Origin of the sequence: Curtobacterium sp. MCLR17_007 (assembly GCF_003234655.2) — a bacterium.
GTDB lineage: Bacteria > Actinomycetota > Actinomycetes > Actinomycetales > Microbacteriaceae > Curtobacterium.
On record NZ_CP126271.1, the window covers coordinates 279859 to 730393 of the forward strand.

At 71.5% G+C, this 450535-nt stretch carries 437 protein-coding genes, 2 tRNA genes and 2 pseudogenes (1 of these 441 cut by a window edge); 259 read left to right on the top strand and 182 right to left on the bottom strand.

What is annotated here, in order from left to right; genetic code table 11:
- Nucleotides 1-99 precede the first annotated feature (99 nt).
- The 5 genes from DEJ13_RS01390 to DEJ13_RS01410 all read left to right on the top strand — a co-directional run bounded on the left by DEJ13_RS01390 (nt 100) and on the right by DEJ13_RS01410 (nt 5118).
- Nucleotides 100-1215 (top strand): PQQ-dependent sugar dehydrogenase, encoded by a 1116-nt coding sequence (locus DEJ13_RS01390; RefSeq protein WP_349815048.1) that lies wholly within the window; start codon nt 100-102, stop codon nt 1213-1215.
- A 21-nt stretch (nt 1216-1236) separates the two neighbouring features.
- Nucleotides 1237-2058 carry an aldo/keto reductase gene (locus DEJ13_RS01395; protein WP_111107086.1) on the top strand — a complete coding sequence of 274 codons (822 nt, stop codon included), beginning with the start codon at nt 1237-1239 and terminating at the stop codon, nt 2056-2058.
- 23 nt (nt 2059-2081) lie between these two features.
- Entirely contained in the window at nt 2082-2981 is a 900-nt protein-coding gene (locus DEJ13_RS01400; RefSeq protein ID WP_349815049.1) for an SMP-30/gluconolactonase/LRE family protein, read from the top strand.
- 7 nt (nt 2982-2988) lie between these two features.
- Nucleotides 2989-4146, top strand: a complete 1158-nt coding sequence (gene rlmC / locus DEJ13_RS01405; RefSeq protein WP_111107085.1) for a 23S rRNA (uracil(747)-C(5))-methyltransferase RlmC — start codon at nt 2989-2991, stop codon at nt 4144-4146.
- Nucleotides 4147-4443: 297 nt separating this feature from the next.
- A complete protein-coding gene (locus DEJ13_RS01410) occupies nt 4444-5118 on the top strand; it encodes a LysM peptidoglycan-binding domain-containing protein (protein ID WP_111107084.1) in 675 nt (224 codons plus the stop codon).
- A gap of 76 nt (nt 5119-5194) precedes the next feature.
- Here DEJ13_RS01410 and DEJ13_RS01415 read toward each other — a convergent pair whose 3' ends face one another.
- Both DEJ13_RS01415 and DEJ13_RS01420 read right to left on the bottom strand, forming a co-directional pair.
- Nucleotides 5195-6196: an LCP family protein gene (locus tag DEJ13_RS01415; protein ID WP_111107083.1), complete on the bottom strand. Its 1002-nt coding sequence runs from the start codon at nt 6194-6196 to the stop codon at nt 5195-5197.
- Nucleotides 6197-6264: 68 nt separating this feature from the next.
- Nucleotides 6265-6672, bottom strand: a complete 408-nt coding sequence (locus tag DEJ13_RS01420; RefSeq protein WP_111107082.1) for a MarR family winged helix-turn-helix transcriptional regulator — start codon at nt 6670-6672, stop codon at nt 6265-6267.
- Between the two features lie 76 nt (nt 6673-6748).
- Here DEJ13_RS01420 and DEJ13_RS01425 point away from each other — a divergent pair, with 76 nt between their 5' ends.
- The 5 genes from DEJ13_RS01425 (at nt 6749) to DEJ13_RS01445 (ending at nt 12644) form a co-directional block, all read left to right on the top strand.
- Nucleotides 6749-8899, top strand: a complete 2151-nt coding sequence (locus DEJ13_RS01425; protein WP_258374111.1) for an MMPL family transporter — start codon at nt 6749-6751, stop codon at nt 8897-8899.
- Nucleotides 8900-8911: 12 nt separating this feature from the next.
- Nucleotides 8912-9562 (top strand): GntR family transcriptional regulator, encoded by a 651-nt coding sequence (locus DEJ13_RS01430; RefSeq protein ID WP_056126415.1) that lies wholly within the window; start codon nt 8912-8914, stop codon nt 9560-9562.
- A gap of 153 nt (nt 9563-9715) precedes the next feature.
- Nucleotides 9716-11233: an LCP family protein gene (locus tag DEJ13_RS01435; RefSeq protein WP_111107080.1), complete on the top strand. Its 1518-nt coding sequence runs from the start codon at nt 9716-9718 to the stop codon at nt 11231-11233.
- Nucleotides 11234-11273: 40 nt separating this feature from the next.
- Nucleotides 11274-11852 carry a sigma-70 family RNA polymerase sigma factor gene (locus tag DEJ13_RS01440; RefSeq protein ID WP_146245248.1) on the top strand — a complete coding sequence of 193 codons (579 nt, stop codon included), beginning with the start codon at nt 11274-11276 and terminating at the stop codon, nt 11850-11852.
- Nucleotides 11853-11861: 9 nt separating this feature from the next.
- Nucleotides 11862-12644, top strand: a complete 783-nt coding sequence (locus DEJ13_RS01445; RefSeq protein WP_111107078.1) for an endonuclease/exonuclease/phosphatase family protein — start codon at nt 11862-11864, stop codon at nt 12642-12644.
- Nucleotides 12645-12658: 14 nt separating this feature from the next.
- Here DEJ13_RS01445 and DEJ13_RS01450 read toward each other — a convergent pair whose 3' ends face one another.
- Nucleotides 12659-13372, bottom strand: a complete 714-nt coding sequence (locus tag DEJ13_RS01450) for a hypothetical protein (protein WP_111107077.1) — start codon at nt 13370-13372, stop codon at nt 12659-12661.
- A 122-nt stretch (nt 13373-13494) separates the two neighbouring features.
- On the opposite strand from DEJ13_RS01450, the gene DEJ13_RS01455 reads away from it, so the two are divergent.
- The 5 genes from DEJ13_RS01455 (at nt 13495) to DEJ13_RS01475 (ending at nt 18749) form a co-directional block, all read left to right on the top strand.
- On the top strand, nt 13495-14241 hold the full coding sequence (locus DEJ13_RS01455; RefSeq protein WP_056126406.1) for a GntR family transcriptional regulator: 747 nt from the start codon (nt 13495-13497) through the stop codon (nt 14239-14241).
- Nucleotides 14238-15236: an ADP-ribosylglycohydrolase family protein gene (locus DEJ13_RS01460; protein WP_111107076.1), complete on the top strand. Its 999-nt coding sequence runs from the start codon at nt 14238-14240 to the stop codon at nt 15234-15236. Before DEJ13_RS01455 ends, DEJ13_RS01460 begins: the two co-directional genes overlap by 4 nt.
- A gap of 77 nt (nt 15237-15313) precedes the next feature.
- Complete coding sequence (locus DEJ13_RS01465) at nt 15314-16801, top strand: purine-cytosine permease family protein (RefSeq protein ID WP_056126403.1); 1488 nt, start codon at nt 15314-15316, stop codon at nt 16799-16801.
- Nucleotides 16801-17733, top strand: coding sequence for a PfkB family carbohydrate kinase (locus DEJ13_RS01470; RefSeq protein ID WP_111107075.1), 933 nt, complete (start codon nt 16801-16803; stop codon nt 17731-17733). Before DEJ13_RS01465 ends, DEJ13_RS01470 begins: the two co-directional genes overlap by 1 nt.
- 104 nt (nt 17734-17837) lie before the next feature.
- On the top strand, nt 17838-18749 hold the full coding sequence (locus tag DEJ13_RS01475) for an SDR family oxidoreductase (RefSeq protein WP_111107074.1): 912 nt from the start codon (nt 17838-17840) through the stop codon (nt 18747-18749).
- Between the two features lie 115 nt (nt 18750-18864).
- Here the strand turns inward: DEJ13_RS01475 and DEJ13_RS01480 are convergent, their stop codons facing one another.
- Nucleotides 18865-19185 carry a hypothetical protein gene (locus DEJ13_RS01480; protein ID WP_056126398.1) on the bottom strand — a complete coding sequence of 107 codons (321 nt, stop codon included), beginning with the start codon at nt 19183-19185 and terminating at the stop codon, nt 18865-18867.
- 196 nt (nt 19186-19381) lie between these two features.
- On the opposite strand from DEJ13_RS01480, the gene DEJ13_RS01485 reads away from it, so the two are divergent.
- Entirely contained in the window at nt 19382-20056 is a 675-nt protein-coding gene (locus DEJ13_RS01485) for a TetR/AcrR family transcriptional regulator (protein WP_220037591.1), read from the top strand.
- A gap of 89 nt (nt 20057-20145) precedes the next feature.
- A complete protein-coding gene (locus DEJ13_RS01490; RefSeq protein WP_056126391.1) occupies nt 20146-20340 on the top strand; it encodes a DUF2795 domain-containing protein in 195 nt (64 codons plus the stop codon).
- A gap of 24 nt (nt 20341-20364) precedes the next feature.
- Here the strand turns inward: DEJ13_RS01490 and DEJ13_RS01495 are convergent, their stop codons facing one another.
- Complete coding sequence (locus DEJ13_RS01495; RefSeq protein ID WP_111107073.1) at nt 20365-21882, bottom strand: threonine/serine exporter family protein; 1518 nt, start codon at nt 21880-21882, stop codon at nt 20365-20367.
- A gap of 70 nt (nt 21883-21952) precedes the next feature.
- Between DEJ13_RS01495 and DEJ13_RS01500 the strand changes: the two genes are divergently transcribed.
- A complete protein-coding gene (locus DEJ13_RS01500; protein WP_146245247.1) occupies nt 21953-22657 on the top strand; it encodes a hypothetical protein in 705 nt (234 codons plus the stop codon).
- Here DEJ13_RS01500 and DEJ13_RS01505 read toward each other — a convergent pair.
- Entirely contained in the window at nt 22635-22889 is a 255-nt protein-coding gene (locus DEJ13_RS01505) for a hypothetical protein (RefSeq protein ID WP_056126385.1), read from the bottom strand. The two genes, DEJ13_RS01500 and DEJ13_RS01505, sit on opposite strands and share 23 nt — an antisense overlap.
- A 79-nt stretch (nt 22890-22968) precedes the next feature.
- A complete protein-coding gene (locus tag DEJ13_RS01510) occupies nt 22969-23409 on the bottom strand; it encodes an OsmC family peroxiredoxin (protein ID WP_056126383.1) in 441 nt (146 codons plus the stop codon).
- A 185-nt stretch (nt 23410-23594) separates the two neighbouring features.
- On the opposite strand from DEJ13_RS01510, the gene DEJ13_RS01515 reads away from it, so the two are divergent.
- A complete protein-coding gene (locus tag DEJ13_RS01515; RefSeq protein WP_111107071.1) occupies nt 23595-24638 on the top strand; it encodes an NAD(P)-dependent alcohol dehydrogenase in 1044 nt (347 codons plus the stop codon).
- 161 nt (nt 24639-24799) lie between these two features.
- The gene (locus tag DEJ13_RS01520) at nt 24800-25960 is read left to right on the top strand and encodes a peptidoglycan DD-metalloendopeptidase family protein (RefSeq protein ID WP_111107070.1); all 1161 of its coding nucleotides are present in this window, start codon (nt 24800-24802) and stop codon (nt 25958-25960) included.
- Between the two features lie 48 nt (nt 25961-26008).
- On the opposite strand, the gene DEJ13_RS01525 is transcribed toward DEJ13_RS01520, so the two are convergent.
- From DEJ13_RS01525 to DEJ13_RS01550, 6 genes are all read right to left on the bottom strand, one after another.
- Nucleotides 26009-26710 (bottom strand): GntR family transcriptional regulator, encoded by a 702-nt coding sequence (locus DEJ13_RS01525; RefSeq protein WP_235515575.1) that lies wholly within the window; start codon nt 26708-26710, stop codon nt 26009-26011.
- Between the two features lie 145 nt (nt 26711-26855).
- Nucleotides 26856-28520, bottom strand: coding sequence for a dipeptide ABC transporter ATP-binding protein (locus tag DEJ13_RS01530; RefSeq protein ID WP_111107069.1), 1665 nt, complete (start codon nt 28518-28520; stop codon nt 26856-26858).
- Nucleotides 28504-30402 carry a gamma-glutamyltransferase family protein gene (locus DEJ13_RS01535; RefSeq protein WP_111107068.1) on the bottom strand — a complete coding sequence of 633 codons (1899 nt, stop codon included), beginning with the start codon at nt 30400-30402 and terminating at the stop codon, nt 28504-28506. Before DEJ13_RS01535 ends, DEJ13_RS01530 begins: the two co-directional genes overlap by 17 nt.
- Before the next feature lie 4 nt (nt 30403-30406).
- Nucleotides 30407-31279: an ABC transporter permease gene (locus tag DEJ13_RS01540; RefSeq protein WP_111107067.1), complete on the bottom strand. Its 873-nt coding sequence runs from the start codon at nt 31277-31279 to the stop codon at nt 30407-30409.
- Nucleotides 31276-32229, bottom strand: coding sequence for an ABC transporter permease (locus DEJ13_RS01545; RefSeq protein WP_111107066.1), 954 nt, complete (start codon nt 32227-32229; stop codon nt 31276-31278). Before DEJ13_RS01545 ends, DEJ13_RS01540 begins: the two co-directional genes overlap by 4 nt.
- On the bottom strand, nt 32226-33884 hold the full coding sequence (locus tag DEJ13_RS01550) for an ABC transporter substrate-binding protein (RefSeq protein ID WP_111107065.1): 1659 nt from the start codon (nt 33882-33884) through the stop codon (nt 32226-32228). Before DEJ13_RS01550 ends, DEJ13_RS01545 begins: the two co-directional genes overlap by 4 nt.
- A 223-nt stretch (nt 33885-34107) precedes the next feature.
- Here DEJ13_RS01550 and DEJ13_RS01555 point away from each other — a divergent pair, with 223 nt between their 5' ends.
- The 3 genes from DEJ13_RS01555 (at nt 34108) to DEJ13_RS01565 (ending at nt 36494) form a co-directional block, all read left to right on the top strand.
- Complete coding sequence (locus tag DEJ13_RS01555; RefSeq protein ID WP_181437044.1) at nt 34108-34782, top strand: NYN domain-containing protein; 675 nt, start codon at nt 34108-34110, stop codon at nt 34780-34782.
- A 172-nt stretch (nt 34783-34954) separates the two neighbouring features.
- Nucleotides 34955-35797 carry a sulfite exporter TauE/SafE family protein gene (locus DEJ13_RS01560; RefSeq protein WP_111107063.1) on the top strand — a complete coding sequence of 281 codons (843 nt, stop codon included), beginning with the start codon at nt 34955-34957 and terminating at the stop codon, nt 35795-35797.
- Nucleotides 35798-35861: 64 nt separating this feature from the next.
- On the top strand, nt 35862-36494 hold the full coding sequence (locus DEJ13_RS01565) for a DNA alkylation repair protein (protein WP_181437043.1): 633 nt from the start codon (nt 35862-35864) through the stop codon (nt 36492-36494).
- A gap of 249 nt (nt 36495-36743) precedes the next feature.
- Here the strand turns inward: DEJ13_RS01565 and DEJ13_RS01570 are convergent, their stop codons facing one another.
- Nucleotides 36744-37589: a polysaccharide deacetylase family protein gene (locus DEJ13_RS01570; RefSeq protein WP_284158129.1), complete on the bottom strand. Its 846-nt coding sequence runs from the start codon at nt 37587-37589 to the stop codon at nt 36744-36746.
- 239 nt (nt 37590-37828) lie between these two features.
- Here DEJ13_RS01570 and DEJ13_RS01575 point away from each other — a divergent pair, with 239 nt between their 5' ends.
- The 4 genes from DEJ13_RS01575 to DEJ13_RS01590 are packed head-to-tail and all read left to right on the top strand — an operon-like array spanning nt 37829 to nt 41164.
- Entirely contained in the window at nt 37829-39028 is a 1200-nt protein-coding gene (locus DEJ13_RS01575; protein ID WP_111107577.1) for a zinc-dependent alcohol dehydrogenase, read from the top strand.
- On the top strand, nt 39025-40053 hold the full coding sequence (locus tag DEJ13_RS01580; RefSeq protein ID WP_111107578.1) for an NAD-dependent epimerase/dehydratase family protein: 1029 nt from the start codon (nt 39025-39027) through the stop codon (nt 40051-40053). Before DEJ13_RS01575 ends, DEJ13_RS01580 begins: the two co-directional genes overlap by 4 nt.
- 9 nt (nt 40054-40062) lie before the next feature.
- A complete protein-coding gene (locus DEJ13_RS01585) occupies nt 40063-40482 on the top strand; it encodes a DUF6314 family protein (RefSeq protein WP_111107579.1) in 420 nt (139 codons plus the stop codon).
- Between the two features lie 4 nt (nt 40483-40486).
- Nucleotides 40487-41164 (top strand): pentapeptide repeat-containing protein, encoded by a 678-nt coding sequence (locus DEJ13_RS01590; protein WP_111107580.1) that lies wholly within the window; start codon nt 40487-40489, stop codon nt 41162-41164.
- A gap of 106 nt (nt 41165-41270) precedes the next feature.
- Here DEJ13_RS01590 and DEJ13_RS01595 read toward each other — a convergent pair whose 3' ends face one another.
- Nucleotides 41271-42239: an NAD(P)/FAD-dependent oxidoreductase gene (locus DEJ13_RS01595; RefSeq protein WP_111107581.1), complete on the bottom strand. Its 969-nt coding sequence runs from the start codon at nt 42237-42239 to the stop codon at nt 41271-41273.
- 65 nt (nt 42240-42304) lie between these two features.
- Between DEJ13_RS01595 and DEJ13_RS01600 the strand changes: the two genes are divergently transcribed.
- Complete coding sequence (locus DEJ13_RS01600; protein ID WP_111107582.1) at nt 42305-42913, top strand: helix-turn-helix domain-containing protein; 609 nt, start codon at nt 42305-42307, stop codon at nt 42911-42913.
- Nucleotides 42914-42919: 6 nt separating this feature from the next.
- On the opposite strand, the gene DEJ13_RS01605 is transcribed toward DEJ13_RS01600, so the two are convergent.
- Together DEJ13_RS01605 and DEJ13_RS01610 are read right to left on the bottom strand one after the other, a co-directional pair.
- Nucleotides 42920-43612: a hypothetical protein gene (locus DEJ13_RS01605; RefSeq protein WP_056126352.1), complete on the bottom strand. Its 693-nt coding sequence runs from the start codon at nt 43610-43612 to the stop codon at nt 42920-42922.
- 93 nt (nt 43613-43705) lie between these two features.
- On the bottom strand, nt 43706-44701 hold the full coding sequence (locus DEJ13_RS01610) for a substrate-binding domain-containing protein (RefSeq protein ID WP_111107583.1): 996 nt from the start codon (nt 44699-44701) through the stop codon (nt 43706-43708).
- A 94-nt stretch (nt 44702-44795) separates the two neighbouring features.
- Between DEJ13_RS01610 and DEJ13_RS01615 the strand changes: the two genes are divergently transcribed.
- The 5 genes and pseudogenes from DEJ13_RS01615 (at nt 44796) to DEJ13_RS01635 (ending at nt 50829) form a co-directional block, all read left to right on the top strand.
- On the top strand, nt 44796-46049 hold the full coding sequence (locus DEJ13_RS01615; protein WP_111107584.1) for a sugar ABC transporter substrate-binding protein: 1254 nt from the start codon (nt 44796-44798) through the stop codon (nt 46047-46049).
- A gap of 4 nt (nt 46050-46053) precedes the next feature.
- Nucleotides 46054-47141: pseudogene (locus DEJ13_RS01620) on the top strand (carbohydrate ABC transporter permease).
- Complete coding sequence (locus DEJ13_RS01625) at nt 47138-48055, top strand: carbohydrate ABC transporter permease (RefSeq protein ID WP_502868716.1); 918 nt, start codon at nt 47138-47140, stop codon at nt 48053-48055. The pseudogene DEJ13_RS01620 and the gene DEJ13_RS01625 overlap by 4 nt, the downstream one beginning before the upstream one ends.
- A gap of 68 nt (nt 48056-48123) precedes the next feature.
- Nucleotides 48124-49989: an amylo-alpha-1,6-glucosidase gene (locus tag DEJ13_RS01630; RefSeq protein WP_111107650.1), complete on the top strand. Its 1866-nt coding sequence runs from the start codon at nt 48124-48126 to the stop codon at nt 49987-49989.
- 159 nt (nt 49990-50148) lie between these two features.
- Nucleotides 50149-50829, top strand: a complete 681-nt coding sequence (locus DEJ13_RS01635) for an HAD family hydrolase (RefSeq protein WP_111107585.1) — start codon at nt 50149-50151, stop codon at nt 50827-50829.
- A gap of 11 nt (nt 50830-50840) precedes the next feature.
- Here DEJ13_RS01635 and DEJ13_RS01640 read toward each other — a convergent pair whose 3' ends face one another.
- A complete protein-coding gene (locus tag DEJ13_RS01640; RefSeq protein WP_146245283.1) occupies nt 50841-52160 on the bottom strand; it encodes a hypothetical protein in 1320 nt (439 codons plus the stop codon).
- 48 nt (nt 52161-52208) lie between these two features.
- Between DEJ13_RS01640 and DEJ13_RS01645 the strand changes: the two genes are divergently transcribed.
- Genes DEJ13_RS01645 through DEJ13_RS01655 form a run of 3 tightly spaced genes read left to right on the top strand, consistent with a single transcriptional unit; the run spans nt 52209 to nt 55034 of the window.
- Nucleotides 52209-52691: a GNAT family N-acetyltransferase gene (locus DEJ13_RS01645; protein WP_258374153.1), complete on the top strand. Its 483-nt coding sequence runs from the start codon at nt 52209-52211 to the stop codon at nt 52689-52691.
- Between the two features lie 49 nt (nt 52692-52740).
- Nucleotides 52741-53361 carry a TetR/AcrR family transcriptional regulator gene (locus DEJ13_RS01650; protein ID WP_181437095.1) on the top strand — a complete coding sequence of 207 codons (621 nt, stop codon included), beginning with the start codon at nt 52741-52743 and terminating at the stop codon, nt 53359-53361.
- Nucleotides 53358-55034, top strand: coding sequence for an MDR family MFS transporter (locus DEJ13_RS01655; RefSeq protein WP_111107588.1), 1677 nt, complete (start codon nt 53358-53360; stop codon nt 55032-55034). Before DEJ13_RS01650 ends, DEJ13_RS01655 begins: the two co-directional genes overlap by 4 nt.
- A gap of 268 nt (nt 55035-55302) precedes the next feature.
- Here DEJ13_RS01655 and DEJ13_RS01660 read toward each other — a convergent pair whose 3' ends face one another.
- A complete protein-coding gene (locus DEJ13_RS01660; RefSeq protein WP_258374154.1) occupies nt 55303-56301 on the bottom strand; it encodes a LacI family DNA-binding transcriptional regulator in 999 nt (332 codons plus the stop codon).
- 147 nt (nt 56302-56448) lie between these two features.
- Between DEJ13_RS01660 and uriH the strand changes: the two genes are divergently transcribed.
- Genes uriH through DEJ13_RS01680 form a run of 4 tightly spaced genes read left to right on the top strand, consistent with a single transcriptional unit; the run spans nt 56449 to nt 60744 of the window.
- Entirely contained in the window at nt 56449-57462 is a 1014-nt protein-coding gene (gene uriH, locus DEJ13_RS01665; protein ID WP_111107589.1) for a uridine-preferring nucleoside hydrolase UriH, read from the top strand.
- Nucleotides 57463-57467: 5 nt separating this feature from the next.
- On the top strand, nt 57468-58898 hold the full coding sequence (gene uriT, locus DEJ13_RS01670; protein ID WP_111107590.1) for a uridine transporter UriT: 1431 nt from the start codon (nt 57468-57470) through the stop codon (nt 58896-58898).
- Nucleotides 58895-59752: a ribokinase gene (locus tag DEJ13_RS01675; RefSeq protein ID WP_111107591.1), complete on the top strand. Its 858-nt coding sequence runs from the start codon at nt 58895-58897 to the stop codon at nt 59750-59752. Before uriT ends, DEJ13_RS01675 begins: the two co-directional genes overlap by 4 nt.
- 50 nt (nt 59753-59802) lie before the next feature.
- Entirely contained in the window at nt 59803-60744 is a 942-nt protein-coding gene (locus tag DEJ13_RS01680) for a Ppx/GppA family phosphatase (protein WP_111107592.1), read from the top strand.
- Here DEJ13_RS01680 and DEJ13_RS01685 read toward each other — a convergent pair.
- Nucleotides 60741-61352 (bottom strand): antibiotic biosynthesis monooxygenase, encoded by a 612-nt coding sequence (locus DEJ13_RS01685; protein WP_111107593.1) that lies wholly within the window; start codon nt 61350-61352, stop codon nt 60741-60743. The two genes, DEJ13_RS01680 and DEJ13_RS01685, sit on opposite strands and share 4 nt — an antisense overlap.
- A gap of 20 nt (nt 61353-61372) precedes the next feature.
- Here DEJ13_RS01685 and DEJ13_RS18170 point away from each other — a divergent pair, with 20 nt between their 5' ends.
- Nucleotides 61373-61489: a DUF8462 domain-containing protein gene (locus DEJ13_RS18170; RefSeq protein ID WP_502868718.1), complete on the top strand. Its 117-nt coding sequence runs from the start codon at nt 61373-61375 to the stop codon at nt 61487-61489.
- A 25-nt stretch (nt 61490-61514) separates the two neighbouring features.
- On the opposite strand, the gene ku is transcribed toward DEJ13_RS18170, so the two are convergent.
- Complete coding sequence (gene ku, locus DEJ13_RS01690; RefSeq protein ID WP_111107594.1) at nt 61515-62501, bottom strand: non-homologous end joining protein Ku; 987 nt, start codon at nt 62499-62501, stop codon at nt 61515-61517.
- 90 nt (nt 62502-62591) lie between these two features.
- On the opposite strand from ku, the gene DEJ13_RS01695 reads away from it, so the two are divergent.
- From DEJ13_RS01695 to DEJ13_RS01720, 6 genes are all read left to right on the top strand, one after another.
- A complete protein-coding gene (locus DEJ13_RS01695) occupies nt 62592-63482 on the top strand; it encodes an SDR family oxidoreductase (protein WP_111107595.1) in 891 nt (296 codons plus the stop codon).
- A 23-nt stretch (nt 63483-63505) separates the two neighbouring features.
- Entirely contained in the window at nt 63506-66025 is a 2520-nt protein-coding gene (locus tag DEJ13_RS01700) for an ATP-dependent DNA ligase (protein ID WP_111107653.1), read from the top strand.
- Between the two features lie 147 nt (nt 66026-66172).
- On the top strand, nt 66173-66358 hold the full coding sequence (locus DEJ13_RS01705; protein WP_111107596.1) for a hypothetical protein: 186 nt from the start codon (nt 66173-66175) through the stop codon (nt 66356-66358).
- 259 nt (nt 66359-66617) lie between these two features.
- On the top strand, nt 66618-67148 hold the full coding sequence (locus DEJ13_RS01710) for an RNA polymerase sigma factor (protein WP_056126318.1): 531 nt from the start codon (nt 66618-66620) through the stop codon (nt 67146-67148).
- Nucleotides 67145-67726 (top strand): hypothetical protein, encoded by a 582-nt coding sequence (locus tag DEJ13_RS01715; RefSeq protein ID WP_146245284.1) that lies wholly within the window; start codon nt 67145-67147, stop codon nt 67724-67726. Before DEJ13_RS01710 ends, DEJ13_RS01715 begins: the two co-directional genes overlap by 4 nt.
- The gene (locus DEJ13_RS01720) at nt 67723-68052 is read left to right on the top strand and encodes a hypothetical protein (RefSeq protein WP_056126314.1); all 330 of its coding nucleotides are present in this window, start codon (nt 67723-67725) and stop codon (nt 68050-68052) included. The genes DEJ13_RS01715 and DEJ13_RS01720 overlap by 4 nt, the downstream gene beginning before the upstream one ends.
- Nucleotides 68053-68110: 58 nt before the next feature.
- Here the strand turns inward: DEJ13_RS01720 and DEJ13_RS01725 are convergent, their stop codons facing one another.
- The 6 genes from DEJ13_RS01725 to DEJ13_RS01750 form a co-directional block, all read right to left on the bottom strand.
- Nucleotides 68111-68290, bottom strand: coding sequence for a hypothetical protein (locus DEJ13_RS01725; protein ID WP_056126312.1), 180 nt, complete (start codon nt 68288-68290; stop codon nt 68111-68113).
- A 10-nt stretch (nt 68291-68300) separates the two neighbouring features.
- Complete coding sequence (locus DEJ13_RS01730) at nt 68301-69242, bottom strand: sugar phosphate isomerase/epimerase family protein (protein WP_181437096.1); 942 nt, start codon at nt 69240-69242, stop codon at nt 68301-68303.
- A gap of 151 nt (nt 69243-69393) precedes the next feature.
- A complete protein-coding gene (locus DEJ13_RS01735; protein WP_111107654.1) occupies nt 69394-70077 on the bottom strand; it encodes a fumarylacetoacetate hydrolase family protein in 684 nt (227 codons plus the stop codon).
- Between the two features lie 37 nt (nt 70078-70114).
- Nucleotides 70115-70327: a hypothetical protein gene (locus tag DEJ13_RS01740; protein WP_056126309.1), complete on the bottom strand. Its 213-nt coding sequence runs from the start codon at nt 70325-70327 to the stop codon at nt 70115-70117.
- Nucleotides 70308-70649, bottom strand: coding sequence for a hypothetical protein (locus tag DEJ13_RS01745; RefSeq protein ID WP_146245285.1), 342 nt, complete (start codon nt 70647-70649; stop codon nt 70308-70310). Before DEJ13_RS01745 ends, DEJ13_RS01740 begins: the two co-directional genes overlap by 20 nt.
- Before the next feature lie 87 nt (nt 70650-70736).
- Nucleotides 70737-73193 carry a phosphoketolase family protein gene (locus tag DEJ13_RS01750; protein WP_111107599.1) on the bottom strand — a complete coding sequence of 819 codons (2457 nt, stop codon included), beginning with the start codon at nt 73191-73193 and terminating at the stop codon, nt 70737-70739.
- A gap of 160 nt (nt 73194-73353) precedes the next feature.
- On the opposite strand from DEJ13_RS01750, the gene DEJ13_RS01755 reads away from it, so the two are divergent.
- Complete coding sequence (locus DEJ13_RS01755) at nt 73354-74034, top strand: ABC transporter substrate-binding protein (RefSeq protein ID WP_111107600.1); 681 nt, start codon at nt 73354-73356, stop codon at nt 74032-74034.
- A 117-nt stretch (nt 74035-74151) separates the two neighbouring features.
- Here DEJ13_RS01755 and DEJ13_RS01760 read toward each other — a convergent pair whose 3' ends face one another.
- Nucleotides 74152-74748 (bottom strand): DnaJ family domain-containing protein, encoded by a 597-nt coding sequence (locus DEJ13_RS01760; RefSeq protein ID WP_056123680.1) that lies wholly within the window; start codon nt 74746-74748, stop codon nt 74152-74154.
- A 58-nt stretch (nt 74749-74806) separates the two neighbouring features.
- Nucleotides 74807-76627 (bottom strand): glycoside hydrolase family 15 protein, encoded by a 1821-nt coding sequence (locus DEJ13_RS01765; protein WP_111107601.1) that lies wholly within the window; start codon nt 76625-76627, stop codon nt 74807-74809.
- Between the two features lie 483 nt (nt 76628-77110).
- On the opposite strand from DEJ13_RS01765, the gene DEJ13_RS01770 reads away from it, so the two are divergent.
- The 4 genes from DEJ13_RS01770 (at nt 77111) to DEJ13_RS01785 (ending at nt 81340) form a co-directional block, all read left to right on the top strand.
- On the top strand, nt 77111-78277 hold the full coding sequence (locus DEJ13_RS01770; RefSeq protein ID WP_111107602.1) for an RtcB family protein: 1167 nt from the start codon (nt 77111-77113) through the stop codon (nt 78275-78277).
- Nucleotides 78278-78380: 103 nt separating this feature from the next.
- Nucleotides 78381-79238 carry a DUF1206 domain-containing protein gene (locus DEJ13_RS01775; protein WP_146245286.1) on the top strand — a complete coding sequence of 286 codons (858 nt, stop codon included), beginning with the start codon at nt 78381-78383 and terminating at the stop codon, nt 79236-79238.
- A gap of 57 nt (nt 79239-79295) precedes the next feature.
- A complete protein-coding gene (locus tag DEJ13_RS01780; RefSeq protein ID WP_111107604.1) occupies nt 79296-80171 on the top strand; it encodes an SMP-30/gluconolactonase/LRE family protein in 876 nt (291 codons plus the stop codon).
- A gap of 71 nt (nt 80172-80242) precedes the next feature.
- Nucleotides 80243-81340, top strand: coding sequence for an alpha/beta fold hydrolase (locus DEJ13_RS01785; protein WP_056123670.1), 1098 nt, complete (start codon nt 80243-80245; stop codon nt 81338-81340).
- A gap of 81 nt (nt 81341-81421) precedes the next feature.
- On the opposite strand, the gene DEJ13_RS01790 is transcribed toward DEJ13_RS01785, so the two are convergent.
- From DEJ13_RS01790 to DEJ13_RS01805, 4 genes are all read right to left on the bottom strand, one after another.
- Complete coding sequence (locus tag DEJ13_RS01790; RefSeq protein WP_111107605.1) at nt 81422-82615, bottom strand: NAD(P)/FAD-dependent oxidoreductase; 1194 nt, start codon at nt 82613-82615, stop codon at nt 81422-81424.
- Nucleotides 82616-82631: 16 nt separating this feature from the next.
- Nucleotides 82632-83138 carry a Dps family protein gene (locus DEJ13_RS01795; RefSeq protein ID WP_056123664.1) on the bottom strand — a complete coding sequence of 169 codons (507 nt, stop codon included), beginning with the start codon at nt 83136-83138 and terminating at the stop codon, nt 82632-82634.
- Nucleotides 83139-83242: 104 nt separating this feature from the next.
- On the bottom strand, nt 83243-83758 hold the full coding sequence (locus DEJ13_RS01800; RefSeq protein WP_056123661.1) for a MarR family winged helix-turn-helix transcriptional regulator: 516 nt from the start codon (nt 83756-83758) through the stop codon (nt 83243-83245).
- A 161-nt stretch (nt 83759-83919) separates the two neighbouring features.
- Entirely contained in the window at nt 83920-84477 is a 558-nt protein-coding gene (locus DEJ13_RS01805; RefSeq protein WP_056123657.1) for an NADPH-dependent FMN reductase, read from the bottom strand.
- Nucleotides 84478-84515: 38 nt separating this feature from the next.
- On the opposite strand from DEJ13_RS01805, the gene DEJ13_RS01810 reads away from it, so the two are divergent.
- From DEJ13_RS01810 to DEJ13_RS01830, 5 genes are all read left to right on the top strand, one after another.
- Nucleotides 84516-86240: a glycoside hydrolase family 13 protein gene (locus DEJ13_RS01810; RefSeq protein WP_111107606.1), complete on the top strand. Its 1725-nt coding sequence runs from the start codon at nt 84516-84518 to the stop codon at nt 86238-86240.
- Nucleotides 86241-86335: 95 nt separating this feature from the next.
- Entirely contained in the window at nt 86336-88243 is a 1908-nt protein-coding gene (locus DEJ13_RS01815) for a DUF11 domain-containing protein (RefSeq protein ID WP_146245288.1), read from the top strand.
- 214 nt (nt 88244-88457) lie between these two features.
- Nucleotides 88458-89099 carry a DUF308 domain-containing protein gene (locus tag DEJ13_RS01820; RefSeq protein WP_111107608.1) on the top strand — a complete coding sequence of 214 codons (642 nt, stop codon included), beginning with the start codon at nt 88458-88460 and terminating at the stop codon, nt 89097-89099.
- Nucleotides 89096-89359 carry a hypothetical protein gene (locus tag DEJ13_RS01825; protein ID WP_056123648.1) on the top strand — a complete coding sequence of 88 codons (264 nt, stop codon included), beginning with the start codon at nt 89096-89098 and terminating at the stop codon, nt 89357-89359. The genes DEJ13_RS01820 and DEJ13_RS01825 overlap by 4 nt, the downstream gene beginning before the upstream one ends.
- A 61-nt stretch (nt 89360-89420) precedes the next feature.
- On the top strand, nt 89421-90803 hold the full coding sequence (locus tag DEJ13_RS01830; protein ID WP_111107656.1) for an MFS transporter: 1383 nt from the start codon (nt 89421-89423) through the stop codon (nt 90801-90803).
- Nucleotides 90804-90954: 151 nt separating this feature from the next.
- On the opposite strand, the gene DEJ13_RS01835 is transcribed toward DEJ13_RS01830, so the two are convergent.
- Entirely contained in the window at nt 90955-91863 is a 909-nt protein-coding gene (locus tag DEJ13_RS01835; protein ID WP_181437097.1) for a LysR family transcriptional regulator, read from the bottom strand.
- 48 nt (nt 91864-91911) lie between these two features.
- Here DEJ13_RS01835 and DEJ13_RS01840 point away from each other — a divergent pair, with 48 nt between their 5' ends.
- Both DEJ13_RS01840 and DEJ13_RS01845 read left to right on the top strand, forming a co-directional pair.
- On the top strand, nt 91912-93174 hold the full coding sequence (locus DEJ13_RS01840; protein ID WP_258374156.1) for an MFS transporter: 1263 nt from the start codon (nt 91912-91914) through the stop codon (nt 93172-93174).
- A gap of 58 nt (nt 93175-93232) precedes the next feature.
- A complete protein-coding gene (locus DEJ13_RS01845) occupies nt 93233-93832 on the top strand; it encodes a hypothetical protein (RefSeq protein WP_111107609.1) in 600 nt (199 codons plus the stop codon).
- A 395-nt stretch (nt 93833-94227) separates the two neighbouring features.
- On the opposite strand, the gene DEJ13_RS01850 is transcribed toward DEJ13_RS01845, so the two are convergent.
- A complete protein-coding gene (locus DEJ13_RS01850) occupies nt 94228-95142 on the bottom strand; it encodes a cation diffusion facilitator family transporter (RefSeq protein ID WP_111107610.1) in 915 nt (304 codons plus the stop codon).
- Nucleotides 95143-95190: 48 nt separating this feature from the next.
- Between DEJ13_RS01850 and DEJ13_RS01855 the strand changes: the two genes are divergently transcribed.
- Both DEJ13_RS01855 and DEJ13_RS01860 read left to right on the top strand, forming a co-directional pair.
- On the top strand, nt 95191-95883 hold the full coding sequence (locus DEJ13_RS01855) for a DUF4166 domain-containing protein (RefSeq protein ID WP_258374157.1): 693 nt from the start codon (nt 95191-95193) through the stop codon (nt 95881-95883).
- 1 nt (nt 95884) lies between these two features.
- A complete protein-coding gene (locus DEJ13_RS01860; protein WP_111107611.1) occupies nt 95885-96877 on the top strand; it encodes an epimerase in 993 nt (330 codons plus the stop codon).
- Here DEJ13_RS01860 and DEJ13_RS01865 read toward each other — a convergent pair.
- Nucleotides 96846-97787, bottom strand: a complete 942-nt coding sequence (locus DEJ13_RS01865; RefSeq protein WP_111107612.1) for an EamA family transporter — start codon at nt 97785-97787, stop codon at nt 96846-96848. The genes DEJ13_RS01860 and DEJ13_RS01865 overlap by 32 nt on opposite strands.
- A 71-nt stretch (nt 97788-97858) precedes the next feature.
- On the opposite strand from DEJ13_RS01865, the gene DEJ13_RS01870 reads away from it, so the two are divergent.
- On the top strand, nt 97859-98773 hold the full coding sequence (locus DEJ13_RS01870) for a LysR family transcriptional regulator (RefSeq protein WP_111107613.1): 915 nt from the start codon (nt 97859-97861) through the stop codon (nt 98771-98773).
- Nucleotides 98774-98962: 189 nt separating this feature from the next.
- Here DEJ13_RS01870 and purB read toward each other — a convergent pair whose 3' ends face one another.
- From purB to DEJ13_RS01885, 3 genes are read right to left on the bottom strand one after another with little or no spacing between them, the layout of a single operon-like run.
- Nucleotides 98963-100348 (bottom strand): adenylosuccinate lyase, encoded by a 1386-nt coding sequence (gene purB, locus DEJ13_RS01875; RefSeq protein ID WP_111107614.1) that lies wholly within the window; start codon nt 100346-100348, stop codon nt 98963-98965.
- On the bottom strand, nt 100345-100863 hold the full coding sequence (locus DEJ13_RS01880; RefSeq protein ID WP_111107615.1) for a low molecular weight protein-tyrosine-phosphatase: 519 nt from the start codon (nt 100861-100863) through the stop codon (nt 100345-100347). The genes purB and DEJ13_RS01880 overlap by 4 nt, the downstream gene beginning before the upstream one ends.
- A 27-nt stretch (nt 100864-100890) precedes the next feature.
- Nucleotides 100891-101289 carry a phage holin family protein gene (locus DEJ13_RS01885; protein WP_056123614.1) on the bottom strand — a complete coding sequence of 133 codons (399 nt, stop codon included), beginning with the start codon at nt 101287-101289 and terminating at the stop codon, nt 100891-100893.
- Nucleotides 101290-101330: 41 nt separating this feature from the next.
- Here DEJ13_RS01885 and DEJ13_RS01890 point away from each other — a divergent pair, with 41 nt between their 5' ends.
- From DEJ13_RS01890 to DEJ13_RS01910, 5 genes are all read left to right on the top strand, one after another.
- On the top strand, nt 101331-102428 hold the full coding sequence (locus tag DEJ13_RS01890; RefSeq protein WP_111107616.1) for a histidinol-phosphate transaminase: 1098 nt from the start codon (nt 101331-101333) through the stop codon (nt 102426-102428).
- A gap of 5 nt (nt 102429-102433) precedes the next feature.
- Nucleotides 102434-103570 (top strand): thiamine pyrophosphate-dependent dehydrogenase E1 component subunit alpha, encoded by a 1137-nt coding sequence (locus tag DEJ13_RS01895; RefSeq protein ID WP_111107617.1) that lies wholly within the window; start codon nt 102434-102436, stop codon nt 103568-103570.
- A gap of 86 nt (nt 103571-103656) precedes the next feature.
- Nucleotides 103657-104616 carry an alpha-ketoacid dehydrogenase subunit beta gene (locus tag DEJ13_RS01900; RefSeq protein WP_056124035.1) on the top strand — a complete coding sequence of 320 codons (960 nt, stop codon included), beginning with the start codon at nt 103657-103659 and terminating at the stop codon, nt 104614-104616.
- A 55-nt stretch (nt 104617-104671) separates the two neighbouring features.
- Nucleotides 104672-106294, top strand: a complete 1623-nt coding sequence (locus DEJ13_RS01905; RefSeq protein WP_111107618.1) for a 2-oxo acid dehydrogenase subunit E2 — start codon at nt 104672-104674, stop codon at nt 106292-106294.
- Between the two features lie 68 nt (nt 106295-106362).
- On the top strand, nt 106363-106938 hold the full coding sequence (locus tag DEJ13_RS01910; RefSeq protein ID WP_111107619.1) for a GNAT family N-acetyltransferase: 576 nt from the start codon (nt 106363-106365) through the stop codon (nt 106936-106938).
- A 4-nt stretch (nt 106939-106942) separates the two neighbouring features.
- Here the strand turns inward: DEJ13_RS01910 and DEJ13_RS01915 are convergent, their stop codons facing one another.
- From DEJ13_RS01915 to DEJ13_RS01935, 5 genes are all read right to left on the bottom strand, one after another.
- Nucleotides 106943-107122: a hypothetical protein gene (locus DEJ13_RS01915; protein WP_111107620.1), complete on the bottom strand. Its 180-nt coding sequence runs from the start codon at nt 107120-107122 to the stop codon at nt 106943-106945.
- The gene (locus tag DEJ13_RS01920) at nt 107119-108468 is read right to left on the bottom strand and encodes an alpha/beta hydrolase (protein WP_258374158.1); all 1350 of its coding nucleotides are present in this window, start codon (nt 108466-108468) and stop codon (nt 107119-107121) included. The genes DEJ13_RS01915 and DEJ13_RS01920 overlap by 4 nt, the downstream gene beginning before the upstream one ends.
- Nucleotides 108468-110468, bottom strand: a complete 2001-nt coding sequence (locus DEJ13_RS01925) for a bifunctional lysylphosphatidylglycerol flippase/synthetase MprF (protein ID WP_181437098.1) — start codon at nt 110466-110468, stop codon at nt 108468-108470. Before DEJ13_RS01925 ends, DEJ13_RS01920 begins: the two co-directional genes overlap by 1 nt.
- A 106-nt stretch (nt 110469-110574) precedes the next feature.
- Nucleotides 110575-111759 (bottom strand): sensor histidine kinase, encoded by a 1185-nt coding sequence (locus tag DEJ13_RS01930; RefSeq protein WP_146245291.1) that lies wholly within the window; start codon nt 111757-111759, stop codon nt 110575-110577.
- Complete coding sequence (locus DEJ13_RS01935; protein ID WP_200938456.1) at nt 111752-112378, bottom strand: response regulator; 627 nt, start codon at nt 112376-112378, stop codon at nt 111752-111754. The genes DEJ13_RS01930 and DEJ13_RS01935 overlap by 8 nt, the downstream gene beginning before the upstream one ends.
- A gap of 134 nt (nt 112379-112512) precedes the next feature.
- On the opposite strand from DEJ13_RS01935, the gene DEJ13_RS01940 reads away from it, so the two are divergent.
- Nucleotides 112513-113247 carry a GntR family transcriptional regulator gene (locus DEJ13_RS01940; protein WP_056123579.1) on the top strand — a complete coding sequence of 245 codons (735 nt, stop codon included), beginning with the start codon at nt 112513-112515 and terminating at the stop codon, nt 113245-113247.
- Nucleotides 113248-113298: 51 nt separating this feature from the next.
- Here the strand turns inward: DEJ13_RS01940 and DEJ13_RS01945 are convergent, their stop codons facing one another.
- Together DEJ13_RS01945 and DEJ13_RS01950 are read right to left on the bottom strand one after the other, a co-directional pair.
- Nucleotides 113299-113751, bottom strand: a complete 453-nt coding sequence (locus DEJ13_RS01945; protein ID WP_056123576.1) for a PTS sugar transporter subunit IIA — start codon at nt 113749-113751, stop codon at nt 113299-113301.
- Entirely contained in the window at nt 113748-113984 is a 237-nt protein-coding gene (locus DEJ13_RS01950; protein WP_111107623.1) for a PTS sugar transporter subunit IIB, read from the bottom strand. The genes DEJ13_RS01945 and DEJ13_RS01950 overlap by 4 nt, the downstream gene beginning before the upstream one ends.
- 178 nt (nt 113985-114162) lie before the next feature.
- Between DEJ13_RS01950 and DEJ13_RS01955 the strand changes: the two genes are divergently transcribed.
- From DEJ13_RS01955 to DEJ13_RS02005, 11 genes are all read left to right on the top strand, one after another.
- Nucleotides 114163-115431 carry a PTS transporter subunit EIIC gene (locus DEJ13_RS01955; RefSeq protein WP_111107624.1) on the top strand — a complete coding sequence of 423 codons (1269 nt, stop codon included), beginning with the start codon at nt 114163-114165 and terminating at the stop codon, nt 115429-115431.
- A 113-nt stretch (nt 115432-115544) separates the two neighbouring features.
- Nucleotides 115545-116459, top strand: coding sequence for a metal ABC transporter solute-binding protein, Zn/Mn family (locus DEJ13_RS01960; protein ID WP_111107625.1), 915 nt, complete (start codon nt 115545-115547; stop codon nt 116457-116459).
- Nucleotides 116456-117334, top strand: coding sequence for a metal ABC transporter ATP-binding protein (locus DEJ13_RS01965; RefSeq protein ID WP_056123564.1), 879 nt, complete (start codon nt 116456-116458; stop codon nt 117332-117334). Before DEJ13_RS01960 ends, DEJ13_RS01965 begins: the two co-directional genes overlap by 4 nt.
- Nucleotides 117334-118227, top strand: coding sequence for a metal ABC transporter permease (locus DEJ13_RS01970; protein ID WP_111107626.1), 894 nt, complete (start codon nt 117334-117336; stop codon nt 118225-118227). Before DEJ13_RS01965 ends, DEJ13_RS01970 begins: the two co-directional genes overlap by 1 nt.
- A gap of 23 nt (nt 118228-118250) precedes the next feature.
- Entirely contained in the window at nt 118251-118688 is a 438-nt protein-coding gene (locus DEJ13_RS01975) for a Fur family transcriptional regulator (RefSeq protein WP_111107661.1), read from the top strand.
- 314 nt (nt 118689-119002) lie between these two features.
- A complete protein-coding gene (gene rpmB / locus DEJ13_RS01980; RefSeq protein ID WP_056123559.1) occupies nt 119003-119239 on the top strand; it encodes a 50S ribosomal protein L28 in 237 nt (78 codons plus the stop codon).
- Nucleotides 119239-119409: a 50S ribosomal protein L33 gene (gene rpmG / locus DEJ13_RS01985; RefSeq protein ID WP_056123557.1), complete on the top strand. Its 171-nt coding sequence runs from the start codon at nt 119239-119241 to the stop codon at nt 119407-119409. Before rpmB ends, rpmG begins: the two co-directional genes overlap by 1 nt.
- A gap of 2 nt (nt 119410-119411) precedes the next feature.
- Entirely contained in the window at nt 119412-119717 is a 306-nt protein-coding gene (gene rpsN / locus DEJ13_RS01990; protein WP_056123554.1) for a 30S ribosomal protein S14, read from the top strand.
- 312 nt (nt 119718-120029) lie between these two features.
- Nucleotides 120030-120317, top strand: coding sequence for an HU family DNA-binding protein (locus tag DEJ13_RS01995; protein WP_056123550.1), 288 nt, complete (start codon nt 120030-120032; stop codon nt 120315-120317).
- 140 nt (nt 120318-120457) lie between these two features.
- Nucleotides 120458-122377: a bifunctional copper resistance protein CopD/cytochrome c oxidase assembly protein gene (locus DEJ13_RS02000; protein ID WP_111107627.1), complete on the top strand. Its 1920-nt coding sequence runs from the start codon at nt 120458-120460 to the stop codon at nt 122375-122377.
- Nucleotides 122374-123690, top strand: a complete 1317-nt coding sequence (locus DEJ13_RS02005) for an ATP-dependent DNA helicase (RefSeq protein ID WP_111107662.1) — start codon at nt 122374-122376, stop codon at nt 123688-123690. The genes DEJ13_RS02000 and DEJ13_RS02005 overlap by 4 nt, the downstream gene beginning before the upstream one ends.
- A 73-nt stretch (nt 123691-123763) precedes the next feature.
- On the opposite strand, the gene DEJ13_RS02010 is transcribed toward DEJ13_RS02005, so the two are convergent.
- A complete protein-coding gene (locus DEJ13_RS02010) occupies nt 123764-124210 on the bottom strand; it encodes a DUF4383 domain-containing protein (protein ID WP_056123541.1) in 447 nt (148 codons plus the stop codon).
- A gap of 382 nt (nt 124211-124592) precedes the next feature.
- Here DEJ13_RS02010 and DEJ13_RS02015 point away from each other — a divergent pair, with 382 nt between their 5' ends.
- Entirely contained in the window at nt 124593-125396 is an 804-nt protein-coding gene (locus DEJ13_RS02015) for a phosphatase PAP2 family protein (RefSeq protein ID WP_146245292.1), read from the top strand.
- A gap of 62 nt (nt 125397-125458) precedes the next feature.
- Here the strand turns inward: DEJ13_RS02015 and DEJ13_RS02020 are convergent, their stop codons facing one another.
- On the bottom strand, nt 125459-125896 hold the full coding sequence (locus DEJ13_RS02020) for a hypothetical protein (protein ID WP_111107630.1): 438 nt from the start codon (nt 125894-125896) through the stop codon (nt 125459-125461).
- Nucleotides 125897-126138: 242 nt separating this feature from the next.
- On the opposite strand from DEJ13_RS02020, the gene DEJ13_RS02025 reads away from it, so the two are divergent.
- Nucleotides 126139-127278, top strand: a complete 1140-nt coding sequence (locus DEJ13_RS02025) for a CE1758 family FMN-dependent luciferase-like monooxygenase (RefSeq protein ID WP_111107663.1) — start codon at nt 126139-126141, stop codon at nt 127276-127278.
- Nucleotides 127279-127471: 193 nt separating this feature from the next.
- On the opposite strand, the gene DEJ13_RS02030 is transcribed toward DEJ13_RS02025, so the two are convergent.
- Together DEJ13_RS02030 and DEJ13_RS02035 are read right to left on the bottom strand one after the other, a co-directional pair.
- Complete coding sequence (locus tag DEJ13_RS02030; protein ID WP_111107631.1) at nt 127472-127810, bottom strand: DMT family transporter; 339 nt, start codon at nt 127808-127810, stop codon at nt 127472-127474.
- A gap of 1 nt (nt 127811) precedes the next feature.
- Nucleotides 127812-128126, bottom strand: a complete 315-nt coding sequence (locus tag DEJ13_RS02035; RefSeq protein ID WP_056123527.1) for a DMT family transporter — start codon at nt 128124-128126, stop codon at nt 127812-127814.
- A 98-nt stretch (nt 128127-128224) separates the two neighbouring features.
- Between DEJ13_RS02035 and DEJ13_RS02040 the strand changes: the two genes are divergently transcribed.
- The 5 genes from DEJ13_RS02040 to DEJ13_RS02060 all read left to right on the top strand — a co-directional run bounded on the left by DEJ13_RS02040 (nt 128225) and on the right by DEJ13_RS02060 (nt 132734).
- Nucleotides 128225-128803, top strand: coding sequence for a TetR/AcrR family transcriptional regulator (locus DEJ13_RS02040; protein ID WP_258374159.1), 579 nt, complete (start codon nt 128225-128227; stop codon nt 128801-128803).
- 19 nt (nt 128804-128822) lie between these two features.
- A complete protein-coding gene (locus DEJ13_RS02045; RefSeq protein WP_111107633.1) occupies nt 128823-129848 on the top strand; it encodes a permease in 1026 nt (341 codons plus the stop codon).
- Between the two features lie 118 nt (nt 129849-129966).
- The gene (locus tag DEJ13_RS02050; RefSeq protein ID WP_181437099.1) at nt 129967-130713 is read left to right on the top strand and encodes a TIGR03943 family putative permease subunit; all 747 of its coding nucleotides are present in this window, start codon (nt 129967-129969) and stop codon (nt 130711-130713) included.
- Nucleotides 130703-132103 carry a hypothetical protein gene (locus tag DEJ13_RS02055; protein ID WP_111107635.1) on the top strand — a complete coding sequence of 467 codons (1401 nt, stop codon included), beginning with the start codon at nt 130703-130705 and terminating at the stop codon, nt 132101-132103. The genes DEJ13_RS02050 and DEJ13_RS02055 overlap by 11 nt, the downstream gene beginning before the upstream one ends.
- A gap of 10 nt (nt 132104-132113) precedes the next feature.
- On the top strand, nt 132114-132734 hold the full coding sequence (locus DEJ13_RS02060) for a GNAT family N-acetyltransferase (RefSeq protein ID WP_111107636.1): 621 nt from the start codon (nt 132114-132116) through the stop codon (nt 132732-132734).
- Nucleotides 132735-132815: 81 nt separating this feature from the next.
- Here the strand turns inward: DEJ13_RS02060 and DEJ13_RS02065 are convergent, their stop codons facing one another.
- Nucleotides 132816-133859, bottom strand: coding sequence for an NAD(P)-dependent alcohol dehydrogenase (locus tag DEJ13_RS02065; RefSeq protein ID WP_111107637.1), 1044 nt, complete (start codon nt 133857-133859; stop codon nt 132816-132818).
- A gap of 287 nt (nt 133860-134146) precedes the next feature.
- Between DEJ13_RS02065 and DEJ13_RS02070 the strand changes: the two genes are divergently transcribed.
- Nucleotides 134147-134302, top strand: coding sequence for a hypothetical protein (locus DEJ13_RS02070; RefSeq protein WP_156463619.1), 156 nt, complete (start codon nt 134147-134149; stop codon nt 134300-134302).
- 46 nt (nt 134303-134348) lie between these two features.
- On the opposite strand, the gene DEJ13_RS02075 is transcribed toward DEJ13_RS02070, so the two are convergent.
- The 3 genes from DEJ13_RS02075 to DEJ13_RS02085 form a co-directional block, all read right to left on the bottom strand.
- Nucleotides 134349-134540 carry a hypothetical protein gene (locus DEJ13_RS02075; RefSeq protein WP_146245293.1) on the bottom strand — a complete coding sequence of 64 codons (192 nt, stop codon included), beginning with the start codon at nt 134538-134540 and terminating at the stop codon, nt 134349-134351.
- A 16-nt stretch (nt 134541-134556) separates the two neighbouring features.
- Complete coding sequence (locus tag DEJ13_RS02080; RefSeq protein WP_111107638.1) at nt 134557-135648, bottom strand: glycerate kinase; 1092 nt, start codon at nt 135646-135648, stop codon at nt 134557-134559.
- Between the two features lie 165 nt (nt 135649-135813).
- On the bottom strand, nt 135814-136923 hold the full coding sequence (locus DEJ13_RS02085; RefSeq protein WP_111107639.1) for an FAD-dependent oxidoreductase: 1110 nt from the start codon (nt 136921-136923) through the stop codon (nt 135814-135816).
- A gap of 79 nt (nt 136924-137002) precedes the next feature.
- Here DEJ13_RS02085 and DEJ13_RS02090 point away from each other — a divergent pair, with 79 nt between their 5' ends.
- The gene (locus tag DEJ13_RS02090; RefSeq protein WP_111107640.1) at nt 137003-137866 is read left to right on the top strand and encodes a helix-turn-helix transcriptional regulator; all 864 of its coding nucleotides are present in this window, start codon (nt 137003-137005) and stop codon (nt 137864-137866) included.
- A 76-nt stretch (nt 137867-137942) separates the two neighbouring features.
- Entirely contained in the window at nt 137943-138866 is a 924-nt protein-coding gene (locus tag DEJ13_RS02095; protein ID WP_111107641.1) for an SDR family oxidoreductase, read from the top strand.
- A 107-nt stretch (nt 138867-138973) separates the two neighbouring features.
- On the opposite strand, the gene DEJ13_RS02100 is transcribed toward DEJ13_RS02095, so the two are convergent.
- The 3 genes from DEJ13_RS02100 to DEJ13_RS02110 form a co-directional block, all read right to left on the bottom strand.
- Nucleotides 138974-139276, bottom strand: coding sequence for a cold-shock protein (locus DEJ13_RS02100; RefSeq protein ID WP_111107642.1), 303 nt, complete (start codon nt 139274-139276; stop codon nt 138974-138976).
- Between the two features lie 9 nt (nt 139277-139285).
- A complete protein-coding gene (locus tag DEJ13_RS02105; protein WP_146245294.1) occupies nt 139286-139972 on the bottom strand; it encodes a hypothetical protein in 687 nt (228 codons plus the stop codon).
- Nucleotides 139973-140548: 576 nt separating this feature from the next.
- A tRNA-Gly gene (locus DEJ13_RS02110) sits at nt 140549-140619 on the bottom strand.
- A 197-nt stretch (nt 140620-140816) separates the two neighbouring features.
- On the opposite strand from DEJ13_RS02110, the gene DEJ13_RS02115 reads away from it, so the two are divergent.
- Together DEJ13_RS02115 and DEJ13_RS02120 are read left to right on the top strand one after the other, a co-directional pair.
- A complete protein-coding gene (locus tag DEJ13_RS02115; RefSeq protein ID WP_056123484.1) occupies nt 140817-141893 on the top strand; it encodes a DUF6177 family protein in 1077 nt (358 codons plus the stop codon).
- A gap of 1 nt (nt 141894) precedes the next feature.
- Nucleotides 141895-142230, top strand: coding sequence for a hypothetical protein (locus DEJ13_RS02120; protein ID WP_146245295.1), 336 nt, complete (start codon nt 141895-141897; stop codon nt 142228-142230).
- A gap of 188 nt (nt 142231-142418) precedes the next feature.
- Here the strand turns inward: DEJ13_RS02120 and DEJ13_RS02125 are convergent, their stop codons facing one another.
- Nucleotides 142419-144464: a cytochrome c oxidase assembly protein gene (locus DEJ13_RS02125; protein WP_111107645.1), complete on the bottom strand. Its 2046-nt coding sequence runs from the start codon at nt 144462-144464 to the stop codon at nt 142419-142421.
- Between the two features lie 84 nt (nt 144465-144548).
- Nucleotides 144549-145634 carry a GNAT family N-acetyltransferase gene (locus DEJ13_RS02130; protein ID WP_111107646.1) on the bottom strand — a complete coding sequence of 362 codons (1086 nt, stop codon included), beginning with the start codon at nt 145632-145634 and terminating at the stop codon, nt 144549-144551.
- 86 nt (nt 145635-145720) lie between these two features.
- Between DEJ13_RS02130 and dcd the strand changes: the two genes are divergently transcribed.
- From dcd to DEJ13_RS02145, 3 genes are all read left to right on the top strand, one after another.
- Nucleotides 145721-146308, top strand: a complete 588-nt coding sequence (gene dcd, locus DEJ13_RS02135; protein ID WP_056123471.1) for a dCTP deaminase — start codon at nt 145721-145723, stop codon at nt 146306-146308.
- A gap of 75 nt (nt 146309-146383) precedes the next feature.
- Nucleotides 146384-146899, top strand: a complete 516-nt coding sequence (locus tag DEJ13_RS02140) for a helix-turn-helix domain-containing protein (protein WP_056123468.1) — start codon at nt 146384-146386, stop codon at nt 146897-146899.
- Nucleotides 146896-147225: a HepT-like ribonuclease domain-containing protein gene (locus tag DEJ13_RS02145; RefSeq protein ID WP_111107647.1), complete on the top strand. Its 330-nt coding sequence runs from the start codon at nt 146896-146898 to the stop codon at nt 147223-147225. The genes DEJ13_RS02140 and DEJ13_RS02145 overlap by 4 nt, the downstream gene beginning before the upstream one ends.
- 146 nt (nt 147226-147371) lie before the next feature.
- Here the strand turns inward: DEJ13_RS02145 and DEJ13_RS02150 are convergent, their stop codons facing one another.
- From DEJ13_RS02150 to DEJ13_RS02165, 4 genes are all read right to left on the bottom strand, one after another.
- A complete protein-coding gene (locus DEJ13_RS02150; RefSeq protein ID WP_111107648.1) occupies nt 147372-148475 on the bottom strand; it encodes a substrate-binding domain-containing protein in 1104 nt (367 codons plus the stop codon).
- Between the two features lie 61 nt (nt 148476-148536).
- Nucleotides 148537-149829 carry a multiple monosaccharide ABC transporter permease gene (gene mmsB, locus DEJ13_RS02155; protein ID WP_111108075.1) on the bottom strand — a complete coding sequence of 431 codons (1293 nt, stop codon included), beginning with the start codon at nt 149827-149829 and terminating at the stop codon, nt 148537-148539.
- The gene (mmsA, locus tag DEJ13_RS02160) at nt 149826-151349 is read right to left on the bottom strand and encodes a multiple monosaccharide ABC transporter ATP-binding protein (RefSeq protein ID WP_111108103.1); all 1524 of its coding nucleotides are present in this window, start codon (nt 151347-151349) and stop codon (nt 149826-149828) included. Before mmsA ends, mmsB begins: the two co-directional genes overlap by 4 nt.
- A gap of 433 nt (nt 151350-151782) precedes the next feature.
- Complete coding sequence (locus DEJ13_RS02165; RefSeq protein ID WP_056123457.1) at nt 151783-152805, bottom strand: LacI family DNA-binding transcriptional regulator; 1023 nt, start codon at nt 152803-152805, stop codon at nt 151783-151785.
- Between the two features lie 205 nt (nt 152806-153010).
- Here DEJ13_RS02165 and DEJ13_RS02170 point away from each other — a divergent pair, with 205 nt between their 5' ends.
- Nucleotides 153011-153220 (top strand): hypothetical protein, encoded by a 210-nt coding sequence (locus tag DEJ13_RS02170; RefSeq protein ID WP_111108076.1) that lies wholly within the window; start codon nt 153011-153013, stop codon nt 153218-153220.
- A 52-nt stretch (nt 153221-153272) separates the two neighbouring features.
- On the opposite strand, the gene idi is transcribed toward DEJ13_RS02170, so the two are convergent.
- Entirely contained in the window at nt 153273-153806 is a 534-nt protein-coding gene (gene idi, locus DEJ13_RS02175; RefSeq protein ID WP_111108077.1) for an isopentenyl-diphosphate Delta-isomerase, read from the bottom strand.
- Between the two features lie 21 nt (nt 153807-153827).
- Here idi and DEJ13_RS02180 point away from each other — a divergent pair, with 21 nt between their 5' ends.
- From DEJ13_RS02180 to DEJ13_RS02225, 10 genes are all read left to right on the top strand, one after another.
- Nucleotides 153828-154886: a polyprenyl synthetase family protein gene (locus tag DEJ13_RS02180; RefSeq protein ID WP_111108078.1), complete on the top strand. Its 1059-nt coding sequence runs from the start codon at nt 153828-153830 to the stop codon at nt 154884-154886.
- A complete protein-coding gene (locus tag DEJ13_RS02185) occupies nt 154883-155818 on the top strand; it encodes a phytoene/squalene synthase family protein (protein ID WP_111108079.1) in 936 nt (311 codons plus the stop codon). The genes DEJ13_RS02180 and DEJ13_RS02185 overlap by 4 nt, the downstream gene beginning before the upstream one ends.
- Nucleotides 155815-157485, top strand: a complete 1671-nt coding sequence (crtI, locus tag DEJ13_RS02190; RefSeq protein WP_111108080.1) for a phytoene desaturase family protein — start codon at nt 155815-155817, stop codon at nt 157483-157485. Before DEJ13_RS02185 ends, crtI begins: the two co-directional genes overlap by 4 nt.
- Nucleotides 157485-157820, top strand: a complete 336-nt coding sequence (locus DEJ13_RS02195; protein WP_111108081.1) for a lycopene cyclase domain-containing protein — start codon at nt 157485-157487, stop codon at nt 157818-157820. The genes crtI and DEJ13_RS02195 overlap by 1 nt, the downstream gene beginning before the upstream one ends.
- Nucleotides 157817-158236: a lycopene cyclase domain-containing protein gene (locus DEJ13_RS02200; protein WP_111108082.1), complete on the top strand. Its 420-nt coding sequence runs from the start codon at nt 157817-157819 to the stop codon at nt 158234-158236. The genes DEJ13_RS02195 and DEJ13_RS02200 overlap by 4 nt, the downstream gene beginning before the upstream one ends.
- Nucleotides 158233-159144, top strand: a complete 912-nt coding sequence (locus tag DEJ13_RS02205) for a prenyltransferase (protein WP_111108083.1) — start codon at nt 158233-158235, stop codon at nt 159142-159144. The genes DEJ13_RS02200 and DEJ13_RS02205 overlap by 4 nt, the downstream gene beginning before the upstream one ends.
- Before the next feature lie 89 nt (nt 159145-159233).
- The gene (locus DEJ13_RS02210; protein ID WP_056123435.1) at nt 159234-160277 is read left to right on the top strand and encodes a Gfo/Idh/MocA family protein; all 1044 of its coding nucleotides are present in this window, start codon (nt 159234-159236) and stop codon (nt 160275-160277) included.
- A gap of 115 nt (nt 160278-160392) precedes the next feature.
- Nucleotides 160393-160887: a hypothetical protein gene (locus DEJ13_RS02215; protein WP_111108084.1), complete on the top strand. Its 495-nt coding sequence runs from the start codon at nt 160393-160395 to the stop codon at nt 160885-160887.
- A gap of 2 nt (nt 160888-160889) precedes the next feature.
- Nucleotides 160890-161927 (top strand): YihY/virulence factor BrkB family protein, encoded by a 1038-nt coding sequence (locus tag DEJ13_RS02220; protein ID WP_111108085.1) that lies wholly within the window; start codon nt 160890-160892, stop codon nt 161925-161927.
- 50 nt (nt 161928-161977) lie between these two features.
- The gene (locus DEJ13_RS02225; RefSeq protein ID WP_111108086.1) at nt 161978-162673 is read left to right on the top strand and encodes an SDR family oxidoreductase; all 696 of its coding nucleotides are present in this window, start codon (nt 161978-161980) and stop codon (nt 162671-162673) included.
- Nucleotides 162674-162719: 46 nt separating this feature from the next.
- Here the strand turns inward: DEJ13_RS02225 and DEJ13_RS02230 are convergent, their stop codons facing one another.
- Nucleotides 162720-164300 (bottom strand): ABC-F family ATP-binding cassette domain-containing protein, encoded by a 1581-nt coding sequence (locus DEJ13_RS02230; RefSeq protein WP_111108087.1) that lies wholly within the window; start codon nt 164298-164300, stop codon nt 162720-162722.
- 279 nt (nt 164301-164579) lie between these two features.
- On the opposite strand from DEJ13_RS02230, the gene DEJ13_RS02235 reads away from it, so the two are divergent.
- On the top strand, nt 164580-165002 hold the full coding sequence (locus DEJ13_RS02235) for a DUF3151 domain-containing protein (RefSeq protein WP_111108104.1): 423 nt from the start codon (nt 164580-164582) through the stop codon (nt 165000-165002).
- Between the two features lie 1369 nt (nt 165003-166371).
- Here the strand turns inward: DEJ13_RS02235 and DEJ13_RS02240 are convergent.
- The 9 genes from DEJ13_RS02240 to DEJ13_RS02280 form a co-directional block, all read right to left on the bottom strand.
- Nucleotides 166372-167580: a hypothetical protein gene (locus tag DEJ13_RS02240; protein WP_146245326.1), complete on the bottom strand. Its 1209-nt coding sequence runs from the start codon at nt 167578-167580 to the stop codon at nt 166372-166374.
- Nucleotides 167577-168098 (bottom strand): hypothetical protein, encoded by a 522-nt coding sequence (locus tag DEJ13_RS02245; protein WP_146245327.1) that lies wholly within the window; start codon nt 168096-168098, stop codon nt 167577-167579. The genes DEJ13_RS02240 and DEJ13_RS02245 overlap by 4 nt, the downstream gene beginning before the upstream one ends.
- Nucleotides 168095-168550 (bottom strand): glycosyltransferase family 28 protein, encoded by a 456-nt coding sequence (locus DEJ13_RS02250; RefSeq protein WP_111108090.1) that lies wholly within the window; start codon nt 168548-168550, stop codon nt 168095-168097. The genes DEJ13_RS02245 and DEJ13_RS02250 overlap by 4 nt, the downstream gene beginning before the upstream one ends.
- Nucleotides 168547-169644 carry a glycosyltransferase gene (locus DEJ13_RS02255; RefSeq protein WP_111108091.1) on the bottom strand — a complete coding sequence of 366 codons (1098 nt, stop codon included), beginning with the start codon at nt 169642-169644 and terminating at the stop codon, nt 168547-168549. The genes DEJ13_RS02250 and DEJ13_RS02255 overlap by 4 nt, the downstream gene beginning before the upstream one ends.
- Nucleotides 169645-169781: 137 nt before the next feature.
- Nucleotides 169782-170930: a class I SAM-dependent methyltransferase gene (locus DEJ13_RS02260; protein WP_111108092.1), complete on the bottom strand. Its 1149-nt coding sequence runs from the start codon at nt 170928-170930 to the stop codon at nt 169782-169784.
- Nucleotides 170931-170947: 17 nt separating this feature from the next.
- Entirely contained in the window at nt 170948-173971 is a 3024-nt protein-coding gene (locus DEJ13_RS02265) for a glycoside hydrolase family 2 TIM barrel-domain containing protein (protein WP_111108093.1), read from the bottom strand.
- Nucleotides 173968-174903: a carbohydrate ABC transporter permease gene (locus DEJ13_RS02270; protein WP_056123409.1), complete on the bottom strand. Its 936-nt coding sequence runs from the start codon at nt 174901-174903 to the stop codon at nt 173968-173970. The genes DEJ13_RS02265 and DEJ13_RS02270 overlap by 4 nt, the downstream gene beginning before the upstream one ends.
- The gene (locus DEJ13_RS02275) at nt 174900-175991 is read right to left on the bottom strand and encodes a carbohydrate ABC transporter permease (RefSeq protein WP_056123406.1); all 1092 of its coding nucleotides are present in this window, start codon (nt 175989-175991) and stop codon (nt 174900-174902) included. Before DEJ13_RS02275 ends, DEJ13_RS02270 begins: the two co-directional genes overlap by 4 nt.
- Complete coding sequence (locus DEJ13_RS02280) at nt 175988-177352, bottom strand: extracellular solute-binding protein (protein ID WP_111108094.1); 1365 nt, start codon at nt 177350-177352, stop codon at nt 175988-175990. Before DEJ13_RS02280 ends, DEJ13_RS02275 begins: the two co-directional genes overlap by 4 nt.
- 192 nt (nt 177353-177544) lie before the next feature.
- On the opposite strand from DEJ13_RS02280, the gene DEJ13_RS02285 reads away from it, so the two are divergent.
- Complete coding sequence (locus DEJ13_RS02285; protein WP_111108095.1) at nt 177545-178693, top strand: baeRF2 domain-containing protein; 1149 nt, start codon at nt 177545-177547, stop codon at nt 178691-178693.
- A gap of 132 nt (nt 178694-178825) precedes the next feature.
- Here the strand turns inward: DEJ13_RS02285 and DEJ13_RS02290 are convergent, their stop codons facing one another.
- The gene (locus tag DEJ13_RS02290) at nt 178826-179971 is read right to left on the bottom strand and encodes an MFS transporter (RefSeq protein WP_111108105.1); all 1146 of its coding nucleotides are present in this window, start codon (nt 179969-179971) and stop codon (nt 178826-178828) included.
- Between the two features lie 139 nt (nt 179972-180110).
- On the opposite strand from DEJ13_RS02290, the gene DEJ13_RS02295 reads away from it, so the two are divergent.
- The gene (locus DEJ13_RS02295; protein ID WP_111108096.1) at nt 180111-180812 is read left to right on the top strand and encodes a GntR family transcriptional regulator; all 702 of its coding nucleotides are present in this window, start codon (nt 180111-180113) and stop codon (nt 180810-180812) included.
- Between the two features lie 120 nt (nt 180813-180932).
- Here DEJ13_RS02295 and DEJ13_RS02300 read toward each other — a convergent pair whose 3' ends face one another.
- On the bottom strand, nt 180933-181070 hold the full coding sequence (locus tag DEJ13_RS02300) for a hypothetical protein (RefSeq protein WP_156463617.1): 138 nt from the start codon (nt 181068-181070) through the stop codon (nt 180933-180935).
- Between the two features lie 234 nt (nt 181071-181304).
- Here DEJ13_RS02300 and DEJ13_RS02305 point away from each other — a divergent pair, with 234 nt between their 5' ends.
- The 7 genes from DEJ13_RS02305 (at nt 181305) to DEJ13_RS02335 (ending at nt 190123) form a co-directional block, all read left to right on the top strand.
- Nucleotides 181305-182405, top strand: coding sequence for a LacI family DNA-binding transcriptional regulator (locus DEJ13_RS02305; RefSeq protein WP_235515509.1), 1101 nt, complete (start codon nt 181305-181307; stop codon nt 182403-182405).
- 277 nt (nt 182406-182682) lie between these two features.
- Nucleotides 182683-184383 carry an ABC transporter substrate-binding protein gene (locus DEJ13_RS02310; RefSeq protein WP_258374199.1) on the top strand — a complete coding sequence of 567 codons (1701 nt, stop codon included), beginning with the start codon at nt 182683-182685 and terminating at the stop codon, nt 184381-184383.
- On the top strand, nt 184380-185360 hold the full coding sequence (locus DEJ13_RS02315) for an ABC transporter permease (protein WP_056123389.1): 981 nt from the start codon (nt 184380-184382) through the stop codon (nt 185358-185360). The genes DEJ13_RS02310 and DEJ13_RS02315 overlap by 4 nt, the downstream gene beginning before the upstream one ends.
- Entirely contained in the window at nt 185357-186289 is a 933-nt protein-coding gene (locus tag DEJ13_RS02320) for an ABC transporter permease (RefSeq protein ID WP_111108097.1), read from the top strand. Before DEJ13_RS02315 ends, DEJ13_RS02320 begins: the two co-directional genes overlap by 4 nt.
- Complete coding sequence (locus DEJ13_RS02325) at nt 186286-188061, top strand: ABC transporter ATP-binding protein (protein WP_258374200.1); 1776 nt, start codon at nt 186286-186288, stop codon at nt 188059-188061. The genes DEJ13_RS02320 and DEJ13_RS02325 overlap by 4 nt, the downstream gene beginning before the upstream one ends.
- Nucleotides 188058-188927 (top strand): alpha/beta fold hydrolase, encoded by an 870-nt coding sequence (locus DEJ13_RS02330; RefSeq protein ID WP_111108098.1) that lies wholly within the window; start codon nt 188058-188060, stop codon nt 188925-188927. The genes DEJ13_RS02325 and DEJ13_RS02330 overlap by 4 nt, the downstream gene beginning before the upstream one ends.
- 8 nt (nt 188928-188935) lie before the next feature.
- Nucleotides 188936-190123, top strand: a complete 1188-nt coding sequence (locus DEJ13_RS02335; RefSeq protein ID WP_111108108.1) for a family 1 glycosylhydrolase — start codon at nt 188936-188938, stop codon at nt 190121-190123.
- Nucleotides 190124-190195: 72 nt separating this feature from the next.
- Here DEJ13_RS02335 and DEJ13_RS02340 read toward each other — a convergent pair whose 3' ends face one another.
- From DEJ13_RS02340 to DEJ13_RS02360, 5 genes are all read right to left on the bottom strand, one after another.
- Nucleotides 190196-191368 (bottom strand): ankyrin repeat domain-containing protein, encoded by a 1173-nt coding sequence (locus DEJ13_RS02340; RefSeq protein ID WP_146245328.1) that lies wholly within the window; start codon nt 191366-191368, stop codon nt 190196-190198.
- A gap of 22 nt (nt 191369-191390) precedes the next feature.
- The gene (locus DEJ13_RS02345; RefSeq protein WP_181437144.1) at nt 191391-192452 is read right to left on the bottom strand and encodes an acyltransferase family protein; all 1062 of its coding nucleotides are present in this window, start codon (nt 192450-192452) and stop codon (nt 191391-191393) included.
- Nucleotides 192453-192590: 138 nt separating this feature from the next.
- A complete protein-coding gene (locus tag DEJ13_RS02350; protein ID WP_111108101.1) occupies nt 192591-193022 on the bottom strand; it encodes a DUF3060 domain-containing protein in 432 nt (143 codons plus the stop codon).
- A gap of 67 nt (nt 193023-193089) precedes the next feature.
- Nucleotides 193090-194508 (bottom strand): tyrosine-protein kinase domain-containing protein, encoded by a 1419-nt coding sequence (locus DEJ13_RS02355; protein WP_181437145.1) that lies wholly within the window; start codon nt 194506-194508, stop codon nt 193090-193092.
- A 151-nt stretch (nt 194509-194659) separates the two neighbouring features.
- Nucleotides 194660-197323, bottom strand: a complete 2664-nt coding sequence (locus DEJ13_RS02360) for a hypothetical protein (protein ID WP_284158131.1) — start codon at nt 197321-197323, stop codon at nt 194660-194662.
- A gap of 293 nt (nt 197324-197616) precedes the next feature.
- Here DEJ13_RS02360 and dnaK point away from each other — a divergent pair, with 293 nt between their 5' ends.
- The 5 genes from dnaK to DEJ13_RS02385 all read left to right on the top strand — a co-directional run bounded on the left by dnaK (nt 197617) and on the right by DEJ13_RS02385 (nt 203310).
- Complete coding sequence (gene dnaK, locus DEJ13_RS02365; RefSeq protein WP_111107975.1) at nt 197617-199485, top strand: molecular chaperone DnaK; 1869 nt, start codon at nt 197617-197619, stop codon at nt 199483-199485.
- 2 nt (nt 199486-199487) lie between these two features.
- The gene (locus tag DEJ13_RS02370; RefSeq protein WP_111107974.1) at nt 199488-200141 is read left to right on the top strand and encodes a nucleotide exchange factor GrpE; all 654 of its coding nucleotides are present in this window, start codon (nt 199488-199490) and stop codon (nt 200139-200141) included.
- 41 nt (nt 200142-200182) lie between these two features.
- Nucleotides 200183-201187, top strand: a complete 1005-nt coding sequence (locus DEJ13_RS02375) for a DnaJ C-terminal domain-containing protein (protein ID WP_056123364.1) — start codon at nt 200183-200185, stop codon at nt 201185-201187.
- A 111-nt stretch (nt 201188-201298) separates the two neighbouring features.
- A complete protein-coding gene (locus DEJ13_RS02380; protein WP_056124003.1) occupies nt 201299-201709 on the top strand; it encodes a heat shock protein transcriptional repressor HspR in 411 nt (136 codons plus the stop codon).
- Between the two features lie 110 nt (nt 201710-201819).
- On the top strand, nt 201820-203310 hold the full coding sequence (locus DEJ13_RS02385; RefSeq protein WP_181437132.1) for a sugar transferase: 1491 nt from the start codon (nt 201820-201822) through the stop codon (nt 203308-203310).
- A gap of 69 nt (nt 203311-203379) precedes the next feature.
- Here the strand turns inward: DEJ13_RS02385 and DEJ13_RS02390 are convergent, their stop codons facing one another.
- Nucleotides 203380-204210, bottom strand: coding sequence for an aldo/keto reductase (locus tag DEJ13_RS02390; RefSeq protein WP_111107972.1), 831 nt, complete (start codon nt 204208-204210; stop codon nt 203380-203382).
- Between the two features lie 59 nt (nt 204211-204269).
- Entirely contained in the window at nt 204270-204689 is a 420-nt protein-coding gene (locus DEJ13_RS02395) for a hypothetical protein (RefSeq protein ID WP_056123355.1), read from the bottom strand.
- A gap of 273 nt (nt 204690-204962) precedes the next feature.
- Between DEJ13_RS02395 and DEJ13_RS02400 the strand changes: the two genes are divergently transcribed.
- The 19 genes from DEJ13_RS02400 (at nt 204963) to DEJ13_RS02490 (ending at nt 226588) form a co-directional block, all read left to right on the top strand.
- Nucleotides 204963-207740: a glycoside hydrolase family 2 protein gene (locus DEJ13_RS02400; protein ID WP_111107971.1), complete on the top strand. Its 2778-nt coding sequence runs from the start codon at nt 204963-204965 to the stop codon at nt 207738-207740.
- Between the two features lie 144 nt (nt 207741-207884).
- Nucleotides 207885-208181: a twin-arginine translocase TatA/TatE family subunit gene (tatA, locus tag DEJ13_RS02405; RefSeq protein WP_111107979.1), complete on the top strand. Its 297-nt coding sequence runs from the start codon at nt 207885-207887 to the stop codon at nt 208179-208181.
- A gap of 313 nt (nt 208182-208494) precedes the next feature.
- Nucleotides 208495-209961 carry an MFS transporter gene (locus DEJ13_RS02410; RefSeq protein ID WP_111107978.1) on the top strand — a complete coding sequence of 489 codons (1467 nt, stop codon included), beginning with the start codon at nt 208495-208497 and terminating at the stop codon, nt 209959-209961.
- Nucleotides 209936-212104 carry an ATP-dependent Clp protease ATP-binding subunit gene (locus tag DEJ13_RS02415; protein WP_111107970.1) on the top strand — a complete coding sequence of 723 codons (2169 nt, stop codon included), beginning with the start codon at nt 209936-209938 and terminating at the stop codon, nt 212102-212104. The genes DEJ13_RS02410 and DEJ13_RS02415 overlap by 26 nt, the downstream gene beginning before the upstream one ends.
- A gap of 80 nt (nt 212105-212184) precedes the next feature.
- The gene (locus tag DEJ13_RS02420) at nt 212185-212739 is read left to right on the top strand and encodes a DUF2231 domain-containing protein (protein WP_111107969.1); all 555 of its coding nucleotides are present in this window, start codon (nt 212185-212187) and stop codon (nt 212737-212739) included.
- Between the two features lie 41 nt (nt 212740-212780).
- A complete protein-coding gene (locus DEJ13_RS02425) occupies nt 212781-212918 on the top strand; it encodes a hypothetical protein (RefSeq protein ID WP_181437131.1) in 138 nt (45 codons plus the stop codon).
- A 7-nt stretch (nt 212919-212925) separates the two neighbouring features.
- Nucleotides 212926-213579, top strand: coding sequence for a response regulator transcription factor (locus DEJ13_RS02430; protein WP_111107968.1), 654 nt, complete (start codon nt 212926-212928; stop codon nt 213577-213579).
- On the top strand, nt 213576-214727 hold the full coding sequence (locus tag DEJ13_RS02435) for a sensor histidine kinase (protein WP_146245317.1): 1152 nt from the start codon (nt 213576-213578) through the stop codon (nt 214725-214727). The genes DEJ13_RS02430 and DEJ13_RS02435 overlap by 4 nt, the downstream gene beginning before the upstream one ends.
- A gap of 47 nt (nt 214728-214774) precedes the next feature.
- On the top strand, nt 214775-215296 hold the full coding sequence (locus DEJ13_RS02440; RefSeq protein WP_111107966.1) for a hypothetical protein: 522 nt from the start codon (nt 214775-214777) through the stop codon (nt 215294-215296).
- Nucleotides 215296-215766: a hypothetical protein gene (locus DEJ13_RS02445; protein ID WP_146245316.1), complete on the top strand. Its 471-nt coding sequence runs from the start codon at nt 215296-215298 to the stop codon at nt 215764-215766. Before DEJ13_RS02440 ends, DEJ13_RS02445 begins: the two co-directional genes overlap by 1 nt.
- Nucleotides 215763-216815 carry an efflux RND transporter periplasmic adaptor subunit gene (locus DEJ13_RS02450; RefSeq protein ID WP_111107964.1) on the top strand — a complete coding sequence of 351 codons (1053 nt, stop codon included), beginning with the start codon at nt 215763-215765 and terminating at the stop codon, nt 216813-216815. The genes DEJ13_RS02445 and DEJ13_RS02450 overlap by 4 nt, the downstream gene beginning before the upstream one ends.
- Nucleotides 216812-217588 (top strand): ABC transporter ATP-binding protein, encoded by a 777-nt coding sequence (locus DEJ13_RS02455; RefSeq protein ID WP_111107963.1) that lies wholly within the window; start codon nt 216812-216814, stop codon nt 217586-217588. Before DEJ13_RS02450 ends, DEJ13_RS02455 begins: the two co-directional genes overlap by 4 nt.
- On the top strand, nt 217585-218772 hold the full coding sequence (locus DEJ13_RS02460; RefSeq protein ID WP_111107962.1) for an ABC transporter permease: 1188 nt from the start codon (nt 217585-217587) through the stop codon (nt 218770-218772). The genes DEJ13_RS02455 and DEJ13_RS02460 overlap by 4 nt, the downstream gene beginning before the upstream one ends.
- A gap of 326 nt (nt 218773-219098) precedes the next feature.
- Nucleotides 219099-220424 carry a sugar ABC transporter substrate-binding protein gene (locus DEJ13_RS02465; RefSeq protein ID WP_220037616.1) on the top strand — a complete coding sequence of 442 codons (1326 nt, stop codon included), beginning with the start codon at nt 219099-219101 and terminating at the stop codon, nt 220422-220424.
- Nucleotides 220425-220427: 3 nt separating this feature from the next.
- Complete coding sequence (locus DEJ13_RS02470; protein ID WP_111107960.1) at nt 220428-221453, top strand: carbohydrate ABC transporter permease; 1026 nt, start codon at nt 220428-220430, stop codon at nt 221451-221453.
- Nucleotides 221450-222322, top strand: coding sequence for a carbohydrate ABC transporter permease (locus DEJ13_RS02475; RefSeq protein ID WP_258374191.1), 873 nt, complete (start codon nt 221450-221452; stop codon nt 222320-222322). Before DEJ13_RS02470 ends, DEJ13_RS02475 begins: the two co-directional genes overlap by 4 nt.
- 311 nt (nt 222323-222633) lie before the next feature.
- Nucleotides 222634-223422 (top strand): DeoR/GlpR family DNA-binding transcription regulator, encoded by a 789-nt coding sequence (locus DEJ13_RS02480; RefSeq protein ID WP_111107959.1) that lies wholly within the window; start codon nt 222634-222636, stop codon nt 223420-223422.
- Nucleotides 223419-224489 carry a 1-phosphofructokinase family hexose kinase gene (locus DEJ13_RS02485; RefSeq protein ID WP_111107958.1) on the top strand — a complete coding sequence of 357 codons (1071 nt, stop codon included), beginning with the start codon at nt 223419-223421 and terminating at the stop codon, nt 224487-224489. The genes DEJ13_RS02480 and DEJ13_RS02485 overlap by 4 nt, the downstream gene beginning before the upstream one ends.
- Nucleotides 224486-226588, top strand: coding sequence for a PTS fructose transporter subunit IIABC (locus DEJ13_RS02490; RefSeq protein ID WP_111107957.1), 2103 nt, complete (start codon nt 224486-224488; stop codon nt 226586-226588). Before DEJ13_RS02485 ends, DEJ13_RS02490 begins: the two co-directional genes overlap by 4 nt.
- Before the next feature lie 218 nt (nt 226589-226806).
- Here the strand turns inward: DEJ13_RS02490 and DEJ13_RS02495 are convergent, their stop codons facing one another.
- Nucleotides 226807-228498 carry a beta-N-acetylhexosaminidase gene (locus tag DEJ13_RS02495; protein WP_111107956.1) on the bottom strand — a complete coding sequence of 564 codons (1692 nt, stop codon included), beginning with the start codon at nt 228496-228498 and terminating at the stop codon, nt 226807-226809.
- A 36-nt stretch (nt 228499-228534) separates the two neighbouring features.
- Between DEJ13_RS02495 and DEJ13_RS02500 the strand changes: the two genes are divergently transcribed.
- Both DEJ13_RS02500 and DEJ13_RS02505 read left to right on the top strand, forming a co-directional pair.
- The gene (locus tag DEJ13_RS02500; RefSeq protein WP_181437130.1) at nt 228535-229698 is read left to right on the top strand and encodes an ROK family transcriptional regulator; all 1164 of its coding nucleotides are present in this window, start codon (nt 228535-228537) and stop codon (nt 229696-229698) included.
- Between the two features lie 69 nt (nt 229699-229767).
- Nucleotides 229768-230502, top strand: a complete 735-nt coding sequence (locus DEJ13_RS02505; protein ID WP_181437129.1) for a DedA family protein — start codon at nt 229768-229770, stop codon at nt 230500-230502.
- A 3-nt stretch (nt 230503-230505) separates the two neighbouring features.
- Here DEJ13_RS02505 and DEJ13_RS02510 read toward each other — a convergent pair whose 3' ends face one another.
- On the bottom strand, nt 230506-230709 hold the full coding sequence (locus tag DEJ13_RS02510; protein ID WP_111107953.1) for a hypervirulence associated TUDOR domain-containing protein: 204 nt from the start codon (nt 230707-230709) through the stop codon (nt 230506-230508).
- A 191-nt stretch (nt 230710-230900) separates the two neighbouring features.
- On the opposite strand from DEJ13_RS02510, the gene DEJ13_RS02515 reads away from it, so the two are divergent.
- Both DEJ13_RS02515 and DEJ13_RS02520 read left to right on the top strand, forming a co-directional pair.
- Nucleotides 230901-231953 (top strand): serine/threonine-protein kinase, encoded by a 1053-nt coding sequence (locus DEJ13_RS02515; protein ID WP_181437128.1) that lies wholly within the window; start codon nt 230901-230903, stop codon nt 231951-231953.
- A 49-nt stretch (nt 231954-232002) separates the two neighbouring features.
- A complete protein-coding gene (locus tag DEJ13_RS02520) occupies nt 232003-232626 on the top strand; it encodes a phosphoribosylanthranilate isomerase (RefSeq protein ID WP_111107951.1) in 624 nt (207 codons plus the stop codon).
- A gap of 94 nt (nt 232627-232720) precedes the next feature.
- On the opposite strand, the gene DEJ13_RS02525 is transcribed toward DEJ13_RS02520, so the two are convergent.
- Nucleotides 232721-233491, bottom strand: coding sequence for an HAD-IIB family hydrolase (locus DEJ13_RS02525; protein ID WP_111107950.1), 771 nt, complete (start codon nt 233489-233491; stop codon nt 232721-232723).
- 76 nt (nt 233492-233567) lie between these two features.
- Nucleotides 233568-234158, bottom strand: coding sequence for a nitroreductase family protein (locus DEJ13_RS02530; protein ID WP_111107949.1), 591 nt, complete (start codon nt 234156-234158; stop codon nt 233568-233570).
- Between the two features lie 93 nt (nt 234159-234251).
- On the opposite strand from DEJ13_RS02530, the gene DEJ13_RS02535 reads away from it, so the two are divergent.
- A complete protein-coding gene (locus DEJ13_RS02535) occupies nt 234252-235175 on the top strand; it encodes an AEC family transporter (protein ID WP_111107948.1) in 924 nt (307 codons plus the stop codon).
- Between the two features lie 499 nt (nt 235176-235674).
- Here the strand turns inward: DEJ13_RS02535 and DEJ13_RS02540 are convergent, their stop codons facing one another.
- On the bottom strand, nt 235675-236511 hold the full coding sequence (locus DEJ13_RS02540) for an exodeoxyribonuclease III (RefSeq protein ID WP_111107946.1): 837 nt from the start codon (nt 236509-236511) through the stop codon (nt 235675-235677).
- A gap of 81 nt (nt 236512-236592) precedes the next feature.
- Between DEJ13_RS02540 and DEJ13_RS02545 the strand changes: the two genes are divergently transcribed.
- Nucleotides 236593-237378 (top strand): aminoglycoside 3'-phosphotransferase, encoded by a 786-nt coding sequence (locus DEJ13_RS02545; protein WP_111107945.1) that lies wholly within the window; start codon nt 236593-236595, stop codon nt 237376-237378.
- Here DEJ13_RS02545 and DEJ13_RS02550 read toward each other — a convergent pair.
- Nucleotides 237375-238709, bottom strand: a complete 1335-nt coding sequence (locus DEJ13_RS02550) for a M23 family metallopeptidase (protein ID WP_146245314.1) — start codon at nt 238707-238709, stop codon at nt 237375-237377. The two genes, DEJ13_RS02545 and DEJ13_RS02550, sit on opposite strands and share 4 nt — an antisense overlap.
- A gap of 66 nt (nt 238710-238775) precedes the next feature.
- Complete coding sequence (locus DEJ13_RS02555) at nt 238776-240389, bottom strand: hypothetical protein (RefSeq protein WP_111107943.1); 1614 nt, start codon at nt 240387-240389, stop codon at nt 238776-238778.
- Between the two features lie 76 nt (nt 240390-240465).
- On the opposite strand from DEJ13_RS02555, the gene pyrE reads away from it, so the two are divergent.
- The gene (gene pyrE / locus DEJ13_RS02560; protein ID WP_056123278.1) at nt 240466-241017 is read left to right on the top strand and encodes an orotate phosphoribosyltransferase; all 552 of its coding nucleotides are present in this window, start codon (nt 240466-240468) and stop codon (nt 241015-241017) included.
- The gene (locus DEJ13_RS02565; RefSeq protein WP_111107942.1) at nt 241014-243167 is read left to right on the top strand and encodes a septum formation family protein; all 2154 of its coding nucleotides are present in this window, start codon (nt 241014-241016) and stop codon (nt 243165-243167) included. Before pyrE ends, DEJ13_RS02565 begins: the two co-directional genes overlap by 4 nt.
- 71 nt (nt 243168-243238) lie before the next feature.
- Here the strand turns inward: DEJ13_RS02565 and DEJ13_RS02570 are convergent, their stop codons facing one another.
- The gene (locus DEJ13_RS02570; protein WP_111107941.1) at nt 243239-244192 is read right to left on the bottom strand and encodes an aldo/keto reductase; all 954 of its coding nucleotides are present in this window, start codon (nt 244190-244192) and stop codon (nt 243239-243241) included.
- Nucleotides 244193-244282: 90 nt separating this feature from the next.
- Here DEJ13_RS02570 and DEJ13_RS02575 point away from each other — a divergent pair, with 90 nt between their 5' ends.
- A complete protein-coding gene (locus DEJ13_RS02575; protein WP_111107940.1) occupies nt 244283-244927 on the top strand; it encodes a HEAT repeat domain-containing protein in 645 nt (214 codons plus the stop codon).
- 527 nt (nt 244928-245454) lie between these two features.
- A complete protein-coding gene (locus tag DEJ13_RS02580; protein ID WP_111107939.1) occupies nt 245455-246747 on the top strand; it encodes a calcium:cation antiporter family protein in 1293 nt (430 codons plus the stop codon).
- A 182-nt stretch (nt 246748-246929) separates the two neighbouring features.
- On the opposite strand, the gene DEJ13_RS02585 is transcribed toward DEJ13_RS02580, so the two are convergent.
- Nucleotides 246930-247619, bottom strand: a complete 690-nt coding sequence (locus DEJ13_RS02585; protein ID WP_111107938.1) for a metal-dependent transcriptional regulator — start codon at nt 247617-247619, stop codon at nt 246930-246932.
- 22 nt (nt 247620-247641) lie between these two features.
- Between DEJ13_RS02585 and DEJ13_RS02590 the strand changes: the two genes are divergently transcribed.
- Both DEJ13_RS02590 and DEJ13_RS02595 read left to right on the top strand, forming a co-directional pair.
- Nucleotides 247642-248550: a CPBP family intramembrane glutamic endopeptidase gene (locus DEJ13_RS02590; protein WP_181437127.1), complete on the top strand. Its 909-nt coding sequence runs from the start codon at nt 247642-247644 to the stop codon at nt 248548-248550.
- A gap of 136 nt (nt 248551-248686) precedes the next feature.
- Complete coding sequence (locus DEJ13_RS02595) at nt 248687-250507, top strand: phosphatase PAP2 family protein (protein WP_181437126.1); 1821 nt, start codon at nt 248687-248689, stop codon at nt 250505-250507.
- 225 nt (nt 250508-250732) lie between these two features.
- Here DEJ13_RS02595 and DEJ13_RS02600 read toward each other — a convergent pair whose 3' ends face one another.
- From DEJ13_RS02600 to DEJ13_RS02610, 3 genes are read right to left on the bottom strand one after another with little or no spacing between them, the layout of a single operon-like run.
- Nucleotides 250733-251371: a nucleotidyltransferase domain-containing protein gene (locus tag DEJ13_RS02600; RefSeq protein WP_111108253.1), complete on the bottom strand. Its 639-nt coding sequence runs from the start codon at nt 251369-251371 to the stop codon at nt 250733-250735.
- A gap of 6 nt (nt 251372-251377) precedes the next feature.
- Nucleotides 251378-252184: a trans-aconitate 2-methyltransferase gene (locus DEJ13_RS02605; RefSeq protein ID WP_111108254.1), complete on the bottom strand. Its 807-nt coding sequence runs from the start codon at nt 252182-252184 to the stop codon at nt 251378-251380.
- Nucleotides 252185-252186: 2 nt separating this feature from the next.
- A complete protein-coding gene (locus tag DEJ13_RS02610; RefSeq protein WP_111108255.1) occupies nt 252187-252984 on the bottom strand; it encodes an HAD-IIA family hydrolase in 798 nt (265 codons plus the stop codon).
- Nucleotides 252985-253076: 92 nt separating this feature from the next.
- On the opposite strand from DEJ13_RS02610, the gene DEJ13_RS02615 reads away from it, so the two are divergent.
- Together DEJ13_RS02615 and DEJ13_RS02620 are read left to right on the top strand one after the other, a co-directional pair.
- Nucleotides 253077-253787 carry a TetR/AcrR family transcriptional regulator C-terminal domain-containing protein gene (locus DEJ13_RS02615; protein WP_111108256.1) on the top strand — a complete coding sequence of 237 codons (711 nt, stop codon included), beginning with the start codon at nt 253077-253079 and terminating at the stop codon, nt 253785-253787.
- Nucleotides 253788-253832: 45 nt separating this feature from the next.
- A complete protein-coding gene (locus tag DEJ13_RS02620; protein ID WP_111108257.1) occupies nt 253833-254507 on the top strand; it encodes a TrmH family RNA methyltransferase in 675 nt (224 codons plus the stop codon).
- Between the two features lie 443 nt (nt 254508-254950).
- On the opposite strand, the gene DEJ13_RS02625 is transcribed toward DEJ13_RS02620, so the two are convergent.
- Nucleotides 254951-255949 carry a LacI family DNA-binding transcriptional regulator gene (locus DEJ13_RS02625; protein ID WP_111108259.1) on the bottom strand — a complete coding sequence of 333 codons (999 nt, stop codon included), beginning with the start codon at nt 255947-255949 and terminating at the stop codon, nt 254951-254953.
- Between the two features lie 620 nt (nt 255950-256569).
- On the opposite strand from DEJ13_RS02625, the gene DEJ13_RS02630 reads away from it, so the two are divergent.
- Both DEJ13_RS02630 and DEJ13_RS02635 read left to right on the top strand, forming a co-directional pair.
- On the top strand, nt 256570-257097 hold the full coding sequence (locus DEJ13_RS02630) for an endonuclease domain-containing protein (RefSeq protein WP_146245340.1): 528 nt from the start codon (nt 256570-256572) through the stop codon (nt 257095-257097).
- A gap of 10 nt (nt 257098-257107) precedes the next feature.
- Nucleotides 257108-257905, top strand: coding sequence for an NAD-dependent epimerase/dehydratase family protein (locus DEJ13_RS02635; protein ID WP_056123242.1), 798 nt, complete (start codon nt 257108-257110; stop codon nt 257903-257905).
- Nucleotides 257906-258050: 145 nt separating this feature from the next.
- On the opposite strand, the gene DEJ13_RS02640 is transcribed toward DEJ13_RS02635, so the two are convergent.
- The 3 genes from DEJ13_RS02640 to DEJ13_RS02650 are packed head-to-tail and all read right to left on the bottom strand — an operon-like array spanning nt 258051 to nt 261486.
- Entirely contained in the window at nt 258051-260120 is a 2070-nt protein-coding gene (locus DEJ13_RS02640; protein WP_111107664.1) for a YhgE/Pip domain-containing protein, read from the bottom strand.
- On the bottom strand, nt 260117-260845 hold the full coding sequence (locus DEJ13_RS02645) for a hypothetical protein (protein WP_111107665.1): 729 nt from the start codon (nt 260843-260845) through the stop codon (nt 260117-260119). Before DEJ13_RS02645 ends, DEJ13_RS02640 begins: the two co-directional genes overlap by 4 nt.
- Nucleotides 260842-261486 (bottom strand): TetR/AcrR family transcriptional regulator, encoded by a 645-nt coding sequence (locus DEJ13_RS02650; RefSeq protein ID WP_111107666.1) that lies wholly within the window; start codon nt 261484-261486, stop codon nt 260842-260844. Before DEJ13_RS02650 ends, DEJ13_RS02645 begins: the two co-directional genes overlap by 4 nt.
- A 161-nt stretch (nt 261487-261647) precedes the next feature.
- On the opposite strand from DEJ13_RS02650, the gene DEJ13_RS02655 reads away from it, so the two are divergent.
- Together DEJ13_RS02655 and DEJ13_RS02660 are read left to right on the top strand one after the other, a co-directional pair.
- The gene (locus DEJ13_RS02655) at nt 261648-265256 is read left to right on the top strand and encodes a S8 family peptidase (RefSeq protein ID WP_111107667.1); all 3609 of its coding nucleotides are present in this window, start codon (nt 261648-261650) and stop codon (nt 265254-265256) included.
- Between the two features lie 172 nt (nt 265257-265428).
- Nucleotides 265429-265599, top strand: a complete 171-nt coding sequence (locus DEJ13_RS02660; RefSeq protein ID WP_181437100.1) for a hypothetical protein — start codon at nt 265429-265431, stop codon at nt 265597-265599.
- A gap of 96 nt (nt 265600-265695) precedes the next feature.
- Here the strand turns inward: DEJ13_RS02660 and DEJ13_RS02665 are convergent, their stop codons facing one another.
- A complete protein-coding gene (locus DEJ13_RS02665) occupies nt 265696-266574 on the bottom strand; it encodes a L,D-transpeptidase (RefSeq protein ID WP_111107668.1) in 879 nt (292 codons plus the stop codon).
- Between the two features lie 77 nt (nt 266575-266651).
- Nucleotides 266652-268247, bottom strand: coding sequence for a hypothetical protein (locus tag DEJ13_RS02670; protein WP_111107669.1), 1596 nt, complete (start codon nt 268245-268247; stop codon nt 266652-266654).
- Nucleotides 268248-268596: 349 nt separating this feature from the next.
- On the opposite strand from DEJ13_RS02670, the gene DEJ13_RS02675 reads away from it, so the two are divergent.
- Together DEJ13_RS02675 and DEJ13_RS02680 are read left to right on the top strand one after the other, a co-directional pair.
- Entirely contained in the window at nt 268597-269886 is a 1290-nt protein-coding gene (locus tag DEJ13_RS02675) for an adenylosuccinate synthase (RefSeq protein ID WP_056123219.1), read from the top strand.
- Nucleotides 269883-270446 carry an arsenate reductase/protein-tyrosine-phosphatase family protein gene (locus DEJ13_RS02680; protein WP_111107670.1) on the top strand — a complete coding sequence of 188 codons (564 nt, stop codon included), beginning with the start codon at nt 269883-269885 and terminating at the stop codon, nt 270444-270446. Before DEJ13_RS02675 ends, DEJ13_RS02680 begins: the two co-directional genes overlap by 4 nt.
- A 93-nt stretch (nt 270447-270539) precedes the next feature.
- Here the strand turns inward: DEJ13_RS02680 and DEJ13_RS02685 are convergent, their stop codons facing one another.
- Entirely contained in the window at nt 270540-271877 is a 1338-nt protein-coding gene (locus DEJ13_RS02685; RefSeq protein ID WP_181437101.1) for a PP2C family protein-serine/threonine phosphatase, read from the bottom strand.
- 252 nt (nt 271878-272129) lie between these two features.
- Between DEJ13_RS02685 and DEJ13_RS02690 the strand changes: the two genes are divergently transcribed.
- Nucleotides 272130-272462, top strand: a complete 333-nt coding sequence (locus DEJ13_RS02690) for a hypothetical protein (RefSeq protein WP_056123193.1) — start codon at nt 272130-272132, stop codon at nt 272460-272462.
- On the opposite strand, the gene DEJ13_RS02695 is transcribed toward DEJ13_RS02690, so the two are convergent.
- Nucleotides 272443-273309: a CPBP family intramembrane glutamic endopeptidase gene (locus tag DEJ13_RS02695; RefSeq protein WP_111107672.1), complete on the bottom strand. Its 867-nt coding sequence runs from the start codon at nt 273307-273309 to the stop codon at nt 272443-272445. The genes DEJ13_RS02690 and DEJ13_RS02695 overlap by 20 nt on opposite strands.
- Nucleotides 273310-273372: 63 nt before the next feature.
- Nucleotides 273373-274095, bottom strand: a complete 723-nt coding sequence (locus DEJ13_RS02700) for a CPBP family intramembrane glutamic endopeptidase (protein ID WP_111107673.1) — start codon at nt 274093-274095, stop codon at nt 273373-273375.
- A 155-nt stretch (nt 274096-274250) separates the two neighbouring features.
- Between DEJ13_RS02700 and DEJ13_RS02705 the strand changes: the two genes are divergently transcribed.
- The 8 genes from DEJ13_RS02705 to DEJ13_RS02740 all read left to right on the top strand — a co-directional run bounded on the left by DEJ13_RS02705 (nt 274251) and on the right by DEJ13_RS02740 (nt 283978).
- Complete coding sequence (locus DEJ13_RS02705; RefSeq protein ID WP_111107674.1) at nt 274251-275702, top strand: tyrosine-protein kinase domain-containing protein; 1452 nt, start codon at nt 274251-274253, stop codon at nt 275700-275702.
- Nucleotides 275703-275790: 88 nt separating this feature from the next.
- Complete coding sequence (locus tag DEJ13_RS02710; protein ID WP_284158133.1) at nt 275791-276687, top strand: beta propeller repeat protein; 897 nt, start codon at nt 275791-275793, stop codon at nt 276685-276687.
- Entirely contained in the window at nt 276630-278150 is a 1521-nt protein-coding gene (locus tag DEJ13_RS02715) for a sugar transferase (protein WP_284158134.1), read from the top strand. The genes DEJ13_RS02710 and DEJ13_RS02715 overlap by 58 nt, the downstream gene beginning before the upstream one ends.
- Nucleotides 278150-279250 (top strand): glycosyltransferase, encoded by a 1101-nt coding sequence (locus DEJ13_RS02720; protein WP_111107676.1) that lies wholly within the window; start codon nt 278150-278152, stop codon nt 279248-279250. The genes DEJ13_RS02715 and DEJ13_RS02720 overlap by 1 nt, the downstream gene beginning before the upstream one ends.
- Nucleotides 279247-280203 (top strand): glycosyltransferase family 4 protein, encoded by a 957-nt coding sequence (locus DEJ13_RS02725; RefSeq protein WP_111107677.1) that lies wholly within the window; start codon nt 279247-279249, stop codon nt 280201-280203. Before DEJ13_RS02720 ends, DEJ13_RS02725 begins: the two co-directional genes overlap by 4 nt.
- Nucleotides 280200-281468: a hypothetical protein gene (locus DEJ13_RS02730; protein WP_111107678.1), complete on the top strand. Its 1269-nt coding sequence runs from the start codon at nt 280200-280202 to the stop codon at nt 281466-281468. Before DEJ13_RS02725 ends, DEJ13_RS02730 begins: the two co-directional genes overlap by 4 nt.
- Before the next feature lie 26 nt (nt 281469-281494).
- On the top strand, nt 281495-282676 hold the full coding sequence (locus DEJ13_RS02735; protein ID WP_111107679.1) for a hypothetical protein: 1182 nt from the start codon (nt 281495-281497) through the stop codon (nt 282674-282676).
- Between the two features lie 114 nt (nt 282677-282790).
- Nucleotides 282791-283978 (top strand): MATE family efflux transporter, encoded by a 1188-nt coding sequence (locus tag DEJ13_RS02740; RefSeq protein ID WP_146245296.1) that lies wholly within the window; start codon nt 282791-282793, stop codon nt 283976-283978.
- Between the two features lie 27 nt (nt 283979-284005).
- Here the strand turns inward: DEJ13_RS02740 and DEJ13_RS18175 are convergent.
- Nucleotides 284006-284137: pseudogene (locus DEJ13_RS18175) on the bottom strand (DapH/DapD/GlmU-related protein); the annotation flags it as partial.
- A gap of 574 nt (nt 284138-284711) precedes the next feature.
- On the opposite strand from DEJ13_RS18175, the gene DEJ13_RS02750 reads away from it, so the two are divergent.
- Both DEJ13_RS02750 and DEJ13_RS02755 read left to right on the top strand, forming a co-directional pair.
- The gene (locus DEJ13_RS02750; RefSeq protein WP_111107682.1) at nt 284712-286526 is read left to right on the top strand and encodes a DUF4012 domain-containing protein; all 1815 of its coding nucleotides are present in this window, start codon (nt 284712-284714) and stop codon (nt 286524-286526) included.
- A gap of 455 nt (nt 286527-286981) precedes the next feature.
- Nucleotides 286982-287524 carry a sortase gene (locus tag DEJ13_RS02755; RefSeq protein WP_111107683.1) on the top strand — a complete coding sequence of 181 codons (543 nt, stop codon included), beginning with the start codon at nt 286982-286984 and terminating at the stop codon, nt 287522-287524.
- A 102-nt stretch (nt 287525-287626) separates the two neighbouring features.
- Here the strand turns inward: DEJ13_RS02755 and DEJ13_RS02760 are convergent, their stop codons facing one another.
- Entirely contained in the window at nt 287627-287758 is a 132-nt protein-coding gene (locus DEJ13_RS02760) for a hypothetical protein (protein WP_258374161.1), read from the bottom strand.
- Nucleotides 287759-288029: 271 nt separating this feature from the next.
- Between DEJ13_RS02760 and DEJ13_RS02765 the strand changes: the two genes are divergently transcribed.
- Nucleotides 288030-288359: a hypothetical protein gene (locus DEJ13_RS02765; protein WP_111107684.1), complete on the top strand. Its 330-nt coding sequence runs from the start codon at nt 288030-288032 to the stop codon at nt 288357-288359.
- Nucleotides 288360-288386: 27 nt separating this feature from the next.
- Here DEJ13_RS02765 and DEJ13_RS02770 read toward each other — a convergent pair whose 3' ends face one another.
- Nucleotides 288387-289295: a VanZ family protein gene (locus DEJ13_RS02770; RefSeq protein WP_111107685.1), complete on the bottom strand. Its 909-nt coding sequence runs from the start codon at nt 289293-289295 to the stop codon at nt 288387-288389.
- Nucleotides 289296-289488: 193 nt separating this feature from the next.
- On the opposite strand from DEJ13_RS02770, the gene DEJ13_RS02775 reads away from it, so the two are divergent.
- Entirely contained in the window at nt 289489-294948 is a 5460-nt protein-coding gene (locus DEJ13_RS02775) for a beta strand repeat-containing protein (RefSeq protein WP_111107686.1), read from the top strand.
- A 122-nt stretch (nt 294949-295070) separates the two neighbouring features.
- On the opposite strand, the gene DEJ13_RS02780 is transcribed toward DEJ13_RS02775, so the two are convergent.
- Complete coding sequence (locus DEJ13_RS02780) at nt 295071-295844, bottom strand: SOS response-associated peptidase (RefSeq protein WP_111107687.1); 774 nt, start codon at nt 295842-295844, stop codon at nt 295071-295073.
- Between the two features lie 62 nt (nt 295845-295906).
- Between DEJ13_RS02780 and DEJ13_RS02785 the strand changes: the two genes are divergently transcribed.
- Nucleotides 295907-296068 carry a hypothetical protein gene (locus DEJ13_RS02785; RefSeq protein WP_181437103.1) on the top strand — a complete coding sequence of 54 codons (162 nt, stop codon included), beginning with the start codon at nt 295907-295909 and terminating at the stop codon, nt 296066-296068.
- Nucleotides 296069-296170: 102 nt separating this feature from the next.
- Here DEJ13_RS02785 and DEJ13_RS02790 read toward each other — a convergent pair whose 3' ends face one another.
- Together DEJ13_RS02790 and DEJ13_RS02795 are read right to left on the bottom strand one after the other, a co-directional pair.
- Nucleotides 296171-296773, bottom strand: coding sequence for a hypothetical protein (locus DEJ13_RS02790; protein ID WP_111107688.1), 603 nt, complete (start codon nt 296771-296773; stop codon nt 296171-296173).
- Between the two features lie 6 nt (nt 296774-296779).
- Entirely contained in the window at nt 296780-297457 is a 678-nt protein-coding gene (locus DEJ13_RS02795) for a hypothetical protein (RefSeq protein ID WP_111107689.1), read from the bottom strand.
- A 121-nt stretch (nt 297458-297578) separates the two neighbouring features.
- Here DEJ13_RS02795 and DEJ13_RS02800 point away from each other — a divergent pair, with 121 nt between their 5' ends.
- From DEJ13_RS02800 to DEJ13_RS02810, 3 genes are read left to right on the top strand one after another with little or no spacing between them, the layout of a single operon-like run.
- Entirely contained in the window at nt 297579-298004 is a 426-nt protein-coding gene (locus tag DEJ13_RS02800) for an organic hydroperoxide resistance protein (RefSeq protein ID WP_111107690.1), read from the top strand.
- Between the two features lie 13 nt (nt 298005-298017).
- Nucleotides 298018-298401 (top strand): YchJ family protein, encoded by a 384-nt coding sequence (locus tag DEJ13_RS02805; protein WP_111107691.1) that lies wholly within the window; start codon nt 298018-298020, stop codon nt 298399-298401.
- Nucleotides 298402-298409: 8 nt separating this feature from the next.
- Nucleotides 298410-299360 carry an SDR family NAD(P)-dependent oxidoreductase gene (locus tag DEJ13_RS02810; RefSeq protein ID WP_111107692.1) on the top strand — a complete coding sequence of 317 codons (951 nt, stop codon included), beginning with the start codon at nt 298410-298412 and terminating at the stop codon, nt 299358-299360.
- Between the two features lie 16 nt (nt 299361-299376).
- Here DEJ13_RS02810 and DEJ13_RS02815 read toward each other — a convergent pair whose 3' ends face one another.
- On the bottom strand, nt 299377-300252 hold the full coding sequence (locus DEJ13_RS02815; RefSeq protein ID WP_111107693.1) for a shikimate dehydrogenase family protein: 876 nt from the start codon (nt 300250-300252) through the stop codon (nt 299377-299379).
- A gap of 58 nt (nt 300253-300310) precedes the next feature.
- On the opposite strand from DEJ13_RS02815, the gene DEJ13_RS02820 reads away from it, so the two are divergent.
- Complete coding sequence (locus DEJ13_RS02820) at nt 300311-301324, top strand: iron-siderophore ABC transporter substrate-binding protein (protein ID WP_258374162.1); 1014 nt, start codon at nt 300311-300313, stop codon at nt 301322-301324.
- Between the two features lie 129 nt (nt 301325-301453).
- On the opposite strand, the gene DEJ13_RS02825 is transcribed toward DEJ13_RS02820, so the two are convergent.
- Nucleotides 301454-301858 (bottom strand): DUF1304 domain-containing protein, encoded by a 405-nt coding sequence (locus DEJ13_RS02825; RefSeq protein ID WP_111107724.1) that lies wholly within the window; start codon nt 301856-301858, stop codon nt 301454-301456.
- A 78-nt stretch (nt 301859-301936) separates the two neighbouring features.
- Here DEJ13_RS02825 and DEJ13_RS02830 point away from each other — a divergent pair, with 78 nt between their 5' ends.
- Nucleotides 301937-302242 carry a chorismate mutase gene (locus DEJ13_RS02830; protein ID WP_111107694.1) on the top strand — a complete coding sequence of 102 codons (306 nt, stop codon included), beginning with the start codon at nt 301937-301939 and terminating at the stop codon, nt 302240-302242.
- Complete coding sequence (locus DEJ13_RS02835; protein ID WP_111107695.1) at nt 302239-303372, top strand: lactonase family protein; 1134 nt, start codon at nt 302239-302241, stop codon at nt 303370-303372. The genes DEJ13_RS02830 and DEJ13_RS02835 overlap by 4 nt, the downstream gene beginning before the upstream one ends.
- Nucleotides 303373-303461: 89 nt before the next feature.
- Here DEJ13_RS02835 and DEJ13_RS02840 read toward each other — a convergent pair whose 3' ends face one another.
- Genes DEJ13_RS02840 through purS form a run of 4 tightly spaced genes read right to left on the bottom strand, consistent with a single transcriptional unit; the run spans nt 303462 to nt 307805 of the window.
- Nucleotides 303462-304397, bottom strand: a complete 936-nt coding sequence (locus DEJ13_RS02840; protein ID WP_258374163.1) for an NAD(P)-dependent oxidoreductase — start codon at nt 304395-304397, stop codon at nt 303462-303464.
- An 11-nt stretch (nt 304398-304408) separates the two neighbouring features.
- Nucleotides 304409-306790 carry a phosphoribosylformylglycinamidine synthase subunit PurL gene (gene purL, locus DEJ13_RS02845; protein WP_111107726.1) on the bottom strand — a complete coding sequence of 794 codons (2382 nt, stop codon included), beginning with the start codon at nt 306788-306790 and terminating at the stop codon, nt 304409-304411.
- Between the two features lie 50 nt (nt 306791-306840).
- Nucleotides 306841-307536: a phosphoribosylformylglycinamidine synthase subunit PurQ gene (gene purQ, locus DEJ13_RS02850; protein WP_056123970.1), complete on the bottom strand. Its 696-nt coding sequence runs from the start codon at nt 307534-307536 to the stop codon at nt 306841-306843.
- 5 nt (nt 307537-307541) lie between these two features.
- Nucleotides 307542-307805 carry a phosphoribosylformylglycinamidine synthase subunit PurS gene (purS, locus tag DEJ13_RS02855; RefSeq protein ID WP_056123105.1) on the bottom strand — a complete coding sequence of 88 codons (264 nt, stop codon included), beginning with the start codon at nt 307803-307805 and terminating at the stop codon, nt 307542-307544.
- A 145-nt stretch (nt 307806-307950) separates the two neighbouring features.
- On the opposite strand from purS, the gene DEJ13_RS02860 reads away from it, so the two are divergent.
- Together DEJ13_RS02860 and DEJ13_RS02865 are read left to right on the top strand one after the other, a co-directional pair.
- Nucleotides 307951-308559: a PadR family transcriptional regulator gene (locus tag DEJ13_RS02860; protein ID WP_181437104.1), complete on the top strand. Its 609-nt coding sequence runs from the start codon at nt 307951-307953 to the stop codon at nt 308557-308559.
- Nucleotides 308556-310199, top strand: coding sequence for a DHA2 family efflux MFS transporter permease subunit (locus DEJ13_RS02865; RefSeq protein WP_258374164.1), 1644 nt, complete (start codon nt 308556-308558; stop codon nt 310197-310199). Before DEJ13_RS02860 ends, DEJ13_RS02865 begins: the two co-directional genes overlap by 4 nt.
- A gap of 315 nt (nt 310200-310514) precedes the next feature.
- On the opposite strand, the gene DEJ13_RS02870 is transcribed toward DEJ13_RS02865, so the two are convergent.
- On the bottom strand, nt 310515-311333 hold the full coding sequence (locus tag DEJ13_RS02870) for a cytochrome c oxidase assembly protein (protein WP_111107697.1): 819 nt from the start codon (nt 311331-311333) through the stop codon (nt 310515-310517).
- Between the two features lie 160 nt (nt 311334-311493).
- Complete coding sequence (locus DEJ13_RS02875; protein WP_111107698.1) at nt 311494-312786, bottom strand: acyltransferase family protein; 1293 nt, start codon at nt 312784-312786, stop codon at nt 311494-311496.
- 155 nt (nt 312787-312941) lie between these two features.
- On the opposite strand from DEJ13_RS02875, the gene DEJ13_RS02880 reads away from it, so the two are divergent.
- Complete coding sequence (locus DEJ13_RS02880) at nt 312942-313382, top strand: Fur family transcriptional regulator (protein WP_111107699.1); 441 nt, start codon at nt 312942-312944, stop codon at nt 313380-313382.
- A gap of 179 nt (nt 313383-313561) precedes the next feature.
- Nucleotides 313562-315088 (top strand): catalase, encoded by a 1527-nt coding sequence (locus DEJ13_RS02885; protein ID WP_111107700.1) that lies wholly within the window; start codon nt 313562-313564, stop codon nt 315086-315088.
- 76 nt (nt 315089-315164) lie between these two features.
- On the opposite strand, the gene DEJ13_RS02890 is transcribed toward DEJ13_RS02885, so the two are convergent.
- The 3 genes from DEJ13_RS02890 to DEJ13_RS02900 are packed head-to-tail and all read right to left on the bottom strand — an operon-like array spanning nt 315165 to nt 317479.
- The gene (locus tag DEJ13_RS02890; RefSeq protein WP_111107701.1) at nt 315165-315731 is read right to left on the bottom strand and encodes a GNAT family N-acetyltransferase; all 567 of its coding nucleotides are present in this window, start codon (nt 315729-315731) and stop codon (nt 315165-315167) included.
- A 49-nt stretch (nt 315732-315780) separates the two neighbouring features.
- On the bottom strand, nt 315781-316650 hold the full coding sequence (locus DEJ13_RS02895) for a VOC family protein (protein ID WP_111107702.1): 870 nt from the start codon (nt 316648-316650) through the stop codon (nt 315781-315783).
- A 52-nt stretch (nt 316651-316702) separates the two neighbouring features.
- A complete protein-coding gene (locus DEJ13_RS02900; protein WP_111107703.1) occupies nt 316703-317479 on the bottom strand; it encodes an SDR family oxidoreductase in 777 nt (258 codons plus the stop codon).
- 69 nt (nt 317480-317548) lie between these two features.
- On the opposite strand from DEJ13_RS02900, the gene DEJ13_RS02905 reads away from it, so the two are divergent.
- Nucleotides 317549-318073, top strand: a complete 525-nt coding sequence (locus DEJ13_RS02905) for a hypothetical protein (protein WP_111107704.1) — start codon at nt 317549-317551, stop codon at nt 318071-318073.
- Nucleotides 318074-318485: 412 nt separating this feature from the next.
- On the opposite strand, the gene DEJ13_RS02910 is transcribed toward DEJ13_RS02905, so the two are convergent.
- Genes DEJ13_RS02910 through DEJ13_RS02930 form a run of 5 tightly spaced genes read right to left on the bottom strand, consistent with a single transcriptional unit; the run spans nt 318486 to nt 322421 of the window.
- On the bottom strand, nt 318486-318806 hold the full coding sequence (locus DEJ13_RS02910; protein WP_056123076.1) for a hypothetical protein: 321 nt from the start codon (nt 318804-318806) through the stop codon (nt 318486-318488).
- 9 nt (nt 318807-318815) lie between these two features.
- Nucleotides 318816-319442: a response regulator transcription factor gene (locus DEJ13_RS02915; protein WP_111107705.1), complete on the bottom strand. Its 627-nt coding sequence runs from the start codon at nt 319440-319442 to the stop codon at nt 318816-318818.
- Nucleotides 319439-320644 (bottom strand): sensor histidine kinase, encoded by a 1206-nt coding sequence (locus DEJ13_RS02920; protein ID WP_111107706.1) that lies wholly within the window; start codon nt 320642-320644, stop codon nt 319439-319441. Before DEJ13_RS02920 ends, DEJ13_RS02915 begins: the two co-directional genes overlap by 4 nt.
- Before the next feature lie 23 nt (nt 320645-320667).
- Nucleotides 320668-321483 (bottom strand): ABC transporter permease, encoded by an 816-nt coding sequence (locus DEJ13_RS02925; RefSeq protein ID WP_258374165.1) that lies wholly within the window; start codon nt 321481-321483, stop codon nt 320668-320670.
- Nucleotides 321480-322421 (bottom strand): ABC transporter ATP-binding protein, encoded by a 942-nt coding sequence (locus DEJ13_RS02930; protein WP_111107707.1) that lies wholly within the window; start codon nt 322419-322421, stop codon nt 321480-321482. The genes DEJ13_RS02925 and DEJ13_RS02930 overlap by 4 nt, the downstream gene beginning before the upstream one ends.
- Before the next feature lie 185 nt (nt 322422-322606).
- Between DEJ13_RS02930 and DEJ13_RS02935 the strand changes: the two genes are divergently transcribed.
- The gene (locus DEJ13_RS02935; protein ID WP_111107708.1) at nt 322607-323812 is read left to right on the top strand and encodes a PP2C family protein-serine/threonine phosphatase; all 1206 of its coding nucleotides are present in this window, start codon (nt 322607-322609) and stop codon (nt 323810-323812) included.
- A 4-nt stretch (nt 323813-323816) separates the two neighbouring features.
- On the opposite strand, the gene DEJ13_RS02940 is transcribed toward DEJ13_RS02935, so the two are convergent.
- Together DEJ13_RS02940 and purD are read right to left on the bottom strand one after the other, a co-directional pair.
- Complete coding sequence (locus tag DEJ13_RS02940; protein WP_056123062.1) at nt 323817-324692, bottom strand: phosphoribosylaminoimidazolesuccinocarboxamide synthase; 876 nt, start codon at nt 324690-324692, stop codon at nt 323817-323819.
- Entirely contained in the window at nt 324689-325957 is a 1269-nt protein-coding gene (purD, locus tag DEJ13_RS02945) for a phosphoribosylamine--glycine ligase (protein ID WP_111107709.1), read from the bottom strand. The genes DEJ13_RS02940 and purD overlap by 4 nt, the downstream gene beginning before the upstream one ends.
- A gap of 57 nt (nt 325958-326014) precedes the next feature.
- On the opposite strand from purD, the gene DEJ13_RS02950 reads away from it, so the two are divergent.
- Nucleotides 326015-326377, top strand: a complete 363-nt coding sequence (locus DEJ13_RS02950) for a sterol carrier family protein (RefSeq protein ID WP_111107727.1) — start codon at nt 326015-326017, stop codon at nt 326375-326377.
- A gap of 316 nt (nt 326378-326693) precedes the next feature.
- On the opposite strand, the gene DEJ13_RS02955 is transcribed toward DEJ13_RS02950, so the two are convergent.
- Entirely contained in the window at nt 326694-329282 is a 2589-nt protein-coding gene (locus DEJ13_RS02955) for a helix-turn-helix transcriptional regulator (protein WP_181437105.1), read from the bottom strand.
- 106 nt (nt 329283-329388) lie between these two features.
- Between DEJ13_RS02955 and DEJ13_RS02960 the strand changes: the two genes are divergently transcribed.
- Nucleotides 329389-329784 (top strand): hypothetical protein, encoded by a 396-nt coding sequence (locus DEJ13_RS02960; RefSeq protein WP_181437106.1) that lies wholly within the window; start codon nt 329389-329391, stop codon nt 329782-329784.
- 84 nt (nt 329785-329868) lie between these two features.
- On the opposite strand, the gene purF is transcribed toward DEJ13_RS02960, so the two are convergent.
- A complete protein-coding gene (gene purF, locus DEJ13_RS02965) occupies nt 329869-331326 on the bottom strand; it encodes an amidophosphoribosyltransferase (protein ID WP_056123050.1) in 1458 nt (485 codons plus the stop codon).
- Between the two features lie 71 nt (nt 331327-331397).
- Here purF and purM point away from each other — a divergent pair, with 71 nt between their 5' ends.
- Nucleotides 331398-332495, top strand: coding sequence for a phosphoribosylformylglycinamidine cyclo-ligase (gene purM / locus DEJ13_RS02970; protein ID WP_111107712.1), 1098 nt, complete (start codon nt 331398-331400; stop codon nt 332493-332495).
- 365 nt (nt 332496-332860) lie between these two features.
- Here the strand turns inward: purM and DEJ13_RS02975 are convergent, their stop codons facing one another.
- On the bottom strand, nt 332861-333079 hold the full coding sequence (locus DEJ13_RS02975; RefSeq protein WP_111107713.1) for a DUF3073 domain-containing protein: 219 nt from the start codon (nt 333077-333079) through the stop codon (nt 332861-332863).
- A 174-nt stretch (nt 333080-333253) separates the two neighbouring features.
- Between DEJ13_RS02975 and DEJ13_RS02980 the strand changes: the two genes are divergently transcribed.
- A complete protein-coding gene (locus DEJ13_RS02980; protein ID WP_111107728.1) occupies nt 333254-334372 on the top strand; it encodes an NAD(P)-binding domain-containing protein in 1119 nt (372 codons plus the stop codon).
- 223 nt (nt 334373-334595) lie between these two features.
- Here the strand turns inward: DEJ13_RS02980 and DEJ13_RS02985 are convergent, their stop codons facing one another.
- From DEJ13_RS02985 to DEJ13_RS02995, 3 genes are read right to left on the bottom strand one after another with little or no spacing between them, the layout of a single operon-like run.
- Nucleotides 334596-334913 carry a DUF3072 domain-containing protein gene (locus DEJ13_RS02985; protein WP_111107714.1) on the bottom strand — a complete coding sequence of 106 codons (318 nt, stop codon included), beginning with the start codon at nt 334911-334913 and terminating at the stop codon, nt 334596-334598.
- Nucleotides 334914-334959: 46 nt separating this feature from the next.
- Nucleotides 334960-335718 carry a hypothetical protein gene (locus tag DEJ13_RS02990; protein WP_111107715.1) on the bottom strand — a complete coding sequence of 253 codons (759 nt, stop codon included), beginning with the start codon at nt 335716-335718 and terminating at the stop codon, nt 334960-334962.
- Nucleotides 335719-335748: 30 nt separating this feature from the next.
- Nucleotides 335749-338007 carry an APC family permease gene (locus tag DEJ13_RS02995; RefSeq protein ID WP_111107716.1) on the bottom strand — a complete coding sequence of 753 codons (2259 nt, stop codon included), beginning with the start codon at nt 338005-338007 and terminating at the stop codon, nt 335749-335751.
- Between the two features lie 119 nt (nt 338008-338126).
- On the opposite strand from DEJ13_RS02995, the gene DEJ13_RS03000 reads away from it, so the two are divergent.
- Complete coding sequence (locus DEJ13_RS03000) at nt 338127-338915, top strand: MerR family transcriptional regulator (RefSeq protein WP_111107717.1); 789 nt, start codon at nt 338127-338129, stop codon at nt 338913-338915.
- A 130-nt stretch (nt 338916-339045) separates the two neighbouring features.
- Here DEJ13_RS03000 and DEJ13_RS03005 read toward each other — a convergent pair whose 3' ends face one another.
- The 3 genes from DEJ13_RS03005 to yczE all read right to left on the bottom strand — a co-directional run bounded on the left by DEJ13_RS03005 (nt 339046) and on the right by yczE (nt 341262).
- Entirely contained in the window at nt 339046-339618 is a 573-nt protein-coding gene (locus tag DEJ13_RS03005) for a PadR family transcriptional regulator (RefSeq protein ID WP_056123029.1), read from the bottom strand.
- A complete protein-coding gene (locus DEJ13_RS03010) occupies nt 339615-340496 on the bottom strand; it encodes a DUF4097 family beta strand repeat-containing protein (protein ID WP_111107718.1) in 882 nt (293 codons plus the stop codon). Before DEJ13_RS03010 ends, DEJ13_RS03005 begins: the two co-directional genes overlap by 4 nt.
- A gap of 103 nt (nt 340497-340599) precedes the next feature.
- Complete coding sequence (gene yczE / locus DEJ13_RS03015; protein WP_111107719.1) at nt 340600-341262, bottom strand: membrane protein YczE; 663 nt, start codon at nt 341260-341262, stop codon at nt 340600-340602.
- Nucleotides 341263-341323: 61 nt separating this feature from the next.
- Between yczE and yczR the strand changes: the two genes are divergently transcribed.
- The 3 genes from yczR (at nt 341324) to DEJ13_RS03030 (ending at nt 346814) form a co-directional block, all read left to right on the top strand.
- Nucleotides 341324-342766 carry a MocR-like transcription factor YczR gene (gene yczR / locus DEJ13_RS03020; protein WP_181437107.1) on the top strand — a complete coding sequence of 481 codons (1443 nt, stop codon included), beginning with the start codon at nt 341324-341326 and terminating at the stop codon, nt 342764-342766.
- 77 nt (nt 342767-342843) lie between these two features.
- Nucleotides 342844-343494, top strand: coding sequence for a DUF6518 family protein (locus DEJ13_RS03025; RefSeq protein ID WP_146245300.1), 651 nt, complete (start codon nt 342844-342846; stop codon nt 343492-343494).
- 134 nt (nt 343495-343628) lie between these two features.
- Nucleotides 343629-346814 carry an efflux RND transporter permease subunit gene (locus tag DEJ13_RS03030; protein ID WP_111107729.1) on the top strand — a complete coding sequence of 1062 codons (3186 nt, stop codon included), beginning with the start codon at nt 343629-343631 and terminating at the stop codon, nt 346812-346814.
- Here the strand turns inward: DEJ13_RS03030 and DEJ13_RS03035 are convergent.
- Nucleotides 346811-347071 carry a hypothetical protein gene (locus DEJ13_RS03035; protein WP_111107722.1) on the bottom strand — a complete coding sequence of 87 codons (261 nt, stop codon included), beginning with the start codon at nt 347069-347071 and terminating at the stop codon, nt 346811-346813. The genes DEJ13_RS03030 and DEJ13_RS03035 overlap by 4 nt on opposite strands.
- Nucleotides 347072-347665: 594 nt before the next feature.
- Entirely contained in the window at nt 347666-348712 is a 1047-nt protein-coding gene (locus DEJ13_RS03040) for an alpha/beta hydrolase (protein ID WP_111108022.1), read from the bottom strand.
- An 81-nt stretch (nt 348713-348793) separates the two neighbouring features.
- Between DEJ13_RS03040 and DEJ13_RS03045 the strand changes: the two genes are divergently transcribed.
- Both DEJ13_RS03045 and DEJ13_RS03050 read left to right on the top strand, forming a co-directional pair.
- Nucleotides 348794-349648, top strand: coding sequence for a polyphosphate kinase 2 family protein (locus DEJ13_RS03045; RefSeq protein WP_111108021.1), 855 nt, complete (start codon nt 348794-348796; stop codon nt 349646-349648).
- 265 nt (nt 349649-349913) lie between these two features.
- A complete protein-coding gene (locus DEJ13_RS03050) occupies nt 349914-352097 on the top strand; it encodes a DEAD/DEAH box helicase (RefSeq protein ID WP_111108020.1) in 2184 nt (727 codons plus the stop codon).
- A 170-nt stretch (nt 352098-352267) separates the two neighbouring features.
- Here DEJ13_RS03050 and DEJ13_RS03055 read toward each other — a convergent pair whose 3' ends face one another.
- Together DEJ13_RS03055 and DEJ13_RS03060 are read right to left on the bottom strand one after the other, a co-directional pair.
- The gene (locus DEJ13_RS03055) at nt 352268-352777 is read right to left on the bottom strand and encodes a mycothiol transferase (protein WP_056123007.1); all 510 of its coding nucleotides are present in this window, start codon (nt 352775-352777) and stop codon (nt 352268-352270) included.
- Between the two features lie 33 nt (nt 352778-352810).
- Nucleotides 352811-353341, bottom strand: coding sequence for a MarR family winged helix-turn-helix transcriptional regulator (locus DEJ13_RS03060; RefSeq protein WP_111108019.1), 531 nt, complete (start codon nt 353339-353341; stop codon nt 352811-352813).
- Nucleotides 353342-353599: 258 nt separating this feature from the next.
- Here DEJ13_RS03060 and DEJ13_RS03065 point away from each other — a divergent pair, with 258 nt between their 5' ends.
- The 4 genes from DEJ13_RS03065 to DEJ13_RS03080 all read left to right on the top strand — a co-directional run bounded on the left by DEJ13_RS03065 (nt 353600) and on the right by DEJ13_RS03080 (nt 359737).
- Complete coding sequence (locus DEJ13_RS03065; RefSeq protein ID WP_111108018.1) at nt 353600-354205, top strand: hypothetical protein; 606 nt, start codon at nt 353600-353602, stop codon at nt 354203-354205.
- A gap of 80 nt (nt 354206-354285) precedes the next feature.
- Nucleotides 354286-355500 (top strand): S26 family signal peptidase, encoded by a 1215-nt coding sequence (locus DEJ13_RS03070; RefSeq protein WP_111108017.1) that lies wholly within the window; start codon nt 354286-354288, stop codon nt 355498-355500.
- A gap of 83 nt (nt 355501-355583) precedes the next feature.
- Nucleotides 355584-356753 carry a metallophosphoesterase family protein gene (locus tag DEJ13_RS03075; protein ID WP_111108016.1) on the top strand — a complete coding sequence of 390 codons (1170 nt, stop codon included), beginning with the start codon at nt 355584-355586 and terminating at the stop codon, nt 356751-356753.
- Complete coding sequence (locus DEJ13_RS03080; RefSeq protein ID WP_111108015.1) at nt 356753-359737, top strand: AAA family ATPase; 2985 nt, start codon at nt 356753-356755, stop codon at nt 359735-359737. The genes DEJ13_RS03075 and DEJ13_RS03080 overlap by 1 nt, the downstream gene beginning before the upstream one ends.
- Nucleotides 359738-359794: 57 nt before the next feature.
- Here the strand turns inward: DEJ13_RS03080 and DEJ13_RS03085 are convergent, their stop codons facing one another.
- Together DEJ13_RS03085 and DEJ13_RS03090 are read right to left on the bottom strand one after the other, a co-directional pair.
- Nucleotides 359795-359977, bottom strand: a complete 183-nt coding sequence (locus tag DEJ13_RS03085; protein ID WP_235515500.1) for a hypothetical protein — start codon at nt 359975-359977, stop codon at nt 359795-359797.
- Nucleotides 359974-360783 carry a class E sortase gene (locus tag DEJ13_RS03090; protein WP_111108014.1) on the bottom strand — a complete coding sequence of 270 codons (810 nt, stop codon included), beginning with the start codon at nt 360781-360783 and terminating at the stop codon, nt 359974-359976. The genes DEJ13_RS03085 and DEJ13_RS03090 overlap by 4 nt, the downstream gene beginning before the upstream one ends.
- A 110-nt stretch (nt 360784-360893) precedes the next feature.
- Between DEJ13_RS03090 and DEJ13_RS03095 the strand changes: the two genes are divergently transcribed.
- The gene (locus tag DEJ13_RS03095; protein ID WP_111108013.1) at nt 360894-361325 is read left to right on the top strand and encodes a GNAT family acetyltransferase; all 432 of its coding nucleotides are present in this window, start codon (nt 360894-360896) and stop codon (nt 361323-361325) included.
- A 9-nt stretch (nt 361326-361334) separates the two neighbouring features.
- Here DEJ13_RS03095 and DEJ13_RS03100 read toward each other — a convergent pair whose 3' ends face one another.
- On the bottom strand, nt 361335-362264 hold the full coding sequence (locus tag DEJ13_RS03100; RefSeq protein WP_111108012.1) for an EamA family transporter: 930 nt from the start codon (nt 362262-362264) through the stop codon (nt 361335-361337).
- Nucleotides 362265-362300: 36 nt separating this feature from the next.
- Between DEJ13_RS03100 and DEJ13_RS03105 the strand changes: the two genes are divergently transcribed.
- From DEJ13_RS03105 to DEJ13_RS03130, 6 genes are all read left to right on the top strand, one after another.
- Nucleotides 362301-363428, top strand: a complete 1128-nt coding sequence (locus tag DEJ13_RS03105) for a CPBP family intramembrane glutamic endopeptidase (RefSeq protein WP_056122983.1) — start codon at nt 362301-362303, stop codon at nt 363426-363428.
- Between the two features lie 10 nt (nt 363429-363438).
- Nucleotides 363439-365280, top strand: coding sequence for a DNA helicase RecQ (recQ, locus tag DEJ13_RS03110; protein WP_111108011.1), 1842 nt, complete (start codon nt 363439-363441; stop codon nt 365278-365280).
- 110 nt (nt 365281-365390) lie between these two features.
- Nucleotides 365391-366119 (top strand): lysophospholipid acyltransferase family protein, encoded by a 729-nt coding sequence (locus DEJ13_RS03115; protein WP_111108025.1) that lies wholly within the window; start codon nt 365391-365393, stop codon nt 366117-366119.
- A gap of 90 nt (nt 366120-366209) precedes the next feature.
- Nucleotides 366210-366527 (top strand): hypothetical protein, encoded by a 318-nt coding sequence (locus DEJ13_RS03120; protein WP_111108010.1) that lies wholly within the window; start codon nt 366210-366212, stop codon nt 366525-366527.
- 104 nt (nt 366528-366631) lie between these two features.
- On the top strand, nt 366632-367519 hold the full coding sequence (locus DEJ13_RS03125; protein ID WP_220037618.1) for a M23 family metallopeptidase: 888 nt from the start codon (nt 366632-366634) through the stop codon (nt 367517-367519).
- Nucleotides 367520-367609: 90 nt separating this feature from the next.
- On the top strand, nt 367610-368467 hold the full coding sequence (locus DEJ13_RS03130; protein ID WP_258374194.1) for an NAD(P)-dependent oxidoreductase: 858 nt from the start codon (nt 367610-367612) through the stop codon (nt 368465-368467).
- 106 nt (nt 368468-368573) lie between these two features.
- Here the strand turns inward: DEJ13_RS03130 and DEJ13_RS03135 are convergent, their stop codons facing one another.
- Both DEJ13_RS03135 and DEJ13_RS03140 read right to left on the bottom strand, forming a co-directional pair.
- Nucleotides 368574-368774, bottom strand: a complete 201-nt coding sequence (locus tag DEJ13_RS03135) for a hypothetical protein (RefSeq protein ID WP_056122968.1) — start codon at nt 368772-368774, stop codon at nt 368574-368576.
- A 9-nt stretch (nt 368775-368783) separates the two neighbouring features.
- Nucleotides 368784-369338, bottom strand: coding sequence for a MarR family winged helix-turn-helix transcriptional regulator (locus DEJ13_RS03140; protein ID WP_056122964.1), 555 nt, complete (start codon nt 369336-369338; stop codon nt 368784-368786).
- Nucleotides 369339-369470: 132 nt separating this feature from the next.
- On the opposite strand from DEJ13_RS03140, the gene DEJ13_RS03145 reads away from it, so the two are divergent.
- The gene (locus DEJ13_RS03145; protein WP_181437139.1) at nt 369471-370364 is read left to right on the top strand and encodes an alpha-E domain-containing protein; all 894 of its coding nucleotides are present in this window, start codon (nt 369471-369473) and stop codon (nt 370362-370364) included.
- 94 nt (nt 370365-370458) lie between these two features.
- On the opposite strand, the gene DEJ13_RS03150 is transcribed toward DEJ13_RS03145, so the two are convergent.
- Nucleotides 370459-371805 (bottom strand): MFS transporter, encoded by a 1347-nt coding sequence (locus DEJ13_RS03150; RefSeq protein WP_181437138.1) that lies wholly within the window; start codon nt 371803-371805, stop codon nt 370459-370461.
- The gene (locus tag DEJ13_RS03155; protein ID WP_111108006.1) at nt 371802-372245 is read right to left on the bottom strand and encodes a MarR family winged helix-turn-helix transcriptional regulator; all 444 of its coding nucleotides are present in this window, start codon (nt 372243-372245) and stop codon (nt 371802-371804) included. The genes DEJ13_RS03150 and DEJ13_RS03155 overlap by 4 nt, the downstream gene beginning before the upstream one ends.
- Nucleotides 372246-372377: 132 nt before the next feature.
- Here DEJ13_RS03155 and DEJ13_RS03160 point away from each other — a divergent pair, with 132 nt between their 5' ends.
- On the top strand, nt 372378-373130 hold the full coding sequence (locus DEJ13_RS03160; protein ID WP_111108005.1) for an SDR family NAD(P)-dependent oxidoreductase: 753 nt from the start codon (nt 372378-372380) through the stop codon (nt 373128-373130).
- 107 nt (nt 373131-373237) lie between these two features.
- On the opposite strand, the gene DEJ13_RS03165 is transcribed toward DEJ13_RS03160, so the two are convergent.
- Genes DEJ13_RS03165 through DEJ13_RS03175 form a run of 3 tightly spaced genes read right to left on the bottom strand, consistent with a single transcriptional unit; the run spans nt 373238 to nt 375623 of the window.
- Entirely contained in the window at nt 373238-374167 is a 930-nt protein-coding gene (locus DEJ13_RS03165) for an acetamidase/formamidase family protein (RefSeq protein ID WP_111108004.1), read from the bottom strand.
- 26 nt (nt 374168-374193) lie between these two features.
- Entirely contained in the window at nt 374194-374466 is a 273-nt protein-coding gene (locus tag DEJ13_RS03170; protein WP_056122947.1) for a hypothetical protein, read from the bottom strand.
- A gap of 11 nt (nt 374467-374477) precedes the next feature.
- Nucleotides 374478-375623 (bottom strand): inorganic phosphate transporter, encoded by a 1146-nt coding sequence (locus DEJ13_RS03175; RefSeq protein WP_111108003.1) that lies wholly within the window; start codon nt 375621-375623, stop codon nt 374478-374480.
- Nucleotides 375624-375702: 79 nt separating this feature from the next.
- Here DEJ13_RS03175 and DEJ13_RS03180 point away from each other — a divergent pair, with 79 nt between their 5' ends.
- The 3 genes from DEJ13_RS03180 to DEJ13_RS03190 all read left to right on the top strand — a co-directional run bounded on the left by DEJ13_RS03180 (nt 375703) and on the right by DEJ13_RS03190 (nt 378120).
- Nucleotides 375703-376572, top strand: coding sequence for an alpha/beta fold hydrolase (locus DEJ13_RS03180; RefSeq protein WP_111108002.1), 870 nt, complete (start codon nt 375703-375705; stop codon nt 376570-376572).
- A gap of 9 nt (nt 376573-376581) precedes the next feature.
- Nucleotides 376582-377631 carry a lipoate-protein ligase LplAB gene (gene lplAB, locus DEJ13_RS03185; RefSeq protein WP_111108001.1) on the top strand — a complete coding sequence of 350 codons (1050 nt, stop codon included), beginning with the start codon at nt 376582-376584 and terminating at the stop codon, nt 377629-377631.
- Nucleotides 377632-377784: 153 nt separating this feature from the next.
- The gene (locus tag DEJ13_RS03190; protein ID WP_111108000.1) at nt 377785-378120 is read left to right on the top strand and encodes a hypothetical protein; all 336 of its coding nucleotides are present in this window, start codon (nt 377785-377787) and stop codon (nt 378118-378120) included.
- A 25-nt stretch (nt 378121-378145) separates the two neighbouring features.
- Here DEJ13_RS03190 and DEJ13_RS03195 read toward each other — a convergent pair whose 3' ends face one another.
- On the bottom strand, nt 378146-378430 hold the full coding sequence (locus DEJ13_RS03195) for a GNAT family N-acetyltransferase (RefSeq protein ID WP_056122933.1): 285 nt from the start codon (nt 378428-378430) through the stop codon (nt 378146-378148).
- A 72-nt stretch (nt 378431-378502) separates the two neighbouring features.
- Here DEJ13_RS03195 and DEJ13_RS03200 point away from each other — a divergent pair, with 72 nt between their 5' ends.
- Entirely contained in the window at nt 378503-379843 is a 1341-nt protein-coding gene (locus DEJ13_RS03200; RefSeq protein WP_111107999.1) for a serine/threonine-protein kinase, read from the top strand.
- Between the two features lie 88 nt (nt 379844-379931).
- Here DEJ13_RS03200 and DEJ13_RS03205 read toward each other — a convergent pair whose 3' ends face one another.
- A complete protein-coding gene (locus DEJ13_RS03205; RefSeq protein ID WP_111107998.1) occupies nt 379932-382334 on the bottom strand; it encodes a DHA2 family efflux MFS transporter permease subunit in 2403 nt (800 codons plus the stop codon).
- 205 nt (nt 382335-382539) lie between these two features.
- Nucleotides 382540-384159, bottom strand: a complete 1620-nt coding sequence (gene pgm, locus DEJ13_RS03210; protein ID WP_111107997.1) for a phosphoglucomutase (alpha-D-glucose-1,6-bisphosphate-dependent) — start codon at nt 384157-384159, stop codon at nt 382540-382542.
- 102 nt (nt 384160-384261) lie between these two features.
- Here pgm and DEJ13_RS03215 point away from each other — a divergent pair, with 102 nt between their 5' ends.
- The 7 genes from DEJ13_RS03215 to DEJ13_RS03250 all read left to right on the top strand — a co-directional run bounded on the left by DEJ13_RS03215 (nt 384262) and on the right by DEJ13_RS03250 (nt 389620).
- Complete coding sequence (locus DEJ13_RS03215) at nt 384262-385113, top strand: DUF6177 family protein (protein ID WP_111107996.1); 852 nt, start codon at nt 384262-384264, stop codon at nt 385111-385113.
- A complete protein-coding gene (locus DEJ13_RS03220; protein ID WP_111107995.1) occupies nt 385110-385499 on the top strand; it encodes a DUF6507 family protein in 390 nt (129 codons plus the stop codon). The genes DEJ13_RS03215 and DEJ13_RS03220 overlap by 4 nt, the downstream gene beginning before the upstream one ends.
- Nucleotides 385496-387289, top strand: a complete 1794-nt coding sequence (locus tag DEJ13_RS03225; protein ID WP_111107994.1) for an RNase A-like domain-containing protein — start codon at nt 385496-385498, stop codon at nt 387287-387289. Before DEJ13_RS03220 ends, DEJ13_RS03225 begins: the two co-directional genes overlap by 4 nt.
- Complete coding sequence (locus tag DEJ13_RS03230; protein WP_146245319.1) at nt 387286-387609, top strand: contact-dependent growth inhibition system immunity protein; 324 nt, start codon at nt 387286-387288, stop codon at nt 387607-387609. The genes DEJ13_RS03225 and DEJ13_RS03230 overlap by 4 nt, the downstream gene beginning before the upstream one ends.
- 348 nt (nt 387610-387957) lie before the next feature.
- Nucleotides 387958-388287 (top strand): hypothetical protein, encoded by a 330-nt coding sequence (locus tag DEJ13_RS03240; RefSeq protein WP_111107991.1) that lies wholly within the window; start codon nt 387958-387960, stop codon nt 388285-388287.
- 22 nt (nt 388288-388309) lie between these two features.
- On the top strand, nt 388310-388939 hold the full coding sequence (locus DEJ13_RS03245; RefSeq protein ID WP_111107990.1) for a contact-dependent growth inhibition system immunity protein: 630 nt from the start codon (nt 388310-388312) through the stop codon (nt 388937-388939).
- An 87-nt stretch (nt 388940-389026) separates the two neighbouring features.
- A complete protein-coding gene (locus DEJ13_RS03250) occupies nt 389027-389620 on the top strand; it encodes a contact-dependent growth inhibition system immunity protein (RefSeq protein ID WP_111107989.1) in 594 nt (197 codons plus the stop codon).
- Nucleotides 389621-389630: 10 nt separating this feature from the next.
- Here the strand turns inward: DEJ13_RS03250 and DEJ13_RS03255 are convergent, their stop codons facing one another.
- The 6 genes from DEJ13_RS03255 to DEJ13_RS03280 all read right to left on the bottom strand — a co-directional run bounded on the left by DEJ13_RS03255 (nt 389631) and on the right by DEJ13_RS03280 (nt 394320).
- Entirely contained in the window at nt 389631-389876 is a 246-nt protein-coding gene (locus DEJ13_RS03255) for a hypothetical protein (RefSeq protein WP_111107988.1), read from the bottom strand.
- A gap of 128 nt (nt 389877-390004) precedes the next feature.
- Nucleotides 390005-390673 (bottom strand): methyltransferase domain-containing protein, encoded by a 669-nt coding sequence (locus DEJ13_RS03260; protein ID WP_111107987.1) that lies wholly within the window; start codon nt 390671-390673, stop codon nt 390005-390007.
- Nucleotides 390670-391320: a TIGR04282 family arsenosugar biosynthesis glycosyltransferase gene (locus tag DEJ13_RS03265; RefSeq protein ID WP_111107986.1), complete on the bottom strand. Its 651-nt coding sequence runs from the start codon at nt 391318-391320 to the stop codon at nt 390670-390672. Before DEJ13_RS03265 ends, DEJ13_RS03260 begins: the two co-directional genes overlap by 4 nt.
- Nucleotides 391317-392096: a glycosyltransferase family 2 protein gene (locus DEJ13_RS03270; protein WP_349815050.1), complete on the bottom strand. Its 780-nt coding sequence runs from the start codon at nt 392094-392096 to the stop codon at nt 391317-391319. The genes DEJ13_RS03265 and DEJ13_RS03270 overlap by 4 nt, the downstream gene beginning before the upstream one ends.
- 215 nt (nt 392097-392311) lie before the next feature.
- Nucleotides 392312-393382, bottom strand: a complete 1071-nt coding sequence (locus tag DEJ13_RS03275) for an NAD-dependent epimerase/dehydratase family protein (protein ID WP_111107984.1) — start codon at nt 393380-393382, stop codon at nt 392312-392314.
- Nucleotides 393379-394320 (bottom strand): MTAP family purine nucleoside phosphorylase, encoded by a 942-nt coding sequence (locus DEJ13_RS03280; protein WP_111107983.1) that lies wholly within the window; start codon nt 394318-394320, stop codon nt 393379-393381. The genes DEJ13_RS03275 and DEJ13_RS03280 overlap by 4 nt, the downstream gene beginning before the upstream one ends.
- A gap of 97 nt (nt 394321-394417) precedes the next feature.
- Between DEJ13_RS03280 and DEJ13_RS03285 the strand changes: the two genes are divergently transcribed.
- The 6 genes from DEJ13_RS03285 to DEJ13_RS03310 all read left to right on the top strand — a co-directional run bounded on the left by DEJ13_RS03285 (nt 394418) and on the right by DEJ13_RS03310 (nt 399737).
- Nucleotides 394418-395725, top strand: a complete 1308-nt coding sequence (locus DEJ13_RS03285; RefSeq protein WP_258374192.1) for a molybdopterin molybdotransferase MoeA — start codon at nt 394418-394420, stop codon at nt 395723-395725.
- Entirely contained in the window at nt 395722-396234 is a 513-nt protein-coding gene (gene moaC / locus DEJ13_RS03290) for a cyclic pyranopterin monophosphate synthase MoaC (RefSeq protein ID WP_111107981.1), read from the top strand. The genes DEJ13_RS03285 and moaC overlap by 4 nt, the downstream gene beginning before the upstream one ends.
- Nucleotides 396231-396743 carry a molybdopterin-binding protein gene (locus DEJ13_RS03295; protein ID WP_181437136.1) on the top strand — a complete coding sequence of 171 codons (513 nt, stop codon included), beginning with the start codon at nt 396231-396233 and terminating at the stop codon, nt 396741-396743. Before moaC ends, DEJ13_RS03295 begins: the two co-directional genes overlap by 4 nt.
- A complete protein-coding gene (locus tag DEJ13_RS03300) occupies nt 396740-397180 on the top strand; it encodes a molybdenum cofactor biosynthesis protein MoaE (RefSeq protein ID WP_181437135.1) in 441 nt (146 codons plus the stop codon). Before DEJ13_RS03295 ends, DEJ13_RS03300 begins: the two co-directional genes overlap by 4 nt.
- A gap of 45 nt (nt 397181-397225) precedes the next feature.
- Nucleotides 397226-397621: a PLDc N-terminal domain-containing protein gene (locus DEJ13_RS03305; protein ID WP_111107980.1), complete on the top strand. Its 396-nt coding sequence runs from the start codon at nt 397226-397228 to the stop codon at nt 397619-397621.
- 235 nt (nt 397622-397856) lie between these two features.
- Complete coding sequence (locus DEJ13_RS03310) at nt 397857-399737, top strand: ABC-F family ATP-binding cassette domain-containing protein (RefSeq protein WP_111106797.1); 1881 nt, start codon at nt 397857-397859, stop codon at nt 399735-399737.
- Here the strand turns inward: DEJ13_RS03310 and DEJ13_RS03315 are convergent.
- From DEJ13_RS03315 to DEJ13_RS03325, 3 genes are all read right to left on the bottom strand, one after another.
- The gene (locus DEJ13_RS03315) at nt 399734-400183 is read right to left on the bottom strand and encodes a VOC family protein (protein WP_111106798.1); all 450 of its coding nucleotides are present in this window, start codon (nt 400181-400183) and stop codon (nt 399734-399736) included. The genes DEJ13_RS03310 and DEJ13_RS03315 overlap by 4 nt on opposite strands.
- A gap of 23 nt (nt 400184-400206) precedes the next feature.
- Nucleotides 400207-401631, bottom strand: a complete 1425-nt coding sequence (locus tag DEJ13_RS03320) for a D-alanyl-D-alanine carboxypeptidase/D-alanyl-D-alanine-endopeptidase (RefSeq protein ID WP_258374082.1) — start codon at nt 401629-401631, stop codon at nt 400207-400209.
- 151 nt (nt 401632-401782) lie between these two features.
- Nucleotides 401783-402277: a MarR family winged helix-turn-helix transcriptional regulator gene (locus tag DEJ13_RS03325; RefSeq protein ID WP_111106799.1), complete on the bottom strand. Its 495-nt coding sequence runs from the start codon at nt 402275-402277 to the stop codon at nt 401783-401785.
- A 78-nt stretch (nt 402278-402355) separates the two neighbouring features.
- Between DEJ13_RS03325 and DEJ13_RS03330 the strand changes: the two genes are divergently transcribed.
- Nucleotides 402356-402427 (top strand) — tRNA-Gln (locus tag DEJ13_RS03330).
- Between the two features lie 41 nt (nt 402428-402468).
- A complete protein-coding gene (locus DEJ13_RS03335; RefSeq protein WP_111106800.1) occupies nt 402469-402954 on the top strand; it encodes a hypothetical protein in 486 nt (161 codons plus the stop codon).
- A gap of 13 nt (nt 402955-402967) precedes the next feature.
- On the opposite strand, the gene DEJ13_RS03340 is transcribed toward DEJ13_RS03335, so the two are convergent.
- Together DEJ13_RS03340 and DEJ13_RS03345 are read right to left on the bottom strand one after the other, a co-directional pair.
- Nucleotides 402968-404440 carry a glycoside hydrolase family 32 protein gene (locus DEJ13_RS03340; protein WP_111106801.1) on the bottom strand — a complete coding sequence of 491 codons (1473 nt, stop codon included), beginning with the start codon at nt 404438-404440 and terminating at the stop codon, nt 402968-402970.
- Nucleotides 404437-405492 (bottom strand): LacI family DNA-binding transcriptional regulator, encoded by a 1056-nt coding sequence (locus DEJ13_RS03345; protein WP_111106802.1) that lies wholly within the window; start codon nt 405490-405492, stop codon nt 404437-404439. The genes DEJ13_RS03340 and DEJ13_RS03345 overlap by 4 nt, the downstream gene beginning before the upstream one ends.
- 135 nt (nt 405493-405627) lie before the next feature.
- On the opposite strand from DEJ13_RS03345, the gene DEJ13_RS03350 reads away from it, so the two are divergent.
- From DEJ13_RS03350 to DEJ13_RS03390, 9 genes are all read left to right on the top strand, one after another.
- Nucleotides 405628-407034: an ABC transporter substrate-binding protein gene (locus DEJ13_RS03350; RefSeq protein WP_111106803.1), complete on the top strand. Its 1407-nt coding sequence runs from the start codon at nt 405628-405630 to the stop codon at nt 407032-407034.
- On the top strand, nt 407034-407981 hold the full coding sequence (locus tag DEJ13_RS03355) for a carbohydrate ABC transporter permease (RefSeq protein ID WP_056122812.1): 948 nt from the start codon (nt 407034-407036) through the stop codon (nt 407979-407981). Before DEJ13_RS03350 ends, DEJ13_RS03355 begins: the two co-directional genes overlap by 1 nt.
- Complete coding sequence (locus DEJ13_RS03360; protein ID WP_220037575.1) at nt 407978-408886, top strand: carbohydrate ABC transporter permease; 909 nt, start codon at nt 407978-407980, stop codon at nt 408884-408886. Before DEJ13_RS03355 ends, DEJ13_RS03360 begins: the two co-directional genes overlap by 4 nt.
- Nucleotides 408883-410310: a glycoside hydrolase family 32 protein gene (locus DEJ13_RS03365; RefSeq protein ID WP_111106804.1), complete on the top strand. Its 1428-nt coding sequence runs from the start codon at nt 408883-408885 to the stop codon at nt 410308-410310. The genes DEJ13_RS03360 and DEJ13_RS03365 overlap by 4 nt, the downstream gene beginning before the upstream one ends.
- A 207-nt stretch (nt 410311-410517) precedes the next feature.
- Entirely contained in the window at nt 410518-411144 is a 627-nt protein-coding gene (locus tag DEJ13_RS03370; RefSeq protein ID WP_349815051.1) for an ABC transporter permease, read from the top strand.
- 2 nt (nt 411145-411146) lie between these two features.
- Nucleotides 411147-411926, top strand: coding sequence for an ABC transporter permease (locus tag DEJ13_RS03375; protein WP_258374083.1), 780 nt, complete (start codon nt 411147-411149; stop codon nt 411924-411926).
- Nucleotides 411926-412864, top strand: coding sequence for an ABC transporter substrate-binding protein (locus DEJ13_RS03380; protein ID WP_056122804.1), 939 nt, complete (start codon nt 411926-411928; stop codon nt 412862-412864). The genes DEJ13_RS03375 and DEJ13_RS03380 overlap by 1 nt, the downstream gene beginning before the upstream one ends.
- 67 nt (nt 412865-412931) lie before the next feature.
- The gene (locus tag DEJ13_RS03385) at nt 412932-413801 is read left to right on the top strand and encodes an SMP-30/gluconolactonase/LRE family protein (RefSeq protein WP_111106806.1); all 870 of its coding nucleotides are present in this window, start codon (nt 412932-412934) and stop codon (nt 413799-413801) included.
- 81 nt (nt 413802-413882) lie between these two features.
- On the top strand, nt 413883-414581 hold the full coding sequence (locus tag DEJ13_RS03390) for an HAD family hydrolase (protein ID WP_111106807.1): 699 nt from the start codon (nt 413883-413885) through the stop codon (nt 414579-414581).
- Nucleotides 414582-414658: 77 nt separating this feature from the next.
- Here DEJ13_RS03390 and DEJ13_RS03395 read toward each other — a convergent pair whose 3' ends face one another.
- Genes DEJ13_RS03395 through DEJ13_RS03410 form a run of 4 tightly spaced genes read right to left on the bottom strand, consistent with a single transcriptional unit; the run spans nt 414659 to nt 417871 of the window.
- Nucleotides 414659-415540, bottom strand: a complete 882-nt coding sequence (locus DEJ13_RS03395) for an oxidoreductase (protein WP_111106808.1) — start codon at nt 415538-415540, stop codon at nt 414659-414661.
- A complete protein-coding gene (phnN, locus tag DEJ13_RS03400) occupies nt 415537-416118 on the bottom strand; it encodes a phosphonate metabolism protein/1,5-bisphosphokinase (PRPP-forming) PhnN (RefSeq protein WP_111106809.1) in 582 nt (193 codons plus the stop codon). Before phnN ends, DEJ13_RS03395 begins: the two co-directional genes overlap by 4 nt.
- A complete protein-coding gene (locus tag DEJ13_RS03405; RefSeq protein WP_111106810.1) occupies nt 416115-417290 on the bottom strand; it encodes an alpha-D-ribose 1-methylphosphonate 5-triphosphate diphosphatase in 1176 nt (391 codons plus the stop codon). The genes phnN and DEJ13_RS03405 overlap by 4 nt, the downstream gene beginning before the upstream one ends.
- On the bottom strand, nt 417287-417871 hold the full coding sequence (locus DEJ13_RS03410; RefSeq protein WP_220037576.1) for a DUF1045 domain-containing protein: 585 nt from the start codon (nt 417869-417871) through the stop codon (nt 417287-417289). The genes DEJ13_RS03405 and DEJ13_RS03410 overlap by 4 nt, the downstream gene beginning before the upstream one ends.
- A gap of 128 nt (nt 417872-417999) precedes the next feature.
- On the opposite strand from DEJ13_RS03410, the gene DEJ13_RS03415 reads away from it, so the two are divergent.
- Nucleotides 418000-419061 (top strand): AraC family transcriptional regulator, encoded by a 1062-nt coding sequence (locus DEJ13_RS03415; protein ID WP_111106812.1) that lies wholly within the window; start codon nt 418000-418002, stop codon nt 419059-419061.
- On the opposite strand, the gene DEJ13_RS03420 is transcribed toward DEJ13_RS03415, so the two are convergent.
- The gene (locus tag DEJ13_RS03420; protein ID WP_111106813.1) at nt 419030-419593 is read right to left on the bottom strand and encodes a hypothetical protein; all 564 of its coding nucleotides are present in this window, start codon (nt 419591-419593) and stop codon (nt 419030-419032) included. The genes DEJ13_RS03415 and DEJ13_RS03420 overlap by 32 nt on opposite strands.
- 285 nt (nt 419594-419878) lie before the next feature.
- On the opposite strand from DEJ13_RS03420, the gene DEJ13_RS03425 reads away from it, so the two are divergent.
- On the top strand, nt 419879-420454 hold the full coding sequence (locus DEJ13_RS03425) for a DUF2510 domain-containing protein (protein WP_111106814.1): 576 nt from the start codon (nt 419879-419881) through the stop codon (nt 420452-420454).
- Nucleotides 420455-420506: 52 nt separating this feature from the next.
- Here the strand turns inward: DEJ13_RS03425 and DEJ13_RS03430 are convergent, their stop codons facing one another.
- Nucleotides 420507-420890: a hypothetical protein gene (locus DEJ13_RS03430; protein WP_111106815.1), complete on the bottom strand. Its 384-nt coding sequence runs from the start codon at nt 420888-420890 to the stop codon at nt 420507-420509.
- Nucleotides 420891-420910: 20 nt separating this feature from the next.
- On the bottom strand, nt 420911-421501 hold the full coding sequence (locus DEJ13_RS03435; RefSeq protein ID WP_181437020.1) for a nucleotidyltransferase domain-containing protein: 591 nt from the start codon (nt 421499-421501) through the stop codon (nt 420911-420913).
- A 132-nt stretch (nt 421502-421633) separates the two neighbouring features.
- Here DEJ13_RS03435 and mobA point away from each other — a divergent pair, with 132 nt between their 5' ends.
- From mobA to DEJ13_RS03460, 5 genes are read left to right on the top strand one after another with little or no spacing between them, the layout of a single operon-like run.
- Nucleotides 421634-422260: a molybdenum cofactor guanylyltransferase gene (gene mobA, locus DEJ13_RS03440; RefSeq protein ID WP_258374084.1), complete on the top strand. Its 627-nt coding sequence runs from the start codon at nt 421634-421636 to the stop codon at nt 422258-422260.
- Between the two features lie 4 nt (nt 422261-422264).
- Nucleotides 422265-422537, top strand: a complete 273-nt coding sequence (locus tag DEJ13_RS03445; protein ID WP_056122756.1) for a DUF6457 domain-containing protein — start codon at nt 422265-422267, stop codon at nt 422535-422537.
- The gene (locus DEJ13_RS03450; protein ID WP_111106817.1) at nt 422534-423718 is read left to right on the top strand and encodes a molybdopterin molybdotransferase MoeA; all 1185 of its coding nucleotides are present in this window, start codon (nt 422534-422536) and stop codon (nt 423716-423718) included. The genes DEJ13_RS03445 and DEJ13_RS03450 overlap by 4 nt, the downstream gene beginning before the upstream one ends.
- A 58-nt stretch (nt 423719-423776) precedes the next feature.
- The gene (fdhD, locus tag DEJ13_RS03455) at nt 423777-424679 is read left to right on the top strand and encodes a formate dehydrogenase accessory sulfurtransferase FdhD (protein ID WP_111106818.1); all 903 of its coding nucleotides are present in this window, start codon (nt 423777-423779) and stop codon (nt 424677-424679) included.
- Nucleotides 424676-426985, top strand: coding sequence for an FdhF/YdeP family oxidoreductase (locus tag DEJ13_RS03460; RefSeq protein ID WP_258374085.1), 2310 nt, complete (start codon nt 424676-424678; stop codon nt 426983-426985). Before fdhD ends, DEJ13_RS03460 begins: the two co-directional genes overlap by 4 nt.
- A gap of 77 nt (nt 426986-427062) precedes the next feature.
- Here DEJ13_RS03460 and DEJ13_RS03465 read toward each other — a convergent pair whose 3' ends face one another.
- On the bottom strand, nt 427063-428667 hold the full coding sequence (locus DEJ13_RS03465; protein WP_111106819.1) for an alpha-L-fucosidase: 1605 nt from the start codon (nt 428665-428667) through the stop codon (nt 427063-427065).
- 336 nt (nt 428668-429003) lie between these two features.
- Nucleotides 429004-429543, bottom strand: coding sequence for a MarR family winged helix-turn-helix transcriptional regulator (locus DEJ13_RS03470; protein WP_111106820.1), 540 nt, complete (start codon nt 429541-429543; stop codon nt 429004-429006).
- 63 nt (nt 429544-429606) lie between these two features.
- Here DEJ13_RS03470 and DEJ13_RS03475 point away from each other — a divergent pair, with 63 nt between their 5' ends.
- Genes DEJ13_RS03475 through DEJ13_RS03495 form a run of 5 tightly spaced genes read left to right on the top strand, consistent with a single transcriptional unit; the run spans nt 429607 to nt 432885 of the window.
- On the top strand, nt 429607-430134 hold the full coding sequence (locus DEJ13_RS03475; RefSeq protein ID WP_111106821.1) for a phenolic acid decarboxylase: 528 nt from the start codon (nt 429607-429609) through the stop codon (nt 430132-430134).
- A gap of 2 nt (nt 430135-430136) precedes the next feature.
- Nucleotides 430137-430901, top strand: coding sequence for an alpha/beta hydrolase (locus tag DEJ13_RS03480; protein ID WP_258374086.1), 765 nt, complete (start codon nt 430137-430139; stop codon nt 430899-430901).
- A gap of 51 nt (nt 430902-430952) precedes the next feature.
- Nucleotides 430953-431642 (top strand): YceI family protein, encoded by a 690-nt coding sequence (locus DEJ13_RS03485; RefSeq protein ID WP_111106822.1) that lies wholly within the window; start codon nt 430953-430955, stop codon nt 431640-431642.
- Entirely contained in the window at nt 431639-432163 is a 525-nt protein-coding gene (locus tag DEJ13_RS03490) for a sigma-70 family RNA polymerase sigma factor (RefSeq protein ID WP_111106823.1), read from the top strand. The genes DEJ13_RS03485 and DEJ13_RS03490 overlap by 4 nt, the downstream gene beginning before the upstream one ends.
- Nucleotides 432160-432885: an anti-sigma factor family protein gene (locus tag DEJ13_RS03495; protein WP_111106824.1), complete on the top strand. Its 726-nt coding sequence runs from the start codon at nt 432160-432162 to the stop codon at nt 432883-432885. Before DEJ13_RS03490 ends, DEJ13_RS03495 begins: the two co-directional genes overlap by 4 nt.
- A gap of 29 nt (nt 432886-432914) precedes the next feature.
- Here the strand turns inward: DEJ13_RS03495 and DEJ13_RS03500 are convergent, their stop codons facing one another.
- Both DEJ13_RS03500 and DEJ13_RS03505 read right to left on the bottom strand, forming a co-directional pair.
- Nucleotides 432915-433907: an endonuclease/exonuclease/phosphatase family protein gene (locus DEJ13_RS03500; RefSeq protein ID WP_146245228.1), complete on the bottom strand. Its 993-nt coding sequence runs from the start codon at nt 433905-433907 to the stop codon at nt 432915-432917.
- Nucleotides 433900-434478, bottom strand: a complete 579-nt coding sequence (locus DEJ13_RS03505) for a TetR/AcrR family transcriptional regulator (protein WP_111106826.1) — start codon at nt 434476-434478, stop codon at nt 433900-433902. The genes DEJ13_RS03500 and DEJ13_RS03505 overlap by 8 nt, the downstream gene beginning before the upstream one ends.
- 83 nt (nt 434479-434561) lie before the next feature.
- Here DEJ13_RS03505 and DEJ13_RS03510 point away from each other — a divergent pair, with 83 nt between their 5' ends.
- Nucleotides 434562-435443: an NAD-dependent epimerase/dehydratase family protein gene (locus DEJ13_RS03510; protein WP_111106827.1), complete on the top strand. Its 882-nt coding sequence runs from the start codon at nt 434562-434564 to the stop codon at nt 435441-435443.
- A gap of 58 nt (nt 435444-435501) precedes the next feature.
- Here the strand turns inward: DEJ13_RS03510 and DEJ13_RS03515 are convergent, their stop codons facing one another.
- From DEJ13_RS03515 to DEJ13_RS03535, 5 genes are all read right to left on the bottom strand, one after another.
- Entirely contained in the window at nt 435502-436014 is a 513-nt protein-coding gene (locus DEJ13_RS03515; RefSeq protein WP_111106828.1) for a DUF427 domain-containing protein, read from the bottom strand.
- A 9-nt stretch (nt 436015-436023) separates the two neighbouring features.
- The gene (locus DEJ13_RS03520) at nt 436024-436842 is read right to left on the bottom strand and encodes an alpha/beta fold hydrolase (RefSeq protein WP_111106829.1); all 819 of its coding nucleotides are present in this window, start codon (nt 436840-436842) and stop codon (nt 436024-436026) included.
- Nucleotides 436842-438227: an FAD-binding oxidoreductase gene (locus DEJ13_RS03525; protein ID WP_111106830.1), complete on the bottom strand. Its 1386-nt coding sequence runs from the start codon at nt 438225-438227 to the stop codon at nt 436842-436844. The genes DEJ13_RS03520 and DEJ13_RS03525 overlap by 1 nt, the downstream gene beginning before the upstream one ends.
- A gap of 167 nt (nt 438228-438394) precedes the next feature.
- A complete protein-coding gene (locus tag DEJ13_RS03530; protein ID WP_111106831.1) occupies nt 438395-438766 on the bottom strand; it encodes a VOC family protein in 372 nt (123 codons plus the stop codon).
- A gap of 49 nt (nt 438767-438815) precedes the next feature.
- Nucleotides 438816-439595: an Ltp family lipoprotein gene (locus DEJ13_RS03535; protein WP_258374087.1), complete on the bottom strand. Its 780-nt coding sequence runs from the start codon at nt 439593-439595 to the stop codon at nt 438816-438818.
- A gap of 116 nt (nt 439596-439711) precedes the next feature.
- Here DEJ13_RS03535 and DEJ13_RS03540 point away from each other — a divergent pair, with 116 nt between their 5' ends.
- The 6 genes from DEJ13_RS03540 to DEJ13_RS03565 all read left to right on the top strand — a co-directional run bounded on the left by DEJ13_RS03540 (nt 439712) and on the right by DEJ13_RS03565 (nt 445130).
- The gene (locus DEJ13_RS03540) at nt 439712-440389 is read left to right on the top strand and encodes a TetR/AcrR family transcriptional regulator (protein WP_111106832.1); all 678 of its coding nucleotides are present in this window, start codon (nt 439712-439714) and stop codon (nt 440387-440389) included.
- Nucleotides 440386-440913 (top strand): hypothetical protein, encoded by a 528-nt coding sequence (locus DEJ13_RS03545; RefSeq protein ID WP_111106833.1) that lies wholly within the window; start codon nt 440386-440388, stop codon nt 440911-440913. The genes DEJ13_RS03540 and DEJ13_RS03545 overlap by 4 nt, the downstream gene beginning before the upstream one ends.
- A 389-nt stretch (nt 440914-441302) precedes the next feature.
- Nucleotides 441303-441524, top strand: coding sequence for a hypothetical protein (locus DEJ13_RS03550; protein WP_146245229.1), 222 nt, complete (start codon nt 441303-441305; stop codon nt 441522-441524).
- On the top strand, nt 441518-442540 hold the full coding sequence (locus tag DEJ13_RS03555; RefSeq protein WP_111106835.1) for an AraC family transcriptional regulator: 1023 nt from the start codon (nt 441518-441520) through the stop codon (nt 442538-442540). Before DEJ13_RS03550 ends, DEJ13_RS03555 begins: the two co-directional genes overlap by 7 nt.
- 139 nt (nt 442541-442679) lie before the next feature.
- Nucleotides 442680-443321, top strand: a complete 642-nt coding sequence (locus DEJ13_RS03560) for a Pr6Pr family membrane protein (RefSeq protein ID WP_111106836.1) — start codon at nt 442680-442682, stop codon at nt 443319-443321.
- Nucleotides 443322-443363: 42 nt separating this feature from the next.
- Nucleotides 443364-445130: a DEAD/DEAH box helicase gene (locus tag DEJ13_RS03565; protein ID WP_111106837.1), complete on the top strand. Its 1767-nt coding sequence runs from the start codon at nt 443364-443366 to the stop codon at nt 445128-445130.
- Between the two features lie 180 nt (nt 445131-445310).
- On the opposite strand, the gene DEJ13_RS03570 is transcribed toward DEJ13_RS03565, so the two are convergent.
- Nucleotides 445311-446252 (bottom strand): NAD-dependent epimerase/dehydratase family protein, encoded by a 942-nt coding sequence (locus DEJ13_RS03570; protein ID WP_111106838.1) that lies wholly within the window; start codon nt 446250-446252, stop codon nt 445311-445313.
- A 125-nt stretch (nt 446253-446377) separates the two neighbouring features.
- Here DEJ13_RS03570 and DEJ13_RS03575 point away from each other — a divergent pair, with 125 nt between their 5' ends.
- The 4 genes from DEJ13_RS03575 to opgC all read left to right on the top strand — a co-directional run.
- Nucleotides 446378-447121, top strand: coding sequence for a TetR/AcrR family transcriptional regulator (locus DEJ13_RS03575; RefSeq protein ID WP_111106839.1), 744 nt, complete (start codon nt 446378-446380; stop codon nt 447119-447121).
- Between the two features lie 134 nt (nt 447122-447255).
- Nucleotides 447256-449277 carry a glycosyltransferase family 2 protein gene (locus tag DEJ13_RS03580; RefSeq protein WP_258374088.1) on the top strand — a complete coding sequence of 674 codons (2022 nt, stop codon included), beginning with the start codon at nt 447256-447258 and terminating at the stop codon, nt 449275-449277.
- A complete protein-coding gene (locus DEJ13_RS03585; protein ID WP_181437021.1) occupies nt 449274-449675 on the top strand; it encodes an ATP-binding protein in 402 nt (133 codons plus the stop codon). Before DEJ13_RS03580 ends, DEJ13_RS03585 begins: the two co-directional genes overlap by 4 nt.
- Nucleotides 449672-450535, top strand: the 5' portion of a protein-coding gene (gene opgC, locus DEJ13_RS03590; protein WP_146245230.1) for an OpgC domain-containing protein. Its footprint extends 1623 nt past the window's final position; only the first 864 of its 2487 coding nucleotides appear in the window; the start codon lies at nt 449672-449674; its stop codon lies off the right edge, out of view. The genes DEJ13_RS03585 and opgC overlap by 4 nt, the downstream gene beginning before the upstream one ends.

Sequence of the window (450535 nt, forward strand, 5' to 3'; positions counted from 1 at the left end):
GCCCCCACCTGCTGGCCGCCTGATCGACCGCCGGGTGTCCGCCGGACAGGTGCCGAGCCTCCCGTCCGCGGTCCGTGGCACGCGCCTAGCGTGATGGCCATGCGCACCCGCACCGCTGCCCCGCTCGCGTCGCTCGCCCTCGTCGTCCTGGCGCTCGCCGGGTGCACGGCTGGACCCGACGCCGAGGACGACCCGACCCGGGGCCGCACCACGGCCTCCCCACCGAGCGACCTGGCCCGCGACGAAGTGGCGCCGACCGGCGCCGTCCGCGACGTCGCGACGGACCTCGACGCCCCCTGGTCGGTCGTGCTGACCGACGACGACGTCCCGCTCGTGAGCCTGCGCGACTCCGGTGACGTGCTCGAGCTGACGGACGACGGCAGCCCGCGCGCCGTGGGGACCGTCGACGGGATCCGCCACGGTGGCGAAGGCGGGCTGCTGGGCATGGCGGTCGAGGACGACGACCTGTTCGTCTACTCCACCGGGCAGGACGGCAACCGGGTCGAGCGCTACCCGCTGACCGGCCGGGCCGGGTCGTACGGGCTCGGCGACCCCACCACCGTCATCGACGACCTGCCGTCGAACAGCTTCCACAACGGCGGCCGCATCGCGTTCGGGCCCGACGACATGCTCTACGTGACCGTCGGTGACGCCGGCGACCGGTCCGAGGCGCAGGACCGCGACTCGCTCGCGGGGAAGATCCTGCGGCTGACGCCGTCCGGGGCGGTGCCGGACGACAACCCGTTCGCCGGCTCGCCGGTGTACTCGCTCGGACACCGCAACGTGCAGGGGCTCGGGTGGGCCGACGACGGCACCATGTTCGCCTCGGAGTTCGGGGAGAACACGTGGGACGAGCTCAACGTGATCACGGCCGGTGCGGACTACGGCTGGCCCGAGGTCGAGGGGAAGGGCGGCACCGACCGGGGCTTCGTCGACCCCGTGCAGCAGTGGCGGACGGACGACGCGAGTCCGTCCGGGCTCGCCGTCGTCGACGACACGGTGTTCGTCGCGAACCTGCAGGGCGAGGTCCTGCGGTCGGTGCCCGCCGCGGACCCGACCACCTCGCGCGAGTGGTTCGGCGGCACCTACGGCCGGCTGCGCACGGTGCTCGAGGGCCCGGACGACACGCTCTGGTTCCTCACGAACAACACCGACGGCCGGGGTTCGTCCGGGGACGGCGACGACCGGTTGCTCTCCGTGGACCTCACCGACTGACGCGGGCGTACTGTCCGGGGCATGCCTGCACTCACCGACACGTTCGTCATGTCCAACGGCCTGCACATCCCGAAGATCGGCTTCGGCACGTGGCAGATCCCGTCCGGCTCCCAGGCGTACGACGCCACCCGCGCCGCACTCGACGCGGGGTACCGCCACATCGACACCGCGCTCGCGTACGGCAACGAGGCCAGCGTCGGCGAAGCGGTCCGCGACAGCGGCGTCCCGCGTGACGAGGTCTTCATCACCACGAAGCTGCCCGCCGAGGTCAAGACGGCGTCGGGTGCGCGCGACGCCTTCGCCGAGTCCTCGGGGAACCTCGACCTGGGCGTCGTCGACCTGTACCTGATCCACGCGCCGTGGCCCTGGAGCGACATGGGCAGCGACCACCGCGACGGCAACGTCGAGGTCTGGAAGGTCTTCGAGGAGCTGTACGAGGCGGGCCGGACCCGCTCGATCGGCGTCTCGAACTTCGCGGTGCCGGACCTCGAGCACCTGCTGGGGCACACCGACGTCGTGCCGCACGCGAACCAGATCCGCTGGTTCATCGGCAACACCCAGGACGAGACGACCGCGTTCTGCGGCGGACGGGACATCCTGGTCGAGGGCTACTCCCCGCTCGCCACCGGCGGGCTGCTGGAGAACACGGCCATCCAGGAGATCGCGGCGCGGTACGACAAGAGCGTCGCCCAGGTCGCCATCCGGTACCTGCTCGAGAAGGACGTCCTGCCCCTGCCGAAGTCGACCACCCCGTCGCGCATCGCCGAGAACGCGGACGTCGACTTCGTGCTCACACCCGAGGACGTCGTGGCGCTCGACGCACTGCAGGACACCACCGACTGAGCCGGCCCCGGTAGCCTGACGCCATGTCGACGATGACGGACCTGGTCCCCGACCCCGGCGCCCTCGAGCGCATCGCCACGGGCAGCACCTGGGCGGAGGGGCCCCTGTGGGTGCCTGCCACCGGGACGCTGCGGTGGTCCGACATCCCCGGCGACCGCATCCTGCAGTGGCACGCGTCGTCCGGGCAGACCGACGAGTACGCGACGGGCGTGGAGTTCACGAACGGGCGCACGATCGACCACGACGGCAGCGTCGTGCAGTGCTCGCACGGGCACCGTCGGGTCGAACGTGACCGCGACGGCGTCGTCACGGTGATCGCGGACGCGTGGAACGGCGTCCGGCTGAACTCCCCGAACGACGTCGTCGTGGCCCGTGACGGCAGCGTCTGGTTCACCGACCCGGCGTACGGCATCACCCAGCCGCGCGAAGGGCACGCCGGGGTGCGGGAGTACGGCGACCACTGGGTGTTCCGCTGCGGACCCGACGGCGCGGACCTGCGACCGGTGGTGCTCGACGTCGACGAGCCGAACGGGCTCGCGTTCAGCCCCTCGGAGCAGGTGCTCTACGTCGCGAGCTCCTCCGGCGACGACCCCGTCATCCGTGCGTACGACGTGGCCGACTCGCCCCGGGGTGACGGCGACGCGGTCGCCCCGCGCGTGAAGAACGGTCGCGAGTTCGCCCGCTTCGGCGCCGGCGAGGGCGTCCCGGACGGCATCCGCGTCGACACCGACGGCAACGTGTGGTCGTCCTCGCACCGCGGCGTCGTCGTGTTCGGCCCGGACGGCACCCGGCTCGGCGAGGTCGCCGTGCCCGAGGTCGTCTCGAACCTGTGCTTCGGCGGCCCGGACGGCACGACGCTGTTCCTCACCGCGACCACGTCCGTGTACCGGCTGCCGACCACCGCCCGGGACGCCGTATCCTGACTCGGCCATGCAGTGCGACTACTTCGACCGCGGGGTGTGCCGGTCGTGCACGCTCATGGGGCAGCCGTACGCCGACCAGGTCCTCGACAAGGAACTCCGCACACGGGAGCTCCTGCACGACGCGGTCGAGGCAGCGGGTGGGCACGGTTCCGTCTCCTGGTCGCCGGCCGTCACGAGCCCCGAGTCCGGGTACCGCAACCGCGCCAAGATGGTGGTCGGTGGATCGGTCGAGCACCCCACGATCGGCCTGCTCGACCACCGGCAGCGGGGCGTCGACATCCGGCACTGCGGGATCTGCACACCGGGGATCCGACAGGCGCTGCCCGTCCTGGCCGAGTTCGTCACCTCGGCGGGACTGATCCCGTACGACGTCGCCACCCGGCGCGGTGAACTGAAGTTCGTCCTGGTGACCGAGTCGCCGGACGGCGAGCTGATGGTGCGGTTCGTGCTGCGGTCGGAGGGACAGCTGGCGCGGCTGCGGTCCCGGCTCGGGGACCTGCTGCTCGCCCTCCCGCGGGCGATGGTGGTGACCGCGAACCTGCTCCCCGAACACAAGGCCGTCACCGAGGGCGAGCGCGAGGTCGTGCTCACCGAGCAGGAGACCCTGCCGATGCGGATGGGCGGCGTGACGATGCACCTGCGCCCGCAGAGCTTCTTCCAGACGAACACCACCGTCGCCGCGCAGCTCTACGCCCAGGCCACCGAGTGGATCGCCGAGGTCGCCCCCGCGTCGATGTGGGACCTGTACTGCGGCGTCGGCGGGTTCGCCCTGCACGCCGCACGCCCGGGTCGACTCGTGACCGGCATCGAGACGTCGCGGGAAGCCGTCCGTTCCGCGACGCAGTCGGCCCGGGAGGCCGGGCTCGTCGACGTCCGGTTCGCCGCCGACGACGCCACCGCACACGCGCTGCGCTCCCGAACCGAGCAGACCCCGGAACTCGTGGTGGTGAACCCGCCCCGTCGCGGCATCGGCCCCGACCTGGCGGACTGGCTCGAGGCCTCCGACGTGCAGCACGTCGTCTACTCGAGCTGCAACCCGGTCACGCTCGCGAAGGACCTGGCGCGCATGCCCTCGTTGCGGCTGCGTCGCGCCCGCGTGCTCGACATGTTCCCGCAGACCGGCCACCTGGAAGCGGTCACGCTCATCTCGCGATCCGGACTCTGACCGGGGTCGCGGTCAGGAAACCGAGCATTGCCAGGGAATTCGGATGTTCGTGTCCCCGGGTACACGCGATCGCTGCCTGTGCAGGGATCGACCTATACAGGGTCGGTCTCGGGGTACACATCCCCCCTGGGTAGAACTGTTTGTCTCAGTTTGATAACGGGACGGAGTTTCCTATGGTGGCCCACCGTGACGCCGGCGCGGACCACTGCCCCCGGCGACACCTCAACAGACCGCGATCGGTCGGGGTGGGCAGTGGGACGCCGGACCCCGGCGCGCGGCCCCGCTGGAGCAACGCACATGAAGAAGACCACCCGAACCCGCGCCGTCCTCGGCGGACTCGCCTTCGCCGGCATCGCCGCGGCCGGCGTGGGGCTCTCCGCCCCCGCGAACGCCGCCTCCGGCTCGACCTGGGACGCCCTCGCGCAGTGCGAGTCCGGCGGCAACTGGGCCATCAACACCGGCAACGGCTACTACGGCGGCCTGCAGTTCACGCAGGGGACCTGGGCAGCGAACGGCGGCACCGGCAGCCCGGCGAACGCCAGCCGCGAGACCCAGATCGCCGTCGCCGAGCACGTCCTCGCATCGCAGGGCTGGGGCGCATGGCCCGCGTGCTCCGCGAAGCTCGGTCTGAGCGGCACCACCGGTGCGGCCCCGGCGGCCATCCCGCAGCAGCAGGCGGCTCCGGCACCCGCAGCGCCGGCCCCGGCACAGCAGGCGGCGCCGAAGACGACCACGCCCACGACGACCGCCGCGCCGAAGGCCGTCGCCCCGGCGGCTCCGGCCGCTCCGGCCAAGCCCGCCGCCGTCCCGACCAGCGGCAAGACCTACCAGGTGGTGTCGGGCGACACGCTCGACAGCATCGCCACGAAGCTGGGCATCGACGGCGGTTGGACGAAGCTCTGGGCCGCGAACACGTCGATCGACGACGCGAACCTGATCTACGCGGGACAGACCCTGCAGCTCCCGGCCTGATCCGGCCGACCGGTCACGACGACGCCCCCACGACCGACGGTCGTGGGGGCGTTCGCCGTTGCGGGTGACGCGCGCGTCAGTGCGGGTTCGTCGCCAGCCAGTGCGTCAGGTCGTCGGACCGGAGGGCAGCACTCAGGGTCTGGACGGCACCGTCGTTCACGGTGACGAACGACTGCCCGTCCGGCGCGGTCCCGCCGCCCGCCGTCGGCATCGTGAATGTCTGCAGGTCGGTCGGTGCGACATGCCGCAGCGACCAGCCCAGACGCAGGAGGGTGCCGGAGTCGAGACCGGCGTCGACGGACAGGTACCTGCTCGTCGCGCTGGCGAAGTCCCGGATGCGACCCGGGTCGGTGATCGTGCCCGTCGACAGCAGTCCGTCGACGATGCCGCGCATGAACGCCTGCTGGTTCCGGACGCGGGTGTGGTCGGCATCGGCGAACGAGTACCGTTCGCGGACGAAGGCCAGCGCCGCATCGCCGTCGAGCCGGTTCGCGCCGGCGTCGAAGTGGTGGCCGCGAGCGGTGAACGCGGTCGGGGCCTGCACCGTCACCCCGCCGAGCGCGTCGGTCATGCCGGCGAACCCGGCGAAGTCGATCTCGGCGACGTGGTCGATCCGGACGTCGAGCAGCTGTTCGACGGTCTGCACGGTGAGCGGGACACCACCCCACGCGTACGCCGCGTTGACCTTCGCCGTCCCGTGTCCCGGCACGTCGACCCACGAGTCGCGCATGATCGACATCAGCTGGACGGACCGCCGGTCCGCCGGCACGTGCGCGAGCATCAGGGTGTCGGACCGGCCGCCGGCGGCGTGGTCACCGTCGGGGTCGAGGCCGCTGCGTGAGTCCGACCCGATGAGCAGGACGTCGAGTGCGTCGTCGGACCGGGTCGGGCGGTCGCCGCTCGGGAACGCGTCGGCGATGGTGTCGGTGTCGCGGTCGTAGCTGCTCGCGAGGCTGCCGACGAACACGCTGGCGACGACGGCGACCACCGCGGCGATGCCGAGCAGTGACCCGACGGTGGCGAGCAGTGCGACGAGGAACGGGCGTCGACGACGCGTGGCGGAACGGCGGCCGGACATGCAGACTCCTGGGGTCGAGCCGGCATGAGCGCCGACGCTCCAGTCTACGACATCCAGTATGTCAGATGCTAGGACTTCCTGCCGCGATCGATGATCCGGCCCAGTGCTGCCCGCAGCTCCGGGTCGTCCGGCAGCACCTCGCGCTCCACGTGCTTCGCTTCGTCCCACGCAGCACGACCGCGCTCGGTGACGGTCACCACGCGGCGCCGGCGGTCGTCAGGGTGCGGTCCCCGTTCGACCAGACCGTCCCGCTCGAGTCGCTCGAGGGTGCGCGACATGGTCTGGGGCTGCACGCGGGCCGTCCGCGCGATGGTGTCGGCGCCCGTCGGCCCCGTGCGCAGGAGGATGTCGATCGCGATCAGCGCCGCGTGCGGGAGCCCGATGGCACGCAGCCGCTCGTCCCAGTCGCGCTCGACGGACCGGGACGCCGCCGCCAGGAGCCGGCCGAGTGGCCAGGCCGCGGGATCGTCGTGCATGGTGGTGAGTCTACGGAGCGCCGATCGGGTGGGACCGAGTCGTCAGCATGCTGACGATCGGAGTACGCTCAGCCGCGTGCCCCGCTTCCTCCGCATCGTGCTCCCTGCGCTCGTCATCGTCGTCTGGCTCGGCGTCGCCTCGGTCGGCGGCCCGTTCTTCGGCAAGATCTCCGAGGTCTCGACCAACGACCAGACCTCGTTCCTTCCCGCGTCCGCCGACGCGACCGAGGTGCAGCAGCAGTCCGCAGCGTTCCGCGACGAGACCGGCGCCCCGGCCGTCGTCGTGCTCGAGCGCGACGGCGGTCTGCGGTCGTCCGACACCGCAGCCGCGTCCGACCTGGCCCGGACGCTGGGCGAGCGGTCCGACGTCGAGTCCGTCAGCCCGCCGATCCCGAGCAAGGACGGTGCCGCGGTGGAGATCGTCGCGACGCTGACGACGGCCGCGGACACCGGTGACGCGGTCGCTGCCATCCGGACCGACGTGGACCGAGCGCTGCCGTCCGGAGTGCAGGGCTTCGTGACGGGGCCCGCCGGGTTCACCGCCGACCTGACCGAGGCGTTCGCGGGCATCGACGGGATCCTGCTCGGGGTGGCACTGCTCGCGGTGCTGGTGATCCTGGTGGTCGTCTACCGGTCGCCACTCCTGCCGTTCCTGGTCCTCGGGACCGCCACGTTCGCCCTGACGGCGTCCATCCTGGTCGTCTACGCCCTGGCGAAGGCCGGCATCGTCACCGTGAACGGGCAGGTGCAGGGCATCTTGTCGATCCTGGTGATCGGGGCCGCGACGGACTACGCCCTGCTCTACGTCTCGCGCTACCGCGAGGCGCTGCGGGACGAGCGCACCGGGTGGGACGCGACGAAGGCGGCGTTGCGCGGCAGCCTCGAACCGGTCCTGGCCTCGGGCGGCACCGTCATCGTGGGGGTGCTCTGCCTGCTGCTGTCCGACCTCAACTCGAACAAGGCGCTCGGCCCTGTGGCGGCGATCGGCATCGCGTTCAGCGTGCTCGCCGCCCTGACGCTCCTGCCCGCACTGCTGCTGGCCTTCCGCCGCGCGGCGTTCTGGCCGCTCCGGCCGACGTACGGCAGCGCCCACAAGGCCGTGACCGGGCCGGACGCCCGCGGGCTCTGGGCGCGGGTCGGCCGTCTGGTGGCCCGTCGCTCGCGCGTGGTCTGGATCGTCTGCACGGTCGGTCTGCTCGCGATGGGGACCGGCTTGCTCGGGCTCCGGGCGGACGGCGTCCCGCAGAGCGACCTGGTGATCGGTCAGTCCCAGGCGCGGGACGGCCAGGCCGTGCTCGCCGACCACTTCCCGGGCGGATCCGGCAGTCCGGCCCAAGTGATCGGCGACGCCGACCGGCTCGACCGGCTCGTCGACGCCATCGAGCGCACCGACGGCGTCGACGGGGTGGCCGCGGTGTCGAAGCAGTCGCAGACCGGCACCGTGCCCGTCGGCACCGACGCGGACACCGCCCGGTCCGGGAGTGCCCAGCCCGGCACCGGGCAGCGGGCAGCGCCCACCGTCGTCGACGGACGGGTCCTGCTGCAGGCCACCCTGACGGACACCGCCGACTCCGATGCCGCCGAGCAGACCGTCCGAGACCTCCGGGTCGCCGTCGAGCGCGCCGACCCCGGGGCGATCGTCGGCGGGGTCACCGCGACGGCGGTCGACACGAACGACACCGGCATCCGAGACCGCACGCTCATCATCCCGGTCGTGCTGGTCGTGATCCTGCTCATCCTGATGCTGCTGCTCCGGAGCATCGTCGCGCCGCTGGTGTTGATCGGCAGCGTGATCGTCTCCTTCGCGGCAGCGCTCGGCGTGGGCGCCCTGGTGTTCGACCACGTCTTCCACTTCCCCGGTGCCGACCCGTCCGTCCCGCTGTTCTCGTTCGTGTTCCTGGTGGCGCTCGGCGTGGACTACAACATCTTCCTCATGACCCGGGTGCGCGAGGAGACGATCCGCTCGGGGCCGCACGAGGGCGTTCTGCGGGGCCTCGGCGTCACCGGCGGGGTGATCACCTCGGCCGGGGTCGTCCTCGCCGCCACCTTCGCCGCGCTCGGCGTCATCCCGATCCTGTTCCTGGTGCAGATCGCCTTCGTCGTGGCGTTCGGGGTGCTGCTCGACACGATCGTCGTACGGTCCCTGCTCGTGCCGGCGATCGTGTACGACCTGGGTCACCGTGCGTGGTGGCCGTCGCGCCTCGCACGCAGGCGCGCTGACATGTGACACGCTGGGCCCATGCCAGTCCCCTCGACGCAGCCCGCCGCAGAGCGGAAGCTCCTCCGTGACACCGTGCAGGACAAGATCCGCGACGCGATCATGGACGGCACCCTCGAAGCCGGCGAACGCCTGAACGACGACGACCTGATCGCCTGGCTCGGTGTCTCCAGGACCCCGATCCGCGAAGCACTCGCGGAGCTCGCCCGCGCCGGTCTGATCGAGATGGCGCCGAACCGCTACACGCGGGTCGCAGCGCCGACGAAGGACGAACTGCTCGACGCGTACCGCACCCTCGGCGTGATCTACGGCGGCGTGGTCCGGCTGGCGGTCCCGCGGTTCACCGACGCCCAGCGCCGCAAGGTCGTCGCCATGCTCGACGACGTGACGAAGCGGACCGAGCACGCCGAACAGGCACAGGTCGCGCACGACGGGGCTGACCTGTACGCGATGTGGGCCGGTGCCTGCGGCAACGCCTCGCTCGAGCAGCTCTGCCGGTCGACCACCGACGGCCTGGCCTTCAAGCTCCGCGTGCCCGAGCTCGCCGAGCTCGTCCCCGCTGCGGTGGTCCTGCCCGAGCTGCAGAAGCTCCGTGACGCGGTCCTCGCGAAGGACCCGATCGCCGCCGAGCTGGCGATGGAGGCCGTCCACCTGCTGCCGACGCGCGGCTGAGCCGGGGCGGGCAGCGGACGGGCGCGAGTCGCTGCCAGCAGACGGACAGGAGGCCCGCACCGGGCCCGCCACGCGCCTCCAGTCCGGGGGCCAGGGCACCGGGCCGGTGTCGGGACTCATGCTCGGCTCACGGTCTGCGGTTATCGTGCTGCAGTGAGCACGCAGCCTGAAGAGACGACCGAGCGCCCCCGTCGCGGCGTCCTGCCGCCCCGGCACGGCCGGCAGAAGCGGGGGATCGGCGTGGTCTTCCCGGCCATCGCCGGCGTCCTGACGATGGGGCTGCTGCTCAGCGGCGGGTACGCGGCGTACGCGTACAACCGCCTCGCGTCGAGCGTCACCAAGGTCGACGCGATCACGGGGTCGACCTCGACGCACGACGACGTCGACGGCAAGGCGATGAACATCCTGCTGGTCGGCGACGACCACCGGCCCGACAACGCGACGCCCGAGCAGCTCGCCGAGCTGAGCACCGAGACCGACGGCGGCGCGACCAACACCGACACGATGATCGTGTTGCACATCTCCGCGGACGGCAAGGACGCGACGATGATCTCGTTCCCCCGCGACTCGTACGTGTCGATCCCCGGTGTCGGCAAGGGCAAGCTCAACAGTGCCTTCTCCTACGGCACCATGAACGGTGGCGGTGCCGCCGGCGGTGCGCAGCTGCTCATCAAGACCATCGAGGGCCTGAGCGGCCTGTCGATCGACCACTACGTGCGGGTGTCGCTGCTCGGGTTCTACGAGATCGTCAAGCAACTGGGCCCGGTCTCCGTCTGCCTCAAGGAACCCGCCCAGGACACGTACTCCGGCGTGGACCTGCCCGCCGGCAACTCGCAGCTCGACGCCAAACAGGCGCTGTCCTTCGTGCGCCAGCGACACGGGCTGCCGAACGGCGACCTGGACCGCCAGGTCCGCCAGCAGTACTTCCTGTCGCAAGAGGCACGGAAGATCCTCTCGGCGGGCACCCTGCTCAACCCCGTCAAGACCACGAACATCATCGACGCGATCGGTGGGTCGATCGAGACCGACCAAGGTCTCGACATGCTGTCGCTCGCGACGCAGCTGCGGAACCTCCGGCCAGCCGCCATCAAGTCGGCGACGATCCCGATCCTCGGCACCCCGACCATCTACGTCGGCGGTTCAGCGCTGTCCATCGTCGAGGTCGACACGGCCGGCATGCCGGCGTTCGTGCAGGGCCTGGTCGGGCAGCCCGAGGCCTACACGTCGGCCACCGCGGCGGACCCGGCGTCGGTCGCCGTCACCGTGCTCAACGGCAGCGGAGTGACCGGCGCGGCAGGCGCAGCGGGCACGACGCTCGCGGGGCGCGGCTTCCAGGTCGGGGCGCCGGGTTCGTCGGACACCACGGCGACGACGATGGTGCAGTACCCGGCGGGGTCGGAAGCCCAGGCCAAGGCCGTCATGGCAGCGGTGCCGGGCGCGGTCGCCGTACAGACCCCGACCGCGACCGGCGTCACGCTCGTGCTCGGGACCGACGGCAAGACCGCGGTCGCGGCGACGCCCACCGAACCGAGTGCCGGGTCGTCCGACGGCGGTTCCGGGGACGCCTCGGACGCGGCATCGCCCTCGGACGCGGCGTCGCCCTCCGACGAGCCGAGCCCGTCGTCGACGGCCGTGCACGCCTACGGCGAAGCGGACGCCTGCATCTACTGACCGAGTTGCGGTCTGCCGCCAGAAATGTCACATTCTGGTGATGCACGCTGATCTGTCTGTCACCCGGTCCGAGGAACGCGCGCTCATGGTCGCCGTCGGCAGGGGTGACCGGGCCGCCTTCACGCGGATCCACACCCGGTTCCGCCCGCTGGTGCACCGGTGGGTGCGCCAGTACTTCGCCGATGCGGGTCTCGCCGAAGAGATCGTGCAGGACGTGTTCCTCGAGCTCTGGATGATCGCCGACCGGTTCGACCCGTCGCACTCCGCGATCGCGTGGATCCGGACGATCACCCAGCGGCGCGCGATCGACCGTCTGCGGAAGTCGCGCGCGGACCGCGACCGCGACCTCCGGATCGGCGCCAGGGACCTCGAGCTGGTCGACCACGCGAGCGTGGAGCGCGCCGAGTCGGTCCTCGACCGCGTCGAACTCGGCCGTGCGCTGCGGACCCTCCCGCCGCGACAGCGCGACGCGGTCGTCCTGCGTCACCTCGTGGGGATGAGCGGGCCGGAGACCGGCGCCTGCCTGGGCGTGCCGACGGCGACAGCGAAGACGCGTGCGCGCGACGGCGTGCTGGCGTTGCGACGGGTCATGACGAGCCCGTCAGGCACGTCCCCGTAGGTTCGACGGGTGACCACCCCCGCGCTGCCGATCACCCTCATGACATACAACATCAAGAACCCGGACCCGGCGCACGACTGGCCCGCACGGCTGCCCGTCGTGCTCGACGTGGTCCGCCGCAACGACCCCGACGTGCTCTGCGTGCAGGAGGCGTTCGCGCACCAGATGGACGACCTGCGGCGGGGGCTGCCCGGGTACGCCGACGTCGGGCAGGGCCGCGAGGGCGGCACGGCAGGGGAGCACGCCGCGGTGTTCTTCCGGACCGACCGGTTGCGTCCGGTCGACGAGGGCTCCTTCTGGCTGTCGGACACGCCGGACGAACCGGTGTCGAACACCTGGGGCAGCGTCTACCCGCGCATCGCCAACCACGCCCGGTTCCTCGACGTCCACGGTCCGGAGTTCACGCTGCTGACGACGCACTTCGACCACGAGGAGAACGCGCACGGCGACGAGGTCCGCGCCCGCAGTGCCGCCCTCGTCGTGGAGCGCCTGGCCGGGGTCGACGGTCCGCTGCTCTTCGCGGGGGACTGCAACGAGCCAGCCGGCTCCGGAGCGGCGTCGCGGGTGTTCGCCGACGCCGGCTGGTCGGACGCGTGGACGGTGGCAGGCGACCCGGACGACCGGACTGCGACGTACAACGACTGGCGTGCGCCGGTGGACACCGGGGCACGAATCGACTGGGTGTTCACGAAGGGCGTCGCCGGCGTCGACCGGGTCCGCATCGACCACGACGGACCGGAGACCTGGTTCGCGAGCGATCACTTCCCGGTCGTCGCGACGATCCGGGTGTGACCACGGCGTCGGGGTCAGCAGCTCCGCGCGGCGTTCACCGGCATGGGTGAGCCGATGACCGTGACGGTGGTGTCGTCGGTCAGGGCGGACACGCCGTTCGTCCCCGCGCCCTTGCGGTCCGACGGCCAGCCCTCGGCGAGCAGGACCTGCCACGCCGGGGCGTCGTCCGACCCCAGGGACTCGCGGTCGCCGGTCGGGGTGTCCGTGATGACGTCCTCGATGTCGTCGCCCACCTGGACGCCGTCCGGACCGCTCAGCTCGACGACGCCACCGGTGCGGGCCCGGACGTCCGCGCGCAGGATGCGGACCTCGAGTGCGTTGCCGAGCTCGGAGGGCGAGGCGAGGGCGGCGACCCGCAGCGCGCCGCCCCAGGTGTAGGTGACACCGGCGGGGAAGCAGCGCCCCCCGTCGCCCTCGGCCGTCTGCGTGCGCGACGGCGTGCCGAACAGCCGGTCGAAGAGCGCCACCGTCTCGTCCCCGTTGCGCATCGACGCCACGGCGACGGTCCGGTCCCCCCGGCGGAGCGTGATCGACTCGGAGTCGAGCTCGAGGCCGTCGACGCGCTTGAGCTTGGCGTTCGAGACGTGCGCGGCGCTCGGGTCCGGTGCGAGCTCGGCGGCGACGGCACGCCCGTCCGTGGGGCCACCGCTCGACAGGTCGGCGGCCGTGGCACCCACCAGGACGGCGAGTGTGGCGGCGCCGAGCGCGAGCGAGATCCGTGCAGTCACCGTTCGACGGTACGACCAGCTGCGCCGTTGCGCGACGGCTGTTACCGGATCGGGGCCTCGCCGTCACCGGACCGTGACCTTCTGCTGGACTGGACAGGTCTTGTACATGTACCGTTGCCGTCATGCCCGTCTCATCGAAGCGACGCCTCGTCGCCGACGCCCTCCGCGACGCCATCGCGACGGGCCGCTACGTCCCCGGGGAGCGCCTGCCCGGCGAACACGACCTGGCCCAGCGCTACTCCGTCAGCCGGGGGACCGTCCGCGCCGCGTTGGCCGAACTCGCCGACGACGAGTACATCGCGACCCGCGGCGGCCTGGGGTCGGTCGTGACCTTCGACGGTGCCGCGCTCGACCCCCGAGCCGGTTGGGCGCGGTCCATCGCCGGCAGCGGCACCCCCGTGCACGCCACCACGCTCCGGATCGAACGGATCCAGGACGCGGAGCTCGCGAGCCTCGTCGGCGCCGACCCCGCGTTCGTCGCGGTCGATCGCGTGCGGTCGATCGACGGCGGCCCGCACGTCTCGTTCGAACGGAGCATCGTCCCGCGCATCGGCCGACTCGACCAGGCGGTCGAGGACGGACTGGTCGACGGGTCCCTCAGCGCGACCATCGAGGCAGCAGGGCTCGTGCCCGCCCGCGCCGAACAGTGGATCGACGTCCGGCCGCTCGACGAGGACGAGGCCGTCGTGCTCGGTCGTGCCGCCGGCACCCCGTTCCTGCACAGTCGTCGGGTGGCGCGGACGGCAGACGGGGCCTTCGTCGAGGCCGTCGACAGCCTGCTCGACCCGGAGCGGTTCCGGATCCACATGCGCTTCGGCCAGGGCGACCCGCGACCCAGCACGCGTCCGGACCAGGGGGACCCGCGATGAGCCGCACCACCGACCATGCCCTGGCCGCGTTCCAGGGGCTCGCGATCGGCGACGCCCTCGGCATGCCGACCCAGTCGATGTCCCGCGACGAGATCCGGCTCGACCACGGCGGCATCACGGGGTTCGTCGACGCCGGCCCACACCAGCGCATCGCGCACGGCATGCCCGCCGCGAGCATCACCGACGACACCGAGCAGGCCGTGCTGGTCGCACGCCTGCTGGTCGAGGGCGACGGACGGATCGACCCCACCCGCTTCGCCCAGGCGCTCATCGACTGGGAGCGCGGCATGGCGGCGAAGGGGTCGCTCGACCTGCTGGGTCCGAGCACCAAGACCGCCGTGCAGCGCATCCTCGACGGCGTCCCCGCCTCCGAGGCCGGGTCGACCGGCACGACGAACGGCGCGGCGATGCGCATCACCCCCGTCGGCATCGCGACGCCCGCCGACGACCTCGAGGCGCTGGTCGACGCGGTGCAGGACGCCTCGCGCGTCACGCACGACACCGGGATCGGCATCGGTGGGGCCGCCGCGATCGCCGCAGCCGTCAGTGCCGGGATCGACGGGGCCTCCCGGCACGAGGCGCTCGACGTCGCGGTGGCCGCAGCGGCCGTCGGCGAGCGACGCGGGCACTGGATCGCCGGCGCGTCGGTCGCCGCGAAGACCGCCTGGGCGCGCACCTGGCTGCCGACCGTGCCCGCGGCCGAGCGGGTCCGGGCGATCGACGGCGTGATCGGCACGAGCGTCGCGAGCCAGGAATCAGTGGTCACCGCCCTGGCCCTCGTCGCGCTCGACCTCGACCCGTGGGACACGCTGTGCACCGCGGCGAGCGCCGGCGGCGACACCGACACGATCGCGGCGATGGCCGGGGCGGTGCTCGGTGCCGTCCACGGGACCGACGCCTGGCCGGCCGGATCGGCTGCCCGCGTCGAGTCCGTCAACGACCTCCGGTTCACCGAGGTCGTGACACCCCTGGTCATCCTGCGACTCCGCAGGTAGGCCCGAGCGGTGGCATCCCCCACGAGTCACCGCTCGGGCCCAGCACGACGAACCCTTCCGACGACGTAAGAGGAACCATGTCCCACCAACCGACCGCCGGCACCCTGACCAGCGTCGAACAGCGCGGCATCGAACCCGTGCCCACCGCCGAACGGACCGGCAGTTCCGGAGCGCTGTTCTGGGTCTGGTTCGCGGCGAACATCTCGATCCTCGGGCTGCCGCTCGGCGCCACCCTCGTGGCCTTCCAGCACCTCAACGTCTGGCAGGCGCTGCTGGTCGCCGTGATCGGTGCTGCCGGCTCGTTCGCGCTCGTCGGGGTGATCTCGATCGCGGGTCGTCGCGGCGGTGCACCCGGACTCACCCTGAGCCGCGCGGTGTTCGGCGTCCGGGGCAACATCGGCCCGACGTTCGTCTCGCTGCTGTCGCGGCTCGGCTGGGAGACGGTGAACACCACGACCGCCGCGTTCGTCCTGCTCTCGCTCTTCACGATCCTGTTCGGCACGGACGGCGACGCGAAGCACACCCCACTGCTGACGGTCGTCGCCATCCTGGTGTTCGTCGTCGCGACGGTGCTGATCTCCGGCCTCGGTCACGCCTTCATCGTCGCCGTGCAGAAGTGGGCGACCTGGGTGTTCGGCGCGCTCAACGTGTTCGTGGCCGTGTTCCTGGTCCTGCGCGTCGACTGGGACGTGGTCGGGAGCGCGCCGGCCGGCCCGTTCGCCGCGATGGCAATCGGGATCGGCACCATCGCCGCCGGCACCGGGATCGGCTGGGCGACCGCGGGCGCGGACATCGCGCGCTACACGAAGACGAGCGTCCGGGCCTCGAAGCTGGTCGCTGCGAGCGCCGCCGGCGCGGGCATCCCGCTCGTGCTGCTGGTCGGCCTCGGCGCCCTGGTGTCGGCCGGTGACCCGACGCTGGCCCGGGCCGGGGACCCGGTCGCCGCGATCCGCGACCTGCTGCCGGGGTGGATGGCGATCCCGTACCTGATCGCCGCGTTCGGCGGCCTGCTGCTCTCGAACCACCTGTCGGTCTACTCGGCGAGCCTGACGACGCTGACCCTCGGCATCAAGGTCCCCCGCGTGTGGGCGGTGACGGTGGACGTCGTCGTGACCTTCCTCGGCGCCATGTACTTCATGCTCGTGGCCGACGGCTTCTACGCGCCGTTCATCACCTTCATCTCGGTGCTGGCCGTCCCGATCACCGCATGGCTCGGGGTGTTCATCGCCGACATCACCCGGCGCACCTGGTACGACCCGACCGCGCTGCTCGACCTGCGGGCCGGCGGCCGCTACTGGTACTCCGGCGGCATCGCGTGGCGCGCCGTCATCGCCTGGGCCGTCGCGATCGTCGTCGGGTTCCTGTTCACGAGCGTGCAGGTCGGTGACGCCGACCCGGTGTTCGTCGGCGCGTTCTCGAGCACGTGGATCGGCGCGAACGGACTCGGGTGGGTCGTCACCTTCGTCGTCGCTGCCGCCGTCTACCTGCTGAGCGGGGGTCCGAAGGGCCTGCTGCACGAGCAGGCCGACGAGTCCGCGCCGCTGACGTTCGCCGGTCGCCGCTGATGCCCCGGCTGGTCTCCGTCGGCAACGTCATCGTCGACCTGGTGATGCGGGTGGGTGCGCTCCCCGAGCCCGGCGGCGACGTGATCGCCTCGTCGTCGGACATCACGGCGGGCGGTGGCCTGAACACGATGGTCGCCGCCCGGCGCGACGGGATGGAGGTCGTCTTCGGCGGCCAGTTCGGCACCGGACCCTTCGGCGACGTCGTCCGTCGCGCACTCGTCGACGCCGACGTGCAGGTCGTGCAGCCCGGCATCGACGACGTGGACAGCGGGTACTGCGTCGCGCTCGTCGACGCATCGACCGAGCGCACCTTCGTCACGTCCGTCGGCGCGGAGGGGCGGCTCGGACCGGCTGACCTGGCCCGCATCGCGCTGCGGGACGACGACACGCTGTTCGTCTCCGGCTACGGCCTCGCGCACGCCGAGAACGGCGCCGCCATCGCCGACTGGTTGCCGACGGTGCCGGCGTCGGTGCGCGTGGTGCTGGACCCGTCACCGCTCGTCGACACGCTCGACCCGGCGGTACTCGGCCCCGTCAGGGCACGTGCGGACGTGCTGTCCACGAACGCCCGGGAGGCCCGGCTCCTGTCCCCGACGTCGGCCGACCTGCGGCAGGCGGTCACCGCCATGGCCGCCGGGGCGCGCGGCGCCGTGCTGGTCCGTGACGGCGGGGCCGGGTGCTGGGTGGCCGACCGGTCGCTGCCGGACGGTCCGGTCCTGGTGCCGGGCTTCCCGGTCGCGGCGGTCGACACGAACGGCGCCGGCGACGCACACGGCGGCGTCCTGGTCGCCGCGTTGACCCGCGGTGAGCCGGTCCTCGACGCGGTCCGGCGTGCGAACGCGGCCGCGGCGATCGCGGTGTCCCGCCTCGGCCCGGCGACGGCACCCACGCGGGCCGAGACCGATGCCTTCCTCGCCGCACACCCGGCCTGACCCGCGCGCCGGACCGGTGCCGGGCCTCCCGTCCCGCCTTCCTGGCCCGCCGGGGGACAGCCGGCTGACGGGGCCGGGAGGCGCCGCTGCGTACCGTCGAGGACATGACGGACCAGCAGATCGACCAGTACACGATGCAGGACCCGACCAAGCTCTACGCGGACAAGAAGCCCGACGAGCAGTACCTGTCGGGTGCCGGCACCGACGAGGAGATGGCGCAGAACGTGCCGGCCGACCACGGCGAGGACACCTACCGCGGCTCCGGTCGGCTCGAGGGCCGCAAGGCACTCGTCACCGGAGGCGACTCGGGCATCGGCGCGGCCGTCGCCATCGCCTACGCCCGCGAGGGCGCCGACGTCGCCATCGGCTACCTCCCCGAGGAGCAGGAGGACGCCGACCGCATCATCGGGCTCATCGAGGCCGCCGGTCGCAAGGCCGTCGCGATCCCCGGCGACATCACCTCGCTCGAGTTCTGCGAGCACCTCGTCGCGACCGCCGTGCAGGAGCTCGGTGGCCTGGACATCCTGGTCAACAACGCGGGCAAGCAGCAGAACGTCGACGACATCACGAAGATCTCCGACGAGGAGTTCGACGAGACCTTCAAGACGAACGCCTACGCGACGTTCCGCATCACGAAGGCCGCCGCCCCGCACCTGAAGCCGGGTTCGACGATCATCAACACGACCTCGATCCAGGCGTACGCGCCGTCGCCGCACCTGGTGCACTACGCGGCCACGAAGGCGACCGTGAACAACCTGGCGAAGGGCCTGGCCGCGCAGCTCGCGCCGAAGGGCATCCGCGTCAACGCGGTCGCACCGGGCCCGATCTGGACCCCGCTGCAGCCGGCCGGCGGCCAGCCGCCGGAGGCCCTGCCCTCGGCCGGTGAGCAGACCTACCTCGGTCGCTGGGGCCAGCCCGCCGAGCTCGCGCCGGCGTTCGTGTTCCTGGCGAGCGGCGAGTCGTCGTACGTCGTGGGCGAGACGCTGCACGTCGACGGCGGCATGCCGACGCCGTAGGGCGCTGGCGCCGACGGCGCGCACAGCACCACGCAACGGACACAGCACCGCGGATCGCCGCGGTGCTGTGTCCGTTCTGCAGTTCCGTCGAGCCGCCGGCCCGATGTCGAACGCCTCAGCCGACCCCGCAGCTCCGGGCCATGCGCTCGAGGAGCTCGCGCGCGGACAGCGCCGCAGCCAGTTCGACCTCGACCGGGTTGATGCCGAACGCCCGCTCGAGCCGTCGGCGCTCGGCCTGCGCGGCGACCGGGACCTCGGGACGCTGCGGCAGCACGGCGATGGCGTGTGCCGCGGCGTCGAACGCACCCTGCGGACGCCCGAGTTGCTGCCACATCGTGCGGACGTCGTGCGCGACCTGGTCGGGGTCGCCGCCGAACTCGAAGCCGGCGGAGGCCATCGTCGCCAGGCCCTGGGCGGTGGGGTGGTCCGGGGTCATGCCCGCATCGTCACACAGGACGCCGGGAACGCGCCAGGGGGTCGACCAGCGCCGGTCCTCCTTCCTGCCGACCCCCGTACCGGGGATTCTGTTCCACCCCGCGAACCGCTTGGATGGGTCGAGCGGACAGGACGTCCGCGATCGGACACGGGTCCCGCTGACGTCGACCCGCCGTCCCGGATCGACGGAGGGCATGATGCTCGAGGACACCAGCGCGGACACCGCGGCAGCCGCCGCCGCTGCCGCGACCCTGCACCTGCGGATCACGATCGTCGGGACCACCGTCGACCTGCTCCGCGACGTGCCGTTCCACGAGGCGAGGCCCGAAGCCGTCGCCGAGCGGCTCGACATCACGGTGGAGGAGCTCCGGCAGCACTTCCCGTCGTGGGACGGCCTGGTCCTCGCCGCCCTGGACCGCTGGAACGGCACCCGCATGGACGAGGTCGCACGTGAGGTCGGGGACGGCACCACAGTGCAGCTCCTCCGGGCGATCGTCGCCTCGAACGCCGACGACCCGGCACTGATGCGGTTGCTCGTCGCGCTGCTGTCGGTCGCCGGCAACGCGGCGCACCCGATGTCGTCCTACCTGCGCTCGCGGTACCAGCTCTTCTTCGCGCAGATCAAGCGCGGGCTCGAGCACGACGTCGCCGTCGGCCGTGCTCCGCACACGATGGACCCCCGGCGCGGCGCGGAGCAGCTCATCGCGCTGTACGAGGGGCTGCAGCTGCAGGCGCTCCTGCGGGCCGACCTCGACCTCGTGCCGGCGTTCGACCGGGCCGTGGCGCGGCTCGAGCGCGGCTGGATGGAGCGGTACCAGCCCCAGGCCGCGCGTCGACTGTCCACGTGGTCCGACGACGGCTGGGACCTGTAGCGCGGTCCCGCTGGCCGCGGAACGCGACGCTGGACCGTCGCCGAGACCCGCTCGCGTAGTCCTGGTGGTCAACCGAACGAGGAGCCCCCATGGCAACGCCGAACCCGATCCAGATCCAGAAGTACCTGAGCGGCATCGACTACCCCGCCTCGAAGGACGACATCGTGTCGACCGCCGAACAGCAGGGTGCTGAGGGCGACGTCCTGGACGCGCTCAAGGGCATCCCGGACGGCGAGTACGACGCCCCGACCGCCGTCTCGAGCGCCGTCTCCGACGCGAGCTGACCGGCACCGCGACCCCTCGGGCGCTCAGTGCGTCCGGGGGAGTCGCGGGACGGTCCCGTTGCCCGGGTCGTACCCGCTGTCCCGGATGACCCGCAGCGCGGTGGTGTCGCTGTGGACCGAGTGCACCACGACCCGACGGGTCCGCCGGAGTGCACGCCGGGCCCCCGGGGTCGCGAAGAGGCCGCCGAGCACGAGACCGGCCCCGATGCCGAGCGCGACGGACACCGCGGCGACGAAGTCGAGTGCCGCGCTCGAGGTCCCCGACATGAAGTTCAGCAGCGCGTTGGACACCGCGACACCGGGCAGCAGAGCGCCGCAGAACGCCGGGACCGAGATCGCCGACACCGCCGTCCGCATCCGGACCGCGGCGTAGGTCGACAGGACACCGAGCAACACCGCGGCGAGGAACGTCGCGCCGAGCAGTGGGAGTCCGAGCTGCCGGAGTCCCCAGAGTGACGCCCCGGCGGCGACCGAGAACACGACGGCGACGGGGATGACGCGGGCGCTGGCCTGCTGCACGAAGCAGTTCGCCGCCGCGGACACCACCGTCAACGACAGGGACGCCCAGAGCGGCAGGGTCTGCGTGACGATGCCCGACGGGTCCACCTCGAGGTGCAGCCACTTCGTCAGCGCGATCCCCGCGGGCACCCCGACCACGATGGCGGCGATCACCAGCCCGATGTAGAACGCCCGGGCCACGGCCATCGCCCGGAACCCGGAGATCGCGTCCTGTGCCCAGGTGACCAGCGCCACGTGCGGCAGGAGCAGGACCACCAGTGCGGCGACCATCGTGGCGGCGCCCGCGGGCTGCAGCACCCCGGCGCCGATCGCGAGCGTGCCGATCACCGACGCGACGGCTCCCTGCGCTCCCGAGACGAAGAACTGGGGGTAGCCGCGGCCGGTCAACCAGCGGCCGGACACGATGATCCCCAGCATGAGCACGAAGGCGCCGACGCCGGCGCGCCACCCGCCACCGGCCTGCATCGCCACCGAGGTGCCGAGGACCGAGAGCCCGACGTCGGCGACCCACGTCGGCCACCGCGAGGGCATCCGCAGCACCGCGACCAGGGCGCTGACCGCCGAGGTCATGTCGCGCTCGTCGTGGATGACGTCGTCGACGATCTGGTTCGCCCACGCCAGCCGGTTGAGGTCCGACCCGTCCGACCGCACCGTGCGCATCTTGACAAGCGCCGGGCCCTCGGCCGGGGCGTACTGGATCGTCACGGAGCTGCCTGAGAAGTCGAGTTCGAGCGGCGCCAGGTTCCACTTCGTCGCCACGGCGACCAGCGCGATCTCGACGCTGCGCGTGTCGGCACCCGAGGCGAGCATCACCTCGGCGACGTCGAGGCAGAAGTCGACGATCTGCACCGCCGTGTACTGGGCGGCGGCCTGGCGGTCCGGCTCGACGTGCTCGTAGATCGAGCCCCGGAGCCGCGCGCGGATGTCCCGCAGGTCGTGCTGCGCGACGCTGCGGGCGCGCGGGCGGTGCGGTGGACGAGGGGGGCGGCCCGTCCGGGGTGCTGGCTGGAGCGGATCGGGCATCACGCCATTGTGCCTGGCGCCCGCCACCGCGTCCTCCACGCGCGCTGGACGCTCGGCTAGCGTGGCCGGCATGACGTCGACGTCGGAGGACACCGCCCGCGCGCTGCTGGCCGATCTCGATCCCGGGGCCACCCACCTCGACGTGGACGCGCTCCTGCGCGCGGCCGGGTGGACGCCGTCCGGGGTGGGCGACTGGGCCTGGGCGCTCCGGTCACCGGACGGCGGTGTCGTCGCGCGGATCAGTCCGTTCGACCCCGCGGGGCCGTACGCGGCGATGCTCTACCGGATCGCGTCCGACACCGGGCAGGTGCCGGCGCTGTTCGCCCACCGGGTCCTCGACGGCGGTGGTGACCTGATCCTGATGGAGCCGTTGTCGTCGGTGCCGGAAGCCGAGGCGGCGACGTTCCTGGCGTCGGTCGTGGTCGGTTCGCCTGCGGTCGGAGCGCTCGCACACCACCTCCACCAGGTCCACGCCCGCGGTGCTGCCGAGCAGCCGTGGTGGGGTCCACTCGACGACAACCCGGCGAACGTGATGCGGGGTGCCGACGGCCGCCTCGTGCTGACCGACCCCTACTACGCGGACGGACCGGACCTGTACCGCACGGTGCTCGAGGACCCGGACCGCGTCGTCCGGGCCTTCCCCGCGGACCGTCGACGGTTCATGACGGAGCTGCCGCTGGCCGGCTCCGGCGGGTGGGCCGCTGGCGAGGCGGAGCGGATGCGCGCGGCGCTCGCCGCGGCGGATGCCCGGCTCAGCGCGGGCGACGGACGCTGAGGCGTCCGGCAGCGAAGGCGGCGGCGACTGCTCCGGCAACGGCGAGGCCGACACCGGTCCACAGCTGCCAGTCGATGGTGCCCGCGACGAACGCGTAGTCGGACAGCGGGGCGTACGCGTACCAGCCGGACGAGGGGCGTGGCGTGGTGGCCGCCACGACGACGCCGGCGACGACGGCCGCCAGGCCGAGCCACAGCGTCACGTGGGTCCAGGTGCGGGGGCGGGCCGTCATGCTCTCGAGGGTACTGAGAGACGGACAGGAGGCGCGGTGCCAGCCGGCACCGCGCCTCCTGTCCGTCAGGTGGTGACGACTACTGCTCGAACGTCGCGTTCAGCGAGATGTCGACACCGGTGAGCGCCTTGCTGACGGGGCAGGTCGCCTTGGCGTCCTCGGCGGCCTTCTGGAAGGCGGCCTCGTCGATCCCGGAGACCTCGCCGTGGACGGTCAGCACGATGCCGGTGAGCTTGAACCCGCCGGCGCTGTCCGGGCCGAGCGAGACGTCGGCCTTGACGTCGAGGGCTTCGACGGTGCCGCCGGCTTCGCCGAGGACCGCGGAGAATTGCATCGCGTAGCAGGCGGAGTGCGCTGCGGCGATGAGTTCCTCGGGGCTGGTGGTGCCGTTCGCGTCCTCGGCAGCGCGCTTCGGGAACGACACGTCGTAGGTGCCGACCTTCGAGCTGGAGAGTTCGACCTGGCCGGAGCCGTCGTTCAGGCCACCGTTCCAGGCGGTACGTGCGGTGCGCGTGGGCATGCCGTTCCTTTCGTCGTGGGGGTGCGGCCGATCGGCCTCGCCAGAGCCGAGTCAATCGGAGAACGACCGTTCTCGCAACCCGCTCTCGGTGAAGACGCAGGCTCGGTACGACCCCGGCCCGGCCGACGCGTCCCTGTCCGGTCTCCGCACGCCTCGGAGTGAACGACAGGTGTAGTTTTGCGGGCATGCGTGCAGTCGTCTTCGAGCGGTACCAGACCTTCCCCTCCCTGACCGAGGTCCCGAAGCCGACACCCGGTCCGGGTGAGGTCCTGCTGCGGGTCGCCGGAGCCGGCGCCTGCCACTCCGACGTCGCCGTGTACCGCGAGTTCCAGCAGGGACAGCCCGGTGCGCAGGCACCCGCGTTCACCCTGGGGCACGAGAACTCCGGGTGGGTCGAATCCGTCGGGGACGGTGTGACGGGCTTCACCGAGGGCGACGCCTACTTGGTCTACGGCCCGACCGGGTGCGGCCACTGCACCTTCTGCTCGAAGGGGCAGGACACCTACTGCGTGAACGCCGCCACCAACCCGGCGGCGGGCATCGGCCTGGGGCGCGACGGCGGGATGGCCGAGTACGTGACCGTCCCGGCGCGCAACCTCGTGCCGCTCGGCGACGCGGACCCGATCGCCGCCGCACCCCTCAGCGACGCCGGCCTGACGCCGTACCACGCGATCAAGAACGCCCTGCCGAACCTGGCCGGGGGCGGACGCTTCGCCCTGGTCGTCGGCCTCGGCGGCCTCGGCCAGATCGCCGTGCAGATCCTGACGGCACTGACCGGCGCGACGGTCATCGCGACCGACATGAAGCAGGACGCGATGGACCGCGCTGCCGAGCGCGGCGCGGTCACGGTCCCCGGCGGTCCCGACCAGGCGGACCGCATCCGCGAGGTCACCGGTGGCCGAGGCGTCGACGCGGCGTTCGACTTCGTCGGGGCGGCACCCACGATCCGGGTCGCGCAGGCGTCGATGGCCGTGGGCGGGCGGTTCACGGTGGTCGGGATCGCGGGCGGCACCACGGAGTGGAACTTCTTCTCGACGCCGTACGAGTCGACGATCACGAACACGTACTGGGGAACGATCGAGGACCTGCACGAGGTCGTCGCGATGTACCGCGCGGGGCAGATCGTGCCGGACGTCGAGCGGTACTCGATGGACGACGCACTCGAGGCGTACCGGAAGCTCGAGGCCGGCGAACTGTCCGGCCGGGCGGTCGTGGTCCCCTCGGCCTGACCCCTCCTGCACGTCAGGAGCCTCCGGACCACCCCCGCAACTGGGGCTGTGTCGCGCCGTCGGCACTTGTGACGATCGTTCGGCAGCGCGAACAGGGCGCGCTGCCAACGACCCGCACCGGGTCGGCGGCCCGCGCCGTTCTCCGCGGGAGCAGGGGAACCATGCGCAGGACCCACATCTGGACCAGGACCGTCACCGCCGTCACCGCGGTGGCGATCGCGCTCGCCGGCGCGCTCGTCGTCGCGGCACCGGCGCAGGCAGCCACCTACACGGCACTTCTGCCCGCCGGCTCGAAGCTCTACCCCGGTGACTCGGTGACGAGTCCGAACGGGCAGTACCGCGTGGTCATGCAGGGCGACGGCAACCTGGTCGAGTACGGGATCGGGAACGTCGTCATGTGGGCGTCGAACACCGCGAACAAGCCCGGGGCCGTCGCGGTGGCGCGCAAGGACGGCTACCTGGTGCTCACGATGAACGGCGTCATCTTCGCCAAGTGGGGTCCGAACGGGTACACCTCGAAGGGCTTCTCGGTCGAAGCGGACGGGTCGATGCGCACGACGGACACCGCGGGTGCCGTGCGCTGGCAGATCGCGTCGTTCCAGGGCCGGGTCCCCGCCGGCACCGTCCTGACCGCGGGCACGACGCTCCGCACGGACGCCAGCACCTCATGCGTGCTGACGATGCAGGCCGACGGCAACCTGGTGCAGTACACGAACGGCCGGGCGACGTGGTCGACGAGGACCTACCGGAACCCGGGGGCCTGGACCGCGGTGCAGGCCGACGGCAACCTGGTCGTCTACCGCGCCGACCGCAAGGCGATCTGGTCGACCAAGACCTACCGGGCCGGTGGCGGGCAGCTGCTCCTGCAGGTCGACGGCAACGTCGTGCTCTACGGCAAGGCCGGCACCAGGGTCTGGTCCGCCAAGCCGATCAGCACGATGCAGTGGCCGGTCGTCAGCCGCGTCATCAGCGGCCGCTACGGCGACGACCGCGGCGCCGGGCACGTCCCGCGCTACCACCAGGGCACCGACGCCGCCGTGCCGATCGGGACGCCGGTGTACTCGTCCGGTCCCGGCACCGTCACGAAGACCGTCGCGAACGACCCGTCCTACGGCAACTACGTCGTGGTGACCTACGGCGTGACGACCGTGCTGACGGCGCACCTCAGCAAGATCGAGGTGACGACGGGCCAGACGGTCGGTGCCGAGCAGGAGATCGCGAAGTCGGGCAACACCGGCCAGTCGACCGGGCCGCACGTGCACGTCGAGACGCGGGTGAACGGGAACCTGGTGGACCCGCTGACGGTCCTGCAGTTCCGCTGACGGTCCTGCAGTTCCGCTGACGTTCCTGCCTTCCCGCCGCCCTCCGGTTCAGGCCGTCGGGGCGACTGACCGCAGCTCGGCGGCCCGGTTCGACGACGACCGGGCGGCGTACCCGATACGGCTCTCGCGGACGTGCCACCCCATGCGCTCCGCGGCCTGCTCGACGTCGCCGGCGTCGATCGCAGCCAGGATCCGGCGGTGGTCCGGCCACAGCCGCTTGCCGCGCGACGCGGTGTCGAGCGCGTACAGCCACTCGATCTTCCGGGACAGTTGCACGAGCAGGGTCGCGAGCGTGGTGCTCCCCGACAGCTCGGCGACCAGGAAGTGGAAGCGCTCGTTGAGCTCGACGAGCAGGTCGAGTTCGTCGCGCTCGACGGCGGCGTCACCCGCGTCGAGCACCGTCCCGAGCTCGCGTCGGACACGCCACCAGTCCTCGGGCGGGGCGTCGGCGTCGAACAGGGTGCGCGCACGGACGGCGGCGCGGCGGGCGGTGGCGATCTCCAGCGACTCGCGGACGGCGAACAGGTCGTCGGCCTCGTCGAAGGGGATCTCGGCGATCCGGGACCCGGCGTTCGGTCGGGACACCACGAAGCCCTCGCCCTCGAGCCCGCGCAGGGCTTCGCGGACGGGCACCCGCGAAACGCCGTAGCGCTCCGCGAGGAAGGCCTCGGTCACACGGGTGCCCGGCTGCAGGGCACCCGCCACGATGTCGCGACGGATCGCGTCGAGGACCCCGCCACCGTTCAGCACGTGGGACAGCGTCTCACGCCGCGGTCGGTGCCAGGCCCCGGCCCGCCCCCGGGACGACGCAGTGCGTCGAGCAGGTCCGTCACGCGGCGGCCTCGGTCAGACCCTGGCCCGCCACCGGGACGACGCAGTGCGTCGAGCAGGTCCGTCACGCGGCGGCCTCGGCCAGCCCCCGGCCCGGGATCGCCTCGAGCAGGTCGCGCGTGTACTGCTCCCGCGGTGCGTCGAACACCGCCCGCACCGAGCCCCGTTCGACGACCCTGCCGCGCCGCATCACCACGACGTCGTCGGCGATCCGCCGGACCACGCCGAGGTCGTGCGTGATGAACAGGTAGCTCAGCCCGAGCCGGTCCTGCAGCTCGTCGAGCAGGGACAACACCTGCTCCTGCACCAGGACGTCGAGGGCCGACACCGCCTCGTCGAGGATGAGCACCTCGGGCTCGAGGGCGAGCGCACGGGCGATGGCCACGCGCTGCCGCTGCCCGCCGGAGAGCTCGTTCGGCCGCAGCTGCGCGACCGATCGCGGGAGTGCGACCTGGTCGAGCAGCGTCGCGACCCGCTCGGTCCGGGTGTCGCGGTCACCCACGCCGAACACCCGCAGCGGTTCGTCGATGATCCGCTCGATGGTCGACGTCGGGTCGAGGGACCCGTAGGGGTCCTGGAACACCGGCTGCACGCGCCGTCGGATCGCCCGTCGTTCGGCTCCGCGCGCCGTCCCGATGGCGTGGCCGTCGATGAGCGCCGTGCCGGAGGTCGGTAGCTCGAGTCCGAGCAGGATCCGAGCGACCGTGGTCTTGCCGGATCCGGACTCGCCCACCACGGCGGTGGTCGTGCCCCGCCGCACCGAGAACGAGACCCCGTCCGATGCCCGGAGCGTCCCCGCGCCGCGCCCGCGCAGCTTGTACTCCTTGACCAGGTCCGACACGACGAGGACCGGCTCCCCGCGACCGGTCGGCTCGGCGGGGGCGGCCGACAGCGCCGGGGCCGCCGCGATGAGCCGCTTGGTGTACTCGTGCTGCGGGTCGCGGAGGATCGCCTCGGGAGCGCCCTGCTCGACGACCTCGCCGTCGAGCATCACCACGATCCGGTCGGTCCGGTCGGCCGCGACACCCAGGTCGTGCGTGACGAACAGCAGCGTGGTGCCGTGCTGGTCGACGAGGGTCTGCAGGTGGTCGAGGATCTGCCGCTGCACCGTGACGTCGAGCGCGCTGGTCGGCTCGTCCGCGATGAGCAGCTCCGGTTGCCGTGCCAGGGCGATCGCGATGAGGATCCGCTGCCGCATCCCACCGGAGAACTCGTGCGGGTACTGGTCCGCGCGCCGACCGGCCTCGGGGATCCCGGCCTCGGTCATGAGCGCCACCACGCGGTCGCGGACGGTTCGACGGCCGCGCAGCCCACCGGCCCGGAGCGTGTCGGCGATCTGCGCGCCGACCCGCATCGCCGGGTTGAGGTTCGTCGACGGGTCCTGCGGCACCAGCCCGATCCGGCCGCCGCGCACCGGGCGCATCACGGACTCGTCCGCGGTGCCGATGTCGACGGGTCCCAGGTGGATCGACCCGCCCGTGATGTGTCCGGCTCCGGGCAGCAGCCGCAGCACGGCCGCGATGAGCGTCGACTTGCCGGATCCGGACTGGCCGACGATCGCGACGCGCTCGCCGCGGCGGACGTCCAGGTCGACGCCGTGCAGCACCTCGCGCTCGCCGAACGCGACCCGCAGGTCGCGGACCGACAGCAGGGGCTCGCGGTGGTCGACGGACGGGAGGCCCGGCTCGGCCCCGGTGGGTGTGCTGCGGTCGTCAGCGTCCTGTGGCATGGCCCTGTGCTCCTCTGGGGTTGGCGGCGGCGCCCAGGACGCCGGTGGCGGGATCGCGCGTCACGCACGACAGGCGGCCGAGCGACCAGTCGCCGGCGCGGGTGACGACGTGGCCGAGGTCCTCGAGCCCGGCGATCACGTCGTCGCCGAGGCGGTCCTCGACGACCAGGCCGCCGGGGGTCCACGTGCGGGGCCAGAACGACCCCGGGAACGACGTGGTGTGCAGGGCCGGTGCGTCGATGGCTTGCTGCGGGGAGTACCCGCCGACGATGGTCCGCAGCAGGAACAGCAGCTGCCACTGGTCCTGCTGGTCGCCGCCGGGGGAGCCGAGCGCCGTGACGGGTTCACCGTCGCGCAGCACGAGCGTCGGGGTGAGCGTGGTGCGGGGGCGCTCGCCGGGACGGAGCGTCGAGGCCGTGCCCTCCTCGAGCCAGGTCATCTGCAGGCGGGTGCCCAGGCAGAACCCGAGCTCGGGGATCGTCGGCGAGGACTGCAGCCAGCCGCCGGACGGGGTCGCGCTGATCATGTTGCCCCAGCGGTCCACGACGTCGATGTGGACCGTGTCGCCGCGCGTCTCGCCGGTCTCCATCACGATCGGCTCGCCGCGGTCCTCGTGCAGGGCATCGTCCTCGGCCGGGGCCGCGACGGCGCTGCCGCGTGCTCCGGGGACCGTGGGCTCACCCACGCCGGCGATCGGCTCGCCGCCGGGCGTGTAGGTCTCACGGAGCGGCGGCAGCGCACCCGCGGCGACCCCGACGATGCCAGGCCGGAGCTCGTGCGAGGCGCGTTCGCCGATCAGTGCGCGTCGGGTGTCCGAGTAGTCGTCGGCGAGCAGCTGGTCCATCGGGACGTCGCCGTCGCCGTAGTACGCCTCGCGGTCGGCGAGGGCGAGCTTCTGCGCCTCGACGATCGTGTGCGCTCCCCGCACGGTGGACGGGTCGAGCAGGGCGTCGTCGAGCGGGTCGAGCAGCCGCAGCGTCTGCAGCAGCGCCGGTCCCTGGCCCCACGGACCGGTCTTCGCGATCGTGTGACCACGGAACTCGGCGGTCGTCGCCGGCTCGTACGACGCCCGGAACGCGGCCATGTCGCCCGCGCGGATCACGCCCGCGTGGTCGGTGCCCGAGGCGTGGCGGTGCGGAGCGCGCACGAAGCGGTCGACGGCCTCGGCGACGAAGCCCGTCGCCCACGCGTCACGCGCCGCGTCGATCCGCGCCGCGCGGTCCGCCGGACCGTTGCCCGTGTGACCGGAGCCGGCGTCGACCAAGCGGTCGAGCACTGCGGCCCAGGTCTCGTTGCGGATGACGGTCCCGGGGGCCGGCACCGCGCCTCCCGGCATCCACCGGTCGGCCGACGTCGGCCAGTGGTCCTGGAACAGGCCCTGCACCGTCGCGATCGTCGCGGCCACGCGCGGCGCGACGGGGTGGCCGTCGCGTGCGTACCGGACGGCGTAGGCGAGCACGTCGGCGAGCTCCCACGTGCCGTGGTCGCGGAGCAGCAGGAACCAGGCGTCGACGGCGCCGGGGACGGCGGCGGCGAGTGCTCCCGCTCCGGGGACCAGGTCGAGCCCCTCGGCGCGGAAGTGCTCGGGCGTCGCTGCGGCGGGGGCGGGGCCCTGGCCCGACAGGACCGTCGGGACCCGGTCGGCGGCGGTCGCGAACACGGCCGTCATGTCGCCGCCGGGCCCGTTCAGGTGTGGCTCGACGACGTGCAGGACGAACGCGCCGGCGACGGCGGCGTCGAACGCGTTCCCACCGCGTTCCAGCACGGACTGCGCGGTGGCCGCGGCGGTCCAGTGCGTCGCGGCGGCCATGCCGAACGTGCCCTGCAGGTCCGGTCTCGTCGTCTCGACACGGGGTTCGACGAAGGCGGGGTTGGTGCTCATTGTGCTACTTCCGGTCGGAGGCGGTGGGATCGAGGGCGTCGCGCAGGGCGTCCCCGAACAGGTTGAAGCCGAGGCAGATGACGGCGATCGCGACTCCCGGCACCACGGCGGCCCACGGTGCCTGGCCGAGGTACTGCTGTGCGTCGGAGAGCATGATGCCGAGGCTCGGCGTCGGCGGCTGGATGCCGAGCCCCAGGAACGACAGCAGGGCCTCGCCGATGACCGCGACCGGCATGATCACCGTGGCCTGCACGATGATCGCCGACAGGCAGTTCGGCAGGACGTGCTGCGCGATGATCCGCGCGCCACCGGCGTCGAGCGTCTTCGCGCTCGTGACGAAGTCGGCGCTCGTGATCCGCAGCGTCTCACCGCGGACGATCCGGATCATGGCGGGGACGTGCGAGACGCCGATCGCGATGACGGCGTTCGACAGGCTCGGTCCGCTGATCGCGGCGAGGCCCACCGCGATGATCAGGAACGGGAACGCCAGGGCCACGTCGGTCAGCCGCGAGATCACGGCGTCGAGCCACTTCCAGTACCCGGCGAGCAGGCCGAGCGGCGTGCCGATGACGACCGACACCAGCACGGACAGCGCCCCGACGACGAGTGACACCTGGACGCCGTACAGGGTGCGCGACAGGATGTCCCGGCCGAGGTCGTCGGTGCCCAGGCCGAAGCCGACCGTGAAGGGCACCTGGAACGGCAGGTCGAAGTGGGTCCGCGTCGGGTCGTGGGGTGCGACGAGCGGTGCGGTGAGGGCCGCGAGCACCACGACCGCGAGCATGACGCCCCCGGTCAGCCCGAGGCGGTTCGACCGCACCTGCTGCCACACGCGTCCCCGGCTGCTGCCGAGGTCGGTCAGTGCGATTGCGGTCACTGGGTGCCTCCCACGCGGATCTTCGGGTTGATGACCGAGTACAGGACGTCGACGGCCAGGTTGATGAGCACGTAGCCGACCGTGATGACGAGCACCACGGCCTGGATCACGGGGTAGTCACGGGTGAACACCGCGTCGAGCGTGAGCTTGCCGAAGCCGGGCAGCGCGAAGATGCGCTCGGTCACGACCGCACCCGAGATGAGCCCGCCGAGCTGCAGCCCGACGATCGTGACGACCACGATCATCGAGTTCCGCAGGCCGTACCGGAACAGCACCCGCCCACGGCTCAGCCCCTTCGCGCGCGCCGTGCGGACGAAGTCGGTCTTCATCGTCTCGATCATCGACGCGCGGGTCTGGCGCATGATCACCGCGGCCAGCGACGTGCCGAGGATGAGCGCCGGCAGGGTCAGGTGGTAGATCGCGCTCGCCGGGTTCGTCGTCATCGGCACGTGGCCCGACGCGGGGAACCAGCCCAGGCCGGCGGCCAGCCAGACGATGGCCAGGATCCCGAGCCAGAAGTTCGGCACGGACAGGCCGACCAGCGCTGCGGCGTTCGCCATCCACTCGGGCCAGCGGCCGCGGTACCGCTCGGCGATGGTGCCGAGGGCCACGCCCACGACGACCGCGACGACGATGGCGTAGAGCGCGAGCCACAGCGTGACAGGGAGCGTCCCGCCCAGCAGTTCGGTGACCGGGGTGCCCGTGCGGGTGGAGCGGCCGAAGTCCCCCTGCAGCGCGTTCACCACGAAGCGCCAGTACTGCACGACGATCGAGTCGTCCAGGCCGAGCTGCTGGCGGACCACGGCCAGACGCTCGGGGCTCGCCTCCTCGCCGGCGAGGGCGAGCGCCGGGTCGCCCGGCAGCTGCCGCACGCCGACGAACACCACGATCGAGGCGAGCACGAGGGTGATCGCGGACTGCCAGAGCCGCGTGGTCACGTACCGGATCACTTCGAACCACCTTCCACGAACGCGGCCTGGCTGAGCCGGACCACGCCGTCTGCGTACGTCGAGACGCCCGCGATGTCGTTGCGGACGCCGGTGATGCTCCGGGTCCGGTAGAGGTAGATGACCGGGTCGTCCCGCTGCACGATCGTCGTCATCTCGCCGTACAGGGCGGCACGCTCCTGTTCGTCGGTGGCCTGTGCGGCGCGGTCGATCAGGTCGTCCACCTCGGGGTTGCTGTACCCGGCGTAGTTGTTGCCGCCGCCCGTCGCCAGGAACCCGCCGATGTTGCCGTGCGGGTCGACGCGGCCCGACCAGCCGAGCTGCAGGGCCTGGAAGTCGCCGCGCGTCTGGTCGTCGAGCAGCGTCGTGTACTCGACGGGGGTGATCGTGATCGCGAACCCGCCGGCGCGAGCCTGCGACTGCAGGGCCTGGGCGAACCGGACCGTGTCGGGGGTGTTCGTCACCTCCATCTCGATCGGGAACGGCTGCTGCACGCCGGCCTTCGCCAGGATCTGCTTCGCCCGGTCCGGGTCGTACGCCGGGCATGCCTTGCTGGCGGTCGTCGCGAACACGCTCGTGTTCGAGATCGGCGAGCAGGCGACGTCCGCCCACCCGTGGAAGACGCTCTGGACGAGTTCGGCGCGGTTGATCGACATCGACAGGGCGCGTCGCACGTCGGCGCGCTTCGCCAACGGGGTGTCGATCTGCTCCGGGTCGGTCCCGACGCCGTCCTGGTTGCCGATGTTCACGGTGATGCCCTGGTAGCCCAGCGACCCGACGCGCAGCACGGACAGGTCCTTGCGGGTGCGCAGGTCGTCGACGTCCTGGGTGGAGACCGTGTCCGCGACCTGCACGTCGCCGGACTTCAGGTTGGCGGCACGGATGCTGGCGTCGGTGATGATCCGGTACGTGATCGTGTCGAAGTGCGCTGAGCCGGGGTCGTGGTACTCCGGGTCCCGCTCGACCTGGATCGAGGTCTGCGGGACGCGCTTGACGAACTTGTACGGGCCGACGCACACCGGGGCGTCCCCGAACGCATCGCCCTCCTGCTGCAGCGCCGTCGGGGACATGACCATGCCTGCCCGGTCCGCCAGCGCCGCCGTGATCGGGGCGAAGGGCGTGTCGTAGTGCAGCCGCACCGTCTGGTCGTCGACCGCCTCGACGCTCGACACCGGGCCCATCTCGCTCTTCCGGCTCGAGTCGGCCTTCGTCAGGTTGCGCTCGAGTGTCGTGACGACCGCAGCCGCGTCGAACGGGGTGCCGTCGGCGAAGCGCACGCCCGTGCGGACCGGGAACGTGACGGTCTTGCCGCCGTCGGTCACGGTCGGCAGCGCCGTCGCGAGCATCGGGACGATCGTGCCCTCGGCGTCGATGTCGTAGAGCTTCTGGCACATCGTCTCCATGACGTACCGGGTGTACAGCGACGACGAGGTCGTGGGGTCGAGGCGGTCGGGCTCGGCCGAGAGCGCCATGACGAGGTCGCCGCCCTCCCGCACCTGCTGGTCGCCGATGGGGGTCGTGGTGACGGTGCCGGCGGTGGTGCCCCCGGCCTTCGAGCGTTGGACGGGGACGCACGCCGTCAGGGCGAGCGTCGCGGCGATGACGACGGCGGGCAGCGCGATGAGGGTGCGGCGGCGCCGGGAGCTGATCGGGGACATGGAGTTCCTGATGCTGGGAGGTGCGTGGCGTTCCTTGTGGGATCGCGCTCAGGAGTTGCTGTGATTGCATACAATCACAGGTGATCGGTCCCGCTTGTACACAATCGGTTTCGATCGTGTAAAACCCGCTCTTCTCCACAGATGTGTGGGACGGCCGTTCCGCGGGCCGTGCCGGCGTGAGTCTGACGGGATGCGCCGCCCTCCCCATCGCCCGACTGCGGTCGTGTACATCGACGGGTTCAACCTGTTCCGGCGCGCGCTGCAGGGGCACGATGAACGCAAGTGGCTCGATCTCGAGGCCCTCTGCATGCGGTTGCTGCCGGGCTACGACGTCGGGCAGATCCGGTACTTCACAGCCCGGGTCCGACACGTCGAGGGGAACGACCCGCGGGCGCCGCAGAACCAGGAGCGGTACCTGCGGGCCCTCGGGACGCTGCCGTCGGTGTCGCTGCACTTCGGGACGTTCCGAGCGGACAAGCGGTGGATGGCGATGTCCCCGATCGAACTCGAGGACAGCGGTCGACCACGGCGGGTCCGTGTGCGCAAGATCGAGGAGAAGGGGACGGACGTGAGCCTCGCCGCACACATGGTGTCCGACGCGATGCGCGGGGTTGCCGACGCGTACTTCCTGCTGTCGAACGACTCGGACTTCGTCGAGGCGCTGCGGATCGTGCGCGAGCGGGCGGGTGCGGAGATCGGGCTCATCGTCCCGGGCGGGAAGGCCGCGCGGGGACTGCTCGACGTGGGCATCGACGAGATGCGCGTGGTCCGGCCCCATGTGCTGCTGGAGAGCCAGTTCCCAGACCGGATCGTGGACGAGTCTGGTGCGTTCCGCCGGCCGCCGTCGTGGAGAAGTGCAGAGGCCCCTCTCCGGAGAGAGGGGCCTCGCGCCGGTTAGCCACGTTCTCGGCACCCCGGGTTGCAGCCTCAGCCTGACACGTCTGGGAGTGATCCGCAACTGAAATTCCACATGCAACAAGTTCGGTCACGGCCCGCTCTGAAGCACAGGGGTCGTCTCGTCGGAGGGCACCTCGCGTCGGCGGAGCCACCCGCGTCGTACCCTGGACGCGATGACCTCCCGCACCGCCCGCCTCCTCGTGCTCGTCGCGATCGGCATCGTCGCCGGTGTCCTCTCCGGCCTGTTCGGCGTCGGCGGCGGTGTCATCGTCGTCCCGGCGCTCATGGCCTTCCTGCACCTGGACCAGCGCAGCGCCTCGGCCAGCTCGCTCGTCGCGATCGCCCCCGCGGCCGTCGTCGGGGCGATCACGTACGCCGCCCAGGGCGAGGTGCACTGGCTCGCAGCGCTGACCCTGGCGGTCGGCAGCGTCGTCGGTGCCCCGATCGGCGCACGGCTGCTCCGTGCGATCTCGCTCCGGGTCCTGCCGTGGGTGTTCGTCGCCTTCATCGTGGTCGTGCTCGTCTCACTGTTCACGAACACCCCGACCCGCACCGGCGACGTGCACTTCGGCGTCGTCGAAGCGTTCGTCCTGCTCGGCATCGGCCTGCTGTCCGGCGTGCTGTCGGGTCTGGTGGGCGTCGGGGGCGGCGTCGTCATCGTCCCCGGTCTGGAGCTCGCTCTCGGCGCCGGTGACCTGCTGGCGAAGGGGACCTCCCTGCTGACGATGATCCCGACCGCGGTCTCCGGCACCGTCGCGAACCTGCGGCGGGGCGCGGTGGACCTGCGCGTCGGGCTGACGGTGGGCATCACGGCCGCGGTCTGCTCACCAGCGGGTGCCGCGCTCGCGCGGGTGGTCGACCCGCAGGTCGGCACCTGGCTGTTCGCGGCCTTCCTGGTGGTCGTCGCGGTGATCGTGGTGCGACGCGGCCTGCGCACGGCGCGCGCCGACGCGCAGCCTGGGCCCGGCGGTCTGGAGGGTGCGGCCGAGTCCGCGACGGGCGTGGCGGACCGGTGAGGGGCCTCCCGGGAGGCCCGGTGCAGGTCGTCGACGCGACTCGCGACGGCACGGCGGTCACCGCGTGAGCCGCGCGAGCGCCGAGGACGTGTTGGTCGCGTTCGCGCGGACGCCCGGGGACGTCGCCGCTGCGCGGCGCGTGGCGCGGCAGTTCGCCGACCTGGACGAGGGTGAGCGGTCGGCGCTGCTGTGGAGCGAGGACCCGGGCGCCCGGCTGGTCGCGGTCGTGCTGCTGGTACAGGCGATGCGTTCGCGCGCGGACCCCGAGCTGACCGACGAGTACCTGTCGGCAGCGCGGGCCGAGCGCATCGACCGGGCCGAGCTCGTCGACATCGCGGCCGAGGAACTCGTCGGCACGCCGATGCTCGGCGGGTCGACCGGGCCGTTGTTCGCGCTCGCCAAGTCCGACGTCCCGTGGGTCCGGCGGATCGCCGTCGTCGCGACCCTGGCGTTCGTGAAGCAGGGCGACGCCGAGGTGCCGCTGGCGGTGATCGGCCGACTCGTCCGCGAGAAGGGCGACGTCGTGCAGTCGGCCCTCGGCTGGGTGCTGCGCGAGGTCGGCAAGCGAGCGTCGGAACCCGCGCTCGTGGCGTTCCTCGAGCAGCAGGGTCGATTCCTGACGCCCGCGGCGCTGGCGACGGCGACCGAGCACCTGCCGGCGGCCGAGCGCGACCGGATCCTGACGAGCGCGCGTTAGGGCTGCTGCCCCTCGGCGAAGAAGGTGGTGAGGCTCGTGACGACGCCTTCGCTTCGAGCGCGTCCCATCCGGTGACGGAGCCGTCCGGATCACGGAACACGACGTCGGGGGCGTAGCTGCGCTCGATCGCCTGACGTCGGGTCGTGGCGTCACGGTTGCCGAAGACGTCGTGCAGGCTGGCGGTGAGGAGCTCTGAGGTGGTCGACATGGCCAGAGCGTCGACGGCACCGCCGCCGATCACGACCCCGGTCAGGTGAACACGTCGTCGAGCGTGTACGTCGCCAGCTGTCGTTGCTGCAGCAGCTCGTGCAGCCGGGGCAGTGCACCGATCGTGCCGGGGAAGTTGGCGTGGCCGATCACGATGTGGGCGGGCTGGAACCACTGGTCGGCGAACCCGACGATCTGGTCCGACGTGATGTCGCCCGAGTCCGCCAGCGACCCGTACCAGAGCAGTGGTGTGGTGTACCCGGCGCGGGCGGCCGCGGCGTCGACCCGGGCGTCGTGGTAGCCGAAGGGCGGGCGGAAGTACGGCTTCGCGCTCACGCCGAAGGTGTCCTGGATGAAGTCGTGGTTGCGCGTGAGCTGGTCGACGATGCCCTGGTCGGACAGCTTGGTGAGCGCCGGGTGGTCCCACGTGTGGTTGCCGAGCTGCACCTGCCCGGAGGCCACCAGCGGCCGCAGCAGGTCGGCGTGGTCGGTCCACGACGGGCGGACACCGTTCACGAAGAACGTCAGCCGGGTCCCGGTCTCGGTGGCGAATCGGGCGTACGCCTCGACGACCTCGCTCGAGGCGCCGTCGTCCACCGTCCACGCGATGCCCGGCGTTCCCTGCGGCAGCCCCGTGATCGTCCCGCTCGGGAGGGGCTGGCGCTGCAGAGCGGGCGAGGTCGGGGTGGGGGTCGGGGTCGGCGTGGGTGTTGCGGTCGGCGTGGGGGTCGGCGTCGTGCTCGGGGTCGCGTCGGCCGCCGTCGCGGTGGTGCTCGCGCGCGGTGACGGGTCGCCCGCGCACGCGGACAGTGCGCCGACGAGCACCGCTCCACCGAAACCGGACAGCAGGACGCGGCGCGACGGCTGCCGGGTGGATCGGAGGTTCATCGCCGCCATCGTCCCGAGCGTCGGGTGACGGGCGCATCAGCACGGAGGACGAACTGCGGTGGCCGACCGGCCATCGGTGCGCGTCGATGGCCGTTGCGTGCCGCGTGCCGCGTGCCGCGTGCCGCGAGCCGCGAGCCGCGGACTGCGGCTGTGAAGCCGCCACGGGGCGGGCGCGTACCCAGGACGTGGACCTGAGCCGCGCCTCCCGGTCGGCTCGACCCGCGACGAGAGGAGCGCTCATGCGCGCACTGACCTGGCAGGGCACCGAGAAGGTGTCCGTCGAGACCGTCCCCGACCCGACGATCCAGGAGCCGACCGACGCGGTCGTGCGGATCACCTCCACGGCGATCTGCGGCTCCGACCTGCACCTGTACCGCGTGCTCGGCCCGTACATCGACAAGGGCGACGTCCTCGGCCACGAGCCGATGGGCATCGTCGAGGCCGTCGGCAGCGCGGTCACGAACCTGAAGGTGGGCGACCGCGTGGTCGTCCCCTTCAACATCTCCTGCGGGCACTGCTACATGTGCCAGCGCGGCCTGCAGTCCCAGTGCGAGACCACCCAGGTGACGGAGTACGGCAGCGGCGCCGCGCTCTTCGGCTACACGAAGATGTACGGCCAGGTCCCCGGTGGCCAGGCCGAGTACCTGCGCGTGCCGCACGCCGACTACGGCCCCATCGTGATCCCCGACGACGGCACGCCCGACGACCGCTGGCTGTTCCTCAGCGACATCCTGCCGACCGCGTGGCAGGCCGTGCAGTACGCCGACGTCCCCGAGGGCGGCACGCTCGCGGTGCTCGGCCTCGGCCCGGTCGGGCAGTTCGCCGCGCGCATCGGCAAGCACCTCGGCTACCGCGTGCTCGCCGTCGACCCGGAGGCCGTCCGCCGCGACCTCGGGGCGAAGTACGACGTCGAGACGTTCAACCTGTCCGACGACGTCGTGGCACAGCTCGTCGACCGGACCGACGGGCGTGGCCCCGACGCGGTCGTCGACGCGGTCGGCATGGAGGCCCACGGCAACCCGCTCGCCGGGTTCGCCCAGAGCGCGGCCGGCCTGCTGCCCGACAAGCTCGCACAGAAGGCGATCGAGACCGCCGGCGTCGACCGGCTTGCCGCCGTGCACGCGGCGATCGACATGGTCCGTCGCGGCGGCACCGTCTCGCTGAGCGGTGTCTACGGCGGCATGGCCGACCCGATGCCGATGATGACGCTGTTCGACAAGCAGATCACGGTGCGCGAGGGACAGTGCAACGTCCGTCGCTGGATCGACGACATCATGCCGCTCGTCTCCGACCCGTCCGACCCGCTCGGCACGCTCGACCTGACCTCGCACCGCGTGTCCCTCGAGGACGCGCCGCACATGTACGAGGTCTTCCAGAAGAAGCAGGACGACTGCGTGAAGGTCGTCCTCGACCCCGCGATGGCCGCGGCCGCCGCGTGACCCGGATCGTCGTCACCGGGGCGACCGGCAACGTCGGCACGGCCGTGCTCCGGCGGCTCGCCGCCGAGCCGGACGTGCAGGTCGTCGGGATCGCCCGGCGTCTGCCTGACGTCCACACCCCGCCGTACGGCGACGCCGTCTGGCACGCGGTGGACGTCGGTGCCGCCGACGCGGTCGACCAGCTGGCCGCGGTCTTCCGAGGCGCGGACGCGGTGATCCACCTGGCGTGGGCGCTCCAGCCGACGCACGACATCCCGGCGCAGTACCGGACGAACGTGGTCGGGACGGCGAACGTCCTGGCCGCGGTCGCCCGGGTCGAGGTGCCGCAGGTCGTCGTCGCGTCCTCGGTCGGGGCCTACCGCGGCGTCGACGTCGAGGGGAAGCGCCGGCGGGTCGACGAGTCGTTCCCCGCCGAGGGCATCCCGACGGCGACGTACGCGATCCACAAGGCCGAGAACGAGCGCGTGATGGACGAGTTCGCAGCGGCGTACCCGTCGGTGGTCGTGACGCGCATGCGGCCCGGGCTGGTCTTCCAGCGGCACGCGGCGGCCGAGCTCCGGGGGCTGTTCCTCGGCCCGGTCGTCCCGATGCGCATCGTCCGGTGGATCCGCTGGTCAGTGCTGCCCCTGCCGTACGCCTTCGTGTTCCAGGCCGTGCACGCCGACGACCTCGCCGACGCGTTCTGGCGGACGGTCGACCGACGGGCCGGCGGCGCGTTCAACATCGCCGCCTCGCCGGTCCTCACACCGCCCCACATCGCGCGGGTGCTCGGCATGCGCGGTGCCGTCCGGATCCCCCTGCGCCTGCTGCGCGGGATCGTGACCCTGACGTGGCGGCTGCGCCTGCAGCCGACCGACGCCGGGTGGATCGACATCGCAGCGTCGGTCCCGGTCATGTCGACCGAGCGCGCGCGCACGGAACTCGGTTGGGAGGCTCGGCACAGCGCCACGGACGCGCTCGGTGAGCTGGTGGCCGGGTTCGCCGACGGCACGAACGTCCCGGGGTCCGGCCCGCTGCGCGGGTAGCCTGCTCGGGTGCTGTTGCCGACCGACCTGCTGGGGACCTGGACCCTGCGACGGACGGTGCTGGATCGTCGCGCCGGGCTGTCCGGGCACGTGGTCGGCTCGACCTCGTTGTCGGTGGTCGGGCAGGACGAGGTCGCGTGGACCGAGGTGGGCACGATGCGCTTCGGCGAACGGGCGACCCCCGTGTCCCGGGCACTGTCGGTCCGTCGGGGGTCCGACGGGCGGTGGCGCGTGCACTTCGCCGACGGCCGGGTCTTCCACGACTGGGTGTGGGGCGCGACCGTCGCGCACGCGTGCGCGCCGGACGACTACACCGGGGAGCTCGCGGGCGACGCGTCGCGGTGGACGGTCCGCTGGGACGCGGTCGGGCCGGCGAAGGACTACCGCCTGGACAGCGTGCTCGACGGTCGGGTCGACCCGGCAGACTGAGTGCATGGCCCGCACCTCCGGCAAGTCCTCCGGCACCGACGCCCCGCGCATCTCGCTGACCGAGCCCGCCGACCTGACCGACTGGCGGCCCGGACCCGGCGACGTGCTGTCGGGTGACCGCATCGACGGGCGACGGATCGCGGCGCTCGACGTGGCCGGTGAGCGCCTGCCCGACCTCGAGCTCGAGGCGTGCGTGATCGAGGAGTGGCACGCCGACGGAGCCGACCTGCGCGGCCTCCGGATCCACGACTGCGTGGTCGAGTCGCTCGATGCACCGGTCCTGCGTGCGTCGAGCAGCACCTGGCGCGACGTCCGGATCGGCGGGGGCCGTGTCGGATCGGCCGAGCTGTACGACGCCGGGCTGAGCGGTGTCGAGTTCGTCGGGATGAAGCTCGGGTTCGTGAACCTGCGCGGAGCGACGGTGACGGACATGGTGTTCCGCGACTGCGTCATCGACGAGCTCGACATCGCCGACGCCCGGCTGCTGCGCGTGTCCTTCGAGGGGACCCGCATCCGCGCGGCGGAGGGCTCGAACACGAGCATCGCGCACGTGGACCTGCGCGCGGCCGACCTGGACCGGGTGGAGCGGCTCGAGGGCTTCCGCGGTGCGACGATCGGCAGCGACCAGCTGTACACGCTGGCGCCGTTGCTCGCGGCCCAGGCCGGCTACCGCGTCGACTGAGGGGCACCAGCGCGCGGCCCGGGTGCGAGGCTGATCGCGCGGTGCGAGGTTGGTTCCTCGCACGGGGCGATCAACCTCGCACCACGGATCAACCTCGCACCAGTGGTCAACCTCGCACGGTGCTCAGCGCGGCCGCCAGGTCGGCCTGGATCAGGTCGCCGTGCACCGCCGCTCCTGCCGTGGTCCCGGCTGCGGCGGACACGATCACCGTGGCCATCGGCGACGCCACGTTCCCCACGGCCCAGACCCCCGGGACGTCGGTCGCGCCCGTCGGCCCGGCGGACACCGCGCTGCCGAAGCGGAAGTCGCCAATGAACTGATCCACGGCGACCAGGGCGAGCCCCTCGAGGCCGTCGACCCGCGCCTCGGCCGTGCTCGCGGCCGCAAGTGCGTCGAGCTCGACCGTGGACCCGCTGGCGAGGGCGACCCCGGTCAGCGCGCCGTCCGTGGCGAGTACCTGCACCACTGAGTCGTCCACCACGGTGATGCCCCGGGCAGCGAGACCGGCACGAGCAGCGTCGTCCGCGAGCGCGGGGTCCGTCACGAACACCGTCACGTGCTCGCTCAGCGCCCGCCACATGAGTGCCTGGTGTGCCCCGAACGGCGTCGTCACGAGCACACCGATGTGGCTGTCACGGACCTCCCACCCGTGGCAGAACGGACAGTGCACCACGCCGCGACCCCACTGCTCCGCCAGGCCCGGCACGTCCGGCAGGACGTCCACGGCGCCGGAGGCGACGACCACCCGTCGGGCGGTCACGGTCTCGCCGGTGTCGAGGGTCGCGGTGAACCCGACCGGGTCGCTGGCGGTGAGGGGTGTCGCGGAGGCGGCCACGATCCTCCCGGCCGTGGACCGGACGCCGTACTGCGCGACCTCCTCGCGGCCGATGCGGGTGAGTTCGCGCGGACCGGCGCCCTCGCGACCCAGGTAGTTGTGCACGCCATCGGCCGGGGCGTTGCGGGGTTCGCCCGCGTCCACCACCAGCACGGAGCGGCGTGAGCGACCGAGGATGAGTGCGGCGGCGAGGCCGGCGGCGCCACCACCGATGACGAGGACGTCGAAGGAGTCAGACATGCGCTCATCGTGCGAGGTCGAGCCGGAAACGGCAACGATCCTTGCTGCTCTGGCAAAATGGCGGGATGGCTCATGGACACCAGGACCGACTCCCCGCGCGCACGACGGCCGAGGTCGTCGGCGGGGTCGGGCCTCGGTTGCGTGCGCTCCGGCAGCGTCGGGACGTCACGCTCGCCGCACTGGCGACGGAGACGGGGATCTCGGTCAGCACGCTCTCGCGGCTCGAGGCGGGGCAGCGGAAGCCGACGCTCGAGCTGCTGCTGCCCTTGGCCCGCGCCTACCAGGTGCCGCTCGACGACCTGGTGGGGGCGCCGCAGACCGGCGACCCGCGGGTGCACCTGCAGCCCGAGATGCACGGTGGTCGGGTGGTGGTGCCGCTGACCCGGCGGACCGGAGGCGTGCGCTCGTTCAAGCAGCTGTTCCCGGCGCACTCGCCCGGGGGTGAGCCCGACCTGCGGACGCACGAGGGCTACGAGTGGCTCTACGTCCTGTCGGGGCGGCTGCGCCTGCTGCTCGGGGAGCGCGACCTCGACCTCGGCCCGGGCGAGGTCGTCGAGTTCGACACGCACACGCCGCACTGGATCGGGAACGTCACCGACCAGGTGACCGAGGTGCTCTGCCTGTACGGGCCGCAGGGGGAGCGGGCGCACGTGCGATCACGGCCGGCGGGGTGACCGGCGTCAGAACACGTGCGCCATCACGTCGTCGAGCAGCCCCGTCGTCGGGACGTTCGCCTGCTTGATCTCGATCCCGATGTCACCGAGGGTGAAGTAGGTGGTGCCGAGCTGCACGCCGTACTGCTCGTCCGTCGAGACCTCCTGGCACCAGTAGCCCTGACCATCCCGTGCACAGTCGATGCCCGGCAGGTCCCGCAGCGCGCCCACTGCCGCCGACGAATCGACCACCCCGACGTCGATGGCCATGGTCGTGATGTCCGCACGAGGGTCGCGCCAGACGCAGTACAGACGCTTGCCGTCGGACTGCCGCACCGGGTCGAAGACCGACTTCGGGATCGCGACGGGCGACCCGACGACCGCCGGGTCGTTGAGCGGCGCGTTCGCGAACTTCCAGCGCCCTGCCGTCAGCAGCCCCTCGCACGTCGCCGGGACGGTGCCGCTGGCGTCGGCCCCCGCAGCGGGCGTCGTGGTCGAGGTCGGACGCGGTGTCGTGGAACCCGCGCCGTCGTCCGGCGTGGACCCGGCCGCGGCGGTGCTCGTCGGGGCGGGTGTCGTCGCGGTGCCTCCGGTCGGGCTCGCCGATCCATCCGGCTGCGCGGCACCACCCGTGCAACCAGCGAGCAGGAAGGCTGCGGCCAGCCCTCCGGCGAGAGCGAGCAGTCGTGTGCGGTGTGTCCGTGTCGTCCCCCGGGTCATGGCTCCGACACTAGGAGCCCGATGACGGCGGAGCCCGCCCCGTGACCGGATCGTTGTCCGGCGTGGCAGGCCGCGCGGGTGGTCGCGCGGGGCTCAGCCGCGCCAGACCACCCGTGGCGCGAGCAGGCGGTGTCCGGTCCCCGCCGGCAGCACGGAGCGGCCGGCGCCCATGAGCAGCTCGACCGCCGCCGAGGCCACGTCGACCAGCGGCTGCTCGACACTCGACAGCCCGACCGCCGCGGCGACGGGGGTGTCGTCGTACCCGACGACGGGGACCTCGGCGCCGAACGCGAACCGCGCACCGAGCGCCAGGGTGTCGGAGGCGCACACCAGGGCGTCGGGACGGGCCCCGGTCTCGAACGCTGCCTGCACCGCGTGGGTCGCGGCGGCGACGTCGTCCTCGCACGACAAGTCCAGACCGGCTGCGGGCTCGTCCCCGGTCGCCTCGACGACGGCGTCGTGCCAGCCACGCCGCCGCTCGTCGCCCTGACCGGACGGGCTCGGCCAGCCGAGGAACCCGATCCGCCGGTGTCCGGCCGCCAGCAGGTGGGCCGTGGCCTCGTGCGCACCGGCGCGTCCGTCGACGTCCACCCACGGGTGCGGTGCCGCGTCCATGTCCGGGATGCCCCATGGTCGGCCGAACGTGACGAAGGGGACGTCGTTCGCGGCGAGCCAGGTGGTGCGCGGGTCGTCGTGGAACGTCGACGTCAGCACGAAGCCGTCGACGTCCGAGCCCTCGACCAGGCGTTCGAACTGTCGGACCTCGTCCTCGGGGTCGGTCGCCGTGAACAGCAGGATGCGCATGCCGCGTTCGTCGGCGGCGTCGACCAGGGCGTGCAGGAAGCGGTCGAGCACGGCGCCGGAGATCCCGTGCACCCGCTCGAGGCGGACACCGAGCGTCGAGCTCTGCCGCGTGCGGAGCCGACGAGCGGACGCGTGCGGTCGGTAGCCGAGGTCTCGGATCGCGTCCTGCACGCGCGTCAAGGTCGTCGGCCGCACCACGTCGGGTCGGTTCAGCGCGTTCGACACCGTCTGGCGTGAGACCCCGGCCGCAGCGGCGACGTCGGCGACGGTGGCGGGATGCGACATGGGGTTCACGGTAGCGCCCCAGAGGTGTACCTTCGAGCTGTTTGATCGATCAAATTGAACGATCCAACGACGACTCGACGAGGAGTACCCCCTGATGCAACGACGCACAGCACGCATGCTGACCGCGGGCGCGATGGCGCTCACCGCGGCACTCACCCTCTCCGCCTGCGGTTCGGGCTTCCAGAGCTCCGGCGGCTCCGACTCCGGAAAGCTGACCTCGAGCGGGTCCGACCTGTCGGTCCTGATCGGGTCGTCCGGCGACGCCGAGACCGCCGCCGTCAAGAGCGCAGCCGCCGCCTGGTCGAAGACCTCGGGCACCGGCGTCTCGGTGCAGCCCGCCAACAACCTCGACCAGCAGCTCGCGCAGGGCTTCGCCTCGGGCAAGCCCGCCGACGTCTTCTACGTGTCCACCGGGTCGCTCACCGGGTACGCCACGAACGGCTCGCTGCTGGCGTACGGCGACGACCTGAAGGACAAGGCCGACTTCTACCCGACGCTCACCAAGTCGTTCACGGTCGACGACAAGCTGTACTGCGCGCCCAAGGACTTCTCGACCCTGGCGCTGTTCATCAACACCGCCGACTGGAAAGCCGCCGGGCTCACCGACAGCGACGTCCCGACCACATGGGACCAGCTCGCCGAGGTCGCGAAGAAGCTCACCCGCGACGGCCACGTCGGCCTGGGGATGAGCCCGCAGTACGAGCGCCTCGGGGCGTTCATGGCGCAGGCGGGCGGCGCGCTGACGAACGCCGACCAGACGAAGGCCACCGCTGACTCTGCGGCCAACGTCAAGGCCCTGCAGTACGTGAAGGGCCTGCTGACCAGCGGTTCCACGAAGTTCTCGAGCGACCTCGGCGAGAGCTGGGGTGGCGACGCGTTCGGCAAGGGCAAGGCGGCGATGACCGTCGAGGGCAACTGGCTGACCGGCGCGATGTCGTCGAGCTACCCGGACGTCGACTACAAGGTCGTCGCACTGCCCAAGGGTCCCGCTGGGGCGGGCACGCTGCAGTTCACGAACTGCTGGGGCATCGCGAAGGCCTCGAAGAACCAGAAGGCGGCGCTGGCCTTCGTCGAGCAGATGACGAGTACGAAGCAGCAGCTGTCGTTCGCCAAGTCGTTCGGTGTGATGCCGAGCGTCGAGTCCGCGGCGAGCACCTGGAAGCAGGACTACCCGCAGTACGCGGCGTTCCTCGACCAGGCCTCGAGCGCGCAGGGCGTCCCGAACAAGCCGGGCACCGCCGACGTCATCGCGGACTTCGACTCCAAGCTCGGCAGCCTGGCGTCGACCGACCCGCAGACGCTGCTCGAGGGCGTGCAGAAGAACATGACCGCGGCGCTGAAGGGCTGAGACCGTGACCACCGCGAGCGTGCGCGGACCCGTCCGCCGCCGTCGCCGCGCGAACCGCGCCGAGACGGTGTCGGGCTGGCTGTTCACCGCACCGACGATCATCGTCCTCGGGCTGTTCCTGGCCGTCCCCGTGCTGATGGCGGCATGGGTGAGCGTGTCCGACTGGCAGGGAGTGGGCAGCCCGTTCGCCTCCGGCGTGCAGTTCGTCGGCGGGCAGAACTACGCCAAGATCCTGGGCGGGGGCGGCCTCGATGAGCAGAACTTCGGCACGGCGCTGCGGAACAACCTCTGGTACGTCGTGTTCGTCGTGCCGCTGCAGACCGCCGTCGCGCTGGGGCTCGCGGTCCTGGTGAACGGCCGGGCCCTGCGCGCTCGCGGGTTCTTCCGCACCGCGTTCTACTTCCCGTCCGTCACCAGCTCGGTCGCGATCACCGTGCTGTGGCTCTTCCTGTTCTCGTCGTCCGGTGCCGTGAACAAGATCCTCGGTGGATCGGCGTCAACGGGCCGAACTGGTTCAACCAGCCGACCGGCCTGTTCCACCTGGGTGCCGGTGACCCACCGGCCTGGCTCGCCGACCACACCGCGCTCGGGATCTCGTGGTGGGAGTGGCTGGCCGGTCCGTCGGTCGCGATGACCGCGTTCATCCTGCTGGCGGTGTTCACGACGAGCGGCACGTTCATGCTGCTGTTCATCGCCGCGCTGCAGAACCTGTCAGCCGACGTCGACGAGGCAGCGATGATCGACGGTGCCGGTGCGTGGACCCGCTTCTGGCGCATCACGCTGCCGCAGCTGCGTCCGACGCTGTTCACGGTGCTGACGCTCGGGCTGATCGGCACTTGGCAGGTGTTCGACCAGATCTACACCGGCACGAAGGGCGCTCCGGCGAACACGACCCTCACCCCGGCGTACCTGTCGTACACGTCGGCGTTCACCAGCCAGCAGTGGGGTGTCGGCGCGGCGATCGCGTTCATCCTGTTCGGCATCATCGTCGTCTTCACGCTCCTGCAGCGCTGGGCACTCCGCGACCGCCCGGTCTCGCGGCGCCGCATGCGCTGGATCGAGACGCCCTCACGGAAGGAGGGGGCGCGATGAGCGCACCCACATCGGTCGCCGCGACGCGCGTGGCGGCGGCGGGTCGGGCCTCCAGTCCGGGAGGCCCGGTGCCGGCAGGCAGGCGACCTCGCCGCATCGGGGTGGCCGGGGTCGCCTGGATGGCGGGCGGTCTGCTGATCGCGGTCGTCTACCTGCTGCCGTTCTACGTCGCGATCGTGAACGCGTTCAAGACCGACCAGGACGCCTCGCTGAACCCGCTGGCGCTGCCGACGACGTGGACGTCGGCAGCGTTCAGCACGCTGTTCCAGAACTCGGACTTCGGGGTGTGGACGCTCAACTCGGCGATCGTCGCGGTGTGCGTCACACTCGGGCGGATCTTCTTCGACTCGCTCGCCGGGTACGCCCTGGCGCGCCTGCGGTTCCGCGGCCGGCAGACGGTGTTCGCGGCGGTCGTCGCCGTGATGGCGGTCCCCGGTGTCGTGCTGCTCATCCCGAAGTTCCTGGTGATCAACCAGCTCGGCATGTACGACTCGTACTCGGGCATGATCGTGCCGCTGCTGGTCGACGCGGCCGGGGTCTTCATCATGAAGAACTTCTTCGAGTCGATCCCGGTCAGCGTCGAGGAGCAGGCCAGGATCGACGGCGCAGGCACTTTCCGGACGTTCTGGTCGGTCGTGCTCCCGATGGCCCGGCCAGCTGTCGTGACGATCACGATCCTGTCGTTCCAGGCATCGTGGAACGAGTTGCCGCACTTCATCGTGTCGTCGTCCTCGCCCGCGCTCACCACCCTGACGAAGGGCGTGGCGTCGCTGGCGTCCGGGGCGCTCAGCGCGGGCAACCAGTACCCGATCAAGCTCGCCGCGGCGTTCGTGATGACCATCCCGGTCGCCGTCGCGTTCTTCGTGTTCCAGAAACGGATCATGAACACCAGCGACGGGGCGGTCAAGGAGTGACCGCGGCGACGACGAGCGCACGGACCGACACCGAGCAGATCGACACCGCACCGGCCGAGGAGCGCCCCATGCCACTGCAGCCCCTGCTCCACGACGAGGTCGCCGTCATCGCGGCACCGACCCAGGCGTGGTCGGCAGCCTCCGGCGACGTCGGCGCGAACCCCGTGCACGGCTACTGGACCGGCGACCAGCGCGTCGTGTCCGCGGTCGCGCTCGACGTCGCCGGTACCGGGGTCGAACCGATCGCGACCGTGCCGACGAGCGCGCGCGAGGTGGTCTTCACCGGGCTCCTGCGGGGGCTCGACGGTGCGGGGGCCGATCCGGACGTCCGACTGGACCGTCGGCGCCGCGTGCGTGTCGACGGCGTGACGGAGTCGGTGCGCATCACGGACCGGCGCGCCCCCGGTGGCTCGCTCGACGTCGTCGTGCGGATCACACCGGACGCTGCGTCGATGGACGCGGTCAAGGGTGGCGGGGGTGCCGTGCCGGCGGTGGCCGGGGTCCGCGACGACGGGTCGGTCGCCTGGCGGTCCGGGTCGGTCGACGTGGTGCTCACCGCGCCCGGTGCCCGTGTGGGCGTCGTCGACGGGGTCGTGGTCCTGTGCTGGACGCTCGACCGGGCGCGAGCGATCGAGGTCGGCTGGGACTGCGCGGTCGCCGTGCCGAGCGGCGTCGAGGGGGCCGTCGTCTCGGGCGTGCGCAGTCCCCGTCCGTTCGACCCGCCCGCTGACGTGGCCGACGACCGGCTGCGCCGCTGGCTCGACCGGGCGACGGACGACCTCGACGCGCTGCGCCTGGCCCGACCCGAGGGGGAGTTCCTGGCCGCCGGAGCGCCCTGGTTCTTCACGCTGTTCGGCCGTGACTCGCTGTGGGCCGCCCGGTTCCTGCTGCCCGTCGACACCACGATGGCCGCCGGGACGCTCCGGGTGCTCGCCGCGCTGCAGGGCACCCGCGTCGACCCGTCCACCGCCGAGCAGCCGGGCAAGGTCATGCACGAACTCCGCCAGGGGTCGCTGCCGATCGACAACGAGGAGCTCTCGCTGCCGCCGCTGTACTACGGCACGGTCGACGCGACGCCGCTGTGGGTGTGCCTGCTCCACGACGCGTGGCGTGCGGGGATGCCCGACGACCAGGTGCGTGTGCTCCTGCCGGCGCTCGAACGGGCGCTGGCGTGGATGCGCGACCACGGCGACGCCGACGGCGACGGGCTGCTGGAGTACGTCGACGAGTCCGGCCGTGGGCTCGCGAACCAGGGTTGGAAGGACTCCGGCGACAGCGTGCAGTGGCGCGACGGCACCCTGGCGGACGGGCCGATCGCGCTGTGCGAGGTGCAGGGCTACGCGTACGAGGCGGCGGTGCACGGCGCGGACCTGCTCGACGCCTTCGGCCGTCCGGGTGGCGACGACTGGCGTGGGTGGGCGGACCGGCTGGCCACGCGCTTCCGCGAGACCTTCTGGGTGCGCGATGACGTCGGCGCCCACCCGGCGATCGCCCTCGACGCCGACAAGCGGGCGGTGGACTCGGCCACCAGCAACATCGGACACCTGCTCGGCACCGGTCTGCTGTCGGCGTCCGAGGAGGCCGTCGTCGCCGCACGGGTCGTCGCCCCGGACATGGCGAGCGGCTTCGGGCTGCGGACCATGTCGACCACGGCCGCGGGGTACTGGCCGCTGAGCTACCACGGCGGCAGCGTGTGGGCGCACGACACCGCGGTCGTCATCGCCGGGCTGACCCGGTCGGGGTTCTCGTCTGAGGCCCGGACCCTCGCCGAGCAGCTGCTGGCGGCGGCCGTCGCGTTCGACTTCCGGATGCCCGAGCTGCACGCCGGGGACGCGGCGTCCGAGGTCGACCGTCCGGCGCCGTACCCGGCCGCGTGCCGACCGCAGGCATGGAGCGCAGCGGCGGCGTTCCCGGTGTGGGTCGCGATGCGCTGACGCCGGGTCGCGACGCGGACGTCGGGTCGCGACGCGGACGTCGGGTCGCGACGCGGACGTCGGGTCGCGACGCGGACGTCGGGTCGCGACGCGGACGTCGGGTCGCGACGCGGACGCCGGCTGGGCCGGTGCGGAGGACCACCCGAGCAGCCTGGACGTATGGCTGACGCACCCACGACCGCCGTCCTCTTCGACATCGACGGCACGCTCGTCGACTCGAACTACGCGCACGTGGACGCGTGGTGGCGTGCCTTCCGGGTCGTCGGCGCCTCGGTCGACGCCTGGCGCATCCACCGCCTGATCGGCATGGACTCGACGCGGCTGCTCGAGGAGCTGCTGCCCGACGCGTCGGAAGACGACCGCGACACCGCGAAGCAGTACCAGTCGGCGTACTTCGCCGAGCACATGCCGCGCCTGCGCCTGCTGCCCGGGGCACGTGCGCTCCTGCAGGGTGTGGCGGAGCGCGGGCACCAGGTGGTGCTCGCCACGAGTGCCCCGCCGAACGAGCTCGGACGGCTGCTGGAGCTGCTCGACGCCGAGCAGTGGGTCGACGTCGTCACCAGCGGCGAGGACGTCGAGCAGGCGAAGCCGGCACCGGACATCGTGCAGGTCGCCCTCGAGCGGTCCGGGGTCGACCCGTCGCGCGCCGTGATGGTCGGCGACGCGATGTGGGACGTCGAGACCGCCGGCAAGGTGGGCGTCGCGTGCATCGGGGTGATGACGGGCGGCATCGGTGGCGACGAGCTGCGCGGTGCCGGGGCGGCGGCCGTGTACGACGACGCGGCGGCGGTGTTGGCCGGGATCGAGGACGGGCCGATCGGGGCGTTCCGGCCCGTGTGACGGCCGGCGGTCTACGCCGGCGAGTGCCCTGCCGCGTCGAGTTCGTCCTTCTCGATGGCCTGCTTAGATTCCTGCTTCATGTAATTCCCTATCAGGCTTTGAAACTTTCGGATTCGTTCGTCCTCACGTAGCCGTGCGGTAATCGGCCAAGTAGCAAGCGCTTCCGCCGACAGTGCCTCCGTTTCGATGAGCGAGTCGAGGCGTGCGAATGCCCCATCGGAGTCTCGTAGCAAGCATTGCTTTGCAAACCCATATACATCTGACAAAACGGATATATCCCAAGCTTCGACATCTTGTCGGACGGCTTCGAGGCCATCCCGCTCGCTCATCGCGAGCCAGATGTTGACTCGAGCGTTCGTGGCCGCGGTCATGTCCTCCGGGTCGGCTTCGCGGCGCCGGTATGCAATCTCGGCGAATGTCCAGCGTTTCTCCTTAAGTGCGGCAAAAGCTGTAGTCTCGTTGAAGAAGTCTCGAGACGCTCTGTGCTTAATTAACTTCTTCCAAACAGCATCGGTCAGCAAAAGTCCAAAAGTTTCAATGTGTTCAATGCTCGAACCGACGTAATCAGGAGACGCATCGAGATAGGTGCCCTTCGCCATATCTGTTCCGCTTCTTTCAACGTATTGCTTCGACGCTCTGCCGCCATGATGAACGATGCAATGACGGCGCTCGGCGATCTCCACGATCTGGCTGTAATCGCTATATACTCCGGAAAACTTGATGCCAAGAGCTTCCTCAAAAAAAGCGCGCCAGCCGGTCAGTCCGCCTCGGGCTCGCTTATCCAGTTCGGTCTCCAAAGCGTTTTCGAGGGTCTCGTCGAGATTGTTTGTATCGAGCAGCTCCTGCAGGCTAACCTCGTTGGCACGTGCAGCGAGGGCTCTCGGTTGGAGGCGGAAGTAAATCCTCGCGAGTGACACAAAATGATCATCAAGTTCAGAAACGGAACGAATAAGAATAGACTCTAGAAAAATGGGGAGTCGCCTTGGCCTCCGGAGTCCTCGCCGAAACTCCATGTAGAACTCCGGACCCCATTCAAAATCTTTAATGTTTGACCAGAGTCCATCGAGGAGATCTTTGTAGGTCGCACTATCAGCGCCTTCTTGGAAGGCCCCGCGAATCGAGTCGCCGACAATACGCAAGTCTTGCTGTGTCATTCGTCCGAGGGTGACGCGCGTCCTGTCCATTGCGCGGACCATCCCGTCCAATTCGGCAGCCGGGGCTTGTAGCTCCTCGAACGTCTCATGAATCGCACGCAGTGTGTCGACGAAGGATTCGCCGGCGTTCTGGAAGAGGTAGTTTGCAAACTCGGGCGAATGCTGAAAGTCGGCCACGAGGCCCGACGCTATCAAGAGTCCCTTCGCGTGCCAAGATGGTCGATCGTGATCACGATCGAACGCGTCTCCTGGGATGACCCGCGCGCAGTGGAACTGCGTGCCCGGATGGACGAGGAGATGCACGAGCGGTACGGCTCGGCGCAACGCGACGAGGACCCCGCGGTCACCGCCGAGCGGGATCGTGCACTGGCCGTCGACCCGTCGCGCGTCATCACCTCGCTGCTCGCCGTCGACGAGTCCGGCGACGCGGTCGCACACATCGCGATCCGGTGGCTCGGCGACGAGGTCGAGCTGAAGCGCCTGATCGTGCTGTCGAGCGCCCGGGGCAAGGGGGCTGCGACGGCACTGCTCGACGCGTGCGCCGAGGTCGGCCGCGAGGTCGGGGCGAGTCGGCTCGTCCTGCAGACCGGCGACAAGCAGCCCGACGCCGTGGCGCTGTACGAGAAGACCGGCTGGCGGCGGATCCCGGTGTACGAGCCCTACGCGGCGACCATGCCGTGGTCGTTCTGCTTCGACAAGGCGCTCTGACCACAGCGCCGTACTTGCACTATGCGCTATTGAGTGCAATTCTTGCTCGGTGAGCACCGCCGAACGCACCCGCACGCTGCGGCGACGCATGATCGTCGAAGCACGTCGGTCGACGGTGGAGCACGGGCTGAGCGGTTTCACGATCGAGCAGCTCTGCGCCGCGGTCGGGGTCTCGCGGCGCACGTTCTTCAACCACTTCGGGTCGAAGGAGGACGTCGTCCTCGGCATCGAGCTGCACGCGGACACCGAGCTGCTGCGGGCCTTCGCGCGCGGCGACGTCGTGCCTCGGGACCTCGACCCACTGAGCGCGATCGTGGCGCTCGCTGTCGAGCAGGTCCGCACCATGGAGCTCGACCGGGCGGAAGAGGTGCTGGTGCGGACGGTCCTCGACCGCGAACCCGCGCTGCTCGCCCGGTTCCTGTCGGCGACGGACGTGCAGCTCGCGCACGTGGCCGACGCCGTCCGTTCCCGGTTCGGCTGGGATGCGGCGGCTGACCCACGTGCGCGCCTGGTCACCGAGTCCGCGGCGGCACTGCTGCGGGTGACCGCCGACCACTGGTTCGACGACGCGTTCGACGAATCGAGCAGCCCGCCCTTCGACGAGCTCCTCGCCACCAACCTCCGCCTCCTCAGGGCGGTCATCACCACCGGACAGGACGACACCCCATGAGCACCTCAGCGCCGCGCACCGCCAAGCGCGCCCGACCCGGGACGGACGGGCCGCTGCTCCTCACCCAGCGACGGATCTGGATCATCTTCGCCGCGCTCATCGCCGGCATGCTGCTGTCCAGCCTCGACCAGACCATCGTCTCCACCGCGATGCCGACCATCGTCGGCGACCTCGGCGGCGTGGCGCACCAGGCGTGGATCACGACCGGGTACCTGCTGGCGTCGACCATCGTGATGCCGATCTACGGCAAGTTCGGTGACGTGCTCGGGCGCCGCAACCTGTTCCTCATCGCCATCGCGCTCTTCACGCTGGCGTCGCTCGGCTGCGCGGTGTCGACCGACTTCTGGCAGTTCGTGGTGTTCCGCGCGATGCAGGGTCTGGGCGGCGGTGGCCTGATGATCCTGTCCCAGGCGATCATCGCCGACATCGTCCCCGCCTCGGAGCGCGGCAAGTACCTCGGCCCGCTCGGTGCGGTCTTCGGCCTGTCGGCCGTCGGTGGCCCGCTGCTCGGCGGCTTCTTCGTGGACCACATGACCTGGCACTGGGCGTTCTGGATCAACATCCCCGTGGGCATCGCGGCGTTCTTCGTCGCCTGGTTCGCGCTGACGCTGCCGAACAAGAAGGCGACCAAGCGCATCGACGTCCTCGGCGTCGCACTGCTGTCCGCCACCACGGCCTGCCTGGTCTTCTTCACCGAGTTCGGCGGCAACCGCCAGCACGGCTGGGGTGCACTGGAGACCTGGGTCTGGGGTGCCGGGTTCGTCGTCGCCGCCGCGCTCTTCGTGTTCGTCGAGGCGCGGGCCCAGGACCCGATCATCCCGCTGTCGTTCTTCCGCAACCGCACCTTCGTCACCGCGACGGCGATCGGCTTCGTGCTCGGGCTCGGCATGTTCGCCGCGATCGGCTTCGTCCCGACGTTCCTGCAGATGGCGTCCGGCACCTCGGCCGCGGTCTCCGGGCTGCTGATGCTTCCGATGATGGCGGGCCTGATCGGCACGTCGATCCTGTCCGGAACGCTCATCACCAAGACCGGCAAGTACCGCATGTTCCCGATCATCGGCACGATCGTGGTCGGTCTCGCGATGCTCGGCATGACGACGCTGGCCGCCAGCACCCCGATCCCGCTCATCTGCGTCTACCTGTTCGTCTTCGGCGCCGGCCTCGGCCTGATCATGCAGGTCGTCGTGCTCGTGGCGCAGAACGCCGTGCCCGCCGAGCAGGTCGGTACCGCGACGTCGACGAACAACTACTTCCGCGAGGTCGGTGCCTCGCTCGGTGTCGCCGTCTTCGGGGCGATCTTCACGTCCCGCCTGACGGACAAGCTGACCGACGTGTTCACGGGTGCCGGGGGCAGTGCCTCGCAGGCCGCGAACGCCAGCGCCAGCATCGACCCGACGCAGCTCGCGAAGCTGCCCCAGGCCGTGCAGGACGGCATCGTGAACGCCTACGCCGACTCCCTGTCGCCGGTGTTCTGGTACCTGCTGCCCTTCATCGCGGTCGCCCTGGTGCTCGCGCTCTTCATCCCGCAGATGCAGCTCAACGACGTGGCCGGCATGGTCGCCCGCGGCGAGGCCGTCGGCGGCGCCGAGGCGGACGAGCTCGACCGCGCGCAGCGCGGGGGAGCGGAGCGCGTGTCCACGGGGTCGGTCCCGACGACGCGGCACGACGAGTAGACGCGTCCACGGACCGGACGGGAGGCCCGGTGCCAGCTGGCACCGGGCCTCCCGTCCGTCGTCGGGTCGCGTCCGGTGCGACGAGTCCGATGTCGTACGACAGCGGCGGTGTCGTGTGGGTGGCGGGCTGTCGGCGTTACGACGAAGCCGATGTCGTACGACAGCGGCGGTGTCGCGTGGGTGGCGGGCTGTCGGCGGTGCGACGAGTCCGATGTCGTACGACAGCGACGGTGTCGCGTGGGTGGCGGCAGCCCGCGCGACGCGCGCGTCAGGCGCCCGTGCTCGCCCGCGGGACCAGCCGCGTCGGCAGCGCCGGCGCTGCCGGCTCCGTGCCGTCGAGCATCGCGAGCAGCCGCAGTGCCGCCGCACGACCGAGCTCGGCGCCCGGCAGTGCGACGCTCGTCAGCGCCGGCGCCGTGACCGACGACGAGGGCAGGTCGTCGAACCCGGCCACCGCCAGCGCTGCCGGCACCGCGATGCCCCGGGCCGACGCGACCCGGAGCACCCCGTACGCCAGGGTGTCCGCGGCGGCGACCACGGCGGTGACCCCGTCGGTGAGCCAGGCGTCGACGACCCCGTCGACAGCGGAGGCCGCGGCGTCGATCGTCAGGTCGGCGCTGGCGGACATCGGCGACAGGGAGACGTCCGCCTCCGCACACGCCTGCTCGAACATCGACCGGCGGAGCGCGAACGTCGTCGCCCGCGAGGTGCCGTCGAGGTAGGCGACACGACGGTGCCCGGCCAGGGCGAGGTGCGACACCAGCGCCGAGACGCCGGCGGACAGGTCGTAGTTGACGGCGTCGGGGCCGCCGGGTGCGTCGAGCAGCACGACGGGGACGCTCGCGGTCATCGCCTGGTCGGCGGCCGGAGCGTCGACGAGGATGCCGGCCGGCCGGAGCCGCTCGAAGCGCCGGACGTCTGCGGCGACGGGCTGCGCACCGCGTTCCGTGACCGAGAGCACCAGCTGGAACCGGTCGCCGACGGTGTCCCGCACGCCGCGGATGACCTCGGCGAAGAAGGGGTTCGACAGGTCGGGGGCGATGAGGACCACGAGGTCGCCGCTGCCCCGCGCCAAGGAACTGGCGGCGTGGTCGACGACGTAGCCGAGGTCGTCCACGGCGTCACGGACCCGAGCGACGATCGGTGCCGAGACCCGGCCGCGCTCCTTGCCGTTGACCACGAGCGAGACCGTGGCGATGCTCGTCCCGGCGCGCTCCGCGACCATCGCGGCGGTGACACGGCGGCTGTTCGGGGCGGGTGACGGCACCTCCCGATCGTAGCGAGCAGCGGTCGCCGACTTGACGTCAAGCGTTTGATGCGCTGTGATGTCAAACGCTTGACGCGGCGTGCATGGCGCGTCAGGCCACCGACCTCCCCCGGGCGCGACCCGGATCCCCGACGAAGTGGAGCCCCTGTGCCCGAGAAGATCATCCTGGACTGCGACCCCGGTCACGACGACGCCGTGGCGATGCTGCTGGCGCACGGCAACCCGGACATCGAGCTGCTGGCCGTGACCACCGTCGTCGGCAACCAGACCCTGCCGAAGGTCACGCGCAACGCGCTGGCCGTCGCCCGCATCGCGGGGATCACCGGCGTCCCCTTCGCCGCCGGTGCCGACCGCCCGCTGCTGCGCGAGATCGAGGTCGCGGGCGACATCCACGGCGAGAGCGGCCTCGACGGCCCGATGCTGCCCGAGCCGTCGTTCCAGCTCGACGAGCGGCACGCGGTCGACCTGATCATCGAGACCGTGATGGCGCACGAGCCCGGCACGGTCACGCTCGTGCCGACCGGTGGGCTGACGAACATCGCCCTCGCGGCCCGCAAGGAGCCCCGCATCGTCGAGCGCGTCAAGCAGGTCGTGCTGATGGGCGGCGGCGTGCACGTCGGCAACTGGAGCCCGGTCGCCGAGTTCAACATCGTCATCGACCCCGAGGCCGCGTCCATCGTCTTCGACGCCGGGTGGGACGTCGTGATGGTCGGCCTCGACCTGACGCACCAGGCACTCGCCACCACCGAGGTCGCCGAGCGCATCGCCGCCGTCGGCACTGCACCGGCGGCCTTCGTCGGGGAGCTCCTCGACTTCTTCGGCCAGACGTACCGGGACGCGCAGGGCTTCGACGCCCCGCCCGTGCACGACCCCTGCGCCGTCGCGTACGTCATCGACCCGACGATCGTGCGTGCCGTGAAGGTCCCGATCCACGTCGAGACCCAGGGCACGCTGACCCTCGGCATGACCGTCGCCGACTTCCGCGCTCCCGCGCCCGCGGACTGCCACACGAGCGCCGCCCTGGAACTCGACCACACACGGTTCTGGGACCTGGTCGTCGATGCCCTCGAGCGCATCGGCGAGACGCCGGACACCGGATGGACCCCCCGCGCCACCGCCTCCACCACGACCACGACCACGACCACGACCACGGAGATCTGAGACCCATGACCACCACATCGACGAAGAAGTCGATCGGCGCCCTCACGGCGGCGCTCCTCGCCGCGTGCATCGCGTTCCAGCTGAACGCGAGCATGCTCAGCCCCGCGCTGGTCACGATGGCGCGCGAGCTCAAGACCGACGACGCCACGATCGGCCTGTCCCAGACGCTGTACTTCACGCTCGCCGCGCTGTTCTCGCTGTTCCTGCCGCGCCTGTCCGACATCGTGGGCCGCAAGCGCGTCCTGGTCGGCATGCTCGCCGTGATGCTCGTCGGCAGCATCGTCGCCGCGCTCGCGGTCAACGTGCCGATGCTCTTCACGGGCCGCATCATCCAGGGCGTCACGGGCCCGGTCGTCCCGATCTGCCTGCTCGTGCTGCGCAACGAGATCAGCGACCCGAAGCGCTACGGTGCCTCCCTCGGTCTGCTCACCGCGGTCAACGGCGGCATCGCGGGGATCGACTCGCTCGCCGGCGGGTGGATCGCCACCAACTTCGGCTTCCGCGGCATCTTCTGGGTCATCGCCGTCGTCACCGTCATCGCGCTGCTGTTCGTCGTGGTCTGGGGCGTCGAGTCCCGTCCGTCGCAGGGCACCCGGATGGACTGGGTCGGCGTGGTCCCGCTCGTGGTCTCGGTCGGGGCGCTGCTGACCGCGTTCAACGAGGCCGGCAAGCTCGGAGCCGCGAACCCGGCGATCGTGATCGGCGGCATCGTCGTCGCCCTGGCCGCCTTCGCCGTGTTCTGGGCCGTCGAGTCGCGGGTGCGCGAACCGCTCGTCGAGACCCGGTTCCTGAAGCGCCGGGGCACGTGGGCGCTCCTCGCCACCACGTTCCTGACGATGACGGGCGTCTTCGCCGTGGTCAACGGGCTGGTCACGTCGCTCGCACAGAACCCCGACGCGGGCTTCGGGATGGAGGCCGACCTCGCCTCGCTCGTGTTCCTCACGCCCTACGCGCTGGTCGGCTGGATCGTCGGACCGTTCGCCGGTCGGCTCGCGCCCACCATCGGCTACCGCGCGATCCTGCGCGTCGGGTTGACCGGCAGCATCCTCGCGACCCTGCTGATGGCGTTCGTCGGTGTGCACTCCCTGCCGGTGCTCGTCGCCGCGACGGTGCTGATCGGCATCACCTACGCCGGCATCGCCAACATCATCCTGAACGGCCTGGGCATCGTGCTGTCGCCCGCGTCGAACCCCGGCTTCCTGCCCGGGCTCAACGCCGGTGCGTTCAACCTCGGCGCCGGCGTGAGCTTCGCCGTGCTGCCCGCGCTGCAGATCGCCCTCGGCGTCGGAGGGTCCTCCGGCACCGCGGGGTACTCCGGTGGCATGCTCCTCGGTGCCGTCATCACGATCGCCGCGCTCGCCGTGTCGTTCCTCATCCCGCGGCCGGCCGAGGCCGAGACGACCGCCCCCGCACCCCAGAAGGAGACCGTCCGGTGAACACGATCGTCGTCGTCGGGTCGCTCAACGCCGACCTGGTGGTCCGCACCGAGCGCTTCCCGAAGCCCGGTGAGACCCTGCACGGGTCCGACCTCGCCACCCTGCCGGGCGGCAAGTCCGCCAACCAGGCGGTGGCAGCCGGGAGGCTCGGGGGAGCCGTGCGCATGATCGGTGCGGTCGGCGACGACGGCAACGGTGCGCTGCTCCGCGACTCCGTCGCGGCGGCGGGCGTCGACACGACGCACGTCGCCGTCCGACCGGGAACGGCCACCGGCACCGCCGTCATCACCGTCGACGGTCACGGCGAGAACACCATCGTGATCTCCGGCGGTGCGAACGCCACGCTGACGCCCGCCGACCTCCCCGCCGACGCGTTCGCCGACGCCGAGGTGCTCGGGCTCTGCCTCGAGGTCGCGATGGACGTGGTGCTCGCCGCTGCCCGGGCCGCGCACGACGCCGGGGTGACGGTGCTGACGAACCTGTCCCCGTTCGGCGACGTCCCGCGCGAGCTCCTCGACCTGACCGACGTGCTGCTGGTCAACGAGCACGAGGCCGAGCTGCTCGGGGACCACGGCGTCGCCCGGTCGATCGTCACGCGGGGCGGGGCCGGGTCGGTCGTGCACGACGGGGACGTGCCGCCCGTCGAGGTCCCGGCGATCCCCGTCGACGCCGTCGACACCACCGGCTGCGGCGACGCCTTCATGGGTGCGGTGGCGCTCCGGCTGGCGGCCGGGGACGCCCTCGTCGACGCCGCGCGCTTCGCCGCCGGGGTCGGGGCGTACGCCGCGACCGGGGTGGGGGCACAGGCCTCGTACCCGACCACGGACCAGCTGGCGGCGTTCCTGCGGGCCTGACCCGAGCCTCCCGTCCGGTGCGTGCCGAGCATGCCGGTACGGTTTCCGTCATGCGCGTGGGAGTCCTCGACATCGGGTCCAACACCGGCCACCTGCTGGTGGTCGACGCCCACGGCGGCGCGGCGCCGCTGCCGGCATCGTCGTACAAGCGGCCGCTGCGGCTCGCTGAGCACCTGGACGAGGACGGCGCCGTGACGCGGGTCGGGATCGACGCGTTGACGGACTTCGTCGCCGCGTCGGTGCGGGTCGCCGAGGACCGCGGCTGCGAGGACATGCTCGGGTTCGCGACCTCGGCCGTCCGCGACGCCGTGAACTCGGACGCCGTCCTGGCGCACGTCGAGGACCGCACCGGGGTCGAGCTCGCCGTGCTCTCCGGCTCGGACGAGGCGCGGTTGACGTTCCTCGCAGTGCGTCGCTGGTTCGGCTGGTCGGCCGGACGACTGGCGGTCTTCGACATCGGGGGCGGGTCGCTCGAGATCGCCGGCGGTGCGGACGAAGCGCCCGACGTGGCGTGGTCGATGCCGATCGGCGCGGCGCGGCTCGCACGGTCGTTCTTCGCCGCGGGGACGCCGACCGAGGACGACGTCCGGCGCCTGCGGCACGACATCCGCGTCGAGATCGCCCGCGACGCCGGCAAGCTCCTGCGCGCGGGAGCACCCGACCGGGCCGTCGCGACCTCGAAGACGTTCCGGTCCCTCGCCCGGATCTGCGGAGCGGCGCCGTCGGCGGCCGGTCCGCTCGTCCCCAGAGCCCTCGACGGCGCGGTCCTGCGTGACCAGCTGCCGTCGCTGCTGCGGATGTCGGTCGACGAGCTCGCCGCGCTGCCAGGGGTCTCACCGAGCCGGGCGCACCAGGTCGTCCCCGGAGCGCTCGTCGCCGAGGCGTGCCTGGACATCTTCGATTTGCCGGCGCTCGAGATCTGCCCGTGGGCGCTGCGCGAGGGCGTGATCCTCGAGCGACTCGACCAGCTGTCGGTGCTCGGGACGTCCTAGGCTCGACGCCGCTTCGGTGGTGCGAGCAGCCACGGACGGATCAGCGTCGTCACGAACGGCAGCACCCAGAAGGTCATGATCGGCGTCAACACGAGCGTGGTGATCAGGACGCGGGGCAGCGCCGCGAGACCCGCGAACGACGGCACGAGCAGCCCGACCAGGACCGTGAACGCCAGGTTGACCGGGAAGAACCCGAGCCAGATGCTGACCGCCTGCTTCCACCGCGGGGGAGCACTCGATGCCGGGGTGTCCGACGGGGCGTCGAACCAGCCCTCGATGCCGGTGCGCTTCTCGACGCGGGACTCCACCACGAGGTCGCGGCCGAGGTCGAGCCACCGCAGTCGGTCGTCGGAGTTCTCCCACGTCGACAGGGAGTCGTGGTCGGCGAACCGGTAGAGCATGTGCCACTCGCGGGACTGTGCGCGGGAGCGGACCCATCCGGAGCCGAGGAAGCCCGGGTAGCGGTTCGCCAGGTTCACCCCGGACTGCACCCAGCGGGTGGCCTCGGTGATGCGGTCCGGCTCGACCAGGCGGGTGATGGAGACGGTGACGGGTGGGCCGGCGGTCTCGGGTGGCGACGACACGGCCCCAGGCTCTTCTGGAGTCATCCGCCCAGTGTCGCGGATCCGTGTTTCGCGCTGATGACGTGATCAAGAACGGGCACGTCTTCGCCCCCGACCGCGGCTTCCTCGCGTTCACCGTCCCCGGGATGGCCGACTTCATCCACCGCACCGTCACGACGTGACGGCCGAGGCTGGCGCCCGGAACGGCTAGCTGGCCTGCTTCTTCGCCGCGGGCTTCTTCGCAGGGGCCTTCTTGGTCGCCGGCTTCTTCGCGGGCGCCTTCTTCGCCGGGGCCTTCTTCGTCTCGGTGTCCGCCGCGTCGTCGGCGCCGGATCCCTTCGACGCGGCGCCGGAGCCGGACCCAGACGAACGCGAGCCGCTGGACGAACGCGACCCCGAGCCTCCCGTCCGCTTCTTGTCCACGGACGCGCGCAGCGCGGCCATCAGGTCGATGACGTCACCGCCCTCGTCGTCGTCCGTCGCGGCCTGCTCGCCGAAGGTCGCGGCGGTGTCGACGTCGTCACCCGACTCGAGCTTGGCGTCGATGAGCTGCTGCAGCTCCGCCTGGTACTCGTCGGTGTAGCGGTCCGGGTCGAAGTCGGTCGACATGCTCGCGACCAACGAGGACGACATCTTCAGCTCGTTCGCGCTGACCTTCACCGAGGTGTCGAGGGCCGTGAAGTCGGCGGCGCGGACCTCGTCGCCCCACAGCAGCCCCTGCAGCAGCAGCACGTCGTCGTGCACCCGCAGGACGCCGAGCCGGGTCTTCTGCCGCAGCGTGAACTGCACGATCGCCAGGCGGTCGGTCTCCTCGAGCGTCCGTCGGAGCAGGACGTACGCCTTCGGGGAGCGGGAGTCTGGCTCGAGGTAGTAGGTCTTCTCGAACATCATCGGGTCGACCTGGTCGACGGGGACGAACTCGAGCACCTCGATCTCGTGCGACTGCTCCTGGGGGAGCTTCTTGAAGTCGTCGGCCGTCAGCACCACGGTCTTCTCGCCGTCGTCGTACGCGCGCTGGATGTCGGCGTACTCGACCTCGTGGCCGAGCTCGCACACGCGCTTGTACCGGATGCGGGCCTTGTCCTCGTCGTGGACCTGGTGCATCGACACGTCGTGGGTCTCGGTCGCGGCGTAGACCTTGATGGGCACGTTGACCAGCCCGAACGCGATGGAGCCCTTCCAGATCGACCTCATGCGCTCATGATGCCCGGATGCACGTGGGAGCGTGCGGGTTTTCCCTGCTCCCTCGGTGTGACGGGGGGAACGAGCGAGCACGATGGACGCATGAGCCAGCTGGACAAGGACGACCCGCGCACGCAGTACGCACGGCCGCCGTTCCCCGCGCAGACGCAGCAGGGGTCGGGACGGGCCAGCGAGATGGACCCGCCGCCGGACCACGGTGAGACGAGCTACGTCGGCACGGGGCGGATGCCCGGGTACCGGGTGCTGGTCACCGGCGCCGACTCCGGCATCGGTCGCGCGGCGGCGATCGCGATGGCGAAGGAGGGCGCCGACGTCGTGCTGAACGCCCTGCCCGAGGAGATCGACGACCTGACCGAGGTCCGCGACCTGATCGGCGACCTCGGGCGCAAGGCGGTCATGTTCCCGGGGGACCTGACCGACGAGGCCTTCTGCCAGGAGCTCGTCCGGACTGCCGTCAGCGAGCTCGGCGGCCTCGACGCCCTGGTGCTCGTCGCCGGCAGCCAGCAGGTGCACGAGGACGTCGCCGAGCAGTCGACCGCGGACTTCGACCGGACCATGAAGGTCAACGTGTACGCGATGTTCTGGCTGGTGCGGGAAGCCGTCCCGCACATGGCCCCGGGCAGCGCGATCGTCACGACGAGCTCGGTGTCGGCGTACGAACCGCAGGGCCGCATGATCGACTACGCCGCCACCAAGGCAGCGATCATCACGTACACGAACGGCCTCGCGCGGCAGCTCGCAGCGAAGGGCATCCGCGCCAACACCGTGGTCCCCGGCCCCGTGTGGACGCCCCTGCAGCCGATCAGCTACCCGGGCGACGAGATCGCGTCGTACGGGCAGGGCACCCCGTTCGGTCGGCCTGCCCAGCCGGTCGAGCTCGGCAGCGCCTACGTGTACCTCGCCGGGCCGGAGTCGTCGTACACGTCCGGGACGACGCTGACGGTGGCGGGAGCGACCGGGGTCGCGCTGTGAGCCCCGTGGCGCGGACGGGTCCCGTGGCGCGGACGGGTGCCGCGGCGCGGAAGACCACCGTGCTGGTCGGCAACCGTCGACTCGCGCTGACGAACCTCGACAAGGTGCTCTACCCGGAGACCGGCACGACGAAGGGGCGGGTCGTCGAGTACTACGAGCGTGTGGCCCCCTGGATGATCCCGCACGTCAAGGACCGGCCGATGACCCGGAAGCGCTGGGCGAACGGCGTCGACGGCAAGGTCTTCTTCGAGAAGAACCTGCCCGACTCCGCGCCCGACTGGGTCCGGCACCACACGATCGAGCACTCCGACCACGACAACGAGTACCCGGTCGTCGACGACCTGCCGACGCTGGTCTGGATGGCGCAGCAGGCGGCGCTCGAACTCCACGTCCCGCAGTGGCGCTTCGGCCCGCGCGGCGGGCGGCAGGACCCCGACCGGCTGGTGCTCGACCTGGACCCCGGCGAGGGCGTCGGGCTCGCGGAATGCGTCGAGGTGGCGGTCGCCGCCCGGGAGGTCCTGCAGGGCATGGGACTCGACCCCTACCCGGTGACGTCGGGGTCGAAGGGCATCCACCTCTACGCCGCACTCGACGGCCGGGCCTCGACCGACCAGGTGTCCGAGGTGGCGCACGAGCTGGCCAGGGCACTCGAGCAGGACCTGCCCGACCTGGTGCTGTCCTCGATGAGCCGGGCCGAGCGGCGGGGCAAGGTCTTCGTCGACTGGTCCCAGAACAACGGCAACAAGACCACGATCGCCCCGTACTCGCTCCGGGGCCGGTCGACGCCGACCGTTGCTGCACCGCGGTCATGGGACGAGCTGACCGAGCGGGGGCTCGCCCAGCTGACGCTGGACGAGGTGCTGGAGCGGCTGCAGGACCACGGGGACCTGCTGCACCCCGTCGCCGCCGGCGCGCTGTCGGTCGGGAGGCCCGACTCCGGTCACTGGGACAGCGACCGGACCCAGCGGGCGAACGACGCCGAGCAGCCCGGTCGCGACCGGCTCGCCGCCTACCGTGCCAAGCGGGACGCGTCGAAGACACCCGAGCCCGTCCCGCAGGACGCCCCGACGGTGCGGGCGGACGGCACCCCGACCTTCGTGATCCAGGAACACCACGCGACCCGCGACCACTACGACTTCCGGCTCGAGCACGACGGTGTGCTCGTCAGCTGGGCCCTGCCGAAGGGCGAACCGACGGACCCGGGGAAGAACCACCTGGCCGTCATGACCGAGGACCACCCGCTCGAGTACGGCTCGTTCGAGGGCACGATCCCGCACGACGAGTACGGCGGTGGGACGGTGACGCTGTGGGACGACGGCACGTACGACCTCGAGAAGTGGCGCGAGGGGGAAGAGGTCATCGTGACACTGCACGGTCGGACCAACGGCAACCGGCGTCTGGCGATCCTGCACACCCGCGGCCGGGGACGCGGGCGCGACGGCGACGAGAAGAACTGGCTGATCCACCGCACGAAGGAGCAGCCCGACGACGCAGCTGAGGCAACGGGGAGCGGAACAACGGCGGTGGTCGGCCGGGGAGCCGGCCCGCGAGCACCGCGGACCCCTGCGACGGCGCCGGCGTCGACCCCGCCGTCCGACCGGCAGACCATGCAGGCGACGCTGGCGAAGGGGCCACCGGACCTCGACCCCGCGGACTGGGCGTTCGAGATGAAGTGGGACGGCGTCCGCGCGCTCGCGACCGTCCGTGACGGCGAGGTCACCCTGCGCAGTCGCAACGGCAACGACCTGACGGCGCAGTACCCCGAGCTGCAGGAGCTCGGCGAGCGCGCGGGCGTGGACGGGGTCTTCGACGGCGAGGTCGTCGCGCTCGACGACCGCGGGCGCCCGCGCTTCCAGCTGCTGCAGGACCGCATGGGCCTGACCAGGAAGCGCGAGGTCGACGCCGCACGCGAACGCACCCCGGTGCGGTTCATGCTCTTCGACGTGTTGGAGGCGGACGGACACGAGCTCACCCGGTTGTCGTACGACCGTCGCCGCGAAGCGCTCGAGACGGTGGTCGAGCCGGGTGGGGCGATCGAGTTCCCCGCCGCGGTCGACGGCGACCTCGCGAAGGCGGTCGCCGACTCGGCGCGGGCCGGGCTGGAGGGCGTGGTCGCGAAGAAGCGCTCGTCCCGGTACGCAGAAGGACGCCGCTCCGAGGCATGGCTCAAGATCAAGCACCACGCCACGCAGGAGGTCGTGGTCGCGGGCTGGAAGCCGGGCAGCGGGCGACGCGAGGGTGGGATCGGGTCGTTGCTGCTCGGCATCCCGGGCGACGACGGGCTGCAGTACGTCGGCAAGGTCGGCACCGGGTTCAGCGACCGGGACCTCGACGAGATCGCGGAGGTGCTCGCACCGCTCGGCCGGGACACCTCGCCCTTCGAGGACGTGCCCCGCGCCGACGCCCGGGACGCACACTGGCTCACCCCGGCGCACGTGGGCGAGGTCGAGTTCGCGGAGTGGACCGCCGACGGCCGACTGCGCCAGGCGTCGTGGCGTGGGTGGCGCGCGGACAAGTCGCCGGACGACGTGGTGCGGGAGTGAGCGCGCACGCGGCACCATGCGTGCGCATCGGCTCCGCTGGAGGCGAACTTCCGTCCCCCGACGACGCCGTCGATGGGGGACGATCCTGTCTGCCCCGCCGTGATCGACCGCGGGGCTGTTACGTTCGCCGGGACGAGAGGTGCGGCGATGGGCGCGAGCAACTACCTGCCACCGTTCGACGCGGACGAGCACGCCACGGCGTCCGGGAACGACACAGGGGCCGACGGGGGACGACGAGCACCGCGGGCTGCGGGCGAGTCGAGCGCGGTGATGACGGCAACGGACGCCGAGGTCACGTACGCCGACTTCCTCGGCGACGAGGTCGAGGACTGATGCCGGTCGATCCGTCGGCACCGTTCGCGCCACAGCGGGTGGGGCGGCCCGTGCGCCGGATCAGGGAGCGCACGGACCGCCGCCCAAGCGCCGTGACCGGTCGTTCAGGGTGACCGGCCACGGCGCGCTCGACCCGTCCGCGCGACGGCGGACGGCAGCTCCGTACTGACGACGAACCGACAGCACGTTTCGTCACGCACGAATCCGACCACGATCCGGGAAGGCCCGACCACTGACCGAGCAGCAGCCGCTCGCGTCCCTGTCGGACGCCTCACTCGTCGAGCGTTCGGCCGACGGCGACGCAGCGGCGTTCGGCGTGCTGATCCGTCGCTACGGCCCGCTCATGCGCGCGTACGCGGCGCGCATCCTCGGGTACGGCGACGGAGAGGCGGACGATGCGGTGCAGGAAGCCGCGCTGCAGGCCTGGCAGCGGATGGAGCGCGTCGAGGACCCCGACCGCGTCCGGACGTGGCTGTTCCGCATCGCGGCGAACAAGGCGCTCGACCGCCTGCGGCGGCGGCACCCCCACCTCGACCTGGAGGCCGTCCCCGAGCCCCCGACGGACCGCACGGTGGACCAGGTGGTCGAGACCCGGATGCAGGTCGACGAGCTCGCGAAGGTCGTCCGCAACCTGCCGGACGCGCAGCGAGCAGTCTGGGTGATGCGGGAGGTCGGGGGCGCGTCCTACGCCGAGATCGCGGAGCAGACCGGGATGTCGGCAGCAGCCGTCCGTGGGTCCCTCGCACGTGCGCGGCGAACAGTGCTCGAACAGATGGAGGGGTGGCGATGACCGACGACCAGGTCGACGACCGCTACGGCGCCTTCACGCTCGACGAGCTCTCCGACTACCTCGACTCGGGACGCGACCCCGTCCGTGACGACATCGAGGCCGACCCGGCGGCGACGGATGCCCTGCAACGGCTGGAACGGCTCCGCGCGGCGTCCTCGGACCTGCTCGACGCGGACGTCCGCACTGCCGGTCGGGATGACGAAGGGTGGATCACCGGCGTGCTCGCGACCATCCGGACGACCGCGCACGCCGGACGGGACATCCCGGTGCCCGACGCAGACCCCGCGTCGGCGCTCGTCGTGACCGAGGGCGCGCTGCGTGGACTCGTCCGCGGGCTCGGGGACGCGATGCCCGGTGTGCTCGTCCGGCGCACCCGGTTCACCGGCGACCTGTCGACACCCGGGGCCGACATCGACGTCGAGGTGACGATCGCCGCGGCAGCGGACGCCCCGCTCCGGGACCGGGCGGAGGCCCTGCGGGTCGTCGTGCACGCTGCGCTCGAGGAGCACGCGCCGTTCACCGTCCGGGCCCTGACCGTGCGCGTCGCCGACGTGCTGGACCCCGGGAGCGCATCGTGACCGCAGACACCCGGGCGCTCTCACGCGCCGTGACCGAGGCGGTCCTCGCCGTGCCGGCCGTCCGGTCGGTCATCCCGCCGGGACCGAGCCTGGCGGTGCTGGTCCGCGACGTCCGGTCGGTGCTGGACCTGCCGCGTGACGGTGGCGCGGTCCTGGTCGAGGACCGCGACGACGGCGTCCGGGTCCGGGTGGTCGCCGCGGTCGGAGCCCAACGGTCGGCGATCGCGAGCGTGCGAGCCGTGCGCGACGCGGTCGTGGCGAGCGTGGAACTCGCGACCGGCGAACGCCCCGTACGGGTCGACGTCCGGGTCATCGAGATCCTCTGACCTGTCCGGACACGACCTGGTCCGGCTGCCGGAGCGGCCTGATGTGGTCCGGCGTCGGTCAGGCGGCGGGAGCGGGCCCGTCGGTCGGCTCGGCGTGGTCCGCGACCGGCAGACCCTCGTCCACGAGGTCGTCCTCCTCAGGCTCGACCACGTCGGCCGCTGCGGCCTTCGCCTCGTCGATCGCCTGCTGCGACTCGCGCAGGAGTCCGTCGTCGCCGGTGGGTGCCTGTTCGCTCATGACCGCGACGTTACGCGGGAGCGCCTGAACCGGTCTCACGGCGCGGACGGCGCTGCGGCTCGTAGTCGACGGCCGAGGTCGGGGCGGGCGAGGTGGGCATCATCGGGAGCGCCGGTGCACCGTGTGCGTCGGCGGCGTCGAGCACCGCACGCGTGGCCGCAGCGGCCAGCCGGAGTGCGTCGCCGACGGGCAGCGCACGGTGGGCCGGTGTCCGGACCTCGACGCCCCACGGTTCGTCGTGGCCGAGTTCGCGGGCGACACGGACGACCCCGGGGACGTCCCACGCCCCGGCGCCCGGCAGGTAGCGTGCCGAGCGCGACTCCTCGGCGAGGGTCATGCCACTCGGGGTCGAGAGCAGGCCGTCGCTCAGCTCGACCGCTGCGAGCACCGACGGGTCGACGCCCTGGCGGATCGACGCGAGCGTGGACCCGCCCCGCAGTGCGTGCATCACGTCCAGCAGCACGCCGCCGCTCCCCGCCGTCGTGACGAACCGCGAGGCCCGCTCCACCGTCGGCAGGTTCGACCACGGTTCCGGCTCGAGGACCAGCTGTGCCCCCACCCCCTCGGTCTGCCGTGCCAGCGCCACCCAGTCGTCGAGCATCGCGGCGGGCGAGACGCCCGGCAGGGACACGTCAGCACGAGCCACCACCTGCCACGCGCTGAGCGACGCCGCGGCCTCGAGGAGGACCCCGCGCTCGCCACCGGACCCGGCCGTCGCGTCGGAGCCCGTCCACCACGTGCTGAGGGTCCCGAGCTGCACCCAGACGATCCCGGCATCGTCGAGCATGCGTCGCAGCCGGGCGAAGCCGATCGTGGCGCGGACCTCGTACAGGTCGTCGAGTGCGAGGGCGATCCCCGCGAACCCGGCGTCACCGACGGCGCGGACTCGCTGGTCGATCGGTTCGTCGCCGTCCCAGGTCCAGGACGTCGCCAGCAGGTCGTGTTCGAGCACGTCGCACCTCTTCCCCGGTGCACGCGCGGCGGTCGCCCTCGACCCCGCCGACACCGATCAGGACACCGCGATCCCGACACGGCGTCGGGTCCAGGGATACCCGCCGTGCCTCCGAGCGCTCACAGCGCCCGGCAACACCCTCGACACGCGCTCACACCAGTCGCGTCCGGACGCTCCCGACCCCGGCGATCGTGCCCTCCAGTGTGGAGCCGCGCGCGACCACACCGACACCCTCCGGGGTCCCCGTCATCACGAGGTCGCCGGGTTCGAGCCGCACCGCGCGCGACAGCTCGGCGATGACCTCGGCGACCGACCAGATCTGGTCACCCAGGTCACCGTGCTGGCGGCGCTCGCCGTCGACCAGCAGCTCGACCGTGCCCCGGGTCGGGTCGACCGTGCCCGCGGGGACGACGGCGCCGATCGGGGCCGAGGCGTCGAACCCCTTCGCCATGTCCCACGGTCGCCCGAGCCGCTTGGCTTCGGCCTGCAGGTCGCGGCGCGTCAGGTCCAGCCCGACGGCGTAGCCCCAGACGTGGTCGAGCGCGTCCGCCACGGCGATGTCACTGCCGCCACCGCCGATCGCGACCACGAGTTCGACCTCGTGTTCGAGTCGTTCCGTCATGGACGGATAGGGCGTGTCCGCGTCGTCGGCCACCACCGCGTCGGCTGGCTTGGTGAAGAAGAACGGCGGCTCGCGGTCCGGGTCGTGCCCCATCTCGCGGGCGTGCGCCGCGTAGTTCCGTCCGACGCAGAACACGCGACGGACCGGGAAGCGCCCGCCCGTCGTCGTCGGGACGGTCGGGAGGGCCTGGGCCGGGATCACGAGGTCGGACACGTCCTCAGCCTGCCAGACCACGGCGGCCCGGCGCCGGTCAGTCGGCGAACGACGCCTCGTACCGCAGTGCCCGCGCCCGGGCACGCTCCTGACGCTCGCGCCACTCGGCGCGGAGCTCTGCGAGTTCGACGTCGCGGCCCTTGGCGCGCATCAGCGGGCCGTAGTGCGGGTTCGCCAGCAGGCGCGGGATGCAGACCTCGGCACGCCACAACTCGAGTCGGAACTCGTCATCAGTCAGATCGGAGATCATCGTCGTCCCTTCGGCCTGTTCTCGCGCGCACGATCCACCGGAGCGCGTCGTACATCCACTCGTCGTCGTCGGTCGTCCAGGAGCGCGTGGCCAGCGCATCGGCCAACAACGCGGCGGCGGCACGCCGGTCCGTCTGCCCGGACAGGGCCCGTTCCGTGACCCATGACCAACGCTGCCACCACTGGTCGCGGTGCGCCAAGAACTCCGTATTCCGCCGCATCGCGCGGCCCTCGCGCAGGGTCACGAAGGTCGCGCCGACCGCCGCACATGCGCTCAACACCGACACGAGCACGCTCGCCCACCCGATCCCTGATCCGTCCATGTGGACAGCGTCGCGCGCAGGGCAGGACCGCAGACGGGCCGGCGGCCGTCCTGTGGAGACTGCGCCGGGCCTCCCGGATGTGGAGGACTAGTTCCCCGGAGCGGCCGCCTCGGTCTCGCCCTCACCGGGGTCGCCGCCCGTCCCGCCGACGGCGGGCTCGTCCTGCGGCCAGCCGGAGAACTGCCAGCCCTCGACGGACGGGTGGTCCTCGCCCTTCGCGTACGCGTACGCCCGTGCCGCGTCGCGCGCCTCGGCGAGCTTCGCGATGAGCCCCGCGTAGCGGTCCGGGTCGACCCGGGTCAGCGCGTCGTGGGCCAGCGCGAACCGGTCCATCTCGTTGCGCATCAGCATGTCGAACGGCGACGTGGTGGTGCCCTGCTCGAGGAAGCCGTGCACGTGCAGGTCGTCGTGCCCGTGGCGACGGTAGGTGAGCTGGTGCACGAGTGAGGGGTACCCGTGGAAGGCGAACACCGCCGGGGTCCCGGGCAGGAACAGCTCGTCGTACCGTTCATCGGGGATCGGGTGCGAGTGCTTGCGGGTGTCGCCGAGCGAGAGCAGGTCCACCACGTTGACGACGCGGACGCCGACCTCGGGAGCGAGCTGGTTGATCAGGTCAGCGGCGGCGATCGTCTCCACGGTGGGCACGTCACCAGCGCTGACGAGCACGACGTCGACGTGGCCGACGCGCTGCTCGGTGCCGGCCCAGTCCCACACGCCGACCCCGGCGTCGGCGTGCGCGATCGCGTCCTCCAACGACAGGAACACCGGCTCCGGGTGCTTGCCGGCGACGATCACCTCGATGCGGTCGGTCGTCTCCATCGCGTGGGTCGTCACGGCGAGCAGCGTGTTCGCGTCGGCGGGGAGCTTGATCCGGACGAGGTCCTGCTGCTTCGAGGCGACGACGTCCAGGAAGCCGGGGTCCTGGTGCGAGAAGCCGTTGTGGTCCTGCCGCCAGACGTGCGACGACAGCAGGATCGTGAGGTTCGACACCGGTGCGCGCCAGTCGATGCCCTCCGACGACTCGAGCCACTTGGCGTGCTGTCCGACCATCGAGTCGATGATGTGCGCGAAGGCCTCGTAGGTGTTGAGGATGCCGTGGCGACCGGACAGGACGTACCCCTCGAGCAGCCCCTCGAGCAGGTGCTCGGACAGCACCTCGATCACGCGGCCGGTCGGGGCGAGGTGCTCGTCCTCGGGGTCGTTGCCGGCACGCCAGACGCGGTTCGTCACGTCGAACACCGCGTCGAGCTTGTTCGACACGGTCTCGTCCGGCCCGAACAGCCGGAACGACGACGGGTTGCGTCGTGCCAGCTCGGCCAGCCACGGGCCGAGCGTGCCGGTCGAGGACGCGTCGGAGCCGGCCTCGACACCGAACTCCGTCAGGTCGGGGCGGTCGAGCGCGGTGCGGATACGTCCACCGTTGGCGTGCGGCGTCGCACTCATGCGCTTGTCGCCCTCGGGGCGGATCGACTCGAGCAGCCCGATGCCGGCCCCCTCGGCGTCGAACAGCTCGGACGGGTCGTAGGACTCCATCCAGCCCTGCAGCTGCTCCAGGTGCTCGCGGTTGTCGCGGACGGCCGGGAGCGGCACCTGGTGGGCACGGAACGTCCCCTCGACGCGCTGGCCGTCGACCTCCTTCGGCCCGGTCCAGCCCTTCGGGGTCCGCAGGACGATCATCGGCCAGCGCGGCCGGATGTCCGATGCCCCGGCCATCTCGCCGGCGGCGGCACGGGCCGCCTGCGCGCGGGCAGCGGCCTGGATGTCGTCGATCGCGGCGAGGGCACGGCGGAGGGCGCCGTCGAACAGGGCGTGCACCGCGAAGGGGTCGTCGCCAACCCGCGAGGAGTCGACGACGATCGGGTCGTACCCGAGCCCGCGGAAGTACGCCGTCAGGTCCTCGGCCGGGATGCGCGCGAGGATCGTCGGGTTCGCGATCTTCCACCCGTTCAGGTTGAGGATCGGGAGCACGGCACCGTCGGCGACCGGGTCGAGGAACGTGTGGGCCTGCCACGAGCCGTTGAGGGGGCCGGTCTCCGCCTCGCCGTCGCCGACGACGCAGGTCACGACGAGGTCGGGGTTGTCGAGTGCCGCTCCGTAGGCGTGCGCGAGGGAGTACCCGAGTTCGCCGCCCTCGTTGATCGAGCCCGGGGTCTCCGGCGCCGCGTGCGACGGGATCCCGCCCGGGAAGGAGAACTGGCGGAAGAACTGCTGCAGCGTCGTACCCGGGTACAGCTCCTGCCAGGTGCCGTCGAGCCAGGCGTTCGCGTTCATCGCGGGACCGCCGTGCCCCGGGCCGCAGATGTAGAGCATGTCCCGCCCGGAGGACGCGATCAGTGCGTTGCAGTGCGCGTAGACCAGGTTGAGCGCCGGTGAGGTGCCCCAGTGTCCGAGCAGGCGCGGCTTGATGTCGTCCGGGGTCAGCGGGCGTTCCAGCAGCGGGTCGTCCAGCAGGTAGATCTGCCCGACGGTCAGGTAGTTCGCCGCACGCCACCACGCGTCGATCGCGCGGATCCGGTCGGTCGTCGGCAGGTGCTCAGGAGCCATGCCACCACCGTACGGACGGCGGCTGCGGCGGTGTCGGGAAAACTCGTCCCAATCCGTTCTGCGAGGGGTGCCGAATCAGCAGCACAGGGCGAACGCCCAGAAGGCTTCCCGGTCTCGTCCGGTCGGGGCTCAATCAACTCACAGAAGAGGAACGATCACCATGCGCAAGATCACCAAGACCACCCTCTCGGTCGCCGCTGCCGGCGCGATCATCCTCGGCGGCGCCGGGTTCGGCATCACCGCCGCGAACGCCGCGACGCCCACGATCCACACGGTCGCGTCGTCCTCGTCGAAGATCCCCGCCCCCGTCGCATCGGTCCCCGAGGTCAAGGGCGGGAACACCTCCGTCGCCCTCGACTCCGGCTTCACCGACGCCCTCACCAGCCTGGGCCTGACCCCGGGTGTGTCGGGTTCCGCGAAGCTCGCCGACGGCGCCGTGTCGTTCCCGATCACCGCCGGCTCCGTCACCTACTGGTCCCCGGATGGGTCCTACCGTCCCTACGTGCAGGGCCTGCTGAACCACAACGGTTCGGGTCTGACCCTCGCCGCGGGCGGCACGACCGTCACGCTGGAGAACTTCGTCGTGAACCCGGGCTCGTCGAAGCTGTACGGTGACGTCCTGGTCAACGGTGAGGTCGCCGCGTCGAACGCGTACCTGTTCTCCCTGCACGGTGGCACCCTCAAGCCGCTGCAGCTCGAGGGTGACAACGCGATCCTGACCGGCACCACCGTCCACGTCTCCGACGACGCCGCGAAGCTGCTCAACAGCACCTTCAAGACCGACGCCGTCAAGGGCGGCCTCCTCGTCGGTACCGCCACCATCACCGCCCAGATCAAGTAACACCCCCCGCGCCACCAGCGCACAGCACCACACCCCGCAACGGACACAGCACCACGCAACCGCGTGGTGCTGTGTCCGTTGTGCGGTTCCGGGGTCAGCCGGGAGGCCCGGGCCGGCTCAGTCGTGTCGGCGCCACCAGCGACGCGGCCGGGAGCCGAGCTGCTGCTCCTCGGCGGCTCGCGCGGCGGACGCGAACCGCGCCGCGCGACGCTCGCGCCACCGCGCGAGCTCGGACTCGACGTCGCGGAGCGGGGTGACGACGGGCGGTCCGCCCAGCAACTGCCGGCGCGCTTCCTTCACCCGGGCGTTGAAGTCGACCAGGACGTCGCGCACGTCCGACTCCACCGACAGGGCGTCGAGCGCGTCGTCGAGCTCGGCGTCCTCGGTGCGCAGGGCCAGCGCGGGTGGGGCGATGCCGCGGATGTCCTCGCGCTCGATCTTCGACTTGATCCACCAGTCCGGATCGTGCTGCCCGTCGTTCCCGGGCAGCGGCTTGCCGTGGTACGGGTTGCCCTCGAACACCCCGCGGCGTTCGGCGTCCTCGATCTGCGCCCGGGCGTGTGCCGCGACGTCGGCGGCCTTGAGCAGCCGACGTTCCTCGCGCACCTCGTCCGGGTCGAGCGAACCGCGCTGGACCTCGCTGTCGACGAGCTGCTGGTAGCGGTAGCGCGCGGCCCGGCGGAGGCGGTCCATGCGTGCGTCGATGTCGTTCATCGTCAGACCATGATGCCCCGTACCCCCGACGACGTCACCCAGGACTGCGCGGCCGGGGTCACTGCTCGGCCGACACCTCTTCGATCGTGAGCGCCGCCTGGATCAGCGCCAGGTGGGACAGCCCCTGGGGGATGTTCCCCATGAACTCACCGTCCACCGCGCTCAACATCTCGCTGAACAGCCCGACGTCGTTGGCCTGGTCGACCATCTGGTCCATCAGGGCAGTGGCCTCGTCGATCCGCCCGACGCAGGCCATCGCCGCCGCCAGCCAGAACGAGCACGCGACGAAGGGGGACTCCTCGTCCTCCATGCCCGTGTAGCGGTAGACGAGGGGTCCACGCTGCAGCTGGTCCTCGATCGCCCGGATGGTCGACTCCATGCGCGGCCCGCGGTCGAACGACGACATCGCGTGCAGCAGGACCGAGGTGTCGATCGCCGTCGAGCCCTCGTACATGACGTAGTAGCCGAGCTCCTCGTTCCAGCCGTGCTCCGCCACCCACTGCTCGATGAGCTCGCGGTTCTCGACCCACTTCGCCCGCGGGCCGTCGATCATGCCCGCGTCGTGCAGCTCGATCGCGGCGTCCAGCGCCTGCCAGCACCCCATCTTGCTCGACACGTAGTGCTGCGTCTCCTCGAGCTCCCACATGCCCGAGTCGGCCTCGGGCCAGCGGTGGCAGGCGTCGTCGGCAAGGCGCTCCAGCACCGCGGCCGTCGCGCGGTCGAGCACGTTGCCCGCCACGACGTACTGCCGCATGATCTCGAACACGTCGCCCCAGACCCCGAGCTGGAGCTGGTCGCCGGCCCGGTTGCCGACGGTGACCGGCCCGATGCCGTTCCACCCCGGCACGTCGCGCTCCTCGACCTCGTCGGTCTTCGAGCCGTCGAGCCGGTAGAAGATCGGCATGGTCTCGTCGTGCTCGCCGATGGTCCGCATCACCCACGAGACCGCCGCGTGGGTCTCCTCGCGCAGGCCGAACCGGGTCAGCGCGTGCACCGTGTACGACAGGTCGCGGACCCACGCGAAGCGGTAGTCCCAGTTCTTGCCGCCGGTGCGGTCCTCGGGCAGGCTCGTGGTGGCCGCGGCCGCGATGGCGCCGGTCGGCGAGAAGATGAGCAGCTTCAGGGCGAGGGCGCTCCGTTGCACGGCGTCCGACCACGGTCCGTCGTACGAGAACTCCTCCGACCACGTCGACCAGTTCTCGATCGTCCGGTCGACCGCGTCGAGCGTGCTCTCCGGGTCCGGCATGAAGATCGGCTCGTTGTGCGTGCCGACGATCGTCAGGATCGACCTCGACCCCTCGCTCGTGGTGAAGCGGCCGGAGAACCGCGGCCCGTCGTCGTGGACCGGCTCGAACCCGACCTCGACGATGGCGATGGTCACCCCGTCGATGCCGATCACGGCGCCGTTCGCCGTGTCGAGCCGCTTCGGCTCGGCGGTGTTCAGCAGCGTGCCGGGCACGACGGCCCACTCCATCTCCACCGAGCCCTCGACGCCCTGCACGCAGCGGGCGATCTCGGCCCACGGCAGCCGGCCGGCGACGCCGGTGACCATCGCGTCGGTGACCGTGGCCTTCCCGGACGAGGTCGTCCACGTCGACACGAGCACGTTCGTGCCCGGCAGGTACTCGCGCGACACCGTCGCGTCGGCGTCGGTCGGGCGGAGTGCGACGTGCCCGCCGTGCTCGGCGTCGACGATGCTCGCGAACACCGGCGGCGAGTCGAGCGAGGGGACGGGCAGCCAGTCGATCCGGCCGTCGAGGGCGATGAGCGCGACGGTCCGACCGTCGCCGATGGCCCCGTAGGAGCGGAGCGGCACGTACCCGTCGGTGCGCTCCTCGTTGCCGGAGGCGTCCGGGGTGTCGTGAGTGCGTTCGAGCATGCACCCATGCTGCCCGGAGCTGTCGACGGAGGCTCAGGACCCCGTACCCCGTCCGGCGGAGCGGAGCCGGTCCTCCCGTCGGTCGGTCCGGCCGCCACTCCGGACGCGGGTTGTGCATCCCGGGCGTGTCGCGCTAGTCTCGCTCTCCTGCCCGCCCCGGGCAGGACCTGCCAGCGGCAGGACACCGGAAGGACCGCGCATGCGCGCCGTGCAGTATCCCGAACAGCGGATCGAGCTCCAGCTCGATGCGCTCGTGGTGCTGCCCGAACAGCGCAGCGAGCAGCAGTCCACCGGCAATCCCGCGTAGGCACGACCGTCACACGACGCCCCCGTGCCCACCCGGCCCGGGGCGTCGCTCGCCGTCCTCCTCGCGTCCGTCACGGACGCCGCGTCCGTCAGGACGTTCAGTCCGGATCGGACAGGAGGCTCGGCGTGGTTCCGCCTCGGACCGTCACCACCACCACGACGAGACGAGAAGGACCAATGAAGAAGATCACCGGCCGGCTGCTGTCCTGGGCGTCACTGCTCGAGGACAACACGGAGCAGCAGGCCCGCACGACGGCGGCGATGCCGTTCGTGTTCCCGCACCTGGCGCTCATGCCCGACGCCCACCTGGGCCTCGGCGCGACCGTGGGGTCCGTCATCCCCACGCTCGGCGCCGTCATGCCCGCGGCCGTCGGCGTCGACATCGGCTGCGGCATGATCGCCGTGCGCACGCAGTTCACGGCGGACCAGCTGCCCGCTGACCTGCGTCCGCTCCGCGAGCAGATCGAGCGCGCGATCCCGCTGTCGGCCGGCGCGTCGAACCGGAAGGTCGTGGCCACCGCGGCGCCGCGGATCGCCGAGCTCGAGACGATGGCCGAGGCCGCGGGCTTCGACCCCTCGGCCGTGCTCGGGACCTGGCGCAACCAGCTCGGCACGCTCGGGTCCGGCAACCACTTCATCGAGGTCAGCCTCGACGAGGAGGACCGGGTCTGGCTGTTCCTGCACTCCGGATCGCGGGGTGTCGGCAACAAGATCGCTCAGCGGCACATCACGGTCGCCAAGGCCGCGATGGAGCGCTGGTGGATCACCCTGGCGGATCCCGACCTGGCGTACCTGGTCGAGGGCACACCCGAGTTCGACCGGTACATCGCCGAGCTCCGGTGGGCGCAGCACTTCGCCCTGCTGAACCGCGAGGAGATGATGGACCGGGTCGTCCGGCAGCTGTCCGAGGTCATGGGCACGCCGGTCGACGAGCAGGAGCGGATCAACTGCCACCACAACTTCACCCAGCGTGAGACGCACTGGGGGAAGTCGGTGTGGGTGTCCCGCAAGGGTGCGATCCAGGCGCGCGAGGGCCAGCTCGGGCTGATCCCCGGGTCGATGGGCACCGCGTCATACGTCGTCGAGGGGCGGGGCAACAAGCCGTCGCTCGAGTCCTCGCCGCACGGCGCCGGACGGATGTACTCGCGGTCGGCCGCTCGTCGCACGTTCACGCACGACGAGCTCCGGGCCGCGATGGCCGGGATCGAGTACCGGGACACCGACGCGTTCCTGGACGAGATCCCGGCGGCCTACAAGCCGATCGACCAGGTCATGGCCGACGCCGAGGACCTGGTGACCATCCGGCACACGCTGCGGCAGGTCGTCAACGTGAAGGGCGACTGAGGGGTCGCGCTGCGGACGGGAGGCACGGTACTGGCCCGCGCCGTGCCTCCCGTCCGCGCCCGGCGCGCACACGTCCCAGCTGCATCGGGCAGTGTGGTGTCCCGTGACCGACAGCGCTGAAGCCACTGCCCGCGAGACCGGACGCCAGGTGCGTCGCGCCGCCGACAGCCGGTGGTTCGAGACGACCGCCCGCGGCGGGTTCGTCGGCAGCGGTGTCGTGCACCTGCTCATCGGGTACCTGGTGATCTTGCTCGGCATCGGGAGTGCCGCCGGCCAGAGCGGCGGCCAGGGCTCGCAGTCCGGTGAGACCGACCAGTCCGGCGCGCTGGCGCAGCTCGCGGCGGTCCCCGGCGGGGTCGTCCTGCTGTGGCTCGTCGCAGTCGGTACCGCGGCGCTGACGATCCGGCTCGTCGTCGAGGCCGTCGTCGGTGGCCGGACCGACACCGCGCGGTCGTGGCTCAACCGGGCGAAGAACGCCGGCAAGGCGATCGTGTACGGCGTGATCGCGTACTCGTCGGCGTCGTTCGCCCTCGGCGCCGGGAAGAGCTCCTCTGGATCGACCCGCGGTGCGGCGGCGACGGCCCTCGCCACGCCGGGCGGGGTGTTCCTGCTGCTCGCGGCCGCTGCGGTCGCGATCGCCATCGGGATCGGTCTGGTCGTCATCGGCGTCCGCCGGTCGTACCGCAAGCAGCTCGTCACGCCCCCGAAGACCGTGGAGCGACCCCTGACGGTGCTGGCGGTGACGGGCTACGTGGCGAAGGGGATCGCCGTGACGATCGTCGGGGTGCTCGTCGCGGTGGCGGCGTTCCGGAGCGACCCGCAGCAGGCGTCCGGGCTCGATGCGGCGTTCGACGCGGTGAAGGGCGTGCCGGGTGGTGGCGTGCTGCTGGTGGTCATCGGGATCGGGTTCCTGGCCTTCGGTGCCTACAGCTTCCTGCGGGCGAAGTACGCCCGCATCTGACCATCGACCGGCCGCCGTCTGGACGACCACGGACCGACCCGACGGTAGACGGGGTCCATGACGACGAGCGCCACCACCGGTCCTGTCCGTGTCTTCGCCGACGCGGGTGCCGTCCTCGGCGAGAGCATCGTGTGGGACCCCGAGCACCAGCTGCTCCGGTGGACCGACATCACCCTCGGTGTCCTGAGCACCGCCGACGCGGACGGCGCGGTGCTCGACACCGCGACGTTCCCGCCGCCACTCGCGTCCTTCCAACCGCGGGCGGGGGGCGGTCTCGTGCTCGCCCTCGGTGACAGCGTCGTCGTCACCGACCCGGACGGCGGGGAGCCCAGGACGATCGCCCGCGTCGAGCACGCGCACGCCGGCATCCGGTTCAACGAGGGCAAGTGCGACCCCTTCGGCCGGTTCCTGGTCGGCAGCATGGACCTGACCACGGGGGAGCCCGACGGTGCGCTGTACGCGGTGGAGGCGGACGGCACGACCCGGCTGCTGCGCGGCGGCTTCGGGACCACGAACGGCATCGAGTGGTCACCCGAGGGCGACGTGATGTACGTCACGGACACCAGCACGTCGACGATCTACCGTGGGTCGTACGGCCCGGACGGCGAACTCGGCGAACTCGAGCCCTTCGTCGCCGGCGCCGCACACGACGGCCTGGTCCGAGACGACGAGGGCTGCTTCTGGGGTGCGATCTACGGCGGCGGCCGGGTCGAGCGGTACGACGCCTCCGGCGCGCACCTGGAGACCGTCGAGGTCCCGGCGCCGAACGTCACGTCGGTCGCCTTCGGAGGTGCCGACATGGGCACGCTGTTCGTCGCGACCGCCCGCGAGAACGCGACCGAGGAACAGCTCGAGCAGCACCCGCGCTCCGGTGCCGTCTTCGCGGTGCCGACCCGTGTGCACGGGTTCCCTGCGAACACCTTCGGGGGCTGACCCGCCGGGCAGCGCCTGGACGGAGGACACGGGCGGTAGTCTGGGCGACCGCCGACCCCGAGGAGACGCCCGTGAACGAGCAGGCCCCGCGTCACGCCGACGCGCTGGACGCGGAGACCGCCGACGTCGTGGTGAAGGTCGACCGGGTCCCGGTCGACCACACGTACGTGCGGGTGTCCTCGATCGGCGAGGTCGGCGAGCGCTCCTTCCTGCTCGTGGCGGGCCTGGGCATCGCGTCGACCTACTACGAGCGGCTCGCGCCGAACCTCGAGGAGTTCGGCCCCGTCCGCGCCCTCGACCTGCCCGGGTTCGCCGGGGTGCCGAAGTTCCGGGGCGCCGTGTCGATCGAGCGCTACGCCGACGCCGTCGAGACGGTCATCGCCGAGCTCGGTCTGACCAACCCCGTGCTGGTCGGCCACTCGATGGGGACCCAGGTCGTCACCGAGGTCGCCGCCCGGCACCCCGAGTACACCCACGTCGTCCTGATCAGCCCGGTCGTCGACTCGACCGCCCGGACGATCAGCGAGTCCGCCGTCCGCTTCGTCCGGTCGGCGGTGCACGAACCGGCAGCGGTCCGGTGGCACGCCGTCACCGCGTACGCACTGTGCGGCTGGCACTGGTTCCGGAAGGTGCTGCCGAAGATGGTCGCCTTCCCCATCGAGCAGCGCGCGCCGCACGTCCAGGCGCGGGTCCTCATCGTCCGTGGGGAGCGCGACGCGATGGTCCCGCGCGACTGGGTGCGGCGGTTGGCCCGGGTGTTCCCGTACGCGGTCCTGCGCGAGGTGGTGGGCGGCGCGCACTCGGTGATGCACGCCCAGGCCGACGCCGTTGCGCACCTGGCGGTCGCGCACGTCCGCGACGAGATCCCGGACCGCGGGGTGTCGTCGATGCAGCGCGTCCGCGACGACTCGACCGCGACGGACCTGTCGCGGCTCAGTCCGGGGGACGCCTGGCTGGTCGTGCGTGCGCGGTTCAAGGAGCTGCTCGGCATGGCGAAGGGCGACGACGAGGTGCTCGAGGCCGGCAAGTCCGCGCACGCGCTCGCGATGGCCGACGACGCCGACGACCCCGTGCCGGAGTCCGTCCGCCACGAGATCGTCGAGGCCGTGGCGCCCGAGCTGGACCGTACGGACAGCAAGCCGGCAGAACCGCGCGACCCGGGTCACTGACGACGAACGGGAGGCCCGTCACCGGTCCCGGGACCGGTGACGGGCCTCCCGTCGGTTGCGCCCACGGCGCGTGGTCTGCGCTCAGGCCGTGATGCGGCCCGGCAGCATGTCGGCCGTCAGGGAGTTCGCGTCGGCGAGCACCTTGCGGGCCTCGTCGGTCTTGTCCCACACGTTCCAGAGCAGCACGCCCCGGACCGTGTCGTCGTCGTCCAGGTAGTAGACGACGCCGGTGACGGTCGGGTCCTGCCAGTCCTCGACGGTCCGCAAGTGACTCGACACCTGGCCGACGGCCTCGTAGCCCATGTCAAACACGTCCGAGTAGTACATCGGCGTGTGGTCGTAGGTCTCGTCGGCGTCCGCGAGGTTGCGGCCGGCCTGTCGCCCCTGCTGCTGGGCGTTGTCAACGTGCTCGACGCGGCGCGTGCCGAGGATACGGTCCGGGTACTCCGCGACGTCACCCGCCGCGAACACCGACGGGTCGTCGGTCACCAGCGTCGAGGACACCACGATGCCGTCGTCGACGCGCAGTCCGGCGGCCGAGGCGAGTTCGGTCGCGGGCTCGATGCCGAGCCCGGCGACGACCGCGTCGGCCTCGATGACCGAGCCGTCGTCGAGCGTCAGCGTCACACCGGAGCCCGTGTCGGTCCCCGTCGTCACACGACGGCCGGTGCGCAGTTCCACACCGTGGTCGACGAACCGCTGTTGGAACGCGGCGGCCAGGCCCGGCGGGAACATGTTCCCGCCGACGACCTCGTCCGGGTCGACGAACGTCACGCGCGCGCCGTTCTGGACGACGCCGGAGGCGATCTCGGTGCCGATGTACCCGCCGCCGACCACGACCACGTGGGCACCCGCATCGGCGAGCGCGCGGAGCCGGCGGTAGTCGTCAGCGCTGCGGTAGCTCAGCACGCGGTCGGACGGCTGCAGGTCGGGGAGCCCGCGCGGGTGCCCGCCCGTGGCGATGAGCAACCGCTCGTAGCCGTGGGTGGTGCCGTCGGACGTCCGCACGGTCTTGGCGTCACGTTCGATCGCCGTCACGACGGTCCCGAGGAGGAACTCGGCGCCGGTCTCCTCGGTGTGCAGGTCGACCTTCTCGTCCCAGCTGAAGTCCGGGTCGGTCCAGAGCTTCTTGGACAGCGCCGGGCGGGCGTACGGGCGGTCGGTCTCCTCGCTGAGGATGCCGATCGTTCCGGACTCGTCGATCTCGCGGATGCCCCGGGCGGCCGCGTCGGCGACCATCCCGCCGCCGACGATGAGGTAGCGGTAGTCCGTCATGGTGTCGACGTCGCCGTCAGGCGTGCGTCGAGGCCTCGGCCGTCGACGGCGTCACCGCGGCAGCCAGCGGCGTGCTCGGTGCGCGGTTCTCGGCGCTGACCATCCAGGCGAGCTGCTCGAGGCGCTCGATGAAGCCGTGGAGCAGGTCCGCGGTCGTCGGGTCCTCGTCGTCGACCTCGTCGTGCACGTCGCGCATGGTGCCGGTCGCCTGGTACAGGCGGAGCGTGATCTGGTCGATCGCGTCGTGCGTCGTGATCTCGCCGTCCGGGAACTGGTCGAGGTGGCTCTGCGCGGCGACCGTCGAGGAACGCCCGTCCGGCACGGCGTACAGGGCGCGCATGCGCTCCGCGGTGTCGTCGGCGAACTCACGAGCGGCGTCGACGATCTCGTCGAGCTGCAGGTGCAGGTCGCGGAAGTTCGTGCCGAGGATGTTCCAGTGCGCCTGCTTGCCCTGGACGTGCAGGTCGATGAGATCCACGAGGACCGCCTGGAGGTTCTTGGCCATCTTGTCCGATGCGTGCATGATGACTCCTTTCGCGTCGGTGACCCTTCCGGTCTACGCGGTGCGGCAGGAGGCCTTCACAGTGCACGGTGAGGGTTCGTCCCCCGGGCGCCGGTCCGACCCGGTCAGTGCGTCGTCGCGGGGTCCACCTGGTCGACGGCGTCGCGCATGTGCTCGAGGAAGAACGCGACCGTGCGGGCGTCGTCGGCGGAGAGTCCCTCGGCGATGGACATCATCCGACGGTGCATCACGCCGAGGGTGGCGCGGACCTCGTCGTCGGTCTCGATGGTCGGGGTGATGACGAGGGCACGACGGTCGGTCGGGTGGGGGTGCCGGCGGACGTGGTTGCTCTTGACGAGGCGGTCGATGAGGATCGTCGTCGACGCGGAGCTGATCTTCAGGTACTTCGCCAGGTCCTTGGGGCTCACCATGGTGCCGGTGCGCTGGGCCTGCAGCAGGAACCGGACGGCCAGCAGGTCGGTCTCGCCCATGCCCATCGAGTCGCGGGTGCGTCGCCGCATGGCGGTCTCGGCGGCTCGGTATCGACGGAGCGCGTTCAGGACGGCGACACCGCGCTGGGTCGCGTCGTCGTCGGGGAACCAGTACCCGGACGCCTCGGTGATCTCCGTCGTGGTGGACATGCTCGGTAGCGTAACCCGCCTGGTAGCCAGGCTGCCTAGCGAACGTCCGGGTTGCGAGCAGACGTCCAGACAGACGGACGGGAGGCCCGTGGCGGTCTCGCCACGGGCCTCCCGTCCGTGCTGGGGTCGCGTCGCGACCGTCGGGCAGGTGCGCGGATGCGCTACGCAGCGACCCGCTCGGCCGCGGCCGTGGCGATCGCGTCGAGCGTCTGCTGCAGCTGCTCGGTGACCTCGGCGTCCTCGCGCGGGTGCGTCTCGGCGAAGCGGACGACCGACTGCGGGATCGCGACCTTGACGTCCTCGAGCACCGCGGCACCGGCGATCCCGGCCGCCTTGCGGGCGTCGTCGTGCGCCCAGACGCCGCCGTACTGGCCGAATGCCGAACCGATCACGGCGAGCGGCTTGCCGGAGATCGGCGAGGCACCGAACGGACGCGAGGCCCAGTCGAGCGCGTTCTTCAGCACGGCCGGGATCGTGCCGTTGTACTCGGGCGTGATCAGGAGGATGCCGTCGGCGTCGGCGATCGCCTGGCGGAACGCGACCGCTGCCTCGGGCGGGGTGTCGCCGTCGATGTCCTCGTTGTAGAAGGGCAGGTCGACGATGCCGTCGTACACGGACAGGTCGATGCCCTCGGGGGCGTGGTCGATCGCCGCTTCGGCGAGCTGGCGGTTGATGGAGCCGGCGCGGAGGCTGCCGACGAGCACGACGACGTTCGTCATGGTGACCCTTTCGTTGCGATGGTCCGTTGTCCAACGGAATGGTTACAGCAACAACCAATGCGTTCGCAGTGATCGGCATTCCCGCGCGGTCCGTGAGCGGCGTGTCGAGCGTGGGTACGCTCGGCGGGGTGACTCTCCGCACGCCCTCCAGCACCCCCGGCACCCCCGACCCGAACTGGTGGCGGCAGGCCGTCGTCTACCAGGTCTACCCGCGCAGCTTCGCCGACTCGAACGCCGACGGGCTGGGCGACGTCGAGGGCATCACCAGCCGCGTGCCGTACCTGGCGTCGCTCGGCGTCGACGCGATCTGGCTCTCGCCGTTCTTCCCCTCGCCGCTCGCCGACGGCGGCTACGACGTGTCCGACTACCGCGACGTCGACCCGCGGCTCGGTACCCTCGACGACTTCGACCAGCTGGTCCGGACCGCACACGCCCACGACGTCCGGATCATCGTCGACGTCGTCCCGAACCACACCTCGGACCAGCACGCCTGGTTCCGTGCCGCGCTCGCCGCTGCCCCCGGTTCGCCGGAGCGGGCGCGCTACGTCTTCCGCCAGGGATCGGGGCCGGACGGCTCGCTCCCGCCGAGCGACTGGGTGTCGAACTTCGGGGGGTCGGCCTGGACACGGGTGCCCGACGGGGAGTGGTACCTGCACCTGTTCGCACCCGAGCAGCCCGACCTGGACTGGTCGAACCCCTCGGTGCGGAGCGACTTCGAGGACACCCTGCGGTTCTGGTCGGACCGCGGGGTTGACGGGTTCCGAGTGGACGTCGCGCACGGCCTGGCGAAGGACCTGTCGGTGCCCTACCGGCCGTCGAACGGACACCAGCTGCCGCTGGACGGTTCCGACCCCCTGTACGACCGTGACGAGGTGCACGAGATCTTCGGCACGTGGCGTGCCGTGCTCGACGAGTACGACCCGCCCCGGGCCGCGATCGCCGAGGCGTGGACACCCGCACCGCGCCGTGTCCTGTACGCCCGGCCGACCGAGCTCGGGCAGGCGTTCAACTTCGACCTGCTCGAGGCCGCGTTCGACCCCGGGGTCTTCCGGGACCTCGTCGAACAGAACCTCGCGATGTCCGCGCACTCCGGCGCATCGAGCACCTGGGTGCTGTCGAACCACGACGTCGTCCGGCACGCCACGCGCTACGGGCTGCCGCTCGGCACGGACACGGACGCGTGGCTGATGACCGACGGCACCACGCCGCCGCTCGACCGTGCGCTGGGACTGCGTCGCGCGCGCGCCGCGTCGATGCTGCTCCTCGCGCTGCCCGGCTCGACCTACGTGTACCAGGGCGAGGAACTCGGGCTGCACGAGGCGGCGGCGATCCCGCGCGACCAGTTGCAGGACCCGAAGTGGCTGCGGTCCGGCCACACCGTCAAGGGCCGGGACGGCTGCCGGGTGCCGATCCCCTGGACGTCGTCGGGGCCGTCCTTCGGCTTCGGGGACGTGGCACCGTTCCTGCCGCAGCCGGTCGACTTCGGGGCGTCGTCGGTCGAGGCGCTCGAGGGCGACCCCGACTCCACGCTGTCGATGTACCGGCAGGCGCTCGCCGCACGACGACGGCTGCAGCAGGGGGAGTCGCTGACGTGGCTGGACACCCCGGCGTCGGTCGTCGGGTTCGCCCGGCACGACGGGTGGCGCTCGTACACGAACTTCGGCGACGCGCCGGTGCCGATGCCGTCCGGGACGGTGCTGCTGGCGTCGGGTCCGCTCGGCGACGGCGAGCTGCCCGGGGCGACGACGGTCTGGGTGGCGTAGGTCTCCTTCCTCCACCGTTCGACCTCGGCGTTCGGTCGTCCACAGATCGGGTCCGGCCCCGGCGGCCGGGATGCCCGGATCGCGACGATCGGTGCATGAACAGACCACTCACTGCTGCTCGTCCACCCGTCGGATCCTCCCGAGCGGTGCGCCGGGGCGTCGGGGCCCTCGTGGCGCTCGGCGGCCTGGCGCTCGCCGCGCTCCCGACCGCCCTCGCACCGCCACCACCCGCGTCCGCCGCCGACCTCGCCTTCCCCTGGGAGCAGGACTTCTCGACCGCGCAGGGCGGGGTGCTGAGCGGGGACGCCCGCATCCTCGACGGACGACTCCGGCTCACCGACGACCTGCCCAGCCAGGCCGGCTCGTGGGCCACGACCGACACGTTCCCGTCGACCGACGGACTCGAGATCGAGTTCGACTACGCGATGTACTCCGACGGCGGCGGGTTGCAGGCCGACGGGCTGCTGCTCTACCTGGCGGACGGAGCGGCCGCGCCCGGCGTCGGCGCACGCGGTGCAGGGCTCGGGTACAGCTGTGTCCGCCAGGCCACCCAGGGCGCGGGGACCTGTGACGTCCCGGGTGTCCCCGGCGGGTTCGCCGCCGTCGCGCTCGACCGGTACGGCAACTTCTCGCTGCCGATCAACGGCAGCGGTCCGGGCGCCCGGCCGGACTCGGTCGTCGTCCGTGGCTCGGGTGACGGCCTGTCGGGGTACCGGTACGTCACGGGCGTCCTCGCCCCGGGCGGTGTCGGCACGTCGGGCACCACGACCAGGAAGGTCCGCGTCACCCTGCTGCCCGGGGACGACGGGGAGCTGGCGGTGACCGTGCGCATCGCCGAGGGGGGTGCCCTGCGGACCGTCCTCGACGCCGTGCCCCTGCACGGCGACGGTCAGGCGGCGCTGCCGCCCACGCTCCGACTCGGGTTCGCCGGGGCCACCGGGTCGTCCGTCGACGTGCACGAGATCGACCACCTGCGGGTCCGCAAGCCGGCTGACCTGCGGGTCGAGCACACCCTGCCGGCGGCATCGGCGGGCGAACACCTGACGTACACCGTCACGGCGTCGAACCACGGCCCCAACGCATCGGACCCCAGCCCGTTCGCCGTCCAGGTCCCGGAAGCACTGCGTGACGTGCGCTGGAAGTGCGCCACCCCGGACACCTGCGGCGACGCCTCGGGCAGCGGCGATGTCGCGACGGACCTGTCGCTGGCGCGGGGTGCCACCGCACAGGTCGTCGTCGAGGGCACGGTCGACCCCGGTGCCAGCGGTCGGTTGGAGAGCCGGGCGACCATCGCGACCGCGCCGGACCTGGCCGACGTCGACGAGACGGACAACGTGTCCGTGGCCTCCGCGCCGGTCACCGCGGTCGCGCAACTCGGTACTGCCAAGTCGGTGTCGCCCGCGACCGACGTGCACCCTGGCGACGAGCTCGAGTACACCGTCACCGCGCAGAACCACGGTCCTGCCCGCGCGCACGACGTCACGGTGGTCGACGACCTGCCCGCCCCGCTCACCTTCGTCGGCAGCGACGACGACTGCAGCGCCGACGGGCAGCACGTCACCTGTCGCGCGGGCGGGGGCCTCGAACCCGACGGTTCGGCCGCCTTCCGGTTCCGCACGGTGCTCGACCCCGACTACCGCGGCGACGGCTCGGACGTGGTGAACGTGGCGACCGCAGCCTCCCCGACCGACCCCGACGGCGGCGACCCCTCGCCCGGAGTGGGCATCGTGGTCATCGACCCGGACGGGCCGGACCAGCCCGGTCCGTCGCCGACGCCCGGCGCGAGCACCACGCCGACTCCCGTCGCCGGCAGTGGCAGCGCTCCGACAGCCAAGCCAGCCAGCGGCGCAGGACACCGGGACGGGGCGCTCGCGTACACGGGTGCCGAGGGACTGGCCGTCCTGGGCGCGGTGGGGGTGGCACTCGCCGCCGCCGGTCTGACCACGTGGTGGGTGCTCCGGCGCCGAGCGAGCGCGTCCACCGGCGACAGCCCCGTCGACTGACGGCGCCTCCTGACCTCGGCACCGCGGACCAGCTCCGCGCTCCCGACCCGGGCCGCGCGGCCGTCCTGCGCGTCCCCGGGTCGGGATGGCCGCCGTTCGGCCCAGGTCGGAGCATCCTCAGCCCCGGGACCGCCCACGAGGCCCGCGCACGGAAGGGGCACATGACCGGCGGCGGTAGGATCGAACCCACGATCCGCATGCCGAAAGAGGTCTCGTGTCCGACTCCGTCGCCGACGCACACCAGCGCGCGCGGTACTGGCCGATCCCCGTCCTCCGGGCCGTCCCGGCTGCAGTCATCGCACTCGTCATCACCTTCTCCTCGAACCACGCCGCGGGCTACGGCCTGCTGCTGTTCGGGGTGTTCGCCCTCGTCGAGGGCGCGGTCCTCGGCATCGGCTCCGCGACCAGGCTCCGCGACGACCCGCGCTCGCGGCGGACGGCCCTGGCGCAGGCGGTCATCACCGTGGTCGCCGGGATCGTCGCCGTCGCCAGCAACGGGTTCGGGTTGACGGCGTTCATCGCCGTGCTCGTCGTGTTCGCGGTCCTGACCGGGGCACTCGAACTGACGCAGGGCATCCGCGCCCGCGGGCGGTCGCCGTTCGCCCGCGACTGGATGACCATCGGCGGGCTCACGCTGCTGCTGGCGATCGCATTCCTGGTGACACCGCCGGACTACTCGCAGCAGCTCGGCGGCATCGAGAAGGTCCCCGGCACGCTCGACGCCTCGGTCGTCCTCGTGGGCCTGCTCGGCGCCTACCTCGCCATCGCGGCGGTCTTCCACGTGATCGCCGGCCTCTCGCACAAGTGGGGGACGGTCGCTCCGGCGGCGTCCCCGGACGGAGCACCACACGCATGACCACCCCCAGCCGTCGTGACCGCCTGCGCCCGGTCGAGCTCCTCGGGATCTCCGCGATCGTCGCGGTCTTCGTCGGGCTCGTCGTGCTGTTCTCGACGCGCGAGGTCACGCTCGCGCTGGTCTTCCTCGGCGTCGCGTTCATCGTCGTGGTGGTCGTGCTCGCCATGCTCCAGCTCGCGTCCACCAGCGACCAGGACGACAACGACATGCTCGGCGGGCACAAGACCCCGGGCGAAGGAGACTCCGACGGCTTCCACTGAGGTCCGCAGCCCGCTCCCGGACACCCGCGAGCTCCCGTCGCGGTACCGCCACCGGTATCTGATCCTCGCGGTCTGCTGCATGAGCCTGTTCATCGTCTCGATGGACGCCACGGTGGTGAACGTCGCACTGCCGTCGATCGGGCGAGAGCTCCACAGCACCATCTCCGGGCTGCAGTGGACGATCGACGCCTACACGCTCGTCCTCGCCAGCCTGCTCATGCTCTCCGGTTCGACCGCGGACCGGATCGGGCGACGCCGGACGTTCCAGATCGGCCTGACCCTGTTCTCCATCGGGTCGCTGCTGTGCTCGATCGCGCCGAGCGTCGGGTGGCTCGTGGTCTTCCGGATGGTGCAGGCGGTCGGCGGCTCGATGATGAACCCCGTGGCGATGTCGATCATCACGGCGACGTTCGACGACGCGAAGGAACGCGCCAAGGCGGTCGGCGTGTGGGGCGCCGTCGTCGGCGTCTCGATGGGGGTCGGCCCGCTCGTTGGTGGCGCGCTCACGGACAGCGTCGGGTGGCGCGCCATCTTCTGGATCAACGTCCCGATCGGCATCGCGGCGATCGTCCTGACGTTCCTGTTCGTGCCGGAGTCCCGGGCATCGAAGCCGCGCCGTCTCGACCCGCTCGGCCAGGGCATCGTCATCGTGTTCCTCGCCACCCTCGTCGGCGGGCTGATCGAGGGGCCCCGGCTCGGGTGGGCGTCGGTCGGCACCCTCGGGCTGTTCGTCCTCGCGGCCGTGGCGCTCGTGCTGCTCGTGGTCGTCGAACGCCGGCGCGAGGAACCGCTGATCGACGTCCGGTTCTTCCGGAGCATCCCGTTCTCGTCATCGGTCGTGACCGCGGTGGTGGCCTTCGGGGCGAACGGGGCGTTCCTGTTCCTCAACGCCCTGTACCTGCAAGAGGTCCGTGGCATGACCCCGTTCCAGGCGGGGCTCTGGACGCTGCCGGCCGCCCTGGCGACGATGCTCGTGTCGCCGCTGTCCGGTCGGCTCGTCGCGTCCGTCGGCACGCGGGTGCCGCTCGTGTTGGCGGGCATCGGGATCCTCGGCGGCGGACTCGTGCTCACCACGATCGACGCGCACACGCCGATGCTGGTGCTGGTGGCGGCCTTCGTCCTGTTCGGCTTCGGGTTCGGCATGGTCAACGCGCCGATCACGAACACCGCAGTGTCGGGCATGCCCCGCGCGCAGGCCGGCTCCGCTGCGGCCGTCGCGTCGACGAGCCGTCAGACCGGGGTGTCGCTCGGGGTCGCGCTCGCGGGCACCGTCACGGGCGCGAGCGCCGTGGCGAGCGTCGGCGCGGACTTCGCCGTGGCGACGCACGCGATGTGGTGGATCGTCGTCGGGATCGGTGCCGCGATCGTCGCCGTCGGGTTCGTGTCGTCGTCGGCTGCCGCGCGGCGGTCGGTCGACCGGGTCGCACCCCTGCTCGACGCCTGAGCGATCCGCTCAGCGCCAGCGCCAGCGCCCGCGGCAGCGGCAGCGCCCGCGGCAGCGCCTGCTCCTGCGCCGGCGGCAGCGCCCGCTCCTGCGCCGGCGGCAGCGCCCGCTCCTGCGCCGGCGGCAGCGGCAGCGGCAGCGCCCGCACGGCTCAGCGCCGCGCGGCCACGATGTCCCGCGCCAGCGCCCGGACCGCCCGGGTCGGCTCGACGTCCCCCCGCATCGCGAGCCCCACGCGGAGCGGCTCGACCTCGTCCGACAGCGCGAGGACGACTCCGTCGTGTGCGACCCCCGCGTCCGGGACGACCCCGACGCCGAGCCCCGCGGCCGCGAACCGCACGACGGCGGGCATGTCGTTCATCTCTGCGACGATCCGTCGCCGGACGCCGAGACGCTCGCACGCCTGGTCGAGGATCATCCGGTTGCCGAAGCCGTGCGCCGTGTCGATGAACGACTCGTCGGCGAGTTCCCGGAGGGACACCGCGGCGCGCCCGGCGAGGGGGTGGTCGGGCGCCAGGAAGACGCGGAACGGCATCTCCCGCAGCGGCTCCACGACGATGCCCGCCGGGACGACCGGCAGGCCGGAGTACGCCAGGTCGAGCCGCCCCGCCACCAGGTCCTGCACCAGGCCAGTCGTGCCGGACGGCGAGGTCATCAGCTCGACGGTCACGAGCGGGTGCCGCTCCCGGAAGGTCCGGAGCACCCCGGTCAGGTCGACGACGTCCATGCTCGTGAAGATCCCGAGCCGGACCCGTCCCCGCAGGTCGGCGTCGTCCGAGGTCGCCAGGTCCCGCATCCGGTCGAGTGACGCGAGCACGGCGCGCGCGTGCGGCAGCAGGTCCTCACCGGCGGCCGTCAGGACCAGCGCTCGCCCCGTCCGGTGGAACAGCCGCACGTCGAACGAGCGCTCCAGACTCGCGATCCCCGCTGACACCGTGGACTGCGCCACCCACAGCCGCTCGGCCGCGCGGGTGACGCTGCCCTCGGCCGCAACCGTGACGAACTGTTCGAGCAGCCGTGTCTCCATGGGTTCATCATCGATCAGCTCGATGACGATCATCAAGCGCATCCGTTGGACTCGATGCTCGACGAGGACGATCATCGAGGCATGTCCTCGACCACACAGACCCATGACGCGTCCATCGGCGCTCCCGTCGTCGAAGCCCCTCGGGGACGCCGGGCGCACACCCGCCGACGCCACGACGTCGGGTTCTGGGCGGTCGCCTTCGCGTTCCTCGCGGTGATGGCGTTCGCGACGGTGCCCGCCCCGCTCTACGTGATCTACCAGGCGCGTGACGGGTTCCCCACGTTCACCACGACGATCGTCTTCGCGGCGTACGGGGTCGGGGTCGTCGGGTCGCTCTGGCTCGCCGGGCACCTCAGCGACGTGCACGGCCGCAAGCCGCTCATCCTCGTGTCCATCGCCCTCGAACTCGTCGCCGCCGTGCTGTTCCTGGTGTGGAACGACGTCAGCGGCCTCATCGTCGCGCGGCTCGTCACCGGGCTGGGCATCGGGACGCTGACCGCCACGGCGACGGCGCACCTCGGCGAGCTCCGGGTCCGTGCGACCGGCGACGAGGGGTCGGCGAAGGGCGCAAGCGTCGCGGCCGGCGTGGTGAACCTGGGGGGTCTGTCGCTCGGTGCCCTGGTCGGAGGGGCCCTGGCCGAGTTCGTCGGACAGCCGCTCCTGGTGCCGTACGCGGTCTTCGTCGTCGCGCTCGTCGTGGCCTTCGTCGTCGTCCTCGTCGCACCCGAGACGGTCGGCCGCCCCGAGCAGCGCGTGCCCTACCGCCCGCAGCGCATCCAGGCGCCGGCGGGCAAGGGCGCCGCGTTCTGGGCCGCGGGGACCGGCGCGTTCGCCGCGCTGGCGGTGCAGGGGCTGTTCACCTCGGTCGCCCCGACGTTCCTCGGCACCACCTTCCACGTCACCGACCGTCTGGCGGCCGGCGCGACGACCTTCGGGGTCTTCGCCGCGAGTGCGCTGTCGCAGGTCGTCTTCGCCCGGCTGGCGCAGCGCACGCAGATCCGTCTCGGCATGGTCCTGCTCGTCGTCGGTCTGGCGGTCCTCGCGGGCTCGGCGGTCGTACTGCAGGTCGCGGGCTTCATCGGGGGCGGGGTCGTCGCCGGGGCGGGCGTCGGCCTGCTCTTCCGCGCCAGCATCGGCAGCGCCGGTGCCCTCGCCGAGCCCGAGCAGCGCGGCGGGGTCCTCGCCACCGTCTTCCTCATCGCGTACGCCGGGCTGACCGTGCCGGTCGTCGCCGTCGGTGCGGCGCTGCTGGTGCTGCCGACGCTCCCCGTCCTCATCGGGTACGTGGTCCTCGTCTCCGTCCTGGCCGTCGTCGCCGGGGTCCGGCTGGCCGCGCGCGCCTGACGTCACCGGGCCTCCCGACCGGACGGGAGGCTCGGACCGGCTCCGGCATACTGGCCGCATGCCGTCGCGACGCAACCGTTCCGTCCTGACCGGACTCGCCGCGCTCGTGGCGGCCGGGCTGGTGGCCGGCGGGTTCGCGCTCACCGCGCAGCAGGGTGCGGACGACCCGGTGCTCGCCGGACCGTCGGCATCGTCGGTCCCCACGGCCGAGGCCACGGCGGACGGCGTGGTCGTGCTCGACCGGCGGGGGCCGGACCTGCCCGGCAGCGACGTCCTCGACCGGTGCGACGCCAGCAGCCGGGCGGACGTCGCGCGCTACGACACGACGGCCCTCGGCGACGTGGTCATGCAGTGCGGCAACTCCAGCCAGGGGTACGAGCACATCCGGGTGCGGCACACCGGCGACTGGCAGGACGTCCTGGGCGGGCAGGGCGATCGTGACTGGGACGACGCGATGCTCACGGCGGTGCAGTCCGCGCTCACGACGCCGCGCTCGGGCTTCCCGCGCGATGCCGGCGACGGCAAGGTCTGCTACGCCGCGGCCATGCGGTTCGACGACGGCTCCGCGCCGACGCCCGACGCGTTCGTGAAGGTCATCGTCTCGCGCACCACCGACCGCGTCATCACCGCCTACCCCACCCGCACCGACGACTGCTGACCCCGGGGGCGCGCCGGGGTGCGCGGGGGTGCGCCGTCGCGTGTGTGCGGACGCGTCACGTGCGGGCGGCCGGTGGCGCGACAGTGACGGTGTCGTACGACAGCGGTGGTGTCGTTCGGGTGGCGGGGGGCCGGTGGCGCGACAGTGACGATGTCGTACGACAGCGGTGGTGTCGTTCGGGTGGCGGGCGGCCGGTGGCGCGACAGTGACGATGTCGTACGACAGCGGTGGTGTCGTTCGGGTGGCGGGCGGCCGGTGGCGCGACAGTGACGATGTCGTACGACAGCGGTTGTGTCGTCCGGGTGGCGGGGGGGCCGGTGGCGCGACGGTGACGGTGTCGTACGACATCGGAGGTGTCGTACGGCTGACACACCCCAGGGAGAGCGCCCGCCGCCCTACGCGTGCACGTCGTGCTCGTGCCGCTGGTGCGACGCGGGCTCGAGCTGGAACGTGGAGTGCTCGACCGGCACGTCGAAGTGCTCGGCCACGCACTGCTGCAGCTCGTCGAGGATGGCCGGCGCGTGCGAGGTCGTGAAGCAGTGGTCGTCCACCACCACGTGCGCGGTCAGGTTCGGCACGCCGGTTGCCACGAGCGTGGCGTGCAGGTCGTGCACGGCGATGACGTGGTCGAGCTCGAGGATGTGGCCGCGCACGTCCTCGAGGTCGAGCCCCGGCGGCGTCGACTCGAGCAGCACGTTGGCGGTCTCGCGCAGCAGCCGGACGGCCCGGGGCAGGATGAGCCCGCCGATGACGATCGCCGCGATCGAGTCCGCACGTTCCCACCCGGTCAACGACAGCACGACGGCCGCGACGATGACCGCGACGGACCCGAGCGCGTCGTTGAGGACCTCGAGCCGCGCGGCCCGCGACGTGAAGTTCTCGCCCGAGGCCCGCATCAGCACGGCGAAGGCGACCAGGTTGCCGACGAGTCCGATGATCCCGAACACGAGCAGTGGCCCGGCGTGGATCTCGGCCGGCACGAACAGGCGCTGGATCGCGGACACGATCACGAACACCCCGACCGCGAGCAGGATCGCCGCCTGGGCCGTCGCACCGAGCACCTCGGCCCGCTGGAACCCCCACGTGCGCTGCGAGGTGGGCGAGCGCCGGGCGAGCCGTGTGGCCACGAGCCCGATGCCGATCCCGCCGGTGTCGACGACCATGTGCCCGGCGTCGACCAGCAGCGCGAGCGACCCGGTGACGACCGCGCCGACGACCTCGGCGAGCAGGATCGTCGCCGAGATGCAGAACGCGACGAGCAGCGCGCGCTCGTTCGCGCCCGCGTGCCCGTGTGCGTGGTCGTGTCCCATGCCTGCAATCGTAGGGACCGCGACCGACGACGTGCCAGGATCGCAAGCGTGACCCGGTCGCCCTACGAGCTGAGCATCGGTGCCGAGGTGCTTGCTCGGCTGCATCCGCGTCTCCGCACGTACTTCGGCCCGATCCCACCCGGGCACGTCGGCCGGGGTGCCGGTGCCTTCACCGTCGTCGGCACACCACGCCGGTGGCTCTGGCCCGTGCTGGCGCTGTTCGCCCGTGACGCCGTGATGTTCCCGGTCTGGGAGCGCGACGTGCCGTTCACGGTCGAGAACCGCCCGGTCACCGTCCGACGCGGTCGCACCGGCGGACGCGACGGCCGGCCCACGGCGGGACGGGAGGCCCACCCCGCCGTCCGCGCGCACCGCACCTTCCACTTCCGCACCGGGGACCGCACGATGGTCGACGCCATCACGGCGGAGCCGGCGGGGTTGGTCGACCACCTCGGTCGCCACGGGCGCGTCAGCGCCCGGCTCGCGGTCACGGTCGACACAGACGGCCCGGACGCCGGCGCCCTGCGCCTGGCCTCCACGCGTGTGTCGTTCCACGGGCTGGGACGCGAGTGGAGCCTGCCGGCCGTCGTCAGTCCACGTGTGACGCTCACAGAACGATTCGATGACGAAGCCGACCGGCAGCGCGTGTCCCTGGTGCTCTCGGCGCCGGTGGTCGGCACGCTGTACCGGTACGAGGGGGCGTTCCGGTACGCGATCGGACCGGACCCAGAACGGGGATGAGATGAGCGACGACAGCGCCGAGACGACCAGGGGCCGTGCGGTGATCGCGGGGGCCAGCGGCTTCGTCGGCCGGTACCTGCAGGACGCGTTCCGAGACGAGGGCTACGAGGTCGTCACGATTGGCCGGACCGGCGACGCGGTGTGGGGCAACACGCTCCGTGTCCGCGAACTGGTGGACGGCGCCGCGATCGTCGTGAACATGGCGGGCAAGAGCGTGAACTGCCGCTACGGCCGCCGCAACCGGGCGGAGATCATCCGCTCCCGGGTCGACACCACGCTCGAGCTGGCCGAGGCGATCCGCACGTCGGAGCACCCGCCGCCGCTGTGGCTGAACGCATCGACCGCGACGATCTACCGGCACGCCGCCGACCGCCCGCAGGACGAGGCGACGGGGGAGCTCGGCGAGGGCTTCTCCGTCGGGGTCGCCCGCGCGTGGGAGGACGCCCTCTTCGCGGCGGACCTGCCCGGCACCCGTCGCGTCGCACTCCGGATGGCGATCGTGTTCGGTGACGGCAGCGCGCTCGTCCCGCTGCTCCGGCTCGCGCAGGCGGGGCTCGGCGGCCCGCAGTACGACGGCGCGTGGTTCCCGACCCGGTCGCGCCTGGCCGCGGGTACCTACCACCACGACCGACACACCCACGGGCGGCAGAAGTTCAGCTGGATCCACATCGCCGACGTGGTCGGTGCGATCCGGTTCATCCGCGACCACGAGGACCTCGACGGCGCCGTGAACCTGTCGAGCCCCAATCCGTCGGACAACCGCACCGTGATGGCGACGATCCGTGACGCGGTCGGACGACGCTTCGGGCTGCCGACGTGGCGGTGGATGCTCGAGCTCGGGTCGTTCGCGATCCGGACCGAGACCGAGCTCGTGCTCAAGAGCCGGTGGGTGGTCCCGACGCGCTTGGTACAGGCCGGCTACGAGTTCCGGTACCCCCTGCTGCGTGGTGCACTGGCGCACATCATCGCGGAGCGCCGCCAGCACCGGGGCTGAGCGCCGGCACCGGGCCGGTCTCTGGGATCGGTGCGGTGGGCGCGGCCCGACCCGGGCGCGACGCCCAGAGCACGCCGCCGACGACGACCGCGCCCGCCAGCACCTCGACCAGGTCGGGCACCTCGCCGAACGCCACCCACGACGCCAGCACGCCCACGACGGGCACGAGCATCGAGAACGGCGCGACGGTGCTCGACGGGTAGGTGCCGAGCAGCCGCGACCAGATGCCGTACCCGACGAGCGACGCCACCAGCACGATGTACAGCAGGCCGAGGTCGGCCGGCAGCGCCCGGAGCGTGAACGCCGTCCCGAGCGCCTGCCCCATGCGCGTCGGACCCTCGACCACGAACGACAGCACGGCCATCGGGATCGGCGGCACCACCGACCACCACAGCGTCAGGTGCAGCGGGTTCACCGGTCCCACCCGCCGGGTCGCGACGTTGCCGATCGCCCAGCCGAGCGCACCGCACAGCGCCAGCACGACCGGCAGCAGCGCCGCGGTCTGGGAACGGTGCACCGCGATGGCGGCGAGGGCCAGGACGGCGGCCGTGACGCCGAGGACCTGGCGCCCGGTCAGCCGCTCACGCAGGAACACCCCGGCGAGCACGACCGTGAACGGCGCCGACGCCTGCAGCACGAGCGACGCCAGCCCCGAGGGCATGCCGGACGCCATGCTCAGGTAGAGGAACGCGAACTGCAGCACGCCCAGCCCCAGGCCGACCAGCACCAGGCGCCCGAACGGGATCCGCGGCCGCGGGACGAACAGCAGCGTCGGCACCGCCAGCAGCGTGAAGCGCACGGCGGCCAGCAGGAACGGCGGGAAGTGCTCGAGCGCGAGCGCCGTCGCGGGGAAGTTCAGGCCCCAGACGACGGCGACGACGAGCGCGAGGAGACGGTCACGGAGCAGCACCCGTCGATCGTCCCGCAGCCGACGCGGAAGGACCAGCGCACGTTCGGACAGCGTCGTTGTAGGGTCCCTGCATGGTCGGGTTCGACGTCGCACTGCTGCCGGTGCTCCGCGAGCTGCAGGAACGCGGGTCGGTGTCCGCCGTCGCCGTGGCCACCCACCGGACGCCGAGCGCGGTGTCGCAGCAGCTCCGGACCCTGCAGCGCCAGGTCGGCGTCCCACTGGTCGAACGCGTCGGTCGCGGCGTGCGACTGACCGACGACGGCCGGGTCCTCGCCGGACTGGCCGCCGGGGTCGCCACCGCCGTCGCGACCGTCGACGCGGCCTGGCAGGAGCACCTCGGCGGCACGACCGGCGCGGTCGACCTGGCGATCTTCCCGTCCGCTGCCGAGCTGCTGCTGCCCGGCCTGCTGACCCGGATGCGTGAGCACCCCGGCATCGAGCTCGTGCTGTCCGACGTCGACGTCAGCGAGGACGAGTTCGCCCCGCTCGCGTCCGACCACGACGTCGTGGTCGGGCACCGTCCCGACGGCGCGCCGGCTCCGGACCGGTCCGCACTCGAGACGGTCGCCCTGCTGCGGGAACCGCTCGACGTCGCCCTGCCCCAGGGCCACCGGCTGGCGGCACGCGGGCGCGTCCGGATCGACGAGGTCGTCGACGAGACGTGGATCGGCGTGCCGGAGGGCTACCCCATCGACCGGGTCCTGACGGCGATGGCCGCCGCGACGGACGCGCCGCCGCAGGTCGCGTTCCGCACGATCCACCTGCCCGTGATCGAGAACCTGGTGGCGGCGGGACACGGCATCGCGCTCGTCCCGCGCTACACCTCAGGCACGCGGGCGCCGGGGCGGTTCCACCTGGCGGAGCTGGCCGACGTGCGCGCCGGGCGGCGCATCGAGGCACTCGTGCGGCCGGACCGGATGGTCCGGCCCGTGGTCCGCACCGTCCTGGAGGCCCTGGTCGCCACGGCCCTCGACGTCACCACCTGAGCCGGTACGGTGCGCGGCGGGGCCGCACCGGGCCTCCTGTCGGTCGCGTCGTCACCGGGACGACGAGACACCGCCGGACTGGCGAGACGCCGCCGGAATGGCGAGACGCCGCCCAATTCGGCGGCGTCTCGCGCGTGCGGCGGTGTCTCGGCGGTGCTCAGACGCCCCGCCGCTCAGACGTCCAGCGGCTCAGACGTCCAGGTGGTCCACCAGCTCGTCCGCCAGCCCCGTGTACGTCGCCGGCGTCAGGGCGGTCAGGCGGGCCTTGGCGCCGTCCGAGATGTCCAGGCCGTTGACGAAGGCGACCAGGTCCTGCTGCCCGATGCGCTTGCCGCGCGTGAGCTCCTTGAGCATCGCGTAGGGGTCCTCGATGTCGGACTGGCCCGCGGTGACCTCGGCGCGGATGACCGTCTGGATCGCCTCGCCGAGCACCTCCCAGTTGCCGTCGAGGTCCTCGGCGAGGCGCTGCTCGTTCACGGCGACCTCGCTCAGCCCGCGGCGCAGGTTGTCGAGCGCGAGCAGCGAGTGGCCCATCGCGACGCCGACGTTGCGCTGCGTGGTGGAGTCCGTCAGGTCGCGCTGCAGGCGGCTCGTCACGAGGGTCTCGGACAGCGTGGAGAACAGCGCGGACGAGATCTCGAGGTTCGCCTCGGCGTTCTCGAACCGGATCGGGTTGATCTTGTGCGGCATCGTCGACGACCCCGTCGCGCCGGCGATCGGGATCTGCGTGAAGTACCCCATCGAGATGTAGGTCCACATGTCGGTCGCGAGGTTGTGCAGGATGCGGTTGGCGTGCCGGATCCGGTCGTAGAGCTCGGCCTGCCAGTCGTGCGACTCGATCTGCGTGGTGAGCGGGTTCCACCGCAGGCCGAGGCCCTCGACGAAGGTCCGGGACAGCGTGGGCCAGTCGGCCTCGGGGTCGGCGGCGAGGTGCGCCGAGAACGTGCCGGTGGCGCCGGAGAACTTGCCGAGGTACTCGCTGCCCTCGATCTGCGCCAGCACGCGCTCGAGTCGGTAGACGACCACCGCGAGCTCCTTGCCGAGCGTGGTCGGGGTGGCAGGCTGGCCGTGCGTGTGGGACAGCATCGGGACGGCGCGGAGCTCGGCGGCGACCTCGCGCAGTCGGGCGACAACGGCGCGGAAGGCCGGCAGCCAGACGAGCTCGGTGGCGTCCTTGATGGTCAGCGCGTAGGACAGGTTGTTGATGTCCTCGCTGGTGCAGGCGAAGTGCGTGAGCTCGGCGATGGCGTCGAGCCCGAGTTCGGACAGGCGCCGACGGACGAAGTACTCGACGGCCTTGACGTCGTGACGCGTCGTCGCCTCGATCTGCGCCAGCTCGGCGATCTGCGCCTGGCCGAAGTCCGTGACGACGGCGCGCAGGGCCGCCTTGTCGTCGACGCTGAGCGGCGACGTGGTGAACATCGCGTGGTCGGTCAGGAAGACCAGCCACTCCACCTCGACGGTGATGCGCGCACGGTTGAGCCCGGCCTCGGAGAGGTGCTCGCCCACCGTGTGCACGACCGGGTAGTACCGCCCGTCGAGCGGGCTGATCGGCTGCGGGGGAAGGGGGGTCATGGTGCTCCCTGGCGGACGGCCGGTTCGATCTGGTGGAAGAGTGCGCGGCAGGCCCGCTCGACCGTGGACAGCACCCGGTCGAACTCGTGTCGGTCCGCATAGTACGGGTCCGGCACGTCGGCCTGTTCCGGCCAGGCGTCGTCGTACCGCAGCAGGAGCGTCACCTTCGCGGCGTCGTCCATCGTGGGTGCCCACGAGCGCAGGATGCGTTCGTGGGAGCGGTCGAGTGCGACCACCAGGTCGAGGTCCGGGAACCGGTCCGGGTCGAACTGACGGGCGCGATGCCTGGACCCATCGTATCCGCGCGCCGCCAGGGCAGCGATCGTCCGCTCGTCCGCCGGTTCGCCGACGTGCCAGTCGCCCGTCCCCGCGGACTGCACCTGGAACCGATCGGTCATCCCGGCGTCGTCGACGAGGCGCTGGAAGACGATCCCGGCCATCGGGGAACGGCAGATGTTGCCGCTGCACACGAACGAGACGCGGAAGGTCGACGGGGCGTCGGCGTCCGTGGTCATGCCCACATCATGGCGTACCGGCAGCGCTCAGGCGCGCGGGCGGTTCAGCACGGGCCGCACGACCAGGCCGATCAGCCACGCGAAGACGGCCAGTACGAAGGCGCCGACGATGCCCCAGCCGAACGACTCGACCTGCAGGCCGAAGCCGATCGCGCTCGAGATGCCGGCGACGATGAGCAGCAGGATCGCGTTCACGACGAACGAGATCAGCCCGAGCGTCAGGATGTACACCGGGAACGCCACGACCCGGATCACGGTGCCGATCACGGCGTTGACGAGCCCGAAGACGAACGCCACGAGCAGGAACGTCAGGACGGTCTCGACGGTGCCGCCGTTGCCGAACGCGGTGACGGTGACGCCGCTGACGATGAGCGTGGTGAGCCAGAGCGCGACGGCGTTGATGACGAGGCGGACGAGGAATCGCATGCGTCCATGATGCCCGGTGACGTGCTCGGTAGTCTGGACGGGTGACAGAGCAGCCCGTGCGCATCCGGCCCGAGATCGCGATCCTCCCCGCGTACAAGCAGGGACGCCAGGCCGCGGCGGACGCCTTCAAGCTCTCGAGCAACGAGAACCCGTTCCCGCCGCTCCCCGGCGTGGTCGAGGCGGTGCAGGCGCAGACGGCCTACAACCGCTACCCGGACGCGACAGCGCTCGCCGTGCGTGCCGTCCTGGCGAACCGCTTCGGCGTCACCGTCGACGAGGTCCACGTCGCGCCGGGCAGCGTGGCGATCCTGCACGAGCTGGCGAAGGCGACGTCCGGCCCCGGCGACGAGGTCGTGTACGCCTGGCGGTCGTTCGAGGCCTACCCCGGCGTGGTCACGGTTGCCGGCGCCACCAGCGTGCAGGTGCCGAACCGGGCCGACGGCGGGCACGACCTCGACGCCATGGCGGCGGCCGTCACCGAGCGCACCCGCATGGTGATCGTGTGCACGCCCAACAACCCCACCGGCACCGTGGTGACCGCAGCCGAGTTCGACGCCTTCATGGCGCGGGTGCCGCGGGACGTCCTCGTGGTGCTCGACGAGGCCTACGCCGAGTTCGTGACCGACCCGGACGCCGTGCGCGGGGTCCCGCTGCTGGAGCGGTACCCGAACCTCGTCGTCCTCCGCACCTTCTCCAAGGCGTACGGCCTGGCCGGGCTCCGCGTCGGGTACGCGCTCGGTCCGGCATACGTCCTCGACGCCGTCCGCGCGTGTGCCATCCCCCTCAGCGTCACGGCGCAGGGACAGGCGGCCGCGCTGGCCAGCCTCGAGCGCGAGACCGAGCTGCTCGATCGGGTCACGCACCTGACCGACCGACGCGACCTGGTCGTGACCGCGCTGCGGGCCCAGGGCTGGGACGTCCCCGATGCCCAGGGCAACTTCGTGTGGCTGCCGACGGGCGACCACACGGGGCACGCGGCTGAGCAGTTCGAACGTGCCGGCATCATCGTCCGGGCCTTCGGGAACGAGGGCATCCGGGTCTCCATCGGCGAGCACGAGGCTGTCGACAAGCTCCTCGAAACCGCGCGCTCGCTTGTCGGGGGACTCACAACGCCCGGCCTCGACCGGCCGCTACGCTGACCCGCATGTCCTTCCACGCCGCGGCGCCCGCGACGACCACCATCCAGCTCCTCGACATCGAGGGCCGGTTCGTGGAGACCGACGACAACGCCGAGTTCGCCGCCGTCGCACGGTCCCTCCCCGACGAGACGCTGCTCGCGATGCACCGCCAGATGGTGCTCACACGACGCTTCGACCACGCGGCCGGCAACCTGCAGCGCACCGGGCAGCTCGGACTCTGGGCGCCGAGCCACGGGCAGGAAGCCGCCCAGGTCGGTTCGGCCTTCGCCCTGCGCCCCCAGGACCACCTCTTCCCGTCCTACCGCGAGCACGCCGTCGTCCTGCAGCGGGGTGTCCAGCCGATGGAGATCATCTCGCTGTTCCGCGGCCAGGCCCACGGCAACTGGGACCCGGACGCCCGTGGCAACACGCACGTCTACACGCTCGTCATCGGCGCACAGACGCTGCACGCGACGGGCTACGCCATGGGCCAGGCGCTCGACGGCAAGGTCGGCACGGGTGACCCCGACGTCGACGAGTGCTCGATCGTCTACTTCGGCGACGGCGCGACCAGCCAGGGCGACGTGAACGAGGCCTACGTGTTCGCCGCGTCGCACCGGGCCCCCGTCGTGTTCTTCCTGCAGAACAACCACTGGGCGATCTCGGTCCCGGTGTCGGTGCAGTCGCCGACGCCGCTCGTCGACCGTCCGCGCGGCTTCGGCATCCCGAGCGTCAAGGTGGACGGCAACGACGTGCTGGCCTCGTTCGCGGTCAGCACCGTCGCGACCGAGCACGCCCGCAGCGGCCAGGGCCCGGCGTTCATCGAGGCCGAAACCTACCGCATCGGCGCCCACACCAGCTCGGACGACCCGACCCGGTACCGCGGGGACGACGAGCTGGCCGGTTGGGTGGCCCGCGACCCGATCACCCGGTCCGAGGCCTTCCTGCGCAGCCGCGGTGCCACCGACGCGCAGTTCGCCGAGTTCGAGGCCGAGGGCGAGCAGATCGCCGCCGACATCCGCGCGAAGACCTCCGCGCTGCAGACACCGCCGATGGACGCGATGTTCGACAACGTGTACCGCGAGCCGCACCCGCGCATCGACGAGCAACGCACCCGCCTGCACGAGTACGAGGCCGCCCAGGACGCAGGGACCCACGCATGAGCACCACCGAGCAGCTGTTCGACTACACGCTCCGGTCGCACCCCGGCGCGGGCGAGGCCCCCGAGGACCCCACCCCGACCATCCCGATGGCCAAGGCGCTGAACGCGGGACTCGCGGCGGCGATGGCGAGCGACGACAAGGTCCTGCTGATGGGCGAGGACATCGGACGGCTCGGCGGTGTGTTCCGCATCACCGAGGGCCTGCAGGACCGCTTCGGTCCGGACCGCGTGCGCGACACCCCGCTCGCCGAGTCGGGCATCGTCGGCACCGCCATCGGTCTGGCCCTGCGCGGGTACCGCCCCGTCGTCGAGATCCAGTTCGACGGGTTCGTCTGGCCGGCCTTCAACCAGATCACCTCGCAGCTGGCCAAGATGGCGAACCGACTCCCGCAGCACATGTCGCTGCCCGTCGTCATCCGCATCCCGTACGGCGGGCACATCGGAGCGATCGAGCACCACCAGGAGTCGCCGGAGGCGTACTTCGCACACACCGCCGGACTCCGGGTCGTCAGCCCGAGCACGCCGAACGACGCCTACTGGATGATCCAAGAGGCGATCGCGTCGAAGGACCCGGTCGTCTTCATGGAGCCGAAGTCGCGGTACTGGCCCAAGGGCCAGGTCGACCTGGTCGACGGGCACGTGCCGATGCACACCACCCGCGTCGCCAGGACGGGTACCGAGGTCACGCTGGTCGGGCACGGTGCGATGGTCGCGACGCTGATGCAGGCGGCCGACATCGCCGAGGCCGAGGGCACCAGCTGCGAGGTCGTCGACCTCCGCTCGATCTCGCCGATCGACTGGGAACCCCTGCTCGCGTCGGTGCGCAAGACCGGACGTCTGGTCGTCGCGCAAGAGGCCTCCGAGTTCGTCAGCGTCGGCAGCGAGATCGCCGCAACCGTCGCCGAGCGGGCGTTCTACACGATGCAGGCCCCGCCGCTGCGGGTCTCTGGGTTCGACATCCCGTTCCCGCAGTCGAAGCTCGAGCACCACCACCTGCCGGACGCCGACCGCGTCCTCGAGGCCGTGGACCGCGCCCTCGCCTACTGACCCGGTCCAGCCGGACCACCTCTCCACCGCACGACCGACCGCCGAAGGAGCCGACGTGGCTGTCGCCGAATTCCCCCTGCCCGACGTGGGCGAGGGCCTCAACGAGGCCGAGATCGTCCAGTGGCGCGTCGCGATCGGGGACGAGGTCACCGTCGACCAGGTCCTGGTCGAGATCGAGACCGCCAAGTCCCTGGTGGAACTGCCGTCCCCGTTCGCGGGCACGGTCACGGGACTGCTCGTCGCCGAGGGCGACACGGTCGAGGTCGGTCGTCCGATCATCCGGGTCGAGTCCGGCGCGTCCGTCGCGTCCACGACCGACCACCCGGGAGGCCCGGCCTCCGTCGTCGACGCCGCCCCGGTCTCGCCCGTGGTCGCGCCCAGTGCCCCGGTCGCCTCCGCCCCGGTCGCTTCCGCTCCGGTCGCTCCCGCCCCGGTCGCTTCCACTCCGCCCGTCGCGGCCCCCGCTCGCGTGACCGTTCCCGCCCCGGCGGCGGCGACGCCCACCCGTGCCAACGCACCGTCGCCGGCTGCCACCCCCGCGCCGACCGAGTCCCGCATGCCGGCCTCGCTCCCCGCAGCTGACGGTGCGTCCGTCGTCGGCACGGACGAGTCCTCCGGCGCCGTCCTGGTCGGCTACGGCTCCGCGACCAGCGCACCCTCGCGCCGCAAGCCGGGCGCCCGCCGGGCCGCCGCCGCCGCCGCCCAGGCGAGCCGGGCCTCCAGTCGGGAGGCCGACCTGGTCCTGACCGACGACGGCGAGGCGACCACCGCCGAGGCCGTCGCGGCGCAGGGTCAGCGCCCCGCGCGCCCGACGGCGCCGCCGGTGATGGCGAAGCCGCCGATCCGCAAGCTGGCGAAGGACCTCGACGTCGACATCGCGATCGTCGTGCCGACCGGGCTCGCCGGCGAGGTCACGCGCGACGACGTCATCCGGCACGCGACGCAGGCCACGGTGTTCCGCAACCTCGAGACGCCCGAGTGGGGTGACGTCCGTCAGGAGACCATTCCGGTCAAGGGCGTCCGCAAGGCGATCGCGACGGCGATGACCACGTCGGCGTTCACCGCGCCGCACGTGTCGCTGTTCGTGGACGTCGACGCCACGCGCACGATGGAGTTCGTCAAGCGGCTCAAGTCCTCGCCGACGTTCGCGGGGGTCAAGGTGTCGCCGCTGCTCATCATGGCGAAGGCCGTCATCTGGGCGGTCCGCCGCAACCGCTCGGTGAACTCGTCGTGGACCGACCGCGAGATCATCGTCCACCACTTCGTGAACCTCGGCATCGCCGCGGCGACCCCGCGCGGGCTCATCGTGCCGAACATCAAGGACGCGCAGGACATGTCGCTCTTCGAGCTGGCCAAGGCGCTCGAGGCGATGACCCTCACCGCCCGCGACGGCAAGACCAGCCCCGCCGAGATGGCCGACGGCACGATCACCGTGACGAACATCGGTGTGTTCGGCATGGACACCGGCACGCCGATCCTCAACCCGGGCCAGGTCGCCATCGTCGCGATGGGCACGATCAAGCCGAAGCCGTGGGTCGTCGAGGGCGAGGTCCGCTCGAGGATGGTCACGACGATCGGCGCCTCGTTCGACCACCGCGTGGTGGACGGCGACGTCGCCTCCCGCTTCGTGCACGACGTGGCCTCGGTCATCGAGGAGCCGGCGCTCCTGCTCGACTGACCCGCGGACCTGCCGGTCGTTGGCGTGGTGTTCACGCGGATGTCGGTGGCGCGGGTGATGATCAGCACATGGTCCACCAGCTCCTGACCGCCCCACAGGAGATCCGAACGGATCGCCTCCTGCTGACGCCCGTCACACCCACCGACATCGACGCCCTGCACGTCGTCTACGCCGACGCCCGCACCTGGACCCACCTGCCGAGCGGTCGGCACGCCAGCCGTGCGCAGACAGTCGACCTGGTGCAGCGCAAGATCGGCGGCCGCGTCCGGCACGGGCTCGGGTCGTGGACGATCCGCGACCTGCAGAGCGGGGTCGTGCTCGGGGTCGGTGGCGTCGACATGACCGCCGGCGGCGTCTGGAACCTCGGGTACCGCCTCGCACCGTCCGCGTGGGGCCACGGTCACGCCACGGCCGTCGCGCGGGCGGCGACGACGGCAGCGCACGACACCGCCCCTGGTGTGCCCGTGACCGGCCGGGTACTGACGAACAACCCGGCGTCGGCACGGGTCCTGGCGAACGCCGGACTCGCGCTCGTCTGGCAGGGCACGACCGCCGCACCCACCCCCGACGACGTCGAGCGACAGGTCTGGGCGGACCGCGTGCTCACCGACCAGCAGCACGCCTGGCTCGTCGCGAACGCCTGAGGGGTCAGCGCCGCCCAGCCGCCAGCGCGCCGAGCACCCCGGCGGCGACCGTCGCCAGCCCGAGCACCACCGCGGCGACGACACACACGCCGCCCGGGCTGAACGACAGCACGCCCACCATCACGAGCACCGCCGCCCCGAGCACCGCCACGCGGACGACCAGCACCCCCGGTGCGTCGTTCACGGTTGCACCACCCCGGGCGCGCCGAGCAGCGCGTCGGCCTCGTGGGGCAGCTCGTTCGCGAGCGACCACTGCACGGTGTTCCAGTCGTGTCCGCTCCCGGGCGCCGACGCGACGGCGGTGTGGATGCCCGCACGCCGCGCGGCCGCGCCGATCCGCTTCGCCGACTCGGTGAACTCGTGGTCCGTCGACCCGGCGGTCAGCCACAGCCGGGTGTCCTGGTACGGGGCGTTCGCGGCCATCAGCGCTGACGGGGCGGCGGCGCGCCAGCGGGCGAGGGACCCGCCGAAGGCCTCGTCGGCGCTGTTCTGCGGGGAGCGGTCGACCGGGTGCAGCTCGCTCGACACGGCGAGGGCGGCGCCGAAGCGGTCCGGGTACCCCGACAGGAACTGCGTCGCGCACGTCGCGCCCTGCGAGAACCCGACGAGCCCCCAGCCGCGGCGGTCCGTCGGCACGCGCAGGTGTGCGGTGACCCACGCGGGGACGTCCTGTGTGATGTAAGTAGCCGCGTTGCCGATCGACGAGTCGACGCACATCGTGTTGTGCCCGGGCACGGCGAGCTGGTCGGCGGACACCACGATCGGCGCGAGCCCGTGGTGGGCGGCCGCGTACGCGTCGAGCACGCCGGCGATACCGCCCGCCGTGAACATGTCGCTGGGGGAACCGGGCTGCCCGGAGAGCGAGACGACGACCGGCAGCACGGGCGGGTCGTCGGTGAGCGCGGCCGGCGGCAGGTACACGACGGCCGGACGCGCGGGGAAGCCCGACCGCGTCCTCGGGATCCGCACGGTGCCCACGCGGCCCGCCGTCGGCATCGTCGCGGGCGGGGTCCAGTGCTCGGACGCGGGTCGGTCGGCGACGGCGTCCACGCTGGACTCGGAACCCAGGTCGAGGGCCGGGAACGGGTTGGTCTGCACGAGCGCGTTGAGCGTCGGGTAGGCGGCGTAGTCGACGTTGACGCCGAGCGCGGGGACGAGCAACGCCAGGGGCACCAGCACGCCGGCGAGCACGCGGCGTCCGCGGCCGCCCTGGACGAGCCCCGCCACGGCCAGTGCGAGCCCGGCGAAGGCCATGGCCACCCACATCCGTGTGACGTCGGTCAGGTGGACGTCGAACGCGTTGAACAGGTCACCGACGACCCAGCACGCCAGCAGTCCGAGCAGGGCACCGCCGACAGCGACCGCGGCGCGGACGCCCGTGCGTCGCCAGGCCGCGCTCGACCGCAGCCCCGTGCGGAGCGCCGGCAGCAGCACGACGACCGCGGTGACGCCGAACAGCACGTCCGCGGGCACGAGCTTCGTGGGGACCTGCAGCCGGGTCCCCATCACCCAGTGGAACGGGTCGAGCATCAGCCTCGTGCCCCGGCGGCCGCACGGTGCGCACGCCGCAGCTCCCACAGGTGCCGGGGTCGCAGCCCCGGCAGGTAGGCACCGGCCAGGGCCCGGGCGACCCGTGGCACGTGCAACGGCGTCGGCACGACCAGCCAGAGCGGTTCGTGCTGTGCGCCGAACTTCTCCTTGAACCGCTGGAGCGAGCGGAACCCGTACGCCGGCTCCAGCAGGCGGGCCAACAGTCGCGAGCCGCGGTCGAGCACGGCCGTCGACGCGGGGTCGTGGGCGGCAAGCGGCGTGCCGGACAGGCTCAGCGTGGTCAGACCGGCCTCGCGCGACCGCAGGGCGGTCCGGGCGATCAGGAACTCGACGACCCCGGGCATCCCGTCCTCGCCGCGCCGCATCACGTCGAGCGTGTAGCCGGTCAGGGCGCCGTGCGCGTACACCGGCAGCCAGCTCGTCACGGCGGTGACCCGGTCCGAGGCGTCGACCGCCAGGGCGAGTCGCACGTCGGGGTCGTCGAGCTCGCGGAAGCCGCCGAGGGTGAAGCCCATCTCGGGCAGACGGCGGTCGGCGGCCCACCGGGTGCAGATCGCCTCGACCTCGGCGCGCTGCCGGGGGTCGAGCTGCGCGAACCGGGTCCACTCGTCGCGGACGCCCTCGCGGTCGGCGCGGTTCGAGGCGGTGCGCAGGTCCTGGCGGCGCTTGCCCCGCAGGTCGAAGGTCGTGACGTCGAGGACGGCCTCGACGCCGACGGGCAGCGCGGTCCACCCCTCGGGCGCCAGGATCGCCCGCACCGGCTCGTGCACGCTCGTGAACGCCGGGACCCAGCCGTTCTCCTCGCAGTGCAGCGCGAACGCACTGATGACGGCGGCACGGTCGTCGGCGGTGCACACCGGGTCGGAGACCGTCAGGGCGACGTCGCCGCGCACGCGGTACGCCACGGCGCCGAGTCCGTCGGGGTGCGACCAGACCGCGTTCCCGCGCCACGTCCCCATGTGCCCGAGTGACCCGGCGTCGCCCCCGCGCAGCATCGCGACGAGCTCGGACGGCCCGGACGCTGCCCGGAAGGGCGCTCGGACCAGACGGCCGCGCAGCACCAGGATCGCCAGCAGCACCGACGCGGGGACGACCCAGGCGCCGAGCAGGGTCACCTGCCACTCGACCTCGTCCAGGCCGAGCCCCTGCCACTGCACCGCCGAGTCCGTCATCGGCTCGATGAGGAACACGTCGGCGAGCACGGCGGTCAGGACGACGAGCACCCCGGCCGCGACGACGATCCCGGCACGACGGCCGTGGTGCACGAGCCAGGCGGCGACGAGCAGCAGGACTCCGACGAGCACGGTGGCGCGGTCGCTCATCGCGTCCGAGAACGGCGAGAGCACCCCGTCCGGGTCCGGCACGACGAGCGTCACCAGCGTGCCGCCGCCCAGCGCGACGAGGGTCGCCACGACGACCGTCCGGGCCGTCAGGTGGTCGCGCTGCGCGGGACGGGAGGCCCGGTGCACGACGAGCGCGCCGGCCGCGGTCCCGAGCAGGGCGGCGAGCGCGCGGGTCACGTCCGAGCCGTGGCCCGCGAAGAGCAGGAGGGTGAGCGTCACCGTCCACAGCACCGTGCGGACCCGCCACCGGCGCTGGGTGGGCATGCCGGCCGACGCCGCGGCGAAGAGCGTGACGGCGATCACCGACGGCGCCAGCATCGGCTGTCCGTGGACCACTTCGGCGTGCGCCTCACCCAGTGCGTCGCCGACGCTGACCGCCAGCTCCGTGACGAGCATCGCGATCGCCGGGACGACCACGCCGACCAGTGCCGCCCTGATCGAGCCGATCGTCCGCTCGGCGACCGCGGCGGCGATGATCGTCGCGACGAGTGCCAGGCAGGCGACGGGCGGGTGGTGCGGGAAGTCCGGTTCGGCGTGCGTCAGCCGAGCGCCGACCACCAGGACGACGATCGCCCCGGCCACGACGAGGGTGACGGGGTGGCGACGGAGCCGGGCGAGGACGGGACGGATGGGCACAGTGCCATCGAAGTGGATCCGAGACCCGCGGGCATCGACCGTCGGGTTGAACCACGATGGCCGATCGGCCATCGGACCGTGTCGGCAGCGCAGCCGCTGGTGCCGGTCAGGACGTCGGTGGCAGGTGCTCCACGGGCAGCCGCAGGGACAGGGCGAACCCGCCGTCCGGCGTGGGACCGCTCTCGAGTCGTCCGCCGAGCAGTGACGCCCGTTCACCGAGCCCGATGAGCCCGAGGCCGGACCCGGGCAGCTCGAGGCGGTCCGACGCGGCGGGGCCGTTGACGACGCGGACGGTGACCACACCACCGACGACCTCGCCGGACACGTGCACCGCTGCCCCGGGTGCGTGCTTCCGGACGTTCGTCAGCGCCTCCTGCACGAAGCGGTACACGGCGCGCTGGACCGGCTGCGCCAGGGTCGCCGGCAGGTCGACCGCGGTCGTGGTGTCGAGTCCGGCGGCCGTGACCAGCCGGTCCAGGTCGGCCAGGACGGGCTGCGGCGCGATCTCACGGTCGGTGCCTCCTGCGGCACGGAGCACCTGGACCATCTCGCGCAGCTCCTGCAGGGTGACCACGCAGAGCTGGCGGATCGTGCGGGCGAACCCGCGCTCGGCCTCGTCACGACCGGCCATCTGCATGCCACCCGCCTGCACGGCGATCAGCGTCACCTGGTGCGAGACGACGTCGTGCATCTCCCGCGCGAGCAACGCCCGTTCGCGGGACAGGGCGACCTCGGCGGCCTGCCGGCGTTCCTCGGCGCGGGCGGAGTCGCGTTCGGCGAGCCGTTCGGTCAACCGCTGCCGGGTCTGGGCGAGCAGGCCGATCGACAGCGGACCGAGGGCGAAGATGAGCGCGTAGATGATCGAGACGATGACGTCCTCGAGGTTCTGCGGCGGGCCGACGAACCCGCCGAAGCCGACGAACTCGACCACCGCGGCCAGCAGCATCAGCCAGCGCCGGTCGGTGCGCTGCCCGATCGTGAACAGCGCGACGACGGACGCCACCACGGCCGAGCCGACGAACAGCCCCGGCACGGTCAACGCGAACGCCGTCACGGGCAGGCGGCGGCGCAGGACCAGGGCCGCCGCGGCCAGGAGCGACATCGCGGTCTCGAAGTCCGTGGCGCCCGAGATGTCGAGCACGGCGTCGCCGACCGCGGCGGCGACGAAGAACGCGTCCACCAGCCACCACGGCGGCTGGTGACCACGGATCCAGCGGAAGCCGCCGTCGACGACGGTGTCGAGCCTCCTGTCCGTCGCTCCCAGCACGCGGCGGACTCGCGACTCAGGCACGGAGCAGCCCCGCCGCCGCTGCGCGGAGCGCGAGCTGGACACGGCTGGCGACGCCGAAGGCGGCGAGCAGGGCGCGCACGTCCTCCTTGACGGTGCCGGTGCTGACCCCGAGTCGTGCGCCGATCTCGGGGTTGCTGACACCGTCGGCGACGAGCTGCAGGACGGCGCGCTCGCGGTCGGTCATCGGCGGGACCTCGGACTGCACGACCGAGGGGGCGAACAGTCGGGCGCGGTCGAGCTCCGAGGCGAGCACGACGCCGCCCGCTGCCAGGACTCTCACGTACTGGGCCAGGCCTTCGGGGTCCGTGTCCTTGAGCAGGAACCCCGCGGCCCCGAGCTCCATCGCGCGGCCGAGGTGCTCGGCGGCGTCGAACGTCGTGAGCATCGCCACCGCGGGCGGCTCCGGCATGGCCGTGATGGACCCGAGCAGGTCGAGACCGTCGATGCGGGGCATGCGCACGTCGAGCAGCACCACGTCGGGGCGGTGCTCGGTGACGGTGGCGATCGCGTCGACGTCGGAGGTCGTCGCGACCACCTCGATGTCCGGCGCCGCCCCGAGGATCAGCTCGAAGCCGTACCGGACCAGCGCTTCGTCGTCGACGATCACCACGGAGATCACGGGCGACATCCTGGCACGGGTTCTCCACGGCACATCGACGTCCCGTCCAGGGATCGCTACTGTGAGAGCACTGGTCATGTCCGCCCAGGACCACCGGGCAGACCACCGACACCGCAACGGAGCACGAGGGACCGATGACGAGCCGCATCACCGAAGGCGCGGAGCCGAAACACCAGCAGCTCCGCCGGATCCTGCTCGACCTGGCCACCGTCCGACTCGCCCCCGGAGCCGCCATCCCGTCCGAGCGTCAGCTCATCGCCGAGTACGGCGTCTCGCGCATCACCGTGCGCGAAGCACTCGGCCAGCTGGTCAACGAGGGCTACCTCGAGCGCGTCCGCGGCAAGGGCACCTTCGTGGCGCACCGGCCCGTGCAGTCGACCCTGCACCTGGCGTCGTTCACCGAGGAGATGCGGGCGATGGGCCACGTGCCCACCACCGTGGTCCTCCTGCGCGAAGAGCGCGTCCCGCCGACCGACACCGCCGCGGCACTGCGTCTGGGGGAGTCCGACACGGCCTTCCACCTGAAGCGACTGCGCATGGCCGACGGGGCACCGGTGTCGATCGACGACGCCTGGCTCGTCGCCGACGCGTTCCCCGGGCTGCTCGACCACGACCTGTCCGGGTCGGTGTACTCGATCGTCGCCGACGAGTACGGCATGCCCATCGACCGGGCGCAGCAGACCGTCGCGGCGACACCGGCCGCGGACGACGTCGCCACGCTGCTCGGCACCAGGACGGGCGCGCCCCTGCTGGAGTTCGACCGGGTGTCGTACTCGCGCGACCGACCCGTCGAGCACGCGCGGAGCTGGTACCGCTCGGACCGCTACCGCGTCCAGATGGAGGTCACCGCGACCCGCGCGGTCGCGTAGTGCGGACCGCGCGGGTCGGACCGTGCCGGCACCGACGTGGGTGCCCGCCGGTCAGACGGTGAAGAGGACGTCCCCGGCAGCGACCGTGCTGCCGACGGTGTCCTGCGCGACCGAGTCCGGCGCCGACCCGAGCACGACGACGGGGCACACCGGCGAGTAGCCCGCAGCCGAGATCGTCGCCGGGGTGAACCGGACGACCGGGTCGCCGGCGCTGACGACGGCGCCCTCGGCGGCCAGCAGCGTGAAGCCCTCGCCCTTGAGCTTGACGGTGTCGATGCCGACATGGACGAGCACGTCCGTACCCGCCGACCCCTGCATCGCGAACGCGTGCGGGTGCAGCTTGACGATCGTGCCGTCGACCGGGGCGACCGCGGTGACCGTGCCCTCGACGCCCGTGGGGTCGACCGCGACCCCGGCGCCGACGAGCTGCTCGGCGAACACCGGGTCCGGCACGTCAGCGAGTGCGATCACGGGCCCGGCGAAGGGCGTCAGGACAGCGGTCACAGCTCGTCCTGGATGTCCTGCGCGAGGTTGTCGGCGATCGGTCCGACGATGACCTGCCAGCCGGTGCCACCACCGACGACGGCCTGGGCGCCCGCCGCCTTGAGGGCGTCCTTGTCGACGAGGTCGCCGTCCTCCACCTCGACGCGGAGGCGCGTGATGCAGCCCTCGACCTCTTCGATGTTCTCGGTGCCACCGAGTGCGGCGATGATGTCGGTTGCCTTGATGTCGGCCATGAAGTTTCCTCCTCGTTACAGGTTCGCGTTCAGGTTGACATGCATGCCGTGGTCGCAGAGACTACGGACTGGTCATGACCGGACAGGACCGGACCTGGCGTCACCGCCGAGGCTACCTGCGCCGCCCGCACGACTCAACTCACCCCGACAGCTCCACCCGATGACGAGAGGACCTCCGATGAGCACTGCTGCCACCACGGATGTGCCGGAGAAGAAGACGCCGAAGAAGCAGAGCAAGCTCTTCGCCAACGCGCAGCGGCTCGGGCGGAGCCTGCTGCTGCCGATCGCGGTGATGCCGGCCGCGGGCATCCTGAACCGCATCGGCCAGCCGGACCTGCTCGGCGCGATCCCCGGCTTCGAGACCGGTGCGGGTGTCATCTCCGCTGCCGGTCAGGCCATCTTCACGTGGCTGCCGCTGCTGTTCGCCGTCGGCATCGCGATCGGGTGGGCCAAGAAGTCCGACGGCACGACGGCCCTCGCCGCGGTCGTCGGCTACATGGTCATGTACGAAGTGTTCGCGGTCATGTCGCCGATCGTGCTCGCCGGGGTGAAGGACGCCAACGGCGACCAGGCGACGATCAACTTCGGTGTCCTCGGCGGCATCGTGATGGGTCTCGTCGCGGCGAACATGTGGCAGAAGTTCCACCGGACGAAGATGCCCGACTTCCTCGGGTTCTTCTCGGGGCGACGTCTCGTCCCGATCCTGACGGCCGCCGCTGGCCTCGTCATCGCGGTGCTCATGTCGTTCGTGTACCGCTACTTCGACATCGCTCTGACCGCAGCCGGCCAGGCCGTCGCGGACAACGCCGTCATCGGTGGTGGCGTCTTCGGGTTCGCGAACCGCATGCTCATCCCGATCGGGCTGCACCAGCTGCTCAACTTCTTCCCGTGGTTCCAGCTCGGCAGCTTCACGAACGCCGCTGGTGACATCGTCCACGGCGACATCCCGCGCTTCCTCGCGGGAGACCCGACCGCCGGCATCTTCCAGACCGGCTTCTTCCCGATCATGATGTTCGCGCTGCCGGCCGGTGCGCTCGCGATCTGGCGCAACGCCAAGCCGCAGAACCGCAAGCTCGTCGGTGGCATCATGCTCTCCGCCGCGCTCACCTCGTTCGTGACGGGCATCACCGAGCCGCTCGAGTACTCGTTCATGTTCGTGGCGTTCCCGCTCTACGTGATCCACGCGCTCCTGACCGGCACGTCGCTCGCCCTCGTGAACGCGTTGGGCCTCCACGACGGGTTCTCGTTCTCGGCAGGTGCGATCGACTACGTGCTGAACTTCGGCAAGGCCGACGGGGCGATCTGGCTCATCCCGATCGGTCTCGGGTACGCGGCGATCTACTACTTCCTGTTCGGCTGGGTGATCAGGAAGTGGAACCTCCGGACCCCGGGTCGCGAGGAAGACACGATCGCGGAGAACACGATCGAAGCGGCCACCAAGGCCTGATCGCGACCGCCTACCGGCCGGGAGGCCCGGTGCCAGCTGGCACCGGGCCTCCCGTCTGTCCAGGGTTGCGTTGGTTTTGACAATCGTTATCAACTAGGGCTAGCGTTCTCGACATGCAGAACCGCCGCCTCCTCGCCCTGCCCCTCGTCGTCGGCGCCGCCGCGCTCGCCCTGACGGGCTGCGCCACGTCGCCCGCGTCGTCCGACGCCAGCGGTGACGGCACCGTCCGTGTCGTCGCGTCGACGAACGTGTACGGCTCGCTCGTGAAGACGATCGGCGGCGACCACGTCAGCGTGACGAGCATCCTCGACGACCCCTCGCAGGACCCGCACTCGTTCGAGTCGAGCGCGCAGACCCAGCTCGCGGTCTCGAAGGCCGACCTGCTCATCGAGAACGGGGGCGGCTACGACGACTTCATGACGACGTTGGCGAAGTCAGCGGACACGAAGGCGGACACGATCAACGTGGTCAAGCTCTCCGGGCTCGACGAGGGCGGCGACGCCGAGTTCAACGAGCACGTCTTCTACAGCTACCCGACGATGGTCAAGCTCGTCGCGGACGTGGCCGACCGGCTCGGCTCGCTCGACAGTGCCGACAAGGGGACCTTCGCGGCGAACGCGAAGAGCCTGACGACCAAGCTGCAGGACCTCGAGTCGCAGACCGCCGCCGCGAAGCAGTCCGACCAGGGCGAGAAGGTGGCCTACACCGAGCCCGTCCCCGGGTACCTGTTCGACGCGATGGGGCTCGACAACGTCACGCCCGAGGCCTTCTCCGAGGCAATCGAGGAGGGCGACGACGTCCCACCGGCCGCGCTCAACGACACCCTGAAGCTGTTCAGCGACCGCACCGTCAAGCTGCTGGCCTACAACGAGCAGACCTCGAGCCCCGAGACCGAACAGGTCAAGAAGGCCGCGGACAAGGCGGGCATCCCGGTGGTCGGTGTCACGGAGACGCTCCCGAAGGGGGAGGATTACGTCTCGTGGCAGCAGGCGAACATCGACGCGGTGACGGCGGCACTGGCGAAGTGACCGCGGTCCAGGACCAGACGCGCACCGCCGCTGCCCCGCGCAGCGGCGGTCCCGCCGTGCTCGCGCTCCGGGGCGCGGGGCTGGCGTACGGCGCGCGCCGACTCTGGGACGGACTCGACCTCGACGTCGCGCCGGGGGAGTTCGTCGCGGTGCTCGGACCGAACGGCGCGGGCAAGACCTCGCTGCTGAAGACCGTGCTCGGGCAGCAGCGGCTGACGAGCGGTTCGATGTCGTTCCTCGGGCGCCCGGTGCGTCGCGGCCACCGCCGGATCGGGTACATCCCGCAGCAGCGGCTGATGGACTCCGGTACCCCGCTCCGTGCCCGCGACATGATCGCCCAGGGCGTGACCGGGCACCGCTGGGGGATCCGGCCCGAGCGGAAGGCCGAGCGGGAGCGCATCGACCGGATCATCGACGAGGTCGGAGCCACCGCGTTCGCGGACGCCCCCGTGGCGGAGCTCTCCGGCGGCGAGCAGCAGCGCACCCGTGTCGGACAGGCCATCGCCGCTGACCCCGCCCTCCTGCTCTGTGACGAGCCCCTCATCTCGCTCGACCTGCGGCACCAGCGCGGCGTCACCGAGCTCATCGACCGCCAACGCCGACAGCAGGGTGCTGCGGTGCTCTTCGTCACGCACGACGTGAACCCGATCCTCGACGTGGTCGACCGGGTCCTGTACATCGCGGGCGGGCGCTTCCGGATCGGGTCGCCCGACGACATCCTGCGCGCCGACGTGCTGTCGGACCTGTACGGCACCCCGGTCGACGTCGTCCGCACGATGGGACGCATCGTCATCGTCGGGTCGAACGAAGCGCACGAGCACCACCACGGCGAGGTCGACCCGCACGGCACCGCTCCGGACGAAGGGCGGGTCTGATGGACGTCTGGTCGACCGTCTTCTCGTTCCAGGACTACGGCGAGCTCGTGGCGCTCGTGCAGAACTCGATCTGGGCGGGTGCCGTGCTCGGGGTCGTCGGCGGGCTCGTCGGTCCGTTCGTCGTCGCGCGGAACATGCCCTTCGCGGTGCACGGCATCAGCGAGCTCTCGTTCGCGGGTGCCAGCGCATCGCTGCTGCTCGGGGTGAACGTCGTGACCGGCTCGCTCGTCGGCTCGGTCGTCGCGGCGCTGCTGATCGGGCTGCTCGGCTCGCGGGCGCGCGACCGCAACTCGATCATCGCCGTGCTCATGCCGTTCGGACTCGGGCTCGGCATCCTCTGCCTGGCGCTGTACAAGGGTCGGGCGGCGAACAAGTTCGGCTTGCTGACCGGGCAGATCGTCTCGGTGGACAACCCGCAGCTGACGTCGCTCATCGTGATCAGTGCCGTCGTCGTCGCGATCCTGGTCGTCATCTGGCGCCCGCTGATGTTCGCATCGGTCGACCCGGACGTCGCCGCCGCCGCCGGTGTCCCCGTGCGGACGCTCGCCCTGGTCTTCATGCTCGCGCTCGGACTCGCCACGGCTGTGTCGGTGCAGATCGTCGGCGCCCTGCTCGTGCTCTCGCTGCTGGTCACCCCGGCGGCCGCCGCGCTCCGCCTGACCGTGCACCCCGTGCTCGTGCCCGTGCTGTCGACCGTGTTCGCCGTGGTGTCGGTCGTCGGGGGCATCATGTTGGCCCTCGGTGGCGGGCTGCCGATCAGCCCGTACGTCACGACGATCTCGTTCGCCATCTGGGTGGTCTGCCGGATCGTCGGGGCACACAAGGAACGCCGTGGACGTGGCCGCGTCGCCGTCCGCGACCACTCGTCAGCACCCCAGGAGGTCAGCGCTTGAACGCCGTGCAGAAGCCCGCCGCCGTGCAGAAGCCAGTCGCAGCGCAGGAGTCAGCCGTCCCCAAGGCCAAGCGGAACACCTGGCAGCGCGAAGCGGTCCGCGGCGCGCTCGACTCGACCGAGGGCTTCGTCAGCGCCCAGGCACTCCACGCGCACCTGCGCGACGGCGGCTCGACGATCGGTCTCGCCACGGTGTACCGCGCGCTGGCCGACCTGGCCACCGAGGGCGATGCCGACTCCCTCCAGCAGGACGGCGAGTCGCTCTACCGCGCCTGCACGACCGACAAGCACCACCACCACCTGATCTGCCGGGTCTGCGGCCGCACCGTCGAGATCCAGGCGGACCCCGTCGAACGGTGGGCCCAGCAGGTCGCCGCCGAGCACGGCTTCACGAACGCCAGCCACGTCGTGGACATCTTCGGCGAGTGCGCGTCGTGCACGGCCGCCCGCGCCGAGGCCTGAGGGCCCGGCGCTCCCGGAGCCGTGCCGACGGGGCGGGGTCGAGCCGGGCCTCCCGGCCGGGTTTGCGACACGCCCGGCCATCGAGTATCGTTGGCGGCTGGTCCGTGCTCGCACAGGCCCGTTGTTCAGCCCTCCGACCGTCGCGAACGCCGCGGTCGCGCGGATCCGCCTCTCGCAGGCGGGCGGGGCGGCACACACAACCCCCTCGCACCGTCTCCGTCGGTCTCCGGACCATCGTGACCACGCGCGTGTGTGCCAGGCAAGTGACCTTGGGTGCGGCCGATCGGCCGCACGGTAATCATCAGGAGGAAACCATGGCAGCAGTGTGCCAGGTGACCGGAGCCACCCCCGGCTTCGGACACAACATCTCGCACTCGCACCGCCGGACGAAGCGTCGCTTCGACCCGAACGTGCAGAAGAAGACGTACTACGTGCCCTCGCTTCGTCGTAACGTCACGCTCACGCTCAGCGCGAAGGGCATCAAGGTCATCGACGCACGCGGCATCGAGTCCGTCGTCAAGGACGTCCTTGCCCGCGGGGAGAAGATCTGATGGCCAAGAAGGGTCAGGACGTTCGTCCGATCATCAAGCTCCGCTCCACGGCGGGCACCGGGTTCACCTACGTGACCAAGAAGAACCGTCGCAACAACCCGGACCGTCTCGTGCTGAAGAAGTACGACCCGGTGGTCCGCAAGCACGTCGACTTCCGTGAGGAGCGCTAAGCATGGCGAAGAAGAGCAAGATCGCGAAGAACAACCAGCGTGCGGTCATCATCGCGCGCTACGCCGACCGTCGTCTCGAGCTGAAGAAGGCCCTCGTGGACCCGAACGGCACGGACGAGTCGCGTGAGGCCGCTCGCGTGGGGCTGCAGAAGCTCCCCCGCGACGCCTCGCCGATCCGCTACCGCAACCGCGACGCCATCGACGGCCGCCCCCGTGGCCACCTCGGTGAGTTCGGCATCAGCCGTGTCCGCTTCCGCGACATGGCGCACCGTGGCGAGCTGCCGGGCATCACGAAGAGCTCCTGGTAAGCACGCACTCCTCGAACGCCCCGTCACCGCATCGGTGACGGGGCGTTCGTCGTCCTGCCAGACGTCCCGACTGGCGGTTCCCGCTCGGTTCGGGGGACATCTTCGTCACATTGGTCACACGAGCCACTCTGATCCCGCGACAACCCCGGAAATCCGGGCGAGTCGGCCGTCAAGGCCCGGACCGGCTGATAGGTTCAACTCCGGTTCCGCCGGGCCCTCGGCCCGCTGGTCCGAAGCCCCGGGGCAACCGCTCAGGGCACCGGGCGCCGTGTGCGTCCGACCGATACGCAAGAAGTCCGAGGAGGACATCCAATGGCTGACAAGTCACTGAACCGCACCGAGCTCGTCGCTGCCGTCGCCGCCGAGTCCGGCCAGAGCCAGGCCACCGTCAACGGCGTCGTCGACGCCCTCTTCAGCGTCGTCTCGGGCTCCGTCGCCGACGGCACGAAGGTCACGATCCCCGGTTGGATCGCCTTCGAGAAGACGCACCGTGCCGCTCGCACCGGCCGCAACCCCCAGACCGGTGACGCCATCGAGATCGCCGCGAGCGACTCGGTCAAGGTCAGCGCCGGCTCGAAGCTCAAGGCCGCGGTCAAGTAAGACCGCCGCAGCGCACGAAGGGGACGGCTTCGGCCGTCCCCTTCGTCGTTCCCGGCGGCGGGGGGTCGTCCCCGCCGCCGTCCTCCACAGGTCGTCCCCCCTCGTCCCGTGCGCCGTCGGGCACCGCCTAGGCTTGACGGGTGAACCGGATCGCACGCATCGCGGGGCCAGCCGTGCTGGTCGTCGTCGCGTTCGTGTCGCTCCTGGTCGCGCTGGTGATCGGCGGCGGGGCCGACGCCGCGCTGATCGCCGATCCCGGCTCCGCCGTGCGCTTCGGGCTCCCCATCGCACGGGTCCTCGTCGACCTGTCCGCCGCCGCGACCATCGGCGGGCTGGCGCTGGCCACCATCGGGCTCTCCCGCACCGCTCCCGAGTGGAACCGGGCCATCGACGTCGCCGCGGCATCGGCGGGTGTCTGGACGGTCGCGTCCGCCGTCACCACGTTCTTCACGTTCCTCAGCGTCGCCGGGTCGCGGATCAGCCTCGACGACCAGTTCGGGCAGTCCATGGGGGTCTTCCTCACCGGCACCGACCTCGGTCTCGCCTGGCTCGTGACGGTGCTCGTCGCCGCGGCCGTCACCGTCCTGTGCTTCGCCGTCCGGTCCCGGGGCATGGTCGCCCTGACGGCCGGCGTCTCGATGATCGGCCTCGTGCCGCTCGCGCAGCAGGGGCACGCCGCCGGCACCGCCAGCCACGACGCCGCCGTCACCGCGCTCGGGCTGCACCTGGTCGGTGCCGCGGTGTGGGTCGGCGGGATCGTGATGCTGTCCCTCGTCCGCGGTGTCGTGCCCGGGGACCGGCTCGCGCTCGTCGTCGGCCGGTACTCCAGCGTGGCGCTCGGCTGCTTCGTGCTGGTCGCCGTCTCCGGGGTCGCGTCGGCGCAGATCCGTGTGGGCGCGTTCTCGAACCTGGCCACACCGTACGGTGCACTCGTGCTCGTGAAGACCGGAGCGATCATCGCGCTCGGTGTCCTCGGAGCAGTGCAGCGTCGGCGTACGATCATCGCCCTGACAGCGACCCCGCGGCGCGCTCGGCCGTTCTGGACGCTCGTCGTCGTCGAGCTCGCGGTGATGGGGATCGCATCCGGGTTCGCCGCGGCCCTGGGTCGGACGGCCACCCCGGTCGACCAGATCGCGTTGAGCAAGACGAGCGACCCGTCCCCGGCCGAGATCCTCACCGACGACCCCCTGCCCGCCGCGCCGGGGCCGTGGGGGTGGGCGACGCACTGGAACCTCGACCTGTTCTGGCTCATGGTCGCCGTGCTGCTCGTGGCGACCTACGCCGCCGGGGTCGTCCGGCTGCGGCGCCGCGGCACCCCGTGGCCGCTTCGTCGCACCGTCGCGGCCGCGGTTGCGGTCCTGTGCCTGGTCGTCGCGACCTCCGGCTCGTTGCACGACTACGACCGCTTCCTCGTCTCCGCCAACGTCGGTGCGCACGTGCTGCTCGGGGTCGTCGTTCCCGCACTCATCTGGGCCGCCGCTCCCGTGCAGCTCATCCGCGCCGCCGTCCGGCCGCGGACCGACGACAGCACCGGTGTCCGCGAGTGGACCGGCATCCTCGTCGACAACGCCGCCGTGCGGTACCTCGTGCAGCCGTTCCCGGCGCTCGTGCTGCTCGCCGCGATCTGGTGGGGCTTCTACGGCACGCAGGTGGTCCGGTGGTCGGCGAGCGACTCGATCGGGCGCACCGTGATCGACCTCGTCTTCCTGCTGGTGGGGCTCCTCGCGCTCCCGACGCTCCTGACGCCCGTGGCGGCCGGAGCGCGCTCCGCGTCGCGCGTGGCCCTCGTGGTCCGGACCGCCGGCGCGGCGGTGGTGGCCACGGGCATGGTGTCGCTCGGCATCGCGATGCGGGGGCCGCTCGGGCTGCTGCAGGCCTCCTGGTTCGGCGCGATGGGACGCACGTGGGGCCCGGACCCGCTGGTGGACCAGGCCCGGGCGGGGACCGTGCTCGTCGTGTCCGGCGTCCTGCTGGTGCTCGTGACGGTCGTGGTCGGCGTGCTCCGGCTGCGTCGAGACCGCGCGGTGTCGCCGATCAGTGCCGAACGGGGTGCGCGGTGAGCGTCGAGCTGAGCGCCGAGCAGCGCGCCGTCTTCGAGTACGTCGAGTCCACACGTGACCACGTCTTCATCACCGGGCGTGCGGGGACCGGCAAGTCGACGCTCCTCAACCACCTGGCGTGGAACACCGACAAACAGGTCGTGATCTGCGCACCGACGGGGGTGGCGGCGCTCAACGTCGGCGGCCAGACGATCCACTCGCTGTTCCGCCTGCCGATCGGGCTCATCGCCGACGCCGAACTCCGCCAGGGCCCCGAGACCCGCAAGCTCCTCAACACGATGGACACCCTGGTCATCGACGAGGTCTCGATGGTCAACGCCGACCTGCTCGACGCGATGGACCGTTCGCTGCGCAAGGCCCGCGGGCGGCAGTTCGAGGCCTTCGGTGGCGTGCAGGTGGTCATGTTCGGTGACCCGTACCAGCTGCCGCCCGTGCCGGGCGACGGCGACGAGCGCGCCTACTTCACCGACCACTACCGCTCGCTCTGGTTCTTCGACGCCAAGGTCTGGCTCGAGGCCGAGCTCAACATCATCGAACTCGCGACCGTGCACCGGCAGCGGGACGACGCCTTCGCCGCGATGCTCACCGCCGTGCGGCACGGCCGGGTCACCGCGGACATCGCCGACCGCCTGAACGAGGCCGGCGCCCGGCCCGCGCCGGACGACGCCATCACCCTGGCGACCCGGAACGACACCGTGGCGCGGATCAACAGCGCGGCGCTCGAGCGGCTGCCGGGCAAGGTGAAGACCGCGCGTGCCGACGTGAACGGCGACTTCGGTGGCCGGAACTTCCCCGCCGACGAGGCACTCGAGCTCAAACCGGGTGCCCACGTCATGTTCCTCCGCAACGACCCCGACCAGCGCTGGGTGAACGGCACCCTCGGGATCGTGCAGACCATCCGCGACACCGTGTGGGTCGACGTCGACGGGGAGTCCTTCGAGGTCCAGCCGTCGGTGTGGGAGAAGTTCAAGTACTCCTACGACGCCGACAAGAAGGAGCTCAAGAAGGACACCGTGGGGGAGTTCCAGCAGTTCCCGCTGCGTCTGGCCTGGGCCGTGACGATCCACAAGTCCCAGGGCAGCACCTACGACCGCGCCGTCATCGACCTCGGCAACCGGGTGTTCAGCGCCGGGCAGACGTACGTGGCGCTGTCGCGGCTCACCTCGCTCGACGGGCTGTTCCTGACGCGGCCGCTCCGTCCGTCCGACATCATCGTGGACCTGGACGTCCGGCGCTTCATGTCCGAGGCGCCCCGGGTCGTCGCGACCCAGCTCGAGGCGCCGAAGCCCGACGGGCCGGCGGCCGGGGCCTGACTCCGACGCTGCCCACGAACAGCGACGCCCGCCTGCCGGTGCGGCAGACGGGCATCGAGGACGTGCAGTGCGGTCAGGCGCGCGCGGCCCGCAGTGCGGCGATGTTCTGCTTGTCGGCCCCGAGCGCGGTGAGCAGGAGCACGACGCCGACGATCGCGTTGAAGACGTTGTCCGCGGTGTTCATCGCGAAGACGTTCGCCGAGGTGTTCATGAACACGAAGCCGTACACGGCCATGACGACGAGGACGACACCCACGACCAGGTTGACGTTCCGCGAGCCGATCGTGTTGCCGAGTCCGACGATGAACAGGGCGGCTGCGAGCAGCGTCCAGATCAGCACCAGCGCAGGGTTCACCAGGAACGCGTCCCAGAGCAGCCCGCCGCTGTCGCCGAAGAAGTGGTTGCCGTTCTCACCGGCGAAGAAGAAGCCCAGGACGCCCCAGACGGCGAGCAGGGTGCCGACGGTCAGCGCGAGCGCCCGGTTCGGCGAGGCGATGATGCTCGGTTCCTTGACTGCCACTTGGGTCTCCTGTTCTGGTGCCACCAGCACCGACGATGCGGTCGTGCGCTCCGGCCGTGCTGTCGCCGGTGCCGTCCGGGCGGAGGAGCCCTGCGTCCGAGCCGCGGGCGACGGACCGGGGCCCGGTGCGACGAGTCCCCGCGCACCCTGGTTCCCAGCGTCCGACCGGCCGTCCAACGGTATCGTGTCCCGCCCCGACCGACCCAATCGAAGCGCCGTCACCAGGCGCACGACGAGTCCCGCGACGACCACGCCGAGGAGGACGATCCCCGTGACCCGCACGCCCGATCGCAGTGCGCCGCCATCGCGCGAGGACGCCCGCGGCCCGAGTGTGTCTCGACGGCTGCGGTGGGGGGTGCTGGCCGGTGTGGGGTTCGTGATCGTGCCTCTCGTCTACGCGGTCGCCGTGCTGACGCCCGTCGGTCAGCGGGTCGAGGACTCCGCGCTCGGGGGTGTCCGTGAGACCGACCTGTTCGGGTCGGACACCGCCCTGAACGTCATCTCGGTCCCGGTGATCCTGCTGCTCGTCATCGTGATCGCCGCTGTGGCGCTCGCCCGGAGGCGGCTCGCCGTGGGGCTGGCGGCGGGGGTCGTGGTGCTCGCGTCCGCGGGCACGTCGACCCTCGTCAAGCGTATCGCCGTGCGCCCGGAGATCGCCCAGTCCACGACGCCCAACTCGTTCCCGTCCGGCCACGCCACGATCGCGCTGGCGTCGTTGTTCGCGGTCCTCATGGTCACACCCAGGCGGTTCCGGCCGCTCGTGCTCCTGGTCGGCGCCGCCTACGCCGTGTTCGTCGCGAACCAGACCGTCGTCTACGGGTGGCACCGGGTGAGTGACATCGTCGGGGCCTGCGCGGTCGCGCTGTTCTGGCTCGGCATCGTCCGGGCGGTCGGGCCGCTGGTCGACCGCGGGGAGCGCGGTGACCGTGACGGGCGCCGTGGTCCGCGTCGACTGGTCACGGCGGTGCTCGTGGTCTCCACCGGCGTGACGGCGGCGGTGGGCGTCGCAGCCGTCGTCGTCGCGTTCGCGAGCGGTGCGGCCCACGACCACGACGCGCTGCTCGTCGCGGGTCGCATGGCGTCCTCGACGAGTGTCCTGCTGGTGGTCACCCTGGTGTGGCTGGCCGACGGCATGCACCACGCCGCCGCGACGACCGACACCCGGGGCGTCCCGACGCCGGTCTGACCGCGGGGCGGCACCATCGAGCACCGCAGCGCCACCGAGCAGCGCAGCGCCACCGCGCAGCGTCACACCGCGTGCAACGACCGCAGGATCCGACGCGCGATGCGCGCCTCCTCGTCCGCTCCCGCGTCGTGCCGCACGGAGCGCACGGGCACCCCGAGCACCACGGCGATCTCGGACGGCGCCACCCGCAGGTCCGACAGCTCCTGGACGAGACGGTCCCGCTCGGCCGCGACCGAGTCGTCGACCATCCGAGCCGCGTCGCGCAGCTCGCGCGCCCGTGCGGCCGCCTGGCGCACCTGGCCCATCCGTGCGGTCATGTCGGTGTCCCCGAGCTGGTACTCGATGCAGGGGTCGACGCCGACGAACTCGCGGACCATGGCCCGGTGCTGCACGACGACCTCGTCGAGCCACGAACCGTGGTGCTCGATGCCGGGGTAGTCACGGCACCGGAGCACCCACTCGTCGTCGACGAGCCGTGCGGTCGAGGTGATGGTGGTCACGCTGACACCTCCGTGGGGTCCTGGTCCTGATCGGCACGCCTGGTGAGGGCGTCCTCACGACGGTACCCGCACGGCGGCGCGGCAGACTGCTCCCCGGTGTCACCAAAGCGAGGGTCAGACCCGGTCGTCGCGCTGGCGGGAATGCCACGACGTGCGCTACGTTGTACTCGTCAGTTCGATGCAAACGCATAGAACTCAGTCCGGTGCAGACGCGCGGGACACAGGCGCAGGAGGCGACCACCATGCAGTTCGGGATCTTCACGGTCAGCGACGTCACGACCGACCCCACGACAGGCACGACGCCGGACGACACCCGACGGGTGCGCGACATCCTGACGATCGCCGAGCACGCCGACCAGGCCGGCCTCGACGTCTTCGCGACCGGTGAGCACCACAACCCGCCGTTCGTGGCCTCGAGCCCGACGACGATGCTCGGGTACCTGGCCGGTCGGACGAAGCACATCACGCTGTCGACCAGCACGACGCTCATCACGACGAACGACCCGGTGCGCATCGCCGAGGAGTACGCGATGCTCCAGGTCATCTCCGACGGCCGCATGGACCTCATGATGGGCCGCGGCAACACCGGCCCGGTCTACCCGTGGTTCGGGCAGGACATCCGACAGGGCGTCAACCTGGCGATCGAGAACTACGCGCTCGTCCGCCAGCTCTGGGAGAACGAGGTCGTCGACTGGCAGGGCCGCTTCCGCACCCCGCTGCAGGGCTTCACGTCGACGCCGCGCCCGCTCGACGGTGTCGCGCCCTTCGTCTGGCACGGGTCCATCCGCACGCCGGAGATCGCGGAACAGGCCGCCTACTACGGCGACGGGTTCCTGCACAACAACATCTTCTGGCCGATCCAGCACACCGAGCAGATGGTGTCCCTGTACCGCCAGCGGTACGAGCACCACGGCCACGGCAGCGCCGACCAGGCGATCGTCGGGCTCGGCGGGCAGTTCTTCGCACGGAAGAACTCCCAGGCCGCGAAGGACGAGTTCCGCCCGTACTTCGACAACGCCCCGGTCTACGGCCACGGCCCGACCATGGAGGACTTCACCGCGCAGACCCCGCTGACGGTCGGCTCCCCGCAGGAGGTCATCGACCGGTACGCCACGATGAAGGACCACGTCGGGCACTACCAGCGCCAGCTGTTCCTGGTCGACCACGCCGGTCTGCCGCTCAAGACGGTCCTCGAGCAGATCGACATCCTGGCCGAGGACATCGTCCCCGAGCTCCGCAAGATCAACGAGGAGGGCCGTCCGGCCCACGTGCCGAGCAACCCGCCGAGCCACGCCGAACGGGTCGCCGCCGCCCGCGCAGCGGGTGCGGTCGGCAGCGACCACGTCGCCGCCGTCGACGAGTTCACCGGAGCGTCGGTCTGATCCGACGACCGTGACGCGACGGGAGGCCCGGTGCCAGCTGGCACCGGGCCTCCCGTCGCGTCGGTTGTCACCCACACCGCGCGACATGGGAAGCGGAATCGCGCACGGGTGGTCGGACGAACCGCCTACCCACGCGCGATTCGACCTTCTACGCGCGATTCGACCGGGTGGGGCTGGGATTGGGGGAGTGGGGTCAGGCGCGGGGCGCCGGCGGGCGCGCCGGCAGCAGCTTCAGCCCGACCACACACCCGACGATCCCCGCGATGAAGACCAGGCGGAGCACCGTGACCGGTTCCGCCCCGGTCGCCATCCCCCACAGCACTGTCAGCGCTGCGCCCGTCCCCGTCCACACGGCGTAGGCGGTGCTGATCGGGATGTGCTTGAGCACGTACGCGAAGGCGACCAGGCTGACCGCGATCGTGACCGCGAAGAGCAGGGTCGGGCGGAGTTCCGTGAACCCGTTGCTCGCGCCGAGGGCGGTCGCCCACACCGTCTCGAGTGCGGCGCTGACGAACAGCACGACCCAGGCCACGTCAGCTCACCACCTTGAGGCCGATGACACAGGCGACGAGCCCGAGCACGAGGCCGATGCGGGCGACGGACGCCGCCTCTTGTCGACGGACCACGGCGACGAGGACCGTCAGCGAGGCGCCGATCCCGACCCACACCGCGTAGGCGGTGCCGACCGGGATCGCGGTCATCGCGAACGCCAGGCCGACCATGCTCAGCGCCATGCCGGCGACGAAGACGATCGACGGCACCACCTTCTTGAAGCCGTTCGACGCGCCGAGTGCGGTGGCCCACACCGCTTCCAGCACGCCGGACAGGACCAGGACGACCCAGGCCATGACGTTCCTCCTTCGATCACGAGCATTCCCGCACGACTGTGCGACAACGACCAGACCAGTTCTAGCACGATGTCGCACAGTCGTGCCAGAATGATCGGGTGGCTCGCAGCATGGACGTCGACGAACGCCGCAGGACCGTGTCCGAGGCGGCCTGTCGGGTGCTCGCGCGGGACGGGCTCGGTGCGCTGAGCGTCCGGAACGTCGCAGCGGAGGCCGGGCTCGCGCCGAGCACGGTCCGCTACACCTTCCCGACCCAGGCCAGCGTCCGCGAGCACGCCCTCACGCTCGTCTTCGACGGCACCGCCGCCCGGGTGGACGCCCTGCCCACCGGCCTCGCCGGCGTCGACTACGCGCACGCGGTGCTCGTCGAGCTGCTGCCCCTCGACGAAGAACGCCGCATCGAGCTCGACGTGTACCTGGCACTCGGCACCGCGGCCCTGACGGACACCGAGCTCCGGCCGTTCCACGACCGGGTCGTCGCGGACATGCAGGACCTGTGCGGTCGGGTCCTCCGCGCGGTCGGGGTGCCGGACGCCGACATGGAGTACGAAGCCTGCCGGCTCCACGCGCTGGTCGACGGCCTCGCGATGCAGGTCGTCCGGCTGCCGCCCGGTGCCGACACGGGGTGGGCGATCGACCTGCTCGACCGGCACGTCGCCGCGCTCGCCGGACACTGACGCCGCCTATCCTGTCCCGGTGACGACGCGCACCACCACCACGCCGCCGCAGCAGCAGCGCAGCCGGACCCTGACCGGCCCCGGGCTCGTGCTGCTCGCCGTCGTCGTGCTGCTCGGCATCCGGCTCGTCACCCCGTCCGTCGGGAACGCCGGGCTCCCCGACGTGGTGCAGGACTTCCTGACCCTGGCGATCAGCGTCGTCGTCGAGTCCCTGCCGTTCGTGGTGCTCGGCATCGTGCTGTCGATCGTCGTCGAGGTCTGGGTCCCGCAGGGGGCGCTCGAGCGCGTCCTGCCGAGCAGGCCGATGCCGCGACGCGCAGTGATCTCGCTGATCGGCATGCTGTTCCCGGTGTGCGAGTGCGGCAACGTCCCGCTCGCCCGCGGTCTGATGCTCCGCGGGTTCACGCCGGCGGAGGCCGTCACGTTCCTGGTCGCGGCGCCGATCCTCAACCCGCTCGTGATCGTCAGCACCGCCCAGGCCTTCGGCTGGTCCGGCTGGATCCTGCCCGTCCGCATCGTCGGCGGGTTCGTCGTGGCGAACCTGGTCGGGTGGATCGTCGCGGCGCACCGTCGCCCGGCCGACCTGCTGCTCCCCGCGTTCGAGGCCCGGTGCCGCGCCGCGGTCGGCGCCGCGGCACCGCGGAACCGCTGGCGGGAGAGCGCAGCGCAGTTCGGTGGCGAGACCGCCACGATGATGCCGGCCCTCTTCGTCGGCGCGGGGCTCGCGGCGGCGATCCAGGTCGCGGTGCCGCGCAGCACCCTCGTCGCGATCGGCAGCAACCCCGTGCTCTCCGTCCTGGCGATGATGCTCCTGGCGATGACGGTGTCGCTGTGCTCGAACGTCGACGCGTTCTTCGCGCTGTCGTTCGCCTCGACGTTCCTGCCCGGGGCGATCACGGCGTTCCTCATCATCGGGCCGATCATCGACGTGAAGATGATCGCGCTCCTCCGGACGACCTTCCGCACGCGCTTCCTGGTGCTGCTGAGCGTCGTCTGCGTCCTGTTCGCCGCTGCCGTGGGGTTGGTGATGAATGTCCTCGTCTGACACCGGACACCCGTCTGACACCAGACACCCGTCTGGCACGGGACACCCGTCTGACACGGGACACCCGTCCGACACCGAGCACACCCGGCGCGGACCGGCCCTGCTGGGCCTCGGGTCCGTGCTGGCCGTCGCCCTCTGCACGCTCTGGCTCGCCGTCGCCGGGCACCTCGACCTGTACATCAACCCGCGGTACTCGCTGTTCACGGTGGTGCTCGCCGCCGTCGCGGTCCCGGCGTCCGTTGCAGGTCTGCTCGTCGTGGCGCGGGGGGCGGGCCACACCCACGACCACGCGGGACCGGACGACGCGTCGCCGCCCCGGGCCGCAGGGGCCTCCCGCGCGACTCGGGCCCTGCTCGGCGGGCTCGCGGCGCTGGCCACGATCGGCGTCACCGCTGCCATGCTCGTCCTGCCGCCGACGACGCTCTCCGCCCGCACCGCCCAGCAGCGGAGCGTCGACTCCGCCACGCTGTCGAACGCGACGGGCTCGGACACCCCGGTGTCGCTCCTGGGCAGCGGGTCCGTCGACACGTCGGGCTACGGCGTCAAGGACTGGGCGGCGGTCATCCGGCAGACGACCGACACCAGCTCGCTGGTCGGCAAGCGGGTGGAGCTGACCGGGTTCGTGGTGCCGAGCCAGGGGGACTCGTTCACCCTGACCCGGTTCGTCATCAGCTGCTGCGCCGTCGACGCACAGCCCGTCGGACTCGGGGTGTCGACCGACGGCACCGTCCCCGCGGAGAACCGGTGGGTCAGGGTCACCGGTGCCCTGGCGGCCAACCCGGACCAGTCCTCCGACGTCCGGATCGTCATCCGTGCCGCCTCGGTCACGACCATCGCGCAGCCGGACGACCCCTATGAGTACTGAGCGTCGTCCCGTCGCCACCCGGTTCCGCCGCCGCTTCGTCGCCGTGGTCCTGGTGCTCGTCGTCGTGGCCGTGCTCGCCGCGGTCGTCGGGTCGCAGCAGGGTCCTCGGCTGAAGGCCGTGTCGTACGACGCCTCCGGCATCGTGTCGCGTCCGGCCCAGCGGGTGATCATCACGGCGAACCAGGCCCTGCAGCGCGTCACCGCGAGCGACGTGCGGGTCAGCCCGGCCGCCGCGCACACCGTGACGTCGAGCGGCAACACGGTCGCGGTCGAGTTCTCCGGGCCGCTCGAGTACGACCGCGACTACACGGTGACGGTGGCGGACGCACGGGCACCCGGACAGGCCGCGACGGCGGACCTCCGCGCCACGATCCGCACGGGCAGCACCGACGTCCTCGCGCTGGTCCCGGCGGCCGACGGCGGGGACGACCGGATCGTGCGGCGGTCGCTCGACGCGTCGGGTGCGACGACGGTGTACCGCGGCGAGGGCATCACCGGGTACGTCCGGCTCAGCCGCGCGCTGGTCGTGATGCGGGACAGCGCCGTCGGTGACTCCCGGATCGACATCGTGCCGCTGCGGAACGGCGTCGAGGACCGGGACGCCCCCGTCGAGCACCTCACGATGCCGAGCAGCCGCGGGTCGGCGTCGGCGCTGCACGCGTCGGACGACGGCGCCTCGTTCGGGTTCCAGTACGCCGACACCGCGACCGGGCAGTCCCGCGACGTCGGGCTGTACGTCGTCGACATGACGGGGACGCACCTGCCGCAGCCGATCGCGGCCGACGGCAAGCCGACCACGGGTGCCGTGCCGATGACCGTGACCCAGTGGGCGTACGTCCCACGCACCGAGAGCGCTCTGGTGCGGACGGGCAGCGACGAGCTGTTCCTCGTCGACATGAGCGGGCGGGTCGACGCCGTCCGGCTCGGCTCGGCGACCTACCTGCACGGCTTCGTCGGCACGGGCACCACCGCGGTGGTCGAGTCGGGGACCGGCATCCAGCGAGTCGACCTGACGGACGGCAAGCGGACGGCGATCACCGCGCCGGCGGGCAGCACCGACGCGGCGTACCTCGGTCGCATCGCCCAGCTGACGGACGAGACGTACCTGCGCACGGTGGGCTCGGTCCGCTCGGACGGCACGATCGCCAGCCGCATCGTGCGCGTCGACGGCGCCAGGGCCTCCCGGCTGCCCGTCTCGATCCCGGACGACGCGACCCTGACGGCGGTCTGCCCGTCCCCGAACGGCGAGTTCGTCGCGCTTGAGACGAAGTCGAGCGGCGCGTCGCTGGTCAGCGTGGTCGACGCGACGAGCGGGGCCCTCGAGGCGTCCCTCGCCGGCGAGGACGTCGACTGGTGCGGAGCCCTGCCGAGCGGCGACGAGGTCGGCTAGCGTCGGAGGCGTGCATCAGGCCTTCGTGGAGCGGTGGGTGACGGGGTGGGCGCGGTCGCGGACCATGCCCGTCCAGCGGGACGGCGAGGGCTGGCGTGTCGTCGTCGGCGCCGAGACACGGCACGAGGAGTTCGTCGTCGCGGAACCCACGCCGACCGAGGCGGTCCGGCTCGCACGCGCGGTCGAGCCGCGCTTCACCAGCTGGCTGACCGTCGTGGGCGGGATCGAGCCGCAGGCGCTCGCCGCGTTCGCTCGGCTGGACCGCGTCGCCCGCGTCGAGACCGTCATGGAGGCCCGGCTCGCGTCCGTCCCGCTGCCGTCGGACCTGCTCGTGGAACCGTCCTCGGCGGGTGACGTCGCACACGTCCGCGTGCTGGTCGACGGGGCGGTCGCCGCGCGCGGACAGGTCGCCGTCGTGGGGCGCGACGCGGTGTTCGACAAGATCGAGACGGACCCGGCGTTCCGACGACGGGGCCTCGGACGGCGCGTCGTCGACGGGCTCACCGCGTGGTCCGTCTCCCAGGGCGCGGACGTCGGGCTGCTGCTCGCGTCGGAGCAGGGCCGCGCACTGTACCGGTCGGCGGGGTGGCGGGACGTGGCCCCCGCCGTCACCTTCCGCGGCTTCCCCTGACGACCACGGACACACGGGAGGCCCGGTGCCAGCTGGCACCGGGCCTCCCGTTTCCGTCGCAGGAGCGACGCGGAGCGGTCGCTACGCGAGCGTCGCGGCGTCGATCACGAAGCGGTAGCGCACGTCCGAGGACAGCACGCGCTCGTAGGCCTCGTTGACCTGGTCGGCGCTGATGAGCTCGGTCTCCGGCAGGATGTCGTGCTCGGCGCAGAAGTCGAGCATCTCCTGGGTCTCGGCGATGCCGCCGATGGCCGAACCGGCCCAGCTCAGGCGGCGCGGGATCAGCGCGAACGCCGGCACGTCGAGGGGCTCGGGCGGGGCGCCCACGTTGACGAGCGTGCCGTCGACCTTGAGCAGACCGAGGTAGGCCTGCATGTCGAGCTTCGCCGACACCGTGTTGATGATGAGCTCGAACGAGTTGGCGAGCTTCTCGAAGGTGTCGGCGTCCTTGGTGGCGTAGTGGGCCTTCGCGCCGTAGCGCAGCGAGTCGGCTTCCTTCGACGTGGTCTGCGACAGGACGGTGACCTCGGCGCCGAGCGCGACGGCGATCTTGACGGCCATGTGTCCCAGGCCGCCCATGCCGATCACGGCGACCTTCGTGCCGGGGCCGGCCTTCCAGTGGTGCAGCGGCGAGTAGGTCGTGATGCCGGCGCAGAGCAGCGGCGCGACCTTCTCGATGTCGAGCGACTCGGGGACGCGCAGGACGAAGTCCTGGTCCACGACGACGGCCTGGGAGTAGCCGCCCTGCGTGGTCGAGCCGTCCACGTCGACACTCGCGTAGGTGCCGATGTTGCCCTTCAGGCAGTACTGCTCCTGGCCGGCGAGGCACTGCTCGCACTCGCCGCAGGAGTTCACCATGCAGCCGACGCCGACACGGTCGCCGACCTGGTGCTTGGTCACGTTCGCGCCGACCTCGGTGACGTGGCCGACGATCTCGTGGCCGACGACCTGCGGGTACTCGATGGGGCCCCACTCGCCGCGGACGGTGTGGATGTCCGAGTGGCAGATGCCGGCGTAGGCGATGTCGATCATGACGTCGTCCGGGCCGACGTCACGACGGGTGATGGTGGTCTTGACGAGCGGCTCGGTGGCAGACGGGGCCGCGTACGCGTTGACGGTTCGCAATGGTCTCCTCGTGGGGATGCGGGTGGGGTCGGATCCGACCCTCGTCCATCTTCCTGGAGCGCTCCCTCGTGTGGGGGGCTCCATCAGGGCACCCCGGAGTGGGGTGCCCGTGTCCCGGTCCCATTCGCGCACCCGCTTTGGTGGTGTCCCCGGTCGGTCGTACCGTTGAGACCACACCGGGTCGACACCGAATCCGTCGCCACGATGCCGTCCGCGTCCTGCGGATCCATGGCACAGCGGAACGACACGGTCAGCAAGGGGCTTCACCGCTCATGAAGGGCTGTCACATGACCGCCACAGCACTCCTGCCCGCCCACGAATGGCACCGCCGCGGCCTGCGCTCGCCGGCCGAGATCACCGCACTCGTCGAAGCCCGGCTCGTCCACTTCATGGACGTCGACGAGCCCACGTACGCTGACTTCCTCGGCGAGCCCGTCCTCTGACGAGCTCGATCACTGACGATCGAGTCGGATCCCGCGCGGCTCTGCGCTAGCTCTTCGGAGCGCGGGAGAAGAACAGCGTCAACACCCCGAGCGCGATCGCCGCGACGATCAGCACCCACGCCAGGGCGCCGAACAGGCCGTCCAGCGGAGTGATCAGCAGGACGATGCCCGCCACCAGCAACACCGCCGCCCCGATCAGGACGGGCACGTGCGGTCGGCGGATCCATGTACGTGCCATGCGTCTGAGCCTACGCTCAGCGGCTGTGTTCGACGCGGGCCGACAACCGTCGCCCCGCGATCCGCACGAACCGCAGCGGATCGGTCATGGCGTCCCCGGGCTCGCCCGTCGTCTGCGTCGCGATGACCGTCAACGAGGCCGCCGCGGCGAAGGCGTCCACCGGGGCGTCGACCTCGCCGGCGACGAGCATCGTCGGCCGATCGGCAGCCATGGCGAGCACGACCGAGGGCACCTTCCCTGCCGCCGACTGTCCGTCGTAGCGGCCCTCGCCCGTGACCACGACGTCGGCGTCCGCGATCGCGTCCGGCAGCCCGAGCACCCCGGCGACGGCCGATGCGCCACCCGCGAGCGTCGCGCCCCACACCAGCAGTCCGAACCCCGCCCCGCCCGCGGCGCCGGCACCGGGGAGGTCGGGGTCGACATCCGGGAACCGTGCGGCCCACCGCGCCAGGCGGTCCTCGTGGACGGCGACGCGGTCCGGGGTCACGCCCTTCTGCGGTCCGAAGACCGCGGCGGCGCCCGACGGCCCCAGCAGCGGCGAGGTCACGTCGGTCAGCACGGTGACGCCGAGCGGTGGGAGTGGTCGCAGCCCGGTCGTGTCGATCGGGTGGTCACCGGCGGCGTCGAGCAGCGATCCGCCCGCCGGCGCATCGTCGAGCGACAGCCCCAGGGCCCTGAGCAGTCCCGCACCGCCGTCGGTCGAGGCGCTCCCGCCGATGCCGAGCACGAGCCCCGTCGCTCCGGCGTCGAGCGCGGCCACGATCGCCTCGCCGAACCCGGTGGTCTGCGCCCGGTCCGGCTCGAGCGTCGTCAGCAATGGGAGGCCGCTCGTCGCGGCGAGCTCGACGACCGCCCGGCCGTCCGGCAGTGACAGCCACCACGTGTCGACCGGGTCGCCGGCCGGCCCGGTGACGGTGACCGGGACATGTCGGGCGTCGGGGAAGGCCGTGGCGAACGCGGTGAGCGTCCCCTCGCCGCCGTCCGCCATCGGCACCAGGGTCAGGACGTCGTCGGGTCGTCCCTCGGCCCATCCCTCGGCGATCGCGGTGGCGACGGCCGCGGCGGTGGCGGTCCCCTTGAACGAGTCCGGAGCGATCACGACGTGCACGGCACCACGCTAGCGGGCCGGATGCACACGACCGGCGTTCCCGGCTGCGCTGGCCTCAGCGACTGCAGGTTCCGCCGCCGCGATGACGGATCCGGTCGACGATCCCCGGTCTCGGCCGACCGGATCCGTCACGCGGCGGATCGGACTCGACCCGCGCGCTGGTAGTCACACCGGGATCGCGAAGCGCGGATGCGGCACCCCTCCCGTGGCGAGGTCGGCGAGCATCTCCCCGAGCAGGGGCGCGAACTTGAAGCCGTGCCCCGACGACCCCGTCGCCACCGTGACCGGTCCGCGCCGGTCGAGCACGAAGTCCTCGGTGGGCGAGTTGTCGTACAGGCAGCTGATGAGGTCGGGGGCCGACGCGTCGACGCCGGGGACGAACCGCACGACGTACTCCTGCAGTCGCCGGACCTGGTCCGGCACGGGTGCGAGGTCGCGATGGTCGGGGTCGACGACGGGACCGGTGCCGTGGAAGCCGACCTTGACGCCCTCACCCGGTGTGAGCAGGCCGTACACGTCCGGTCCGTCGAGCTGCCAGTGCACGAAGCTCGGCCACGCGCCGTCCGGCAGCTGGCTCGGGAAGTGAGCGGGCTGCTCCTGGGTGACACGCAGCGCCGGGAGGCCCGACCCGCGTCCGGCGAACAGGTCACCGACCACGGCGGGGGCCCACGACCCGACCGCCGCGACCACGCTGGTGGCGGTGACGGACGTGCTGCCGTCCGGACCGTCGAGGGTCAGCGTGACGGTGTCCCCGTGGTCCTCGACGCCGGTGACCCGGGTGTGGAACCGCAGCTCGGCGCCGCCCGTCGCGGCGAGGTCGAGGAGCGCCTCGATCGTGTCCGCCGACCGGATGCGTCCCGCCGACGGGTGCGTCAGGACGGAGCCCTCGAAGGCCAGCCCGGGCCAGCGCGCCGCCGCCTGCTCCGTGGAGAGGCGCTCGTGGTCGATGTCCGCGGCGGTCAGGGCTGCGGCGATGGCGTCGATCTGCTCGGGGCGACCGTGGTCGACGGCGCCGGTCAGGTCGAGCAGCGTACGACCACTCGCGGCTTCGAGGTCGCGCCAGGCGTCGAAGGCCTGCTGACAGAGCGCGACGTACTCGGCATCGGCGTAGCCCATGCGGAAGATGCGGCTCGCTCCGTGCGACGAGCCCCGGTCGTGCCCGCGGCCGAACTGTTCCACGAGCAGGACCCGCTCGCCTCGCGCGGCGAGCGCTCGCGCCGTGGCTGCCCCGATGACGCCCGCGCCGATGACGACGTGGTCATGCGCTGCGATCATGCAGCGATCGTAGTGGTCCACGCCAGGGGTGGATCAGCAGGTCCTCGATGTCGGGACGCGGATGCGGTAGGACGGGAACGTGATGGACCGTGCGGCCCTGGCCGAGTTCCTGCGTCTCCGCCGTGGCGCGCTGCAGCCGGAGGACGTCGGGCTGCCCCGCGGGCAACGCCGCCGAACCGAGGGGCTGCGGCGGGAGGAGGTCGCCGTGCTCTGCAGCATGTCGACCGACTACTACGCGCGACTCGAGCGCGGCACGGGGCCACACCCGTCCGAGCAGATGACGGCAGCGATCGCGCAGGGGCTGCACCTGTCGATCGACGAACGCGACCACCTGTTCCGGCTCGCCGGACACCACCCGCCCGCGCGGGGGACCACGAGCGAGCACGTCGGTCCGGGGATGCTCCGGATCCTCGACCGACTGGTCGACACCCCTGCGGAGATCGTGACGGAACTCGGCGAGACGCTCCGGCAGACCCCGCTCGGACGGGCACTGACCGGGGACGTTGCGCAGCGCTCCGGACCGGCTCGGAGCCTGGGCTACCGGTGGTTCACGGACCCGGAGGCGCAGGCCGCGTACCCGCCGGAGGAACGGCTCCTGCTGTCCCGCGTCTACGCCGCCGGGCTCCGCGAGGTCGTGACCCTGCGCGGTCCGGGGTCCCACGCGGCGTCCCTGGTCGACGCCCTCCGGGACGACGCAGCGTTCCGCGCGGTGTGGGACCGACACGAGGTCGGCATCCGGCCGCCCGAGGTCAAGCGGTTCCTGCACCCCGTGGTCGGTGCGCTCGAACTGGCGTGTCAGACGCTTCTCGACACGGAGCAGTCCCACCGGATGCTCGTCTACACGGCCGTGCCCGGCAGTCGGAGTCACGAACGGCTGCAGCTGCTCGCCGTGGTGGGGTCGCAGGACATGGCCGCTGTCGGGGACGCCCCGGGGAGCCACTGACCGACAGGTCCTGGATGCGGCCGGGGCGGAGCCGGACCATGGGGACACACACCCGTCGTCCCCGGAAGGACACCCCATGCCGACCACCCCGAAGCTCGACCTCCCCGACCAGACCGGCACCCTCGCCGTCGTCACCGGCGCCAGCGACGGCCTGGGCGCGGTGATCGCGCGACGGCTCGCCGCTGCCGGCGCCGAGGTCGTCATGCCCGTCCGGTCCGCCGACAAGGGGGAGCGGGCGGCCGCACGCATCCGACAGGCCGTGCCCGCGGCGACGGTCCGGGTGATGCCCCTCGACCTGTCCCGACTGGACTCCGTCGACGCCCTCGTGCTGCAGCTCGCGGAAGACGGCCGTCCGGTCGGCCTGCTCCTCAACAACGCCGGGGTGATGCGGCCTCCGACCCGACAGGAGACCGCGGACGGGTTCGAGCTGCAGGTCGGCACGAACCACCTCGGGCACTTCGCGCTGACGCTCGGGCTGCTCCCACTGCTGCGGGCCGGCCGTGCACGGGTGGTGCACCAGACCAGCGTCGCCGCGCGGACCGGGTCCCTCGAGCTCGACGACTTCGCGCAGCAGCGACGGTACGACGTCATGCGGGCCTACAGCGCCTCGAAGATCGCCGTCGGGCTGTTCGCACGGGAACTCGACCGCCGGAGCCGCGCCGGCGGATGGGGCATCACCAGCACCCTCGCGCACCCCGGCGTCTCGCCGACCAACCTGCTCGCCGCCCAGCCCGGGATGGGACGGGAGCGCGCCGGCGGCGAACGGCGGGTGATCGAGGTCCTGGCGCGCGTCGGGGTCCTCGGCACCGTGGAGAGCGCGGCGCTCCCCGCACTGCTCGCCGCGACCAGCACCGACGAGCACACCGACGTGTTGTACGGCCCGAAGCGCACCGTCGGGGGACCGCCCGCGCGACGCCCGCTGTGGAAGCCGTTCACCGACACGGCGACGGCGAGCGCGCTGTGGGACCTGTCCGCCGAGCTCACCGGCGTCCGGGTGTGACCACCGGCCGCTGGACGGTGAGCGCGCCGATCGACGGAGGCACCACGGGCCTCGGCCCTGTCGGCCGGTAGACCCGTGGTGCCTCTCATCAAGGTGCAGGGGTGAGGTCAGTCCTTCTGATCTGCATCCCACTTGATCGTCAGGATCGAGTTGAGGACACCGGATCCGGCTTGAACCTCCACGGGACCTTCGTTCCCGTCCACAAGCACTCGAGTTGCCTGCGCCGAACAGGAACCGTGCTTCACGTCATCCCATTCAACGAAAACTGATTCGCCGACATTGAGAACTCCGAATGACCGGCCCTCAATTGTGCTGAAGTGCGCCCAGACGCCACCGTCGACATTCGCGACATCGATGACGCCCCATCCTTCATCGGCGTTCCAGCTGCAAACTACTCCGGGTTCTGACATCGATGCTCCTCAGCAGGAGGTGGCGGACCCGCAGCGGTTACCCGTCGCGGTGAACGAACCGTACACCTGAAGGGTCGCAGTGCCGTTGCCCTTCACGCGCCAGGTGTACAGGCCCGAGTACGCGATGTGCGTTCCATCGGGCGAGCCGCTGTAGTTGCCGTGGAACTGGTACACGCACTCCTCTGTGTGGCCGGACTGCGCCTTCTGCGTCGCGCCGTTCTTGGTCCAGTGCTGCGGGGCTTCCACCACGTCACCGACGACGGTGGCGCAGTCGGCGGGCGAGAGCTTGATCCCCCACGGAACGGTGCTGCCTCCGCACTGGTGCTGCACCGTGTAGCTCAGGTTCGCGTCCGAGAACTTGTAGAACTTGTTGCAGAGCAGCTTCGCTCCCTGCGGGCCGGCCACCGCGGGGGCCGCAGCGGCTGAAACCGCCCTGCTCGACTGAACGGACGCGGCTGCCGGTTGATCCGAGTTCACGTCGTCGGCTGGCGCGACGTCCTGTACCGACTGCAGCGTGCCGGTCGAGGTCGTCGTCTTCGAAGTCCCGTCGGCTTGAGTGATCGTGAGCGTGCTGGAGAGCGGTACGTCGGCGTCCGGCGTGGTGACCGCGTGCGCAGGTGCCGCGAGAGTGATGGAGAGAAGGACGGCCCCCAGTGGCAATGTCCAGAGTACGGAGCGCTTCTTCGTGATTCGCATGGTGTTCCCCTCAAGCGCCCCCTTGCCGCGTGAGCGGGAGCAAAGCACGCAGCTTCTTGCCTGACAAGACGCATTCGCGAACCGAAGGCGAAACCGCACCCATTCCGGGTCGATCTATGGACAGTTTCAGCCCCGCTCCATCTTGCAGATCTGTCGCGACGATTCGGTTTCGCGCTGGAACAATTACTTCGAATCGATTCGGCGCAAGAAGCCGGAGCCGGCGGAGCCGCCTCCGGGACGCCTCGCGTGCGTCCCTGCCGAAGGCGGAGTCCACCCCGACAACGAGCAAGCGTGCACGGCGCACTGCTCCTGACTCGCCGGGAAACGTTCGCCGACTGAGGCAGCACCGAGGAACGCGCTTCGGTGACGAGTTGTGCGCGAAGGCGACATGTCATCTGCGCGCCGACGACAAGCGGCGGCCCCAGGGAGCCCAGCGGACCAGGGGATGGGCGGTGCCGTCCTGCACAGCGACGGCAAGCGCGACTTGTTGCGCGTTCGAGAGGCTGGAGTCTCAACTCCTTCGAGCGAAGACTCATCTGGGTTGAGAACGACAGCGATGGACATGTCTGGAATCGGAGCGAGTGACGGGAATCGAACCCGCGCTACCAGCTTGGGAAGCTGGAGTTCTACCATTGAACTACACTCGCGCGCCCGCTCAGCGGGACTCGACCACCATAGCGGATTCTCCGCTGGAAGCCAGCCGACCGCCCGCCGTGCGCCGATCCACCGGGTCCGCCCCGAGCCTCCCGTGTCTCTTCTGTGAGCCGCCCCGCCTGACGGACAGGTGTCGGGCGCGTGTGTAGCGTCCAGGGGGTTCCAGCGACCCCGACCGAGGAGGACACGGATGGTCAGACATCCCCTCATCGACGACGTGGTCGGCCCCGCCATCGTGGTCGACTCCGGCTCGCAGGTGGTGTGGCTGACCGAGGCGCTGGCCTCGCTGCTGCGACGTGCGTCCGACGCCGGCCGGACGGTCGTGCTCCGTACCGAACCGGGCGCCGCGCTGACGCCGGCGCTCCGACACGCACTCGGTGCACACGGCGCCGCCTGGGCGGTCACCGACCCGGACGGCACCCTGCGCGACGGACGCACCGGGGTCCGGGCGGAACGCATCGAGGACTTCGTCGAGCACGGGCCCGAGCTGCTGGGACCGCCGTCAGCGGAGCACCCCGCGGCCACCGGCTCGGTCCGCCAGATCAGCATCGACCTGACACTGCGGCACCACGCCGAACGCGCGATCGACATCGGTTCCGCGATCGAGGCGCTCTGCCACACGGTGGGCGCCTGCCCGGACCGCTGGGGGACCGTCGAGCCGCTCGCCGTGCCCTGGGACCGGTGGGTCGTGACCCAGTACGCCAAGCACGAGGCGCCGGGCATCAGCACGTCCTACGCCGTCGGCGAGGGCTTCTCGGCGACGATGACCGCACACCTGACCGACACCGTCGTGATCGAGACGATGTCCGCCGTCCTGACCATCCCGGACGAAGGAACGGATCCGCAGCTGGCCGAGCGCATGCTCGCCGCGGTGCACCGTGTGGCCGAGGACGTCGTCCCGGTGTTCGGTGTCGTGATGCAGCGCCGCGGGGACGCCGACCACCTGGTGCGCGCCGTCGCGCACGGCGAGCCCTCGCCGCTCGCGGTGATCGTCGGTCCCGAGGCCGTCTCCTTCCTGGACCGCGGCGAGGTCTGGCCGCCGCCGCACACCTCGACGTCGACCTTCGGCGATCGCGGCGACGGCGACCACGGGCTCATCGTCCGGCTGGAGGACGGCTGGACCGCGCTCGAGTCCTTCCTGGACCGCATCGACGAGGACCGCTTCCTGCAGCTCGTCGGTGGCGCCCCGCTCGACCCGGCGCACGACGAGGGCACCCTCGACGGACACGTCGGAGCGAGCCTGCCGGGCGGCCACAGTGCCCCGTGACGTGACCCTGCTGTGTCGCGGCGCGGTCGAGGCGCGCGAGGTGGCCGAGGCCCTGCTGCTCCACGACGACTCGTGGGGCGTCCGGGCGCTCGACGATGGCCCGATGCTGCAGGTGTGCCGCGACGCCACGCACCCGGTCATCACCGTGCTCGGAGTCCGTCGGGTTGACTCGCTCGACGAGGTCGTCCGGATCCTGCCGGATGCCCCGGCGCTCACCGTCCCGCTCTGGTGGGTGGACACGGTGACCCCGGCCGGGGCTGACGGTGAGTCCGGGATCACCGCCGCGCTCGAGGCCGCGATGGACCTCGACGCCGTCTGCATCGTCCACGGCGACTGAGCCGCGACCGGGCGGGTGCGGTCTGGCGCGGGCGGTCTGAGCACGGTGCCGCCTTCTCGCCCCGTGCCGCGTTGGCGGCCTGGTGCGGGGAAACATCCCCGCACCGAGCCACTGACGGCGCACGGACGGCGAACCGAGCACGGTGCGACCCGCCCACTACGCGATCAACCCCGCACGGTGCTGGACCGTCAGTCGCGCTGACGCATCGCCGCCAGCCGCTCGTTGTAGGCCTTGAGTTCGGCGTCGCCGTCGCGCTCGGCCTGGCGGTCCAGGCGCTTGGCGTCGCGGCCGTCGGACTTCACCCAGTTCCGCACCACGAGCAAGGCGACGAAGACCATCGGCAGCTCGGAGGCACCCCAGGCGATGCCGCCGCCGGTGTGCTGGTCGGCGAGCAGCCCCACGTCGTTCGTCTGTCCGAGCGCGTGGAACCAGTCGGCCGCGTACACGGACTGCGACGTCATCACCGCGACGCCGAAGAACGCGTGGAACGCCAGGGTCGCCAGCAGCGCGATGATGAGGATCGGGTAGGCGGGGCGCTTGGGCCCGGGGTCGATCCCGACGAAGACCCAGAAGAACAGGTAGCCGCTCAGCACGAAGTGGACGACCATCGCGACGTGCCACTCGTGCGACTGCATCGCGAACTGGAACGCCGGCGTGAAGTAGAACACCACGAGCGACCCGGCGAAGATGACCCCGGCGACCGCCGGCTTCGCCATGAACTGCATGTAGCGGGAGTGCACGAAGAGCATCAGCCATTCGCGAGCACCGCGTGACCCGTCGTTGCGGACCGGCAGCGTCCGCAGTGCCAGCAGCACCGGGCCGCCGAGGACCAGCGGCAGCGGCACGAACATCATGAGCAGCATGTGCTGGATCATGTGCGACGAGAAGTGGATCATGCCGTAGACGGACGGTCCGGCCGAGGTCGTCCAGATGAAGACCGCGCAGCCGATCAACCACGAGATCGTCCGCCCGACCGGCCACGAGTCGCCGCGCTGCCGGAGCTTGCGGACCGCGAACAGGTACCAGCCGGCGCCGACGACGGCGAGCGCGAGCCACACCCAGTCGATGTGCCACTGCGTCAGGAAGGTGTGCAGGGTCTGGGCCGGCGGGTACGGGTAGCCGATCAGGCCCGAGCGGGTGTCCTCGCCGGTCTCGGGCGTCTGCGGGATCGGCGGCTGACTGCGTGACACGGCCACCGAGACGCCGATCGCGATCGCCATGAAGACGACCTCGGCCAGGGCGAAGCGCGTGAACGAGCGGCGGTCGAGCGGCGAACGCAGCAGTGCGGGCACGAGCTTGCGGCGCTGGACGACCCCGGCCAGGCCGAGCAGCACGAGGATCACGGCCTTGACGGTGATGAGCGCACCGTACGTCGTCGTGACCAGGTCGAGCGGGCCGGTCAGGCGGAGCGACGCGTTGACGATCCCCGAGAACGCGACGGCGGCGAACGACCAGCCGGCCAGGGTGGAGTACCGGGCGACGACGCGACCGGTGGCACCCTTCGTCCGGGTGCGCAGGACCAGCACGGCGACCAGGCCACCGGCCCAGACGCACACCCCGATCAGGTGGATCGCGAGCGAATTCACCGCGTTGGCGTGCTCGAGCGACCCGGCGGCGTGCCCGGACAGGGCCAGGGGCAGCAGGGCGAACAGGCCGGCGACCGTGGCGACGGCGAGCGTCGTGGCCCGGGTGGCGAACGCGGCGAGGACGGTCGCGATGAGGATCGCCACCGCGGACACCACGAGCGACTGCCCGATCTCGACCTGGAACGCGAAGACCATGAAGTTGCGGGCGAAGAGCGGCGAGGTGATCGAGGACCCGAGCGTGTTGGCGCCCGTGAAGACGATGCCGACCACCGCGGCCAGGAACCAGACCGCACCGGTCGTCGCGGCCCAGCGCACGGCGCGGTGCTGCACGCTCGACATGGCGCCGTGGTCGGCCTTCTGCGCGGGGAGCGCGAACGCGGCGACGATGAGCAGGCCGATGGTCAGCGCGGCCATGGTGTCGTGCACGGCGCGCGCGATCGGCAGGCCGTACTGCACGAGGTCGCCCGCCGACACCAGCTGTTGGTCGGCGGTGAAGGCACCGGTCACCGTCATGCCGATGATCGAGCACGCGACCGCCAGCGGCAGGGCGATCGCGAGCACGGTCGCGACGGTGGACGTGCGAGCGGTGCGGGGCGCGGATTCCGGACCCGCGCCCGGCGCGGGGGCTTCGGACGTGGTGAGGGTCATCAACCTGTTCCAGGGACGCTTCCGTCCGCGGTTCCGCGGACCCTCCATCGTAGGCGCTCGGGCCTGGCCGCCACCTGCGATCCGTCAGATCCGACGCTCCCAGATCCCCTCGCTGCCGACCCCGACGAAGCCGACCGCCTCGTTGACGTCGAGCATCGGCCGGTTCTCCTCGGCGTTGAACGTGATGATCGACGGGTGCCCGGCGTGGTCGCGCTCGATCGTCTCGATGCCGATGACCTTCAAGAGCCAGCCGAGCCGGTGTCCGCGGTGCTCGCGGAGGACCAGGGTGTCCCCCTGGAAGACCGGCTGTGCGATGTTGTGCGCTACAGCCAGCTGCGTGAAACCGGCCAGGATGGTGCTCGGCACGTGTTCGACGGCCACCGTCAGCATTGTGCGCGGTGACCGGGCGAGGTGCGACTCGTGCTCGACCAGCCGGTCGGTCGTCCACACGTCCTCGGGCTCCTCCATGTCGCCCTCGGGTGCATCCGTGCTCATCCGCGTGTGCAGGAGAGCGATGTCCTGCTGCCACGCGGGCGGCGTCGGACCGATCCACGCGTGCACGCGGTACTCGGCTCCGGCAGCGAGCGACGCACGGTCGAGCAACGTCCGCACCAGGGACTGATCGGCCGGCAAGCGCAGGCGGCTGATCCGGTTCACCTGGCCGAACCGCCACCCCCGCCCGGACAGGAACCGCACGGCCGCCTCGTCCTCCGGGACCGCGCCGTGTCCGGTCGGGGCCTGCAGGTACCCGGCCCCGGCTGCGGGTCCGACCTGCCGGGTCATCGCGTACGTCTTCCACTGCGTGCGTCCTTGGTCCCGTGCGATGGCCTCGAGGTGGTCGGCCAGCAGGGTCCCGACGCCGCGGCGCTGGTGGTCGGGGGTGACCGCGATCGCGATCCAGCAGTTCGGGGTGCCCGGTGCGGTCTTGGTGTCGTACGCACCTGCGGCCACGGTCGTCCCGTCCGGGGCGCGGACCGCGAAGAGCCGACTCGGCGCCTCGGGGTCGAGCAGGTACGGCAGCTGCTCCTCGGGCGTCCACAGCAGCTCCGGCAAGCCCGTGACGTCGACCTCGGCTGCGTTCTGGACCGCCACCCACTCCCGGAACGCCCGGACCCGACCCGGGTCGTCCGTCATGGTGGTCGGTACGTCGAGCTCGATGACGCGGTACACGGTCGTTCCTCCCGCTGGCGCGCACGGTGCGCGGGCTGCCGAGCAGCATATCGGGTGCGCCGGTCGCCGCCGCTAGGATCCCTTCCGTGCTTCTCTCCGACCGCGACATCACCGCCCAGCTCGCCGCAGGCCGGATCGGCCTCGATCCCCACGATGCCTCGCTCATCCAGCCGTCGAGCATCGACGTCCGGCTCGACAAGTACTTCCGGCTGTTCGACAACCACAAGTACCCGCACATCGACCCCGCGCTCGACCAGCCCGACCTGACCCGACTGGTCGAGACCGACCCGGACGAGGCGTTCGTGCTGCACCCCGGCGAGTTCGTGCTCGGGTCGACGTTCGAGGTCGTGACGCTGCCCGACGACATCGCCGCACGCCTCGAGGGCAAGAGCTCCCTCGGTCGACTGGGTCTCCTGACGCACTCGACGGCGGGCTTCATCGACCCGGGCTTCTCGGGCCACGTGACCCTCGAGCTGAGCAACGTCGCGACCCTGCCGATCAAGCTCTGGCCCGGCATGAAGATCGGGCAGCTGTGCTTCTTCCAGCTCTCCAGCCCGGCCGACAAGCCCTACGGTTCGGCCGAGTACCAGTCGCGGTACCAGGGGCAGCGTGGACCGACCCCGTCGCGGTCGGCCCAGAACTTCCACCGCGCGGACGTGTCCCGCCGCGACTGACCCACCGGGGAACCGTCGGCAGAACGATCGGTGCGCCCCGGGTTCAGAATGTTGCATGTTGTGTATCGTGGCGACATGCCTGCAGTCCTGCCACGGCCCGCCCCGCGACCGTCAGCGGCCGAGCTCATTCGTGACGCACGCCTCCGCGCGGAGCTGACGCAGGTCCAGCTCGCGCACCGCGCCGGCGTGACCCAGAGCGTCATCAGCACCTACGAGAACGGACGCCGCGAACCGTCCCTGGCGGCGTTGCAGCGGCTCCTGCTGGCGGCCGGGTTCCTGACCGTGATCGATCTCGAACCCGTGGCCGACGGCCCGTCGCTCCGCGAGCGGGTGCGCCAGCACCGCGACGAACTCGTCCAGCTGGTCGACGAGCTCGGCGGCGCCAACCCGCGCTTGTTCGGCAGCGTCGCCCGCGGCGAGGACGGACCGGACAGTGACGTCGACCTGATGGTCGACCTGCTGCCCGGCCGCGGGATCTTCGCGCTGATGCGGATCCAGGACGCGGCAGAGCTCGTGCTCGGCGTCCGCGTCGACGTCGTGCTGGCCGACGGCATGGGCGACGAGGTCGTCCGGTCGGCGGTCCCGCTGTGAACCGGCAGGTCCGCGAGCGGCTCGACGACGTCATCCGCGCGTGCGGCGTCATCGGTCGGTACGTCGCAGAGCCCGACCTCCCCGAGGACCTGGTCTACGACGCGGTCCGGATGCGCCTGGTCGAGATCGGCGAGGCCGTGCGCATGCTCCCCGTCGCGGTGACGGCGGCCGAGCCGGACATCCCCTGGTCGCGGGTCTCGCTGCTGGGGGAGCGGCTCACGCGGCGCTACTTCGACACGACGCCGGCGATCGTGCTCGGGACCGCGCGGGTGGACGTGCCCCACCTGTGCCAGGCGGCGCGTCGCCTGCGTGCCCGGCACGCATAGCGCCCCGTCGCCCACGTGCGCTGATCGCGGACGGGAGGCGCGGTGCCGGCCAGCACCGCGCCTCCCGTCCGGTTCGTCCCCCGCTGGGAACGAGGACAGGGCCCCGTCCGCGGTGCGGACGGGGCCCTGTCGGGTGGTACCGAGGATCAGCCCTGCTTGGCGAGGTCCTCGAGGGTCGAGTTGCCCTTGTAGGCCTCGACCGCGTTGTCCTTCGTGACGAGGATCGGGGTCAGCTCGATGGCCGGCACCGTCTTCACGCCGTTGTAGTTGTTCGTCTTGTCGATCTTGGTGTCGGGCTTGTCGCCCTTGGCCAGGGTCGAGACCAGGTCGACGGCCGCCTGGGCCTCTTCCGTGGTGTTCTTGTAGATCGTCGAGTACTGCGTGCCCTGCATGATGAGCGGGATCGAAGCGGTCTCCGAGTCCTGCCCGGTCACGACGGGGTTGTCCTTGCCGGCGGCCTTGGTCGCGGTGAGGATCGCACGGGCCAGGGTGTCGTTCGGCGACAGGACGCCGTCGAGCTTGGTGTCACCCGAGTAGTACTGCGAGATCAGGTCGGTCATGCGCGACTGGGCGTTCTGCGCGAGCCAGCCCTTGGTCTGCACCTTCTGGAAGGTGGTCTGGCCCGAGACGACCTTGATGGTGCCGTCGTCGATCTTCGGCTGCAGGACGTTCATGGCACCGTTGAAGAACACGGTGGCGTTGGCGTCGTCAGCCGACCCGGCGAAGAGCTCGACGTTGTACGGTCCGTCGCCCTTCTTCTCCTTCAGGCCCTTGAGCAGCGCCTGGGCCTGCAGCTGGCCGACCTTGTAGTTGTTGAACGCGACGTAGTAGTCGACGTTCTTGGTGTTCAGGATGTTGCGGTCCCAGGCGATGACGACGGCGCCCGAGGACTTCGCCGACTTGACCTGCGAGGTGAGCTGCGAACCATCGGCCGCGCCGATGATGACGGCCTTCGCGCCCTTGGTGATCATGCCCGAGATCTGCGACTGCTGGTCCGGGACGGGGCTGCCGGCGTTGGCGTACTGGATGTCGGCCTTGAAGCCGGCGTCCTCGATCGACTTCTTGAACGCGGCACCTGCGAGGACCCAGTTCTGCGAGGTCTTCGCGGGCAGTGCGACACCGATCAGGTCACCCTTCTTGATGGTCGCGTCGGAACCGCTGCCGGAGTCCGAGCCACGCGACGAGCAGCCGCTGAGGGCGAGGCCCGCGATGAGCGCCAGGCTGAGGCCGGCGACGATCTTCTTGCGCATGTGATTGCTTTCTCTTCGTTGAGGAGGGTGGGGCCGGAGCCCCGCTGTGGGGATGGGGGAACTAGGGGAGGGTGACCTTCTCGGGCTGGTCCTCGATCGAGCGGGGCTGCTGCGCGGCCACCGTGTTCTGCTCGGTGTCCTTCCGCTGGAACTGCCGCATCATGCCGCCGATCAGCGACGGGCGTCCCTGCGACTTCGAGTAGACGTCGAAGGCGACGGCGACGAGCAGGACCAGACCGCGGATGATCTGCACCTTGTTGGACTCGAGGCCCATCAGCTGCAGGCCGTTCGACAGCAGGGCCATCACGAGACCACCGATGATCGAGCCGGAGATCGTGCCGACACCACCGGCGACCGCGGCACCACCGACGAACACGGCGGCGATCGCGTCGAGCTCCCAGCCGGTGCCGTCAGCGGGACCAGAGGCACCGGAGTAGGCGACGAACACCATGCCCGCGACGGCGGCCAGGACGGACATGTTCATCATGACGAAGAAGTTGACCTTCTTGGCCGAGACACCGGACAGGACGGCGGCGCTGGAGTTGCCACCGACCGCGTAGACCTGGCGACCGAAGATCGTGTTCTTCGTGACGAAGCCGTAGATGATCGTCAGGACGCCGAGGATGATCGCGACGATCGGGACCGAGGTGCCGACTGGGCCGGCACCGAACAGGTACGTGGCGACGAGCGTCACGGCGACCAGGATGCCGGTGCGGACGACGGAGACCCACAGCGGCGGCACCTCGGCCTGCATCTTGCGGCGACGGCCACGGCCGCGGGCCTCGATGATGATGAGCGCGGCGATCGTCACCAGGCCGATGAGCAGGGTGCCGTTCGAGTAGCCGAAGTCCGGTCCGAAGTCGCCGAGGAAGCCGGCGCCGATCGGGGTGAAGCTGTTCGGCACGGGCACGGACGTCGAGTTGCCGATGATCTGGTTGACACCGCGGAAGATCAGCTGGCCGGCCAGCGTCACGATGAACGCCGGGACGCGGACGAAGGCGACCCAGAAGCCCTGCCAGGCACCGATGAGGGCACCGACGGCCAGGCCGAGGATGACCGCGGTCCAGACCGGGAAGTGCCACACCGCGATGGACTGCGCCACGATGATGCCGACGACCGCCGCCACCGAACCCACGGACAGGTCGATGTGGCCGGCGATGATCACCATGACCATGCCGAGCGCCAGGATCAGGATGTACGAGTACTGCAGGAACAGGTTGATCACGTTGGTGGGCTGCAGGATGAGCCCCTGGGTGGTGATCGAGAAGAAGATCAAGAGCACGATGAGGGCGATGATCATGCCGTACTGGCCGATGCTGTTGCCCTTGCCGAACAGCAGTTTCAGGTTGTTCATGAGACGGTGGCGCCCTTCCGCGCGGAGGTCATGCTGCGCATGAGCGATTCGGGATCGGCCTGGTCGGCCGGCAGGTCAGCGGTGATCTGACCCTCGAAGATGGTGTAGATCCGGTCGGACAGCCCGAGCAGTTCGGGGAGCTCGGAGGAGATCAGGATGATGCCCTTCCCCTCGGCCGCGAGCTGCTGGATGATGCCGTAGATCTCGAACTTGGCGCCCACGTCGATGCCGCGGGTGGGCTCGTCGAGGATCAGCAGGTCGGGGTCGGTGAACATCCACTTCGACAGGACGACCTTCTGCTGGTTCCCGCCGGAGAGCTTGCCGACGTTGTCCTCGACCGAGGGCACCTTCGTGCGGAGCATCTTGCGGTACTTCTCGGCGACCGAGTACTCCTCGAGCGAGTCGACGACACCGGCCTTCGAGATCTTCTTGAGGTCGGCCGCGACGGTGGAGCGCTTCACGGTGTCGAGCAGGTTCAGGCCGAGCGCCTTGCGGTCCTCGGAGACGTACCCGATGCCGGCGTCGATGGCCTGCTGGACGTTGTTGAGCTTGATCTCCTCGCCGTCCTTGATGACCTGGCCGCCGAGGAAGGTGCCGTAGGAGTGGCCGAACAGGCTCATCGCCAGCTCGGTGCGTCCGGCACCCATCAGACCGGCGAACCCGACGATCTCGCCGCGCTTCACGTGGAAGTTGGAGCCCTTGCAGACCAGGCGCGAGGAGTCGAGCGGGTGCTGCACGGTCCAGTCACGGACCTCGAAGAAGGTCTCGCCGATCTTCGGGGTACGGTCCGGGAACCGGGACTCGAGCGATCGACCGACCATGCCGCGGATGATCCGGTCCTCGTTGACGCCGTCCGCGCGGACGTTGAGCGTCTCGATGGTCTTGCCGTCGCGGATGATCGTGATCTCGTCCGCGATCTGCTCGATCTCGTTGAGCTTGTGGCTGATGATGATGCTCGAGATGCCCTTGGCCTTCAGCCCGACGATCAGGTCGAGCAGGTGCTGGGAGTCGTTCTCGTTCAGGGCCGCGGTGGGCTCGTCGAGGATGAGCAGCTTGACGTCCTTGTGCAGCGCCTTCGCGATCTCCACGAGCTGCTGCTTGCCGACGCCGATGTTCTTGATCTGCGTGTCCGGGTCGTCACGCAGGCCGACGCGGGCGAGCAGGTCCTGCGCACGCAGCTGCGCGGCGGTCCAGTCGATCGTGCCGAAGCGGCCCGGCTCGTTCCCGAGGAACAGGTTCTCGGTGATCGAGAGCTCCGGGATCAGCGCCAGCTCCTGGTGGATGATGACGATGCCGGCCTGCTCGGACTGCTTGATGTTGGCGAAGCGGACTTCCTCGCCCTCGAAGACGATCTCGCCGGTGTAGGTGCCGTACGGGTAGACGCCCGACAGGACCTTCATCAGGGTCGACTTGCCGGCGCCGTTCTCACCGCAGATCGCGTGGATCTCGCCGGCACGGACGTTGAGCGACACCTCGGACAGTGCCTTGACACCCGGGAACTCCTTGGTGATCGACCGCATCTCGAGGATGGTCTCGGGTGCGGTGATCGACCGGGTCTGGAGTCCGGTGTCGATCGGGGTTGACGCCACAGTGCATCTCCTTCTGCCGCAGCGATGCGGCAGTTCTTCGTCTGGTCCCGCTGCGGCAACGAAGGGGCACAGGCGCTGTGCGGACTTCGTTGTCGGGTCCGGTCGTTCCGCTGGCTCGCCGTGATGTGAACGGTCACATCGGCTGGAACGGAGGTAATACTACGCATGGCGTCGGCGCCGCTGTCAATTCGGATTGGTCGCGTTTCGGTAACGGACGCCGCGTCCGCGCGGCTGCGGACATCCGTTGTCCCCCGGTGTGGGGCCGTGGCCCGGCGTGGCGCGGATCGGACGGGAGGCCCGGTGCGGGCCCGCACCGCTCCTCCCGTCCGCCGTTCACCCGCGTTCCGCGGACAACGGGACGTCCTCAGCTGCGGTGACGCGGGGCGCTGGTCGACGCGCGGACGACCAGCTGGGGGACGATCTCGATCGGGCGGAGGCGGTCGTCCTCGTCGGGCAGCAGCAGGTCGACGCACCGCCGGCCCAGGTCGGCGAAGTCGACCTGCACGGTGGTGAGCGGCGGCCAGAAGTGCTTGGCTTCGGGGATGTCGTCGTAGCCGACCACGGACAGGTCGCCCGGCACGTCGAGGCCGTACGACCGGGCCGCGTGCACCACCCCGAGCGCCATTGCGTCATTCGAGCAGAACACCGCGGTGCAGTCGCGGTACCGCAGGAGCTCCCGGCCCGCGTGGTAGCCGAAGTCCGCCGACCAGTCGCCCAGGATCGGCGGTTGCACGGGCTTGTCGCGGTCGGACATCTCGCGCAGGAACCCCTGCATGCGGGCGTCCGCCTCGATCCAGTCCTGCGGGCCCGCGATGTGCCGGACGTACTCGTGCCCGAGGTCGAGCAGGTGCGCGGTCGCCAGGCGAGCGCCCTCCATCTGGTCGACCCAGAGCGCGGTCGGGTCCTCGTTGATGCTCGAGCGCAGCGTGACGTACGGCGTGCGGACGCCGAGCTCCTCGATCAGGTCGAACACCCGCTGCTGCGGGGCGATGACGATGATGCCCTCGACGTCCTGGTCGAGCAGGTGCCCGAGGCCGTCGCGCACCGCGGTGTCGGTCGGTTCGGCGATGTTCGCGGTGGTGATCGAGTAGCCGCGACCGACGGCCGCGTCCTCGATCGCCTGCATCGTCACCGCGGGTCCGTAGTGCGAGCGCTGCGCCGTGAGGACGCCGATCGTGCGGGTCCGGCTGGTGACCAGGGCCCGTGCCGCGCGGTTGGGTCGGTACTGCAGCTGCTCCATCGCGGCCAGGACCTTGTCGCGTGTCTCGGCGCGGATGGCGTCCGAGTTGTTGAGCACGCGGGAGACCGTCTGGTGCGACACCCCGGCGACCCGCGCGACATCGCGGATGCTGGGCGACCGCGGCTGCTGTGTCCGCGTCGACGACATGGGTTCTCGTTTCCCGCTCGGGGCCGTGGCACGCCCATGTGCACGTTCACATCCCGAGCCAGATCATTATGCACGTCCGCGGGCCGGGCGCCACCTGAGCGTCGACCGAGCCGTTGCGCCGGGAGCGCGAACCGGTACCGGGGTGCCACCCGGGCGGCTCCGTGGGCCGACGCGTGGACCCGTCGTCGACCGGGACCATCGGGGCATGGGCAACGTCATCTCGAGGAACGCCGACGCAGCAGGGCTGCTCGGCACCACCATGCTGCTGGTCCTGGCCGGCCGCCACCTGCGCTCCCGCCACGTCATCCGTGGGGTGCTGCTGCTCGCGTGCTGGCTCGTCGTGGTCCCGGTGGCGCTCGTCGTCTTCGTGGTCACGAGCGTGGTCGGGCTGCTCCTGCGGACACGCCGGCGCTGACCCGGGTCAGTCGAGCGCGCTGACCGGACTCAGTCGAGTGCGCTGACCGGACTCAGTCGAGCGCGCTGACCGGGAGCTGCTCGAGCTGCCAGCCGAGCCACGGGCTGAACGCGAACGGCGCCGCCGACACGGCACTGCGCAGGGCGTCCTCGGAGAGCCACTCGTACTCGGAGACCTCGTCGTCGGCGGGCGCGGGGACGTCGTCGGTGACGGCGCGGAACACCGGGCAGACCTCGTTCTCGACGATGCCCGAGGCGTCGACCGCGCGGTACCGGAAGTCGGGCAGCACGGGCTGCACGTCACGGACGGTGATGCCGAGCTCGCGGGCGGCGCGCCGGGCGATCGCGTCCTCGAACGACTCGTCCGGACCGGGGTGTCCGCAGAACGAGTTCGTCCACACGCCCGGCCACGCCTTCTTCGTGAGCGCCCGGCGTGTGACCAGCAGATCCCCGTCGCTGTTCGTCACGTGGCAGCTGAACGCCAGGTGCAGCGGCGTGTGGTCGGTGTGCACCGCGAACTTGTCCGCGGTGCCGATCGGGGTACGGTCCTCGGCGAGCAGCACGACGGTTTCAGGGAAGTGGTTCATCTAGTTCGATAGATTAGGCCAATGACGGACGAAGCGGCCACCGTGGCGCACATCGACCTCGCCCTGGTCGACGACTGCCTGGAGCGCTTCTTCACCGTGTCGTCGGCCCGTGCCCAGGCGTTCGGACGCCCCTCCGAGGAACTCTGGCGCGTGCTGCGCAAGGCCAGCATGGGCGGCAAGCGTTTCCGCCCCCGCATGGTGTTGACGGCCTACGCCGGACTCGGCGGGACCGACGTGCACGCGGCCGCCAACGTCGGGGCCGCGTACGAACTCCTGCACACCGCACTCGTGGTCCACGACGACGTGATCGACCGCGACTGGTCCCGCCGCGGGCAGCCGAACGTCGCCGGGTCCTTCCGCGACAACGGCACGACCGGCGGGCTGCCGCTGCCGACCGCCGAGCACCGCGGCATGAGCGCCGCCGTCATCGCCGGCGACCTGGCGCTCGCCGGTGCGCCACGCTTCATCGAGGCCAGCGGTGCCGACGCTGGCCGTCGTGCGCGGCTGCTCGACCTGTTCGACGACGCGGTGTTCGCGAGCGCCGCGGGCGAGATGGCCGACGTCGACCTGACCCACGGCGTGATGCCCACGGTGGACGAAGTGCTCGCGATGGAGCGGGCGAAGACCAGCGTGTACTCCTTCGAGGCGCCGCTGCAGTCCGGTGCGGTGCTCGCGGGCGCCCCGGAGACGGTGGTCGCCGCGCTGGGGGCCTTCGGCCGGGAGATCGGCATCGCCTACCAGGTGGTCGACGACCTGCTCGGGGTCTTCGGCGACGAGGCCGCGACGGGCAAGACCGCCATCGGTGACCTGCGCGAGGGCAAGCGCACCATGCTCATCGCCTACGCGGCGACCACGGAGTGCTGGGCCGAGCTGGCGCCGTACCTCGGCGACCCGGACCTGACCGAGGAGCGCGCGGCCGAGATGCGCCGCCTGCTCGTGCACTGCGGCGCCCACGACGCCGCGCTGGCCCGCGTCCGCGAGCACACCGCGCTGGCCCGTGCCGAACTCGCTGCGCTGCCCTACGACCTCGCCGTCCGGCTCGAGGCCCTCGTGTCCGAGCTGGTGGAGCGCGTCCGGTGAGCACCGACCACACCGGAAGCACGCACGCCGCGCGGCTCCCGCTCTACGACGCCACGGCCGAGGCGGCGTCCTCCGTCGTCATCGACCGGTACTCCACGTCCTTCGGGCTCGCCAGTCGGTTGCTCACCAAGGACATCCGCGAGCACATCAAGAACGTCTACGCCCTGGTCCGCGTGGCCGACGAGGTCGTCGACGGCCCCGCGACCGAGGCCGGGCTCGACCCGGCCCTCGCGCGCACCGTCCTCGACGAACTCGAGCAGGACACCGAGCGTGCGATCGCACACGGGTTCTCGGTGAACCCGGTCGTGCACGCCTTCGCCCGCACCGCCCGGACGACCGGGTTCGGTGCCGAGCTGACGCGTCCGTTCTTCGCGTCGATGCGGATGGACCTCGAGCAGACCGAGCACGACGACGCCTCGTTCGACACCTACGTGTACGGCTCGGCCGAGGTCGTCGGGCTCATGTGCCTGCGTGCGTTCGTGTACCGCGCGGGCACCCCGACGTTCGACGCCACCGTGCTCGTCGACGGCGCTCGGGCGCTCGGAGCCGCCTTCCAGAAGGTCAACTTCCTGCGCGACCTGCACGCCGACTTCGAGGTGCTGGGACGCTCGTACTTCCCCGGCGTCGACGTCCGCACCTTCGACGAGACCACCAAGCGCCGGCTCGTCGCCGACGTGCAGGCCGACCTCGACACCGCGGCGCGCACCGTCCCCCTGCTGCCGAAGGACGCCCGCAACGCGGTCGGTCTCGCGCACGCGCTGTTCCAAGAGCTCAACGACCGGATCGCCGCCACCCCGGCGGACCGGCTGATCACCACGCGCGTGCGCGTCCCGAACCCGGTGAAGGCGCGGCTCGCCGCGCAGGTGCTCGCCGGACGCGCACCGCTCCGTTCACGAACCCGCACCACCACCCGCCCTGGAGGCTCCCGATGACCCCGCCACGAGCCTCCAGTCAGGAGTCCACGCGCAAGGTGCCCGTCCGCCGCGCCGTCGTGATCGGCGGTGGCATCAGCGGACTCGCCTCCGCAGCGCTGCTGGCGCGGGACGGTTTCGCCGTCACCGTGCTCGAACAGCGCACCCAGCTCGGCGGCCGTGCCGGGTCGTGGGAGCGGGACGGCTTCCGGTTCGACACCGGGCCGTCCTGGTACCTCATGCCCGAGGTGTTCGACCACTTCTTCCAGCTGCTCGGCACCAGCGCCGACGAACAGCTCGACCTGGTGAAGCTCGACCCGGGCTACCGCGTCTACAGCGAGGGCCACGACGAGCCGATCGACCTGCGGGCGTCGCGCGAGGACAACCTCGCGCTGTTCGAGTCGATCGAACCCGGGGCCGGCGCGCGGATGGCGAAGTACCTCGACTCGGCGGCCGACACGTACGACATGGCTGTGCGTCGCTTCCTGTACGGCACGTTCCAGGACCTCCGGAAGCTCGCCGCGCCCGACGTGCTGCTGCGCATGGGCAAGCTCGCCCGCCTGCTGCTGCAGCCGCTGTCGTCGTTCGCCGCGACCGCCGTGCGGGACCGTCGGCTCTGGCAGGTCCTCGGCTACCCGGCGGTGTTCCTCGGCACCAGCCCGTACGCGGCGCCGAGCATGTACCACCTGATGAGCCACCTCGACCTGGCCGACGGCGTGCTCTACCCGAAGGGCGGCATCACCGAGGTCATCTCCGCCGTCGAACGGGTCGCCCGTGCCGAGGGTGCGCAGATCGTCACCGGCGCCCAGGTCGAGCGCATCGCGGTGACCGACGGCCACGTCACCGGGGTCGTGCACCGCGACGACCACGGTGAGCAGCACGTGACGCCGGCGGACGTCGTCGTCAGCGCGGCCGACCTGCGGCACACCGAGATGCAGCTGCTCGACCGCGAGCACCGCACCCACGACGAGTCGCACTGGGCGAAGCGCGACCCGGGTCCCTCGGCCGTGCTCGTCTACCTCGGGGTCGACGGTCCCGTGCCGGGCCTCCTGCACCACACGCTGATGTTCACCGCGGACTGGAAGGCGAACTTCGGCGCGGTGTTCGGCGCCGATCGCCATGTGCCGGACCCCGCCTCGATCTACGTCTGCGCGCCGTCGGAGACCGACCCGACCGTCGCCCCGGCCGGCACGAGCAACCTGTTCATCCTCGTGCCGCTGCCCGCCGACGTCGGCATCGGCAAGGGCGGCATCGACGGCGCCGGTGACGACGAGGTCGAGCGGATCGCCGACCGCGCCATCGACGTCGTCGCCGAGCGCTCCGGTGTGCCCGACCTGCGCGACCGGATCCGGGTGCGCCGGACCATCGGGCCGCGGGACTTCGCCGACGACTACAACGCCTGGAGCGGGTCGATGCTCGGCCCGGCGCACACCCTGCGGCAGAGCGCGTTCTTCCGCGAGGGCAACGCCTCGGCCAAGGTCGCCGGGCTGTACTACGCGGGCTCCTCGACGATCCCGGGCATCGGGCTGCCGATGTGCCTGATCTCCGCCGAGGTGCTGCTCAAGCGCATCCACGGCGACACCTCGACCGAGCCGCTGCCGACGCCCCTGACGCCGGCCGACGGCGTCCCACCGCGACCCGCCGGGCGGGCGCCTCGCACCACGGCGCCCGCGACGGCCGCTGGGTGATGCCCGGTCTCTACCTGCTCGGACTGCTCGTCTCGCTGACGGGCATGGTCGTGCTCGACGCCCGCTTCCGGCTGTTCTTCTGGCGGGCGCCGTGGCGCGCCACGGCCGTGATGGTCGTCGGGGTGGCGTTCTTCATGCTCTGGGACGTCGTCGGGGTCGCGCTGGGCATCTTCTTCATCGGCCCGACACGACTGCTCACCGGCGTGCTGCTCGCGCCGGACGTGCCGCTCGAGGAGCTCTTCTTCCTGCTCCTGCTCTGCTACACGACGATGAACCTGACCGGGTTCGTGCGGCCCCTGGTGGCGCGCGCACTGGCCCGGGGGAGCGACTCGTGACCGGCACCGGGACGTACGCGCTGCTCGCGGTGCCGTTCATCGTCGTGGCCGTCCTGGCCGCCGTCGCCGCGGGGATCGTCGCGGCACGACGTTCCGGCTCCCGCGGGCGAGCAGTCAGCGGGCGCCGGATCGCGATGGTCAGCGGGATCGTGGCCGGGGTCGCCCTGCTCGTGATGACCGTCGTCTTCAACAACGTGATCGTGACGCTCGGCATCGTCGCCTACGACCCGGCGCGGATCAGCGGGGCGCGCATCGGCGCCTTCCCGATCGAGGACCTGGCGTACGCGATCGCCGCCGCCTTCCTGCTGCCCGCGCTCTGGGTGCTGTTCGACCGCACCGGCGGGCGCGACCGCGTCCCCGTGACCGGCGCCGTGCCCGACACCCAGCCACACCCCGAACCGGAGGACCCGCGATGACGGCGACCCCTGCCTCCCGGCAGTCCACCACGCGCGCGCTGTTCGTGTCGTCCCGGCCGATCAGCTGGGTGAACACCGCCTACCCGTTCGGCGCCGCGTACCTGCTCGGCAGCGGTGTCGGGGTCGACGGCGGCGGTGGCTTCTCGCTCGCCGCGCTGCTGATCGGCGTCGTGTACTTCCTCGTGCCCTACAACCTGGCGATGTACGGGATCAACGACGTCTTCGACTACGAGTCCGACCTGCGCAACCCGCGCAAGGGCGGGGTCGAGGGCGCCCTGCTCGACAAGAGCGTGCACCGCACCACGCTGTGGGCCGTCGTCGTGACGAACGTGCCGTTCCTGGTCGCGCTCGTCCTGCTGGGCGGTCCCTGGTCGTGGTTCGTGCTGGCGATCAGTGTGTTCGCCGTCATCGCCTACTCCGCTCCCGGGCTGCGCTTCAAGGAGAAGCCGTTCCTGGACTCGCTGACGTCGTCGACCCACTTCGTGTCGCCGGCGATCTACGGCCTCGCGCTCGCCGGACCGCAGTGGACCGGGCAGCTCGTGGCGGTGTGCATCGCGTTCTTCCTGTGGGGTGTCGCCTCACATGCGTTCGGTGCGGTGCAGGACGTGCTCGCTGACCGGGCCGGCGGCATCGGCTCCGTCGCGACCGTGATCGGCGCGCGGGCGACCGTCCGTCTGGCCTTCGTGGCGTACGTCGTCGCGGGCATCGCGCTGCTGTTCTCGGCCTTCCCCGGGCCGATCGCCGCCGTCGTGGTGATCCCGTACGCGCTGAACGTGCTGCCGTGGTGGAACGTCACCGACGACGCGGCCGAGTCCGCGAACGCGGGCTGGAAGCGCTTCCTGTGGATCAACTACCTGGCGGGCTTCATCGTCACGATGGCGCTCATCGTCTACGCGTTCACCCACTGACGTCGCCGTGGTCGGTGCCGTCACCGGTCCCTGACAGGATGGACGTGACGCCGAGGTCGGTGTCACGTCGATCACGAAGGAGTGCCCGCATGACGGTCCGCATCATCCACGTCGGTCTCGGAGGGTGGGGCGGCAGCTGGGCCCGCGAAGCCATCCCCGCCGTGTCGGAAGTCCAGGTGGTCGGGATCGTCGACCCGAGTGCCGACACGCTGCAGGCGGTGCGGACGGACCTCGGGCTGCCGGAGTCGGCGGCGTTCCCCTCGCTCACCGCAGCGCTCGCCGCGGTCGACGCCGACGCCGTGGTCGTCACCGCGCCGGCCGTCACCCACGTGCCGCTCGCGCTCGAAGCGCTGGACGCCGGCAAGCACGTCCTGGTCGAGAAGCCGTTCGCCAACACCGCCGACGAAGCCGCCGCAGCGGTCCACCGTGCCGAGGAACGCGGGCTCGTGCTGCAGGTCAGCCAGAACTACCGGTTCTACCCGGCGCCGCAGGTGGTCCGCGACCTGCTGCGCACGGACGCCGTGGGCGAGCTCTCGGCGATCAACGTCGACTTCCGCCAGTGGGACAACGACCGGCCCTTCGCCGACCACCCGCACTACCGGTTCCCGCACGCGATGTTCAACGACATGGCGATCCACCACGTCGACCTGCTCCGCATGGTCACCGGGCAGGAAGCCGTGCGGGTCTTCGCCAAGGCGACCTACCCGTCGTTCAGCAAGTACCAGGACGAAGCGGTCGCGTCGATGCTCATCGAGATGCAGGACGGCCTCGTCGTGAGCTACCGCGGCAGCTGGCTGAGCCGCGCCGAGCACACGGCGTGGGCGGGCGAGTGGAGCATCCAGGGCGAGGACGGCGAGCTGCAGTTCACCAGCCGTGCGGGCGAGCCGGGCGACGTCAGCGGCGACGTCGTGACCGTGCGACGACCGGGCGACACGACTGCGACGTCGGTCGAGCTGCCCACCGCTGAGCACCACGACCGGCAGGGCCAGCTGCAGGCGTTCGCACGGTCGATCGAGGGCGGTCCCGCTCCGGAGACCAGCGGGCGCGACAACCTGCGCAGCCTGGCCCTGATGGAGGCCGCCACCCGCTCCGCCGCGTCCGGCCTGCCCGAGGACGTCGTCGTCCCGTCCTGACCGGCCGACGGACAGCGGGCCCGGTGCCGACCGGCACCGGGCCTCCTGTCCGCCACATGCCGCGTCACGCGGCTTGTCGGGAGACTCCGCGACCACGACCGTGTACGAACGAGGTATGGCGCACGACAGTCTCCCCGAGCTCGAGCTCGCGAACGTCCGCACCCGGGAACGCATGACCGACACGGTCGAGCGCATCCGGCACAAGGTCGACCTGCCCGCGCGCACCCGGCTGGCGGTCGCGAAGACCCGACAGCAGTGGCACCGCGACCCGACCCCGCTCGTGGCGCTCGGCATGATCGCGGCTGCCGGCGTGGCGTCGGTCGTCATCGGCACCCGCATCGGCCGGACGCCCGCCGGACACCTGGCCACCCCGCCGGCGTCGTCCGCGTTCACGGCCCTCCTGCCGTTCGGTGCACGCGGTGGCGACGAGTCGGCGCCCGGCCGGAAGGGGCGCAAGGCCCGCAAGGCGGGTCGGAAGGCGCGCCAGGCCCAGCTCGAGCAGGACCCCGGGTACCAGCTGCGGAAGAAGCAGCGGAAGCGCCTGGCCCCGGTCACGAAGCAGGCGACGAAGTACCGCAAGCAGGCGGCCAAGCGCGCGAAGGCGAACTGACCATGGCCGACGACCACGGCAAGCCGGCAGCGGACGACTCCCGCAAGCCGGACAGCCCGACCGACCTGACCAAGCCGACCCTGAAGTACACGCTCGGCAAGACCCTGCGCGAGTTCTCCGGCGACCAGTGCACCGACCTGGCGGCGAGCCTGACCTACTACACGGTGCTGGCGCTGTTCCCCGGCCTGCTGGCGATCGTGTCGATCCTCGGTCTGGTGTCCGACCCGCAGAAGACGATCGACACCCTGTTGCAGATCGTCGGCAACATCGGGTCGAACCAGGTCGTGGACCTGATCCGCAAGCCCGTCGAAGGACTGGTCCGCTCGCCCGCGGCACCGATCACGTTCATCGTCGGCATCGTCGGCGCGATCTGGTCGGCGTCGGGCTACGTCGGTGCCTTCGGCCGGGCGATGAACCGCATCTACAACGTCCGCGAGGGCCGTCCGATCTGGAAGCTGCGCCCGACGATGCTCGGCGTGACGGTGTTCACCGTCGTCATGCTCGTGCTGGGGCTGCTCGCACTGGTCAGCGGTCCGCTCGCCCGCAGTGTCGGCGACCTGATCGGGCTCGGTCAGGCTGCCGCCACCGTCCTGTCGATCGTGCAGTGGCCGATCCTGTTGGTGATCGGCATCGTCGTCATCGCGGTGCTGTACTACTGGGCACCCAACGTCAAGCAGCCCAAGTTCAAGTGGGTCAGCGGCGGCTCGATCCTGGCGCTGCTGATCTGGATCATCGCCAGCGTCGGCTTCGGGTTCTACGTCGGCAACTTCTCGAACTACAACGCCACGTACGGCTCGCTCGGTGGCGTGATCGTGTTCCTGCTGTGGATCTGGATCACGAACAACGCGCTGCTGTTCGGCGCCGAGTTCGACGCCGAGCTCGAGCGTGGACGCCAGCTCCAGGCCGGCATCCGCGCGGAGGAGGACATCCAGCTGCCCGAGCGCGACACCCGGCAGATCGACAAGCAGGACGAGAAGCACGCGCAGGACGTGCTCGAGGCCATCAGGATCCGGCAGACCGCGGGTCGCGAGAAGGACTGACCAGCGGGTCCGGACAGGAGGCCCGGAGCAGCTTCCGTAGGCTGGCCTGCGTGACGCAAGCACCGCCTCCTGTCCGTCCGGTCGCCCTGGTGACCGGAGCCACCCGCGGCATCGGCCGCGCGATCGCGGCCGATCTCGGCCGCACCCACCACGTGCTCGTCGGTGGACGATCGGCCGACGCCGTCGCTGCGGTCGTGGCCGCGCTGCCCGATGCCTCGCCGTTCGTCGGGGACCTCGGCGCGGGCGAGGTCCCGCCGCTGCCGGACCGCCTCGACGTGCTCGTGCACTCCGCCGGGGTCGAGCAGGGCACCCGGATCGCCGACACCCCGCGAGCCACGTGGGAGGCCGTGTTCGCCACGAACGTCTTCGCCGTCGCCGAGCTCACCCGGCTGGCGCTGCCGGCCCTGCGCGCGGCGCGGGGGATCGTCGTCACCATCAACTCCGGGTCCGGTTTCGTGAGCGGCCCCGGGGGTGGCGTGTACGGCGCGTCGAAGTTCGCGCTGCGCGCCGTCACCGACGCCCTGCGCGAGGAAGAGCGCGCGAACGGCGTGCGGGTGTCGAGCGTGCACCCGGGGCGGACGGACTCGGACATGCAGCGCCAGCTCGTCGAGAAGCTCGGCGAGGACTACGACACCGCCTACTACCTGGCGCCCGAGGACGTCGCCGACGCCGTCCGCACGGTCGTCGACCTGGACGAGCGGGGCACGATCGAGACGCTCTCGATCCGCCCCACCCGTCGGCGCTGACACGGGCGCGCCGACCGTCGGCCGAACCCGGACCCACGCGGTACCGCTACCCGGCCCGCGTGCCCAGCTCGATCCGCTCGTCGAGCCCGAGGCGCTCCAGGAACGTGTCGTCGTGACTGACGACGACCAGCGCGCCGCGGTAGGCCCCGAGCGCGTCCACCAGCTGGTCGACGCTCGTCAGGTCGAGGTCGTTCGTGGGCTCGTCGAGGACCAGCAGCTGCGGTGGCGGGTCCGCCAGCACCAGCCCGGCCAGGGCGACGCGGAAGCGCTCCCCGCCGGACAGCGCACCGGCGGGGCGGTCGACGGTGTCCCCACGCACCAGGAACCGCGCGAGCCGGTTCCGCAGCTCGCCGGTCGACACGTCGGGGGCCCGGCGCCGGACGTTCTCGAGCACGGTGGCGGCGTCGTCGAGGGAGTCCTTCCGCTGCGGCAGGTAGGCGATGTGCTCGACGTGGGCGACGGCTCCGGTGTCCGGCAGCGGGTGCTCCCGCGCGCCGGGGTCCCCGACCAGCTGCTCGAGCAGGGTCGTCTTGCCGACACCGTTGTCCCCGCCGACGGCGATCCGCTCGGGCCCCTGCACGATGCTCTGCCGGCCGCGCACCGTGATCGTGGCGATCCGCCGTGACGCCGGCACCCGCGGGTCGGGCAGCTCGACGTGGATCGACTCGTCGTCCCGCAGCCGGAGTTCGGCCTCGCGCTTGGTCGCCAGCGCGGAGGCCTCGTCGTCGGCATGACCCGTCCGGAGCCGCCCGGCCGTCTCCTCGGCGCGCTTGCGCATCTCGTTCCGGAACATCGCGGGCATCGACCGCCCGGCCTTCTCGCCCGCCTTTGCACGGCGGGCGATGGTCGTCTCGGCCTCGATGCGCTGCCGTTTCTCGGCCCGGTGGCGCTGGGCGGCGACCCGCACCTCGCGTTCGACGGCGGCCTGCTGCACGGCCAGGTGCTCCTCGAAGGCCGAGAACGTGCCCCCGAACACCGTCATCGCGCCGGCGCGCAGCTCCGCCACCTCGTCGACGTGCTCGAGCAGCTCGCGGTCGTGGCTGACGACGACCAGCGTCCCGCGCCACGCGTCGACCACGTCGAGCAGCATCGCGCGTGCACGTCGGTCGAGGTTGTTCGTCGGTTCGTCGAGGAACGCGATCGGCAGTCCGCGGAGACGGATCCCGGCGACCGCGACGAGCACGGCCTGACCCCCGGACAGCGTGGCGACCGGTCGGCCCAGGTCGCTGCCGATGCCCAGGTCGGCGACGGCCAGGGCCGCGCGCTCCTCGACGTCCCACGCGTCGCCGAGGGCGTCGAAGTGCGCCGGGTCGGCGTCGCCGCCCAGGATCGCGTGCAGGGCGCGCAGCTGCGGGCCGACGCCGAGCAGGTCGGCGACCGTGTCATCGGGACCGGTGTCGAGCCGCTGGGGGAGCAGGTCGACGGGACCCGACGTCGTGACGGTGCCCGTCGTGGGCTGGAGCCGGCCGGTGACCAGCCGGACGAGCGTGGATTTGCCGGCCCCGTTCCTCCCGACCAGTCCGGTCCGGCCGGAGCCGAAGGCGGTGGTGAGGTGGTCGAGCGCGACGGCGCCGTCGGGCCAGGTGAAGCTGAGGTCGTGCAGGACGACGGATGGGCTGGTGGGCATGGAGGTGTCTCCCCGGTGTCGATGCTGGGCGCACGACACCGACCCACCGCGGTGCGGTGGAGCGCCCGACGGGGCGCGCGATCACGGTGTCAGCGCGAGGGCTGAGCAGAACCGGTGATCGACAGCAATCCGTCTTCTTCCGTCGGGGTCCCCCCGTGTCCGTGACCCGAACCGGCGGTCGGTCTCCCACCCCGCTGCTCCGCGGTCACGACGGAGTGGATCCACCGTAAGCCGCGGTCGGGTGGCGACGCAAGCACTCGACCATGACAGGGTGGAGTCATGCCCGAGAACCTGCTGCCGACCCCGTCCGCCAACCCGGAGACCCTGCTGCCCGCCGACCCCGAGGTCGACGCCGCCCTGGCCGCTGACGCCCCGGTCGCGAGCGTCGTCGTGGCGCACCCGTCGTCGAGCCTGGCGTGGGCGCTCCTGGCCGACGAGGCCTGGGACCGCGGCGCGACGCTTGAGTCCTACGCCTACGCCCGGGTCGGGTACCACCGTGGTCTGGACGCGCTGCGGCGCGCCGGCTGGCGGGGAGTCGGACCGGTGCCGTGGTCGCACGAGCCGAACCGCGGGGTGCTGCGCTCCCTGTTCGCGCTGCGCCGGGCCGCGGTCGCGATCGACGAACCGGGCGAGCCCGAGCGCCTGACGGTGTTCCTGGACGGGGCTGACCCCACGGTGATCCCTGCGCTGAGCGGGCGGTAGTCCGCGCCGGCGCCGCCCACGGCCGGCGCGGTGCATTCCGCCGGCGCGTTGCATTCCGCTGGTGTGCTGCGTGCCGCTGAGGTGCTGCGTGCCCCTGAGGTGCTGCCTGTCGCTGGGGTGCTCAGGGCAGCCGCCACGAGCAGGCCGAGGAAGAGCAGCCCCGGCCGGTCACTCTCGATCCAGTTGAACCCCGCTGCGGACGTCGCCAGTGCGGTGAGCCCGGCGGCGGCGGCCAGCGAACCGCCCCGGACCGCGATCCACACCGCGGTGCCGACGAGGGCGGCGATGAGCACCAGGCCGGGGACGCCGATGCTCAGCAGCAGCTGGAACCACGAGTTCTCGACGACCGTGGGAACGCCGAGGCGTTGCAGCAGCAGGTTCGACGTGCCGGGCCCGGAACCGAGGTGCGCGTTCCGGCCGGAGGCGGCCCACACGACGGGACCGAGTTCGTCCCGGGCGCGCGCCGAGGCCACGCCGTTCGAGGACACCAGGCGGGCCTGGAACACGGGCGACAGCGCGGTCACCAGCACGCCGACCCCGACACCGACGAGCGCGAGCAGGTGCCGACCGCTCACCTGCTGCATCGGCGACGACCCCGCCGACCGTGCGCCGCGTGCACGACGGGCACGACCGACACGACCGAGGGCCGGTCCGACGGCGATGACCGCCACGCCGAGCGCGACCGCGAGCAGCCCACCACGGCTGATCGTGAGCGAGAGCCCGACCATCGCGAGCGCCGCTGCGACGAGCTGTCGCCGCTGGCCGTGCTGCACGTAGAGCCCCACCGCGATCGCGGCACCCGTGGCGAAGAACATCGCGTTGTTGAGCGGGTGCCCGAGCGTGGTCGTGATGCGGTAGTCGCTCCAGTACTGCACGATCGGGTAGTCGCCGCTGGCGAACACGCGGCCGTAGACCGGGTTGGCGCGCAGGACCCGCTCGACGATCCCGAACGCGCCGAGGACGGCACTCAGCGCGGCCCAGGTCTCGAGGAGACTGCGCGCCTCGTGGGCGGGCAGACGGTGCCCGAGTGCGGGCAGCAGGACCAGCAGGCCGAACGCCACCGACCAGCCCACGCCGCGCTGCACCGAGATGCCGAGCACCAGTGCGACCACCAGCCACACCGCGACACACGCACCGATCACCACGATCGAGCGCGACGGTGGTCGGAGGGCACGGCGGTCGCGGCGCAGGAGCCAGACGAGCACGACGACCGCGGCGGGGCTGACGACCGTCAGGACGTCGGGAACCGGCAACCGTCCGACGGGCAGCAGCACGGTCACCGCGAGCGCCACAGGCAGGAGTGCGCTCGGCGGGACCATCGTGAGGACCACCGCGGACACGGCGACGAGGCTGAGGAGCGTGACGACGGTCAACACGGTGTCACCGCAGGCCCACGCGGGACGGTGAGCATGAGGAACCAGCACGTGACCGTCAGGAGCATCGCCAGCGCGACCCCGACGGCGCCCAGGAGCACCGCGCCCACGCCGCCGGCACTGACCGCGACGACGAGTGCGCCGGCGGACGCGACAGCGATCCGGGCGTGGTGGTGGGCCGCGAACAGGAGCTGTACCTTCACAGCGACGAGGACAGCGAGTGCGGACGACCCGATGAGCGGCAGAGCAGTCGCCCATGCGAAGCCGAGTCCGGGGCCGAAGACCACGGGGACGAGCGCGGGAGCGACCGCGCACATGACGCCCGCCGCGAGGATGAACGCGGTCCCCAACCACACGAGGCTCCCGCGCGGGAACCGCCCGTCGACCGAGGTCTGCAGCATCCGGTTGGCCGCCGCCTTGTAGCCGATGGCGATGGCGGTGAGGGCCTCGCACAGCCGCATCGTCGGGACGACAGCCGCGACGATCTCCGGGCCGGCGACGGCGGACAGCCACAGCACGCCGCTCTGGCCCAGTGCGAACCACGTCGCGCTCACACCGGCTCCGGCCACGACCGCGAGCCAGCGACGTCGTCCGGCTGGACGGTCCGGGGTGCCTGTGACGGGCAACGGGCGGGCGCGCACGACCGCGAGCAAGGCGAGTCCGCTCACGCCGACACCGACGACGCTGACCGCGGTGAGGAAGGACGCCAGGGTGCCGTCGGCGACGAGCGCGGCACCGGCGCGGCCTGTGGGCAGCACGAGCAGGGCCAGCGCCGCACCGACCACGGGACGGTCGAGGCCGCGCAGGAGGCTCATCGCCACCACCGGCGCCGCTGCGGTCACCCCGACCGACAGACCGAGCGCGGGGACGGCCGCGGGACCGGGTGCCACCAGCGCGACGACGACGAGGGCCGTGCCCACCGCCGCGAGCACGCCGACGGTCCACGTCACGCGCGACCACGTCCGACCGGGCGTGGTGCCGACGGAGGTCGCGATGAGGTCGGACGGGGCTGAGCCGACCAGGTTCGCACTGGCGACCGCGAGGCCGAGCACGACCGAGAACGTCCCGAACTCCTCGATCGACAACCGACGCGCCGCGGGGACGAGGAGCAGCAGTGCCAGAACGCGCGAGGCGATCGACATGCCGGTGACCGCCGACCCGGTGAGTCCCCGACGCAGGAGCGCGGGGAGCGCCGCACTCGTCACGCCAGGCTCCCGAGCACGGTCCACACGTCGCGTCGGAACCGGCGTTCGTTGTCGCGGGCGACCCGCAGGGCGGACTCGATGCGTCGTCGACGTGCCGGTGTCCCTGCCGCCGACTCAGCGGCCAGGGCGGGCACCAGGCGGTCCGCGTGCCCGAGGTCGGTCGCGTGTCCGAGCTCGACCAGCGCGGATGCGAACCGCACCTGGTGGTCGTCGACGTGTTCACCGGCAGAGGGTGTGCGTCCGAGGACCATCGGCCACGTCCCCGCCTCGAGCGCGCCGAACACGTTGCCGGGACTCGACTGCGACACGAGGACGTCCGCCCAGTCCAGCGCCGCACGCATGGCGCTGGCGTCGAGGTAGTCGGCCGCGCGGACGCGGTCGTCGACGAGGGTCCATCGACCGACGCCGAACTGCACCACCCATTCGTCCTCCGGCCGCGCGACGACGGCGTCGGCGACGGCGTCGAGCAGCCGCTGGAACGGCTGCTCGTGCGTCCCGACCGAGACCATGACCCTCACTTGCTCCTCCTGACGACCGAGCGGCGGGGGAACCCGTCGAGTTGCCCGGTCCACTGCGCGATGAACCGGTCGGTCACCGGACGGACCAGGCGTGCGGTGAGCGTCGGGTTGTCGATGCGGTCGACGCACTCCACGAAGACGTTGGTCGTGCGGAACAGCACCTTGCCCACCCAGAAGAACGGGACGGCCGCCGCGGCGCCGCTGCTGACGACCAGGTCCGGGCGCTCGGCGCGCAGGGTGCGGACCGCGATGACGAGGTTCGCGACGAGTGCCTTGATGCTGCGGTTCGTCGGCCAGAAGAGCCCGTGCACGCGGAACCCGGCGAGCTTCGGGAGCGCGTCCGGCTTGCGGAAGGTCGCGAACGCCACGTCGACGTCGTCCGGCGCAGGCATGAGGGCGAGCAGTTGGTCGAGGTGTCCGCCGCTGCTGCAGACGAAGAGCACCCGGGTCATCGGCCGGCCTCGGCGGCGCGCGCTTCCCACATCGTCACCGCGGTGTCCACGGTGAACGGGCTGATGTGGTCGTCGAAGTCCCGGAGAGGTGGCCGTGGTGCCGTGCGCGCGGCGGCGATGGCGTCCGTCAGGGCGTCGACGTCGCCGACGGGGACGGTGCGCAGGAGCTCGGGGCGGTCACCGAGGGATCGACGCATCTCAGCCGGGCCGATCGCCTCGGCCGCGATGACCGGGGTGCCGACGGCCATCGCCTCGAGGAGGACGATGCCCCATGCCTCGCTGCGGGCGCTGTGGACGAGGACGTCGGCCGCGGCCATCGAACCGTAGGGGTTGGCCCGGCCGCCCTCGACCTCGACACGCACGTGCCCGGACTGCGTCGCCCGACGGGAGAGCTCGCGGGCGAGGGGGCCCTCGCCGACGACGCGCCAGCGCACCGGGGCACCGAGGCGTTCGAGCGCCTGCCACGTCACGTCGAGGCCCTTGCGGGGGATGAGGCTGCCGACGGACGCGACCGTGAAGGTGCCGTCGCGGTCGACGGGGGCTTCGGCCGCCAGCCGACGCACGGCCACGGGGTCGATCGTGCTCGGGATGACGGCTGGACGGCGACGGAGCCCGTAGACGTCGACCATCGACGAGGCCACGGTCTCCGTGTTGGCCGAGAGGAGCGGGCGTGACCGGAACACCTGACGGATGAGGTGCTGCTTGACGCGGCCGAACCGGATGTACGAGGCGTGGTCGCGCGGGTCGAGGTCCTCGCAGTGGTTGACCACGTGGTGCCGGAGCGCCGGCAGCTGGTCGATCATGGCGCAGGCGAGGATCGACGACCACAGCTTGACCACGACGAACGACGGGCGCATGCGTCGCAGGACAGCGAGGAGCCGCCGGGCGACCTCGGGGGTGGCCAGGTGGCTCTCGAGCCCCAGGGCGTGGACCCGCACGCGCGTGTCCAGGGTCGGGACGAGACCGCCGGTCCCGGTGTGCAGCACGAGCGACACGTCGTGGCCCCGCTCGACGAGCGCGTTCGCGACGGAGACCGTCTGACGTTCCGCGCCGCCGAACCGCAGATGTGGCTGGACGAAGACGAATGCTGACATGGGGCCCTCCGGGTGATCGGTATTCACATATTACACGCTTGAATATCGAATACGGAAGGGGTGTCGCCCCCGCAAGCCGAAGCGGCGCCCACTCCGAGGAGCGGACGCCGCTGTGGGCCGGGGGTCGTGACGGGCGCTCAGCGAGCCCGCGACGCGGTGACGGTGTACTTCGGGGTGCGGGTGACCTGCCGCGTCTCACCGACGATCCGCTCGAGCACCGGCCGGTAACGCAGGTGCGAGTTCCAGACGCACCACAGCTCACCGCCGGCCTGCAGGATCGTCGCTGCGTTCCGGAACATCGCCTCGGCTGCGTCGGTGGACACCGCGCTGTCCGCGTGGAACGGCGGGTTGCACACCACCAGCTGCGCTGACCCGGCGTCGAGCTCGTCGCCCGCGTCGGTCCGCAGGACGCGGACCCGGTCGTCGACGCCGTTCACGAGGGCGGTGGCCCTGGTCGAGGCGACCGCGATGGCGGACACGTCCGTCGCGACCACCTTGAGTGCCGGACGGCGACGGGCGAGGACCGTGGCGACCACGCCGTTCCCGCAGCCCATGTCGACGGCCACGCGGGCGGTCGGCACGGCCTGGTCCACCACGTCGAGCAACACCCGCGTGCCGAGGTCGAGCGACGCCCCGGCGAACACCCCGCCATGCGCGACGAGCGTGAGCCCGAGTTCGTCGACGTGCACGTGCTTCGGCCACGGCGAGGTCAGCGCCGCCCGGTTCGCGGCGGCCTGCAGCGGGTCCTGCGCGACGAGCAGCCGGGACTTCCCGCGCCCACGGGTCGCGACGACGTCGCCGAAGGACCGCCGGAGGACGTCGTTCTGGGACAGCGTCATGTGCTTCGTCTGCCCGCCGCACAGCAGCACCACGTCCGGGGCAGCGAAGCGGGCGACGGCCCGCGCCACCTCGTCGAGCCGGTCGAGGGACTTGGACAGCCGGAGCAGCACGAGCCGGACGTCGCGGAAGGCGTCCTGCAGCGAGTCCGGGTGGTGGAACCCGCGCCGCCCGAACGTGCCCGCGTTCGCTTCGAGGGCACGTTCGGCGGTCAGGGAGTCCTGTACGACCCGGACGTCGGCGGCGCCGTGCACGGTGAGCAGCCCCAGGGTCAGGACGCCGTTGCGATCGTCGACGACCGCGACCTCGCCCGGCTGCCGGAGCGCGTCCCCGTGCACGTGCGGCGCCTCGTCCAGCAGGAACCGGTCGGTGCCGTCGATGGTGACGAGGTCGGGCTCGTCGGCATCGGGGTCGCGCCGGAACACCGCGGCGAAGTCGAACGTGGGCATCCGCCCAACCTACCCAGTCAGCCCAGGAGCACCGTCCACGCCGTCGTCGCCGGCCAGAGCTGGTGCTCCGGCAGCACGTCCAGACCGCACGCACGCGAGCCCAGGCCGTGCTGCGCGGCGTCGAGGTACAGGTAGGTGGCGTCCGGCGTCGGCAGCTCGTACGGGTGGCCGGCCCGGGCGACCTGCTGCGCGGTCCACGGAGTCAGCGTGAACCCGGTCCGCCGCGCGCCGACGGACGACACCGTGAACGGACCGACCCGCAGCGTACGGAGGTCCGGTCGGTGCCCGGACTCCTGCGGTCGCGAGTAGTTCGCCGTCAGCAGCGACACCGGTGATCCGAAGACGCCGACGTGCGCCGCGTGCGACGAGTCCGCGTACGACTCGAGCGGCCCCGTCCCGAACCACTCCGCCGACTCGTCCACCAGGGACGCCGGCAGGTCGATGCGGACACCGATCCGCGGCCAGGTGATGCCCCACTCGCCGAACGGGACGGCCGTGGTGTCGAGCAGCAGCCCGTCGTCGGTCAGCGTCCACCGGTGCGTCACGTCCACACCGGCACCGCTGTTCGCCGCCGCGACGCGGACGCGCTGCACCAGCCCGTGCTCGGACCGTTCGACGTGCACCAGACGGTGCGTCAACCGGTCGAGCCCGTGCGCGAGCCACTTCGTCGCGGATGCCGGCGCGGACGGGTCGCCGACGCCGTGCGTCAGCACCGGGTCGGCGGTCTCGTAGCCGCCCTGGGACGCGAGCCGGTCGTTGTCGGTCGGTGCACGCCAGAGCTCCAGACGGGGGCCCGCCACGTCCTGTCCCTTCCAGCTGGACAGGTCCCCGCGCTCGGTGAAGGTCGCGTCGCCCAGGCGGTCGCCGTCCCAGCCCTGCCGGGAGGCGCGTGGGGCCTCCGCCTCGCGCGACGCGACGAGCGTCTGGGCGCGCGCGACGACGTGGCCGGTGTCCGCCCAGGCCGTCGGCCCGGCGAGCTCCGCGACGACGTCGAGCCAGAGCTCCTCCCCGGGCGCGATCGGCCCGGCTGCGGCCTCGAGCACCTCGGTCGGGACCGGCACGGTGGCCGACTCCCGCGCGGCGACGACCCCGGGGGCGAGCCGTCCCTCGTGCTCGACGACGCCGTTGCGCGACAGGGTCCACCGGAACCGCAGCCCGGCGGTTGACGCCGAGTGGAAGCGGTTCTCGACCAGGACCGTCGTCGTGCCGAGCGACATCCGGATCGGGGCCACGACGGCCGCGAACTCCGCCAGCCCCGGCGTCGGGGTGTCGTCGGGCAGCACCAGGCCGTCCATCACGAAGTTGCCGTCGTGGACGACTTCGTGGAAGTCGCCGCCGTACCCGTAGAAGGGCGTGCCGTCGGGCGTGTGGGTGAGCAGGCCGTGGTCGCGCCACTCCCACACGAAGCCGCCGTGCAGGCGCGGGTACCGATCAACCAGGGCCTCGTACTCGGCGATCTGTCCGGGGCCGTTGCCCATCGCGTGCACGTACTCGCAGTGGATGAACGGCTTCGAGCGCTGCCGGGCCGCCTCGGCCGGACCGCACCCGAGCAGCGGGGTCGCAGTGCCGCCGCCGATCGACTCGGTCTCCTGCAGCGTCGGGTACATCCGCGAGTACACGTCGGTGTACTCGCCCGTGTAGTCGCCCTCGTAGTGGACGGGGCGCTCGTCGTCGCGGCGGTGTACCCAGTTCGACATCGCGGCCAGGTTGCGCCCGGTGCCGGACTCGTTGCCGAGGGACCACATCACGATGGACGCGTGGTTCTTGTCCCGCTCGACGGTGCGCGCGATGCGGTCGAGGTAGGCGTCCTCCCACGCGGGGTCGTCGGAGGGGTTGCCCTGCCACCCGACGAACAGGAACCCGTGGGTCTCGAGGTCGCACTCCAGGATGACCCAGAAGCCGAGCTCGTCCGCCAGGTCCAGCACGCGTGGGTGCGGCGGGTAGTGCGAGGTCCGGATCGCGTTGACGTTGTTGCGCTTCATCAGCGCCATGTCCGCACGGGCATGGGCCTCGTCGAACACGCGACCGCGCTCCGGGTGGGTCTCGTGGCGGTTCACACCGTGGAACACGACGCGCTCGCCGTTGACCAGGAACCGGTCGCCCTCGATGCGGACGCTGCGGAACCCGAGCCGCAGGGTGACGGTCTCCCCGCCTGCGGTGCCGCCCGCGTCGGTGCCCGAGGACAGCGTCGCGTCGTACAGCCGCGGCAGCTCGGCGCTCCACGGGTCGACGCCCTCGACCGCGATCGGCTGCACGTCGTCGGTCGACGCCCAGGTCACGTCGACGCCCAGGTCCGGCACGGCGAACCGCACCGGGAACACCGCGTCGAGCGTGGGGAACGAGATCGTGCCGGTCCCGGTGGACGGACGACCCGAGGCCGCGGTGCCCGCCGAGGCGGCGTCACCGAGCGTGGCGGTCCAGCCGGCGCGCACGAAGACGTCGTCGATCGGCGCCGTGGGCCGTGCGAGCAGCGTGACGTCGCGGAAGATGCCAGGGAGCCACCACTGGTCCTGGTCCTCGAGGTACGAGGCCGCCGACCACTGGTGCACCCGGACGCGGAGCTCGTTCGTCCCGGGCCGCAGCAGCTCGGTCACGTCGAACTCGGTCGCCAGACGCGACCCGGTGCTCCACCCGACGAGCGCGTCGTTCAGCCACACCCGGAAGTGCGACTCGACCCCGTCGAAGCGCAGCAGCACCCGGCCGGCGGCGTCGAACGTCGTCGGGACCGCGAACGTGCGCCGGTAGTCGCCGGTCGGGTTCTCCTCCGGCGGGTGTGGCGGGTCGATCGGGAACGGGTACTGCAGGTTCGTGTAGCTCGGCGAGCCGTGCCCGTGGAGCACCCAGTGCGCCGGCACCGGGATCGTGCCCCAGTCGGCGTCGGCGCCCGGCAGCGGGACGTCCGCCACCGGCGACCAGCGGAAGTCCCACTCCCCGTTCAGTGACAGGGCGGGAGCGTCCGTGTGCAACCAGGCACGGGGTGCCAGTCGGGACGCCGAACCCGGCGTGGTGGCGTGCAGGTCGTCGATGGCGGCGTTGGTCAACCCTTGACCGATCCTTCCGTGAGGCCCCCGCGCCAGAAGCGCTGCAGGACGATGATGGCGATGACGAGCGGGATGACCGAGACGAGCACCCCGCCGGTGGTGAGCTGGTAGAACTCCGGCAGTCGGTCGACCTGGGCCCGCCAGTTGTTGAGTCCCAGTGTGATCGGGTACAGCTTCTGGTCCGCCAGCATGATCAGCGGCAGGAAGAAGTTGTTCCAGATGCCGACGACCTGGAACAGGAACACGGTCACCAGCGCCGGGGTCAGCTGCCGCAGCACGATGGTGTGGAAGATCCGCAGCTCACTGGCACCGTCGAGTCGAGCGGACTCCATGAGCGCCGTGTCGACCGAGGCCGCCGCGTACACCCGGCACAGGAACAGGCCGAACGGCGAGACCAGGCTCGGGATGAGCACGCTCCAGTACGTGTCGGTCAGGCCCATCGTCGAGAACAGCAGGAACAGCGGCAGCGCCGTCGCCGTGCCCGGCACGAGCACACCGCCGAGGATCGTCCCGAACACCAGCTGTCGTCCGCGGAACTCGTACTTGGCCAGGGCGTACCCGCCGGCGGCGGCGAAGTACGTCGCCAGGACCGCACCGACGCCCGAGTACAGGATGCTGTTCGCGATCCAGCGGACGAAGATCCCGCCGTCGTACGTGAACACCTGCTGGAGGTTGCTGAACAGGGCGAAGTCGCCGCCGAACCAGAAGCCGTTCGTCGCGAACAGCGCGCCGGTCGTCTTCGTGGCGGCGATGACCACCCAGTACAGCGGCACCAGGAAGTAGATCGCGACGATGACCAGGATCCCCGTCACCACGATCTGCGACTTGCCGGAGCGGTCGAGTCGGCGGCGCTGGTGCGACGAGATCGACGTGGTGTCGACGGGCGGCGCGCTCTGCGCGGTCGCTGGCGCCTGGATCGCTTCACTGGTCATGCTTCCGCCCCCTGCGTTCCGTGCTGCTGACCGGACCTGGCCGGGAGGCCCTGGTCGGCTTGGTTGGTGACCGGACGGACGGCGGATGCGCGCGTCTGGAGCGCGCGCCGGGCCTCCTGGCCGTCCCGCCTGGCCCGCTTGCGCTGGTCGCGCTCGTTCTTCGGTGCCCGGTTCGTCAGCGCCAGGAACGCGAACGACAGGATGAAGGCGGCCAGGGCGATGATGACCGCCTGTGCACTCGCGACGCCGTACTCGTTGAACGCGAACGCGTTCGTGTACGCGGCGTAGTTCGGCGTGTACTCGGTGTCGATCGCCGGGGCGACCGTCGACAGGATCTGTGGCTCGGCGAAGAGCTGCAGGGTGCCGATGATCGAGAACACCGTCGTCAGCACCAGCGCGGGTGCGATCAGCGGGATCTGGATGCGCCACGCGACCTGGAACGGGCCGGCGCCGTCCATCTTGGCGGCCTCGTAGACCTCGCCGGGGATCGACTTCAGCTGCGCCACGATGATGAGCATGTTGTAGCCGGTGTACGTCCACGTGACGATGTTCGCGATCGACCACAGCACGCTGTTGGCGCCGAGGAAGTCCGGCTGCAGCCCCATCGACTGCAGCAGCGACACGATCGGGGACAGCCCGGGCACGTACAGGAACGACCAGAGGATCGTCGCGATGACGCCCGGGACCCCGTACGGCATGAAGTAGATCGCCCGGAAGAAGCCCGGCCAGCGGGCGCTCGCCGACTCGAGCAGCAGCGCCAGGATGGTGCACGCGATGATCATCACCGGCACCTGGACGATGCCGAACAGCAGCATGCGGCCGATCGAGGCGACGAAGCCCGAGTCGTTGAGCGCGGTGACGTAGTTGTCGAACCCGGCGAACCGGCCCGTCACGCCGTCCTCGCCGAACAGGCCCTTGCGGTCGACGGTGGTGAAGCTCTGGAACAGGGCGCTGATGATCGGGATGATGAACGTCAGCACGAAGAGCGCCAGGAACGGCGCGAGCAGCACCCACGGTGCACGCTGCTGCGCGCGCGTGGCCTTGGTGCCGGTGCGGAAGGTCGGCTTGGTCGCCGTGTCCTGGGTCATCGTGCCGTCCTGACGCTGAGGCCCTTGTCCTTGAAGGACTGGACGATCTCGGCCTGGGCCAGCTCGACGGCGTCCGAGAGCTTGAGGTTGCCGGTGATCTTGCGGCGGAACTGGTTCTGCAGCGACGTGAACGCCGACTGCGTCACGGGCGACCACGACCAGTCGACGTTCTGCTCCTTGGCCGCGGGGACGAAGACGTCCTCGTTGTAGTTCTGGCCGGAGAACCACGCGGAGGGCTTCTCGCGCTGGGCGCCGATGTAGTCCGTCGCGGGGGACCAGCCGATGCCGCAGTACTTGATCATCGCGTCGATGCCGTCCTTCGAGGTCGTCATCCAGGTGATGAACTCGAGGGCTTCCTTCGGGTGCTTCGCGTTCGCCAGGACCGCGGCGCTCGAGCCGCCGATCGCGCTCGAGCCGAAGCCGGACGCGTCCCACTTCTGCATGGGGGCGACCTTCCACTTGCCCTTGCCACCCTGGATCGACTCGATCAGGGCGTCGCCCCAGCTCGCGCTCGTCACCGCGGCGATCCGGCCGCTGGCGCACGCGGCGTACCAGCCGGGGGAGTAGGCGCCGGCGCTGGTGTCGACCAGGTCGTCGTCGATGCAGCCGTCGAAGAAGTCGGCGACCTTCAGCGTGGCGTCGTCGGTCATGTCCACGACCCACTCGTCACCGTCGACCTTGAACCACCGGGCGCCGGCCTGCTGGGCGTAGGCGGCGAAGGGCGAGGCGTCTGCGACCGGGAACACCTCGAGGTAGTTCTGCTTGCCCGTCTTCCGGACCTTGTCGGACAGCACCTTCCACTCGTCCCACGTCGACGGGGGTTCGCCGCCGGCCTGCTCGAGGATCGCGGTCTGGTAGTAGAACCCCATGGGGCCGGTGTCCTGCGGGATGCCGTAGACGCCGTCGACGAACTCGACCTGGGCCCAGGCGGCCTCGTCGTACTTCGACTGGAAGTCCTTCGCGCCGTAGCGGGCCAGGTCGACCAGGCCGTTGGCCAGCATGAACTCGGGGATCTGCCGGAGCTCGACCTGCCCGATGTCGGGGCCGCCGCCGGCCGCGAGCGCGGAGTACATCTTCTGGTACCCGCCGGAGTTGCCACCGGGGATCCAGTTGGCCTGCACCTGGATCCTCGGGTTCTTCGCGTTCCAGACATCGCAGACCTTCTGCAGGTCCTTGAGCCAGGCCCAGTAGGTCAGCGTGACGGTCTCGCCGCCCGCTGCGGCCGGCACGAGCGCGGCCTTGTTGACGTTGGTCGACCCCGGGACCGCACAGCCGGCCAGCAGACCGGTCGCCGCAGCGCCGATCCCGAAGCCGAACAGCTGTCGTCTCGTCAGGGGTCCTCGTGTGTTCGTGGGCGTCATTGCCTGCACCTCGGTTCGTCGGCGAGCGGGTTGCCCGCCCAGCCTGGCACAAAACCGAGCGGTACTGCGATTTCGGGACTGGGTGTTCGCTCCGACCTGCGCGCGCGCCGCCCCGTGAGGGTGGATCGTGGTCGGAACGTGAGAGCGCAGGGGCTCGGCGAGTTCCTGCTTCGTCCTACCGAAGGAGCTGCCATGACGTCGACGAACGCCACGAACGAACTGCACCGGACCCTGGGCCATCGTCTGGAGCGCGGGGGGACCTGGGCCTGGGCCTACGTCGACGCCTCCGGGAACGTCGAGGACCCGCGCCGGCAGGCCGCACTGAAGCTCCGCGGTGTCGAGGAGTCGCTCCGGGCCTCCGGGTCGGACACCACCGCCGTCGACGTCATCGCCGGAGAGCTCGAGGACACCCCCGGGGTGCCGTCGCCCGTCGCGCGGTACGTGCTCGTGCACGACGGCGAACTCGTGCTCAGCGAGGTCCTGCCCGGGCCGATGCAGGCGTCCGAGTCCATCGGCGCCGGGGCCGTCCCCGACCTGGTGCCGCTCGTCGCGCACCGACCGATCGAGCTGCCCTTCCTGGTCGTCCAGGTCGGCAAGGACGGCGGCGGCTACCGCGCGTTCAAGCTCGGGCACCCCGCGACCGCCGACGACGAGGTGCGGGTCGACGGCGAGACCTTCGACCAGCACAAGGTCAAGGGCGGGTTCGGCGACTGGAAGCAGCCGCGGTGGCAGAGTCGGACCGAGGAGGTCTGGCGCCAGAACACGGCCGAGGTCGCCACGGCGATCGACAAGGCCGTCGCCCGGTTGAGCCCGGCGCTCATCGTGGTGGCCGGCGACTCGCAGGCCCGACCGATGCTGCTCGAGAAGCTGTCCGCCGAGGCGCGGAAGCTCGTCAGCGAGGTCCCCGGCGGCGGGTTCGACGAGACCGTCCTCGGCGACCACACCCGCGTCGCCCTGGCCCGGGTCATCGCCACGCACCGCCACGACCTCGAGGACCTGCTCCGCACCCACGTCGGGCGCGGTGACAACCAGGCCGTCACCGGGCTGGGCCCCGTCGTCGAGGCGCTGCAGCAGGCCCAGGGCGCGACGATCGCCCTCGACGCGGTGGCCATCGGCGACCGCACGCTGCTGGCACTCGGGTCCGCGCCGTGGGTCGCGACCGCGCCCGAACAGGCCGCCGGCGTCCCGGTGATCGGCCCCGTGCCCGCCGTGTGTGCGCTGGTGCGTGCCGCGGTGCTGACGGACGCCGAGCTCGTGCTCGTCAACGCGGCGTCGTTGCCCGGGGGTGCGGCTGCAGCGGCGCTGCTGCGGTGGCCGGTGGGCCCGACCGTGCCGGCCTGAGCCGCGGGTCGGCCCTGCGCCCGCCGGAATCCCCGCAGGAGGTCGAATCGCGCGTTGTCGGTCGGGTCTTCCCGCTGCCGACGCGCGATTCGACCTCCCGTTGCGGACGGTGTGGGATCGAACGAGCGCGCGTCAGTCGTGGGAGCGATCGGCGCGGGGGACCAGGGGCAGCGCCAGCAGGGGCAACACCGCCACGATGCCGAACGACGCCGCGAAGCCGAGTGCCCCGACCAGGGCCCCGATGCCCGGACCCACGGCGCTCGCCGCCAGGAACTGCCCGGTGTTCTGCGCGCCCAGCGCCCGACCCGACCAGAACGGCCCCGCTGCCTCGGCCACCGAGGTGTACGCCAGCCCGTTGTCCGCGACCGTGACGCTCGTCGCCACCACGAGGAACACCGCCGCCCCGGCCAGGTGGGTGGCGTCCACCGCCGCCAGCACCGCCATCACGACCGCCGCGCTGACCGCCACGATTCGCAGCGGCCCGACCCGGGAGCCCACGCGGTCGCTCCACCCGCCCACCAGGATCCGCCCGATCGCCCCGACGAACTGGGACGCCCCGACGAGCAGGCCGGCCGCGGGCGTCGACCACCCGAGCCCGACCAGCCAGACCAGGCCGTAGGTCGACAGCGTGAACTGCGGGACCACGAGCAGGACCGACACGGCGTGCACCCGCCACAGGAAGCCGTTCGTCCGGTAGGGGTTCGCCGTGGCCGCCGCCGGCGCGCTCCCGCGAGCGAGCCGAGGCGGGTTCGCGATGCCGATCGCGCACAGCACCGCGAGCACCGCGCAGAGCACCACCGGCAGCACGAGCGCGGCCCGGATGCCCGACGCCTCGGCGAACTGCGGCACGGTGACCGCCGCCAGCGTGACCCCGAGCGGCTGCGACATCTGCCTGATCCCCATCGCCAGGCCGCGACGCTCCTTCGGGAACCACCCCACGACCACGCGACCACTGGCGGCGTTCGTCGAGGCGCTCGTCATGCCGGCGGCCAGGAAGGCCAGTCCGAGCAGGACCGGATCACCGGCGGCGACCCACGCCGCGACGACCGCCAGGGTGGTCAGCACCAGGCCGCCGGCGATGACGACGCGCTCGCCGACCCGGTCGGTCAGCGCGCCCCAGGCGATGAGCGTCAGCACCATGCCGAACGTCGGCGCCGCGGCGAGCACGCCGGCCAGGGCGAGCGGGGTGCCCTGGGCGTGCAGGTAGGGGATGAGCAGTGCCGGCGCCGAGACGACGAGCGTGCCCGCTGCCTGGGCCGCGACGCCGAGCGCGAGCATCGTCCAGGCACGGGTGGGGATGCGTGTCGCGGGGGTGGCGGGAGCCGAGGTGGTCACGAGCAGTCGTTTCGTCGCGGAACTGATTGGTATACCAAAACGGTATACCATCCGCGCCGCACCGCCACTAGGCTGATCTGCCGTGACCGAACCGATCGACGAGACGCCGGTGTCGCAGACTGCCCAGCTCTACGACAACCTGCGCGCCGCGATCCTGACCCTCGACATCGCACCGGGTGAACGCATTTCCGAGCGGGGTCTCGAGGCACGGTTCCACGCCTCGCGCACCCCGGTGCGTGCGGCGCTGTCACGGCTCGAGCGCGAGGGGCTCATCCTGCACGAGGGCCGTTCGTGGACGGTCACCCCGATCGACCTCGACGAGATCGCGTCGCTCGCGGAACTGCGCGGCGTGCTGGAGCCCGCCGCAGCACGTCTGGCGGTGGAGCGCGCGACCGAGGACCAGCTCGCCGAGGTCCGCGCGCACCTGGACGGGCTCCGCCCCACACCCGACCAGCAGTCCGGCATCCGGATGGGCTCGACGTTCCACCTCGACCTGGCCCAACTCGGCGGCAACCGGTTCATCACCGACGCCATCACCGACGCCCTGACCCGGCTCGAGCGCACGCGGTGGATCGAGGTCCGCACGCCCGAGGCCCGCGACGCGGCGTGGGACGAGCACAGCGCGATCCTCGACGCCGTCCGCGCTGGGGATGCCGACCACGCCGCGACGCTGCTCGCCGCGCACGTGGCCGGCACCAACGACCGGTTGCTCGCCTTCATCGCGCAGGAGCGCCGCCGCCTGCGGGGAGCCGGCATGACGATCATCGGCGCGACCGAGCGATGAACCCGCCGGCGGTCCGCTGAGCAGTCCGCCGAGCGGTCCGCCGGGCGGTCAGCCCGGCTGTCTCCGTACCGCGACGTGCGCTGCAGGGGCGAGCCGGGCCTCCTGGAAGAGGATCCCGCGCTACTCGAGCCGCGTGACGTCGTCCCCGTCGTCCAACGGGACCGCGCCGGTGTGCTCGAGGAGCGCGTCGCGCACCTCGGCTTCGTCGCGGTTGTTGCGGATCGCGTCGCGTCGTCCTGCGTGCGTCGACTGTGACATCTCTGGTCGTCCTTCCCGAAGGCGGGCCGTGGCCCGCGGTGATGCGGGCACCGCCCGCTGATCCTGGTTCCTCACGGGACGTACTGAGGTCGCCCCAGTGTGGTCCGGTCCGTCCGGATCCCGCAAGGGTCCGGGGTGTCCTGTGGAGAAGTCCGTCGTGAGGGCGTGCCTAGGATGGTCCGCTGTCGGGGTGGCTCGCCTCCGGCTCGGACGCGGACGGACGGGAGGCCCGGCTTGGCCGAGCAGCGCACGGCACCTCCCACGGTCTACGACGTCGCCGCTGCGGCCGGCGTCTCGATCGCCACCGTCTCCCGCGTGCTGCGCACCCCCGATGCCGTCCGCGAGGGCACCCGCGACCGGGTGCAGGCCGCGATCCGCAGCCTCGGGTACGTCCCCTCCGGCAACGCCCGGGCACTCGCGGGCAAGCGCACCGGCGTGGTCGGCCTGCTGCTGCCCGGGTTCGACGTCGTCGCGGACGAGCGCCCCGGACTCGTGACCGACGGCGGGGTCCGCGTGGTCGACGACCGCCGGCACGTCACGCAGCCGTTCGCGTCGAACCTGTACTTCGACGAGGTCCTGCGGGGCGCGGAGACCGAGGCGTGGCAGCGCGGCCTGGCGCTCATGGTCGCCGCCGGGCGGGGTCCCTCGCGCGACGTCATCGTGAACGACGTCGCCGGACGCGTCGACGGCCTCGCGGTGCTGGCGCGGACGGTGCCGGACGAGCTCCTCGAACACGTGGCCCGGCGGATCCCGGTGGTGGTCCTGGCGGACGACCGGCGCTCGCACGGCTTCGACTCGGTCAGCGTGGACAACGCGGCTGGGATGCGGACCGTGGCGTCGCACGTCATCGGACGACTCGGGATCCGATCGGTCGCCTACGTCGCCGGGCCGGTCGACTCGCCCGACGACATCGAGCGGGCGACGGGCTTCGCGGCGGCACTGGCAGACCACGGGGTCGACCCAGCGTCGGTGCGGACGCTGCACGGGGACTTCGGGCGGGCACGGGCGCGGGACCTGGCGGTGGGACTGGTGGCCGACGGGGCGCCGCGGGCGATCGTCTGCTCGAACGACCAGTCGGCGCTGGGGGTGCTCGACGCGGTCCGGGCGGCGGGACTCCGCGTTCCGGAGGACGTGGTGGTGACGGGGTTCGACGGCATCGACGCCGGGCGGTTCTCGGCGCCGCCGCTGACGACCGTGCACCAGCCGATGGGGGCGCTCGGCCGCGCTGCGGTCGAGGCGATCGTCGACCGCTTGGACGACCCGGTCGGGCCGCCGCGGTCGGTCCGCCTGCCCGTCGAGGTCCTGCTGCGTGAGAGTTGCCCGCCGGCGCTGTAGCGGTGCCGGAGGGGCCCGAGCCGGTGCCGGTGCGCGAAACTCGCACCGTGCGAGGTTCCGTCTTGGTGCGAGCCTGCCCGCTTCGTGCGAGGAAACAATCCCGCACCGCGCGGCCAACCCTGCACCACTCGCGAACCTCGCACTGTGCGGGCCGCACCGCGCCGCCAACCTCGCACCGTGCGAGCCGTGCGAGCCGTGCGCACCGTCCCGCTTGCGCCACGCGATGTAAGCGCATACATTGTCCCAGTACCCACTCGACACGGAGGTCGACCGAGCAATGACGCTTCCCCCACAGCGCACGCGCCGGCGCGGACGCCTCGCCGCGGCCCTCGCCGGCATCGCCGTCGTGGCCCTCGCCGCCACCGGCTGCAGCATCCAGGTCCGATCAGAGCCCGATCCCACGATCGGCAAGGACACGATGCTCATCAACGCGGACCGCGGCAACCCGCTGTTCGACCGCAACTTCAACCCGTACATCGCGAACGCCCGCACGGCGTCCAAGTGGATGTACGAGCCGCTCATCGAGATCAACCCGCTCGACGGCAAGGGCACCCCGTGGCTCGCCAGCAGCTGGAGCCAGCCGGACGCCAGCACGATCGACATGACGATCCGCCGCGGCGTCGAGTGGTCCGACGGCTCGCCCTTCTCAGCGAAGGACGTCGTCTTCACGTTCGACCTGCTGAAGCGGTTCCCGGCGATGGACGTCAAGGGCGCCTGGCAGCACATCAAGACCATCGAGCGGGACGGCGACCACGTCGTCTTCCACCTGAAGAGCGAGGACGTGCCGAGCCTCAACATCATCGGCGCGACGTACATCCTCGGCCAGCAGCACTGGAGCGGGGTCAAGGACCCCACGACGTTCCGCGACCCGGACCCCGTCGGCACCGGCCCGTTCGTGCTCGGCAACTACACCGACCAGCAGTACTCGATGGACAAGAACCCGCGGTACTGGCAGGCCGGCAAGATCGCGATCAAGCACCTCATCCTGCCGGCGACGAACACGCAGCTCGACACCGTCACGCGCGGCTACGACTGGGCGTACTCGTTCATCTCCGACGTCAAGGGCACCTGGGGTGCGGCGTCCGACACGAACCAGTGGTGGTTCCCGGCCGGCGGCGTGATCGGCCTCATCCCGAACCTGACGAAGGCGCCGTACGACGACGTCAACATCCGCAGGGGCATCTCGCTCGCCCTGAACCGTGACGACATCGCCGAGACCGCGTCCGAGGGCAACCTGGCGGCCGCGGGTCAGACCGGCCTGATCCTGCCGAACCAGGAGCAGTACCTGAACCCGGCGATCCCGGACAGGGGCATGATCACGCAGGACGTCGAGGCCGCGAAGCGTGAGTTCGCGAAGTCCGGCTGGACCGACCAGGGCGGCAAGATCGTGAAGGACGGCAAGCAGCTGTCGATCACCATCATGACCGCGAACGGGTACTCGGACTGGCTCCGCGCCGCGCAGGAGGTCCGTCGTTCCCTGACGGCCATCGGCGTGAAGGTGACGATCCAGGCCCCGCAGCCCGCCGGGTACCAGCAGAACATCAACAACGGCACGTTCGACATGGCGATGGGCGGCATGGGCAACGGCGACGTCTACCAGGCGTTCAACTCCCTGCTCAGCAGCGACTTCTACCAGCCGGTCGGCAAGTCGACGGTGAACAACTACGAGCGGTACCGGAACGCCGACACCCAGCGGCTGCTCGACGAGTACAAGGCGACGACGGACCCGGCGAAGCAGCAGGAGGTCCTGAACCAGCTGCAGGAGATCGTGTACGACGACCTGCCCGTCATCGGCATGTACTACGGCGGCCTCTGGGGGCTGTTCAACACCGGCAAGTTCGTCGGGTGGCCCACCGCGAAGGACCCCTACATGGCACCGCAGAACTACGACTCCGCACCGCTGCTGATCTTCACGAAGCTGCGACTCCGTGACAGCGCCGCCGGCCGGCAGATCCTGCAGCAGGAGGCAGCGAAGTGAAGTACGTCCTGCAGAAACTCGTCCTCTTCGTCCTGACCCTCTGGGCCGCGGTCACGCTGAACTTCGTGCTCCCGCGACTCATGCCGGGCAGCCCGAGCGACGCCGCCCTGGCGAAGCTCAGCCAGAACGGCCCGGTGACCGACGCCACCAAGAAGGCCATCGAGGCCCAGCTCGGCGTCCCGACCGGCAACCTCTGGGACCAGTACGTCAGCTACCTGCACCAGGTCGTCACGCTCGACTTCGGCGTGAGCTACACGTTCTACCCGCAGCCCGTCGGCGACCTGGTCGGCAAGGCCCTGCCCTACACGCTGGTCCTGGTCGGGGCGGTGACGATCCTGGCGTTCGTCATCGGCACCCTGATCGGCGTCGCGGCGGCGTGGAAGCGCGGCACCTGGCTCGACTCGCTGCCGACGCTGTCCGGCAGCTTCATGTCGACGTTCCCGTACTTCTGGACGGCGCTGCTGCTGCTGTTCTTCCTGGGCTACGTGCTGCACTGGTTCCCGACCACCGGGGCGTCCTCGGCGACGAGCATCCCGGGGTTCAACGGTGAGTACATCGGCGACGTCATCCAGCACGCGATCCTGCCGGCGCTGACGATCCTGGTCACGAGCCTCGGCGGCTGGATCATCGGCATGCGCAACGCGATGATCAACACCCTCGGCGACGACTACGTCACCTTCGCCGAGGCGAACGGCCTGCGCGGTCGCACGGTGGCCGTCCGGTACGCAGCGCGGAACGCGATCCTGCCGAACCTGACGGGCTTCGGCCTGGCACTCGGTGGTGTCGTCGGCGGTTCGGTGCTGGTCGAGCAGGTGTTCGGCTACCCGGGCATCGGCTACCTGCTCTTCAACGCCGTCATCGGGCAGGACTACCCGCTCATGCAGGCGCTCTTCCTGATGATCACCGTGTCGGTGCTCATCGCCAACTTCATCGTGGACGTCCTGTACGGCGTCCTGGACCCGAGGACGCGCCGATGACCACGATCGCAGTACGCACGCAGGAACCGGAGCAGCAGGCTCCGTCCCGATGGAAGAGTGCAGCCCGCCAGTTCGGAATCGTGTGGGGCAACACCAAGGCCCGGATCGGCATCGTCATCCTCGCCGTGTTCGTCGTCGTGGCGCTCACAGCACCCCTCCTCGCCCCGTACGGCGCGTCCCAGAACGGCTTCGCGCGCTCCGCCGACGCGACGTGGGCACACTGGATGGGCACCACCGCCGCCGGCGAGGACGTCCTCTCCCAGCTCATCTACGGCGCCCGCATCTCGGTCATGGTCGGCGCGGTCGCGGGCATCCTGTCCACGCTCGTCGCCGTCGCGATCGGCCTCAGCTGGGGCTACGTCCGCGGCTGGGTCGCCGAGGTCATCGGCTTCATCGTCAACCTGTTCCTCGTCATTCCGGGCCTGCCCCTGATGATCGTCATCGCGGCCTACCTGCAGAACGGCGGCATCGCGGTCATCATCGCGGTGATCGTCGTCACCGGCTGGGCCTGGGGTGCCCGCGTCCTGCGCAGCCAGACGCAGTCACTGCGCGGCCGCGACTTCGTGACCGCGGCGCAGTTCTCCGGGGAGGGTGCGGCGCGCATCGTCTTCCGCGAGATCCTGCCGAACATGACGAGCCTGATCGTCGGCAGCTTCTTCGGCGCCGCGACCAGCGCGATCCTCGCCGAAGCCGGTCTCGAGTTCCTCGGCCTCGGTGACTCGTCGGTCGTCAGCTGGGGGACGATCCTCTACTGGGCGCAGAACTCGAACGCGCTGCTGACCGGCCAGTGGATCCTGCTGTTCGCACCGGGGCTCTGCATCGCCCTCCTGGCGATGAGCCTGACCCTGATCAACTTCGGCGTCGACGCCGTGTCCAACCCGCGACTGCGCGAGGGCGCGCGCCCGAAGCGCAAGGAGGCGACCGCATGAGCGACGCACGTTCCGCACCCACCACCGGACTGGAGGCTCCCACCGGCGCCGCCACGAGCCTCCCGTCCGACTCGACCGACGTCCTGCTCGACGTCCGCGACCTGTCGGTCGTCTACGAGTCGTCCGGCCAGACCGCCGTGCAGGCGGTCGACCACGTGTCCTTCCAGCTGCGCAAGGGCGAGTTCGTCGGCCTGGTCGGCGAGTCCGGGTCCGGCAAGTCGACCCTCGGCTACGCGCTGACCCGCCTGCAGAAGCCGCCGGCGCGGACGAACGGCGGCAGCATCGTGTTCGCGGGGAAGGACATCCGCGACCTCGGTGACGAGGAACTCCGGCAGCAGCGCCAGGGTGGCTTCGCGATGGTGCTGCAGTCGGGCATGAACGCGCTCAACCCGGTCCGGACGATCCGCAACCACTTCATCGACGTCTTCAAGGCCCACGGCCACGTGCCGCGCGAGCGGTGGGACAGCCGGATGCGGGAGCTCGTCGGCAAGGTGAAACTGCCGGACTCGATGCTGGCGCGGTTCCCGGGGGAGCTCTCCGGCGGCATGCGACAGCGCGTGTCGATCGCCCTCGCGCTGTCCCTCGAGCCCCAGCTCATGGTGTTCGACGAGCCGACCACGGCGCTCGACGTGCTGGTGCAGCACGCGGTGATGGACACGATCATCGAACTGCAGCGGTCCGAGGGCTTCACGGCGGTGCTCATCAGCCACGACCTCGGCATCGTCCTCGAGGCCACCGAGCGCGTCCTCGTCATGCACGAGGGGCGCATCGTCGAGGACGGCGGCTCGCGGGAGATCCTGCGCGACCCGCAGGACGCGTACACGCAGATGCTCCTGTCGCACTACGCCGACCCTCGTGCTTCGGTCGTCAGTCTGCCCGGCTTCCCGGACCGGTCGCTGCGCTCGTCCGACGGCGCGACGCGACAGGAGACGACCTCGTCCTTCAGCACCGTCGGGTCCCGCGAACGATCGGCCGCACGCAACCCCATCACCGTCGAGCACCTCGTCAAGACGTACGCGCCGCCCCGCCGCGGCGAGGACCCGGTCCGCGCCGTCCGCGACGTGTCGTTCACCCTCGAGCCGGGACAGTCCCTGGCGCTCGTCGGCCAGTCGGGCTCCGGCAAGTCGACGATCGCCAAGATGCTCACCGGCGTCGAGAAGCCGAGCTCCGGCTCGGTCCGGTTCGGCGACCTCGACGTCGCCCGTGCCGGCAGGCGCGGGCTGCGTGACCTGCGCTCCGAGGTGCAGATGGTGTTCCAGGACCCGTACTCGGCGCTCAACCCGCTGCACACGGTCGAGTACACGCTGACCCGTCCGGTCGTGAACTACACCGGGCTGCGCGGCAAGGACGCTCGGCACCGCGTCCTCGAACTGCTCGAGACCGTGGGCCTGACGCCGGTGGAGCAGTTCGCGCAGAAGCTCCCGCACCAGCTCTCCGGCGGGCAGCGGCAGCGCGTCGTGATCGCCCGGGCGCTCGCGAGCGACCCGCAGGTGATCATCGCCGATGAGCCGGTCTCGATGCTCGACGTGACGCTCCGCGCCGGGGTGCTCGCGCTGCTCGAGGACCTGCGCGAGCAGTGGGGCGTCTCGCTCCTCTACATCACGCACGACCTGCTGAGCGCCCGACTGATCACCGACGACATCATGGTGCTGCACGACGGCGCGGTCGTCGAACGGGGACGGACGGCCGACGTGCTGCAGCACCCGCAGGACGACTACACGGTGGCGCTCCTCGACGCCGTGCCGAACCCGCGGCGCAGACTGACAGCATGAACCTGCGCGCGTTCCCCACCGTCCCGCCGTTCGGCCACCTCCCCACCCCCGAGGGCGTCGACGTCGTCGGCATCGACCTGCCCGTCGGTCGGCTCACCGCCTACCGCGTCGTCCCGACGGGCCCGTCGAAGGGTGTCGTGCTCGTCGTCCCCGGGTACACCGGCTCGAAGGAGGACTGGCGCACCTTCATGCCCCTGCTCCGCGACGCGGGCTGGACCGCGGTCGCGATCAGCCGCCGTGGCCAGGCCGACTCGGCGGCACCGACCGAACCCCGGGACTACGCGCTCCAGGAAGAGGCCGCCGACGTCGTCCGGGTCGCCCGCCTGCTCGACGACGGCGCCCCCGTGCATCTGATCGGGCACTCGCTGGGCGGCGTGATCGTCCGCGCCGCCGCGATCCAGGACCCGAGCGCCTTCCGCGACGTCGTGCAGTTCTGCTCCGGCCCGTACGGCTGGCCCTACCGCAAGGTCACCGAGCTGACGATCCTGCACGACACCGCCGGCAACCTGCGCCAGCTGTTCGACTCCACGAACCCGCTGTGGGCGTACCGCCCCGACGAGGAACTCCCCGACGACGTCCGCATGGTCCGCGACCGCTTCGACGCCACGAGTCCGCTCAGCGTCGTGGCCGGCGGGCACATCCTCGAGGACCACACCGACGCCTCCGACGAACTCCGCGCCACCGGGCTCCCCGTGCTCGTCACGCACGGCGAGTGGGACACTGCGTGGCCGATCCCGTGGCAGCGGCAGATGGCGTCGGACACCGGCGCCGAGTACGTCGTCATCCCGGAGAGCTGGCACGGCCCCCAGATCGAGAACCCGCAGGGGACCGTCGAGGTCTTCGATCGGTTCCTGTCCGCCCACTGAAAGGCACCATCATCAGCACGCTGCAGTTCCCCGACGGCTTCCTCTGGGGTGCCGCCACCGCCGCCCACCAGATCGAGGGCAACAACGTCAACAGCAACTGGTGGGTGCACGAGCACGAACCGGACACCACGATCGTCGAGCCCTCCGGGGACGCGGCCGACAGCTACCACCGCTACCGCGACGACATCCGGATCGCGGCGGAGCTCGGGCTGAACTCCTACCGGTTCAGCATCGAGTGGGCGCGCATCGAGCCCGAGCGCGGGTTCGTCAGCCGCGCCGAGGTCGACCACTACCGCCGCATGGTCGAGACCTGCCACGAGTTCGGCCTCGAGCCGATCGTCACCCTCATGCACTTCACGGTCCCGCGCTGGTTCGAGCGCGACGGCTTCTGGCGTGCACCCGACGCCGCCGACCTGTTCGCCCGGTACACCGAGGCCGCGCTCCCCGTCGTCGCCGACGGCGTCCGCTACGTCTGCACGATCAACGAGCCGAACATCGCCGCGATGCTCGCCGGCGGCGAGGACGCTGCGAACCTGGTGGCCTACGGCCTGCCGAACCCGGACCTGGGTGTCGCCGACGCCCTGCTGGCCAGCCACCGGCGGTCGCGCGAGGTCCTGGGACAGGTGTCGGGCCTCCAGTCCGGGTGGACCGTCGCGACCCAGGCCTTCCGCTCGAACGGTGAGCCCGGGGCGGACGCGATGCTGCGCGAGTACGGGTACCCGCGCGACGACTGGTACCTCGAAGCGGCGGCCGGGGACGACTTCCTCGGTGTGCAGGCCTACACGCGCACGTTCATCGGGCCGTCCGGACCGCTGCCGGTCACGGACGACGTCGAGACCACGCTCACGGGCTGGGAGTTCTGGCCCGAGGCCTCGGCCGAGGGGCTCCGCAGTGCGTGGGAGCTGTCCGGGCACGTGCCGCTCATGATCACCGAGAACGGCATCGCGACCGCGGACGACTCCCGACGCGAGGCCTACACGCAGGGCGCCCTCGAGGGCATCCACCGCTGCATCGAGGACGGCATCGAGGTCCTCGGCTACCAGCACTGGTCCCTGCTCGACAACTACGAGTGGGCCTCCGGGTTCCGGCCGACCTTCGGTCTCGTGGCGTGGGACCCGCTGACGTTCGAGCGCACGCCGAAGCCGTCCGCGCACTGGTACGGGGGCGTCGCGCGCGCGAACGCGCTGACGGTCTGATCGTCCGGCGGTCCGACTGGAGGCCCTGGTCGCCCCGTCCGGTCGGCACCCGTCACCGGGGTGGCCGGCTGTTCAGCGGTGGATGCCGAGCAGTTCGCCCGGGCCGGCATCGCGCAGCAGCTCGGCGCGGTCGGCCGCGCTCGACCCCTCGTCGTCCCTGGCGTACCGGTCGACGTCGCGGGTGAGGACCTGGCGCACCGTGTCGACGTCCCCCGAGTCGACGGCCGCGATGAGCAAGGTCGCACCCCGGGAGCCCCTCGCCCGGGTGTCGGCGCCGGCGTCGCAGAGGATGCGGACCACCTCGGCGTGACCACCCCAGGCTGCCCGGACGACGGGCGGGTTGCCGTCGGCGTCCCGCGAGCCGAGGTCGGCGCCCGCCGCCGCGAGCACAGCGACGGCCCGTCGCGCGTCGCGGTCTATCGCCAGCGTCAGCGGTGTCCGGCCCGCGGCGTCCACCAGTTCGAGCGAGGCGCCACGGCGCAGGAGCTCCTCGAGCATCTCGGGCCGGTCGAACCACGCCGCCGCGTGCATCGGCGCGAAGCCCCACCGCGGGTCCACGTCATCGACGTCGCTGGCGTCGTCGGCGAGGTGCAGTCCGCCCAGGTCGCCGTAGGCGGCGGCGCGGACACCCTCGGTGGCCCACTCGACCCAACCGTCCGGTACCGGCCCGTGCCAGCCGCGGCCGGGACGGTCGTCGAGTCCGGTGAACGCGGACTCTTCGACGCTCCTGACCTCCACCGACACGTCCGTGAATCGGATCGCGACCTCGCCGACGGGGGAGACGAGCAGGCGGAGTTCCCAGGTGTCGCGGCCCGCGTGCTCCAGTTCGCCGCGGAGCAGGTGGGCATCCCCGGCGAGGAGCCCGGTCGGGTCGAGCAGCGGTGGTTCGATGACCGCGTCGGCGAAGCGCATGGTCACGCGCGCGTGGTTCCAGCGCCGCCAGAGTCCGTCCGCCGTGTCGAGCACTTCGTCATTGCGGACGAGCACCTCGGCGTGCAGGACGACCGGGTCGGGTTCGCCGTGGTCGGGCAGCGCGGCGGGTTCGTCGTCGGCGGGTTCGTCGTGCCGGTGCATCGGCTCGACCGTCCAGCGTGCGACCCGGGAGTCCGACCACTTGACGGTCGCGAGGGCCGCCACCGTCGGCGGAGCGTCCTCGAGCAGGCGGCGGAGGTGGTCGGCGGCACCGTCGAAGTCCTCGAGGGACACGTAGCCCACCGCAGGCCAGTTCACTCGACTCCATCGCACGTTCTGAGCGTAGTCGGCGGCGTCAGCTGGTCACGCGCGGCCGGGGCGTGATCGGTCTCGGGACGAGACGACGGCGCAGGGCCCGGCCCAGCGGCGTGTCGATCCACCGGTGCACCACCCACCCGAGTGCAACCGCCAGCGCCACTGACGCGAGGACCACCGGCCACCAGGGCACGTCCGATCCGCTGGCGCGGCCGAGCAGCCGGGGGATGGCCTGGGCCACGAGCGGGTGCGTCAGGTAGATCGCGAAGGCGGCTTCACCCCCGAGCACCATCCAGTTCGGGACACGCGCACCGACACGGCGCTCGGACGCGATCAGCAACGCGAACGCACCCGACAGCGCGAGGAAGACCAGTACTCCGAAGCCGAACGGCATCTCCCGCCGAGCCGCTTGGACGACCCCGTAGACCACGCTGACCCCGACGCTCGCGATGAGTGTCGGCAGCACCCTGCCCGTCCGGGTGGCTCGCCCGATCCACATCCCCACCAGCAGGAACAGCACCACCGGGTCGGCGTAGAACCACAGCACGCTGCCGCCGTCCGGACGCCAGACCGCGAGCACGGCGACCACGACGAGGATCGGCGTCAGCAGGCGCATCGGATCGACCCGCACCGCGAGGGCGACCGCGACGAGCAGGTAGAAGGCCGCCTCGAACACCAGGGTCCACTCGACGCCCCACAGCGTGCGGAAGTCCCCGTCCGGGTCGCGTGACGGCACGAGCAGGAGCGATGCGACGATCCGGGTCGGGGTGAGTCCGCCGTCGAACATCGCTGCGGGAGTGAGCACCGCGGCGGCGACCTTGATCGCCGTCATCGCCCACGCGAGCGGCAGGATGCGCGTCGCTCGACGGATCGCGAACACCTTCCAGTCGGGTTCGCGGCCGGAGTCGACCACGTGTACGACCACGAAGCCGCTGATCAGGAAGAAGGTCCACACGCACAGGTTCCCCACGAGCTGGATCTCCGGCGCGCGGTCGGTCGCCCCTGCATCGCGGTTGAACCAGTGGCAGGCATGGAAGGCCACCACCACCAGCGCGCTGACGAGACGGAGCGCTTGGACTCCTCGGTAGGTGCGGATGTCCACGGTGTTCCCCTCGACGTGCCGGACTGGTCTCAGCAGTCTGGCGCAACATCACCGCAAAGAATGCATATTTTGCATGTTGTGGACGAACGGAAGGCCGTCCACAGCATGTGGACGGCCTTCCTGCATGGCTGATCGGGGTCAGCCGGCGGTCACCGTGTTGTCGCTGCCGAGGTCCTCGACCTGGCTCTCGCCGCCGTGGGTCACGGTGTTGCCGCTGCCCGGGACGACGATCGAACCGGCGGACTCGGCGTGGACCGTGATGCCGCTGCCTTCGACGACGAGCTTCTCGACGGCACCGACCGAGAACTGCGCACCCTGCTCCGCAGTGCCGACGATCGCGACGGACGGGCACTCGGCGACCTCGACGGCCTCGTCGGCCTTCGCCTGCGACGCCAGGATCGTCACCTGTCCGTCGACACACGTGCCGTAGTCGACGGACTCGTGGGTCTGTGAGACGCTGGGCTTGGAGCTCGGAGCCGGGGTGTCCGGGGTCGAGCAGCCTGTCAAGGTCAGCGCGGCGATGACGCCGAGGCCGAGGGCGATGGACTTGCGGGGGCTGAGGTGCTTCATGACTTCCTTCGTTGGGGTGGGGAGTGGTGGTCGGTTCGCAGTTGCCGGGTGGTCGTGGGCGCCCCGCTCAGGCGTCGAGGTCGGGCACGGCGCGTCGTCCAGGACGCGCAGCCGGGGCCGGGGCGTCGGACTCCTCGGCGTAGACGTAGTAGGACGACGAGCCCTCGTGCTTCTTCGTCCGCCGCATGGTCATGACGACGCCCAGCGCTCGCGTGCCGACGTTCTCGAGCGTGGCGATCGCGGCACGGAGCTGCGGGCGTGATGTCCGGCCCGCTGCGACGATCAGCAGCGCGCCTCCCGTCAGGCGGCTCAGGATGGCTGCATCCGTCACGGGGAGGACTGGCGGGGCGTCGATCACGACGGCATCGTGGTCGTCGATCAGCGACTCGACCAGCCGGCGCATCGCCTCGCTCGCGAGGAGCTCACTCGGGTTCGGCGGGATGCTCCCGGCCGGCAGGACATGGAGCCCGCCGCGACCCCACGGCACGAGGACGTCCTCGAGTTCCGCCCGGCCGATCAGCAGGTCCGTCAGGCCGACCGAGCCCTCGATGCCGACCATCTCGGCGATACGGGGACGGCGGAGGTCGGCGTCGACAAGGGCGACGCGGCCACCGGCGGCGGCCAAGGTCAGTGCCAGGTTGGCAGCGGTCGTGGACTTCCCCTCCGACGGCATTGCGGAGGTCACCGTGAACGTGCGCTTGGCGTCGTCGAGCTCGACGAACTGCACGTTCGTACGGAGCGTACGGAATGCCTCGGCGCGGGGGTTCCGCGGGTCGTCGTGCACGACGAGGGGCTGAGCCTTGGCGGTGGGGTCGAAGGTGATGTCCCCGAGCACCGGGCTCGACGTGATCGCTTCGATGTCGGCGCGGGAGCGGATCCGAGTGTCCATCGCCTGCTTGAGCAGTGCGGCCGCGATCCCGAGTGCCACGCCGCTGACCAGGCCGAGCGCGATGTTCTTGACGAGGTTCGGCGAATCCGGCTCGGTCGGCAGGGTCGGCGGCTGGATCGTCTGCACGCCGACGAGGGAGGGGCCGCCGTCCATCGGGCGCTCGAGCTTGGCGGTGACGACGGTCGCGAAGCTCTCTGCTGTCGCGGCGGCGATGCGCTTCGCGGTCGCCGGGTCCTGGTCGAGGACGGAGAGGTCGACGAGGACGCTGTTGGCGGGCGACAGCGCGGTGAGGCGGTCGGCGAGCTCCGCGACGTCGGTGTCGAGGTGGAGCTGGTCGATGACGGGCTGCAGGACGGTGGCACTGCGGATCACCTCGAGGTACGAGGTGACCTTCTGCTGTGCGGCGCTGTTGCCCTGCACGACCTCGGATGCGTCGTCGCCGGCGGCTCGGACGGAGATGAACAGCTCGGCTTCGGCGCGGTACAGCGGATCGACGAGGACCGTCGCCGCGACACCGCCGGCGAGACCGCCTGTCACGAAGAGCAGGATCAGCACCCAGGCTCGGCGGCAGGTCTGCAGCATGTCGAGGAAGGTCATCATCACTCCGAGTCGGGATCCGTCATCGCTGATGTGCGATGTCCTGATATAAGTATATCAGACGCAATCAGATACGACAGCAGGGGCGCTCCTGCGTGTGCGGGAGCGCCCCTCTGTGTGGTGCGTTGTGTGTGGTGGTTGTGGTGGGTGGTTAGTTGGTGGTTCTCGGGGTCATGGTGAAGGCCGGGGAGGTGGTGGTGGTGCCATCGGTGCGGGTCTGGACCGCGGTGATCGTGTAGTCCACGTTCGGGCCGTAGCCGCGCCAGAAGAACCACTCGCCGTCCGCGTTCGCGGTGACGGTGTCGAGCACGCCCCACTGGGAGGAGACCTGCACGGTCGCGCCGGGCGAGGCGATGCCCTGCAGCAGGGTTGCCGCGACGTCGTACTTGGCATCGATCGGGCCGGTGATGATGACCGGGGAGGTCTGGGACGGTTTCGGCTTGAGCAGGAACACGTCCGAGGTCGAGGTGGTGCCATCGGTGCGGGTCTGGGTCGCGGTGAGCTGGTAGACCACGTTCGGGCCGAACCCGCGGTAGAACTCCCAGTGGCCGGATCCGTTGGCCGGCACGGTCTTCACGGTGCCGAACTGGCTGCGGATCTCGACCGACGCGTTCGGCGCCGCGGTGCCGGTCACGTGGTTGCCGCCAGAGGTCGGGTCGTACCAGCCCTTCTCGGGTCCGGTGATCACGGCCGGAGCGTTCTGGTCAGCACCCTCGGGGGCGAGGGTGAACGGGTCCGAGGTGGAGCTCTGCCCGCTGATCGTGGTCTGCTTCGCGGTCAGCGTGTAGGCCACGTCGGGGCCGAACCCGCGCCAGAACCCCCACGTGCCGTCCTTGCCCGCGGTGATGGTCTTGATGACGCCCCACTGGTGGGAGACCTCGACGGAGGCGTAGGGGGTCGCGGTGCCGGTGACGTAGCCGTTGACGCCGTTGACGTAGGAGCCGGGGCCCTCGATCGCGACGCGCTGCAGCTGCTGCGCACCGTCGGGGGTGACCTGCACCGTGTCGGTGGTGGTCAGGTTGCCCTTGGACAGCTGCGACACGGTGACATCGATCGGGTCCTTCGACGCGGGGACCTCGATCGGGACGTCGAACGTCCCGCCCGTGACCGTGCCGGTCTCGGTCACCCCGCCGGCCGTGACGGTGATCTTCGCACCGTCCTGCCCCGTGCCCTGCACGTGGACCTCGCCCGGCGTGACCTGCCCCGCCGACGGCGACGTCACATCCACCCCAACACCGAAATCAGCCTCGGTCGTGGTGGTCTGCACGCCCTCGATGCCGGACTGCTCGACGCGGATGGTGTGCTTACCCGCACCCAGCGCATCGATCGGGGTCGACCACGTACCGCCCGTGACCGGAGCGGACCCGATCTGCTTGTTCGTGGCGTCGTCGAACAGTGTGATGGTCGCCCCGTCGACACCGGTGCCGGATGCGGTGGCCTTCTCGGACACGTCAGCATCGAACGCCACCGAACCCGTCGGCACCGCAACGTTGTTCTTGCCCTTGTTGATGACCACCTCGGCGGTCGTGACGTTCTGGCCCTTGGACTTCTGGGTGACCACCAGCGTGTGCTCAGCGGCGCTCAGCTCCGAGGTCTCGAGCGTCCAGGTGTTGTTGCTCAGGACCTCCTTGTCGGCGAGGATGTGCGCCGGATCGCCCTTCTCGGTGACGACTACGGTCGCTCCGGACTGGCCGCGGCCATTCATCTCGAGGGGGCCACCGTCGTGTTCGTAGTCCTCCGGGGGTTCGACGACGCTCACGCCGATGCCGTAGTCGATGTCGTGCGAGACGGGGTCCGTGAGGTCGGATCCTCCGCCCGTCTTGGGTACCTCTTGCCGAGCGGTGATCGTCGTGACACCGCCCTTGTTCGGTGCCGGGAGCAGGTACTCGAAGGTCCCGTCGCTCCCGATCGGCGTCGTGTACTTCTTGCCGTTCGCGGTGAGGACCACGTCGATGTCGGCCTGGCCGCTGCCGTACACCTTCACGCGGTCGCCCACGTTCTTCGTGAACAGGTGCTCGACGGTCAGTGGAACCACGGCGAGATCCGCCTCGACGGTGACGGCGTCGCCGGTCTGCGCGCCGTTCTTCCACTGCTCGACCTTCAGGTCCTGCTTGCCGAGGTGCATGCCAGTCAGGGTCTTGGACCAGGAACCGTCCGGGTTGACCACGGCAGGAATGCTGTCGTTGATGATCACCTGCGTCCCGGCTGCGGCGAAGCCCTTCAGAGTCGCGGTTCGGTCCGGGACCGAGACTGACTCGACGTCCGCCGTCAGCGATTCCGCGCTCACCGGCGTGGTTGAGGTGAGGTCCCAAGAGCCAGCCGAGCCGGACCCTTTGAGCCGGGCGGACACTGAGCCCTGCACTGCTTCGGCGGCGGTGTCGACTGCGATCTCGGGCGACCAGGACCACGTGTGGTTGGCGCCCCAGTACCCGCTCCCTGAGGTACCGCCGGAGCCGCAGGTCAACGTGTGCTGCGAGTTCGTCAGGACACAGTCGACATTTCCCTCGCTTCCCGGGCGATCGAATCCCTTCGCCACGACTGAACTCGAGAAATGCGTCCCAGCCGGAGAGCTGAGAATGACTTGACCGCCTGCCGCCACTGAGGAGTTGACGTTGATGCGGAAGCGCAGATCGACGCGGGCAGGTGTGCCCTTCCGCAACTCGACGAGCGAGCCGTCGACCGAGGTCCAGGGTCCGCTCGTCTGGGCCTTCGTGGATGGTGCAGCCGTCGCCGACGCAACGCCGAAGCTCAAGCCGGACGCGATCGTCGCAGCGGCCATGCCGGCTGCGAGGACTGCCTTGCTGATTTTTCGCATGGGGTGCTTTCTGTGAGGCCGGGCACCCGCGGGTGCATCGGTCTGGCAAACAGGAGGAGCGCGGACGACCAGGCAGGGCGGACCGCGAACATCCAGAATATCATGTGGAATGTTGCATCGCAATATCACGTACGTAGTCAGCCCGCCCGGGCGCGAGGGAAGACTTGCGTCACTCAGACGCAACTTTCAGCTCCCAGAGTTGACGCGCCTCCTGTCAGGAGTAGAGTTGAGCCCATTGGACGCAAGTCCGGCAGACTTCAGCACCACGCACCCAACAGAAGGAGCACAACCACATGGGACGTGCAGTAGGCATCGACCTCGGCACCACGAACTCCGTCGTCTCGGTCCTCGAAGGCGGCGAGCCCACGGTCATCGCGAACGCCGAGGGGCTCCGCACCACGCCGTCGATCGTCGCGTTCACCAAGGACGGCGAAGTGCTCGTCGGTGAGACCGCGAAGCGCCAGGCCGTCACGAACGTCGACCGCACCATCGCGAGCGTCAAGCGCCACGTGGGCACCGACTGGACGACCGAGATCGACGGCAAGAAGTACACGCCGCAGGAGATCTCGGCCCGCACCCTCGGCAAGCTCAAGCGCGACGCCGAGCAGTACCTTGGCGAAGACGTCACCGACGCGGTCATCACCGTGCCGGCGTACTTCAACGACGCCGAGCGCCAGGCCACCAAGGACGCCGGTGAGATCGCCGGGCTCAACGTCCTCCGCATCATCAACGAGCCGACCGCGGCCGCCCTGGCCTACGGCCTCGACAAGGGCAAGGAAGACGAGCTCATCCTGGTCTTCGACCTCGGTGGCGGCACGTTCGACGTCTCCCTGCTCGAGGTGGGCAAGGACGACGACTTCTCCACGATCCAGGTCCGCGCGACCTCCGGTGACAACCGCCTCGGTGGTGACGACTGGGACCAGCGCATCGTCGACCACCTGATCAAGAAGTTCAAGGACGAGCACGGCGTCGACCTGTCCACGGACAAGATCGCCAAGCAGCGTCTGAAGGAAGCGGCGGAGCAGGCCAAGAAGGAACTGTCGAGCCAGATGAGCGCCAGCATTCAGCTGCCGTACCTCACGCTGACCGCCGACGGGCCCCTCAACCTCGACGAGACAATCTCGCGCGCACAGTTCGAGCAGATGACCTCCGACCTGCTCGACCGCACCAAGAAGCCCTTCAACGACGTCATCAAGGAAGCGGGCGTGTCGGTCAACGACATCGCACACGTGGTCCTCGTCGGTGGCTCGACCCGCATGCCCGCCGTGGCCGAGGTCGTCAAGTCGCTGACCGGTGGCAAGTCGCCGAACCAGGGCGTCAACCCGGACGAGGTCGTCGCCGTCGGCGCTGCCCTGCAGGCCGGTGTGCTGAAGGGCGAGCGCAAGGACGTCCTGCTCATCGACGTCACGCCGCTCTCGCTCGGCATCGAGACCAAGGGCGGGCTGATGACGAAGCTCATCGACCGCAACACCGCGATCCCGACCAAGCGCAGCGAGACCTTCACGACCGCTGACGACAACCAGCCGTCGGTCGCGATCCAGGTCTTCCAGGGCGAGCGCGAGTTCACCCGCGACAACAAGCCGCTCGGTACCTTCGAGCTCACCGGCATCGCGCCGGCTCCCCGTGGCGTGCCGCAGGTCGAGGTCACGTTCGACATCGACGCCAACGGCATCGTGCACGTGTCCGCGAAGGACAAGGGCACCGGCAAGGAGCAGTCGATGGTCATCTCCGGCGGCTCGTCGCTGCCGAAGGAGGACATCGAGCGCATGGTCCGCGAAGCCGAGGAGCACGCGGCCGAGGACAAGGCCCGCCGCGAGGCCAACGAGCGTCGCAACCAGGCCGAGCAGCTCGTCTACTCGATCGAGAAGCTCATCAAGGAGAACGACGACAAGCTCCCCGCGGACGTCAAGTCCGAGGTGCAGGCCGACGTCGACGCCCTGAAGTCCGCGCTCGCTGGCGAGGACGACGACGCGGTGAAGACCGCCTTCGACAAGCTCAACGAGTCGCAGGGCAAGCTCGGACAGGCGATCTACTCGCAGCAGGACGCCGGCGCCGCCGGTGCCGCGGGCGGCGAGCAGCCGAACGCCGAGCAGCCGGCCGATGACGAGGACATCGTCGACGCCGAGGTCGTTGACGACGAGGACGACAAGGACAAGAAGTAACGATGACGGACTCCACGAACGACGACAACGTCGAGAACAACGAGGAGCCCCAGGTCGAGGGGGACGCCACCAACGCGTCCCAGCCCGAAGACCTCATCGAGGCAGAGGGGCCGGACGTCGAAGTGCCGACGGACGGCCCCGCCGCCGGGGGTCCCGAGAGCGACCTCAGCCCCGAGGACGAAGCACTCCTGGCCGATGCCGCCCGCGGCATCGAAGAGGACAAGCTGAGCCCCGACGAGCGCGACCTCGTCGCCGAGATGCGTGCGGACATGCTCCGTGCGCAGGCCGAGCTGGTGAACTTCCGCAAGCGCGTCGAGCGTGACCGCGAAGCCAACCGCGAGGTCGCGATCGCCGAGGTCGTCCGGGCGCTCCTGCCGGCGCTCGACGACCTGACCCGGGCCGAGGCCCACGGCGACCTGACCGAGGGCCCCATGCAGGTCATCGGCCAGAAGATCCGCGGTGGCTTCGAGAAGTTCAAGCTCGTGCAGATCGGCGAGAAGGGCGAGGCCTTCGATCCGAACATCCACGAGGCGATCGTGCAGCTCCCGACCCCGGGCGCCACCGGCCAGACCGTGGCGGACGTCGTCGAGCCGGGCTACAAGCTCGGTGAGCGTGTCCTCCGTGCGGCCAAGGTCGCGGTGGCGGTCCCGGCCTGAGCCGGCCGTCACCCGTGGACGCAACAGGAAGGTAGGGACCAGTGGCCAGTCAGGACTGGTTCGACAAGGACTTCTACGCGGTCCTCGGTGTCGACAAGAAGGCATCCGAGGCCGACCTGAAGAAGACCTACCGCAAGCTCGCGCGGCAGTACCACCCGGACTCCAACCCGGGTGACGCTGCGGCGGAGAACCGCTTCAAGGAGATCAGCGAGGCCTACTCGGTGCTCTCCGACAAGGACCAGCGGGCCGAGTACGACCAGGTCCGTGCGATGGGCTCCGGCGCACGATTCACCGCGGGTGGCGCAGGCCAGGGCGGCGGGTTCGAGGACGTCTTCGGCGGGATGTTCGGTCAGCAGGGCGGCGGCGGACAGCGTGTCCGCTTCGGCCAGGGTGGCGGGAACGGCTTCGAGGACATCCTCGGCGGCATGTTCGGTGGTGGCGCCGGGGGTGGCTTCGGCCAGGCCTCCGGCGGGTACCGCGGCTTCGGTGGTCCGACGAAGGGGCGCGACGTCACCGCGACGACGACGCTCGACTTCACCACGGCGATCGCCGGCGACACGGTCAAGCTCTCGCAGGGCAACGGCCGGCCGGTGAACGTCCGGATCCCAGCGGGGGTCGCCGACGGGCAGAAGATCCGGTTGCGGGGTCGCGGCGAGCAGTCGCCCGACGGCGGTGACGGTGGCGACCTGGTCGTCACGGTGCACGTCCGCAAGCACCCGGTGTTCGAACGCGACGGGCAGAACCTCCGTGTGGACGTCCCCGTGACGTTCGTCGAGGCAGCGCTCGGCGCGACGATCCAGGTCCCGACGCTGGGCGGCGAGCCCGTCAAGCTCCGGGTCGCGCCGGGCACGCCCTCGGGTCGTGTCCTGCGCGTCAAGGGGCGTGGGGTCACCACGAAGACCGGGACGGGCGACCTGCTCGCCACCGTCCAGGTGGCGGTGCCCTCGCACCTGTCGGACAAGGCGCGCGAGGCCGTCGAGGCACTCGCGGCGGCCCTGCCTGACGAGGATCCCCGCGAGGACCTGCTCGCCAAGGCGCGCAGCTGACATGCACAAGCCGGTCCGGAGGCTCGGTGCGGTTCCGTCAGGAGCTGGCACCGAGCCTCCGGCCTGTTCTCACCACCACGCGGACGACGGAAGGACCACGCCATGACTGACATGGACGAGAACTCGCCCGTCTTCGCGATCGCCGTCGCGGCCGAGCTGGCGGAGATGCACCCGCAGACGCTGCGGCAGTACGACCGCCTGGGGCTCGTGGTGCCCGGGCGCACCCGGGGCGGCTCGCGCCGGTACTCGATGCGCGACGTCGTGCAACTGCGTGAGATCGGTCGGCTCGGCTCCGAGGGCGTGTCGCTCGAGGGGATCCGCCGCGTGCTGGACCTCGAGAACGAGAACCGCGCGCTGCGCGAGCGGGTCCGCGAACTCGAGACGGCGTTGGCGGACCAGCTCATCAACCGACCGGGTGCCCGGGTCTTCGCGGCGACGGCCACCGGCGCCGCGGTCTCGCTGCGCGCCGGGGCCCGGCCGCAGCGCAACACGCAGATCGTGCTCTGGCGACCGCCGACCTGAGCGGACCATCTGCGATGTGAAATGTCGCCGTGATATTCTGACAGGACGACGCGGACCGAACCGTGTCGGCCGCACCCGTCTGCTGGGTGCCCTGTCAGGAGGTCTCCCCGGTGGCTCTCGCATTCCGTCCCGCACGTTCCGGTCCCGTCGCTTCCACGCCGTCCGGGCCCTCGCGACACCACTCCGTCAGCCCCCGTCGCCAGGCGGTGGCGACCGCCGTCCTTGACCTGCTGCTGCTGGTCGTGGCGTTCGCCGTCGCGCACGTCGTCCGGTTCCCTGGTGAGCTCCGGCCCGTCTCCGGGTCGTTCAGCGCCGGGCTGGTCGAGTTCCTGACCGCTCCGGTCGTCATCGTGCTCTGGATGGTCCTGCTGTCCGCTTTCCGGACCCGCGACCCCCGCATCCGGAGTGCCGGGGGTGACGAGTACCGCCGGCTGCTCACGGCGAGCCTGCTGACGGGTGGCGTCGTCGCGGTCGCCGCCTACGCGCTCGACGTCGCCCTCGCCCGCGGGTACGTCGCGATCGCCTTCCCGCTCGGACTGCTGCTGCTGGCCCTCGGGCGCAAGGCCGTCCGCACGCTCTCGGCCCGACGACGCTCCCTCGGGCGCGACCTGGCCGACGTGCTCCTGGTCGGTGACGCCGAGGACATCCGCTACGTCGGACGCCGGATCATCGCCAGCCCCACCACCGGCTACCGCGTGGTGGCGACCGTGACGGACTGCGTGCGCCCGGGTACGACCCTGCGGATCGACGACGAGGTGCTCCCGGTCCTCGGCGGCACGGACCAGGTGCTCGACGCCGTCCGGTCGTCAGGCGTCGCGGCCGTCGTCGTCGCGGGTGCCGTCGCCGGTGGTCGCGAACGCCTGCGCCGGCTCGGATGGGAACTCGAGGAACTCGGCGTCGAGCTCGTCGTCTCGTCGCCCATCGCCGACATCGACGCCGCACGCGTGCACCACCGGCCCGTCGACGGGCTCCCGCTCATGCACATCGAGACCCCGGACTACGGGCGCCGGACCGGCAAGCGGGCGCTGGACGTGGTCGGTGCGGCGCTCGGGCTCGTGTTGCTCGCGCCCGTGTTCGCGGTCGTCGCGCTGCTCATCCGGCACGAGGACGGCGGCCCGGTCTTCTTCCGACAGACCCGGGTCGGCCGGGGCGGCGAGGCCTTCTCGATCGTGAAGTTCCGCACGATGTGCACCGACGCCGAAGCCCGGGTGGCCGAGCTCGCCGAGCACAACGAGGGTGCCGGGCCACTGTTCAAGATGAAGCAGGACCCGCGGGTCACCCGCGTCGGAGCGGTGCTGCGCACGACCTCGCTCGACGAGCTCCCGCAGCTGTGGAACGTCCTGGTCGGGACGATGAGCCTGGTCGGTCCGCGTCCGGCCCTGCCGCGCGAGGTCGCGCTCTACGCCGACTTCGACGATCGCCGGCTGCTCGTCACGCCGGGCATCACCGGGCTCTGGCAGGTCAGCGGACGGTCGGACCTCGACTGGGCCGACGGCGTCCGGCTCGACCAGCACTACGTCGAAAACTGGTCGTTCCTGCATGACGTCGTGATCCTCGCCAGGACCATCCCGTCCGTCCTGCGCTCCCGCGGCGCTTACTGAGCACACGCGGCACGACACACGACGAAGGGCGGCCGCGCACTGCGCGACCGCCCTTCGTCGTGATCCGGTCTAGGCCGGGACGTAGTCGAACGTGTCCGGGTCCGGGCCGGTGCGGTGGCCCTTGTCGAGCGTGGTGATGTCGGTCATGTCCTCGTCGGAGAGCTCGAAGTCGAAGATCGCGAAGTTCTCCTCGACGCGGGAGCGCGTCACCGACTTCGGGAAAACGATGTCGCCGCGCTGGATGTGCCAGCGGAGCACGACCTGAGCGGGGGACTTGCCGACGTTGCCGGCGATGCGGGTGATCGTCTCGTCGTCGAGGACCAGGCCCTGGGCGATCGGCGACCAGGCCTCGGTCGCGATGCCGAGCTGGCGGTTGTGGGCGCGGAGCTCGTCCTGCGTCAGGTACGGGTGCACCTCGATCTGGTTGACCGACGGCGTGATGGTCGTCTCGGCCTTCAGGCGGTTGAGGTGGTGAGCCTGGAAGTTCGACACGCCGATGGAGCGGGCGGTGCCGTCGCGGTACAGGTCCTCCATGGCCTTCCACGTCGGGACGAAGTCCGTGACGGTCGGGAGCGGCCAGTGGATCAGGAAGAGGTCCATGTAGCCGCCGAGGAGCTCGGCCGACTTCTTGCCGTTCTCGAGCGCCGCCTCGGGGTCGTGGAAGCCGTTGTTGAGCTTCGAGGTGACGAAGATCTCGGAACGGTCGATGCCGGACTCGGCGATCGCCTCACCGACCTCCTTCTCGTTGCCGTACATCTCGGCGGTGTCGATGTGGCGGTAGCCGACCTCGAGCGCGGCGAGCGTCGCTGCCTTGGTCTCGGAGGGATCGATCTGGAACACACCGAAGCCGAGCTGCGGGATGGTCTTGCCGTCATTGAGTGTGATGTTCGGAACGGTCATGGCACCAGACAACCAGCGCGGACCCCGGCGCCGTTCCGACAACACTCAGCGAACGGGGTTCAGGCGAGCGCGGCGGCGATGTAGGCCGCGAGTGCCTCGCCGTACGCCATGGCCGGGTCGGCGGACGCGAAGGTCCGGTCGGCGCCGGAGATCGTCGCGGTGACGGTGTGCACGACCCGGTCGCCGGACGCGACGCGCGTCAGACCGACGAACGAGGGTCCGAGCAGTTCGCGGAGCTGGTCCTCACGTGGCAGCCACAGCGACTCGGCCGCGGTCACCGAGTCGAGCGCCCACTCGGTCGTGCCGTTGAACCCGAGGATCGTGCCGGAGGGGTGGTCGTGCCGCTCCACCGTCATCTCCGACACGGTGTAGACGTCGTCGTCGACGCCCGGCTTGTCGATGACGAAGCGGTCGCCGGTCGCGGGGTTCCAGCGGAGTCCGGCGTCGCGGAGGGTCTTGGCGAGTTCGACGGTGATCACGACACCAACCTGCCACGGACGACCCGGGGACGCCCCGGGAAGCGACGCCCGGTCGACGGTGTGCCGACGCACGTGTTCCGGAAGGCAACGCGTACTACCATCGCGGAGCACCCACGTGCGCGGGCGCTCCATTCGTCACCGCGCGCGCGACGCGACGACGCCCGGACGACCGGTGCCGTGCCTCCAGGCCGTTGGCCCGGTCGCGGACGGCACCGCCGGCCGGGCCCCGACCACGGTGGACCACCGGAGTGGCCCGCCCAGAGAAGGACCGCTATGACCCTCGAACGCGAGGAACTCCAGGGCGACTGGACCGTCTCGATCGGCGACGACACCGTGCCGGCCGGCGTCCCGGCGGAGGTGCTCGGCGCGCTCCGCGGCGACGGCATCAGGGCGACGGTCCCCGGGCAGGTGCACACCGACCTGGAGCGCGAGGGACTGCTCGCGGACCCCTCGTTCGACCGCAACGAGGCGGCAGCGGCGTGGGTCGGCCGCGCGGACTGGACGTACCGCCGACAGCTCGACGTGGACCCCCGCGGACACGAGCGGGTCGACCTGGTGTGCGACGGCCTCGACACGGTCGCCGAGCTCAGCCTGGACGGCGTCGTCGTGGGCACGACGCGGAACATGCACCGTCGCTACCGCTTCGACCTGCGCGACCGCATCGGCGCCGGTGGTGGCCAGGACAAGACGCTCGAGGTGCTGTTCGAGTCGCCGTACCGCGAGGCCGGCCGCGTCGCCGCTCGGGCCGGCGCGATGCCCGGCCCGTACGACGAGCCGTTCCCCTACGTCCGCAAGATGGCGTCGAACTTCGGGTGGGACTGGGGGCTCACCGCGGTGACGAGCGGCCCCTGGCGTCCGGTCGCGATCGAGCGGTGGTCCACCGCCCGGCTGCGTGACGTCCGTCCACTGGTCGACGTCGAGGCGGGCGAGGGGGTGCTCGACGCGCACATCGCGTTCGAGCGCTCGGGACCGGACCCGCACGGTGACACCACGGGTGACCTGGACCAGGACGGCGAGGACGACGACCTGGTGCTCGTGGTCACGGTCGCGGGGGAGACCGCCGAGGGCACGAAGACCCGGCAGCGGTCCCGTGCGCAGGTGACGCCGAAGGAAGAGGAGACCGTCGTCACGGTCCGCATCCCCGACGCCCGGCTCTGGTGGCCGCGGGGGTACGGCGAGCAGCCGCTCTACGAGGTGTTCGTCGAGCTGCAGACGGTCGAGGGCGAGGTCCTGGACCGCCGGACCTTCCGCACGGGCTTCCGCTCCACGCGCATCGACACGACCAAGGACGACGTCGGGCGCCCGTTCGACATCCACGTCAACGGCACCCTGATCGACGTGCGCGGGGTGAACTGGATCCCCGACGACGTCATCGTCTCGCGGGTGGACCGTGCGCGGTACGAGGACCGGTTGCGGGCAGCGGCATCGCTCAACACGAACCTCGTGCGCGTGTGGGGTGGCGGCGTGTACGAGTCGCACGACTTCTACGAGGTCTGCGACGAGCTCGGGCTGCTCGTGTGGCAGGACTTCCCGTTCGCGTGCTCGGCCTACCCCGAGGACGAACCCCTGCGCAGCGAGGTCGTCGCCGAGGCGCGGGACAACGTCGCGCGGCTGTCGCGTCACCCCTCGCTCGTGCTGTGGAACGGCAACAACGAGAACATCTGGCTGCACGACGCCGACAACTGGGGCGATGCCCTGGGTGAGCGGGGCTGGGGGCTCGACTACTACCTCGACCTGCTGCCCACGATCGTCGACGCGGTCGACCCGTCGCGCTTCTACACGGTGGCGTCGCCCTGGTCCGGGTCCGAGACGCTGCCCGCCAACGACGTCGACAACGAGACGCACCACTCGTGGGACGTCTGGAACCGACTGTCCGACGACCACTACCGGGACTCCGTCCCGCGGTTCGTCTCGGAGTTCGGCTGGCAGGCGCCGCCCGCCTGGCGCACGCTGCGCGACGCGGTGACCGACGAGCCGATGACCCCGACGTCACCCGGCGTGGTCCACCACCAGAAGGCCGCCGACGGCATGGCCAAGCTCGCGCGCGGGCTCGAGCCGCGGTTCGGCACCGGCTGGGACACCGACCTGGACCGCTGGCACTACCTGACGCAGCTGCAGCAGACGCGCGCGATCGCCACGGGTGTCGAGCACTGGCGGACCCACTGGCCGCGCAACTCCGGCGTCGTGGTCTGGCAGCTCAACGACCTGTGGCCGGTCTCGTCGTGGTCGGCGATCGACTCCGCCGGGCGGCTGAAGCCGCTGGCGCACGAGCTGCGTCGCCTGTACGACGACGTGCTGCTGACGATCCGCCCGGCATCGCGGGTGCCGGTGACGGTCGGGCGTCCGGCTGCGGACAGTGCGGGACGGACAGGAGGCTCGGACCAGACCACCGCGTCGCTGCCGGTCCCCGAGACGGCTGGTGGCGCTGGCGCTGGCGCTGGCGCTGCCGGTGCCGCTGCCGCTGGCACGTCCGGCGCCGCTGGCGTGCCCGGCGACACCGCCGTGCTCGACCGTCCGGACGACGGGACGCCGTCCCCGATCGAGGTCGCCGTGCGCTCGACGCGTCGCGGGCTCGACAGCGTGGTGCGGGTGCGGCGGGTCGACCTGACCGGTCGGGTGCTCGCCGAGGCCGAGCTGCCGGTGCGGCTGGACAAGGCCGGTGTCGCCGTGGTGACCCTGCCGTCGTCGGTGGGGGTCGTCGCGGACCCGACGGCCGAGCTGGTGGTGGCCGACATGGACTGGCGACGTGCGGTGTGGACGCCGGGGCCCGACCAGGACATGCGCTGGGAGCCGGCGCACTACCGGGCATCGTTCACCCCGGCCGCGGACGGCGACGGGCTCGACCTGGTCGTCGAGGCCGAGTCGCTCGTGCGGGACCTGCTGCTGCAGCCCGACCGGGTCCAGCCCGCCGGGGTCGTCGACCGCGGGTTCATGACGCTGCTGCCGGGGGAGCGCGTGGCCTACCGGCTGCACGGCGTCTCGGAGGCGGACATCCCGTCGCTCACGGGGGACGCCGTGCTGTGGAGCCTCGACCGGGTCCTCGCGCGCTAGCAGTTCCTGGGTGCGGGGTGTCCGTTCGCGACCCCGCCTGTGCATCCGGACCTGCGGGAGTTACCATTGTCGGACAAGGACTTCCGCTGGGTGCATCGACGACGATGTGCTGACGGCGACCAGTTCCGCAATCAAGGAGTCATGATGCTCGGAAACCTCACCGGTCTGCACCTGCTGATCATCCTCGGGATCGTCATCCTGCTCTTCGGTGCGACCAAGCTCCCGGCCCTCGCCAAGGGCCTCGGCCAGTCGATCACCATCTTCAAGAAGGAGATGGACACCGACGACAAGAAGGCCAAGGGCACCGACGGCACCGTGCAGAACACCACTGCCGAGCCGACGACGGCCGCCGCTCCGACTGCCCCTGCCGCCCAGCAGGTCCCGGTCGTCAACCCCGGCCCGTCCGTCCAGCCGAACTCCACCACCGACCACCGGAGCTGATCCGGTCCCGCCCCGTTGCTGAAGCCCCCGTGATCCCACACGGGGGCTTCGTCGTGCCCGGTGCTGAGCACGCGCGTTGCTGAAGCCCCCGTGATCTCACACGGGGGCTTCGTCGTGCCCGGTGCTGTGCACGCGCGTTGCTGAAGCCCCCGTGATCCCACACGGGGGCTTCGTCGTGTCCGGTGCTGTGCACGCGCGTTGCTGAAGCCCCCGTGATCTCACACGGGGGCTTCGTCGTGCCAGCGGGCGGCCGTTGTCCACAGGCTCGGTGGACGCGCCCGCCGTGGCGGCGACCGCGGTCCATGATGAGCAGGTGACGAACCCCACCGCCCCGCTCCGCGACGACCGACGTGTCGTGCTGGTCGTGGCGATCCTTGCGTCGTTCGTCGTCGGTCTCGACTCGAGCGTCGTGAACGTGGCGCTGCCCGCCATCCGCCAGGAACTCGGCGGCGGGCTCGTCGTCCAGCAGTGGACCGTCGACGCCTACCTGGTCACGCTCGGTTCGCTGATCCTTGTCGCGGGCTCGTTGTCCGACCTGTTCGGCCGCGTCCGCATCATCACGTGGGGGCTCGTCGTCTTCGGCATCGCGTCGGTCGTCTGTGCCGTCGCACCCACGGGCGAGGTCCTCATCGTCGCCCGCGCACTGCAGGGCGTCGGGGGTGCGCTGGTCACGCCGAGTGCCCTGGCGCTCATCGTCGCGGCCTTCCGCGGTGCGGCACAGGCGAAGGCGATCGGCACGTGGACGGCGTGGTCGAGCGCGGCGTCGATCCTCGGGCCGGTCGTGGGTGGCCTGATCGTGGACGGCATCGGCTGGCGGTGGATCTTCGTCGTGACGGCGGTGCCGATCGCGGTCACGATCCCCCTCGTCCGTCGGATCTCCGCGGACGTCGTCGCCGACCACCGCGCCCGCGTCGACGTCGTCGGGGCGGTGCTGGCCGTGGTCGGCGTGGGCGGGGTCGTCCTCGGGCTCATCGAGCAGGAGCGGCTGGGCTGGGGTTCCCCGCTCGTCGTCGCGGCGCTGGTCGCCGGCGCGCTCGCCCTGCTGGCGTTCGTGCCGTGGGAGCTCCGGGTCACCCGCACGACGGGGGCGCCGCTCGTCCCGCTCGACCTCTTCCGTGCGCGCAACTTCGCGCTCGGCAACATCGCGACGCTCTCGATCTACGGCGCGCTCGGCATGGTGTTCTTCGTGGTGACGCTGTTCCTGCAGGAGGTGTGGGCCTTCCCCGCATGGCTCGCCGGCCTCGCGACGCTGCCCCCGACCCTCGTGCTGCTCCTGCTGTCGACGACGGTCGGGGGACTCTCGGGGCGGTACGGTCCGCGGTGGTTCATGGCGGCCGGTCCGGCGGTCGCGGCGGTCGGTGCGCTCGTCATGCTCGTGGTGAGCGACGACCCGGCCGGGTACTGGTTCGGGGTGCTGCCGGGCCTCGTGCTGGTCGGGATCGGCATCACGCTCATGGTCACCCCGCTCACCAGTGCGGTGCTCGGGTCCGTGCCGCAGTCCGAGGCCGGCGTCGGCTCGGCGGTCAACAACGCGGTCGCCCGCATCGCGAGCCTGGTGATGGTCGCGCTGGCCGGGGTGGTCCTGGGTGGCGAGGTGAGCGTCGGCGGGATCCACCGGGCGATGGTGGTGATGGCGGTGCTGCTGCTGGCGGGCGCCGCGGTGAGTGCACTCGGGATCCGGAATCCGACCCCCGATCACAAGTTGAGTGCATTAGACTCAAGTCCAGATCCGACGCAAGGAAAGGACAGAACGCATGGCGAACCTCCAGGGCGCTCCTGACTCTGCGGAGCAGCAGAAGACCGCCCTCGAGCAGTACGGCGTCGACCTGACGGCGATCGCGAAGAGCGGCAAGCTCGACCCCGTGATCGGCCGCGACGCCGAGATCCGCCGCGTCTCCCAGGTGCTGACGCGGCGCACCAAGAACAACCCCGTGCTGATCGGCGAGCCCGGTGTCGGCAAGACCGCCGTGGTCGAAGGACTCGCGCAGCGCATCGTGGCCGGCGACGTCGCCGACTCGCTCAAGGACAAGCGGCTGGTCTCGCTCGACATCTCGGCGCTCATCGCCGGCGCGAAGTACCGCGGCGAGTTCGAGGAGCGCCTGAAGGACGTGCTGCGCGAGATCAACGAGTCCGACGGCCAGGTCATCACGTTCATCGACGAGCTCCACACGCTGATGGGCGCGGGTGGCGGCGAGGGGTCCGTCGCCGCGTCGAACATGCTCAAGCCGATGCTGGCGCGCGGTGAGCTCCGGATGATCGGGGCGACCACGCTCGACGAGTACCGCCAGTACATCGAGAAGGACGCCGCGCTCGAGCGTCGTTTCCAGCAGGTCTACGTGGGTGAGCCCTCGGTGCCGGACTCCGTGGCGATCCTGCGCGGGCTCAAGGAGCGGTACGAGGCGCACCACAAGGTGACGATCAACGACTCGGCGCTCGTCGCCGCGGCGAGCCTGTCGAACCGCTACATCTCCGGGCGGCAGCTGCCGGACAAGGCGATCGACCTGATCGACGAGGCGGCATCGCGCCTGCGCATGGAGATCGACTCCAGCCCGGTCGAGATCGACGAGCTCAAGCGGAACGTGGACCGGCTGCGGGTCGAGGAGTACGCGCTCAAGCAGGAGAAGGACGACGCCTCGAAGGCGCGGCTCGAGACCCTGCGGAACGAGCTGGGCATGCGCGAGGAGCGGCTCCGCGAGCTCGAGACCCGCTGGCAGGCCGAGCGGGCGTCACTCAACCGCATCGGTGAGCTCAAGCAGCAGCTCGACGAGCTCAACATGCGCTCGCAGCGAGCCCAGCGCGAAGCCGACTACGAGACCGTCTCGCGACTGGAGTACGGCGAGAAGCCCCGGATCGAGGCCGAGCTCGCCGCCGCCGAACAGGCCGAGTCCGCCGACCGGATGGTCAACGACAGCGTCACCGACGAGGACATCGCGGCCGTCATCGCCCAGTGGACCGGCATCCCGCTCGGCCGCCTGCTGCAGGGCGAGACCGAGAAGCTCCTGCACCTGGAGACCGAGCTCGGACGCCGGATCATCGGGCAGCGCACCGCCGTCAGCGCCGTGTCCGAAGCGGTCCGACGCACGCGCGCGGGCATCTCCGACCCGGACCGCCCGACGGGGTCGTTCCTGTTCCTCGGGCCCACCGGTGTCGGCAAGACCGAGCTGGCCAAGGCGCTCGCCGAGTTCCTGTTCGACGACGAGAAGGCCCTCGTCCGCATCGACATGAGCGAGTACGGCGAGAAGCACTCCGTCGCCAGGCTGATCGGTGCCCCGCCCGGGTACATCGGGTACGAGGCCGGCGGGCAGCTCACCGAGGCCGTCCGACGCCGCCCCTACTCGGTGGTCCTGCTCGACGAGGTCGAGAAGGCGCACCCCGAGGTCTTCGACGTCCTGTTGCAGGTGCTCGACGACGGACGGCTCACCGACGGACAGGGCCGCACGGTCGACTTCCGCAACACGATCATGGTGCTGACGTCGAACCTCGGCTCGCAGTTCATGACCGACATGTCGCTGACGAGCCTGCAGCGCGAGGAATCGGTGCGAGAGCTGGTCCAGCAGGCGTTCCGTCCCGAGTTCGTGAACCGGCTCGACGACATCGTGGTGTTCCAGGCCCTGACGACCGAGGACCTCGGGCAGATCGTGTCGCTCGACGTCGACCGGCTCGCCCGTCGCCTGTCGGACCGTCGCCTCGAGCTCGCGGTCACCCCGCAGGCGCGCGGATGGCTCGCCGAGCGCGGGTACGACCCGGTCTACGGCGCGCGGCCGCTCCGCCGCCTGATGCAGCGGCAGATCGACGACCAGCTGGCACGTGCGATCCTGGCTGGCGACGTCCGTGACGGCGACACCGTCCGGGTCGACGTCGCCGACGGCGGCGACGGGCTCGTGGTGGAACCCTTCGAGCTGGGCGAGGTCGTCGAGGAGTAGTCCCGGGGGACACGTCGGACGGGAGGCCCGGTGCCGGTCCCTGGGACCCGCACCGGGCCTCCCGGCCTAGCGTGCACGACATGCCTGAGATCCGTGCGTTCCGCCGCCTGACCGAGTCCATCGAGGGCGCTGCCGTCCTCGACAAGGCCGTCGACTTCGACCGCGCGGTGGTCCGGGCGACCGCCCGGCCCCGCGCGCTGCGCCAGCTGCTGCACGGGGTGCCGTTCGGACACCCGCTCCACCCGCTGATGGTCCAGGTCCCGCTCGGCGCCTGGATCTCGGCGGCGGTGCTCGACCTGCTCGGCGGGCGGGGCAACCGGAAGGCCGCCAAGACGCTGGTCGGCGTGGGGCTCGTGTCCTCGACGAGCGCGAGCCTGGCCGGGTACGTCGACTGGGCGGAGCTCGACCGCGAACAGCTCCGTACGGGCTGGGTGCACCAGGCGGTCAACTGGGTCGGGATCTCGCTGTACGGCCTGTCGTGGCTGCAGCGGAAGCGCGGGAACCACGCGGCGGGCAAGCTCCTCGGGTTCGCCGGACTGACCGTGGTCGGAGTCGGCGGGTACCTGGGCGGTCACCTGGCCTACCGACAGCGTGCCGGCGTGAGCCAGCACGGCGAGGTGCCGTTCGACGCCTGAGGTCACAGCCGGGAAACACCGCTGCCGTCAGGCTCGGGGTCATGGACCACCTCACCACCGACACCGTCCCCCTCGCCGTCCTGCCCACCACGGGCGGGGCGGCGTTCGTCGTCCGCATCGACGAGTCCGTGGGGCTCGTCCGGCTCGATCCGGCTCCTTCCCAGGAGTCTGATGTGTGATGTTTCGATGCGGATCCTGGTTGTGGACGACGAGACGGCACTGGCGGACCTGGTAGCGAAGGGGCTCGAGCGTCAGGACATGGCGGTCGACGTCGCGTACCGAGGCGACGACGCGGACGAGCTGCTCAGCGTCAACGACTACGACGTGGTCGTGCTCGACCGTGACGTCCCGGGGATGCACGGGGACGAGGTCGCCCGGCGCGTCACGGCGCGCCGGGGACTCACGCGGATCCTGATGCTCACCGCGGCCACCACGCTGGGTGACCGGGTGCACGGCCTCGAACTCGGTGCCGACGACTACCTCGCCAAGCCCTTCGAGTACCCGGAGCTCGTCGCACGCGTCCGTGCGCTCGGGCGGCGCAGCGTCGCGGCCGTCCCACCGGTGCTCGAACGCGGGGGGTTGCTCGTCGACACCAACCGGCGGATCGCCACCCGGAACGGTCGCCCGCTCGACCTGACGGCGAAGGAGCTCGGCGTGCTCGAGGAACTGCTCCGCGCCGACGGTCGCGTCGTCTCTGCCGAGGACCTGCTCGAGAAGGTCTGGGACATGAACATCGACCCGTTCACCACGGCGGTGCGCGTCACGATGTCGAAGCTCCGCAGGAAGCTCGGCGATCCCGACCCGATCCGGACCGTCCCCGGTGCCGGCTACGCGTTGTGAGACGGACCTGGAGCATCCGGGCAAGGACCGCCCTCGTCTTCGCCGCCGCGGCGATGGCGCTCGCGACCGGGGTGGTCGTCTTCACGAACGTGATGTCGATCTCCCGAGCCGGCACGGCGTTCGCCGTCGCCAGTGCTGGTCCGGCTGCCGACGACGGGACGCCGGCCGTTCCTGGCGGCGCCGTGGCGATCACGTCACCAGGTGCCGACGAGGCCGCAGACGATCAGGGCGCGCTGTTGGCGGTGCGTCTCGTCGCCGTGCTGCAGTGGCAGTGGTCGGCGGTCGGGATCGCCGGTGCCGGGGTGGTCGCCGGCGGTGTGGGGTGGTACGTCAGTCGGCGCATGCTGCGGCCGATCGACGCCATCACGACGACGGCGAACCGGATCACCGCCTCGAACCTGCACGAGCGGATCGCGCTCGGTGGCCCGGACGACGAGCTGCGTCGGCTGTCCCGCACCGTGGACGACCTGCTCGACCGGCTCGAGAGCGCGTTCGAGAGTCAGCGCCGGTTCGTCGCCCAGGCCTCCCACGAGCTCAGGACGCCTCTGGCCGTCCAGCGCGCCGCCCTGCAGATCGGGCTGTCGGACGATGCCGGTGCCGTCGAGATCGGCACCGTCCGGGCCGAGTTGCTCGAACAGAACCGGCGGACGGAACACCTGGTCGAATCACTGCTGGTGCTGGCCGAGGCGGACCGCGGGCTCGGGGACTCGACCGAGGCGCTCGACCTGCGGCGGATCGCTCACGAGGTCGCGACCGGTTCGGCGGGCGCCGCGCACGGTGTGACCGTGACGGTGAACGACGAGCCCGCCGTTCCTGCGGTGCGCGGCGAACCGACGCTGGTGCGCCAACTGGTGGTGAACCTCGTGACGAACGCCCTGGAGTACAACGTGCCCGGTGGCTTCGTCGACGTGCGAGTCGATGATGACGGACTGACCGTCGAGAACTCCGGGCCGGTGGTCCCCGCGGAGACCGCGCCGCTGCTGGTCGAACCCTTCCGGCGCTGTCCCGGCGCGCCGACCGGCGGACGGCACAGCGGACTGGGGCTGTCGATCGTCGCGTCGATCGTGCAGGCGCACGGTTGGCGACTCGACCTGACGGCCCGGGAGGGCGGTGGCCTGGTGGTCCGTGTCGGTGTTTCACGGATGTGACGCTGCACGCCCCGCTGCCGAAACACCGTGTGCGATGTCCTGGTTGCATGCACACCACATCACGTCACCACCTCCTCCGCGGTCGCCGAGCACTGCTGGTCGCCGCCGCCATCGCCGTCACGCTGCCGTTCTCGGTCGCCGCGTGTTCCACCCAGCCGTCCGCAGACCCCGGCACCAGTGCGGGCTCCGGAGTCGGCGCGAAGTGGGGCTCCTGCATGCGGGACGCTGGCTTCGACGTCGAGGACCCCGACGACACCGCCGTCGAGGCCGGCCTCTCCAAGGCACCCGCGGGTGCCGACCGTGCCGCGTTCAGTGCAGCGGCGTCGGCCTGCACCGAGAAGGCCGGCGTCGAGCGCGCGAGTTCCGCCGACCAGCAGAAGTGGGAGCGGCAGTACGCGCAGGTGGCCAACTGCATCCGCGAGAACGGGTACGACGACTTCCCGGAACAGGAACCGGGCAGCCTGAACACCAGCGTGTACCAGCGCAGTTCGGAGCCGCAGTTCGAGACCGTCGTGGACGACTGCCTTGCCGAGTTCGCGCCCGACACCCGGTCCCAGAGCGTCGGCTGATGCGGCGCACGCGAACGACGAGGGTCCTCGGGCCGGTCCTGGCGCTTCCGGTGGTCCTGCTCCTGACCGCCTGCACGACCGAGGTCCCCGACGACGACTCGACCGGGCGACCACACGGCCGCGGACAGACCCTGTCCGAGTGCTTGCGGGCGAAGGGCTACGACACACCGGAGCCCGACGCGCGTTCCCGGACCCAGACCCTCGACCCGCCCGCGGGCGTCGACGCGGAGCAGTGGAAGCAGGACTTCCAGGCCTGCGCGGAGGGCGATGCCGGCGCAGGCGAGTCCGGCGTCGCTCCGGCCGCCAGCCTCACCCCGGCCCAGATGCAGCGTCTCGCCAGGTGCATGCGCGAGCACGGCTTCGAGGACTTCCCCGATGAACCGAACACGGGGTACACCCCGGACGACCCGGAGGCGTACCGACAGGTTTCCGAGCAGTGCACCGCGACGCTCGAGGGAGACGAAGGATGAGCACCACGCGACTCCGCCGCGGCGCGCTCGTCGCGACCTGTCTGGTCGCGACGCTCGCCGCCGGCGCCGGCACCTGGGCAGTCGTCGGAGCATCGAGCGGCGCACCGGCTGCCGCGTCGGATGCCGGACACCGGGCGCACCACGCGACGGCCACCATCGTGCAGGGCGACCTGACCGACTCGAAGGTCTTCGCAGGAACGCTCGGCTACGGGTCGCCGACCGGGGTGGCCGCCGCCGCCACGGGGACCCTCACCTGGCTGCCGAAGCCCGGTGACGTCATCCACCGCGACGAGCAGCTCTACGCGGTCGACGAGCGTGCGGTCCGGACGATGCACGGCACGGTGCCGCTCTGGCGCACGCTCGAGCGGGGGGTGAAGGGCACCGACGTCCGGCAGTTGAACGCCAACCTGGCGGCGCTCGGGTACGACGTCGCCCAGGACGAGGTCTTCGGACCGCGGACGCAGCGCGCCGTGCAGCGGTGGCAGCGAGACCGCGGACACGTCGTCACGGGTCGACTCACGGCGGACGACGTCGCGTTCACCGACGGTGACGTCCGCGTCGCCTCCGTCAGCGGCCGGGTCGGGCAGCAGGCGGGCGGTGACGTGATGCAGGTCACGAGTCCGTCACGTGTCATCACCGCGACGGTGGCACAGCGCGATGCCGAACGACTCGCGGCCGGGACGGCGGTCCGGGTCCGCATCAACGGAGCCGGCGAGCCGCTCGACGGCACCGTCTCGGACGTCCGACCGAGCGCGGCCGAGGACGCGGCCGACAAGGTCGACGTCACGGTGCGGTTCGACGCCGGGGACCGTGCCCTGCCGACGGCGGCGTCCGCACAGCTCGAGGTCGCGGGGACGACCGAACAGGACGTCCTGTCCGTCCCGGTCTCCGCGATCGTGGCGACCGGGGCCGGCAAGTACGCCGTCGACATCGTGCGGAAGGACGGCACGACGAAGCGCACAGCCGTCGAAGCGGGGTTCACCGCGGACGGTCGCGTGGCGATCCGCGGGGCCGTCCACGCGGGCGACCGGGTCGTGGTGCCCGGATGACCGCCAACGCCCGGACGAGCCCCAACGCCCGGACGACCCCCAACACCCGGACGACCGCCGAGTGTCCGGTCCTCGAGCTCCGTGAGGTCACGAAGACCTACGGCGACGTGGGTGCGCTGCGCGGGGTGTCGCTCGACGTGGCTGCGGGTGAATTCGTCGCCGTCGTCGGCCCCTCGGGCTCCGGCAAGTCGACCATGCTCAACATCGTCGGCACGCTCGACCGGCCGACCTCGGGCACGGTCACGATCGCCGGCAACGACGTCGCCACGATGACCGACGACGCGCTGTCCGTCCTGCGCGCCGAGCACATCGGGTTCGTGTTCCAGCACTTCCACCTGCAGGCCGGGGCCACCGCGGCGGAGAACGTCGCGGACGGCCTGTTGTACGGGGGGACCGATCGGCGCGAACGACACCGACGCGCGGTGTCCGCGCTCGAGCGGGTCGGCCTCGGACACCGCGTCGACCACCGCCCCAACCAGCTGTCCGGCGGCGAGAAGCAGCGGGTCGCGATCGCGCGGGCGCTCGTCAGCGATCCGACCGTCCTGCTCGCCGACGAACCCACGGGGGCGCTCGACACGGCCTCGGGCACCGCGATCCTCGCTCTCCTCCGCGAGCTGAACGCCGCCGGCACGACGGTGCTCGTGATCACGCACGACCTCGACCTCGCCGCCTCGCTGCCACGGCAGGTCCGGATGCGCGACGGCGTCGTCGAACAGGACGCCGGTGCCGTCGACGCGGCAGCGCTGGCGCTCGCGATCGGGGGTGCCCGGTGAGCGCCCGTCGTGGACTCGGCGCCGGCGACCTGCTCCGCCTCGGTGTGTTCGGGCTCCGGACGCGGCCCGGCCGTGTCGTCCTGTCGGCGCTCGGCATCGCGATCGGCATCGCGGCGATGATCGCGGTCGTCGGGATCTCGTCGTCGAGCAAGGCCAAGCTCGACCAGGTCCTCGACGCACTCGGTACCAACGTCCTGACGGCCACCCAGGCGCAGGGGTACGGCGAAGCGCCTCCGCTGCCGTCGACGGCACTCGACTCCGCGCTGCGTCAGGACGACGTCCGCCAGGCCGCGGCGGTCGGGAAGGTCGCGGACGGCCGGGTGTACCGATCGCCGTTCGTCCCCGAGGTGGAGACGAAGGGCATCGGCGTGATGGCGGCGTGGGGCGACGTCCCCGGTGTCCTCGGCGGGGCGCTCGACGCCGGACGGTGGATCGACGACCGCGTCGGTGCCGCGCCGCAGGTGGTCCTCGGTGCGGAGGCGGCACGGGCACTCGGGATCGACCGTGTGCGCGCCGACAGCCGCGTCTGGATGAACGGCTCGTGGGTGCAGGTGGTCGGTGTCCTCGAGTCGCTGGCGCTCGCTGACGACCTCGACAACCAGGTCTTCGTCCCGCGCGGCCTGGCGACCGAGCTCGGGTTCGACGGAGCGCCGACCGCGGTGTACACCCGGGTCGCCCCGGACCGGGTCGAGGCATCGCGCGACGTGCTCGCCGGGGCCATCCGTCCGGGTGCTCCGCAGGACGTCGGAGTCACCAGGCCGTCGGACGCCCTGGCCGCGAAGGACGCGACGGACGACTCGTTCACCGGGCTGCTGGTCGGCATCGGTGGGGTCGCCCTGCTGGTCGGTGGGATCGGTGTCGCGAACACGATGGTGATCACCGTGCTCGAACGCCGCGCCGAGGTCGGGGTCCGGCGTGCGCTGGGTGCCCGCCGGCGGAACATCCGCGACCAGTTCCTGGTGGAGTCCCTGCTGCTGTCGTTCCTCGGTGGCATCGCCGGGGTCGTGATCGGTGTGGGCGTGACGGTCGTCTTCGCGCTCGGCCAGGGGTGGCCCGTCACCGTCCCGCTCTGGGCCGTCGCGGGTGGACTCGGCGCGACCGTCGTCATCGGCGGGGCGTCCGGGCTCTACCCGGCGGCGCGCGCGGCGCGCATCCCGCCCACGTCGGCGCTCGCCGCCGTGTAGCCGAGCGTGGGTTCGGCGCGGCGGACCCGCGCGCGCGTTCGGCGCGGTGGAAGCGCCAGCCTGGAGGCCCGGTGCCGGTCCGACGGACCGGCACCGGGCCTCCAGGCGGCCCGATCTGCTGCCGTTCGGCGGCGCGCGGATCATCCCTGGTCATGACCAGTTCGTCAAGCCCTGCACCCCATCCGTTCGATGACCGTGATCCCCCGGAAACACGCGGATCGAATGTCTCCACAGGGACCGATCCAACGGTTGACACGAGCATCGGGAGGGTGTTCTGTTGCCAATACGCAACGTCCTTTCATAAAGGTCGGACCAAGGGAGTCAACGTGACACGCACGCGATTCGCCGCACTCGGTGCGCTCGGCCTGGCGGCCGCGCTCGCCCTCGCCGGGTGCTCCGCCGGAAGCAACGGAGCTTCCGACAGCGGGACGAAGTCCATCGGCACGCCCGATGGCAAGGGCAAGACGCTGAACGTCTGGATGATGAACGGCGACCTCAGCGCCAAGGTGCTCGACGCCGCCGAGCAGCAGTTCACGAAGGCCACCGGGGCGAAGGTGAAGGTGCAGCTCCAGCAGTGGGACGGCATCACCACGAAGCTCACGACGGCCCTGGCGCAGCAGGACGCCCCGGACATCGTCGACCTCGGCAACACCCAGGTACCGGTCTACGCGGCCACCGGTGGGCTCAAGGACCTCACGCCGTACGCGTCGGAGCTCAAGGGCGGTCAGGACTGGCTCTCCGGGCTCGAGGGGCCGGCCACCGTCGACAGCAAGCTGTACGGCGCACCGCTCTTCGCCGGCAACCGGGCCGTCGTCTACAACAAGAAGGTCTGGGCCGACGCGGGGGTGACCTCGGTGCCGAGCACGTACCAGGAACTGACCGCCGACCTCGACAAGGTGAAGGCCGCCAACACCGCGAGCGACTTCTCCGCGTTCTACATGCCCGGGCAGTACTGGTACGGCGGGCTGCAGTGGGTCTGGGACGTCGGCGGCGAGATCGCGACCGAGAAGGGCGGCAAGTGGACCGGCACGCTCGACTCGGCCAAGGCGGTCAAGGGGCTCCAGGCGTGGAAGCAGTTCCAGAACGCCTACTCGGCCAGCTCGACGCAGGACATCAACACCGACAAGCCGTCGCAGAGTGACGTCTTCGCGCAGGGCAACACGTCGGCCTTCCTCGGCTCGGCGTGGGAGATCGGCTCGGTCACCACGGCCAAGCCCGAGCTCGCGGACCAGATCGGCACGTTCCCGATGCCGTCGATGTCGGGCAGCGGCACGCAGCCGGTGTTCCTGGGTGGGTCGGACCTCGGCATCCCCGCCAAGTCGGCCAACCCGGACCTGGCGCTGTACTACATGAAGATCCTGACCTCGAAGAAGTTCCAGCAGGACCAGGTCTTCGGTGTCGACGGGTGGGAGCCGAACTCGACGCAGCTGCTCAAGGCCGTCGCGGGTGACGTCGATGCGCTGCACAAGCCGTACTTCGAAGCGGCGTCGACCAGCCGCCCGACCCCGGCCACGCCGGGCTGGGCGACGATCGAGGGTGACGCGAGCTTCCAGTCGATGTTCGCGGACGTCGCCACCGGCCGGAAGTCGGCGGAGGAATCGGCGACTGATTTCTCGAAGCACCTCACCTCGGCGCTCAACGCGAGCCTGTAGTCGATGACTTCGACTGCTGACACGGCGACCGGCTCGGCTGCGGCCGGGCCGGTCGCCGGCGCGGGGCAGCCCCCGGTCGCCGTCCCACCCGCACCGGGCCGACCCGGTCGCGGGCCGCGGGTGCGACGGCGGTCGGTGACCACCTCGCGCGCACCGCTCTTCCTGCTGGCACCGGCAGCGCTCATCCTGCTCGCGCTGGTGGTGTACCCCCTCGTCCGCCTGGTCGTGATCTCGTTCCAGGAGTACGGCCTGCGGGCGATCTTCACCGGCCAGGCGGGGTTCGCCGGACTGACCAACTACACGAACGTCCTCACCGACGCCAGCTTCTGGCCGGTGATCCTGCGCACCGTCGTCGTCACCGCGTCGATGGTGCTCGGCACGCTCGTCATCGGCATGGCGGTGTCGCAGCTGCTGACGCGGCTCGGGGTCGCGATGCGCACGGTCGTCAGCGTGGTGCTCGTGCTGGCGTGGGCGATGCCGAACGTCGCGTCGAGCCTGGTCTGGCAGTGGCTCTTCCAGCCGTTCTACGGCGTGCTCAACTGGCTGATCACCCAGATGCGGGTGTTCGGCGACCACACCCAGGACAACTGGGCGTCGCACCCGGCGCAGGCGTACACCATCGTGCTCACGCTCGTGATCTGGCAGGCGGTGCCCTTCGTGGCGCTGACGCTCTACGCGGCCCAGTCGCAGATCGCGCCCGAGTACTACGAGGCCGGGGCGCTCGACGGCGCCACGACCTGGGCGATGTACCGGGCGATCACGCTGCCCGCGCTCGCACCGACGCTGCTGCTCGTGACGATCCTGTCGGTGATCTGGGACTTCAACGTGTTCAACCAGATCTGGTTGCTGACGCGGGGCGGCCCCGAGGACTCGACCCTGACCCTCGGCATCTGGACCTTCGTCAAGTCGTTCGTCTCGAACGCGTACGGCCAGGGTGCCGCGATCGCGGTCATCTCGACGGCGATCCTCGGCGTGCTCACCAGCTACTACATCCGCCGGCTCGTCCGTAGCGGCGAGGAGGACCTGTGACCAGCTCCGTGACCCGACCCGGCGCCCGACCCGTCGCCCGGGCCCGCAAGCCGAAGCCCCGGGTGCTCGCGAACACGCTGGCCGTGCTGTTCTGCCTGGTGTGGGTGTTCCCGATCTACTGGATGGTGAACACCGCGTTCAAGCCGGCGGACGAGGTCACCACCATGACCCCGATCTGGTTCCCCCTGCACCCCACGATCGAGAACTTCACCAGGGCGCTGACGCAGGAGGGCTTCCTGGTCTACCTGCGGAACTCGGCGATCGTGGTGGTGGCCGCGGTGCTGCTGTCGATCGTGGTCGGGTTCCTGGCCTCGGCGGCGCTGTCGCGGTTCCGGTTCCGCGGGCGCCGGGCGATCCTGGTCGGCATCCTGTTCGTGCAGATGATCCCGTCGGGCGCCCTGCTCATCCCGCTGTTCCTGTCGTTCCAGTCCCTCGGGCTGCTCAACAGCTACATCGGGCTGATCCTGGCGTACGTCGCGAGCGTGCTGCCGTTCTCGATCTGGGTGATGCGCGGGTTCTTCGTCGCGGTCCCGATCGAGATCGAGGAGGCGGCGAAGACCGACGGCGCGGGGACGTTCCGCATCCTGTGGAGCGTGCTCTTCCCGCTCGTGCTGCCCGGGGTGATCGCCACGAGCGTGTTCGCGTTCATCGCCGCGTGGAACGACTACCTGACCGCGTACGTGATGCTCAAGGACCAGTCGATGTACACGCTGCCGGTGTGGCTCGCCGGGTTCTCCACGAACAAGGGCACGGACTTCGGCGGGCTGATGGCGGCGAGCGTGCTGTTCAGCCTGCCCGTCGTGGTCTTCTTCCTGATCGTGCAGCGGCGCCTGGTGTCCGGCATGACGGCGGGGGCCGTCAAGGGGTGACGCCGGGGCGGCCGTGGGCCGCGGGCCGCTCCGATGCGGACGGGAGGCCCGGTGCCAGCTGGCACCGGGCCTCCCGTCCGTCGTGGCGTCCGTCCCGAGCCGGTCGAGGTGACCGCCGTGCCACGACTCGCCGCTGACACCCGCCGAGGTTCCACGTGTTACCCGTAGGGCGCCCTGAGGTGCCGTAATTACGGCACCTGAAGGAAAGGAGGGCGCGTCTTCGGGCGTGTGGGATTCGGCACGGATGGTTGCGTTCGTGTGGGTTCTCGACGTATGGTGCTCGGAACCAACAGGAACGAAGGAGTTCGGGCATGTACGCAACGGAGCGTCACGACGAGATCGCCGCGCAGCTGCACAGCGCCGGCCGGGTCTCCGTCGCCGACCTCGCCGAGCACTTCGACGTCACCACCGAGACCGTCCGCCGCGACCTGGACCTGCTCGAGACCGCCGGGGTCCTGCGCCGCGTGCACGGGGGAGCGGTCCCCGTCGGGCGTTCCAGCGTCGTCGAGCTCTCCGTCGCCGAGCGCGAGGGCCAGCACGGATCGGCCAAGTCCGCGATCGCCCGGGCCGCGATGCGCCTGGTGCCCCCGACGTTCACCGGCTCGATCGCCCTCGACGCGGGCACCACGTGCGCCGCCGTCGCCTCCGAGCTCGCCCGGTGGGAACCCGCCACCCCCGGAGCGACCCTGACCGTCGTCACGAACTCCGTCCCGATCGCCGCGACCCTGCAGCACAGCGAGCACGTCGAACTGCACCTGCTCGGCGGTCGGGTGCGCGGCGTCACGAGCGCCGCGGTCGGCACCGCCACCGTCGAGCAGATCGGCGCGCTCCGTCCGGACATCGCCTTCGTCGGCACGAACGGCCTGTCCGCCGGCTTCGGCCTGAGCACGCCGGACGAGTACGAGGCCGGCGTCAAGGGCGCGTACGTGCTCGCCGCCCGTCGCAGCGTCGTGCTCGCCGACGCGGCCAAGCACGGCGTCGAGGCGCTGATGCGGTTCGCGCGGCTGGACGAGATCGACACGCTCGTCACCGACGAGCAGCCGCCCGCCGACCTGGCCGTCGCGCTGGCCGACGCCGACGTCGAGGTGGTCGTCGCATGAACGAGCCCAGCACCCGGATCGTCACCGTCACCCCGAACCCCTCGCTCGACCGCACGATCGAGCTGGCCGGCGAGCTGCAGCGCGGTTCGGTCCAGCGCGCGACGCGCACCACGGCTGAGCCGGGCGGCAAGGGCGTCAACGTCTCGCGGGTCGTCGTCGCCAGCGGCGGGGACACGATCGCGGTCCTGCCCGGCGACGACCTGGACCCCGTGCTCGTCGGTCTGGCCACCCGCGGCATCCCCACCGCCGCGCTGCCGATCGGCGCCCCGCTGCGGTCCAACGTCACGGTGACCGAGCCGACCGGGACCACCACGAAGCTCAACGAGCCCGGGCCCTCGCTCGCCGGGCGCCTCGACGACCTGGCGGCACTCGTGGCCGACACCGCCGGTGCCACCGCGACCGGACCCGCTGCACGGTGGGTCGTCATCGCGGGCTCGCTGCCCCCGGGGCTGCCCGACGACGCCCTCGCCGTCCTGGTCCGCGCCGTCCGCGCGCGCCACGGCGACGACGTGAAGATCGCGGTCGACTCGTCCGGCGTCGCGTTCACCGCGCTGCTGCGGTCCGGCGAGCGGATCGACCTGGTCAAGCCGAACGCCGAGGAGCTGGCCGAGATCGTCGGCGGCGACCCCGAGGTCTACGAACGCGACCACGGGCTCGCGGCCGCAGCGGCCGAAGGCCTGCGTGCACGCGGGGTCGAGAGCGTCCTGCTGACGCTCGGCAGCGCTGGCGCCGTGCTGGTCGGCCCCGAGGGCGCCTTCGCCGCGGCGGCCCCCGTGATCACGGCCCGCTCGACGGTCGGCGCGGGGGACTCCTCGCTCGCCGGCTACCTGCTCGCCGAGGTCGCCGGAGCACCGCCGGGCGAACGGCTCGCCCAGGCGGTCGCCACGGGCGCGGCTGCAGCGGCCCTGCCAGGCAGTGACGTCCCCGCGCTCGACCACACCGACCCGGGCGCCGTCACGGTCACCCGGCTCACCACCGCACGAACCCGCACCGACACCACCCCACGAACCCCCACCGACACCACCCCACGAACCCCCACTGCGTCACTGCAAAGGAGCACACCATGACCACTCCGCGAGACACGAGTCCGGGCCTGATCAGCGTCCCCCTCGTCGGCCTCGACGAGGACCTCGGCGCCACGTCGGCGGACGTCATCCGCGTCCTCGCCGACCGCGTCGCCGCCAGTGGCCGCGCGGCATCGGGTGCGACCCTCGCCGCCGACGCCATCAAGCGCGAGGCGTCCGTCGGCACCGGCGTCCCCGGGGGCATCGCCATCCCGCACGCCCGGTCGTCCTCGGTCACCGAGCCCACACTGGCGATGTCCCGCCTGGCGCGGACGGTCCCCTTCGGTGCTCCGGACGGCGACGCGGACCTGGTCTTCATGATCGCCGTGCCCGAGGGGGCCGACAAGGACCACCTGACGGTCCTCTCGACCCTCGCGCGTGCGCTCATCCGCGACGACTTCACCGCCGCCCTCCGCGCCGCGACCACGCAGCAGGAGATCGTCGACCTGGTGGACCGCGAGGTGACCGGCGAGGTCGCCGACGCCGGCGTGACGGGCGCACCCCTGGCCTCCGGTCCGGCCGCGCCGACCACGGCACCGGCAGCCGGCCGGAAGGTCATCGTGGGCGTGACGGCCTGCCCGACCGGCATCGCGCACACCTACATGGCGGCCGACGCCCTCGTCGCAGCCGCACAGCGCGCGGGCGCCGAGATGCACGTCGAGACGCAGGGGTCCTCGCAGGTCGAGCCCCTCGACCCCGCGCTCATCGCCCGTGCCGACGCAGTGGTCTTCGCCGTGGACGTCGACGTGCGCGACCGCTCGCGCTTCGCGGGCAAGCCGCTGGTGTCCGGCCCGGTCAAGCGCGGCGTGGACGAGCCCGACGCGATGATCGCCGAGGCGCTCCGTGCCGCCGACGACCCGAACGCCGCTCGCGTCTCCGGCACCGTCGGCGACGCGTCCAGCAGCACCGCCAAGGACGAGCACTTCGGGCAGTCCCTGAAGCGCTGGCTGCTGACCGGTGTCAGCTACATGATCCCGTTCGTCGCCGGCGGTGGCCTGCTCATCGCGCTCGGCTTCCTGCTCGCCGGGTACGGCATCGCGCTGACCCACGGCGACTCCGGACAGAACAACGCCGTCTACACGCTGACGAACTACACGCTGCTGAACCTGCCGCCGCAGGGTCTGGCGTACTACCTCGGTGCCGCCGCGTTCCAGATCGGTGGCGTCTCGCTCGGGTTCCTGGTCGCGGCGCTCGCCGGGTACATCGCCTACGCCATGGCCGACCGTCCGGGCATCGCTCCCGGGTTCGTCGCCGGGTCGATCGCCGTCTTCATGAACGCCGGGTTCCTCGGTGGCCTGGTCGGTGGCCTCATCGCCGGTGCCGCCGCGTACTGGATCGGGCGCATCCCGGTCTGGCGCTGGCTGCGCGGCCTGATGCCCGTCGTGATCATCCCGCTGTTCGCGTCGATCATCGCCTCGGGGCTGCTGCTGCTCGTGCTCGGCGGTCCGATCGCCTGGCTGATGACGCAGCTGACCGGCTTCCTCAACTCGCTCTCCGGTGCCTCGGCCATCCTGCTCGGCATCATCCTCGGCCTGATGATGGCGTTCGACCTGGGCGGCCCGGTCAACAAGGTCGCCTACGCGTTCGCCGTCGCCGGGCTCGGTGCGGGGACCGCCACCAACGTCGTGCCGTTCGAGATCATGGCCGCGGTCATGGCCGCCGGCATGGTCCCGCCGCTGGCGCTCGCGCTGGCATCGACGGTGCTGTACCGGAAGGGCTTCACCAAGCCCGAGCGCGAGAACGGCAAGGCCGCGTGGCTGCTCGGCGCGTCGTTCATCTCCGAGGGCGCGATCCCGTTCGCCGCGGCCGACCCGCTGCGCGTCATCCCCGCCTCGATGATCGGCGCCGCGGTCACCGGAGCGATCTCGATGGGCGCCGGCGTGACGTCGCGAGCCCCGCACGGTGGGATCTTCGTGTTCTTCGCGATCGGGGACGTGGCGATGTTCATCGTGGCGATCCTGGCGGGCACGATCATGTCCGCGCTGGTGCTGGTCGGGCTGAAGAAGTGGGTGCGTCGGGCACCCGCTGCGGACGCCGCAGCGGCCGACGAGGCCGCCGTGGCCGGCGAGACGGTCGGACAGCGCACGCCGGTGGCCGCGTAGCCACCTGTCGGACGGGAGGCCCGGTGCCAGCTGGCACCGGGCCTCCCGTCCGTCGTGTGGTCCCGAGGTCGCCGTCCGTGTGCCGTCGCGGTTCCAGAATTCTGGCATCTCGACCGCACTGACGGGGCGCTCGTGGAACCTGAGCGAACCTGAGCGGCGAGTTGTGGAACCTGACCAATTCGGCGCGCAGCACGAGCAGCGCGAGGCGCCGCCCGGCGTCAGTCGGCGATGTTCGCCGTGACCGCGTCGATGTAGGCCGAGCGCTCCTCGCGCGACGACGGCCGGCCCGGCACCCCCGGGCGCTCCTGCCACGGCAACGGCCCCGTCTCGTGGCGGTACTCGATGCCCATGGCCTCGAGCCGGGCGAGGTGCTCGGCCAGCCGCCCCCGGAACTCGGCGAGGTCGCGCGGGCCGGTGACGTCGGCGGACCACAGCGCCTCGGACAGGGCGACCACGCGGGGGAACAGCTGGTAGTCGAGCTTGCGGACGTCGTCCACGTGCTCGGTCCACATGTTGCCCTGGCCACCGATGACGTGCGCCCGCTCGGCCTCGGTCAGGTCGTCGGGGACCGGGTCGAAGCGGAAGACGTCGTCGACGGACAGCACGATGGCGATCGGGATCGGCTCGTTCGGCAGGTCGCTCTGCCGGTAGTCCAGGTACACCTGGTCGTCCGGCGTCGAGATGACGTCGTGCCCGCGCTTCGCCGCCGTGGTCGCTCCGCGCAGCCCGCGCCACGAGACGACCGTGGCCGACGGGGCGAGGGTGCCGCCCTCGAGGATCTCGTCCCAGCCGAACGCCCGCCGCCCGCGGGACTCGATGTGCGCCGCGAGCTGCCCGATGACCCATGCCTGCAGCTGTTCCTCGTCGGCCAGGCCGAGCGAGCGGATGCGCTCCTGCGTGCGGGGATCGGCCTCCCACTGCACCTTGGGGCACTCGTCGCCGCCCAGCCCGATGTAGGCGCTGGGGAACAGGTCGATGACCTCGTCGAGCACGTCGCGGAAGAAGTCGATCGTGCTGTCCTCGGCGTTCAGGACGTCGTCGGCGATGCCCCACTCGGTCCAGACCTCGACCGGCTGCCCGGTGACTCCGAGCGACGGGTACGCGGCGAGGGCGGCGCGGACGTGGCCGGGGGTCTCGATCTCGGGGACCACCGTGACGAAGCGGTCGGCGGCGTAGGCGATGATCTCGCGCAGGTCGTCCTGCGTGTAGTGGCCGCCGTGCGGACGGCCGTCGAAGGACTGCGGGCGGAGCACACCGGCGTCGTCGGTGACGTGCGCGCCGACCTGCGACTCGCGACGCCACGACCCGACCTCGGTCAGACGCGGGTACTTCCGGACCTCGATGCGCCAGCCCTGGTCGTCGGTCAGGTGGAAGTGCAGCGTGTTGATGCGGTGGGCGGCGAGCTGGTCGATGACGCGCAGGACCTCGGCCTTGGTGCGGAAGTGCCGGACGACGTCGAGCATCACGCCCCGCCAGGCGAAGGCGGGCGCGTCCTCGACGGTCTGCGCGGGAACGGTCCAGGGTCCGGTGCCGACGCGCCCCTTGCGGTACACGTCGGCGGGCAGCAGCTGCAGCAGCGCCTGGACGCCGTAGAAGACCCCGGCTGCCGTCCCCCCGACGACCTCGACGCGTTTCGGCGAGACGACCAGCCGGAAGGACTCGGCGACGGACCCACCAGGGCCCTCGGGCAGCCCGGTCGGCGCGACCCGCAGGACGATGGTGTCCGGCCCGTCGGCGTCGGCGTCACGGACCGGCAGCCCGGTCGATCCCCGGAGCGTCTGCTGCAGGTACAGTCGGACGGACTCGCTCGGGGCATCCGCGACGACGCGGGTCGACGGGGTGATCTCGAACGCGCCGACACCGGGTGTCGACAGGCGCGGGCGGGGGATGAGCATGTCGGCGTCCACCATTCCTCAATGATCTTTCGTAATGTGGAGGCTATGGCCGTGACCGAGACGCTGTCAACGATCCCGAACGGGGTCGTCGGGAGCACGCCCGCGACCCTGCGGCTGATCAACTCGCGGGCCGTCCTCGACGAGTTGTTCCGCGACGACGGCGCGTCGGGTGCGCCGACCTCGTTCACGGTGACCGAGCTGACGCGCCTGGTCGGGCTCTCGCGGCCCACGGTCGAGGCCTCGCTCGCCGACCTGGTCGCGCAGGGCTGGGTGCGCGAGGCCGAGGCCATCGCCACCCCGAACAAGGCCGGCCGACGCGCGAAGCGGTTCCGCGCCGACGCCTCGGCGGGGTCGGTGCTCGGCGTCGACCTGGGGCTCCACGGCATCGTGGGCGTCCTCGCCGACCTGCGGGGCGAACAGATCGCCCGTGTCGACGAGGTCTACCCGAACCTGGCATCGGCGGACCAGGCGTGGACGAGCGTGCAGGAGGTGGTCCGCCGCCTGACCTCGACCGAGGGGGCCGGACGGCTCCTCGCGGCGACGTTCGGCGTGCCGGCCGTGGTCGACCGCAGCGGTGCGATCGACTACACGATCGCGGTGCCGGAGTGGGTCGAGAGCCGGGTGCCCGGCCGGATCCAGGACCTGTTCCCGACCGCGACGACGTTCTTCGACAACGACGCCAAGCTCGCCGCCACCGCCGAGGCGATGTGGGGCGGCTTCCGTGGTGCCCGCGACGCGCTCTGGCTGGTGATGGGTCGGCAGATCGGTGCGGCGTTCCTGGTCGACGGCGTACTGGCGCGCGGGGCGCACGGCGCGGCCGGCGAGGTGGGCGGTCTGCCGTCGACCGGCTGGCCCGCAGCCCCCGCCCGCCTGGAGGCCCGGATCCCCTCCGGCATGGACCTGGAGTCCGTCATGGTGGCGGCCGGGCACGGCGACGCCGTCGCCGAGAGGGTGGTGCGCTCGCTGGCGGAGGACGTCGCGACCGGTGTGGCGCAGCTCGTGGCCACGCTCGACCCCGAGGTGGTCGTCGTCGGTGGCGAGGTGCTTCCAGCGGCCGAGGTGTTCTGCGCGGCGCTCTCCGAGGTCGTCGCACCGATGCTCCGCCACCCCGTGCCGATCGTGCCGTCGAGCGTCGGTCGTGACGCCGTCGCCCGGGGCGCCCTGGCCCGGTCGCTGACCCACGTCCGGTCGACGCACATGGGACTCGGGGGCTGATCCGACTCGGGGGCTGATCCGCACGGGCTTCTGCGGAAGCTGTCAGGGCACTCAGCAATGATGGGCGGCATGACGACTGCCCTCGCCGCCGCCGCGCCCTCCGACACTGAGATGGGTGGGCTGTCGGGGCTCGTGCTGCAGCTGATCGACCTGCTCGGGGAGTGGGGCGTCGCGCTCATGCTGTTCGTCGAGACGGTCTTCCCGCCGATCCCGTCCGAGCTCATCCTGCCGCTCGCGGGCTTCCTCGCCGGAGCCGGTCGGATGAACCTGGTGCTCGTGCTGGTCCTCGCGACGCTGGGGTCCTACGTCGGGGCGCTGGTGCTGTACTGGCTCGGGCGGGTGATCGGCTTCGAGCGCACCGTCCGGTGGCTCGGCCGGCTGCCGCTCGTCGACGAGGACGACTTCCGCAAGGCCGCCGCGTGGTTCCACCGGCACGGCCGGAGCGCGGTGTTCTTCGGCCGGTTCGTGCCGATCGTGCGGAGCCTCATCTCGCTGCCTGCCGGCGCCGACCGGATGCACCTCGGCACGTTCTCGGTGTTCACGATCATCGCGAGCGGCATCTGGAACAGCGGCCTGGTGCTGCTCGGCGCCGCCTTCGGGACCCAGTACGACAAGGTCGAGCAGTACACCGAGTGGATCGACCGGGTGCTCTACGTCGCGATCGCTGTCGTCGTCGTCACCTTCGTGGTGCGGCGCGTCCGCCGTGCCCGGGGAGAGCGCGCCCAGGGGCGAGCCGTGGGCGCGGCGGAACCCGAGGCCGGCGCGGCTCGCGGGCGCCGACGTGCGACACCCGCGAACGACTGAGCGTCACGCCTTGGTGAGCGCGGACTCCTTGTGCGCAGCCTGCTTGCCGGACTTCTCCGACTCGACGATCCAGTAGGGGTCGTCTTCGGTCGGCTTGAAGTGCTGTCCGTCGAACGTGAAGTCCTTCGTCTTCTGCTCGACCAACGTGCCGGTCGTCTTCCCCTGGGAGGTGTTCCAGTGCACCTCGTCGCCCTTCGACATCGCCATGAGCCCGTCCTTCCGTCTCGGTGTGTTGCACGGATGTTAGACCCCGATGCATCCGCATGAATGCAGGGATGTACCCCCGGTCACGAAGTCATAACACGGGGCGACTTCTGTCAGTGAGACGCGTACCGTCGAGCATGAGTCACCACGCGAGCGCCGTTCGCCGTCCTGGCTCCCGACGGATCGACGACCTGATGACCCTCGTGGACAACGCCCGCACCGAGACGGTGCTCTCGGGGCGGTACCGTCTGTCCCGGCTCATCGGCACGGGCGGCATGGGCTCCGTCTACGAAGCCCGCGACGAGCACACCTACCGCCTGGTCGCCGTCAAGCTCTTCGCGACGCCGCAGACGATGACGACGGCGGACCGTGTCCGTCAGGAGCGCGAGATCCGGCTCCTCAGCATGCTCTCGCACCCGGGGCTCATCCCGCTCTACGACGCAGGCACCCACGAGTTCCCGGACGGTCCGCACCGCTTCATCGTGATGGAGCTCATCGCCGACGCGACGCTGCTGCGTCGACTGGCCGAAGGTCCGCTGCACAACTACGAGGCTGCCGACCTCGGCGCCCAGCTGGCCGACGCCCTGGCGTACGTGCACTCCCGCGGCATCGTGCACCGCGACGTCAAGCCCGCCAACATCCTGATCAGCGACGAGGGCTCGTCCGGCTTCGCCCGCACGGTCAAGCTCACGGACTTCGGCGTCGCGCACTTCGTCGACGGGTCGCGGCTGACCAACGACGGCACCATCATCGGCACGGCCGCCTACCTCAGCCCGGAACAGGTCGCCGGCGAGCCGATCAGCTACGCGACCGACGTCTACTCGCTCGGACTCGTGCTGCTCGAGGTGCTCACTGGCAAGCAGGAGTACTCCGGCACGCTGGTCGAGGCTGCGCTCGCACGCCTGCGCCGCAGCCCGGAGATCCCCGAGGCCGTCGGGCCCGACTGGCGGGACCTGCTGCTGCGGATGACCGACCGCGACCCGGCCCGTCGCCCGACCGCCGTGGCGGTGGCCAACGCGCTGCGGGGCGGTTCCACGCAGATCACCGGCCCGGTGCCGCTCGGCCCGTCGCGGGTGAAGCACAAGCGCGACCACCGCATGCACCGTGCGGCGCACCGACACGCTCGTCGGGGCACCTTCGAGGCGGTCAACCGCTGGCGTCGTCGCAACGTGATGACGGCCTCCCTGGCCGCGGGCGGCGTGCTCGTCGCATGCGTGCTGAGCTACGTCGCGGGCACCTTCCACTGATCCGCCGAGCGAACCCCGCGGGTCGGCGGTTTCGTGCAGGATGGACTGCATGACCGACCAGCGCTGGATCAAGATCTGCGGCCTGTCCACGCCCGACGCGGTGGACGTCGCCGTCGATGCGGGCGCCGACGCGGTCGGGTTCGTCTTCGCCGCGGGCAGCCCCCGCACCGTGACCGCCGACCTGGCGAAGGAACTCGTCGAGCGCGTGCCCGACGGGGTCGATGCCGTGGGGGTCTTCCGCGACCAGGAGATCGACGAGGTCGTCGGGATCGCCTCGGCGGTGGGGCTCACGACCCTGCAGCTGCACGGCGGCGAGTCGGCGACCGACTTCGCTCGCGCGCGGGACGCCGGCTTCTTCACGATCCGGGCGGTCGCGGCGCAGGACTACCTGCGTGAGACGCCGGACGAGCGTGCCGCGTACGACCACGATCTGCTGCTGCTCGACGCGGCTGAGCCGGGCAGCGGGCGGCTCATCGACTCGGTAACGCTGGCCGACGGCATCGACGAAGCCTGGATCCTTGCCGGGGGGCTCACCCCGGCGAACGTCGTGGCCGCGGTGGGTGCGCTCGACCCGGACGGGGTCGACGTGTCGAGCGGCGTGGAGTCCGAGCGCGGTGTGAAGGACGCGGCCAAGATCCGGGCGTTCGTCGAGGCGGTCCGCAGCATCGGCTGACGCGGGCTGCCGCGGCGCGCGGGCGCCCCGACGAGGCGGACGCACGGCGGCGGGACGGGACGGCACCGGGCCTCCCGTCCGCTCGTGGTGACGGTCAGACGGACGTGACCCGCAGCGTCGGGATCAGGTCGGTCAGGAAGGCGTCGGTGTCCTCCCACCCCTCGACCGCGTGGCAGGGGACGCCGAGCGCCTTGACCGGGTAGTCGTTGCCCTCGGGATCGAGCCGGTCGCCGACGAAGAGCATGTCGTCCAGCGCGATGCCGGTGATCTCCGCCAGCCGCTGCATGCCGTAGGCCTTGTCGATGCCCTTGCGTGTGATGTCGACGCTGGTGGAGCCGCCGGACCGGACCTCGAGGTCGGGGAGCTCGGCCTGCACCCGGCGGCGCAGGTCGTCCTTCTTGGCGCCGGTCGGGTCCCAGGCCTTCTTGACGTCGACCGGCGCGCGCTGGCCGAGCGCGGAGAACGTGATCTGTGAGCCGCGGTCCTCGAGGATGTCACCCCAGGTCTCGGACTCCCAGTACCCGGCGTCCTTCGCGACGGACTCGACGGCCGCCAGAGCACGGGCCTTCTGGTCGTCGGTGAGGTCCTCGGCGTACTGCAGCGCCCAGTCGTCACCCGACCAGCGGTAGTAGCGGGTGCCGCAGGTGGGCAGCAGGTGCAGGTCGTCGAGGGTGAGCCCGTCGCGGTGACGCAGCGGTGTGACCAGCTGCTGCTCGAACTGCGCGAAGTTGCCGCCGGAGATGACCGCCACCGGGACCGTCTCGAGCAGGGCGGCGAAGGTCTCGAGCATGCGGGGGTCGAGCGAGGACTTCGAGGGGGCGAGGGTGTCGTCCAGGTCGAAGGCCACGAGGCGTGGTGCGGTCATGGCGCCGATTCTGTCATGTCGACCAGGCCCGGATGCGGCCCGCAACCGATGTGTGCGGGAAGCCGACCGCGACCCGCTACTCCTTGACGAGCACGACCTCGTCGAGCGGGATGCGGGTGCGGGGAGCGACCTCGCGCTCCGCGGCCTTGTCGTCGAGCTGGTCCGGGTGCGCGACCGTGCCGATCGCCGTCACCGTGTACGGCAGGAAGCGCTCGGGCAGGTCGAACGCAGCGCGGAGGCCCTGGGCGTCGATCCCGGCCATCTGGTGCACGTGGAGGCCCTCGGCGTGCGCCTGCACCGTCAGCGCGGCGAGCGACTGGCCGAGGTCGTACTGGGCGAACGGACGCTCGTCGCCACCGTCGGACACGGTCTCGAGCACGCCGACCACCAGTGCACTTGCGCGGAACGCCCACGCGGCGTTGAAGCCCAGCAGGTTGTCGTTGATCTTCCGGAACGTCTCGGTGCCGCGGCGGCCGGCGATGAAGCGGCGCGGCTGGAGGTTCATCGCGGACGGGGCCCAGCGGGCGGCCTCGAGGACGGCGTCGAGCTGCGCCTCGGTCATGGTCGCGGACTCGTCGTAGGAACGCGGGCTCCACCGCTCCTCGAGCAGGGGCACGAGCGGCTGGCTCGAGTCGGTGGAACGGGAGAGGGTCGTCACGTCGGTCATGCCGGTGTGAACGACGGTCGATGCGTTCGTATTTCCAGTCTGAACGACGTCACATGTCGCCGATCGTCCGGGCGGGATGCCAGGATGGCGGGGATGGGTGGCGTTCTGATCGGCTTCGCGATCATCGGCGCGATCATCGCGGCCGGGTACGGCGTCGGTCGAGCCGGGCTGCTCGGACCGCACGCCCAGTTCGTGATGAGTCGACTGGCGTTCTTCGTGCTCATGCCGTGCCTGCTGTTCCACACGATCGCCACGGCAGACATCGCCGCGCTGGTCTCCCCGATGCTGTGGGTGTCGCTGCTGAGCGCCGTCGTGGTCGCCCTCGGCACTGCGGCGGTGTTCGCCCTGGTCCTCCGCCGCTCGGTGACCGTCACGACCGTGGGCGCGCTCGCCGCGAGCTACGTCAACGCGAACAACATCGGGCTGCCGGTCGCGGTCTACGTCCTCGGACAGGCCACCGCGGTCGTGCCGGTCATCCTGCTGCAGCTCGTCGTGATGGCGCCGATCGCGCTGACGATCCTCGACGCCGCGACGGCGTCCGGACGCGGGTGGAAGCGCCGCGTGCTCGGTCCGGTGTCGAACCCGCTGATCATCGCCTCGCTGCTCGGGCTGCTGTGCTCGGCGTTCCGCATCGACCTGCCCACGCCGGTGCTCGAGCCGTTCTCGCTGGTGGGAGCCGCCGCGGTGCCGGTCGTGCTCCTGTCGTTCGGCATGAGCCTGCACGGGTCCGCTCCGCTGCGTGACCCCGCGATCCGCACGGACGTGATCGTGGCGTCGTCGATCAAGCTCGTGGTGATGCCGGCCGTCGCGTTCGTGCTCGCACGCTTCGTGTTCGGCCTGGGGGAGCAGCAGGTCTTCGTGCTGACGACGCTCGGCGCGCTGCCGGCGGCCCAGAACGTGTTCAACTACGCCCAGCGCTACGGTGCGGCGGTGCCGGTGGCGCGCGACGTGGTGCTCATCTCGACGATCGGCGCGGTGCCGGTGCTCGTCGCCATCGCCGCGCTCCTGCACCCGTAGGGCGGGGCGGGGCGGTGTCGGGGCCGGTGGGCGTCCGCGCGCCGAGGTCGCACGACTCGCCGCTGGCGGACGTCGAGGTCACGAGAACCGTCGCGACGCTCCTGCTCGAACGGCCGACTCTGCGACGTCGGCGGGATGTGGGTGGCGAGTCGTGCGACCAAGACCACGCCGTCACGCCGCACCTGCCATCAAGGGGGTGGGCAATCGCCGGACTGGAGGCGCGGGGCGGGGCCGGTACGGGCCTCCCGTCCAGCAGATGGTCGCGACCAGGTCGCAGCACTCGCCGCTCACCTCGTGCCGAGGTCGCACACCGTGCCGGACGCCCGAGGCCCAGGCGACCGTTTCCGCGCCGTCGGCAACCGTGAGCGGCGAGTTGTGCGATCTCGGGGGAGCGGGAGCGGGAACGATCTCGCGGGCGCGGGCGCGGGAGCGGGAGCGGGAGCGGGAGCGGGAGCGGGCGAGGGCGCGGGAGCAGGGCGGCGGGCGCGCCGCCCGGGCGTCAGAAGATCATCGGGCGGTCGTCGTCCAACGAGGTCTCGAGGTCCAGGTCGACGACGACGGGCACGTGGTCGCTCGGGGCGTCGCCCTTGCGCTCGTCGCGGTGGATGGACGCCCCCGTGACGACGTCGGCGAACCCCTGGGACCCCATCACGAAGTCGATGCGCATGCCCTCGTTGCGGGGGAACCGCAGCTGCTTGTAGTCCCAGTACGTGTACCCGGTGGGGACGAGCGGCCGGACGACGTCCTGCAGGCCGCGCTCCTCGAAGGTGCGGAACGCGGACCGCTCGGGCTCGCTGACGTGGGTCGCACCCTCGAACACGCGCATGTCCCAGACGTCCTCGTCGAGCGGCGCGACGTTCCAGTCGCCCATGAGCGCGAGCTTGAGCGACGGGTCGGCCTCGAGCCACTCGGCGGTGCGGTCGGCCAGCTGCGCGAGCCAGTCGAGCTTGTACGTGTAGTGCGGGTCCCCGAGCTCGCGGCCGTTCGGCACGTAGAGGCTCCACAGCCGGACGTCGTCGACGGTGACGCCGATGGCGCGGGCCTCGACGGGAAGGTCGGGACCCTCGTGGCCCTTGAGGAAGCCGGGCTGGCCGGGGAAGTCGCGGGTGACGTCCTCCATCGGCAGTCGACTGGCGAACGCGACCCCGTTCCACTGGTTCAGGCCGTGCGCCTCGACGTGGTAGCCGGCGGCCTCGAACGCCTCGACCGGGAACTGCTCGGGCTTGCACTTGATCTCCTGCATGCCGAGCACGTCGACGTCCTGGCGGACGAGCCAGTCGACGACCCTGCCGACTCGGGTGCGGACGGAGTTCACGTTCCAGGTCGCGACGCGCATGGGATCGAACCTACCCGTCGCGACCGGGGGACGAGTGCGGGGTGACGGCAGCCGGACGGACGGGTGGTGTTGGCTGGCCGTATGACGTCGAAGAACGGGATCCCCGGCGTCGGCGAGGTCGTCGACGTGCCGGAGCCGATCGCGCGACTCGCCGCGGGTCGGCCGCTCGCGCCGGTGTGGGTGAACGCGATCGGCGGGAAGACCTTCCGCGTGGGCGGCGACGGCCGCGCCGACACGGCGGACGAGTACCTGAAGTGGGTCCCGCGTCCGTACACGGTCTGGGTCGGTGCCGAGGCGGAACGGCTCCGGTGGGCGGGACGGTGGCTGCGGGTGCCCGAGGTCCTGGACCACGGCGCCGACGACGATGGTGCCTGGCTACGGACCCGTGCGGTCCCCGGGTGGAGTGCGGTCGACCCGCGCTGGCGGGACGAACCACGGACGGCCGTCGTGGCCATCGCCGAGGGGCTCCGCGCGATGCACGACGCGCTCCCCGTCGCGGAGTGCCCGTTCGACTGGTCGGCCGCGATGCGGCTGGACCGTTCCCGTGCCGCCGGCGTCGACGTGGACCGCCTCGGTCCGGCTCCCGACCCGGACGTACTGGTCGTCTGCCACGGCGACGCGTGCTCACCGAACACCCTGCTCGGGGACGACGGCCGGTGGATCGGCCACGTGGACCTGGGCTCCCTCGGGGTCGCCGACCGGTGGGCGGACATCGCCGTGGCGACGATGGCGCTCGGCTGGAACTACGGGCCGGGGTGGGACGATGTGTTCCACGGGGCGTACGGCGTCACGGTCGACCGGGAACGCACTGCCTGGTACCGGGCGCTGTGGGACCTGAGCGTGGACGAGGTGGACGCGACGGGCTAGAAGCCGACGCCGCGGGCCGCCATGAACGACACCGGGTTCGTGGTGCCGCCGCCGACGTGGGTCTCGTAGTGCAGGTGGCAGCCGGTCGAGTTGCCGGTCGACCCGACGAGGGCGACGAGGGTGCCCGCGGCGACCTGCTGGCCCGTGGCCACGCGGAAGCCACCGCTGACGATGTGCCCGTAGGCGCTCTTGACGCCACCACCGTGGTTGATGCGCACGTAGTTGCCGTAGCCGCCGTACCAGCCGACGTACTCGACCGTGCCCGCAGCCGCGGCGACGATGGCCGTCGAGCAGCCGCTGCCGAGGTCGATGCCGTCGTGGAAGGTCTGCGCGCCCGTGATCGGGTGCACGCGCGTGCCGTACCCGCTGGTGATGTACCCGCCGGCCGGACGGACCCATCCGGAACCGGAGCCGGAGCCGACGGCGCCACCACCGCCACCGCCGCTGCCGCCACCGCCACCGCTGTTGCTGGCCGCAGCTGCTGCGGCCGCCCGGGCTGCCGCAGCCGCCGCCGCGGCACGGGCGCGTTCCTCGGCCGCCTTGCGCTCGGCCTCGCCCTTCGCGAACTCGGCTTCGGTCCGGACCCGACCCGACTTGAGCGTCGCGAGCTGCGCTTCGAGTCGCGCCTTGTTGTCCTGTTGCTCGTCGTAGGCGGACTGGGCGCGGTCGGACGCGGCCTGGGCCTCGGCCATGCGGTCTTCGGCCTCGGCGGCGAGTTCGGCGAGCTCGGTGGCGGCGCGGTCCGCCTGGCCGGACAGCGCCCGGGCGACCGCGGCATCGGCGCTGGCGACGGCTTCGACGCGTTCGGCCTGTTCCGAGAGCTTGCTCAGCGCGCCGAGGTCGTACAGCAGGTCACGCGAGTCGTCGCCCCCGCTGAGCACGCTCGAGGTGACGTCGGCACCGCCCGAGCGTGCCATCTGCGCGGCGAACTGACCGGCCTGGGCGGCGCTCTGCTCGGCGGTCTGGGCGTGTTCGTCGGCTTCGGCGCGGAGTCGCTGTTCCTTCTCCGCTGCGCGCTGGGACTTGCGCTGGGCGTCGGCGTACTCGTTGCCGCGGGCTTCGGCCTGGGCGACGGCGGCGTCGGCCTTGGCGGACAGGTCGCCGATCAGGGTCTGGATGCCGGAGATCTGCTCGTTCTTCTGGGACTCCTGCCCGCGGGCGGCGAGGACGTCGTCCCACGACGGGTAGGTCGCCGCCTGGGCCGGCGGCGCGTCGAGCACCAGGGCACCGGCGAGCCCGACGAGCGAGAGCCCGGCGACGGCGAAGCGCAGCGACCGGCGTGCGGGCACGCGGACGCGCGAGGGCTGGTGGGGCGCAGCAGATCGAGACATCGGGAGCGAGCCTATACATCCGCACAGGATCTCCGCGACGCCGACGCACCGCCTGTGGAGAACTCGCTAGAAGCCCCGGTCCCGCCGGACCTCCGCGGCGCTGCCCACCACGCGGTCGCGCAGCGTCGTCGCCCCCGTCGTCCCCGCGTAGTCCCAGATGTCGAAGCCCGTGCAGTGCGTGACGGACAGCGGGGCGCCGAGCTGGTCCTCCACCGAGGTCGGCCACACGTCGCCGGACCCGACCACCACGAAGGTCGGGTCGGCGTCCCGGTAGGAGCCGAGGTCGACGAGCCACGGGTACACCTGGAACGAGTCGCGGACCTGCAGCATCCGGACGTTCGTCGACGCGTAGGTGGCGAGCGGCCGCACGGTCCAGAACTGCCCCACGCCGACGACGTCCCGGCCCGCTGCCCAGCGGTCCAGGCACGCGGCAGGGGCGTAGGAGGCGGTCCGCACCGTCCGGACCGTACTCGGCGCGACGGCGATCCCTGCGGCGAGCACCGCGGCCGTGCCGATCGCCAGCCCGACGCGGATGCCCCGCGACGGTCGGTACACGCGCGTGCGGCGCACGGCGACGCGGATCAGTTCGCAGACGGCGATGAGCGCCAGCAGCGGCGCGACCACGACGGGCTCGAGGTAGCGCGGCGTCTCGGAGCCCGCGGCGACGACGCCGACCGACACCGCCACGATCGTGACGGCGGGCAGGGCCGAGGCGACGAGCACCGTGCGCGACGCCCGCACCCGCCATGCCCACACCGTCCCGCCCGCGGAGAGCAGCACCCCCACCAGCATGAGCACGAGCCCCGCGTCGCCGGCCACCGTGCCCGACCGCACGTCGGTGATCGACGCGAAGAACCCGAGCGTGGACACCGCCCGTTCCGGGTGCACGTACGTCGAGGGGTCGAGCGACACGAACGGCCGGAGCGGGATCCGCACGAGGTACCCGACGACGGCGCCGGCGATCACGGTGCCGGACAGCAGCAGCGCGGGCCGCCACGGCACCCGCTGCGCGAGGGCGAGCACGAGCAGCGTCACGACGACCGGCGCCCCGGACCACGGCACGTACAGCGGGTTCGACGCGGTGGTGCAGGTCGCGACGAGCCCGAGCACGACGAGCACGGTGGTCGTCGCCCGACCGGTCCGCACCGCGCGCAGGACCAGCACCGCGGTGGCGAGCAGGGCCAGCGCGACCCCGTAGTAGTACGTCGTCGTGAGCAGCAGCGACGCGAGCTCGAGCGACGTGGCCGAGGCGCTCGACTCGGTCAGCACCAGCAGGGTCAGGAACGCGAGCGCGACGGCGGACACCGCGATCCGCGCCGGGCGTCCCGCCGCGGGCATCAGCTCGTTCGCCGCCGCCCGCAGCAGTGCGTAGACGCCGAGGAGCACCAGCACCCCGTTGAGCGCGAGGGCCTGCTGCGGTGTCGCGGTGACCAGCGAGCACAGCAGGTAGACCGGCAGTTCGGGGAAGAAGAACAGCGCGGGCGACATCGCCCACTCGAACGGGTCGCCCGCCTGCATCGAGCGCACGACCAGCGGGAGCAGGACCGAGTCGCCGTCGTACCAGAGCAACGAGACCCGGGCCGAGGCGATCACGTGCCGCAGGGCGATCACGGTCAGCGCCACCGCGACGACCACACCGACGGCTTCGTGCGCGACGGCACGGAGACGGGCGGAACGCATGCTCGGGAGCGTACCCACGACCCCTCTGACCCCGCCGATGAGCGCCTGTGGGCTCGAACGGCTACCCTTGTGCGCTGTGACGGACGCGCGCGAGCAGTTGATCGACCACATCACGGCTGAGGCCGTGTTCCACGGTGACTTCACGCTGACCAGCGGCAAGAAGGCGACCTACTACATCGACCTCCGCAAGGTCAGCCTCGACCACCGCGTCGCGCCGCTGATCGGACAGGTCATGACCGAGATCATCGACCGGGTCCCGGACGTCGTCGCCGTCGGCGGACTGACGATGGGCGCCGACCCCATCGCCAGCGCCGTCCTGCACCAGGCCGCCGCCCAGGGCAAGGCCTACGACGCCTTCGTCGTCCGCAAGGAGCCCAAGGACCACGGGCGCGGCAAGCAGGTCGAGGGTCCGGACCTGCGCGGCAAGCGCGTGGTCGTGCTCGAGGACACCTCGACCACCGGCGGCTCCCCGCTCAAGGCCGCGGAGGCGCTCGAGCGCGAGGGCGCGATCGTCGCCGCCGTGGCGGTCGTCGTCGACCGTGACACCGGCGCCAAGGAGAAGATCGAAGCCGCCGGGTACCCGTACTTCGCTGCCATCGGGTTGGCTGATCTGGGGCTGTCCGCGTGACCGAGGAGCGTCCGGACGACGCGCGCGAGACCGACCCGACCGGCGGCCCCGACAGCGGGGTCGACGGCCAGGAGGCCCGTCCCGCGCCCGCCTCGGACGCTCGCTTCACGGGACTCCGCAGCGCCGCCGACATCTTCGGCGCGCCGCGCACGGCGGACGAGTGGCCCTCACGCCGCGAGCGGCGCGAGGCCGAACGCGCCGCCGCCGAGACCGGCCAGCCGCTGCCGGAACCGTTCGAGCCGCAGACGCCGTCCGCGCCCGACGAGCCGGAGGCGCGCGACGAGCGGCAGACGCCGGAGGCGCCCGCCGCACCGCAGCAGCCGTCGACCCCCGCGCCGCCCGCGGACGACGCCACCCAGGCGATCTCGATGCCCGAGGAGCTCGCACGGCCCTCGCAGCCCGCCCAGCCCGCGTCCGACCCCGACCGGTCCCTGCTGAGCAGCCGGATCCCCGCGGCAGCCCCGGTGGCGCCGAACACCACGGCGCCGCACCCGAGTGCCATCGAATTGCCCTCCGCGATGGCGCACCGTGCGCAGCGCGCCGCCGAGACCCGTGCGATCGAGGACGAGCGTCGCCGGACCGATCCCCATGGCGAGGGCCGCGACGACGTCGACTGGCTCGGCCGTGCGACCGGGTCGTCGCTTCCGCCCGCCGGCCTGGGGGACGTCCCGGCACCGACCGGTCCCGTCGCGCAGCCACTCGGCGTCCCGAACGCCCTGCCGACGAGTGACGAGCCGCCGAGCTTCACGGACCTGCTCCGGATCCCGGACGCCGGGCTGTCCGACCGCCCGTTCGACTGGGCGGTGCACGACGACGCGACGGGCGAGGTGCCCACGGCGCTGACGTCGGCATCGTTCGACACGACGACGCTCGGTGCCGGCTCGTGGTCACTCACGGCAGACCAGGACGACGACGAGGACGTGGTCTCGGGCGAGATCCCCGTCCCCGCCGCAGCTCCCGTCGTACCGGTCGCGCCGACCGCACCGGTCGCGCCGACCACACCGGTCCCGCCGACTGCCACGACACCGCCGACCGATCCGGTCCGCCGCGACGCACCGAGCGACAGCGGGAGCTGGTCACTGGCCGACGACGCCGTCCGCACCGGGGAGACCCCGTGGTGGGCAGCGGACGACGCCGCGCGAACCGCCACCGAACCGGACCCGGGCGCCCCCGCACGGGACGAACCGACGGGACAGGCGCCCGTCCCGCCGCTGGTCGAGCCGACCCGCGCACCCGTCGGCCTACCACCCGCGGCACCGCAGGCCCCCGAGGACCTCGACCAGTCCGAGTGGCACGGCCGCGAGACCAGCGACACGAGCGCCATCAAGGACCTGTTCGGCACCGAGGCCGTCGACCAGCTCGGCGCCACCGGGTACGACCCGCACGACACCGGCACCCGGATGATGCCCGCGGCCGTCGCACCGACCCCGGCGCGCCCGCAGCCCGCGAGCCCGACCGCCACGGGTGCTCGGAGCACGCCGGCCCCGCCCGCGGCCGACATCGGCAACTTCATCAACCACGGCTTCGCCCGGCTGCGCGGCGAGGGCAAGCGCGGCAAGCAGCTGCTGATCGGCGGGGCGATCGTCATCATCATCGTGATGCTCGTCGCTGTCTTCGCCCTGACGCGCTGGATCATCGGGAACAACCTCGACGAGCAGCTCACCCCGACGAAGTCCCCGGCGGCCGCTTCGGCGTCGGTGCAGACCTCGACGACGCCCGAGCCCCAGGCCGCGGCCACCCCGGCGTCGGCACCGACGATCACGTTCGCGACCACCGCTGCGTCGCCCGGCCAGCACCCGTGGTACGAGCTCGCCGGCGGGGAGTGCATGACCCCGTTCACCGATCCGTGGTCCGAGGACTTCACGGTCGTCGACTGCGCGACGGCCCACGCGGCGCAACTCACCCGACGGGGCGCCATCGAGGCGGATGCGTTCCCGGGTGCGGACGACGCGAAGCAGCTCGCGACCGACCAGTGCCGGTCCGAAGACGCGCTCGACGTCTCAGCAGCGTCGGCGTACGGCGACGTCCAGGTGCAGGCCGTCTACCCGCCCGACCAGGAGTCCTGGAACCGGGGCGACCGGTTCTGGTCCTGCTTCGTCACGCGGTCCGGCGGCGGCACGATGACCGGCTCCCTCGCACCGTCGGCCTAGCCGACGCCTGGACGGACAGGAGGCTCCCCACCGGACCGGTGGGGAGCCTCCTGTGTGTCAGCGGTCGCCGTTCAGGCGGTGGCCGGGACCTTGCCGGACACGTCCGTGAGCGTCGCGAGCTCGTCCTGCGTGAGCTCGAGGTCGGCGGAGGCCAGCAGCGCCGGCAGCTGCTCGGTGTTGCGCGCCGAGGCGATCGGCGCGACGACGTCCGGCTGGGCCTGCAGCCAGGCCAGCGCGACCGAGGCGATCTCGGCGTCGTGGTCCCGGGCGATCGTGGCGAGCGCGTCGACCACAGCGAGTCCGGCGTCGGTGAAGTAGCCGGACACCTGGCCCTCGCGGTCCTTGCCCGCGAAGTCCTCCTTCGTCCGGTACTTGCCCGTCAGGAACCCGGCCGCCAGGGCGAAGTACGGCACGACGCCCAGGCCGGCCTCGTGCGCGAGGGGCGCGATGTCCGACTCGTAGGGCTGGCGCGTGACCAGGTTGTAGTGCGGCTGGATCGCGACGGGCTTGGCGAGGCCGTGCTCGTCGGCGATGCGGATCCACTCGGCGGCGCGCTCCTTCGAGTAGTTCGAGATCGCCGTGTACCGGACCAGGCCGTCCTGCACGAGCTGGTCGAACGCGCGGACGGTCTCCTCGAGCGGGGTGTCCTGGTCGTCGAAGTGGGCGTAGTACAGGTCGATCCGGTCGGTGCCCAGACGCTGCAGGCTGGCGCGCGCGGCCTTCGCGACGGTGTCGGCCGACAGCCCCTGGAACTCGGGGTGCTGCGAGCCCTTGGTGGCGATCACGACGTCGTCGCGCTTGCCGGACTTCGCCAGCCACGAGCCGATGACGGTCTCGGACTCGCCGCCCGAGTTGCCGTCGGCCCAGGCGGAGTAGACGTCCGCGGTGTCGATGAAGTCGCCGCCCGCGGCGGTGTAGGCGTCGAGCACCTGGTGCGAGGTCGACTCGTCGGCGGTCCACCCGAAGACGTTGCCGCCGAGGGCGAGCGGGAAGACGTGGAGGTCGCTGGTTCCGATGCGGGGCATGCGGGTTCCTTTCGTCGCGGTACGGTTCCTGGCCCACGGTAGGCCGCCCGCCTTGACACGGGCGCGGCGTCGGGGTGGGCTGTGGGGGACATGCCGACGCTCGCCTCGTACCTCGCCGACCCCCGTCCGACCGTGCGCCTGCGGGCGGTGATGGCCGCAGGGACCTCGCCCTCCACCGACGAGCTCGAGCCGCTCGTCGAGCAGTGCCGCGTCGAGCCCGACCTGCAGGTGCGGGAGATGTTGACCTGGGCGCTCATCCGGCTGCCCGCCGAGGTCGTCGTGCCGCGGGTGCTGCGGGAACTCGACCGTCCCGAGGCGCAGGCGCGCAGCCAGGCCCTGCACACCCTGTCCAAGGTCCACGACCGGTCCGTGTACCCCCGGGTGGCGTCGTTCCTCGGGGACGTCGACCCCGGGGTCGCGCGGACCGCCTGGCGCGCCGCGGTGGTGCTCGTGCCGTCCGGATCGGAGGAGTCGCTCGCGCGGATGCTCGCCGTGCAGCTCGGCCAGGGGGACCGCGAGACGCAGCTGGCACTGAGCCGGGCGCTCGTCGGGCTCGGCGTGTCGACGGTCGGACCCGTGCTCGAGGCTGCCGGGGCGCACCGGTCGGCTGCCGTCCGTGCACATGCCGCCGAGGTCGAGGAGCTGCTGCGCGACCCGGACGCCGGATCGGCGCTCGCGCTCGAGCGCGCTCGTCGCGAAGTGGCGCTTGGGCGCACGCGGGCCGCCAAGGGCTGACCGGGTTGCGCGCCGGCGTTCCCGCCGTGCTCGGTGCCGGGTTGTTCGCTCGGTGCGGGGTGCCGTTGCCGGTGCTGGGCGTCGCACGGTGCGAGGTTGTTCGCTGGTGCGAGGACGTGCGTCTGGTGCGGGGTTGCAAGCTCGCACCGGGCGATCAGGCGCGCACGAGGGCGCGCAGCGGTGGACGAGAGGCGCGGTGCACCGGGCGATCAGGCGCGCACCGGGGCGTGAGCGGTGGACGAGAGGCGCGGTGCGCCGGGGCGGGCGCACCAAGACCCGGATTCGGGCTCCCGAACAGGGCCGATCGGCTTGCGCATGCCGATCGGAGCGCGCCAGCATGGGTGTCGAAGGGGAGTAGCTCCCAGCGCGTGCATCGACACATTGGCCATCACGACGATCGGCCCGGTGCACCACCACGAACGGCCCGGTCGGGTCGCTCGGGGCGAGCGAGACCTTCGGCCGTTCCGCCATGGCCGAAGCCGCTCGAAGTGTGTGTGCTGCGTCATGGCTCGACCACGAGGACCACCATGACCGACACCATCGCCGTGCAGTCGCCCGCACCCGCGGCACCTGCTCCCCGCATGGGCGCCAGCGCCTGGGGCCGGATCGCGATCTGCTTCGCCATCGCGGTGCCCGCCGTCGTCTTCCGCTTGACCGGGTTCGCGCCGAACCCCGTCGTCGACCTGCTCGTGTTCGGCGCGGCCGTCGTCGCCGCGTCGTTCCTGCTCGCCTGGGCCGCCGAGGCCGCGCAGAAGGACATCGCCGGTGCGCTCGCCATCGCGATCCTGGCGCTCATCGCCGTGCTGCCCGAGTACGCCGTCGACCTGTACTACGCGTTCCGCTCCGGCTCCGACCCCGCCTACGAGCAGTTCGCCGCCGCCAACATGACCGGGTCGAACCGGCTGCTGCTCGGCTTCGGCTGGCCGCTCGTCGTGGTCATCTCGCTGCTGGTGGCCCGCCGGTTCGTCCGCGTCGGCACCCTGCCCGCGTCGGCCACCCGCGTGCTCGAGCTCGAGCGGTCGTCCCGGGTGGACATCGGGTTCCTGGCGCTGCTCGCCGTCATCGCCTTCCTGATCCCGGCGATGGGTTCGATCCCGATGTGGTTCGGCTTCGTGCTGCTCGCCGCGTTCGTGCTGTACCTGTGGCGGGCGTCGAAGACCGCCGACGACGACGGCGAGGACGAGGAGCTCGTCGGCATGGCGGGCAACCTGGCCTCGATGCCGCAGCGGGCCCGGCGGTGGACGATCGTCGCGCTGTTCGTCGCCGCCGCCGCGGTGATCCTGTCGTCGGCGGAGCCCTTCGCCGACGCGCTCGTCCAGTCCGGCGGCGCGCTCGGCATCGACAGCTACTTCCTGGTGCAGTGGCTGGCACCGCTCGCCACCGAGGCGCCCGAGTTCATCGTGGCGGCGCTGTTCGCGCTGCGGGGGATGGGCGGCGCGGCGATCGGCACGCTCATCGCGTCGAAGGTCAACCAGTGGTCGCTGCTCGTCGGTTCGCTGCCGATCGCCCACGTGCTGGGTGGGGGGACCACGGGCGGGCTGCCGCTCGACGGTCGCCAGGTGGAGGAGTTCATGCTCACCGCGTCGCAGACCGTGCTCGGGGTCGCGATCATCATCGCGCTGCGCTTCCACCGCTGGTCGGCGATCGCCCTCGTGGCGCTGTTCGCGGTGCAGTTCGTGGTGACGGACACCAGCGGTCGATGGGTGCTGAGCATCGTGCACCTGGTCGTGGCCCTCGTGGTGCTGTGGATCAACCGGCGCGACGTCATGCCGACGATCACGGCACCGTTCCGGCGGCCGTCGTCCCCGGCGGTGCGCTGAGGTCGCACGCCCCGTCGAGGTTCCCGCGCTGCCGAGGTTCCCGCCCTGCCGAGGTTCCACAATTACGGCATCTCGGGACCTCGAACAGGCGCATCGGGGAACCTCGATGCACCTGAGCGGCGAGTTGTGGAACCTCGGGCAGGGTGGCCCCGGACGGCGCCCGGGGCGTGGGGCGCGGCGCGTCAGTCGGCGTCGGGCGTGAGCCAGATCGCGTGGGCGGCGGCGCTCGGCAGGTCCACGAGGGTGTCGGTACCGTCCGGGGAGCGCCGTGACACCGCGATCACGCCCGCGTAGTCCCGCACCTGCTCCACGCGCAGGTGCGTCCCCAGTCCGACGCCGAGCTCGTCGAAGTAGCGCAGCAGCGAGGGGTCGTCGTCGGACACCCGCCCGACGGTGCCGCACGAACCCGGGGCCACCGTGCCGAGCAGTGCGCCGGGGGAGTCGGGCACCGAGCCGTCCGCGCGCGGGATCGGATCGCCGTGCGGGTCGTGCGTCGGGTGCCCCAGGTCGACGTCGACCCGGTCGAGGAACGTCTCGGAGACCGCATGTTCGAGGGCCTCGGCCTCGGAGTGGACCTCGTCCCACGTGTAGCCCAGCCGGGACACCAGGAACGACTCGATCAAGCGGTGCCGCCGGACCATCGCCACGGCGACCTGCTGCCCGAGCGGGGTGAGCACGACGCCGTAGTAGGGCGTGTGTTCGATCAGACCGTCGCGGTCGAGCTTGCGGAGGTTGCCCGACACCGTCGAGGCCGACACCCGCAGCGCCGCGGCGATGTCCCGCGTGGCGATGCCGTCGCCGCCGTGTTCCCGCGCCTTCCAGATGAGCTTGACGTAGTCCTCCGCCATGGTCGAGAGCGAAGGGAGGCGCATGCGTCAATGGTACAAACACACCATGCCCGCCCACAGACGTCGTTGGCCCGTCCCGCCCTCCCTGCTGGTCGGGCTCGCGCCGCTCGTCGTCTTCGCGGCGATCAGCGTCTGGCGCTCCCGCCCGAGTGACGACTACCCGTCGCTCGGGCTGACGGTCGACAGCGTCGTGCGGGCGCTCGTCGTGCCGGAGGGCATCGCCGCGCTGGCGCTCGCCGCGGTCGTCACCGGGCTGGGGTGGTGGCGGATCGCGACCGTCGACCCCACCCGGGGCCGTCCACGCTGGACCTGGGTCGCCCCCGCACTGATCGCCGTCGTGTGCCTGGCGCGGTTGCCGCTGGTCGACTGGACGGCGCTGCCCTGGCACTACTTCGTGCTGCTCGGGGTGGGCGTGCTGTTCGTGGGGGTGTTCGAGGAGCTGCTGACCCGGGGCGTGCTGCTGGTGGGACTCCGTCGGCGGCTGCCCGAGTTCGGCGTGTGGATCGCCTCGTGCGTGCTGTTCGGGCTGCTGCACCTGCTCAACGCCCTGGCCGGCGCCGGCATCGGTCCGACGCTCGTCCAGGTGGTCTTCGCGGCGTCGTTCGGCTCGACGCTCTACGTCGCCCGCCGGCTGACCGGGAACCTGCTCCTGCCCGTGCTGCTGCACGCCGCCTGGGACTTCGGCTCGATCGCGGTGTCCGCCACGTCGCGCCAGGGCTTCGACGACATCGCCGTCGCCGGGGTGCTCGGCGTGTTCGCCTTCGCCGTGCTCGCCCTCGGCGTGGTCGCCGGAGGACTCGTCGCCTGGCGCGACGACCGGCCGCGACGACTGCGGCGCCGCTGGCGCGACGTCCCGCCCATCGACGTCGCAGCGCCCCGCGGACAGGCGGAAGCAGTTCCGGGCCGGAACGACCTGCGAAGCCGCACAGACACACCGGCTGGTTCACCTGTCTGACGGCAACTGTTCCTCGGACCGACACCGGGCCTCCTTACCGTCGCTGCGATCCCATCCCGGGAACCGAGCCCTGCCCGACACTGTCGCCGGCGGGTCCACAGGAAGGAGCGCCGCCCCTCCGGGGCGGCAACCACGCATGCGCACATCCGCACGCGCCATGGCCACGGGGGTGACCGTCGCAGCGATCGCGACGTCCCTGGTCATCGGCAACCCGCTCGTGGCGAACGCCGCGACCTACCCGAGCGACACCGCCAAGCCGGACCTCGTCTCGCTGCTGAGCGGCTACGACTCCTTCTGGAAGTCCAGCGGCACGAACGACCTGCACGGCACGGTCGTCAGCGGTGCCACGCTCGCCCAGAACGACCAGCTGACCTCCTGGATCAACCAGAACGCCACGAAGGCCCAGCAGTTCACGGCGCTGCAGGACTCCGAGTACAAGAACGCCCCGACCGGGTACGACCAGTCCTCCACGGTGGGACAGGGGCTCGGCGACGCGCTCGAGAAGCTCTACCTGCAGGGCCGGCAGAACGGCGACCTGCCGCTGACCGAGGCGCTCATCAACAGCAACACGGGCACGACCGGCGCCTACGTCGGCACCGGCACCGCGAAGACGCACTTCAGCTACCCGCGCCCCTACCTGCCGACGGACGCCTCCGCGACCCTGCCGGCCGGCGACGACCAGGTCAACTGCGCGCCTGCGAAGGTCAACGCCTCGTCGCTCGCGGGCAACCGCACCGGTACGGCATGGGCGGACGCCAAGGGCAACCTGACGATCACGCGCGTGCCCGTGCAGACGGACACCACGCACGAGTTCTCGCCGAGCGACGTCGTGCTCGACGCCGGCTACGGAACCCAGGGCATCTGCACCGGTGGGTCCTTCCCGAGCGGCCACACCACCACCGCGTACCAGGCCGGCATCACCCTGGCCACGCTGGTCCCCGAGCTCGCGCCGGAGATCCTGGCCCGCGCATCCGAGAACGGCAACGACCGCATCGTGCTCGGCGTGCACTACCCGCTCGACATCATGGGCGGACGCATGGACGGCGAGGCCGCCCTGGCCGCACGCTGGTCCGACACCGCGTTCCGCACCGGTGTGCTCGAGCCGGCCCGCAAGGAGCTGGTCAGCTACCTCGAGTCCAAGTGCGGCAACACCCTGGCGACGTGCATCGCCGCCGAGAAGCCGTACCAGGACAACCCCTACGGCGGGAAGGCGATCCCGGGCGGCACGTCCCAGATCGTGACCGACCGCGCTTCGGCCGTGAAGGTCTACCGCGAGCGCATGGACTACGGGTTCGCGAAGACCGGCACGACCGGCCTGGCCGCCAGCGTCCCGGTCGGCGCCGAGAACCTGCTGCTCAGCACGTTCCCGACCCTGACCGACGCGCAGCGCACCGCGGTGCTCGCGCAGACCGAGATCGCCTCGGGTGACCCGCTCGACCAGTCCGGCACCGCGAACGGCTCGTGGGAGCGCCTCGACCTGGCGGCTGCCACCAGCGCCACGGTCACCGTGGCGCAGGACGGCACCGCGACCGTCGTCGCGACCGGCGGCACCGCCAAGGTCGTCTCCGGCGTCCTGACCGCACCGGACGGCACCACCGTGCAGGCCGGTTCGCAGCTCGCCCTGGCAGCCAGTGGCCTGACCGCCGGCGCGACCTACCAGGTCGTGCTCGCCAGCGACCCGACCGTCGTCGGCACGCTGACCGCCGACGCGAGCGGCGCCGCCACCGGCAGCGTCACGATCCCGGCGGGCACGACGGCCGGCGCGCACACCGTCGACCTGGTGGACGCCTCGGGCGCCTCGGCGGTCGTCGACCCGCTCGCGATCACCGTGACCGCGGCACCCACCACCGGCACGCCCGGCGGCACCACGGGCGGCACGGGCAGCGCTGGCGGGACCGGCAGCACCGGCAACGCCGGGACGACGACCGGCGTCCACCTGCCCGTCGTCAGCGGCTGAGTCACCCCACCGGGCCGGTCGGCGCATCGAGCGTCGGCCGGCCTGGAGGCTCGTCCCACCTCCGCCCCGCACGTCCCGCCCCGCACGTCCCGCCCCGCACGTCCCGCCGAGCCCGCTTCCCGGTACCCGGCCCCGTGGATGAGCAGCTCGCTCGGGTGCGGGCAGACGCGTCCTCGCGGATGACGAATCAGGTTCGGCGAACCCGGGGTGAGGCGACCGGATTCGTCATCGCGCGGAAGGAACCTGATCGTCGGTCGCGATCGCCCAGGGGGAGTCGGGGTGGGCGGTGCGGATAGCGTGCCGGAGCCAGGTCTGGGCGCCCGCGTCGAGCCGGTGCAGCACATGCCGCCGATCGGACTCGTCGACCGGACGTGGCGCGCGGCTCTTCCAGAGGAGCTGGACCTCGGGCGCGACCGTGCGGACGCCCGCCACCACGAGGACCGCTCGGCGCCACGGCAGGACCACGGACGGATCGCGCCGGTAGACCCACGTCGTGTCGTCCCCGTCCTCGGCGTTGACCTGGAGCACCCATCGACCGGATCGCTGGTCGCGGCACCAGACGTTGTCCGGGCCCGCGTCGTCCGGGCCTGCGTCTGCGGGGCCGAGTTCGTCGAGCGGCGTCAGCCAGCCGTCCTGCGCCGCGAACGGCCGGAGCGAGCCGGGCAGCGACGCCAGGAACGCTGCGCGATCACGCCGGGTCACGCTCACGTCGACGTCCCCGTGCCGTCGGGTCACACGCCCGAGCCAGTGGTCGATGCCCACGCCGCCCGACAGCCAGGCCGTCGTGCCGTCGATCAGGGACGAGACCGCGTCGACGGAGAGCGGCTCCCAGAGGTCGACCGCGGGGTCGTGCCGTCGTCGCACGAGGGCTCAGCGCTTGTGGGCGACCGCGAAGACACGGCGGAACGGGAACACCGTGCCGTGGGGGCCATGCGGGTAGGCCTGGCGCAGTCGAGCGGCGTACGTGTCCTCGAACGCGGCGGTCAGCTCGCCGGTCGGATCGACGGCGTCGAGTGCGGCCAGCGCCGGACGGAGCCCCGTACCGCGGACCCAGGCCAGCACCGGGTCCTCACCGGGGAGCAGCTGCATGTACGTGGTCTCCCACGCCGTGGCCGCGAAGCCGTTGTCCTCGAAGAGCTCCAGGTAGCCCGCGGCATCGAGGACCGGGTCCGCCCGGAGCACACCGGACAGCGCGGGAGCCCACGGACCCTCGGCGGCGACCTCCCGCATCAGCGCGTGTGACGGGGAGTCGAAGTTGCCCGGGACCTGCATCGCGAACCACGAGTCCGACGGCATCGCGGCGAGCCAGCCGGGCAGCAGCTCGACGTGCGACGGGACCCACTGCAGCGCGGCGTTCGTCACGACGACGTCGTCCGACGCGGTGGGAGTCCAGTCCTCGATGGCGGCGAGCTCGAACGACAGGTTCGGGTGCCGCTCGGTCAGGGAGGCAGCATCAGCCGACATCTGCGCCTGTTCCAACATCTCCGCCGAGGAGTCCACCCCGACGACGTGGGCCGACGGCCAGCGGTCGGCGAGGGTGGCGGTCAGGGTCCCGGGACCGCAGCCCAGGTCGACGACGCGACGCGGGGCCTCCCGTCCGATCTGGGCGACCAGGTCGTGGAACGGACGCGACCGCTCGTCCTGGAACGCGGCGTACCGCGTCGGGTCCCACCGCACCGCTACATCTCGACTTCGATGGGCTCCGAGCGGACGAGCTCGTGCACGCCGGAGATGACCTCGCTGGGGCGGAAGGGGTACCGGTCGATCTCGGCCTGGTCGCTGATGCCCGTCATGACCAGGACGGTGTGCAGCCCCGCCTCGATGCCGGCCTGGACGTCGGTGTCCATCCGGTCGCCGATCATCCCGGTGTTCTCGGAGTGCGCGCCGATGCGGTTCATCGCCGATCGGAACATCATCGGGTTCGGCTTGCCGACCACGTAGGGCTGCTTGCCGGTGGCCTTCTCGATCATCGCGGCGATCGCACCCGTCGCGGGCAGGACGCCCTCGGCGCTCGGGCCCGTTGCGTCGGGGTTCGTGACGATGAACCGGGCGCCGGCACGGATGAGCCGGACGGCCTTCGTGATCGCCTCGAACGAGTAGTTGCGGGTCTCACCGACGACGACGTAGTCCGGGTCGGTCTCGGTCATGATGAATCCCGCCTCGTGCAGGGCCGTGGTCATGCCGGCCTCGCCGATGACGAACGCCGAGCCGCCGGGCATCTGCGACTTGCAGAAGTCGGCCGTGGCCAGGGCGCTCGTCCAGATGCGGTCCTCGGGCACGTCGATGCCAGACCAGCGCAACCGGGCACTCAGGTCGCGGGGCGTGAAGATCGAGTTGTTCGTCAGGACCAGGAACTCGGTGCCTTCGTCGAGCCACTGCTGGATGAGTTCCGGAGCGCCGGGGAGGGCGTGGTTCTCGTGCACGAGCACGCCGTCCATGTCCGTCAGCCAGCACTCGACCTCGTCGCGGGATGCCATGCGGTCAGACTAGTCGGCGCGTCTCGGGGCGCCCGTGAACACCGAGCACCGATAGGGTTTTTGCGGGACACGTACCGGAACCAGGAGGCCCCGTGCTCGTCGAACCGACCACCACCGACACGTCGGCCGGCTCCGCCCGCGATGCCAGGGCCGCTGACGCTGCCGGCTCCGCGGGCGCTGCTGCTGACACACACCGACGCCGGGGGCGGCCCAACTCGCTGACACGCGAGCAGGTGATCGCGGCAGCGACGGCCATCGCGAACGAGGACGGCCTCGACCGGCTGTCGTTCCGGGCGCTGGGGCTGCGGCTCGGCGTCGCGCCGATGACCGTGCACCGGACGATCGGTGGCCTGGACGACCTGCACGCCGAGCTCGTGCGGAAGACGGTCGACGAGTTCACCGCGACGTTCGTGTGGCCGGACGAGTGGCACGACGTCGTCCGGACCTTCGCCCGCACGTTCCGCGACCTGATGGTGACGCACCCGCTCGTGCTCGAGTCGCACAGCCAGCGGGCCCCGCTGGTGTCCTCGGAGTCGGACGCGGTCGTCGCCAAGGTCGTCGGGGCGCTGCAGGAGGGCGGTCTGAGCGACGTCGAGGCGATGTACACGTTCTTCGTGGTGTACGACTTCGTGGTCGGGCACGCCGGGGTGCTGGTCGGTCGGGGCGACTCCGAGGCCGGGCGCCCCGAGCGGCACGCGCTGGTCGGCGAGATCCTGGGCACGCACTCGTACGACACGCGGTTCGAGCTGGGGCTGGACGTCCTGCTGGCCGGGATCGCGGCGCGGCTGCCGCAGTCGGCGTGACCTCGACGACGACGACGTCCGGCTGAGCCGCCCTACGCTGGACGGGTGACCGACCAGCCCGCGACGGATCCGTCGTCGCAGCCCGAACCCGCGCCCTCGCACGAGCGCACGACGAACGGCGTCGGACCCCACCCGCGCCCCTGGCCGGAGGACCCCCGGCTCGACCCGGAGCTGCTCGCGCACGGCGACACCCGCAACGTCCTCGACCACTACCGCTACTGGTCGATGGAGGCGATCGTCACCGACCTCGACACCCGCCGGCACGGGTTCGACGTGGCGATCGAGAACTGGCAGCACGACCTGAACATCGGGTCGATCGTCCGCAGCGCGAACGCGTTCCTGGCAGGCACCGTGCACATCATCGGGCGCCGCCGCTGGAACCGCCGCGGAGCGATGGTCACCGACCGGTACCAGCACGTGCGGAACCACCCCGACGTGGATGCCTTCCTGCAGGCCATGCGCGACGAGGGGCGCCCGGTCATCGCGATCGACAACACCCCGGGCGCGACGATGCTCGAGTCGACCGAGCTGCCCGAGCGCTGCGTGTTCCTGTTCGGACAGGAGGGCCCAGGCCTGACCGACGAGGCCGTCGCCGGCGCGGACGCCCACCTCGAGATCGCGCAGTACGGCTCGACGCGGAGCATCAACGCGTCCGCCGCCGCCGCGATCGTGATGCACACGTGGATCGTCCAGCACGCCGAGGCGCGGCCCGCGGTGTGAGCCGCCGCGGCGAGCGCCAGACGCCGTTCCCGGCGCGCGCCAGACCCCGTTCCCGGCGGCGGCGTCTCGCAGCGCCGGCAGTGTCGGGCTGTGGCTGGGGTGTCTCGGCGCTGTGGGGCCGGGGTCCGCAACCCCGCACCGACGTGCCGGGGATGCGTCGGGCCTCCAGTCCGATCAGTGTGGGCGCGGCGGTCGTTCGCTGCGACGGCGGTCGGTCGCGGGTGGCCGGCACCGCCGCCGGACTGCCGTAGTCGCACGACCTGCCGCCGGCGGACCGCCGAGGTCGCGCAGATCACCGTCGCGAGGGCGCGGCGGCAGCAGTTCCGGCGACTTCGGCGGACCTGAGCGGCGTGTTGTGCGACCTGGGGGAGGGGGCGGGCAACGGGCAGCGAGCAACGAGCAACGGGGAACGGGCAGCCCGGAACGGGCGGAGCCGGTCCGCGTCAGCGCGCGGCGGTCGTGCGCCGCGCGACCAACCGCGGCTCGACCAGGTACTCCTGCGCCACCACCGTCGGATCGGCGATCCGGGCGAGCAGGCGCTCGCCGGCCCCGCGACCGATCTCGACGGACCGGTCGTCGATGCTCGTCAGCCCCACGTAGCGCGTCGCCGCGACCGGGGTGTCGTCGTACCCGATGACCGAGACGTCTTCCGGGACGCGCAGCCCGCGCTCGGTCAACGCGGACATCGCGCCCAGCGCCATCACGTCGTTCGCCGCGAAGAGCGCGGTCACGTCCGGGTGCTCCTCGAACAGCGTGCGCGCGGCGTGCAGACCGGCGTCTTCCGTCAGTTCTCCCGGGAGGATCGTGGTGACGACCGTCGCGTCGGTCGCGCTGTCGGCCACCCCGGCCTCGAACCCCGCGCGGCGTTCCAGGGACGCGGCCGAGCCCGCCCCGACGAAGCCGAGCGTGCGGTGGCCGAGCGAGAGCAGGTGGTCGGCGGCCATGCGGCCCCCGGCGCGGTCGTCGTTCGCGACGGTGTCGGCGCGGGGGATGGCAACGCGGCCGCCGGCGATGACGAGGGGCATGCTCGCGGGGATCGCCAGGTCGGTGTCGGGCTCGCCGGCGATGACGATGCCCTCGACGCGCATGGACAGGAAGCCCTCGACCGGCGAGGCGTCGAGCCCCGTGTTGAGGAACCGGTCCGCGACGACGAGCCGGTGCCCCTGGTCCTGCAGCGCCTCGCGCAGGCCGGTCAGCAGGTCGACGAACCACTGGTTGCGGAAGTCGTCGAGCACGACGCCGATCGTGCGGCTGCGGGTGCCGGCCAGCGAGACGGCCGCCGTCGAGGGGCGGTAGTCGAGCTCCTGGATGGCCTTGAGGACCGCGGAACGACGTTGGTCGCTCACCCGGGGGGAGCGCTGCAGCACGAGGGAGACGAGCGACTTCGACACCCCCGCGCGGGCAGCGACGTCGTAGATCGTCGCGGGTTTCGCGTCAGGCATCGTCGGCATCGACCTCCAGCTCGTCCTCCGATGCTATCGGTGCGGTCCTGGAGTCTTCGTGAGGGTGCGTCGCGTCCCGCGAGTTCCATCGAGGGAGCAGAAAACGTCGGGCGGTCTCCCCTCACCCGACGACTTCTGCTCCATCGACGCGGCCAGCGCTCCTCCACACGGGAGGCTCGGTGTGCGTTCTCCACAGCGCTGGCCATCCGGCATCGCGCGGCTTCGGGCGCCGGCACAGTCGTCGCATGCGACCACGACCACTTCCACCCGCGCTGCGGGGGCGCCCCTTCGCCGTCGATGCTGCCGATCGCGCTGGCATCTCGCGCGAGCGTCTGCGCCGGTCGGACCTGACCTGTCCGACACGGTCGATCCGGTGGTCCCGTGCTGCTCCACCGGAGGGGATCGCGCGGATCAGGGCGTTCCGTCCCGTCCTGTTGCCCGGGCAGTACGTCAGTCACACGACTGCCGCGCAGCTGTGGGAGCTGCCGTTGCCCGCCGCCGTCGCAGCCGACGACCGCATCCACGTGACCAGTGTCTGTCCCGCCTCCCAGATGCGGCGGGTCGGAGTCGTCGGCCACCGATCCGATCCGGCCCGGGCCCTCGTCCGGGCTCGTTGGGGCATGCCGGCCAGCAGTCCGGCCTCGCTGTGGGTCGAGTGTGCTTCCATCCTGGCGCTCGACGACCTCGTCGTGCTCGGCGACGCGATCCTCGCGAAGCAGGCGTGCCGGACCACACTGCACGAACTCCGTGCCGTCGCGGCGCTGCACGGCAGGTGTCGTGGGGCGCGCCACCTGCGTGCGGCACTCGGCCTGGTGCGGGTCGGATCGGGCTCGCCGCAGGAGACCCGGTGCCGTCTGGCGATCGTGCGCGCGGGGCTGCCCGAACCACAGTTGCAGGTCGAGGTCCTCGACGAGCGAGGGGCTTTCGTCGGTCGGGTCGACATGGCGTACCCGGAGCAGCGGATCGCGATCGAGTACGAGGGCGACCACCACCGAACGGACCCGGTGCAGTGGGCATCGGACATCCGCCGCTACCGCGAGCTCGAGCGGCTCGGGTGGATCGTCCTCCGGTGGACGAAGTCCGACCTCACGACGCACCTGTTCGTGGCACTCGCGTCGCTGGCGGCCCTGATCGGAGCGCGCGCGTAGGGTCCGCGGCATGACGACGCTGCTGATCACGGGGGCATCCGGGCGGATCGGGACGAGCCTCCGGTCCCGACTGCTGCAGTCCGGCCACGAGCTGACGTTGTTCGACGAACGCGCACCGTCGACGCCCCCGGCCGACGGCGAACGCGTCGTGCTCGGGTCGGTGGCGGACCAGGCCGCGCTGGACGACGCGCTCGCCGGGGTTGACACGGTCGTGCACCTGGCGGGCATCCCGGCGGAGACGGACTGGGAATCGCTCGTTGCGGCGAACCTCACGGGCACGAAGAACGTACTCGAGGGAGCAGCGGCACGCGGCGTCCGTCGCGTGCTGCTGGCGAGCTCCATCCACGCGGTCGGCCGTGTGCCCGAGGACGTGCCGCCGGGGAGCGTGCCGGGTGACCGACTTCCCCGGCCGGACTCGTACTACGGCGTGACCAAGGCCGGCATGGAACTGCTGGGGAGCCTGTTCGCCGACCGGTACGACATCTCCGTCGTCTCGGCGCGGATCGGCGCCTTCGGTGAGCGGCCCTCGTCACGCCGTGCCCTGCTGATGTGGACCTCGGCGGACGACCTCGCACGGCTGGTGCTCGCGACGGTCGCCCTGCGCGAGCCGGGCCACCACGTGGTGTGGGCACTCTCCGCCAACGCGGGGACCCCGGCCGACCTGAGGGCGGGCGCGGCGATCGGCTTCCGTCCGGTCGATGACGCAGGTGCTGTCCTCACCGCGGACGATCTCGCTGCCTTCCCGCCCGAGGACGAGCGCTGGCTGGGCGGTTCGTTCGCCGTCGACCCCCTCGGCCGCAAGGCCTGACGCCCGCCCGCGCCCCGCCCGCGCCCCGCCCGCGCCCGCGCCCCGCCCACGTCCGTCCAGGGAGCAGAGAACGTCGGGAAGCGTGCGGCTACCCGACGTTTTCTGCTCCCTCGACGAGACGATCGGGAGGGGAAGGGGGCGCGCGCTACCCGATCAGGCTGGGGCGCAGGTCGCGCAGGGTGCGGGCGCGGCCCTGGCGGGCAGCCACCACGTACGACACCAGCAGCGCGCCGAGCATCCAGCACGCGAGCACGCCGGCGTCGGACCACGCGGCACCCATCGACCCGCCGTACATCGTCTGGCGCAGGGCATCGACGGAGTACGTCATCGGCAGGGCGAAGTGCAGCGCTGCCAAGGGCCCGGGCAGTGTCTGCCAGGGGAAGGTGCCGCCGGCCGTGACGAGCTGCACGAGCATGAGCACCAGGCCGAGGAACTGCCCGACGGACCCGAGCAGGACGTTGAGCGCCATCAGGACCGCTGCGAACGTCGCCGAGGCCAGCACCATCACGCCGATCGTCGCGACGGGCAGCTGCACACCCAGGTCGAGGGCGAACCGCACGATGAAGAACAGCGCCACCATCTGCACGACGCCGAGCACCACGGGGGTGAGCCACCCGCCCAGGACGATCCGCAGCGGCTTGCGCACCGCCGTGATCGCCCGCTTCGAGATCGGCTTCAGGATGAGGAACAGCGCGTACATGCCGATCCAGGCCGCCAGCGAGATGAAGAACGGAGCCAGGCCGGCGCCGTAGTTGTCGGCCGCCGCGACGTTGTCGTCCCCGACCTTGACCGGGTCGGAGATCACCGACGCCTGGTCGTTCCGCTGCGACGCCGTCGACGCCGGGATCTTCGTGCGGCCCTGGTCGAGCTGGTCGGCCAGCTCGGAGGATCCGTCCTTGAGCGTGTGCAGCCCGGACGCCAGCGAGTCAGCCCCCGAGGACGCCGACGCGGCTCCGGACGACAGCTGCGACGCGCCGTCGGACAGCTTCGGCGCCGCAGCGGCCAGCGCCGAGGTGCCGGAGGCGACCTGTGCGACGCCGTTCGACAGCGTGGACGCCCCGGATGCCGCGGATGCGATCCCGGAGCGCAGCGTCGGCGCGGCGGCGGCGAGCTGGGACGCCCCGGCGGACACCTGCTGCGACCCGGCGTTCAGCTGGTCGACCTTCGCCCGGGTGTCGTCGAGCGTGGCCTTCGCGTTCTCGCCGGCGGTGTTCGCCGTGGTGACCGCGTCGGTGATGGCCGTCTTCTGGGCATCCGTCAGGGTGACGCCCGCGGGCAGGTTCGCCGTGAGCTGCTGGATCAGTGCCGTGGCGTCGATCGGCTGGAGGCCCGCGGCGGTGTCCGCCGCTTGGTCCACCCTGGTCGCGAGCTCCTGGTTGCCGGCGGCGACCTTCGCCGCACCGTCCGCCAGCTGCGCGGTCTGCGCCGGCAGCGCCGACGTCTGGTCGGCCGCGGACTGCAGCCCGCTCGACAACGTGGACGCCCCGGAAGCGACCTGCTGCGCCCCGCTGTTCAGCTTCGTGGTCTGCGCCGGCAGCGATGCCGTGCCCGATGCCAGCGACGCCGCACCCGAGGCGAGCTCGGCGTTGCCGGACGCCAGCTGGTCCGCACCGTCCGAGGCCGTCGCCGCACCGGACGCGAGCTGCCCCGCGCCGTCGACCGCGTCGCCCAGGCTGTCCCGCACGTCGGCGAGCCCGACCAGCAGGGTCTTGGCGGCCTGCTTGCCGACCTGCTCGGCGACCGCGGTGCGCATCGTCTTGCCCGCCTGTTCCGCGATGGTCGACGCCAGGTAGGAGTTCGTGTCCGCCGTCGTCATCACGAGTTCGGCGCGCTGGGGGTCGTCGGACTGCGCCGAGACCAGCGACGAGGAGAAGTCGTGCGGGATCGTCACGACGAAGTCGTAGGTCCCGTTCCGCACGCCGGAGCGCGCGTCGGCCGCGGTGGTCTCCTTCCACGCGAAGTCGGCGCCGTCGATCGCCCGGTCGGCGACGTCGGTGCCGTAGTCGACGCGCTTGCCGTCGAGCGTCGCGCCCGCGTCCTGGTTGACGATCGCCGCGGGCACCTTGTCGAGCGCCGCGTACGGGTCGCGGTTGGCCCACAGGTACGCGCCGCCGTACAGCAGCGGCACGACCATCAGGGCGATGAACGCCAGCCGGGCGAGCGGCGTGGCGGTGAGGCGCGCCAGTTCGGCGCGGACGAGCGAGATGGTGGTCACGAGCGGTTCTCCACGGGAGCGGTCTGGAGGCGCGGTGCGTCTCCGTCGGGAAGGGTCGCGTCGTCGGGACCGGTGGGTTCGGGGGTGCCCGGTTCGGGCAGGTCGTCGTGCGGGGCCGGGATGGTCGCCAGCAGGCGCTCAGCGGTCTCGGCAGCGGCCTTCGACGTGACCAGCAGCACGGTGACCCCGCGGGCGACGACGTCGCGCACGACGGCGAACCAGCTCTCGACCGCTCCGCCGTGGCGCTCGGGCGAGGTGATCACGAGGGTGGTGACGCCGTCGCGCAGCAGGGCGAGCTCGACGAGCAGCCGCACGCGGACGGCCGTCGGCACGCGCTGCACGGCGGTGTCGGCGTACTCGCGCATGCCGAGCCCGTCGAGCACGGTGTCGACGTGCTCGCGGGAGGGACGTCGCCCGGCGAAGGCGAGTTCCTCGCGCACGATCCGGCGGAGTGTCATCACGGGGAAGGGCTCGGCGACACCGGGCGTGTCCACGAGGGCGACCGCACCGCGTACGGCCGCGGCGTCCTGGTGTCCGTCGACCAGCACCCGGCCGTGCTCGGGCTGCATCCGCCCACCGGCGACGAGGGACGCCAGCACGGGTGCCTGTTCGGTCTCGACGGCGACGATGCCCGGGCGGTGGGGCCCGGCGACGGCGGACACGCGGGGGAGCGCGGCGCCCGGCTCGTCGCCGATGCCGGCGTCCTGCAGTTCGAGGGTGGTCACGCGAGCTCCTGGGTGGTGGGGTCGACGGGTTGGCTGAGCAGTGCGGTCCGCCAGTCGATGCCGGCGATCCCCAGGGCCGAGACGACGACCATGCGCCGACCGTCCTGGTCCGAGGTGCCCGAACGGGTCGCCTCGTCGAGCACGGCGATGCACGCGCCCTCGACCAGTCGACCGAGCGTGGCGGCGTCGACGTCCGAGCGCATCGACCCGTCGGCGATCCCGAGGGCGCAGGCCTCTCGCACCTGGGCCCGCAGCGGCGCGAACACCTCGGCCACGGACTCGCCGAACGGGCTGCGCACCGCGATGCGGGCCATCGAGCGGACGTGCGAGACCTCGGACCACAGCGTGACCGCGATGGCCGCGATGCGCGCTGCGGGCGGGAGGTCGCCGAGGTCGGACGAGGTCGGCATGGCCGATGCGACCCGGGCTGCGCCGGCGGTGACGACGGCGCGGACCAGGTCGTCGCGCGAGGGGAAGTGTCCGTAGACCGCACGGCGGGACAGCCCGGCGGCGGTCGCGATCGTCTCGAGCGACGCGTCCGGATCCCGCTGCAGCACGGTCTTCGCGGCGTCGATGAGCGCCGCGCGGTTCTCGGTCGCGTCGCGCCGCGGGGCACGGGTGGAGGGCTCGGAGGTGGTCACGTGCCCATCGTAATAACCTGCACACGCATGTGCAAGATCGTCGGGCGACCGTACCCCGAACGAGGGCCAGTCCCCCGAAGTGCCGACTCCCCTCCCTGTGTGACAGCACATAGCTTCAGGGCAATTCCCCAGCAACACGGACGGAGCTCCAAGTGCCCCCAGTGACCCGTGCAACACCGAACGAACCACACCTCCCGAACCACCGGCGGATCACCCGCATCGCCACCGCGCTCGTCGCCGCCGGAGCCCTGGCCTGCGGCGGACTCGCGTTCGGGGGAGCCGCGTCGGCTGCCCCCTCCGGGCTGTCCTCGGCCGAGCTCAAGCTCTCCGCGCCGCTGCGGAACGCCAAGCCGCAGACCACCATCGCGGCCTTCGTCCGGACGACGGGCGAAGGCGCCCTCGCCGTGGACGCGAAGGCCAAGGGCGGCGACCTGACCCGGTCCAAGACCCCGTCGGCCGCCGCGAAGCAGCGCGTCTCGGCGATCACCTCGACCACGGACCAGGTCCGCGCGGCCGTGCAGTCCGCCGACGGCGACGCGACCGAGCTCTACACGACCGAGTACACCGTTCCCGGTGTCGCGGTCGTCGCCGACGTCGCCGCACTCCGCAAGGTCGCTGAGCGTTCGGACGTCGCGAGCGTCATCCCGCTCACGCCGAAGAAGGTCGTGCAGCCCACGGTCAACGACAGCACCACGGCGGCCCCGAGCGGCGTCGACCCCGACCTCGTGAAGCCCGGCGCCGACGGTGTCACGCCGAAGAACGCCGCGAGCGACGTCTACACGCGGGCGCTCGACGCCTGGCAGCAGACCGGTCACACGGGCAAGGGCGTCAACGTCGCGGTCCTGGACACCGGACTCGACTACACCCAGGCGGACTTCGGCGGTCCCGGCACGGCCGAGGCATACGCCGCAGCACTCGCCAACACCGGCGCCCCGACGGCCGGCTCCTACGACGCCGACAAGTTCCTCGGCGGCTATGACTTCGCCGGCCCCACGTACAACGCGGATCCGTCGAGCCCGGCCTACGACCCGACCCCCGCGCCGGACGACAACCCCATCGACGGCAAGGGCGGTGACCACGGCACGCACGTGTCCGGCACCATCGCCGGCTACGGGCTGACCGCCGACAAGAAGACCTTCACGGGGAACTACAAGACCCTGACGACGCAGACCGTGCAGGACATGTGGATCGGCCCGGGCACTGCGCCCGAGTCCGGCCTGTACGCCCTCAAGGTGTTCGGTGACGACGGCGGATCGACCGACGTCACGGGCGCCGCACTCGACTGGGTCGGCCAGGCCCTGACCGAGGGCAAGGACATCAACGTCCTCAACCTGTCGCTCGGCTCGGACTACGGCGCACCGGACGACCCCGACAACGCGAAGATCGACGCGCTCACCGCGCGCGGTGTCCTGCCCGTCATCGCCTCGGGCAACGCCGACGACTTCACCGACATCGGCGGCTCGCCGGGCAACGCGGAGGGCGCCCTGACGGTCGCTGCCAGTGCCACCGGCCAGAGCCTGTTCGACGGTGTCCAGGCGACCGCCCCGGCGGACGTCGCGAAGACCTACGCCGCGCAGTACTCGCAGAACTACCAGGGCGCGCTGCCGGTCGAGGGCGACGTCGTCGTCCCGACCACGAACGTCGACGGGTGCGCCGCGTTCAGCGCTGCCGACGCGGCGGCCATCGCGGGCAAGGTGGTCTGGCTCAAGTGGACCGACGCGCAGCTCGAGTGCGGCTCGGGCGTGCGGTTCAACAACGTCCAGGCCGCCGGCGGTGTCGGTGTCCTGCTCGCTGGGACGATCAACACCTTCGACAGCGGGATCGCCGGCAACACGACCATCCCGGGTGCCGAGCTGACCAAGGACAGTGCGGCGAGCCTCCAGGCTGCTGCCCAGGCCGGGACCCTGCACGTCAAGTTCGCCGACGAGCTCAAGGGCTTCCAGCTGGCGACCGACGCCGACGCGGTGAACACGCTCGCGCAGTTCACCAGCCGCGGGGTGCACGGTTCGTTCGACGACATCGTCAAGCCGGACATCGCCGGCCCCGGGGTCAACGTGATCTCCGCGGCCAACGGCACCGGTGACGGCCGCATGTCGATGAGCGGCACGTCGATGGCGACCCCGGACGTGGCCGGCATCGCCGCGTTGACGTTCGAGTCGCACCCGACGTGGTCGGCGCCTGACGTCAAGGCGACGCTCATGAACACCGCCACGCACGACGTGCGCGACGGTGACGGCAACGCGACCCTGCTCCGCCAGGGCACCGGTCGGGTCGACGCGCTGCAGGCGGTCACCGCCGGCACCACGGTGCGCAGCGTCGAGAACGACCAGCTCGTCACGGCGTCGTTCGGCGTCGTCGAGGTCGCCTCGCCGACCACCGAGAAGCGCACGCTGCAGATCAAGAACACCGACGGACGTCCGCACACGTACGACGTGGCGTACCAGTCGCGTGTCGCCCAGGGCGGTGTGGCGTTCGCGGTCGACAAGCAGCGCGTCACGGTCACCCCGCACGGCACCGCCACCGTCACCCTGACGATGACGATCGCCGACCCGACGAAGCTCACCCGCACGATCGACCCCACCCAGGAGTCGGTCCAGCTGGGCTACGAGCGTGAGTTCGTCGCCGCGGCCACCGGCCTGGTGACCTTCACGCCGACGGAGTCGAAGTACAACCCGCTCCGCCTGGCCACCTACGCGGCCCCGAAGGCCGTCAGCGCCGTGCACGGTGCGGACACCACCTTCGCCGCCGACCAGACGACCGCCGACGTGGCCCTGTCCGGCCGCGGCGTGACCGGGGCCCTGGTGGCACCGTTCGTGCTCGGTGGGACGGACCCGCAGGAGTCGTTCCCGGACGGCTCGGCGAAGCAGTCGCTGCAGGCCGCTGACGTCCGTGCCTTCGGAGCCAGCGCGGCTGACGGAACCCTGGCGTTCGGCGTCCAGACGACCGGTCCCGACGCCGACCCCGGCGCCGTGACCAACGTCGAGGTGCTCATCGACGCCGACCGAGACGGCACGCCGGACTACCTGGTGTACGACGCCAAGTCGGCAGCGGTGGACGCCACCTTCGCGACGACGATCGACCTCGCCACCGGCGAGACGCTCGACTCGCAGCCGCTCAACGGCGGGGCACCGGGCCAGGACGTCAACACGTTCGACAGCGCGGTGAAGGTGCTGACGGTCTCGCAGAGCGCCATCGGCGTCACGGGGGCGTTCGACTACTCGGTCCTGACCGAGTCGGCGTACGCACCGGCACGGGCCACGGACGGTTCCTCGGTGGTGGACGACACCGCCACGGCGACGTTCGACCCCGCCGCACCGGGGCTGTCCTTCGCACAGGGCGGGACGGCCGGCGTGCTGTTCTCCGACGCCGGGTCGCTGCAGGTGACCCGCGCCGCCGACACCACGTCGACGCCCCGCATCCTGCTGCTGCACCTGCACAACGCGGTCGGCGACCAGGTGGACACGCTCGGGACCTCGGTCGCCGCGCCCGTCCTGTCGCTCCGTGAGGGCAGCGCGGTGACCGTGTCGGGGACGCCGAAGGTCGGCAAGAAGCTGACGGCGCAGCACGGCAACTGGGACGCTCGTGGAGTCTCCTACTCCTACCAGTGGCTGCGCGACGGCACGGCGGTGACGGGTGCCGACAGCAAGACGTACAAGCTCGGCACCTCGGACCAGGGACACCGCTTCCAGGTCACGGTCACGGCGAAGGCGAAGGGCTACCAGGACGGCTCCGCCACCTCGGCGAAGACCGCGACGGTCGCCAAGCGCTGATGATCGGCCTGCCCCGGCCTTGAGGGAGCAGAAAACGTCGGGTCCCACTTCGGGACTCGACGTTTTCTGCTCCCTCGACGGGGGAGGGGTGGAGTGGGAGCGAGTGCAGGATTCAGTGCGGGGAGCGGACAGGTAGTTAGACAAATTAGTGATCCAGTGCCACGGTTGTGCCATGCACACGCAGAACACCCTCTCCCAGCTCCGTTCGAACCCGATGGAGTGGCGTCGACGGGGACTGACCCCGCCGGACGTGATCCAGGCCATGATCGAGCAGCGCCTGGCAGAGCCGGGCCACAGCCAGCCGGTCGGCGACCCGAGCTACGCGGACTTCTTCCGCGGCTGATCGCGGACGTCACCATGTGACGAACGGGAGGCACGGTGCCAGCTGGCACCGTGCCTCCCGTTCGTCGTCTGGCCAGCGAAGGCGGTGACCGGCGCGCTACGCGACGATCTGCACGACCGTCCCGACGGGCAGCGCGTTCACCGCGTCGACGGCGTCGCCGTCGAGTCGGACGCACCCGTGTGAGACCGCCCCGCGGGCGACGGACTCGTAGTGCACGCCGATCAGGCCGCCGTCGTTCCCCCCGTACGGTTCGTCCGCTGCGGACGAGTGCAGCGTCGTCAGCTGGATGGGGTGCACGGTCTGGTTCTGCGCCGGGTCGAGGTACCGGGCCTGGATGTACCCGATGACGCCCGTCGGGGTCGGGGTGCCGCCGGCGCCGACGCCGGCCGGGAACTCCTGCACGGTCTTGCCGTCCGATCCCACGATCGAGACGGTCTGCTTGCCGACCGAGATCACCACGTGGTCCTTGAGTGCGGTCTGCTTCGTCAGCAGGTCTCGACGGATCCAGGCGGCGCTCTGTGCGGCGGCGCCGTCCTTGACCGCGGAGGGGAGTGCCTGGCGTGCCGGGGTCATCACCATCGCCCAGGGGCCGGAGACCTTGACCGGGACGACGACCGTCGGGTCGCCGAGGAAGTTCTTCGCGGCGAGCCGGGCGACCGGCTTGCTGTGGTCGTCGCCGTACAGCGGCGCGTCCGCGCTGATCGTGTACGTCTCGTCGGCGGCCTTCGGGATCGTCGACTCGTAGTAGGGCAGCAAGCCCCCGATGACGGCGTTGTACTGCGCCTCCGGCAGGATCGCGATCTGTGCAGCGCTCGGCGCCGAGTAGGCGTCCGGCGTCGCGCTGGCGCTCCGGGTGGTCGTCGGCTTCGTGCTCGTCGTGGTGTCCTGCGCCGTGCAGGCGGTCAGCCCGAGCGTCAGGAGGAGCGCAGCGGCGAGCGTGGTGCTTGCCGCGCGGATGGTGCGGGTGCGGGTCATGCGGTGGTTCCTCCGGTGGGACGCCGACGGGGGCACGACCGATGGTCGTGCCCCCGCCTGCGGATCTGGTGTGACGACTAGCCAGCGACGACCGGGAGGGTGCCGGTCGGGCGGGTGCCCGTCCCCGGCGTGGTGCCGGTGCCGGTGCCGGTGCCGGTGCCCGCACCGGGCGTGGTGCCGGTCGCGACGGCCGGCAGGGTGATCGAGAAGTCGATCGTGTCGACGACGTTGAGGTCGGTGTCGACCTCACCGACCGTCAGGTCCTGCTTGGTCGACGCCGAGTCGGAGAAGGTGCCCGTGGTGGTCCACGTGCCGTCCTCGCCCACGAGCACGGCGGGTGCGACGACGTCACCGTCGGCGTTCACCACGGCGATCGCGTCACCGGGGGTGCCCTTGCCCGAGAAGGTCACCGTGCGGGAGTCGACCGTCGAGCCGTCCTTCGGGGTGATCAGGGTGAGGGGCGTCGTGGACGGTGCGGTGTCCGCTGCCGGCAGGTTGATCGTGAAGTCCACGGTCCCCTGTCCCTGGCCGCCACCGACCTGGTTGACGGACAGGTTCTGCACGACCGGAGCCGAGTCGCTGAACGTGCCCGTGGTGGTCCACGTGCCGTCCGCGGCGACGAGCACCTGCGGCGCGACGCGGTCACCCGCGGCGTTCAGCGTGTTGACCAGGTCGCCCGGGGTGCCGGTACCGGTGAAGGTGACGGTGCGCGAGTCGACGGTGTCGCCGTTCTTCGGCGTGACGAGGGAGAACTGCGACGCCGGGGCGACGGCGGGCAACGTGATGTTGACCGTGGTGTCGCCGGCGCCGCTGCCGCCGCGCACGTCGGTCACGCGGACAGCCTGGGCGCGCGCAGCCGAGTTCGGGAAGGTGACGGTGGCAGTCCAGGTCTGGTCTGCACCGACCACCACGACGCCGGTCAGACGGTCGCCGTTCGGGTCGAGGAGGTTGATCGTGTCGCCCTGCTGGCCGGTACCCGTGAAGGTGACGGTGCGGGAGGCGACGTCGTCGCCGTTCTTCGGGCTGGTGACCGAGAACGCAGCCTGGGTCGCCTCGGCGGCGGCGGTGAAGCTGCCCTGCGCCTGGGTCTGGAAGCCGTTGTTCTGCTCGAAGATGGTGTACGTCTTCGTGTCGGTGCCGGCGCTCTCGGGGATCTGGTAGGTCAGCGTCCAGGAGCCGTCGTTGCCGATGCGGACGCGGTTGACGCCGCCGTTCGGCGGGTCGACCTGGACGGTGAGACCCGGGGTGCCCGTGCCGGTCACGGTCAGCGTGCGACCGGAGACGGTGTGGGTGTTGATGGCGAACGCCGGGGTGACCTGGGGCGCGGCGGTGATCGTGGTCGTGCCGTCGGTGTTGAGGCCGTTCGGCAGCGTCTGGCGCACGGTGTACGTCTGCGCGGCGTCGTTGCCCGTCGGGATCGTGTAGGTGATCGTCCAGGTGCCGTCGGTGCTGATGGCGTGACGGGTGCTCGTCGAGGCGTCGAGCTGGATGTTCTCGCCGGGCGTGCCCGTGCCGTTGACCGTCAGCACGCGGCCGGAGACCGACTGGCTGGTCACGGACAGGTCGGCCGGGTTGGCCATTGCGGGGGTGGCGCCGAGGGCAACGCCGCCCACGACGATCGCGGCGCAGACCGGAAGGGCCATGGCCTTCTTGGTCCAGAAGGACTTGTTCATCGATGAACTGCTCTCTCCGTGCAGCAGACGGCACGGCGATCGGGCACCGGGGCTCGGGTGAACACCGGTCGGTGCCGCACGCGTGCGGCACTCGGAAGACGGGGCGGGAAACCCCGAGGCATCGTCAGTTGAACGCTGCCGCATGAACACTATGTCGAAACGATGGAGTCGTTCCACCCCGGAATGGAATGCCCCCCGTTCTGGGGTGCACGGGTGTCGCGGACTGTCCGCTTCCGACTGCCGGTGGCCAGCAGCGAGCGGGTGACGGGCAGGTGGCCGTTCGATAGACTCGGGTGGACCACCGGCCCAACGGTCGCGTGCGGTCCTCCGCCAACGTGAGGAGAACCAGATGCCCGCAGCAGTCATCATCGGCGCCCAGTGGGGCGACGAGGGCAAGGGAAAGGCCACCGACCTCCTCGGCAGCCGCATCGACTACGTCGTCAAGTTCAACGGCGGCAACAACGCCGGCCACACGGTCGTCGTCGGCGGCGAGAAGTACGCGCTGCACCTGCTGCCCTCCGGCATCCTCACGCCCGGCGTCACCCCGGTCATCGGCAACGGCGTCGTCGTCGACATCGAGGTCCTGTTCCAGGAGCTCGACGCCCTCAAGGCCCGCGGGGTCGACGTCTCCAAGCTCCGCGTCTCCGCGAACGCCCACGTCATCACGCACTACCACCGCACCATCGACAAGGTGACCGAGCGGTTCCTCGGCAAGCGGCAGATCGGCACCACCGGCCGCGGCATCGGACCGACCTACGCCGACAAGATCAACCGCGTCGGCATCCGCATCCAGGACATCTTCGACGAGAACATCCTGCGCCAGAAGGTCGAAGCCGCGCTCGACCAGAAGAACCACCTGCTGGTCAAGGTCTTCAACCGCCGTGCCATCGACGTGGACGAGGTGGTCGAGTCGCTGCTGTCCTTCGCCGACCGCCTGCGCCCGATGGTCGCCGACACCGCGCTCGAGATCCACCAGGCACTCGAGCGCGGCGACACCGTCCTGTTCGAGGCGGGCCAGGCCACCATGCTCGACGTCGACCACGGCACCTACCCGTTCGTCACCTCGTCGTCCGCCACCGCGGGCGGCGCGGCCACCGGCTCGGGGATCGGCCCGGGCAAGCTCGAGCGCATCATCGGCATCGTCAAGGCGTACACGACCCGTGTCGGCGCCGGTCCGTTCCCGACCGAGCTGTTCGACGAGTCGGGCGAGTTCCTGCGCGCCAACGGCTTCGAGTTTGGCACCACCACGGGGCGACCGCGTCGCTGCGGGTGGTACGACGCCCCGATCGCCCGGTACACGGCGCGGATCAACGGCGTGACCGACTTCGTGCTCACCAAGCTCGACGTCCTGACCGGGCTCGACACCATCCCCGTGTGCGTCGCGTACGAGGTCGACGGGCAGCGGGTCGACGAGGTGCCGGTCAACCAGTCCGACTTCCACCACGCCAAGCCCGTGTACCAGGAGTTCCCTGGCTGGACCGAGGACATCACCGGCGCCCGGTCGTTCGAGGACCTGCCGAAGAACGCCCAGGACTACGTGCTGGCGGTCGAGGCGATGTCCGGTGCGCGGATCTCGGCGATCGGCGTCGGGCCCGGCCGTGACGCGATCGTGGTCCGGCACGACCTGCTCGGGGCGTGAGCGTGCGCGTCCTGTTCGTCTGCAGCGGCAACATCTGTCGGTCGCCGCTCGGCGCGCAGGTCCTGCGTGCCCGTCTCGGTGACGCGGCGGCGTCGTTCGACGTCGAGTCCGCCGGCACCATCGCGGACGACGGCGCGGCGATGGACGGCGCGGCCGCCGAGCAGTCCGCGCGGCTGGGCGGGGACCCGTCGGCGCATGCCTCGCGGTACCTGACCTCCGACATCGTCGCGAGCGCGGACCTCGTGCTGACCGCCGAGCGCTCCCACCGGGCGGCGGCGGTGCAGCTCGCACCGCGGGCATCGAAGCGGGCGTTCACGATCAAGCAGTTCGCCCGCGTGTTGCAGGGGCTCGAGGCCGGCGACCTGGACGATGTCACCACCCCACAGCAACTGGTCGAGCGGGTCGCCCGACTGCGGGGGACCGTCCCGCCACCGGCCGATCCCGCCGACGACGACGTGGACGACCCCTACCGGCGCTCGACGGCGACGCACGAGCGGGTCGCGGACGAGATCGACCGGGCACTCACCGTGATCGCGGGAGCGCTGCGCGCAGTCGCCTGACCGGCGCGACCAGGAGACGGACAGGAGGCGCGGTGCCGGCTGGCACCGCGCCTCCAGTCCGTGACGTGCGCTGCGCGTGTCCGACTGGCGCCGTCAGACGGAGCGCGCGAGTCCGGCGTCCGCGTCCACCGCTGCGGGGACCGTGACGGGCTGCCGGCAGAGCGCCACGACGGTGACGTCGTCGTCGTGCACGACCGCGTCGGCCCGCTGGGCCAGGACGGTCACGAGCGCCGCCGGGTCGCGGTCCGCTTCGCCGCGGGCGAGGGCCGCCACAGCGTCGATCGCGTCGTCGCGGCCGCCGAACAGGTCGAGCACGCCGTCGCTGAAGGCGATGAGCATGTCGCCCGGGTCGAGCGTGCCCGTCGAGGTGCGCCACTCGTCGCGGATGCCCAGACCGAGTGGCAGGTCTGACGAGCGCAGTCGCTCCACCCCTCCGTCGGCCCGCAGCACGAAGGCCAGTCCGTGTCCGGCGTCGGCCCAGCGCATCGAGCCGTCGCTGCCCAGGCGAGCGTGGAAGAGCGTGGTGAACGCGACGACGCTGCGGCCGTCCTCGGCGGTGAGTCCGTCGGACGCCCGGTGCAGCGCCATCGAGGGGTCGTCGACGGCGCGGGCACTCCGCAGGGTCGTGCGGACGGCGGCGGCGATGAGTCCCGCGCCGACGCCCTTCCCCATCACGTCGCCCAGGCTGAGGGCGAGTCCGTCGTCGGTCGGGTACCAGTCGAAGAAGTCCCCGCCGACGCTCTTGGCCGGCAGGCAGGTGCCCGCGACCTGCAGCGTCCCGAGGGACCGGGTGTGGACGGCGGCGCTGCCGAACGGGGTGCTGCTGATCGTCGAGCCGTCCGCGGACGACGGCAGCAGGGAACGCTGCACCACGGCCGCGCGTTCGATCTCGGTGCGGACCTGCTGCTCGCGCTCCTCGGCGGCCTCGACACTCGCGCGCGCACGTCCGGCGAGCTCGTGCACGACGGCGGCCACGGAGCCGAACACGATGAGCGTGGTGCCGAGACGGACCAGTTCGCTGACGCCAGGAGCCCCGTCCGGCATGAGCACGAAGGGCGCCAGGATCACCCCGACGACGCCGGCCATCGCGAAGACGATGGTGCGACGCCGCGGCAGGGACGCCCACCACACCACGGGCAGCACGACCATGGACGTGAACACCGACGCACCCGCGCCGGTCCCGCTGCGCAGCAGCGCCAGGGCGACGAAGTCGAGCACCAGGACGACGGGGACGAGTGCAGCCGCGTGCGGCGCGAACGCCGCGAACAGGGTGGCGACGGCGACGACGACGATGCTCGCCAGGAAGGCGGCGGACCCGGTCACCGGCATGTCGGGCACGACCGTCGTGAGGAGCACCGCGAGGCCGACCAGACCGCTGATCGGGGCCTGTCGGACGAGTGCGCTGTCGAAGATGCTGGTGGGGCGAGACATGCTCATCGAAGGCTAGTGGCCCGGCGGCCCGTCATGGCGTCCCCGAGTCCCCCCGAACGCGTGCCACCGGGGTACCCCGTTCGGGCGCGTGTACCCCGTCTCAGCGTCGTGCTGCCCGCAGATCCGGGGGGATGATCACGAAGTTCCCTTGCGCAACCCGTGAAAGGGCGCGCAACGCTAGGGATCCGGGACGATGTCGTCGTAGGTTGTCATCACCGCAAGACGTACCCCGAACGTGACAGGAGCACCGCCATGAGCACGACCACCACGCAGACCGCGACGCCGCGCGAGGTCACCGTCGACACCGAGACCGTCGACATCATGGCGATCCTCGAAGCCGAGGCAGTCACCGGCCAGCGTGCCCAGCGCGCCCGCCTGTCCTGGACGCAGGAGACCGACGGCGAGTGGATCGCCAACTACGGCGGCTACTTCGGTGGTTCCGTCGACAAGCTCGGCGGTCGCTACGTCGCCTCGGACACCTTCGGCATGGTCGTCGGCGACTTCGCGTCGCTCGAGGACGCCCAGGCCAACCTGGCCGACCGGCTGCACGTCATGCTGCCGACGGTCATCCGCCCGGTCGACTAGCAGCCGGTTCGGCGCTCCGCCCGGCACGACGTCGTCCGGGCAGCAGGAAAACCGCGACGACGCCGAAGACGATGTACACGAAGTTGAACAGCGACGCGACGGTGACCAGCGCGGACGGGGATCCCGCGGTCGCCGTCGCGTCGTTCAGCCCTCCGGCGGCCATCAGCGTCGTCGGGTCGGTCAGCGCGTGCAGCAGCATCGGCACCACGAGCCACCGGCTGACCCGCAGCGCCAGGTACATCATCGCGCCGAAGCCCACGGCGTAGCCGACGGTCGCGAACACCAGCAGCGGGTTCCCGCCGCCGAGCAGGTTCTGCAGGTGGATGAGCCCGAACACCAGGGACGACAGCACGAACACCGCCCGCTCGCTGTACCCGTGCCGTTCGAGCAGGTCCACCGCGAAGCCGCGCGTCAGGAGCTCCTCGGCCAGGCCGACGCACAGCCCCATGAACAGGATCGACAGCACCAGGGGCGCCGAGAACCGCGACCAATCAGTGCCGGCGAGCTTGAGCACGGGCGGCACGATCGTGATGACCACCGCGATCCAAATCCACCGCGGTGCCCGGTCGGTGCGTCGGCGGAACAGGTGCGGCAGCCACCCCAGCGACCGCGCGAACACCAGCAGCAGCACGCCCATCACCAGGACCGGCAGGGTCACCCCGAGCAGCACACTCGTCGGGTCGCCGTACACGTCGTCGAGGTCGAGCGCCGGTCGGACGAGCAGCCCGATCAGCTGGCTGACGCCGAAGTAGACGAGCAGGTAGACCACCGTCAGCAGGACGGTGCGCCACCATCCTCCGCGTGCCCAGAAGCGCCGCCATCCAGAGCTGGTCGACGTGTCGGTCATGTGGGCCCCTGATCCCTCGTGGTCGGACTCGGGTGGTCGGCCCGAGTGGTCAGCAGTGTGCCGTCAGCGCGGCCAGGTGGCCACGACTGCAACGGCGTTGAACAGCACGTGCGCCAGGACCGCGCCGCCGATGCGCCCGGTCATCGCGACCAGGGTGCCGGTGAGCAGGCCCAGCGCGAAGGTCGTGACGAAGACCTCGAACCCCATCAGCGAAGTCGCCGGGCTGCCGATCAGCAGGTGCACCAGCGCGAAGAGGAACGCGGTCAGCAGTACTGCGAGGAACCGGGTCCGCGGGGTGAGCGCGTCTGCGAGACGTCGTTGGAACAAGCCGCGGAACACGACCTCTTCGAGGACCGGGCTGACCACGACCACGCCGATGGCCGAGATCAGCAGGAGTCCGATGTCGGGCCGGCCGAGCGTCGGCGCCGGGGCGAGCCCCGTGGATCCGGTGAACGCGATCGACATCGCGGCGTCGAGCCCGCGGCAGACGATGACGATCCCGATGGCGAAGATCGCGTCCCCCCACCCCAGTCCGAGGCGCACGGCAGCAGACGGCCAGGAGGCGCGGCGCAGGACCCACAGGGCGCCCGCGACGAGCGGAATCCACACCGCCAGGTCAGCCGCCATGACCTGCAGGACCGGTGACGGGATCCCGCCGCTGCGAGCGAATCCGGTCACGAAGCGCTCGAGCACGACGGCGAGGACCACCGCGATGAGGAGCGCGACGAGGTCGCGTTGTCGTGCCGCTTCGACGTCGGTCGTGGTCGGCTCCGGAGCGGTGCTCATGTCGTCACCGTAGAGGACTCGGGCCCAGGAACGCGGAAAGCACCCGAGCGTGACTCATTCGTGTGACAGTATTTCCCTGCTGGTCGCTGGGAGAACCCCGGCGCGTCCGTGCAGGGGCACGGACGAACAGGGAACCTTCGGGGAAGGCGGGCCGCGTGGAACTGCGCGACTACATCTCAGTGCTGCGCAAAGGATGGGCGCTGATCCTGGTGCTCGCGCTCGTCGGCGTCGCTGCGGCGGCAGGGTTCTCCCTGCTCAAGAAGCCCGTCTACTCCGCGTCAGCGCAGGTCTTCGTGTCGACCCAGACGAGCGGCAGCGCGAGTGACCTGGCGCAGGGGAACACGTTCACGCAGCAGCGGGTGTTGACCTACTCGAACCTCGTCACGACGCCGATCGTCCTGCTGCCGGTGATCTCGAGCTTGAAGCTCGACATGACCTCGGACGAGCTGGCCAAGCTCGTGTCGGCAGATGCGCCGACGAACACCACGCTGATCGCAATCACGGTCAACGACACGAATGCTCGGCAGTCCGCGGACATCGCCAACGCCGTCTCGCAGAGCCTCACGAACGTCGTCCAGAACATCGAAGCCACGGACGCCGAGGGCACCAGTACGGTCAAGCTCACCCGCGTGAAGCAGGCCGACGTGCCGAGCGCGCCGGTGAGCCCGAACGTCCCCGTGAACGTCGTGCTCGGGCTGCTGGTCGGCCTCGCACTGGGCGTCGCGCTCGCGGTGCTCCGCGAGACTCTCGACAACCGCGTCCGGAGCGAAGCCGACGTCGAGAAGATCAGCGACAAACCGATCGTCGGTGGCATCGCTTTCGACAGCAAAGCGGCCGAGCGACCGCTCATCGTGCAGGTCGACCCGCGCAGCCCGCGTGCCGAGTCCTTCCGCACGCTGCGAACCAACCTGCAGTTCGTCGACATCGGCACGGGCGCCCGGACGTTCGTCATGACGAGCTCGGTGCAGTCCGAGGGCAAGAGCACCACGGTCGCGAACCTGGCCATCGCGCTCGACAGCGCTGGCTTCAAGGTCATCCTGATCGACGCTGACCTCCGCCGTCCTCGGGTCGCCGAGTACATGGACGTCGAGAGCAACGCGGGCCTGACTGACGTGCTCATCGGACGGGCATCGCTCGATGACGTCGCCGCGCGCTGGGGCCGCGGCAACATGGTCGTCCTGCCGGCCGGGCCGATCCCGCCGAACCCGTCTGAACTCCTCGGATCCCGCGCCATGCAGGATCTGATCACCACGCTCGAAGCGCAGTTCGACTACGTCCTGTTCGACGCGCCGCCGCTGCTGCCCGTAACCGACGCCGCGATCCTGGCCAAGAAGGCGTCTGGCGCGATCGTGGTCGTCGCTTCCGGCAAGACCCACAAGGGCCAGCTCGCCGGCGCGGTTCAATCGCTTGAGAACGTCGGTGCGCCGATCGCCGGCTTCGTGATGACGATGATGCCGACCAAGGGACCGGGCGCCTACGGGTATGGCCGCTACGGCTACGCCTACGGCTACGGGATCGACGAGGACGACAAGAACGCCAAGCCCAAGCCGCCCAGGGCCGCGGCGAAACGCAAGCGGGTCGGCGCCTTGCGTCGAGCCGGCCGGTGACGGCGGTCCCAGCGTGAGCCCACGCCGGGGGACCAGAGGCATTGGCGGGGTCTCCACGAAGCGAGCACTTGTCTGGGTCGCTGCGCTCGTGATCGTGCTCGTTGTCGTCGACGTGGTGCTGGTCGCCCTCGCACTCTCGCGGACGGCGCCGGAGTCGAACGGCTCTCCCGGTCCCGTTCCCACGTTCACCAGTACGCCCGGGCCCGACCGCACAGATCGGCCGGCGATGTCGGCAACGCCTTCGGCGACGCCCGCCGCCGGTCCGGATTCCGCTGACGGAGACGCCACCGCTGAGGCACGCCTACTGTCCGCGGTCGATGCGAAGACCGCTTGGCGCTCGACCAGGACGCAATGCGGCGGCTCCACCGTGGTCGAGCGAACAGCCGACGGCGGTGTCACTTGGCAGGCCGTCGACCTCGAGTCCGATGTCGACGCCATCTACGCGATCCGCGCGCAGGCCGGGTCCGTGTCCCTGCTCGTCGGGGTCGGGACGGACTGCACACCCGCAGTGCGGACCACGACGGACGCCGGTTCCAGCTGGAAGCCCGGTGCGGTCGGCGACGCCGGTGCCGGTGTGACGCCGGCCGGGATCGTGCTGCGGTCGGGCATGGTCGCTTCGCCATGTCCTCAACCGCGCGAGGCGTTTCAGGGGAGCTACACCGCCACGGTCGTCTGCGCTGATGGTGTAGTGCAGTGGCGGCAGGGCTCCGGACCGTGGGTCGCGGTGCCGATCGCTGGCGTCCGCTCCCTGGCAGACGCGGGGGACTCCTACACGCTGGCGCGGACCGGCGTCGCTGGATGTGCTGGAGTGAGTATCGACAGCCTGCGGGCCACGGGGGTGACCACCGCGACGAAGACCACGACGCTCGGCTGCGCTGCCAGGGCGACAGCATCTGGTCCTGCCGTCGCACGGACCGCTTCCGCGACGTGGTTGTGGTCAGGGGACGACGTGCTTGTGTCCACCGACGGCGGTGCGACGTGGTGACCGTGGCGGATCGCTCGGCGCCGCCGCAGGTCCCGTGGGCTACCCAGTACGCCCGCAGACTCGTCATCACCGACGTCCTGGTCCTGATCTGGGTTGCGTTCGGCGTGCAGATCGCCTGGTTCGGCATCGACAGCGCCCGTGTTTCGGTCGACGGCAGTGTCGCCGACCTGGCCATCGGCTACACGACCGTCTCGGTCACGATCATCGCCGCATGGCTCGTGGTGCTCGCGCTGTACGACACGCGAGACACTCGATACGTCGGCACTGGATCTGCCGAGTACCGACGCATCATCGACGCATCGATCCGTCTGTTCGCGTTCGTGGCCATCGTCGCGTACGCGTTCAAGATCGACCTGGCTCGTGGCTACATCTTCATCGCGTTTCCGTTGGGAATCCTGGTGCTGCTGCTCAGCCGGTGGATGTGGCGACAGTGGTTGAACGCGAAGCGGCATTCAGGCGAGTACTCGGCGCGCATGCTCCTGGTCGGGTCGGACGGCAGCGTCGAGCACCTCGCTCGCGAGCTCACCCGGCATCCCGAGGAGGGGTACCGCGTGGTTGCGGCCTGTGTCCCGCGTGCTCCGATCGGATCGATGCTCCCCGGAACTGCAATCCCCGTCGTCGGGCGCATCTCCGACGCCCTCCGCGTGCTGCCGGGCACCGGTGCGGACACTGTCGCGGTGACGAGTTCGGACGAACTCGGGGCTCAAGCGGTCCGCCAGCTGAGCTGGGGCCTCGAAGGAGGCCGACAGCACCTGGTTGTGGCGCCCAGTCTGACTGAGATCAACGGTCCACGCATCCACACGCGCCCGGTGGCCGGTCTCCCGCTCATCCATGTCGAGATGCCGCGGTACGAAGGGTCAACGCTCTTCACCAAGCGTGCCTTCGACATCATCGGATCGGCGGTGCTGATCATCGGCCTCTCGCCGCTGCTCGTCGTGCTCGCACTCGCGGTCCGCCTCACCAGCTCCGGTCCGGTGCTGTACCGGCAGGAGCGCATCGGGTTGAACGGTGTGCCGTTCGACATGCTCAAGTTCCGGTCAATGCGTGTCAACGCCGACGACGAGCTCGCGGCCCTGCTCGCAGCACAGGGGCGGTCGGACGCCCCGTTGTTCAAGGTCGAGAACGACCCCCGTGTGACGTCGATCGGTCGGTTCCTGCGGAAGCACTCGCTCGACGAGTTCCCGCAGCTCTTCAACGTTTTCTTCGGCAGCATGAGCCTGGTCGGCCCGCGCCCCCAGCGTGAAGGTGAGGTCGCGCTCTACGATGACGCCGCTCGCCGACGGCTCCTGCTCAAGCCCGGCATGAGCGGTCTGTGGCAGGTCGGCGGCCGTTCGTCGCTCGGATGGGAGGACGCGATCCGTCTCGACCTCTACTACGTGGAGAACTGGTCGCTCTTCGGTGACATCGTCATCCTGTGGAAGACCGTGCGTGCAGTGCTGGCTCCGGGTGAGGAGGCGCACTGATGCCAGGACTGATCGCACACGAGTGGATCGCACCGCACGGTGGTTCCGAGAACGTCGCCGAGGCGATGGGCAGAGCCTTCCCAGACGCCGATGTCGTCGCGTTGTGGAACGACGCCCCCAACCGCTTCGCGGGCCACGACGTTTCGGAGACCTGGTTGGCGCGTTCGCCGCTGCGACGGAGCAAAGCGGCCGCGTTGCCGTTCATGTCGCCCACCTGGTCGCGGATCGACACCTCGCAGTACGACTTCGTCCTGGCGAGCTCGCACGTGTTCGCCCACCACGTGGGCGGCAACCGTGGAGCCAGGAAGTTCGCCTACGTGCACACCCCTGCCCGGACCATCTGGGCACCGGAGCAGGACTCCCGAGGCGCGAACGCGTTCGTGAGGGCACTCGCCCCGGCATTCCGTGCGCTCGACCGCCGGTTCGTCCGGCCCGACGTCACGTACGCAGCGAACAGCCGTTACATCCGCGACCGAATCCGCTCCGTCTGGGGTGTCGATGCCGCGGTCGTCTACCCGCCCGTCGACGTCGCCGCCGCCCGAGCAGCGCGCACGCCGCTCGACGACCGCGAGTCCGCGGTGCTGGCCGCACTGCCGGACCGTTTCGTCCTCGGAGCGTCGCGCTTCGTTCCCTACAAGCGGTTGGACCTGGTGATCGAGGCCGGGGCCGCAGCCGGAATCCCTGTGGTCATCGCCGGAGCGGGGCCGCTGGCAGAGGACCTTGCGCGTCGTGCGGCCGAGGCGCGCGTGCCTGTCTCGATCGTCGAAGCGCCGTCCGACGCGCTGCTGCGCACGCTCTATCGCCGGGCGTCTGCGTTCGTGTTCCCAGCCGTGGAGGACTTCGGGATCATGCCCGTCGAGGCGATGGCAGCCGGGACCCCAGCGGTCGTGTACCGGGAGGGCGGGGCGAGCGAGAGCGTCGAGCTGGTCGAGGGTGGCGCGGTCGTCGACTCCCTCACCCCCGCCGAGCTCGCGAGCGGCATCGTCCGAGCGCTCGAGGTCGACATGCGTGCGGTGCCGGATGCCGTCGAAGCATCGTTCGGTGAGCATACCTTCGCCGCCCAGCTCACTGGATGGATGACTGAGGAGCGGAGCGCATGACGCTCTACGTCGACACGAGCCGCATCGGGATGCACGGGATCGGCCGGTACTCCCGCGAGGTGATCGACCGTCTCGACCTGCCCTGGACCGACCTCGGCCATCGTCTGCGGCGCCCGCTTCCGATCGACGTCGTGAACCCGCGTCGCATGACGTTGCGCCCGCGCGACGTCGTGTACGCGCCGGGCTTCAACGCGGGTATCTCCCGCGCTCGTCAGTTCTTGACGATCCACGACCTGATCCACCTCGAGGTGGCATCCGAAGGCTCCGCGCTCAAGACGGTTTACTACGAACGCATCGTCCGTCCGGCCGTGCTTCGAGCTCGGTTGGCATTCACGGTGTCCGAGACTTCCAAGGAAAAGATCGTCGAGTGGCTTGACGATGATCGCGTGGAGGTCATCAACACCGGTAATGGTGTCTCGGAGGACTTCGTAGAGAGCGGGCGCCGCTGGTCAGTTGGGTCTGACTACTTGCTCTACGTGGGAAACCTTCGCGAGCACAAGAACACTGACGTGATGCTCGACGCCTTCGCGATGTCTGACGACCTGAACCTCGTCATGGTCACTTCGGATCGTGGCGCCGCGCTCGCCGCCGTTGCCGAACGGCGGCTCGAGGATCGGGTCACTGTGCTCGCAGGTGTGGACGACACCACGCTCGCGGCGATCTACCGCTCGTCCATCGGCCTCGTCATGCCGTCAACATCTGAGGGCTACGGACTGCCGGCGGCCGAGGCGATCGCCACCGGACGCCCCGTCATCTTTTGGTCGGGCTGTGCAAGCGTCGCCGAAATAGTCCAGAGCAATGGCATCGCGGTGTCCGAGGCGCGAGATGCGGCCGAATGGAATGCTGCGATCCTGCGGCTCGCCGATCATGACTTCCCAGCGGTACGCGCCGTGGACCGTCCGTGGGCGGCGGTCGCGCAGGTCGTCCGGCGTGAGCTGGAGAAGCGATCATGATCCGACCGTTCCAGCTCTTCCGACCATGGCTCCTGCTCGTCGTGCCCGTGTTGGCGAGCTTGCTCGCCTGGTCGGTGCCAGGACAAGGGACCTATCTGCGCGGCTTTGCCGTGCGCAGCGACTTCTCGTGGGCGGCTGCCCTCGTGCTCGGCACCTGGTACATGGTCTGCATCCTCGTCATCAGCTTTGGCGTGGCCGTGGGGAGGAGCTGGAAGCCGAGTACCGCGTTGGTGGCGGTCGAGGGGAACGCGCGATTCGAACGCGCGTTCTACCGGATCGTCTCGTTGTTCGCTGTCGTGGGTGTGCTCGGGGCCTACTACCTCATCTCACGCGAGACGTCGATCGTCACCGCCTTGAGCTCTGATCAGGCGAACCTCCTCTCTGAATCGTTGCTGGACGGATCTTCAATCGGAACGCTCCGCTACGCCGTTACAGTGGCTGCGCCGGTCGGTGTCATTCTCGCGATCGAACGTAAGTCAAGCTGGTGGTCTGCAGGAGTCAACATTGTTCTCCTGCTGTCGGTGGTGCTCCTGAGCTCACGACTCTCACTCGTCATGGCCACCGCTGTGTTCGTCTTCCTCTATTACCAGCGTCGTCCCTTGAATCGTCTGCGGATCTCGGTGACGGTGCTTGGCGGCCTCGTGATGTTCCTGGTGCTGGCAGTCTTCAACTACACCCGGAACGCGAACTACTACCGGTCGTTCGGCGTCGATAATCCGCTGGCGATGAATGTCTACCAGGTTCTCAGCTACGTCGGCGCGCCGTCGCAGGTTTCGATCGGCGTGGCTGACGCGATCGCGGGTGGTCGGTTCCCGGTGTCGGTGTCTGCTCTTGACGCTCTCCAGGCTGTGATTCCCACGTTCCTTCAGGCCACCAAAGGTGACAAGTCGGCCGCCGTTGATCTCGGGCTATACGCGTACCAGGTCGACATTGCACCGAATCTCAATGCGAACTCGTCGTTTGCCGACGTATACGCACAGTGGGGCTGGTGGGGGCTGGGTTACACGGTGATCGTCCTCGGTTTCGCCGCCGTGCTCTTCCAGCACTTCCGTCATTACCAGTCGGTCGTCGCATCAATGTCCGCGATCATCGGTTACGGATTCCTCGAGTACTGGCGTGGGTACCTTTTCAATACCGGCAATATCGTCTTCCTCGTCCTCATCGTCGCAATTGCCGCCTGGGTGGCCCGACTCGGTGCCACCAACATAGGCGCTGAGTTGAAAAACACCAGGGCAGTCCCCAATCACGTGGAGTCACTCAGATGAACAACGCCCCGGCTTCGATGAAGCAAATGATCTACTGCACGGTCGTCGCTCAGAACTACCTGCCGCAGGCGCTTGCGCTCTACGAGAGCATCCGGCGGGTCGAGCCTGATAAAGAATTGGTCATCCTTGTGGTGGACGGCGATCGACGCGACCTGGAGACGGGCCGACCGGGGTTGCGGATTGCCACGACCGAGATCCTGGGACTGAGTCGTCGTGACGTTCTCGAACTCGCGGCGATCTATGACGTTGTTGAATTCTCCACTTCGGTCAAACCGCTGTTCTTCAAAGCCCTGCTCGCGGAGTCCGAACGAGTCGCGTACCTCGATCCGGACATGATGGTTGTTACCCCGTTACAGGAGCTGCCGGACCTCCTCGACGCGCACGGCGTTGTCCTCACGCCACACTTCCTCGAACCGATCCCCGAGGCCATTGACCACATCACCGAGGGACACGACCTGACCGTCGGTATCTTCAACCTCGGATTCTGTGCGGTTGGTCGATCAGCCGTCCCATTCCTCGAGTGGTGGTGGGGTCACCTGCGTCGAGAGTGCCTCATCTACCCCCTTCTGGGCGTCTTTGTCGACCAGAAGTGGGTTGACGTCGGGGCAACGTACTTCAGCGCTCACGCGCTCCGCCACTCGGGGTACAACGTTGGCCCGTGGAACCTCCACGAGCGTCACTTCACCAGCAACGGCGAACGCTTTGAGATGGACTCCAGCGGCGATGAGCTCCGTCTCCTGCACTTCAGCGGGTTCGACCCAGCCGATCCCGAGGCGATCAGCGTCCGCCTCTCAGTGGACCTACGCGGAGTCGGCGCAGACTTCCCAGCACTCAGCGAACTCAGCCGCCAGTACGCGGCGAACGTCATCGCGGCACAGGCGGTGCTCGGCCGCTCACAGCAATACGGATTCTCCGCCGATGCGCAGGGAGAGCCGCTCACGAAACGGACTCGTCGCGCCTACCGCAAGCAGCTCCTCGAGATGCCCAGTGGCGCGAGGATGCCGTCGCCGTTCATCCCGACGGAAGTCAGCAGGTTCCGTCGGTGGAAGCGGCGTGCGCTGGTCACGCGGATCGGTGTCACTGCCTCTGATGCCGCGATCGCGGCGAAGTACGCCTTGCCGGACGAGTTCGCATTGGTCAAGAAGAGGGTGCCGGGCTTTGCGACGCTCCGCAGGCGGCTTCTGCAAGCCGGTCGGGTCCGCGGATGAACCACGGAGTCGCCGTGCCAGCAACACGCATGACGGAGCGCGAGGACCAGGGTGGCGAGTAGCAGGTACTCCGCGCTGCTCGGGTACGGGCTCTCCGTCGGGCTCACTGCCCTCGTGACCCTCGTCAGCATCCCGATCCTCATCGGCGCCGTGGGGGCGGGCTCCTGGGCGAGCCTGGCCGTGGCGCAGGCCGTCGGAACAGCTGGAGCGATCATCGTCGGGTTCGGATGGGGCATCACTGGTCCGACGGCGGTCGCTTCGGCGACGCCGGCCTCACGGTTCACGGTGTTCTTTGACTCGTTCTGGGCCCGTCTTACCCTGGTGATCCCGGTGGCGGCCATCGCGGTGGCGGTCACGTTTCTGTCCGTGCAGGTCGCCGTCGGACCCGCGGCGCTCAACTCGGTCTCTTACACGCTCACGGGCTTGCTGAGTGGCTGGTACTTCACGGGAGTCGCACGCCCCTGGTCGTTCCTCGTGCTCGATGCGGCTCCCCGCGTCCTCGGCACTGCCCTCGGGACCGCCTTCGTGGCCTTCGGAGCGCCGCTGTCCGCGTACCCGATGGCGCAGCTCGCCGGCGTGGCGGTCGGAGTCGTCGTGACGGCCTGGCGGATCGGCGACGGTAGGTTCCGACGGCCGATGGGGTGGAGGTCGGTCATCAGAACCCTTGGCGCGCAGTCGCACGGGATGCTGCTGTCGAGTGTCTCGGCGGTGGTGACGGCGCTTCCACCCGTCCTGGTGTCCCTCATCGCGCCGGCGGCGTTGCCCGCCTACACGCTCGCGGACAAACTGCTGCGATTCGCGACCACGGGTTTTTCGCCGGTGCTCCAGTACTTCCAGGGGTGGGTACCCGGAGTGATCGGGGCGGCGCGAGTCCGTCGGTCCGTGCGCGCCGCCAAGTTTGGGCTGGTCCTCGCCGGCTTGGGAGGTGTGGCGTTCGCACTCCTCGCGCCGTTCGCCGGCTCCCTCCTCAGCCAAGGCTCGGTCTCCATCAACCTCCCGCTGTCGCTCGCATTCGGAGCCGTCCTGGTGCTCCTGGTGGCGGCTCAGGTCATCGGTCTGATCGGCCTATTGTCCTTGGGAGCGGCTCGCCAGTACGCCCGTTACACGGTGATCGGTGCGGTCATTGGGATGCCGCTCACCCTCGTCGGCGCAGCGATGCTGGGCGCGACAGGTGCCGTTTCAGGGTTCGCGATCGGCGAACTCGTGGCCTTTGTGTTGGAGATCGCGCTGTTCGTCAGGCTGACTCGTCAGCAAGGAGACGGGTCGCCTACTCCGGACCTCTCAGACCCGTTCCCAACCTGATCCGGTCCACTCCTTCAACGGCCGGGCTGGTGCGCCACCGACAATCGTTCCGGGGGCTACATCACGAGTGACTACGGAGTTCGCAGCGATCACCGCTCCGTCGCCGATGACCACCGGCCCCAGGACGACGACGTTGTCGCCGAGCCAGACGTTCTTCCCGATGCGGACGGGGCCACCGGGGCTGAGCGGACGTTCCGCAGGAAGAGTCGTCGGCGACGAGCCGCCGGCGGCCGCGTACGAACCGTGGTTGTGGTCAGAGATAAAAACGCCGCTTCCGAACAAGCACCCGTCACCGATCTCCAGTGAGTGGGTCGCCGTGATGTGCACTCGGTTGGACAACGAGACTCCCGAGCCAATCACGACCGACGGCGCGAACGCATCGTCCCCGTAAGACGTCACTGCCTCGAGCCAAAGGTCGCTTCCGCACGAGAACTCCGGACCGAAGGAGATGCGGCGTCCCCCACGGACCTCAGCGCGCGGACCGAAGTGCGCGCCCGCCGCCTTCAGCTGCTGACTGAGGAGGGAGCTCTTCGTTTTGGAAGCTGCACGGCGGAGGATCCGCTCGACTGCGAGGACAGGCGGCTCGGCGTCGAGACGAAGCGCCCGCATGAGCGATGGCAGCATCCGAAGCTCTCCTTTTCTCGGCGTACGAGGGGTCGCCACTGAAGAGAGGTCAACATGCGGTCGACGCGGGGATCCCGAGCGCGCCCCTGCGCTTCATTAGGCTAGCCGCATGTCGGACTTGCCTCAGTCGCGACGTCTCGGATCGAACGCCCAGCCTCATCGCCGCGTCGTGCTCTGGGTCGTCTTGGCCGTCGTCGTGCTAGCCCTCTTCGTCGTCGCGTGGATCAGCATCCGCGGCGTCACGGCGAAACGGGACCTCGAGCAGTCCGTGAGCTCGGTGGACGCCCTGAAGTCTCAACTCGCGGACGGCGACGCGAAGGCGGCGCAGAAGACGGCCGCCGAACTGGAGCACAGCGCTGCCGAAGCGCGGTCCCTCACCGGTGATCCGATCTGGGGGCTCTGCCAGTACGTACCCGTGCTCGGCTCGAACTTCCGCGCAGTCCGTGAGGTCGCGGTCGTCGTCGACGATGTGGCACGAGGCGCGGTGTCACCCGTCGCCGGAGTCGTCGGCGAGGTGAGCGCTTCGGGGCTTGCTCCGAAGGATGGCCGGATCGACCTCACCCCGATCCTGAAGGCGCAGCCTGCGGTTACCGCTGCGGCATCGACGCTCAAGGACGCTTCGCACGCTGCAGACGATATTGAGACGAGCGACACATTATCCACAGTGTCGAGCGCCGTCGGGCAGCTCCGGAGCGCTCTGGAAGTTGTCGCCATCCAGGCCGACGTCGCCAATCGTGTCGTGTCCCTAGCACCGTCGATGCTCGGGCAGTCCGGCACGAAGCAGTACCTCGTCCTCTTCCAGAACAACGCCGAACTCCGCGCAGGTGGAGGGAACCCGGGCGCGCTGGCGCTCCTGACCATTTCCGACGGCAAGATCACGCTCGGCCAGCAGGCGTCGACGTCCGACTTCCCACAGGAGGCCATGCCGGTTCTCCCGCTGTCGGACGACACGAAGGGGCTGTACGGCTCCATCACGGGCCAGTACGTGCAAGACGTCACGCTCACCCCGCGGTTTGACGTGTCAGCGGAGCTGGCGCGCGAGATGTGGAAGCGGAAGTTCGGAACGGAGGTCGACGGCGTGATCGCGGTAGACCCGGTCACGCTCGGCTACATTCTGCGGGCAACCGGCCCGCTCCAGCTGCCGACGGGCGATCAGCTGACGAGTGACAACGCTTCTCAGCTCCTTCTGAGCGAGGCGTACTCGAAGTACTCCGATCCTCGTCTCCAGGACGCATTCTTCGCCTCGGCGGCGAGTGCGGTGTTTTCGAAGGTGTCGGACGGTGGGCTCGACCCGAAGGCGTTTGTGGAGGCGCTGACGACCGCTGCGTCGGAGGGGCGCGTCCGAGTCTGGAGCGCGGACGCAGCCCAGCAGAAGCTGATCGAGGGGACGGCCGTGGCTGGGCAGCTCCCGAAGAGCACGGCTGGAACACAACGGTTCGGGGTGTATCTGAACGACGCAACCGGCGCGAAGATGGACTATTACCTCGACAAGCGTGTCTCGGTCGGCAGCCAGGTCTGCAGGCGCGACGGACGACCGACTTGGGTCGTCTCCGTGACGTTGAAGAACACCGCTCCTGCGGACGCCGCATCGACACTGCCGGGGTACGTCACCGGGAGCGCGGACTACGGCGTCACGCCCGGAGAGGTCCGAACGAATGTCGCGATCTATGCCCCGGCGTCAGCGATCTACCTCGAATCGTCGCAGAGTGCCGGAACGAGCGCCCCGCAGACCGCGTCGGACGGCGAGTTCCCCGTGACGCAGTTCCAGACAACGCTGGCGCCGGGCAAGAGCGTGACCGTGACGTCCTCGTTCCTCGGGCCGAAGTCAGCATCGCGGACCGCCGTCGACGCGCTCTCCACCCCGGGGCTGCACCAGACGAAGGCCGACCCGCGCACGATCTCTTGCGCAGATCCGGTGGGGTGAGCGGTCGTCCCTGACCGGACTGGCGTGCCCCTCTGTGCTCGACGACAGTTCCGTCGCTGCGGAATCTGTGCGGAACAGCGCCTCGCTATGCGGACTTTTGCCGTCGAATTGACCCCCCGTTACGGGGGCAGAGCAGGGATCGTGAGCGTGGCGGAAGGACCGCGACTGCGGTCGGTCGGAGCAGTCCCGCCTAGGTCCGAAATTCCGTTGATCAGGGGAAACGAGGAGACGAGCCGATGCTGGACGGCGGTGAGTCGCGTAGAACGGGCCTTCTGTGAGCACGAGAGTTCACGAGATCGACACAATTACCTTGCGTGTGTGCTGTGAACGTCCGCTAGGTTGAGTGAACTTCGCCAATCGCCTCAGGGAACCACGCTGACCGGTTGACACACACGCGAGGGGTCAGGGCTCTGGGTCTCAGGGTCTGGAAGTCAGATCACTAGGGGAACAACTTCATGAAGAAGCTCATTGCTGCGGTCGTGCTGGCTGGCGCCGCACTCATCGCAACGCCTGCTGCTGCCAACGCGGCCGGCTACGTCCCGACGTCGAACGTCTCGGTTTCGGGTAGCTCCGTCGCCGGTGGCACCACCGTCATCAACTTCGGCCCGGGTTCGTTCGTCGGCAACGAGACGGTCAACGTCTCCGTCACCGGCGCTGGCGCAGTCACCCTCGGCGCGCTGCCGACCACGACCGTCACCAAGGCGTACACGGCTTCCGCTTCGGGCGCCGTCTCGCCGCGCGTCACGCTGCCGGCCGGGGCGTCGGGTACCTACTCGCTCACCGCGACCGGAGCGACGTCGGGCAACGTCGGCACGACGGCCCTCACGGTCCGTCCGGCCGACGCCGCCGCGGCTGCCGCTACTGGCAACGGCACCCTCGCCTTCACCGGTGGCACCATCTCCGCCCTCGCCCTCTGGGTCGGCGGCGGCGCTGTCCTGCTCGGTGGTGGCCTGCTGGTCGTCCGCGGCTCGGTCCGTCGCCAGCGCGAGACCGTCTGAGTCTCGACACACTGAACGAAGTCCCCGCAGCCATCTGGCTGCGGGGGCTTCGTCGTTCCGGCGCGGAGGGGCACCCAGCGGCACCCGCCGCCCCTGAGCTGCTCAGCGCGTCGCCAGTGCCACCATCACCAGCACCACGGCGACCACGGCCACCACGGCCAGCACGACGTACAGCCAGACCGGCGTCCGCCCGGGTCGCTTCATCTGACGAGGGGAGCGGTCGCGGGAGTCCATGTGGCGAGTGTGCGGCACCAACCTGTGGGCTGTACCGCTCCACCCGCATTCCCGATCCGTCGGAGTTGTTGGACCGTGTCCAGATCGCGAGTACCCCGCCCGAGGCCTGTACCCCGAAACGCGATCGTACCGGCCCGGAAACACGGGGATCATCCTGTCCTCCGCATTGACAGATCCCGTGAATCCACGGGAGTGGTCGCGGCACCCGGGGCGCAGGACATAGCGTTGTGGGCATCAGGACACGTACCCCGGATCGCCAAGGAGCAGCGACATGAGCATGACCGAGACCCACCCCGACGTCGCCGAAGTGACCCTCGACACGGAGACCATCGAGGTCATCGCCGCCATCGAAGCCGAGGTCGTCACCACTGCCGAACCGCAGCGTGCCCGCATCCTCTGGACCCGTCCCGACACCGGGCTGTGGGCGGCGAACTACGGCGGCTACTACGGCGGCACGGTCGACAAGCAGGGCACCCACTACTTCGTGTCCGACACCTTCGGCCAGTACGTCGGGGACTTCCGCACCCTGGCAGAAGCGCAGGCCAAGCTCGCCGAGCGACTGCACACCGTCCTGCCGGACGTCATCCGTCACGCCAGCTGACCCGAACCACCCGAGCCACCCGAACGATCAACGCCCCGCCGCACTCCGGCGGGGCTTCGTCGTTCCCGGGGCCGTCGTTCCCGCGGTCGTCCGCCGACCGCGCAGGCCCAGCAACACGACACCGGCCATGGCGCCGATGACGGCACCGCTCGTGTTCGCGAGCACGTCGTCCAGGGACGCGAACCGCGCGGGCAGGAAGAGTGCCTGGCCGACCTCGATCGCGGCGCTGACGACCAGCCCGGCCGCAGCTCCGGCCCACCAGGCACGGGTCCCCAGCCGCAGCACGACGAGCAGGCCGAGCGGCACGAAGAACAGCACGTTCGCGGTGAACTCGAGCGCCCCGTACCCGAACCAGAGCGGCAGCCCGGCGCGGTGCGCCAGGTCGAGCACCCGCAGGATCCCCGGGTGCGCGCCCGCGTCGACGGGGGAGCCCCAGAACCCCACCAGCAGCACGCCGATGCCGTAGAGCGCGAGCAGCGTGGTCGCCAGGCGTCGGCTACGGGGCGTCGGCGCGACAGCCCGTGTGCGCAGGGCGGCGAGCAGCAGGCAGCCCAGCAGCACGCCGACCGCGGACGCCAGGACGCCGGACACCCAGGTCGGCCCCGGCGTCGTGCCCTGGGCGGCGCGGATGGACACCACGACGACGCAGGCGACGGCCGCCCAGACCGAGGCGCGCCAACCGGCGACCGCGGCGGCTCCGCGGCCGGCAGCGGCGACGAGCGCGGGCAGCGGGACGACGACGAGGGTCACGGCGGCTGCGGTGACGAAGCCGTCCTCGACGGACAGGAGGCCGTGTCCGACACCGCGCAGCGCTGCGACCCCGGCACGGAACAGCTCCACGGCCCCACTCGCCACCCCGGGCAGCGTCGCCACCACCACGGCGAGGAGCACCGCGCAGCCCAGCACGAACCGGGCGATCGCGGTCCGTCGGGGCATGGTCACGAGGTCCGACGCTACCGGTTGCCGGCTGGCACCCGTACTGGGAGGTCCCCACTACTGGGGACCGCGGCGCACCCCACAGCCTGATGACGACCTGTCAGGATCTGCTCAGCGCGAACGTCCGTTCTCCGGTTCCCTGACCGTGACGACGGCGTGGACGCGCTCGACAGCCTCGACCCGAAAGAGACTCATGCTGCCTGCTCACCGGGGCACCGCCGTGCCCGCGCGCCGTCGTGGCGTCCGCCCCCTCGCCGTCCTCGCGGCCGCGCTGCTCGTCGGCGCCGGCCTGAGCACCACCTCCGCCGTGGTCGCCGCGACCCCGGCGTCGGCCGCGGTCACCGCCACCACGGACGGGCACTTCGTCTGCGACCAGAACACGCTCTACGCGACGAACAGCGCGGGCAAGGTCGTCGCGATCGACATCAGTGCGGCGGACTCGAAGGGCGCGACGGTCGACGTCGCCGACCTCGGCCTGCAGGCGAACAACGGCCTCGGCATCTCGCGCGAGGGCACCGCGATGTACGCGGCAGCGAACGGCAACGCGAACAACCAGAACGCCACCCTGCGCTCCTACGACCCGGCGACGGGGACCGCCTCGGCGCCCATCGCCACCGACAAGGTCCGGCCGGTCATCCGCGGCGCGGTGAACCCCGTCACGGGCATCTACTACTACGGCGACAACACCGGGTGGCTCGGCGCGTACGACCCGGCCAAGAAGCAGTACCTCGGCCAGGTCGGGCAGGTCAACGGGCTCAAGGCCGGCAACGGCGACTTCGCGTTCAGCTCGGGCGGGCTGTTCTTCGTGGTGGCGGCCGACAAGGTCTACCGCGTCAACACCGACGCGGTCCCGACCAGCACCGGCACGACCGCGCTGACCACGACCGAGATCGCGACGCTGCCCGCCGGCACCTCGAGCCCGGGCATCGCGTTCTCGTCCGACGGCTACCTGTACGTGTCGAACACCACGACCGCCAACAACGTCTCGACGACCACGATCTACCAGCTCGACCCCACCTCGGGCGCCCAGGTGCGCTCGTTCCCCGTGGCCGGCAACTTCGCGGCCTCCGACCTGGCGACCTGCAACTACGCCGACACCGTCGCCGGGCAGTCGAGCGTCGACCAGCGCTGGAACAGCGGCGACCAGTTCGGCCTGGCCATCACCGGCGACGGCATCACGAGCACGAACAGCGGCACGACCGCGACCACGAGCGGCACCGACACAGGCCTCCAGCGCCAGAAGGCCGGCGCGATCCTGGTCACGCCGGACAAGCACTACACCGTGACGCAGACCGCCGCGGGCACCACCGACCTGTCCGACTACACGACCACGTGGACCGCCACCGACGTCAACAGCGGGCGCAAGGTCGCCGAGGGCACCGGGAACACCGCGTCCTTCACCTTCCCCAAGGCCACGTCCTCTGACGGCACCGACGTCGTCGTGCTGTTCACCGACACCATGCGCCGCACCCACGTCGCGACGACCTCGGACACCGGCGTGGCCGTGACGGGCGAGACCCTGTCGGTGCCGGCAGCGCAGGGCGTCCTGGCGAACGACACCGGTGACGGCCTGTCCGTCGTGTCGAACACGACGCCCGCCCACGGCACCGCGACCGTCAACCCCGACGGCTCGTACACCTACACCTCCGACGCCGGGTTCTCCGGCACGGACACCTTCACCTACGTGGCGGAGGACGGCTCCGGGCAGCAGCAGACCGGCACCGTGACGATCACCGTCACGCCGACCGCCGCCGACGACGCCGTCACCGTGCACGCGGGCTCGACGGCCACGGCGGACGCCGCCTCCGGCCTGCTCGCGAACGACACCGGCAACGGACTCACCGTCGTGTCGAACACGAAGCCGGCGCACGGCTCCGTGACCGTGGACGCCGACGGCGCCTACCGCTTCACCCCGGCCGACGGCTTCTCCGGCTCGGACTCCTTCACCTACGTGGCCCAGGACGCCAAGGGCCACCAGACCACGGCCACCGTGACGGTCACGGTCGTGCCGACCGCGGGGGCGGACACCGTCGCCGCGACGGCCGGACAGCCGACCGTCGGAGCCGCACCGGGCCTCCTGGCCGATGACCAGGGCACCGGCCTGACCGTCTCCGGTTCCACGCAGCCCGCCCACGGTTCGGTCGTCGTCGGGAAGAACGGGTCGTACACGTACACGCCGACCGACGGGTACTCCGGACCGGACCAGTTCGACTACACCGTCACCGACGGCACCTCGAGCGACACCGTCACGGTCACCGTGCACGTCGCCCCGGAGGCCGTCGACGACGCCGCGACCACCACCGCCGGAGACGCCGTCGTGACGACGACCCGCGCGGACGGCGTCCTCGGCAACGACCTGGGCGCCGGGCTGACCATCGTGACGAACGACCAGCCGGCCCACGGCGCGCTCGAGCTCGACGAGGCGACCGGCGCGTACCGGTACACGCCGGTCGCGGGGTTCTCGGGCACGGACTCGTTCACCTACACGGTGCAGGACTCGTCCGGCGCCCTGTCCACGGCGACGGTCTCCCTGACGGTGGTGCCGGCCGCGGCTGACGACACCGCGAGCACCCGTGCCAACGAGCCCGTCACCATCGACGTGCAGGGCAACGACCACGGCACCGGACTGACGACCACGATCGTCGACGGCCCCACCGCCGGCCGGGTCGTGGTCGCCGACGACGGCTCGGTGGACTACACGCCCACCACGGGCTCCTCGGGTACCGACCACTTCAGCTACCGTGTGACCGACACCGCCGGACTGGTCTCCCGCACCGCGACCGTGACGGTCACGGTGACGCCGCGCGCGCTGCCCGACTCGGCCGCGACCACGGCGGACCAGCCCGTGACCGTCGCCGCCACGACCCTGACGGGCAACGACGTCGGCACCGGGATGCACGTCACCGGCTACCGTGACGCCGAACACGGCACGGTCGCGCCCGACGCCTCCGGCAACGCGGTGTTCACCCCCGACACCGGCTTCTCGGGCACCGGCACGTTCCGGTACGACGCCGCGGACGGCTCGGGGCAGCCGACCTCCAGCTGGGTCGTCGTGATCGTCGGCCCGATGGCGACGGCTGACGCGGCGACGGCCACGGCGGGCTCGACGCTCACCGTCCCGGCGGGCGAGGGCGTCCTGGCCAACGACCGCGGCACCGACCTGCGCGCCACCGTCGACGTGAAGCCCCTGCACGGGACCGTCGACCTGGCGGCGGACGGCAGCTACACGTACACCCCGAAGGACGGCTACTCCGGGCCGGACTCCTTCACGTACACCGCGACCGACCCGGACGGCAACACGTCCACCGGGCTGGTCAGCATCACCGTGAAGCCGAGCACCACGCCGGACACCATCGCGACGACGGCGAACGCGCCCGTCGCCGTGACGTCCCGCGACCTGACGGCGAACGACCACGGCACGGGCCTGACGGTCACCGGCGTGCGTGACGCGGGCACCGGCTCGGTCGTGCTGAACGGCGACGGCACCGTGACGTACACGCCCGCTCCGGGCACCTCCGGCACGGACACGTTCACGTACGAGGTCACCGGCGCGAACAACAACACCGCGACCGGCACCGTCACCGTCACGATCACGCCCGTGCTCGCCGCGCCGGACACCACGGCCACCGCGGACGGCGAGCTCGTCGTGCCGGCGGACCAGGGCGTCCTGGCCGGCTCGACCGGCACCGACCTGCACGTCGTCGACAACAGCGACCCCGCACACGGTTCGGTGACGGTCGACAAGGACGGGTCGTACACGTACACGCCGACGCCGGGGTACTCCGGTCCGGACACGTTCGACGCCACGGCGGAGGACGGCTCGGGCAACACCGCGACGACGACCGTGACCATCACCGTCGCCCCGAAGGCCGCGGCGGACGCCGTCAGCACCCGTGCGGGCACCGCCGTCGACGTCCCCGTCACGACCAACGACAGCGGCACCGGACTTGGGGTCACGGCCGTCGGCCCGGTGTCCGCCGTGTCGTCCGCCGGGACCGTCCCGAGCACCGCGCGGACGACCGGGGCGGGGACCGTGACCTTCACGCCCACCGACGGGTTCTCCGGCACCGCGACGTTCGACTACACGGTCGCCGACGCCACGGGAGGCACCGCCACCGCGACGGTCACCGTGACCGTGAAGCCCGTGGCCGTCGCGGACGCCCTGAGCACGCCGGCAGGCACCGCGCTACCGATCAGCAGCGACACGCTCACCGGCAACGACCACGGCACCGGGCTGCACGTCACCGGACACGGCGACGCGCGGCACGGCACCGTGACCGACGGCCCGGACGGCGGTCTGGTCTACACGCCCGCGCCGGGCACGTCGGGCACCGACACGTTCACGTACACCGCGACGGACGCCTCGGGGCAGACGACGACGGCGACCGTGACCGTGCTGGTCGGCACCGTGGCGCTCGACCACACCGCGACGACGTCGACGAACGGCACCGTGACGGCCTCGGCCGCGACGGGCGTGCTGACGGGCGACTCCGGCACGGCGCTCTGGGCCGCGGTCGACCGGAAGCCGGCGCACGGCACCGTCGAGCTGGCGAAGGACGGCTCGTACGTCTACACCCCGGCCGAGGACTGGTCGGGCGTCGACACCTTCACCTACACGGCCACCGATGCCGAGGGGAACACCGCGACCGGCCTCGTGACGATCACCGTCGTCCCGACCGTGCGTGACGACAGCACCCGCACCACCGCGGGCAGGTCCGTCACCGTGCGGGGCCCCGGCGTGCTCGGCAACGACCACGGCTCGCAGCTGCGGGTCGTCGCGGTCGGCACCGCGGCGCACGGCACGGTCGGCATCGCCGCGGACGGCACGTTCGACTACACGCCCGCCGCCGGCTTCTCCGGCATCGACCACGTGACGTACAGCGCGCAGGACGCCTCCGGGCAGCGCGTCGACGGCACCGTGACGATCACGGTCGGCATCGACGCGGTGGACGACTCCGGTCGCACGATCGCCGGGGTGCCGGTCGCCACCGATGCGCGCCACGGCCTGCTCCGGAACGACGTCGGCACGGGCCTGACCGCGGCGCTCGACCGGAAGCCCGCGCACGGCACCGCGCGTGTGGCTCGGGACGGGTCGTACGTCTACACGCCGGCAGCCGGGTTCACCGGGACGGACACGTTCACCTACACGGTGACGGACGCCTCGGGGCAGACCACGACCGCCACGGCGACGATGGTCGTCATCGCGCACGCGGTCGCGACGGACGACTCGGCCACCGGGACCAAGGGCGAGCACGTCACGATCGCGCCGCTCGACAACGACCACCCCACCGGTGGCGCGACGTTCAAGCGCAGCACGCTGCACCTGCTCGACCCGGCGACCGGTGCGAGCGTCGACCGCCTGACCGTCGAGGGCGAGGGCACCTGGACCGTGTCCGACGGCGTGGTCACCTTCACGCCGACGGCCGACCACACCGGCACGCTGCAGGTCGGGTACATCGTGACCGACAGCGACGGGCAGGTCGTCAAGGCCACGATCACCGTGGTCTACCCGGTCGGCCTGGCCGCCAAGCTGCACGCCGCACAGCTCGCCTTCACGGGAGCCACTGGCCTGGTCGGCCTGGGGCTCGGAGCGCTCGCACTGCTGCTGGCCGGCTTCGCCCTGATGCTGCGCCGACGGAACGCGCGCAGCTGACCGACACCGGCTGACGGACGGGAGGCCCGGATCACCGTCGCGCATCGGCGCCGGTGATCCGGGCCTCCCGTCCGTTGCGGTGGGTGCGGTGGGTGCGGTCGGGTGCGGCGGGCGGCGTCTCGTCAGAAGAGCGTGGACTCGCCGGGGTGTTCGGGAGCGCCTGCGCCCGTGACGGGCTCGATCAGCTGGGGTCCATCGTTGCGGACGCTGTTGACGGCGCGGGCGACCTCGTACTGCTCGAGGCCGGCCGCCACCGCGAGCGACTCGTGGTCGAGGAGCGCGAGCAGGTCGTCCGGAGCCAGGTCGCCGCCGAGCCAGTCGTCGTAGCCGTCCGGCGTGAGGAACGCGGGCATGCGGTCGTGCACCTCGCCCGGAGCGACGTGGGCGTCACGCGTGATGATCGCGAGCGAGAGCTTCCACTTGTCGGGGTCGTCCTCGGCCTTGGTCGGGTCGGGCCAGGCGCTGACGACACCCGCCATCGCCAGGGCGCCACCGGGCTCGTGCACGAAGTGGGGCTCCTTGCCGTCCTCACGCACGACCCACTCGTAGTAGCCCTGGGCCGGGACGATGCAGCGGTTGGTCGTGAAGGCCCGCTTGAACATGCCGCTCGTGGCGACGGTCTCGATCCGCGCGTTGATCGGCTTCGGGCGCTGCTTGGCGAAGTCCTTCGCCCAGGTCGGCACGAAGCCCCAGCTGATGCGCGGGAGCTCGCGCTCGCCGTGCCGTTGCCGGACGGCGTACACGGGGTCGGTCGGGGCGACGTTCCAGCTCGGAGCCAGGCCGGAGTGCACCTCGCCCGAGTCCTCGTCCACGTGCTCGGTGCGGGCGGCGAGCTCGCCCATGAGCTCGGGGAGCAGGTCAGCGGTGGTGTCGGAGACGACGAAGCGGCCACACATGCGCCCAGTGTGCCCCGTGCCGCCGACGGAGGCGCGTTCGGGCTGCCGGGAGGTCGGCGGCGGTGACGGTCGCGGTGGCGCGCGCGGCGACGGTTGCGGTGGCGCGCGTGGCGCGCGTGGCGACGGCGACGGCAGTGGTGGTGCGGGCGGCGGTGGCGGCGGTGCGGGCGGCGGTGGTGCGGGTGCGGGCGGCGGTGGTGCGGGTGGTTCGTCCTGCGCGCTGACGAATCCGGTTGGCGAAACCCGAGGCCAGCCGACCAGATTCGTCAGCGGCCGATCCGGTTCACGGTTCCCTGCGGGTCGCAGACCGGATCGGCGGTGCTCGGTCAGGGGCGGGGCGTCAGCGCTTCCGCGGCACGGCGGGCGCGCTCGGCGCGGCCGAGGCGCAGCAGTGTCGCCGGCAGGTTCGCCCCGTAGATCACCATCAACACCGGCCACAGGGGCGGGGCACCGACGACCGTCAGGCCCGTCGCCGCCAGCAGGCCGCCGCCGATGAGTGCCGTCCCCCGGGTCAGGTCGAGCGTCACGCCACGGCGGAACAGTGCCGTGTCGACCAGGACGGCCTCGCGGTCCTCGGGCGCGATGGCCGGGGGTCTGGCACCGACGTACCGCTGGACGGACCACCGTAGCGAGCGCGCGGTGTCGGGACGGACCTCCCGTCCGTTGATCGTGGCGTTCGGGGCGACCGGCGCTGTCAGACGACAGCACGCGAAGGCGACCGACCCGACGCCGAGCGACAGCAGCGCGATGACGACCGCCGCGCCGGGTGCGTCGTGCCCGGTCCAGTGGACGGCGGCCTCGAGCGCGGTCATCACCACGGCGGCGAGGACGGTGCACACGACTGCGATGCCGAACGCACGGCGTGCACGTGCCGGCGACACCACCTCGTGGACGACCTGCCGGTACGTCTCCCACCCGAGTCGGAACACCCGCGGCTACCGATCGTCGCCGGGCAGGGCGATCTTCGAGCCCGAGCGGGTGCCGGGACGGCCGGGGCGCACGGAGCGTGCCGCGGTCCGCGCCGGTGCGTCGGGCAGCACCTCGGCCAGGGCCCGGGCACGCTCGACCCGGCCGAGACGGGCGAGGCTGATGACCGTGCGGACGACGGTCATCCCCGCGACCCACAGGAACAGGAACGACGACCCCGCCCACAGGACGACGCCGGTGAACGACAGGATGACGGCGACCACGACGAGCAGCCCGCGGTACACCTCGGGCACCAGGGCCGCGCGGATGGCGAGGGCGTCACGCAGCACGTCGTCGCGGTCGGCAGGGTCGATCGTCGGGGCTGCTCCGCGGCGGAAGTACCGTTCGCTCGGTTCCGGAGCCGTCGACACCGCGCCCCAGTACAGCCGCGTGCCGTCGGCCGTGCTCGGGCGCAGCGGCACGCATGCCGCCCCGAACACCCCCAGCCCCAGCGCGAGCAGCGCCACGCCGACCGCGTCCGCGCCGTCTCGCAGGTCGGGCCACCCCGCGACGAGCCCGAGCGTCACCAGGACGACGACCACGACCACGGCGACGAGCACGCCGACGACGACCGACCGACGACGCCGGTCCGCGGGGACGGCGCCACCGACGTGGTCGCGGAAGACACGCCATCCGAGGGAGTACATGGGCCTTTCCTACTCGGCCCCGGCTCGGACACGCCCGACGTGCCCGCAGCGGCGGCACCGACCACCGCACGGCACCGGGCTGGATCAGCGATCGTCCAGGCAGGGGCGCTCATCTGCTGCCATGAGTCTCGACATCGTCTACACCGCCGTCGCCCACGCCTCCGGGGGCGGCCGCGACGGGCACGTCCGCAGCGAGGACGACCGCCTCGACCTCGACACCCGCCCCCCGAAGGAGATGGGCGGCAGCGGCGAGGGCACCAACCCCGAGCAGCTCTTCGCCGCCGGGTACGCCGCGTGCTTCCTCGGTGCACTGCACGCCGCGGGCCGCGAGCTCGGCGTCGACACCACCGGTGCCGAGGTCTCCGCCGAGGTCGGCATCGGCGGCAACGGCAGCGGGGGCTTCGGGCTGGCGGTCGAGCTGGACGTCTACGCGCCCAACGTCGAGCAGACCCAGCGCCAGCGTGCCGTCGAGCGGGCGCACGAGATCTGCCCGTACTCGAACGCCACCCGGGGCAACATCACCGTCACGCTGTCGCTCGTCGACTGACACGCTGGGCGTCATGAACCCCTCGGACCGTTGCCCCTGCCTGAGCGGCAACCCCTACGGCGAGTGCTGCGGTCCCCTGCACGCCGGGGCCGCAGCTCCGACCGCGGAACGGCTCATGCGGTCGCGCTTCTCCGCCTTCGCGCTGGGGCTGCCCGAGTACGTGCTGTCGTCGTGGCACCCGAGCACCCGGCCGAGCTCGCTCGAACTCGACGCCGACCAGCGCTGGACACGGCTCGACGTGCTGTCGACCCAGGCCGGAGGCCCGTTCGACTCCCGGGGCACGGTCGCCTTCCGCGCGTGGTGGCGGACCGACACCGAGCGTGGCACGCTCGAGGAGACGAGCGACTTCGTGCGCGAGCAGGGCCGCTGGTCCTACCTGGACGGGGTCGTCAGCTGAGGAGTCCCATGCCCCGCGACATCACCACGTTCGGCGCCCGCACGACGGCCGCCGAGGTCCTCGACGGCATCGACCTGACCGGCCGCACCGCGATCGTCACCGGCGCCGCGTCGGGCATCGGCGTCGAGACGGCCCGGGCGCTCGCCGGGGCCGGAGCCGCCGTGACGATGGCCGTCCGCGACGTCGACGCCGGCCGCCGGGTCGCAGCCGACATCGCGGAGTCGACCGGGCGTCCGGCACCGACGGTCCTCGAGCTGCACCTGGACCGCCCGGCCTCGGTCGACGCGTTCACCGCCGCGTGGGACGGCCCGCTCGACGTGCTGATCGCCAACGCCGGCATCATGGACGCTCCCGAGACGTACACGCCCGCCGGGTGGGAGTCGCAGTTCGCCACGAACCACCTCGGGCACTTCGCCCTGGCGCTCGGGCTGCACGACGCCCTGGCGGCAGCGGGGTCGGCGCGCATCGTCGCCGTGTCGTCGAGCGGGCACGGCTCGTCGCCCGTCGTGTTCGACGACCTGTTCTTCCGGCGCCGCCCGTACGAGCCCGGGCTGGCCTACGCCCAGTCGAAGACCGCGAACGCCCTGTTCGCCGTCGGGGTGGGCCTGCGCTGGGCCGACGACGGCATCACCGCGAACTCCTGCATGCCCGGCGGCATCTGGACCGGCCTGCAGAAGCACTGGGACCCGGACGTCCTGGCGGCCACCAAGGTCGCGGCGGCGGACCTCGTCAAGACCCCCGCGCAGGGAGCGGCGACCTCCGTGCTGCTCGCCACGGCACCCGAGCTCGCCGACGTCAGCGGGAAGTACTTCGAGGACTGCCACGAGTCGGCCGTGGTCGATGCCGTGCAGGACGGCCTGTACGGGGTGCTGCCCTGGGCGCTCGACACCCGCGACGCCGACCGTCTGTGGGACGTGTCCGTCGCGCTGCTCGACGCCGAGGCCCGCAGCCGCGGGTAGCTGCGGCCAGCTGCGACTACCCGCCGATCGTCTCCGGCAGGCGCACCGCGGCGCGCATCGCCCGGCGCACGGCCGCCTCGTCCGGCAGCAGCTCGTCGTCGTCCCCGGTCAGGAAGAACCGGATCTGCCCGATCGCCTGCTCGGTCAACATGTCGAGCCCGTTCAGCACCCGGCCTCCGGCAGCCGACCACCGACTCGACGCCGCCGTCGGCCACGGCTCGTAGGCCACGTCGAACAGCACGGCGTCCGGCCCGCTCGGCACGAGGTGCAGGTCGTCGGCAGCGCCACCGGGGAGCGTCGACACGACGAACCCGAGCGGGCCGGCCTGGTCGAGCTCGGCCAGGGGGTGCACCTCGATCGTCACCCCGAGCCGTGTCGCCAGGGTCACCAGGTCACCGGCGCGCGCGGTGTCCCGGACGAAGACCCGGACCAGCGAGGCCCCGAGTCGCAGCGACGCCGTCAGGGCGCTCGCCGCGGTGGCTCCGCCGCCCAGGATCGTGGCCTCGCCGGGGACGTGCCCGAGTGCGGCGACGGGACGGACCAGTCCCTCGACGTCGGTGTTCGCGCCCCACCGCAGCACCCGGTCGCCTGAGGTCCGGAACGCCATCGTGTTCGCGACGCCGAGTTCGTCGACCAGCGGTGTCGTCCGGTCGAGCAGGGGCAGCACCTCGCGCTTGAGCGGCATGGTCAGGCTGAGCCCGCGCTGCTCCGGGCCGAGCGCCGCGACGAACGCGTCGAGCCCGCCGGAGGCGACCTCGTGCCGGTCGTAGGTGAAGGGCAGGCCGAGCACCTCGTACGCCGCCAGGTGCAGCGTGGGGGAGAGGGAGTGCGTGATCGGGGAGCCGAGCACGGACAGGGCAGTGCGCTCCGGGTCGTGCCAGGTGGGGGTCACGGTCTGTGAGCATAGTCAGCCCGGCTCGGCGTCAGGTGCTTAGGGTAGCCTTACCTCTGTGATCCGATCCTCCCTCCCCAAGCAGCGCCTCCGCCGCGTGCTCGCAGCAGCCGGCGCCGTCGTGGCCGCCTCGCTCGTCCTCGCCGGGTGCTCCTCCGGTTCGACGACCGCGCAGTCGACCTCGACCGCCTCCGGCGACGGCGCCTTCCCGGTGTCCATCACGACCGGCCTCGGCACCACGACCATCGAGTCGCAGCCCAAGCGCGTCGTCGCCCTCGGCTGGGGCGACGCCGAGACGGCACTCGAGCTCGGCGTGCAGCCTGTCGGCGCGAGCGACTGGCTGGCGTTCGGTGGCGACGGCGTCGGGCCGTGGCTCAAGGACGCCTACACGAAGTCGCCCAAGATCATCAACACGCTCGAGCCCAGCTACGAGGACATCCTCAAGCTCAAGCCGGACCTGATCCTCGACGTCAAGTCCTCGGGCGACAAGGACCGCTACAGCAAGCTCTCCGCGATCGCGCCGACCGTGGCCATCCCGAAGGGCGGCGAGAACTACCTCGCCACCACGAAGCAGCAGACCACGATGATCGCCGAGGCGCTCGGGAAGGTCACCGAGGGCAAGAAGCTGCTGTCCGGGGTCGACGACGCCTACGCCGCAGCACGCAAGGCGCACCCCGAGTTCGACGGCAAGACCGCCGTCATCGGGGCCTACACGTCCGAGGGCTTCGGCGCCTACGCCTCGGCCGACAGCCGCGCGCAGTTCATGCAGCAGCTCGGGTTCACCATCCCCGAGAAGATCGACCAAGAAGCCGGCAAGCAGTTCTCGGTGTCGCTGTCGAACGAGAACCTCGACCTGCTGAACGCCGACCTGACGGTGATCCTGCCGATCTACGTCGAGGCCTCGGCCGCCGAGAACGACCCGCTGTTCCAGAAGGTGCCGTCGGTCCAGGCCGGCCATTCCATCGTCGTCGACGACAAGGACGTGTCCTCGGCGTTCTCGATGGGCACCACCGCGGCGATCGAGTGGGCGCTCAAGCGCCTGCCCGACGAGTTCGCGGCGAAGCTCGGCTGAGCCGCCTCGATCCGCTGAACGGCCTGGAGGCCCGGATCACCACCCACGGGCCGGTTGCGGTCCGCCGGGGGTGCACCGGGCCTCCAGTGCGTTCCGGCGACCACGTCGCCAGCCGACGCGTCGGTCGGATCAGACGCCGAAGGTCGAGCCCAGGAAGGCGAAGAGCAGCGCGATGAGCGGGAACGAGCCCTGGATCAGCGCCGTGCTGAGGTACCGACGGCCCGTGCCGACGAGCACCACGGCTGCGGCGAGCATGCTCGCCGTGCCGAAGACGATGAGCGGCCAGCCCGTCCCACCGTTGCCCGCGAAGGCGAGCACCACACCGAGGAAGGTGCCGATCGCCAGGAACAGGTTGTAGAAGCCCTGGTTGAAGGCGAGCGAGCGGGTGGCGCGCGCTTCGGCGTCGGAGGCGATGCCGAAGGTCTTGCGGACGCGGGGGCTCGTCCAGGCGATCGACTCCATGAAGAAGATGTAGACGTGGAGCAGTCCGGCGAGGATCGCGAACACGCAGGAGAGGACGAGGAGGACCGACATGGACCCCATCTTCCCATCGACGGCGGTGCCGGTCGTAACCCTCGGGTGGCGCCGCTCGAGCGCCGTTAGGCTCGGCGCATGAGCGAGTACGACGACGCGGCCGTGGCGGAGCTGCAGAGCATCCGGCAGAGCATCGACAACATCGACGCCGCGGTGATCCACATGCTCGCAGAGCGCTTCAAGTACACGCAGCGGGTGGGGTACCTCAAGGCCAGTGCGGGCATGCCGCCGGCCGACCCGGCACGCGAGCAGGTGCAGGTCTCGCGGCTGCGGTCGCTCGCGGCGGAGTCACACCTGGACCCGGCGTTCGCGGAGAAGTTCCTGAACTTCATCGTCGCCGAGGTCATCCACCACCACGAGCAGATCGCCGAGGGCGAGGCGTGAGCACTGCGCCGTCCGGTGCTGCGTCCGATGCGGTGCCGGCGGTGCCGGCGTTGCCCGCGCTGCCTGCGCTGGCCGCGTTGCCTGCATTGCTCGTGGGGTCCTACACCGCGACGGGGGGCGGGAACGCGACCGGGATATCCCTCGTCGAGGACGGCGTCGCGTCGACCGTCGCCGTGATGGACGACCCGTCGTTCCTGGCGGTCGCGGGTGACCGCGTGTACGCCGTGTCCGAGGTCGTCGACGGCAGCGTGCAGGCCTTCCGCCGGAACGGGGCCGCGCTCGAGCACCTGTGGACCGCCGCTGCCGGGGGTGATGCGCCGTGCCACGTCCGGGTCGACCCGGACGGGGTGCTGGTGCTGACGAACTACACGTCGGGGACCGTCACCGCGGTGGACCTGGTCGCGGCGGAGGCGTTCGCGGCGTCGGCGGGGCCGGGGGACGCGCTCGTGGTGCCGGATGCCGCGTCGTCGACCGAGGTCCTGCCGGACGTGACGGGCCCTGATGCCGACCGGCAGGACGGGCCGCATGCGCACCAGTCCATCGCGACGCCAGAGGCCACGATCCTGGTGGCGGACCTGGGCGGGGACGCGCTCCACGAGTTCTCGGTGGGTGGTGCTGGTGCTGACGCCGGTGCCGGTGCCGGTGCTGATGACTCGTCGTCGCTCGTGCTGGTCCGGGTCCACCACGTGGCGCCTGGGGCAGGGCCGAGGCACATGGCCTGGTTCGACGGGGACCTGTTCGTCGCCGGGGAACTCGACGGGCACGTCCACCGGCTGCGCCGTGACGAGAGCGGGTCGCTCCGCACCGTGGCCTCGGTGTCGACGGGGGCGGGCGAGTCCCTGCTGAGCCACATCGAGGTCGACGACTCCGGGCTGGTGTACGTCGCGGTGCGGGGCCGGGACGTCATCGTGGTGCTCGACGCCTTGGACGGACAGTTGGCGGTCGTCGGGTCGGCGTCGTCGGGTGGTGTCTGGCCGCGGCACTTCGCCCGGGTGCCCGGGTTCGTCCTGGTGGCGAACGAGCGGTCCGACGCGATCGCGGTGTTGCCCGTGGGGCCGGACGGGGTTCCGGGGGAGTCCGTCGGGCAGATCGCCGTCGGCACGCCGACGTGCGTGGTGCCGGTCGGCTAGAGCTGCCGGGGGGCATGCGCCGGGCTGGTGCTGGCCGGGCTGGTGCTGGCCAGGCTGGTGCCGGTCGGGCTGGTGCCGGTCGGACCGGGTCAGGTCTGGATCAGGTTCTCGAAGGGGCGACCCTCGGCAAGGGCCGACACCTGCCGCCGCATCAGCTCGATCGACCGCGGCACGCTGAGGTCGGTGTTGCCACCGACGTGCGGCGTGAGCACGGTGTTCGGCGTCGTCCACAGCGGGTGCCCGGGCGGCAGCGGCTCGGGGTCCGTGACGTCGAGCCCGGCCGAGAGCCGCCCAGCGAGTAGCTCGGCCACCAGGGCATCGGTGTCGACGACCTTGCCGCGCGCGACGTTCACCACGAGGGCACCGTCCGGCAGCGCCGCGAGCAGCGCCGCGTCGACCAGGTGTTCGGTCTCGTCGGTGAGCGGGGCGATGAGGACGAGGACGTCGGTGCTGCGGGCGAGTTCGGGCAGCTCGTCGAACGCGTGCACCTGGCGGCCGTCCTGCTCGCGAGCGGTCCTGGCGACGACGGTGACATCGGTCCGGAACGCTTCGAAGCGCGTCGCGATGGCGCCTCCGATCGCGCCGTAGCCGACCACGGTCACCCGACGGTCGGCCAGGGACCGGGTCTTCCGGACGTCCCAGACCTGGTTCGTCCGGTCGATCTGGAACTGGCCGATCTCGCGCAGCGCCGTGAGTGCGAGACCGACGGCGAGCTCGGCGGTCTCGTCGTCGTGGATGCCCCGGCCGTTCGCCAGTTGCGCGTGCGCGGGGACGTGCGGCACCGCGTGCTCGTACCCGGCACTCGGCAGCTGCAGGAGTCGCAGGTTCGGCAGGTCGTGCACGTACTGCCACCGGTGGCGTCCCTGGAAGTAGAACGGCAGCAGCGTGATCGCGATGTCGTTCGGCCGCTCGTGCGGCTCTTCGAGGTCCCACACCTCGAGCTCGACGCCGTCCGGCACGGGGCCGAACCGGTCGACGAGTTCGGCGAACGGCAGGGTGACGACGGTACGGGGGTTCGCGCTCACGACGTCCGGCCTCAGCTGTCGGTGCGCGGCGAGAACGTGCCGTCGGACGCCAACGGGCCGCGGCCCAGGACGCCCTCGGTCACGGTTTCCTGGATGACGTCGCCGAAGCGGCTCGGCAGGGTCGCGCCGTGCGTGCCGCGGAGTTCGTCGACCGAGACCTCGAACGCCCCCTGGACCTCGAGGGCCTGCGAGTGGCCGTCGGTCACACCGATGCGCAGGACGGGGAAGCCCCGACCGTTGCAGAGGCCCTGGAAGCGGACGTCGTCCTCGCGGCGGACGGTGACGATCACCCGCGTGGTCGACTCCGAGAACAGCGCCGTGGCGACGTCGATGCCGTCGCGTTCCTGCAGTTCGTCGAGGACGACGCGTGCGCCGACCCCGAAGCGCAGGACCGACTCGGCGAGCGACTGCGCGAGCCCGCCGTCCGACAGGTCGTGGGCGCTGGTCAGCAGCTGCTCGTCCGTGGCGGCGTGCAGCAGCGCGGCGAGGTCCTTCTCGTGGGCCAGGTCGACCTTGGGCGGGCGACCGCCCAGGTGCCCGTGCACGGTGCCCGCCCACGCCGAACCGTCGAGCTCGAGGTCGGTCGTGCCGAGCAGGTAGATGTTGTGGCCGTCGTCCTGCCAACCCGAGGGCACGCGCTTGGCGACGTCGTCGATGACACCGAGCACACCGACCACGGGGGTGGGGTGGATCGGGGTCGAGCCGGTCTGGTTGTAGAACGACACGTTGCCGCCGGTCACCGGGATGCCGAGCTCCATGCAGCCGTCCGCCAGTCCTTCGACCGCCTCGGAGAACTGCCACATCACCTCGGGGTTCTCCGGGGAGCCGAAGTTCAGGCAGTCGGTCACCGCCGCCGGGATGGCACCGGTGACGGCGACGTTGCGGTACGCCTCGGCCAGGGCCAGGCGAGCGCCCTGCTTCGGGTCGAGCTGGCAGTAGCGGCCGTTCGCGTCCGTCGCGATCGTCACGCCGAGGCCCGTTTCCTCGTCGACGCGGATCATGCCGCCGTCGTCCGGGAACGCCAAGGCGGTGTTGCCGAGCACGTAGGTGTCGTACTGGTTCGTGATCCAGCGTTTGTCCGCCAGGTTCGGCGACCCGAGCAACTGCAGGAACTGCGCCTTGAGGGCCGGCCCCGTCTCCGGGCGGTCGAGCGACTCGGCGCCGTCGGACTGCAGCGCGTCGATCCAGGTCGGGTAGGCGACCGGGCGGTCGTACACGGGGCCGTCGACGGCGACGGTGCGCGGGTCGACGTTGACGATCTCCTGGCCCTGCCAGTCGATCACGAGACGACCGGTGCCGGTGACCTCGCCGAGGACGCTCGTCTCGACCTCCCACTTGCCGACGACCTGCAGGAAGGCGTCGAGCTTGTCGGGACGGACGACCGCCATCATGCGCTCCTGGCTCTCCGACATGAGGATCTCCTCTGCCGTGAGCGTGGGGTCCCGCAGCAGGACGTCGTCGAGCGAGATGTGCATGCCGCCGTCGCCGTTGCTGGCGAGCTCGGACGTGGCGCACGAGATGCCCGCGGCGCCGAGGTCCTGGATGCCCTCGACGAGGTCCTTCTGGAAGAGCTCGAGGCAGCACTCGATCAGGACCTTCTCGGCGAAGGGGTCGCCGACCTGCACTGCGGGGCGCTTGGTCGGGCCGCCCTCGGTGAAGGTGTCGGACGCCAGGATCGACGCGCCGCCGATGCCGTCGCCGCCGGTGCGGGCGCCGAAGAGGACGACCTTGTTGCCGGCGCCCGAGGCGTTCGCCAGGTGCAGGTCCTCGTGCCGCAGGACACCCACCGCGAGGGCGTTGACCAGCGGGTTGCCCTGGTACACGGAGTCGAAGTAGGTCTCGCCGCCGATGTTCGGCAGGCCCAGGCAGTTGCCGTAGAACGAGATGCCCCCGACGACCCCGTGCACGACGCGGGCCGTGTCCTCGTGGTCGATCGCGCCGAAGCGGAGCTGGTCCATGACCGCCACCGGACGCGCACCCATCGAGATGATGTCGCGGACGATGCCGCCGACGCCCGTGGCGGCGCCCTGGTACGGCTCGACGTAGGACGGGTGGTTGTGCGACTCGACCTTGAAGGTGACCGCCCAGCCGTCGCCGATGTCGACGACACCGGCGTTCTCGCCCATGCCGACCATCAGGTTCTTCGTCATCTCCGGCGTGACCTTCTTGCCGAACTGCCGGAGGTAGTTCTTGCTCGACTTGTACGAGCAGTGCTCCGACCACATGACCGAGTACATCGCCAGCTCACCCGAGGTGGGGCGACGGCCGAGGATCTCGCGGATCTTCGCGTACTCGTCCGCCTTGAGCCCGAGGGCCTCGTACGGCTGGTCCTTGTCGGGCGTCGCCGCCGCGTCCTGCACGGTGTCGGGCTTCGGGCGAACGTGGGTCGTCACGGTGTTGTCGTTCCCTATTGAGGTCGGGGCGGTCACGTCGGTCGCGTCGGTCACTTGACGAGTGTCGACTCGATCACGGAGGTGAAGAAGGTGAGGCCGTCCGTGCCGGAGGCCATCGCCGCGGGGGTGTCCGGGCCGAAGCCGGCTTCCGTCGCGTGCTCGGGGTGCGGCATCAGGCCGACGACGTTGCCGCGCTCGTTGGAGACGCCCGCGATGTCGTCGATCGAGCCGTTCGGGTTCACGCCGACGTAGCGGAACACCACCTGGCCGTTGTCCTCGATGCGCTTGATCTCGTCGGCGTCGGCGACGAACCGGCCGTCCGCGTTCTTGAGCGGGATCGTGATCTCCTGCTGCGCGCTGAACCCGGAGGTCCAGGCGGTGCCGGCGTTCTCGACGCGGAGCTTCTGGTCGCGACGGATGAACTGCTGGTGGGCGTTGCGGGTGTGCGCACCGGGCACCAGGCGGGCCTCGGCGAGCATCTGGAACCCGTTGCAGATGCCGAGCACGGGCATGCCCTTGCCAGCTGCGTCGATGACCTCGGCCATGATCGGTGCCTTGGCCGCGATCGCCCCGGCGCGCAGGTAGTCCCCGTACGAGAAGCCCCCGGGGAGCACGATCGCGTCGACGCCCTGCAGGTCGTGGTCGCCGTGCCAGAGCGCGACCGGGTCGGCCCCGGCGAGGCGGACCGCGCGCTGGGCGTCGCGGTCGTCGAGCGAGCCGGGGAACGTGATGACGCCGATGCGCATCGCGGTCACTCGGCGCTGCTGTGCTCGGCCACGCTGACCGAGACGACGTCTTCGATCACCGCGTTGGAGAAGATGTCCGCCGCGATCTCGCGGACCTCGGCGAGCTTGGCGTCGTCGACGGGGCCGTCGACGGTCACCTCGAATCGCTTGCCGATGCGGACGTTGGTCAGGTCGTTCTTGCCGAGGCGCGCGAGGGCATTGCCCACCGCCTTGCCCTGGGGGTCGAGGATCTCGGCCTTCGGCATGACCTCGACGACGATCGTTGGCACGTGTTCACTCCAGCACGGTGGGTCGGTTGGGGACGCGCCAAGTCTATGCGGCCCGCGCATCCCGCCGAGCGCGCTTGTGGAGAACTGTTCGAAGCCGTATATTCCAAGTCGAATAGTCAACTCGGAACACGGACAGGAGGCCCGGATGACGTCGCTCACGCCCCTCGCGTTCGCCGCGCTGGACCTGCTGAACGAAGCGCCGATGCACCCGTACGAGATGTTCCAGACCATGGTCCACCGCCGCGAGGAGCGGAACGTCAAGGTCCGGCCCGGCACGCTCTACCACCAGGTCGGGCGCCTCGCAGAGCTCGGCCTGGCCGAGGTGGTCGGTACCGACCGCGACGGCAACCGCCCCGAGCGGACGACCTACACGATCACCGACGCCGGACGGACCGCGCTCGCCGAGGGGCTCCGGCGCATGGTCGCCGAGCCCGCCGACGAGTACCCCGAGTTCCACCTGGCGCTGTCGGTGCTCGAGAACCTGCCGAAGGACGATGCCGTCGATGCCGTCCGGGTCCGGATCGTCGCGCTCGAACACGAACGCGACGAGTACGACGGCGCCGTGCGCGACATCCACGCCAAGCAGCTCGCCGACCGCTACTGGCTCGACGTGTCCTACGTGCATGCGATGCTCACCGCACAGATCGAGTGGCTCCGTGCCACCGTTGCCCGCATCGAGCGCGGCGACATTCCCTGGGACGGCCCGGCCGTCCCGACGCAGAACCCCACGAACAGCAAGGAACCCACTCGATGACCTCCGTCACGTCGCCCCCCACGGGCACCGAGAAGAAGCCGTGGCCTGCCCTCTGGGCGCTCGTCGTCGGCTTCTTCATGATCCTGGTCGACTCCACGATCGTGTCCGTCGCCACCCCCACCATCGCCGAGAAGCTGAACGCCGACATCAACAGCGTCATCTGGGTCACCAGTGCGTACCTGCTCGCCTACGCGGTGCCGCTGCTCATCACGGGCCGACTCGGTGACCGCTTCGGCCCGAAGGTCCTGTACCAGGTCGGCCTCGTCGTCTTCACCCTCGCCAGCCTGTGGTGTGGTTTCTCGGGCTCGATCGAGATGCTGATCCTCGCCCGTGTCGTCCAGGGCCTCGGCGCCGCCATGATGACGCCGCAGACCATGTCCGTCATCACGCGCATCTTCCCGCCGCAGAACCGCGGCGCGGCGATGGGCCTCTGGGGCGCGGTCGCCGGTGTCGCCTCGCTCGTCGGCCCGATCGTCGGCGGCCTGCTCGTCGACGGCTTCGGCTGGGAGTGGATCTTCTTCGTGAACGTGCCGGTCGGTGTCGTCGCGTTCGTGCTGGCGCAGCGCTTCGTCCCGTCGTTCGAGCGCCACGGCCACCGCTTCGACTACCTCGGCATCGTGCTCAGTGCCGTCGGGCTCTTCCTGCTCGTCTTCGGCATCCAGGAGGGCGAGACCTACGACTGGGGCGTCATCACCGGCCCGATCTCGGTCTGGTCGCTGATCATCGCCGGCATCGTCGTGCTCGTCGCCTTCGTGGTGTGGCAGCGCGTGCAGAAGGGGGAGCCGCTGCTGCCCCTCGGCCTGTTCAAGGACCGCAACTTCACCCTGGCCAACGTCGCCATCACCGCCGTCGGTGTCGCGATCTCGTCGTTCGCGCTGCCGATCATGCTCTGGGCTCAGGACGTGCTGCGGTTCTCCCCGACCCAGGCCGCGCTGCTGCTCGTGCCCCAGGCGGTCATCTCCGCGGGGCTCGCGCCGCTCGTCGGCAAGAACCTCAACAAGTGGAACCCGCGCTGGGTCGCGGCGTTCGGCCTCGCGTGCTTCTCGGGCGGGCTGTTCTGGTTCGGCGCACTGCTCTGGTCGGGTGCTGACTGGGGCTGGACGCTCCTGCCGAGTGCCCTGCTCGGTCTGGCCAACGCCTGCATGTGGGGACCGCTGTCCGTCTCGGCCACGCGCAACCTCCCGCCCAAGCTTGCGGGTGCCGGCTCGGGCGTCTACAACACGACCCGTCAGATCGGTGCGGTGCTCGGTTCCGCCGGCATCGCCGCCCTGATCGAGGCCCGCATCACCGCGAACTTCCCGGCGCAGTCGGGCGGGACGTCTGCCGGTGGCGCCGAGCAGCAGGTCGGTGGGCTGCCCGCCTTCCTCCAGCAGCCGTTCGCGACCGCGATGGGCCAGTCGCTGGTGCTGCCCGCCGTGGTGCTCGTGGTCGCGATCGTCGCGGCACTGTTCCTGGCGAAGCCGAAGCAGACCGTCGCCTGGAGCCAGACCGGTTCCGTCGCGACCCAGCCCGGCGCCGCGGCGGAGCAGCCCGCTGCCCCGACCGGACACGGCATCCACGCTGCGGCTCCCGCGCCCACCTCGCCCGAGGAGGAGCTGGCCGCAGCCGATCACCACGGACGGCACTCCGGCGCTGAGTAGCCCGCGCGCCAGTTCCACATGCGAGGACGCCCCCGATCGCACGAGCGGTCGGGGGCGTCCTCGTCTCCGTGCGCATCTTCTCGCACGGTGTCGCTCGCTGCGTCCGCATGTTCCGACACCGGGCGAGCACCGGCGGCTCCTCGATGCAGTCCGAGGCGACAACACCGCTGTCGTACGTCGTCGACTTCGTCGCGGCCGGGGCAGCCCTGCCGACGATGCGACAACACCGCTGTCGTACGACATCGACTCTGTCGTTCCGAGTCGGCTCCGCCCGCCCGCGCCGCCCCTGCGTCCGCCCGCGCCCCGCCGCCCGCCTCACCTGCGGCGGGACAGGTGCTCTCGGGTCAGGGCGTCCATCTCGTCGTCGGAGAGGGCGTCGACGGCGCGGGCCTCGCGGCGGTCGGTCCGCTGCCACCGGATGAACAGCGAGATCAGCACGGGGATGTCCGCCACCTCGGCGATGAACCACAGCAGGTCGCCCGCCAGGTGCTGGTCGCGGAGCGGTGACGGGAACCAGGCGGGCCCCGAGGCCATCACGGTCGCGCCGTCGAGCACGTGGTTCGTGATGCGCAGCACGATGCCCGGGATCGCGTCGAGCATGAGCTCCACGAACGCCAGCAGGAACTCCGCCGTGACGAACGTCGACGAGCGCAGCAGTCCCGGTTCCGACAGTGGAGCGAGCAGCCCGAACCCGAGCATCGGGACGAGCACCGTGATCGCGACGGCCCCCACCGCGGACGTGCGGATCGCCGCCGACAGCGGAGTGAGCAGGAGACAGAACAGCGCGAGGGCGACCAGGGGCGACACGATCGCGGTGCCGAGCACCCGCACCGGACGCGACCGCATGACGGCGGTGGCGGCGTCGGCGAGGCGAGCAGGGCCTCCCGTCCGGAGCAGCGCGAGCGGCGCGCCGATCGCAGCGAACGTCGGGACCGCGAAGAACAGCAGCGCGAGCCGCAGGACGAACGCCCAGCGCAGGGTCTGGTCGTACACGCCGACGATGCCGAACTGCAGGACGCCGAACAGCGCCAGTGCTCCGACGAAGGACAGCGACCGCCAGCACGGCCATCCGGCGCCACGACGGTGCGCACCGACGAGCCACCAGCCGTAGGCCACCGCGGCGACCAGGATCATGGCGACCGCGAGCGGATCGAGGTGCCAGATGCTCCAGAACTCGGACGGTGACGGCGTGGGGGCCTCCTGGGTCGCACGGCGCGATCGCGCCGCACGATCATCCTCGGCCTCCGGAGGACCGGCGCCGCTCGGAGCCGGTGCCGATCCGGTGAGAACGGGTTCAGATCCGCGTGACGCCCGCCGCCGGCACCGTGCGGGACAGCAGCCACACGCCGATCGGCACCAGCACCGCGCCCAGCACTGCGACCCCGAACGACAGGTGGAGCTGCATCACGACGAACGCCGGGCCGACCGTGCACAGGACGGCGAGCGCGACGACCGGCCAGGCGGGGCGGTCGGAGCCGGGGACCAGGCGGGGGAGCGGTCGGTCGAACCAGCGCAGCCCCCGGGCCACCGCCAGCGCCGTCGCGAGGACCACGACCACGGCCACGGCCCGGGTCGCCCACCACGTCGCCGAGCCGGGCGCGGGGAACGGGACGCCGATGAACAGCGCGATGCCGTTGAGCGCGATGAAGAGCGGCAGGTGCCACAGGTAGACGGTCATGCCGTCACGGCCGAGCAGGAACACGACGCCCTGCGCGGCGCGGGCGTGCATGAGCCGCGACAGGGGCGCGTGCAGGACCTGCACCAGACACACCTGCGCCACGGCCAGCAGTGCCAGCGGCAGCATCGGCGGGTTGAGGTCCTGCAGCATGTCCGGCGACCACAGTCCGACCAGCGTGATCGGCACGGTGACGGCGTAGGTCAGGACGGCGACGACGGCGAGCAGCGCACGCGACCGCTGCCGGAACCACCCGTCCGCCCACAGGAACCCGAGCTGCTGCGCGAACAACCACACCGGACCGAGGTTGAGCAGCCCGACGTCGGCGACCCCGGTCGTCAGCCGGACGGCGTCGACCAGTCCTGCCAGCAGGAGCAGCATGCCGAGCGTGCGCCACGGGGCGCTGGCGTGCAGTCGGGCCATGAGGGGGACGCAGCACTGGGTGATGCCGTAGGCGGCGAGGAACCACAGCGGCGACCCGATGCCGAACGCCACCGTGGCCAGCAGGTCGGCCGGAGTGCCGAGCGCCGTGGTGACGCCGAGTCCCAGCGCGAGCACGACCAGGAGCGGGACCGCCGGGCGGAACAACCGGACCAACCGGGTCGCGTACCAGTCGCGGGCACCGCCGCCCCGGGCCAGGGTGCTCCGCCACCCGACCGCGCTGGCGAACCCGCCCACGACGAAGAACAGGGGCATCACCTGGCCGACCCATGTGGCCGGCACGTACCAGTCCGCCTGCTGCAGTGGGCTGGTGACACGGATGCCGGCGTCGTCGGCGGCGATCCCGACCATCGTGACGTGCACGATGACGACGAGGACGACGCAGGCCGTCCGGATGAGGTCGACGACCAGGTCTCGCTGCGCGATGATCCCCCGGGCGTCCACGCTGGTCTGTACCGGCTGAGTGGACATGGCGCGACGCTACCGGCCGGTCGGGGCTTCCCATGGTCCGTCCAGCTGATCGCGACCGAACCGTGACACATTGTATTCCGGTAGCGGAATGCGTCCCGCGCCCGATGTCGTGTAGGGTCGCAGTTGTCTTGAATGCTGCAAGAGAAGGGGGTCTCATGGACGGCGACGCCGAGCTGCTCCGCACCGCGGGCCTGCGGGTGACGACCCCCCGTCTGGCGGTCCTGCGCGCGACCGAGGCCCTGCCGCACGCAACGGCCGACGACATCGTGACGGCCCTGGCCTCCGAGCTGCCGACCACGAGTCACCAGGCGGTGTACGGCGTCCTCGCGGCGCTGACCGGCGTCGGGTTGGTGCGTCGCATCGAGCCCGCGGGCAGCCCGGCGCGCTACGAACGCCGCACCGGGGACAACCACCACCACATCGTGTGCACGATGTGCGGGACCATCGCCGACGTCGACTGCGCCGTCGGTCATGCGCCCTGCCTGACGCCGTCCGACGCCCACGGCTTCGCCGTCACCACCGCCGAGGTCACCTACTGGGGGATCTGTGAGCGGTGTGCCGCGGCCGAGCGTGACGACGAGCCGGTGCCGGCGTAGCGCGCACGCACCGACCGCGACCGGCGCCGCGGACGAGGCGCAGCGCACCGACCCGCAGCGCGCGCCGCACCCGCACAGCGCACCGCACCCGCGGCGCGTCGCACCCGCACAGCGCACCGCACCCGCACAGACCACCCGAGCAACCCTGACCGCACCACTGTCCCAACCGAGGAGGAACCGTGTCCGACCAGAACACGACCGACCAGCCGACCGGCACCCCGACCACCACGACCAACAGCGGGGCTCCCGTCTCGAGCGACCAGCACTCGATGGGCGTCGGGGCCGACGGCCCCCTCGCGCTGCACGACCACTACCTGGTCGAGAAGCTCGCGCAGTTCAACCGCGAGCGCATCCCGGAGCGCGTCGTCCACGCCAAGGGCGGCGGCGCGTTCGGCACCCTGACGATCACGCACGACATCAGCAAGTACACCCGCGCCGCGTTCCTGCAGCCGGGCCAGCAGACCGAGATGCTCGCCCGCTTCTCGAGCGTCGCCGGCGAGCAGGGCTCCCCGGACACCTGGCGCGACCCCCGTGGCTTCGCGCTGAAGTTCTACACGTCCGAGGGCAACTACGACCTCGTCGGCAACAACACCCCCGTGTTCTTCATCCGTGACGGCATCAAGTTCCCCGACTTCATCCGCTCGCAGAAGCGCCTGCCGGGCTCGCACCTGCGCGACCACGACATGCAGTGGGACTTCTGGACCCTGTCGCCCGAATCGGCGCACCAGGTCACGTGGCTGATGGGCGACCGCGGCCTGCCCGCGAGCTGGCGGAACATGGACGGCTTCGGGTCGCACACGTACCAGTGGATCAACGCCGAGGGCGAGCGCTTCTGGGTGAAGTACCACTTCATCACCGAACAGGGCCACAAGACCCTGACGCAGGAGGACGCCGACCGCATCGCCGGTGAGGACGCGGACTTCCACATCCGTGACCTGCACGAGGCGATCGAGCGCAACGACTTCCCGCGCTGGACCCTCAAGGTGCAGGTCATGCCGTACGAGGACGCCGCCACCTACCGCTTCAACCCGTTCGACCTGACGAAGGTGTGGCCGCACGCGGACTACCCGCTCATCGAGGTCGGCACGATGGAGCTCAACCGCAACCCGGAGAACTACTTCGCGCAGATCGAGCAGGCCACCTTCGCGCCGTCGAACTTCGTGCCCGGGATCGCGGCAAGCCCGGACAAGATGCTCCTCGCACGCATCTTCAGCTACGCGGACGCGCACCGCTACCGCGTCGGCACGAACCACGCGCAGCTGCCGGTGAACGCGCCGAAGAACGAGGTCCACTCGTACTCGAAGGACGGCGCCATGCGCTTCGACTTCCAGAAGTCCGAGGTCCCCGTCTACGCGCCGAACTCGCTCGGCGGTGCGCACGCCGACCCGGCCGCGACCGACGACACCCCCGGCTGGGAGTCCGACGGTGCGCTGCAGCGTGCCGCGGCGACGCTCCACCCCGAGGACGACGACTTCGGCCAGGCGGGCACCATGGTGCGCGAGGTCCTCGACGACGCCGCACGTGAGCGCCTGGTCGGCAACATCGCCGGGCACGTCTCCAAGGTGACGCGCGACGACCTGCGCGAGCGGGTCTTCGCCTACTGGACGAACGTCGACGCCGACCTGGGTGCGCGCGTGCGCGCCGCGGTCGCGCCGAGCGCACCTGGCTCGAACGAGGACCCGGCGGAGGTCGCGGTCGAGGCCTGAGCCCCAGCCGCTCCGCGACGGACGGGAGGCCCGGTGCCAGCTGGCACCGGGCCTCCCGTCCGTTCCGCCGTCGCGACTAGACCTGCTGGCCGTTCAGCCAGATCGGGCCCTCCGGCCACTCCTCGGCCGTCGCCGTCACGGGCAGGATCAGCCACCCGCCCTGCTCGGTCTCCGAGACGCCGGCGCCGTCGGCCGTGAAGGCGCTGAAGGTCGTGACGGCGTCGTCCATCAGGTGCCAGCCCATCCGGACGTAGAACGGGACGGTGCGTTCGCTCGTGCCGAGGAAGCCGAAGGGGACGCGCAGGCCCTCGAGGACGCTCTGCGTGCGGGTCATCAGCTCGCGGCCGATCCCGGTGCCCTGCATCGCCGGTGCGACGGCGACCAGGCCCGTGTCGCCGATCAGGACGTCCTCGCCGCCGACGCCGACGAACATCCGCCGGATCCCGACGTGGGCCAGGACGACGCCGTCGGCATCGCGGGCGATCACGCGGCGCTCGGGCTGCATGCCGGACCAGCTCCGACCGCCCACGTACCAGTGCGACCAGTCCGGGAACGCCTGCCCCAGCATCGCTGCGATCGCCTCGTGGTCGGGGAGGCTCAGCGCGCTCTCCTCGACCACCTCCCACCGGATGTCGTCGCTCATGGGTCCATCCTGCCCGGACGCTGCCGAGCCGGGCGGACGCGGGCTCGGATCAGCCCCGACCGGGCGCCGTGACCTCGATGCGGTTCGCCCACGGGTCCTCGAACGCCACGGTCCGGCCGTCGTCGGCGGTCTGCACCCCGGTGTCGTGCATCCGTGCGACCAGTGCACCGAGGTCGTCCGTGCCAGGGACCTCGATGCGCACGAGCCCCAGGCCGAGTGCGAGCTGCCGGCGTCCGGCACCGCGGGAGTTCCACGTGTTCATCGCCATGTGGTGGTGGTAGCCGCCGGCGCTGACGAACAGGGCCTCGCCCCAGCCCGCCGTCGTCGCGAAACCGAGCTGGTCGACGTAGAACGCCTTCGCCGAGGCCACGTCGCCCACGGACAGATGGACGTGTCCGACACGACCCGGGGCAGTGGCTGCCGACTCGAGCGCGGACGACGTCAGGTGCTCCTGCAGGAACGCGTTCGGGTCGACGTGGATCGTCGCCATGTCGACCATGCCGTGCGTCCACGACCACTCGGTGCGGTCGCGGTCCCAGTACAGCTCGACGCCGTTGCCCTCGGGATCCGTGAAGTAGAAGGCGTTGCTCACCAGGTGGTCGGCGCTGCCCGTGAACGCCTGCGGGTACTGCGTCGCGACGGAGTACAGCGCCGCGGCCAGGTCGGCCCGGGTGTCGAAGAGGATGGCGGTGTGGAACAACCCGGCCTCGTGCGCTCCTGCGTGCCGCAGCTCGGGGGCGTGTTCCAGGACCACGATCGGCGTCGTGCCGCGGCCGAGCACGGCGACCCCGCCGGCGTTCGACAGCATGGTGAGCCGGACGCCGTCCCGGTAGAAGGCGGTCATCCGGTCGAGGTCGGCGACCCGGAGCGTGACGGCGCCCATCCCGGTGTCGGCGGCGAGGAGGTCCTGCGTGTGCATGACCTCAGTGTGCGCCGATTTGGTTGACGCGTCAACTAAATGCACTCCGGAATCACCGCGCGCTGAACCCGCCGTCCGACTTCAGCAGCTGCCCGTTCACCCAGCCGCCGTCCGGCCCGAGCAGGAACCCGACCAGCGCGGCGGTGTCGGACGGCAACGACGGCCGTCCGAGCGGCGTCTGGTCCGCGGCCGACTGCCGGATCGCGTCGGTCATCCACCCGGTGTCGTTCGGCCCGGGACTGACCAGGTTCGCACTCACCCGGACGTCGCCGAGCTCCTGCGCCGCCCCGATGACGAGTCGGTCGAGCGCGCCCTTGCTCGTGCCGTACGGCAGGTTGAAGCCGACGTGGTCACTGGTCAGTGCGACGACCCGACGGCGGTCGATCGGTGCGTCCGCCCCGGCCCGGAGTCGTGCCGCGTACGCCTGCACGAGCAGGAACGGAGCACGGACGTTCACCGCCATGTGCCGGTCGAACGACTCGAGCGTCGTCGTGGCGAAGTCCGAGGCGACCGACTCGCAGTGCGACATCACGATGGCGGTCACGGGGGCGCCCGCGTCGTCCTCGGCGCGGCCGACGAGCGCGGCTGCCTGCTCTGGGTCGGCCAGGTCGACCGGGAGGCGCGACACCCGTGCGCCCGCGTGCTCGCACTCGGCGACGACGGAGTCGATGCCGTCCGGATCGGCCGCACCGTGCACCCGCTCGTCGTACGGGCTCCACCACGACAGCGCGAGGTCCCAGCCGTCCGTCGCGAGACGCGACGCGATCGCGGCGCCGATGCCGGCCCTGCGGCCGACACCCGTGACCAGGGCGAGGGGTCTGTGGGACATGCTGCGGGCCTCCTGTCCGGCGCTCCGGTGCGTCGACCCGCCAAGCCTCGCACAGGGCAGGATGGGCGGATGGCCCGCTCCCGTCCCGCTCCGGACGCCATCGCCGTCGAGCACGTCCGCGACCGGCTGTCCTCGTACGTGTACGGCAACATCACGGTGCTCGCCGCCGCGATCGCCGTCGACCCGCGCGCCATCGAGCACGGCTCGGCGGTCTGGGCCGTGCTCGGCACCGCGGTCCTGACCTACGCGGCGCACGTGCTCGCGCACCTCGTGGCACACGGCGTCGGCGAGCAGGACACCACCGACGCCGCGCGCCGCGAGTCCGCCGCGACCATCGCCCGGAACGCCAACCCGATCGCGACCTCGGGCCTCATCCCCGCGGTGCTCTACGCGGTGGCGTGGGTCGGGTGGCTCCCGTCGCCGTGGGCGCAGACGGCTGCGCTCGTCATCCTGGTCGTCCGCATCGGGCTGGTCGGCGTGTTCATGCAGCGGTTCAGCGGGCAGAAGCCGACGTTCCCGGCGCTGTGGGGCGGGATCGTGCTCGCAGCGGTCGCGTTCGTCATCGGTCTCGTGAAGGTGCTCCTGACGCACTGAGCGGGGCGTGGGCGGGCCGGGCGAGCACGGTGCGAGCTTGCGGCGCGCGAGCCCGGTGGTGCGCGGTTGCGGCCGTCGGCGCGCGTGGTGCGAGGTTGACCGCCGGGTGCGGGGCAACAACCGCGCACGGGGCGGTCAGGCGGGCACGGCGCAACAGCGGCGCACGGTGCGCGGTCGGCGCGCGCGAGCCCGGTGGTGCGAGGTTGACCGCCGGGTGCGGGGCAACAACCGCGCACGGGGCGGTCAGGCGGGCACGGCGCATCAACGGCGCACGGTGCGAAGTTGCGGGCGTCGGCGCACGTGGTGCGAGGTTGACCGCCGGGTGCGGGGCAACAACCGCGCACGGGGCGGTCAGGCGGGCACGGCGCAACAACCGCGCACGGTGCGCGAAGCGCCGCGCCGCCCGCGCCCGTCAGCAGCCGGTGGACGACAGCGTCACGTCGGTGACCTGCCCGCTCAGGATCGTGGTCGACTGCGCGCAGAGCCCGTCCGCGCGAACCCGGACCTTGCCCACGGCGACCCCGGCGAACTCGAGGGTGTCCCCGGGGAACGCCTTCTGGTGTGCGGCGGTGCGCCCGTTCGGCACGAGGACCTCGACGAAGTAGGACTGCTCGGCCTCGTTCGGCGAGACGGTCACGGCGATCCGCCCGGTGGAGTCCTGGGCCTTGCAGCCGGTCAGGACCAGGGCCGCGGCGAGTCCGACGACGAGGGCGGTGGCGGGGCGACGGAACACCCCACAAGCCTACGCGGACCCGAGCAGCCACCCGTTGTCGGCCGCCACGCGCAGCGCCTCGGTGGCGTTCCGCGACGCTGTCTTGCCGATCGCCGCGGACAGGTGGTTCCGCACGGTGCCCTCGGACAGGTGCAGGGCCGCCGCCACGCCCGCCACGGTCGGGGCCGTCCGGAAGGCGATGAGCGCGTCCGTCTCACGCTTGGTCAGCGGTGACGGCCCGGCGGCGAGTGACTCGGCTGCCAGGACCGGGTCGACCACGCGCAGCCCGGACGCGACCCGGCGGACGGCGTCGGCGAGCTGTTCCGCCGGCGTGTCCTTGACGACGAACCCGGCTGCCCCGGACTCCAGTGCGCGCCGCAGGTACCCGGGTCGCCCGAACGTCGTCACGATGAGCGACCGGCACGCCGGCAGCGAGGCGGCGAGCTGCGCCGCGGCCGTGAGCCCGTCGGCCCCGGGCATCTCGACGTCGAGCAGCGCCACGGTCGCGCCGCTGGAGCGTGCGGCGTCGAGCACCTCGTCCCCGCGCGCGACCTGGGCGACGACGTCGATGTCCCGCTCGAGCGACAGCAGCGACGCCAGCGCACCGCGGACGAGGGCCTGGTCGTCGGCGATCAGCACGCGGATGGTCTCGGTCACCGTCGCCCTCGTTCCACCCGCAGCAGGAACCCGCCCAGGTCGCTGGTGCCCGTGGCGAGGGTGGCCCCGACGGCGTCGGCCCGTTCTCGGAGGCCGCGCAGCCCGTTGCCGCCGAACACGGGCGTGCCGACCGCCGGCCCGTCGAGCGACCCGGTGCCGTCGTCCTCGACCGTCAGTGCGGTGCGGCTGATCGTGATCCGGACGGCCGACGCGCCGGCGTGGCGGAGCACGTTCGTGACGCCCTCGCGGAGCACCCAGGCGAACAGGCTGCGCGTGTCGGCCGCGGCGGCGTCCCCGGACGCGGGCAGCTCCGCCGCGATCTGCGCGGCCGACAGCGCGGCCCGGGCGGACAGCAGCTCGGCGTCGAGCGAGGCCTCGCGGTACCCGCTCACGGCCTGGCGGAGCCCCTGCAACGCCTCGCGCGCCAGCCGCTCGACGTCCTGCATCTCGGCCTTCGCCCGCACCGGGTCGCTGTCGACCAGGCGTGCGGCGAGCTCGGACTTCATCGTGACGACGGTCAGCGAGTGCCCGAGGACGTCGTGCAGGTCCCGCGAGAACCGGGCTCGTTCCTCGACCACGGCCAGCCGCGTGATCTCGTCCTGCGCGACTCCCAGTCGGTCCTCGGCCTCGCGTTGGCGCCCGAAGAACACCATCGAGGCGCCGACGGAGATCGTGATGAGCGGCGCGAACAGGATCCCCGAGGCCGACGCGGTGTCCCAGCCGATCGTGGCGGCGACGGCGAGCTGTCCGGCGACGGTGAGCCCGGTGACGGCCATCGCCACCCAGCGCCGCGCCGCGACGAAGCCCGACAGGGACACCAGGAGCAGCCACGACCACACCGCGAGGGGCCCGAGGACGGCGAGCAGCAGCCCGGAGCAGAGCGCGAAGAACCCGACGACGACGACGCGTCCGACCAGGGCCCGGCGCCACATCAGCTCGGGTGCCACCATGAAGAACGCGTAGACCAGCGCGAGCGACGCGGTTGCGGTCAGGTGGTCCCGGAACGACCCGCCGTCCGTCCACAGGGCGATGAGCAGCAGCGACTGCCACAGCAATCCGAACACCGCCCCGCCGTACCAGCGGCGTCGTGCCTGCGCGATCTCGGCGGCGTCGTGGCTGGGCGCGGCGGCCCACGGGAACGACCGGGAGCGCGACGGACGGGAGGCCCGTGGGGCCTCCCGCACGCTCGTCACGTCGTCCACGTGGGCGAGTGTAGGGCCGTCGGTCACTGGCGTGCCGCGTCGCGGCGGTAGCGCCAGACGATCACCGCGCCGAGGGCCACCGCCCAGCCCGTCAGCACCAGCGCGGGCTCGAGCATGCCGCTCGTCCCGGTGGCACCGGCACCCATCTGCCCGATCCGGTTGAGCCAGTACGACGGCAGCAGGTGCGCGACGTCCGCCATCCACGCGGGCATGATCGACAGCGGGACCCACAGCCCGCCGAGGATCGCCAGCCCCATGAACACGACCATGAACAGGGGCTGGGCGAACGCGGGCTTCGCGAACTGCCCGATCAGGACCGCGATGAGCGCGAAGGGCACGACCCCGCACCAGATGCCGAACGCGGCCGCGGCCCAGTGCCCGGCGTCGAGCGAGGCATGCAGCGCGAGGACCGCCACGACGACCGTGACCGCGATCGACATCGCCGCGAACGCCATGGCGGCGACGACCTTGGACACCAGGAACGCCCACCCCGACAGCGGCGTGACGCGGAGCTGCCGGTTCCAGCCGAGGGACCGCTCGTTGACGATCGCGAAGGCCTGGCTGAGCGCCGCCATCATCGCGCCGTACGACGCCATCTGCAGGGTCGTCACGACCAGGTACTGCAGGTGCGTCGTGGGGTCCTGCTGCGACCCGTAGGCCGCGCCGAACACCAGCAGCATCACGACCGGGACGGCGAAGGTGAACACCATCGCGCGGACGTTGCGGAGCTGGCGCTTCGTCTCGAGCAGGACGTACCGGAGCGGCAGTCGACCGCCGCCCAGGACGGTGTCGAGCGGGCGTGCTGTCGTGGCGACGGTGGTCGCGGTGGTCGTGGTCATGCGGACACTCCGGTCGTGTCGGCGGACGCGGTGTCCGCAGTGAGGGCGAGGAACGCGTCGTCCATGGTCGAGGCGACCACCTCGACGTCGTGGGCCGCGGGGAACGTGCCGAGCAGCGCGCGGAGCGTGGTGTCCGAGTCGTCGGTGCGCAGCGTGACGGAGCCGTGCCGCGCCTCCAGTCCGACGGTGCCCGGCAGCGCTGCCAGCGCGACGTGCTCGCGGTCGGGGACACCGCGGAACCGGATGGTCCGGGTGGCCGCGATCGCCTTCACCTCGGCTGGGGTGCCGTCGGCGACGACGCGACCGGCGCGCAGGATGACGATGCGGTCCGCGAACGTGTCGGCCTCGTCGAGGTAGTGGGTGGCGAAGACGACCGTGCGGCCGGCGTCCGTGAACTCGCGCATGGACGACCAGAAGGTGTGGCGTGCCTCGACGTCCATCGCGGCCGTCGGCTCGTCCAGCACCAGCAGGTCCGGGTCGGAGACCACGGCGACGGCGAACCGCGCCCGCTGGAGCTGGCCGCCGGACAGCTTGGCGACCCGGCGGCCGGCGATGTCGGTGCAGCGCGCGCGGCGGAGGGCATCGTCGACGGGCATCGGCGTGCGGTGGGCTGCGGCCACCAGGGCGACGGCCTCGCGGACCGTCATGTCGGGCAGCAGCGCGCCGCCCTGCAGCATGGCGCCGACGCGACCGGCGACGACCGCGTGCCGCGGGTCCGCGCCGAACAGCCGCGCCGTGCCGGCGGTCGGGGTGGCCAGGCCCAGGACCAGGTCGACCGTCGTGGTCTTGCCGGCGCCGTTCGGGCCGAGGAGGGCGACGACCTCGCCCGGACGGATCGTCAGGTCGACGCCGTCGACTGCGGTCACGGCGCCGAAGCGCTTGCGCAGGCCGGTGAGCTCGATGACCGGGACGTCGTCCCGGGCTGCTGGTGTGTTCATGACCCCAGCGTGCTGTCGCGAGGGGCCTCGGCCATGGGGCGTCCGTCACGGATGCGGCATGACATCTGTCACGGGCTGCGGTGCGGGCTCCGTCGGCATCGTGGCCGGAGTGACCCGTCTACTGGGGGTCCTGGTCCTCCGAACGAGGGACACTCACTGTCCGGTCCGCGCGTTAGCGTGGGTCCATGGCAACCGAGACCGCGAGCACCGTGCAGTCGACCACGCCCGGGCAGGACGCCGCGCGGCGTGCGGCACTGCTCGCGGCGCTCGACGTGGTGCAGGGCGGCGCCGAGGAACGCTTCGAGCGGATCACCCGCATCGCGCGTGAGGCCTTCGGGGTGTCGGGCTCCTTCCTGAACCTGGCCGGGGACGACCACCTGACGATCAAGTCGCAGCAGAGCGACAAGCGCTTCGACCCGGTCATCCCGCTCGACGACACCTTCTGCGGGCGCACGTTGGCCAGCCCCGGGCCGGTGCTCGTGCCGGACGCGCTGCGCGACGAGCGGTTCCGCGACCTGCCGATGGTGCTCCAGGACCCCAACGTCCGCTTCTACGCCGGCGTCCCCCTGCGGCTCGGCGCCGAGCACGTCAAGGTCGGCACGCTGTGCCTGATCGACCCCCAGCCGCGCACCCTCGACGACGACGACGTCGCCCTGCTGCAGGAACTCGGCATCTGGGCGGAACGCGAGCTCGCCGCCGGCGCCGACGAGGACCGCCTGCGCTCGGTGCTCGCCGGACTCGAGCCGGGTGCCGTGGACGTGCCGGGCTACCAGATCACGGGCCTGTCGGTCCCGCACGGCGTCGTCTCCGGCGACTTCCACGACTGGCACGTCTCCGACCGCGGACTGCACGTCACGGTCTCCGACGTGATGGGCAAGGGCATGTCGGCCGGGCTCCTCGCCGCGAACATCCGCGGGGCGCTGCTCGCCCGCGGTGCTGCGACCGCGCCGAACGCCTTCGGGGCCGTCGAGGCCCAGGTCGCGCCCGAGCTCAGCCGTGCCGAGTCGTTCGCCACGCTCTTCCACGGGGTGCTCGAGCCCACCACCGGTGTCGTCGAGTTCATCGACGCCGGGCACGGTCTGGTGCTGCAGCTCCACCACGACGGGACCGAGACGATCCACCGCTCGCTCGACCTGCCGCTCGGGCTGCACCCGGTGGGGTTCGAGCGGACGACCGGGACGCTCGAGCTCGAGCCCGGCGACGTCCTGATCGTGGTCAGCGACGGGGCGCTCGAACTCTGGGACTCGACGCTGGCATCGTTGTCGCGGCTCGGCGGGCTCTACCGGAGCTCCGCCGACGTCGAGACGTTCCTCGGCCGCATCCGGGCACGTGCTGCCTCGCACGACCCGGGTGACGACCTGACCGTCGTGGTGGTCGAGCGCGCCGCCTGACGGGTCAGGCGCCGAGGCGCTCGATCAGCTCGCGGTACCGCGTCGCCGTCCGCTCGACGATCGCATCGGGCAGCACCGGCGGCGTGCCCTGCTTGTCCCAGTTGGCGCTGAGCCAGTCGCGCACGATCTGCTTGTCGAACGAGTCCGTTCGGGAGCCGTCGTCCGAGGCCCGGGCGTCCCAGTAGCGGCTGGAGTCGCTCGTGAGGACCTCGTCCCCGATGCGGATCTGACCGCTGCGGTCGTGCCCGAACTCGAACTTGGTGTCCGCGATCACGACCCCGCGCTGCAGGGCGATCGCCGCGGCTTCCGAGTACACGTGCAGGGACAGGTCGCGGAGCGTCGCCGCGACGTCGGGCCCCACGAGCGCTTCGGTGCGCTCGTAGGAGATGTTCTCGTCGTGCTCGCCCTGCGGCGCCTTGTACGCCGGGGTGTAGATCGGTTCGGGCAGCCGGTCGCCGTTCGACAGCCCCGACGGCAGCTCGACGCCGCAGACGCTGCCCGACTGCTGGTACTCGACCCAGCCGCTGCCGACCAGGTAGCCGCGCACGACGCACTCGACGGGGAACATCGTCAGGGGCATGACGTGCATCGCCCGTGACGCGACGGACGACGGCACCGGAGTGCTGGTGGCCGACGGGCCGAGCAGGTGGTTGGGGACGTCCCCGAGCTGGGTGAACCAGAACCGGGACAGGCGGGTCAGGAGCTCGCCCTTGCCCGGGATCGGCGGCTCGAGGGCGAAGTCGTAGGCGCTGACCCGGTCGGAGGCGACGAGCAACAGCTCGGTGGCGCCGGCGACGTCGGCGGTGTCGGCCGGCACGTAGAGCTCGCGGACCTTGCCGGACGAGACGTGCCGCCAGCCGTCGACCTGCGGGGCGCTCATCGGGTGACCTCGGCCGCGATGTCCGTGCGGTACTGCCCGCCCTGCAGCGCGATGTCGTGCAGCCCGGCGTACGCGCGCTCGCGGGCCTGGGCGAAGTCCGAGCCGGTCGCGACCACGCTGAGCACCCGGCCGCCGGTCGCGACGAGCTCGCCGTCGAGGACCCCGGTTGCGGCGTGCAGCACAGAGACGCCCGGTCGGGCGTTCGCGTCGTCGACCCCGGTCAGTCGACGGCCGGTCACCGGGCTGGCGGGGTAGCCCTCGCTCGCCAGGACGACGGTGACGGCTGCCAGGTCGTGGAACTCCGGCGCGGGCACGCCACCGAGCTGCCCGGTGGCGGCCGCGAGCAGGAGCCCGCTGAGCGGCGTGGCCAGGCGGGGCAGGACGACCTGGGTCTCCGGGTCGCCGAAGCGTGCGTTGAACTCGATGACCCGCACGCCCTGTTCGGTGACGATGAGCCCGCAGTAGAGCAGCCCGACGAACGGGGTGCCCTCGTGCTCGAGCCGGCGGATCGTCGGGAGTGCGACCATGTCGGCGACCTCGGCCACGAAGGCGGCTTCGGAGCCCCAGCGCTCGGCCAGCCACGGCAGCGGGGAGTACGCGCCCATGCCGCCCGTGTTCGGCCCGACGTCGCCGTCGCCCAGGCGCTTGTAGTCCTGTGCGGGGCTGAGCGGGGCGATGTCGTGCCCGTCGCTCAGGAAGAACAGCGACACTTCTTCGCCGTCGAGGAACTCCTCGACCACGACGGGGCCGTGCTGCAGCCAGTACGTGGCGTGGTCGACGGCCGCCTGGCGGTCCGACGTCACGAGCACGCCCTTGCCCGCCGCGAGGCCGTCGGCCTTGACCACGTAGGGGGCGCCGAGCTCGTCGATCGCGGCGACGGCTTCGTCGAGGGTGCCGGCGGACACCGGGCGGCCGGTGGGGACGTCGGCGTCGGCCATGACCCGCTTCGCGAAGGCCTTCGAGCCCTCGAGCGCCGCGGCGGCCTTGCTCGGCCCGAAGACCGCGATGCCACGCGTGCGGAGCGGGTCCGCGACGCCGGCGATCAGCGGTGCCTCCGGCCCGATCACGACGAGCTCGACGTCGTTCTCGAGCGCGTACTCGGCCACGAGCGGGCCGTTCGTGGGGTCGAGCGCCACGGTCTCGACATCGGCAGCGATGCCGGCGTTGCCGGGCGCGACGGTGATGACGTGTCCGGCGTGTTCTGCCAGGAGCGCCGTGGTGATTGCGTGCTCGCGGGCACCGGAACCGAGGACGAGGATTCGCACCCGATCACCCTACCGAGACGCGGGGGGCCGCCGCAGTGCACCGGATAGCCTGTGGACATGCCGGGCAGGACGATCGACGACGCCGAGGGAGCAGCGGCGCTGCAGGCCGTGGTCGGCGGTGCCACCGACCGGGCGTCGGTCGCGACCGCGGTGCGGTGGACGCTGCAGCGCCTGGCCGAGGACGTCCCGGGCAACAGCGTCGAGGTGCGGGTCCCGCCCTTCGCGGCGGTGCAGGCGGTCCCCGGTCCCCGGCACACCCGGGGGACCCCGCCGAACGTGATCGAGACCGACGCCACGACGTGGATCGCGCTCGCGACGGGCGCGCTCCGGTGGGACGACGCGTCCGTGGCGACGAGGGTCAGCGCCTCCGGTTCGCGGGCCGACCTGGCGTCGTTCCTGCCCGTGCGCACGACGGTCTGATCGGGCAGGAGCACCTCGACACGCCCGTCGGTACCCGCGGGGATCGAATTAGGTAACACCTACCGATGTGCCGATCCGCGCCGCGGTCCTAGCGTTGAAGTCACCGGGATTCGGACCCGACCCGAACGGGTCCGAACCCGGCAACAGGGGCAACGGTACGCGATGTTCGGCATTCCGTGTCAACCATCCGGCGTGGCGTGCTGCATTCCGCAACGAAACTGCCGAATCCGGCGGCCCCGAAGCCGTTCGACCGACGAGACAACGACGTCCTGTCGGTCGTCCAGGCATCCGGCGCTGCGAGACCGACGGCCCGGGGTCAGACCACCCGCAGCAGGTCCGCCAGCTCCGACCGCGAGTGCAGCTCCCACTTCTGGAACACCTTCGACAGGTGCGCGTCGATGGTCCGCACCGACAGCCCGAGCTGCTCGGCGATGAGCCGGTTCGACAACCCCCGCGCGGCCAGTTCCGCGACCTCGTGCTCGCGTCGGGTCAGCGGCAGCCGCGCCAGGTTGTCCGAGACGTAGAGACCGCACCGTGCCAGCCCGGCGTACGACGCGACCACCCGCGTCCGGTCCCCGGACCTGGTCGCGTCGGCGTACTCGCGCACCGCAGCCGCGAGGGGGCCGTCCACCCGGGCGGCGGCCTCGCGCAGCCGTCGGAGCGTCGGGGTCGTGTCCAGGCCGTGGACCAGGGTGGCGGCGTGCAGCAGCAGGTGCCCGGAGAACACGCCGAGCCACGACCCTGTCGCCGTCGACCGGGCGATGACCTCCTCGGCGTGCTCGCGGCCGAGCGGGTTGCCGAGCAGTACCTCGGCCCACGCCACCGACGTCGGCATCTGCTCGCCGGTGATCCGCATCGCACGGGGTGGCACGGACCGCCAACGGCCGATCGCCGCCGTCGCCTCCTCGACCCGACCTGCCGAGGCCAGTGCCATCGCCAGCCGCGACCACGGGTAGGCCCCGAACCCACCGAGGTCCGCGATCGCGTACCGCTCGCACGCCGCCGAGAAGGCCGCGACCGCGTCGTCCCACCGGCGCTGCCCGATGGCCAGGTTGCCGGCCCCGATCAGCTCGAGCGTGAAGTCGTACTTCAGGAAGGGGTTGGACCGCTTCACCGAGATCGACGTGATCATGTCCTCGTAGTCGCCCCGCCAGACCTGCACCTGGTGCATGACGGACAGCAGTTCGCCGACGCTCCACGGCGCCTCTTCCACGTGCACGGTCGCGGTGGCGAGCGACGCGGTGCCGAGCGACATCGCATCGTCGAGCCGTCCGGCGGTCGCGAGGGCCATCACGGCGCAGGGCGCGACGCAGAGGAACGACATCGGCACGGTCGGTGCGTGCACGATCCCGGAGCGTTCGACCTCCTCGCGGACCTCGACGAAGTCGCCGCCCCAGCCCAGGTGCGCCAGGCGGAGCAGTCGCAGCCGCTCGACCGCGTCAGGGCCGCCGACGTAGGCGACCGCGGCGTCGGTGAGCGCGACGGCGGCCATCGTGTCGTCGTCGTGGAACTGGCGGATGTTCGCCAGGGTCTCGCACGCCTCGATCACGACCGCGTCCGCGACCTCGCCGCGGCGTGCGCGGACCAGGTCCCAGGCGGCCTCGGCGTCGGCACGGCCGGCCTCGCGCCCGGTGCTGTAGCCCCGCGCCAACGACCGGAGGCAGAGCGCGACGACGCGTTCGGTCGGCGTCAGGTCCACGCGGAGGGCGGCCGAGCTCAGAGCGACGGCGCTCTCGAGTTCCTGCAGCCCGCTGGCCACCTGCGCCGCGTCGAGCAGCTGGGCGACCGGGGGCCGGACGCCGCACTCGAGCGCCCAGAGCGCGGCCCGGAGCCGGGCGGCGGGCGTGGCGCCCTCGTGGTGGTCGGCGCGGAAGGCGTTCGCGCGGGCGAACAGCGTGGTGCGGCGCGCGACGGGCACCAGGGACCGGACGACCTCGCCGACCAGGGGGTGCGACGGACGGACGATCGGGGCGCCGTCGGCGAGCGAGTCGATGCGGACCAGCCCGAGCGCGACGACGTGGTCGACGTCCCCGCCTCCGACCAGCCCGAGCAGCCGTGACAGTGGGATCGGGTCGGCCAGCGCGACGATGTCGACCACGTCGCGCAGGTCCTCGGGCAGCGCGCCGAGCTCGGTGCGGTACATGTCCGACAGGCTGTTCGAGGCGGTGATCCGTCCGCGCCAGTACCACCCAGAGGCCGTGTGCTCGAGCGCACCGGTCGCCAGCGCCGCCCGGACGACCTCGCGCAGGTAGAGCGGGTTCCCCTCGGTCGCCCGGTGCACGCGTTCGACCGAGGCCGACTCGAGCGGGGCGTCGAGCGCGTCCTCGATCAACCGCGCGGTGTCCTGCAGGTCGAGCGGGCCGAGGTCGATCCGCTCGAGCAGGTCGTCCTGCCAGAGCGAGCGCAGCGGCTCGGCCAGGGCGGTGAAGTCGCGACACGTCAAGACGATCCGCGCGTCCTGGTGCCGCACGAGCCAGGCCACGTACCGCGCCGAGATGGCGTCGAGGTGGTCGGCGTCGTCGATGCGGATGAGCAGGTCGCGGTCGATCGCGTCAGCCGCTTCGCGCAGCCGGCGTTCCGATCCGGTCTCGTCGGAGAGCACCTCGGCCGGCAGGTCGCCGAACCGTTCGGAGATCGCTCCGAACGGCATCGAGGTCCCGGTGGCGACGGCGGTGATCGGCACGACGAGTGTGCGGCCGCTGCCGTCGCGGCCCGCGACACGGTCGGTGACACGGGCTGCCGAGGTGCTCTTCCCCAGCCCGGGGGCACCCACCAGCGCGACGCTGGTGCGGTGCTCGGCGACGACGGACACGGCGCGGTCCTCGTCCGCACGCTGCACGATCGGCCACGCGATCCGAGCGGGGACGGGTCGACCGCGCGCCCCGACAGCGGTCGATCGGGCCATGGGGACACCTCCGTCCTCGGGATACCAGTGGGTACGCACCATCCTCCACCGGATCGGCGGGCGGCGGCAGGCCTCGTCACGTCCCACAGTGGGGGACAATGGCAGTGTGAGCAACACCGATCGACCCGACGACGCCCCGGTTCCGGAGCCCGCCACCGTCTCCTCGTCCGACGAGGTGACCATCCGTCGCGCGCCCAAGTTCGGCGTCTTCATCGTCGGCGGAGCCGTCCTCGGCTTCATCGTCGTCGTCATCATCGTCGCGCTCACCCGGGACATCGACCGCGGCGGCCAGGCCGAGACGGTCAGTTTCAGCGGCCTGGTCGGCTACTTCGGCCTGTGGGGTGTGGCCATCGGCGGCTTCGTCGGTGCGGTGGTCGCGATCGTCCTCGACCGGGTGCTCGCGCGCCGCGCCGCCCGCCTGACGGCGCAGCGCGTCACGGTCGACACCCCGCCGGACACGGTCGAGGGCGAGATCGAGGACCACGGCGACCAGCAGTCCTGATCCGCACCGCACACGGACTGGAGGCCCCTTGCCAGCTGGCAGGGGGCCTCCAGTCCGTCGGTCGGTCGCTTCGGCGAACCGCGCTCAGCTGAGCTGGTTGGCCTCGACCCAGGACAGGTACTCCGGGGTCACCGTGCCGGTGACGTACTCGCCCGTGAAGCAGCTCATCTCGAGGTCGGTGACGTCCGAGCCCTCGATGATCGCGTCGCGCATGTCGCCGATCTCCTGGTAGATCAGGTGGTCGCTGCCGAGCACGCGGTTGATGTCCGGGATCTTCCGGTCGTGCGCGATGAGCTCCTGCCGCGTCGGCATGTTGATGCCGTAGACGTGCGGGTAGCGGACGGGCGGGGCGGCGCTCGTGAAGGTGACCTCGTTCGCGCCGGCCGCGCGGGCCATCTCGACGATCTCCTTCGAGGTCGTGCCGCGCACGATCGAGTCGTCGACGATCAGGATGTTCTTGCCCTTGAACTCGGACGACATCGCGTTGAGCTTCTGGCGGACGGACCGCTTGCGCTCCGCCTGGCCCGGCATGATGAACGTCCGGCCGACGTAGCGGTTCTTGTAGAAGCCCTCGCGGTACTCGATGCCGAGCTTCTGCGCGACCTGCATCGCTGCCGGCCGGCTGGAGTCCGGGATCGGCATCACGACGTCGATGTCACCGGTGGGGGCGTACTGCGCGATCGTGTCGGCCAGCCGGTTGCCGAGCCGCAGGCGGGCGTCGTAGACCGAGATGCCGTTCATCACGGAGTCCGGGCGGGCCAGGTAGACGTACTCGAACGAGCACGGCACCAGGCGCGGGTTCTGTGCGCACTGGCGGGCGTGCATCGTGCCGTCCATCTCGATGAAGACGGCTTCGCCCGGGGCCACGTCGCGGACGATCTCGTAGCCACCCGACTCGAGCACGAGCGACTCGGACGCGACGACCCACTCGGACTTCTCGGCGCCGTTGAACCGGTGCCCGAGGATGAGCGGCCGGATGCCGTACGGGTCGCGGAAGGCCAGCAGTCCGTGCCCGGCGATCGTGGCGATGGCGGCGTAGGAGCCCTCGACGCGCTCGTGCACACGCTCGACGGCGTCGAACACCTGACCGGGGTCGAGGTCCTTGCCGCGCACCTGGCCCTGGAGCTCGTGCGCGAGCACGTTCACCAGGAGCTCGGTGTCGGAGCTGGTGTTGAGGTGGCGTCGGTCGATGTCGAACAGCTCACGCGTGAGCTCGCGCGTGTTCGTCAGGTTGCCGTTGTGCACGAGGACGATGCCGTACGGCGCGTTCACGTAGAAGGGCTGTGCCTCTTCTTCGTTGCTGGCGGCGCCCTTGGTGGCGTAGCGCACGTGGCCGAGGCCCATCGTGCCGAGCAGCGCGCGCATGTCGCGGGTGCGGAAGGCCTCGCGCACGTGCCCGCGGGTCTTGTGCATGTGGTGGATGTGCCCCTCGACCGTGGCGATGCCGGTCGAGTCCTGTCCCCGGTGTTGCAACAGGAGCAGTGCGTCGTAGATGGATTGGTTTGCTGGCCCCTGGTTGACGAGGCCGACGATGCCGCACATGCGCGGAGTGCTCCAGACCGTAGGATCGGGTGGTACCGAACAAGTCTGCCATGCCCCGCGGAGGACGACGTATGCCCAACCCCTACGCCGAGGCCGGCGTCGACACCGCTGCCGGTGACCTGGCCGTCGAGCTCATGAAGTCCGCCGTGTCGGCCACGCACAACGCCTCCGTGCTGGGCGGAGTGGGTGGCTTCGCCGGGCTCTACGACGTCTCGTTCTTGAAGGACTTCTCACGACCGCTGCTCGCGACGTCCACCGACGGCGTCGGCACGAAGGTCGCCATCGCCCAGGCGATCGACAAGCACGACACCATCGGGCAGGACCTGGTCGGCATGGTCGTCGACGACATCGTCGTGGTCGGGGCGACGCCGATGTTCATGACGGACTACATCGCCTGCGGGCGCGTGGTGCCGTCGCGGATCGCGGACATCGTCGCCGGGATCGCCCGCGGGTGCGCCGAGACCGGCACCGCGCTGGTCGGCGGCGAGACCGCGGAGCACCCGGGGCTGCTCGGCCCGGACGACTACGACGTCGCCGGTGCCGCGGTCGGTGCGGTCGAGGCGTCCTCGGTGCTCGGTGCCGAGCGCGTCGAGGACGGGGACGTCGTCGTGGCGATCGCCTCGTCCGGCCTGCACTCGAACGGCTACTCGCTCGTCCGGCACATCCTCGGCCAGCGGGGGGTGTCCTACACGGACACGCTGCCCGAGTTCGGCTCCGGCACCGTCGGCGAAGCGCTGCTCGAACCGACCCGGCTCTACACGACGCCGCTGCTGTCGGTCATCGCCGCGCACGACGGTGCCGTCCACTCGCTGTCGCACGTGACCGGTGGTGGCATCGCGGCGAACCTGGCGCGCGTGCTGCCCGTCGGGTCCTGGGTCGAGGTCGACCGCGCCACGTGGGAGCCCCTGCCCGTGTTCCGGGTGCTCGCCGACATGGCGGACACACGGATCGAGGACACCGAGGGCACCTGGAACCTCGGCGTCGGGATGTTCGCGGTCGTCGCGGCCTCGGCGGCGGACGCCGTGGTCGGTGCGCTCGGGGCCGCTGGCCTGGCATCGTGGCCGGTCGGTGTCGTGTCGATGTCCGCGCGTGAGCTGGACGGGTTCGAGCAGGGCGCGAAGGGCGTCGACGGAGGAGCCGTTCGGCTGACCGGGTCGTACGCGGGCTGAGGCGCCGCGCGCGGGGGTGCTGCGCAGCGTTGTCCGACCCGGGACGACAGTGTCGGTGTCGTACGACGTCGGTGGTGTCGCGTGGGCGGCGGGGTGCCCGTGGTGCGACGTTGACGGTGTCGTACGATGTCGTCGGTGTCGCGCGGGCGGCGGGGTGCCCGTGGAACGACGTTGTCGGTGTCGTACGACGTCGGTGGTGTCGCGCGGGCGGCGGGGTGCCCGTGGAACGACGTTGTCGGTGTCGTACGACGTCGGTGGTGTCGCGCGGGCGGCGGGCTGCGGGACATGCGCTGCGCCGGGCCGGTCACCCGCGCACACGGAAACGCCACGCTGCCCGGGGGCGGCGCGGCGTCATCGAGTCGAGGTCAGGCGGACTTGTTCTGGTCCTGCTGGGGCTCGAACTCGTCGTCCTCGTCCTGCGGCTCCGGTTCGTACTCGTCGGCCCAACGGTCGACGTAGTCCTCGCCCGAGTGCTGCCCGGAAGCAAGCTCGCGTTCGAGTGCACCGTAGTTGGTCTCCGGGCTGAAGTACTTCAGCTCCCGAGCGACCTTGGTGTGCTTTGCCTTCTGACGGCCGCGCCCCATGCGTGACCCCCTCGTGTGTCGGCTCGTGTCCGGTCACACGGGAGACGAGTCATCACCCGGGGAATCCGAACGGTTCGTGGTTGGAAATCTGCCGATCACTCTACCATGCAGCCCTGTCCGGACCCGCCGCACGACGAGCCCGGTCGTGCGGGTTCGTCCGGCAGAATCATGGCGATGACCGACCCGACGCCGGAGCCCCTCCCGGACGACCAGCACGCTCGTGTCGTCGTGATCGGAGCGGGCCAGGCGGGGCTCTCCGTCGCGTACCACCTGCGCCGTCTGGGGCTCACACCGGGGTCGGACCTCGTGGTCCTCGACCGGGCGCCGAGCACGGGCGGCGCCTGGCAGTTCCGGTGGGAGGCTCTGCGACTCGGGTGGGCCCACCGTGTGCACGACCTGCCGGGCATGCCGGAGATGGGCCTGCGGTTCGAGGACGCCGACCGGTCCCGACCCGCGCGTGACGTCGTCGGCGAGTACTACCGACGGTTCGAGCAGTACCACGGGCTGCAGGTCCGGCGGCCGGTCGCGGTCACGGCCGTCGCCCGCGTCGACGGTGGTCTGCAGGTCGCGACGCGGTCCGCGGACGGCCGGACGCAGCGGATCGTCGCGGAGGCCGTCGTCAACGCCTCGGGCACGTGGGGCACGCCGTTCGTGCCGTGGTACCCCGGCCGCGACACCTTCACGGGTCGGCAGGTGGACACGACGGAGTACCGCTCGGCGGACGAGTTCGCCGGGCAGGACGTCGTCGTGGTCGGCGGTGGCACCAGCGCGATCGGGTTCTTGCTCGAGCTCGACGGTGTCGCGCGCTCCACGCGGTGGTTCACGCGTCGGCCGGTGGTCTGGGCGGACGGTTCGGCGCTCGACGTCGAGTCGGCGGTCGCTGCGGTGGCCGAGCAGGACCGGGCAGCCCGCGCCGGCGAGGTGCTGCCGAGCATCGTCAGCGGGACGGGCGTGCCGGTGTCCGACCGGATCCGCGAGGGCCTCGACCACGGGGTGCTGCGCGACGAGCCCGTGTTCACCGCGATGGACCCCGACGGGGTCGTGACCCGCAACGGCGAGCACGTGCATGCCGACGCGGTCATCTGGGCTACAGGCTTCCGGGCCGACCTGCGGCACCTGGCGCCGCTGCACCTGCGGACCGAGCACGGGGGCGTCGCGGTCGTCGACGGGCAGAGCGTCGACGAGCCACGGCTGTTCCTGGCTGGCTACGGTCCCCAGGCCTCGACGATCGGCGCCAACCGCGCCGGACGACGTACGGCACGCCAGGTGATGGCGCTGCTCGTGCGCGACTGACCTCGCACGGTGCGAGGTTCGGCGCCCGCGCAGACCGGCACGGTGCGAAGTCCGCGCAACCCGGTGCACGGCTGACCGCCTGGTGCGAGCATGGTTCCTCGCACCACACGACCAACCTCGCACCACACGACCAACCTCGCACCGGGCACGAACGTCGCACCGTGCACGAAGCGCAGGTCACGAACGTCGCACCGTGCAGGAAGCGCCGGTCAGGAAGCGCAGGTCAGGACGTCGCGCCGATCGTGCCGGACGTGTCCGACCCGTCCGGGGTGCCCCGACCGGTCTCGTGCTGCAGGCGGTCGATGTGCTCCGACGCCTCGGCCTTGGTCAGGTCGGCGGGGAGTTCCTCGCCGGCTTCGCGCGCCAGGGTGTCGAGGTAGCTGCGCTGCGGCCCGGTCATGGGCTCGTCGCCGGTGACCCACTGCTCCGGGTCCTTGCTGGCGGTGGTGGAGGGATCGGGACGGGCGCCGCCGAGGGTCTCGCCCGAGTGGTCGGCGTCGGCGTCGTGTGCAGGCGTGGGGGTGGAGTCCGAGGAGGTCATGCCACGGACGCTACGCCGCACCCACTGACACCCGGGGGACACACGGTCAGACGGGCGAGGCCGTGTAGCGCACCAGGTCGGGCCCGACCTCGTTCGCCGCGATCGGCACCGAGCGGTCGTCTCGCCGGATCCAGATCGTGTTCGCCGGCTCGTCGAGTCGCTCCACGGGGAAGAGGGTGCCGTCGAGCAGCACCGCGGCGCGCACGTGCACCCGGCCGGACGACGCTCGACGCGGCAGCCCCGGGACGTCGTCGGCGTACGAGGGGTACTCTCCGGGCGCGAGCAGCGGGCTGATCGGCGTCGTCACGATCTCGGTGCCGGCGGCGCCGGACTCTGTCGGCACGTCGGCGCGCACCGTGACCAGCCGGACCACCTGGTCCTTCGGCAGGGGCACGTCGACGACGCCGGAACCGGCCAGCGCGCGGAAGGCGGGCCGGCCGTCGGGGCCGAGGTGGGCCTCCTGGCTGTCGATCCGGACGCGACCGCGTCCCCGGGTGTCCGCGTAGGTGCCGGGTGACAGGTCGGACCGGCGGGCCTCGATGTCGGGGACGACGACGCGGTCCGGCCGGTACCAGTCGCGGAGCGTGGCGGGGTCGACCCAGCCGATGCTCGCCACGCCGCGGGCGAGGGATGCGTCGTCGTCGAGGGGGCGTTCGTCGACCGCTCCGAGCGGGTGCGCGCCGAGGACGGCGACCAGGCCCTCGTGGTCGTCGTCGCGGTGGTCGAGCACCTCGACGCGCTGGGAGACCTTGCCGCCGTGGCCGTCGAACGTCGCGAAGGTGCGCAGGTCGGGTGCGTCGGTCATGGCATCAGATCGTAGGCCGGGAGGCCCGGGTCACTCGGCAGACGACGGCGTGCGTGCTGGCGTGGCCGGCACCAGGGCCTTCAGCTCGCCGGTGCACAGGGCAGGGTCCAGCCCCTCGGCGGGGCCTGCCGGACGCGTGGCGCGGCGGGACTGCTGCCCCGACGTGTGACCGGGGAGCACGTGGAGCGCCTGGGCCTCGAGGCTGTTGCGCTGCTCGGAGCGGAGCAGCCGGTCCTCTTCCTCGCTGCGGAACACGCCACTGGGCGACCGGCGCAGCGCGGGTCGGACGGGCTCGCCGCGGCGGTCCTGCCCGGGGAAGGGGCGCGAGCGGCGGCCGTACAGCAGCTCGGACGAGTCCAGCAGCCACGGCACGAGCGCGACGGTGACGCCGTGCACGAGCAGGAGCTTCTTGCGGATGCGGCGGCCGCGGTGGTTGTGGAGGAGGCCCTCCCACCAGTGCCCCACGACGAAGACGGGCGTGTACACGGTGACGACCTCGGACCCGTGCTGCAGCCGGTGTGCCTTGATGTACCGGATCAGCGGCGTCGAGATGTCGCGGTACGGACTCGGCACGATGGTCAGCGGGACCTCGATGCCGTGCTCGGCCCACTGTTCGCGCAGGAGCGCCGCGTCGGCGTCGTCGATGGCGACGTGCACGGCCTCGAGCCCGGCGTGCTTCGCCGCGATCGCGTAGTCGAGGGCCTTGAGCACGGGCTTCTGCAGCTTGTTGACGAGGACGATCGCGTGGTCGCCGGTCGCGCCGAACTCGGTCTCGACGTCGGCCTCGATCTCGTGCTTGACGTCGCGGTAGTAGCGGTTCACGCCGAGCATGAGCACGAACAGCACCGGCATGATCACGAAGACCAGCCACGCGCCGTGCGTGAACTTCGTGATCGTCACGATGACCAGGACGACGAGGGTGAACGTCGCGCCGGTCGCGTTGATCGCCCGGGAGCGCATGACCTGCCCGCGGTTCACCGGCTCGGTCGCGGTGCCGTCCCGGTCCTCGCGCAGCAGTCGCGTCCAGTGCCGGACCATGCCCGTCTGGCCGAGCGTGAACGACACGAACACGCCGATGATGTAGAGCTGGATCAGGCTCGTGACGTTGGCCCGGTAGACCACGAGCAGCGCCGCGGCGACGAGCGCCAGGACGATGACGCCGTTGCTGTAGATGAGTCGGTCGCCGCGGGTCGACAGCGCCTTGGGGGCGTAGGAGTCGCGCGCCAGGATCGACCCGAGCAGCGGGAAGCCGTTGAACGCGGTGTTGGCCGCCAGCAGCAGGACCGCGGCGGTGGTGGCCTGGATGACGAAGAACAGCACCGTGTCGTTGCCGAAGGTGGCCGCGGCGATCTGCGCGATCAGGGAGCGCTGCGGCGTGGTCGCGCAGTTCGCGAAGCCCTGCAGGTCGCAGGCGTTCTCGGCGTAGTGCACGCGGGAGACCAGCGCCAGGGTGATCAGCCCGACGAACAGGACGATCGCGATCCCACCCATCGCCACCAGGGTCGCCTGCGCGTTCTTGATCTTCGGACGGCGGAAGGCCTGCACGCCGTTCGCGATCGCCTCGACGCCCGTCAATGCCGAGCAGCCCGAGGCGAACGCGCGGAGCAGCAGCAGGATGAACGCGGCCTGGGTCGTGTGCTCGACGTTCTGCACCGTGTACGCGGCGGACTCGGCCACCGGTGCGTTGCCGGCGAGGACCCGGACCAGGCCCGTGACCGCCATGACGAACACGCTCGCCACGAACAGGTAGGTCGGCACGGCGAACGCCTTGCTCGACTCGCGCACGCCGCGCAGGTTCGCCGCTGCGAGCAGCACGACGAACAGCAGCGCGAGCTCGACGCGGAACTCGTTCAGCGCGGGCAGCGCCGAGATGATGTTGTCCACGCCCGAGGCCACCGACACGGCGACGGTCATCACGTAGTCGACGAGCAGTGCGCTCGCCACGACGAGCCCCGCCTTCTCGCCCAGGTTGCGGTGCGCGACCTCGTAGTCGCCGCCCCCGGACGGGTACGCCTTGATCAGCTGGCGGTAGGACGCGACCACGACCAGCAGCAGCAGCACGACGAGCGCGGCGACCCACGGGGCGAAGGTGAGGAACGCCATGCCGCCGAGCAGCAGGATCATCAGCAGCTCCTGCGGGGCGTACGCCACGCTGGACAGCGGGTCACTCGCGAAGATCGGCAGTGCCAGGTGTTTCGGGAGGAGCTGTCCTTCGAGCTTCTCGGAGGGGAGGGGCTCCCCGATCAGTCGCGACTTCAGCGACCGGATCTCGTTCGTCACGAGCGGCAAACCTACTCACATCCGGGCGCGAGTCAACACGAGGGGCCCGCTCGGTGTTCCCACATCGGCGAACGCCGTCGCACGCACCCCTTGCGGTTGACGCTGCGTCAACGTCTACCGTCATCAGCATGAGCGGTTCGACAGACATCCCGGACCCGCCTGCGAAAGCCCAGCACGGCATCGCCGACGTGGCGCGCGCAGCGGGCGTCACGAGCAGGACGCTGCGGCACTACGACGCGATCGGGCTGCTGCCCGCGACGGCGGTGGGCGCCGGCGGGCTCCGCCGCTACGACGACCGCGCGCTCGTGCGGCTGCAGCGGATCCTGCTGCTCCGGGGCCTCGGGCTCGGCCTGTCCGCCATCCGGGACGTCCTGGACGGCGAGCAGGACGACGTCGTGGCGCTGACCATCCACGTCGCGTGGCTCGAACGGGAGCGCGACCGCATCGCCCGGCAGCTCGCCGCGGTGCGCACCACCATCACCAGACTGCAGGGAGGACAGGACATGACCACGAACGACACCTTCGACGGGTTCGACCAGACGCGGTTCCGCGCCGAGGTCGAGGAGCGTTGGGGCGCTCAGGCCTGGGAGCGCGGGGCCGGATGGTGGGACGCGAAGGACCCCGCCGCCAAGCAGGTGTTCCAGGACGAGCAGCGATCGATCGCCGCGGACGCCGCCGCGCTCGCCGCCTCGGGCGAGGGACCGTCGTCACCGCGGGGGATCGCGCTCGCCCGACGGCAGTACGCGTGGCTGGCCCAGGCGACGCCGCCGGCAGACCTGACCGCCGACCGGTTCCGCACCCTGGGCGACATGTACGTCGCCGACGAGCGGTTCACCCACGCCTACGAGTGGGCCGGGCCCGGTGCGGCCCGCGCCCTCCGCGACGCGATGCACGCGCTGGCGGACGCGGGGCTGTAGTCGTTCCCACACCGCACCGTGGAACGGACACAGCACCACGGGTTGCCGTGGTGCTGTGTCCGTTCGTCGGTGCCGTGCCGGTGCGGACCGGACGGGAGGCTCCGGTCGCCGCCGCCCGTCGGCGTGCGGTTCAGAGGGACTTGCGCAGCTCCTCGAGCCCGTCGCGCAGGCGCGTGACGGTGTCCGGGCCGAGCGTCCCGCGGGTCGCCCGACGCCGCAGGTCGGCACGGACCTGCTGCCGGAACGACGACAGGGCCATCTCCAGCTCCCGCAGGGCGCGGGCGCTCTCGGACGGCACCGAGGTCGGCTCGCTGGCGTCGGCACCCTGGGCCGAGGCGGCGAGGTCGGCGCGCAGGGACCGCATCGCGTCGCCGACCGAGGCGCGGACGCCGTCGGCCAGCGACCGGACGGAGTCGTTCACGCCGGCCTCGAGCGAGGCGATCTCCTCGGCGCGGGCGTCGAGTTCGGCGCGGCCTGCGTCGGTGATCGCGTAGACGGTCTTGCGACCGTCGGCGGTCTTCGTGACCAGGCCGTCCTCCTCGAGCTTCGCCAGGCGCGGGTAGACCGTGCCGGCGCTCGGGACGTAGGTGCCGCCGAAGCGGTCGCCGAGCGCCTGGATGACCTCGTAGCCGTGCATCGGGTGGTCGGCGAGCAGCGTGAGCAGGTACAGCCGCAGGTGCCCGTGGGCGAAGACGGGGCTCATTCGGGCGCCTCGCTGTCGTCGACGACGGGCGTGGTCGGTGCCGGGGTCGTCGGCGCTGCCGATGCCGGCGCGCTGGCGGCCGTCGGCGGCGCGTGCAGCACCGCGATGTCGCCCGACACGGAGTTCACCCGGAGGTCGAGCCACTGCCCGGAGAGCTCGCCGCCCTGCTTGACGTACGAGCCGCGCACGCCCTTGATCTCGGCGTCGTCGAACTGCAGCTTGCCGCTGGCCGTGCTGACGGTGCAGCGGTACGGGGCACCGTCCTCGAGTCGGACGCTCACGCCACCGGACACCGTGTTGACCTTCGCCGAGTCGGCGGTGCCGCGCAGGTCGAGCACGACGTCGGCGGAGACCCCGTCGGCCGAGAAGCGCGGGATCTCACCGGTGGCGACGACGTCGCCGGACACGGTGTGGACGGTCAGGGAGCCGTCGAGGTCGCGCATCGTGGTCGTGCCGGAGACCGCGTTGACGGTGATGTCGCCCGCGACGCCGTCGACGACGACGTCACCCGAGACGGTGTTCAGCGTCGCGCCGCGGTTCGTGCCCGCGAGCAGTGCGCCGGCCGAGACGACCCCGAGGGTGACCCCGGCGTCGCGGGGGACCAGGATGCTGACGTCGGCGTGGGCCTTGCCGCGGAAGGACTTCAGGAAGCCGATCGGGTCGTCCCACCGGATCTGGGGGTGGTCGACCGTGAGGGTGTCCCCGTCGAGCTCCACCTTGAGGGGCTTGCCCGACACGCTGTGCACCTCGATGCGGGCGGTGGGCTCGTCGTGCGCGACGACGTCGACCTGCCCCCCGACCAGGCCGACCCGCACGGACCGGACGATCCCGGTGTCGATGACCTTGGGCTCCTCGACGAGCCACTTCTCCTGCGCCATGTCGTCTCCTTCGGACTCGCGATGTATCGCGTGTGTTGACGACACGATACATCGCGTCACGCCCGTCGGCAACGGCTCGGTGGTGACCCACCGACGGGACGCATCACGGGGCGGGGGCGGGCTCCGTGACGGTGGCGGGGCGAGCCTCCAGTCGAGGTGCTCGGTCCGGGCTCCACGGGAAGCGGCGGAAGACCGGCATCAGCGGCTGCACCATCGGGCCGATGACGAACGCGGCGACCACGGTTCCCGCACCGACGTCGCCGCCGAGGAACCAGCCCACGACCACGACGGTGACCTCGACCAGGGTGCGGGCGAGCCAGATCGGCCACCCGAGCCGCTGGTGCAGGCCGACCATCAGCCCGTCGCGCGCTCCCGTGCCGAAGCCCGCGCCGATGTAGAACGCGGTCGCGACGGCCAGCAGGACCGTCCCGGCCACGAACAACAGGATCCTGCCCCCCAGTTCCGGCGGCGTCGGGACGAGCCACAGCACCAGGTCCGCCGACGGCCCGATGGCCAGGGCGTTGAGCAGCGTCCCGATGCCGGGCCGCTGGCGGAGCGGGATCCAGAACAGCAGGATGACGCCGCTCGACACCACGGTGATGAGCCCGAACGACCACGGCAGGACGTGCTCGAGACCCTCGGTCAGGACGGTCCACGAGCTGACGCCCACGACCGCTCGGACCTGCAGCGCGGTGGAGGCGCCGTAGAGGAACAGGCCGACGAACAGCTGGACGGTGCGCAGGGCGAGGGCGGCGGAACGGGACATGGGGCGAGCGTGGCAGGGAATTGGACTGCCGGTCGAGAGCCAATCGCACTACGGTGGCGTGATGACCCCGGTCCTGCTGAGTGCCCGTGCCGCCGCAGCCCTGCTGCAGGACTGGCGTGTCGGGTCGAACGCCGTCGCGTACGAGGCCCTCGCCGACGCCGTCCGCGTGCTCGTCATCGACGGACGCGTCCCGCTCGGCGCCCGGATGCCCGCCGAGCGCGGGCTGGCCGAGGCGCTCGGCGTCTCGCGCACCACGGTCGCGAACGCCTACGCCCGGCTGCGGTCCTCCGGGTACCTGGCGTCCCTGCGCGGGTCCGGCAGCGTCGTGCGTCTGCCGCGGGACCTGGTCGGACGGCCCGACCCGGAGCGGCTGGGCGGCGTCGTGTCCGGCGACGTGCTCGACCTGCGGAAGGCAGCGCTGCACGCCGCCCCCGGGATCTCCGAAGCGGTCGACCGGGCGGTGCGGCACGTGCCGGCAGCGCTCGCCGGCATCGGGTACGACACGGTCGGCGACCCCGGGCTCCGTGCCGCCGTGGCCGCGCGGTACACCGCTCGCGGGCTGCCGACCACGCCGGACCAGGTCGTCGTCACCATCGGCGCGCAGCACGCGATCGCGCTGCTCGCCCGGGTCCTGGTCCGTCGCGGGGACGCCGTGCTCGTGGAGTCGCCCACGTACCCGCACGCGCACGAGGCCTTCCGCGAAGCAGGGGGCCGTCTGGTGGGCGTGCCCGTCGACGCGCGGACCGGGTGGGACGTCGGGGTGCTCGAGGCCGCGCTCCGGCGTTCGGCGCCTTCCGTCGCGTACGTGATGCCGGAGCTGCACAACCCGACCGGCGCCACGATGTCCGACGCGGTGCGGTCGACGCTGCTCGACCTCGCGTCGTCGGTCGGGACGACGGTGATCGCGGACGAGACGATGGGCGAGCTGCGGATCGACGGCCAGGCATCGCCACCGCTCGCGACGCATTCGTCGTCCGTGGTGATGATCGGGTCGGCCGACAAGGTCTTCTGGGGCGGCCTGCGGATCGGGTGGATCCGCGCCGAGCCGGAGCTGCTGCAGCGGCTGCTGCTCGCCCGCCCCACGGGCGACCTCGGCACGCCGGTGCTCGACCAGCTGGTCGCGCGCGAGCTGGTCCCGCTGACGGCCACGGTCCTGGAGGCCCGGCGCGCCACCCTGAGAGCGGGTCGCGACGCCGTCGTGGACGCGCTGCGGGCGCGGTTGCCGGAGTGGGACGTGCCGTCACCGGCGGGTGGGCTGACGACGTGGGTCGGGCTCGGCCGGCCGGTCTCGAGTGCGCTCGTGCTGGCTGCGCGCTCCGAGGGCGTCGTCCTGGCCTCCGGTGGGGTGTTCGGGCCGGACGGCGGCTTCGAGCGGTTCCTGCGGGTGCCGTTCACGATGGCACCCGCGGACCGGGTGCGGCTGGTCGACGTGCTCGAGCGTGCGTGGGCGCGGACCGGTGGTGCGGGCAGCGGCACGCGGGGGTCGTTGGCCGCGGTGGTCTGAGGGGTCGTCCGCTGGGATGAGCCGGCTTCGCTCCCGTGGGTGACGCGGCTCCGCCGGGCGTGCGCGAGCATCGGGACATGACCCCGCTCGCGTCCTCCGCCCCGGCGACGCCCGTCGCGCCCGTGCCCGCTGCTGCGCGGGTCTCGATGGTCCTCGGCGGTGCACTGCTCGCCGGGGTCCTGACGTCGTACGGACAGGCCGTCGGGCCGCTGTCGTCGGTGGCGAACTCCGCCGGCCCGTGGTTCCTGGTCGCCGTCGCGCTGCTGCTGGTGCTCCGGGTCCGCGCGGGTCGCGGTGGTCCGGCGCTCGCGATGGTCACCGGTGTCGTGCTGCTGGAGCTCATGCACGTCGGCTACTGGGCGACGACGAACCTGCGCGGCTTCCCGGACGTGCTGTCCCTCACCAACTTCTGGGTCCTCATGGGGGTGCCTGCGGGGGTGCTCGCCGGCGCGTGCGCGGTCCTCGTGCGGTCCCGCGACGGACGACTGCGCGGGGCGGCGTTCGGTGCCGTCGCCGCGGTGCTCGTGGGCGAGGGCATCCGGGCACTGCTCCAGGTCGCCGCGACGACCGGCGTGGTGACCTGGATCGTCGAGATCCTGGTCGGGGCCGCGGTGCTCGTCGCCGGGGTCGTGCTGGCCGGGTCGCCGGCGGCACGGGTCCTGGCGCTCGGCACCGGTGTCGTCGGGTCGGTGGCGGTGCTGGCGGTCTTCCTGCTGCTCGGCGGCTGACCCGTTCCGACTACGTTCCTCCCGGCGGGGCCGTGCCGGGCGTCGGACGCACCTGCTCGTGCGCAGTGCCCAGCGTCGGACGCACCTGCTCGTGGGCTGTGCTCAGCGTCGGACGCACCTGCGAGGATCGGACCGTGCACCTGCTCTCGGTCTTCAGCCTGCGGAACCGCGCGCTCATCGCGCTCGTCACCATCGTCGTGGCGATCTTCGGCGGCATCTCGCTGTCCAGCCTCAAGCAGGAACTCATCCCGAGCGTCCAGTTCCCCCAGGTCGCCATCGTCAGCGCGTACCCCGGGGCGACTCCCGAGGTGGTGTCGAACGACGTCTCGACCAAGATCGAGCAGGGCATCCAGGCGGTCCCCGACCTGAAGTCCACCACGGCCACGTCCTCCACCGGGCAGAGCGTCGTGTCGGCCGAGTTCGCCTACGGGTCCAACCTGGCCAGCGCCGAGGACAAGATCCAGACCGTCGTCAACGCGCTCTCGCTGCCCGACTCGGTCCAGACGCAGATCGTCACGGGGTCCTTCGACGACCTGCCGGTGATCCAGCTGGCGGTGTCGGCGAAGGGCGACCAGGAACAGCTCGTCGAGCGGTTGAACGCCACGGCGGTCCCCGACCTCGAGAAGCTCGACGGGGTGCGCGCGGCCGACATCTACGGCAACCCGGGTCGGCGCGTGCTCATCACCCCCGACCGCACGGCACTCGGGGAGCGCGGGCTGTCCGAGTCGGCGATCTCCGACGCCCTCAAGGACAACGGCACGCTCATCCCCGGCGGCACGCTCACCCAGGACGGCTCGACGCTCTCGGTGCAGACGGGGGAGCGCATCGCGTCGGTGGCCGACATCCAGGCGCTCCCGCTGACCGGGGGCACGACGGCACCGGGAGCCACACCGACGTCGACCACGATCGGTGACGTCGCGAAGGTCGAGATCACCGAGTCACCACGCACGTCGATCAGTCGGGTCGACGGCGAACAGGCGCTGACGATCGCGATCACCAAGACACAAGAGGCCAACACGGTCGACGTGTCGAAGACCGTCCGCGACGCTCTGCCCGGCATCGAGTCGAAGATCACCGGTGACCCGCGGTTCACGGTCGTCTTCGACCAGGCGCCCTACATCCAGCAGTCGATCGACTCCCTCGCCGAAGAGGGCCTGCTCGGGCTCGGGTTCGCCGTCGTCGTGATCCTGGTGTTCCTGCTGTCGGTGCGATCCACGATCGTGACCGCGATCTCGATCCCGACGTCGGTGCTGCTCGCGGCGATCGGCATGCGGGCGGCGGACTACACGCTCAACATCATCACGCTGGCCGGCCTGACGATCGCGATCGGCCGTGTGGTCGACGACTCCATCGTGGTGATCGAGAACATCAAGCGACATCTGCAGCCCGGCGTCGACCGGCGACAGGCCGTGCTCGACGGCGTGCGCGAGGTCGCGGGCGCGGTGACCGCGTCGACGCTGACCACGGTCGTCGTGTTCCTGCCCGTCGCGTTCGTCGCCGAGCTCGTCGGCGAGCTGTTCCGGCCGTTCGCGCTCACCGTGTCGATGGCGCTGGTCGCGTCCCTGCTCGTGGCGCTGACCATCGTGCCGGTGCTCGCGTACTGGTTCCTGCGGGCACCCAAGGCCCACAAGCACGCCGGCGCGGCCGCCGGTGTCGCTGCTGCGGACACGGCGGGTTCGCCGGGCACGGGCGCGGTGGCTGCCGGTTCGGCCACCGAGTCGGACCTGCGCTCCGCGGCGGACCTGCACGACGCCACCGCTCCGGACCGCCTGCGGCGCGGGTACCAGCCCGTCCTGCACTGGGTCCTGCGGTTCCCGGCGCTCGTCGTGGTGCTCGCGGTCCTCGTGCTCGGTGGGACGGTCGCGGCACTGCCCTTCGTCAAGACGAACTACCTCGGCGACTCCGGACAGAACACGTTCACCGTCACGCAGGACCTCGACCCCGGTGCGTCGCTCGACGTGCAGTCCGACAAGGCGCGCGCGGTCGAGCGGCAGCTCCGTGCGGTGGACGGCGTCGACACCGTGCAGACCACCATCGGCACGAGCGGCCAGTCGATCCAGGCGGCCTTCGGCGGCGGTGGGACCGCGTCGATCCAGTACGCCGTGACGACCGACGCCGACGCCGACCAGGCCCGCATCCAGTCGGACACGCGCAAGCGCCTGGACCGGCTCAGCGGCGCGGGGGAGATCGCGCTGTCGTCCTCGGGCGGCGGCTTCGGCGGCAGCAGCGACATCGAGGTCGACGTCACCGCGCCGACCCAGGCGCAGCTGCGGACCGCGGCCGACAAGGCCCTGAGCACGCTCAAGGACGTCGCCCACACCACCGGTGCGACGAGCAACCTGTCGGCGGCCGAGCCCTACCTGGCCGTCAAGGTCGACCGTGTGAAGGCCGCGTCGCTCGGCCTCACCGAGACCCAGGTCGGCGGCATCGTCGCGGCTTCGGTCTCGCCGCGCGACACCGGCACGGTCGAGATCGACGACGCCTCGCTCGACGTCTACATCGCCGACCCCGAGCCGCCCACCACCGTCCAGGCCCTCCGCGACCTGTCGGTCCCGACCGCGACCGGATCGGTCCCGCTGTCCGATCTGGCGTCAGTGGACCAGGCCGACGGGCCCACCTCGGTCACCACCTCGGACGCGGTCCGGACGGCGACGATCACGGTCACGCCCGACTCCGCCAACCTCGGTGCCGCGGTCACGTCGGTGACGAACGCTGTCGACCAGCTCGACCTGCCACGAGGGGCGTCGGCGTCGATCGGCGGCGTCGCGTCGAGCCAGTCGTCGGCGTTCAGCCAGCTGTTGCTCGCAGCGCTCGTGGCGATCCTGATCGTCTACGTCGTGATGGTGGCGACCTTCCGCAGCCTCCTGCAACCGCTGCTGCTGCTCGTGTCCGTGCCGTTCGCGGCGACCGGGGCGATCCTGCTGCAGATCGCGTCGGGGATCCCGATCGGTGTGGCGTCCCTGATCGGGGTGCTCATGCTGGTCGGCATCGTCGTGACGAACGCGATCGTGCTCATCGACCTCGTCAACCAGTACCGCCGACGGGGACTCCGCGTCCGCGAGGCCCTGGTCGAAGGCGCGACCCGCCGACTCCGCCCGATCCTGATGACGGCGTTGGCGACGATCTTCGCGCTGGTGCCGATGGCGATCGGCCTGACCGGGCAGGGCGGCTTCATCTCGCAGCCGCTCGCGCTGGTGGTGATTGGCGGACTCGTGTCCTCCACGCTGCTGACGCTCGTGGTGCTGCCGGCGCTGTACTTCCTGGTCGAGCGGGCGCGCGAGCGTCGGGCTGACCGTCGGTCGGAGCGCGTCGCGGACTAGCGGGCTTCGACGTCCTCGAGGTCGACAGCGACGAACCACCGCACGACCACGACAGTCAGCGTCACCAGGAACACCACCGCGCCGAGCTGTGCGACGGCCGAGGTGTGCCCGGTCGCGGCACCGAGTCCCGCGAACCCGACCGTCACGAAGAACGACAGCCCGAGCAGCAGCTCCGCGACCGTGCTGCTGCGGGTGCGGCGCTCCCACGGGGTCGTCGGTCGTGCGGAGCGCGCGGGGCGGGTCGAGGTGTCGGTCACCCACGAAGTCTCCGTCCGGACACGTGACGGCGGCAGTCCCGACTCCGGGTGGCACCCGGTCGGGGTACGCCCACGGTCCACCGCGTGGCCGACCCGAGTGCGCGGCCGCGCCCCCGCTCCCGCCTGCCCCGCCCGCGCCTGCGCCGCCCGCGCCTGCGCCGCCCCCGCCTGCGCCGCCCGCTCCTGCCTGCGCCGCCCCCGCCCCCGAAAAGCGACATCACCCGCGGTTTCGCGCGTCGCTTTCGCTGCCCTGACGTCGCCCACAGCCCGGGTCCGCTCCCGAGGCGACATCGGTGCAGCAGAAGCGACGCGCAATACCTGCGGCGATGTCGCACGCACGCACGCCCGCCCGCCCGCACACGGGACACGGCACGCCCACCCGCACCCGCACTCGCCCGCCCGCGCCCGCCCGCGCCCGCCCGCGCCCGCCCGCGCCCGCACGTCCGCACCCGACCGCCCGCACGCCCGCACGCCCGCACGCCCGCACGCCCGCACGCCCGCACGCCCGCACGCCCGCACCCACGTCCCCACCAGCCCGCACCCACCAGCCCGCACCCACCAGCCCGCGCGCCACCCATCCCCCAGGCCCCGCGCTCAGCGCAGCTGCCGCCGCAGGAACGCCACGACGCGCTTGCTCATCGCCTCGTCGAGCTGTGCGATCGAGTGCGCCGTGCCCCGCACCGCGACGAACGTGACCGGGACGTCGTGGGCTCGAAGCGCCGCGGCGAACTCCTGCGACTCCCAGAGCGGGATGAACTCCTGTGTGGAGTGCCCGATGAAGAAGGGCGCCGTGTCCGCGGTGACGTGGTACGCGGGGGAGGCCCTGGTCGCCGCCGGGCAGGCGTCGTACGCGGTGCACCCGAGGTACAGCAGCTGGCGCCGCTGGAACGCCGCCGACACCCCGTCCGTCCGGGTCGAACGCGCCGTCAGGTCGGTCGGTCCGCTCAGGTCGACGACGGCACGGATGCGGTCCCCGTCGGCGTAGGCGGTGGACTCGTGGTCCTCGACCGCGAGCATGGCGGCCAGGTTGCCGCCCGCGCTGCCGCCGAACACCCCCACGCGGTCGGCATCGACGTCGTACGTCTCGAGGGTCGACGGTCGGAAGACCCAGTCGAGCGCCCGTCGGGTGTCGTCGAGGCCCGCGGGGAAGGGGTCGGTCGGCGCCAGGCGGTAGTCGATGTTGAACGTGACGAAGCCCTCGGACGCCAGGTACTGGCACACCGCGCGGTAGGCCGCCGTGTCCTTGTCCCCGTGGGACCAGCTGCCGCCGTGCACCATCATCACCGCGGGGCGGGTCCCGACCGCGGCACGGGGGCTGGCCGACGCCGAGGCACCGCCCGGAGCCGAGCTGGCGGCCGACCCGGGAGCGCCAGCGGACGCCGCCACGCTCGGGGTCGCCGTCGTCCTCGGAGCGCTGTCCGCGGGCAGGCAGACGTCGAGCTGCTGCAGCCGGTCGGCGCCGTACGGGACGTCCTGGACGACGTCGATGCGGTGGTACCGCAGCGACAGTGGGTAGATGACGGGATCGGCGGTGACGGTCGCGTTCTCGTCGGCTGCCGGGTCGGCGCTGCACGACGCAACCGCGCCGAGCGCCACGACCGCGGCGACGAGCGCGTACAGCGTGCGGCGGCCGGACCTCATCGCAGACCACGGTACCGCGGAACGCCGTTCACCCGCGGGTGCCAGGATGAGCGGCAGCACACCCCTGACCCTGGAGGACCCGTGAGCCGTCGCAAGGCCTGGAACGCCGATCCCGAACCGCTCCTCCGCGTCGACGAGGGGTTCCGGCTCGCCGACGTCGACCCCGAGGGCACCCCCGGGTTCCCCGGCCGCAAGATCGACGGGCTCGAGTCGCTGGCCGCCGGCGCCGATCGGCTCGCCGCGCTCCAGGAACGCCTCTGGGCCGCGGCCACGACCGGCGACGAGCGCCGCGTGCTGCTCGTCCTGCAGGCTATGGACACCGCGGGCAAGGGCGGGATCGTCTCGCACGTCGTGGGCGCCGTCGACCCGAACGGGGTCCACTACGCGGGCTTCAAGGCGCCGACGGCCGAGGAGCGAGCGCACGACTTCCTCTGGCGCGTCGAGCAGCAGCTGCCCGGTGCCGGACAGCTCGGCGTGTTCGACCGCTCGCACTACGAGGACGTCCTCATCCAGCGCGTCCGCTCCTTCGCGCCGCCGGAGGAGATCGAACGTCGCTACGGGGCGATCGTCGACTTCGAGACGCGTCTGGCCGAGCAGGGGACGACCATCGTCAAGGTCATGCTGCACATCTCGAAGGACGAGCAGCGTGCCCGACTCGGCGACCGCCTCGACCGCCCCGACAAGCACTGGAAGTTCAACCCGGGCGACATCGACGAGCGCCTGCTCTGGGACGAGTACCAGGACGCCTACCAGGTCGTCTTCGACCGCACCTCGACCGCGGTCGCGCCCTGGTACGTCGTGCCGGCGAACCGCAAGTGGTACGCGCGGCTCGCCGTCCAGCAGCTCCTGCTGCGCGCGCTCGAGGACATGCACCTGTCCTGGCCCGCCGCCGACTTCGACGTGGCCGAGCAGCGACAGCGACTCGCCGAGTCCTGATCCGGCGCGGTCGGACGGGAGGCCCCGCTCGCCTCCGCCACACCCCGCGCGAGCCAGCGGGGCTGGCCAACGCGTGTCGTGTCGCGTAGACTCCTTCGGTCGGCCTTCGACACCGTGGCTGCGAGCCGCGGACGTGTTTGGGTGTTGTGTAGTTCGAGGGCTGGAATCACGTCGATCGACGACGGGATGAACCCCCTCGCCACGAACCGCCCCCGCCGATGTCGCTGCCGGGCTGCGTGGTACGTCTGCACCCCGGAAAGAACACATGGCCCCGTACGACAAGGGCGCGGACAAGCGCGCCTCCGATCGAACCCGTCACCCGAACGGCACCCCCGCCGCTCGCTCGAGCAAGCACCGTGGCTTCCGCGCCGCCGAGCCGACCGCTCCCCGCCAGAAGCAGCGTTGGGACGCCGACGAGCGTCGCAACCGCTCCTCGCAGAGCGATCGTCCGAGCCGCCCGAACTGGGACCCCCGCGACAGCCGCGGCAGCCGTCCCGCGTGGGAGCCCCGCGGCGCCGGTCGTCCCACCCGTGGCGACGACCGCGCGCCCCGTCGCTTCGACCGTGACGAGCGTGCTCCGCGCTCGTTCAACCGTGACGATCGCGCACCTCGTCGCGATGACCGTGACGACCGTCCGGCCCGTCGGTTCGACCGCGACGACCGTGCCCCGCGCACGTTCGACCGCGACGGTCGTGCGCCCCGTCGTGACAACGACGCTCCCTACTCGCACGGCCGTCCCGACGCTCCGCAAGCTCCGCGTCGCGCCGGAACCGGCTCGCAGGGGCCCAGTGCCCCGCGTCGGTTCGACCGTGACGAGCGTGCCCCGCGCACGTTCGACCGCGACGGTCGTGCGCCCCGTCGTGACAGCGACGAGCGTGCCCCGCGTCGGTTCGACCGTGACGACCGCGCCCCGCGGAGCTTCAACCGTGATGACCGTGCGCCCCGTCGTGACAGCGACGATCGCGCACCCCGTCGGTTTGACCGCGACGACCGCGCGCCGCGTTCGTTCAACCGCGACGATCGCGCCCCTCGCCGCGATGACCGCGACGAGCGTCCGACCCGTCGGTTCGACCGTGACGAGCGCGCCCCGCGCTCCTTCAACCGTGACGATCGCGCACCTCGTCGCGACGCGGACGACCGTCCGGCCCGTCGCTTCGACCGCAACGACCGCGACGCTCCCGCTGCCCGCGGTGGCCACTTCGTCCCCGCCGACGACGTCAAGCTCGAGAAGCTCCAGGCCGAGGCCACCGTCGCGGCCGACGTCGAGGGCGTGAGCTTCGGCGACCTCGGCATCGGCGGCAACATCACCCGCGTCCTCGCCGAGCTCGGCGCCACCAGCCCGTTCCCGATCCAGGCGGCGACGATCCCCGACGTGCTCGCCGGCAAGGACGTCCTCGGCCGTGGCCGCACGGGCTCCGGCAAGACCATCGCGTTCGGCGCCCCGCTCGTCGAGAAGCTCATGGAGCACGGCGGCGGCACGAAGCGCAAGATGGGCCGCGCCCCCCGCGCGCTCATCCTGGCCCCCACGCGCGAGCTCGCCCTGCAGATCGACCGCACGGTGCAGCCCATCGCCCGCTCGGTCGGGCTGTTCACGACGCAGATCTACGGCGGCGTGCCGTACGGCCGTCAAGAGGGAGCGCTCGAGCGTGGCGTCGACATCATCGTCGGCACGCCCGGTCGCGTGCAGGACCTCATGAACAAGGGGAAGCTCGACCTCAGCGAGGTCGTCATCTCCGTGCTCGACGAGGCCGACCACATGTGCGATCTCGGGTTCCTCGAGCCCGTGCAGGAGATCCTCGAGGCGACGGCCCAGGTCACGCCCCAGGGCAACCGCGCCCAGAAGCTGCTGTTCAGCGCGACGCTCGACACCCAGGTGGCGGCGCTCGTCGAGCAGTTCCTGCACGAGCCGAGCGTGCACGAGGTCGCCGGCGAGGACCAGGCGTCCTCGACGATCGACCACCGCGTGCTCGTGGTCGAGCAGCGCCAGAAGGACCAGCTGCTCGAGGAGCTCGTGGCCGGTGACGGCAAGACGATCGTCTTCGCCCGCACCCGTGCCTACGCCGAGCGTCTCGCCGACCAGTTCGAGGACGCCGGCATCCGCGCGACCTCGCTGCACGGTGACCTGAACCAGGCGCGACGCACGCGCAACCTGCAGCTGCTGACCAGCGGCCGCGTCAACGTGCTCGTCGCGACCGACGTCGCCGCCCGCGGCATCCACGTCGACGACGTCTCGCTCGTCGTGCAGGCCGATGCGCCGGACGACTACAAGGCGTACATGCACCGCTCGGGCCGCACGGGTCGTGCCGGCAAGGAGGGCACCGTCGTCACGATCGTCCCGCGTGGTCGGGTGCGCAAGATCGAGGGCATCCTCGAGCGCGCCGAGATCGAGGCGGACCTGGTGCAGGCCGCACCCGGTGACGGCATCGTGGCGGAGCTCGCCGCCCGCTGACGCCGAGCAGCGCCACGGGACGCCGCGACCACGACGGGACGCCGCGTCCACGACGGGACGCCGCGTCCACGACGAAACGCCGCCAGTGATGGCGGCGTTTCGTCGTTCCGGCGGCGTCTCGAGGACCGGACGTGCGGGACGGACCCGGCCCGGGCCTCCAGTCCGGAGGGTCAGGCGTTGAAGAACAGCAGTCCGCGCGCGTAGCCGGCCTGGCCGGCGTGCTGGGTGCAGTCGTTGAGGATGCTCACGATGCGGCTGCCGGCGGTCACGGGCGGGTCCCACGCATCGTCGACGACCGGGTCGAGGTCATCCGGGCCGAGTGTGCGCAGGTACGCGACGGTGCGCTCGTGCACGGCGTCGAGGTAGCCGGTGAGCAGCGCGGCGGACGCGCGCACACGTCCGACGTCGTCGCGCGACATGCCGTACCCGAGGGCCTCCGCGGGGAACGGCAGCCCGAACCGGTCGTACCAGCCGTCCGCGGTCCAGACCTGCTCGGAGCCCGCCAGGTCGGCGATCTGTGCGTCCTGGCCGCGGGCGATGTGCCAGGCGAGCCACGCGAGCGTGTTCGCCCCGGCGGCGGGGCGGGCGGCGAGCTGGTCCTCGGAGAGCCCGTCGACGGCGCGGCTGACTGTCTCCGGGACGCGGGAGAACGCTTCGATGAGGACTTCACTGGGGGTCATGCCCCCGACGGTACGCCCGTGCGCTGCCGCTGCTCAGGCTCCGTGGGCGGCCGATCGGCGACCGAGTTCCTCGGCGAGGCGGGTGAACGCGTCGGTCAGTGCCGCGCGTTCTGCCGGAGGGACGACCTCGCGGAACGACGCCGAGTAGACCGCACCGATCTGTCGTGCCACCGTCTCGCCGGACGGCGTCAGGTGGAGCAGGATGCTGCGCCGGTCGTTCGGGTTGGGGCGGCGTTCGATGTGTCCACGCTGCTCGAGCCGGTCGATCAACGACGTCATCGCACCCGTCGAGAGCTCGAGGTACTCGCCCGACTGCTTCGGGGTGACGCCCTCGCCGTCGGCCGAGGCCAGGAAGAAGACGAACCGGCTGTCCGTGGCGTTGAGGCCCCGGCTCTGGCTCTCGTGGTGGAGCACCCGCGCGTGCTGCGTCTGCATCAGACGGAACGCGGTCATCAGGCGGCCCAGGTCGGTGTCGGCGACGCCGTCGACCGTCGCGGTGACGGGGGAGGACGGCGCGGGACGATCGTCGACGGCTGGGACTGCGGTGATGCGGGTGTCCGTCATCGATGCTCTTCTCGGGTGGGTGACGCGGGGGAGGCACGGGCATGCCTCGGTACGGCTCAGTCAACAAGTATCTCAACGATTGAGATACCCCCAGCAGTGGGGGCACCGCACGTCTTGTGAGCATCACGGCGCGCAAGTAACTTGATCGTCGTACCGAACCAGTACACGGCACCACGCACCACCACGGCCTGCAGCGCGACCAACCACCGCGGATCCGGGCCACCCACCGATCAGATCTCTTCCTCCGGGAGTACCGCCATGTCTCGTGTCACCCCTCGCGCCGCTCGTCTCGCCGCCTGGATCGCCATCCCCGCCGCCCTCGTCGCATCGGGTGCCGTCGTCTCCACCGCCTCGTACTCCGCCTTCTCGGCGACCACGGTGAACCCGACCAGCAACTGGACCGCCGGTTCCGTCGCCCTCGCCGACGACGACAACAACACCGCGCTGTTCACCGCCACCGGCCTGAAGCCCGGGTCGACCGGTGCGAACTGCATCACGGTGACCTCGACCGGCTCGCTCGCGTCGACCGTCAAGCTCTACGCCACCAACGCGCAGACCACGAGCGCACTCGCCTCGAACACCGCGATCGTCATCGAGCAGGGCACGGGCGGCGGCTTCGGCTCGTGCACGGGCTTCACGCCTGCTGCCACCAACGGCACGCTGACGCCGGCGAACACCACGCTCGCGAGCTTCGCCTCCGGCAGCACGAGCTTCGCCAACGGCCTCGGCACCTGGGCGCCGACCGGCACCGCCTCCGAGTCCCGCGTGTACCGCATCACCTACACGGTCTCGGCCACCGCGCCGAACTCGGTCCAGGGCACCACCGCTTCGCTCGGCCTGACCTGGGAGGCCCAGAACAGCTGAGCCGGGTCCCGCGCCCGTCGCCGCGTCCCTGCGCGTCGTCGGGTCCCAGCCCGTCGCCGCGCCCCCACGTGAAGGCAGTCATGGTCACCATCGCAGTGCACGGAGGTCCCGCGCCGCGTGATGCGGTCCGTGACGCCGTCGAGTGGGGGCGTGTCGTCGTCGCGACCCTCGCCCGCGGGGTGGTCGCGACGCTCCTCGGCCTCGCCCTCTGGGCAGCCGCCCCCGCCGTGATCGGGTGGCACCCCACCACGGTCATGACCGGCTCGATGGAGCCGCGGCTCCGTCCCGGTGACGTCGTCGTCTCGCGCCCGGTCCCGCCCGCAGAGCTCCGACTCGGCCAGGTCCTTCTCGCCGACGACCCCGACCAGCCGGGGCACCTCCGCATGCACCGCGCCGTCGCGGCCGGTCCGGACGGGACGATCGTCACGAAGGGCGACGCGAACCCGCAGCGCGACTCCACCGCCGTCGAGCGCTCCGCCGTGCGCGGCGTCGGCTTCCTGCGCATCCCCGTGGTCGCGACGCCCATCGTGTGGATGCGCAGCGGGGAGTGGACGAAGGTCGCGCTGCTCGCCCTGGCCTTCGCCGCGACGCTCTGGTTGTGCACGGTCGACGGGTCGCTCCGGCGGCTGGCCGAGGCGGGTCCGTCCGACGGCGACGACCCGGAGCGTGATCCAGGCGAGACCGGCGACACCGGCGACACCGGCCTGGAGGCCCTCCTCGCCCCGGCAGCGCCGCCGCCGTCGACGAGACGGTCCGGACGGCACGTCCTGGTGCGTCGGGACGTCGGCTCGCGCCACGACGTCGGGTCACGCCGGGCGGTCCGCCGTCGGCTGCGCCGCCGACACCGTCTGGGACGCGGCGGTGCCGCGGCCGCGGTGCTCGTGGTCGCTGCCGGCATCGGCGTGCTGCTGCCCGCGCAGGCGATCGGCGTGCCGTTCACGACGACCACCGCCACGCAGACCGGCACGATGACGGCGGCGGCGATGCTGCCCGTGACGTCGGTCCGGTGTGCGCCCGAAGCGACCAACACCGTGCGGGTCTCGTGGGCCCCCAGCTCCACCGCCGTCCGCGGCTACCAGGTGCTGTGGGGGACCGACGTCCTGACGACGACCACGACGACCTCGGCGGTGATCGGTGGGGCCGGACTGCTCAACCTCGGGTCGACGCGTGCGGTGACGATCCGCTCGCTCGACGTCGGGGCCACGAGCCCGTGGACGGTCGACAGTACTTCGTCCACCAACGTCAGGATCGTGGCGGTCGCACTCGGTATCGGGTCGGCGAGCTGCGCGCCGTGACCCCGGCCCCGAGCTGAGCAGGACGATCCACAGGTCCGGGAGCGGCGCCGCTGGATGTCCGCCGTCGCGGCTACCGTGGCCGCATGCGCATCCTGCACACCGGCGACTGGCACCTCGGCCGCACCCTGCTCGGGGCCGATCTGCTGCAGCACCAGGCCGCCTTCCTCGACCACCTGGTGGGCGTCGTGGTGCAGCACTCGGTCGACCTGGTCGTCGTCGCGGGTGACGTGTACGACCGCGCGATCCCCCCGGTCGACGCGGTCCGCATGCTCTCGACCGTGCTCGAACGCCTGGCCGCCGTGGCGACGGTCGTGGTCACGCCCGGCAACCACGACTCGGCTGCGCGACTCGGCTTCGGGTCGGGCGTGATGAACCGGCGGGTGCGCATCCTCGCCGAACCTGCACACCTCGGTGACCCGGTGCTCGTCGACGACCCCGACGGCGCCGTGGCGGTCTACGGCATCCCCTACCTGCAGCCCGACCTGGTGCGACACGCCCTGGCCGCGGTGCCCGACGAACCCCTCGCTCGCTCCCACCAGGCCGTCGTGGGCGCGGCCGTCGAACGCATCCGAACGGACCTGCAGACACGCCCCGGCACCCGGTCCGTCGTCGTCGCGCACGCGTTCGTCGGTGGCGCCGAGCCGAGCGACAGCGAACAGGACATCCGGGTGGGCGGGGTCGACCGGGTCGCCGAGTCGGTGTTCGCGGGCTTCGACTACGTCGCGCTCGGGCACCTGCACGGTCCACAGCGCGTCGGTGCCACGGACCGCGTCCGCTACGCCGGGTCGCCGCTGGCGTTCTCGTTCGGCGAGCGGCACCAGACCAAGTCCGTCACCCTGGTCGACCTCGACGCCGACGGCAGCGTCACGGTGGAGCTCCTGCCGGTGCCCGTGCCGCGCCCGTTGGTCGACGTGCGCGACACCATCGACGCGATCGAGTCCGGCGCGCACACGCAGCACGCCGACGCATGGGTCCGCGTCGCCGTCACCGACACCGTGCACCCCGAGCGCATGTACGCCCGCGTCAAGGACCGCTTCCCGCACGCCCTCGCGATCACGCACGAACCGGCCGACGCCCCGGCGCGGGCGTCGGGCCGCGCGGTCACGGCGACGTCCGACCCGGTCGAGGTCACCGCCGACTTCGTCACCTACGCCACCGGCGCCGCCCCGACCCCGGACGAGCACACCGTGCTGCGCGACGCGTACGAAGCCGCCGCGACTGCGCTCTCCGAGCAGGACCGCGCGGTGCGCTGATGTACCTGCACCGGCTCGAACTCCGCGCGATCGGCCCGTACCCCGACCGCGTGGTCATCGACTTCGCCGCGCTCGCCGCCTCCGGGGTGTTCCTGCTCGAGGGCCCGACCGGATCGGGCAAGTCGACGATCATCGACGCGGTCGTGTTCGCCCTGTACGGCGGGCTGGCGGGCAGCGACGCCAGCAACGACCGGTTGCACAGCCAGCACGCCGACCCCGCGGTGGAGCCCTTCGTGGAGCTCGTCTTCGAGACGGGGGCCGGCGTGTTCCGTGTCCGCCGCACGCCGCAGTACGACCGCCCCAAGCAGCGCGGCACCGGGACCGTGCGGCAGAACGCCTCGGCCACCCTCAGTCGCCTCGCCGGTCCGAGCGACCCCGCTGGCGAACCCGTCTCCGCCCGGGCACAGGAAGTCGGGGCCGAGGTCACCCGCATCGTCGGGCTGGACCGCGCCCAGTTCCTGCAGACCGTGGTGCTGCCACAGGGGGAGTTCGCCCGCTTCCTCCGCGCGCCGGGTGAAGACCGTCGCAAGCTCCTGCAGTCGCTGTTCGGCACCGAGATCTACGACCGCACCGCCGACGAACTCGCCGCCCGTCGTCGCGCTGCCGCGGCCGAGGTCGACGCCGCCGACGCCCGCGTGCGCGACGCCCTCGCGCGGTTCGCCCAGGCGTCCGACACCGTCGACACGGACGAGACCACGGCGCCCACCGTCGCCGCTGACCTGCGCTCCCGTGCCGACGACGCGGCGCGGGCGCGGGCGGACGCCGCGACGGCAGCGACAGCCGCGAGCGAGCACGAGCGTGCCGTCACGACCCGCGTCGCCGCACTGGAACGCCGCCGGGCGCTGCTCGACCGCGCGACGGTGCTCGATGACGCTGCCGCCACGATCGCCGCGGCCCGCTCCCGCCTGCTGACCGGCGAGCGCGCCGGCCGCGTGGCAGCCGTCGCCGACGGTCTCGACGCGGCGGTGCTGCGGGCATCCGCGGCCCGCGCCGCTCGCGACGCCCTGCGCGCGCAGCACCGGGTGACCGACCTCGACACCGCGACCGAGCTCGACCGTCTGACCGGGGTCGTGGCGGGGGTCCGCCACCTGGTGCCGGTCGCCGAGTCGCTGCCCGACCGACGCCGGGCGCTCGCGACCGCACAGGACGACGCCGCGCAGCTCCACGACCAGCTGACCGCACTCGACTCCGCGCTCGACGCGCGACCAGCCGAGCGTGCCCGCATCGTCGCGCTGTCCCACGCGGCGGCGACCGCGGCGGCCGACGCCGAGCCGGCGCAGCGTGACGTCGACGCGGTGCGGCTCCTCCGCGACGCCCACACCGCCCTCGTGGCCAGTCGAGCACGGGTCGCGAGCGCCGAGGGCGTCGTCACGGCGGCCCGGGTCGTCGCGTCGAGCGCGGTCCAGGGCGAGCAGCACCTGCGCGAACGACGCATCGCGGGACTGGCCGGCGAACTCGGCGCGGCGCTGGCACCCGGCGACGCCTGTCCCGTCTGCGGTGCCGTCGAACACCCGGCGGTCGCCACGCCCCAGGACGACCACCCGACACCGGCGCAGATCGCCACCGCCGCAGACGCCGCACGTCGCGCCGAGCAGGCACTCGCCGACGGTGCAACGGACCTCGCCGTCGAGCGCGCCGAGCACGACCGGTTGCGGGTCGTCGTCGGTGACACGGACGCCGCCGAGCTCGACGCCCGCGCGGTCGCCGCTGCCGAGCGCCTGCGCACCGCCCGTGCCGCGGCGGCGAGCGTCGCCGAACACGAGCGGGAGAAGACCGAGCACGACGAGTCCACCCGGTTGGTGGAGGACGAGCGCAACGCCGTGGCCTCGCGGCGCCAGGTGCTGCTCGCCACCACCGATGCCGAGCACGACCGGGTCGCCCAGGACACCGATGCCGTGCAGACCGCGATCGACACCCTGGCCGCTGAACTCGCACAGCCGGACGTCGCCGACCTGACCCTGCCGGACGCGGTCGTCGCAGCCGATGGCAGGGCCACCGCCCTCCGCGCCGTGGCCGCCGCCGAGGACACCCTGCGCACCGCCGACGCCGCCGTCGTCGAGCGGCAGGCCGAGGTCGCCCGGGTCGTCGCCGACCACGACTTCCCCGACGTCGCGGCCGCCCGCGCTGCCGTCCTCGACCACGCCACGGGTGCGCAGCTCCGCGACCAGGTCGAGCGCGCGGACCGCGAGCGCGCGGTCGTCGACGCCGGGCTCGCCGAACCGGCCGTCGTTGCCGCGGCGCAGGACGACTCCGCCGACGTGGTGCTCGACCCGGACGCCGCCCGCGCCGCGTCGGCGGGCGCGGCCGAGGCGCTCGACCTGGCCACCCGCGCCGCGACGACGAGTGCCGACCGCGCCACCGCCTCGGAACGGTGCGCCGCGGAACTCGCGCGCGCCGTCGACCAGCGCGAGTCCACCTCGGCCCGCAGCCGCGCTGTCGTGCGGCTCGCCGACGTGGCCGCCGGTGCCCCCGGACACAACACCACCGGGGTGACGCTCGGCACCTACGTGCTGATGCGGCGGTTCGAGGACGTCGTCGCTGCCGCCAACGACCGGCTGCGCACGATGCTCGGCGGGCGGTTCACGCTCGAGACCTCCGACGAGCGCGAGACCGGCAGCCGGTCTCGCCGCACGGGTCTGGCGCTCGCGGTCCGCGACCACACGACGGACACCACGCGCGATCCCCGCAGCCTGTCCGGTGGCGAGACCTTCACGGTGTCGCTCTGCCTGGCGCTCGGGCTCGCCGACGTGGTCCAGGCCGAGGCCGGCGGCGTCTCCCTCGGCACGCTCTTCGTCGACGAGGGGTTCGGCACGCTCGACCCGGAGACCCTCGACGGCGTGGTCGACCAGCTGTCCCGGTTGACCGCGGGCGGACGTCAGGTCGGCATCGTCAGCCATGTCGAGGAACTCAAGCAGCGCATCCCCGAGCGCATCGCCGTGCGCCGGAGCCCGGGCGGCGGATCGCACGTCACGACGACCCTCTGACGGCGAGCGCCGCCGGTCAGCGCACCACCGCCGCCGGTCAGCGCAGCACCCCGCCGGTCAGGGCGTCGGCACCGCCGACGTGTCGACCGTGCCGTCGGGCGGCGGCAGGATGTCCGCCGCGATCCACGGGAACACCCACGTGAACAGCACGAGCACGATCGCGACGAGCAGCACCAGCAGCTCGAGGACCTTAAGGGCGGTGGGGCCGGGCAGCAGCCGCCAGACCAGGGGGAAGATCACTTGGGCGTCTCCGACAGTTCCTTCGGGGTGCCTTCCGACACCGGCATCCAGTAGTCCATCTTCGCGTGCACGATGTAGCGCTCCTTGGCGGACCACATCGGGTGGCACGCCGTCAGGGTGAGCCAGCGGTCCTGGGCGGTGGGTTCGACGCCCGGCTGGTTCGGCACGGGCGCGATCGTCTCGATGTGGTCCGGCGTGACGATCTGGCTGTCGGTGACCTTGTAGACGTACCAGACGTCGAAGTCCGTCGCCTTGTCCGTGACCCGCACGACGATGGCGTCGTCGGTCTTCAGGTCCGCGATCTGGTTGAGCGGCTTGCCGTACGTGACGCGGTGCCCGGCCACGGCGAAGTTGCCCTCGGCTCCGGGCATCGCCGTGTCCTGGTAGTGCCCGAGCCCGATGGTGTTGAGCACCTTCTCGCGGTCGGTGCCCTCACCGATGGGCTGGTCGTAGCCCGCGCCGAAGCGGGGGATCTGCATCGTGCCGAAGACCGTCGACAACCCAGGGGGCTCGGCGAGCACGGGCGCCTGGTCGCGGTGCTCGGTCGGCGTGGGGTTCGAGGTGGGCGCCTCGGTCTGGCCCAGGTCCTTGACGAGCGAGGACTGGTGCTGCGAGGCGACGACGTCGGTCCACCACGCGGTCCACAGCACGTACAGCCCGGTGCCCGCGCCCGCGATGATCAGCAGCTCGGCGACCAGGGCCAGCAGCGCGCCGCCGACCGTCTGCCGCGGACGCTTGCGCTCCCGGCGCGCGGGCGCGTCGTCAGGGGCGCTCGGAGGCGGGGGGAGTGTCTCGTGGGCAGTCACGTGGCTCCTGATCCGGTCGTGCGAGCGTCGAGGTGGACGATGCTCAGGTCTATCAGACCACGGCGAACCGCTGGGGACGGTGTTCTCCACAACACCGGTACCGTGGCGGAGTGTCCCACGTCATCCGTCGTTTCGATCCGTCCGACACCGAAGCGGTCGTCGCACTCTGGGAGTCCTGCGGGCTGGTCCGACCGTGGAACGACCCGCGGCAGGACATCGCGCGCAAGCTGACGGTCCAGCCCGAGCTGTTCCTGGTGGCGACGGACCCCGGTTCCGACGTCGTCGTCGCTGCGGGCATGGCCGGGTTCGACGGGCACCGCGGCTGGGTGAACTACCTGGCGGTCCGCCCCGACCTGCAGGGCTCCGGACTGGGGCGGGCCTTCATGGCCGAGTTCGAGCGGCTGCTCACCGACCTGGGCTGCCCCAAGCTCAACCTGCAGGTGCGCGCCGGCAACGAGCGGGTCATCGGCTTCTACGAGTCCCTCGGGTACGCCGACGACCACACGGTGTCGATGGGGAAGCGCCTGATCGCCGACGACTGACGTCGGCCCTCACGCCAGCGCCAGCGTGACCGCCGCGCCGAGGGCGAGTGCGATCCCGAAACCCTGCAGCAGGGTCAGGCGTTCGCGCAGCACCACCCCGGCCAGGACGACCGTCCCGATCGGGTACAGCGCGTTCAGGACACTGATCACCGGCAGCGTCGTCGGGTCGTCGCTCGCGTGCAGCCCGGCCTGGATGCAGACGTTCGCCAGGGCGTCGAAGACCCCGCACGCGATGACCACCCGGACCAGCCGTCGGCCCGGCGCGGATCGCAGCCACCGTCCTGGAGGCGCGGCAGACCCCGCGACGCCGGCCGACGTCCCGGGGTCTGCCGCGCCTCCCGACCGGGCGACCGTCGCCGAGACCGCTGCCGCCGTCCCCAGCAGCACCGTCTGCACCAGCCGCGCCACGACGAGCGGTGCGATCCCGGAGTCCGACGGCGTCTCGTTGAACGCGAGCACGATCCCGCCGAACCCGCACCCCGCGATGACGGCGGCCAGGACGCCACGGGCCGTGACGCGCGCTCCGGACGGGTCGCGGACCGTCGCGACCAGCACCACCGCGACCACGGCCACGACCAGCGCGACGACCGCGACCGGCGACAGGACCGTCCCGCGCAGCAGGGCGACCAGCACCGGGAGCACCGCGGCGAACACCGCGGTGAGCGGGGAGAGCACGCTCATCGGCCCGATCGCGAGCGCGGCGTAGAGCAGGAGGACCCCGACGGCTCCGGCGAGCCCGCCCACGGCGCCCCACAGCGTGCCCTGCCACGAGGACCGGCCGCCGAACAGCAGCAGTCCCACCAGCAGCGGGACGATGCCGATCGCGGCTGCGGCGGCGGCGACCGTGACGGGACGCAACCGACGCGACGCGAGGCCGCCCAGGAAGTCCGCGAAGCCGTAGACGAGCGCCCCGCCGAGGCCGAGCAGCACCGTGGTCACGGGTCCCATCCTGCCGTGCCCGGTAACCTGCGCTGCGTGAGCGTTCCCTACACCCGCCTGTTCCGCGTCGACGGTCGTTGGCGTTGGTGGCGCCCGCTGGTCGCCCTGGCGTTCCTGGCCGGGTGGTACGTCGTGACGCAGATCCTCATCACGGTGGCCTACTTCGTACCGATCGGTGCCACGCAGGGTGCGCAGGGGCTGATCGACCTCGAGCAGAGCCTGACGAGCGGCGCCCTCGACCCGACCGACCCGCTCGTGCTGTCCCTGTCGCTGGTGTCGCTCGTGGTGCTGCTGCCGGGGATCCTGCTCGCCGTGAAGATCGCGCGCCTGGGGCCGGCGAACACGCTGTCCTCGGTGCGGTTCCGCGTGCGCTGGGGCTGGGCGGCGTGGTGCGTGCTGCCGACGCTCGTGATCGCCGCGGCGTCGTTCATCCTGCAGACCGGGCTGTTCTCGCCCGACGGCATGTTCACCGTCGACGGCGGCTTCGGGTGGAACCACGCCGCGATCGGCCAGTCCACCGTGACGCTCGGCACCCTGACGCTGACGATCGCCATGGTCGTGGTGCTCGTCCCGTTCCAGGGTGCTGCCGAGGAGTACGTGTTCCGCGGCTTCCTGATGCAGTGGATCGGGTCCTGGATCCCGGTCCGCATCGTCGGGTCGGTGGTGGCCGTGGTGGTGTCGACCGTCGTCTTCGCGCTGCTGCACATCCCGAACGGCTACAACGTGTGGGGCATCCTCGACGTGGGGTCGTTCGGTCTGGTCGCGGCGATCATCGTGATCCGCACCGGAGGCCTCGAGGCCACCGTGCTGCAGCACGCCTTCAACAACATCATGATCTTCGTGCTGCAGGCTCCCGGGTGGTCGAAGGTGTCGCTCGACTCGTCGAACAGCACCTGGCAGAGCTGGCTGTTCTCGCTCGGCTCGTCGCTGGCGTACTGGGGCATGGTCGAGGCCCTCGCGCACTGGCGGAAGCTCGACCGCCGCTTCGCCGGATCGGAGACGCCACGCTTCCGCGGTCCGGCGCCGGTCTGGGCGGGCGGCAAGCGCTGGACCCGTCCTGGAGGCACGGGCTGGTCGGGTGCACCGGCCCGCTCCGAGGGCGTGGCCGGGTCAGCCGCTGACCGGCCTGTGGACAGCGAGATGGGTGTCGCCCGTCGCGCCTAGGCTGGACGCCATGAGCACCACCTCGGCACCCGTCTCGCCGTCGCGCAGCGCGGCGCAGGACGTCCTGCACCGGGTCTGGGGCTACGACGACTTCCGCGGCGAACAGGCCGCCGTCATCGACCGCATCGTGACCGGCGGCGACGCCCTCGTCCTGATGCCGACGGGCGCCGGCAAGTCGCTCTGCTACCAGGTGCCGGCGCTCGTGCGCGACGGCGTCGGGGTCGTGGTGTCGCCGCTCATCGCCCTGATGCAGGACCAGGTCGACGCCCTGGCGGCCAACGGCGTCAAGGCGGCGTTCCTCAACTCGACGCAGGGCGCGGACGAACGCGCTCGCGTCGAGCGTGCGGTGGTGCAGGGCGAGATCGACATGCTCTACCTGGCGCCCGAGCGGCTGAAGCTCGAGTCCACGCGGTCGCTGCTCGACCGTGCCCGCATCGCGCTCTTCGCCATCGACGAAGCCCACTGTGTGGCGCAGTGGGGGCACGACTTCCGTCCGGACTACCTCGAGCTCAGCATCCTGCACGAGCGCTGGCCGACCGTGCCACGCATCGCGCTGACGGCCACCGCGACGCCGCAGACCCACCGCGAGATCTCCGCCCGCCTGGGGCTCGACGACGCCGCACACTTCGTCGCCGACTTCGACCGGCCGAACATCCAGTACCGCATCGAACCGAAGACCGGTGCGATGCAGCAGCTCCTGACCTTCATCCGCACCGAGCACCGGGGCGACGCGGGCATCGTGTACTGCCTCTCCCGCAACTCGGTCGAGCGCACTGCCGCGGCGCTGGTCGACCAGGGCATCGCGACGCTGCCGTACCACGCGGGTCTCGACGTGCGAGTGCGCGAGCGCAACCAGTCGCGGTTCCTGCGCGAGGACGGCATCGTCATGGTGGCGACCATCGCGTTCGGGATGGGCATCGACAAGCCCGACGTCCGGTTCGTCGCGCACCTCGACCTGCCGAAGTCGGTCGAGGGGTACTACCAGGAGACCGGCCGTGCCGGGCGTGACGGACTGCCGGCGACCGCCTGGCTGGCGTACGGGCTCAACGACGTCGTGCAGCAGCGCCGCATGATCGACCAGTCCGAGGGCGACGCTGCGCATCGCCGGCAGCTCAGCGCGCACCTCGACGCCATGCTCGCGCTCTGCGAGACGATCGAGTGCCGCCGGGTCCGGCTGCTCGCGTACTTCGGCCAGGAGTCCACCGCGTGCGGCAACTGCGACACGTGCATCGCTCCGCCCGAGTCGTGGGACGGCACCGTGCCGGCGCAGAAGCTCCTGTCGACGATCGTGCGGCTCGAGCGCGAACGTGGGCAGCGGTACGGCGTCGCACACCTGGTCGACATCCTGACCGGCAAGCAGTCGCCGCGCGTGCAGGAACTCCGGCACGAGTCCCTCGCCACCTTCGGCATCGGCGCCGACCTGTCCGAGGGCGAATGGCGCGGGGTGGCACGACAGGTCCTCGCCCAGGGGTACGCCACCGTGTCGGGCGACGGGTACGGAACGCTCGTCCTCAGCCCGACCAGTGCCGAGGTGCTGTCCGGTCGGGTCCACGTGCTGATGCGCCGCGACCCGGTGAAGGCCCCGCGTGCGGCGCGTGGTCGGCGCCAGGTCGTCTCCGACATGCCGCAGGAAGCCCTCGGCCTGTTCGAGGCACTGCGCGCGTGGCGGGCAGCACAGGCGCGCGAGCAGGGCGTGCCGGCGTACGTCGTGTTCAACGACGCGACCCTGCGGGGGATCGCCGCGGTGCGCCCCTCGGACGCCGACCAGCTCGCCGAGATCTCCGGCATCGGCGCAGCCAAGCTCGAGTCCTACGGCCGCGCCGTGCTCGACGTCGTCGCCGCGTCGGAGTAGCACTCCACCACTGCCGTCCGGTCCATGCCGTCTCCGGCATGTGCGGCGCGATCCGGTCATTACACTCGGAAACCCTGTTCCCGAGGAGGTCGCTGGTGCCCGGTTCGTCGATGTTCGCCACCGTGCTCGGCCGTGCCGTGGTGGCACCGCTCGCGCGGATGCTGTGGCGGCCGAAGATCATCGGGCGGAAGAACGTCCCCCGGCGCGGTGCGGTGATCCTGGCGAGCAACCACCGCTCGTTCATCGACTCCCCGGCGATCACGATCATGGCGCCCCGGAAGGTGTCGTTCCTGGCGAAGCAGGAGTACTTCACGGGGACGGGCTTCCGCGGAGCGGTGTCCCGCGCGTTCTTCAGCGGGATCGGTGCGATCGGGGTCGAGCGCGGCGCGGGAGCAGCTGCGCAGCACGCCCTCGACCTCGGGCTCGCGCGCTTGCGGGACGGCGAGGCCTTCGCCATCTACCCCGAGGGCACGCGGTCGCTCGACGGCCGGATCTACCGCGGCCGTACCGGTGTCGCCTGGTTGGCACTGACGAGCGGTGCGCCCGTCGTCCCCGTCGCGCTGCGCGGGACCGAGGACGTGCAGCCCGTCGGCTCGAAGGTGCCGAAACTCGCACGCGTGACGATCGAGTTCGGGCAGCCTCTCGATCTGTCGTCGTACGGAGACGCGTCGTCCGGGCGGGCCCGGCGGCACGCGACGGACGCCGTGATGGCGGCGATCCAGGCGATGAGCGGGCAGGAACCCGCCAACGCGTACAACAACCCGCCGGCGACGATCGTGGAGCGGGTTCGGCGGGCGCTGCACCGCGACGATCCCGGCGAGGCCGTCGAGCCCGACTGAGGTCCGGCATCGTCGACATTGCGTATCAGAAATATCAGTGGTTCAATGGGGGCAACCCCGATGCCGAACCCTGATCAGGAGAACCGCAGCATGTCGACCACACCGCTCTTCGACGCGATCGCCCGTCGCAGCCACGCCGACGCCCGGCCGGTCCCCACGCGGGCGCCGTCCTCGCCGATGACCGCTCCCGTGCCGCACTCGCGTTCGACCTTCGTCCCGGCGGCCCTCATCGCCGCGATCGACGACATCCCCGCCGGTGCCCTGGCATCCGTCCGGCGTGACCACCGTGTGGCCGGCGACCAGCTCGCCCTCGTGGAAGCCGTCGCGGACGCCATCACCCGAGCCGTCGTCGACGCCGTCGTCGCGGAGCTCGACCGCATCACGGCCGACGGCGTCGTCCGCGCCTGACCGCGACGTTGCCCTCGACGACCGAACCCGCACCGCTGCGCCCCCGCGGGGCTGCCCGCGCCGCAGCCAACCGAGCGTTCGTCCTCCTGTCCTCCGGGGCGGTGGTGACGACCCCCGCCGTCCCGGGGCCCACCCCGTGTCCCGCCGTGCTCCCCGTCGGGCTGGTGCACTCGGCGCGGCCGGCGCACACCGCGGGGCCGGCGCACACCGCGGGGCTGGCGCACACCGGCGCCCGGACCGGCCGTGGGCGGCGAGCAGCACGCACTGCCCACACGCCGCGCGCCGCGCTGACCAGCGGACTCGCGCACGTCCGCCGTCTCCGTGTCGCGCCCTCGGGGGTGCCCCTCGCCGTCGTCGGTCTGGCGACGTGCTTCCTCGTCGCCGTGTCGACACCGCAACAGGCCGCCGCCAGCGTGGCCGGGGTCGCTGACGTGACGGGCGCCGTGGTCGTCACCCGGGCCTCCGGAACCGGCCTCCCCAGTGGACCGCAGGCCTACACCGCACCGCCGTCGGCCCTCGCCGACGTCGAGCGGGACGGCTTCGTCGTGGGGTCGGGGCCGGTGCTCCTCGCTCGCATCGACCCGGCGGACGTGGTCCGTCCCGTCGCGGGCAACGTCCCCGTCGCGGGTGGGTTCGGGGGCCGGTCGGTACAGGGATGCGGTGCGTGCTCCACCGACCACCATGGGCTCGACTTCGCGGCCTCGACGGGAACGCCCGCCGTGTCGGCCATGCCCGGGCGGGTCGTCTCCGCCGGTGTCTCCGGCGGGTACGGCAACCAGGTGCTCGTGCAGCACGGACCCGGCCTGCAGACCCGGTACGGCCACCTGTCGGCGATCGACGTGACGGTCGGACAGGTCGTCCGGGCGGGGGACCGCGTCGGCGCCGTGGGCAGCACGGGCGTCTCGACCGGACCGCATCTCCACTTCGAGGTCATCGTGGACGGACACCCCGTCGACCCGGCCGCGTGGCTGCGGGAGCGCGGGCTGCTCTGAGGCCGTCGCGCGTACCGTTCGACCAGTCGACGGCACGGACCGTTCGACGGGGTCGGCGGCACGGTGCTCGTCGACGGGACGGAGTCGGACGTGCGTGTGACGGTGCTGGGTACTGGAGCGATGGGGGCCGGAGTGGCGCAGTCGCTGCTGCGCGAGGGACACGAGGTCACGGTGTGGAACCGGAGCCCGGAGCGCGCGGCACCGCTCGGCGGACACGGCGCGACCGTCGCGACCGACGCCGCGACGGCCGTCGAGCGGGCCGAGGTCGTCCTGCTGACGCTCTTCGACACCGACGCCGTGGTCGACGTCCTCGAGCAGGCTGCGGGCGACGCCCCGACCGACGCGGTGTGGGTGCAGTGCTCGACCGTGGGCGTGGAGGGTACCGAGACCGTGGTGCAGCTGGCGGAGAAGTACGGGATCACCCTCGTCGAGGCGATGATGCTCGGCACGAAGGCCCCGGCTGAACAGGGGAAGCTCACGATGCTCGCCGCCGGTCCCGCCGAGGTCCTCGAGCGCATCGATCCGGTCCTGCGAGCCATCGGTGCGAAGACCGTGCGCGCAGGAGCACGGGTCGGCGACGGCACCGCACTGAAGCTCGCTGCGAACGCCTGGATCGCGTCCATCACCGCGGCGACGGGGCAGTCACTCGCGGTCGCACGGGCGCTGGGCATCGACCCGGCGCTGTTCCTCCAGGCCATCGACGGCACCGCCAGCGACTCCGCCTACGCCCACACCAAGGGCGAGTCGATGCTGGCGGGGGAGTACTCGGCGCAGTTCGCGCTCGACGGGCTCCGGAAGGACATCGGCCTGATCACGGACTCAGCGCGCGCGACCGGGGTGTCGACGACGCTCCTCGACGCGCTCGGCCGCGTCTACGCCGACGCCAGCGCCGCCGGCCACGGGTCCGACGACATCGCTGCCGTCGGGACGGCCTTCACGAAGGACTGACCCCGGACGGGGCGCGGGCACGGTGGCCGTGGCCGTGGCCGTGGCCGTGGCCGTGGCCGGGGGCACCGCCTTGCCCCGCCGTGCCCCGCCGTGCCCCGCCGTGCCGCTACCGGCGGAACCAGCGTCGCAACGTCGCCCCGAGCCTGCCGACGGCCTCGTCGTTCATGGTGTTCGCCAGGTCGAATGCCTCACGCGCCGGGTCGCTGCCGTTCCGGATGCGTCGGAGTGCGGCGTCGGCCCGGGCACGCGCGTCGAGCTCTGCGAGGGGCATGTCGTCCTCGGGCTCGTGCGGGTGGGTCTGGGGCATGCCCACACGCTACGCGCGGCGGGGGGCGCGCATGCCGTCGCCGTCGCTGCTGTTCGCAGCGGCGCGGTCGGCGTCGATCTCGTCGACCACGGACGTCATCTCGTCGAGGAAGTCCACGATGACGCCCATGTCGCCGCCGGGCAGGTGCTCCGCGACCTCGAGCGTGCGGGCGTCGAGGTCGTCGATCACCCGGATGGCGCGCCGCATCGACGACCCCGAGGCGCTGAGGATGACCCCGCGACGGTCGTCAGGGTCGGGGCGACGCTCGACGTGCCCGCTGCGGACGAGCCGGTCCACGAGCGCCGAGGTCGACGCTGCCGTGATGCCGAGCCGCTCGGAGAGCTCCTTGGCGTTGGTGGTGCGCCCCGCGGTCTCGGCGTCGATCAGCATGCGCAGGGCTAGCAGGGCGTTCTCACCGATTCCGAGCGCCTCGCGCGCACGCCGCTGGGCCGCGGTCTCGGCCGTGCGGTACCGCCGGAGCGCGTTGAGCACGTCCACTGCGTCGACCCGGGATCCGTCGTCGTACCAGAAGCCCGCGGTGTTCGTCGTCACCTCGGAAGTCATGGGGCAATGCTAGACGCTCTAGTTAGGTTGTCTAGCGAGGCAGCCGATCTCCGCGTCCGCAACACCGGTGACGCGGCTCGGAAACACCGTCGCAACGCGCGGTCAGTAGGTTCGCCGCATGCAGGAGCCGCGGTGCTGAGCCGACTCGCCGGGAGCGTGTTCCGCGTCGGGGCCGCCGTGGAACGCGCCGACGTGATCGCGCGGCTCCTCGACGCCTACCTCGCCAGGCCCGACGCCGCCAACGTCCCCGACGACCGCGTCACCGCGCGGGAGCTCCGCATCGTCGCCGGTGCGGCCGTCACCGCGGGGTCGGTGCTCGACGCCGCCGCCACGCTGGAGCTGCTCGCGCTCGACCGGCACGAGCCGGCCTCCATCGCGAACGCGGTCGCGGTCGCACGGGACGACGCCCGGCGAGCCCGCGACGTCGTCTCCAGCGAGCTCTGGGACTGCCTGAACGTCACGCGGTCCCGACTGCCGCGCAAGATCGCCGCGGGGCGCGAGCACGAGTTCCTGGGGTGGGTGCGGGAACGGAGCGCCCTGGCCGTGGGGGTCGTCGAGGGGGACGCCAGTCGCGACGAGGTGTGGGAGTTCTTCACGCTCGGCCGGTCGCTCGCCCGGTGCGCGGCCACGGCGCGGCTGCTCGCTTCCGATCTGCTGGAGCTCGATTCGGAGCGGTCGTGGGGCACGGCGTTGCGTGCCTGCGGGGTCGGTGAGGCGTTCCACCGCGAGGCCCGCCCGGGTGCGCCGACGTCCGAGGCCGCGGCGTTCCTTCTCCTCGACACGCACTGCCCGCGGTCGGTGCTGTTCCTGACACAGCGGGCCGAGCTGTGTCTGGCCGACGTCGCCCCGACGCTCGTACCGGACGGTCTCGCCGAGCTGCGGGACGTCGCTGGGACGCTCCGCACGATGGCACCGGCCGATGCGATCGAGGCGGCTCGCCCCGCCGGTCGGCGGCTGGCGACCGTGGCAGACCGGGTCGCCCGGGCGCTCGACGAGCGGGTCTTCGCCGCAGCGTCGGCGCACTGACCGGGGCAGGACGCGACCGGATGTCGGACGGGAGGCCCGGTGCGGGCTCGCCACGGGCCTCCCGTCGGTCCCGGTGCACCCGGGCGACCAGCGGTCAGACGCCGCTGGAACGGGACGAGACCGCCTCGTCGCGAGCGAGGTCCTGTCGGAGTGCCGCCCGGGCTGCCCGGGTGCCGACCACGGGGATCGAGTGGGTGACGGCGAGGTGCAGGCGCGTGTCGGCGTCGTACCGCAGGCGGAAGTGCTGGAAGCGGACGAGCCAGACCAGCGCGATCGCCAGCGCCACGAACCCGGATGCCGCTCCGACGCCGATGGCCCAGCGTGGGCCGGCGGCATCCGCGATGGCGCCGACGATGGGTGCGCCGATCGGTGTGCCGCCCGCGAAGATCGCCATGTAGAGCGCCATCACGCGGCCGCGCATGGCGGGGGCGGTCGTGGTCTGCACGAGGGCGTTGGCGGTGGTCATGAACGTCAGCGAGGCAAGGCCGACGAACATCAGCACGATCGCGAAGCTCCAGTAGGTCGGCGCGAACGCAGCGGCGGTGCACGCCAGACCGAAGCCCGCGCTGGCGATGACGAGCAGGCGCATCCGTGGGCGCTCACGGCGGGCGGACAGCAGCGCACCGAGCACCGACCCGACCGCCATCACGGAGTTGAGCAGGCCGAACTCACCCGCGCCCTTGTGGAACTCCACGCGCGCCATCGTCGAGGTGAAGATCGGGAAGTTCACCCCGAACGTCCCGACGACGAAGATCATGCAGAGCACCACGATGATGTCCGGGCGTGTGCGCACGTACCGGAAGCCGGCGACGATCTGCCCCTTCCCGCGCTTGGGCTTGATCCGCTCGGCCAGCTGCTCGGGGTCGACGAACCGGAGCGCGACGAGCACCGCCGCGAACGACGCCGCGTTGATGATGAACACCCAGCCGGAGCCGATCGCGGCGATGAGCACCCCGGCGACCGCGGGGCCGATGAGCCGGGCGGCGTTGAACGAGGCGGAGTTCAGCGCGACGGCGTTCGACACGTGCTCGCCGGTGACGACGTCGGACACGAACGCCTGGCGCACCGGGGTGTCGAACGCGGCGACGATGCCGAGTGCCAGCGCGAAGCCGTAGAGCCACAGCAGCGTGGCGGTGTCCGTGACGACCATGATCCCGAGGCCGAGCCCGAGCATCCCCATCAGGGCCTGGGTCACCATCAGGGTGCGGCGGCGGTCGAAGCGGTCGGCGACGAGACCGGTCCAGGGCAACAGCAGCAGCTGCGGGCCGAACTGCAGGGCCATCGTGATGCCGACGGCGATCGCGTTGTTGTGGGTGAGCTGCGTCAGGACGATCCAGTCCTGCGCGGTCCGCTGCATCCAGGTGCCGATGTTCGACACCAGGGCACCCGCGAACCAGATGCGGTAGTTGCGTCCCGACAGGGACCGGAACATGGCCGTCACTGGTGGGCCAGCCTCCTCATGATCTCGGTGGCGTCGACGAGGACGCGGCGTTCGGCGGGGGTGAGTGCTGCGAGCTTCGGCGAGAGCCAGCCGTCGCGGCGTCGTCGGGTCTCGAGGACGAAGTCGATGCCCGCCGGGGTCGCCCCGATCAGGACCTTGCGGCGGTCGTCGCCGTGACCGCCCTTCGACACGAGCCCACGGGTGACCAGTGCGGCGACCGTCTTCGTCATCGACGGCGGGGTGACCCCATCGCCGCGGCTGAGGTCGGCCAGCGTCATCGGGCCGTCGCGGTGCAGTCGTGCCAGCGCGGAGAACATCGCGTCGCTGACGGTCGTGTCGGCCTTCTGCGCGCGGAGTGTCCGCGAGAGCCGGTTCACCGCGATGCGGAAGTCCGTGCTGAGCGACGCCTGCAGGTCGGTACGCCCGGTGGGTTCGGTCATCGTCACGGTCGTTAGCCTACCTCATTAGTTCAGCGAACGAACTAGTTGCTGGTCGGGACGCGGGGCGGAGGAGTAGGGTCGGATGCATAGACAACAGGTGTTGTCGACGAGACAAGCAGAGAGAAGCACACAATGTCCGAGTTCGAGGGCAAGGTCGCCATCGTCACCGGTGGCGGCAGCGGCATCGGCGAAGCCATCGCGAAGGAGCTCGCGGCAGCGGGCGCGAAGGTCGTCGTCACCGACATCGAGCTCGACGGCGCCCAGCGCGTCGCCGCGTCGATCGAGGAAGCGGGCGGCACCGCGGTCGCGTTCGAGGCGAACTCGGCCGTCGCCGCCGACGACGAGCGCATGGTGCAGTTCGCGGTCGACACGTACGGCGGGCTGCACCTCGCGGTGAACAACGCCGGCATCGGCGCCGCACCCCAGCCGATCGGCGAGTACGACATCGCCGCCTGGGACCGCGTCCGTTCGGTCGACCTCGACGGCGTCTTCTACGGCATGCGGTACGAGATCCCGGCGATCCTCGCCGCGGGTGGCGGCGCGATCGTCAACATGTCGAGCGTGCTCGGCTCGGTCGGCATCGCGCAGAACGCGGCCTACGTCGCGTCGAAGCACGCGCTCGTCGGGCTGACCAAGGTCGCGGCGCTGGAGTACACCTCGCAGGGCATCCGCACGAACGCGGTCGGCCCGGGCTTCATCGACACCCCGCTGGTGCGGTCGTCGTTGTCAGCGGACGAGCTCTCCGCCCTCGAGTCCCAGCACGCGGCGGGCCGACTGGGCACCGACGCCGAGGTCGCGGCGCTCGTCCTGTTCCTGCTGAGCGACAAGGCCTCGTTCATCTCGGGCAGCTACCACCTGGTGGACGGCGGCTACTCCGCCCACTGACGCGGGCACCGGACGGGAGGCCCTGCTCACGTTCCCGACGTCGGGAACGTGAGCAGAGCCTCCCGTCCTGTCCGGTGGCTGTGTCCCGCGGGCTCTGCGGCGGTCGGTCAGCGCAGGATCGCGTCGTGGGGGAGCAGCGCGTGCACGCCCCAGGTGCGGTTCGCGACCTGGGTGACGCGCATGCTGACCGCCACGCTGGCCATGGCGAGCGCCTCGGCGCGGGTGATGTCGTGGTCACCGGCGATCCAGTCGACCATGGCATCGAGGGCGGTCGTGGTCGCGACGTTCAGGTCGGCGTCGAACCCGAACGTGATGCGCCCGGCCGGGGTGTCGGCGTGGATGCCGCTGACCGGTGCCGTGTCGACCAGGGACAGCGTCATCGTCGTGGTCATCCCGCACTCGACGGCGGTCCCCGACACCTCGCCGTCGCCCTGTGCCGCATGACCGTCCCCGACGGAGAGCAGAGCGTCCGGCACCGTGACCGGCAGGAAGAGGGTCGCACCGGCGACGAGTTCCCGGCAGTCGACGTTGCCGCCGCCGACCGGCCTCGGCGGGATGGTCGAGTGCTCGCCCGTGGGTTCGGGCGGCAGTCCGACCACCCCCAGGAAGGGCGCCGTCCGTACGCCGAGCCCGAGCTGGTTGTGTGCCGTGCCGGCAGCGATGTCGATGTCCCACAGCAGCGGGCCTCGGTCGGCCGGGTCGGTCAGGCCGAGCGCTCGCGTGACCGGGCTGTCGACGCCGCCCGAGCCGGTGTAGCCCCAGTCGTCCGGCACCAGCTCGTCGAAGTGCACGGCGAGCACCTGCCCGGGCCGCGCACCGGCCACGGCGATCGGTCCGACCAGGCAGTGGCCGCGCCGCGACGGGATGAGCGTCGGGACCTCGGCGCCCGGTTCGGGCAGCCGTTCGGTGTAGCCGGCTGCATTGAGCGTCCGGATGGTCACGACGTCGCCCGGGTCGACGCGGAGCACGGGGGTGCGTTCCGCGTCGAACACGTCGGCGACGGTGTCGGGTGCTGCGTCGATCCGGTGTGAGGTCACCGGTCGATCCTCGCAGGGGCGCGGCGCTACTGGTGGAACTGCGGGATCGTCAGCCAGATCCCGTAGAGCACCGCTGCGGCGCTCAGGGCGAAGCAGACGACCGCGCCGGCCATGGCTCCGGGCGGGGTGGTGCCGGAGCGCGGGGTCTCCTCGGCGTACTGCGTGCGCTCGCCGCCGGCGTCGACGGGCTGTCCGGTGCCGAGCAGGCGCAGTCCGAGCGTGTACAGCAGCACCACGCTGACCGCGGCCACGAAGCCGACGCCCGCGACGGTGCCGATGGCTCCGAAGTCGATGTCCATGGTCCTGCCCCTCAGTTCTTCGCGGCGGCCACGGGCTCGTGCTCCGTGTCGCCCTCGTGGATGTCGGCGGCCGAGATCGGCTTGCGCTTGGCCAGGGTGTAGAACGTCAGCCCGGCCGCGAGCGCCAGCACCGCGACGAGCACGAGCCCGATCACCGAGGTCGACGCCAGCCACGTGGCCAGCCCACCGACGAGCGCCGCGGCGGGGAGCGTGATCACCCAGGCGATCACGATCCGACCGACGACACCCCAGTGCACGTCGGCGAGCTTCTTGCCGAGGCCGGAACCGACGACCGACCCGCTCGTGACGTGGGTGGTGGACAGCGCGAAGCCGAGGTGCGACGACACCAGGATCGTCGCGGCCGAACTGGTCTCGGCGGCGAAGCCCTGCGGGGACTGCACGTCGGAGATCTTCTTGCCGACGGTCTGCATGATGCGCCACCCGCCCATGTAGGTGCCGAGTGCGATCGCGAGCCCACAGGCCAGGATGACCCAGATCGCCGGGCCGGTGCCGGCGTCCTGGTAGTTGGCGGCGATGAGGGTCAGCGTGATGACGCCCATCGTCTTCTGCGCGTCGTTCGTCCCGTGCGCGAGCGACACGAGCGAGGCCGAGATGGTCTGCCCGTGCCGGAAGCCCGTGGCGGCGCCGTGGGTCGTCGCGTTCTTCGTGAGGCGGTACGCGACGAAGGTCGCCACGAGCGCGATCACGCCGGCGATGACCGGGGACAGCAGTGCGGGCAGCACGACCTTCGACACCACCGTCGCCCAGTCGACCGAGTTCAGTCCCGAGCCGATGATCGACGCACCGATCAGCCCGCCGAACAGGGCGTGGGTGGACGACGACGGCAGGCCGAAGTACCAGGTGGCGAGGTTCCAGAGCACGGCGCCGACCAGACCCGCGAAGATCATCGTCGGGGTGATGTGGATGCCGTCCTGGCCTTCACGGATGATGCCCTGCGAGACCGTCTTGGCGACCTCGGTGGACAGGAATGCGCCGACGAGGTTGAGCACGGCGGAGATGAGCACGGCGGTCCGGGGCTTGAGCGCCCCGGTTGCGACCGACGTGGCCATGGCGTTGGCGGTGTCGTGGAACCCGTTCGTGAAGTCGAACACGAGGGCCACCACGATCACGAGCACGACGATGACGAGGACGTCCATGGCGGTGACGCTAGGCCCGCCCGAGACCGGCCGGGTGAACGCCGGATGAACAGGTCCGACGGTCTGCGAAGATGCTCACGTGCCCACGTTCTCAGCTGCCCGCGGCGACTCCTCCTTCGTCGATCCGCACGGGATCGAGATCGTGTACTCGACCTGGCGGGCCGGCCGGCCGAAGGGCGTCGTGCAGATCGCCCACGGCGTTGGTGAGTACGCCCTGCGGTACGAGCGCCTGGCGCAGGACCTCGTCCGCGCCGGGTACACCGTCGTCGCCAACGACCACCGCGGGCACGGCCGGACCGGACTCGGGCAGTGGGAGGGCGACCACACCAAGCTCGGCAGGCTCGGCCCCGGCGGGCTCCGAGCAGCGATCGCCGCAGTCGAGCAGACCTCGCGGATCGCCCGGCTGGAGACACCCGGGGTCCCGCTCGTGCTGCTCGGGCACTCCTGGGGATCGCTGATGGCGCAGCGGATCATCAACACCTCGAGCCGGGCCTACGACGGTGTGGTGCTCTCCGCGACGGCGTACCGGCTGCCCGGGACGATGAACGGCGGGGACCTGAACCGTCGGCACGTCGGCACCGGACCCACGCGCTTCGAGTGGCTCAGCCGTGACCGGGCGATCGTCGACGCGATGTCCGTCGACCCGCTCGTCGTCGACGCGAACGTCATCAAGCTGTTCGGACTGGCGGACGCGCTCCGGCTGCTCGGGGTGCCCCGCCGGAACATCGAGCGCGACGTCCCGGTGCTGCTGCAGGTCGGGTCCGACGACAGCCTGGGCGGGCCCCGTTCGGTCGAGCGGCTGGCGCGGGCGTACCGCGGACGCGGCGGCCTGTCCGACGTGACGGTGCAGGTGTACGAGGGTGCCCGCCACGAGGTCTACAACGAGACGAACCGGGACGAGGTCGTCGCGGACCTGGTGGCATGGCTGGGGCGACTCGCTGCGGCGTAGGCTCCAGGCGTGCATGGTGAGTACAAGGTCCCTGGTGGCAAGCTCGTCGTCGTCGATCTGCAGGTCGAGGACGACACCATCCGGCAGTTCCGTCTGGCGGGGGACTTCTTCCTCGAACCCGACGACGCGCTGCCGCTGATCGACGCCGCGGTCGAGGGCCTGCCCGCGACCACGGACGCCGCGGGCATCGCCGCCGCCGTCCGTGCTGCACTGCCCGCGGACGCCGTGCTGCTCGGGTTCACGCCCGAGTCCGTCGGGGTCGCCGTGCGCCGAGCACTGTCGCGTGCCTCGACGTGGCTCGACCACGACTGGGAGGTCATCCACGAGGGTGCGATCAGCCCCAACGAGCACCTGGCGCTCGACCAGGTCCTGACGGAAGAGGTCGGTGCCGGACGGCGTCGCCCGACCCTGCGCATCTGGGAGTGGGACCAGCCCGCCGTCGTCATCGGCTCGTTCCAGTCGCTCAAGAACGAGGTCGACCCGGACGGCGCCGCGAAGTACGGCGTCGAGGTCGTCCGGCGGATCTCGGGCGGCGGCGCGATGTTCATGGACGCGGGCGCGATCATCTCGTACTCGCTGTACGTGCCGACCGACCTGGTGCAGGGCATGACCTTCGCCGACTCGTACGCGTTCCTGGACGAGTGGGTGATCGAGGCGCTCAAGTCCCTCGGGATCGACGCGTACTACCAGCCGCTCAACGACATCACCTCGGCGAAGGGCAAGATCGGTGGTGCCGCGCAGAAGCGACTGGGCACCGGCGCGCTGCTGCACCACGCGACCATGAGCTACGACATGGACGGCGAGAAGATGGTCCAGGTGCTCCGCATCGGCCGCGAGAAGATGAGCGACAAGGGCACCACCTCGGCCGCCAAGCGGGTCGACCCGCTGCGGTCGCAGACCGGGTTGTCGCGGGCGGAAATCATCGACTCGCTCATCGCGACGTTCACGGCCCGGTACCGGGCGACGCCGGGTGCGGTGACCCCTGACGAGCGCGCGCGGGCGCAGGAGCTGGTCGCGTCGAAGTTCGCGACGAAGGAGTGGCTCGAGCGCGTGCCCTGAGCCTGCGGTTCGCGGTCGGCGGCCGCGAGAGGGGGGACTCGCGACCGCCGTCCCACCAGTGTCGGCGTCATCCCCAAGAACGAGCCGAGTGGATCGTGAGGATCACCCGCGCGGCGGATGTCCCGTCTCACAGCGCGACGTAGCCTCGCTTGCGTGAACTGGTTGATCCTCCTGGGGGCGATGGCTGCCGCAGTCGTCGTGACGTGGGTCGCCGATCGCGTGGGGTGGATCGACCTGTCGAACAAGTCGACCAGCACCGGGGGATCCGGCGGCATCGGCTCGATGATGGACGAGGTCTTCGCGCCGACCCGGCACGAGACGCAGGCCGAGTACGAACGGCAGTCCCGCCTGCCCCGTGAAGCGCCCACGCCGCGCGACCACGACCACGACCTGCTCAGCGGGTCCGTGCTGATCCAGGTCCCCGCTGTCCGGAGCCCGCGCACCGGGCGACATGAAGCCCGTCCGGGCACGCACGACCGCTCCTACTGAACCGAGCGAGGCCCCGCGGGCTGCCTCAGCGCGTCGTGAGCTCCTGGTAGTCCGGGTGCCGCTCGATCCAGGCGGCGACGTAGCTGCACTGCGGGACCACGCGTCGCGACGAGCCTGAGCGGACATCGTCCAGGGCGTGCTGCACCAGGGTCGACGCGTGACCGCCGCCGCGGTGCGCCGGGTCCACCTCGGTGTGCACGAAACGGATCTCGTCACCGTCGACCTCGTACGCGGCGAAGCCGATCACCTCGCCGTCCTCGACGAGGGAGTACTGCTGCTGGTCGGTGTCGTTCCGGACGTCGAGTGCCATGCGGGCGACGCTACCCCGCGGCCCCGAAGAGGGGCCTGTGCGCGTTCGTCGGCCGGCCACTAGCGTCGTCTCGTGAACGAGCGGCAGTCCCAGCAGCACCCCACCGGACCCGTCCGGTTCCGAACGCCGCCGGGCTGGCCCGCTCCGACCGCCACCTGGGTGGACCGTCACCGCCTGGCGGAGCCCGCACCGGGCTGGGTGCCGGCCCCGGGCCTCCCGGCAGCTCCGCAGGGGTGGCGGTTCTGGGACGTCGACCGGCGTGCACTCGCGGCCGGGACCTCGCGCACCCTCGTCCGGATCGGACTCGGACTGCTCGTGGCCGGCGTCGTCGCGGCCGTCGTCGTGCTCAGTGTCGGTGGGCCGGTCCGTGGGCTGACCGTGTTCGCGCTCGTGCCGATCGCCGTGGGTGCCGCGCTCGCCGTCACCGCGGTCGCCCGACGCGTCGCCGATGAGGACGCGGAGCTCGCACGGCTGGTGGTCCAGGCGAGCGGCGACCGTGCCGGGGCTCCTGTCGACCCCGCAGACGCCTGGGGCACGGCGGAGGCGCTGCCGTTCGTCGAGTCCCCGACGGTCCGCACCGCGTCCCCGCTCCGGCGTCGGCACCGCACCGCCGTCCTGGTCGTGACCGGCGCCGCGGCGGTGGCGACGATCGTCGGAGCCTCGCTCGCGGTGGTGCCGGTCGTCGGCGCGGTCGGAGGTGGCCAGACGCTGGCCGTGGGGCTGCAGGACGACGACGGCTCCCCGGCTCCGACGGCCCCGGACGACGACGGCTCCCCGGCTCCGACGGCCCCGGACACCGACCCGACCTCGCCTGCCGTCCCCTCGACCATCCCGGTCGACGCCCAGCTCGAGCAGGGCACGGCGCTGCAGGCCGACTGCGAGGTCGCCCAGGGGCGGGGCGGGCCGGCGCACTGCTGGGGCTGGGCGCTGACGGCCCCGGCTGCGTGCGAGGCCCGTGTCACCGCGCACTTCGGCGCGACCGCCGACGGGCCGTCGAGCCGCACCGAGACCCGCTTCGTCGCGCTCACCCCCGGCGTGACGCTCTCGCTGGTGCTGGCCGGCGACGAGACGATCGCGGGCCTCGACCACCCCGAGTGCGTCCCGTCGGGCCGGTCGCCGTACCCGATCACGACCTACGACAGCGGAGCGGCCCTGCCGGACAGCGACTTCCCGGCGGCATGCGACGACTGGGGCTGTGACGGCTTCGTCTTCGTCGCGGAGTCGGCCTGCCCCGCGGCGACCATCCAGATGGCGATCGACGACGTCACGGCAGACCAGCACACGAGGGACTACGTCGTGGTGCAGGCGATCACGGACAGCACCAGCACGACGCCGAACGAGGTCTTCCTGCCGTACGCGCACGGCACGCAGCCGGCTGACGCCTCGATCACGTCGGTCACCTGCGAGGGGTGAGGGGCGCTCTCGACGCTGTCGTCGGGCGCGTCACCGGGAATGACGAAGCCGCTGTCGGATGACAGCGGCTTCGTCGTTCGCGGTGCGGCTACTCGGCCGAGTGGCGGCCGTGCGTGTGGCCGCTGTCGTCCGGACGGGAGGCCCGGCTCGCGTCCGCGGCGTCGGCTCCGGTCGCCGGGCCCGGTCGTTCCGCGACCGCGGCGTGCGCGGCACGGTGCGCCCGGATGGCTCCCGTCGTCGTCGGTGGCTCGTCCACGGGCGCCGCTGCCGAGTGTGCGCCGTGGGTCGGAGCATCGGGCAGAGGAGCGCGGGTGTCGTCCGGCAGCACCGAGACGCCGGTGGACCCGGCGGACCGAGCGGACCGTGGCTGTGCCGGGACGTCGGGCGAGGTGGGGACGTCGTTCGCCGAGGCGGTACCCGGAGCTGCCGGTGAGCCCGATCCGGCGCGCTCGGCATCCGCGGCGCGGGCGGTGTCCGCCTGTTCCTGCAGCGCGCTGGTCTTGCGCAGCGGCGGCACACGGAAGAACCAAGTCAGGATGAAGGCGATCAGGATCACGCCGAGGCCGACGAAGTACACCGTGACCGTCGAGTTGCTGAACCCGACCAGGAACGGCCGCGTGAGTCGCTTGTCAGCACCGTTGAGGAACGAGGTGTCGCTCGTGGCCGAGCTCGACGAGGAGCTCGCGGCCGAGTTGCCGCTCTTGAGCTGCTTGACGAGCGTCGGGGTGACCTCGTCGACGACAGCCTGCCGCTGGTCCGCGTTCGAGTAGTCGACCTGCAGCGAGCCGTTGACCACCTCGGCGTTCGCCTTGCTCGCCGCGGTCTGCAGTGCCTGTCGCTCGGCTGCGGGCGTTGCGTCGGCGACCTGCTGGTCGATGATCGTCTGCGCGGCGGCCGACGGCACGGTGCCCGCGGCCACCTGGGCCTGGACGGCCGAGGTCACCTTCTCAGTGACGGCCTGGTCAGCAGCCGCCTTCGCCTGGGACGCACCCTTGTCGAGTCCGCTCTGCACGTTCTGCTTGACCGGGTCGACGATCTTCGTCCAGATCTTGTCCATGACGCCCTTGTTGTCCGACGCGCTGGCGACGGACGGGGTCAGGGCGGCGTTCAGGGCGCTCGACAGGTCGGAGCGGTTCTGCATCGCCGTGGAGATGTTCGTCGGCATGAGCGTGAAGAGCACCGACAGCAGCACGGCGGTGCCCATCGTCCCGCCGATCTGCCGGAAGAACGTCGCCGCGCTGGTCGCGACACCGATGTCCCGCGGCGAGACCGAACCCTGGGCGGCGAGGGTCAGCGTCTGCATGAGCTGCCCCAGGCCGAGACCGATGAGGAACATGCCCGTCATGAGGAACCAGAGCGGGCGGTCGGCCGTCAGGAACGTCAGGACGGTGAAGCCGATCGCGGTGAACGCGGTGCCGGTGACCGGGAACAGGCGGTACTTGCCGGTGCGGGAGATGATCTGACCCGAGGCGATGGACGAGATCATCAGCCCGATGACCATCGGCAGCATCGCGAAGCCGGACTGGGTCGGGGTCACGCCCTTGACGATCTGCAGGTACAGCGGGATGGTCAGCATCGCGCCGAACATGCCGAACCCGACCAGGACGGACAGGATCGCGGCCATCGAGAAGACGCCCGAACCGAACAGCTTGAGCGGCAGGATCGCGTCGTCACCCATGGCGCGTTCGACGATGATGAAGCCGACCAGGCCGAGCGCGCCGACGAGGTAGCAGGCGATGGCGCCGGGGGAGTCCCAGCCCCACTCGCGACCCTGCTCGGCGATGAGGAGCAGCGGGACGAGGGTGACGATGACGAGCGACGCACCCCACCAGTCGATGCGGGGCTTGCCGCGGTCGCCGAACTTCGGCAGGTGCAGGAACGTCAGGACCATCGCGAGTGCGACGATGCCGACGGGCACGTTGATCAGGAAGACCCAGCGCCATCCGGCGACGAACAGGATCTGGTTCGCGCCGGCGAACAGCCCGCCGACCAGCGGGCCGATGACGCTCGAGATGCCGAACACGGCCAGGAAGTAGCCCTGGTACTTCGCACGCTCACGCGGAGCGAGCATGTCGCCCATGATCGCCAGGGGCAGGGACATCAGACCACCGGCGCCCAGGCCCTGCAGCGCGCGGAACCCGGCGAGCATGAGCATCGAGCTCGAGAACGACGCGAGGAACGACCCGACGATGAAGATGCCGATCGCGGTGAGGAACAGCGGCCGCCGACCGAAGATGTCGGACAGCTTGCCGTAGATCGGCGTCGTGATCGTCGAGGCGATCAGGTAGGCCGTGGTCACCCAGGCCTGCTGGTCGAGCCCGTGCAGGTCGTCGCCGATGGTGCGGATCGCGGTGCCGACGATCGTCTGGTCGAGGGCACCGAGGAACATGCCGGCCATCAGGCCGTAGATCACGAGCAGGATCTGTCGGTGGTTCATCACCACGTTGGATGCCGTGGTGGGTGCCGCGGGGGCGGTCGCCGTCTGGGTCATGTGCAGGGTCTCCCGAAAACTTTGCGTCGGCTGCAAAGTTACATCTGCCGCAAGGTGCAGCGTCACGCGGGGGCCGCTTCCTGTACGGATCGGCAGCGTGGCGGGGGACGGGTCGTGGGCAGTCCGTCAGCGTCGAGCCACACCGTACGCCGCGGGCGACCCCGCGGTGCTCGGCGTCGTGCTGGGCGCCCAGCGCGGCGTCGTGCTAGGCGCCCAGCGCTGCGTCGACGATCTCCTTCGCCTCGCGCTGGACCTGCTCGAGGTGCTCCTGCGAGACGAAGCTCTCCGCGTAGATCTTGTAGACGTCCTCGGTGCCGGACGGTCGCGCTGCGAACCAGGCCTTGTCCGTGACGACCTTGACGCCACCGACAGCCGCGTCGTTGCCGGGGGCCTTCGACAGCTTGGCCGTGATCGGGTCGCCGGCCAGGGTCTCGGCGGTGATGGCGTCGCCGTCGAGCTTCGACAGCCGTGCCTTCTGGTCCTTGCTGGCCGCCGCGTCGACGCGCTGGTACACCGGCGCGCCGAATCGCTCGGTGAGCTCGTCGTACAGCTTCGACGGGGTCTTGCCCGTGACGGCGACGATCTCGGACGCCAGCAGCGCCAGGATGATGCCGTCCTTGTCGGTGGTCCACGCCGTGCCGTCGGTCCGCAGGAAGGACGCGCCGGCGGACTCCTCGCCACCGAACGCCACGGAGCCGTCGATCAGGCCCGGCACGAACCACTTGAACCCGACCGGGACCTCCCACAGGCGGCGACCGAGCGACTCGGCGACGCGGTCGATGATGCTCGACGACACCAGCGTCTTGCCGATCGCGGCGTCGTCCCGCCAGGCCGGACGGTGCGCGTACAGGTACTCGATGGCGACCGCGAGGTAGTGGTTCGGGTTCATCAGGCCGCCGTCGGGCGTGACGATCCCGTGGCGGTCCGAGTCGGCGTCGTTGCCGGTCAGGACGTCGAAGTCGTCCTTGTGCGCCAGGACCGAGGCCATCGCCGAGGGGCTCGACGGGTCCATCCGGATCTTGCCGTCCCAGTCGAGCGTCATGAACGACCAGGTCGGGTCGACGTCCGGGTTCACCACGGTCAGGTCGAGGCCGTAGTGGTCGCGGATGAGGTTCCAGTACGGCAGCGACGCACCACCGAGCGGGTCGGCGCCGATCTTCACGCCGGCCTGCTTGATCGCGGCGATGTCGATGATGTTCTCGAGGTCGGCCACGTAGGTGTGCAGGAAGTCGTAGCGGTCCGGGTTGGCGTGCTCGGTGCGCTGGACCTCGGCGTTGCCGCCCTCGATGATCGCGTTGGCGCGGTTCGCGATCCACGAGGTGGCGTCGCTGTCGGCCGGTCCGCCGTGCGGCGGGTTGTACTTGAAGCCGCCGTCGCGGGGCGGGTTGTGGCTGGGCGTGATGACGATGCCGTCCGCCGTGTCCGGGTTGCCGGCACGGTTGTACCGGATGATCGCGTGGCTGAGCGCCGGGGTGGGCACGTAGCCGTTGTCCTGGTCGGCCAGGACGTGCACGCCGTTCGCGGCGAGGACCTCGAGCGCCGTGCGCTCGGCGGGACCGGACAGCGCGTGCGTGTCGCGACCGATGAACAGCGGGCCGTCGGTGCCCTGCGACTGCCGGTACTCGACGATCGCCTGCGTGATGGCGGCGATGTGGGTGTCGTTGAAGGCCGAGTCGAGCGACGAACCGCGGTGACCCGACGTGCCGAAGACGACCTTCTGCTCGGGCACCGACACGTCCGGCACGCGGTCGTAGTAGGCGGCGACGAGTTCGTCGAGGTCGACGAGGTCGTCTGCGGTCGCTGGGGTGCCGGCGCGGTCGTTCATGCGTCCATCCTGGCACCACGACCTCCGGGTCGTTCGAGGATGACGGCGGCCCTCGGTAGGCTCGGCGCGAGCGGTGGAGGGCACCGCGGGTCGGGGGAGACCATGGGGCAGGTCGTACGTGCGGACGCCGCGCTCGTCGCCCGCGTGCGCCGTGACACGACGCGCGTGGTCGAGACCGCCCCCGGAGCGGTCCTGTCCTGGGCGGCCACGCACCTGTTGGCCGAGCACGGCTGGCGCTGGCGGCCCTCCGGTGCCGTACCCGCATCGGACGCCGTCGGTGACCTGCTGCACGTCGACCTGACGATCGAGCACGCCCCGTCGCCGCGCCTGGTGCTCGGGACGACGCCGGCCCGGTTCCTGGGGGCGTTCGACCGCACCGTGACCCATTCTCCGTACGAGGGCGCCGAGGCACTGTCACCGTCCGCGCTGACCGCGCTCGCCGAGCGGCGCTCGCCCGTGTCGTCGACCCTCGTGGTCAGCAGCCCGGACGCCACCGTCGGTGGCCTGCTGGTCGTGGAGCGCGGGCCGCGCTCCGTCTTCGAGACGCTGCGCGTGGTGGTCGCGATCGACGACCGTGGCGCGGTGCGGGACCGACTGCAGGCGGGCCTCCTGGCCGTCAGTCAGGGTCGCCACCCGCAGTCCGGACTGTTCTCGACCAGCCGTGGTCGCCTGGACGGGGTGACGGAACCGGTCCTGCGTGGGCCGACGACGCCGCTTGCCGTGTTCGCGGGCGCTCGCGCCGTGCGTACCCGGGGTCTGAGTGGGCGGATCGACCAGCTGGGCGGGACGCCTGTCGGGCCGGTCCGGGCACCGGGCGCACTGTTCTGGTTCGACGGCGACGAGCCGCAGCGCTGGTTGGCCGCGGTCGACCTCGCGCGCGGCGTCCGCGCCGATGACTTGCACCGGGCGACGTCGTCACGCGACGATGGGACGCGAACGGGGGAGGTTCGATGAGCACGGGGAGCTGGAAGATCGACCCGGCGGGGGTGCAGACGGTGCTCGACGGCATGCAGACGTCGCTCGACGGCACTGCCGCGGCTCTGCAGTCAGTGCAGACCGGGGTTGCCGACGCATCGGGCGGTGCCGGTGCCGTCGTGAACGAAGCGCTCGGTGCCTTCGTCGACCAGGTCAGCGACGACGTCGACCAGGTGACGTACCGGCTCGTCGGCGGGGTGCAGGGCGTGCGCGGGGCGGTCAACGCCTACGTGCAGGGCGACCTCGAGATGGCAGCCGACTTCCAGCGCGTCGGCACCACGGCCCACGAGACCCACGACATCTCGCTGTTCGTCCAGAACGCGTCGACCGACGGTTCGACACGGGCCCCGGGGGTGGACCGGTGAGCGGCGTCCCGATCGGCGACCACGGGCTCGTCGATCCCGATGGCATCCCCGGTGCCGAACTCGACCTGACGACCGTGTCCGCCGCGGCGACGACGATCTCGGGCGGCGGCGAGGCGATGCGCACCGTCGCCGACGAGATCCCCGGCAAGTGGCAGGCGCTCGCCGGGGTGTACGAGGCACCTGAGTCCGGCCAGGTCCTGACGTTGATGGACCCCGTGGTCGACGACACCCACACGATCGGCACCGCTGCCCGCGGTGTGGCCAAGGCGCTCGACACGTACGCATCCGACGCGGCCGGACCGAAGAAACAGCTGGACGACCTGCGCGTCGAGGCCACGGCGTTCGTCGCCCGCGTCCGGGGCGGCGTGCCGAAGGCGACCTCGCCCTACACGACCACGACCGCGCCGCAGGTCGACGGCTCGTGGAACGCCTACGGCGCGACCCGCTCCGACGCCCCGCCGGAGAAGACGACCGTTCCCTGGTACGAGGACGTCGTCACCAAGCACGAGAACGACGACATCATCCGGCGGATCAACACGCAGGTGGCGCTGCTCGAACAGGCGCAGGCAGACTGCGCGACCGCGATCAAGACCGCGTCCGGGGCGTCTCTGAAGGGTGCGTACGTCGCCCCCACCGAGAACGACCTCAACGCGCGCGGCATCGACCTGCCGTGGAGCAAGCCCGGCACTGCCGAGGGCAAGACCTGTGGCGAGCAGTTCTCCGAGGGTGCGACCGACGAACTGCTCAACTCGCTCGAGAGCGGCATCCACATGCTCGGGTTCGACAACCAGGGTGACTGGTCGACGGACACCCTCGGGTCGACGTGGGGCGGGGTCGTCGACGGCGCGGCCACCATCGGGCTGTTCCTGTCGCCGTTCGCGTGGCTCGATGCGGCGCTCGACCCGAAGGGGGACGCGGCGAAGGCGCACGACGCCGCTGGCAAGGCGCTCGGGGACTGGTGGAGCGGCGCGCAGGAGCACCCGGGCGCTGCCGCGGGCGCCGCCGCGATGGGCTTCGGGCTCGGCCTGGCCGGACCCGGAGGGCTCGCGAAGGACACCGCGAAGGCGACCGAGCTGGCCGAGGGGCTGGGCAAGCTCGGACTGCACGGGCTGAGCCGCGACGTCCGTTCCTGGGTCGAGAACGGCGCGTCGAAGCAGAGCGTCGACGCGCTGCACGACCTGGTCGACCGGACGTACCGGGACTACGCGGGCAGCGACGACTTCACGCCGGGGCTCGGCAAGGGTGACGGCTCCTTCGACCAGATGCTGCGCGGCGAGATGGCCCAGTTCGCGGACGAGCACCCCGACCTGCTGCGACCGCACGACGAGGCCTCGTTGCCGCACGGGGTCGAGTCGAAGCCGTTCACCGCCGCCGGAGGGCTGCAGGCCGCCGAGCAGGCGGGCGGGCACACGCTCGAGCGGCACGTCCGGACAGACCTCCACGGGAAGGAGCTCGACGACTGGATCCGGTCCCGGAACAACGGAACGACTCCGAACAGCACCTACACGCTTCCCGTCGATCACGTCGACCGGCTGGTCGCGAACAACCTGGACTTCAACCACGGTGCGATCCAGGAGTGGTTGCGCTCGAACCAGGGGCCGGGCAAGCCGACACCGACCGAAGGATTCGATTGGCCGGCCGATCGCGTCGTGGGCCGCGGATACGAACCAGGTCGGGTCCCGCCGATGAATGACGACACCGTGGTTCGCGTCGTGCTTCGTTGGAATCCCGGCGGCGAGCCGCCGTACCGGGTCATTACCAGCTATCCGAAGGCGACGGTGGAGAATTGAATGACGACGAGCGACGGGCGCTCATCGCCAAGGTCCCCCATGTCCGGAATCTGCTCGGAGCCGTGTTCAACTATGACTGGGACCTGGACCACGAGGATGCTGAGGCCGCCTACGCGTCGGTGTTCGACGACCTCGGTGCTGAAGCGCGAGCCGAGTACGAGCGTGAGGCGCAGTTACTCGAGCGGGAGCTGACGTCTGAGACCGACGTGCAGGAGTTCCTGAACTTCGTCGGATCCGGGCTCGCGCCCAGTTTGCACCTCGGAGTGCCGCTCGCCGACTGGCCGCGGTCCCTGGTCCGCAGGATCAGGCAGTCGACGTGAGCGACGAGGAAATCGGACTCCGCCGCACGTGGTTGGACGCGCTCGTCGAGCGGCTGGCTCAGGGACTGTGAACCGGAGTGGAGAGCACCACGAGCTCATTCGTTGCACGTCCGACATCCACGACTTCCTGGCCGGGGACTTCAATCCCAACAGCGACCACCCCGACGCAGAAGCGGTGAACGCCGAAGTCCTCGATTGGCCCGCTGATCGCATGGTTGGGCGCGGTTTCAACCCATCACGGGTGCCGCCGATGAGCGACAGCACCGTGGTGCACGCGGTCCTCAAGTACGACACATCTCAGCAGCCTCCGTGCGTCGTCCTGACGTCGTACCCGATCGGGGAGATGGGATGACGCGGAGCGACGACTATCGAGAACTCGTCCGTTGGGTTCCCCTGATCCGGAGCCTCCTGGCCGCGTCCTTCAACTACGACTGGATGCTCGATCACCCCACGGCCGAGTCCGTCTACGACGACGTCTTCTCCGGGATCTCGGAAGCAGAACGCAAGGAGTACCTCGACCAGGCCACAGTGCTCCAAGAGCACCTTCGCGACGACGATGCAGTCGCTGGGTTCCTCAGCTTCGTTCACACGGGCCTCGTGCCGCAGTTGGACTTCGGGCTGACGCCGAAGACTTGGCTGGACGCACTCGTCGCGCGCCTGGAGAACTCGTCGGGATGAACCAACAGCAGATCGAGATCAGGTGACGACTTCTCCGGAACGTCTCCGTGAACTCGGACGTCTCGCACCGCACATTTACGACTTCCTGGCCGCAGACTTCAACGTCGACTGGGACCTCGACCATCTCGATGCAGAAGCTGTGTACCGGAACGTCCTCGATGGACTCCTACCGTCCGAGCGGACGCTGTATCTCTTCGAGGCCCACCTGCTCCGCAATGCGCTGACGGACGACGAGAACGACACCGAGCGTCGCGTGGTCGTAGACGATTGCTTCATACCCCTACTACGAGGTGTGCACCTCGTACCCGATGAGATGAGACCCGTGGACCTCGACGAACTCACAGCGCGCTTTCCGCGCTTCTGGACACTGATCGGCGGGTACTTCAACGACGACTGGCGCGACGACTACGAAACGGCTGAGGGCGTGTATGACGACGCACTCCGCCGGATGACCCGCAGCAAAGTCGAGCAACTCGACGCTGAGCTGGAGTCCATTGCCGTTGACTTCCCGACCGGTGATGACGTTGAGCGTCTGCTCGACGCACTGGGCACCGGACTCGACCCCTTGCTCGACACCGGCCGAACCCCGGCTCAGTGGCTCGAGGATCTTCGGCGGTACGTGCGTGGCGATCTTGGTGCTCGTACCTCATGAGGGTGCTGACCTGCGATGGGCGGGAGCGGGGATGGACCCCGCGCACGCGACAATGACCCACCTCACGACCTCGATGAAGGAGCACGAATGAGCCACAGCGTCAGGACCGGCACGTCGGTCTTCACCGGCGGGACCGACGACGCCAACCGGATCGTCGCGTACGCCCTCGACGCCAATCACCTGCGGATCCGCGCCTGGGTCGCCGAGGACTGTCCGAAACCCCTCCGGATCTACGCCGTCCCCGGTGGGGTCACGGGGCGCGGCATGCCGTTCGGGACGATCCAGGACCTCGACGCCGTGCGGGTGGTCCTGACCGCGGCACCGGACCGGCCGACGGGCTACACCGTGCTGACGGCATACCCGGCGCCGGCCAGCATCACCGCGACGAACTTCACCGCGTTCGACGACTTCGTCGGTGCGTACTTCCACCAGGACTGGGCCGACGCGCCGTACGGGGGACCGGACGCGCTGGAACACTCCCTGGCGATCAGCTCGCCCGATGAGCAGCGCGCGCTGTTGGCCGACGTGCGTGACCTCGACGAGGCGCTGCCCGACGCGGCGGCGCTCGGCGGACGGCTGGTCGAACTCGACTGCAACTACGTACCCGAGGACGACGGGCTGGACGACCGGACATGGCTGCGGCAGGTGGCGGAGCGCCTCGAGCAGGAACTCGCCGCCTGACCGGAATCGCTCAGGCGGTGCGGAACGACCCGGTCACGGTGCGGAACGAGCCGGTGACGGTGCGGTTCGACGCGGTCACCGTGCCGCCACGACGGAACTGTGTGTCGACGAAGCGACCGAGCCGACCGGTGACCGGCACGCCCGTGTAGGTCCCGACGGATGCAGGAGTGCCGGCGCCGACGTAGGTGCCGAGCTCGTCGCGGTCCGCGATGCCGGAGACGAAGCTGCCGCCGAAGGGGGTGGTGGTGGTCGTCATGGGGATCTCCTCGGGTGTGGAGACGCCGCCGATGGCGCCGGTCCGACGCCCCGAGCGCCGTCGACTGGTGTCCACCACCGTACGCTGCTGTCTTGTATGATGCAAAACAACGGCGTGTCCGCCTGATCTCAGGCCACGAGCTCGCAGAAGCTCCGACCGGCTGCGGTCCAGCTCGACCGCGGCTCGAGCCCGGCGGCGAGCGCATGCCGGCGCAGCGCGTCGAGCCCGACCTCGGCCCACGGGAACTCGTCGCTCTCGTGGCCGTCCGCGTCCACGACGCGCGCCTGGTACGAGCGGTCCGCGGCCCGGTCGGTGTGGGTCTCGACGACCACCCGACCGCCGACACGGACGATGTCGCGACAGCGGGCGAGCAGGGCGACGGGGTCGCCGCCGATGCCGATGTTGCCGTCGAGGACGAGTGCGGTGTCCCAACGGCCCTCTTCGGGGACGGCCTCGAACACGGAGCCCTGCACCGCGCGGCCGCCCGAGCGCTGCGCGATCGCGACGGCCTCGGCGGACACGTCCACACCGAGCGACGGGATGCCGAGTGCGCGTGCGGCGACGAGCATCCGGCCGGGGCCGCAGCCGATGTCGATGACCGGGCCGTCGACGCCGTCGAGCAGCGAGCGGTCGACGCGGTCGGCCGCGGCGCTCCACCGGCCGACGTCCATCGTGACGGCGAGGTCGGGGCGGTCGGTGTCGGTCAGGCGCAGGCGCCCGTCCGAACGCAGGGCGCGCGCGTAGGGCTCGTCGCCGCCGGTGCCGAACGTGACGGCGGTCTGGGTGGTGTCGGTCATCGGGAGCCTCCGGTGGTGAGGACGGACGGGCTGGCGGCGAGGGCCGCGGCGAACGCGGAGTCGGGTGCGAGCTGGGCGACGCGGTGGGCGTCGTCGATCAGGTCGACGTCGAGCAGGGTGGGCAGGGTCCCGATGTCGAGTCCGGCGTCGACCAGGCGTGCGCGCTGCACTGCGCCGGTGTCGTCCTGGGACATCGGGACGCCGCGGAGGTACGTGCCGTCGGGGTCGCGGAGGTACAGCGACCAGAAGCCACCGTCCTCGGCGGGTCCGAACCACGCGTCGCGCTCGGGGGCCTCGAGCACCGGCGCGACGTCGTCGGCCGAGAACTGCGGGGTGTCCATGCCGACCAGCAGCGTGGGACCGGTCATGGTGTCGAACAGGAAGCCGAGTCGCTCGTCGAGGCCGCCGCCCGGCTGGTGCAGCACGTCGAAGCCAGCGGCCGCGTCGGGGACGACGTCACCGTCGAAGAACAGCACGCGGCGCGTGACGGGCAGCGCCTGCACGGTGCGCAGGGTGTCGTCGAGGCTGGCGGCAGCGACGCGCGCTGCCCCCTCGGCGGTGATGGCCGGTGCCAGGCGGGTCTTGACCTTGCCGGGCAGGCACTCCTTGGCGATCACGACCACCGTGACGTCGTCGACGGCGGTCATGCGTTCGTCCCTTCGGGAGCGGGAGCGGGAGCGGGAGCGGGAGCCGGGGCAGCAGCGGCCGCGGGGTGCGCAGCCGGAGCCGGAGCAGGGGCCGGCGCGACCGTGCGCACCCGGGCCTCCTGTCGGTACTTCCGCAACAGACGGGACATGTCGCGCACCGCATTGATCGTGCCGCGCAGCGTGCCGGTCACCTTGCTGTCGCCGATGCGCTGCTCGTACCCGATGTCGGACTCGTCGACCCGCCACCCCGCGGCGTGCGCGGCGAGCACCATCTCGAGCGGGTAGCCGCTGCGGCGGTCCTGCAGGTCGAGGGCGACCAGGTCGGCGCGGCGCATCACGCGCATCGGGCCGAGGTCGCGCAGCTTGTACCCGGTCGCCCGGCGCATCAGGACGGCGAGCACGCGGTTGGCGAAGCGGGCGTGGGGTGCCCACGCGGCTGGGGTCGTCGGCACGCGGCGGCCGAGTGCCAGGTCCGTGGAGCCGGTGGCGACGCGGGCGACGAGCGGGGGGAGCTCAGCGGGGTCCATCGAGGCGTCGGCGTCACAGAACGCGACGTACTCGGCGGTCGCAGCGGCGACGCCGGCAGCGCATGCCGATCCGAAGCCGCGTCGGGTCTCGGTGACGACGAGGGCGCCGTGGGCGCGCGCCACGTCGGCGGAGCCGTCGGTCGAGCCGTTGTCGACGACGATCGCGCGGTAGCCGTCGGGCAGCCGGCCGATCACCTTCGGCAAGGCATCTGCCTCGTCCAGGCACGGAAGGATCACGTCGACGTTCATGTCGACCATTCGGTGCGGTCGATCGTTTCGACGGGAGGGCGTTGCCATGCACACCAGGCAACCGGAGCGCGGTCGACGATGCACAGCGAGCCTGTACCCCCTGACCGGTTTCCGTTCAGGTTCACCCCGAACGGGGGGTCACCACCCGACGGACGGGAGGCTCGTGGCGGGCCCGCCACGAGCCTCCCGTCCGGTTGGTGGCCCTGTGGTGTGTCTCAGCGCACCGCTGCGCGCAACGGCGCGTCCGCGAACTCGCGCATGCCCCGCGCGAAGTCGACCTCGGCACGCCAGCCGAGCTCGTCGGCGATCCTCGCCGAGGACGCCGTGACGTGGCGGACGTCGCCGAGCCGGTACTCGCCCGTCACGACGGGCTCCAGGCCCGCGGTCCCGGCGATCGCAGCCGCCATGTCGCCGATGGTGTGCACGGTGCCCGAGCCGACGTTGTACGCGCGGAAGGAGTCGGCGGGCATGGTCCCGGTCGCGCCGATCGACGCGAGGTTCGCCCCGGCGACGTCGTCGACGTGCACGAAGTCACGGCGCTGGCGGCCGTCCTCGAACACGCGGGGTGCCTCGCCGCGCGCGATCGCGGACCGAAACAGCGACGCGACGCCCGCGTATGGCGTGTTCGCGGGCATGCCCGGGCCGTACACGTTGTGGTAGCGGAGCGCGATCGCTCGGCCGCCGGTGGCACGCGACCAGGACGAGGCCAGGTGCTCCTGGGCGACCTTGGTCTGCGCGTAGACGTTGCGCGGGTCGAGCGCCGCGGACTCGTCGATCAGGCCGGGGACGAGCGGCTGGCCGTCGGGGCCGATCGGGTCGAAGCGGCCGGCGTCCAGGTCCTCGCGGCGGCGGGCCGGCGGGCGGGTCACTTCGCCGGACGCGGTCGTGTACGCGCCCTCGCCGTAGACGACCATCGAGCTGGCGACGACCAGGCGGCCGATCCCCTCACGGTCCATCGCGGCGAGCACGTGGGCGGTGCCGGCGTCGTTGCTCGAGACGTAGTCGGGCGCGTCCTGGAAGTCGACGCCGAGACCGACCTTGGCGGCCTGGTGGCAGACGACCTCGATGCCGTCGAGTGCGGCGTCGAGGGCCACGCGGTCGCGGACGTCGCCGTGCACGACCTCGATGCCGGCGTGCTCGAGTTGGTGCAGCACGGCGGTCGGGTCCCCGTGGACGTCGGCGCGCAGGGAGTCGAGGACGCGGACCTCGTGCCCGTCGGCCAGGGCGCGGCGGACGATCGCGGAGCCGATGAAGCCCGCGCCGCCCGTGACGAGCAGGCGGCTCACCGCTGGCCCCCGTCGTGCTCCGTGACGCTCGCGCTGGCGGTTGCCGTGACGCCAGCGCTGGCGGCTGCGGGGACGCTCGCGCTGGCGGCTGCCATGACGCCCGCGCTGGCGGTTGCGGGGACCAGCTCGCGCGGCGCGTAGTCGTCGGGGACCGCGGCCACGATCGACCCGATCGCGCGGACGATGACCTCGTTCGCGCGGGCCAGTCGCTCCATCACCATGCCGTGCGTGACGGGTTCCTCGGCGCTCGCTGCCGCCTCGTCCTCGGTCGGGGCGAGGCCTGCGTCGGCGTCCGTCACGAAGGACAGGTTCACGGTGCCGATCCCGAGCTCGGCGGCGAGGGGCACCTCGGGCGTCATCGTCATGTTGATCGTGTGGCCACCGGCCTCGCGCAGCCAGACCGACTCGGCACGCGTCGAGAAGCGCGGACCCTGGATCACGACACAGGTGCCGGTCGGCCGGAACGGGACGTCGAGCGCCGCGACGGCGTCGACGGCTGCGCGCCGCAGCACCGGGTCGAACGGGTCGGCGAAGGACAGGTGCTGGACCTGGTCCTCGAAGAACGTGTCGGCGCGGCCCCACGTGCGGTCGATGAGCTGGTCGGTGACGACGAAGGTGCCCGGCGCGTAGTCGGGGTGCAGCCCGCCGACGGCACTCGACGAGACGATCGCGCGGACGCCCAGGGAACGCAGTGCCCAGAGGTTGGCGCGGTGGTTGATCCGGTGCGGTGCCACGGAGTGGGCGCGGCCGTGCCGGGTCAGGAAGGCAACGCGCTTGCCCGCCATCGTCCCGACCGTGATCGGGGACGAGGTCGCGCCGAACGGCGTGGGGACGTCGATCTCGTCGGCGGTGCCGGGTGCGAACAGCTCGTAGAGGCCGGAGCCCCCGATCACACCGATGGTCGCGGTTCCGTCGTGCTGCGGTCGGTCGTTCTCCACGGGTCCTCCGTATCGTCGTGGGCGCGTGCGGCGCGCTGGATACGCTACTGATGCGCGATGCCCAGGCGCTGCACGACGAACCCATTCGGAGGCCCCCTTGCGAACGATCGCCCAGCACCGCGACGCGGTGCGTGCGCTGGTCGCGCCGGTGTTGCCGGGGTCGGCTGTTTCCTCGGGTCCTGTCCCGTCGGTTCCTGGCGCGTCGGGCCCGTCGGGTCCGGCCGACGTCGATCTGGAGGCTCGGCTCGTCGACGACCTCGCTGCCGACACCGGGGCGGGGCAGGGCCACCGCGTGCTCGGACGGGCCGTCGGCTCGCCGATCCCGCTGCCGCCGTTCGACAACAGCCAGATGGACGGCTTCGCCGTGCGGGCCGCAGACGCCGGTGCCACGCTGCGCGTCGTCGCACCGATCCCCGCGGGCGTGCAGCCCGCGCCGCTGCCGGTGGGTGCTGCGGCGCCGATCATGACCGGAGCACGGATCCCGGCGGATGCCGACGCGGTGTTCCCGGTCGAGGCGACGCCCCCCGGGTCCTTCCCCGACGCGCTGGCGCTGACCACCGTCGTCGTGCCGGCCGACCTGCGGACCGGGACCTTCGTGCGGACGGCCGGGTCCGACCTGGCGCTCGACGCACCCGTCGTCCGAGCGGGCGCGCTGCTGACGCCCGCCGTGCTCGGGGCGCTGGCCTCGGCGGGGGTCTCCCGCGTCGAACTCGTCCGGCGGCCTCGGGTGCTCGTCGTGTCGACGGGGTCCGAGCTGACTGGTGCAGGGAGTGCTGGCAGCGCTGCCGGCGGTGCCGGGATCAACGACGCGAACGGGATCGCGCTGCGGGCGGCACTCGCCGAGGTCGGGGTCGAGTCCCGCACCGTCCGCGTCCCCGACGACGAAGCCCGGTTCCTCGCCGCCCTCGACGACGCCGTCGGGGACTGGGCCGATCTGGTGCTGACCACCGGCGGCATCAGCGCCGGCGCGTACGAGGTCGTGCGACAGGCCCTCGAACCCCGCGGGCTCGTCGTCACCCCGGTCGCCATGCAGCCCGGCGGACCGCAGGCGCTCGGCACCGTGCAGCTCGCCGGACGCCCCGTGCCCGTCGTCGCGTTCCCGGGCAACCCCGTGTCGGCACTCGTCTCGTTCGAGGTGTTCCTGCGCCCCGTCCTCGCCCGTGCCGCCGGCATGGACGAGTCGCGTCCGAGCCAGGTGCTGCCGGCTGCGTCCGCCGCCGAGTCGCCCGAGGGCAAGCACCAGGTCCGCCGGGGTCGCGTCGTCGACGGGCTCGTGCACTTCGTCGGGGGCCCGTCCTCGCACCTGCTGGCCCACTACGCCGACGCCACGCACCTGGTGCACGTGCCGGTCGGCACCGCCGCCGTCGCACCCGGTGACCCCCTGACCGTCTGGAGCCTGAGATGACCGACGACCCCGCCCCGCTGTCGACGACCGAGCAGCCACAGGCCGAGCTCTCCCACGTCCGTGCCGACGGCAGCGCCCACATGGTCGACGTCTCCGACAAGGACGTCACCGCCCGGTCCGCCACCGCCACCGCCACCCTGGTGACCCGCCCGGACGTGGTCGCACGGATCCTCGACGGCTCGCTGCCCAAGGGCGAGGTCATCGGAACCGCCCGGATCGCGGCGATCATGGCGGTGAAGAAGACCTCGGACCTGGTGCCGCTCTGCCATCCGCTCCCCATCGCCGGCGTGCAGGTCGACATCACCGGCACCGAGGACCGGGTCGTCGTCGAGGTCTCGGTGCGCACGACCTCGCGCACCGGCGTCGAGATGGAAGCCCTCACCGGCGCGAGCGTCGGCGCGCTGACCGTGTACGACATGGTGAAGGCCGTCGACCGCACGGCCACGATCACGGACGTCCGGGTGCTCGAGAAGCACGGTGGCCGGTCCGGGGACTGGAGCGCACGATGACCTCGCAGCCGACCAGGGGGCGCGGGGTGGTCGTCGTCGTGTCGACCTCGGCCGCCGCCGACCCCGCGCTCGACACCACCGGCCCCACGATCGCCGCGTGGCTCCGTGCGCACGACTTCACCGTCGACGAGCCGGTGATCGTGCCCGACGGCGGCCCCGTCGCGGCGACGGTCACCGCCGGGCTGCTCGCCGACGCCCGCGTGGTCATCACGACCGGCGGCACCGGGGTCACCCCGACCGACCGCACCCCCGAAGCCGTCGCCCCGCTGCTCGACCTCGAGCTGCCCGGTGTGCTCGAAGAGGTCCGTCGACGCGGCCTCGCCGGTGCCGGACCGACCGCCCTGCTCAGCCGCGGTGTCGCGGGCATCGCCTCGACCGGGGCCTTCGTCGTGACGTTGCCCGGGTCGCGCGGGGGCGTCGCCGACGGGCTCGCCGTGCTCGACGGGCTGCTCGACCACGTGCTGGCCCAGGTGCACGGCGAGGGTCACGCCCGTCGGAGCCACTCGTGACCGCCCCGGCGGCGGCCGACCGGGTCGTGCTCGCCGACGTCGTGGACACTGCCGTGACGGTCGAACAGGTCTCCGCCGCGGTGGCGACCGACCAGGACGGCGCCGTCGTCACCTTCGCCGGGGTCGTCCGCGACCACGACGGTGGCAAGGGCGTCACGGCGCTCGGGTACGAACGACACCCCAGTGCCGGTGACGTCATCGCCGAGGTGGCCCGCTCGATCGCAGCCGACCACCCCGGGGTCCGCATCGCCGTCCTGCACCGCGTCGGGGACCTCGTGGTGGGCGACGTCGCGCTCGCCGCAGCGGTGTCCTCGCCACACCGGGCCGAGGCGTTCGCTGCCTGCGCCGCGCTGATCGACCTGGTGAAGGAACGCACGCCGATCTGGAAGCACCAGGAGTTCACCGACGGATCGGACGAGTGGGTCGCGTCCCTCTGACGCGGGCATGGCGGCGGTCCACAGCCGGGCCGTAGGATCCGGGACATGATCGTCCTGCCCGTGGTCACCGTGCTGCTGACGGTGTTCGCCCTGATCGACATCCTGACCAAGACGGACGACCAGATCCGCGGCCTGCCGAAGATCGCGTGGGTCATCCTCGTCGTGCTCGTCCCGGTCGTCGGCGGAATCGTCTGGTTCGTCGTCGGTCACGACTGGGCCCCTGGTGAGCGGAACCACGGCCGGTACCTCGAGCCGAACCGCGACCAGGACCGGCACCCCCCGCTCGGACATGCCCGCGCCGCCCATGGCGACCGCCGCGTGACGACCACCGAGCAGGAGCTCGCCGACCTCGACCGCGAGATCGAGTTCTGGCAGGCGAAGGCCCGACTCGAGCGAGCGCAGGACACCGCGGGGGAGTCCGACGCGGCCCCGGCGAACTGATCCGCGCTTGGTTCGAACCTCGCACGGTGCGAGGTTCGCGGTGTCGCACGGTGCAAGGTTCGCGGCCCGTGCGACGTTGATCGTGTCGTGCGAGGAAACAGCGCCGCACCACGCCGCGAACCTCGCACCGGCCGCTGACCTCGCACGGTGCGAGGCGGCCCCGCAGCCCGCCCCGCGCAGCCCCTCCCGCACCCGCCCGCACCGCGCACGCCCGCGCGCCGCCTACCCTTGACGGGTGGCACATCTCCTCGGCGCCGAGAACCTGCATCTCGAGTTCCCCACCCGCACCGTCTTCGACAGCGTCACCATCGGCATCGACGAGGGTGACCGCATCGGCGTCGTCGGCCGGAACGGTGACGGCAAGTCGACCCTCCTGAGCCTGCTGTCCAAGCGGCTCGAGCCCGACACCGGCCGTGTGACGCACCGCCGCGGCGTGACCGTCGGCGTCCTCGACCAGCGCGACGCCCTGCCCGCGGGCCAGACCGTCGGCGCGGTCGTCGTCGGCGACCGCGAGGAGCACGAGTGGGCTGGCGACCCGAAGATCCGTGACGTGATCGGCGGACTCGTGTCCGACATCCCGTGGGACGAACTCGTCGACGACCTGTCCGGTGGGCAGCGGCGGCGCGTGACGCTCGCGCGGCTGCTCGTCGGCGACTGGGACGTCTTGTTCCTCGACGAGCCGACCAACCACCTCGACGTCGAGGGCATCCAGTGGCTGGCCGAGCACGTCAACCGTCGCTGGCCAGCGAACCAGGGCGGGCTCGTCGTCGTGACGCACGACCGGTGGTTCCTGGACGCCGTGTCGACCGACACGTGGGAGGTGCACGACGGCATCGTCGAGCCCTTCGAGGGCGGCTACGCGGCCTACATCCTGCAGCGCGTCGAGCGTGACCGGCAGGCCGCGGCGAGCGAGCAGCGCCGGCAGAACCTGGCGCGCAAGGAGCTCGCGTGGCTCCGCCGCGGCGCCCCGGCCCGCACCAGCAAGCCGAAGTTCCGCATCGACGCGGCCAACGCGCTCATCGACGACGTGCCGCCGCTGCGCGACACCGTCGCCTTGTCGAAGACCGCCACCGCGCGGCTCGGCAAGGACGTCGTTGACCTGCTCGACGTCGGCGTCACCTACCCCGGTGCCGACGAGCCGACCATCCGCAGCATCGAGTGGCGCATCGCACCCGGGGAGCGCACCGGCATCCTCGGTCCGAACGGCGCCGGCAAGTCGACGCTGCTCTCCCTCATCGCGGGGCGCCTGCAGCCGACCAGCGGCCGCGTGAAGACGGGGAAGACCGTGCAGGTCGCGGTCCTCGACCAGCAGCTCGCCGACCTGGCGCAGTACGCGGGCGACCGCGTGCGCGAGGTCGTCGCCCGCAAGAAGACGAGCTACGTCGCCGACGGCAAGGAGATGACGCCCTCGCAGCTGCTGGAGCGCCTGGGCTTCACTTCCGAGCAGCTCTCCACGCCCGTCAAGGACCTGTCCGGCGGCCAGAAGCGCCGGCTGCAGCTCATGCTCATCCTGCTCGACGAGCCGAACCTGCTGATCCTCGACGAGCCGACCAACGACCTCGACACCGACATGCTCGCCGCCATGGAGGACCTCCTCGACACCTGGCCGGGCACCCTGCTCGTCGTGAGCCACGACCGGTACCTGCTCGAGCGCGTCACCGACCAGCAGTACGCCGTGCTCGGCGGGCACCTCCGTCACCTGCCGGGCGGGGTCGACGAGTACATGCGGCTGCGTGCGGCCGGGACCGGTGGCGGGACCGCTTCAGCGGCTGCCGCCGCGACGGCCGGGAGGCCCGACACCGCTGGCGGGACCGGCTCGGCCGGTGCTGCCGGCGGCTCCGGAACCGCGGGTGCGTCCGGCGGGTCGGCTGCGGCCGGTGGATCCGGCCTGACGGGGGCCGAGCGTCGCACCGCCGAGAAGGAGATGTCGGCCCTCGACCGCCGGATCGCCCGCATCGGGGCCGACCGACAGACGCTGCTCGACCTGTTCGCCGGGCACGACCAGTCCGACTACGCCGGGCTCGGAGAGCTGCAGACGAAGCTCGCGGAACTCGAGGTGGAGATCGAGCAGCTCGAGGAACGCTGGCTCGAGGTCGCGGAGCAGCTCGGGGTCTAGACGGTCGTCGCTTCGGGGACGACGTCCGCGGGGTCGCCGCCGCCCGGGTTCGCGACGACCTCCCACAGGTGGCCGTCCGGGTCCTGGAAGAAGCCGGAGTACATGCCCCAGGGCCGTGTGTACGGCGGCTGCAGCATCCTGGCACCGGCCGCGCGGGCCTGTTCCAGGAACGCGTCCGCTGCCTCGCGGGACGGGACGAAGTGCCCGATGGTCGACGTCGGCGCCGTCGCCAGGTCGACGCCCGAGTCCTTCGCCATGTCGTCGCGACCGTAGACGCTGACGACCAGCCCGTCGTCGAGCGTGAACATCGCCGTCGTCCCGCCCGGGGTCGTCTCGGTCGCGGGGTGCTCGGTGCCGATGACGCCGCTGCCCTCGATGCCGAGCAGGGCGCGGTAGAACGCAGCCGAGCGCTCGACGTCGGCGACCGCGAGGGTGATGGCGTGCATGGCCGCAGGCTACGCCGGACCGCTCACCGGTGCCGGGTGCCCGGAGGCCTGGTGTCCGACGATCGCACCGACCGTGCCGGCCGCTCCGACGGTGCTGCTCGCTCCGACCGGGCTGCGCCCTGCGCCTGTGGTGCCGTGGCTGCGAGCCCGCCGCAGCGCCACAGGCTGGCCGCGAGCACGTCGATCTCGTGCCGCGTCGCAGGGTCACTCGTCCCCTCGGCGAACACCGTGAACGCGATGCGGTCCCCGGCGACCTCGTCGGTGACGCCCGTGAGCCCGAACATGTCGTCGAGCGTCCCGGTCTTGCCGCGGACGTGCCCCCGGGCGTCGCGGGCCGCGCCGGTGAAGCGGCCGTCTTCGTCCAACGTGCCGGTCCGGCCTGCGATCGCGAGGCCTCGATCCACTGGCTCGAGTCCGTCGCGGTGGGTCGCGACCGCCCGCATGAGGGTCGTCAGCGTGGCCGCGGGCACCCGGTTGTCCGGGCTCAGCCCCGAGCCGTCGACCAGGCGCAGCCCGTCGGTCGGCACGTGGACCTCGTGGAGCGCCTTCGTGGTGCCGACCTGGACGGCGTCGAACGAGCGACCAGCCCCTTCGGCGATCGCGACGTGCCGGGCGAGGACCTCGGCCAGCGTGTCGTCCGAGTGGGTCAGCAGCGTGCCGACCAGCTCCGACACGGTGGCCGAGCGCACGGTCCCGAGCGTCCGGGCCCCGGTGGACGGCGTCACCGACGTCGTCTCGACGCGGACGTCCGGCCCGAGCAGCGCCGCGAAGGACGTCGCCGCGCGAGTGACCGCGCCGGTGCTCCGGAGCGAGTACGCCTCGGTCGGGTCGTCGCGATCACCGTCGACCATGAGCGCGGTGATGTTCGAGACGCTGCCGCTCGTGCGGGCGCTCTCGGTCCAGCTCGGGTGCCACGCCGGGCCGTCGAACAGGTCGGTGTCGACCCGGACGACCTCGATCGGCGCGGGGTGCGCCGCGCGGACCTGGCGCGCCAGGTCGTCCAGGTGTGCGGCGCCCGGGTAGACGCTGTCCTGCCCGGACGGCAGTCGGCTCAGCGTGGGGTCGCCACCACCGACCAGGACCACGCTGTCCGACTCGGCCCCCGCGACCACCGTCGTGGTGAACCGGCGGTCGGGTCCGAGCGCGGCGAGCGCTGCCGACGCGGTGATGAGCTTCATCGTGCTGCCCGTCTGTGTCGGCTCGTCGCCCCGGACCGAGAGCACGGACTTCCCGGAGTCCACCGAGCGGGCGTCGAGGAACAGCGTGCCCGAGGTCCACCGCGTGGCCAGGGCGTCCGCGGTGCACCGGCGTTCGGCGGCAGCCGCTCTGCCCTCGCGGTCGCCGATCACGGCCGTCCCGACGGCGACGCCACCGAGCACGAGGCCGAGCACCGTCGTGAACGCCACGACGTAGGGGTAGCGGCGGAGGAAGGAGCGGTGATCGGTCACCCGACCATCGTCGCGAGGGACCGGCTGCGCGGCATCGACCCCAGGGCTGAAGTGAGCGGATCTCGTTCGGTCGCTCGGGTGAGGCCAGCTCGGTCTCGGAGCGCTCGGCGTGCGGTCGGCGCGGTTCGGGAGCGCTCGGCGTGCGGTCGGCTCAGTCGCCCAGGCCGAGGATCAGGCGTCGCAGCAGCCCGGCCAACTGGTCCTGCTCGTCGGCCGACAGCCCCGCCAGGATGTCTCGCTCAGCCCGCAGCAGGTCGGCGATCGCCGAGTCCACCGCTGCGCGCCCGGACTCGGTGAGCGACACGAGGATGCCGCGGCCGTCCTTCGGGTCGGTCCGACGGGCGACCAGTCCGCGTGCCGTCAGTCGGTCGACACGGTTCGTCATCGTGCCGCTGGACACGAGGGTCTGTTGCAGCAGGGTCTTCGGGCTCAGCTCGAACGGCTCACCCGCGCGCCGCAGTGCCGACAGCACGTCGAACTCCCACGGCTCGGTGCCGCTGGCGTCGAACGCCGCTCGCCGTGCGCGGTCGAGGTGCCGCGCCAGGCGGTCCACCCGGGAGAGCACCTGTAGCGGGGCGAAGTCGAGGTCGTCGCGCTGCCGTCCCCACGCCGCGACGATGCGATCGACTTCGTCCTGGTCCGGCATCCCCCCATCTTGGCCGAAGCCCGCGCGCACGACCACCACCGAGCACATGGGAAGATGGACGGGCGCCAGCGTGCGCGTTCCGCCTTGGTGTAATGGCAGCACGACGGCCTTTGGTGCCGTTAGGTCCGGGTTCGAATCCTGGAGGCGGAGCCGGGGGGCTCGACGGCGTCAGTCGCCGTTAGGCTCACGACGTGCGCCGAGTCCACGCGGTTGTCGTCCCCGCCCTCGCCGGGGTGCTCGTCGCCCTCACCGGTTGCTCGGCCACGTCGGTGGACAGCGGGACGCTCGCCGACTGGCAGCAACAGCAGGACCGGGTGGCCGAGGCGAACCCCGGCGTCCTCGGTGTGCTCGTCTCGAACATCGACGCCGGCGAACAGGCGCCGCAGGAAGTGGAACCGGGCGTCCGACTGCAGTTCCCAGCATCCCAACCCGTCGACCATCTGGAGTTCTCCTGCTTCGGCAACGGGCAGATGCGCGCCGTCATCCGCACGGCCACCGACACCGGAAGCCGAGACACCACAGTCGGTGCGATGCGCTGCCGCGACAGCCCGCACCGCATCGCGGTTCCCGACGACCCACCCGCCGCCATCGACAGCGTCGCCTGCAGCGCCTTCGACAGCGACAGGACCAGCACCTGGCGTCTCGTCGTCATCGGACAGGCGCAACCATCCGGCTGAGCCCGCGTCGGCGTCAGCGCGTCCTGATCGTCATCCGGTCCAGACGGAACGCGCCGTCCTGCGCGAACAGACCGACCCGTCCGTCCGCGCGGTCGTACAGGCGCGTGCTCAGCGCGACGGCCCCATCGACGACAGTCACACAGATGTCGCCGTCGAGGTGCACGACGATCCGGTGTCGGCCCGGTGCGAGGTCGACCGGGCGTTCGAGTTCGACCGCGTGCGGCACGTCGCCGAGGACCTGCCACTGCTCGGTCCCGGTGGTGCCGCGCGGCCATCGATCGAGCACGAGGCGGTTGCGAGCGGGTTCGAGACGGAGTGCGTAGCCGTGCTCGCCGTCGTCGGTCGTCCGCAGCAGGATGCCGAAGGACCCCGTGTCCGGTGCGAGGTCGACGTCCACGGTGACCAGCGCTTCGGACGGGAGCCCTGGTCCGATCCAGGACGCGTACCGGGTCACCGCTCCGGTCCCGACCGCCTGAGCCGCGCCGTTGCGCGGCTCGAGCTGCTCCGTGACGTCGGTCGTGTCCGCGTACGCCGCCTGCAGGGTGTGGGGGAGGTCGAACCGCAACGAGCCGTCCGGACGCTGGTGGGCCTCCAGGGTCGCCATGGTCCCTGCCCACTGCCAGGGGCCGGCGTCACGCCGTCCGTCCTTCGAGGCGATCCAGCCGACGAAGTACCGAGCGCCGTCGAGGGCCACCGTCTTCGCCGCGTAGAACGCGCGGCCGTCGACCGTGTCGTCGGCCGGCGCGGTCCACGGGCCGTCCGGGGACGTCGCGATGCGGTAGCGCGTGCAGAACGCGTCGGAGAACTCGGAGTACACCAGGTACCACCAGTCACCCCACTGGAACACGTCCGGGCATTCCTGGGTGATGAAGCGGTGCGGCTCCCACAACGGTTCGGCGTCCCGCCAGGTCACGAGGTCGTCGGACACGAGTCGGGCGACGAGTCCGGACCGGCGGTACGGCTCGTCTGGTCGGCGCGTGGCCAGCAGCATCTGCCACGGCCGATCCGCATGCGGGCGGAACACGAACGGGTCCCGCCAGTCCTCGGGGGAGTAGCCGGCGAGCGCGGGGAGGTCCCACTCGGGGTGCTTGGTCCACGCGGTCAGGTCGCCGTCGGAGGTGGCGTGGCAGACGACCTGGGCGTCCTTCGCGTCGTCATCGGTGCTGGTCCGGATGCGGGGGTTGTGGCCCGTGGAGAACAGGTGCAGCGTGCCGTCGTCCCCGCGGACGACGCTGCCGGTGTAGCAGTCGTGGTCGCTGGCGTCCGGGCCGCCGGAGGGCAGCACGACGCCCTGGTCGTCGAAGGTCACGAAGTCGGTCGTCGTGACGGCCGCCCAGGGCATGCCGGTCGCACGTTCGAGCGGCGGAGCGTCTGGCCGTTCGTCGAGCAGGTAGAACAGCCATGCAGTCCCGTCGTGCTCGTACGGGATGACGTCACCGACGAATCCGTTCGGCGGCTGGAAGTGCGTGCTGGGTGGGGGAGTCACTCGGGTTCCTTCGGGTCAGCGGGTCGCGGCGCTGCGAGCGAGCTCCGGGGGACGTACTCGCAGGGCACGAGGTGCCGGCCGGGCTGTTCACCCGATGCCAGCAGCAGGGTCCCGGCTTCGAACCCCATCTGCTGATGCGGCAGTGCGACGGTGGTCAGCGGTGGGTGCATCTGGTCCGCGAGGTCGGGTTGGTCGTCGAACCCGACGATGCTGACGTCTTCCGGGCAGCGCAGACCGAGCGACTGCGCCGCCATCAGGGCCCCGACGGCCATGCGGTCGTTGCCGCAGATCACGGCGGACGGTCGGTTCCCGGTCAACACCTCGATCGCCAGGTCGAAGCCGGAGCCGACCTGGAAGGTGCCGAAGTGCACGCGGATGGCCTCCGGGTCGACGCCGGCTTCCGTCGCGGCTTCGTCGAGCCCGCGTTTCCGCTCCCGACAGGCGTAGTCGTCTTCCGGGCCGCCGAGGAACGCCACGTCCGTGTGGCCAGCGGCGAAGACGGCCTCCGCGACGTCATGGCCGCCCTGGAACTCGTCGGCCAGCACGGTGACGGCCGGCGCGTCGCCCTGGGGGAAGCAGTTGACGAAGACCGTCGGAACGGCGTCGAGCCCGTCGACCGGAGTGACGTACTCGGGGCCGGGCGCCGCGTAGACCAGGCCGGCGACCCCCTGCTGGACGAGGTTCTCCACCGCTGCCTTGCCACCGTCGGTCGTCTGCGCCGTCTCCACCACGAAGCAGACGTATCCGGCCTCCTGGACGGCCTGCTGCACGCCCAGCACGATGTGCCCGGCGTAGGGCTGCGAGACCAGCCGGTCGGCGATCACGCCGACCGTGTACGACCGGTTCGAGCGCAGGGACTGTGCGGCGCGGTTGGGTCGGAAGTTCAGCGCCTTCGCGGACTCCAGCACGCGTGCGCGTGTCTCGGCTGCGATCGAGACGTCGCGGCGGTCGTTCAGCACGAACGACACCGTCGGCTGCGACACCCCGGCGTGGCGCGCGACGTCCTTCATGGTGACGCGCTGTGACTGCGTCGTGCTGTTGCGGCTCGCCATCGACCCTCCTTCGTCCGTCTCATCATGCCAGAAGCAAATACGTATTGCGTCTGTTCCCGCCGCTGTGTACGCTCGCCCTGCAAATACGTATTGGCTTCGGTGGAGGAGCCACGATCGCTCAGAGAGGAGCGACCCATGACGAACGGATTCAGCACCCCGATCGATCGGCGCACGCTGTTCAAGTTCGGTGGGGCCGGGCTCGCCCTGGCCGGCATCGGATCGCTGGCCGCGTGCTCGACCGCAGGCGGCGGGAGCAGCAGCTCCGGCACGGTGAAGATGCTCTACTTCGGTGAGCAGAGCGCCGCCACTGCGCTGCAGAAGGCCATCGAGCCCAAGATCAAGCGGCTCGACAAGAAGGCGAGCCTGCAGGTCACTGCGATCAACGGCACGGACTGGAACGACTTCCTCGCCAAGGTCCTCACGCAGATCGCCTCGGGCGACGTCCCGGACATCGTCAGCGTCGCGACGGAGGGCCAGCAGCTGCTGGCGTCGAAGAACCTCCTGACCCCGCTCGACGACTACGTCACGAAGAACCTGTCGGACCTGCACACGTACTTCACCGGCGCGCACCCGGTGCTGCTCGAGTCGACGATGTACCAGGGGCACCTCTACACGTTGCCCGACAGCTTCAACGCGGGCAGCATGTTCTACTCGACCGACCTGTTCGACAAGGCCGGTGTGTCGCGTCCGACGAGCAAGTGGTCCATGGATGACTTCCACTCCTCGGCCGAGAGCCTCGCCAAGGTCGGCGGCGGCACCTACGCGTTCGACTGGGTGGTGCGTCTCTGGGGGAGCTGGACGTCGTTCCTCTACGCCAACGACGGGAACCTGCTCGACGAGGGCAAGTACTCCGGCGGCGACTGGCTGTGGAAGAGCAAGGCGTTCTCGGACAACCCGATCGGCGTCTCCGGGCGCGGGGGCGGCTGGAAGTGGGGTGACCCCACGGCGAACTCGGACGCGGCCGTCGAGGCACTGCAGTACGTGATCGACCTGCAGAAGTCCGGCGCTTCCCCGTCACCTGACGTCGGCGGCGGTGCCACCCTGCAGGGGCTGATGGCTTCCGGCCGGATCGGCATGACGATCGGCGGCGGGTTCTGGGCCGGCGGTCTCCACAACGCAGGGATGAAGGACGGCAGCTTCGACGTGGTCGAGTTCCCGACGTGGAAGAGCAACAGGTCGCTCTTCGGTGCCGGCGGCTACGGCATCTTCAACTCGTCGAAGCAGAAGGACCTGGCGTTCGAGGTCATCAAGCTCATGGTGCAGCCGGAGAGCTTCGACGCCCTCTGGCCCGGGAACGTCACCACCCCGGCGCAGAAGTCGCTGATGACGGCCGAACGGTACAAGACGACGGGACCGGAGCACTGGTCGGTGTTCTACGACCAGCTCGACAACTCGGTGCCGATCTCCGCACCGCCGTACTACAACGCGCTCGCGACGGCCCTGAACCAGCGCACGACGCAGGCGATCTCGTCCGGCAACGCGAAGAAGGCACTCGACGGTCTGCAAGCAGACATCGAGAAGGCAGCGTCACAGGCCTCGTGATGACCGCAGCAACAGAGACACCCATCCGGCGGGCTGCCGAGGTCGCAGCCCGCCGACCGGCTGCCAAGCGCGCACGCCGACGCGAGTCCACGTTCGGGTTCCTGATGATCGGGCTCGCGGTGCTCTTCGTCGCCGTGTTCACCCTCATCCCCATCCTCGCCTCGCTCGGCCTGTCCTTCACGTCGTGGGACGTGATCAGCAGCCCGAAGTTCGTCGGCTTCGACAACTACGTACGGCTGTTCACCGACGGACCCGTGCTCGCGTCGTTCGGCGTGACCGTCATCCTCGCGCTGGCGATCGTCGTCCTGCAGATCTCCCTCGGCATGCTGCTCGCCGTCCTGGCGAACAACCGCAGACGCAACACCACCCGGGTGTTCTTCCGGACGTCGTTCTACCTGCCACTGCTGGCATCGACCGCCGCGGTGTCGATCTTCATGGGCTACATCTTCGACACCAAGTTCGGACTGATCAACTACTACCTGAACGAGATCGGGCTGCCCGGGGCGCACTGGCTCAACGACCCGTTCTGGGCGAAGGTCACGATCGTCCTCGTGGTGGTGTGGCAGCAGGTCGGCTTCACCTTCGTGTTGTTCGTCGCCGCGCTGATGTCGGTACCCGTGGACGTGCAGGAAGCCGCGGCGATCGACGGTGCCGGTCCGTGGCGCACGCTCTTCCGGATCAAGATCCCGCTGATCAGCCCGACGATCCTCTTCGCCACCGTGATCGCCATGATCAACGCGATGCAACTGTTCGACCAGCCGTTCATCATGACGAAGGGCGGACCGGGGACCGCGACGACGACCGCGACCATCTCCCTGTACCAGGCCGGCTTCCAGAACCTGCAGTTCGGGTTCGCCTCCGCCATCGCCATCCTCCTGCTGGTCATCATCGGCATCATCACCGGGATCCAGTTCCTCGCCGCACGAAAGCTGGTGTTCTACCAATGACGACCACCGACACCCTCAACCCGCTGCACGCGCCGGAGACCGTCGCGCAGCCGGGGGTCAGCCACATCGTCCGCCGTCGGAAGCCGGTGGCCACGGTCGGCAGCGTCGTCGGGCTGGTCATCCTGGTCATCGCCGCAGTGTTCGCGCTCGGCCCGCTGCTCTGGACGGTCACGACGTCCCTCCGCACACCGGCGGAGTCGTTCCAGAACCCGCCCCAGTGGCTGCCGCTCTCATGGGACTTCGGCAACTACGCGGCGGTGTTCAACCAGATCCCGATCGGCCAGTTCTTCGTCAACAGCGTCCTGGTGACGCTGCTCATCGTCGTCGGTCAGACGATCACGTGCACCCTGTCCGGGTATGCCTTCGCGATGATCAGCTTCCCCGGGAAGAACACGATCTTCGGGGTCTTCCTCGCCACGATGATGGTGCCGATCCAGACGATCATCATCCCCGTGTTCGTCATCCTGAAGGACATGGGGCTGACCGGCTCCATCGCGTCGCTGATCGTCCCGGCACTCGGGAGTGCGTTCGGGACGTTCCTGATGCGGCAGTACTTCATGCAGATGCCGAAGGAGCTCGGCGAAGCGGCGCGGATCGACGGCGCCACGCAGTTCGGGGTGTTCTGGCACGTGTACTCGCGGATGGCCAGCCCGGCGATCGCGACGCTCGCGATCCTGAACTTCTCGGGGTTCTGGGCCGAGTACTACCGGCCGCTCATCTTCCTCAACCAGCAGGACTCCTTCACGCTGCCGCTGGGGTTGGTCGGCCTGCAGGGCAACCTGGGTACCGGGTCGATCTCCGTCGTGCTCGCCGGCGTGGTGCTGACCATGATCCCGAGCGTGATCCTGTTCATCGTCGCGCAGCGGTACTTCATCGAGGGCGTCACGGCAGGATCGTCCCGATGACCGACGTCCGAGTCGACTCCGCAGCGCACCAGGGAGCAACACCGATCGTGACCACCGCTGACCACCACCTCCCGCAGTTCCACGTGCGGCTTCCGCGCGGCTACGTCAACGACCCGAACGGGCCGATCGACATCGGTGGGCAGGCGCACCTGTACTTCCAGTCCCGGCCGCTGGTCGACCTCGACATCCCGGTCGAGTGGGGGCACGCCACCAGCGAGGACCTGGTCCACTGGACCCTGCAGCGACCGGCGATCGTCCCCGTCCCCGGCGGCGCCGACTCGGGAGGCGCGTGGTCCGGCAACACGGTGACGCACGACGGCACGATCCGCGCCTACTACTCGGGCAAGGTCGACCACAGTCCGTTCCAGTCGGTGCTCATGGCGGTCTCCACCGACGGTGGCGCCACGTTCGGGCCACCGGTACAGGTCCTGGCGGACCCGTCCACCGACGAGGCGATCACGATGTTCCGCGATCCGTTCGTCTGGCGGGACGGTGCCGGGTGGTCGATGGCGGTCGGCGCCGCCGCGGCCGACCAGACGGCCTCCGTTCGCCACTACCGATCCACGGACGGCATCACCTGGACCTCCGTCGGTGACCTGGTCGCGATGGCGCGGGACACCGTCGACGGCGTCGACACGGGTGAGGGGTGGGAGTGTCCCCAGGTCCTCGAGGTGGACGGCGTCGAGTTCGCCGTCGTCGGGTCCTGGTCCCATGCGGACGGCCCTGGCGACGTGATCGCGATCCCGTTGACGGGTGCGCCGCGGCCGTCCAGGGTCGATGACGGGCAGCACTTCTACGCGGCATCCGTGATGCGGACCAGCTCGTGGGGTCCGGTCCTGTTCGGATGGATCACCGAGGGCCGTACCGACCAGTGGGCGGCACAGGCGGGCTGGTCGGGCGCGATCTCGCTCCCGCGGCATGCGTGGCTCGCGGACGGTCGGCTGGCGACCGAACCCCACCCGGCGGTCACGGCGCTCCGGACCGGCTCGGCGCATCCAGCGCACGGTGCGACGATCGGCGCGCAGGCCGAGGTCGTGCTGCCCGTGCCCGTCACCGGGTGCATCCGTGTGCGGTTCTCCGAGACCGAGCACCTCGACATCCGCATCGACGTCGATGCGGACACCCTCACGGTCGACCGGGCGTCCGCCAGCACCGACCACCGCGCTGACCCGACCCCCGCGGTCGTCCGTGCTCCGTTCGACCGGTCGGCGGACCGGCCCGCGGTCCGGCTGCTCCTGGACGGATCCGTGGTCGAGCTGTTCACCAGTGCCGGCCGCTCCGTCACCACACGCGTCTACCCCACACAGCCTCCGCCCTGGCGCGTCGAAGCGCCCGAGCAGACGGTGGTCTGGAGCCTCGACGAGACCGTCTCGACCCCGGCTGCGACCGCCGGGGCGATCCCTGCCGAGGCAACCCCGCACTGACGGTTCCACCGGCCCCACGCCGAGACGAGCAGCGCATTCCGGCCCAGGACGACGCCGCGCGGTTATCCTTGGGCCCGAGGCAGCGGTCCTGCGGGACGAACCACCCGCAGGCTGTCCGACGAGGATTGGAATGCTGACCTGAACTGGATCACTGCGAACTTCAGTCTCATCTGGAGTCTTACAGTCACGCACACGGCACTCGCCGCGGTGCCCATCGTCCTCGGCTTCGTCGTGGCGGTGCCGTTGGGGTGGGTGGCGAACCGGTTCCAGCTGGTCCGGTCCGTCATCGTCGGCGGCGGCAGTCTGCTCTACACGATCCCGTCACTGCCGCTGTTCGTGATCCTCCCGTACCTGCTCGGCACCCGCATCACGGACCCCGTGAACGTCGTGGTCGGGCTCTCCGTCTACGCGGTCGCCCTCATGGTGAAACTGGCATCCGACGCGTTCGCCGCCGTTCCCGCTGACACCATCGACTCGGCGACCTCGGTCGGCTACTCGGCGTGGCAGCGGTTCTGGTCGGTCGAGCTCCCCCTGGCGGGTCCCGTGCTCCTCGCCGGGATGCGCGTGGTCTCCGCCAGCACCGTCGCCCTGGTCTCGGTGGGTGCCCTGGTCGGCTCGGCGAACATCGGCTTCCTGTTCACGGACGGACGCCAGCGACAGTTCCTCGAGGAGATCCTCGTCGGGGTGGCGGCGAGCCTCGTGATCGCCCTGGTCTTCGACACCCTCCTGGTGCTGCTCGGTCGCGTCCTGATGCCGTGGTCGCGTCGGGCCTCGCGGCGGTCGCGACGGCCGCGGCTCCGAGCGACGCTGGCCACGATCGAACCGGGGGCCTGACCGTGCAGTTCTTCTTCAGCGCCGTTGCGTGGCTGTTCGACCCCGCGAACTACCAGGCCGGGCTCCAGACGCCGCTGCCGATCCAGGACCGGCTCGTCGAGCACCTGCTGTACACGTTCATCTCGGTCGCCATCGCCGCAGTGATCGCGCTCCCGCTGGGCCTGTACATCGGCCACACCGGACGCGGCCGCGGCTTCGTGATCGGCTTCAGCGGGTCCATGCGCGCGCTGCCGACGCTGGGTCTGCTCGGCACGCTCTTCGTCATCATCGGCTACACCGTGCCGTTCACCCAGACGGCGTTCATCGCGTCGATCATCGCGTTCGTCGTGCTGGCGATCCCGTCGATCCTCGCGGGGGCGTACGCGGGGGTGGAGTCCGTGGACCCGGTGACGGTGGACGCCGCCCGTTCGGTCGGGATGACCGAACTGCAGATCCTGCTCAAGGTCGAGGTCCCGCTGTCGCTGCCACTGATCATCGGCGGCATCCGCGCCTCGGTCCTGCAGGTCATCGCGACGGTCGTGATCGCGTCGTACGTCTCGCTCGGCGGGCTGGGCGCGATCATCTCGACCGGCATCAGCCTGAACGAGAACAACCTCATCCTCGGTGGCGCGCTGCTCGTGACGGCGCTCGCGCTCGTGATCGACGGACTCTTCGCGCTCGTGCAGTTCCTCACCCGACGCGGCCTGCACGGTCAGACCCGCCGCCGTCGCACACACTTCCGTGCGCTGCCATCCCGGCGCCGCGCGGTGACGGCATCCACCGTCGACGAAAGGGCACACTGATGTTCACAGCAGGCACCAGAACACGGATCCTCGCGGGGGCGGTGGCGATCGGGGCGATCGTGGCGCTCTCCGGGTGCTCCTCCGCGGACCCCACCGGAGCGACCTCCGACGGCAACTCCGGCTCGGGGAAGACGCCGATCGTCGTCGGGTCGTTCAACTTCCCGGAGAGCGAGATCCTCGGCAACATGTATGCGCTCGCGCTCAAGGACGCCGGGTTCGACGTGACGACCAAGTTCAACCTCGGTCCCCGACAGACCACGATCCCCGCACTGAAGGACGGGTCGATCAACCTGATGCCGGAGTACAACGGCAACCTGCTCTTCTTCTACGACACCAAGGCCGCCGCGAAGACGACCTCGGACGTCGACGCCGCGCTGAAGACCGAGGTGCCGAAGGACTTCCAGGTGCTCGAGCCGTCTCCGGCCCAGGACAAGGACGCCTACGTCGTCACCCAGGCGCTGGCGAAGGAGAAGGGCCTGACGTCGATCTCCGACCTGTCGAAGATCGAGCCGTTCACGCTCGGCGCGAACCCGCAGTTCGGGACGCTGCCCTACGGCATCCCCGGGCTCAAGTCGACGTACGGCGTCGACAAGGTGACGTTCAAGTCGATCGAGGACTACGGCGGGCCCGACACCGTGAAGGCGCTCGTCGACGACACGGTGCAGGTGGCCGACATCTACACGACGTCACCCGACCTGAAGACCGAGAAGCTGCAGGTGCTGAAGGACCCCGAGAACCTGATCGCGGCGCAGAACGTCCTGCCGTTCCTGAACAAGAAGATCTACAGCGCCAAGCTGGCTTCGGTGCTGAACAAGATCTCGGCGAAGCTGACGACCGATGACCTGATCGAACTGCGCAACCGTGTCGAGGGCAGCGAGAAGGCCCAGGCCACGACCGCGGCGAAGGACTGGCTGACGAAGGAAGGGCTGCTGAAGTAGCACCGAGGGACGGCGCCCCGTCTCGGCGGGGCGCCGTCGTGCAGCCCGCCGCTGGCATCCTGGTCCCGTGCACATCACCCTCGACTCCACGACCGCGACCGACGTCGTCACCGGCATCCGTTTCCCCGAGGGGAACCGCTGGCACGACGGTCGGCTCTGGTACTCAGACATGCACACGGGCGAGGTCTTCTCGATCGACCCCGCCACGAACGACGCCCCCCGCCTCGAGGCCACCGTCGACGGCCAGTCGTCGGGCCTCGGCTGGCTCGGGGACGGCCGCTTGGTCGTCAGCGCGATGGAGTCCCGCACGATCGTGGCGGTCGAGCCGGACGGGTCGCAGGGCGTGTTCGCCGACCTGTCGGGCATCGAGTCGTCGCTCGTCAACGACCTGGTCGTCGACGCCGTGACCGGTCGCACCTACATCGGCGCCTTCGGCTACGACCTGTACGGCGGCGAGGAGCTCCGCCCCGGCCCGCTCTACGTCGTCGAGCCCGACGGCGCCGTCCGACTCGCAGCGGACGGCCTGGTCTTCCCGAACAGCGCGAACCTGCTGCCGGGGACGCGCACGCTGGTCGTCAGCGAGACCTGGGGTGGTCGCCTGACCGCGTTCGACATCCAGCCCGACGGATCCCTGACCGGCCGCCGCGAGTGGGCCCCGCTGCCGCAGGGCGTGACGCCGGACGGCAGCACCGTCGACGCCGAGGGTGCCATCTGGGTGTGCTCCGTCGACACCGGCGAGTTCCTCCGGGTCGTCGAGGGCGGCGAGGTCACCGACCGCATCGACGCACCGGGACGGTGTGCCGTCGACTGCGCCCTCGGCGGCCCCGACGGGCGGACCCTCTACCTGGCGACCGCCGACAGCTACGACCCGGCGACGACGGCGCGGACGCGCGCCGGGCGGATCTCGGCGGTGCGGGTGACGGTCCCCGGTCCGTGACCGGATGACGGACTGGAGGCCCGTGGCGGCGCCGCCACGAGCCTCCAGTCCGTCAGGTCGGTCGCGTAGCCTGGATCGATCATGCGCGAGCAAGCGACGTCGTCAGCCATCGCGTTCTTCGACGTGGACAACACCCTCGTGCACGGCGCGAGCGCCTTCCACCTCGTGCGTGGGCTGCGTGCCGCTGGTCTGCTGTCCGTGCGGGACATCGTCGACGCGATGTGGAAGCAGGCGCGGTTCAAGGCCCGCGGGGAGAACGACCGGCACCTGGCGTCAGCGCGGGCCCGAGGGCTCGCGGTGCTGACGGGTGTGCCGGTCGCCGACATGGACCGTCTGGCCGCCGACGTCTACGCCCGCCACACCGAGGCGGCCGTGTGGCCGGCGATGGCGCGCCTCGCCCAGGACCACCTGGCGCACGGGCGCGAGGTGTGGCTCGTGACCGCGTCGCCGGCGTTCCTGGCCGACGTCATCGCTCGACGGCTCGGCCTGACCGGCGCGCTCGCCAGCGGGCTCGAGGTGCACGACGGCCGCTACACCGGACGCCAGGACGGCGAGTTCCTGCACGGGGAGCACAAGGCCGCCGCTGCCCGGCGACTCCTGGACCGGACGGGTTCCGACCCCGAGGCGTGCTGGGCGTACTCGGACTCGCGGCACGACATCCCATTGCTCTCGCTCGTCGGCCACCCGGTCGTGGTGAACCCGGACCGGCAGCTCGCCGCTCACGCCCGGGCTGCGGGATGGTCGGTGCTCGACCCGCGACGGGCCGGGCGCCCTGCATGACGACGCGCTCCGTCCGTCGCGGCCACGGGACTCGTCACAATGGTGACGACGACGTCACAATAGTGACGACTCGACCGTCAGCCCGGCCCGTCGCTCGCGGCCGCCAGCAGCGGCACCACGACGTCCGACACCGGCGTGGGGACCCCGTACCGGCGGCCCAGCCGTTGCACCACGCCGTTCCGGACGTCCCACTCCAGCGGCAGACCAGCCCGGCGGTCGGTGAGGATCGACGTGCCCTGGTCCGCCGGAGCACCGCGGAACCCGTCGAGCACGGCATCGACCACGTCGTCGTCGAGCACCGCCCCGTCGGCACGCGCCACGGCGAGGCACTCGGCGGCGTAGGAGCGGGCGATCCCGGCGACGTCGGACCGGGCGAACATCCCCGCGGTGCGCCCGGTCAGGGCCATCAGCCCGGCGACCGCGTTCTGCACGAGCTTGCGCCACGCGACGCTGTGGAAGTCGAGGGCCGACTCAGCCGTGCACCACGAGCCCGCCACGGCGGCGACGACCCGGTCACCCGCGGGCGTCGCGGGCACGGTCAGCCGGGCCGCGCCGCGGAGCAGGACGACGCCGTCGGGCTGACGGACCGCGGGGAACCACACGACCGCCGGTACCACGGTGGCGGTCGGCGCGAGCGGTGCGACCGCGGACACCTGTTCGACGCCGTTCTGCAGCACGCACACCACGGTGTCCGGGCCGCACAGCGCGGACAGCCAGGGCGCCGCGTCGGCCACCTGGGTCGCCTTGACCGCCAGGAACACCACGTCCGCCGGCCCCTCGACGCGCGCCGGGTCGGTCAGGACCGGACCGGGCACGACGACCAGGTCGGGACCGGTGCGCAGTCGCAGGTCCTCGCGAGCGGACCGGCCGGCGACGACGGGGGTGCGGCCTGCCTGGTGCAGAGCGGCGGCGACGGTGGTGCCGATCGCCCCCGGGCCGACGACCGCGACGGACGTCATCGGGTCGCGCCGAGGACGACCCGGAGCAGCGCCTCGCCGCCGCGCTCGAGCGGTCCGTCGTTCTCGATCTCGACGTCGACGTGCTGGTCGGGCGCCGGGTCGGGGCGGTCCATGCGGGCGGTGACGGCGTCGCCGACCTCGCGGCCGCGGGCCCGGAGCCGCTCGGCGCGGACGACGTCGGACAGCGTCACCCGGACGACGAGGAGCCGTTCGTAGCGGTCCGCGAGTGCACGGAGCACGCCGCGGGAGACGTTCACGACGACCGTCCGGCCCGCGAGGACCTCCCGGTCGACCACCGCGGGGACGCCGTACCCGAGCCCGTGCGCGCGCCAGTGCACGGCGAACGCCCCGGAGCCGGTCGCGGCCTCGAACGACTCCTCGTCGACGGGGTCGTGCTCCTCGCCCGGTCCGGACGGGCGGGTGACGGTGCGCCGCGGGTAGCGGACGGTGTCCGGGGTGCGCTCGCGGACGTAGGCGATGAGCGCGTCCTTGCCGACACCGCTCGCCCCGACGACGGCGACGAACGCGCCGGGGCCGATCGGTGTCGTGACGACCGGGTCCGCGCCGGCCGTGGTCACGACACGCGCTCCCCGCTGCGCCAGACACCGCGGACGACGGGCATGTGCCGGCCGTTCGGGCGGCGCTCGTCGGCGGGCAGCTCGTGCGTCGCCACGCGCACCAGGTCGGCGCGCTTGCCGATCGTGATCTCGCCGCGGTCGTCGAGCCCGACCGCCCGGGCGGGGTTCGTGCTGATCAGCCGAGCACCCTCGGCCAGGGTGATCGCCCCGTCCGCGGCGAGCTGGAACACGGCGTGCAGCGGGCTCGACGGCACGTAGTCGGACGACAGCACGTCGAGCAGACCGAGGTCGAGCAGCTCCGCCGCCGCCACGTTGCCCGACTGGCTGCCGCCGCGCACGATGTTCGGTGCGCCCATCACCACGTGCAGCCCCTGCCCGACCGCGGCCCGCGCGGCGACGACCGTCGTCGGGAACTCCGAGATGTGCACACCGAGCGCGACCGACTCCGCCACGTGCTCGGGCGTCGCGTCGTCGTGGGCGGCGAGGGTGATGCCGCGCTCGGTGGCGAGCCCGGCGATGGCCCGTCGGTTGCGGTCGGCGTGCAGGGCCGACTGCTCGTGGAGCAGCTGCACGTACTGCTCGAAGTCCGCCTCGCTCACCCGGCGCTTGGCCAGGTAGTAGCGCTTGAAGTCCTCGACGTCGGCGTACTGCCGCTGCCCGGGCGTGTGGTCCATGAGCGAAGCCAACCGCACGTAGGGGTCGTCGTCGAACTCGTGGAAGGCGTCGAGGCAGTCCGCGGACGACACCTCGCAGCGCAGGTGCACCGCGTGGTCGGCGCGCAGCAGTCCGGCGCCCATCGCGGACTCCACGGCCCCGGCCAGCCGGTGCGCAGCGGCCGCCGCGCCGTCGCGCCCGTCGGGCTCGGACCCGATGCGGACCGCGTCGAACACGGTGGTCGCGCCGGCCGCGGAGAGCTGGGCGTCATGCGAGAGCACGGCCGGCAGCGGGTCCCACGAGACGCCGGGGCGGGGGCTGAAGTGGTACTCGAGGTGGTCGGTGTGCAGCTCGACGACACCCGGCATCAGGTGGTCGCCGTGCAGGTCCTCGCCGGCGGTCACCGCGGGTCCGGTGGTGACGTCGGCGATCAGGCCGTCCCGGACGAGCACGGTGCCGAGCACGGTCTCGTCGCCGAGCACGACACGGGTGTTGGTGAAGACGGTCTCGCGGGTCATCGGGGTCCTTCGCTGACGGGCAGTTCGGCGGTGCGGGAGGTGAGGGTGGGGTGGAGCCGGTGCGTGGTGTGCAGCTCGAACGGCGCGCCGGGCTCGGGTTCGACGAACAGCCCGATCGCGTCGAGCGGCACGTCCTGTCCGAGCACCTCGTCGAACCAGGTGCGCAGCATCCGCTCGACCTCGGGCTGCTGGCCGGGTGGGATCCGGTCGGTCAGGGTGCAGTGGAACCGGAACTCGTCGAGCACCCACGGGTAGCCGTAGGTCGCCAACAGCTCGCGCTGCCGCTCGGTCAGGCCGGCCGGGTCGCGGCGGTCGCGCTCGGCGTCGGACATCGGCGCCCGGAACCGGTCGAAGCGCACGACCACGTCGTTCGCCAGGGCCTCCAGGTGCGGGGCGGGGGTGCCGGGGACCAGCGCGAAGAACCCGTCGATCCGGGCGAGCGTCAGCTGCGGGACCACCACGAGCCGACGGCGTGCGGCGAAGCGGGCCACGGCGCCGTCGAGCTCGTCGAGCGTGGTGCCACGAGCGAGCCGGAACGGCGCCTTGAGCGTGCCGTGGAAACCGTAGCGGCGTGCGTCCACGGTGATCGCGTCGATCGACGACCGGCGGTGTCCGAGCGGTGCCGCGGCCTCGACCGGGTGCCCGGAGGCGCTCCGGCCGAGCCACTGCTCCGCCAGGTGGACCTCCTCGCCGCCGGTAGAGTCGCGCCATGACCGGGGCCCACGAGATGTTCACCGCGCATCGGGTCGCCGCGAGCACGACCGTGGACGAGGCTGCCGCCGCGCTCAGTGCGGTGTTCCTCCCGGTCCAGATCTCCCGGTCGGAACCCGCCCCGGGCCTGCGCATGCAGCTGAACGCGCTCGCGGCCGGTCGGATCACGTTCGGCTACATGCGCTTCCGCGAGGCGGTCCGGCTGCGCACCGCGGAGCCGGTCAACTACCACCTCGACATCCAGGTCCGGTCGGAGATGACCATGCGTGCTGCGCGGGGGACGCGGTACCGGGGAACCGAGCAGACCGCCGGGGTGTTCATGCCGGGCCGATCGGTGGAGCTCGACTGCAGCAACTGGTTCGCGCAGGTCGCCGTCATGATCCCGCATCGCGACCTGCAGACCGAGCTGGAGCTCCTGCTGGACGCACCCATCTCGACACCGCCCGAGTTCGAGACCGAGTTCGACCTCTCGACCGACGGCGGGCGCGCCGTGTCGCGCGCCATCCGGCTCGTCGACGACGCCTCTCGGGGGACGCTGGGCCTCCTCGAACATCCGCTCGCGGTCCACAGTCTCGAGCAGGTGTTCCTGCACAGCCTGCTGCTCGGGCAGCCGCACAACCACTCCGCGGCGCTCGACATGCCGACCGGCGGATCCGGGGCCCGATCGGTCTCCCTCGCCGTCGAGCTCCTCCGCACCGACCCGGCGCGGCCGTGGACCGTCGGGGAGCTCGCGTCCGCGGTCTCGACGAGCGTCCGCAGCCTCCAGGAGGGCTTCCGACGGACACTCGACACCACCCCGACGGCCTACCTGCGACGGCTCCGGCTGGAACGGGCTCGCGAGGAGCTCGTCACCGCCCGCGCCGGCAGCGTCACCGTCTCCGAGGTCGCCGGTCGCTGGGGGTTCCTGCACGTCAGCCGGTTCGCCAGCGCGTACGCCGAACGCTTCGGTGAGCTGCCGTCCGCCACGCTGGGGTGGACCTCCTCGTCGTCGCGCCCCGGGCAGCCCGCCGGTGGCCCGGGGCCGCGCGTCAGTCCGCGCGGCGGCGGTGGAGCTCGCTGAGCAGGACGTCCTCCAGCGGTTCGAGTCGCAGCGGGCCGTCCGTCCGGAGCGCGACCCGGTGGACGACGGGGTCGGTGCCGCACTGCGTCATGAAGTCGTCCAGGCGCGGGGTGCGTTCGTGGTCGACGAGCCAGACGTGCTCCCCGGCGCGCTCCACCCAAGCCCGGTTGGTCAGCGACCCGAACCGCAGTGCGACGACGTGGTCGAGCGGCACCGGGATCGCGATGGTGTGCGGGGTGCCGGGGACGAGGTTCTTCACCGGGGCCACGACGAGCGGTGCCACGACGTCGATCTCGCTGCCGTCGTCGAGTGAGCCGCCGTAGCTGTCGTGGGCCTCCCATCCCCGGGGCAACGTCCCGCAGAACGCGTCGTCGAGGACGAACCCCGTGAGGTGGACGTACGGCGTCCGTTCGATCTGTTCGCGCACGGTCAGCGTGATCGTCGGAAGGGTGTCTCCGACCGCGTCGTCCACCCACCACGTGAGCGCGTCGCCCACCGCGATGCTCGATCCGCTCCGGATGTGCTCGTCCATGCCGTCCCTCTCGCTCACCAGCCACGGTCCGGCGGCGGCCCGTGGACTCCCGGAACCAGTTCCGCTCGCGGGTGCTGGTCCGAGCCTACGGAGCGGTTCACCAGCCGGCCCCTCGCCCCCGACCGTGCCTCCTGTCCGAGCCGCACCGGGGCGAGCAACGGTTCCCCTGGACGACGAGGATTGCCAACCTGAAACACTCGTCATGTTCCAGACCGTCCGACTGCATCGGCGCAGGTCTACCGTCGAACGCTGGATCGAAGACCGTCCACGTTCGAGGAGTTGCCGATGTCGTCTGTCACGCCTCCGGGCTGGTACCCGGACCCGTCCGGCCGGTACGGGACCCGCTGGTGGGACGGCACGCAGTGGACGCAACAGCTCGGACCGCCGCTGTCGCAGATCCCTCGCCCGCGGATCGCTGACACCACGCGGACCGACACGGTCTTCGTGTGGGTGCTCGCGCTGCTCCCCCTGGTCACCGTGCCGCTGCTGCTCACCTACCAGCCGCACTTCCGGTACGAGTCCATCGGCCCGTCGCACATCCGGAGCATCGATCCGACGTCGATCTACACCGCCGGGTACCTGCTGGTGCAGGGAGCGAGTCTGCTCCTCTACGCCGCGAACGTGCTCCTGGCGTTCTTCGACCACCGTGCGCTGACCCGCCGCGGCGTCGTTCGCCCGTTCCCCTGGCCGTGGGTGTTCCTGTCCTCGATCGTCTACGTCATCGGCCGGTACGTCGTCGTGCGCAAGGTCGCCCCGGGGCGCGCGATGTGGCCGTTGTGGGTCCTCATGGCGGTGTCCGTCATCGGCGCAGTCGTCGGCATCACCCGGTCGGTGGCGCTGTTCCACCAGATGCTCCTGTAGCGGCGATCGATCACGCAGGGCGAGACCGGGCGGCTGGCCATCGCTGATCCGGTCAGCCCTGGAGAACCGCGTCCATCTTCTCGACGAGCCGCTCGAGCGCCGTGATGAGTCTCCGAGTACCTGCCAGCGTGACGCGCGCGGACGAGTACTGGTAGTTCGTCTTCTCGTCGACCAGGCGTTTGAGGTTCACGCCCGGTGTGGTGTCGGGCGAGGTCGCGCGGTCGAGGAGCCGCTTCGCCTCGCGGTGGTCTTCCCCGTTGTGGTGCTCGCCGAGCACCGCCCCGCAGATCGCATCGGACGCCGCGATCCCGCCGAGCACGGCGTTCGAACCCGCGGTCGTCCAGTCTGCCTGGACGTCGCACTCGACGAGCAGCCGAGCCGTCTCCAGGAACGACCGCGCGTCGTCGCGACGCACCCGGACGTCATGCGCGCTCATCGCCCTGGTCCGTGCGGCCATCAGATGAGGCCGCGCAGGTCGCTGCCCACGATCGTGCGCGCGTCACGACGCCAGGACTCGATGAGCGGGTCAGCCTCGGCGACCATCCTCGACAGCTCTGCCCGCGAGACGTCGAACACCTGGCAGTCGTTGCCCGTCCAGCGCTCGACGTGCCCACCGAGCTCGACGGACAGGTGCTCGTCCGGATCGCCGGGGTAGATGACGGCCAGGTCCACGTCGGATTCCTCCGTCGCGTCTCCTCGTGCGACGGAACCGAACACCGCGACGGTGACGACGTCGACGCCGGACTGCTCGACGAAGTCCCGGATCCGCTGGTCGAGCAGCTGTGGGGCGTCGAGTGCCAGACGCAGGGCCGGCCACAGCACGTGGTCCTGGTTCACGTGGTAGCTCGAACTGTGCAAGCCACGGTCGACGGTGACGAGACCAGCCTGTTCGAGTTTGTCCAGAGCGCGTTTGATCCCGGTGTTGCCGAGGTCGGCGACGCGAGCCACCTGACGACCGGTCATGCCGGAGTTCGTGCGGGCAAGCACGCGGAGCGCTGCTGCCTGCGACGCTCCGACGAGCGATGTCAGCGGTGACGCCAGTTGCACGGGAGCCTCCATCCCGCCGTGTTGTACACGGATCCGGGTCAAGTGTACACAGAAGCAGGTCAACTGACCCGGTCACCGGGCCAACCGACTCCGACCGCAAGCGAGGAGGCGACTCCGCGTAGGGTGCCGACCATGGTCGACGACGCCACCCCGCTGCTCCATGACGCCGTCCTGCTGGCCGGGGGACGCGCCTCCCGGCTCGGCGGCGTCGACAAGTCCGCGCTCGTCGCGGACGGCGCCACCCTGCTCGACCACGCGCTCGCCGCGGCCTCGGGAGCGGCGCAGGTCGTGCTGGTCGGCGCGCGTCACGACGCACGCCGGGACGCCCAGGAGGCCCGGCTCGGCCCGCACACGATCGTCCGGACCCGCGAGGACCCGCCCTTCGCCGGCCCGGTCGCGGCCCTGGCCGCCGGGCTCGCCGCCGTGCCCACGGGCTCGGTGTGGACGCTGGTGCTGGCGTGCGACCTGGTCCACCCCGAGCGGGCCACCGCCCTGCTGCTCGACGGCGCCGGCGCGACCGCGCCGCGCGACGGGTGCATCGCGGTCGACGAGGACGGCCGACGCCAACCGCTGCTCGCGCTCTACCGCACGGAGGCGCTCGGCGATGCCCTCGACCGGCTGCGCGAAGCGTCGGGCGGCCTGGAGGACCTGTCGATGCGACGACTCCTGGCCGCGCTCGACCTGGTCGAGGTCCCGCTGCCGTCGGTGCTCTGCGCGGACATCGACAGCGCCGAGGACGTCGCCCGGCTGCTTGACTGAACCCATGACCACCGACGACGTCCTCACGGCGTGGACGACCGAGCTCGCCGAGGCGCTCGGACTGCCCGACGACTTCCACCTCGACATCGACGTCGTCCTCGACCTGGCTCGTGACGCGGCGCACGGGGTGGCCCGGCCCGCCGCACCCCTGACCACGTTCCTGGTCGGCTACGCGGCCGGACTGCGCGGGGGAGCGCCGGCGGACATCGCCGACACCGCGCGCCTGGCGACCGAGCGGGCGCTCGCACGCGGCACGGACGGCGACGCCGCCCGGTGACGTCGGACCTGTCCTGGACGGCGGCGCGCGACGAGGCCCACCGCCAGGGTGCGCTGTGCGCCGGGGCACCCGTCGCGGTCGACCTGACCGCCGCGCTCGGCCGCACGCTCGCGGCCGACGTGCGCGCGCCGGGTGCCGTCCCGGGGCACGACGGTGCCGCCATGGACGGCTGGGCCGTCGCGGGCGACCCGCCCTGGAGGCTCGGCACGGCGATCGTCGCCGGCGCGGCCCCGTCGACGCAGACCCTCGAGTCCGGTCAGGCCCGCCCCGTCACGACCGGTGCGCCGGTGCCACCGGGCACGACGCGCGTGGTGCGGTCCGAGGACGCCCACGTGGACGACGCCGGACGGCTCGTCCGGCACGCCGCGACGGCTCGGCGGCACATCCGGCCCGCGGGCGAGGAGGTCGCGCTGGGCGACCTGCTGTTCCGCGCCGGCTCCGTGCTGACCCCACCCCGGGCGGCACTCGCGGCGGCGTCCGGCGTCGACCACGTGTCCGTCGCCGTCGCCCCGACCGTCCGGGTCGCGGTGCTCGGCGACGAGATCGTCGGTACCGGCGTCCCGCGCCCGGGACAGGTCCGCGACGTCTTCACCCACACCCTGCCGGGGATCCTCCGCGCGTTCGGCGCCGACCCGGTCGAGTCCTTGCGCGTCACCGACGACCGCGACGCCACCACGACGGCGCTCGCCGACAGCACCGCACGGCTCGTCGTCACCACGGGCGGGACCGCCGGCTCGTCGACCGACCACGTCCGCGGTGCCCTCGAGGCGATCGGCGCCCACCTGCTGCTCGACCGGGTCCAGGTGCGCCCGGGTCGCCCGATGCTGCTGGCGCGCCGCGAGGACACCCTGTACCTGTGCCTGCCCGGCAACCCGATGGCCGCGATGGTCGGCATGGTCCTGCTCGGTGCGCCGCTGGTGGCGGGGATGCTCGGTCGACCGGTCGCGAGCACGTCGACGGTCCGCCTGGCGGTCGACGTGCCCAACGACCGACCGGGTTCCCTGGTGCTGGCGTACGTCCGTGACGACCACCCGGACGGCGTCGCGCGGGCGGTCCCGGCGAGCCGGCAGACCTCCGCGATGCTTCGGGGCCTGGCGGACGCGGACGGGCTGATGGTCGTCCCGACCGGCGGCGGGACGGCCGGGGACGTCGTGCCCACGCTGCCGCTGCCCTGGTCGTGATGCGCGTCGGCTGACCGTGGCCCTTGGTCCGCGCCCACCGGGGTGGTAGACCCGACCCATGAACCGCATCACGGCGCGCAAGCGCGTCACCCGCGTGACCGTCGGGACCTCACGGGCGGTGCGGGACGACGTCCTGGCCGTCGAGGAACCGCTCGAGATCCGCGTCGGCGGCACCGCACTCGCGATCACGATGCGCACGCCGGGCAGCGACTTCGACCTGGCGGCGGGCTTCCTGGTCTCCGAGGGCGTCATCGCGACGGGCGACGAGTTCCTCGCCGCGCGGTACTGCGCCGGTGCGACTGACGAGGGCCTGAACACGTACAACGTGCTCGACGTCACGCTGGCGCCGGGCGTCCCCGCGCCGGACCCGAGCCTCGAGCGCGCGTTCTACACGACGAGCTCGTGCGGCCTGTGCGGCAAGGCGAGCATCGACGCCGTCCGGACGAAGTCGCAGCACGCGGTCCTGCACGACGACCTGGTGCTCGACCCCGCGCTGCTGGCGGACTTCCCGGAGCAGCTCCGCGCGGCGCAGGCGGTGTTCGAGAAGACCGGCGGCCTGCACGCGGCGGCGCTGTTCGACGGACGGACCGGCCGGATGCTCGTGCTGCGCGAGGACGTCGGCCGCCACAACGCCGTCGACAAGGTGATCGGGTGGGCGGTGAAGGAGGACCTGCTGCCCCTGACCGGCATGGTGCTCATGGTCTCCGGCCGCGCCAGCTTCGAACTGACACAGAAGGCGTCGATGGCCGGCATCCCCGTGTTGGCGGCCGTGTCCGCGCCGTCGTCGCTCGCCGTCGACCTGGCGGCCGAGGTCGGCGTCACCATCGTCGGCTTCCTGCGCGGCCAGAGCATGGTCGTCTACAGCCGACCCGAACGCATCATGGAGCCCGAGCCCGAGCCCGAGCCCGAGCCCGAGCCCGAGCCCACAACCGCCCCCCGAGACACCGTGAGCGCATCATGACCGAGCAGCCCCCCGTCGACGACGTGACCGATGCCGACATGACCGTCGGCGAGCCGAAGGAGTGGGCAGCCGGCGTGCCGGGGGTCCTGCACTCGATGGACCCCGCGATCAAGCAGCTCGGCGTGGCCCGGACCCTCAAGCTCATGACCTCCCTGAACCAGAAGGGCGGCTTCGACTGCATGAGCTGCGCCTGGCCGGACCCCGACCACCGCAAGGTCGCGGAGTTCTGCGAGAACGGCGCGAAGGCCGTCACGTGGGAGGCCAACCCGGTGCTCGTGCCGCGGACCTTCTGGTCGGAGCACTCGATCACCGACCTGCTCGACAAGACCGAGTACTGGCTCGGCATGCAGGGCCGTCTGACCGAACCGGTGTGGAAGCCCGCCGGCAAGGACCACTACGAGCCCGTCAGCTGGCAGCGTGCGTTCGAGATCATCGGCGCGAAGCTGAACGGCCTGGCCAGCCCCGACGAGGCGTCGTTCTACACCTCGGGCCGCACCTCGAACGAGGCCGCCTTCGTCTACCAGCTGTTCGTCCGGGCCTTCGGCACCAACAACCTGCCGGACTGCTCGAACATGTGCCACGAGTCCACCAGCCTGGCGATGGCCGAGACCGTCGGGATCGGCAAGTCCACGATCGCCTACGACGACTTCGAGGAGACCGAGCTCATCATCGTGATGGGCCAGAACCCGGGCACGAACCACCCGCGCATGCTCACCGCCCTCGAGGACGCCAAGCAGGGCGGCGCCGAGATCGTCGCCGTGAACCCGCTGCCTGAGGCCGGTCTGCGGCGCTACAAGAACCCGCAGAAGGTCCGCGGCATCGTCGGCCACGGCACCCAGATCGCCGACCAGTTCCTGCAGATCCGACTCGGCGGCGACATGGCCCTGCTGCAGGCGATCTCGAAGCGCGTGATCCAGGCGGAGCAGGCCGCCCCGGGCACCGTCGTCGACCACGCCTTCATCGCCGAGCACACGAGCGGCTACGAGGACTTCGTCGAGCACGCCCTGCGGGTCGACGACGACGAGGTGGTCCGCGCGACCGGCCTGACGATCGCGGAGATCGACGAGGTCGCCGCCCGCTACCTGAAGTCGAAGCGGACGATCATCACCTGGGCGATGGGCATCACGCAGCACACCAAGGCCGTCGACACCATCAAGGAGATCATCAACCTGCTGCTGCTGCGCGGGAACATCGGCCGTCCCGGCGCCGGTGCCTCGCCGATCCGCGGGCACAGCAACGTGCAGGGCGACCGCACGATGGGCATCTGGGAGCAGATGCCGGACACGTTCCTCGACGCCCTGGCCAAGGAGTTCCACTTCGAACCCCCGCGCGAGCACGGCGTCGACGCGCTCAAGGGCATCACGGCGATGCAGCGCGGCGAGGTCAAGTTCTGGATGGGCATGGGCGGCAACCTCGTCGCCGCCATCTCGGACACGCAGCTCGCCGAGGCGGCGTTCCGCGGCACCGAGATGACCGTCCAGGTGTCGACCAAACTCAACCGGTCGCACGCGGTCGTCGGTGACGAGGCCCTGATCCTGCCGACCATGGGCCGCACCGAGATCGACGTCCAGGCGTCCGGCCCGCAGTTCGTCTCGGTCGAGGACACCGTCTGCTCCGTGCACGGCAGCCACGGCCAGGTCCCGCCGGTCGCACCAGGGCTGCTCTCCGAGGTCGCGATCGTCTGCGAACTCGCCCGCGCGACCCTCGGTGACCGCGTGCCGATCGACTGGTCGGCGATGCAGGCCGACTACGGCGTCATCCGCGACCACATCAGCCGCGTCGTCCCCGGTTTCGACGACTACTCGCGACGCGCAGGCAGCAAGGAGGGCTTCGTCCTGCCGAACGGCCCGCGCGACTCGCGCACGTTCGAGACCGCGACCGGCAAGGCGATGATCACGGTCAACGAGCTCGAGCACGTCGAGCGACCCGAGGGCACGCTGCTGCTGCAGACGCTGCGCTCGCACGACCAGTACAACACCACCATCTACAGCCTGAACGACCGGTACCGCGGCATCAAGAAGGGCCGGCACGTCGTGTTCGTCAACCCGCTCGACCTGGCTGACCTGGGCCTGACGGACGGGCAGCTCGTCGACGTCACGACGGTGTGGCACGACGACGTCGAGCGGGTGCTGCACGGCTGGCGCGTCGTCGAGTACCCGAGTGCGCGCGGCTGCGCGGCCGCGTACTTCCCCGAGGCGAACGTGCTCGTCCCCCTGGACAGCGCCGCGAAGGGCAGCAACACGCCCGTGTCCAAGGCGGTCCCCGTCACCCTGATGCCGACGCGCGTGCCGGCCACCGTCGGGTAGCCGCAACCACACGACGGAACGGGAGGCCCGTGGCGACACCGCCACGGGCCTCCCGTCCGTCATTCGTCACCATCGCGTCACTGGTGCAGGAAGTCCGTCCGCTCCGGGGTGACCGTCGGCGCGAGCCGGACCCGGACGACGGGTCCGGAGTCGACGCTGTCGACACCGTCGAGCTGTACCACGAGGGCGTCGGGACGCTGCTCCCACGCGACGTCGCCGTCGTGGCCCAGGACGGCGACCGACCGGATCTCGTGCCCGAGCAGTCCGGAGGCCGAGCCGAGCGCGCGGATGCGGGCCACCCCGTCGGCCGGATCGGCGAGCAGCGTCGCGTAGACGGCCTCGCCGGTGACGTCGTGTCGTGTCGTGAAGCGGACGTCCTCGGCGGTGTAGACGATGGCCTCGGCATCGACGAACGACCCGGCCGGACGGGTGGTCGGGCCCTCGCCCGAGATCGTCCAGGGGCGGGTGCCGTAGATCGCCTCGCCGTTCCGCGCCAACCAGGTGCCGATGCCACGCAGGATCCGGACCTCCTCCTCGGGCAGCGTGCCGTCCGGCTTCGGGCCGGTGTTGAGCAGCAGGACGCCGTTCTTCGCGACGACGTCGACGAGCTCCGCGACCAGGTCCCGCACGGTCTTGTAGTCGTGGCCCTCGATCCAGCTCCAGGCGGTCTTCGCGATCGCGGTGTCGTTCTGCCACACGGCCTCTGGCGTGCTGCCCATCGCACCACGTTCGATGTCGTAGACGGCGCTGCCGGGGGCGAAGGTCTCCCACTTGTAGTTGATGACCACCTCGCGCCCCCACTCGGCCGCACGGTTGTAGTAGTAGGCCGCCAGGGTGCGGACATAGGGCTGGAACGCGGGCTGCTCGATCCACCAGTCGAACCAGAGCACTTGCGGGCGGTACTTGTCGATCAGCTCGACCGTGCGGAGCAGCCAGTCCTCCAGGAACCGCTCGTTCGGAGCGGTCTCCTCGCGCTGCGCCGGGCCGTAGAAGTCGCTGTAGCGCTCGTCGAGCACGTCGGAGGCGAACTTCGTGCCGCCGTTCATGAAGAACCAGTGCTCGGCGCGGTGGGACGACGCCCCGCGGACCATCCACGCGGCGTCCGCGGCGACGAGCAGCTCGCCGAACACGTCGCGCTGCGGGCCGAGCTGCGCGGCACTCCACCGCGAGCGGTCGGTGTCGTACATCGTGAAGCCGTCGTGGTGCTCGGCGACGGGGACGACGAACTGTGCGCCGGCCTCGCGGAACACCCGCACCCAGGCCGCTGCGTCGAAGTGCTCCATCGTGAAGGACGGGATGAAGTCCTTGTAGCCGAAGTCCGCCTGGCTGCCGTAGGTCTCGCGGTGGTGCTCGTACTCGGGCGTCCCGGCGCGGTACATGTCACGGGAGTACCACTCGTTGCGGAACGCCGGCACCGAGAAGACGCCCCAGTGGATGAAGATCCCGAACTTGGCGTCCTGGTACCAGAGCGGTGCACGGTACTGCTGCAGGGACTCCCACGTGGCGTCGTACGGGCCCGAGCGGACGACGTCGTCGACCGCTGCGAGCGCCGCGGTGTTGTCGGACACGTCGACGGGCTCGGGCAGGGTGGTCGGGTCGAGCGGGGTGAGCGGTTCGTGCACGACGTGCTCCGATCGGTTGCGCGGCAGCTCGGCGACGGCGGTGTCGCGGGCGTGAGACATCCTATGTCTGGGCGCGGTGCAGTGTCACGTCGCCTGGGGACTCCGGGACTCAGCTGCCCCTGAGCCAGAAGTATCGGGGTGGGTCCCGGTCGCCATGGCGAAGTTCCCGGGCGAGGTCGGACGTCTGGTGTGGCGCGCTCGGGCGGTGGCCGGTCCTGGCCGTCGACGCCCTGGTGGTGACGCTCCGCCGCCCGCCACCCGCCGCTCTGCCATGCCCGAAGGGGGACGCATCCTCGTTCGCCGCGATGACGAATCTGGTTGCCGATCCCCGGAGATCTGGAACCGGATCCGTCATCCGCAGATCTGAACCTCGGTCCAGCGGCGAGCTCGGCCGCGTCAGTCGGCCGCGTCAGTCGGCCGGGTCGCCGGGCCGGGCCGGGCCGTCGGACCGGGGGTGCCGTCGACCATCGGCCCCCTCGACTCGAGGGCGCGCCGCAGCTCGGCGAAACGCGGCAGAGCGGCGGCCAACGCGGCCTGTGCGTCGGTGGACATGGCACCCATCGCAGCCATCAGGACGCGTTCAGCGGCGGCGTCGTAGACCGACAGACGTTCCCTGGCCAGCTCGGTCAGCCCAACCTCGGTGCTCCGTCCGTCGCCCGTGGCCAGACGGCGATCGACCAGGCCGTCGCGCTGCATCGCGGCGACCAGGTTGCTGACCGTCGAACGGGCGAGGCCGAGGGCGCGACCGAGCTGCGTCGGGCTGGACCAGCCGTCCTCGTCCAGGCGGCGGAGCACCTCGATCTGGGCGTCCGGGATGTCCGGCAGCGCGCCCGTCCGTCGTGCGGTGGTCAGCAGGGCGCGGCGGAACGGTCCGATCTCTGCGCTCAGCTGCCGCGCCACGGACGCCAGGTCCGGTTCGGTTCTCGGCGTGTCCACTTCCTCAGGGTATCGCCACGAAAAGCGCTTGCAACAAACGCAGTTCGGGAGCAAACTCGGACCATGACCATCACCACGAGCGTTGCGTCCCCCGTCCCGACCCAGGACCTCTCCGGCATCGTCGGACACCGGCTCATCTACACCTACGCCAACGGCTGGCAGTACGAGATGTACGTCAAGAACGCCACGACGATCGACTACCGCATCCACACCGGCATGGTCGGCGGTCGCTGGGTCAAGGACCAGCAGGTCGACCTGGTCGTCCTGACCGCGGGCGTCTACAAGGTGTCGTGGAACGAGCCGACCGGCACCAGTGTCGTCGTGAACGTCGTGCCTGGCGAGCGCGTGCTGCACGGCACGATCTTCTTCCCGCACTGGGTGGAGCAGGACGGCAGCAAGACCGTGCTGTTCCAGAACGACCACCTCGACCGCATGCGCGAGTACCGGGACCAGGGCCCGACGTACCCGATCTACGTCGTCCCGGAGTTCGCGCACATCACACTGTTCGAGCACGTCGGCCAGGATGACGAGACCGTGATCGACACCGCGCCTGGCGACCTGCCCGCCGGGTTCGCCGACCGGAGCAACTGACCGTGACCGACACCTCGATGACGCCGGTCACCCTCGCCCACAGAGGACACGTCATCCGCGGCTGGGAGTACGGCCACGTCCGCCCGGGCTCGCCCGCGGTCTTGCTCGTCCACGGCTTCGGCGACTCGGACACCGGCGCGCGTCAGCTGTTCGTGCAGACCGCCCGTGCCCTGGCTGGACGCGGTGTCGGGGTCCGCACCTACTCGCGGCTCGGTCACGGCGTGAGCGACGGGGACTTCCTCGACGTCACCATCGGCGACGAGGTCGCCCAGGTCACCACGATGATCGAGCACCTCGCCGTCGACGCGGGCGGCCCGGTGCACGTCGTGGCGCACAGCCTGGGCGCGGTCGAGTCGGCGATGGCCGCGGCCGGGGTGCCGGAACTCGTCCGCTCCCTGACCCTGTGGTCGCCCGCGGGGGTGGTGGTCGACGACATCACCGTGCACGACGCGATCATGGGCCAGCCGATCGCCCCGGTCCGCGAGCGCGGCTGGTTCGACTTCGGCGGCACCGCGCTCGGGCCGGCGTTCATCGACGAGGTGCAGGCGGGGCTCGACGTGTACGGCGTCGCGGCGGGGTACCGCGGACCGGCGATGGTCGTGCACGGCACCGACGACACGATCGTGCCGGTCGAGTACGGCCGGCGGTACGGCGAGCTCCTCGAGGGCGCGAGGTTCGTCCCGGTCGACGGTGCCGACCACGGGTGGTCGTCGGTGCCGCTGCGCCAGGACCTGCTCCGTCGACTCGTGGAGTTCACCGGGCTCTGAACTCGACCGTCCAGTTCTGAACCATCTGCCGCGCTGTCCCGTTGTCCGGGTATGGCACTCACCAAGCGCACCAAGATCCTCATCGGCATCGCCTCGGGCGTCGTCGTCATCGGGGCGGCGGCGGCCGTTGCCGGTCCGGCCATCTACGCGAACACCGTCAACGCACAGGCCGAAGCGGCCCCGTCGCTCCGTGCGAGCTCGTCCGCCAAGCTCGACGCGTCGGACGCGGACGGCACCTGGACCAGCCAGAGCGGTTCGTTCGCCGGGTACCGGGTGCACGAGGTCCTGCAGGGGAATGATGTGAACGTGGTCGGTCGCACGAAGGACGTCGAGGGGAAGGCAACCGTCGCCAGCGGGAAGCTGACGACGGCGACCGTGACCGTGCAGGTCGGCAAGATCAGCACGCCGGAGGCCGCCCGCGACGAGTACTTCCGCACCAAGGCGCTCCAGACCGACCAGTTCCCGACGGCGACCTTCACCCTGACGAAGCCGGTCGACGTGTCCGAGGCGCTCGACGGCACGAAGCAGGACGTCACCCTGACCGGCACGATGGACCTGCACGGCGTCGAGAAGCCCGTCACCGCGGACGCCCAGGTCGCGGTCGGCGACGGCGGCACCGTGCAGGTCGTCGGCTCGGTGCCGGTGACCTTCCAGGACTACGGCGTGACCGCACCGTCCCTCGGGTTCGTGACCGTGGACGGGAAGGGCTCCGTGGAGTTCTCCCTCGACCTCGGGAAGTGACCGTGACGAGCCGTTCCGCTGACGAGCTGCTGCAGGCGCTCTACCGAGAGCACGGCGACGCGCTCACCCGGTACGTGCGGCACCTCACGCGGGGCGGCTCGGGGGTCGAGGCGGTCGAGGACGTCGTCCAGGAGACGATGGTCCGCGCCTGGCAGCGGCCGAACGTGCTCGAGCGGACCCCGGACAGCGCCCGCGCGTGGCTGTTCACCGTGGCGCGGAACCTGGTCGTCGACGAGGCCCGTTCGGCACGGAACCGCCGCGAGACCGGTTCGGAGTGGACGGTCGACCGAGCCGAGTCCGACCGCACCGACGCCGTGCTCGACCGGATCGTGGTGGCGGACGCACTGGCGTCCCTGACCCCGGACCACCGCCGCGTCGTCGTCGACGCCTACTGGCTCGGGCACACCGTGCCGGAGATCGCCCGGCGTCACGACATCCCCGAGGGCACCGTCAAGTCGCGGTTGCACTACGGGCTGCGTGCCGTCCGACTCGCACTGCAGGAACGAGGAGTGACCCGATGACCGGCGACCCGACGCCCGACGACCCGTACGTGGAGTGGGACGCGGCCTACGTGCTCGGCTCGCTCCCGCCGCACGAGCGGCTGGAGTACGAGCTACACCTCGAGACGTGCGACCGCTGCGCGTCCGCCGTCGCCGAGCTCGTCGGCCTGCCCGGTCTGCTCGGCAAGCTGCCGGCCGACCAGGCGGTCGAGATCGCGGAACCGGACGGGAGGGCCGACACGCGGTCCGAGAGCACCCTCGCCGCCGTCGCGCACCGCGTCCGACACCGTCGTCGCCGCCGTCGCGTCTGGGTCGCCGCCACCGCGGGTCTCGCGGTGGTGGTCGCCGTGCTCGGCGGGCTCGCCGTCGGCACCGCCGGCGAGCGCGGCGCCTCGGTCCAGGCGGGACGGACCGCCACCGCGGCCGCGGCAGCGGACCGCTACGACATGGTCGGCGAACGCGGTCTCGACGTCGACCTCGCCGTCAGCGGCGAGCAATGGGGCACCCGCTTCGACTGGGGATGCTCGTACGGCGGCACGACGTGGGCCTCGGACGGGTCGGTCATGTACGACCTGGTCGTCGTCCGCACCGACGGCAGCACCTCGACCGTGGCGTCGTGGACGGCTGCCGGCGCCGATGCTCGCGGGCTGTCGGCGTCGACCGACATCGCCCGAGCCGACATCGCGAGCGTGCAGGTACGGCTGCGCGGCGACCGGGCCGTGCTCGCGGGCGTCGACCTGTAGCGGATCCGGGCAGCGTGTCGGCGCCCGGGTCAGCCGATCCGGTGCAGGTGCGCGACGATCGCGCGGTGGTCGCTGCGGCCCACGTCCCGGACCTCGGTCCGCACGGCGCGCCACTGGTCGGTCGCCAGGACGTGGTCGATCGCGCCGCCGAGCCATGGCGGCGCGGTGGTCGGCCACGTCGCCGTGCTCGTCGTGCTGGCAGCGACGTCGCGGCACCCGTCGGGCACGTCGAACACGGCATGGTCGACCGTCGCGTTGAAGTCGCCGGCCACCACGGCGTTCCCCCGGCACCCGGACAGGCCCGCGGGGACGTCGTGCCGCCACCGCCGCATGTCGGCAGACGTCGGAACGGGCGGGTTCGTGTGCACCGCGACGAACCGCGGCCCGTCGCCGTCCACGGGGACCGCGGCGACCGAGCCGAGGGTGGTGGCCGCCGCCTGCGCCTGGCGGTACGCGCCCAGGCGTCGGTCGACCAGCAGGCTCGTCGCCGTGCTCGCACTGTCGCCGACCTGCACCCCGAACCGCTGGAAGTCGAGCCCCGCGCGAGCGAGTGCCCGCTGCAGCGCTGCGGCCCGGGAAGCATCGGTCTCCGGCATCGCCACGACCTGGATGCCCTCGGTGCGGACGAACGACACGAACTCGGCGTCGCCGACCTGACCGTGCTCGGTGTTGAAGCCGGCCATCACCAGGTCGGTGCGGGCGTCGACGGGTCCGGGCGCGATCGCCCGGACGGCACCGACGCCGACCTGGGCGACGCTGCTGGCGACGAGCACCAGCGCCGCGACCACCAGCCATGCGATCCGGAGCCGGAACAGCCGCAGCACCACGGCGAGGAGCAGCACGAACCCGGCTCCGACGAGCAGGCCGATCGCCGTGACGCCGCGCAGGGCCACGAGCTGCGCCGGCCCGAGCAGCGTCGACACACCGAAGGCGGCGGGCACGAGCAGCACGACGCACACCGCGAGGACCAGGCCCGCGAGCGACCACCGGACGACCGCCCCGGCCCGCACGCGCTCAGCCAAGGGACGCTGCCGCGGCACGGAGTTCGGCCAGCGCTGCCAAGGCGTGCTCGGCCAGCCCGTCGTCCTCGGCCGTCTGCCCGCCGGACCACCGCTCGAAGCCCCGCTTGAACGCGAGCACACCCATCTCGCTCGCCAGCCGTGCCGGGGCATCGGCGACACCGCGGGCGACGAGCGCATCGGTCATCGCCGCCGCCATCCCGACGGACTTCAGGGCGTCGCGCTCCTGTAGCTCGGCGCTCGCGGCGACGGCGACCCGCAGCCGTGGACCGAGTTCCCGGTTCACGGGACCCATCTCAGCCGAGGCCCGCTCGAGCCCGGCCGCGACGGCAGCCAGGGGCGTGCTGTCCGCGGGGGCCTCGGTGATCCCGTCGGCGAGCAGGCGGCTCAGCGTCTCCTGCCCGGCGACGAGCAGCTCACGCTTGTCGGGGAAGTGCCGGAAGAACGTGCTCTTGGTCACGCCGGCGCGTTCGGCGATCTGCGTCACGGTCGTCTCGTCGTAGCCCTGGTCCGAGAACAGGTCGACGGCGGCCAGGACGAGTCGTTCTCGTGCTCCGGGTTCCCAGCGTGCCATGGGTCGAGCATATCGACGGGACTGTTGTCCCATCACGGGTGTACCGTGACGGGACAACAGTCGCATCACTTGGAGGAGCCCCCATGCACGTCTTCATCACCGGCGGGACCGGCACCATCGGCACGGCCGTCGTCGCCGAGTTCATCGCCGCCGGGCACACCGTCTCGGCACTGGCCCGGTCCGACGCCTCGGCGGCCGCGCTCACCGCTGCCGGAGCCACGTCCGTCCGCGGCTCGATCGCCGACGTCGACCTGCTGCACGCCCAGGCGGCCGCGGCCGAGGGCGTCGTCAGCCTCGCCTTCCCGAACGAGTACGACACCGCCGACGGGCTCGCCGCGGCCATCGCGCAGGAGTCCGCGGCGATGACGGCGCTCGGGTCCGCACTCGTCGACTCCGACCGCCCGTTCGTCGTCGTGTCGGGGACGCCGTGGGTCGCCGGACGGGCCGCGGTCGAGACCGATCCGCTGCCACTCGAGGGGCCGGTCGCCGGGCGTGCGCGATCGGTCAACGCCGCCCTGGCCCTGGCTGACCGTGGCGTGCGGGTCTCGGCCGTCCGCCTGCCGCGCACCGTGCACGCGGACGGCGCCGGCGGGTTCGCCGGACTCCTGACCCAGGCGGCCCGGCGCACCGGTGTGGCGGGGTACCCGGGGGACGGGCAGCAGCGTTGGCCCGCCGTGCACGCGCGCGACGTGGCCGTGCTGTTCCGGCTCGCGCTCGAGTCCGCCCCCGCGGGGAGCGTCTGGCACGCCGTCGCCGACGAGGGCGACCGGGTGCTCGACCTGGTCGAGGTCATCGGCCGACGGCTCGGCCTGCCGGTGGAGCGGGTCGCGGACGAGACCTTCGGCCCGTTCGGACCCATCTTCGCGATGGACCAGCCGGCGTCGAGCGAGCACACCCGCCGGGCACTTGGGTGGGAGCCCACCCACGCGAGCCTGCTGGCGGACCTGGAGACGATCGCGCCCTGACGGGCACCGGACTGGAGGCTCGTGGCGGCCCCGCCACGAGCCTCCAGTCCGACCCGGATCACCAGCCGAGCGTGCCCGGCTCGCCCTTGAACGGCCCGACCACCTTCGAGGTGATCCACCCGCCGTAGAAGTCGCCCGCCTGCGACTGCACCCGTTCGCCGGCGACCTCGCAGGAGTCCATCCGGCTCGGGTAGACCGCCACCCGGCCGACGAGCTCGGCGTACCCGGGCTCGGGCGTCGGGTAGTACCAGGCGGCACCCGGCACCGTGACGTCGCCGCCGCGGACGTCGTCGTACTTCGCCCGGCCCTTGAACTCGCACATGCTCGTGCCGCTCGTCGGGATCAGGGCGCCGTCGACGAAGTCCTCGACGGGCAGGTAGTAGACGGGCGGGTGGCTCGTCTCGAGCACGCGGACCGCGTTCGTCGTGTCGGCGATGACCACGCCGCCCAGGCGCACGACGATCCGCTCGTCGGTCGGTTCCAGACGGGGCGGGCGCGGGTAGTCCCACACCGACTCCTGCCCGGGGCCGGGGGTGATCGGGGCGGGGTGTCCGGGCCAGCGAGGTGTCATGCGACCGGTCTACGCGGCGAAGCCGAGCAGCACCTCGTTGAACGCGTCCGGCTGGTCCAGGTTCGTCGCGTGCCCGGCGTCCTCGATCACCACGGCCCGGCCGTTCGGGTTCGTGCCGACGGCTGCCTGTGCGTGCGAGCATGGCCAGAGCTGGCTGTCGCGCCCGGCGACCATCGTGAACGGGACGTCGAGGCGGGCCACGACGTCCCGCCAGTCCTGCAGGCCGTGGTCGCGGAGCAGACGGACGGTCTCGGGCGCGTTCGGCGTGCGCACCGCCGGGAAGCCCCCGATCCGCTCGACCAGCCGCCGCACGCCGGGGTTCTCCGGGTCCACGCGCTTGCCACGGCCGGTGTCCGGGATGCCGTCGTCGAAGAACGTGCCGCTGTTCTGCGGGGTCATGTCGTAGAAACCGTGCTGCCAGGAGTCGTCGTTGACGAGCCTGGGTGTCTGGTCGATCGTCAGCACCTTGTCCACGCGGTCGGTGCCGAACAGGTCGACCATCGCCCAGATCGTCGAGGCGCCCATCGACTGCCCGACCAGCAGCACGTCGCGCAGGTCGAGGTGGAGGAGCAGCTCGTGCAGGTCGGCCCCGTGCCGGGCGACGCGCTGCCCCCAGAGCACGTCGTCGCTGTCGCCGTGGCTGCGGCGGTCGAACGCGACCACGCGGTGTCCGGCGGCGAGCAGGGCGTCCTGCTGCAGCGCCCAGCCGGTTGCGGGCATCGCGTAGCCGGCGACCAGGACGACGGTGCGGCGCGCAGCGCTGCTCGTCTCCGGCGTGGTGTCCGTGAACGCCAGGCGCGCGCCGTCCGTCGACGTGAACGACGGCATCAGAACGCCTTGCCGGGGTTGAGCGTGCCGGCCGGGTCCAGTGCGTCCTTGACCGCGCGGTGCATCGCGATCACCCGTTCGCCGAGTTCCTCGCGGAGCCCCGGGAGCTTGAGCAGACCGACACCGTGCTCGCCCGTGACGGTGCCGCCGAGGTCCAGGCAGTCGGCCACGATCTGGTCGAACGCGGCCTTCGCGCGGGCCTTGGCAGCGGTGTCGCCCTCGGGCGCGATGATCAGCGGGTGCAGGTTGCCGTCGCCGGCGTGAGCGATGTTCGCGATCGTGACGTCGTTCCCGGCAGCGGTCGCCTGGATCCGGTGGAGCATCTCGGGCACGGCGCTGCGCGGCACGCAGATGTCCTCGGTGAGCACCGGGCCGAGCCGCTCGAGGGCCGGGTAGGCGAGGCGGCGGGCCTGGAACAGCCGGTCGATCTCGTCGGGGTCGGTCGCGCGCTCGACGTCGGTGCCGCCCGCGTCGGCGAAGACCCCGGCGACGTGGTCGGCGATGTCGTCCCCGGCTGCGCCGCGCTCGTCGATGCGTGCGAGCAGGAGCGTGTCGACCTCGGACGGCAGGCCCAGGTGCATCCAGTCGTCGACGGCGCGCAGGCAGGTGCGGTCGACGATCTCGAGCGCGGCGGGGATGATGCCGGCCCGCGAGATCGCGGCGACGGCGTCCCCGGCGGCGCTGAGCGACGGGAAGTACCCGATGACGGCCCGCTCGTCGCGCCCGGCGAGGGGGAGCAGCTTCACGGTGACGCTCGTCACGATGCCGAGCGTGCCCTCCGAACCGACCATCAGCGCCGTCAGGTCGTACCCGGCGACGCCCTTCGCGGTGCGGCGCCCGAGCTCGACCACGGAGCCGTCGGCGAGCACCACGGTCAGGCCCAGCACGTAGTCGCGCGTGACCCCGTACTTGACGCAGCAGATCCCGCCGGCGTTCGTCGCGACGTTGCCGCCGATCGTCGAGATCGCGGAGCTGGCGGGGTCCGGCGGGTACCACAGGCCGTCCTCGGCGACCCGGGCGCGCAGGGCGTCGTTGATCACCCCGGGCTGCGTGACGGCGTAGCGCTCGTCGGTGTTCACCTCGAGGACGGCGTCCATCAGCTCCATCGACACGACGACCGAGTGCTCGACGGCGTTCGCCCCACCGGACAGCCCCGTGCCGGCGCCGCGGGGGACGACACGGACCCCGTTCGACGCAGCCCAGCGGACCGCGGCGACGACGTCCTCGGTGCTGCGGGCGAGCACGACGGCGAGCGGCAGGTGCGACTCGGCCCACTCGGCGTCGTCGTGGCGGTAGCGCTCGAGCGCCCCGGGGTCACGCAGGACCTGGTCGGCGGGGAGCAGCTGCTCGAGGGCGGTGGTGTCGACGGGGTTCGTCAGGGTCATGGCCGTGCTGGTCCTTCCGAGGCGCTGCGGTGCGGCTCTGACGACCGTACGCCTTGCGGGTCAGCGCGCGGGCACGCTCCGGAGCGTCTCGTGCCGGAGCGGGGTCCCGGACGTCCTCGCACACCGGCATTCCTGCCTGTCCGCGGTCGGGTTCCAGGTCGTGTTGGTCAGTCCAGGCAGAACTCGTTGCTCTCGACGTCCTGCATCACCAGGCACGACTCGTTCTCGTCGTCCGCGAGGAGCAGACGCACCCGCGAGGCACCGAGTGCTTCGAGTCGGGATCCCTCGGCCTCGAGCACCCGCAGCCGCTCGTCACCGACCAGTCCGGTGGCGACCCGCACGTCCAGGTGCAGGCGGTTCTTGACGACCTTGCCCTCGGGGACCCGCTGGAACCAGATCCGGGGGCCGACACCGGTCGGGTCGATGCATGCGTCGCCGTCGACCTGTACGCGGTACCCCAGGACGTCGGCCCAGAACCGGGCGAGCCGACTGGGATCGGCGCAGTCGACAGTGACCTGGAACTCGCGCACGGTCGTCATACGGCAACCGTACGCGAGCCCGACGTCGACCCGCGGTGCTGCTCCGACCTCAGTCGTTGAGGTGCTGGATGGCGTAGTCGGCTTCTGCAGGCAGGAACTTCTCGCCGTACTCACTGGTGAGCTGGTCGTGGATGGCTGCAGGCGACATCGCCATGCTCTCCTGGTAGTTCTTCGCCGTCGCCAGGGCGTTCGCGTTCCAGTCGGCCTGGATCGTGTCGATCGCGTACTGCGCCGCCTCGGGCGTGAACTTCTCGCCGTACTCCGAAGTCAGCTGGTTGTAGATCCCGGCTTTGCTCATGTGCATCGCGGACGAGTAGGTCTCCGCCGTGGTGAGTGCCGAGAGGTACTCCACCGGGACCGCCGGTGCATCGGGCGTCTTGACGGCCTCGGGCGTCTCGACCGCTTCGGGCTCCGGCGTCGCGGACGGTGCACTCTCGGTCGTCTTCTCCGGAGCGGGGCTCGCTGACTGTGCAACCGCGGCAACCGGCTTCTCGGCGGACGACTTGCTGACCGCCGCCCCGATCCCGGCGGCGACGCCGATCGACGACAGGACGGCGATCCCACCGAGGACGAGCCCGGTGACTGCCATGCCCTTCGACTGCTGCTTCCGCAAGGCGAGGACCGCCAGGACCACAGCGACGATGCCGACCAGGGCGCCGAACACCGGGAGCAGACCGGACAGGAACGCGACGATCCCGACCACGAGGGCGGCGATGGCCAGTCCCGCCTTCCGGACGGGAGCGGGACCGGGCGCGAACGGCGGCATGGGCTGAGCGGGCGGGAACGATGGGCCGTGCGCGGGGTTCGGGCCGGCGTCAGGAGTGGTCATGTGAGCATGCTGACAGTGTTGAGGAATAGTTCAATACCAGTGCTGGGGCACATGAGGCCTCGTGCGGGCAATCTGCGCGCTTCCGCAACAACGCATCTCGGTGTAGATTTTTGAACGTGTTCGAAAATGACGAGAAGCCGCTGCCCAAGCGAGAGCGCACCCGCGCGGCCATCCGTGCCGTCGCGATCCGGTCCCTGCGTGAACAGGGCTACGACGCCACGACCATGCGCGGCATCGCTGAGCAGGCCGGGCTGTCGGTCGGCAACGCCTACTACCACTTCCCGACGAAGGACCACCTGGTGCAGGAGCTCTACGTCGACGTGCAGCACGAGCACCGTGCCGCGGCGCTCCCGCTGCTCGACACGACCGACGACCTGACCGCGCGGATCGGCGTCGTCGTCCGCACCGGGCTCGCGAACCTGCAGGAGTACCACGCCATCGCACCGCAGTTCCTCACCGCCGCGATGGCGCCCGGCTCCCCGGTCAACCCGCTGTCCACCGAGTCGTCCGAGGCGCGGGACCTGGTGCTCGACCTGTTCCGCCGCGCGGTCGCCGGGTCGCGTCAGAAGCTGCCGGCCGACCTTGCGGAGGACCTGCCCATGGCGCTCTGGATGGGCTACCTGCTGTTCGCGCTGTTCTGGACGTACGACACGTCACCGGACCAGCGCCGGACCGAGCGGCTCGTCGACTCGATGCTCCGGGTGCTGCGCTTCGCGCTGCCGATGCTGCGGGTCCGCCCGTTCCGCAGCGCCGTCAGCGAGATCGTCGGCATCGTGGCCGGACGTGCGGCATGACCGCCGAGCTGCCGGTGCCGACATGGACCTGGCGTGCGAGCATCCGTCTGGAGCTCCGCGCGCTCGGCTGGATGCTCGGGGTCACCCTCCCCACCGTGACGGTGCTCGGCTTCGTCGTCGCCACGGCCGCCCCGGCACTCGGCGTCGGGCTCGTCGACGGCACGTGGTGGTCTGACGCGCTCAACGCGGTCGTCTGGGCCGTGTACATGGCAGTGATCTCCGCGATCCCCACGGTCGTCGGCGCTGTCGTGGCGCTCCCGTTCACGATGGTGCTCGGCCTGCTCATGCGGCCCGTCCGGCACCGGGCCGTCCACGTCGTCGCGACGAGTCTGCTCGCCGGAACCCTCGCCGCCGTCCCGTTCCTGTTCGTCTCCGACGCCTGGGTGCTGGCCACCCCGGTCGTGCTCGCCGCGGGAGCGGCCGGCGCCCTCGCCCGCCACGGCGTGTTCCGCCGAGCCGACCGGGCTCGCGAAGCCCGCCCCACCACGATCGAGCCGGCCGCGGCCGTCGACCTGGGCGCCTGACCGCCCGGAGCCCCGTTGCGGCGCTGCCACGGGCCTCCAGGCGGGCACGTCGAGCCGCTCCCGACGACCCGGACTCCGCAGCCACCGATGCGCGGCCGGACGACATCGGCGTGCGGAGGTCGCCCCTTGTCGTCCAGATCGCGTGGACGCTCCCTTGCCACTGCGGGGATCGAAGTCAACACCTGTCAGGACACAAAGCGCACTGCCGATACTGGAAACGTCCCGACTGCGTGACAGGGCACGCGGCGGAGGACCGTGAAGGAGCAGCGATGCGTGACCACACGAGTGCATCGACAGAGACCGCGACAGGCGCGGCGGACACGGGTTCGTGGCAGCACACGGTGCATGCCGATCGGGTACGAGCCCTCATCGAAGCGGATCCTGCGGACGTGCGCGTCCAGCGGGTCGACCCGAGGTTCTGGCGGGTGATCGACGCGGCCGTGGAACCGGGGGACCCGGCGCTGCTGATCGGGTTCGTCGAGCAGCGGCCGGCGGGGTACGAGTGCACGCTCATGGCCGCGTTGTCCGAGCACCACAGCGTCGGGACGCTCCAGGCCGCCCACGAGTACTTCGAGCGGATCTGCGAGGCAGGGTCGGAGCCGACGTGCTGACCGCGGACGACGTCGTCACGGGGATCCGTGACCGGGTCGACCTGGCGGGCCGTGGACCGGACGACCGCCGGCGCGTGGAGCGGGCCGGGTGCGACCGGGCGCTCGCCGTGCTGCTGTACTCGGCCGTGTACCGGACCAGCGAGGTGCAGATCGACGACGTCGGCGACTTCCGCTTCCGGCACCGGTCGCTCCGTGACCGGCACGTCGAACTCGTCTCGTCCGCACTCACCACCGAGGCCCACGTCAGGATCGAGGCCAGCGACCGCCTGACCCTCGGATGGACCGACGGCGACGGCGTGCACGTCCGGGCACCCGGTGTCGACGACACCACCCGCCCGGGTGTGCCGTTCGCCTTCCCGACCACCGGTTCGTACACGATCCACACGCCACCCGGCGTGCTCCACCTGGTCCGGATCGACCTGGCGTTCCTCGAGACCGTGGACGCCGTGCTCAACGGGACCAGATCCGGGCGGACGACGTTCGTCCGCCACCCGGCGCCGGCGCGCCTGGCCGACCTCCGCACGAGTCTCGGTGCGGTCGCCGCCGCGGCGTTCGACCCCGCGGAGGCGCCCCGGCGCCGGTTCTCGCTGCAGGTCCGGTTCGCCGAGTCGGTCCTGGGTGCCTTCGGGGCCCGGCGCGAACCCGAGGGGCACGGTGCGGGGGAGACCACGGTGGGGCTCGCGCGGGCGTGGCTGGCGGAGCACTGCCCGGAGCCGGTGGCGTTGCGCGACATCTGCGCTGCCGCCGGGGTCAGCGCGCGGACGCTGCAGAGCTCGTTCCTCCGGCACACCGGCAGCACGCCGATGACGTACCTGCAGGAGATGCGGCTCGACCGGGTCCGGATCGCGCTGCAGTTCGCCGACCCGCACGCGATCACCGTCGGGGCCGTTGCGCGCGAATGGGGGTTCCGGCACATGGGACGCTTCGCGGGCACGTACTTCCAGCGCTTCCGTGAGTACCCCGGCGAGACGCTGCGCGGGTTGCCGACCGGGCGGGCGGAGCGGCGGACGGCCTAGGCCGCGGAGACGGAGATCAGCGACGCCGAGACGCCGCGGTACGGCCAGACGGCCTGACGCGATGACGGACGGGAGGGCCGTGGCGGCGCCGCCACGACCCTCCCGTCCGTCCTGGCCGCGTCTCCGGTACGGTCACCACATGACCACGGCTCGCGTGATGCTCGTGTACCGCCTGGTGTTCGCTGCGATCGTGCTTACCGCGCAGGTCGCCCAGTTCTCGGTGTCGGTCCGGCTGGGCCTCGGGATCGTGAACTTCTTCTCGTACTTCACCAACCTCGGCAACCTGATCGCCGTCGTCGTGTTCGTGGTCGGTGCCGTCCGGCTGGCGCGGGGGCTGCCCGAGACGCGGGCCTGGGCGGTGGTGCGCTACTGCTCGGTGGTGAACATGGTGTTCGTCGGGCTGGTCTTCAACGTCCTGCTCGCCGGACTCGACCTCGGACCCCTGTACCCGTGGGTGAACGTCGTGCTGCACATGGTGATGCCGGTGGCGGTGCTGGTCGACTGGATCGTGCTCCCGCCGCGCGGCCGGCAGCCGTGGCGCGACGTGCCGATCGCGCTGGTGTTCCCGGTGGTGTACAGCGTGTACTCGCTGGTCCGGGGTCCGATCACGGGCTTCTACCCGTACCCCTTCTACGACGTGGACGCGGTCGGCGGGGTCGGTCCGCTCGTGCTGTACCTGCTCGCGCTGATCGTCGGACTGGCTGTGCTGGCCGTCCTCGTGCTCGCCCTGGGCCGTCTGCTGGGGGCTCGGAGTCGCACGCGGAGGGCGCTCGCGGGCTGACCCCGGGTCGATGCGAGGGCGCGGACCGGGTACCGTACCAGGATGACCTCCGAAACGAACAGCACCATCGACCCCACCGACGAGGGGCCCGTGGTGACGTTCGCCGACCTGGGGCTCAGCGAGCCCGTGCTCAAGGCCGTCAAGGAGATCGGGTACGAGACCCCGTCCGCGATCCAGGCCGCCACCATCCCCACCCTGCTCGAGGGCCGCGACGTCGTGGGCCTCGCCCAGACCGGCACCGGCAAGACCGCGGCCTTCGCCCTGCCCGTCCTGTCCCGCATGGAAGCCGGCAGCAAGCTGCCCCAGGCCCTGGTGCTGTCGCCGACCCGCGAGCTCGCGCTGCAGGTGTGCGAGGCGTTCGAGCAGTACGCGTCGCACATGCGCGGCGTCCACGTCCTGCCGGTCTACGGCGGACAGGCCTACGGCGTGCAGCTCTCCGCCCTGCGCCGCGGCGTCGACGTCGTCGTCGGCACGCCCGGTCGCATCATGGACCACATCGCGAAGGGCACGCTCGACCTGTCCGAGCTGAAGTACCTGGTGCTCGACGAGGCCGACGAGATGCTCAAGATGGGCTTCGCCGAGGACGTCGAGACGATCCTCGCCGAGACCCCGGACACCAAGCAGGTCGCGCTGTTCTCGGCGACGATGCCCGCGCAGATCCGCCGCATCTCCAAGCAGTACCTCAACGACCCGGCCGAGATCACCGTCAAGGCGAAGACGACCACCTCCGCCAACACGTCGCAGCGCTACCTGATCGTGTCGTACGCGCAGAAGGTCGACGCGCTCACCCGCATCCTCGAGGTCGAGGACTTCGAGGGCCTCATCATCTTCGTCCGCACCAAGAGCGAAACCGAGACCCTGGCCGAGAAGCTCCGGGCACGTGGCTACGCCGCCGCGGCCATCAGCGGTGACGTCGCCCAGGCGCAGCGCGAGCGCACGGTCAACCAGCTGAAGTCGGGCAAGCTCGACATCCTGGTCGCGACCGACGTCGCCGCCCGTGGTCTCGACGTCGACCGGATCACCCACGTGGTGAACTTCGACATCCCCGTCGACACCGAGTCGTACGTGCACCGCATCGGCCGCACCGGTCGTGCCGGTCGCAGCGGCGCCGCGATCAGCTTCGTCACCCCGCGCGAGCGCCGGCTGCTCGTCGCGATCGAGAAGGCCACGCGCCAGCCGCTGACCGAGATGACGCTCCCCAGCGTCGAGGACGTCAACGTCACCCGCCTGACCCGCTTCGACGACGCGATCACCGCGGCGCTCGAGTCCCGTGGGCGCATCGACGCCTTCCGCGACATCATCGCCCACTACGTCGAGCACCACGACGTCCCGGAACAGGACGTTGCCGCGGCGCTCGCCGTGGTCGCACAGGGGGACACCCCGCTGCTGCTCGACCCCGCCGAGGACGCCCTGCGTCGGCAGGTTGAGCGCGACCAGCGTCGCGACGAGCGCAAGACGCGCGAGGACGACGGCGGTGACCGTCGACGCCGCTCGGTCCCGATGACCCCGTACCGCATCGAGGTCGGCCGCCGGCACCGCGTCGAACCGCGCCAGATCGTCGGCGCGCTCGCGAACGAGGGCGGCCTGCGTCGCGACGACTTCGGTGCGATCCGCATCCAGCCGGACTTCTCCATCGTCGAGCTGCCCTCGGACATGCCCGGCGACGTGCTGAGCAAGCTCAGCGACACCCGCATCAGCGGTCGGCTGATCGAGATCAAGCCCGACCGTCGCGGGGGTGGCGCGGGCGGCTACCGCCGCGGACCGCGCGAGGACCGCGACGAGCGTCCGGAGCGCCGGCCGCGCTACTGACGCGTCCCCCTGACGGACAGGAGGCCCGGTGCCAGCTGGCACCGGGCCTCCCGTCCGTCTCGGGGTGCTGTCGCGCGGCGGTGGTGGGTCGGATCGCGCGTAGCGGGTCTGAACTTCTGACCGACCATGCGCGATCCGACTGCCTGTGCGCGGTCCGACCCCCCTGCCCGATGTGCGCTCCTATGCCCGAGCGGGTTCTGCGACGCCCGCCAGCGTCCGGCGGCAGACCTCGTCCCACGGGGTCGGCTCGATGCCGAAGTGTTCCCGGGCCGCGCGGTCGTCCAGCACGTAGGGCGCCGTCCACTGGTACCCCATCTCGGCGATCTCGCGCATCATCGGCGACACGAGCCCGATGGCCCGCAGCGCCGGTGCCGGCAAGCGGTGCACGGTGACGGCCGGCTTGCCCGCGGCGGCCAGGACGTCGGTGAGCGCCCGGACCTGGGACACCGGCGCGTTCGAGGGCACCATCCACGTGCGGCCGAGCGCGGACGGGTCGTCGGCCGCGGCGACGAGCAGGCGGGCGACGTCGAGCACGTCCGTGAACGTGTGCGGCAGGTCGGTTCGACCGATCATCCACACGCCCTTGCCCCGCAGTGCGTCCGGCAGCACGCGCGTGACGTGGCCGTTCATGCCGATGCCGCTGCCGACGTAGTCCGACGCGCGGACCTCGACGGTGCGCAGGCGTCCGTCGCGGTGCGCATCGAGCGCGTCCTGCCACATGCGCGCCCGCAGGACGCCCTTGTGGTCCGTGGCAGCGTCCGGGAGGCCCTCGTGCATCGAGCCGGTGGTGGGTCCGTACGGGTACAGGTTCCCGGTGATCGCGTACACCGCACCGGTCCGCTCCGCCGTCGACAGCAACGACGACGCGAGCGGGGGCCAGGTCCGCTCCCACTGCGTGTAGTCGCCCGGGTTCGCGCAGTTGTACAGGACGGCGGCGCCCTCGGTGACGCGCGTCAGGGCATCGGCGTCGGACGCGTCCAACGCGAGGTGGGTCACGCCGGCCAGGCCGGTGTCGCGGCCCGTGCGGGTGACGACGGTGACCTGGTCGCCGCGGCCGGCGAGCAGTGCTGCGACGTGACGGCCGACGGGGCCGGCGCCGACGACGACGTGGTGCTGCGACATGGGGTTCCTCCCGGTACGAATTGAGAGCACTGCTCTCGGTTCGCCGAGCATGACACCGCCCGCCACAAAAAGCAAGAGCGGTGCTCTCGTTTGTGATCGGCGCTCTCTGGTGGCAGGGTGGTCGGATGACCGACCGGGCACCGACCGCACGAGACCTCGCTCGCGAGACGATCCGCACGCGCATCACCGACGCCGCCCGCGCTCGGTTGACGGACGAGGGGCCGGCCCAGCTCAGCCTGCGCGCGGTCGCCCGTGACGTCGGCATGGTGTCGTCGGCGCTGTACCGGTACTTCCCGAGTCGGGACGACCTGCTCACCGCGCTGCTCGTGCAGGACTACGACGAGCTCGGCGCCGCGGTCGAGGCGGCCGACGCCGCGCACGACCGAGCGGACGTTGGAGCGCGGTGGGTCGCCGCGTGTCGGGCGATCCGCACGTGGTCGATCGCGCACCCGGGGGACTTCGCGCTGCTGTACGGCAGCCCGGTCCCCGGGTACGCGGCGCCCCAGGAGACGATCGAGCCCGCCACGCGCGCGACGCTCGTGCTGGTCCGGATCGTCATGGACGCGATGGACGGCCGCGACGCACCCACCTCGGCGGTCGTCCCGTCGCCCCGGGCACCCGGCTCCGTGGTCGACGGTGCGATCGACTACATCCGCTCGCGGGGGATCACACGGGACGCCCCGGTCGAGGCGGTGATGCGCACGCTCATGGCCTGGACGGCGGTGTTCGGCACGGTGTCGTTCGAGCTGTTCGGACACTACGTGGGATCCGTCTCCGACCAGGCGCGGTACTTCGACCTGGTCGTCGAGCGACTCGCGGCGGACATCGGGTTCGCCGCCGCTCGTCCCCAGATCGGGGCGGCGGACTGACAAGGGTGCCGCCCCTGAGGTAGACAGGTCGTGGCGCCGAGCCCGACCCGACGGACGGAGCGCTCAACCACCGTCCGATCAGGAGACCCCTTGCAGCGCATCACGACGTCGGTCGTCGGCTCGGGAACCGCACGATGACCGCGCTCGACCTGAGCCGTCAGGACCGCCGGCGCCTGTCGACGGGCACGGCCCGCCGCCGCATCACGGCCGTCCGGACGGTGGCGCTGCTCGCCTCGCTCGCGGGTCTGAACTACATCGTGTGGCGCTGGGTCGCGTCGGTGAACTGGCACTCGTGGTGGATCGCCGTGCCGCTGATCCTGGCCGAGACGTACAGCGTGATCGACTCGCTGCTGTTCGCGTTCGGCGCCTGGAGGCTGCGCGAGCGCGGCGAACCGCCGACCACGCCCGCCACCGACGTCACCGTCGACGTCTTCATCACCACGTACAACGAACCGATCGACCTGGTGATGCGCACGGCCCGTGCGGCGCAGGCGATCCGCTACCCGCACAGCACCTGGATCCTCGACGACGGCAACCGCCCCGAGATGCGCCGGGCGGCCGAACAGCTGGGCCTCGGGGTGATCACCCGCGGCCAGGACTGGGTCGACCGTCCACGCCACGCCAAGGCCGGCAACCTCAACAACGCGCTGATGGCGACGCAGGGCGAGTTCCTGCTCATCCTCGACGCCGACCAGGTCCCGGACCCGGCGATCCTGGACCGGACGCTGGGGTACTTCAAGGACCCCAGGATGGCGCTCGTGCAGACGCCACAGTGGTTCGAGAACGTGCCGGACGCCGACCTGCTCGGCAGCCAGGCACCGCTGTTCTACGGTCCCATCCAGCAGTCGAAGGACGGGTGGAACGCCGCGTTCTTCTGCGGTTCGAACGCGATCCTGCGGCGTGAAGCCCTCATGCAGCTCGGGATCTCCCGCTACGTGCAAGAGGTCGAGGCCTCGGTCGAGCGCACGCTGAAGACCTCGCGCAAGCTGTTGGCCCGGGCGCGCGAGACCGAGACCGACCCGCGCGTGCTCACCGCGCTCGACGACGCCGAGGGCGTGGTGGACCGCGCCCGCGACCAGATGTCCCGCGACGAGCCCCTGGGCGACGTCACCTACGAGTTCCAGCGCGGGATCGACGCCATCGCGTTCCGGTTCGCCGCCGCCGACCTCGAGTCGGTGCGGAACGACCTGCAGGACCTGGCGGCGATGTCCACGGACGCCAACACGTTCGCCGGGCTCGACGACGCCGCACTCGACGTGCTCGGACAGCGCAACGCGTCCCCGGTCGTCGCGATCGAGGCGATCGCCGTGCTCGCCCGCGCGGTCGACGTGAACCGTGGCGACGAAGCCCAGGCGGTGATGCCGCTGGCCACGATCTCGGTGACCGAGGACATGGCGACCGCGATGCGCCTGCACGGCCTGGGATGGAAGTCGGCGTACCACGACGAGATCCTGGCGAAGGGCCTGGCCCCCGAGGACCTGCCGACCATGCTCGTGCAACGCCTCCGGTGGGCGCAGGGCACCATGCAGGTCTTCTTCCGCGAGAACCCCCTGGTGCAGAAGGGCCTGTCGTTCGGGCAGCGGCTCATGTACTTCTCGACGATGTGGAGCTACCTGTCCGGCTTCGCGGCGATCGTCTACATCGCGGCCCCGGTGCTCTGCCTGTCCTTCGGCGTCGTGCCGGTGCAGGCCTACAGCGTCGACTTCTTCGCGCGCCTGATCCCGTTCCTGGTGCTCAACCAGCTGCTGTTCTGGGTCGTGGCCGCCGGCAGACCCACCTGGCGCGGGCAGCAGTACTCGCTCGCGCTCTTCCCGGTGTGGATCGAGAGCGTGACCAGTGCCTTCGAGAACGTGTTCCGCGGCAAGCCCCTCGGCTTCCGGGTCACGCCGAAGGTCCGCGACGAGGCAGAGGCGAAGCCGCGCTGGGACCTCGTCCGCCCGCAGCTGTTCGCGATGGGGGCGCTCGTCGGGGCACTCGTGCTGATCGGCATCCGCTACCTGACCGGGCAGGCGTCCGGCATCGCGCCGCTCGTCAACACCGCCTGGGTCGTCTTCGACCTGTTCATCTTCAGCATCGTCATCCGCGCCGTGCTGTACCGCGGACCGGGCACCGTCCAGTCCGAGCACGAGTCGACCACCTCCGGAGGCCCCCTGTGACCGCGTTCGACGTGCCCGCTGTGCCCGAGAGCCTCGACACCGTCCAGGATCGCTTCGCCGTGTGGTGGGACGGTCTCGGCGTTGACGACCTCGCACGTCGCTTCGCGCTGGAGACCGCCGTGGCCGAGATCGCCGCGAACATCGTCGAGCACACGGCGCGGAGCGACCGTCAGGCCGGGCGGCGCTACACGGTGGAGCTCCGCGCGACCGAACAGGAGTACACCGCGGTGCTCCGCGACAACGGGCTGCCGGTCGACCTCGACCTCAGCGCGGTGACGATGGCGGACGTCGACGCCGAGAGCGGTCGCGGCCTGGCGCTCGCGATCGCGGCGCTGGACCGACTCGAGCACCGACACGAGGGCGGCCACAACGTGTGGACGCTGGTGTGCACCCGGTGAGCAGGACGTTCACCAGACTCGTCACGTTCGTCGTCGTCGCCGGCACGCTGCTCCTCGGGGGAGCGCTCCCGGTGCAGGCCGCCCCGATCACGCCGGCGTCCGACCGGGCCTGGTACGGCCCGGACCTCGACTGGGGCTCGGATGCGCCCGACGGGTACGCGGGGCGGCTCGGTGCGACACCGTCGAGCTACGGCGTCGAGGTCGACTACCCGATCGACGGCGCCGCCCGGAAGCAGCTGCTCCGTTCGACCCGTGCCGCAGCGGCGCAGGGGGCCACCCTCGTCGTGAGCCTCGAGCCCGACGTCGCGCTGCGCACCCTCACCGCTGCCGACGCCCGGCACGCCAACGACCTGCTCGAACAGGTGCACCAGCAGTACCGCACGCAGGTGCTCGTGCGGTTCGCGCCGCAGATGAACGGCACGTGGGTGCGGTGGGGGCAGCAGCCGACGCAGTACGTCGCGGCGTTCCGGGCCCTCGCGAAGGCGGTGCACGGCGGGTCGTCCGACGCCCTGATGGTCTGGTCACCGTCGTACGGCGCGGGCTACCCGTTCGGCCAGTCCGCCGGGCGACTGCAGGACCTGTCCGCCACCGACACCGCGAAGCTCGACACGAACGGCGACGGGCAGCTCACCGCAGCCGACGACCCCTACGAGCCGTACTGGCCGGGCGACGCGTCGGTCGACTGGGTCGGCATGTCGATGTACTACTTCGGCAAGGGCAAGGCGACCGAGGCCGCCGGGCGCGACGTCCCGCTCACGTCGAACGACGTCCCGGAGTCCGGCGAGGTCGCGGCCCGCTTCGCCGAGACGTGGGGCTATCAGCAGCCGCAGCAGAGCGACTTCTACACGCGCTTCGCCCAG

Bases quoted from the DNA above. Each gene is read 5' to 3' on its own strand.
- DEJ13_RS01390 (WP_349815048.1), top strand. From the start codon at position 100: ATGCGCACCCGCACCGCTGCCCCGCTCGCGTCGCTCGCCCTCGTCGTC.
- DEJ13_RS01395 (WP_111107086.1), top strand. From the start codon at position 1,237: ATGCCTGCACTCACCGACACGTTCGTCATGTCCAACGGCCTGCACATC.
- DEJ13_RS01400 (WP_349815049.1), top strand. From the start codon at position 2,082: ATGTCGACGATGACGGACCTGGTCCCCGACCCCGGCGCCCTCGAGCGC.
- rlmC (WP_111107085.1), top strand. From the start codon at position 2,989: ATGCAGTGCGACTACTTCGACCGCGGGGTGTGCCGGTCGTGCACGCTC.
- DEJ13_RS01410 (WP_111107084.1), top strand. From the start codon at position 4,444: ATGAAGAAGACCACCCGAACCCGCGCCGTCCTCGGCGGACTCGCCTTC.
- DEJ13_RS01415 (WP_111107083.1), bottom strand. From the start codon at position 6,196: ATGTCCGGCCGCCGTTCCGCCACGCGTCGTCGACGCCCGTTCCTCGTC.
- DEJ13_RS01420 (WP_111107082.1), bottom strand. From the start codon at position 6,672: ATGCACGACGATCCCGCGGCCTGGCCACTCGGCCGGCTCCTGGCGGCG.
- DEJ13_RS01430 (WP_056126415.1), top strand. From the start codon at position 8,912: ATGCCAGTCCCCTCGACGCAGCCCGCCGCAGAGCGGAAGCTCCTCCGT.
- DEJ13_RS01440 (WP_146245248.1), top strand. From the start codon at position 11,274: ATGCACGCTGATCTGTCTGTCACCCGGTCCGAGGAACGCGCGCTCATG.
- DEJ13_RS01455 (WP_056126406.1), top strand. From the start codon at position 13,495: ATGCCCGTCTCATCGAAGCGACGCCTCGTCGCCGACGCCCTCCGCGAC.
- DEJ13_RS01460 (WP_111107076.1), top strand. From the start codon at position 14,238: ATGAGCCGCACCACCGACCATGCCCTGGCCGCGTTCCAGGGGCTCGCG.
- DEJ13_RS01465 (WP_056126403.1), top strand. From the start codon at position 15,314: ATGTCCCACCAACCGACCGCCGGCACCCTGACCAGCGTCGAACAGCGC.
- DEJ13_RS01470 (WP_111107075.1), top strand. From the start codon at position 16,801: ATGCCCCGGCTGGTCTCCGTCGGCAACGTCATCGTCGACCTGGTGATG.
- DEJ13_RS01475 (WP_111107074.1), top strand. From the start codon at position 17,838: ATGACGGACCAGCAGATCGACCAGTACACGATGCAGGACCCGACCAAG.
- DEJ13_RS01480 (WP_056126398.1), bottom strand. From the start codon at position 19,185: ATGACCCCGGACCACCCCACCGCCCAGGGCCTGGCGACGATGGCCTCC.
- DEJ13_RS01485 (WP_220037591.1), top strand. From the start codon at position 19,382: ATGCTCGAGGACACCAGCGCGGACACCGCGGCAGCCGCCGCCGCTGCC.
- DEJ13_RS01490 (WP_056126391.1), top strand. From the start codon at position 20,146: ATGGCAACGCCGAACCCGATCCAGATCCAGAAGTACCTGAGCGGCATC.
- DEJ13_RS01495 (WP_111107073.1), bottom strand. From the start codon at position 21,882: ATGCCCGATCCGCTCCAGCCAGCACCCCGGACGGGCCGCCCCCCTCGT.
- DEJ13_RS01500 (WP_146245247.1), top strand. From the start codon at position 21,953: ATGACGTCGACGTCGGAGGACACCGCCCGCGCGCTGCTGGCCGATCTC.
- DEJ13_RS01505 (WP_056126385.1), bottom strand. From the start codon at position 22,889: ATGACGGCCCGCCCCCGCACCTGGACCCACGTGACGCTGTGGCTCGGC.
- DEJ13_RS01510 (WP_056126383.1), bottom strand. From the start codon at position 23,409: ATGCCCACGCGCACCGCACGTACCGCCTGGAACGGTGGCCTGAACGAC.
- DEJ13_RS01515 (WP_111107071.1), top strand. From the start codon at position 23,595: ATGCGTGCAGTCGTCTTCGAGCGGTACCAGACCTTCCCCTCCCTGACC.
- DEJ13_RS01520 (WP_111107070.1), top strand. From the start codon at position 24,800: ATGCGCAGGACCCACATCTGGACCAGGACCGTCACCGCCGTCACCGCG.
- DEJ13_RS01530 (WP_111107069.1), bottom strand. From the start codon at position 28,520: ATGCCACAGGACGCTGACGACCGCAGCACACCCACCGGGGCCGAGCCG.
- DEJ13_RS01535 (WP_111107068.1), bottom strand. From the start codon at position 30,402: ATGAGCACCAACCCCGCCTTCGTCGAACCCCGTGTCGAGACGACGAGA.
- DEJ13_RS01550 (WP_111107065.1), bottom strand. From the start codon at position 33,884: ATGTCCCCGATCAGCTCCCGGCGCCGCCGCACCCTCATCGCGCTGCCC.
- DEJ13_RS01560 (WP_111107063.1), top strand. From the start codon at position 34,955: ATGACCTCCCGCACCGCCCGCCTCCTCGTGCTCGTCGCGATCGGCATC.
- DEJ13_RS01570 (WP_284158129.1), bottom strand. From the start codon at position 37,589: ATGAACCTCCGATCCACCCGGCAGCCGTCGCGCCGCGTCCTGCTGTCC.
- DEJ13_RS01575 (WP_111107577.1), top strand. From the start codon at position 37,829: ATGCGCGCACTGACCTGGCAGGGCACCGAGAAGGTGTCCGTCGAGACC.
- DEJ13_RS01590 (WP_111107580.1), top strand. From the start codon at position 40,487: ATGGCCCGCACCTCCGGCAAGTCCTCCGGCACCGACGCCCCGCGCATC.
- DEJ13_RS01595 (WP_111107581.1), bottom strand. From the start codon at position 42,239: ATGTCTGACTCCTTCGACGTCCTCGTCATCGGTGGTGGCGCCGCCGGC.
- DEJ13_RS01600 (WP_111107582.1), top strand. From the start codon at position 42,305: ATGGCTCATGGACACCAGGACCGACTCCCCGCGCGCACGACGGCCGAG.
- DEJ13_RS01605 (WP_056126352.1), bottom strand. From the start codon at position 43,612: ATGACCCGGGGGACGACACGGACACACCGCACACGACTGCTCGCTCTC.
- DEJ13_RS01610 (WP_111107583.1), bottom strand. From the start codon at position 44,701: ATGTCGCATCCCGCCACCGTCGCCGACGTCGCCGCTGCGGCCGGGGTC.
- DEJ13_RS01615 (WP_111107584.1), top strand. From the start codon at position 44,796: ATGCAACGACGCACAGCACGCATGCTGACCGCGGGCGCGATGGCGCTC.
- DEJ13_RS01625 (WP_502868716.1), top strand. From the start codon at position 47,138: ATGAGCGCACCCACATCGGTCGCCGCGACGCGCGTGGCGGCGGCGGGT.
- DEJ13_RS01630 (WP_111107650.1), top strand. From the start codon at position 48,124: ATGCCACTGCAGCCCCTGCTCCACGACGAGGTCGCCGTCATCGCGGCA.
- DEJ13_RS01635 (WP_111107585.1), top strand. From the start codon at position 50,149: ATGGCTGACGCACCCACGACCGCCGTCCTCTTCGACATCGACGGCACG.
- DEJ13_RS01655 (WP_111107588.1), top strand. From the start codon at position 53,358: ATGAGCACCTCAGCGCCGCGCACCGCCAAGCGCGCCCGACCCGGGACG.
- uriT (WP_111107590.1), top strand. From the start codon at position 57,468: ATGACCACCACATCGACGAAGAAGTCGATCGGCGCCCTCACGGCGGCG.
- DEJ13_RS01680 (WP_111107592.1), top strand. From the start codon at position 59,803: ATGCGCGTGGGAGTCCTCGACATCGGGTCCAACACCGGCCACCTGCTG.
- DEJ13_RS01685 (WP_111107593.1), bottom strand. From the start codon at position 61,352: ATGACTCCAGAAGAGCCTGGGGCCGTGTCGTCGCCACCCGAGACCGCC.
- ku (WP_111107594.1), bottom strand. From the start codon at position 62,501: ATGAGGTCGATCTGGAAGGGCTCCATCGCGTTCGGGCTGGTCAACGTG.
- DEJ13_RS01695 (WP_111107595.1), top strand. From the start codon at position 62,592: ATGAGCCAGCTGGACAAGGACGACCCGCGCACGCAGTACGCACGGCCG.
- DEJ13_RS01705 (WP_111107596.1), top strand. From the start codon at position 66,173: ATGGGCGCGAGCAACTACCTGCCACCGTTCGACGCGGACGAGCACGCC.
- DEJ13_RS01715 (WP_146245284.1), top strand. From the start codon at position 67,145: ATGACCGACGACCAGGTCGACGACCGCTACGGCGCCTTCACGCTCGAC.
- DEJ13_RS01725 (WP_056126312.1), bottom strand. From the start codon at position 68,290: ATGAGCGAACAGGCACCCACCGGCGACGACGGACTCCTGCGCGAGTCG.
- DEJ13_RS01740 (WP_056126309.1), bottom strand. From the start codon at position 70,327: ATGATCTCCGATCTGACTGATGACGAGTTCCGACTCGAGTTGTGGCGT.
- DEJ13_RS01745 (WP_146245285.1), bottom strand. From the start codon at position 70,649: ATGGACGGATCAGGGATCGGGTGGGCGAGCGTGCTCGTGTCGGTGTTG.
- DEJ13_RS01750 (WP_111107599.1), bottom strand. From the start codon at position 73,193: ATGGCTCCTGAGCACCTGCCGACGACCGACCGGATCCGCGCGATCGAC.
- DEJ13_RS01755 (WP_111107600.1), top strand. From the start codon at position 73,354: ATGCGCAAGATCACCAAGACCACCCTCTCGGTCGCCGCTGCCGGCGCG.
- DEJ13_RS01760 (WP_056123680.1), bottom strand. From the start codon at position 74,748: ATGAACGACATCGACGCACGCATGGACCGCCTCCGCCGGGCCGCGCGC.
- DEJ13_RS01765 (WP_111107601.1), bottom strand. From the start codon at position 76,627: ATGCTCGAACGCACTCACGACACCCCGGACGCCTCCGGCAACGAGGAG.
- DEJ13_RS01770 (WP_111107602.1), top strand. From the start codon at position 77,111: ATGAAGAAGATCACCGGCCGGCTGCTGTCCTGGGCGTCACTGCTCGAG.
- DEJ13_RS01780 (WP_111107604.1), top strand. From the start codon at position 79,296: ATGACGACGAGCGCCACCACCGGTCCTGTCCGTGTCTTCGCCGACGCG.
- DEJ13_RS01790 (WP_111107605.1), bottom strand. From the start codon at position 82,615: ATGACGGACTACCGCTACCTCATCGTCGGCGGCGGGATGGTCGCCGAC.
- DEJ13_RS01795 (WP_056123664.1), bottom strand. From the start codon at position 83,138: ATGCACGCATCGGACAAGATGGCCAAGAACCTCCAGGCGGTCCTCGTG.
- DEJ13_RS01800 (WP_056123661.1), bottom strand. From the start codon at position 83,758: ATGTCCACCACGACGGAGATCACCGAGGCGTCCGGGTACTGGTTCCCC.
- DEJ13_RS01805 (WP_056123657.1), bottom strand. From the start codon at position 84,477: ATGACGAACGTCGTCGTGCTCGTCGGCAGCCTCCGCGCCGGCTCCATC.
- DEJ13_RS01810 (WP_111107606.1), top strand. From the start codon at position 84,516: ATGGTTACAGCAACAACCAATGCGTTCGCAGTGATCGGCATTCCCGCG.
- DEJ13_RS01815 (WP_146245288.1), top strand. From the start codon at position 86,336: ATGAACAGACCACTCACTGCTGCTCGTCCACCCGTCGGATCCTCCCGA.
- DEJ13_RS01825 (WP_056123648.1), top strand. From the start codon at position 89,096: ATGACCACCCCCAGCCGTCGTGACCGCCTGCGCCCGGTCGAGCTCCTC.
- DEJ13_RS01835 (WP_181437097.1), bottom strand. From the start codon at position 91,863: ATGATCGTCATCGAGCTGATCGATGATGAACCCATGGAGACACGGCTG.
- DEJ13_RS01840 (WP_258374156.1), top strand. From the start codon at position 91,912: ATGTCCTCGACCACACAGACCCATGACGCGTCCATCGGCGCTCCCGTC.
- DEJ13_RS01845 (WP_111107609.1), top strand. From the start codon at position 93,233: ATGCCGTCGCGACGCAACCGTTCCGTCCTGACCGGACTCGCCGCGCTC.
- DEJ13_RS01850 (WP_111107610.1), bottom strand. From the start codon at position 95,142: ATGGGACACGACCACGCACACGGGCACGCGGGCGCGAACGAGCGCGCG.
- DEJ13_RS01860 (WP_111107611.1), top strand. From the start codon at position 95,885: ATGAGCGACGACAGCGCCGAGACGACCAGGGGCCGTGCGGTGATCGCG.
- DEJ13_RS01870 (WP_111107613.1), top strand. From the start codon at position 97,859: ATGGTCGGGTTCGACGTCGCACTGCTGCCGGTGCTCCGCGAGCTGCAG.
- purB (WP_111107614.1), bottom strand. From the start codon at position 100,348: ATGACCCCCCTTCCCCCGCAGCCGATCAGCCCGCTCGACGGGCGGTAC.
- DEJ13_RS01880 (WP_111107615.1), bottom strand. From the start codon at position 100,863: ATGACCACGGACGCCGACGCCCCGTCGACCTTCCGCGTCTCGTTCGTG.
- DEJ13_RS01885 (WP_056123614.1), bottom strand. From the start codon at position 101,289: ATGCGATTCCTCGTCCGCCTCGTCATCAACGCCGTCGCGCTCTGGCTC.
- DEJ13_RS01895 (WP_111107617.1), top strand. From the start codon at position 102,434: ATGTCCTTCCACGCCGCGGCGCCCGCGACGACCACCATCCAGCTCCTC.
- DEJ13_RS01900 (WP_056124035.1), top strand. From the start codon at position 103,657: ATGGCCAAGGCGCTGAACGCGGGACTCGCGGCGGCGATGGCGAGCGAC.
- DEJ13_RS01910 (WP_111107619.1), top strand. From the start codon at position 106,363: ATGGTCCACCAGCTCCTGACCGCCCCACAGGAGATCCGAACGGATCGC.
- DEJ13_RS01920 (WP_258374158.1), bottom strand. From the start codon at position 108,468: ATGCTCGACCCGTTCCACTGGGTGATGGGGACCCGGCTGCAGGTCCCC.
- DEJ13_RS01940 (WP_056123579.1), top strand. From the start codon at position 112,513: ATGACGAGCCGCATCACCGAAGGCGCGGAGCCGAAACACCAGCAGCTC.
- DEJ13_RS01950 (WP_111107623.1), bottom strand. From the start codon at position 113,984: ATGGCCGACATCAAGGCAACCGACATCATCGCCGCACTCGGTGGCACC.
- DEJ13_RS01955 (WP_111107624.1), top strand. From the start codon at position 114,163: ATGAGCACTGCTGCCACCACGGATGTGCCGGAGAAGAAGACGCCGAAG.
- DEJ13_RS01960 (WP_111107625.1), top strand. From the start codon at position 115,545: ATGCAGAACCGCCGCCTCCTCGCCCTGCCCCTCGTCGTCGGCGCCGCC.
- DEJ13_RS01970 (WP_111107626.1), top strand. From the start codon at position 117,334: ATGGACGTCTGGTCGACCGTCTTCTCGTTCCAGGACTACGGCGAGCTC.
- rpmB (WP_056123559.1), top strand. From the start codon at position 119,003: ATGGCAGCAGTGTGCCAGGTGACCGGAGCCACCCCCGGCTTCGGACAC.
- rpmG (WP_056123557.1), top strand. From the start codon at position 119,239: ATGGCCAAGAAGGGTCAGGACGTTCGTCCGATCATCAAGCTCCGCTCC.
- rpsN (WP_056123554.1), top strand. From the start codon at position 119,412: ATGGCGAAGAAGAGCAAGATCGCGAAGAACAACCAGCGTGCGGTCATC.
- DEJ13_RS01995 (WP_056123550.1), top strand. From the start codon at position 120,030: ATGGCTGACAAGTCACTGAACCGCACCGAGCTCGTCGCTGCCGTCGCC.
- DEJ13_RS02025 (WP_111107663.1), top strand. From the start codon at position 126,139: ATGCAGTTCGGGATCTTCACGGTCAGCGACGTCACGACCGACCCCACG.
- DEJ13_RS02035 (WP_056123527.1), bottom strand. From the start codon at position 128,126: ATGGCCTGGGTCGTCCTGGTCCTGTCCGGCGTGCTGGAAGCGGTGTGG.
- DEJ13_RS02055 (WP_111107635.1), top strand. From the start codon at position 130,703: ATGAGTACTGAGCGTCGTCCCGTCGCCACCCGGTTCCGCCGCCGCTTC.
- DEJ13_RS02070 (WP_156463619.1), top strand. From the start codon at position 134,147: ATGACCGCCACAGCACTCCTGCCCGCCCACGAATGGCACCGCCGCGGC.
- DEJ13_RS02075 (WP_146245293.1), bottom strand. From the start codon at position 134,540: ATGGCACGTACATGGATCCGCCGACCGCACGTGCCCGTCCTGATCGGG.
- DEJ13_RS02085 (WP_111107639.1), bottom strand. From the start codon at position 136,923: ATGATCGCAGCGCATGACCACGTCGTCATCGGCGCGGGCGTCATCGGG.
- DEJ13_RS02095 (WP_111107641.1), top strand. From the start codon at position 137,943: ATGCCGACCACCCCGAAGCTCGACCTCCCCGACCAGACCGGCACCCTC.
- DEJ13_RS02100 (WP_111107642.1), bottom strand. From the start codon at position 139,276: ATGTCAGAACCCGGAGTAGTTTGCAGCTGGAACGCCGATGAAGGATGG.
- DEJ13_RS02105 (WP_146245294.1), bottom strand. From the start codon at position 139,972: ATGCGAATCACGAAGAAGCGCTCCGTACTCTGGACATTGCCACTGGGG.
- DEJ13_RS02115 (WP_056123484.1), top strand. From the start codon at position 140,817: ATGGTCAGACATCCCCTCATCGACGACGTGGTCGGCCCCGCCATCGTG.
- DEJ13_RS02125 (WP_111107645.1), bottom strand. From the start codon at position 144,464: ATGACCCTCACCACGTCCGAAGCCCCCGCGCCGGGCGCGGGTCCGGAA.
- DEJ13_RS02140 (WP_056123468.1), top strand. From the start codon at position 146,384: ATGCCTGCAGTCCTGCCACGGCCCGCCCCGCGACCGTCAGCGGCCGAG.
- DEJ13_RS02150 (WP_111107648.1), bottom strand. From the start codon at position 148,475: ATGCGCAAGAAGATCGTCGCCGGCCTCAGCCTGGCGCTCATCGCGGGC.
- mmsB (WP_111108075.1), bottom strand. From the start codon at position 149,829: ATGAACAACCTGAAACTGCTGTTCGGCAAGGGCAACAGCATCGGCCAG.
- mmsA (WP_111108103.1), bottom strand. From the start codon at position 151,349: ATGCGGTCGATCACCAAGGAGTTCCCGGGTGTCAAGGCACTGTCCGAG.
- DEJ13_RS02165 (WP_056123457.1), bottom strand. From the start codon at position 152,805: ATGTCGTCGACGCGGACACAGCAGCCGCGGTCGCCCAGCATCCGCGAT.
- DEJ13_RS02170 (WP_111108076.1), top strand. From the start codon at position 153,011: ATGGGCAACGTCATCTCGAGGAACGCCGACGCAGCAGGGCTGCTCGGC.
- idi (WP_111108077.1), bottom strand. From the start codon at position 153,806: ATGAACCACTTCCCTGAAACCGTCGTGCTGCTCGCCGAGGACCGTACC.
- DEJ13_RS02180 (WP_111108078.1), top strand. From the start codon at position 153,828: ATGACGGACGAAGCGGCCACCGTGGCGCACATCGACCTCGCCCTGGTC.
- crtI (WP_111108080.1), top strand. From the start codon at position 155,815: ATGACCCCGCCACGAGCCTCCAGTCAGGAGTCCACGCGCAAGGTGCCC.
- DEJ13_RS02195 (WP_111108081.1), top strand. From the start codon at position 157,485: ATGCCCGGTCTCTACCTGCTCGGACTGCTCGTCTCGCTGACGGGCATG.
- DEJ13_RS02205 (WP_111108083.1), top strand. From the start codon at position 158,233: ATGACGGCGACCCCTGCCTCCCGGCAGTCCACCACGCGCGCGCTGTTC.
- DEJ13_RS02210 (WP_056123435.1), top strand. From the start codon at position 159,234: ATGACGGTCCGCATCATCCACGTCGGTCTCGGAGGGTGGGGCGGCAGC.
- DEJ13_RS02215 (WP_111108084.1), top strand. From the start codon at position 160,393: ATGGCGCACGACAGTCTCCCCGAGCTCGAGCTCGCGAACGTCCGCACC.
- DEJ13_RS02220 (WP_111108085.1), top strand. From the start codon at position 160,890: ATGGCCGACGACCACGGCAAGCCGGCAGCGGACGACTCCCGCAAGCCG.
- DEJ13_RS02230 (WP_111108087.1), bottom strand. From the start codon at position 164,300: ATGCCCACCAGCCCATCCGTCGTCCTGCACGACCTCAGCTTCACCTGG.
- DEJ13_RS02235 (WP_111108104.1), top strand. From the start codon at position 164,580: ATGCCCGAGAACCTGCTGCCGACCCCGTCCGCCAACCCGGAGACCCTG.
- DEJ13_RS02250 (WP_111108090.1), bottom strand. From the start codon at position 168,550: ATGACCCGGGTGCTCTTCGTCTGCAGCAGCGGCGGACACCTCGACCAA.
- DEJ13_RS02255 (WP_111108091.1), bottom strand. From the start codon at position 169,644: ATGTCAGCATTCGTCTTCGTCCAGCCACATCTGCGGTTCGGCGGCGCG.
- DEJ13_RS02260 (WP_111108092.1), bottom strand. From the start codon at position 170,930: ATGCCCACGTTCGACTTCGCCGCGGTGTTCCGGCGCGACCCCGATGCC.
- DEJ13_RS02270 (WP_056123409.1), bottom strand. From the start codon at position 174,903: ATGACCAGTGAAGCGATCCAGGCGCCAGCGACCGCGCAGAGCGCGCCG.
- DEJ13_RS02275 (WP_056123406.1), bottom strand. From the start codon at position 175,991: ATGACCCAGGACACGGCGACCAAGCCGACCTTCCGCACCGGCACCAAG.
- DEJ13_RS02280 (WP_111108094.1), bottom strand. From the start codon at position 177,352: ATGACGCCCACGAACACACGAGGACCCCTGACGAGACGACAGCTGTTC.
- DEJ13_RS02285 (WP_111108095.1), top strand. From the start codon at position 177,545: ATGACGTCGACGAACGCCACGAACGAACTGCACCGGACCCTGGGCCAT.
- DEJ13_RS02290 (WP_111108105.1), bottom strand. From the start codon at position 179,971: ATGCTCGCGCTCGGCGTCGCGGCCCAGGCAGCGGGCACGCTCGTCGTC.
- DEJ13_RS02300 (WP_156463617.1), bottom strand. From the start codon at position 181,070: ATGTCACAGTCGACGCACGCAGGACGACGCGACGCGATCCGCAACAAC.
- DEJ13_RS02310 (WP_258374199.1), top strand. From the start codon at position 182,683: ATGACGCTTCCCCCACAGCGCACGCGCCGGCGCGGACGCCTCGCCGCG.
- DEJ13_RS02320 (WP_111108097.1), top strand. From the start codon at position 185,357: ATGACCACGATCGCAGTACGCACGCAGGAACCGGAGCAGCAGGCTCCG.
- DEJ13_RS02325 (WP_258374200.1), top strand. From the start codon at position 186,286: ATGAGCGACGCACGTTCCGCACCCACCACCGGACTGGAGGCTCCCACC.
- DEJ13_RS02330 (WP_111108098.1), top strand. From the start codon at position 188,058: ATGAACCTGCGCGCGTTCCCCACCGTCCCGCCGTTCGGCCACCTCCCC.
- DEJ13_RS02350 (WP_111108101.1), bottom strand. From the start codon at position 193,022: ATGAAGCACCTCAGCCCCCGCAAGTCCATCGCCCTCGGCCTCGGCGTC.
- DEJ13_RS02355 (WP_181437145.1), bottom strand. From the start codon at position 194,508: ATGACCTTCCTCGACATGCTGCAGACCTGCCGCCGAGCCTGGGTGCTG.
- DEJ13_RS02360 (WP_284158131.1), bottom strand. From the start codon at position 197,323: ATGCGAAAAATCAGCAAGGCAGTCCTCGCAGCCGGCATGGCCGCTGCG.
- dnaK (WP_111107975.1), top strand. From the start codon at position 197,617: ATGGGACGTGCAGTAGGCATCGACCTCGGCACCACGAACTCCGTCGTC.
- DEJ13_RS02370 (WP_111107974.1), top strand. From the start codon at position 199,488: ATGACGGACTCCACGAACGACGACAACGTCGAGAACAACGAGGAGCCC.
- DEJ13_RS02380 (WP_056124003.1), top strand. From the start codon at position 201,299: ATGGACGAGAACTCGCCCGTCTTCGCGATCGCCGTCGCGGCCGAGCTG.
- DEJ13_RS02390 (WP_111107972.1), bottom strand. From the start codon at position 204,210: ATGACCGTTCCGAACATCACACTCAATGACGGCAAGACCATCCCGCAG.
- DEJ13_RS02400 (WP_111107971.1), top strand. From the start codon at position 204,963: ATGACCCTCGAACGCGAGGAACTCCAGGGCGACTGGACCGTCTCGATC.
- tatA (WP_111107979.1), top strand. From the start codon at position 207,885: ATGCTCGGAAACCTCACCGGTCTGCACCTGCTGATCATCCTCGGGATC.
- DEJ13_RS02415 (WP_111107970.1), top strand. From the start codon at position 209,936: ATGGCGAACCTCCAGGGCGCTCCTGACTCTGCGGAGCAGCAGAAGACC.
- DEJ13_RS02420 (WP_111107969.1), top strand. From the start codon at position 212,185: ATGCCTGAGATCCGTGCGTTCCGCCGCCTGACCGAGTCCATCGAGGGC.
- DEJ13_RS02425 (WP_181437131.1), top strand. From the start codon at position 212,781: ATGGACCACCTCACCACCGACACCGTCCCCCTCGCCGTCCTGCCCACC.
- DEJ13_RS02430 (WP_111107968.1), top strand. From the start codon at position 212,926: ATGCGGATCCTGGTTGTGGACGACGAGACGGCACTGGCGGACCTGGTA.
- DEJ13_RS02440 (WP_111107966.1), top strand. From the start codon at position 214,775: ATGCACACCACATCACGTCACCACCTCCTCCGCGGTCGCCGAGCACTG.
- DEJ13_RS02445 (WP_146245316.1), top strand. From the start codon at position 215,296: ATGCGGCGCACGCGAACGACGAGGGTCCTCGGGCCGGTCCTGGCGCTT.
- DEJ13_RS02450 (WP_111107964.1), top strand. From the start codon at position 215,763: ATGAGCACCACGCGACTCCGCCGCGGCGCGCTCGTCGCGACCTGTCTG.
- DEJ13_RS02455 (WP_111107963.1), top strand. From the start codon at position 216,812: ATGACCGCCAACGCCCGGACGAGCCCCAACGCCCGGACGACCCCCAAC.
- DEJ13_RS02470 (WP_111107960.1), top strand. From the start codon at position 220,428: ATGACTTCGACTGCTGACACGGCGACCGGCTCGGCTGCGGCCGGGCCG.
- DEJ13_RS02480 (WP_111107959.1), top strand. From the start codon at position 222,634: ATGTACGCAACGGAGCGTCACGACGAGATCGCCGCGCAGCTGCACAGC.
- DEJ13_RS02485 (WP_111107958.1), top strand. From the start codon at position 223,419: ATGAACGAGCCCAGCACCCGGATCGTCACCGTCACCCCGAACCCCTCG.
- DEJ13_RS02490 (WP_111107957.1), top strand. From the start codon at position 224,486: ATGACCACTCCGCGAGACACGAGTCCGGGCCTGATCAGCGTCCCCCTC.
- DEJ13_RS02495 (WP_111107956.1), bottom strand. From the start codon at position 228,498: ATGGTGGACGCCGACATGCTCATCCCCCGCCCGCGCCTGTCGACACCC.
- DEJ13_RS02505 (WP_181437129.1), top strand. From the start codon at position 229,768: ATGACGACTGCCCTCGCCGCCGCCGCGCCCTCCGACACTGAGATGGGT.
- DEJ13_RS02510 (WP_111107953.1), bottom strand. From the start codon at position 230,709: ATGGCGATGTCGAAGGGCGACGAGGTGCACTGGAACACCTCCCAGGGG.
- DEJ13_RS02515 (WP_181437128.1), top strand. From the start codon at position 230,901: ATGACCCTCGTGGACAACGCCCGCACCGAGACGGTGCTCTCGGGGCGG.
- DEJ13_RS02520 (WP_111107951.1), top strand. From the start codon at position 232,003: ATGACCGACCAGCGCTGGATCAAGATCTGCGGCCTGTCCACGCCCGAC.
- DEJ13_RS02525 (WP_111107950.1), bottom strand. From the start codon at position 233,491: ATGACCGCACCACGCCTCGTGGCCTTCGACCTGGACGACACCCTCGCC.
- DEJ13_RS02530 (WP_111107949.1), bottom strand. From the start codon at position 234,158: ATGACCGACGTGACGACCCTCTCCCGTTCCACCGACTCGAGCCAGCCG.
- DEJ13_RS02535 (WP_111107948.1), top strand. From the start codon at position 234,252: ATGGGTGGCGTTCTGATCGGCTTCGCGATCATCGGCGCGATCATCGCG.
- DEJ13_RS02540 (WP_111107946.1), bottom strand. From the start codon at position 236,511: ATGCGCGTCGCGACCTGGAACGTGAACTCCGTCCGCACCCGAGTCGGC.
- DEJ13_RS02545 (WP_111107945.1), top strand. From the start codon at position 236,593: ATGACGTCGAAGAACGGGATCCCCGGCGTCGGCGAGGTCGTCGACGTG.
- DEJ13_RS02550 (WP_146245314.1), bottom strand. From the start codon at position 238,709: ATGTCTCGATCTGCTGCGCCCCACCAGCCCTCGCGCGTCCGCGTGCCC.
- DEJ13_RS02555 (WP_111107943.1), bottom strand. From the start codon at position 240,389: ATGCGTTCCGCCCGTCTCCGTGCCGTCGCGCACGAAGCCGTCGGTGTG.
- DEJ13_RS02570 (WP_111107941.1), bottom strand. From the start codon at position 244,192: ATGCCCCGCATCGGAACCAGCGACCTCCACGTCTTCCCGCTCGCCCTC.
- DEJ13_RS02575 (WP_111107940.1), top strand. From the start codon at position 244,283: ATGCCGACGCTCGCCTCGTACCTCGCCGACCCCCGTCCGACCGTGCGC.
- DEJ13_RS02580 (WP_111107939.1), top strand. From the start codon at position 245,455: ATGACCGACACCATCGCCGTGCAGTCGCCCGCACCCGCGGCACCTGCT.
- DEJ13_RS02585 (WP_111107938.1), bottom strand. From the start codon at position 247,619: ATGCGCCTCCCTTCGCTCTCGACCATGGCGGAGGACTACGTCAAGCTC.
- DEJ13_RS02590 (WP_181437127.1), top strand. From the start codon at position 247,642: ATGCCCGCCCACAGACGTCGTTGGCCCGTCCCGCCCTCCCTGCTGGTC.
- DEJ13_RS02595 (WP_181437126.1), top strand. From the start codon at position 248,687: ATGCGCACATCCGCACGCGCCATGGCCACGGGGGTGACCGTCGCAGCG.
- DEJ13_RS02610 (WP_111108255.1), bottom strand. From the start codon at position 252,984: ATGGCATCCCGCGACGAGGTCGAGTGCTGGCTGACGGACATGGACGGC.
- DEJ13_RS02625 (WP_111108259.1), bottom strand. From the start codon at position 255,949: ATGCCTGACGCGAAACCCGCGACGATCTACGACGTCGCTGCCCGCGCG.
- DEJ13_RS02630 (WP_146245340.1), top strand. From the start codon at position 256,570: ATGCCGGCCAGCAGTCCGGCCTCGCTGTGGGTCGAGTGTGCTTCCATC.
- DEJ13_RS02635 (WP_056123242.1), top strand. From the start codon at position 257,108: ATGACGACGCTGCTGATCACGGGGGCATCCGGGCGGATCGGGACGAGC.
- DEJ13_RS02660 (WP_181437100.1), top strand. From the start codon at position 265,429: ATGCACACGCAGAACACCCTCTCCCAGCTCCGTTCGAACCCGATGGAG.
- DEJ13_RS02665 (WP_111107668.1), bottom strand. From the start codon at position 266,574: ATGACCCGCACCCGCACCATCCGCGCGGCAAGCACCACGCTCGCCGCT.
- DEJ13_RS02670 (WP_111107669.1), bottom strand. From the start codon at position 268,247: ATGAACAAGTCCTTCTGGACCAAGAAGGCCATGGCCCTTCCGGTCTGC.
- DEJ13_RS02675 (WP_056123219.1), top strand. From the start codon at position 268,597: ATGCCCGCAGCAGTCATCATCGGCGCCCAGTGGGGCGACGAGGGCAAG.
- DEJ13_RS02685 (WP_181437101.1), bottom strand. From the start codon at position 271,877: ATGTCTCGCCCCACCAGCATCTTCGACAGCGCACTCGTCCGACAGGCC.
- DEJ13_RS02690 (WP_056123193.1), top strand. From the start codon at position 272,130: ATGAGCACGACCACCACGCAGACCGCGACGCCGCGCGAGGTCACCGTC.
- DEJ13_RS02695 (WP_111107672.1), bottom strand. From the start codon at position 273,309: ATGACCGACACGTCGACCAGCTCTGGATGGCGGCGCTTCTGGGCACGC.
- DEJ13_RS02700 (WP_111107673.1), bottom strand. From the start codon at position 274,095: ATGAGCACCGCTCCGGAGCCGACCACGACCGACGTCGAAGCGGCACGA.
- DEJ13_RS02720 (WP_111107676.1), top strand. From the start codon at position 278,150: ATGCCAGGACTGATCGCACACGAGTGGATCGCACCGCACGGTGGTTCC.
- DEJ13_RS02725 (WP_111107677.1), top strand. From the start codon at position 279,247: ATGACGCTCTACGTCGACACGAGCCGCATCGGGATGCACGGGATCGGC.
- DEJ13_RS02730 (WP_111107678.1), top strand. From the start codon at position 280,200: ATGATCCGACCGTTCCAGCTCTTCCGACCATGGCTCCTGCTCGTCGTG.
- DEJ13_RS02735 (WP_111107679.1), top strand. From the start codon at position 281,495: ATGATCTACTGCACGGTCGTCGCTCAGAACTACCTGCCGCAGGCGCTT.
- DEJ13_RS02750 (WP_111107682.1), top strand. From the start codon at position 284,712: ATGTCGGACTTGCCTCAGTCGCGACGTCTCGGATCGAACGCCCAGCCT.
- DEJ13_RS02755 (WP_111107683.1), top strand. From the start codon at position 286,982: ATGAAGAAGCTCATTGCTGCGGTCGTGCTGGCTGGCGCCGCACTCATC.
- DEJ13_RS02760 (WP_258374161.1), bottom strand. From the start codon at position 287,758: ATGGACTCCCGCGACCGCTCCCCTCGTCAGATGAAGCGACCCGGGCGG.
- DEJ13_RS02765 (WP_111107684.1), top strand. From the start codon at position 288,030: ATGAGCATGACCGAGACCCACCCCGACGTCGCCGAAGTGACCCTCGAC.
- DEJ13_RS02770 (WP_111107685.1), bottom strand. From the start codon at position 289,295: ATGCCCCGACGGACCGCGATCGCCCGGTTCGTGCTGGGCTGCGCGGTG.
- DEJ13_RS02775 (WP_111107686.1), top strand. From the start codon at position 289,489: ATGCTGCCTGCTCACCGGGGCACCGCCGTGCCCGCGCGCCGTCGTGGC.
- DEJ13_RS02780 (WP_111107687.1), bottom strand. From the start codon at position 295,844: ATGTGTGGCCGCTTCGTCGTCTCCGACACCACCGCTGACCTGCTCCCC.
- DEJ13_RS02795 (WP_111107689.1), bottom strand. From the start codon at position 297,457: ATGTACTCCCTCGGATGGCGTGTCTTCCGCGACCACGTCGGTGGCGCC.
- DEJ13_RS02800 (WP_111107690.1), top strand. From the start codon at position 297,579: ATGAGTCTCGACATCGTCTACACCGCCGTCGCCCACGCCTCCGGGGGC.
- DEJ13_RS02805 (WP_111107691.1), top strand. From the start codon at position 298,018: ATGAACCCCTCGGACCGTTGCCCCTGCCTGAGCGGCAACCCCTACGGC.
- DEJ13_RS02810 (WP_111107692.1), top strand. From the start codon at position 298,410: ATGCCCCGCGACATCACCACGTTCGGCGCCCGCACGACGGCCGCCGAG.
- DEJ13_RS02825 (WP_111107724.1), bottom strand. From the start codon at position 301,858: ATGTCGGTCCTCCTCGTCCTCTCCTGCGTGTTCGCGATCCTCGCCGGA.
- DEJ13_RS02830 (WP_111107694.1), top strand. From the start codon at position 301,937: ATGAGCGAGTACGACGACGCGGCCGTGGCGGAGCTGCAGAGCATCCGG.
- purQ (WP_056123970.1), bottom strand. From the start codon at position 307,536: ATGCGCATCGGCGTCATCACGTTCCCCGGCTCGCTCGACGACCGCGAC.
- DEJ13_RS02860 (WP_181437104.1), top strand. From the start codon at position 307,951: ATGACGTCGCTCACGCCCCTCGCGTTCGCCGCGCTGGACCTGCTGAAC.
- DEJ13_RS02865 (WP_258374164.1), top strand. From the start codon at position 308,556: ATGACCTCCGTCACGTCGCCCCCCACGGGCACCGAGAAGAAGCCGTGG.
- DEJ13_RS02870 (WP_111107697.1), bottom strand. From the start codon at position 311,333: ATGATCCTGGTCGCCGCGGTGGCCTACGGCTGGTGGCTCGTCGGTGCG.
- DEJ13_RS02875 (WP_111107698.1), bottom strand. From the start codon at position 312,786: ATGTCCACTCAGCCGGTACAGACCAGCGTGGACGCCCGGGGGATCATC.
- DEJ13_RS02880 (WP_111107699.1), top strand. From the start codon at position 312,942: ATGGACGGCGACGCCGAGCTGCTCCGCACCGCGGGCCTGCGGGTGACG.
- DEJ13_RS02890 (WP_111107701.1), bottom strand. From the start codon at position 315,731: ATGAGCGACGACATCCGGTGGGAGGTGGTCGAGGAGAGCGCGCTGAGC.
- DEJ13_RS02895 (WP_111107702.1), bottom strand. From the start codon at position 316,650: ATGCACACGCAGGACCTCCTCGCCGCCGACACCGGGATGGGCGCCGTC.
- DEJ13_RS02900 (WP_111107703.1), bottom strand. From the start codon at position 317,479: ATGTCCCACAGACCCCTCGCCCTGGTCACGGGTGTCGGCCGCAGGGCC.
- DEJ13_RS02905 (WP_111107704.1), top strand. From the start codon at position 317,549: ATGGCCCGCTCCCGTCCCGCTCCGGACGCCATCGCCGTCGAGCACGTC.
- DEJ13_RS02925 (WP_258374165.1), bottom strand. From the start codon at position 321,483: ATGACCACGACCACCGCGACCACCGTCGCCACGACAGCACGCCCGCTC.
- DEJ13_RS02930 (WP_111107707.1), bottom strand. From the start codon at position 322,421: ATGAACACACCAGCAGCCCGGGACGACGTCCCGGTCATCGAGCTCACC.
- DEJ13_RS02935 (WP_111107708.1), top strand. From the start codon at position 322,607: ATGGCAACCGAGACCGCGAGCACCGTGCAGTCGACCACGCCCGGGCAG.
- DEJ13_RS02940 (WP_056123062.1), bottom strand. From the start codon at position 324,692: ATGAGCGCCCCGCAGGTCGACGGCTGGCGGCACGTCTCGTCCGGCAAG.
- DEJ13_RS02950 (WP_111107727.1), top strand. From the start codon at position 326,015: ATGCCGGGCAGGACGATCGACGACGCCGAGGGAGCAGCGGCGCTGCAG.
- DEJ13_RS02955 (WP_181437105.1), bottom strand. From the start codon at position 329,282: ATGGCCCGATCGACCGCTGTCGGGGCGCGCGGTCGACCCGTCCCCGCT.
- purF (WP_056123050.1), bottom strand. From the start codon at position 331,326: ATGTGCGGCATCGTCGGCCTCGTCAACCAGGGGCCAGCAAACCAATCC.
- purM (WP_111107712.1), top strand. From the start codon at position 331,398: ATGCCCAACCCCTACGCCGAGGCCGGCGTCGACACCGCTGCCGGTGAC.
- DEJ13_RS02975 (WP_111107713.1), bottom strand. From the start codon at position 333,079: ATGGGGCGCGGCCGTCAGAAGGCAAAGCACACCAAGGTCGCTCGGGAG.
- DEJ13_RS02980 (WP_111107728.1), top strand. From the start codon at position 333,254: ATGACCGACCCGACGCCGGAGCCCCTCCCGGACGACCAGCACGCTCGT.
- DEJ13_RS02985 (WP_111107714.1), bottom strand. From the start codon at position 334,913: ATGACCTCCTCGGACTCCACCCCCACGCCTGCACACGACGCCGACGCC.
- DEJ13_RS02990 (WP_111107715.1), bottom strand. From the start codon at position 335,718: ATGACCGACGCACCCGACCTGCGCACCTTCGCGACGTTCGACGGCCAC.
- DEJ13_RS03000 (WP_111107717.1), top strand. From the start codon at position 338,127: ATGAGCGGTTCGACAGACATCCCGGACCCGCCTGCGAAAGCCCAGCAC.
- DEJ13_RS03005 (WP_056123029.1), bottom strand. From the start codon at position 339,618: ATGAGCCCCGTCTTCGCCCACGGGCACCTGCGGCTGTACCTGCTCACG.
- DEJ13_RS03010 (WP_111107718.1), bottom strand. From the start codon at position 340,496: ATGGCGCAGGAGAAGTGGCTCGTCGAGGAGCCCAAGGTCATCGACACC.
- yczE (WP_111107719.1), bottom strand. From the start codon at position 341,262: ATGTCCCGTTCCGCCGCCCTCGCCCTGCGCACCGTCCAGCTGTTCGTC.
- yczR (WP_181437107.1), top strand. From the start codon at position 341,324: ATGACCCCGGTCCTGCTGAGTGCCCGTGCCGCCGCAGCCCTGCTGCAG.
- DEJ13_RS03025 (WP_146245300.1), top strand. From the start codon at position 342,844: ATGACCCCGCTCGCGTCCTCCGCCCCGGCGACGCCCGTCGCGCCCGTG.
- DEJ13_RS03040 (WP_111108022.1), bottom strand. From the start codon at position 348,712: ATGAGGTCCGGCCGCCGCACGCTGTACGCGCTCGTCGCCGCGGTCGTG.
- DEJ13_RS03050 (WP_111108020.1), top strand. From the start codon at position 349,914: ATGGCCCCGTACGACAAGGGCGCGGACAAGCGCGCCTCCGATCGAACC.
- DEJ13_RS03055 (WP_056123007.1), bottom strand. From the start codon at position 352,777: ATGACCCCCAGTGAAGTCCTCATCGAAGCGTTCTCCCGCGTCCCGGAG.
- DEJ13_RS03060 (WP_111108019.1), bottom strand. From the start codon at position 353,341: ATGACGGACACCCGCATCACCGCAGTCCCAGCCGTCGACGATCGTCCC.
- DEJ13_RS03065 (WP_111108018.1), top strand. From the start codon at position 353,600: ATGTCTCGTGTCACCCCTCGCGCCGCTCGTCTCGCCGCCTGGATCGCC.
- DEJ13_RS03070 (WP_111108017.1), top strand. From the start codon at position 354,286: ATGGTCACCATCGCAGTGCACGGAGGTCCCGCGCCGCGTGATGCGGTC.
- DEJ13_RS03075 (WP_111108016.1), top strand. From the start codon at position 355,584: ATGCGCATCCTGCACACCGGCGACTGGCACCTCGGCCGCACCCTGCTC.
- DEJ13_RS03080 (WP_111108015.1), top strand. From the start codon at position 356,753: ATGTACCTGCACCGGCTCGAACTCCGCGCGATCGGCCCGTACCCCGAC.
- recQ (WP_111108011.1), top strand. From the start codon at position 363,439: ATGAGCACCACCTCGGCACCCGTCTCGCCGTCGCGCAGCGCGGCGCAG.
- DEJ13_RS03115 (WP_111108025.1), top strand. From the start codon at position 365,391: ATGTTCGCCACCGTGCTCGGCCGTGCCGTGGTGGCACCGCTCGCGCGG.
- DEJ13_RS03120 (WP_111108010.1), top strand. From the start codon at position 366,210: ATGTCGACCACACCGCTCTTCGACGCGATCGCCCGTCGCAGCCACGCC.
- DEJ13_RS03135 (WP_056122968.1), bottom strand. From the start codon at position 368,774: ATGCCCCAGACCCACCCGCACGAGCCCGAGGACGACATGCCCCTCGCA.
- DEJ13_RS03140 (WP_056122964.1), bottom strand. From the start codon at position 369,338: ATGACTTCCGAGGTGACGACGAACACCGCGGGCTTCTGGTACGACGAC.
- DEJ13_RS03155 (WP_111108006.1), bottom strand. From the start codon at position 372,245: ATGACCGAACCCACCGGGCGTACCGACCTGCAGGCGTCGCTCAGCACG.
- DEJ13_RS03160 (WP_111108005.1), top strand. From the start codon at position 372,378: ATGTCCGAGTTCGAGGGCAAGGTCGCCATCGTCACCGGTGGCGGCAGC.
- DEJ13_RS03170 (WP_056122947.1), bottom strand. From the start codon at position 374,466: ATGGACATCGACTTCGGAGCCATCGGCACCGTCGCGGGCGTCGGCTTC.
- DEJ13_RS03175 (WP_111108003.1), bottom strand. From the start codon at position 375,623: ATGGACGTCCTCGTCATCGTCGTGCTCGTGATCGTGGTGGCCCTCGTG.
- DEJ13_RS03195 (WP_056122933.1), bottom strand. From the start codon at position 378,430: ATGGCACTCGACGTCCGGAACGACACCGACCAGCAGCAGTACTCCCTC.
- DEJ13_RS03205 (WP_111107998.1), bottom strand. From the start codon at position 382,334: ATGACCCAGACGGCGACCGCCCCCGCGGCACCCACCACGGCATCCAAC.
- pgm (WP_111107997.1), bottom strand. From the start codon at position 384,159: ATGAACGACCGCGCCGGCACCCCAGCGACCGCAGACGACCTCGTCGAC.
- DEJ13_RS03215 (WP_111107996.1), top strand. From the start codon at position 384,262: ATGGGGCAGGTCGTACGTGCGGACGCCGCGCTCGTCGCCCGCGTGCGC.
- DEJ13_RS03220 (WP_111107995.1), top strand. From the start codon at position 385,110: ATGAGCACGGGGAGCTGGAAGATCGACCCGGCGGGGGTGCAGACGGTG.
- DEJ13_RS03240 (WP_111107991.1), top strand. From the start codon at position 387,958: ATGACGCGGAGCGACGACTATCGAGAACTCGTCCGTTGGGTTCCCCTG.
- DEJ13_RS03250 (WP_111107989.1), top strand. From the start codon at position 389,027: ATGAGCCACAGCGTCAGGACCGGCACGTCGGTCTTCACCGGCGGGACC.
- DEJ13_RS03255 (WP_111107988.1), bottom strand. From the start codon at position 389,876: ATGACGACCACCACCACCCCCTTCGGCGGCAGCTTCGTCTCCGGCATC.
- DEJ13_RS03260 (WP_111107987.1), bottom strand. From the start codon at position 390,673: ATGACCGACACCACCCAGACCGCCGTCACGTTCGGCACCGGCGGCGAC.
- DEJ13_RS03265 (WP_111107986.1), bottom strand. From the start codon at position 391,320: ATGACCGCCGTCGACGACGTCACGGTGGTCGTGATCGCCAAGGAGTGC.
- DEJ13_RS03270 (WP_349815050.1), bottom strand. From the start codon at position 392,096: ATGAACGTCGACGTGATCCTTCCGTGCCTGGACGAGGCAGATGCCTTG.
- moaC (WP_111107981.1), top strand. From the start codon at position 395,722: ATGACCGACGACCCCGCCCCGCTGTCGACGACCGAGCAGCCACAGGCC.
- DEJ13_RS03295 (WP_181437136.1), top strand. From the start codon at position 396,231: ATGACCTCGCAGCCGACCAGGGGGCGCGGGGTGGTCGTCGTCGTGTCG.
- DEJ13_RS03305 (WP_111107980.1), top strand. From the start codon at position 397,226: ATGATCGTCCTGCCCGTGGTCACCGTGCTGCTGACGGTGTTCGCCCTG.
- DEJ13_RS03315 (WP_111106798.1), bottom strand. From the start codon at position 400,183: ATGCACGCCATCACCCTCGCGGTCGCCGACGTCGAGCGCTCGGCTGCG.
- DEJ13_RS03325 (WP_111106799.1), bottom strand. From the start codon at position 402,277: ATGCCGGACCAGGACGAAGTCGATCGCATCGTCGCGGCGTGGGGACGG.
- DEJ13_RS03345 (WP_111106802.1), bottom strand. From the start codon at position 405,492: ATGGCGAGCCGCAACAGCACGACGCAGTCACAGCGCGTCACCATGAAG.
- DEJ13_RS03350 (WP_111106803.1), top strand. From the start codon at position 405,628: ATGACGAACGGATTCAGCACCCCGATCGATCGGCGCACGCTGTTCAAG.
- DEJ13_RS03355 (WP_056122812.1), top strand. From the start codon at position 407,034: ATGACCGCAGCAACAGAGACACCCATCCGGCGGGCTGCCGAGGTCGCA.
- DEJ13_RS03360 (WP_220037575.1), top strand. From the start codon at position 407,978: ATGACGACCACCGACACCCTCAACCCGCTGCACGCGCCGGAGACCGTC.
- DEJ13_RS03365 (WP_111106804.1), top strand. From the start codon at position 408,883: ATGACCGACGTCCGAGTCGACTCCGCAGCGCACCAGGGAGCAACACCG.
- DEJ13_RS03380 (WP_056122804.1), top strand. From the start codon at position 411,926: ATGTTCACAGCAGGCACCAGAACACGGATCCTCGCGGGGGCGGTGGCG.
- DEJ13_RS03390 (WP_111106807.1), top strand. From the start codon at position 413,883: ATGCGCGAGCAAGCGACGTCGTCAGCCATCGCGTTCTTCGACGTGGAC.
- DEJ13_RS03395 (WP_111106808.1), bottom strand. From the start codon at position 415,540: ATGACGTCCGTCGCGGTCGTCGGCCCGGGGGCGATCGGCACCACCGTC.
- DEJ13_RS03405 (WP_111106810.1), bottom strand. From the start codon at position 417,290: ATGACCCGCGAGACCGTCTTCACCAACACCCGTGTCGTGCTCGGCGAC.
- DEJ13_RS03415 (WP_111106812.1), top strand. From the start codon at position 418,000: ATGACCGGGGCCCACGAGATGTTCACCGCGCATCGGGTCGCCGCGAGC.
- DEJ13_RS03420 (WP_111106813.1), bottom strand. From the start codon at position 419,593: ATGGACGAGCACATCCGGAGCGGATCGAGCATCGCGGTGGGCGACGCG.
- DEJ13_RS03425 (WP_111106814.1), top strand. From the start codon at position 419,879: ATGTCGTCTGTCACGCCTCCGGGCTGGTACCCGGACCCGTCCGGCCGG.
- DEJ13_RS03430 (WP_111106815.1), bottom strand. From the start codon at position 420,890: ATGAGCGCGCATGACGTCCGGGTGCGTCGCGACGACGCGCGGTCGTTC.
- mobA (WP_258374084.1), top strand. From the start codon at position 421,634: ATGGTCGACGACGCCACCCCGCTGCTCCATGACGCCGTCCTGCTGGCC.
- DEJ13_RS03445 (WP_056122756.1), top strand. From the start codon at position 422,265: ATGACCACCGACGACGTCCTCACGGCGTGGACGACCGAGCTCGCCGAG.
- fdhD (WP_111106818.1), top strand. From the start codon at position 423,777: ATGAACCGCATCACGGCGCGCAAGCGCGTCACCCGCGTGACCGTCGGG.
- DEJ13_RS03460 (WP_258374085.1), top strand. From the start codon at position 424,676: ATGACCGAGCAGCCCCCCGTCGACGACGTGACCGATGCCGACATGACC.
- DEJ13_RS03465 (WP_111106819.1), bottom strand. From the start codon at position 428,667: ATGTCTCACGCCCGCGACACCGCCGTCGCCGAGCTGCCGCGCAACCGA.
- DEJ13_RS03475 (WP_111106821.1), top strand. From the start codon at position 429,607: ATGACCATCACCACGAGCGTTGCGTCCCCCGTCCCGACCCAGGACCTC.
- DEJ13_RS03485 (WP_111106822.1), top strand. From the start codon at position 430,953: ATGGCACTCACCAAGCGCACCAAGATCCTCATCGGCATCGCCTCGGGC.
- DEJ13_RS03495 (WP_111106824.1), top strand. From the start codon at position 432,160: ATGACCGGCGACCCGACGCCCGACGACCCGTACGTGGAGTGGGACGCG.
- DEJ13_RS03505 (WP_111106826.1), bottom strand. From the start codon at position 434,478: ATGGCACGCTGGGAACCCGGAGCACGAGAACGACTCGTCCTGGCCGCC.
- DEJ13_RS03510 (WP_111106827.1), top strand. From the start codon at position 434,562: ATGCACGTCTTCATCACCGGCGGGACCGGCACCATCGGCACGGCCGTC.
- DEJ13_RS03515 (WP_111106828.1), bottom strand. From the start codon at position 436,014: ATGACACCTCGCTGGCCCGGACACCCCGCCCCGATCACCCCCGGCCCC.
- DEJ13_RS03520 (WP_111106829.1), bottom strand. From the start codon at position 436,842: ATGCCGTCGTTCACGTCGACGGACGGCGCGCGCCTGGCGTTCACGGAC.
- DEJ13_RS03525 (WP_111106830.1), bottom strand. From the start codon at position 438,227: ATGACCCTGACGAACCCCGTCGACACCACCGCCCTCGAGCAGCTGCTC.
- DEJ13_RS03530 (WP_111106831.1), bottom strand. From the start codon at position 438,766: ATGACGACCGTGCGCGAGTTCCAGGTCACTGTCGACTGCGCCGATCCC.
- DEJ13_RS03535 (WP_258374087.1), bottom strand. From the start codon at position 439,595: ATGACCACTCCTGACGCCGGCCCGAACCCCGCGCACGGCCCATCGTTC.
- DEJ13_RS03545 (WP_111106833.1), top strand. From the start codon at position 440,386: ATGACCGCCGAGCTGCCGGTGCCGACATGGACCTGGCGTGCGAGCATC.
- DEJ13_RS03560 (WP_111106836.1), top strand. From the start codon at position 442,680: ATGACCACGGCTCGCGTGATGCTCGTGTACCGCCTGGTGTTCGCTGCG.
- DEJ13_RS03565 (WP_111106837.1), top strand. From the start codon at position 443,364: ATGACCTCCGAAACGAACAGCACCATCGACCCCACCGACGAGGGGCCC.
- DEJ13_RS03570 (WP_111106838.1), bottom strand. From the start codon at position 446,252: ATGTCGCAGCACCACGTCGTCGTCGGCGCCGGCCCCGTCGGCCGTCAC.
- DEJ13_RS03575 (WP_111106839.1), top strand. From the start codon at position 446,378: ATGACCGACCGGGCACCGACCGCACGAGACCTCGCTCGCGAGACGATC.
- DEJ13_RS03580 (WP_258374088.1), top strand. From the start codon at position 447,256: ATGACCGCGCTCGACCTGAGCCGTCAGGACCGCCGGCGCCTGTCGACG.